General features: G+C 62.7%; 431 protein-coding genes, 4 tRNA genes, 1 other RNA gene, 1 pseudogene and 2 riboswitches (1 of these 439 cut by a window edge). Of the genes and pseudogenes, 198 read left to right on the plus strand and 239 right to left on the minus strand.

All coding sequences use genetic code 11. The annotated features are described in order from the left end of the window. Positions 1 to 2,463, plus strand: partial view of a DEAD/DEAH box helicase gene (locus tag F0Q04_RS17430; protein ID WP_332839211.1) — the 3' portion only. Its footprint begins 807 nt before the window's first position; the window shows 2,463 of its 3,270 coding nt (coding positions 808-3,270); its start codon lies off the left edge, out of view; it ends in the stop codon at positions 2,461 to 2,463. Between the two features lie 341 nt (positions 2,464 to 2,804). Here F0Q04_RS17430 and F0Q04_RS17435 read toward each other — a convergent pair whose 3' ends face one another. Both F0Q04_RS17435 and F0Q04_RS17440 read right to left on the minus strand, forming a co-directional pair. Then, positions 2,805 to 3,671, minus strand: coding sequence for an ImmA/IrrE family metallo-endopeptidase (locus F0Q04_RS17435; protein ID WP_182342503.1), 867 nt, complete (start codon positions 3,669 to 3,671; stop codon positions 2,805 to 2,807). A 1-nt stretch (position 3,672) separates the two neighbouring features. Continuing rightward, on the minus strand, positions 3,673 to 3,999 hold the full coding sequence (locus F0Q04_RS17440; protein ID WP_182342510.1) for a helix-turn-helix domain-containing protein: 327 nt from the start codon (positions 3,997 to 3,999) through the stop codon (positions 3,673 to 3,675). 870 nt (positions 4,000 to 4,869) lie between these two features. Between F0Q04_RS17440 and F0Q04_RS24345 the strand changes: the two genes are divergently transcribed. Genes F0Q04_RS24345 through F0Q04_RS17460 form a run of 4 tightly spaced genes read left to right on the plus strand, consistent with a single transcriptional unit; the run spans position 4,870 to position 9,215 of the window. Next, entirely contained in the window at positions 4,870 to 5,754 is an 885-nt protein-coding gene (locus tag F0Q04_RS24345) for an SAVED domain-containing protein (RefSeq protein ID WP_420093988.1), read from the plus strand. Between the two features lie 27 nt (positions 5,755 to 5,781). Next, complete coding sequence (locus tag F0Q04_RS17450) at positions 5,782 to 7,023, plus strand: nucleotidyltransferase (RefSeq protein ID WP_182342516.1); 1,242 nt, start codon at positions 5,782 to 5,784, stop codon at positions 7,021 to 7,023. Beyond that, positions 6,980 to 8,737 (plus strand): ThiF family adenylyltransferase, encoded by a 1,758-nt coding sequence (locus F0Q04_RS17455; RefSeq protein ID WP_182342519.1) that lies wholly within the window; start codon positions 6,980 to 6,982, stop codon positions 8,735 to 8,737. Before F0Q04_RS17450 ends, F0Q04_RS17455 begins: the two co-directional genes overlap by 44 nt. A 7-nt stretch (positions 8,738 to 8,744) precedes the next feature. Then, positions 8,745 to 9,215: a Mov34/MPN/PAD-1 family protein gene (locus F0Q04_RS17460; RefSeq protein WP_182342522.1), complete on the plus strand. Its 471-nt coding sequence runs from the start codon at positions 8,745 to 8,747 to the stop codon at positions 9,213 to 9,215. A 152-nt stretch (positions 9,216 to 9,367) separates the two neighbouring features. On the opposite strand, the gene F0Q04_RS17465 is transcribed toward F0Q04_RS17460, so the two are convergent. The 3 genes from F0Q04_RS17465 to F0Q04_RS17475 form a co-directional block, all read right to left on the minus strand. Further along, positions 9,368 to 11,149 carry an alkaline phosphatase D family protein gene (locus tag F0Q04_RS17465; protein ID WP_182342525.1) on the minus strand — a complete coding sequence of 594 codons (1,782 nt, stop codon included), beginning with the start codon at positions 11,147 to 11,149 and terminating at the stop codon, positions 9,368 to 9,370. 11 nt (positions 11,150 to 11,160) lie between these two features. Further along, a complete protein-coding gene (locus F0Q04_RS17470) occupies positions 11,161 to 12,234 on the minus strand; it encodes a DUF4062 domain-containing protein (RefSeq protein ID WP_198424329.1) in 1,074 nt (357 codons plus the stop codon). A 560-nt stretch (positions 12,235 to 12,794) separates the two neighbouring features. Continuing rightward, on the minus strand, positions 12,795 to 14,021 hold the full coding sequence (locus F0Q04_RS17475) for a tyrosine-type recombinase/integrase (protein WP_182342532.1): 1,227 nt from the start codon (positions 14,019 to 14,021) through the stop codon (positions 12,795 to 12,797). Between the two features lie 507 nt (positions 14,022 to 14,528). Here F0Q04_RS17475 and F0Q04_RS17480 point away from each other — a divergent pair. Beyond that, the gene (locus F0Q04_RS17480; RefSeq protein ID WP_182342535.1) at positions 14,529 to 14,960 is read left to right on the plus strand and encodes a thermonuclease family protein; all 432 of its coding nucleotides are present in this window, start codon (positions 14,529 to 14,531) and stop codon (positions 14,958 to 14,960) included. Positions 14,961 to 14,962: 2 nt separating this feature from the next. Here the strand turns inward: F0Q04_RS17480 and F0Q04_RS17485 are convergent, their stop codons facing one another. Next, positions 14,963 to 15,340 (minus strand): hypothetical protein, encoded by a 378-nt coding sequence (locus F0Q04_RS17485; RefSeq protein ID WP_182342539.1) that lies wholly within the window; start codon positions 15,338 to 15,340, stop codon positions 14,963 to 14,965. Between the two features lie 164 nt (positions 15,341 to 15,504). Here F0Q04_RS17485 and F0Q04_RS17490 point away from each other — a divergent pair, with 164 nt between their 5' ends. Beyond that, positions 15,505 to 15,705, plus strand: a complete 201-nt coding sequence (locus F0Q04_RS17490; RefSeq protein ID WP_165841105.1) for a hypothetical protein — start codon at positions 15,505 to 15,507, stop codon at positions 15,703 to 15,705. Here the strand turns inward: F0Q04_RS17490 and F0Q04_RS17495 are convergent. From F0Q04_RS17495 to F0Q04_RS17600, 22 genes are all read right to left on the minus strand, one after another. Then, positions 15,702 to 16,358: an SOS response-associated peptidase gene (locus tag F0Q04_RS17495; protein WP_182342542.1), complete on the minus strand. Its 657-nt coding sequence runs from the start codon at positions 16,356 to 16,358 to the stop codon at positions 15,702 to 15,704. The two genes, F0Q04_RS17490 and F0Q04_RS17495, sit on opposite strands and share 4 nt — an antisense overlap. Positions 16,359 to 16,474: 116 nt before the next feature. After that, complete coding sequence (locus F0Q04_RS17500; protein WP_182342544.1) at positions 16,475 to 17,014, minus strand: hypothetical protein; 540 nt, start codon at positions 17,012 to 17,014, stop codon at positions 16,475 to 16,477. Further along, positions 17,011 to 17,313 carry a DUF6527 family protein gene (locus F0Q04_RS17505; protein ID WP_232539328.1) on the minus strand — a complete coding sequence of 101 codons (303 nt, stop codon included), beginning with the start codon at positions 17,311 to 17,313 and terminating at the stop codon, positions 17,011 to 17,013. The genes F0Q04_RS17500 and F0Q04_RS17505 overlap by 4 nt, the downstream gene beginning before the upstream one ends. An 8-nt stretch (positions 17,314 to 17,321) precedes the next feature. After that, complete coding sequence (locus F0Q04_RS17510) at positions 17,322 to 17,954, minus strand: glycoside hydrolase family protein (RefSeq protein WP_182342547.1); 633 nt, start codon at positions 17,952 to 17,954, stop codon at positions 17,322 to 17,324. Beyond that, positions 17,951 to 18,271: a hypothetical protein gene (locus F0Q04_RS17515; protein WP_232539388.1), complete on the minus strand. Its 321-nt coding sequence runs from the start codon at positions 18,269 to 18,271 to the stop codon at positions 17,951 to 17,953. The genes F0Q04_RS17510 and F0Q04_RS17515 overlap by 4 nt, the downstream gene beginning before the upstream one ends. Before the next feature lie 86 nt (positions 18,272 to 18,357). Then, the gene (locus F0Q04_RS17520; RefSeq protein ID WP_182342555.1) at positions 18,358 to 18,900 is read right to left on the minus strand and encodes a hypothetical protein; all 543 of its coding nucleotides are present in this window, start codon (positions 18,898 to 18,900) and stop codon (positions 18,358 to 18,360) included. A 9-nt stretch (positions 18,901 to 18,909) separates the two neighbouring features. Then, positions 18,910 to 19,605 carry a hypothetical protein gene (locus F0Q04_RS17525; RefSeq protein ID WP_182342556.1) on the minus strand — a complete coding sequence of 232 codons (696 nt, stop codon included), beginning with the start codon at positions 19,603 to 19,605 and terminating at the stop codon, positions 18,910 to 18,912. A 1-nt stretch (position 19,606) separates the two neighbouring features. Continuing rightward, the gene (locus tag F0Q04_RS17530) at positions 19,607 to 19,933 is read right to left on the minus strand and encodes a hypothetical protein (protein WP_182342559.1); all 327 of its coding nucleotides are present in this window, start codon (positions 19,931 to 19,933) and stop codon (positions 19,607 to 19,609) included. 38 nt (positions 19,934 to 19,971) lie between these two features. Beyond that, positions 19,972 to 21,048, minus strand: a complete 1,077-nt coding sequence (locus F0Q04_RS17535) for a hypothetical protein (protein WP_182342562.1) — start codon at positions 21,046 to 21,048, stop codon at positions 19,972 to 19,974. A 56-nt stretch (positions 21,049 to 21,104) separates the two neighbouring features. Next, the gene (locus tag F0Q04_RS17540; RefSeq protein WP_182342565.1) at positions 21,105 to 22,037 is read right to left on the minus strand and encodes a hypothetical protein; all 933 of its coding nucleotides are present in this window, start codon (positions 22,035 to 22,037) and stop codon (positions 21,105 to 21,107) included. Positions 22,038 to 22,047: 10 nt separating this feature from the next. Continuing rightward, positions 22,048 to 27,555, minus strand: a complete 5,508-nt coding sequence (locus F0Q04_RS17545; protein ID WP_182342568.1) for a tape measure protein — start codon at positions 27,553 to 27,555, stop codon at positions 22,048 to 22,050. Between the two features lie 123 nt (positions 27,556 to 27,678). After that, positions 27,679 to 28,209, minus strand: coding sequence for a DUF4760 domain-containing protein (locus F0Q04_RS17550; protein ID WP_182342571.1), 531 nt, complete (start codon positions 28,207 to 28,209; stop codon positions 27,679 to 27,681). Positions 28,210 to 28,538: 329 nt separating this feature from the next. Beyond that, complete coding sequence (locus tag F0Q04_RS24210; RefSeq protein WP_269780247.1) at positions 28,539 to 28,946, minus strand: DUF1799 domain-containing protein; 408 nt, start codon at positions 28,944 to 28,946, stop codon at positions 28,539 to 28,541. Next, positions 28,874 to 29,287: a phage tail assembly chaperone gene (locus F0Q04_RS17560; protein ID WP_133858381.1), complete on the minus strand. Its 414-nt coding sequence runs from the start codon at positions 29,285 to 29,287 to the stop codon at positions 28,874 to 28,876. The genes F0Q04_RS24210 and F0Q04_RS17560 overlap by 73 nt, the downstream gene beginning before the upstream one ends. 106 nt (positions 29,288 to 29,393) lie before the next feature. Beyond that, positions 29,394 to 30,041, minus strand: coding sequence for a phage tail tube protein (locus F0Q04_RS17565; RefSeq protein WP_182342577.1), 648 nt, complete (start codon positions 30,039 to 30,041; stop codon positions 29,394 to 29,396). Between the two features lie 114 nt (positions 30,042 to 30,155). Then, positions 30,156 to 30,557, minus strand: coding sequence for a phage tail terminator-like protein (locus tag F0Q04_RS17570; RefSeq protein ID WP_182342580.1), 402 nt, complete (start codon positions 30,555 to 30,557; stop codon positions 30,156 to 30,158). Then, complete coding sequence (locus F0Q04_RS17575; RefSeq protein WP_182342583.1) at positions 30,554 to 30,940, minus strand: HK97 gp10 family phage protein; 387 nt, start codon at positions 30,938 to 30,940, stop codon at positions 30,554 to 30,556. The genes F0Q04_RS17570 and F0Q04_RS17575 overlap by 4 nt, the downstream gene beginning before the upstream one ends. Next, the gene (locus tag F0Q04_RS17580) at positions 30,937 to 31,302 is read right to left on the minus strand and encodes a hypothetical protein (protein WP_182342586.1); all 366 of its coding nucleotides are present in this window, start codon (positions 31,300 to 31,302) and stop codon (positions 30,937 to 30,939) included. Before F0Q04_RS17580 ends, F0Q04_RS17575 begins: the two co-directional genes overlap by 4 nt. Positions 31,303 to 31,582: 280 nt before the next feature. Continuing rightward, positions 31,583 to 31,996, minus strand: a complete 414-nt coding sequence (locus F0Q04_RS17585; protein ID WP_182342589.1) for a DnaT-like ssDNA-binding protein — start codon at positions 31,994 to 31,996, stop codon at positions 31,583 to 31,585. 3 nt (positions 31,997 to 31,999) lie between these two features. Further along, positions 32,000 to 32,188 carry a hypothetical protein gene (locus F0Q04_RS17590; protein ID WP_182345895.1) on the minus strand — a complete coding sequence of 63 codons (189 nt, stop codon included), beginning with the start codon at positions 32,186 to 32,188 and terminating at the stop codon, positions 32,000 to 32,002. Positions 32,189 to 32,226: 38 nt separating this feature from the next. Next, positions 32,227 to 33,195: a major capsid protein gene (locus tag F0Q04_RS17595; RefSeq protein WP_182342592.1), complete on the minus strand. Its 969-nt coding sequence runs from the start codon at positions 33,193 to 33,195 to the stop codon at positions 32,227 to 32,229. Between the two features lie 21 nt (positions 33,196 to 33,216). Continuing rightward, positions 33,217 to 33,957: a hypothetical protein gene (locus tag F0Q04_RS17600; protein WP_182342595.1), complete on the minus strand. Its 741-nt coding sequence runs from the start codon at positions 33,955 to 33,957 to the stop codon at positions 33,217 to 33,219. A 154-nt stretch (positions 33,958 to 34,111) separates the two neighbouring features. Between F0Q04_RS17600 and F0Q04_RS17605 the strand changes: the two genes are divergently transcribed. Further along, positions 34,112 to 34,333, plus strand: a complete 222-nt coding sequence (locus F0Q04_RS17605; RefSeq protein ID WP_182342598.1) for a hypothetical protein — start codon at positions 34,112 to 34,114, stop codon at positions 34,331 to 34,333. A gap of 325 nt (positions 34,334 to 34,658) precedes the next feature. Here the strand turns inward: F0Q04_RS17605 and F0Q04_RS17610 are convergent, their stop codons facing one another. The 6 genes from F0Q04_RS17610 to F0Q04_RS17635 form a co-directional block, all read right to left on the minus strand. Then, positions 34,659 to 35,768: a minor capsid protein gene (locus F0Q04_RS17610; RefSeq protein WP_182342601.1), complete on the minus strand. Its 1,110-nt coding sequence runs from the start codon at positions 35,766 to 35,768 to the stop codon at positions 34,659 to 34,661. Then, positions 35,752 to 37,095: a DUF4055 domain-containing protein gene (locus F0Q04_RS17615; protein WP_232539389.1), complete on the minus strand. Its 1,344-nt coding sequence runs from the start codon at positions 37,093 to 37,095 to the stop codon at positions 35,752 to 35,754. Before F0Q04_RS17615 ends, F0Q04_RS17610 begins: the two co-directional genes overlap by 17 nt. A gap of 7 nt (positions 37,096 to 37,102) precedes the next feature. Next, a complete protein-coding gene (locus F0Q04_RS17620) occupies positions 37,103 to 38,521 on the minus strand; it encodes a terminase large subunit domain-containing protein (RefSeq protein ID WP_182342603.1) in 1,419 nt (472 codons plus the stop codon). Then, the gene (locus tag F0Q04_RS17625) at positions 38,478 to 39,065 is read right to left on the minus strand and encodes a terminase small subunit (protein ID WP_182342606.1); all 588 of its coding nucleotides are present in this window, start codon (positions 39,063 to 39,065) and stop codon (positions 38,478 to 38,480) included. Before F0Q04_RS17625 ends, F0Q04_RS17620 begins: the two co-directional genes overlap by 44 nt. A gap of 62 nt (positions 39,066 to 39,127) precedes the next feature. Then, positions 39,128 to 39,310: a DUF2158 domain-containing protein gene (locus F0Q04_RS17630; RefSeq protein ID WP_182342609.1), complete on the minus strand. Its 183-nt coding sequence runs from the start codon at positions 39,308 to 39,310 to the stop codon at positions 39,128 to 39,130. Between the two features lie 243 nt (positions 39,311 to 39,553). Then, the gene (locus tag F0Q04_RS17635) at positions 39,554 to 39,811 is read right to left on the minus strand and encodes a DUF2158 domain-containing protein (protein ID WP_182342612.1); all 258 of its coding nucleotides are present in this window, start codon (positions 39,809 to 39,811) and stop codon (positions 39,554 to 39,556) included. A 146-nt stretch (positions 39,812 to 39,957) separates the two neighbouring features. Here F0Q04_RS17635 and F0Q04_RS17640 point away from each other — a divergent pair, with 146 nt between their 5' ends. After that, positions 39,958 to 40,881 (plus strand): IPTL-CTERM sorting domain-containing protein, encoded by a 924-nt coding sequence (locus F0Q04_RS17640; RefSeq protein WP_182342614.1) that lies wholly within the window; start codon positions 39,958 to 39,960, stop codon positions 40,879 to 40,881. Between the two features lie 365 nt (positions 40,882 to 41,246). Here F0Q04_RS17640 and F0Q04_RS17645 read toward each other — a convergent pair whose 3' ends face one another. The 15 genes from F0Q04_RS17645 to F0Q04_RS17715 all read right to left on the minus strand — a co-directional run bounded on the left by F0Q04_RS17645 (position 41,247) and on the right by F0Q04_RS17715 (position 48,274). Then, a complete protein-coding gene (locus F0Q04_RS17645; RefSeq protein WP_182342616.1) occupies positions 41,247 to 41,633 on the minus strand; it encodes a hypothetical protein in 387 nt (128 codons plus the stop codon). Further along, a complete protein-coding gene (locus F0Q04_RS17650; protein WP_182342619.1) occupies positions 41,630 to 41,821 on the minus strand; it encodes a hypothetical protein in 192 nt (63 codons plus the stop codon). The genes F0Q04_RS17645 and F0Q04_RS17650 overlap by 4 nt, the downstream gene beginning before the upstream one ends. Before the next feature lie 766 nt (positions 41,822 to 42,587). Next, positions 42,588 to 43,031: a zinc finger-like domain-containing protein gene (locus tag F0Q04_RS17655; RefSeq protein WP_182342621.1), complete on the minus strand. Its 444-nt coding sequence runs from the start codon at positions 43,029 to 43,031 to the stop codon at positions 42,588 to 42,590. After that, the gene (locus tag F0Q04_RS17660; RefSeq protein WP_182342623.1) at positions 43,031 to 43,615 is read right to left on the minus strand and encodes a recombination protein NinG; all 585 of its coding nucleotides are present in this window, start codon (positions 43,613 to 43,615) and stop codon (positions 43,031 to 43,033) included. The genes F0Q04_RS17655 and F0Q04_RS17660 overlap by 1 nt, the downstream gene beginning before the upstream one ends. Before the next feature lie 106 nt (positions 43,616 to 43,721). Next, positions 43,722 to 44,135: a recombination protein NinB gene (locus F0Q04_RS17665; RefSeq protein ID WP_232539390.1), complete on the minus strand. Its 414-nt coding sequence runs from the start codon at positions 44,133 to 44,135 to the stop codon at positions 43,722 to 43,724. A 70-nt stretch (positions 44,136 to 44,205) separates the two neighbouring features. Then, complete coding sequence (locus F0Q04_RS17670) at positions 44,206 to 44,451, minus strand: hypothetical protein (RefSeq protein ID WP_182342625.1); 246 nt, start codon at positions 44,449 to 44,451, stop codon at positions 44,206 to 44,208. A gap of 491 nt (positions 44,452 to 44,942) precedes the next feature. Next, positions 44,943 to 45,404 (minus strand): hypothetical protein, encoded by a 462-nt coding sequence (locus F0Q04_RS17675; RefSeq protein ID WP_182342626.1) that lies wholly within the window; start codon positions 45,402 to 45,404, stop codon positions 44,943 to 44,945. Continuing rightward, a complete protein-coding gene (locus F0Q04_RS17680) occupies positions 45,401 to 46,330 on the minus strand; it encodes a hypothetical protein (RefSeq protein ID WP_182342628.1) in 930 nt (309 codons plus the stop codon). The genes F0Q04_RS17675 and F0Q04_RS17680 overlap by 4 nt, the downstream gene beginning before the upstream one ends. Beyond that, positions 46,327 to 46,767: an HNH endonuclease gene (locus F0Q04_RS17685; RefSeq protein WP_182342630.1), complete on the minus strand. Its 441-nt coding sequence runs from the start codon at positions 46,765 to 46,767 to the stop codon at positions 46,327 to 46,329. The genes F0Q04_RS17680 and F0Q04_RS17685 overlap by 4 nt, the downstream gene beginning before the upstream one ends. Further along, complete coding sequence (locus F0Q04_RS17690) at positions 46,764 to 47,036, minus strand: winged helix-turn-helix transcriptional regulator (RefSeq protein ID WP_182342632.1); 273 nt, start codon at positions 47,034 to 47,036, stop codon at positions 46,764 to 46,766. Before F0Q04_RS17690 ends, F0Q04_RS17685 begins: the two co-directional genes overlap by 4 nt. Continuing rightward, positions 47,033 to 47,206 (minus strand): hypothetical protein, encoded by a 174-nt coding sequence (locus tag F0Q04_RS17695; RefSeq protein ID WP_182342635.1) that lies wholly within the window; start codon positions 47,204 to 47,206, stop codon positions 47,033 to 47,035. Before F0Q04_RS17695 ends, F0Q04_RS17690 begins: the two co-directional genes overlap by 4 nt. A 10-nt stretch (positions 47,207 to 47,216) precedes the next feature. Further along, the gene (locus tag F0Q04_RS17700) at positions 47,217 to 47,423 is read right to left on the minus strand and encodes a hypothetical protein (RefSeq protein ID WP_133248025.1); all 207 of its coding nucleotides are present in this window, start codon (positions 47,421 to 47,423) and stop codon (positions 47,217 to 47,219) included. A gap of 18 nt (positions 47,424 to 47,441) precedes the next feature. After that, complete coding sequence (locus F0Q04_RS17705; RefSeq protein WP_182342638.1) at positions 47,442 to 47,648, minus strand: hypothetical protein; 207 nt, start codon at positions 47,646 to 47,648, stop codon at positions 47,442 to 47,444. A 45-nt stretch (positions 47,649 to 47,693) separates the two neighbouring features. Next, positions 47,694 to 47,948 (minus strand): hypothetical protein, encoded by a 255-nt coding sequence (locus F0Q04_RS17710; protein ID WP_182342641.1) that lies wholly within the window; start codon positions 47,946 to 47,948, stop codon positions 47,694 to 47,696. Further along, positions 47,945 to 48,274, minus strand: a complete 330-nt coding sequence (locus F0Q04_RS17715; RefSeq protein ID WP_232539391.1) for a transcriptional regulator — start codon at positions 48,272 to 48,274, stop codon at positions 47,945 to 47,947. The genes F0Q04_RS17710 and F0Q04_RS17715 overlap by 4 nt, the downstream gene beginning before the upstream one ends. Here F0Q04_RS17715 and F0Q04_RS17720 point away from each other — a divergent pair. The 8 genes from F0Q04_RS17720 to F0Q04_RS17755 all read left to right on the plus strand — a co-directional run bounded on the left by F0Q04_RS17720 (position 48,273) and on the right by F0Q04_RS17755 (position 54,069). Beyond that, positions 48,273 to 48,944, plus strand: a complete 672-nt coding sequence (locus F0Q04_RS17720; protein WP_182342644.1) for a S24 family peptidase — start codon at positions 48,273 to 48,275, stop codon at positions 48,942 to 48,944. The genes F0Q04_RS17715 and F0Q04_RS17720 overlap by 2 nt on opposite strands. Beyond that, positions 48,941 to 49,294 (plus strand): hypothetical protein, encoded by a 354-nt coding sequence (locus tag F0Q04_RS17725; protein ID WP_182342647.1) that lies wholly within the window; start codon positions 48,941 to 48,943, stop codon positions 49,292 to 49,294. Before F0Q04_RS17720 ends, F0Q04_RS17725 begins: the two co-directional genes overlap by 4 nt. Positions 49,295 to 49,368: 74 nt before the next feature. Continuing rightward, positions 49,369 to 49,848, plus strand: a complete 480-nt coding sequence (locus tag F0Q04_RS17730; protein ID WP_198424330.1) for a hypothetical protein — start codon at positions 49,369 to 49,371, stop codon at positions 49,846 to 49,848. A gap of 78 nt (positions 49,849 to 49,926) precedes the next feature. Then, positions 49,927 to 50,271 (plus strand): hypothetical protein, encoded by a 345-nt coding sequence (locus F0Q04_RS17735; RefSeq protein WP_182342650.1) that lies wholly within the window; start codon positions 49,927 to 49,929, stop codon positions 50,269 to 50,271. Positions 50,272 to 50,396: 125 nt separating this feature from the next. Further along, positions 50,397 to 51,680, plus strand: a complete 1,284-nt coding sequence (locus F0Q04_RS17740) for an NF038132 family protein (RefSeq protein WP_198424331.1) — start codon at positions 50,397 to 50,399, stop codon at positions 51,678 to 51,680. A gap of 127 nt (positions 51,681 to 51,807) precedes the next feature. Further along, complete coding sequence (locus tag F0Q04_RS17745; RefSeq protein ID WP_182342653.1) at positions 51,808 to 52,155, plus strand: helix-hairpin-helix domain-containing protein; 348 nt, start codon at positions 51,808 to 51,810, stop codon at positions 52,153 to 52,155. Between the two features lie 35 nt (positions 52,156 to 52,190). Next, positions 52,191 to 52,661 carry a helix-hairpin-helix domain-containing protein gene (locus tag F0Q04_RS17750; RefSeq protein ID WP_182342656.1) on the plus strand — a complete coding sequence of 157 codons (471 nt, stop codon included), beginning with the start codon at positions 52,191 to 52,193 and terminating at the stop codon, positions 52,659 to 52,661. Positions 52,662 to 53,256: 595 nt separating this feature from the next. Next, positions 53,257 to 54,069: a KilA-N domain-containing protein gene (locus tag F0Q04_RS17755; protein ID WP_182342659.1), complete on the plus strand. Its 813-nt coding sequence runs from the start codon at positions 53,257 to 53,259 to the stop codon at positions 54,067 to 54,069. 66 nt (positions 54,070 to 54,135) lie between these two features. Here the strand turns inward: F0Q04_RS17755 and F0Q04_RS17760 are convergent. After that, a protein-coding gene (locus F0Q04_RS17760; RefSeq protein ID WP_182345607.1) for an IS3 family transposase occupies positions 54,136 to 55,511 on the minus strand; the annotation gives its coding sequence in 2 pieces (ribosomal slippage) (positions 54,136 to 55,022 and positions 55,022 to 55,511; 1,377 coding nt in all). 145 nt (positions 55,512 to 55,656) lie between these two features. On the opposite strand from F0Q04_RS17760, the gene F0Q04_RS17765 reads away from it, so the two are divergent. The 25 genes from F0Q04_RS17765 (at position 55,657) to F0Q04_RS17875 (ending at position 69,512) form a co-directional block, all read left to right on the plus strand. Then, complete coding sequence (locus tag F0Q04_RS17765; protein WP_182342662.1) at positions 55,657 to 55,884, plus strand: hypothetical protein; 228 nt, start codon at positions 55,657 to 55,659, stop codon at positions 55,882 to 55,884. Positions 55,885 to 56,718: 834 nt separating this feature from the next. After that, the gene (locus tag F0Q04_RS17770; protein WP_182342664.1) at positions 56,719 to 57,048 is read left to right on the plus strand and encodes a hypothetical protein; all 330 of its coding nucleotides are present in this window, start codon (positions 56,719 to 56,721) and stop codon (positions 57,046 to 57,048) included. Positions 57,049 to 57,108: 60 nt separating this feature from the next. After that, positions 57,109 to 57,252, plus strand: a complete 144-nt coding sequence (locus F0Q04_RS17775; protein ID WP_182342667.1) for a hypothetical protein — start codon at positions 57,109 to 57,111, stop codon at positions 57,250 to 57,252. A gap of 256 nt (positions 57,253 to 57,508) precedes the next feature. Next, on the plus strand, positions 57,509 to 57,949 hold the full coding sequence (locus tag F0Q04_RS17780) for a hypothetical protein (RefSeq protein ID WP_182342669.1): 441 nt from the start codon (positions 57,509 to 57,511) through the stop codon (positions 57,947 to 57,949). Between the two features lie 56 nt (positions 57,950 to 58,005). Then, a tRNA-Arg gene (locus F0Q04_RS17785) sits at positions 58,006 to 58,082 on the plus strand. Positions 58,083 to 58,151: 69 nt separating this feature from the next. After that, positions 58,152 to 58,415, plus strand: a complete 264-nt coding sequence (locus F0Q04_RS17790; RefSeq protein WP_182342672.1) for a hypothetical protein — start codon at positions 58,152 to 58,154, stop codon at positions 58,413 to 58,415. Then, positions 58,405 to 58,833, plus strand: a complete 429-nt coding sequence (locus F0Q04_RS17795) for a hypothetical protein (protein ID WP_182342676.1) — start codon at positions 58,405 to 58,407, stop codon at positions 58,831 to 58,833. The genes F0Q04_RS17790 and F0Q04_RS17795 overlap by 11 nt, the downstream gene beginning before the upstream one ends. Position 58,834: 1 nt before the next feature. After that, positions 58,835 to 59,083 (plus strand): hypothetical protein, encoded by a 249-nt coding sequence (locus F0Q04_RS17800; RefSeq protein ID WP_182342680.1) that lies wholly within the window; start codon positions 58,835 to 58,837, stop codon positions 59,081 to 59,083. Then, the gene (locus tag F0Q04_RS24215) at positions 59,080 to 59,211 is read left to right on the plus strand and encodes a hypothetical protein (protein ID WP_269780248.1); all 132 of its coding nucleotides are present in this window, start codon (positions 59,080 to 59,082) and stop codon (positions 59,209 to 59,211) included. The genes F0Q04_RS17800 and F0Q04_RS24215 overlap by 4 nt, the downstream gene beginning before the upstream one ends. Positions 59,212 to 59,231: 20 nt before the next feature. Continuing rightward, positions 59,232 to 59,360: a hypothetical protein gene (locus tag F0Q04_RS24220; RefSeq protein WP_269780249.1), complete on the plus strand. Its 129-nt coding sequence runs from the start codon at positions 59,232 to 59,234 to the stop codon at positions 59,358 to 59,360. Continuing rightward, positions 59,357 to 59,638, plus strand: coding sequence for a hypothetical protein (locus F0Q04_RS17805; RefSeq protein WP_182342682.1), 282 nt, complete (start codon positions 59,357 to 59,359; stop codon positions 59,636 to 59,638). The genes F0Q04_RS24220 and F0Q04_RS17805 overlap by 4 nt, the downstream gene beginning before the upstream one ends. Positions 59,639 to 59,733: 95 nt before the next feature. Next, complete coding sequence (locus F0Q04_RS17810; RefSeq protein ID WP_182342684.1) at positions 59,734 to 60,660, plus strand: recombinase RecT; 927 nt, start codon at positions 59,734 to 59,736, stop codon at positions 60,658 to 60,660. Then, positions 60,629 to 61,249 (plus strand): lambda exonuclease family protein, encoded by a 621-nt coding sequence (locus F0Q04_RS17815; RefSeq protein ID WP_182342686.1) that lies wholly within the window; start codon positions 60,629 to 60,631, stop codon positions 61,247 to 61,249. The genes F0Q04_RS17810 and F0Q04_RS17815 overlap by 32 nt, the downstream gene beginning before the upstream one ends. A 40-nt stretch (positions 61,250 to 61,289) precedes the next feature. After that, a complete protein-coding gene (locus F0Q04_RS17820; RefSeq protein WP_182342688.1) occupies positions 61,290 to 61,736 on the plus strand; it encodes a single-stranded DNA-binding protein in 447 nt (148 codons plus the stop codon). 29 nt (positions 61,737 to 61,765) lie between these two features. Further along, positions 61,766 to 62,098: a helix-turn-helix domain-containing protein gene (locus F0Q04_RS17825; protein WP_182342690.1), complete on the plus strand. Its 333-nt coding sequence runs from the start codon at positions 61,766 to 61,768 to the stop codon at positions 62,096 to 62,098. A gap of 2 nt (positions 62,099 to 62,100) precedes the next feature. After that, positions 62,101 to 62,598, plus strand: coding sequence for a hypothetical protein (locus tag F0Q04_RS17830; RefSeq protein ID WP_182342692.1), 498 nt, complete (start codon positions 62,101 to 62,103; stop codon positions 62,596 to 62,598). 120 nt (positions 62,599 to 62,718) lie between these two features. Beyond that, the gene (locus F0Q04_RS17835) at positions 62,719 to 63,465 is read left to right on the plus strand and encodes a hypothetical protein (protein ID WP_182342694.1); all 747 of its coding nucleotides are present in this window, start codon (positions 62,719 to 62,721) and stop codon (positions 63,463 to 63,465) included. After that, positions 63,462 to 63,950: a VUT family protein gene (locus tag F0Q04_RS17840; protein WP_182342696.1), complete on the plus strand. Its 489-nt coding sequence runs from the start codon at positions 63,462 to 63,464 to the stop codon at positions 63,948 to 63,950. The genes F0Q04_RS17835 and F0Q04_RS17840 overlap by 4 nt, the downstream gene beginning before the upstream one ends. Before the next feature lie 81 nt (positions 63,951 to 64,031). Next, positions 64,032 to 65,564 carry a Lar family restriction alleviation protein gene (locus F0Q04_RS17845; RefSeq protein ID WP_182342698.1) on the plus strand — a complete coding sequence of 511 codons (1,533 nt, stop codon included), beginning with the start codon at positions 64,032 to 64,034 and terminating at the stop codon, positions 65,562 to 65,564. Next, positions 65,564 to 66,115, plus strand: coding sequence for a hypothetical protein (locus F0Q04_RS17850; protein WP_182342700.1), 552 nt, complete (start codon positions 65,564 to 65,566; stop codon positions 66,113 to 66,115). The genes F0Q04_RS17845 and F0Q04_RS17850 overlap by 1 nt, the downstream gene beginning before the upstream one ends. Positions 66,116 to 66,344: 229 nt before the next feature. Beyond that, complete coding sequence (locus tag F0Q04_RS17855) at positions 66,345 to 66,992, plus strand: hypothetical protein (RefSeq protein ID WP_182340860.1); 648 nt, start codon at positions 66,345 to 66,347, stop codon at positions 66,990 to 66,992. A 198-nt stretch (positions 66,993 to 67,190) separates the two neighbouring features. After that, positions 67,191 to 67,409, plus strand: a complete 219-nt coding sequence (locus F0Q04_RS17860; protein ID WP_182342702.1) for a hypothetical protein — start codon at positions 67,191 to 67,193, stop codon at positions 67,407 to 67,409. After that, on the plus strand, positions 67,406 to 68,023 hold the full coding sequence (locus F0Q04_RS17865) for a hypothetical protein (RefSeq protein WP_182342704.1): 618 nt from the start codon (positions 67,406 to 67,408) through the stop codon (positions 68,021 to 68,023). Before F0Q04_RS17860 ends, F0Q04_RS17865 begins: the two co-directional genes overlap by 4 nt. Positions 68,024 to 68,142: 119 nt before the next feature. Further along, positions 68,143 to 68,379, plus strand: coding sequence for an excisionase family protein (locus tag F0Q04_RS17870; protein WP_232539392.1), 237 nt, complete (start codon positions 68,143 to 68,145; stop codon positions 68,377 to 68,379). Next, positions 68,343 to 69,512, plus strand: a complete 1,170-nt coding sequence (locus tag F0Q04_RS17875; RefSeq protein WP_182342706.1) for a site-specific integrase — start codon at positions 68,343 to 68,345, stop codon at positions 69,510 to 69,512. The genes F0Q04_RS17870 and F0Q04_RS17875 overlap by 37 nt, the downstream gene beginning before the upstream one ends. 114 nt (positions 69,513 to 69,626) lie before the next feature. On the opposite strand, the gene ssrA is transcribed toward F0Q04_RS17875, so the two are convergent. The 4 genes from ssrA to ompA form a co-directional block, all read right to left on the minus strand. Next, positions 69,627 to 70,004, minus strand: a transfer-messenger RNA (tmRNA) gene (gene ssrA, locus F0Q04_RS17880). Between the two features lie 12 nt (positions 70,005 to 70,016). Beyond that, positions 70,017 to 70,682 carry an HAD-IA family hydrolase gene (locus tag F0Q04_RS17885; RefSeq protein WP_021027342.1) on the minus strand — a complete coding sequence of 222 codons (666 nt, stop codon included), beginning with the start codon at positions 70,680 to 70,682 and terminating at the stop codon, positions 70,017 to 70,019. After that, positions 70,682 to 71,392 (minus strand): bifunctional 2-polyprenyl-6-hydroxyphenol methylase/3-demethylubiquinol 3-O-methyltransferase UbiG, encoded by a 711-nt coding sequence (gene ubiG / locus F0Q04_RS17890; protein WP_182342708.1) that lies wholly within the window; start codon positions 71,390 to 71,392, stop codon positions 70,682 to 70,684. Before ubiG ends, F0Q04_RS17885 begins: the two co-directional genes overlap by 1 nt. Before the next feature lie 84 nt (positions 71,393 to 71,476). Beyond that, positions 71,477 to 72,133: an outer membrane protein OmpA gene (gene ompA, locus F0Q04_RS17895; protein WP_182342710.1), complete on the minus strand. Its 657-nt coding sequence runs from the start codon at positions 72,131 to 72,133 to the stop codon at positions 71,477 to 71,479. Positions 72,134 to 72,360: 227 nt separating this feature from the next. Here ompA and gyrA point away from each other — a divergent pair, with 227 nt between their 5' ends. The 10 genes from gyrA (at position 72,361) to F0Q04_RS17945 (ending at position 88,630) form a co-directional block, all read left to right on the plus strand. Then, on the plus strand, positions 72,361 to 75,222 hold the full coding sequence (gyrA, locus tag F0Q04_RS17900) for a DNA gyrase subunit A (RefSeq protein ID WP_182342712.1): 2,862 nt from the start codon (positions 72,361 to 72,363) through the stop codon (positions 75,220 to 75,222). A 104-nt stretch (positions 75,223 to 75,326) separates the two neighbouring features. Then, entirely contained in the window at positions 75,327 to 76,430 is a 1,104-nt protein-coding gene (serC, locus tag F0Q04_RS17905) for a 3-phosphoserine/phosphohydroxythreonine transaminase (RefSeq protein ID WP_116924420.1), read from the plus strand. Between the two features lie 98 nt (positions 76,431 to 76,528). Then, positions 76,529 to 77,629, plus strand: a complete 1,101-nt coding sequence (pheA, locus tag F0Q04_RS17910; protein ID WP_021027337.1) for a prephenate dehydratase — start codon at positions 76,529 to 76,531, stop codon at positions 77,627 to 77,629. Positions 77,630 to 77,651: 22 nt separating this feature from the next. After that, entirely contained in the window at positions 77,652 to 78,545 is an 894-nt protein-coding gene (locus F0Q04_RS17915; protein WP_232539687.1) for a prephenate dehydrogenase, read from the plus strand. Positions 78,546 to 78,690: 145 nt separating this feature from the next. Continuing rightward, positions 78,691 to 80,778, plus strand: a complete 2,088-nt coding sequence (locus tag F0Q04_RS17920) for a bifunctional 3-phosphoshikimate 1-carboxyvinyltransferase/cytidylate kinase (protein ID WP_182342716.1) — start codon at positions 78,691 to 78,693, stop codon at positions 80,776 to 80,778. Positions 80,779 to 80,980: 202 nt separating this feature from the next. Then, positions 80,981 to 82,663, plus strand: a complete 1,683-nt coding sequence (gene rpsA / locus F0Q04_RS17925; RefSeq protein ID WP_116924423.1) for a 30S ribosomal protein S1 — start codon at positions 80,981 to 80,983, stop codon at positions 82,661 to 82,663. Positions 82,664 to 82,789: 126 nt separating this feature from the next. Next, the gene (locus F0Q04_RS17930) at positions 82,790 to 83,116 is read left to right on the plus strand and encodes an integration host factor subunit beta (RefSeq protein WP_021027333.1); all 327 of its coding nucleotides are present in this window, start codon (positions 82,790 to 82,792) and stop codon (positions 83,114 to 83,116) included. Between the two features lie 225 nt (positions 83,117 to 83,341). Next, complete coding sequence (locus F0Q04_RS17935) at positions 83,342 to 84,976, plus strand: alkaline phosphatase D family protein (protein WP_232539393.1); 1,635 nt, start codon at positions 83,342 to 83,344, stop codon at positions 84,974 to 84,976. Positions 84,977 to 85,125: 149 nt separating this feature from the next. Next, positions 85,126 to 87,051 carry a gamma-glutamyltransferase family protein gene (locus F0Q04_RS17940; RefSeq protein WP_182342720.1) on the plus strand — a complete coding sequence of 642 codons (1,926 nt, stop codon included), beginning with the start codon at positions 85,126 to 85,128 and terminating at the stop codon, positions 87,049 to 87,051. A gap of 202 nt (positions 87,052 to 87,253) precedes the next feature. Next, entirely contained in the window at positions 87,254 to 88,630 is a 1,377-nt protein-coding gene (locus F0Q04_RS17945) for a YdgA family protein (protein ID WP_116924426.1), read from the plus strand. A 102-nt stretch (positions 88,631 to 88,732) separates the two neighbouring features. On the opposite strand, the gene F0Q04_RS17950 is transcribed toward F0Q04_RS17945, so the two are convergent. Beyond that, positions 88,733 to 89,290 (minus strand): DUF2242 domain-containing protein, encoded by a 558-nt coding sequence (locus tag F0Q04_RS17950; RefSeq protein WP_312986736.1) that lies wholly within the window; start codon positions 89,288 to 89,290, stop codon positions 88,733 to 88,735. 382 nt (positions 89,291 to 89,672) lie between these two features. On the opposite strand from F0Q04_RS17950, the gene F0Q04_RS17955 reads away from it, so the two are divergent. From F0Q04_RS17955 to F0Q04_RS17965, 3 genes are all read left to right on the plus strand, one after another. After that, on the plus strand, positions 89,673 to 90,545 hold the full coding sequence (locus F0Q04_RS17955; protein ID WP_182345779.1) for a M23 family metallopeptidase: 873 nt from the start codon (positions 89,673 to 89,675) through the stop codon (positions 90,543 to 90,545). Between the two features lie 270 nt (positions 90,546 to 90,815). After that, entirely contained in the window at positions 90,816 to 91,652 is an 837-nt protein-coding gene (locus F0Q04_RS17960; protein WP_182342722.1) for an META and DUF4377 domain-containing protein, read from the plus strand. 346 nt (positions 91,653 to 91,998) lie between these two features. Then, positions 91,999 to 93,279 carry an MFS transporter gene (locus F0Q04_RS17965; RefSeq protein ID WP_116924430.1) on the plus strand — a complete coding sequence of 427 codons (1,281 nt, stop codon included), beginning with the start codon at positions 91,999 to 92,001 and terminating at the stop codon, positions 93,277 to 93,279. 158 nt (positions 93,280 to 93,437) lie between these two features. On the opposite strand, the gene F0Q04_RS17970 is transcribed toward F0Q04_RS17965, so the two are convergent. Beyond that, positions 93,438 to 94,358 carry an MBL fold metallo-hydrolase gene (locus tag F0Q04_RS17970; RefSeq protein ID WP_182342723.1) on the minus strand — a complete coding sequence of 307 codons (921 nt, stop codon included), beginning with the start codon at positions 94,356 to 94,358 and terminating at the stop codon, positions 93,438 to 93,440. 91 nt (positions 94,359 to 94,449) lie between these two features. Here F0Q04_RS17970 and F0Q04_RS17975 point away from each other — a divergent pair, with 91 nt between their 5' ends. The 7 genes from F0Q04_RS17975 (at position 94,450) to F0Q04_RS18005 (ending at position 100,396) form a co-directional block, all read left to right on the plus strand. Beyond that, complete coding sequence (locus F0Q04_RS17975) at positions 94,450 to 94,773, plus strand: ArsR/SmtB family transcription factor (RefSeq protein WP_116924431.1); 324 nt, start codon at positions 94,450 to 94,452, stop codon at positions 94,771 to 94,773. Between the two features lie 36 nt (positions 94,774 to 94,809). Beyond that, the gene (locus F0Q04_RS17980) at positions 94,810 to 95,238 is read left to right on the plus strand and encodes a YeeE/YedE family protein (protein WP_182342725.1); all 429 of its coding nucleotides are present in this window, start codon (positions 94,810 to 94,812) and stop codon (positions 95,236 to 95,238) included. Between the two features lie 10 nt (positions 95,239 to 95,248). Next, positions 95,249 to 95,662 carry a DUF6691 family protein gene (locus F0Q04_RS17985; protein ID WP_182342727.1) on the plus strand — a complete coding sequence of 138 codons (414 nt, stop codon included), beginning with the start codon at positions 95,249 to 95,251 and terminating at the stop codon, positions 95,660 to 95,662. A 66-nt stretch (positions 95,663 to 95,728) separates the two neighbouring features. Then, complete coding sequence (locus F0Q04_RS17990) at positions 95,729 to 96,541, plus strand: pseudouridine synthase (protein ID WP_182342729.1); 813 nt, start codon at positions 95,729 to 95,731, stop codon at positions 96,539 to 96,541. Between the two features lie 57 nt (positions 96,542 to 96,598). Next, a complete protein-coding gene (locus tag F0Q04_RS17995; RefSeq protein WP_409935164.1) occupies positions 96,599 to 97,864 on the plus strand; it encodes an MFS transporter in 1,266 nt (421 codons plus the stop codon). A 142-nt stretch (positions 97,865 to 98,006) separates the two neighbouring features. Next, positions 98,007 to 99,203, plus strand: coding sequence for a M20 aminoacylase family protein (locus tag F0Q04_RS18000; protein WP_116924435.1), 1,197 nt, complete (start codon positions 98,007 to 98,009; stop codon positions 99,201 to 99,203). Positions 99,204 to 99,265: 62 nt separating this feature from the next. Continuing rightward, positions 99,266 to 100,396, plus strand: coding sequence for a TraB/GumN family protein (locus F0Q04_RS18005; RefSeq protein WP_182342732.1), 1,131 nt, complete (start codon positions 99,266 to 99,268; stop codon positions 100,394 to 100,396). A gap of 86 nt (positions 100,397 to 100,482) precedes the next feature. Here F0Q04_RS18005 and F0Q04_RS18010 read toward each other — a convergent pair whose 3' ends face one another. From F0Q04_RS18010 to ylqF, 3 genes are all read right to left on the minus strand, one after another. Continuing rightward, on the minus strand, positions 100,483 to 102,456 hold the full coding sequence (locus F0Q04_RS18010; protein WP_182342734.1) for an ATP-binding protein: 1,974 nt from the start codon (positions 102,454 to 102,456) through the stop codon (positions 100,483 to 100,485). Between the two features lie 40 nt (positions 102,457 to 102,496). Further along, entirely contained in the window at positions 102,497 to 102,742 is a 246-nt protein-coding gene (locus F0Q04_RS18015) for a hypothetical protein (protein ID WP_182342736.1), read from the minus strand. Positions 102,743 to 103,187: 445 nt separating this feature from the next. Then, entirely contained in the window at positions 103,188 to 104,132 is a 945-nt protein-coding gene (gene ylqF / locus F0Q04_RS18020; RefSeq protein WP_116924437.1) for a ribosome biogenesis GTPase YlqF, read from the minus strand. Between the two features lie 55 nt (positions 104,133 to 104,187). Here ylqF and F0Q04_RS18025 point away from each other — a divergent pair, with 55 nt between their 5' ends. Beyond that, on the plus strand, positions 104,188 to 104,439 hold the full coding sequence (locus F0Q04_RS18025; RefSeq protein WP_021027316.1) for a hypothetical protein: 252 nt from the start codon (positions 104,188 to 104,190) through the stop codon (positions 104,437 to 104,439). Beyond that, positions 104,436 to 104,663 (plus strand): oxidoreductase-like domain-containing protein, encoded by a 228-nt coding sequence (locus F0Q04_RS18030; RefSeq protein ID WP_182342738.1) that lies wholly within the window; start codon positions 104,436 to 104,438, stop codon positions 104,661 to 104,663. Before F0Q04_RS18025 ends, F0Q04_RS18030 begins: the two co-directional genes overlap by 4 nt. 145 nt (positions 104,664 to 104,808) lie before the next feature. Here F0Q04_RS18030 and F0Q04_RS18035 read toward each other — a convergent pair whose 3' ends face one another. The 3 genes from F0Q04_RS18035 to F0Q04_RS18045 form a co-directional block, all read right to left on the minus strand. After that, positions 104,809 to 107,184: an FUSC family protein gene (locus F0Q04_RS18035; protein WP_182342740.1), complete on the minus strand. Its 2,376-nt coding sequence runs from the start codon at positions 107,182 to 107,184 to the stop codon at positions 104,809 to 104,811. 177 nt (positions 107,185 to 107,361) lie between these two features. After that, positions 107,362 to 108,894 carry a glutamate--cysteine ligase gene (gene gshA / locus F0Q04_RS18040; RefSeq protein WP_116924440.1) on the minus strand — a complete coding sequence of 511 codons (1,533 nt, stop codon included), beginning with the start codon at positions 108,892 to 108,894 and terminating at the stop codon, positions 107,362 to 107,364. Positions 108,895 to 109,120: 226 nt separating this feature from the next. After that, the gene (locus F0Q04_RS18045; RefSeq protein ID WP_182342742.1) at positions 109,121 to 110,038 is read right to left on the minus strand and encodes an SDR family NAD(P)-dependent oxidoreductase; all 918 of its coding nucleotides are present in this window, start codon (positions 110,036 to 110,038) and stop codon (positions 109,121 to 109,123) included. Between the two features lie 370 nt (positions 110,039 to 110,408). Here F0Q04_RS18045 and F0Q04_RS18050 point away from each other — a divergent pair, with 370 nt between their 5' ends. From F0Q04_RS18050 to tolA, 9 genes are all read left to right on the plus strand, one after another. Then, positions 110,409 to 110,699, plus strand: coding sequence for a 2Fe-2S iron-sulfur cluster-binding protein (locus tag F0Q04_RS18050; RefSeq protein WP_116924442.1), 291 nt, complete (start codon positions 110,409 to 110,411; stop codon positions 110,697 to 110,699). Between the two features lie 132 nt (positions 110,700 to 110,831). Then, positions 110,832 to 111,953, plus strand: coding sequence for a bifunctional 3,4-dihydroxy-2-butanone-4-phosphate synthase/GTP cyclohydrolase II (ribBA, locus tag F0Q04_RS18055; RefSeq protein ID WP_182342744.1), 1,122 nt, complete (start codon positions 110,832 to 110,834; stop codon positions 111,951 to 111,953). A gap of 5 nt (positions 111,954 to 111,958) precedes the next feature. Beyond that, positions 111,959 to 112,420, plus strand: a complete 462-nt coding sequence (gene ribH / locus F0Q04_RS18060; RefSeq protein WP_116924444.1) for a 6,7-dimethyl-8-ribityllumazine synthase — start codon at positions 111,959 to 111,961, stop codon at positions 112,418 to 112,420. Next, a complete protein-coding gene (nusB, locus tag F0Q04_RS18065) occupies positions 112,417 to 112,953 on the plus strand; it encodes a transcription antitermination factor NusB (RefSeq protein WP_116924445.1) in 537 nt (178 codons plus the stop codon). The genes ribH and nusB overlap by 4 nt, the downstream gene beginning before the upstream one ends. A gap of 148 nt (positions 112,954 to 113,101) precedes the next feature. Continuing rightward, on the plus strand, positions 113,102 to 114,286 hold the full coding sequence (locus F0Q04_RS18070; protein ID WP_116924446.1) for a pyridoxal phosphate-dependent aminotransferase: 1,185 nt from the start codon (positions 113,102 to 113,104) through the stop codon (positions 114,284 to 114,286). 105 nt (positions 114,287 to 114,391) lie between these two features. Beyond that, positions 114,392 to 114,805: a tol-pal system-associated acyl-CoA thioesterase gene (gene ybgC / locus F0Q04_RS18075; protein WP_116924447.1), complete on the plus strand. Its 414-nt coding sequence runs from the start codon at positions 114,392 to 114,394 to the stop codon at positions 114,803 to 114,805. Then, complete coding sequence (tolQ, locus tag F0Q04_RS18080) at positions 114,802 to 115,500, plus strand: protein TolQ (protein ID WP_021027305.1); 699 nt, start codon at positions 114,802 to 114,804, stop codon at positions 115,498 to 115,500. Before ybgC ends, tolQ begins: the two co-directional genes overlap by 4 nt. Positions 115,501 to 115,517: 17 nt before the next feature. Then, positions 115,518 to 115,952 (plus strand): ExbD/TolR family protein, encoded by a 435-nt coding sequence (locus tag F0Q04_RS18085; protein ID WP_182342747.1) that lies wholly within the window; start codon positions 115,518 to 115,520, stop codon positions 115,950 to 115,952. A gap of 11 nt (positions 115,953 to 115,963) precedes the next feature. Beyond that, positions 115,964 to 117,139 (plus strand): cell envelope integrity protein TolA, encoded by a 1,176-nt coding sequence (gene tolA / locus F0Q04_RS18090; protein WP_182342749.1) that lies wholly within the window; start codon positions 115,964 to 115,966, stop codon positions 117,137 to 117,139. Between the two features lie 98 nt (positions 117,140 to 117,237). Here the strand turns inward: tolA and F0Q04_RS18095 are convergent, their stop codons facing one another. The 6 genes from F0Q04_RS18095 to F0Q04_RS18120 form a co-directional block, all read right to left on the minus strand. Then, entirely contained in the window at positions 117,238 to 117,963 is a 726-nt protein-coding gene (locus F0Q04_RS18095; protein ID WP_182342751.1) for an SDR family NAD(P)-dependent oxidoreductase, read from the minus strand. 43 nt (positions 117,964 to 118,006) lie between these two features. Continuing rightward, positions 118,007 to 118,987, minus strand: coding sequence for a Bug family tripartite tricarboxylate transporter substrate binding protein (locus F0Q04_RS18100; RefSeq protein WP_116925980.1), 981 nt, complete (start codon positions 118,985 to 118,987; stop codon positions 118,007 to 118,009). A 34-nt stretch (positions 118,988 to 119,021) separates the two neighbouring features. Continuing rightward, the gene (locus F0Q04_RS18105; RefSeq protein WP_182342752.1) at positions 119,022 to 119,759 is read right to left on the minus strand and encodes an SDR family NAD(P)-dependent oxidoreductase; all 738 of its coding nucleotides are present in this window, start codon (positions 119,757 to 119,759) and stop codon (positions 119,022 to 119,024) included. 1 nt (position 119,760) lies between these two features. Continuing rightward, on the minus strand, positions 119,761 to 120,288 hold the full coding sequence (locus F0Q04_RS18110) for a 2,4'-dihydroxyacetophenone dioxygenase family protein (RefSeq protein WP_021026020.1): 528 nt from the start codon (positions 120,286 to 120,288) through the stop codon (positions 119,761 to 119,763). Positions 120,289 to 120,491: 203 nt separating this feature from the next. Then, positions 120,492 to 121,319: an undecaprenyl-diphosphate phosphatase gene (locus F0Q04_RS18115; protein ID WP_116925978.1), complete on the minus strand. Its 828-nt coding sequence runs from the start codon at positions 121,317 to 121,319 to the stop codon at positions 120,492 to 120,494. Between the two features lie 118 nt (positions 121,320 to 121,437). Continuing rightward, positions 121,438 to 122,073: an ABC transporter ATP-binding protein gene (locus F0Q04_RS18120; RefSeq protein WP_116925977.1), complete on the minus strand. Its 636-nt coding sequence runs from the start codon at positions 122,071 to 122,073 to the stop codon at positions 121,438 to 121,440. Between the two features lie 75 nt (positions 122,074 to 122,148). Here F0Q04_RS18120 and F0Q04_RS18125 point away from each other — a divergent pair, with 75 nt between their 5' ends. Then, the gene (locus F0Q04_RS18125; RefSeq protein WP_182342754.1) at positions 122,149 to 122,514 is read left to right on the plus strand and encodes a hypothetical protein; all 366 of its coding nucleotides are present in this window, start codon (positions 122,149 to 122,151) and stop codon (positions 122,512 to 122,514) included. Between the two features lie 25 nt (positions 122,515 to 122,539). On the opposite strand, the gene argC is transcribed toward F0Q04_RS18125, so the two are convergent. Then, complete coding sequence (gene argC / locus F0Q04_RS18130; RefSeq protein ID WP_182342756.1) at positions 122,540 to 123,466, minus strand: N-acetyl-gamma-glutamyl-phosphate reductase; 927 nt, start codon at positions 123,464 to 123,466, stop codon at positions 122,540 to 122,542. 128 nt (positions 123,467 to 123,594) lie between these two features. On the opposite strand from argC, the gene F0Q04_RS18135 reads away from it, so the two are divergent. Continuing rightward, positions 123,595 to 124,440, plus strand: coding sequence for a LysR family transcriptional regulator (locus F0Q04_RS18135; protein WP_182342758.1), 846 nt, complete (start codon positions 123,595 to 123,597; stop codon positions 124,438 to 124,440). An 80-nt stretch (positions 124,441 to 124,520) separates the two neighbouring features. On the opposite strand, the gene chrA is transcribed toward F0Q04_RS18135, so the two are convergent. Continuing rightward, complete coding sequence (chrA, locus tag F0Q04_RS18140) at positions 124,521 to 125,747, minus strand: chromate efflux transporter (RefSeq protein ID WP_182342760.1); 1,227 nt, start codon at positions 125,745 to 125,747, stop codon at positions 124,521 to 124,523. 46 nt (positions 125,748 to 125,793) lie between these two features. Here chrA and F0Q04_RS18145 point away from each other — a divergent pair, with 46 nt between their 5' ends. Beyond that, positions 125,794 to 126,534: a LysR family transcriptional regulator substrate-binding protein gene (locus F0Q04_RS18145; protein ID WP_116925972.1), complete on the plus strand. Its 741-nt coding sequence runs from the start codon at positions 125,794 to 125,796 to the stop codon at positions 126,532 to 126,534. 43 nt (positions 126,535 to 126,577) lie between these two features. Here F0Q04_RS18145 and F0Q04_RS18150 read toward each other — a convergent pair whose 3' ends face one another. Next, complete coding sequence (locus tag F0Q04_RS18150; RefSeq protein ID WP_182342762.1) at positions 126,578 to 127,408, minus strand: TOBE domain-containing protein; 831 nt, start codon at positions 127,406 to 127,408, stop codon at positions 126,578 to 126,580. 200 nt (positions 127,409 to 127,608) lie between these two features. Here F0Q04_RS18150 and modA point away from each other — a divergent pair, with 200 nt between their 5' ends. The 3 genes from modA (at position 127,609) to modC (ending at position 130,367) form a co-directional block, all read left to right on the plus strand. Next, on the plus strand, positions 127,609 to 128,364 hold the full coding sequence (gene modA / locus F0Q04_RS18155) for a molybdate ABC transporter substrate-binding protein (protein ID WP_182342764.1): 756 nt from the start codon (positions 127,609 to 127,611) through the stop codon (positions 128,362 to 128,364). Positions 128,365 to 128,535: 171 nt separating this feature from the next. Then, positions 128,536 to 129,234 (plus strand): molybdate ABC transporter permease subunit, encoded by a 699-nt coding sequence (gene modB, locus F0Q04_RS18160; protein WP_182342766.1) that lies wholly within the window; start codon positions 128,536 to 128,538, stop codon positions 129,232 to 129,234. Then, the gene (gene modC, locus F0Q04_RS18165; protein WP_182342768.1) at positions 129,231 to 130,367 is read left to right on the plus strand and encodes a molybdenum ABC transporter ATP-binding protein; all 1,137 of its coding nucleotides are present in this window, start codon (positions 129,231 to 129,233) and stop codon (positions 130,365 to 130,367) included. The genes modB and modC overlap by 4 nt, the downstream gene beginning before the upstream one ends. Positions 130,368 to 130,455: 88 nt before the next feature. On the opposite strand, the gene F0Q04_RS18170 is transcribed toward modC, so the two are convergent. Continuing rightward, positions 130,456 to 131,088 carry an OmpA family protein gene (locus F0Q04_RS18170; protein ID WP_182342770.1) on the minus strand — a complete coding sequence of 211 codons (633 nt, stop codon included), beginning with the start codon at positions 131,086 to 131,088 and terminating at the stop codon, positions 130,456 to 130,458. A gap of 442 nt (positions 131,089 to 131,530) precedes the next feature. Here F0Q04_RS18170 and F0Q04_RS18175 point away from each other — a divergent pair, with 442 nt between their 5' ends. Both F0Q04_RS18175 and F0Q04_RS18180 read left to right on the plus strand, forming a co-directional pair. Next, entirely contained in the window at positions 131,531 to 132,163 is a 633-nt protein-coding gene (locus F0Q04_RS18175; RefSeq protein WP_182342772.1) for a TRAP transporter small permease subunit, read from the plus strand. A gap of 21 nt (positions 132,164 to 132,184) precedes the next feature. After that, positions 132,185 to 134,014 (plus strand): TRAP transporter large permease, encoded by a 1,830-nt coding sequence (locus F0Q04_RS18180; RefSeq protein WP_182342774.1) that lies wholly within the window; start codon positions 132,185 to 132,187, stop codon positions 134,012 to 134,014. Between the two features lie 268 nt (positions 134,015 to 134,282). On the opposite strand, the gene F0Q04_RS18185 is transcribed toward F0Q04_RS18180, so the two are convergent. The 4 genes from F0Q04_RS18185 to F0Q04_RS18200 all read right to left on the minus strand — a co-directional run bounded on the left by F0Q04_RS18185 (position 134,283) and on the right by F0Q04_RS18200 (position 138,816). Further along, on the minus strand, positions 134,283 to 135,368 hold the full coding sequence (locus F0Q04_RS18185; RefSeq protein ID WP_116925966.1) for a TRAP transporter substrate-binding protein: 1,086 nt from the start codon (positions 135,366 to 135,368) through the stop codon (positions 134,283 to 134,285). 233 nt (positions 135,369 to 135,601) lie between these two features. Next, a complete protein-coding gene (dxs, locus tag F0Q04_RS18190) occupies positions 135,602 to 137,515 on the minus strand; it encodes a 1-deoxy-D-xylulose-5-phosphate synthase (RefSeq protein WP_116925965.1) in 1,914 nt (637 codons plus the stop codon). Positions 137,516 to 137,640: 125 nt separating this feature from the next. Continuing rightward, the gene (locus tag F0Q04_RS18195; RefSeq protein ID WP_116925964.1) at positions 137,641 to 138,549 is read right to left on the minus strand and encodes a polyprenyl synthetase family protein; all 909 of its coding nucleotides are present in this window, start codon (positions 138,547 to 138,549) and stop codon (positions 137,641 to 137,643) included. Between the two features lie 9 nt (positions 138,550 to 138,558). Continuing rightward, positions 138,559 to 138,816: an exodeoxyribonuclease VII small subunit gene (locus F0Q04_RS18200; RefSeq protein WP_021026004.1), complete on the minus strand. Its 258-nt coding sequence runs from the start codon at positions 138,814 to 138,816 to the stop codon at positions 138,559 to 138,561. A gap of 397 nt (positions 138,817 to 139,213) precedes the next feature. Here F0Q04_RS18200 and F0Q04_RS18205 point away from each other — a divergent pair, with 397 nt between their 5' ends. From F0Q04_RS18205 to F0Q04_RS18215, 3 genes are all read left to right on the plus strand, one after another. Next, positions 139,214 to 140,353: an aromatic ring-hydroxylating oxygenase subunit alpha gene (locus tag F0Q04_RS18205; protein WP_116925963.1), complete on the plus strand. Its 1,140-nt coding sequence runs from the start codon at positions 139,214 to 139,216 to the stop codon at positions 140,351 to 140,353. A gap of 148 nt (positions 140,354 to 140,501) precedes the next feature. Beyond that, on the plus strand, positions 140,502 to 141,383 hold the full coding sequence (locus tag F0Q04_RS18210) for a DMT family transporter (RefSeq protein ID WP_116925962.1): 882 nt from the start codon (positions 140,502 to 140,504) through the stop codon (positions 141,381 to 141,383). A 102-nt stretch (positions 141,384 to 141,485) separates the two neighbouring features. Beyond that, positions 141,486 to 142,406: a sulfurtransferase gene (locus F0Q04_RS18215; RefSeq protein ID WP_182342776.1), complete on the plus strand. Its 921-nt coding sequence runs from the start codon at positions 141,486 to 141,488 to the stop codon at positions 142,404 to 142,406. Between the two features lie 67 nt (positions 142,407 to 142,473). Here the strand turns inward: F0Q04_RS18215 and F0Q04_RS18220 are convergent, their stop codons facing one another. From F0Q04_RS18220 to ppc, 3 genes are all read right to left on the minus strand, one after another. Beyond that, positions 142,474 to 144,417: a trypsin-like peptidase domain-containing protein gene (locus F0Q04_RS18220; protein ID WP_182342778.1), complete on the minus strand. Its 1,944-nt coding sequence runs from the start codon at positions 144,415 to 144,417 to the stop codon at positions 142,474 to 142,476. Between the two features lie 127 nt (positions 144,418 to 144,544). Beyond that, on the minus strand, positions 144,545 to 144,877 hold the full coding sequence (locus F0Q04_RS18225; RefSeq protein ID WP_133248137.1) for an SMR family transporter: 333 nt from the start codon (positions 144,875 to 144,877) through the stop codon (positions 144,545 to 144,547). A gap of 180 nt (positions 144,878 to 145,057) precedes the next feature. Next, a complete protein-coding gene (gene ppc / locus F0Q04_RS18230; RefSeq protein ID WP_182345783.1) occupies positions 145,058 to 147,850 on the minus strand; it encodes a phosphoenolpyruvate carboxylase in 2,793 nt (930 codons plus the stop codon). 270 nt (positions 147,851 to 148,120) lie between these two features. Between ppc and hemC the strand changes: the two genes are divergently transcribed. The 9 genes from hemC to galU all read left to right on the plus strand — a co-directional run bounded on the left by hemC (position 148,121) and on the right by galU (position 158,552). Continuing rightward, entirely contained in the window at positions 148,121 to 149,041 is a 921-nt protein-coding gene (hemC, locus tag F0Q04_RS18235; protein WP_182342780.1) for a hydroxymethylbilane synthase, read from the plus strand. A gap of 20 nt (positions 149,042 to 149,061) precedes the next feature. Beyond that, positions 149,062 to 149,898 carry a uroporphyrinogen-III synthase gene (locus tag F0Q04_RS18240; protein WP_116925957.1) on the plus strand — a complete coding sequence of 279 codons (837 nt, stop codon included), beginning with the start codon at positions 149,062 to 149,064 and terminating at the stop codon, positions 149,896 to 149,898. After that, on the plus strand, positions 149,895 to 151,034 hold the full coding sequence (locus tag F0Q04_RS18245; RefSeq protein ID WP_116925956.1) for a uroporphyrinogen-III C-methyltransferase: 1,140 nt from the start codon (positions 149,895 to 149,897) through the stop codon (positions 151,032 to 151,034). The genes F0Q04_RS18240 and F0Q04_RS18245 overlap by 4 nt, the downstream gene beginning before the upstream one ends. A 3-nt stretch (positions 151,035 to 151,037) precedes the next feature. Beyond that, the gene (locus F0Q04_RS18250) at positions 151,038 to 152,324 is read left to right on the plus strand and encodes a heme biosynthesis HemY N-terminal domain-containing protein (protein ID WP_116925955.1); all 1,287 of its coding nucleotides are present in this window, start codon (positions 151,038 to 151,040) and stop codon (positions 152,322 to 152,324) included. A gap of 293 nt (positions 152,325 to 152,617) precedes the next feature. Further along, positions 152,618 to 153,181, plus strand: a complete 564-nt coding sequence (locus tag F0Q04_RS18255) for a cytochrome b (protein WP_182342782.1) — start codon at positions 152,618 to 152,620, stop codon at positions 153,179 to 153,181. Between the two features lie 43 nt (positions 153,182 to 153,224). Beyond that, the gene (locus F0Q04_RS18260; RefSeq protein WP_182342784.1) at positions 153,225 to 153,800 is read left to right on the plus strand and encodes a YceI family protein; all 576 of its coding nucleotides are present in this window, start codon (positions 153,225 to 153,227) and stop codon (positions 153,798 to 153,800) included. Between the two features lie 45 nt (positions 153,801 to 153,845). Further along, positions 153,846 to 154,421 (plus strand): YceI family protein, encoded by a 576-nt coding sequence (locus F0Q04_RS18265; RefSeq protein WP_116925952.1) that lies wholly within the window; start codon positions 153,846 to 153,848, stop codon positions 154,419 to 154,421. A 231-nt stretch (positions 154,422 to 154,652) separates the two neighbouring features. Next, complete coding sequence (locus F0Q04_RS18270) at positions 154,653 to 157,556, plus strand: valine--tRNA ligase (protein WP_182342786.1); 2,904 nt, start codon at positions 154,653 to 154,655, stop codon at positions 157,554 to 157,556. Positions 157,557 to 157,664: 108 nt separating this feature from the next. Next, entirely contained in the window at positions 157,665 to 158,552 is an 888-nt protein-coding gene (galU, locus tag F0Q04_RS18275; RefSeq protein ID WP_182342788.1) for a UTP--glucose-1-phosphate uridylyltransferase GalU, read from the plus strand. A gap of 71 nt (positions 158,553 to 158,623) precedes the next feature. Here the strand turns inward: galU and F0Q04_RS18280 are convergent, their stop codons facing one another. The 3 genes from F0Q04_RS18280 to cysM are packed head-to-tail and all read right to left on the minus strand — an operon-like array spanning position 158,624 to position 160,469. Continuing rightward, positions 158,624 to 158,851, minus strand: coding sequence for a sulfurtransferase TusA family protein (locus F0Q04_RS18280; protein WP_027010629.1), 228 nt, complete (start codon positions 158,849 to 158,851; stop codon positions 158,624 to 158,626). Between the two features lie 32 nt (positions 158,852 to 158,883). Further along, on the minus strand, positions 158,884 to 159,510 hold the full coding sequence (locus tag F0Q04_RS18285; RefSeq protein WP_182342790.1) for an NUDIX hydrolase: 627 nt from the start codon (positions 159,508 to 159,510) through the stop codon (positions 158,884 to 158,886). A 47-nt stretch (positions 159,511 to 159,557) separates the two neighbouring features. Next, complete coding sequence (gene cysM / locus F0Q04_RS18290) at positions 159,558 to 160,469, minus strand: cysteine synthase CysM (RefSeq protein ID WP_182342792.1); 912 nt, start codon at positions 160,467 to 160,469, stop codon at positions 159,558 to 159,560. Between the two features lie 37 nt (positions 160,470 to 160,506). Between cysM and F0Q04_RS18295 the strand changes: the two genes are divergently transcribed. Continuing rightward, a tRNA-Leu gene (locus F0Q04_RS18295) sits at positions 160,507 to 160,591 on the plus strand. A 312-nt stretch (positions 160,592 to 160,903) separates the two neighbouring features. Here the strand turns inward: F0Q04_RS18295 and F0Q04_RS18300 are convergent. The 15 genes from F0Q04_RS18300 to F0Q04_RS18370 form a co-directional block, all read right to left on the minus strand. Beyond that, positions 160,904 to 161,443, minus strand: a complete 540-nt coding sequence (locus F0Q04_RS18300) for a hypothetical protein (RefSeq protein WP_182342794.1) — start codon at positions 161,441 to 161,443, stop codon at positions 160,904 to 160,906. Next, entirely contained in the window at positions 161,440 to 162,072 is a 633-nt protein-coding gene (locus F0Q04_RS18305) for a glycoside hydrolase family protein (RefSeq protein ID WP_182342796.1), read from the minus strand. Before F0Q04_RS18305 ends, F0Q04_RS18300 begins: the two co-directional genes overlap by 4 nt. Continuing rightward, a complete protein-coding gene (locus F0Q04_RS18310) occupies positions 162,069 to 162,407 on the minus strand; it encodes a hypothetical protein (protein ID WP_182342798.1) in 339 nt (112 codons plus the stop codon). Before F0Q04_RS18310 ends, F0Q04_RS18305 begins: the two co-directional genes overlap by 4 nt. Before the next feature lie 57 nt (positions 162,408 to 162,464). Then, entirely contained in the window at positions 162,465 to 163,121 is a 657-nt protein-coding gene (locus F0Q04_RS18315; RefSeq protein WP_182342800.1) for an SGNH/GDSL hydrolase family protein, read from the minus strand. 138 nt (positions 163,122 to 163,259) lie between these two features. Further along, positions 163,260 to 164,054 carry a glycine-rich domain-containing protein gene (locus tag F0Q04_RS24265; RefSeq protein ID WP_332839212.1) on the minus strand — a complete coding sequence of 265 codons (795 nt, stop codon included), beginning with the start codon at positions 164,052 to 164,054 and terminating at the stop codon, positions 163,260 to 163,262. A gap of 12 nt (positions 164,055 to 164,066) precedes the next feature. Beyond that, a complete protein-coding gene (locus F0Q04_RS18325; RefSeq protein ID WP_182342804.1) occupies positions 164,067 to 164,657 on the minus strand; it encodes a hypothetical protein in 591 nt (196 codons plus the stop codon). Between the two features lie 65 nt (positions 164,658 to 164,722). Further along, entirely contained in the window at positions 164,723 to 165,619 is an 897-nt protein-coding gene (locus F0Q04_RS18330; RefSeq protein ID WP_182342806.1) for a hypothetical protein, read from the minus strand. Then, positions 165,616 to 170,613: a phage tail length tape measure family protein gene (locus tag F0Q04_RS18335; RefSeq protein ID WP_182342809.1), complete on the minus strand. Its 4,998-nt coding sequence runs from the start codon at positions 170,611 to 170,613 to the stop codon at positions 165,616 to 165,618. The genes F0Q04_RS18330 and F0Q04_RS18335 overlap by 4 nt, the downstream gene beginning before the upstream one ends. A gap of 64 nt (positions 170,614 to 170,677) precedes the next feature. Then, positions 170,678 to 171,019 carry a DUF1799 domain-containing protein gene (locus F0Q04_RS18340; protein ID WP_182342811.1) on the minus strand — a complete coding sequence of 114 codons (342 nt, stop codon included), beginning with the start codon at positions 171,017 to 171,019 and terminating at the stop codon, positions 170,678 to 170,680. After that, positions 171,019 to 171,402, minus strand: coding sequence for a phage tail assembly chaperone (locus tag F0Q04_RS18345; RefSeq protein ID WP_182342813.1), 384 nt, complete (start codon positions 171,400 to 171,402; stop codon positions 171,019 to 171,021). Before F0Q04_RS18345 ends, F0Q04_RS18340 begins: the two co-directional genes overlap by 1 nt. A gap of 99 nt (positions 171,403 to 171,501) precedes the next feature. Beyond that, positions 171,502 to 172,149, minus strand: coding sequence for a phage tail tube protein (locus F0Q04_RS18350; RefSeq protein WP_182342815.1), 648 nt, complete (start codon positions 172,147 to 172,149; stop codon positions 171,502 to 171,504). Between the two features lie 721 nt (positions 172,150 to 172,870). After that, positions 172,871 to 173,383 (minus strand): hypothetical protein, encoded by a 513-nt coding sequence (locus tag F0Q04_RS18355; protein WP_182342817.1) that lies wholly within the window; start codon positions 173,381 to 173,383, stop codon positions 172,871 to 172,873. Positions 173,384 to 173,435: 52 nt separating this feature from the next. Next, complete coding sequence (locus tag F0Q04_RS18360; protein ID WP_182342819.1) at positions 173,436 to 173,897, minus strand: hypothetical protein; 462 nt, start codon at positions 173,895 to 173,897, stop codon at positions 173,436 to 173,438. Further along, a complete protein-coding gene (locus F0Q04_RS18365; protein WP_182342821.1) occupies positions 173,894 to 174,835 on the minus strand; it encodes a hypothetical protein in 942 nt (313 codons plus the stop codon). Before F0Q04_RS18365 ends, F0Q04_RS18360 begins: the two co-directional genes overlap by 4 nt. A gap of 2 nt (positions 174,836 to 174,837) precedes the next feature. Further along, positions 174,838 to 175,110: a helix-turn-helix transcriptional regulator gene (locus tag F0Q04_RS18370; protein WP_182342823.1), complete on the minus strand. Its 273-nt coding sequence runs from the start codon at positions 175,108 to 175,110 to the stop codon at positions 174,838 to 174,840. Positions 175,111 to 175,536: 426 nt separating this feature from the next. Here F0Q04_RS18370 and F0Q04_RS18375 point away from each other — a divergent pair, with 426 nt between their 5' ends. After that, a complete protein-coding gene (locus F0Q04_RS18375) occupies positions 175,537 to 176,232 on the plus strand; it encodes a LexA family transcriptional regulator (RefSeq protein WP_182342825.1) in 696 nt (231 codons plus the stop codon). Between the two features lie 940 nt (positions 176,233 to 177,172). On the opposite strand, the gene F0Q04_RS18380 is transcribed toward F0Q04_RS18375, so the two are convergent. Beyond that, on the minus strand, positions 177,173 to 177,448 hold the full coding sequence (locus tag F0Q04_RS18380; protein ID WP_182342827.1) for a hypothetical protein: 276 nt from the start codon (positions 177,446 to 177,448) through the stop codon (positions 177,173 to 177,175). 538 nt (positions 177,449 to 177,986) lie between these two features. On the opposite strand from F0Q04_RS18380, the gene F0Q04_RS18385 reads away from it, so the two are divergent. Beyond that, complete coding sequence (locus F0Q04_RS18385) at positions 177,987 to 179,054, plus strand: DNA/RNA non-specific endonuclease (protein ID WP_116925945.1); 1,068 nt, start codon at positions 177,987 to 177,989, stop codon at positions 179,052 to 179,054. A 16-nt stretch (positions 179,055 to 179,070) separates the two neighbouring features. On the opposite strand, the gene F0Q04_RS18390 is transcribed toward F0Q04_RS18385, so the two are convergent. The 6 genes from F0Q04_RS18390 to tenA form a co-directional block, all read right to left on the minus strand. After that, entirely contained in the window at positions 179,071 to 180,513 is a 1,443-nt protein-coding gene (locus F0Q04_RS18390; protein ID WP_116925944.1) for an efflux transporter outer membrane subunit, read from the minus strand. 6 nt (positions 180,514 to 180,519) lie between these two features. Continuing rightward, positions 180,520 to 183,711, minus strand: coding sequence for an efflux RND transporter permease subunit (locus tag F0Q04_RS18395; RefSeq protein WP_182342829.1), 3,192 nt, complete (start codon positions 183,709 to 183,711; stop codon positions 180,520 to 180,522). Next, positions 183,708 to 186,818 carry an efflux RND transporter permease subunit gene (locus F0Q04_RS18400; RefSeq protein WP_116925942.1) on the minus strand — a complete coding sequence of 1,037 codons (3,111 nt, stop codon included), beginning with the start codon at positions 186,816 to 186,818 and terminating at the stop codon, positions 183,708 to 183,710. Before F0Q04_RS18400 ends, F0Q04_RS18395 begins: the two co-directional genes overlap by 4 nt. Before the next feature lie 13 nt (positions 186,819 to 186,831). After that, complete coding sequence (locus F0Q04_RS18405; RefSeq protein WP_182342832.1) at positions 186,832 to 188,499, minus strand: MdtA/MuxA family multidrug efflux RND transporter periplasmic adaptor subunit; 1,668 nt, start codon at positions 188,497 to 188,499, stop codon at positions 186,832 to 186,834. A gap of 733 nt (positions 188,500 to 189,232) precedes the next feature. Then, on the minus strand, positions 189,233 to 189,472 hold the full coding sequence (locus F0Q04_RS18410; RefSeq protein ID WP_116925940.1) for a hypothetical protein: 240 nt from the start codon (positions 189,470 to 189,472) through the stop codon (positions 189,233 to 189,235). Positions 189,473 to 189,710: 238 nt separating this feature from the next. Next, positions 189,711 to 190,376 (minus strand): thiaminase II, encoded by a 666-nt coding sequence (gene tenA / locus F0Q04_RS18415; protein ID WP_182342834.1) that lies wholly within the window; start codon positions 190,374 to 190,376, stop codon positions 189,711 to 189,713. A 156-nt stretch (positions 190,377 to 190,532) separates the two neighbouring features. Here tenA and F0Q04_RS18420 point away from each other — a divergent pair, with 156 nt between their 5' ends. From F0Q04_RS18420 to F0Q04_RS18435, 4 genes are all read left to right on the plus strand, one after another. Next, positions 190,533 to 191,411, plus strand: a complete 879-nt coding sequence (locus F0Q04_RS18420) for a DUF3626 domain-containing protein (protein ID WP_116925938.1) — start codon at positions 190,533 to 190,535, stop codon at positions 191,409 to 191,411. A 76-nt stretch (positions 191,412 to 191,487) separates the two neighbouring features. Then, entirely contained in the window at positions 191,488 to 192,735 is a 1,248-nt protein-coding gene (locus tag F0Q04_RS18425; RefSeq protein ID WP_182342836.1) for an NAD(P)/FAD-dependent oxidoreductase, read from the plus strand. Between the two features lie 231 nt (positions 192,736 to 192,966). Beyond that, entirely contained in the window at positions 192,967 to 193,179 is a 213-nt protein-coding gene (gene rpsU / locus F0Q04_RS18430; protein ID WP_007833691.1) for a 30S ribosomal protein S21, read from the plus strand. A gap of 151 nt (positions 193,180 to 193,330) precedes the next feature. After that, the gene (locus tag F0Q04_RS18435) at positions 193,331 to 193,777 is read left to right on the plus strand and encodes a GatB/YqeY domain-containing protein (RefSeq protein ID WP_021027649.1); all 447 of its coding nucleotides are present in this window, start codon (positions 193,331 to 193,333) and stop codon (positions 193,775 to 193,777) included. 104 nt (positions 193,778 to 193,881) lie between these two features. Here F0Q04_RS18435 and F0Q04_RS18440 read toward each other — a convergent pair whose 3' ends face one another. Next, positions 193,882 to 197,151 carry a DUF11 domain-containing protein gene (locus F0Q04_RS18440; protein ID WP_182342838.1) on the minus strand — a complete coding sequence of 1,090 codons (3,270 nt, stop codon included), beginning with the start codon at positions 197,149 to 197,151 and terminating at the stop codon, positions 193,882 to 193,884. A gap of 652 nt (positions 197,152 to 197,803) precedes the next feature. On the opposite strand from F0Q04_RS18440, the gene F0Q04_RS18445 reads away from it, so the two are divergent. The 4 genes from F0Q04_RS18445 (at position 197,804) to F0Q04_RS18460 (ending at position 204,374) form a co-directional block, all read left to right on the plus strand. After that, positions 197,804 to 200,122 (plus strand): PKD domain-containing protein, encoded by a 2,319-nt coding sequence (locus F0Q04_RS18445; RefSeq protein WP_116925935.1) that lies wholly within the window; start codon positions 197,804 to 197,806, stop codon positions 200,120 to 200,122. A 268-nt stretch (positions 200,123 to 200,390) separates the two neighbouring features. Then, complete coding sequence (locus F0Q04_RS18450) at positions 200,391 to 201,638, plus strand: CaiB/BaiF CoA transferase family protein (protein WP_182342840.1); 1,248 nt, start codon at positions 200,391 to 200,393, stop codon at positions 201,636 to 201,638. Positions 201,639 to 201,891: 253 nt separating this feature from the next. Then, the gene (locus tag F0Q04_RS18455) at positions 201,892 to 202,626 is read left to right on the plus strand and encodes an SIMPL domain-containing protein (protein WP_165841181.1); all 735 of its coding nucleotides are present in this window, start codon (positions 201,892 to 201,894) and stop codon (positions 202,624 to 202,626) included. A gap of 200 nt (positions 202,627 to 202,826) precedes the next feature. Further along, the gene (locus tag F0Q04_RS18460; RefSeq protein ID WP_182342842.1) at positions 202,827 to 204,374 is read left to right on the plus strand and encodes a hypothetical protein; all 1,548 of its coding nucleotides are present in this window, start codon (positions 202,827 to 202,829) and stop codon (positions 204,372 to 204,374) included. A gap of 23 nt (positions 204,375 to 204,397) precedes the next feature. Here the strand turns inward: F0Q04_RS18460 and F0Q04_RS18465 are convergent, their stop codons facing one another. After that, positions 204,398 to 205,306: a DMT family transporter gene (locus tag F0Q04_RS18465; protein WP_232539395.1), complete on the minus strand. Its 909-nt coding sequence runs from the start codon at positions 205,304 to 205,306 to the stop codon at positions 204,398 to 204,400. A 211-nt stretch (positions 205,307 to 205,517) separates the two neighbouring features. On the opposite strand from F0Q04_RS18465, the gene F0Q04_RS18470 reads away from it, so the two are divergent. The 3 genes from F0Q04_RS18470 (at position 205,518) to F0Q04_RS18480 (ending at position 209,276) form a co-directional block, all read left to right on the plus strand. After that, positions 205,518 to 206,600, plus strand: a complete 1,083-nt coding sequence (locus tag F0Q04_RS18470; RefSeq protein WP_116925931.1) for a tartrate dehydrogenase — start codon at positions 205,518 to 205,520, stop codon at positions 206,598 to 206,600. Further along, positions 206,581 to 207,852 (plus strand): PQQ-dependent sugar dehydrogenase, encoded by a 1,272-nt coding sequence (locus tag F0Q04_RS18475; protein ID WP_232539396.1) that lies wholly within the window; start codon positions 206,581 to 206,583, stop codon positions 207,850 to 207,852. Before F0Q04_RS18470 ends, F0Q04_RS18475 begins: the two co-directional genes overlap by 20 nt. A gap of 140 nt (positions 207,853 to 207,992) precedes the next feature. Then, a complete protein-coding gene (locus tag F0Q04_RS18480; RefSeq protein WP_182342844.1) occupies positions 207,993 to 209,276 on the plus strand; it encodes an MFS transporter in 1,284 nt (427 codons plus the stop codon). 13 nt (positions 209,277 to 209,289) lie between these two features. On the opposite strand, the gene F0Q04_RS18485 is transcribed toward F0Q04_RS18480, so the two are convergent. From F0Q04_RS18485 to F0Q04_RS18500, 4 genes are all read right to left on the minus strand, one after another. Next, complete coding sequence (locus F0Q04_RS18485) at positions 209,290 to 210,273, minus strand: Bug family tripartite tricarboxylate transporter substrate binding protein (protein ID WP_420093963.1); 984 nt, start codon at positions 210,271 to 210,273, stop codon at positions 209,290 to 209,292. Between the two features lie 35 nt (positions 210,274 to 210,308). Further along, a complete protein-coding gene (locus F0Q04_RS18490) occupies positions 210,309 to 211,496 on the minus strand; it encodes an alpha-hydroxy acid oxidase (RefSeq protein ID WP_182342846.1) in 1,188 nt (395 codons plus the stop codon). Positions 211,497 to 211,594: 98 nt separating this feature from the next. Continuing rightward, complete coding sequence (locus F0Q04_RS18495) at positions 211,595 to 212,500, minus strand: LysR substrate-binding domain-containing protein (protein WP_182342848.1); 906 nt, start codon at positions 212,498 to 212,500, stop codon at positions 211,595 to 211,597. 1 nt (position 212,501) lies between these two features. Then, the gene (locus F0Q04_RS18500; RefSeq protein WP_182342851.1) at positions 212,502 to 213,431 is read right to left on the minus strand and encodes a LysR family transcriptional regulator; all 930 of its coding nucleotides are present in this window, start codon (positions 213,429 to 213,431) and stop codon (positions 212,502 to 212,504) included. Positions 213,432 to 213,529: 98 nt separating this feature from the next. On the opposite strand from F0Q04_RS18500, the gene tam reads away from it, so the two are divergent. Then, the gene (gene tam / locus F0Q04_RS18505; protein WP_182342853.1) at positions 213,530 to 214,291 is read left to right on the plus strand and encodes a trans-aconitate 2-methyltransferase; all 762 of its coding nucleotides are present in this window, start codon (positions 213,530 to 213,532) and stop codon (positions 214,289 to 214,291) included. Positions 214,292 to 214,306: 15 nt separating this feature from the next. On the opposite strand, the gene F0Q04_RS18510 is transcribed toward tam, so the two are convergent. Next, positions 214,307 to 215,014, minus strand: coding sequence for a riboflavin synthase subunit alpha (locus F0Q04_RS18510; protein WP_182342855.1), 708 nt, complete (start codon positions 215,012 to 215,014; stop codon positions 214,307 to 214,309). A 121-nt stretch (positions 215,015 to 215,135) separates the two neighbouring features. Then, the gene (gene pmbA, locus F0Q04_RS18515; RefSeq protein WP_182342857.1) at positions 215,136 to 216,536 is read right to left on the minus strand and encodes a metalloprotease PmbA; all 1,401 of its coding nucleotides are present in this window, start codon (positions 216,534 to 216,536) and stop codon (positions 215,136 to 215,138) included. An 80-nt stretch (positions 216,537 to 216,616) separates the two neighbouring features. On the opposite strand from pmbA, the gene yjgA reads away from it, so the two are divergent. From yjgA to F0Q04_RS18530, 3 genes are all read left to right on the plus strand, one after another. Then, positions 216,617 to 217,303, plus strand: coding sequence for a ribosome biogenesis factor YjgA (gene yjgA, locus F0Q04_RS18520; protein ID WP_116925925.1), 687 nt, complete (start codon positions 216,617 to 216,619; stop codon positions 217,301 to 217,303). Between the two features lie 22 nt (positions 217,304 to 217,325). Next, positions 217,326 to 217,922, plus strand: coding sequence for a molybdopterin adenylyltransferase (mog, locus tag F0Q04_RS18525; RefSeq protein WP_116925924.1), 597 nt, complete (start codon positions 217,326 to 217,328; stop codon positions 217,920 to 217,922). 299 nt (positions 217,923 to 218,221) lie between these two features. Continuing rightward, entirely contained in the window at positions 218,222 to 219,430 is a 1,209-nt protein-coding gene (locus tag F0Q04_RS18530; RefSeq protein ID WP_182342859.1) for a multidrug effflux MFS transporter, read from the plus strand. Between the two features lie 29 nt (positions 219,431 to 219,459). On the opposite strand, the gene F0Q04_RS18535 is transcribed toward F0Q04_RS18530, so the two are convergent. Continuing rightward, a complete protein-coding gene (locus F0Q04_RS18535; protein ID WP_182342861.1) occupies positions 219,460 to 219,894 on the minus strand; it encodes a DUF4279 domain-containing protein in 435 nt (144 codons plus the stop codon). Positions 219,895 to 220,056: 162 nt separating this feature from the next. Then, a complete protein-coding gene (locus F0Q04_RS18540) occupies positions 220,057 to 223,212 on the minus strand; it encodes an IPTL-CTERM sorting domain-containing protein (protein ID WP_182342863.1) in 3,156 nt (1,051 codons plus the stop codon). 317 nt (positions 223,213 to 223,529) lie between these two features. Between F0Q04_RS18540 and F0Q04_RS18545 the strand changes: the two genes are divergently transcribed. Continuing rightward, positions 223,530 to 224,747: an ABC transporter substrate-binding protein gene (locus F0Q04_RS18545; RefSeq protein ID WP_182342865.1), complete on the plus strand. Its 1,218-nt coding sequence runs from the start codon at positions 223,530 to 223,532 to the stop codon at positions 224,745 to 224,747. A 173-nt stretch (positions 224,748 to 224,920) separates the two neighbouring features. Continuing rightward, positions 224,921 to 225,604: a YitT family protein gene (locus F0Q04_RS18550; RefSeq protein WP_116925921.1), complete on the plus strand. Its 684-nt coding sequence runs from the start codon at positions 224,921 to 224,923 to the stop codon at positions 225,602 to 225,604. A gap of 18 nt (positions 225,605 to 225,622) precedes the next feature. On the opposite strand, the gene F0Q04_RS18555 is transcribed toward F0Q04_RS18550, so the two are convergent. Next, on the minus strand, positions 225,623 to 226,288 hold the full coding sequence (locus F0Q04_RS18555; protein ID WP_116925920.1) for a nitroreductase: 666 nt from the start codon (positions 226,286 to 226,288) through the stop codon (positions 225,623 to 225,625). 139 nt (positions 226,289 to 226,427) lie between these two features. Then, the gene (gene thiC, locus F0Q04_RS18560) at positions 226,428 to 228,362 is read right to left on the minus strand and encodes a phosphomethylpyrimidine synthase ThiC (protein WP_182342867.1); all 1,935 of its coding nucleotides are present in this window, start codon (positions 228,360 to 228,362) and stop codon (positions 226,428 to 226,430) included. Between the two features lie 298 nt (positions 228,363 to 228,660). Continuing rightward, positions 228,661 to 228,782, minus strand: a riboswitch (TPP riboswitch). Positions 228,783 to 228,970: 188 nt separating this feature from the next. Here thiC and F0Q04_RS18565 point away from each other — a divergent pair. After that, positions 228,971 to 230,194: an ABC transporter substrate-binding protein gene (locus F0Q04_RS18565; protein WP_148293273.1), complete on the plus strand. Its 1,224-nt coding sequence runs from the start codon at positions 228,971 to 228,973 to the stop codon at positions 230,192 to 230,194. Positions 230,195 to 230,273: 79 nt separating this feature from the next. Here the strand turns inward: F0Q04_RS18565 and F0Q04_RS18570 are convergent, their stop codons facing one another. From F0Q04_RS18570 to F0Q04_RS18725, 32 genes are all read right to left on the minus strand, one after another. Then, the gene (locus F0Q04_RS18570) at positions 230,274 to 231,257 is read right to left on the minus strand and encodes a branched-chain amino acid ABC transporter permease (RefSeq protein ID WP_116925917.1); all 984 of its coding nucleotides are present in this window, start codon (positions 231,255 to 231,257) and stop codon (positions 230,274 to 230,276) included. Between the two features lie 9 nt (positions 231,258 to 231,266). After that, complete coding sequence (locus F0Q04_RS18575) at positions 231,267 to 232,151, minus strand: branched-chain amino acid ABC transporter permease (RefSeq protein ID WP_021028576.1); 885 nt, start codon at positions 232,149 to 232,151, stop codon at positions 231,267 to 231,269. 130 nt (positions 232,152 to 232,281) lie between these two features. Beyond that, a complete protein-coding gene (locus tag F0Q04_RS18580) occupies positions 232,282 to 233,478 on the minus strand; it encodes an ABC transporter substrate-binding protein (protein ID WP_116925916.1) in 1,197 nt (398 codons plus the stop codon). Positions 233,479 to 233,552: 74 nt separating this feature from the next. Beyond that, positions 233,553 to 234,275 (minus strand): ABC transporter ATP-binding protein, encoded by a 723-nt coding sequence (locus F0Q04_RS18585; protein ID WP_116925915.1) that lies wholly within the window; start codon positions 234,273 to 234,275, stop codon positions 233,553 to 233,555. Between the two features lies 1 nt (position 234,276). Next, positions 234,277 to 235,047, minus strand: coding sequence for an ABC transporter ATP-binding protein (locus tag F0Q04_RS18590; RefSeq protein WP_021028573.1), 771 nt, complete (start codon positions 235,045 to 235,047; stop codon positions 234,277 to 234,279). 329 nt (positions 235,048 to 235,376) lie between these two features. Then, on the minus strand, positions 235,377 to 235,895 hold the full coding sequence (locus tag F0Q04_RS18595) for a DUF1178 family protein (protein WP_182342869.1): 519 nt from the start codon (positions 235,893 to 235,895) through the stop codon (positions 235,377 to 235,379). Positions 235,896 to 235,899: 4 nt separating this feature from the next. Then, positions 235,900 to 236,226 (minus strand): DUF2818 family protein, encoded by a 327-nt coding sequence (locus F0Q04_RS18600; RefSeq protein WP_116925913.1) that lies wholly within the window; start codon positions 236,224 to 236,226, stop codon positions 235,900 to 235,902. A 32-nt stretch (positions 236,227 to 236,258) separates the two neighbouring features. Further along, a complete protein-coding gene (gene nuoN, locus F0Q04_RS18605) occupies positions 236,259 to 237,752 on the minus strand; it encodes an NADH-quinone oxidoreductase subunit NuoN (RefSeq protein ID WP_116925912.1) in 1,494 nt (497 codons plus the stop codon). A gap of 27 nt (positions 237,753 to 237,779) precedes the next feature. Continuing rightward, the gene (locus tag F0Q04_RS18610; protein WP_021028569.1) at positions 237,780 to 239,249 is read right to left on the minus strand and encodes an NADH-quinone oxidoreductase subunit M; all 1,470 of its coding nucleotides are present in this window, start codon (positions 239,247 to 239,249) and stop codon (positions 237,780 to 237,782) included. Positions 239,250 to 239,261: 12 nt separating this feature from the next. Continuing rightward, a complete protein-coding gene (gene nuoL / locus F0Q04_RS18615) occupies positions 239,262 to 241,301 on the minus strand; it encodes an NADH-quinone oxidoreductase subunit L (RefSeq protein ID WP_116925911.1) in 2,040 nt (679 codons plus the stop codon). 28 nt (positions 241,302 to 241,329) lie between these two features. After that, on the minus strand, positions 241,330 to 241,638 hold the full coding sequence (nuoK, locus tag F0Q04_RS18620; RefSeq protein WP_021028567.1) for an NADH-quinone oxidoreductase subunit NuoK: 309 nt from the start codon (positions 241,636 to 241,638) through the stop codon (positions 241,330 to 241,332). Next, positions 241,635 to 242,303 carry an NADH-quinone oxidoreductase subunit J gene (locus F0Q04_RS18625; protein ID WP_182342871.1) on the minus strand — a complete coding sequence of 223 codons (669 nt, stop codon included), beginning with the start codon at positions 242,301 to 242,303 and terminating at the stop codon, positions 241,635 to 241,637. Before F0Q04_RS18625 ends, nuoK begins: the two co-directional genes overlap by 4 nt. A gap of 35 nt (positions 242,304 to 242,338) precedes the next feature. Further along, positions 242,339 to 242,851, minus strand: a complete 513-nt coding sequence (gene nuoI / locus F0Q04_RS18630) for an NADH-quinone oxidoreductase subunit NuoI (RefSeq protein WP_021028565.1) — start codon at positions 242,849 to 242,851, stop codon at positions 242,339 to 242,341. 15 nt (positions 242,852 to 242,866) lie between these two features. Continuing rightward, the gene (nuoH, locus tag F0Q04_RS18635) at positions 242,867 to 243,943 is read right to left on the minus strand and encodes an NADH-quinone oxidoreductase subunit NuoH (protein WP_182342873.1); all 1,077 of its coding nucleotides are present in this window, start codon (positions 243,941 to 243,943) and stop codon (positions 242,867 to 242,869) included. Further along, positions 243,940 to 246,054, minus strand: a complete 2,115-nt coding sequence (nuoG, locus tag F0Q04_RS18640; RefSeq protein WP_116925908.1) for an NADH-quinone oxidoreductase subunit NuoG — start codon at positions 246,052 to 246,054, stop codon at positions 243,940 to 243,942. Before nuoG ends, nuoH begins: the two co-directional genes overlap by 4 nt. Before the next feature lie 14 nt (positions 246,055 to 246,068). After that, positions 246,069 to 247,424, minus strand: coding sequence for an NADH-quinone oxidoreductase subunit NuoF (gene nuoF, locus F0Q04_RS18645; RefSeq protein ID WP_021028562.1), 1,356 nt, complete (start codon positions 247,422 to 247,424; stop codon positions 246,069 to 246,071). Next, entirely contained in the window at positions 247,421 to 247,912 is a 492-nt protein-coding gene (gene nuoE / locus F0Q04_RS18650; RefSeq protein ID WP_116925907.1) for an NADH-quinone oxidoreductase subunit NuoE, read from the minus strand. The genes nuoF and nuoE overlap by 4 nt, the downstream gene beginning before the upstream one ends. Then, positions 247,909 to 249,162: an NADH-quinone oxidoreductase subunit D gene (locus tag F0Q04_RS18655; RefSeq protein WP_116925906.1), complete on the minus strand. Its 1,254-nt coding sequence runs from the start codon at positions 249,160 to 249,162 to the stop codon at positions 247,909 to 247,911. The genes nuoE and F0Q04_RS18655 overlap by 4 nt, the downstream gene beginning before the upstream one ends. A 27-nt stretch (positions 249,163 to 249,189) precedes the next feature. Beyond that, on the minus strand, positions 249,190 to 249,798 hold the full coding sequence (locus F0Q04_RS18660) for an NADH-quinone oxidoreductase subunit C (protein WP_116925905.1): 609 nt from the start codon (positions 249,796 to 249,798) through the stop codon (positions 249,190 to 249,192). Positions 249,799 to 249,806: 8 nt separating this feature from the next. Then, a complete protein-coding gene (locus F0Q04_RS18665) occupies positions 249,807 to 250,286 on the minus strand; it encodes a NuoB/complex I 20 kDa subunit family protein (RefSeq protein ID WP_021028558.1) in 480 nt (159 codons plus the stop codon). 22 nt (positions 250,287 to 250,308) lie between these two features. Then, complete coding sequence (locus F0Q04_RS18670) at positions 250,309 to 250,668, minus strand: NADH-quinone oxidoreductase subunit A (RefSeq protein WP_021028557.1); 360 nt, start codon at positions 250,666 to 250,668, stop codon at positions 250,309 to 250,311. A 73-nt stretch (positions 250,669 to 250,741) separates the two neighbouring features. Then, positions 250,742 to 250,826, minus strand: a tRNA-Leu gene (locus F0Q04_RS18675). A gap of 115 nt (positions 250,827 to 250,941) precedes the next feature. Then, positions 250,942 to 251,400: a preprotein translocase subunit SecG gene (secG, locus tag F0Q04_RS18680; protein WP_232539397.1), complete on the minus strand. Its 459-nt coding sequence runs from the start codon at positions 251,398 to 251,400 to the stop codon at positions 250,942 to 250,944. A gap of 44 nt (positions 251,401 to 251,444) precedes the next feature. Next, positions 251,445 to 252,188 carry a triose-phosphate isomerase gene (gene tpiA / locus F0Q04_RS18685; protein WP_116926007.1) on the minus strand — a complete coding sequence of 248 codons (744 nt, stop codon included), beginning with the start codon at positions 252,186 to 252,188 and terminating at the stop codon, positions 251,445 to 251,447. After that, positions 252,182 to 253,177 (minus strand): NAD(P)H-quinone oxidoreductase, encoded by a 996-nt coding sequence (locus F0Q04_RS18690; RefSeq protein ID WP_116926006.1) that lies wholly within the window; start codon positions 253,175 to 253,177, stop codon positions 252,182 to 252,184. Before F0Q04_RS18690 ends, tpiA begins: the two co-directional genes overlap by 7 nt. Positions 253,178 to 253,276: 99 nt before the next feature. Continuing rightward, entirely contained in the window at positions 253,277 to 255,529 is a 2,253-nt protein-coding gene (gene pnp, locus F0Q04_RS18695; protein WP_182342878.1) for a polyribonucleotide nucleotidyltransferase, read from the minus strand. Positions 255,530 to 255,738: 209 nt separating this feature from the next. Beyond that, positions 255,739 to 256,005 (minus strand): 30S ribosomal protein S15, encoded by a 267-nt coding sequence (rpsO, locus tag F0Q04_RS18700; protein ID WP_116925902.1) that lies wholly within the window; start codon positions 256,003 to 256,005, stop codon positions 255,739 to 255,741. A 132-nt stretch (positions 256,006 to 256,137) separates the two neighbouring features. Further along, complete coding sequence (locus tag F0Q04_RS18705) at positions 256,138 to 256,467, minus strand: AzlD domain-containing protein (protein ID WP_232539398.1); 330 nt, start codon at positions 256,465 to 256,467, stop codon at positions 256,138 to 256,140. Beyond that, entirely contained in the window at positions 256,464 to 257,186 is a 723-nt protein-coding gene (locus F0Q04_RS18710; protein ID WP_182342880.1) for an AzlC family ABC transporter permease, read from the minus strand. The genes F0Q04_RS18705 and F0Q04_RS18710 overlap by 4 nt, the downstream gene beginning before the upstream one ends. Before the next feature lie 134 nt (positions 257,187 to 257,320). After that, a complete protein-coding gene (locus tag F0Q04_RS18715; RefSeq protein WP_116925900.1) occupies positions 257,321 to 257,857 on the minus strand; it encodes a GAF domain-containing protein in 537 nt (178 codons plus the stop codon). Beyond that, positions 257,854 to 259,212 (minus strand): MFS transporter, encoded by a 1,359-nt coding sequence (locus F0Q04_RS18720; protein WP_182342882.1) that lies wholly within the window; start codon positions 259,210 to 259,212, stop codon positions 257,854 to 257,856. Before F0Q04_RS18720 ends, F0Q04_RS18715 begins: the two co-directional genes overlap by 4 nt. A 24-nt stretch (positions 259,213 to 259,236) precedes the next feature. Continuing rightward, complete coding sequence (locus F0Q04_RS18725) at positions 259,237 to 260,469, minus strand: metal-dependent hydrolase family protein (RefSeq protein WP_116925899.1); 1,233 nt, start codon at positions 260,467 to 260,469, stop codon at positions 259,237 to 259,239. Between the two features lie 137 nt (positions 260,470 to 260,606). Between F0Q04_RS18725 and F0Q04_RS18730 the strand changes: the two genes are divergently transcribed. Together F0Q04_RS18730 and F0Q04_RS18735 are read left to right on the plus strand one after the other, a co-directional pair. After that, positions 260,607 to 261,512, plus strand: a complete 906-nt coding sequence (locus F0Q04_RS18730) for a LysR substrate-binding domain-containing protein (RefSeq protein ID WP_232539399.1) — start codon at positions 260,607 to 260,609, stop codon at positions 261,510 to 261,512. 69 nt (positions 261,513 to 261,581) lie between these two features. After that, positions 261,582 to 261,977, plus strand: a complete 396-nt coding sequence (locus F0Q04_RS18735) for a low affinity iron permease family protein (RefSeq protein WP_116925898.1) — start codon at positions 261,582 to 261,584, stop codon at positions 261,975 to 261,977. Positions 261,978 to 262,022: 45 nt separating this feature from the next. Here F0Q04_RS18735 and ykgO read toward each other — a convergent pair whose 3' ends face one another. Further along, positions 262,023 to 262,172: a type B 50S ribosomal protein L36 gene (ykgO, locus tag F0Q04_RS18740; protein WP_116925897.1), complete on the minus strand. Its 150-nt coding sequence runs from the start codon at positions 262,170 to 262,172 to the stop codon at positions 262,023 to 262,025. A 111-nt stretch (positions 262,173 to 262,283) separates the two neighbouring features. Then, a complete protein-coding gene (locus F0Q04_RS18745; RefSeq protein ID WP_116925896.1) occupies positions 262,284 to 263,342 on the minus strand; it encodes an SDR family oxidoreductase in 1,059 nt (352 codons plus the stop codon). Between the two features lie 169 nt (positions 263,343 to 263,511). Here F0Q04_RS18745 and F0Q04_RS18750 point away from each other — a divergent pair, with 169 nt between their 5' ends. Then, positions 263,512 to 263,661: a hypothetical protein gene (locus F0Q04_RS18750; RefSeq protein ID WP_165841178.1), complete on the plus strand. Its 150-nt coding sequence runs from the start codon at positions 263,512 to 263,514 to the stop codon at positions 263,659 to 263,661. A 54-nt stretch (positions 263,662 to 263,715) separates the two neighbouring features. Here the strand turns inward: F0Q04_RS18750 and F0Q04_RS18755 are convergent, their stop codons facing one another. Beyond that, on the minus strand, positions 263,716 to 264,036 hold the full coding sequence (locus F0Q04_RS18755; protein ID WP_116925895.1) for a plasmid stabilization protein: 321 nt from the start codon (positions 264,034 to 264,036) through the stop codon (positions 263,716 to 263,718). Between the two features lie 54 nt (positions 264,037 to 264,090). After that, a complete protein-coding gene (locus tag F0Q04_RS24225) occupies positions 264,091 to 264,219 on the minus strand; it encodes a hypothetical protein (RefSeq protein WP_260719959.1) in 129 nt (42 codons plus the stop codon). Between the two features lie 218 nt (positions 264,220 to 264,437). On the opposite strand from F0Q04_RS24225, the gene F0Q04_RS18760 reads away from it, so the two are divergent. Then, the gene (locus F0Q04_RS18760; protein WP_182342884.1) at positions 264,438 to 264,677 is read left to right on the plus strand and encodes a hypothetical protein; all 240 of its coding nucleotides are present in this window, start codon (positions 264,438 to 264,440) and stop codon (positions 264,675 to 264,677) included. Between the two features lie 29 nt (positions 264,678 to 264,706). On the opposite strand, the gene F0Q04_RS18765 is transcribed toward F0Q04_RS18760, so the two are convergent. Beyond that, complete coding sequence (locus F0Q04_RS18765; protein ID WP_232539400.1) at positions 264,707 to 265,387, minus strand: hypothetical protein; 681 nt, start codon at positions 265,385 to 265,387, stop codon at positions 264,707 to 264,709. Next, the gene (locus F0Q04_RS18770; protein WP_409935168.1) at positions 265,384 to 266,427 is read right to left on the minus strand and encodes an MlaD family protein; all 1,044 of its coding nucleotides are present in this window, start codon (positions 266,425 to 266,427) and stop codon (positions 265,384 to 265,386) included. The genes F0Q04_RS18765 and F0Q04_RS18770 overlap by 4 nt, the downstream gene beginning before the upstream one ends. Positions 266,428 to 266,596: 169 nt before the next feature. On the opposite strand from F0Q04_RS18770, the gene imuA reads away from it, so the two are divergent. The 3 genes from imuA to F0Q04_RS18785 are packed head-to-tail and all read left to right on the plus strand — an operon-like array spanning position 266,597 to position 272,015. Beyond that, positions 266,597 to 267,412 (plus strand): translesion DNA synthesis-associated protein ImuA, encoded by an 816-nt coding sequence (gene imuA, locus F0Q04_RS18775; protein ID WP_182342886.1) that lies wholly within the window; start codon positions 266,597 to 266,599, stop codon positions 267,410 to 267,412. Further along, positions 267,330 to 268,862, plus strand: coding sequence for a Y-family DNA polymerase (locus F0Q04_RS18780; RefSeq protein WP_232539401.1), 1,533 nt, complete (start codon positions 267,330 to 267,332; stop codon positions 268,860 to 268,862). The genes imuA and F0Q04_RS18780 overlap by 83 nt, the downstream gene beginning before the upstream one ends. Before the next feature lie 24 nt (positions 268,863 to 268,886). Next, a complete protein-coding gene (locus tag F0Q04_RS18785) occupies positions 268,887 to 272,015 on the plus strand; it encodes an error-prone DNA polymerase (RefSeq protein ID WP_182342888.1) in 3,129 nt (1,042 codons plus the stop codon). A 229-nt stretch (positions 272,016 to 272,244) separates the two neighbouring features. Here the strand turns inward: F0Q04_RS18785 and F0Q04_RS18790 are convergent, their stop codons facing one another. Together F0Q04_RS18790 and F0Q04_RS18795 are read right to left on the minus strand one after the other, a co-directional pair. Further along, on the minus strand, positions 272,245 to 272,649 hold the full coding sequence (locus tag F0Q04_RS18790) for a DUF4440 domain-containing protein (RefSeq protein WP_182342890.1): 405 nt from the start codon (positions 272,647 to 272,649) through the stop codon (positions 272,245 to 272,247). Then, entirely contained in the window at positions 272,642 to 273,997 is a 1,356-nt protein-coding gene (locus F0Q04_RS18795; protein WP_182342892.1) for an MFS transporter, read from the minus strand. Before F0Q04_RS18795 ends, F0Q04_RS18790 begins: the two co-directional genes overlap by 8 nt. Before the next feature lie 89 nt (positions 273,998 to 274,086). Here F0Q04_RS18795 and F0Q04_RS18800 point away from each other — a divergent pair, with 89 nt between their 5' ends. Beyond that, positions 274,087 to 275,001, plus strand: coding sequence for a LysR family transcriptional regulator (locus F0Q04_RS18800; protein WP_182342894.1), 915 nt, complete (start codon positions 274,087 to 274,089; stop codon positions 274,999 to 275,001). An 85-nt stretch (positions 275,002 to 275,086) separates the two neighbouring features. On the opposite strand, the gene F0Q04_RS18805 is transcribed toward F0Q04_RS18800, so the two are convergent. Both F0Q04_RS18805 and F0Q04_RS18810 read right to left on the minus strand, forming a co-directional pair. Beyond that, complete coding sequence (locus tag F0Q04_RS18805) at positions 275,087 to 276,403, minus strand: Ig-like domain-containing protein (protein WP_182342895.1); 1,317 nt, start codon at positions 276,401 to 276,403, stop codon at positions 275,087 to 275,089. Between the two features lie 356 nt (positions 276,404 to 276,759). Further along, positions 276,760 to 279,186: a TonB-dependent siderophore receptor gene (locus tag F0Q04_RS18810; protein ID WP_198424332.1), complete on the minus strand. Its 2,427-nt coding sequence runs from the start codon at positions 279,184 to 279,186 to the stop codon at positions 276,760 to 276,762. A 400-nt stretch (positions 279,187 to 279,586) separates the two neighbouring features. Here F0Q04_RS18810 and F0Q04_RS18815 point away from each other — a divergent pair, with 400 nt between their 5' ends. Next, on the plus strand, positions 279,587 to 279,952 hold the full coding sequence (locus F0Q04_RS18815) for a VOC family protein (RefSeq protein ID WP_182342898.1): 366 nt from the start codon (positions 279,587 to 279,589) through the stop codon (positions 279,950 to 279,952). A 13-nt stretch (positions 279,953 to 279,965) separates the two neighbouring features. On the opposite strand, the gene F0Q04_RS18820 is transcribed toward F0Q04_RS18815, so the two are convergent. The 4 genes from F0Q04_RS18820 to F0Q04_RS18835 form a co-directional block, all read right to left on the minus strand. After that, complete coding sequence (locus F0Q04_RS18820) at positions 279,966 to 281,174, minus strand: MFS transporter (RefSeq protein WP_198424333.1); 1,209 nt, start codon at positions 281,172 to 281,174, stop codon at positions 279,966 to 279,968. Positions 281,175 to 281,189: 15 nt separating this feature from the next. Then, entirely contained in the window at positions 281,190 to 281,453 is a 264-nt protein-coding gene (locus F0Q04_RS24270; protein ID WP_182345801.1) for a zinc-binding dehydrogenase, read from the minus strand. After that, the gene (locus F0Q04_RS18830) at positions 281,348 to 282,295 is read right to left on the minus strand and encodes an IS481 family transposase (protein ID WP_182341089.1); all 948 of its coding nucleotides are present in this window, start codon (positions 282,293 to 282,295) and stop codon (positions 281,348 to 281,350) included. The genes F0Q04_RS24270 and F0Q04_RS18830 overlap by 106 nt, the downstream gene beginning before the upstream one ends. An 81-nt stretch (positions 282,296 to 282,376) precedes the next feature. Then, positions 282,377 to 283,249 carry a zinc-binding dehydrogenase gene (locus F0Q04_RS18835; RefSeq protein ID WP_182342900.1) on the minus strand — a complete coding sequence of 291 codons (873 nt, stop codon included), beginning with the start codon at positions 283,247 to 283,249 and terminating at the stop codon, positions 282,377 to 282,379. A 42-nt stretch (positions 283,250 to 283,291) separates the two neighbouring features. Here F0Q04_RS18835 and F0Q04_RS18840 point away from each other — a divergent pair, with 42 nt between their 5' ends. Next, entirely contained in the window at positions 283,292 to 284,281 is a 990-nt protein-coding gene (locus F0Q04_RS18840) for a LysR family transcriptional regulator (protein ID WP_232539402.1), read from the plus strand. A gap of 51 nt (positions 284,282 to 284,332) precedes the next feature. Here F0Q04_RS18840 and F0Q04_RS18845 read toward each other — a convergent pair whose 3' ends face one another. Then, positions 284,333 to 285,415, minus strand: coding sequence for a linear amide C-N hydrolase (locus tag F0Q04_RS18845; protein ID WP_182342901.1), 1,083 nt, complete (start codon positions 285,413 to 285,415; stop codon positions 284,333 to 284,335). Positions 285,416 to 285,507: 92 nt separating this feature from the next. Then, entirely contained in the window at positions 285,508 to 285,906 is a 399-nt protein-coding gene (locus F0Q04_RS18850) for a hypothetical protein (protein ID WP_116925882.1), read from the minus strand. Positions 285,907 to 286,105: 199 nt separating this feature from the next. Here F0Q04_RS18850 and F0Q04_RS18855 point away from each other — a divergent pair, with 199 nt between their 5' ends. The 4 genes from F0Q04_RS18855 to F0Q04_RS18870 all read left to right on the plus strand — a co-directional run bounded on the left by F0Q04_RS18855 (position 286,106) and on the right by F0Q04_RS18870 (position 290,973). Beyond that, positions 286,106 to 287,065 carry a LysR family transcriptional regulator gene (locus F0Q04_RS18855; protein ID WP_116925881.1) on the plus strand — a complete coding sequence of 320 codons (960 nt, stop codon included), beginning with the start codon at positions 286,106 to 286,108 and terminating at the stop codon, positions 287,063 to 287,065. A 185-nt stretch (positions 287,066 to 287,250) separates the two neighbouring features. Beyond that, the gene (locus F0Q04_RS18860; RefSeq protein WP_182342903.1) at positions 287,251 to 289,623 is read left to right on the plus strand and encodes a TonB-dependent hemoglobin/transferrin/lactoferrin family receptor; all 2,373 of its coding nucleotides are present in this window, start codon (positions 287,251 to 287,253) and stop codon (positions 289,621 to 289,623) included. A gap of 30 nt (positions 289,624 to 289,653) precedes the next feature. After that, positions 289,654 to 290,178 carry an EF-hand domain-containing protein gene (locus tag F0Q04_RS18865; protein WP_232539403.1) on the plus strand — a complete coding sequence of 175 codons (525 nt, stop codon included), beginning with the start codon at positions 289,654 to 289,656 and terminating at the stop codon, positions 290,176 to 290,178. A 3-nt stretch (positions 290,179 to 290,181) separates the two neighbouring features. Then, positions 290,182 to 290,973, plus strand: a complete 792-nt coding sequence (locus F0Q04_RS18870; RefSeq protein ID WP_182342906.1) for a DUF4198 domain-containing protein — start codon at positions 290,182 to 290,184, stop codon at positions 290,971 to 290,973. Positions 290,974 to 291,059: 86 nt separating this feature from the next. On the opposite strand, the gene F0Q04_RS18875 is transcribed toward F0Q04_RS18870, so the two are convergent. After that, complete coding sequence (locus F0Q04_RS18875; RefSeq protein WP_116925877.1) at positions 291,060 to 291,980, minus strand: LysR family transcriptional regulator; 921 nt, start codon at positions 291,978 to 291,980, stop codon at positions 291,060 to 291,062. Between the two features lie 97 nt (positions 291,981 to 292,077). Between F0Q04_RS18875 and leuC the strand changes: the two genes are divergently transcribed. From leuC to F0Q04_RS18890, 3 genes are read left to right on the plus strand one after another with little or no spacing between them, the layout of a single operon-like run. Further along, positions 292,078 to 293,493 carry a 3-isopropylmalate dehydratase large subunit gene (gene leuC / locus F0Q04_RS18880; RefSeq protein WP_182342908.1) on the plus strand — a complete coding sequence of 472 codons (1,416 nt, stop codon included), beginning with the start codon at positions 292,078 to 292,080 and terminating at the stop codon, positions 293,491 to 293,493. Continuing rightward, on the plus strand, positions 293,486 to 294,169 hold the full coding sequence (gene leuD, locus F0Q04_RS18885; RefSeq protein WP_182342910.1) for a 3-isopropylmalate dehydratase small subunit: 684 nt from the start codon (positions 293,486 to 293,488) through the stop codon (positions 294,167 to 294,169). The genes leuC and leuD overlap by 8 nt, the downstream gene beginning before the upstream one ends. Beyond that, positions 294,169 to 295,047 carry an alpha/beta fold hydrolase gene (locus F0Q04_RS18890; RefSeq protein WP_182342912.1) on the plus strand — a complete coding sequence of 293 codons (879 nt, stop codon included), beginning with the start codon at positions 294,169 to 294,171 and terminating at the stop codon, positions 295,045 to 295,047. The genes leuD and F0Q04_RS18890 overlap by 1 nt, the downstream gene beginning before the upstream one ends. A 131-nt stretch (positions 295,048 to 295,178) precedes the next feature. Here the strand turns inward: F0Q04_RS18890 and F0Q04_RS18895 are convergent, their stop codons facing one another. Continuing rightward, the gene (locus F0Q04_RS18895; protein WP_182342914.1) at positions 295,179 to 295,802 is read right to left on the minus strand and encodes an HAD family hydrolase; all 624 of its coding nucleotides are present in this window, start codon (positions 295,800 to 295,802) and stop codon (positions 295,179 to 295,181) included. A gap of 352 nt (positions 295,803 to 296,154) precedes the next feature. Between F0Q04_RS18895 and F0Q04_RS18900 the strand changes: the two genes are divergently transcribed. Beyond that, complete coding sequence (locus F0Q04_RS18900) at positions 296,155 to 296,622, plus strand: cupin domain-containing protein (RefSeq protein ID WP_116925872.1); 468 nt, start codon at positions 296,155 to 296,157, stop codon at positions 296,620 to 296,622. Continuing rightward, positions 296,600 to 297,406 carry a carboxymuconolactone decarboxylase family protein gene (locus F0Q04_RS18905; RefSeq protein WP_182342916.1) on the plus strand — a complete coding sequence of 269 codons (807 nt, stop codon included), beginning with the start codon at positions 296,600 to 296,602 and terminating at the stop codon, positions 297,404 to 297,406. The genes F0Q04_RS18900 and F0Q04_RS18905 overlap by 23 nt, the downstream gene beginning before the upstream one ends. Positions 297,407 to 297,410: 4 nt before the next feature. Here F0Q04_RS18905 and F0Q04_RS18910 read toward each other — a convergent pair whose 3' ends face one another. The 6 genes from F0Q04_RS18910 to F0Q04_RS18935 form a co-directional block, all read right to left on the minus strand. After that, positions 297,411 to 298,814: an efflux transporter outer membrane subunit gene (locus tag F0Q04_RS18910; protein ID WP_182342918.1), complete on the minus strand. Its 1,404-nt coding sequence runs from the start codon at positions 298,812 to 298,814 to the stop codon at positions 297,411 to 297,413. A 2-nt stretch (positions 298,815 to 298,816) separates the two neighbouring features. Further along, positions 298,817 to 300,862: an ABC transporter permease gene (locus F0Q04_RS18915; RefSeq protein ID WP_182342920.1), complete on the minus strand. Its 2,046-nt coding sequence runs from the start codon at positions 300,860 to 300,862 to the stop codon at positions 298,817 to 298,819. Further along, a complete protein-coding gene (locus tag F0Q04_RS18920) occupies positions 300,856 to 302,034 on the minus strand; it encodes an efflux RND transporter periplasmic adaptor subunit (RefSeq protein ID WP_182342922.1) in 1,179 nt (392 codons plus the stop codon). The genes F0Q04_RS18915 and F0Q04_RS18920 overlap by 7 nt, the downstream gene beginning before the upstream one ends. 80 nt (positions 302,035 to 302,114) lie before the next feature. Continuing rightward, positions 302,115 to 302,459, minus strand: a complete 345-nt coding sequence (locus F0Q04_RS18925) for a DUF3325 domain-containing protein (protein ID WP_182342925.1) — start codon at positions 302,457 to 302,459, stop codon at positions 302,115 to 302,117. Then, positions 302,456 to 304,156 carry a PepSY-associated TM helix domain-containing protein gene (locus tag F0Q04_RS18930; protein WP_182342927.1) on the minus strand — a complete coding sequence of 567 codons (1,701 nt, stop codon included), beginning with the start codon at positions 304,154 to 304,156 and terminating at the stop codon, positions 302,456 to 302,458. Before F0Q04_RS18930 ends, F0Q04_RS18925 begins: the two co-directional genes overlap by 4 nt. Before the next feature lies 1 nt (position 304,157). Further along, positions 304,158 to 304,451, minus strand: coding sequence for a DUF3649 domain-containing protein (locus F0Q04_RS18935; RefSeq protein ID WP_116925866.1), 294 nt, complete (start codon positions 304,449 to 304,451; stop codon positions 304,158 to 304,160). 510 nt (positions 304,452 to 304,961) lie between these two features. Here F0Q04_RS18935 and F0Q04_RS18940 point away from each other — a divergent pair. The 5 genes from F0Q04_RS18940 to F0Q04_RS18960 all read left to right on the plus strand — a co-directional run bounded on the left by F0Q04_RS18940 (position 304,962) and on the right by F0Q04_RS18960 (position 311,585). Beyond that, positions 304,962 to 305,858, plus strand: coding sequence for a LysR family transcriptional regulator (locus F0Q04_RS18940; protein WP_116925865.1), 897 nt, complete (start codon positions 304,962 to 304,964; stop codon positions 305,856 to 305,858). A 208-nt stretch (positions 305,859 to 306,066) separates the two neighbouring features. Beyond that, positions 306,067 to 306,294, plus strand: a complete 228-nt coding sequence (locus tag F0Q04_RS18945) for a hypothetical protein (protein ID WP_133248134.1) — start codon at positions 306,067 to 306,069, stop codon at positions 306,292 to 306,294. Between the two features lie 139 nt (positions 306,295 to 306,433). Beyond that, positions 306,434 to 307,558 carry an NADH:flavin oxidoreductase/NADH oxidase gene (locus F0Q04_RS18950; RefSeq protein WP_116925863.1) on the plus strand — a complete coding sequence of 375 codons (1,125 nt, stop codon included), beginning with the start codon at positions 306,434 to 306,436 and terminating at the stop codon, positions 307,556 to 307,558. A gap of 636 nt (positions 307,559 to 308,194) precedes the next feature. Continuing rightward, positions 308,195 to 309,880, plus strand: coding sequence for an aspartate-alanine antiporter (gene aspT, locus F0Q04_RS18955; protein WP_182342931.1), 1,686 nt, complete (start codon positions 308,195 to 308,197; stop codon positions 309,878 to 309,880). Positions 309,881 to 309,983: 103 nt separating this feature from the next. After that, positions 309,984 to 311,585 (plus strand): bifunctional aspartate transaminase/aspartate 4-decarboxylase, encoded by a 1,602-nt coding sequence (locus F0Q04_RS18960; protein WP_182342933.1) that lies wholly within the window; start codon positions 309,984 to 309,986, stop codon positions 311,583 to 311,585. 88 nt (positions 311,586 to 311,673) lie between these two features. Here F0Q04_RS18960 and F0Q04_RS18965 read toward each other — a convergent pair whose 3' ends face one another. From F0Q04_RS18965 to thrS, 10 genes are all read right to left on the minus strand, one after another. After that, positions 311,674 to 314,109, minus strand: a complete 2,436-nt coding sequence (locus F0Q04_RS18965) for a DNA polymerase II (protein ID WP_182342935.1) — start codon at positions 314,107 to 314,109, stop codon at positions 311,674 to 311,676. Between the two features lie 205 nt (positions 314,110 to 314,314). Then, positions 314,315 to 314,391, minus strand: a tRNA-Pro gene (locus F0Q04_RS18970). A gap of 18 nt (positions 314,392 to 314,409) precedes the next feature. Continuing rightward, a complete protein-coding gene (locus tag F0Q04_RS18975) occupies positions 314,410 to 314,841 on the minus strand; it encodes a MerR family transcriptional regulator (protein ID WP_182342937.1) in 432 nt (143 codons plus the stop codon). A 113-nt stretch (positions 314,842 to 314,954) separates the two neighbouring features. Continuing rightward, positions 314,955 to 315,281, minus strand: coding sequence for an integration host factor subunit alpha (locus F0Q04_RS18980; RefSeq protein ID WP_021025154.1), 327 nt, complete (start codon positions 315,279 to 315,281; stop codon positions 314,955 to 314,957). 22 nt (positions 315,282 to 315,303) lie between these two features. Continuing rightward, positions 315,304 to 317,757: a phenylalanine--tRNA ligase subunit beta gene (gene pheT / locus F0Q04_RS18985; RefSeq protein WP_182342939.1), complete on the minus strand. Its 2,454-nt coding sequence runs from the start codon at positions 317,755 to 317,757 to the stop codon at positions 315,304 to 315,306. Positions 317,758 to 317,907: 150 nt separating this feature from the next. After that, on the minus strand, positions 317,908 to 318,963 hold the full coding sequence (pheS, locus tag F0Q04_RS18990; protein ID WP_021025156.1) for a phenylalanine--tRNA ligase subunit alpha: 1,056 nt from the start codon (positions 318,961 to 318,963) through the stop codon (positions 317,908 to 317,910). Between the two features lie 143 nt (positions 318,964 to 319,106). Continuing rightward, the gene (rplT, locus tag F0Q04_RS18995) at positions 319,107 to 319,466 is read right to left on the minus strand and encodes a 50S ribosomal protein L20 (RefSeq protein WP_021025157.1); all 360 of its coding nucleotides are present in this window, start codon (positions 319,464 to 319,466) and stop codon (positions 319,107 to 319,109) included. A gap of 26 nt (positions 319,467 to 319,492) precedes the next feature. Further along, entirely contained in the window at positions 319,493 to 319,696 is a 204-nt protein-coding gene (gene rpmI / locus F0Q04_RS19000; RefSeq protein ID WP_021025158.1) for a 50S ribosomal protein L35, read from the minus strand. A 245-nt stretch (positions 319,697 to 319,941) separates the two neighbouring features. After that, positions 319,942 to 320,559 carry a translation initiation factor IF-3 gene (gene infC / locus F0Q04_RS19005; RefSeq protein ID WP_021025159.1) on the minus strand — a complete coding sequence of 206 codons (618 nt, stop codon included), beginning with the start codon at positions 320,557 to 320,559 and terminating at the stop codon, positions 319,942 to 319,944. Between the two features lie 86 nt (positions 320,560 to 320,645). After that, complete coding sequence (thrS, locus tag F0Q04_RS19010) at positions 320,646 to 322,577, minus strand: threonine--tRNA ligase (protein WP_116925857.1); 1,932 nt, start codon at positions 322,575 to 322,577, stop codon at positions 320,646 to 320,648. 320 nt (positions 322,578 to 322,897) lie between these two features. Between thrS and F0Q04_RS19015 the strand changes: the two genes are divergently transcribed. After that, positions 322,898 to 323,650 (plus strand): hypothetical protein, encoded by a 753-nt coding sequence (locus F0Q04_RS19015; RefSeq protein WP_232539404.1) that lies wholly within the window; start codon positions 322,898 to 322,900, stop codon positions 323,648 to 323,650. Positions 323,651 to 323,689: 39 nt separating this feature from the next. Here F0Q04_RS19015 and F0Q04_RS19020 read toward each other — a convergent pair whose 3' ends face one another. Further along, entirely contained in the window at positions 323,690 to 324,163 is a 474-nt protein-coding gene (locus F0Q04_RS19020; RefSeq protein ID WP_182342941.1) for an Lrp/AsnC family transcriptional regulator, read from the minus strand. Between the two features lie 101 nt (positions 324,164 to 324,264). Between F0Q04_RS19020 and F0Q04_RS19025 the strand changes: the two genes are divergently transcribed. Then, on the plus strand, positions 324,265 to 325,176 hold the full coding sequence (locus F0Q04_RS19025; protein ID WP_182342943.1) for an EamA family transporter: 912 nt from the start codon (positions 324,265 to 324,267) through the stop codon (positions 325,174 to 325,176). A gap of 77 nt (positions 325,177 to 325,253) precedes the next feature. On the opposite strand, the gene F0Q04_RS19030 is transcribed toward F0Q04_RS19025, so the two are convergent. Beyond that, on the minus strand, positions 325,254 to 326,555 hold the full coding sequence (locus F0Q04_RS19030; protein ID WP_021025164.1) for a UDP-N-acetylglucosamine 1-carboxyvinyltransferase: 1,302 nt from the start codon (positions 326,553 to 326,555) through the stop codon (positions 325,254 to 325,256). Positions 326,556 to 326,735: 180 nt separating this feature from the next. Continuing rightward, positions 326,736 to 327,524 carry a MetQ/NlpA family ABC transporter substrate-binding protein gene (locus F0Q04_RS19035; RefSeq protein WP_021025165.1) on the minus strand — a complete coding sequence of 263 codons (789 nt, stop codon included), beginning with the start codon at positions 327,522 to 327,524 and terminating at the stop codon, positions 326,736 to 326,738. 206 nt (positions 327,525 to 327,730) lie between these two features. On the opposite strand from F0Q04_RS19035, the gene F0Q04_RS19040 reads away from it, so the two are divergent. Beyond that, positions 327,731 to 327,997, plus strand: a complete 267-nt coding sequence (locus F0Q04_RS19040) for a DUF3820 family protein (protein ID WP_116925997.1) — start codon at positions 327,731 to 327,733, stop codon at positions 327,995 to 327,997. 56 nt (positions 327,998 to 328,053) lie between these two features. Here F0Q04_RS19040 and F0Q04_RS19045 read toward each other — a convergent pair whose 3' ends face one another. Together F0Q04_RS19045 and F0Q04_RS19050 are read right to left on the minus strand one after the other, a co-directional pair. Further along, positions 328,054 to 328,524 (minus strand): ABC transporter substrate-binding protein, encoded by a 471-nt coding sequence (locus F0Q04_RS19045; RefSeq protein WP_182342945.1) that lies wholly within the window; start codon positions 328,522 to 328,524, stop codon positions 328,054 to 328,056. Between the two features lie 230 nt (positions 328,525 to 328,754). Continuing rightward, positions 328,755 to 329,417 carry a LysE/ArgO family amino acid transporter gene (locus F0Q04_RS19050; RefSeq protein ID WP_182342947.1) on the minus strand — a complete coding sequence of 221 codons (663 nt, stop codon included), beginning with the start codon at positions 329,415 to 329,417 and terminating at the stop codon, positions 328,755 to 328,757. A 70-nt stretch (positions 329,418 to 329,487) separates the two neighbouring features. Here F0Q04_RS19050 and F0Q04_RS19055 point away from each other — a divergent pair, with 70 nt between their 5' ends. From F0Q04_RS19055 to F0Q04_RS19065, 3 genes are all read left to right on the plus strand, one after another. Next, positions 329,488 to 330,390 (plus strand): HTH-type transcriptional regulator ArgP, encoded by a 903-nt coding sequence (locus F0Q04_RS19055; protein WP_116925851.1) that lies wholly within the window; start codon positions 329,488 to 329,490, stop codon positions 330,388 to 330,390. A gap of 130 nt (positions 330,391 to 330,520) precedes the next feature. Then, positions 330,521 to 331,507, plus strand: coding sequence for an ABC transporter ATP-binding protein (locus tag F0Q04_RS19060; RefSeq protein WP_182342949.1), 987 nt, complete (start codon positions 330,521 to 330,523; stop codon positions 331,505 to 331,507). Further along, on the plus strand, positions 331,504 to 332,871 hold the full coding sequence (locus tag F0Q04_RS19065; protein WP_116925850.1) for a hypothetical protein: 1,368 nt from the start codon (positions 331,504 to 331,506) through the stop codon (positions 332,869 to 332,871). Before F0Q04_RS19060 ends, F0Q04_RS19065 begins: the two co-directional genes overlap by 4 nt. A 40-nt stretch (positions 332,872 to 332,911) precedes the next feature. On the opposite strand, the gene F0Q04_RS19070 is transcribed toward F0Q04_RS19065, so the two are convergent. The 3 genes from F0Q04_RS19070 to F0Q04_RS19080 form a co-directional block, all read right to left on the minus strand. Beyond that, positions 332,912 to 333,475: a DUF2721 domain-containing protein gene (locus tag F0Q04_RS19070; RefSeq protein WP_116925849.1), complete on the minus strand. Its 564-nt coding sequence runs from the start codon at positions 333,473 to 333,475 to the stop codon at positions 332,912 to 332,914. A 172-nt stretch (positions 333,476 to 333,647) separates the two neighbouring features. Further along, entirely contained in the window at positions 333,648 to 333,863 is a 216-nt protein-coding gene (locus F0Q04_RS19075) for a SlyX family protein (RefSeq protein WP_116925848.1), read from the minus strand. Positions 333,864 to 333,954: 91 nt separating this feature from the next. Further along, positions 333,955 to 335,151, minus strand: coding sequence for a PLP-dependent aminotransferase family protein (locus F0Q04_RS19080; protein WP_116925847.1), 1,197 nt, complete (start codon positions 335,149 to 335,151; stop codon positions 333,955 to 333,957). A gap of 160 nt (positions 335,152 to 335,311) precedes the next feature. On the opposite strand from F0Q04_RS19080, the gene F0Q04_RS19085 reads away from it, so the two are divergent. Beyond that, a complete protein-coding gene (locus tag F0Q04_RS19085; RefSeq protein ID WP_116925846.1) occupies positions 335,312 to 336,349 on the plus strand; it encodes a DUF4105 domain-containing protein in 1,038 nt (345 codons plus the stop codon). 60 nt (positions 336,350 to 336,409) lie between these two features. Then, on the plus strand, positions 336,410 to 337,063 hold the full coding sequence (gene nth / locus F0Q04_RS19090) for an endonuclease III (RefSeq protein WP_116925845.1): 654 nt from the start codon (positions 336,410 to 336,412) through the stop codon (positions 337,061 to 337,063). Between the two features lie 16 nt (positions 337,064 to 337,079). Here nth and cobT read toward each other — a convergent pair whose 3' ends face one another. The 15 genes from cobT to F0Q04_RS19165 all read right to left on the minus strand — a co-directional run bounded on the left by cobT (position 337,080) and on the right by F0Q04_RS19165 (position 351,810). Further along, positions 337,080 to 338,162: a nicotinate-nucleotide--dimethylbenzimidazole phosphoribosyltransferase gene (gene cobT / locus F0Q04_RS19095; protein WP_116925844.1), complete on the minus strand. Its 1,083-nt coding sequence runs from the start codon at positions 338,160 to 338,162 to the stop codon at positions 337,080 to 337,082. Positions 338,163 to 338,311: 149 nt separating this feature from the next. After that, positions 338,312 to 338,749: a hypothetical protein gene (locus F0Q04_RS19100; RefSeq protein ID WP_021025181.1), complete on the minus strand. Its 438-nt coding sequence runs from the start codon at positions 338,747 to 338,749 to the stop codon at positions 338,312 to 338,314. A 124-nt stretch (positions 338,750 to 338,873) separates the two neighbouring features. Continuing rightward, a complete protein-coding gene (locus F0Q04_RS19105) occupies positions 338,874 to 340,328 on the minus strand; it encodes a cobyric acid synthase (RefSeq protein WP_116925843.1) in 1,455 nt (484 codons plus the stop codon). Next, entirely contained in the window at positions 340,325 to 340,729 is a 405-nt protein-coding gene (locus F0Q04_RS19110; RefSeq protein WP_116925842.1) for a DUF3037 domain-containing protein, read from the minus strand. Before F0Q04_RS19110 ends, F0Q04_RS19105 begins: the two co-directional genes overlap by 4 nt. Next, on the minus strand, positions 340,716 to 341,501 hold the full coding sequence (locus tag F0Q04_RS19115) for a HipA family kinase (RefSeq protein WP_116925996.1): 786 nt from the start codon (positions 341,499 to 341,501) through the stop codon (positions 340,716 to 340,718). Before F0Q04_RS19115 ends, F0Q04_RS19110 begins: the two co-directional genes overlap by 14 nt. 52 nt (positions 341,502 to 341,553) lie before the next feature. After that, positions 341,554 to 342,555 carry an aminotransferase class I/II-fold pyridoxal phosphate-dependent enzyme gene (locus F0Q04_RS19120; protein WP_116925841.1) on the minus strand — a complete coding sequence of 334 codons (1,002 nt, stop codon included), beginning with the start codon at positions 342,553 to 342,555 and terminating at the stop codon, positions 341,554 to 341,556. Beyond that, positions 342,548 to 343,642 carry an adenosylcobinamide-phosphate synthase CbiB gene (gene cbiB / locus F0Q04_RS19125; RefSeq protein ID WP_116925840.1) on the minus strand — a complete coding sequence of 365 codons (1,095 nt, stop codon included), beginning with the start codon at positions 343,640 to 343,642 and terminating at the stop codon, positions 342,548 to 342,550. The genes F0Q04_RS19120 and cbiB overlap by 8 nt, the downstream gene beginning before the upstream one ends. Beyond that, positions 343,639 to 344,343 (minus strand): 5,6-dimethylbenzimidazole synthase, encoded by a 705-nt coding sequence (bluB, locus tag F0Q04_RS19130; RefSeq protein ID WP_116925839.1) that lies wholly within the window; start codon positions 344,341 to 344,343, stop codon positions 343,639 to 343,641. The genes cbiB and bluB overlap by 4 nt, the downstream gene beginning before the upstream one ends. 22 nt (positions 344,344 to 344,365) lie before the next feature. Beyond that, the gene (gene cobO / locus F0Q04_RS19135; RefSeq protein WP_116925838.1) at positions 344,366 to 344,935 is read right to left on the minus strand and encodes a cob(I)yrinic acid a,c-diamide adenosyltransferase; all 570 of its coding nucleotides are present in this window, start codon (positions 344,933 to 344,935) and stop codon (positions 344,366 to 344,368) included. Between the two features lie 63 nt (positions 344,936 to 344,998). Further along, positions 344,999 to 345,817 (minus strand): ABC transporter ATP-binding protein, encoded by an 819-nt coding sequence (locus F0Q04_RS19140; protein ID WP_116925837.1) that lies wholly within the window; start codon positions 345,815 to 345,817, stop codon positions 344,999 to 345,001. Next, entirely contained in the window at positions 345,817 to 346,794 is a 978-nt protein-coding gene (locus tag F0Q04_RS19145; RefSeq protein WP_313900091.1) for an iron ABC transporter permease, read from the minus strand. Before F0Q04_RS19145 ends, F0Q04_RS19140 begins: the two co-directional genes overlap by 1 nt. 77 nt (positions 346,795 to 346,871) lie before the next feature. After that, positions 346,872 to 347,858, minus strand: coding sequence for an ABC transporter substrate-binding protein (locus F0Q04_RS19150; RefSeq protein WP_232539406.1), 987 nt, complete (start codon positions 347,856 to 347,858; stop codon positions 346,872 to 346,874). Between the two features lie 11 nt (positions 347,859 to 347,869). Next, entirely contained in the window at positions 347,870 to 348,457 is a 588-nt protein-coding gene (locus F0Q04_RS19155; RefSeq protein ID WP_116925994.1) for a bifunctional adenosylcobinamide kinase/adenosylcobinamide-phosphate guanylyltransferase, read from the minus strand. Positions 348,458 to 348,467: 10 nt separating this feature from the next. Beyond that, positions 348,468 to 349,889 carry a cobyrinate a,c-diamide synthase gene (locus F0Q04_RS19160; RefSeq protein ID WP_182342951.1) on the minus strand — a complete coding sequence of 474 codons (1,422 nt, stop codon included), beginning with the start codon at positions 349,887 to 349,889 and terminating at the stop codon, positions 348,468 to 348,470. A gap of 22 nt (positions 349,890 to 349,911) precedes the next feature. Beyond that, positions 349,912 to 351,810: a TonB-dependent receptor domain-containing protein gene (locus tag F0Q04_RS19165; RefSeq protein ID WP_182342954.1), complete on the minus strand. Its 1,899-nt coding sequence runs from the start codon at positions 351,808 to 351,810 to the stop codon at positions 349,912 to 349,914. A gap of 83 nt (positions 351,811 to 351,893) precedes the next feature. Continuing rightward, a riboswitch (cobalamin riboswitch) is annotated at positions 351,894 to 352,141 on the minus strand. Positions 352,142 to 352,178: 37 nt separating this feature from the next. Here F0Q04_RS19165 and F0Q04_RS19170 point away from each other — a divergent pair. The 3 genes from F0Q04_RS19170 to F0Q04_RS19180 all read left to right on the plus strand — a co-directional run bounded on the left by F0Q04_RS19170 (position 352,179) and on the right by F0Q04_RS19180 (position 354,084). Next, on the plus strand, positions 352,179 to 352,394 hold the full coding sequence (locus F0Q04_RS19170) for a hypothetical protein (RefSeq protein WP_021027064.1): 216 nt from the start codon (positions 352,179 to 352,181) through the stop codon (positions 352,392 to 352,394). Further along, complete coding sequence (locus F0Q04_RS19175) at positions 352,394 to 352,813, plus strand: cell division protein ZapA (protein ID WP_116925833.1); 420 nt, start codon at positions 352,394 to 352,396, stop codon at positions 352,811 to 352,813. Before F0Q04_RS19170 ends, F0Q04_RS19175 begins: the two co-directional genes overlap by 1 nt. A 449-nt stretch (positions 352,814 to 353,262) precedes the next feature. Beyond that, the gene (locus F0Q04_RS19180; RefSeq protein ID WP_116925832.1) at positions 353,263 to 354,084 is read left to right on the plus strand and encodes a sulfite exporter TauE/SafE family protein; all 822 of its coding nucleotides are present in this window, start codon (positions 353,263 to 353,265) and stop codon (positions 354,082 to 354,084) included. 20 nt (positions 354,085 to 354,104) lie between these two features. Here the strand turns inward: F0Q04_RS19180 and hemN are convergent, their stop codons facing one another. Then, on the minus strand, positions 354,105 to 355,487 hold the full coding sequence (hemN, locus tag F0Q04_RS19185) for an oxygen-independent coproporphyrinogen III oxidase (protein ID WP_182342957.1): 1,383 nt from the start codon (positions 355,485 to 355,487) through the stop codon (positions 354,105 to 354,107). A gap of 151 nt (positions 355,488 to 355,638) precedes the next feature. On the opposite strand from hemN, the gene fnr reads away from it, so the two are divergent. Together fnr and F0Q04_RS19195 are read left to right on the plus strand one after the other, a co-directional pair. Beyond that, positions 355,639 to 356,361, plus strand: a complete 723-nt coding sequence (gene fnr, locus F0Q04_RS19190) for a fumarate/nitrate reduction transcriptional regulator Fnr (RefSeq protein ID WP_116925830.1) — start codon at positions 355,639 to 355,641, stop codon at positions 356,359 to 356,361. A gap of 149 nt (positions 356,362 to 356,510) precedes the next feature. Continuing rightward, positions 356,511 to 356,954 (plus strand): universal stress protein, encoded by a 444-nt coding sequence (locus tag F0Q04_RS19195; protein WP_021027068.1) that lies wholly within the window; start codon positions 356,511 to 356,513, stop codon positions 356,952 to 356,954. 110 nt (positions 356,955 to 357,064) lie between these two features. Here F0Q04_RS19195 and F0Q04_RS19200 read toward each other — a convergent pair whose 3' ends face one another. The 7 genes from F0Q04_RS19200 to lgt all read right to left on the minus strand — a co-directional run bounded on the left by F0Q04_RS19200 (position 357,065) and on the right by lgt (position 364,871). Beyond that, a complete protein-coding gene (locus F0Q04_RS19200; protein ID WP_116925829.1) occupies positions 357,065 to 358,621 on the minus strand; it encodes a malonate--CoA ligase in 1,557 nt (518 codons plus the stop codon). A gap of 66 nt (positions 358,622 to 358,687) precedes the next feature. Further along, positions 358,688 to 359,479, minus strand: a complete 792-nt coding sequence (locus F0Q04_RS19205; RefSeq protein WP_116925993.1) for an enoyl-CoA hydratase/isomerase family protein — start codon at positions 359,477 to 359,479, stop codon at positions 358,688 to 358,690. A 16-nt stretch (positions 359,480 to 359,495) separates the two neighbouring features. Continuing rightward, entirely contained in the window at positions 359,496 to 360,512 is a 1,017-nt protein-coding gene (locus F0Q04_RS19210) for a Bug family tripartite tricarboxylate transporter substrate binding protein (RefSeq protein ID WP_182342959.1), read from the minus strand. Positions 360,513 to 360,705: 193 nt separating this feature from the next. After that, positions 360,706 to 362,184, minus strand: a complete 1,479-nt coding sequence (locus F0Q04_RS19215) for a malonyl-CoA decarboxylase (protein WP_116925827.1) — start codon at positions 362,182 to 362,184, stop codon at positions 360,706 to 360,708. Next, positions 362,181 to 362,849: a GntR family transcriptional regulator gene (locus F0Q04_RS19220; RefSeq protein WP_116925826.1), complete on the minus strand. Its 669-nt coding sequence runs from the start codon at positions 362,847 to 362,849 to the stop codon at positions 362,181 to 362,183. Before F0Q04_RS19220 ends, F0Q04_RS19215 begins: the two co-directional genes overlap by 4 nt. A gap of 300 nt (positions 362,850 to 363,149) precedes the next feature. Continuing rightward, entirely contained in the window at positions 363,150 to 363,938 is a 789-nt protein-coding gene (locus tag F0Q04_RS19225; RefSeq protein WP_182342961.1) for a transporter substrate-binding domain-containing protein, read from the minus strand. Positions 363,939 to 364,040: 102 nt separating this feature from the next. Beyond that, a complete protein-coding gene (lgt, locus tag F0Q04_RS19230) occupies positions 364,041 to 364,871 on the minus strand; it encodes a prolipoprotein diacylglyceryl transferase (protein ID WP_116925992.1) in 831 nt (276 codons plus the stop codon). A gap of 275 nt (positions 364,872 to 365,146) precedes the next feature. Here lgt and dapA point away from each other — a divergent pair, with 275 nt between their 5' ends. Next, complete coding sequence (dapA, locus tag F0Q04_RS19235) at positions 365,147 to 366,043, plus strand: 4-hydroxy-tetrahydrodipicolinate synthase (protein WP_116925824.1); 897 nt, start codon at positions 365,147 to 365,149, stop codon at positions 366,041 to 366,043. 38 nt (positions 366,044 to 366,081) lie between these two features. Further along, positions 366,082 to 367,188, plus strand: a complete 1,107-nt coding sequence (bamC, locus tag F0Q04_RS19240) for an outer membrane protein assembly factor BamC (RefSeq protein WP_116925991.1) — start codon at positions 366,082 to 366,084, stop codon at positions 367,186 to 367,188. A 433-nt stretch (positions 367,189 to 367,621) separates the two neighbouring features. On the opposite strand, the pseudogene F0Q04_RS24350 reads toward bamC, so the two are convergent. The 3 genes and pseudogenes from F0Q04_RS24350 to F0Q04_RS19255 all read right to left on the minus strand — a co-directional run. Beyond that, positions 367,622 to 367,835 (minus strand): annotated as a pseudogene (locus F0Q04_RS24350) (hypothetical protein); the annotation flags it as partial. A 200-nt stretch (positions 367,836 to 368,035) separates the two neighbouring features. Further along, positions 368,036 to 368,560: a hypothetical protein gene (locus tag F0Q04_RS19250; protein ID WP_182342963.1), complete on the minus strand. Its 525-nt coding sequence runs from the start codon at positions 368,558 to 368,560 to the stop codon at positions 368,036 to 368,038. Continuing rightward, positions 368,560 to 369,708 (minus strand): cupin domain-containing protein, encoded by a 1,149-nt coding sequence (locus F0Q04_RS19255; protein WP_182342965.1) that lies wholly within the window; start codon positions 369,706 to 369,708, stop codon positions 368,560 to 368,562. Before F0Q04_RS19255 ends, F0Q04_RS19250 begins: the two co-directional genes overlap by 1 nt. Before the next feature lie 53 nt (positions 369,709 to 369,761). Between F0Q04_RS19255 and F0Q04_RS19260 the strand changes: the two genes are divergently transcribed. From F0Q04_RS19260 to F0Q04_RS19285, 6 genes are all read left to right on the plus strand, one after another. Continuing rightward, positions 369,762 to 370,286: an FKBP-type peptidyl-prolyl cis-trans isomerase gene (locus tag F0Q04_RS19260; protein WP_021027081.1), complete on the plus strand. Its 525-nt coding sequence runs from the start codon at positions 369,762 to 369,764 to the stop codon at positions 370,284 to 370,286. Between the two features lie 134 nt (positions 370,287 to 370,420). Next, complete coding sequence (locus F0Q04_RS19265; RefSeq protein WP_116925821.1) at positions 370,421 to 370,981, plus strand: GbsR/MarR family transcriptional regulator; 561 nt, start codon at positions 370,421 to 370,423, stop codon at positions 370,979 to 370,981. An 84-nt stretch (positions 370,982 to 371,065) separates the two neighbouring features. Beyond that, positions 371,066 to 371,557: a thiol-disulfide oxidoreductase DCC family protein gene (locus F0Q04_RS19270; protein WP_182342967.1), complete on the plus strand. Its 492-nt coding sequence runs from the start codon at positions 371,066 to 371,068 to the stop codon at positions 371,555 to 371,557. Between the two features lie 42 nt (positions 371,558 to 371,599). Further along, positions 371,600 to 372,529, plus strand: coding sequence for an NAD-dependent epimerase/dehydratase family protein (locus F0Q04_RS19275; RefSeq protein ID WP_182342969.1), 930 nt, complete (start codon positions 371,600 to 371,602; stop codon positions 372,527 to 372,529). Further along, the gene (locus F0Q04_RS19280) at positions 372,526 to 372,933 is read left to right on the plus strand and encodes a DoxX-like family protein (RefSeq protein WP_182342971.1); all 408 of its coding nucleotides are present in this window, start codon (positions 372,526 to 372,528) and stop codon (positions 372,931 to 372,933) included. Before F0Q04_RS19275 ends, F0Q04_RS19280 begins: the two co-directional genes overlap by 4 nt. Then, entirely contained in the window at positions 372,933 to 373,409 is a 477-nt protein-coding gene (locus tag F0Q04_RS19285; protein ID WP_116925989.1) for a DUF2269 family protein, read from the plus strand. Before F0Q04_RS19280 ends, F0Q04_RS19285 begins: the two co-directional genes overlap by 1 nt. A 4-nt stretch (positions 373,410 to 373,413) precedes the next feature. On the opposite strand, the gene F0Q04_RS19290 is transcribed toward F0Q04_RS19285, so the two are convergent. Further along, entirely contained in the window at positions 373,414 to 374,331 is a 918-nt protein-coding gene (locus F0Q04_RS19290) for a Dyp-type peroxidase (RefSeq protein ID WP_182342973.1), read from the minus strand. Positions 374,332 to 374,535: 204 nt separating this feature from the next. Here F0Q04_RS19290 and F0Q04_RS24230 point away from each other — a divergent pair, with 204 nt between their 5' ends. After that, positions 374,536 to 375,567, plus strand: coding sequence for a GlxA family transcriptional regulator (locus tag F0Q04_RS24230; RefSeq protein ID WP_182342975.1), 1,032 nt, complete (start codon positions 374,536 to 374,538; stop codon positions 375,565 to 375,567). A 109-nt stretch (positions 375,568 to 375,676) separates the two neighbouring features. Next, positions 375,677 to 376,861, plus strand: a complete 1,185-nt coding sequence (locus F0Q04_RS19300; protein WP_198424334.1) for an MFS transporter — start codon at positions 375,677 to 375,679, stop codon at positions 376,859 to 376,861. Position 376,862: 1 nt separating this feature from the next. Here the strand turns inward: F0Q04_RS19300 and F0Q04_RS19305 are convergent, their stop codons facing one another. Together F0Q04_RS19305 and fumC are read right to left on the minus strand one after the other, a co-directional pair. Further along, positions 376,863 to 377,717, minus strand: a complete 855-nt coding sequence (locus tag F0Q04_RS19305) for a hypothetical protein (RefSeq protein ID WP_232539407.1) — start codon at positions 377,715 to 377,717, stop codon at positions 376,863 to 376,865. A gap of 92 nt (positions 377,718 to 377,809) precedes the next feature. Then, positions 377,810 to 379,201 carry a class II fumarate hydratase gene (gene fumC, locus F0Q04_RS19310; RefSeq protein WP_182342977.1) on the minus strand — a complete coding sequence of 464 codons (1,392 nt, stop codon included), beginning with the start codon at positions 379,199 to 379,201 and terminating at the stop codon, positions 377,810 to 377,812. 341 nt (positions 379,202 to 379,542) lie between these two features. On the opposite strand from fumC, the gene F0Q04_RS19315 reads away from it, so the two are divergent. After that, a complete protein-coding gene (locus F0Q04_RS19315; protein WP_021024731.1) occupies positions 379,543 to 381,096 on the plus strand; it encodes a fumarate hydratase in 1,554 nt (517 codons plus the stop codon). Between the two features lie 220 nt (positions 381,097 to 381,316). After that, positions 381,317 to 381,517 (plus strand): hypothetical protein, encoded by a 201-nt coding sequence (locus tag F0Q04_RS19320; protein WP_116925815.1) that lies wholly within the window; start codon positions 381,317 to 381,319, stop codon positions 381,515 to 381,517. A gap of 75 nt (positions 381,518 to 381,592) precedes the next feature. Here the strand turns inward: F0Q04_RS19320 and F0Q04_RS19325 are convergent, their stop codons facing one another. The 3 genes from F0Q04_RS19325 to xdhC all read right to left on the minus strand — a co-directional run bounded on the left by F0Q04_RS19325 (position 381,593) and on the right by xdhC (position 385,533). Then, entirely contained in the window at positions 381,593 to 382,981 is a 1,389-nt protein-coding gene (locus F0Q04_RS19325; protein WP_116925814.1) for a GntP family permease, read from the minus strand. A 158-nt stretch (positions 382,982 to 383,139) separates the two neighbouring features. Then, the gene (locus F0Q04_RS19330; protein ID WP_182342979.1) at positions 383,140 to 384,378 is read right to left on the minus strand and encodes a urate hydroxylase PuuD; all 1,239 of its coding nucleotides are present in this window, start codon (positions 384,376 to 384,378) and stop codon (positions 383,140 to 383,142) included. Positions 384,379 to 384,717: 339 nt separating this feature from the next. Beyond that, positions 384,718 to 385,533 (minus strand): xanthine dehydrogenase accessory protein XdhC, encoded by an 816-nt coding sequence (gene xdhC, locus F0Q04_RS19335; RefSeq protein ID WP_182342981.1) that lies wholly within the window; start codon positions 385,531 to 385,533, stop codon positions 384,718 to 384,720. Between the two features lie 63 nt (positions 385,534 to 385,596). Here xdhC and F0Q04_RS24105 point away from each other — a divergent pair, with 63 nt between their 5' ends. After that, entirely contained in the window at positions 385,597 to 386,169 is a 573-nt protein-coding gene (locus F0Q04_RS24105; RefSeq protein ID WP_232539408.1) for a hypothetical protein, read from the plus strand. A gap of 85 nt (positions 386,170 to 386,254) precedes the next feature. Here F0Q04_RS24105 and F0Q04_RS19345 read toward each other — a convergent pair whose 3' ends face one another. Beyond that, positions 386,255 to 386,839, minus strand: coding sequence for a YSC84-related protein (locus F0Q04_RS19345; protein WP_116925812.1), 585 nt, complete (start codon positions 386,837 to 386,839; stop codon positions 386,255 to 386,257). 211 nt (positions 386,840 to 387,050) lie between these two features. Further along, a complete protein-coding gene (uraH, locus tag F0Q04_RS19350) occupies positions 387,051 to 387,401 on the minus strand; it encodes a hydroxyisourate hydrolase (RefSeq protein WP_021027040.1) in 351 nt (116 codons plus the stop codon). Positions 387,402 to 387,493: 92 nt separating this feature from the next. On the opposite strand from uraH, the gene F0Q04_RS19355 reads away from it, so the two are divergent. The 6 genes from F0Q04_RS19355 to F0Q04_RS19380 all read left to right on the plus strand — a co-directional run bounded on the left by F0Q04_RS19355 (position 387,494) and on the right by F0Q04_RS19380 (position 396,403). Further along, positions 387,494 to 388,171: a GntR family transcriptional regulator gene (locus tag F0Q04_RS19355; protein WP_182342983.1), complete on the plus strand. Its 678-nt coding sequence runs from the start codon at positions 387,494 to 387,496 to the stop codon at positions 388,169 to 388,171. Beyond that, a complete protein-coding gene (gene puuE, locus F0Q04_RS19360; protein ID WP_116925810.1) occupies positions 388,168 to 389,127 on the plus strand; it encodes an allantoinase PuuE in 960 nt (319 codons plus the stop codon). Before F0Q04_RS19355 ends, puuE begins: the two co-directional genes overlap by 4 nt. 67 nt (positions 389,128 to 389,194) lie before the next feature. Beyond that, positions 389,195 to 390,970: a 2-oxo-4-hydroxy-4-carboxy-5-ureidoimidazoline decarboxylase gene (gene uraD / locus F0Q04_RS19365; RefSeq protein ID WP_116925809.1), complete on the plus strand. Its 1,776-nt coding sequence runs from the start codon at positions 389,195 to 389,197 to the stop codon at positions 390,968 to 390,970. Beyond that, a complete protein-coding gene (locus tag F0Q04_RS19370; protein WP_182342985.1) occupies positions 390,967 to 392,238 on the plus strand; it encodes a M20/M25/M40 family metallo-hydrolase in 1,272 nt (423 codons plus the stop codon). The genes uraD and F0Q04_RS19370 overlap by 4 nt, the downstream gene beginning before the upstream one ends. A 270-nt stretch (positions 392,239 to 392,508) precedes the next feature. Beyond that, complete coding sequence (locus tag F0Q04_RS19375) at positions 392,509 to 393,996, plus strand: nucleobase:cation symporter-2 family protein (RefSeq protein ID WP_116925807.1); 1,488 nt, start codon at positions 392,509 to 392,511, stop codon at positions 393,994 to 393,996. 103 nt (positions 393,997 to 394,099) lie between these two features. Next, positions 394,100 to 396,403, plus strand: coding sequence for an NADP-dependent malic enzyme (locus F0Q04_RS19380; protein WP_182342987.1), 2,304 nt, complete (start codon positions 394,100 to 394,102; stop codon positions 396,401 to 396,403). Positions 396,404 to 396,526: 123 nt separating this feature from the next. On the opposite strand, the gene F0Q04_RS19385 is transcribed toward F0Q04_RS19380, so the two are convergent. The 5 genes from F0Q04_RS19385 to F0Q04_RS19405 all read right to left on the minus strand — a co-directional run bounded on the left by F0Q04_RS19385 (position 396,527) and on the right by F0Q04_RS19405 (position 402,804). Further along, positions 396,527 to 397,882 (minus strand): four-carbon acid sugar kinase family protein, encoded by a 1,356-nt coding sequence (locus F0Q04_RS19385; protein WP_182342989.1) that lies wholly within the window; start codon positions 397,880 to 397,882, stop codon positions 396,527 to 396,529. Between the two features lie 5 nt (positions 397,883 to 397,887). Next, entirely contained in the window at positions 397,888 to 399,165 is a 1,278-nt protein-coding gene (locus F0Q04_RS19390) for a ribulose-bisphosphate carboxylase large subunit family protein (RefSeq protein WP_116925804.1), read from the minus strand. A gap of 30 nt (positions 399,166 to 399,195) precedes the next feature. Continuing rightward, positions 399,196 to 399,735, minus strand: a complete 540-nt coding sequence (locus F0Q04_RS19395) for a VOC family protein (protein WP_182342991.1) — start codon at positions 399,733 to 399,735, stop codon at positions 399,196 to 399,198. 126 nt (positions 399,736 to 399,861) lie between these two features. Further along, complete coding sequence (locus tag F0Q04_RS19400; RefSeq protein ID WP_182342993.1) at positions 399,862 to 401,748, minus strand: TRAP transporter large permease subunit; 1,887 nt, start codon at positions 401,746 to 401,748, stop codon at positions 399,862 to 399,864. Between the two features lie 36 nt (positions 401,749 to 401,784). Beyond that, entirely contained in the window at positions 401,785 to 402,804 is a 1,020-nt protein-coding gene (locus F0Q04_RS19405) for a TRAP transporter substrate-binding protein (RefSeq protein ID WP_182342995.1), read from the minus strand. Between the two features lie 134 nt (positions 402,805 to 402,938). On the opposite strand from F0Q04_RS19405, the gene F0Q04_RS19410 reads away from it, so the two are divergent. Then, positions 402,939 to 403,976, plus strand: coding sequence for a LacI family DNA-binding transcriptional regulator (locus F0Q04_RS19410; protein WP_232539409.1), 1,038 nt, complete (start codon positions 402,939 to 402,941; stop codon positions 403,974 to 403,976). A gap of 181 nt (positions 403,977 to 404,157) precedes the next feature. On the opposite strand, the gene F0Q04_RS19415 is transcribed toward F0Q04_RS19410, so the two are convergent. Beyond that, a complete protein-coding gene (locus tag F0Q04_RS19415) occupies positions 404,158 to 405,105 on the minus strand; it encodes an IS481 family transposase (protein WP_182342999.1) in 948 nt (315 codons plus the stop codon). Positions 405,106 to 405,131: 26 nt separating this feature from the next. On the opposite strand from F0Q04_RS19415, the gene F0Q04_RS19420 reads away from it, so the two are divergent. Beyond that, complete coding sequence (locus F0Q04_RS19420; RefSeq protein WP_182343001.1) at positions 405,132 to 405,464, plus strand: hypothetical protein; 333 nt, start codon at positions 405,132 to 405,134, stop codon at positions 405,462 to 405,464. A gap of 51 nt (positions 405,465 to 405,515) precedes the next feature. Here the strand turns inward: F0Q04_RS19420 and F0Q04_RS19425 are convergent, their stop codons facing one another. Continuing rightward, positions 405,516 to 406,169 carry a flavin reductase family protein gene (locus tag F0Q04_RS19425; protein ID WP_116925799.1) on the minus strand — a complete coding sequence of 218 codons (654 nt, stop codon included), beginning with the start codon at positions 406,167 to 406,169 and terminating at the stop codon, positions 405,516 to 405,518. A 254-nt stretch (positions 406,170 to 406,423) separates the two neighbouring features. On the opposite strand from F0Q04_RS19425, the gene F0Q04_RS19430 reads away from it, so the two are divergent. The 4 genes from F0Q04_RS19430 to F0Q04_RS19445 all read left to right on the plus strand — a co-directional run bounded on the left by F0Q04_RS19430 (position 406,424) and on the right by F0Q04_RS19445 (position 410,238). Then, on the plus strand, positions 406,424 to 407,449 hold the full coding sequence (locus F0Q04_RS19430; RefSeq protein ID WP_182343003.1) for an ABC transporter substrate-binding protein: 1,026 nt from the start codon (positions 406,424 to 406,426) through the stop codon (positions 407,447 to 407,449). Between the two features lie 75 nt (positions 407,450 to 407,524). Then, complete coding sequence (locus tag F0Q04_RS19435) at positions 407,525 to 408,553, plus strand: ABC transporter substrate-binding protein (RefSeq protein ID WP_021027055.1); 1,029 nt, start codon at positions 407,525 to 407,527, stop codon at positions 408,551 to 408,553. A gap of 57 nt (positions 408,554 to 408,610) precedes the next feature. Continuing rightward, the gene (locus F0Q04_RS19440; protein WP_021027056.1) at positions 408,611 to 409,441 is read left to right on the plus strand and encodes an ABC transporter ATP-binding protein; all 831 of its coding nucleotides are present in this window, start codon (positions 408,611 to 408,613) and stop codon (positions 409,439 to 409,441) included. A gap of 20 nt (positions 409,442 to 409,461) precedes the next feature. Further along, positions 409,462 to 410,238, plus strand: coding sequence for an ABC transporter permease (locus F0Q04_RS19445; RefSeq protein ID WP_116925797.1), 777 nt, complete (start codon positions 409,462 to 409,464; stop codon positions 410,236 to 410,238). A 350-nt stretch (positions 410,239 to 410,588) separates the two neighbouring features. Here F0Q04_RS19445 and F0Q04_RS19450 read toward each other — a convergent pair whose 3' ends face one another. The 3 genes from F0Q04_RS19450 to F0Q04_RS19460 all read right to left on the minus strand — a co-directional run bounded on the left by F0Q04_RS19450 (position 410,589) and on the right by F0Q04_RS19460 (position 412,555). Further along, positions 410,589 to 411,338, minus strand: a complete 750-nt coding sequence (locus F0Q04_RS19450; RefSeq protein WP_116925796.1) for an anti-sigma factor — start codon at positions 411,336 to 411,338, stop codon at positions 410,589 to 410,591. Next, positions 411,335 to 411,913: a sigma-70 family RNA polymerase sigma factor gene (locus F0Q04_RS19455; protein ID WP_116925984.1), complete on the minus strand. Its 579-nt coding sequence runs from the start codon at positions 411,911 to 411,913 to the stop codon at positions 411,335 to 411,337. The genes F0Q04_RS19450 and F0Q04_RS19455 overlap by 4 nt, the downstream gene beginning before the upstream one ends. Positions 411,914 to 411,982: 69 nt before the next feature. Beyond that, on the minus strand, positions 411,983 to 412,555 hold the full coding sequence (locus F0Q04_RS19460; protein ID WP_182343005.1) for a DUF3455 domain-containing protein: 573 nt from the start codon (positions 412,553 to 412,555) through the stop codon (positions 411,983 to 411,985). Between the two features lie 257 nt (positions 412,556 to 412,812). Between F0Q04_RS19460 and F0Q04_RS19465 the strand changes: the two genes are divergently transcribed. Together F0Q04_RS19465 and F0Q04_RS19470 are read left to right on the plus strand one after the other, a co-directional pair. Beyond that, a complete protein-coding gene (locus F0Q04_RS19465; protein ID WP_182343006.1) occupies positions 412,813 to 413,379 on the plus strand; it encodes a fasciclin domain-containing protein in 567 nt (188 codons plus the stop codon). 331 nt (positions 413,380 to 413,710) lie between these two features. Further along, complete coding sequence (locus F0Q04_RS19470) at positions 413,711 to 414,475, plus strand: FadR/GntR family transcriptional regulator (RefSeq protein ID WP_182343008.1); 765 nt, start codon at positions 413,711 to 413,713, stop codon at positions 414,473 to 414,475. A gap of 374 nt (positions 414,476 to 414,849) precedes the next feature. Here the strand turns inward: F0Q04_RS19470 and F0Q04_RS19475 are convergent, their stop codons facing one another. Next, entirely contained in the window at positions 414,850 to 417,858 is a 3,009-nt protein-coding gene (locus F0Q04_RS19475; RefSeq protein WP_182343010.1) for an SIR2 family protein, read from the minus strand. A 517-nt stretch (positions 417,859 to 418,375) separates the two neighbouring features. On the opposite strand from F0Q04_RS19475, the gene F0Q04_RS19480 reads away from it, so the two are divergent. The 16 genes from F0Q04_RS19480 (at position 418,376) to F0Q04_RS19555 (ending at position 436,808) form a co-directional block, all read left to right on the plus strand. Next, entirely contained in the window at positions 418,376 to 419,410 is a 1,035-nt protein-coding gene (locus F0Q04_RS19480) for a ligase-associated DNA damage response exonuclease (RefSeq protein ID WP_182343012.1), read from the plus strand. Beyond that, entirely contained in the window at positions 419,407 to 421,122 is a 1,716-nt protein-coding gene (locus F0Q04_RS19485) for an ATP-dependent DNA ligase (protein WP_182343014.1), read from the plus strand. Before F0Q04_RS19480 ends, F0Q04_RS19485 begins: the two co-directional genes overlap by 4 nt. After that, entirely contained in the window at positions 421,115 to 423,745 is a 2,631-nt protein-coding gene (locus tag F0Q04_RS19490) for a ligase-associated DNA damage response DEXH box helicase (RefSeq protein ID WP_182343016.1), read from the plus strand. The genes F0Q04_RS19485 and F0Q04_RS19490 overlap by 8 nt, the downstream gene beginning before the upstream one ends. Continuing rightward, positions 423,745 to 424,449: a ligase-associated DNA damage response endonuclease PdeM gene (gene pdeM / locus F0Q04_RS19495; RefSeq protein ID WP_182343017.1), complete on the plus strand. Its 705-nt coding sequence runs from the start codon at positions 423,745 to 423,747 to the stop codon at positions 424,447 to 424,449. Before F0Q04_RS19490 ends, pdeM begins: the two co-directional genes overlap by 1 nt. Before the next feature lie 248 nt (positions 424,450 to 424,697). After that, complete coding sequence (locus tag F0Q04_RS19500; protein WP_232539410.1) at positions 424,698 to 425,738, plus strand: hypothetical protein; 1,041 nt, start codon at positions 424,698 to 424,700, stop codon at positions 425,736 to 425,738. A gap of 338 nt (positions 425,739 to 426,076) precedes the next feature. Beyond that, positions 426,077 to 428,155 carry a catalase gene (locus F0Q04_RS19505; protein WP_182343019.1) on the plus strand — a complete coding sequence of 693 codons (2,079 nt, stop codon included), beginning with the start codon at positions 426,077 to 426,079 and terminating at the stop codon, positions 428,153 to 428,155. A gap of 294 nt (positions 428,156 to 428,449) precedes the next feature. After that, positions 428,450 to 429,814 (plus strand): GntP family transporter, encoded by a 1,365-nt coding sequence (locus tag F0Q04_RS19510; RefSeq protein WP_182343021.1) that lies wholly within the window; start codon positions 428,450 to 428,452, stop codon positions 429,812 to 429,814. A gap of 100 nt (positions 429,815 to 429,914) precedes the next feature. Further along, positions 429,915 to 430,838 carry an L-threonate dehydrogenase gene (gene ltnD / locus F0Q04_RS19515; protein WP_182343023.1) on the plus strand — a complete coding sequence of 308 codons (924 nt, stop codon included), beginning with the start codon at positions 429,915 to 429,917 and terminating at the stop codon, positions 430,836 to 430,838. Beyond that, positions 430,835 to 432,112 (plus strand): 3-oxo-tetronate kinase, encoded by a 1,278-nt coding sequence (otnK, locus tag F0Q04_RS19520; protein WP_182343025.1) that lies wholly within the window; start codon positions 430,835 to 430,837, stop codon positions 432,110 to 432,112. Before ltnD ends, otnK begins: the two co-directional genes overlap by 4 nt. 14 nt (positions 432,113 to 432,126) lie before the next feature. Further along, entirely contained in the window at positions 432,127 to 432,813 is a 687-nt protein-coding gene (locus tag F0Q04_RS19525; protein WP_182345812.1) for an aldolase, read from the plus strand. Positions 432,814 to 432,881: 68 nt separating this feature from the next. Then, positions 432,882 to 433,691 carry a 2-oxo-tetronate isomerase gene (otnI, locus tag F0Q04_RS19530; protein WP_182343027.1) on the plus strand — a complete coding sequence of 270 codons (810 nt, stop codon included), beginning with the start codon at positions 432,882 to 432,884 and terminating at the stop codon, positions 433,689 to 433,691. Between the two features lie 89 nt (positions 433,692 to 433,780). Next, positions 433,781 to 434,626, plus strand: a complete 846-nt coding sequence (locus F0Q04_RS19535; protein ID WP_182343029.1) for a MurR/RpiR family transcriptional regulator — start codon at positions 433,781 to 433,783, stop codon at positions 434,624 to 434,626. Between the two features lie 128 nt (positions 434,627 to 434,754). Then, positions 434,755 to 435,012 carry a hypothetical protein gene (locus F0Q04_RS19540; protein ID WP_133248202.1) on the plus strand — a complete coding sequence of 86 codons (258 nt, stop codon included), beginning with the start codon at positions 434,755 to 434,757 and terminating at the stop codon, positions 435,010 to 435,012. A gap of 51 nt (positions 435,013 to 435,063) precedes the next feature. Continuing rightward, the gene (locus tag F0Q04_RS19545; RefSeq protein WP_116927213.1) at positions 435,064 to 435,768 is read left to right on the plus strand and encodes an NYN domain-containing protein; all 705 of its coding nucleotides are present in this window, start codon (positions 435,064 to 435,066) and stop codon (positions 435,766 to 435,768) included. A gap of 150 nt (positions 435,769 to 435,918) precedes the next feature. Beyond that, positions 435,919 to 436,350, plus strand: coding sequence for a GNAT family N-acetyltransferase (locus F0Q04_RS19550; protein ID WP_116927212.1), 432 nt, complete (start codon positions 435,919 to 435,921; stop codon positions 436,348 to 436,350). Positions 436,351 to 436,571: 221 nt separating this feature from the next. Further along, the gene (locus F0Q04_RS19555) at positions 436,572 to 436,808 is read left to right on the plus strand and encodes a hypothetical protein (RefSeq protein ID WP_133248201.1); all 237 of its coding nucleotides are present in this window, start codon (positions 436,572 to 436,574) and stop codon (positions 436,806 to 436,808) included. Between the two features lie 178 nt (positions 436,809 to 436,986). Here the strand turns inward: F0Q04_RS19555 and F0Q04_RS19560 are convergent, their stop codons facing one another. Continuing rightward, positions 436,987 to 437,196, minus strand: a complete 210-nt coding sequence (locus tag F0Q04_RS19560) for a hypothetical protein (RefSeq protein WP_182343031.1) — start codon at positions 437,194 to 437,196, stop codon at positions 436,987 to 436,989. 26 nt (positions 437,197 to 437,222) lie between these two features. Between F0Q04_RS19560 and F0Q04_RS19565 the strand changes: the two genes are divergently transcribed. Both F0Q04_RS19565 and F0Q04_RS19570 read left to right on the plus strand, forming a co-directional pair. Next, the gene (locus F0Q04_RS19565) at positions 437,223 to 438,650 is read left to right on the plus strand and encodes an MFS transporter (RefSeq protein WP_021027198.1); all 1,428 of its coding nucleotides are present in this window, start codon (positions 437,223 to 437,225) and stop codon (positions 438,648 to 438,650) included. 9 nt (positions 438,651 to 438,659) lie between these two features. Next, a complete protein-coding gene (locus tag F0Q04_RS19570; RefSeq protein ID WP_182343033.1) occupies positions 438,660 to 439,307 on the plus strand; it encodes an aspartate/glutamate racemase family protein in 648 nt (215 codons plus the stop codon). A 3-nt stretch (positions 439,308 to 439,310) separates the two neighbouring features. Here the strand turns inward: F0Q04_RS19570 and F0Q04_RS19575 are convergent, their stop codons facing one another. From F0Q04_RS19575 to F0Q04_RS19585, 3 genes are all read right to left on the minus strand, one after another. After that, a complete protein-coding gene (locus F0Q04_RS19575; protein WP_182343035.1) occupies positions 439,311 to 440,588 on the minus strand; it encodes an NAD(P)/FAD-dependent oxidoreductase in 1,278 nt (425 codons plus the stop codon). Next, on the minus strand, positions 440,585 to 441,436 hold the full coding sequence (locus tag F0Q04_RS19580) for an NUDIX hydrolase (RefSeq protein ID WP_182343037.1): 852 nt from the start codon (positions 441,434 to 441,436) through the stop codon (positions 440,585 to 440,587). The genes F0Q04_RS19575 and F0Q04_RS19580 overlap by 4 nt, the downstream gene beginning before the upstream one ends. A 101-nt stretch (positions 441,437 to 441,537) precedes the next feature. After that, entirely contained in the window at positions 441,538 to 442,518 is a 981-nt protein-coding gene (locus F0Q04_RS19585; RefSeq protein ID WP_116927207.1) for a quinone oxidoreductase family protein, read from the minus strand. A 113-nt stretch (positions 442,519 to 442,631) separates the two neighbouring features. Here F0Q04_RS19585 and F0Q04_RS19590 point away from each other — a divergent pair, with 113 nt between their 5' ends. Further along, on the plus strand, positions 442,632 to 443,534 hold the full coding sequence (locus F0Q04_RS19590; protein ID WP_116927206.1) for a DMT family transporter: 903 nt from the start codon (positions 442,632 to 442,634) through the stop codon (positions 443,532 to 443,534). A 123-nt stretch (positions 443,535 to 443,657) separates the two neighbouring features. Further along, the gene (locus F0Q04_RS19595; protein WP_133248199.1) at positions 443,658 to 444,521 is read left to right on the plus strand and encodes a DUF2076 family protein; all 864 of its coding nucleotides are present in this window, start codon (positions 443,658 to 443,660) and stop codon (positions 444,519 to 444,521) included. Positions 444,522 to 444,768: the final 247 nt, after the last annotated feature.

Raw genomic sequence — 444,768 nt, forward strand, 5'->3', positions numbered from 1 at the left:
GATGAGGCCCATCACGCTGCCGCACCGACCTGGCACAACTTCAAGTCCGTTTTCAAGGCGCGGCGGCGGCACGTTTTACAGTTCACCGCAACGCCATTTCGCGAAGACGGCGCACCTCTGGACGGCCAGATCATCTACGTTTATCCAATGAGGCAGGCGCAGCGAGAGGGATACTTCCGGGCCATTAGGTTTAGCTCGGTGTATGCCTTCAATAGCGCAAGAGCCGACCGCGATATTGCCGCCAAGGTCATCGAGGAACTCACTGCCGACATCACAGGGCTGCATGTCGCCATGGCACGCGTGTCGACCCAAAGTCGGGCTTCACAAGTGCTCGCGATATACCAGGAGCTTGGCAAGTTCAATCCTGTAATGCTGCACAGTGGTATGTCGAAAGGCGACTTACAACAGGCACGCAGCCAACTGGACCAACGCAAGTCGCGCATCGTCGTCTGCGTCGATATGCTTGGGGAAGGTTTTGACATGCCGGAGTTGAAGATCGCAGCTTTTCACGATCTTCGCAAGAGTCTGGCGGTGACGCTGCAATTGGCTGGTCGCTTTACACGCTCTAGAGAGGACTTGGGCGATCCAGTGTTTATCGCAAACATTGCCGACGTTAACCTCCGTGAAGAACTCCGAACTCTCTACACGCAAGATCCCGATTGGAATCTTCTTCTTCCAGATCTGAGCGAAAGTGCAATCGGGCAGGAACTGGAGGCGCAACGCTTCATTGGTGGGTTCGACAACCAACTGGACGAGATCCCGATAAATGAGATCAGACCAGCCGCAAGCATGGTGGCCTACCGGACACACTGTGCCCAATGGAAGCCCTCTGAGCACAGCAAGGCGTTTCCTGGGCTGGCCGAAGGCGAAGATATCTACCCCATCCTCAACGAGAAGGAGCAGATCCTCATCATCATCGCGGCTAAAAGGCAAGGCGTGGCATGGACAGCCGTACCGGCCGTTGAGGGATTGGTCTGGGAGCTTTGCATCGCCGTCTGGGACAAAGAGCGGTCACTACTTTTCATCCATGGCTCAACGAACACGGGCAACTACGCGCAGTTTGCTCGCGCCTTGTGCGGGGATGATGTTGAGCTGATCCAAGCGCCTGACGTCTTCAGGGTGTTTTCGGGTATCAATCGGTTTATGTTGATGAATGTCGGCCTTGATGAGCAGTTTGGTCGCCAAGTTCGATACACCGGCCGCATGGGGCCTGACGTGGGGGAACGCTTGACCGATGCAACCTTGGAGACGACCACAAAAGCCGTTCTCGCCGGTTTCGGCTTTGAAAACGGCGGCCATACTTCTATCGGTGCGGGCAAGAGGGGACGTATCTGGGCATCTTTACGGCTGAAGGTCAACGAATTTGCCGCCTGGTGCAAGCACGTCGGCGCCAAGCTCGTCGACGACAGCATTGACCCTGAAGAGGTTTTAAGGGGCACGTTGATACCCCGGCTTGTGAGTGCGCGGCCGAATTCAGTGCCAGTAGGTGTGGACTGGCCAGTGGAGTTGCTCGACTTGGTGGAGTCGGCGACGAAGATCTCTTTCGTCCACACCGTTGAGGAGCATCTGACGAACGTCAGCATCGAGATTCGGGACTTCAACTCAACCGGTCCACTTGTCCTGAGAATATTCAACGAAGCGCGGGAGGTTCAAGTCCGCCTTAATTTTATTATGCGTGGCGAGGCCGCCGACTTCGAATTCGTCTACGAAGGCGTTGCGACCGCAAAGATTCACCGCGGGCGGGATTTTGACCTTTGTGCCTATCTGACCGAGCATCCTCCGACGATCTGGTTTGCTGACGGATCGAAGCTGGAGGGCAACACGCATGTCGAACTGCGCACTTCGGCGCGATTGTACTCACCAGACCGTTTGGAGGTACTCGATTGGACGGGCATCGACATTACCAAAGAGTCACAAAGAGAGGAACGTCGTACTGACTCCGTTCAGTACCGAACGATCGAGCACATCAAGGCGGAAAGCAGGCACGAGATAGTGTTTGACGACGACGGCGCAGGCGAAGCTGCGGACATCGTTGGTATCAGCCTGGACAGCCAGACCCAGCCCCGACTCATCATGGTAGATCTCTATCACTGTAAATACTCAGGCGGAGACACTCCCGGGGGGCGCATCGACGACATGTACGTTGTCTGCGGACAAGCTCAGCGTAGTGTCATGTGGCTTCACAACAAGGAGCGTCGTACGGACCTTTTTGCACACCTCCTTAAGCGAGAAGCGGCTCGTGTGGAAGGCGGGCGGCCGACACGCTTCGAGATCGGCTCCAAAGACCGCTTGGCCCAAATCCGTGATCTCAGCCGAACCTGTGCCATTAAATTGAGGGTTTACATTGTCCAGCCTGGCTTATCCAAGACGGGAGCCGCTGAACATCAACTTGCGCTCCTGGGTGTGACAGACCGATTCCTCTCCGAGACATACCAGACCCCTCTCAAGGTGTACTGCGGCTAGACTGATCGTACCAAAACGGCATTGACTTCACTGTTGAGCTGTACACCTCAATCATAGGCTGCCGTACGCTGACATTTGGCGGAACGACTGCAACTTGAGCGAAAGTGTGCGTTCAAGGACGCAGGGTGGATGACGCCTCCTGTTGCAAACTGACCTCCGGCATGGCAGTTCCAGGCTGGATGCAGTCGCTCAACTTTTGCGCACAAATGACCGCTGATGAACACAGCATTCACTGCAAGGTGCTTTGACTGATGTAGTGGTCTGCACCTAAAGGCTTTCACTGGATTAGAGACTGGTTGAAGGCTTTGAACTATTCACTTGGTTGATTCACGCGGCTCATTTCAAGCATTGCTCCACTCCTTGGGCTCCCATACCTTGTCACCATTAGACAAACTCAATAGAGTCAGCGTGTAACCATAGTTTTCACAAACAAGCTTCATTTCCTTGGCGACGGCGTCGCGATGTGCGTGCTTAAACCAAGTGTTCAAACTGATTGGGTCACCACTGCGGTTGGACGCAATCGTCTCATCCGCGGCGAGGGACCCTGGAGGAAGCTCAACTACGCGGCCTTTGGTTCTGTAGAACGCGCCATTGGCTCTGGCCTTGTCGGACGAGATCGCCCAATCCATGAACCCATCCCTCGACAAGATGAGGACGGCGCTTTGTTCCGTTGAGCGTATCCAACGCAGCGCGGTTGCGGTCAAGGACGCGCCGAACTTGCTTGAGGCGTCGGAAAGAATGTCGAAGTCAATGTCCGAAGTCGAAGTGCACGCACGGAACTGCTTCATGGGCATCAGCAGGTTCGATGCGAAGTCATCGGCCTCTGCTTCGATCGACCTCATTTCGGGTCCCCAGTGCACCATGTCCGCCTGAGAGCACTGAAATTCCTGCTGTGCAAGGCGGTGAACAAGGTAGTGCCCAAGTTCGTGGGCTTGGGTGAACCGAATCCGCCCTTCGGACGTCATGTTGCGGTTATACAGAAGCGCCCAGCCCTGATCTTCAACGTGAAAGAGGCCACCTTCAAAAGATGGGATGTCCGCAGCCACGACTTTGAAGATGGGGTCTGGCCACTTGAGTTCCTTGCCCACATGAAGCGCAAGCTGCTCGACATCGACAGGGAATCGTTGCAAGCCGGCTGCCGCAGCGGCGTCAAGCCAAAGGGTGAGCCGTATCGCGGCGGTCGCGGGCGTGAAAGTCGCCTCGGTCATGTCAGGACTTTTTCAGCACGTCCAGGATCTGCCGCAGCTTTTCCTTAGCCTCTGGCTCCAGCTTGGAGTAGCTGCGGAAGAACTCCTTGTCCTTGTTGGATTCCTGCGGCGTGTCAATCGTGTCGTCCAGGAAGAAGGACACATCCTGTCCAAGCACGTCCGCTATCGCCTGCAGCTTTTCCGCTGACGGCTTCTGGGATTCTCGGTTTTCCAGCTCCCAGAGGTAGCTCTTGCTCAGCCCGGCTCTACGGGCTGCCTCCTCGAGCGTCAGGTTCACCTTCGGCGAAGTCCGGCACGCTCGAAGTTTCTCGCCAAGTTTTGACGCCATCTTGCGCTCTCCTTCTAGACAGCCTTCAATTGTATCGCTATACCGAACTTTCTATAAGCAAATCCCGATCAAAAATTGCGTCTTCAAATGTTCGCTATACCGAACTTCCTGTTATGCTACGTCGTAGTTCGATTCTTGGGGCAATGAATGAGCACACCGATGGTTGGAGGTTTGACCGATGACGAGCTGGCCGCGGCCTTGCGCGCCCGAGCAGCGGCGGGCGAGCCTCATGTCCTGGTGATTGCTAACAAATTCAGCACCCGGATGCTCACAGCCGCAACTGCGTCGCCCGTTGCATGGAGTGATCTGGGCGTTGGGGACATCGGTTCTGACGCGCTGAAGGCGTTGGAGGCGGCTGCGAAGCGGCAGCAAGTCCAATGGATCGAAACCTCCGAATCGAATGTGGGTGAGGTGGACCACGCTGCGTCAGGCCCAGCCATTCGGACTGTTCCCACCCAGATGCGTGCTTGGTGCAAGGAACGAGACAAGATCACAGGAACATCCGGCCGCCATGGGGAGGTCGACACCGCAACGCGCTTTGAGGTCGCCTCGCTGGCCGGTTGGCGTTGCCAGTTCGATGGTTGCGGAGAGGACCTGCGCCATCACTTTGTGCCAGGGGCCACGGGGAACTATAGCTACTTCGCGCACATCGTGGCCTCGTCCGAGGATGGCCCTCGTGGTGATAAGGTGAAGTCGCCGCTTCTGGCGAATGCCCCGTCGAACATTATGCTGATGTGCGACAAATGCCACCGCCTGATCGACCGCGTAGCTCCGAAGCGATACAGCGCTGACTATCTCAACGAGATGCGTCAGCGCAACGTCGATGAAGTTCGTCGGCTGCTGAACACGCTTCGCTACCCGGCAGCCCAGATGCTGGTCATCGGCGGCAACATCGAAGGGCAGTCATTCGCTTTTGATGAGCGGATCGCGGAAGAGGCCATGTGGTTACGTCAGCTGCGCACCGGAGGGGTGCGTGCGGAATGGTTCGCTCGCAATGGTCCGCATCTCGGTGCATCGAACTCGGATGGCTACTGGCTGAGCCTGTTCCAACTGCTCAAGAATGACAGGCCGAGATTGGCGGGCCTGCTGGACGGGACGGTGTACGGTGGTGCGCCACGACCGCCGCTCGCGGTCTTTCCTGTGCATGGCACCTCGGTCTTGGTCATGTCGGGGCGGCTCATCGGAGACTCCGGCAGTGCCCACATTTTCCAGTTTCATCGCGATCAAGTGAGCGGCCAACGCGGTGGACAGTGGACTTGGCTAGAGACAGAGCCAGTACCAGCCAATGACAAATTCAAGGTTCAGGTTCACCGTCATGCCAACGGCGGTGAAGCCGAGGCATGCCTGCGGATCAATTTGACCGCAGCGGTCCCGGCGTCCGATTTGCCTGCACACTTGTTTTCCGATGGGAAACACGAATTGCCGACGATTGAGATCACGGTTGACAGTCCGAGTCACCGTGTCATGGGGCACCCCGCCGATCTTGATCTGTTTGGACGCGCTGTCGACCAGGCGCTGCAGAAGCTCCAGGATGAATGGCGGGTGTCCAAAGTACATCTGGTGCTGATCGCGCCAGTGTCTGCTTGTTGCCGTGTTGGGCAAAAGATGCAAGCCCGTCACCACGCCGAGTTCATCCTGTACGAACGCAAGCCCAGCACTACGCCCGGTGCGCGCGGTGAGTTTGCCAAGACGATTGCGATTTCTCCCACCGAGGTGACCCTGCTGTCGACCGGCGAGTCCCTTTCCATCTCGTAAACAAGGTCGGCACAAAGGTACTTCATCATGACTACGAACCCGCCAAACAACATTACGTTCACCACTCGCTTGCAGAAGTCTCTGGGCATGACACGAGATGCTGGCCGTTGGGAGCAACTCATCATGTCCTTGCTTCAGCGACTTGAACTCGACAAGGTCGATCGCGCCAAGGCCATCAAGCAATACGAACTCTTGGCAGATGACATCGCCACCAAGTTGGATATTCCGCGCCACAACGTGGATGTCTATTCGCAGGGATCGATGCGCACCCAGACCACCATCCGCCCCCGGGGCAACGCGAAGTTCGACATCGACATCATGGTGGAGCTGTCAGGCCCGAAGTACAACCATCCCAACTCGGAGGCGATGTTTGAAGAGTTTGGGAAAGCCCTTGAGGGCAACGAAGAAGTTACCGGTGACCCAGATCCGCGGCGTCGTTGCTGGCGACTGCAGTACCCGGGAGAGGCGTTCTACTTCGATGTGACGCCGGCGGTGGCGGACATGTACAAGACCTATGGTGCGGGCCTGCGGGTACGAGACCCGGACACGGTCTGGAGTCCCTCGAATCCGAAGGAATTTGCTGATTGGTTTTGCGAGCGCGCCGATCTGCGGTTTTCGTTTCAGGAGAAGACAGCGCTGGCAGCAGTGGTCGAGGCGCGTAAGTCGATCGATCCCGTACCCAGCGATCCGGTAGGCATCGACGACATGCTGCGTCGAGCTGTGCAATTGGTGAAGCTGCATCGTGACAACTTCTACTTCTACGCGAGCCCCGATCAGAAAGACACGATGCCGATCTCGGTCATCATCGTGACCCTGGCGACCCAAGCGTTTGAGAACATCTGGCGAACCAGGCGTCACAGCTTCAATTCGCCTATTGAGGTGGTGCTTGCCATCGTGGAGGAGATGCCCGACTACATCAAGCGTGATGCAGCAGGTCGCTTCTATGTGGAGAACCCGAAGCTCTCCACGGAGAATTTCGCGGATCGTTGGAATAGTGATCAAGGGGCCCGTGCACGCGAATTCAAGCGTTGGCACAAGCAACTGGAGACGCACCTCGAGGCACTGTTCACAGATGAGTATTCCAGAAGCACTGAAGAGAAGCTGCGCGGCGTGTTCGGGCAAGCCGGGGTTGATGCGTGGCGCGACAGTCTCGGCAGTTCGACCGAGTCCACGCCGCTGCTCAAGAGCTTGGTTGTGGCATCTGGGGGGCAGGTGGCCAATCCGAATGTTGCAACGCCTGTCAGCCATCGCACCAACACGTTGGCGTAAGGGGGTCAAGGTGCCGACCATGCCATTATTTTTAGCCGCGATCGGCATGGTCACGGCGTGGTTTGACGGACTCGGGCCCAGCGCTGCAACGCGATGCCCGGACAAGGAGTCGGAGCAGCGTTGTCGCGTCTGGCGTTTGGCAGAAGGTGCGCCGGTACTGAATGGCGCCGCGCCATTGCTGGTGCTTCAGCACGATTTTCCGCTCACGCCTGCCCGCATCGAATTGGACCGGAAGTTCTGTTTGCAGCTGCCCCACATCGAGGTAGATGGCCATTTCTGCCACGGTGTCGAATTCGACTCGGCAGACGTCGCCACCCCGGTGGCGGCAGTCGGTCGTGTTTTGGCCAGGTTTTCCGACTTCCTCGATCGATGCGCCGATCCAGGTTGGGTGGAGGCTGAATTCAGTCGGGAACGTCAAGACTACTGGGCCCGCTATGCGGCTGGGGCCAAAGCACCAGCCAGCTATCGCACGGTAGAGCTGTTGCTGGATGCCGATGTGAGAATTGACGAACCACAGGAGGCTGCTGCGCTTTCTCTTGGGGACGGCCGGGCCCTCGCCACGACGTCTACGACGGAGCCGGAGCGTGTGACAAAGGCCAGAGCATGGCCATTGGGCGGCATCATTCGTGGCGGCGCGCTGGTGATGAAGGTGCCTACCGCCGAACGATGGACGCCAAGTGTTTGGCCGAGGAGTTTTCACGAGCTCGATGAACTCCTTTCGCAACTCAATGGCTCTGAGGGAAAGCTGAGGAATTGGTACCAGGCGCGTCGTTGGCCGAACAAGGCGCCCGTGTTCGTGGTGCTCTTGCAGGGCCCGGCCGTGTACGGATGGCGGATAGTGCCGCCGCAGGTCGCACGTCAAGTCGAGCCGGCCCTTGTGCCCATCGACGTCACCCGTGTCGACAGGCAATGGAGCCTGTCTCGAGATCATCGGGCTGAGGGCTTAGCTCATCTTGCCACCAAGAAGGTGGTGGTGCTCGGATGTGGCTCGCTGGGTGCGCCGTTGATTGAGCTCCTGGCGCGCGCAGGCGTCGGAACCATTGAGGTGGTGGATCCGCAGACATTTGAGCCAGAAAATATCTCACGTCATGTGCTCGGTGCGCCACATATTGGCCTCGGGAAAGCTGCATCACTATGCGCGCGATTGCGACAAGCCATCCCAGGGGCTCAACTCGAAGCTTTCGGTGAAAAGACCATGCAGTGGTGTGCCAAGGCGGATCAACGGCCGCTGCCGGATCTCATCGTAGATTGCACGGGCGAGCGCTCCGTAAGGATCGGCATTTCATTGCTGCGGAAGCAGGTGTTGAAGGACACCCCTGTCTTGATGGCGTGGATGGAGCCATTTGGCGCAGCGGCTCATGCCGTCCTGATCTATGGCGGCGATGCGTGGCCTGCTTCGGACCCCGTCGATACAGCGGTCAATGTTGCGACTTGGCCAGACGATGTTCAGGTTGACCTTCCCGGATGCGGCCAGGGCTTTCATCCGTATGGTGTTGCCGACGCCTGGAGTGCGGCAGGTATGGTGTCCGAGCGTGTACTGAAAATTCTGAACGGCGAACAGGTGTCCTCTGGGACGTGGTCCATGATTCGTCATGAAAGCTACTTCAGGAGTAAGTCGCCTTCGGTGACCTTTAACCGTTCACCACCGGTTCCCGTGGGGGTAGATTCGGTCATTGAGCATCGCCCGTTGGCAGAGGTACTGCAAGGTGCCTGAGCCGCTAGTGAAGTTTGCACTGCCTGGCGCGGAGTGGAGTCTTCAGTTTGACGAAGCCGCAGTCTCGATGCTGCAGAGGAGGATGCAGCGCTGGTCACGTTCAAAAGAGTCCGTGGGTCAGCTATTCACATATGACCTCACGGCGTCAACCATCGTGATCTCGAAGGTCACCTCGCTCAAGGCGAGGCATGCGTCTTGGTCAAGCGTGGCGTTCGATCCTATCGAGGCGATGCGGCAACGACAGGATTTGCTTCAGGAAGGTTTGTATTGCATTGGCCTTTGGCATACCCACCCTGAGGCGATGCCCAGCCCCTCCGGCACAGATGAGAGACTTGCGGCAGATCATGCGCGCGCTGCCATTTCTGTTTTGAATGGGTTCGCTTTTGTCATTGTCGGAAATCGACCTTTCCCAGAAGGGTGGTATGTTGGGTTTCACGACACGGCTCGTTTTCTTAAAGCAGACTTTTCTCGTTCGTGATGATTTCTTGATGCGGGAACAGCTCTACGAACAGGCGCAATGACCAGCCCCTTGGAATGCATTATTTTTCAAGGGACCTAGTCTGCAGTACTGTTCATCAATTGTTTTTCTGATTCTGTTTTATGAGCCCATCTAGCCGCACTTAAACGAACTTAGGCAATGGGAGCCACTGCAATCAAGTGGTTTGAGAAACTTGTCTCAGTTTCACATCGCCAGGTTGCCCAAAGCTTGCACCCTTCGGCGGACCCAAGATCTAGCTCCAAGGCAAGCCAGTTGCGCGCTGCCATGACATGAGTGTCATGACCTGGAAACGTCATGACTTCAGCGACATACTGCACATCGATGTTTTGAGGCTTCTTGGCATTGGAGTTCAACCAAGCAAGAAACAACCGTTCTGTCACCCCCATCAGCGATGGGTGAACAACGGCAGACGACGTAAATTGGTGCATTTGCGACCACGTTTCTGAGGCGGGCAGATCTTTGCGGTAGGCCGTTCCCCATGCTGCAACATGCACATCCCCGGAGACCAGTGAAACCCGAATCTTCTTGTCGCGAGCAAAACTAGATAGCACCTCGAGCAGTCGCTTGCGCTCCCCCTCATGGTCATCATGGGACCAGTGATCTTTGAGATCGTCGGCGTTGCTGTCGGTGACATGGTCCTGGCCGAATTTATCCAAAAACAGTTCTGCCAAAGGCAGCTTTGGGTGCACTACCGGCACGGAGGACATGAACAGCAGGTGCTGACATCCAGTCTTCGGTTGCGGCCCAGCGCCTCCAGACTGCAGATTGCCAGTCCATTCCTTGATTTGCCGCCACGTATCCGATCCCATGACCTGGGTTCGAGAGCGCTCCGTGCGCAAGTCGGCAGCAACGACAGCTACTGGCCCGATCGAGTAGGCGGACGTAAATCCTGGTTGATTGTCAAGCAGCGGCAGCGCTAGCGAGTCCTTAGCAAGCACCTTGCTCCATGAGATAGGCTTTAGCAGAGGATCCTGACGGGTGAATCCTGCCGGCGTTGTGTCCTCCAGTTCAGGCAGATCTTCCAGCGCATGTTGCATCTGGAACACCCAGAATGCCCTACGTGCGTGGCGGAAGAGTGTTTGAAATAGCTCGCAGTTCTGCATCTCGCAGCTGTATGACCCCCAGCCGTCAAAGATGTCGTGGTCGTCCCACACCATGATGGTTGGCATGGACGCCATCGCTGCCCCTGCATCAAGCGCAGCCGTCGCGGAGGACCATGGCTGCCTCTCAATGGGGAGCCATCGTTGTTTGTACAGGCCGAAATAGTAGGCCTCAATCTCCCGTTCGAGAGGCTTGCTGACCTTGAAGTTCAGTTGGGCCTGGCGAGGCAGGCCAACCCATTGCCGCAGTGCTTTGATGTCTTCCCAGATAGAGTCAAAGTAGATCTGATCGCCGCCCATGAGCATTAAGTGAAAACGCTGCAGGCCTTTGTTGTGAATGCGCTTCTCATGCCACAACTGTTCCTTGTCCAGCAGCTTGACTTCTCCCTCCCCAGGCTTTCTGCGTAGTTTGCGATCATGGCTGTAGAGCAGGTCCTCCCACACCGCATCTGACTCTCGGATGATTTTCCTCATCACCGCAGGGTCAGAGAATCCATTGCACGATACATAGGCCATGCGCGGAGAGAAATCCTTGCCAGGCACCGTCATGCTCCAGGTCAGCCCGCCCGAGATACCGTAGCTCACCGTGCGCTCATCCTTCAAGACCTTGCAGGAAAGGTCGTAGCGCAGATAGCGCTCGCCACGCGTTGACAACAGCTCCGTAGGTGCAGGACATATCTTGCCATCGACTTGGAATTCCGGAATCTGTGCATCTCCCTTGAGGCCAATCAGTGCCGTTATTCGCCAAGCATCCCCTTTTCCGATGCCGCGGAACGACAGCACCGGCCCTAGCAGTAGATCCTTTTCATTCATGTACAGCCTCCTCAGGCATTCATTTCTTTCGCTACTACCTTAACGATTCGAGCGCGAGAAGCCGCCCTGCGCGCCACCAGCGCTGCTTCACCGGTTTGTTGCAACCATTCAAAAAAACGCTGACTCGCGTGTCTCGTCTGGGAGTCGTCTCGGCAATTGGCCAAGAAGGCAAATTGCACTTTCTGCACGTCATCGGCCACGAACACCCCAAAGGGGCCGCTTACCACCGTTGCGTCTGGAAATCCCAGTAGCGACGTGGCCTGGGTTTCCGTCGCACCGCGGTGACACGCAATCAAGTGCAACGGCCCGTGCGCAGAAGTCAGTAGCTTGACACGTTGGTAATCTTCCAGGAACGGCCGCCCCACCAGCTCGCGCGCTGCTGCCACGCTGAACGAGGCCGGAATCGCGTGAACCACTACCGCTACGTCCTTACCACCCAGGTTGACTACCACACCGCCATCCACCGCCTTGGCGCCCTTGAGTCCGCCCAGAGCCGCTTTGAGTGTTGTCTCCATGGCTGTTTTTCGTTGACGGAAGTCGAGCCGGGTCCAGTCCAGGGCGGCGCCAACATCGAATCGCGTCGATGCGCCGGCCTGCACCCCCCGCTGCGTCAGCGTTATAACGGCATCCGAGAGCGCCTCGAACACGCGCTTTTTGGCATCGGCGACGGTTTTCACCTCGCCGCCCCGGAAGGCGGTCTGCCGCGAGAGATAGTGCTGGAAGCGCCGATTGCGCTCGCCTGCCGGCCCCTGAGCGTCGGCCATAGTAGGTAACGCCACCAGGCGCACCTTGGCCTGCGCCGCGCGAAGGCCCTCCATGTACTCCGCGTGACAGATACCGATGTCCTGCTCGCCCGCAGCCCAGCCTGCATTACCGTTGGATAGCACGATAAGCACATCGCAGTCGCGCACGGCCTGCAGACAGGCATCCCAGCTATCCTGCGTGCCTTCGGCCGGCGGCGCGTCTTCGTTGATCCAGACGTCAAACAGCTTTCGTCCCAGCACCTCGGCTGATTCGATCTCCCTTTTCAGCTCTTTTCGCAGATCGGTCAGATTGGTCTTGCTACCTGCAGGAAAAGCGTCCATACACCGGCTGGAGAGCATTACCCGAATAATAGATTTGGCCAAGAAGCGCTCCTGTTGTTGTATTCAAAGACGATGCGCAACTAAATGCCGGAAGGTCTGTATCCGTCTTACTAACCAGCATGCTTGGAGGGCGCCGGTCTTCTCGGGTAGCCTACGCTGCTCGATGAAGAGTCCGGTCATACACTTCCGACAGTCGCTTTTGCTTACAAGCGTATCAGAACTTTGGTTGGCCATGCTTTATGACTAACCCATTGAAGCTCACACTGAAAGAAGTATTGAGTCTTCTTGGATCCATGCAGAGTTGCAGGAGCACAGCCGACTCAGCACCGGGGTGATTGCAATGCGCACTAACGAGCCACGGAAATCGCCCCGACGCTCCAAGAAGCGCAGTGATGAGATCCGTTACCGTCGGGTGCTGAGCAGAAGGGAGGGGCCAAGTGCGCCGAACTTGGCGGAAGTCGATCCACTAACAGGAGCAGCGCCATGTCGCTGGGCGAAAAAATACTCTTCAAGAAGCTTGATTTGAGCGTCCGCTTTCGCTGCAAAGCAGCCCACCAAGGCTATCCCTTTGCAGCCTCACCCAAACGCAGTTGATCCAAGTAATCAGCCCACCGCTGAACCATTTCAAAGCGCTTCGCCAAGTATTTCGTACGGTTGTAGCTACGGCCGTTGGAGTCCTTCACCATGTGCGCCAGATTTGCCTCAATTGCCAAAGGATCCAAATCCAGCTGATCAACAAGCATGGTGCGCGCACTTGCGCGGAATCCGTGCCAGCTCTGCTCAGTCCCAAACCCAAGACCATACAAAGCGCTTCGCACGGAGTTATCTGACATTGGGCGCTCATGGTCACGCTGTCCGGGAAAGACGTAAAGACTACGCCCTGTCAGCTTCTGCAAGTCTCGCAGTAGCTCCACGGCTTGCGTTGGCATAGGCACTACATGTGGCTCACCGTTGGCTTTTTCCTCCACCGTTCGCTTCATCTTCGCGCTCGGAATCGTCCATGTGGCAGCATCCAAGTCGAGCTCCGTCCACTCCATCATGCGCAAGTTTCCGGGGCGCTGATAGAGCATTGGCGCCAGCAACAGCGCTGTACGGACAATCGGGCCACCCTTGTAGGCATACATAGCCCGAAGTAATTCACCAAAACGCTGCGGCTCAACAATTGCAGGGAAGTTCTTGCCACGATAAGGTAGCAATCGACTTTTCAAGCCTTCGGTGATATCCCGTTGATCATTTCCAGCGGTTGGAAGCCAGTAACGCCATATTTGACGAACAAGCATCAGACCTCGATCCGCCGTTTCTATAGCACCCCGCTCTTCCACTTTTTTAAGAACGGACAGGAGTTCCATTGGCTCAATGCTTTCCATTTGTCGATCACCGATCCATGGAAATAAATCTCGTTCAAGCTGGCGTTTGGTACGTTCAGCGTGGCTGGGACTCCATGTCCCCACTTGCTTGGCATGCCACTCCAATGCCACAACCTTGAACACGCTTCCGTCAACTGCCAAGCCCTTGAGCTTTTCCATTTTTCGAGCCTGAACAGGATCGACACCTTCCGACTTCTTCAATTTGGCAATATCACGCGCCTTGCGAGCCGCCGTCAGAGAGACCGTCGGATAGCTACCCAATGCAAGCTGCTTTTCCTTATTTTGGATTCGGTACTTGTAGAACCACCGCTTGGAGCCATTCGGACTCACCTGCAAGTAAAGCCCTCCGGAATCAGCAAACCTCGCTTGTTTGCGATCAGCGGGGCAACTGGCGTTTCGGCATTGCACATCGGTCAACATGGGGTATGAACTCAATTGGCTAAGGGGTACAACGCCCACCTGACGCATACCCACGGGGGTACAAGTGAAACGCTAAAAGGCCCATGTAGCAAGGCCTAGCGCCAATCAGGGGGTACAGATTGGCTGAAGTATATGTGAAAACAGGATTGCACCCCCACTCGTACCCCCATCATCCTCCGGCTGCCAGCGAACGACAATGAACCATCTCGAACCATAACTCATTGATTTAACAAAGAAAAAAGGCGTTCACTGAACTTCAGTGAACGCCTTTAAACGTTATGGTGGTGGAGCTGGCGGGAATTGAACCCGCGTCCGTATCAGCATCCATGCGGACTGCGAGAGATCGGTGTGATTTCGGTGTGATTTAAGCTCCTCCGCACCGGGCTCAGCAAGAGTGATGCTCTGTCTGCTGCTCCATGCCTAACCGGCAACATTACACCCCTTATATGTGTCATTTTGCAACCACCTATATTGAATTGACACGCGACCTCTAAAGCACAATACCTAATGCTCTCAGCTATAGCCATATGCCTGATCGTCGGCATCTCCGACGGCGACACCCTCACTGCCCGCTGCGGCGCGCCGGGCGCTTATGAGCAGATCAAGATCCGCCTGGGCGGGATTGATGCGCCAGAGAGCCGCCAGCCGTTTGGGCAGAAGTCCAAGCAGAACCTGTCAGATCTTTGCTTCCAGGCGCAGGCTGAGATCACCCCAAAGTCCAAAGATCGCTACGGCCGTACTATCGCTGATGTGCGCTGCGGCGGTCTCGATGCTGGCCAGCACCAGGTCGCAACGGGCATGGCTTGGTACTACGTGAAGTACGGCAAGGGGTATGAGTGGCTGCAATCCATTGAGGAAAGCGCCCGTGTCTCTGAGCTTGGAGTATGGAGTGAGCCCAACCCAGTTCCGCCATGGGACTGGCGCAAGTCAAAGCGGTAGCCCTACCTCGGCCGGTCATTCGCATATGGAGGCTGCTTCACCTTCGCGTACTCCCTATCAAGCCAGGCCGACATCCCGCGAAGCGCCGCAGCGACCGCCGAAGGATTGCGCCCGCAAATCCAAGTCTGCGGCCACCGGCTGAACTCCCCTTCATCCCACTGCTCACCACGCAACAGCATGGTGCCGTCATCTCGCTTCTTCCAGACTTCAACCTGCTCCAGCGGGTAGGTCATGAGCTTCATGAGTTCGGCGCGCTTGTAGATCCCGGCCTGGCAGCCGTTGAACGGCGTGATGGTTGATAGCACCACACCAAAGGTCGGCGCCCTGCTTCTCAAGAGCGAGGAGCAAAGATACGTGCCGCAAAACTGCAGCTGCAGCACGTATAGGTCCACCCCAACCCTAGACCTACCATCAAGATCTGCTGGCGTTCCAGGGCTTGCCACGGTCCTGTAGTAGCCCGGAAGATCCTCTGGCTCAAATTTCCTGACTGCTTCCATTGCTCGCTCCAGTTACTGTATAAATATACAGTCTTTTGGAGGTGTCTATGTTTCAATCAAGATACTGGCGGTGGCACATCAAGGATGGGGATGATTGGTCCGAGACCAAAGAGCACGAACGCTGGGATGGTATCAAGCTGGATCGGCCAGAGGCCATGCCGGTCCTGGGCACTATGGTGCTGCACACCGTTACGGTTGCGGTGGACAAGGATCTGTACGACAGCCTCGCCCCCGATATTCCGTTTTAGGCTGGCCCGGCCGCGAACACTTCGACCGGTGCCAGCCTCAGCAGCGCCTGCGCGTCCTTGATCGAGCCTTCCAGCCACTGATCCACATCGGCCAACTCAATCGGGATCACGCTTCGCTTGTCTTGCTTGTCAGCAGCGAGCTTCGGGTCTGGCTTGTGCATGCGGTTCATCAGCGGGTGCTCATCTGCATTGAGCGTGAGCATGGTGTAGCTCTCGATCAGCTCGCCGGTCGCTGGATCCTTCCAGGTGTTCCACAGCCCCGCCAAGCCCCACGGGTCGCCGTCGGCCCGGGCAAACCTCCACCACACATTTTTCCCGCTCTCCCAGTTGGGCTCATCAAAGGTGGTCGCTGGGATGATGCAGCGCTGACCGCGCTTCCACGGGTCTTTGAAGCTGGCCTTATCCGCCACCTCCTCGGCACGGGCGTTGTTGGTGCTGTACTTGATGTCAGGTGTCTTGCTGAACCAGGGGATCACGCCCCATCGTCCCACGGCCAGCTCCTTGCTGTAGCCAGGATCATCCACGGCGCGCCGGATGAACCCGCCGGGCGAGCGCGGGAATACATCGCGGGCACCCAGGCCCAGTTGCCGGGGGTTCAGCCGCCAGTACTGCTGGATGTAGCCTTCGTCTGGGGAGTGGTAGCGATTGCACATTGAAGCCTCCTGGCGCCAAGGTACAGGGGCACGCATCCGGCTGGTGTCATCCGAAACCCTGTCTGAAATGAAAAAACAGCCTCCCCAGTGACTTAGTGGCACTGGGGAGGCTCTTTCTATTTTTGGCTGCAGGCTTGGTCGCTTTCGTCACCGGTCAGTCGGCGCTCGATGTTCACCTGGTCGCACAGCGCGGCTACTTCGGCATCCCGCCGCCTAAGGTCGCCTCCGAGGCTTGCGACCACGCCGAGGCCTTCTGCAAGCTGTCGGTCGAGGGCTGCGGCTTTATCTGCAAGATCGCTGCGGGCAGCGGCGTCGGCTTGGGCTTGCGCACGATAAGTGGCGGCTCGGCTGTCGGTGTCGTGGTGCAGCCGCTCAGCACGGGCAAGCTCAGCGCGCACATCAACATCAATGCCAGTCTTGAGGTTCGCCAGGCGGTCGGCGTTGTAGATCGTGTCTTGGGCATGCTTGCTTTCCTTGATCGCGGTTTGGGTTTCGTCAGTTCTGGCAGCTTCGGCGCGGGTGGCCATGCCCTGGGCCTGCTCGGCGCGCAGCTCGGCGATAGTCTTGCTGGCCTGCCAGCCTTTAACCACCCAGCCGGATGAGAAGGCCAGCGCGGCGATGATGGCTGCCAGAATGAGCTTGATTTGCGGGTTCATGGCGCCACCCATTCAGTCCACTCTGGCAGCGCCACCGTTTGGCCAGCCAGCTCATGGGTGCAATCGCCCAGAAACTGGATACGGCCATCCGTCACAAAGGAATGGCACACAGCAGGCGGGGCGCCATCTTGACCGGCATCCGCGCCCGGGTAGGTCACCAACACCGATGGCGTAAGCGTCGGCTTCTCCAGGGAGCCATTCCAGCCCCAGTTGGGCCCGAAGTCGCTGCCGTGCTGGACTGCGTGCGAGGTTTTGCACCCCGGGCACTTAAAACGCAGCAACTCATCGTCTTGTCGCATCACTGGTTTCATAGCCCCACCTCGCAGATCTCGCCGTTGGCATCGCCCCGGGCCTGCAGGCCTGGCAGCACCACTGACACCCCATTGACCGTGCCGCGATTCCAGCGCGGGTTCTCTCGGCATGCGCCCACCACATCGCCCGCATTGGCCTTGCGCAGCAGGGTCGAGCTGTACAGCGCACCCTCGCCCTTGTTGTGGATGAAGTCGATGAACACGGCCTGCTGCAGAGGCGTGTAGGTGGTCCAGAGGCGGAACAGGCCCATGGCCGTGCGCTCTGCCGCCAGGTAGCGGCTGCGCTCCAGCGCGTAGCAGTCGGCCGGCGTGTAGTACCGGCCAGCCACCACGGCGCGGCCCGTGATGCCGTTACAGACCGTCAGGGGCTGGCCCTTGCCCAGCTTGTCCACGTAGGGCGTGCCAATGTGGCGGTAGCTGCTCTCGTAGTAGCTACCCATCACCATGGCGATCTTGACCGCCCGCGATGTGCCAGAGTCAGCGGCCACGGCCTGGATGTACTGGTTCTGCTCGACCATGGCCTGGGCTGCGGCCTTGTCGCGCTCCAAGGCCACGTAACCGCCACCGCCTGCTGTCAGAACGGCCAGCGCCATCAGGCCGGCGCGCATTGCGTTTGGAATCTTGCTCATGACAGGTCCGCCCTCTGCGTCTCGCTCATCTGGCGGTACTCGTCCAGCGTGATGATGCGCGGGCCCAGCCGTGGCTTGATCCACCCCCAGCGCTCAAAAGCTGGCCGCCACAGCTTTTTCCAGAACCACTCGCAGATGAGCAGCACCGTATAGAGTGCGGCCACGATAGAAGCGATGGTTCCCCACGGGATGGAGTTCACCCAGTACCAAGTCTCAAAACTGGAATTGATGGTGGCCGCCTGGGCTATCTTGTCTGCCACATCGGCTTGCGCAGCCGTGGCCAACGTCACCGCACTTGTCGCCTTTGCAATCGGCATGCTGATGTCTGTGCTCTGCATCGAGAGACTCCCTCAGAAATAAGAAAACCCGCCGAAGCGGGTTGTGTTGTGTGTTGTGCCGAGGGTTACAGCGCCTGGGCGTAGTCGAAAAGCTCGAACAGATCCGCCTCTGTCAGGTTAAGGCCCGCCGCCAGCGCAAGTACCGTCGGGCTGTCCGACTCGATAGCTGCCGACCCCTGCCAGTCCACAAGGGCCCTATAGCGGTTCACCTCATCGGGGATCAGGCTGATTTGCGCCTCAATGTCTTCGTTCTTGATGCCCTTCATGTCGAACAGCGCAAGCAGAGCCTGGCGCTTGGTCACGGTCACCCGCGCAGCATCCCGGGCGGCCTGCTCGGCAGCCAGGCGCTCGGCCTCAAGCTGGGCCAGCTCGCCGTCATCCAGCGGCACAACCTCCCACTGCTGCAGGTAGCCGTCGTCTGTCTCCAGCGGCTCCACTGGCGCCGCCTTATGCGTGGCTGGATCAAACTCTGGCGGATCAGTCGGCGTGATGAGCACATAGCGATCCGGCGCCTCAAAGGGCACGGGAAACGACATGTTATGGGCGTGCCTGGCGATGATGTCTGCCGGGCTCAGCCCGAACTCTCGGGTTTCTTTGTCGAGGTACATGCACCCTCCTTATCGGGTTCGGCCGAGGATCGAACCAGCAGCCAGAATGTTGACGTTCGCAATGCCGTCGATGGCATATCCAGCAAGAGAGCCAGTAGCGGGACCAGTCCGACTCTGCGATTCAAAAGAGCCGCTTGTGCTCCCGTCATTGCCAGTCGCGCCCTGAATTCCTATTGCTCCACCAGACCCGCCAGAGCCGCCATAAGCAATACCCTGGGTAGATCCGCCGATGGCTGGACCACCAACAGTTTGCGATGTGCCAGAATTACCTGAGCCGGCATTCAGCATCACAGGCGGATCAGCACCATTGAATCCCGCCCCAATCCCGCCAGAGCCACCATTGCCGGTTCCAGAGTATCCAGTGCCTCGGAAGATGTAGACGGTCTGTCCAGTGCCACCCTGGCCACCACCACCGAAGATGACTCCGCCGGCGTTGTCCAGGTTGAACTTGCTGGAGGCGACGAGGCCTGTGCCGCTGTTGTAGACACCCCCAATACGGCCGCGATTAATCACAGTTAGAAGGTAGTCCGGAATATTCGCAACGGTGATCGTGGCCACATCCACACCAGCATTGATGGTGCAGTACAGGGCCTCGAAGCCAACCCAACCCGCAGAAATAGCAAGAGCCCGAATATCCGGGCTCCTGACGCTGGCCGCTATGGTGATGTACACCGGGCCTTTAATGAGTGGTGGTCGGTACGCCATATCAGTAGTTCGGCAAGTAAGAGCCCAGCCACTGCTCAGCCCCAGTGGATTGCGGCCGGCGGAACTGGAAGATGTGAATCTTGCCGGTTTGCAGGTTCTGCGGGGCGAGGCCGCCAACCCAGCGAACGGTAGCGGGCCAGGACAAGGTGCCGGAGGACAGATTCACCTCCAACTCAAACAGCATGCAGTCTGCGGGCCGGTTGTTGAAGGTGAACGCTACCGCGCCGGCCACAGTCGCATGAAAGTACGTCCGCTTAGAGAGGTCGCACACCCCACCGGTTGCCGCCAGAGATAGGGGAGCTTGTGCTTGTTGTGCTGCTGATGACATTTAAATGCCCTTCCATTTCTTTGATCGAAGCCCTGGCATCAGTACCAGTCCCCAGTAGCGAAGAGATAAGCCCGCACATTTATGCTGCCACTTTGCGGCGAATACCAATGATTCGCCCATCGGTCGGTTAGAAACTCTGCGACATAAACCTGCGACGGCACTGGAGCTGCGGCGTAAACCAGCTGCATCTCAGTGGTCGGGGCAGAAATAAACGGCGCGGGAAACGTTGCATCGTGCCGTGCAGTGATATATCCGGGGCCGTAGGCGGTGGTAGCGCTCAGCGTCGCCACCACTTCCCGACAGCAGTGCTGCGTCCCATCGGCAAATCGTGTAAATCTTCCGTTCGCATTACTTCCCCGCTGGACTACAGGATTGCCATTCATGTTCAGCCCGCCAGTGAAGTTCTGCAGGGCAGTCCAAGTGTTGGCTGAGGCGATGGCCGGCTGCGCGGCGGTGTACGCTGTCACCCCGCTGATGCGCACCCAGTCATTGGATGCCGAGTCGTACTGCAGCATGATCTGCCAGTTGAGGACGTTCATCAGGTAGTCTTCGGCATCCCCGCAGATGGTCTTGCCGTTGCGCTGGATGTACGGAGTCAAGGTGCCGGACACGTTCACTGCAGCGACCACCATTCCATGGAACGGACTGGCCGGCAGTTGCAGCACCGAGCTACCCGAACTCATGCGGTACATGCCGCGATCCGCTGCCACAGTCGTACCTGCAGGGCAAGGGAACACCGTGAAGTCGTTTCGGCTCACCTCGCCCCAGTACGTAGAACCAAGGGCCGGGGCTTGGGTCGTCACATTGGCCAGGTTCAGCTTGAGATACCACAGCCGTCCCAGGTGGGTCACAGTGGCCGGCACATTCAGCGCCCCGGTTAGAGTTGACCACTCCCCTTTATAGTTTGCTGCTGCAAAGGCGCCATTTGCTGCTGTTTGCACATCGACAAGGCGCGCAGCGGCCGTCTCTGCGGAGGTATTCGAGTCGTTCGCACGCTGGTTGGAATACTCCGCATTGGTCTTGGCCGAATCAGCCACCGCTTTCACATCCCCACCCCACGGCGCCATCTGCGTCGTGAAGTTCTCTGCGGTCACGTTGAACGTGGCCTCGTCCATGTTGTTGTTCGGGACGGTGCCAAGGTCCCGAATCGGTGGTACTGCGACGATTGGCATTAGACAACCCCCTTTACATTCACTGTTATTGATGTGCTGACCGTGGTGTGCGGCTGCCATCCGATGCTGATAAAGCCCACCGTTGCGAGATAGCGATACTTGCCAATGGAGCTGGCATAGACCGAGACAGGCGTGTCCTTGAGCCGCTCAATGAGCGAGAACAGCCGATTGGCGTCCTCTGCATCGATGATTACGGGCAAGGACAGATTCACCGCTGAGCCACGGGGCACAACACGGAAGGTGCCGTCCTCGAAGTCCTTGCGATAGCTGTAGTTCTGGATCTCGGCGTTGGCCCCGTACTGGGTGCCCGAGGGCATGCCCACGCTGGTCATCCCGAAAGCCGTCCAGGTGCCGATCGACATCCAGCCAATCCCCACCGGTTGCGCCGGGTCGGCCGTCACGGTCACCGTGATGACGGTGGACGACTTGCTGGGGATGCTCTCGATGCGGAACGACTTGATGGCCGTCCGCTCTCCGAAGAAGTAATTCCACCAGCCAACACGCGGAAGGTTCAGCCCTGTATCGACAGGTGTGATCAGGTCCGGCCCTCCCACACCGTCGGTCACCGTGATCTGCAGGCGCTTTCCGGTGAGACCGTGGAGCGCGATGCCGGTGATGAATGGCACCTTCAACACATAGGTGAGCGAGCCCAGGCGGTTGACCTGGGTTGTCTGCACATAGGGGTCGAAGGGCGCCCACCGGTTTGACGGCCGCATGTCACTCCAGCTATTGGCGTCTTGGTCCGGTGGGATATTGAGATTGGGCGGGACATTGGCGCACTTGTATACGCGCTGCCCATAAACCCGTTCTGCATCTTTGGCGACAGCTACGCCTGCCGTCCAGGCCACCTCCCCGGCTGTCGTATCGACAGCGGGGATGGACCCGGCCAGCATCGAGCTGTCCCCAATCTGCTTGGGGACTAACACGTACATAAGGAACCCTTTAGTTCATGGCGACCGTACGCAGGCCGTTGCCGCCTTCCGACACCTGTTCGATGTTCGCGTCCAGGCGGCGGTTGGAGATGGCGATATCACCCGTGTTGTGGTTGATGGCTTGAAGCTCGGCGCGCAAAGCCTTGACCTCCTGCACCAACTCCGCATTGCCACCCCCCTGGGTGTTCAATGCAGCCATCAGCGCCCGGTTATCAGCCGCAGGGATGATCCGTTCGCCCTGGTGGATGTTCGCGGTCATGTCACGCGGCACGTAGTTCGTGCCGATGGCAAACGATGCCCGCTTACGCCACTGGTTCTTCTCGGGGTCCCACTCAAACTCGCCGCTTGTCTTGAACCGCTCGAACTCCGCAAGGGAGTAGCCGTTGCTGTTCATCTGGCCGGTGCTGTTGTAGCTGGTCTGCCCGGCTGGGGTCTGGCCGATCTCTCCATTGCTGAAGATGGCACGGCCGTCTGCCGTGAGTCCAACCACCGTGACCCGGTTCGATCCAGCGACTGTGCCTCCCAGACTGCCACCGCCCGTGGGGGTGTAGCCGGGAGCAGAACCACCACCAACACCAGCCTTAGCCGCTTCCTCCTTGCGGATGCGCTCCTGTTCCTTGGGGTCCAGCAGCTTGTACAGGGCGTTGACAGCGTCGGTAACGCTGAGCGTTGCATCTACCTGCGTCTCACCGTACTCCTTCCAGAACGTGAGCGTGTCGTCCAGGCGCTTGATCTGCGCATTGGCCAGGTCGATTTGCTTTTGCGCATCGGATTTAGCCAACTCTGCATACCCACCGAGCTCGTCCAACTGGCCCGCCAGCACCTTCTTGTCATAGTCAAGCTCCGCCTGGGTGGCGTAGTTGTCCATGACCAGACCACCGGTAGCCGCTTCAATGGCCGACTTGGTAGCATCGAGGTCCGACAGTCCCCCACCCTTGCGGGCGCGGTCCAGGGCCTGCTCGATGTACACCATGCCAGCCGCAGCCGACCAGCTTGCGCTGTCCTCGACCGAATCCCGCAGCGATTTAGCCGCATTGGTCACCAGGTCGAAGTAGCTCGATGCCTTTGTCAGCGAGTCCTTGGCGTCTGCGGAGAACTGGTTCCAGTACTCCTTTTCACGGGAGACGGCGGCTTCCAGGTTCTTCATGGCCAGGTCTTTGGCAGCCTTTTGGGCCGCCACCAACTCAGCAGCCATGTCTTCCGCAGCTTGCTTGGCAGCGGCGTCGTTCTTGGCCTTATCCTCAGCGTTCCACACCTCAACCTGCATGCGCACCAGCTCAGGGTCCTTGTATTTCTCAAGCTCCTTCAACTGCTTTGCACGTTCGAGCTTCGTCGCCTCGTCGTCTTTGCCCTGGGCGCGCAAGAGTTGCACGTTCAGGTCTTCCTTCATGGCGGCGATGTTCTCGGCAGAGGTGTAGACCACATCGAACGAATCAGCCAAACCGATCATCGCGGCGTACAGCTTGCGGCCTGCCTCGGTGGAGAGGTCAATCCCGTTGATGTACTCCCGCAAGGCATCCCGGCTGGTGGGCATCGATTCCACGCCAAGCTTTTTCAGCGCCTCATTCAAAAGCCGCGTTTGGTTTGCGACCTTCTCCTGATCCGTGTAGAACTTGTCGTAGTAGTTGCTGGTCGCCGCGGCGAACTTGTCTGCTCCGCCGAATGCGTCCATCAATTCCGAGGCCATATCGGCACCGGCCAGGCTCACAGAGTAGAGGGTGTCCCCGATGGCCTTGAACCACTCGTTTGCCAGCGTGATCGAGGTGGACAAGCGGGTAAGCGCCTCAAGCTGGGTTTCCCCGGCCCGGGTGTACTCGTCCGTCGTCAGTACCAGGCCGCCCATCTGGTCGGCGATCTTCTGGAACTCCTCCTGCAGTTTCTTGGTGGCCTCTTCCTCGCTCAAGCCCTTGAGGTTGACCTTGATCTTGGCCGTGAAGCCGTCCAAGGCCTCCCCACCCAGACCCACGGCCCCCGCCATGGCACGGATGGATTCATCCATTGCCAGGAACTGGTTGCCCAGCGCAGAGCGCATTTCCTCGGGCAGCTCTTCGTATGTCGTTTTGTTCGACCGGAACAGACCACCCTTGTAGTACTTGAACAACCGGCCCTCGAAGCCACTGTCGCCGCCGAAAGTTCCCTCTACGCCTGACTCTTTGAGCTTGCGGCCAAAGAGCGAGCCGAAGATGTCGCCACCGAACAGCAAGCTCAGACCGCCGATGATGGGTCCCAGAGCGCCCAGGAACGTGCCCAGGCCACCCATGATGTTTCCGGAACCGATAGCGATGGAGCCAGCAGACATCGCGCCGCCAAAGGTTGCGCCCGTAGTGCTCAAACCCAAGGAGCCCATCAGGCCTCCGAAGCCAGCACTCATGCCGCCGCCGAAGGTGCCCAGCAGGCCGAGAGCATTGGCGCCGCTCAGTCCAGAGCTAAGGTTGCTGAACATGCCGCCGCCAGCAGCCGCTGCACCGGCCGCACCGGCAGCAGCGCTGCCAGTGAACCCAAGCAGGTTGCCAACGATGTTGATCACGAACGGCTCAGCGAGCATCTTGTAGATCTGCTTCGCCACCAGGGTGAAGAAAGACGTTCGTAGAGACTTGCAGAACGATTCCCACCCGGACTTGCCGTTGTTCATCATGTCGGCAAAGCCTTGGACGAAGATGTCCTCTACCTGTTGGATGGTCTGTTCGTACTTCTGTTTAAGCTCCTTGTTAGCCTCGTCTGACTTGACAGCGACATCCTTCAAGCCAAGCAGATCATTGCGCTCCTTGAGCTCCTTAATCTGCGCCTGCAGAGCCTCAATCATCTGGGTGTCAAAGACATCGAACGATTGCTTCGCTTGCAAGGCCGCGAGTGCTGCTTCCTTGGTGGCTATCACTTGTTGACGACGCATCTGCAAGATTGAGGCTTGCTCTTGTCGGGTCTTGCCGATCAAAGCAATCTCGTCTCGTAGTTGCTGGTTCTCACTCTCTAGGGACTGGGCCGAGGAGAACACAGCATTCACCCCTCGCTGCCGCTCTTCCCGCCAAGCAGCGCGCGCAGCCGTTTCCTCCTTTAGGGCTTCGATTGTTTTATCACCCCGAGCCAATTCGTCCAGATAAGCTTGAGCCTGTTGCTTGTGGGCCTGCGTCAGCTTTTTCGTGCCCTGCTCTGAGATCAGAAATCGCAGTTTGTCTGCCTCCGAGAGCTTGCGGCCATACTTCAGCTCTTCTTCATTTTCAAGAATCTTGAGCTTGATAGAGCTGATTAGCTTCTCATATTCGGACTGCTCCTTTTTAACCGCTGCAGCGCCAGAACTATCTCTGCCTTTCTTGGCCATTGAAGCCAGTTGCTCATTGACGCCCTTGATTCGCTCCTCCAAGTCTTTCGCTTCTTTGGAGTTGCCGAGTTGCGCGTCCTGAAGCGCTTTCAAGTCACCGCCCAGCTTCTTTGCGACCTCGCGAACCTCCGCCATCCGCTCAGACTGCGACTTATACCCCTTGGATGCCTCAAGCGCGGCCTTAGCACGTTGCAAGAACAATGCGTTCTCAGCAGCCACCAGGGGAACGCTGGTGTTGCTTGCCGCGCTTTGGAGCGCTGCGGCAGCGCCTTTTGCGGCTGCCTGTGCATCACGAAGACGGCTAGCCATCTCCAGCCACTTCTGCAGAATACTAGGGCTGATGTTTCCAGACTCAGCAGCCCTTTGCAGGACCGGCGCGAGGTTGCCGCCTTCTTTGCCAGCATCGCGCAGATCGTTGATCAAGGCTTCAAACTGGTCTGACGGCATGCGTATGCTCGCCAAGCCAGCGACAGACTGGATCAGTGCGTCCAACTCCTTCTGCGACTGCTTGATGGCGGTCTTCTGCTCATCTTGGATGGCCATCTTGATGACGATCTGCTTCTCAGCAGGCAATGCATCCAGCTTCTTCTTCAGCTCCTCCAGAGGCTGATTCAGACCGCCAATGCTCTTAACCAAGCTCTCAGAGCTATCCCGGAACGTATAGAACGCTGCTGTGGCAGCGCCTGCAACGGTCAGTATGGTGCCCAAAGGGCCGCCCAGGAAAGCCATCGCTGCGGAGACTCCGCGTGCTGCACCACCCAAGGATAGAAGGCCCGTGGCCGCAGTCGTACTAACTCCGGCCATACTGGCCAAGGTCAGTTGGTAACGCGCAGCTTGAATCGTGGACGCAGCGAAAGCTACCCCGGTGGAAGCAATGGATGCAGTGAAGCGAGCGCCCAAGACCAAAGCCACCGCACCGCCCACAGTCGCCAGAACATCCAGGTTGTTGGCCAGCAGGTTGATGCCGCTAGCAAAGCCCTTGGTAGCGCCGCTGGCTGTAGCCTGGGCGCCAACCATCAGCATGATGTTGTTCTTCAGGACCGTGAAGGCCCCAGATATGGTCTGCACTGACTCCGCTTCTTCGCGGAGTTTGCCCAGCGCCTTTGGTAGCGACTCTGCCAGGACAGCAGAGGTGAGCTGCCCAGCTTCAGCCATCTTGCGCAGAGCGCCTACCGGTACGCCCAGGCCATCAGCCAAGGCCTTCATCAGTCGTGGCGCAGCCTCGTTCACAGAGTTGAACTCTTCGCCGCGCAGCACGCCGGAGGCGAATGCCTGCGACAGCTGCAGCATCGCAGAGGACGCCTCACTGGCCGTCGCACCCGACACCTTGAGGGACAAAGCGACCGTCTCAGTGATGTCCGAAAGTTTCTGCTGGCTCAGGTTGAGCGACGCAGTTCCGTTCGCGATACGCGCATACAGCGTTCCCAGCTCGCCGATACCTTGCTGAGCATCGGTAGAGATGCGCTGAACAGATGCCATCGCGGCCGAGTAGTCTGACGCACCCTTTGTCGCCAACTTCAACTGCGCGGTGAATTTTGTGTATCCATCAATCTGCGTGATGATCTCGCGGGCGCCGAAGCCAACCCCGATGATGGACAAGGCCGCGCTCACAGCATTTGCGGCAGTGTTCAGCGCCCGGAAAGACTTTTCAGCCGCGCTGTTGGACGCCGAGGCGCGCAGCATGTCCTTGGCGTATTTATCGGCCTCACGGGAGGCTTGGGCCAGTTCTTTCTGCTCTACCTTCAAGGCGTCGATGCGGCTTCCCATCGCACGAGCGATCTCCTGTGCGCCGGTACTCATCCCTCGTTGCGCGGCGCGATAAGCCTCCATTTCACCGCGAGTCATGCGAAGGCCATTCGCCTCCTCGACCAGCTTGCGGATGTGCTTTTCTTCTTCGGCGGTCAACGAGGCCATTGCGCGCGCCAGGCTCGCCGTATCCGTCACAGCTTCACGCGCAGCTGTGCCAGAGGCTTTGATGCCGGTGGCAGCCTTCTGCGCGGCGTCGCCAGTCTTCTTCAGGCCATCACCTGCGCCGGAACCCAGGTCCGCCAGAGACTTCGCAACCTTCTTGCTCTCCGCAGAGATGCCGGCCATCGATTGCTCGACTTTGGGCCCTTGCTGAGCCAGCTCGGCCAGCTTCTTGATGCCCTTGTCTACGCCGTCGGTTTCAACGGCAATGCCTACGGCTGCTACATCGGTCATATGGCGTGCCCAATAAAAAAGGCCCACGCAAATGCGTGAGCCCATGAAAAAGGCCCGCCGAAGCGAGCCTGAACTGTCATATCAACTTAGTGTGCTACACGTGCTATCCGCAGCCGGGGAAACCTACTTCCAAAACTGCCATCTAGGCTTTGAAACTTTCCGAATTGGATTGTCGTGCCAACGATTGGCTAGACGCTCAAAATCCTGGTACAGAGTTGCTACGCCAGCCTCTTGACGCAGCACCGTTATGAACCCCTTAGAGGCTTCGTGCACCCGCTGCACATTCGTGAACTGCATCTGTTTGTATGATCCCTCGTGGAAGGCCTTCATATGGACGCCTACTGCTATGAACTCTAAGCTGTTCAATACTTTCAGCATGGCCTTTCTCTCATCACACCCATGCGCCATGTGATCGGTCCACCGCGCCTTGCGCGCATGCAATTCATTGATGCACTTCGTCGCTTCAATAAGCTCGACATCTAGCTTCTGATGGCTCAACAGATTGATGAGTGCTTGAAGCCTAGCCTGCTTCCCGTTGTAATGAATGACAGCGATCGCGCCAATAGCAGACAAGAAAAAGGCTCCTGTCTGAATCCAGAAGCCCCAACTTTCTCCCAACCAGCCGATTGACTTAGCAATCTCTGGGCTGAGCATTTAGTCGTCCCATCCTTCGCGTGCAACGAATTTCATGACTAGCCTCCGCAATTTGGCTGACAGGCGCCGACCTTGGTTTGCCCCTCGCTACCTGCCTAGCGAGTTCGTGGAGCTGTTGCTACTCACAGCAACAGCGAATTACGCGAATTCTGCCACGGTTACTACGTGTAACCTCAAAAGTAACCCCAATTTGGTGTCACTTTTTTGCAGCTGCGAATTCGTGTCTCTTTTTCGACTCGTTCCTGCGCTGTCAGTTCCGCATCCTTCTTCTCGTTCGCAAATTTGCAATCGATTGCGGGAAACTAGTTCGATGATGCGGTGCGCGTTCCTCACTTCGCACGCTCCTTCGGTGCGAATTCTCGCAGTGTCGCCAGTGCCTCTGCCTCGATGACCATCATGTATTCATGCAGCTCATCCCAGGCCTCGCCACTGGCCCTGCGGTCCATCAGTGGGTAAATCGCCTCCCATCGCACTCCCAGAGGCACACCACCCATTGCCGGGTAGACCCACCGGGTGCCGATCATCATTGCGATGTCTAGCGCGGCTTCGTTGTCCGGCCAGACTTCGATGATCTCAGGCTCTGGGTAGTCTTCTAGCTCGAACCCTGCAGCTTGAGCCTCTGCCTCTGTGACAGGAGGCTCAAACAGGGATCGAGCTATCTGCTTTAGTTTCCCAGTTGGCCGGTGAACAGAGCTGCGTCGTATTTGCCCAGCACCTTGGCCAGCGAACCGCCGCACTGATCTTCCAGCACGATCAGGCTGTCTACGCTGAACTCGTCTTCCAGGTTCCAGCCCGTAACGGCGCCGGCCACGATCTCGGCTGCCTGGCGCATGCCGTCCTTCACCAAGTCCTCGAACGAGAATTCAGCCTTCTCGGCCGGCTGCTCGACACCGTCTGCAGTCTTGCGGTGTGCATCACGGATTGCGGCCCACTCGCTCTTTTTCTGTGCCTTGGCAGTGAACACAACGTCGAACTCGTCGCCATCAAGGTTCTTCACGGTCACAGTCAGGGGGAAGGTCGGTGACTTGCCAGCCATCATCTTCAGGCTGGTCACGGGAACAGTTTTTTGCTTTGCCATAGTCTTGTCTTTCAGCGGGAGAAGTTAAGCCCGTGCGCAACCGCCCGCCCCGCTGAAGGAGCGAAGCGGCTGCGTCGGTGCAATGGTTGTGGGCGGAATGCCCGGGTTACGCTGGGTAGCGCGTGGACTTGTTTTGAGCGTTGAAGGTGCCCTTAACTACGACGGCTTGGCCTTCGGTCAGGGTTTCTTCTTCGTTGAACGACACCTTGGCGGGGATCAGCGACAGAGCGCCGGTCTTTGCACGCTGACGCACCACGGTGTCAGCGTTGGTATCGGACAGCATGCGCAGCGCTTCGTAAGCTGGCGAGCCGATCATGTCGGCGTCCATGTCGAAGGTACGCTGCACAGCGTTGAAGCCGTCGTTCAGAACGATTTCGTTGTCCGACTCGATGAACTTCACGTTCACGGTCTTGGCATCGCCGCCGCTGGTGGCGTGGTTCATGGTGCGGTCCAGATCCACCCAGGTGCTGACCTTGCGCGCCGAACCTGCGCCTTGACCAGGCGTAAAGAACTCGGTGTTCGTGGTGTCTCCACGTTCCAGCGTGTAGCTGTCGGTGGTCACGCCCTTGACGCGGAAAGCGCGGAAGTTCAAGCGCCCCCAGGCCGACAGAATCAGGACGATGTCGCCATTGGCAAACCCGTGGCCTACAGAGCTGACAACAGCTTCTGCAGCATTGGAAATGCCGCTGATCGTTTTCGAGGAGGAGAGCGCGGTGGCAACGGAGGTAATCGTGCCGGTTGGAGTACGTGCCATATGGGCCTTTCAGAAATGAAAAAAGCCGCTCGGCACATGCTTCGCGGCTAGGTTTCGCCCTCATCGGGCACAAATAAACCACCTCTCGGTGGCATTAGGTTTTGGCGAGGCGCCCTATGACGGGTACGCCTCCCAGAAGATGGAGACAGGGACAGTCCAGCGGCCCTCATCAGGCATTCCGGAGGACACTGTTGGGGTCTTGTTCAGTTCGATGCGAAAGCCCGGACCAGGGATGATCTGGGCAGGCTTGAAATGCTGCTTGAGCAGGTCGGCCATGGCATCCGTCAACTGCCGGCCTTTCCCTTCTGGATAACGCAGCGTGATCTGCAAGATGCCTCGCTCCTCCGTCAGCGTGCCCTCTATGCCCAGGTCCACCGGGCTATTCACCAGGTGATAGCAGGCTTGGTATGGGCCATCAGACGGCTTGAAAGGCACGTTCTCAAAGGCCGTAGGCAGCACACCAGGCATGGCGAGCAACTTGGACTCCAGTAGTGCTTTGATTTGAGAGAGGGTCATTTCATTGCATCCGCTGCGCGCTTGACCGCATATTTAAAGTCCTGGACCGTCAGGCGGACCATGCCGCTAGGTGCTTGCTGGGACCAGCCGTTTTCAAGGCGCTTGGCATAAGGCAGATTGTTCGTCAGCCAAATGGTCTGCCCAGGCTTGTAGCCCTGCAGCACGACCTCAGTGCGGCCCAGTGCATCGCTTCCAGCAGGTGCAGTAGTGTCGGGATTCATGCCCCCAAGGCCGCATTGCCAATTCGATTTGAAGCGTCCGGTATCCACTGGAGACTTGGTCATCATGCTGGCCTGCAGTCCGATGGCAGTATCACGCACCAGTTGGTCTACCTTGTCCCCGGCAGCCTGGCAGTACTTAGCAAGATCATCAGCAAAGCTCATGAGGCCCTCACTATGCAGTCATGCAGGACGATGACACCAGCAGGCTTCAGCGGCCTATTTCGGACCACCTGCAAGACTTCTGAGGCCACAGCCAACACATCACCCGCATCAGGTTCAAACGTGGCATCTGGAGCGATCAAGGCACGGCGGTCCCCGATCTTGACCAACTCACCGTCGATTTGCCTGTTGTCGAACTCCAGAAGCGCGACAGTGCATGGTGACTGCAGCTCCACAGGATCGGTCGGGCCCGTTTCTGGGTCATAGCCACCATGTGTAGAGCGAGACATCGCCCCTGTTTGGCCGAAGCGATCCAACAGCCGCTTGGCAGTCGCGGCTGGGCGGTTGTAGTCGAACTTGGCCATATCAGTACCCTTGGTAGATCCCACAGTTGGCGCACATGTGGCCGTCAGGCGTCAGGTAGAACAACTGATTTCCACAGTCGCACTCCCGCACCATCTGACCCTCGGCCGGTGCAAACTCAAACTTCCAGCGCCCCTTATGCGCCTTGCAGGAGGGACACTCCAGTTGAGTCGTGCCCGTCGGAGCGACAGCTGTCCACTCATACCCGCAACCAAGACAAAAGGCTTGCTCTGCGCCGTGCTGAACGGCAGGTACGGGGCGGATTAAGGAGATGACTGCCATCTAAGCCCTCACAAGCTTGACCTGCCCCACACCACCTGTCGTCATGCCACGCATCAAGGCATCAATCACGCCGAAGCGCTTCTGGCCGCCTTTTGCGGGCTGTGCGTACTTGGTAGTAATCGGGCCCACCGATTCCTCGGTGACAGCCTGGGCGTCCACATCGGAGAACAGAGAGCCATCGGCTGCCCGTAGTGCGGCCTCACATGTTGCATGCTTCAAGGCATCTGCGACCGGGTCCAGGAACTCAGGCCGGATGCTGTACATGGTCACGACATACTGCGTGCCGCGCCGCAGAGCAATCTCTTGCTGCGGGACTTCAGCCGGCCAGTCGTAGCCCATGCGCTCCATGTAATCTTGAGCCTCAGCCAGCGACACCAGCGATTCATAGCCATCTTGTGGAGCGACTACCAGCATGGCTTACTCCTGAGCCTGGGCTGGCTTGCGGCCGCGCTTTGCAGCGGATTGCTCGCCCTCAACCTCGGTGGCTTGTTCCTGCGCCTGGGCTGGCTTGAACTGCGCGTCGATGATCTTGAATCCCTGGGCGCGCAGCTCGGCCTTGCGTTCAGGCGACACGGGATGTTTCTCGTATGCGATCTTTTCAGTCATGGTTTCTCCAAAGAGAAAGGGGCCGGAGCCCCCTTCGTTTACTTGGCTGCGTCGCCGATGGTCATCACGCCGGCCGAGGCCTTGACGCTGTTGGCGACTAGGTCCCAGTTGGAGCCGGTGGCAATCTCGGTGTCGGTGGGCGACTTGCCGCCGTTGGCCGTGTCCCAGGTGTAACCCTTCAGGCCCAGGCCAAAGGTGTAGTCAGCCTGCATCGTAGTTTCGATGCGCAGCTTACCGTTGGAGGTCTGCACGTTGGTGATCAGGTCGGAACCATCGGACACCACTGCAGCACCGCTCACCAGCGACAGCACCTTTGCCTTGTCTGGGGTGCCAGCCACGAACAGCGCGGGCGCATCCGTCACGATGACGGCCTTGCCCAGGATGTCCACGATGGTCACGCCGCTGAAGGTGAACAGCTTCTCAGCGTTGGCCAGGTTTTGGCCGATCAGCTTGTGGTACATCGCACCGGTCATCACTTGCGCGATGATGCGGGCCGATGCGTCGCCGAACTTGGCGTGGGCACCGTTGATGGCGATGTAGCTGACGCCAGCGGTCGCGGACACATCGTTGACTGCACCAGCCTGGTTGCCAATTGCAGCAGCCAGGGCGGCAATGGCAGTGTTCAGCTGGTCGGACATGATCGCTTCCGACAAGTTGCGGGAGATGACTTCCAGAGCTTCCTCGGGCGACTTCTGAATCCAGCTCAGTTGGCTTGGCTCGAACAGCACCGGGCCGAAGCCGCCAGCGATTTTCACGCTGTCGTACTGCTTCTGGGCCAAGGGAGTTGCAGCCTGGACGCCGTTGGCGGCATAGCGGTCAACACGGCGCTGGGCGCTGTGCACGCCGGCCCAGAACGATTCCTGCAGGAAGTCGCCGTCGATGCCTTGGGTGGTCAGCTGGATCGCACCAGCGGATGCGGCATTGAACTTGGCCACATCTTGAGCCAGGGTTTCAATGGTTGCGCTCTTGAGGTACTCGTTGAATACCTTCATATCGGACAAAGCCATAGCTTGCCTTTCTGCCTGTTATCAGGCTTTGGAAGTGAGTTTCTTGATTGCGGCCACTCGCTCGGCTTTGCTGCCGCCAAAGTTGCCAGATTGATTGCCACCGCCGCCACCCGAACCAGGAGCGCCAGAGCCACGCGTTGCGGGCCAGAAGTACGGAGCGCTCTCGCGAATGGATTCAGCCCACTCTTGAGTCGTCAGCGGCTTTTTGCCGTCCTTGCCCAACACAACCTCGTCACCGTTCATTGCCACCACATCGCCGTCGTCGTTCAGCACCCAGGTGCCAGCGCCACGGCGCACAACGTCGTCCAGCGCTTCAGGCAAGGCACCAGCGCGAGCCGCTGCATCACGCAGTACGGCTTGCAGGGTGCGGTCAGCCAGCTTTGCGGCTTTGCCTTCCGCCTTGGTGCGGCTGTCAGCTTCGGCCTGCAGCTTCTTGTCGTAGTCAGCTTGCATGCGCTCGGTGCGCTTCTTGACCACTTCATCGAGCTTGCCGGCGGCGATCAGCTTGGCGTCTTCATCGGTTTCCAGGTGCTGCAGCAGTGCTTGGATTTCTTCGGGCGTCTTGCCCAGGGCCTTCCAGGCGCTGACCTGCTTGCTGGCATCCTTTGCTGCCTGGCGCTCCTTATCGAGCGCTGACTTGAGGCCTGCCGGGTCTTCGTAGCCATCCAGATCAAGGCGGAACTTCCCGTCCACCTCCTTGTACAGGTCGCGCACGTTTTCAGGAACCGAGTCGAGCGAATCGACGGTGAGTTTCAAAGTCATGTTGGTTTCGCCAATCTCTGGCGCAGTTGAATACACCCGTCTCGGGCATGAAAAAGGCCGCAGGGCATCACGCCGAGCGGCCACGAAAAAGCCCGCCAAGCGTTAACAAGGCGGGCTGAGGAAAATGCTACTCTTCCGATAGAAAGGAAGATTTATGACCAAAGACGAATGCGAACGCGCTATCCGCACTCTCGTCCATCAATGGGCGGATGAGGTTCATCCGGGTAAAGACAAGGGCCAGCTCTATGACACGGAGTTCATTCGGTGGCTCAAGGACAACCATCCCGAGACACTTCAATTCAGGTCAAGAATGTCCACGACCGATGTAGTTGAACAGTGGTTCGCTCAGGAAACGAAACAAACGTGGCGAGACTAACCTCTACTTGAGTGCCTTTGGCTTCGTTCGCCGAGGCTTAGTCTCTTTCACCACACGCGGCTTGTCCGGCACCATCTGCGACCAGACGCCACGCATGTGGCAGTGATAGCAGATACGGTCATCACAAACGATGCCCCGCTTGAACCGCCCCTTCTCATCGATGCTTGCCCCGACCGTCGTGGTCATGAGCGTGCGACCACCGCACTTTGCGCACTGAAGCACGCCTGGCGGTGGTTTGATCCCCTTGATGCCGCTCAGCAGCTTCTCTGCCGGCGTCTGCTCTCGGGGCGGGACGATGGATAGTTTGGTCACCGGCTAAGTCTACTCAAAGACCAGCCAATTCAAAAGCCCGCTTGTCCCGCTGCCGAAGCTCATCCAAGGTCAGAAACACGCCCTTGTGAGAGTACATGTCCGCAAGATCTAGTTTTCCGTCACGCATAAGTCGCGCTCTGGTTTGACCTAAAACCTCGTCCTGGCGAGCGGCTGACTGCTTCTTGAGCCAGTCCCCATAGGTCGTGTCGGGTGGCACCTGGCCATCCATACTAGCCCTGCTCTTGTTGCGCAGCTCCAGGTCCGGCAGGTCAATCCCCAACTCTTTGTTTGACTTCACCACTGGGATGGATGCAGACCGGCAGCGCCAGTGCAATCTGCCAGGCCCAGCACCCCAGGGGATCTCATGCCCTATCGGCTTGTGCGTCTCTGGCGTGTAGAGCTTGCCGTCACGGATCCGGCACTGCGGCGTTGTCCGCAGGTCCAGGGACGCAGACCACTTCAAGCCCTTGATCACATCAGAGTTCTTTGCATAGAAGGCGTCGTGAGCATTCCCGGCCGTGTGAGCAATGGCGGTTCTCACCACCGCCTCAACATCGCGCCGGGATTTCTCCAGCAGCCCATCAGTGAAGCCCTTTGCCTTGGTGCCGCGCAGCTCGCGAATGATCGCGTCTGTCGTCTTGCCCTCAAGGTAGCCTTGTGCGATGGCCTGGCGCACTGATTTGAACTGCTGGGCAGTAAGATCCTTCCACACCTCTTTGAGCAGAACGCCTTGGAACGGCCGGGACATAGCGGCCGAGTAGACCGCATTCGTGGACACTGAGGCCACATGCACCAGTGTTGGCGTATTTGCCAGCAGCATCTGGTGCAGGTAGGCGGTCTCGTAGTCCACAAACTGCTTGAGCTCGTCCAGTAGCTTTTGCCCTGCCTCAGCATTTCCTGCCGCGATGATCGTCCGCACGCTGGCCAACATCGAGACTAGGCGCTCGGCCTTGAATGTGATCGGGTCCACATCAGACAAGATTGATATCAGCTCGTCCAGCATCCGCTTGTCCGACCGGTTCAAGATGGCCATGATCCGATTCAGAACGCCATTGGAGTAACCCTGCAGGCCCACAGCATGCCGAACGGCTTCATCTTCGAGGAGTTCATTCACCGTCACCATTCATGCTCCCCAGACTTGGCCCTTCGGCTTGAACCTTCTCGATCTCCGCCTCCGGGTCCACATCAGGGCCTACAACGCCTCGGCGCTGCATTTCCACGATGGTGGTTTCCTTGGTCAGCATGCCCGCGCCTTGCAGCGACAGCACCAGCTGCGCAGAAGCATCAGTGAGAGTAGCCGCGCCGAAGTCCTTGAACAGCGACACCGTCCCGCCATTTCCCGCCTTGAGCCAGTCCGCAGTTATCTGCAGGCATCGGTCCATTGCGTCCTCGAAATCCTCTACCGTGCTTTGCAGGGTGGACTTGTTGGCCTCGGCATCGTTGGATGCTTCTGTCGCCGTGCGTTGGCCTGGCTGCTTCACCAGCAGCTCGGCGCCCGTCTGGATCATCTGGTCTTCCAGCGCTTCAAGCTCGGAGCGGCCCACGGTCACCGACTCGGCAGAGCCTTGAATCACTTCGGCCTTGGCATCCTTATCTGCAAATCTGAGCGCATAAGCTGAGCCCGCAGTTGGCTCGGATAGCTCGCCATCCGTGACGCCCGAAAAGACCAGCAGCCGCTTGCGCGCAAACCGGACAGAGTCGTCCTGGTCGCTCTGCTGCTGCCAGTGCTTTACGTTCTGGTGCGCCAGGTCCACCAGTGGCGGCGCGCCTTCCATGAAAGCAATGCGCCGGCCGTAGTACGGCACAAACGGGATGTAGCTGAGAGAGGTCACCCCCTCATCCACCAAGGCCCATGCGTCCGTGCCTTGCTCGTACAGCGCCCAGCCGCCAGGGGTCAGGACCCGCACGCGTTGCACCATCTTCACCCCGTAGTCGCCATCCTCAACCTCAGCAGCCTCATGCAGCCGCAATTGGGTCAGTTGCGCCACCCCTTTGGCGGTATCCAGACGCCAGCCCAGGATGGAGCCATGCGCATAGTGCGTCCAGTAAGGCCGCGTGCCGCCCTCCGCCGGGTAATCCACCAGCACCCCACCAAATCCATGAGACATCGCCTCAGCGAAGAGTTGAGAGGCAAACGCATGGATCGAGCGGCCCTGTCCATCGATGTCTGGCAGCAAGGCCTTCACCTTGGCCGGAACATCCTCGTTGATGGTCATCTGCTTGGAGAACGGCTTGCCTGACATCACCGTGCAGGTGCGCTGGTACGCCGGGAACAGCGTCGCAGTCCCCAGCCGATACTTATAGTCTTCGTCATCTTCACGGGGCTGTTGCGGCAGCAAGGTCTTGCCTGCCTTCCGCATAGCCTGAGTGCCCCCCATAAGAGGATCAATCACCGCCCATGCTTCAGCCATCCGCTTGACCGTGTCGTTTTGTTGGTTGATAGCTGTCATGTTTTCCTTACCAGCGGAATGTCTCTATCTTGGCAGTGCGCTTGACGGCCAACACCCGGTATCTCGTCTCATCGCCAACGTGGTCCTCTGCCTTGGTATCCACATCGTCTGGGTCTGTGTCGCTACGCGGAAGTACAGGCACAGTGCGAATGAACTGCCTGCAGGTGCTGAACACAAATAGACCAGGCTCTTCCATACGCTCCGCCATTGAGGCGCGCAGGCGCTCACGCATCACTGACCATCCACGCTTGCGAGAGCCAGGAGATTTGTCTGAGCGCTCCCAGCGGACCTTGTGCCGCTCTTGGATCTTGGCAGGACTGTCTCCATTGACCTCATCGAAGATCGCGTTATCAGCAGGCCCTGGCTTAACAAAGGCCTCGATGCGCATCTCCTGCTCTCGCTTGAGCACGCCTTGCGCAGTAGCAGAGTCGCTCTGCTTCAGCCCCTCATTGGGCTTGCCATTCCAGCCATACCACTCTGCGATGCGGAACAGTGTGCCTCGCGGAAAGCTTCTCTCTGTGCCATCTTTGAGCTTTGCAGGTGAGCCATCAGACTCCGCCCACCAGCCCACAGAAAACGGCTTGGAGCTGCCCCAGTCAAACGAACGATCGACACGCCATGTGGATGGGATATCGAATGGCTCCAACACATGGATGGCCTCTGTCCACACATCGTCAAACATGCCGCCTGCAACGATGTTCCAGTCGCCATCACGCATCGCCTTGACCAGTGCAGCGTTGCCCAGACCCTCCAAGCGATCCGCATAGTCGGGGTCGTTGCTCAGGAGCGCTGCGTTATCTGCCAGCTTGGCAGGTATGTACTGCCGGCGCATCCCGCCCTCTTCCTTGGTCTGCTGGACGATCTCCATGGGCTTAGCCGGATCAACAAAGGTGGCCTTCACCCAGTTGTGCCCAACGCCTCCCGGATTTGAGCCGGCGTTGATGCGCGGGAACAGGCCTTTGTACTTCTCCGGCAGCTTTAGCCCGCCAAGGCGGCAGCGGCCGCGCAGGTATCGGTAGATCTTGTCCGTGAAGTGGGTCAGCTCATCGATCAGCAGAACGTGAATTTCAGCACCCTGGTACTTGGTTACGTCCTTTTCATACTGGCAGTGGCAAAGGTGAATCTTGGCACCATTCCAGAACTCGATGGAGATTGGCTTTGACCAGTTGACCTTGACGAACTTCTGCTCAATCAACTCCCCAAGTAGTGCAGGAAAGCCGGTTGGCCCTTCAATGTGGTTCTTGAGCAGATCGTCGGACAGGCGGCGGAACAGGTACACCTGCAGGCCCGGTATATCCATGCACCAGGCAATCGCGGCCACTCGCATAAGGTGAGATTTGCCGCCTCCAGCCGCTCCCCCATAGAGGATCTCGGTTGCCTGGCTAAGAAACGCCTCCGTTTGTTTTGGCTGTAGATGTAGCTCCATGCAGCACCAACCTCAATTCCGGCGTCTTGATCTCGCCTGAGTGCTCTACCTTATCCTTGAAGGCGCCCACATCCACATGCTTGCCAATCAGCTCTACCAGCTTCGTCCGGTCCAACAGCTTCACCTTGCGCACGGTGGCATAGACGGGGTTGCCCTCTGCGTCTTCGCCATCTCGCTCCTGCACAGTGTCGATGCCAGCAACGAGTCCGGTGCGCCAAGCAATGGGCCAGTCGTGTACCGACTTCAGGCATCCGTTTTCGTCATACAGGTCTGCCAGGTCTGCTGTTGCATCACGAGCCAGGCGCTGAAGCACCCAGTCAGCATCAATCTTGGTTCGCTCACTACGCGCCTTCTTTGCGTCCGCAACGGCATCAGAAACCTTGACATTTGCTAACAGGCGGCTTGCCTGCTCATGTGCCGTCTTGGCGCTGTACCCGGCGCGGATTGCCGCTTGGGTTGCGTTGAGGTCCACTAGGTACTCATCAACGAATGCTTGTTGTTTTGGCGTCAGAGCCCTTGGCTCGGCCTTCTTTGGCGTTGCCATAGGCTCTCCAGAAATAGAAAAACCGCCCGAAGGCGGCGAGTGATCTGTTAGCTAGTTCGCTATCAGTCATCTTTCTGGAGAACCGCCTCCAGGAAGCTATCGCGGTTGACAACATTGTCCTTAAACCACACTACAGCAACGAAAACCTGGTCAGAACCCATTGGCCTGAAAGCAGGATCGGTAACTGTCATCAATGGCCCGCCACTGTTAAGAACCACAACATCACCCACTTGGAAATTAGACATAAAACTCCTCAAAAACCGACATCGGTAAATTGAGTTGGGTGCTACTCTTGGAGATTCAACTGCGGGATTTCACCTATACCCGCTGATCTTTGCGATCAATCAGGCCAGTCAGCGCTTCATTCAGCTCACGATACAACCTCTGCAGTCCCTCGACGCTGCCTCCGAAAGGGCAGTAGACAAGCTGATGACGCATGCGCTTGAAGATGCGTCGCTTGTGTTGGCGTCTGTTCACGGACATCTCCATTACCGCGCTCCGTAGCAGGTCAGCAGCGCTATATCAAAGGTGTGCTTGCCTGTAGTGCCGTCGCCAGCATCCCACCAGCACGTCACCTGATCCGCTGCCACATCCATCACGGTCATCTCTGGTCCGCCGGATGCGAGCTGCACGCGGTTACCTGGCCAGACCTTGGCCAACATAGGCGGGCGCGGCAGCTTGATCAGGCTGGACGCGGAGAATGGCCGACAGTTGAGGAATGAGAGGTCATTGCTTGGGGCTGTCATGGCTCTCCTCTATCGGGTCGTAGCGTCGAGACTACAAGTGGGAATACACAACTGAGCCTAGACAGAAAACTTCAAATTCAAGCCATATGCTACGATTGTTGACGTTTGATTACAAACGAACCAAATTCATACAAACTTAGGCACACATGACCTCTCTATCTACCAATCGCTCTCTTTGCAATCTGGCAGGTTCCGTCCTGATCGGCCTCTTTGCCAATTCAGCTTTCGCTCAAACGTGTACGCCGGTGACTACCTCGGGCACTTACAACGGTGTTGACGTAACCGTGGCGCTGACAAACACCGTTCAGTATGGAAGCCCTTATACAAGTTGCGGTGTGACTACTGGGGCAAATGCAATTTATGCCGGAACTGGGCCGGGCAACTCAAAAATTGTTTATTCATTTTCTTCTCCTCAAACCACCGCTCGTGTTTTGTTCTCAGGAGCAAATTCTGGAGAGTCCGCCTCGTTCTCTTTTGACGTTGGCACTCCAACAGTCTCGGTAAACGCAAGCAGCTGCACGCCTCCGATCACAGGCGCAACTGTAACGTTCCCAGGGTCTGATGATGGTGCGGATTTGCAGGTGACAGGGTCTCAACCCTTCAACACTCTTACAATTGACGTTCCAGTTATTGACCAAAGTGGCAGTCTGCTGGACCTTTGCGCAGAGTCGATTGCAGTTGCTCCACTAACTCCTCAGGAGATCAACTTCACATCGACCGCACCAAGCCCAGCAATCGTTGGTGCAACTTACGAAGTAGCTGCAACAGGCGGCGCCTCCGGCGAGCCAGTTGTTCTGGCCATAGATGCCTCAGCATCTGCTGTTTGCTCGATTGCAGGAAATACGGTCAGCTTGCTTGCTGAAGGCACTTGCGTAATCAATGCTGATCAGGCGGGCAACGCAACATATGAAGCCGCGCCACAAGCTCAGCAATCATTCTCTGTGACCGCAGCCCCCGTGATTCCTCCACAAGCAGCTACACCAGTCCCGACACTGGGAGCCTGGGGTCTGGCAATCCTGACCTCGCTGCTCGGCGGCTTCGCTGTCATGCGTCAACGCCGCAAATCCTGATCGTTTGAAGAAACCCTCTTGGCTTACGATGGGAGTTCTCACACAACCATCACCAAGAGGGCGTCTATGAAATTTGAATCACTTGAAGAGGTGGCGAAGTTCTGTGCGCACATAGAGCGCGAAAAAGACATGTTGCTGTGCTTGGCCCAGGTCCATGAGCTACTCATTGCAGCTCTAGTGTCGTCTCACCCTGATCACGCCCAATTTCAGTTGATGACCACTTCCCTCTTGGAGCGGTCCATGAACACCACATTCAAGGATCTCCCTGAGGATCAGAAGCAACTAATTCGCAATAGGGTTGAGAACATGCAGCTGATTCCCAAAACGAACTTACCCAACCCAGTCGCCCATTTATCAGGGACTAGTCAAAGGCCACCAGAATAGTTTGGTGGGCTATTTGCGAACTCTTCGGCGCTGGGTCGGTAGCCTGCTACGACCATGCAAGCCTTGTTGCCTGCGGCCGGGATGATGCGTTCGCCAACCTGGTCGGCCGGGCGCATCTCCTTCATCCTGAATAGCTGCTCGCGGAGCCCACCAATGGTGCACACCTCATCTCCTGCGGGCGTTCCAGCATTGATTGGCTCGCTACCTAGCACTGTTGCGCGAAGACTCTTTAGCACCTGCGCCGCCTCAGGGAACATCCCAAGCCAGTGCTGGTAGTCCTGAACGTGAGCACGGAAGCGCCACGACTCATCAGACTCTTGCTTCAGCTCAGGGCACAGCCACAGGGCTATCTTTCGTCTTAGGCTCATGGCTTCTTCTCCCGCTCCACAGCTTGCTGTACGTTCTCAGCCACACGCTTGAGCGCGGTTGCCGTGTATGGCTCGGCCTTGTCAGTGCATGCGCCGCCCATGGTGATGACATCAGCGGCAATAGCCAGCGGGGTTTCAACAACCACACCGACCACAGCCTTGGTCAGAGATCCGAGCATTCCAAACATAGGCGACTCCAAAAGAAAAGCCAGCACTTGGCTGGCCTTGGTATTCGTACCCCATCAGACAACCCTCATGGGCTGGGGTTGCTGTTCGCTTCTTCAAGCACTGGGAAGCTCTCAGTAGGAGATGCCGCACCTTCATACCGCTCGGGTGCGGGCCGCGCTTGCTGCAGCTGGACATGAAAAAGCCCCGCGCTTGGCGAGGCTGGGTGGTGATGGCGCCCGGTTACGCCCGGACCTACATTGCTGCTTGACCATCTTCTAAGCGGGCCGGCTGCGATCTCCGGCTTATCTTCCCCTGCCAGCAAGTCTGTCAGTGGTGGCGGGGTGCCGCACTGTCTGGGTCGGGCTGCACATCGCAACTGTGCGCTTCGCTTAGAAGATGATCCTCATAAAGGATTGATGGTGCCGGGTGCATGGCCAAATCCCGGTTTCTGGTAGCCAGAGCAACCTGGCCATTTGTCGGTGAGGTGCGTTACCGCCAGAACTCTGCACATTGAGCCAGTCTTAGCAGGACTGTTCTTCACCATCACAACTGCTGACTGCATGACGTCTGAATTGCTTGTGGTCGCTTTCGCTCTCGCAGCACTTCGGTTCTCAATCAGCATGTGTGATGGCCCTAGAAGCGGGAACGCTCCGCCATCTAAGGCCTGCCATGGAATGCATGGGATGGTTTATCTGAATCATGGGAGGCCTAAGCACAGCCCAAACTGATTCATCATCAAACTAACGCAGTCCGAACGTTACCACACTTCTCGCTGCGTTACAAGATTTATTTAAGCAGGCTGAACATTCTTCCGCCGTGGGCTGCGCGGCAGGTGCGAACGTGGTCGATCAGCATCTGGGCTGCGCGGTTGGCCGGCTCCTTGCGGTACTTCTCGCCCTTGCACTTCGGGCAGGTGTGCTCCTTGTCGCCCTTGGTCATCACACCAGTGGCATGGCAGACCTTGCAACGCGGATCCACCAGCCACTCGATGGCCGCCACGATTGCCTCAGTCCCGCCTTCCAGCTTCTTCTCCTGCGTGTACTGCAGGAGCGCGGCATAGAACCGGGTCATGTCCTCCTTGGTGGGCTTGGAGATCAGGCGCAGGTAATGGGCTGCCATGTTGCGAGGGCTCATGCCGCTGGCCTTGATGACATCGACCTGGCCAATCTTGTGGGGCTCGTCTGCCAGGCAAGAGGCCAGGGATGCGGATAGGTAGCGTTCTTCAATCATCAGGCTCTCTCTTTCTTCAATTCGTTGGTCTTTGCTCTGTACTCAGCCTTGATGGCCCTCAGCTCGTCTTTTGTCCATTTGTGGACTTCGTTGTTGGCTTCGAGCTGGAGCAGCCGTTCTTCGCCAATACGCCCCAAAAGGCCGATTCGGTAATCTGCGACCCGACCTGAGAGCCAACGATTGCAGTGCTTGCACTGGCCGTGAGCGTTATCAGGATGGAAGCGAAGGTGCTTGGCGGCACCAGTGCTGCGGTAATGACCGCAATCAACCCCACCACCAACCCCATAACTGTCCAGCGCTTGGCCGCACGATATGCAAGGTTGTCGCTCGTCTCGAACGCGGATATATGCATTGAATTCCTTCTGAGCCTCTTTGGTCAGCTCGTTGATTGACTTAATCGCCTCCTTGCGGCGCTTCGTTTCGGCTCGCTCTACCTTGGCAGCGGCCCGGGCGCGCTTGGCTTCCTCTCGCTCCTTCTTGGCGGCTTGCGCCTCTGCCCACGGCTCGATGCATTCGGGGTGGATTCGATGATGGCCATGTAGCTTGGTGCGGCAATGTGGACAAAGCGTGCGGCGGAAGGTCATGCCATCACCCCAAACATGAATGCCACAAACAAAAACCAGCCCCAGCCTGGTAGCCCCAGCGCAGCCAGAACGAAGCCGCAGAGCATGGTGAAGAATGCAACATCCTTCATGCCTGGCCCTCCACCGCCTTGAACCGAACGCCCCGCTCTGCCCCGAATGCCTCCATCAGGGTCTGCAGATCGGCCATCTCGGCCTTGGTCATCTTGGAGGTGGACTGGCCGCAGACGACGAATCCGCCATCCAAGCCAGGAACAACCTTGGTGCGCTTGAGCGCGGCGCTGAAAACATCCTTCCATTCCTCAGCGGTCAGACGGTGGCCGTGCCAATCCACCTGGGCGGAGATGTCGGAGAGCATCGCCCACAGCCGGCGATTCTGCGCATCGCTGCGCTTCTCTGGCCGGATCTCCAGGGTGAGGCGGTGGCCAGACAGAATCCAAGGCTTGACGAAGCCCCACGCATGCATGAGGGCCTTATGCGCTTGGATGGGCTCCCACAGGGAGAGGCTGATGCGCTCAGTCACGGCCAGGGCCCATGTCGATAACGGGCAGCTTAAGCAGGTCCGCCTTGCCACCCTCTTGGGCCACCAGCCGCTACCCAAAGAAGACGACCTTCTCTGCGTCGTACAGCCCATCCTTGTAGCCAGCCTTAGCCTTTCCCATGCGAGCTGCTGCCCGGCGCCACAATGCCTTGAACGCATTGCCCTCGGCGTAGTTCATGCCAAGCGCCTCGATGATGTCGTTGCACTCAGCAGCGTATGCGCCGCCGCCAGAGGTTGGGCTCTCCACCTCAACGGTGTAGTAGCTCACGCTGCCGCCTGTGTATTCGGTATTGCTCATGCGATTTCCTTCACGGGTACTGGCTCCCATTGCAGGGTTTCGTCTTCGCCGTCGTTGTCTCGGATGGGGCGGAGCGACTCATCCGGGGCTATATGCGCCTTTCGAACCCCTAGTTGGTTGGATATGTAGGTCATCAATTGGTCGACAACCCAGGTTTCGCCAGGCTTGTGAAATTGAATTCCGTCCAAAACGTCTCCAGCGCAGAGGCGTCTCTCGCACCGGACAATGCGCCCCAAGTCTCCAAAGTCGCTCGCTACAACAATCGCCAAATCTCCAGGTTTGCAGTTCATCCCCTCACCCCTTCCTGTTGAGCCAGGCATCCCTGGCCTTGATCACATTTACCGGTGCAGCCTGGTGGCTGTTGCATGTTTGGTGTGGTGGCAGGAACCGCCACGATGGGCCAAACTCGCATGGCGCCATGTGGTGCTTTGCCATCGGTGTTGTTTGGCCGGACGAGTCCTTCAGCTGCCAGTGTTTGCAGGTTGCACATGTCACTGGGCCTCCCGGGGTTGGTTGTCGCCCACTGCCTCACGGGCAAAGCGAACGGTTGTTGGGTTCAGCTTCTCGCCGGCGCGCACGCGGTTCAGGATCGTGTGGGCCCAGGCCTTATCTGCGCGAGGTTCGAGGCGCTTGAGCATGGGCGCAAGTCGCTTTAGCTGCTCAGCAACCACGGCAGGTGATGCGGCCGGCGCTGGCAGTTGCTTGTCCTCAGCTCGGGGGCTCTTGCGTGCCAGGTCGCGGAACTGGAAGACGGTTGGCGGCTTGGCCGGGTCCAGGTGGGTCAGCGCATGCGCGATGCCCTCTGGGAAGCGTTCAAACCCAGCCAGCTCATGCGCCCAGTCGGACTTCACAGCGTTCAGGTCGATGCCCTCCCATCGGCCCAGGAAGTCCCGGCCGTAGGCCAGGGTCAGTTTCGTGAAGATCTTGTCGATCCATGCTGCCGGCAAGCTCATGCTCCGCCTCCAATTCGTTTCTGTGGCTGCTCAATGCGCCGAGCCGCGACCTCAATGGCTTGGTTCTTGAAAAAATCGGTGGGCGAAGCTTCTGGAGCTTGCCGGGCAATGGACGGTACGACCTCTTGGGCCCGCTCGCGCATCGAGCGCTGGTAGCCGGTTTCGCCGCTGCGCTGCAGGACTCCAGAATGTTGGATCAGGGCATTGCCGCCATTCTTTGGCTCGAACAGGCCTTGCCATCCAGCAATTGCTGCGTTTTCCAGGGCTTGGGCGTAGTCGATGCCTTCTGCTTTCCACTTGGCCAGCTTCTCAACAGCCATCTGCTTTTGTGCATCGGTGGCGTTTTTTCGTTTGGCACAGGAGTGCCATGCATCCCAATGGGCTTGATCAATCCAGTCCGGCAGAACAAAGGTCGAGGCGCGCTTGCGCGTCTTCTTCTCTGCAGTAATCTCTGTAGTAATCTTTTCTTTATTAACGGATTGCGCTTCTGTCGCTCCGCCAACTGCGTTTTCCGCACGCCCCGGATTGCGCATTTCGCTGTTGCCCAAATGCGCTTTGTGCATTTCCCGGATTGCGCTTTCGTCGTTCGGGAACTGCGGCACGTTCCAGGCGTCAAAAGCAATGTCGACTGCGGCCAAATCCAGGCGGTAGTAGACGCGGTGCTGGAGGCGCTTGTGGGTCTCGATCAGAACGCCCATCTCCGTCAGGATCTTGCGTGCTGTAGCCTGCTCACGGTATGAGAGGCCGGTTTCCTCAGTCCACTCTTCCGCAGTTTTAAAAACGCCCATTTCCTCTGCCGAGCGCGATTGCCAATAGTGCAGTTGTGCGAAGAAGATGGATGCATTCACGCTGCCAAAGAACTTGGAGAGCTGTGGGTAGTAGGCGATGGCACGGCCAACGTTCGCCAGGGATGAAGTAAGACTCACGCCTTGACTCCCTTCTTAGAGTTGCAAGACTTGCACATCGTCTGCAGGTTCTCCAGGGTGGTAGCTCCCCCTTTGGACTCTGGGTGCTTGTGGTCGCAAGTCAGGTTCTTGTGAGTGCCGCATGTAACGCAGCGATAGGCATCACGCTCGAAAACTTGGGTGCGCAACGCGGGACGAATGACAACCTTGGCGTAAGCAGGCTTGGGACGCGAGGCGGCTTTCTCTAGCGCGGTTTGTGCGCCCAACTCTTGCGCGAGGATTTCCAGAATGCCGCCGCCACCACCATCACCCCACCCCCAGATGGCCAGGAGGAGATCGCTGTTGTCGCGTGCAAAAGTCTTCAGCGCATCCACTGCGCGCCCTTCTCGAGCAATGCATTGATCAAGCGTTATGCCCTGATAGGACACCTCGGCTGTTTTGTGAGTGCCGACAGTCATACAGCCTCCCAGACGCGATACCCATTGCGCAGCAGGTCTTCGCCTTCAAACTGCACAACCTGCACCTGGCCGCGTGCCTGCAGCTCAGGCAGACGGCGGCAGACCTGCTCTACCGACAAGCCTGTGATCCTGGCTATTTCTCCGGCCGTCAGGCTCTTCTCGTCGTCCAGCGCAGCCAGGATGCGAACGTTGTGGTAGCGAGCAAACAGGACTGCGCGCTCGCCTGCGATGACGCTGGTGATTGGGTCGCTTGCTCGGGCGTTGTTCATCGCAGGGCTCCTTTCAGAATTCGTTGGGTCTTGAGGGTTGATGCCTGGGCCTGAGCCCCGCTTTCGATGTAGTAGCCGTGGTAGCGAGGGTTGCGGTCTACTGTCTTGAGGATCCGGGGCTTGGTGAGCCGGGATGCGAGGGATTCGTTACGCTTGGTGAAGGCATTCATACCGAATCCGTTACGCAAAAGTGTTTGGGAGGGTGCGCCGCTTTGGGAACGGCACGACGGGAGCGGCAGACAGCTTGGGGATCAGGTATCTGCGCTGGATCTCTGCTGAGATCAGTTCGGTTACTAGCTCGTCAACAGTGACGCCCTGTTCAACTGCTTCGGCTTCTAGTGCGGAGAGGTCATTGCCTGCAAATGTGGTGTCATGGGTTGGTTGCACTGGGGAGTTCCTGAACGGTTACGCATAAGCGCGTCGCTTTTCCTCGGCACCAGTTGCAGACTTGGAGCCATGCAAATGCTTCAAAGCCTCCATGGCCAATTCACGGATGAAGACGGACGGCTGTACGCCGTGCAGCTCAGCCATCGCTTCCACAACACGCATCTCGGTGCTGTTCAGCGACAGGTTCACGCGCTTGGAACGAATGTGGACAGGGTCTGCATACATGGTGTGTTCTTCCTCTCTCTACAAAAACACGGGGTTGGAAATCAGTTAGGCAGCAAGAGCGATGGCCGCTCTGCGCATGGAATGGATGGATTCGTCGGGCAATGCCAGATACAAGCAGCGGTGGACGAAGTTCACGAAGACGCGCATATCGCCCTCGGCAGCCTTGCCTCTCATCAGGTCTGCGCCATAGAGGCGGTCGAATTCAGTGATGAGTTCGGGGGTGTCCAAGGCCACTGCGATGCAGGCATCAAATGCAGGGTCTGCATATGCCATCGGCAGTGGGAGGTGTGATGCAGTCATGCAGCCTCCTTTTTGCTCTTGATGAGTTCTGGCCAAATGGCGCCCCACTCACTTGGGTACAGGTCTTTGCGAGTGACCTGCCCGTCAGTTGCTTGCTCGATCGCTACTGCGTAGGCAGGACTTGGCCGGCGGTTTTGATAGCCATCCCGCCATTGGCGAACCTGGGCATCACTCTTCGCACTAATGCGCGCACGCAACTCCCCAACGCTGAGGGCGTTTGGCTTCAAGAAATACTCGGATAGCTTCATGAAAACAAAGTCTATAGCATTTGCTACAGTTTCGCAAGTAGCTTTTGCTACTGAAGCATCTGCTACTGTCTGGCTCATGGATGAACATGAGCTTCAGGAGTGGCGCATTAAGCGTTTGGCAGACCTTGCCCAGCGGGAAGGGGGCAACGCTGCGCTTGGGCGTCGCCTTGGGTACAAAGACGGCGCGTACGTAGGTCAAATGTTGCGTGGCGAGCGCGTAATCAGTGAAAAGACCGTGATGGCGGTCCACAACATCCCAGGCTATACGGGATGGTTCGACACCGAAGATGACGCCGTCAGACCAACTTTGATAGCGCTAGAAAACAACCCAGATTTCCCTGCAATCCGGCGAGTGGTGTTCAAGCTGTCGGCCGGCGCATCGGGTTTTAGCGTGTCATATTTGGATGGCTCCGCCCCGCCCATCGTCTTCCAGCGCAGCTGGTACGAGAGCAAAGGTTACAGGCCTGAAAAGCTGTTCGCGACTACTGTAGTGAACGGGAGCATGGAACCAGGTTTGTACGACGGCGATACTGTCGTAGTAAATACGGAGCAGACTGAGCCAATGGATGGCACAGTCTTCGCTGTTAACTATGAGGGTGAGCTCGTCATCAAGCGCTTAGTGCGTGACGAGGGTAAGTGGTGGTTGTCTTCAGATAATCCTGACAAGCGCCTGTATCCGCGCAAGGCATGCCATGAAGGAGTGTTTTTGCTCGGGGAGATCGTCCATAAGCAAAGCGAGCGAATATGAAGATATTGGTGATTGGAGCCGCTTGTGTAGCACTACTTTCAGCGTGTGGGAAATCTGACAATACCAATGCGGCGGCCGTGTCCACTCAAATGGGTTATGAGCTTGGGGCAGCCAACGGGGCAAAATGCAACGCAGAAGCATTGATCATTGCGAAGATCATGATCAACGGCGGGCCGAACGCAACGCCCACCTATCCTGATATGGATTACTCAAGCCCTGTGGTTAGGGACATGCTCGAAAAAGCTAGAAGTCTTCCCGTATCGCCTGCTAATGCAGCCAAGCAACACTTTGATATCTGCATGGAGACTTCCCTTCAGGCCTTCACGAAAGCGAACAAGTCCGGACAATGACTGACGCCTGTTGAGCGCGTAAGGATCTGTAAGACAACATCTTATAAAATGTTGTTTTTTGTTACGAGTGCAACATGAAAACTATTTTGTCTGGGGTGGTTTGTGCGGGGCTGGTCCTTACGGGCTGCTCCACTGCATCGAAGGATATTGCGGCGTCTTATGTCTCGCCAATGCAGTACAACACATACGATTGCGATCAGATCACTGCTGAGAACGCACGCCTATCAGGCAAGGTTACACAGCTTAGCGGCAGACTTGACGAGGCCGCCTCGAATGACAAAGCGATCACTGGCGTGGGAATTGTTTTGTTCTGGCCGGCCCTCTTCGCGCTGGGCGGTACGAAGCAACAAGAGGCGGAGTATGCAAAGCTAAAGGGTGAACATGATGCGTTGCAGCAGGCTGCCATTCTCAAGAAATGCAGCATGGGTACACCCACACTTCAAGCTAAGCAGCCCAGCGAGACGGCAAATAAAATTGCTGTAGCGGACCAAGTTGCATCCACACCTCAAGTCCCGGATGCCACTCCTCCCGCTGAAGTAGCCAAACAAGACTGACACCCTCTCCCCACCGCTATGCCGCCAGTGCTAGGGCGCGCTCGGTCGGTTGTTCGCTAAAAAATAACTGGAGTTGATGTGAAAAATTTCTATTTGCTAGTTGCGTGTTTGCTCATAGGCGGTTCGTCCTTCGCCGCGAAACCGCCTGCCATCAACCAAAAAGCGCTTAAGGAAGCATTTGAGGACACGCTGAAAGATGCGGACAGCGCTAAATTCAAAGATCTCACTCAGACGCCCTCTGAAACGGCTGGGGCTTGGCGCCTGTGCGGGTCTGTGAATGCCAAAAATAGTTATGGTGCATATGGCGGCTATGAACCATTTCTCGGCATGACTTTTGTCGAGAAGGGTAAGCCGGTGCAGTACGTTGTACTTGGGATGGGAGAGGCAGCGGGGATGGTCTGCCGAGGCGAAACCAAGCAATGAGTGCTTTAGCCCTCCCCCGCTGCGATGCCGGCGGGGGCAACATCCACCCCACCCAGCAGCTCGCAGACGCGGGCTTTTTTACGTCTAGTGTTTGTGATTGCGGGATATCCCTGTCACTAGTTTCAGTGATAGACAATTCGCAACAATCTGTTTACATTTATTGCTTTATAGAAAATTGTGAACCTCGTCGCCTGGTCTGTCCAAGGGGCCTTGCCTTCAAACAGTTCAAAGCCTTGAATCACCACTTTGAAGGGTGTGTTCATTCGCTTCAATTTGGAGCTCAACTCTCAGGAGAAAAAATGAAAGTTAAGACTCTTTTGGCTACAGCCGGATTAGTTTTCTCAGTCCAATCTTGGGCAATCGACACCACCGGCTGGACATGCAGCAATCTGATTGGATGTGGGACTTCAACGGCAGACGGTGTAGTCACCGATGCTCCTGTAGCAGGTACTACTGGCTACGCATGGGTGAGTACTCAAATAAATGCCGATGGCTCGAGCTCTGGTGATTTTGACTTGACCAAGTTGCCCACCGGCGTGCCAAACACAGAAGTCAGGAACGGCGCAACCTATACTTCGCCACTCTTTGCAGTTCCTGCAGCCGGTGCACCCATTAGCTTTCAATTCAACTATGTCACTAGTGATGGGGCAGGTTTTTCAGATTTCGCTTGGGCAAGACTTCTAGACGGATCTGGTAATGAAGTTGCGCTACTTTTCACAGCGCGTACAGATCCAGTGGAATCGGTAGTGCCAGGTAACGGAATGCCTCCGCCCCAAGCAACACTCACTCCGCCAAGTGTGCCGATCATTGCGGGCGCTCCGACTTGGTCTCCATTGGGGACTGCTGGAGGCGGCACGGGTTCATGCTACGACGCAGGATGTGGCTACTCGGGTTGGGTTGAAGCTACATACAATGTCCCTGCGGCAGGATCCTACCGACTTGAAATCGGAGTGGTCAATTGGTCTGACAATGGTCAGCAATCCGGTTTGGCGGTTGACGGACTTCTGGTTGCTGGCCAGCTACCCTCAAGCTTGGCTTTGACGAATCCCGGAACATTGCCAGCCTTTACCAAGCCTGTGTACTCTGGATCAGTTGCAAACCCCGGCACATCAACCACTGTGGACCTAGTTGTTACTGGTCCTAATGGGTACGTCGAAAACATTCAGGCTACTCTGAACCCCGACAATACCTACAGTATTCAAGGTGCAAGTTTGCCCGCTGGTCAGTACTCTGTGACCGCAACACTCACCGGTACAAGTAGCACTCAAACACAAGACTTTACGGTGACAGCGCCTCCTCCACCGACTGCCCCTCAGACAGTCCCTACTATAGGTGGCATCGGCCTGCTGCTGCTCTCTGGGCTGGTTGCCGGATCCATGGGCCTCATGCGCCGGCGCAAATCGACTTGATCGACAGCCCTCTTCGGAGGGCTTTTTCATGGGTATCCGTTACATCTTCTTTCCAATTCTGTCGCGCAAACAACTAAAAACATGGGCTTGTAAGTGTTCGTCAGTTCTGATTTGTATGATCTTATTCATGAATTGGATGACCGACGAAACACACGATCAAGAAAGCGCATTGCTGAAGGAAATTTTGCCCCCAAGACTTTGGAGGGCCCTGGCAAGAAACGGCATTACGACCATGAAAGAGGTACGACGGCTCTACCCGGAAGAACTGCTGCAAATGCCCGATATAGGCCCCCGAACATTCAGAAAGATCGAAGCCCTTCTTTTCCCTGGTCAGTCCTACGTACCTCACTTCCGCGACGATCTGAAGAACGATGCCCTCGATGGGAAATCAAAGTATCGCCCTGCTCTATGGCGCGCGCTCATGGAATTGCAGAGGGAAGATAGGGAGTCGGCACAAGCTGGGTCCAGGAGCTAGGATGACTCCGCATTCAAATTTATGATGCATGCAACATGCATGAAGACACAACCACGCCGCAACCCGAAACACCTCTGGGTGACGTTCTTCAACCCCGAGTGAAGCGTATTCTCGAAAGGAATGGGATTCATACGGTGGAAGCGCTGCGCATGGCCTATCCGCATCAGCTTGTGAAGATGTGGGGCCTGGGCATGTACCGCTTCCGAACGATTGAGAAAGCGTTCTTCCCAGATAAGTCGTTCACACCAGCACGGATCTATTCACCAGTGCGACACATCCGCGGCTCATCTCTTAATGGCGCCCTCGACCCTTCCACAGTCATGGCCTTGCTGAGGGCTGGAATCACGACTCCTGAGCAGCTGAAGGCGGTGGAGCCGGCAGCGCTTCTCAAGATCAAGGGTCTCGGTGTGAACAGGCTTCGTGAGATTGAGCGGGCGTTCTTTCCAGGTCAACACTACGAGATCCCGCGCGGCAGGAAGCAGGCAGAAGTGGACGACGTTGCCTGACTTGTGATGTGGGGTGCAGGCTGAGGGGGATGGAGGGCGTGCTTAATCTAAAAGGAGGATGGCCCGTCATTGATCAGCGTTTTGCACTTTTGAGTAAAGAAGTTCGAGATGCGCGATGGCATCCATATTACGGAATGCGATCCCGCAATATAAAAATAGAACAACTGGATGTATGCTCAGTATGCAGAAGTAGTTTCGGATTTCCGAAACGCTCAAAAATTAGGCACCATATTTTTCAAATTTCGGAATCCAGCTAAGTTCGCGGAAAAGCCATGGTTTTTCAACTTATCCACAGACTTGCGAACAAATTTATACCTGCAACTTAACCACAATTTTGCGCGTTGCGACTCTGCTATCATGAGTACCGTGTAGGAGGATCTTTTACAGAATCTCCTAACGCAGTGCACAAAGCAAAACGGCCATCCATTTCTGGATAGCCGATCACTTTGAGCAAACAAGAGCAGTCGCGAGGATCCCTAGAAAGAACCGCTTCTGCATTCTATTGCAGCCTCAAGTATACAGGGTTGAGCACTGCTGTGCATCAATATTTTTGTAAACAGAGGCTGCATGGCCACTCGTGCTTGAAGGGCACAACATGCAAACTCATCAATACTCTCTCACCCTCATCAGCCATCAGGTTCAGAACTCCATAGTGGAGCAGCGCGCGGTGGATGGCTACATCAATGCCACCGCCATGTGCAAAGCGGCTGGAAAGAAATTCGGCCACTATCGTGAAAACGATGGCACGGATGACTTCTTGGAGGCGCTATCAGCGGATGTCGGAATTCCGATATCTAAACTAATTCAAGTGCTTAGGGGCGCAAACGTGACCCAAGGCACTTGGATTCATCCACAAGTAGCGATTCATCTAGCTCAGTGGCTATCGCCTCAATTCGCCGTACAAGTATCCAAGTGGGTGTTCGACTGGATGAGTGGCAAAGGAGCACCCACCAAGCTCCCATACCACCTGGAGCGGCACTTGCTCAACCAGAACAAAATCCCGCTCGGATCCTTTTCCGTGCTACAGGAAATGACTAACTTTCTGGTCGGCCCGATGGAGGCTAATGGTTACCGCCTGCCAGAGAAGTGCATGCCCGATATCTCACATGCGAAGTTGTTGTGCAAGCACCTGCGCGATGAGCACGGCGTGAATACGGATGCCTTGGAAAAATACACGCACACGTTTCCTGACGGCCGTGAAGTGCAAGCAAACCTGTACCCAGTAGATTACCTTGGGGCATTCCGTCGCCTGATGGCCGAAGTATGGATGCCGCGACACGCTGCTATCTACTTTAAGGCCAGGGATCCAGCAGCATTGCCCGCCCTGGACAAAATACTGCAATTGAGCCCACCAAAAACAAAACAAGCTCTGCCAGCAAATAAACCTCGGTTTAAGCGCTCCGCGTAAGAGCCTCTATCCCCCGACTTCAAACCCGCTAAGTGAACTGACCCCAAGAAGTTGGACAGTTGGAAGCTAGGGACTGAAGGCCTGAATCCGGTATTGCACCGGACTCAGGCCTTTTAGTTTTAGCTTGATGCGTTGGTGATTGTAGTAATGGATGTAGTGGTGAAGACCTTCTTGAAGCTGCGCCACACTGCTGAACTTGTTGAGGTGGAAGAACTCGGACTTCAAGGTTCCGAAGAAGCTCTCCATCGCTGCGTTATCCAAGCAATTGCCCCGACGTGACATGCTTTGCACCAGGCCATGATCGGCCAGCAAGCGGCGATAGGCACGACTTTGGTACTGCCAGCCCTGGTCGGAATGCAGCAATGGTTTTTCCTCCCTGCCCAGCTTGCCTAGCGCCTTGCGCAACATGTCACCCACCATCTTCAAGCGCGGTTGCGTATTCATCTGATAGCTCACCACCTCGCCATTGAATAGATCCATGACAGGCGACAGGTATAGCTTTTTACCCAAGACGTTGAACTCTGTCACGTCCGTCACCCATTTCTGGTTAGGCTGCTCGGCCATGAACTGGCGCTGCAACACATTGGCCACGTCCGCGTGCTGCCCGGCGCGATAGGAGCGATATTTCTTGGGCCGAACCAGGGACTTCATCCCCATTACCTGCATCAGGCGCTGCACGCTCTTGTGGTTCACATGACAGCCATTGCGCTTGAGTTCAAGCGCAATACGCCGATAGCCATAGCGTCCTTTGTGAAGCTCGTAGACAGATCGGATCTGAGCCTTGAGCTCAGCGTATTTGTCGCCTCTCCTGTGCACTTGAGCCTGGTAATAGAAGGTGCTGCGCGCCAGCTTACCTGCCCGCAGCAAGTCCTTGAGGTCGTGATCTGGCCTTAGCTCAAGCACTATCCGCGCTTTTTCTGCGCAGCTTGTTTTTTCGCCTGAACCAAGGCCTCCAATTTTTTTAGGTACGCCACCTCCGCGCGCAGGTACTTCACCTCTTTGAGCAAATCTGCGTGCGAACGCGTGTCGTCCGCAGACATAACTGCTTGTGCCTGTGCGGGCTTGGCTGTGGGTGGGTTTGGCATCTTCTTGGAGCGTCCTCTTGGCCGGGGTGCAAGTGCTTGCGGCCCACCGTCGTGATATTGCAGCTCCCAGGCGCTGATGACACCCGTGCCACCCCGGATATCAAACAAGGTAATCGTCTCTCGTGCAGACAGATCATCTCGCCACATCCGCTGCAACACTGCCAGTTTGAAGTCAGCGCTGTAGCGACTGAACTTCTTGCGCAACCCTGATAGGCCATGCTGCTGGTAGCTCTTTACCCAACGTCGCACTGTCGCTTGGTCGAGACCGTGAGCATGGGCCAGTGCTCTGAACCCATGCTGCCCCTGCACGTAGCCCTGGACAACTTCCAGCTTGTAACTCTCGTCGTACTTCGCCATGAAAAACACCCCAAAGGTTGGATTGATGTCCAACTTTTGGGGTGCAGTTCAAAGCGCGGGTTTTTTAACACCCAGTGAAATGCCCAAGCCACCTCCGGGTGGCTTTTCTTTTGCCTGCGCTGTAGCATCGCAGAAGGAGGCATCCATGACCAATTCAGTAGACCCCTATATCGAGACCTTCCGCCTGCAGGCCGAGCGCATGGACGAGTTGGGCATCCCCTGCGACCCAGATGCAGCGATGGTGCTCCTCGCGCAGTTCATGGCCGAGATCGAGGGGAGCATCTCGGAGGAAGAGATGTTCTCCTTAGCCGAGATCGGTGGCCACCTTTTCCGCGAGGGCCTCCGACGGAAGATGGAAGGGAGTGGCAAGTAGCCAACCAACCGCCTCAGGGCGGTTTTTTGTTGCCCGGGTGGCCATGAAGCCGCAGCAGCAAGATGCTCCGCCCCCTCGAATCCTCGTATTTGATGTGCTGTTGCTACAGCCCATATCAAAAAAAAAGAAACATGTAGCATTTGCTACTTGCATAGATCAGTAGCATTTGCTACAGTACACCCATCGCAGCAACGAACGCGAAACGACCGAAGGGGTAGCGATCCGGCCCCTGAACCGACTCGATGCAAGAGGAAGGTCTAGCTCCAGTGGAGCGCAGCTAGTTGCACCAGGCGATGGGTGGTTAGCGATTGCGCAGCCTCCGTCTTGTTCACGGTAAGTGATCAACGCAGGTGCCGGGTGAACCGGTGTGTAGCGGATGTGAGTCCGGGGATCGAGCGCATGGGCGCTGACGATGGAGCAACTCAGCCAGGCCGCCTTAGCCTCAACAGCTTCGACGCACATAGACGCTTTCAACGTCGCGCGCTGGGAATTGCACCCAGCGAGAGCTAAAAACGCAGACGCCGCCGGGACGGGTTCCCGGTAGCCAATAGCAGCTCAGTGCTGCGAAGGAGCAAACATGCGAGATGCATAAGCCGGAAAACCCGGCTGCCACCTGGCCGAGCAGTCTCTCGGAGTTGCCGATAGGCGAGTTACCCGGGCAAAGGAAGCGTACAGAGCGCACGGGGTACTAGGGAGTGGCGAACCCGTAACGCAAGCAGTGAAGCCTATACGTACACGACCCCGAGCAATCGGCGCTCCCCTCTGGGCGACATCAGAGGGAAATCACAAGGCGCTTCAACCGAGGCGCCTTTTGCTTTTTCAAAGGAGAGAACCATGGGTCAGTACCACAAGGTCTACAACCTAGACAAGCGCGAATTCATCCACCCGCACCGCATTGATAACGGGCTCAAGTTACTCGAGCAAGTTGGCCATATGAAGTCAACGTCTACCGCCCTTTTCCTTCTTCTGGCAAACAGCAACGGGCGCGGCGGCGGCGATGCGCCAAAGCATGAATTGATTGGCAGTTGGGCAGGGGACCGCGTTCTGATTCAAGGCGATTACGCCCACGAAAGCGATCACGGATACGTCGATCCGGAGGAACTAGAGGCGTTCACAGACATTTCAGGTGACGTGAATGAAATCCTAGCCCTGGTGGATGACTAACCCTCAAGCGCCCTACTCAGGGCGTTTTCAATTTATGCGCACAGGCGCGGAAGGATGATGATGGATAGCAACAACGGATTCTGGGATCGTCCGGCGGATGAGCGCGCAGAAGCAATGCGCAAAGCATCCGACCGGGGCGGGGTTGAGAACTTCTTCGACCTGCCGCCAGAAGAGCGTGCCACCGCCTACGAGCAAGCGGAGTAAAGCACCCCAAGAGCATCAGATCAGATGATTTGATGCTTTGGGTACTCCTCGAAAGAGGGCCATCAAGAGAGACGACAACCAGCGGCTTGCGCAGCCAATGGTGGATGTTCTCGACGTACTGAGCGACACGGATAGGAGGCGCCTCCGAAGCCGGTCATCCAGTCGTCTCCCTTGATGGTGGACTTGCTAAGCGTCCGGGGATAAGCATGTCGCGCCCGGCCACCATCCCCTATTCAAAGGAATGCATATGGTCCCCATGAGAAAAAGCAAGGAGCGTGACAAAGAAAGCAGGCTCAAAGAGTTGACTGGTTTCGGCGTCGAATACTCAACAAAGGATGGTGTCAGCTTCTTCACCACCAACGTGCCCACACCGTTTGAATTCTGGCCAACCACTGGCGCCTGGCTCAATCGGTCTACGCGGGAGAGAGGCAAGGACTTTGCAGATTTGAAGTCGCAACTCCTCAGCGCCGATGGCGAGCCGGTGGCGGATAACAGATGCTACGCCCCGCCTGCTCCAGTTGAGCGAGCCCAGAAAAACAAGGGCGATCGCTGCATAAAGGTCAACGTTAACGTTGATGGCAGATTCTTCTCAGTAAGCAGCAAGCGATTTGCAGTGACCGATGCGAGCCAGATGCAGGGTGCACGCGAGCAACTTATGCGGGACATTGCAGCAGGCATTGATGCAGAGCTTCAGTAGAAGCCTGCCCATATTCATAAATGCAGCCAACCCTGGCCAATCTATTCACAAATACCGCGTCATTAGCTCAACTGGATAGAGCAGCTGAATTCTAGTCAGTAGGTTGAGGGTTCAAATCCTTCATGACGCACCACAAACACACTCCAGCACTACCACGCTGGATTTGCCCGCCCTGAGCGGGCCTTTTTATTTGGGAGCAACCATGAGTGACTTGTCCAACATGAGGCGCCTAGCTCGCGGGCAGGCCGCTTGGGATGCGATGGAGCCGGACTACGACGATCCGCCCGTGCCGATGTCGGTGCACATGGAACTGGTCGACAAGTTCTTCAAGGTGCGCGACCAACTGGCCCAGTTGCTTGAAGAAGCCCGCGACGGCGGAGAAACGCTTAACCGCATCCGGTGCTGCTCAGGCGATCGCCTGCTGCGCCTTTGCAACGAGATTGAGGGGATTGAAGATGACGAGTGAGAAGCTGAAACCTACGCCAGGGCCTTGGCGCTACCGCCTAGGTGACGAGTGGAGCCAATGCGTAGTCACTGATGATGGGGAGTACCCTGATGGCCGACCAAAATCTTGGACTGTTGCCAGCTTGAACAGTCGGCGCGACGAGAAGGAAGACAACGCCCGCCTGATCGCCGAAGCCGGAACCGTTTTCCACGAGTGCGGCCTGAGCCCTCGGGAGCTGCTGGAAGCGGTGAGGGAAAAGGATGCCCGCATAAATGAGTTGGTGGATGCCTTGCGTGGAATTACAGAGATGTGTGAATTCCATGGAGACTTTTCAAACGGTGTAACCGACCCGACCGGAACCATAGACGAGGGAAATGTTCGAGCATGTGAGTTCATTCACGCCGCCCGCGCCGCTCTCGCCAAACACAAGGAGGTGTGAGATGGAAATAGCAAAACATGCAAAGCCTGGCGCTCGCTATCGCGTCACCCCTTGGAATGACATCAGCAAGCCAGGCGCTCCTTTGGTGGGCTATGGCCTATCTGAGAAAAAGCCGGGCGAGCGGTTGTACAAACTCATAGCCTGGAAAGGAGAGATCCATCCATGGAAAACGCTGGCCACTGCACGAGAGGCAGTAAAACTTCTGAATGAGGCATCAGACCGCGCTCTCCAAAAGGAGAAGCAATCATGAAGCGCTACTCCATCTCGATCAACGGAACGATCCACGAACAAGAGCTTGCCGACATTTGGAAGGCTTGGGAATTTGTGCTGTCCCAAGACGACGGCAGTCCAATGAAAGTGAGGGTTTTGCAGCTATGACCACCACCCCCATGCTGACCATGCCAACCCGAGCACTGTGCCCCGAGCGAGGCCAGAAGCCCAGCCGCTACGTGCCGGCCCTCAAAACCGACATCCGCAAGACCTTTACTAAGTACCGGCGCCTACAAGCGCTGCAGGAGAAGAAATGACTTTCCCATACACCGGCTGGGTGCTGATGCCCAGCTTTACGCCAAAGCAAGAAAAGTTTGTGAGCCCGTATGGCTTTGGTGACGAGCAGAAGGAATGGCACAGAACTGAGAAGCACAAGCTGGTTCATGTTGACTCTATTTATTTCTGCAAGGCCGCCGCGATCTACGCCGGCAACCAGCGCCTCCGTGATCAGCAGGCCGCTCTGGATAAGAAGCAGGCCAACATCAACAAGCGCCGTGCAGCGCTGGAAAAGGCGGCTGGAGAGTCCAAGCCTTGAGAACCCTCTTCCACGCATTCCTCTGGAGCGCCATAACGGCGCTTTCTTTTTTTGCGGCCGCTCTTCGTGCGGGCGCGATTGTTTAAGGACGCACTATGAGCGCCATCCAAGCCATCACCAACTACGTCTATGGGGCTGAATCCAGCTTCCACGGGGCGCTGGCCGACCACTCGCTCAACTTTGAACGCGAGGCAGGCTTTGCCATCCAGATCCTGACTTCTGGCGACTACATCGCCAAGCTGGCAGCAGGTGACCGCCAATCAGTGGTCAACGCGGTAACGAACATCGCTGCCATCGGCATCAGCCTGAACCCAGCGAAGAAACAGGCCTACCTTGTCCCCAGAAAGGGGAAGGTCTGCCTAGACATCAGTTACATGGGCCTCATTGATCTTGCGATCGACTCCGGCTCCATCATGTGGGCGCAGGCCGAGCTGGTTTGTGCTGGTGACGCCTTCGCGCTGAACGGCTTCGACAAGCCGCCGACCCACTCCTACAACCCGTTCTCTCAGGATCGCGGCGAGGTCGTCGGAGCCTATGTGGTGGTCAAGACGCATACCGGCGACTACCTCACCACCTGCATGAGCAAGGCCGACATTGACGCCATCAAGAATCGCTCCGAGTCAGTCAAGGCGGGTAAGACTTCGCCCTGGGACACGGATTACGGCGAGATGGCCAAGAAGACTGTCGTCAAGCGTGCCTACAAGTACTGGCCCAAGTCTGAGCGCCTGGACCAAGCCATCCACCACCTGAACACAGAAGGCGGTGAAGGACTTGCAACATCGGCAACTCCAGCTCCTGCCCCTGCAGCAGAGGCACCGCCCGCATTGCTGGAGAAAGCAGACGCTGCAGCGAAGAAAGGGACCGAGGTCTACAAGCACTTCTGGAAATCCCTGTCCGCCACCGACCGCCAATTGCTAGCGGGGCATCACATCACGCTGAAAAACGTCGCAGCTACCGCTGACGCTCAGATTACCGATGTGGAGGCAAAGCATGAAGATATGCGAAGCAGCGCAGAGAACTGACGATTGGTATGCAGCCAGGCTAGGCAAGGCCACCGGCAGCCGATTCGCTGATGTCTTGGCAGGGGGCAAGGGCTTGACCAGAAAGGCCTATGCCACCCAGCTGGCCCTGGAAATCATCTCAGGGAAGGCTGCCGAGACATACACCAGCCAGGACATGGAAATCGGCACTGAGCGCGAGCCCGTCGCCCGCGCCGAGTATGAAGCCCTGACAGGCGACTTCGTGGAGGAAGTGGGCTTCTGTCTGCACGACACCCTACCCGCTGGTGTCTCGCCTGATGGCCTGATTGACGCGGATGGCGGTGTGGAAATCAAGTGCCCCAGAGCAAAGACCCACGCCGAGTACCTAGAGCTGACCCGCGAGCCCTCAGCCTACACAGCCCAGATTCAGGGGTGCATGTGGGTCACGGGTCGCCAATGGTGGGACTTTGTCAGCTACCACCCCGATTTCCCAGAGAACGCACGGTTGATTGTTCGACGCATCCCAAGGGATGAAGCGTTCATTGAGAAGCTTCAACGCGCCATTGAGGAGTTTTCCCAAGAGGTGCATCGAACAGTCGACCTGATCCGCAACTACAAGAACGCGGCATAACCAACACCCTCCGGGAAGGCCGGAGGGACGAAAGGACGAAATGAACGTAATCACAATCGCAGGCCGAATCGGCAAAGATGCCGAAATCCGCCACACCAGCGGAGGCAAGTCTGTCGCATCGTTCAGCGTGGCAGACGACCAAGGACGCGACAAGGGCACCATCTGGTGGAACTGCCAACTGTGGGGTGAGCGCGGCGAGAAACTCGCGCAGTACCTCACCAAAGGCAATAGCGTCACAGTGACCGGGAATGTGACTGAGCGCGAGTACGAGGGAAAGAAGTACTACGACATTCGCGTCAATGACGTTGCCCTGCAAGGCGGCAAGCAATCTGGCGGCGATAGCCAAGGCAGCCAGCGCGCTGCACCGGCTCCGCGACCAGCTCCGGCACCTCGACAGGGTGGTGGTGGGTTCGATGACATGGAAGATGACAGCATCCCATTCATCGACCCTATGCGCCGCAGCCTCCGTCTGTGTTCAGTGATCTAACCCAGGACCGCCCAAGAGGCGGTTTTCTTATGGCCAAACAATTCACACCAGAGATGGAAAAGCGCCTCATAGAGATGCGCAAGAAGGGGCTTTCTGCCAGGCAGGTTGCTGCAGAGCTGGGAGTCGCCAAATCCACGGCTGCCAGCCGTATGGCTCTGTTGCCCAAGCCGTGCGGGCGGGACAAGCTGGGCGAGAAGCTCGGAGGCGGTTCTATCAGCTTCAAACCTGGCGCGAAGATCGTCATGCCCAAGGTTGTCAAGATTCAGCGCCATGTGAGCGTGCTGAGCGACAAGGCGCCTGTTTGCAATGCCACCGTGCGCGGCCTACCCTACGACGGCAAAGAGCTGGCATACCGGAGGTAGCCATGGAAGTGATGATGAACCGAGAGCAGCGCCGGGCCGCCAGGCGGGCCAAGCCTCCGCGCCGTGGTGCTGGGCACATCCAGATGCCGGTCAACATGCGCTTCAGCGCAGAGGAAGAGACGTGGATGATGCTGGCCCCAACTCAGGGCGCGAATACGTTTCTGGACGGGACTGCGGATCGTGATATTTGGAATTCAGTTATGGGGCGCATCAATTTTGCTCTCATCCTGAACGACAACCATTTCAATGAAGGATGGAGTGATCTTCACGCGGGCCGCCTTGTAATGAGAGAAGTGCGAGAGATAGGCATCGCCACGGGCTCATGGTCGATGACAAATGAGCAGCACGGCGTTGTCATGACCGCACTGACCTTGGCGAACCAGATGCAAAAGATGTGCACCCGCCGCGAGCTGCGTGACGCAATGACCGACATGATGGGTCAGCTCGAGTACAACAAGCAATCCGACGCCATCAAGGACAAGCTCGACGCCCGTACTTGATCCGGGATTCCCCCGGAACAAAAGCGACTCCCTGGCTAACCACCGCCCCCCAGTGGGCCCCTATTCACAGCCCGCCCTGAGCAATCGAGGCGGGCTCTTCTTTTGAGCAGAGATACTGGAATGATTCATTACCACGGGCTGCCAATAACGCCGGAGACTGCCGCCGCGCAGGTGCTGCAGGCAGGACACGGCTTTGTGTCTTTTGCAGAACCGAGAAATTTGGGGCTGGCTGCCAGTGTGTGCCAGTCGTTCGCCGTGGATAACGGCGCATTTACCGCCTGGAAACAGGGTAGGCCGGTAGCTGACTGGCGGGGCTTTTACGACTGGGCGGCCGATGCAAAGAAGATCCCATCCTGCGACTTCGCGGTGATCCCAGATGTGATTGAGGGCGGGGAGGCTGACAACGATGCGCTTTTGAATGAGTGGCCATTGGGGCGATTCTTTGGCGCTCCAGTGTGGCACATGCACGAAAGCCTGCAGCGGCTTGAGCGGCTGGCGAGCGACTGGCCGCGCGTGTGCATTGGCAGCTCGGGCGAGTTTGCCACCGTTGGCAATGCACTGTGGTGGGGACGTATTGGCAAAGCCATGTCAGTGGTCTGCGACGAACAAGGCCGACCAGGGGTAAAGCTTCACGGTTTGCGCATGCTCAACCCCTTGGTCTTTAAGCACTTGCCATTCGCCTCTGCAGACAGCACAAACATCGGGCGGAATATCGGTATTGACCAGGCCTGGCGCGGCTCTTACTCCCCACCGACCAAGGAGGCCCGTGCCGTCGTAATGCGCGCTCGAATTGAATCCCAAAACGCACCTACCCGCTGGATCTGTGCACCCGCAGAGCCGGCTATTGAACAAGGAACACTTCTGTGACAGCTTTCGCAATCTTCATCTATGCCGGCGCGCTACTACTCGCCAATCTCAGCGCAGCTACCTTCGGGCCGTGGGTGACACCGCTGAATGCTTTCGTGCTGATTGGGCTTGACCTGGCACTGCGAGACCTTCTGCATACGCGGCTTCGCTGGTGGCAGATGCTGCTGTTGATAGCAGGGACCGCTGCTGCATCTTGGCTGATCTCGCACGATGCAGGGCGGATCGCCATCGCGGGGGCTGCGGCCTTCTTCCTGGCTGGAGCCGTCGATTGGATGGTGTTCGCAAAGTCCCGAGGGACTTGGACCAAGCGGGCTCACAAAAGCAATCTGGCCGGAGCAGCCGTGGATTCACTGGTTTTTCCGGTCATCGCCTTTGGAAGTCTGCTGCCTCTGATTGTTTTGGGTCAGTTTGCTGCAAAAACATTGGGTTCAGTGCTTTGGGTGCATCTACTTAAACGCATGCATCCGGCCTCTGAGCCCAACTGAGAAGTTATCAGGTCACGCGACTTACAGCGACCACCTACCATAGCCCGCCCTGAGCGGGCATTTCCATTTCTGGAGCCCAACATGGCTGAAAACAACTCTTCCGCTACCCTCCTGCCCTGCCCGTTCTGCGGCGCAACAGCTGCAGTGCAAAACGAGAGCCCTGCCGACAACAGTGGCGGCTACTTCGTGGAGTGCAAGTCCTGCGGCGCCACTACCAACCTGCGCTACGCATGCGGCGACGATCCACTACCTCTGCTGGTTGCGCAATGGAACGCCCGCGCTCCCTCCAAGACTGCCGAGGAGGCTGCACATCAGCTCCTCATAGCACTACGCACCATCGCAGCATATCCCGTCACAAACTTGCTGATGAATATGGATGCAGCAAATATGCAACGGATCGCGGTCCGGGCTCTGGAAGCACAGGCAGCGCCCGCAGCAGTGGCTGTGCCTGAATGGGACAAGATGCGCCGAGGATTGGCGATGCTGATACTCGGTTTCGCCGGGCGAACCGATTGCACTGAATCAGCGGCGGAAGCGGTCCTTGATGCAGCGACAGAGCCAGGGATGCCGCTCGAAGGGTTGCGTACCGCCCTTGCCGCTACCCCAGCCCTTCCAGCTACCGAGGATTCCTCGGCAGGTGACCTGGCCCGGACGCTTCCTGATGGCTGGGTTCCCTGCACTATCACTTATGAGGGTCAATACCACGAGGATGTAGCTTACGGCCCAACGATCATGATGGGGCGCCTGAAAAAATGGCTGGAACGCTACTTCGCATTAAAGGCAGAGGTGCAGGCCGAGCCGGTGGCCGAGGTAGAGATTTTCGAGGGTCGCGGGTACAGTGCCTCGCTCAATCGGGATGCCCTTGTAAAGCTAGCGCCAGGAAACTACCACCTTTACACAGCACCCCAGGCCCAGCCCGCTTTCCAGCAGCGCGTGCAGCCCTGGATGATGGAATGCTTTGGCGTCGAGCATGCTGCCGATCGCAAGAAACGCAACCAGCACTTTCTGGAGGAGGCACTGGAGCTGGTGCAGTCCACCGGCTGGACGCAGAGCGAGGCGCACCAGCTGGTCGACTATGTGTATGGCCGCCCATGGGGCGAACCCGCGCAGGAGGTAGGCGGCGTGATGGTCACCTTGGCCGCTCTGTGCCTGGCCAATGGCTTGGACATGCACCAGGCGGGCGAATCGGAGCTAGCCCGCATCTGGTCCAACGTTGACAGCATCCGCGCGCGACAGGCGGCCAAACCCAGCTTCTCGCCACTGCCCCAGGCCCAGCCCGCTGATGCGCTGGATGCGGCGCGGTATCGCTACCTTCGGGATGGGTGGACATACCACTATCAGCATGAGTCGCGCGAAACACTCGACGCCTCTCTCGACGCCGCCATGGCTGCAGCCCAGACCAAGCCCGCTGATGCGCTGGATTGGGCTGTGCAGCGCTGGAATGACGAGGTGCGCAATCGCCCAATGGTGAACATTCACCGCCGCAGCCTGGATGACACCTGGCGGCAAGTCATCACCTACCTGGGTGGAGACGCTTGCAAGCTGGTCGGACCATCGCACGATGATTTGCTGGCTGCAGCCCAGGAAGGCGGCAATGCCGCAAAGGAGGCGTGATGTCGCAAGCAACTGCACAGCAAGTGGCATTGCTGCATCACACCCTCGGCATGAGACCAGAGCAGCGCGAGGGACACCGCAACCACTTCGTGGCTGGCTCCGGGCATTTTGACATGCCGGATTTGGAGGCGCTTGAAAGCATGGGACTGATGATCCGCACACGCACGCCAGCTTTCTGCGACCCCGAAGACATCGTTTTTCGGGCTTCTGAGGCGGGTCGCGCACTTGCGATTGAGCAGCTGCCAGCTCCAGTGCCGCCCAAGATCCAAAGCCAGCACCACCAATGGCTCGATGCCGATTCAGGCTTTTCGTTCGGAGAGTGGCTTTGCGGAGGCCGTCTGCCAAGGTTCGAGACTCGCGGCTATCGCGACTATGGGCCACGCAACACGCTGGAATACCGCATGTACCGTATGTCTGGGTACGGCTACAACGCTTGGCGTGACGTAGAAGGTCAGTGGGCCAGCACCAAAAAGGAAGCGAAGGCCAGTTACAAGCAAGCGCTAAAGGCGTACCGGGCCGCCCAGCGCGCCCACCAGAGGGCGGGCCAGTGATGCGAACTCTAGCCCTTATCGCTATCGCAGGCGCGGCATACAGCCAGCCGATCACCATGCAGCAGTTTTACCACTTCACTGGCCGCGTCGTACCTGGCGCAGTCGCTGCGAGGTGCGAACAGGCTGGCGGCTGCTATGTGCTCACACACAAGGAACTGATGGACGGCCTTCAATCTGCGCATCGCGCGGGGCAAAGATCGGCCCAGGCCCAACCACAGAAGGACAGCAAATGAAAGAAACCGGCTTGATGTTCAAGGCGCCGCTGGTGCGTGCCATTCTGAGCGGCCAAAAAACACAGACCCGCCGCATCGCCAAAGACGTGCGCCACCCTGACCTCGGTAACTGGTACACGCCTGGCGCCCTGGCGCTTGAGGGTGAGCCGCCGCATGTGATTCATCGGGCATGCCCATTAGGCCAGCCCGGCGACCGCATCTATGTGCGCGAGACATTCTTGCAAGGCTACGACTACGACCCAGTTGCCGACCGACTGAAGCAATATGACGAAGACGGGAACGAGCTCCCCAAAAAGACCTGGTTTCGAGCTACCGACAACCATATTTCATGGACCGATGAGGACGGCTGGGAAACCAACACCCCGTGGAAGCCTGCCATCCACATGCCCAAAGCGCTCGCTCGCATCTGGCTGGAGATAACCGGCGTGCGCGTGGAGCGGCTGCAGGCCATCAGCGAGGAAGACGCCGAGGCCGAGGGAGTTGGCTTTTTGCGCTCAGTGCCCGACGCTGATGAAACGCTTACCGCGAAGCAACTGTTTGAGTGCCTATGGGACTCGACCGGCGGCGATTGGGCCGCGAACCCGTGGGTGTGGGTCATCGACTTCAAACGCATCGACCAGCCCGCCCCCAAGGAAGCACCATGACCAGACGCGCAACCATTTTTATGGGACACGGGCGCCTTGCATCTCTTGCAATCCTAGCCATGCTCCTGCCCGGCGGACAAGCCGTCAAGGCAGTTGCTGAGCCAATTGCCAAACAAGGCCCCCCGTTGCCCCGCGAACGCCGGCGCGCGCAGTGGAAGGATGAACAACAGCGCCGTGGACGGCAACGATAGGAGCACCATGACCGAAAAGCAAATGACAGAAAGCCTTGGCGACGCACTGCCACAGGAAATCCAGCGAGTGCAAGAGCTGATACCAATGTATGAATCAGTGCAAATGGGGTTCATAGCTGGAGGGCTTATGCGTGAGTCAATCCGAGCCGCACATGAGGCGATGATCGCTGGCGATGTTGTCGCAATGCTCCAGGCATACGGAGATCTGAAAGGCTACAAGGCATGACCGACAAGACAGAAGCACAGCCCGAAGCGCTGGAGCTGGCCGACCGCCTGATGGGCAACGCACAGATCGACGAATGCGAGGGCTGCAACCCTCTCGTGATTGCCCTGGAGCGCTCTGCCGCCGCCGAACTGCGCCGCCAGCACGCCGAGATACAGCAGCTCAAGGCCCAGCTATCAGCGCGGCAGGCTGCGCCGGATGGGTGGCGCCTTGTGCCGGTGGAAGTTGTGAACCTTTACGACTTCATGTGCCTAGCGTTTGTGCCAATGACCGGACAGCATGAGCAGATAGCTATCAGCCTGAAGCTTGCCAAGGCCGCCATGCTCTCAGCCGCCCCTCCCCCACCTGAGCGGGAGCCGCTGACGCCTGACTCTAGCGACGTGGTCACCGATGAGGAGATGCAGAGCGCATTCGCCGGCACAAACTTTGGGACCAAAGCTTACCGCCATCTACTGCACCAAGCTCTGCTCAAAAAGGCGTGCGAATACCACTGTGGGCACACCATCACCCAAATCATGAAGGAGCTGGGCTTGATCGGCGTCACCGGCCGCCCACTACAGAAAGGAATAAAGATGCTGCGCATCGCCTACCGCGAGCAAATGATGGAAGGGCCATGACACATGACCACCAAGCGCTCCCGCAAATGGGGTGACAAACGAGCACCATTCCGCGAACAAGACGAACCCGAGCCCCGCCAATGAGCGGGGTTCTTTTTTGCCCAATTACTGGAGGAATCGTGAAACATAAAGATACACCATCCAATCCAGCTGAGCCGACAGTGACGCCTGAGTGGGTGCTGGCAGAGAAGTTTGAAGAACTCACAGGTGTCACGCCAATGGCTGTGCACTGCCGCCGTCGCAATGGTGTGTGGCTGGATGGAACGCACTGCGCAGTTATCGCCCGCCGTCTTTACGTGAACATAAAAGAGGCTGATCAATGGATAAAAAACCAGCTACCCCGCCGGGCGTGCTGATTCGGGATTTGGTTTCCGGCCCACGCATTCAAGTCTCATTCATCTGGAACGCTCAACAGTGCCGGGAGCTGCTTCCAGCCTGCCCAGTAAATAAAGCCAGCATTCAATATGCCAGCAACCTCCGGGCAGAGATTAAGCGCAAGGTAGCAGACGGGACTTTCGTTTATGCTGACTACTTCCCTGAAAGCCCCAAAGCCAAGAAGCCAACCCGAGAATCCTCACTAATGGAGGAAATGCTGCAAAAGCAGCTGGAACTCTACGAGAAGCAAGTGGCCAACGGGAAAATGTCCCCGGCGACCTTCCGGGGCTACGCCAAGAGCATCACCGGCGAGAGGATGAGAGAGTGGCACGGCCACAAGCTGGCCGAGGTCACGCCCTCTGCACTCCGCGACTGGATCAGCGGAATGGACTGCACCAGCAAGGCGATCCGCAATATGTTGATCCCCCTACGGTCAGTCATGGAGGATGCGCTGAATGATGGGTTGATAGATTCCAACCCATTTGATCGCATCGCGCTGGTGAAGCTCATTCGCCAGACCAGCAGGGCAAGTGACTATGTGATCAACCCGTTCACTCATGCTGAGCGGGTAGCCATCCTGGCCGCCTGCCGGCTGGATGAAAGACCGACATTCCAGTTTTGGTTTAACACCGGCCTGCGGCCTGGAGAACTCCAAGCCCTGCAATGGGAGCATATAGATTGGGATAAAGCCACAGCTCGGATTATTCAGAACCAGGTGGCCGGCGTGATTAAAGCGCCGAAAACCGCCGCAGGCATTCGGGATGTCGATTTGAATGCTGAGGCCATGGAGGCGCTGCGTGTTCAGCGCTCAATAAGCCAGCTGCGCGGATCTCGGGTCTGGCTAAACCCTGCGACCCTGGACCCATGGGCCACCGATGCTCAGGTGAGAAAAAATGCCTGGCTGCCGATCATGAAGCGGTCTGGCATTCCCTACCGCAACCCGTACCAAATCCGCCACACCTACGCCTCGACCCTGCTGACCGCTGGAGGCAACCCTTGGTACGTCGCCCAGCAACTGGGGCATGAGGATGTGGAAATGGTTTTCCGCACCTATGGCAAGTTCATCAGGGAAGACTTCCAGAAGCCAAAGGCCAGCCTGAAAGCCGTTCAGTAGGCCCGTGTGATTTCGGTGTGATTTCGGTGTGATTTTCTGGACAATCACAGACAATCGAATGGGCAAAAAATAACGCCACACAGAGGCATTCCTCTTGTGTGGCGTTGTGCTGTATGGTGGAGCTGGCGGGAATTGAACCCGCGTCCGTCAGCCTTCGTCGAGCAGATCTACATGTTTAGTGTTCTGGTTTGAATCTCGCCTGCAAAGCCGCGCAGACACACGCTGCATTGCAAGCCAGTACCCTTAGATCTTGCCATCTACCAAGGTACCCGGTAGACGGCCAGCTGATGTAAATTCCCTTGCAGCCGGGAGGTATTGCTACCCCCTTGCCCAGCCCATCAACATACTGTTGCAAGGCTCACCGGATTTAAGCGGCGAGTGCGAAACGTTCGTCGTTTGCAGTTAGTTTTTTGAACGGAGATTTACGAGCGTCATTCAAGCTCGACATGCACCACACCGATCCCGAACCCACGTCGAAACCAGGACAGCCCCATAGCATCTATTTTAGGCCAGATTCAGCCGTTTCAAGAGCTCGTGTGGAGAATTGATGACATCATCGGCTTCCCAGTGCGCGACCGACTGCTTTTCACCCAGGTAGCCGTAGACAGCGGCGACCGTGTGCATGCCAGCGGCCTTGCCGGCGATGATGTCACGCTCGTCATCGCCCACATAGACGCAGTCCTGCGGATCGACGCCGATGCGGCGTGCTGCTTCAAAGAGCGGCTCGGGGTGGGGCTTGGCATGCGGTGTGGTATCGCCACTCACGACGGCACCGGCGCTGGCGAACAAGGCCATCTGGCGCGACAACGGCTCGGTAAAGCGCTTGGACTTGTTGGTCACTACGCCCCAGTGCAGCTGGCGCGCCACAATGCTGGCCAGCATGTCGGACACGCCATCGAACACGGTGGTGTCCTGCGTCATGCGGCGCTCGTAGTTCTGGAAGAACTCCTCGCGCATGGTGGGGAACTCGGCATCCTCGGGCTGCATGCCAAAGGCCACGCGCAGCATGCCGCGCGCGCCCGATCCGGCATACGGCCGGTAATCGGCCATCGGCAAGGATGGCATGCCCCGTGCCACCCGCATCTGGTCCGCAGCAGCACCCAGATCCGGGGCGCTGTCAATCAGGGTTCCGTCCAGGTCGAACAGAATGGCGCGTATCGATCTTTGCATCAGCCGGGCTTTCGGGTTGCGATCATGTAGTTGACGCTGGTGTCTTCGTTGAGCCAGTAGCGCTGCGTCAAGGGATTGAACTGCAGGCCCGTGCTGTGCTCCTGCACCAGGCCGGCGCTGCGGCAGTAGTGGGCCAGCTCCGAGGGACGGATGAACTTGGCAAACTCATGCGTGCCCTTGGGCAGCATCTGCAAGATGTATTCTGCACCCACAATCGCCAGCGCAAAGGCCTTGGCATTGCGGTTGATCGTCGAGAAAAACACCCATCCACCAGGCTTGACCAGGTCATGGCAGGCCTGAACCACCGATGCGGGGTCGGGCACGTGCTCGAGCATCTCCATGCAGGTGACGGTATCAAAGCTCTCGGGCTGAAGCTGTGCCAGCGTCTCGACAGCGATTTCCTGGTAGGTGATACTGGGGGTTTGCGCCTCCAGCGCATGGAGCTGGGCCACGCGCAGCGCCTTGGTGGCCAGGTCGATGCCGGTAACGGTGGCACCCTTGCGCGCCATCGAGTCGCTCAAAATGCCGCCGCCGCAGCCCACATCCAGCACCTTCTGGCCATTGAGCGGAGTGATGGCATTGATCCAGCCCAATCGCAGTGGATTGATCTGGTGCAAGGGTTTGAAGTCACTGTCCGGATCCCACCAGTGCATGGCGAGCTCGGAAAACTTGGCCAATTCGGCCGGATCGGCATTCACAGTCTGGTTCATGGCCTGATTGTCCACCATCTGCAGGCGCATTCAGGCATAAAAAAAGCCCCACGAATGGGGCTTTTTTGCGCGGGGGCAGAAGAATTACTTCTGGGTGCCCACCACTTCGATTTCCACGCGACGGTTCTTGGCGCGGCCAGCTGCAGTCTTGTTGTCTGCCACTGGTTGCTTTTCGCCCTTGCCTTCGGTGTACACGCGGCTCTTGTCGATGCCCTTGGACACCAGGTAAGCCTTCACAGCTTCAGCGCGACGCACGGACAGCTTTTGGTTGTAAGCATCGGAGCCGATGGAGTCGGTGTGACCCACAGCGATGATCACTTCCAGGTTGATGTTCTTCACCTTGGAAGCCACATCGTCCAGCTTAGCCTTGCCTTCTGGCTTCAGCACCGACTTGTCGAAGTCGAAGAATGCGTCAGCAGCGTAGGTGACCTTTTGGGTCTGGGCCACTGGAGGAGCCACTGGAGCAGGTGCAGGAGCAGCTGGAGTAGCAGCAGGTGCAGGTGCTGGTGCAGGAGCAGCCTTCACCAGGGCACCGTCACAGCCTTCAGCAGCGGTAGCAGGGGTCCAGTTAGCATCGCGCCAGCACAGTTCGTTGGTACCGTTCTTCCAGACCAACTCACCGCTGCCGTTTTGCCAGTTGTCAACTACATTGCCGCCGTCAGCAGCCTTAATTTGTGCTCCAGCGGCGGTTGCAAGCGCTGCAGAGGCAAACAACATCGCCACTTTGTTCAGTTTCTTCATGGTTCTCCTCTTGGGGAAAAAGCCGCAGCCGCGCTGCGAATCAAGACGTCGTCAGTGACCATCACCAAAAACGTTCTTACTTATTGTGCCATAGGCGTACCGGATCGCCATAGTTATCTGTAGCGCCAACGGTAAGACAAAAGCGCATTGGGCCTAGAATGTTGCCCACATGCAACATCAGCTTGCGCCTAAAATGCCTCTTGTACTTCGCCACCTATGCCAGCACTATGACCCAGTTTGCTAAAGAAACATTGCCGATCAGCCTGGAAGAGGAAATGCGCCGCAGCTACCTCGATTACGCGATGAGCGTGATCGTCGGCCGCGCCCTCCCAGATGCCCGCGACGGCATGAAACCGGTGCACCGCCGGGTTCTGTATGCGATGCATGAGCTGAACAATGATTGGAACCGCCCTTATAAGAAGAGTGCGCGTATCGTGGGTGACGTGATTGGTAAGTACCACCCGCACGGTGACATCGCCGTCTACGACACTATCGTGCGCATGGCCCAGGATTTTTCCCTGCGCCATATGCTGGTCGATGGCCAGGGCAACTTCGGCTCGGTGGACGGCGACAGTGCTGCGGCCATGCGTTATACCGAAATCCGCCTGTCCAAGATCGCCCACGAAATGCTGGCCGATATCGACAAGGAAACCGTGGACTTCGGCCCCAACTACGACGGCTCCGAAAGCGAGCCGCTGGTGCTGCCCGCGCGCGTTCCCAATCTGCTGATCAATGGATCGGCCGGTATTGCGGTGGGTATGGCCACCAATATTCCTCCACACAACTTGAATGAAGTGGTGGATGCCTGCCTGCACCTGCTGCACTATCCCGACGCGACGGTCGATGACCTGATGGAGATCGTGCCTGCGCCCGATTTCCCCACCGCCGGCATCATCTACGGCATCAATGGCGTCAAGGAAGGCTACCGCACCGGCCGCGGCAAGGTGGTGATGCGCGCCAGGGTGCACTTCGAAGACATCGACAAGGGCCAGCGCCAGTCGATCATCGTCGACGAGCTGCCCTATCAGGTCAACAAGAAGACCTTGCAGGAGCGCATGGCCGAGCTGGTGCACGAGAAGAAGATCGAAGGCATCAGCCACATCCAGGATGAATCGGACAAGTCCGGCATGCGCCTGGTGATCGAGCTCAAGCGCGGCGAAGTGCCCGAGGTGGTGCTCAACAACCTGTACAAGCAGACCCAGTTGCAGGACACCTTTGGCATGAACATGGTGGCCCTGATCAATGGCCAGCCCAAGCTGTGCAACCTGAAGGACCTGATCAAGGTCTTCCTGGAGCACCGCCGCGAAGTAGTCACGCGCCGCACCGTGTATGAGCTGCGCAAGGCACGCGACCGCGGCCATGTGCTCGAAGGCCTGGCCGTGGCGCTGGCCAACATCGATGACTTCATCGCCATCATCCGCAACGCCCCCACCCCGCCGGTGGCCAAGGCCGAGCTGATGGCCAAGAGCTGGGACAGCAAGCTGGTGCGCGAGATGCTCACCCGCACGCGCACCGATGGCGGCGTCATCAATGCCGACGACTACCGCCCCGAAGGTCTGGAAGTGGAATTCGGCATGCAGCAGGACGGCCTCTACCGCCTGTCCGAAACGCAAGCACAGGAAATCCTGCAGATGCGTCTGCAGCGCCTGACCGGCCTGGAACAGGACAAGATCGTTGCCGAGTACAAGGACATCATGGCAGTCATCGAAGACCTGCTGGACATCCTGGCCAAGCCCGAGCGCGTCTCGACCATCATCGGCGAAGAGCTGGTGGCCCTGAAGACCGAGTTCGGCCAGACCAAGCTGGGCGCACGCCGCAGCCAGGTCGAGTACAGCGCGCAGGACCTGTCCACCGAAGACCTGATCACCCCGACCGACATGGTGGTGACCCTGTCGCACACCGGCTATATCAAGAGCCAGCCGCTGAGCGAATACCGCTCGCAAAAGCGCGGCGGGCGCGGCAAGCAGGCGACAGCCACCAAGGAAGACGACTGGATCGACCAGCTCTTCATTGCGAACACGCACGACTACCTGCTGTGCTTCTCCAACCGGGGCCGCCTGTACTGGCTCAAGGTCTGGGAAGTGCCTGCCGGCTCGCGCGGCTCGCGTGGCCGCCCCATCGTCAACATGTTCCCGCTGCAGGACGATGAGAAGATCAACGTGGTGCTGCCGCTCACCGGCGAATACCGCAGCTTCCCGGCCGATCACTACGTCTTCATGGCCACCCGCATGGGCACCGTCAAGAAGACCTCGCTGGACGAATTCAGCAACCCGCGCAAGGCCGGCATCATCGCCGTGGGCCTGGACGATGGCGACGTGCTGATTGGCGCGGCACTGACCGAAGGCCGCCACGATGTGATGCTGTTCAGCGATGGCGGCAAGGCCGTGCGCTTCGATGAAAACGATGTGCGCCCCATGGGCCGCAATGCGCGCGGCGTGCGCGGCATGAACATCGACGACAGCCAGAACCTGATCGCCATGTTGGTGGCCGAGCAGCACCCGGCCGAAGTCGAAGCGCGCAAGGCCAAGGACGCGCTGGACAACCTGCAGATCCGCGACAAGGAGCTGCAGGACGCCCAGGCACCGGCGGCTGATATTGACGCGGTGCGCAAGCAGATCGACGAGGCCCGCGCCGCGCTGGAAGCGGCCGACCTGGCCGCCATTGCGGCGCTGGGCGAGCTGCCACGCGAGACGCTGCACAGCGTGCTGACCGCCACCGAAAACGGCTACGGCAAGCGTACCTCGATCGTCGAGTACACCCGCCACGGCCGTGGCACCAAGGGCATGATCGCGATCCAGCAGTCGGAGCGCAACGGCAAGGTCGTGGCCGCCACCCTGGTGAGCCCGGATGACCAGATCATGCTGATCACCGACACCGGCGTGCTGGTGCGCACCCGGGTGGCCGAGATCCGCGAGATGGGCCGCGCCACACAGGGCGTGACCTTGATCAGCCTGGATGCAGGCGCCAAGCTGAGCGGCCTGCAGCGCATTGTCGAGAACGATGCGCAGGCAGACGAGCTCGCCGATGCGGCCGATGGCGCCGAGGCGGCAGACGGCGACGACGCCCCAAGCCCGGCAGACGGCTCCTAAGCCTGCACAGAAAAAGCCATGTTGCGACATGGCTTTTTCCTGCACTCTTATGCTCTCTTTTTCATAGCTATCACCGCTCGCTGTGCGAGCCAACAAGGCCTTCCATGCAACGCCCCTATAACTTCTCGGCCGGTCCGGCCGCCATCCCTGAAGACGTGCTGCAGCAAGCAGCCAGCGAGATGCTGGACTGGCGCGGCAGCGGCATGAGCGTGATGGAGATGAGCCACCGCGGCAAGGAGTTCATCTCGATCTGCGAGAAGGCCGAAGCCGATTTCCGCCAGCTGCTGGCCGTGCCGCAGAACTTCCACATCCTGTTCATGCAAGGCGGTGGCCTGGCCGAGAACGCCATCGTGCCGCTCAACCTGTCGCAAGGCGGCGCCGTCGATTTTGTCGTCACCGGCAGCTGGAGCCAGAAGTCGACCAAGGAAGCGGCCAAGTTCTGCAACGCCGCAGTCGCCGCCACCGACGAAGCCCAGGGCTTTACCCATATCCCCGATCCCGCCAGTTGGAAGCTGCGCAGCGATGCGCGCTATGTGCATATCTGCAGCAACGAGACCATCAATGGCGTGGAGTTCCAGCAGCTGCCCGATCTGGCTAGCCTGGGCTGCCAGGCGCCGCTGGTGATCGATTTCTCGTCGCATGTGGCATCGCGCAGCGTGGACTGGAGCCGCGTGGGCCTGGCCTTTGGCGGCGCACAAAAGAACCTGGGCCCCGCCGGCCTGACCCTGGTCGTCGTGCGCGAGGACCTGCTCGGCCACGCGATGGCTATGTGCCCCAGCGCTTTCAACTACCGCCTGGTCGCCGACAACCAGTCGATGTACAACACGCCCCCCACCTGGGGCATCTACATCGCCGGGCTGACCTTTGAATGGATCTTGCGCCAGCAAGAAGGCGCTGCCAGCGGCGTTGCCGCGCTCGAAGCACGCAACAGCGCCAAGGCCGAGCTGCTCTACCAGGCCATCGATGGCTCGCAGCTCTATGAGAACCGCGTGGCGCGCGACTGCCGCTCGCGCATGAATGTGCCCTTCTTCCTCAAGGACGAATCGCGCAACCAGGCATTTCTGGATGGCGCCAAGGCGCGCGGTCTGCTGCAGCTCAAGGGCCACAAGTCGGTGGGCGGCATGCGTGCCAGCATCTACAACGCCATGCCACTGGCAGGCGTGCAGGCGCTGGTGGACTATATGCAAAGTTTTGAAAAACAGGGCTGATCAGCAACGCCCCGGTTTTGCCCGGGAAACACTCTTACGTTATTCTTACTGGTTGGCAGCCTCCCCGGGAGCTGCCCGCATCGCACACCCAGGCCACCATGAGCACTTCACCCCAAGCGTCCCCCGAACTCGCCGCACTGCGTGTCCAGATTGACAATCTCGACACGCAGCTGCTGACCTTGCTGAACCAGCGCGCCCTGGTTGCCGAACGGGTGGGCGAGCTGAAAAAACGCGAAGGCACGCCCTTCTTCCGCCCGGACCGGGTCGCCCAGGTCATCCAGAAGATCGAAAACGCCAACCCTGGCCCCTTGAAGGCCGCCCATGTCTCGGCCATCTGGCGCGAGATCATGTCCGCCTGCCTGGCGCTGGAATCGCCCCAGCGCGTCGCCATCCTGGGCCCGGCCGGCACCTTCTGCGAAGAGGCAGCCATCCAGTACTTTGGCGGCGCTGCCGACATCAAGTACTGCAACAGTTTTGAAGAGGTTTTCCACTCCACTGCTGCGGGCAGTGCCCAGTTTGGCGTGGTCGGCGTGGAGAACTCGAACGAAGGCGTGGTCACGCGTTCGCTGGACATGTTCCTGCACACGCCCTGCCACGTGGTGGGCGAAGTGAGCCTGCTGATCCGCCACAACCTGATGCGCACGACCAACTCGCTCGAAGGCATCGAGGTCGTGGCCGCGCATCCCCAGGCGCTGGCCCAGTGCCAGGGCTGGCTCTCCAAGCACCTGCCCCATGCCGAGCGCCGCCCGGTCGAGAGCAATGCCGAAGGCGCGCGCCTGGCGGCCCTGCACCCGAACATGGCCGGCATCGCCGGCGAGCGTGCGGCCCAGCAGTACGGCCTGCACATCATCAGCCACGCCATCCAGGACGATGCCTACAACCGCACGCGCTTTGCCATCATCTGCCTGCCCCACACGCTGGCCACGCCCGAGCCCAGTGGCAAGGACTGCACCAGCCTGGTCGTCTCGGTGCCCAACCGGCCCGGTGCCGTGCATGAGCTGCTGATGCCGCTGAGCAAGCATGGCGTGTCGATGACGCGCTTCGAATCCCGCCCGGCCCGCACCGGCCAGTGGGAATACTATTTCTATATTGATCTGGACGGCCACCCGTCGCAGCCCCATGTGGCCAAGGCGCTGGATGAGCTGCGCGCGCTGTGTGCGTTCTACAAGGTGCTCGGCGCCTACCCTGTCGGGAGTTGAATCGGTGAAAAAGTTTGAACATATGGCGCTGATCGGCTGCGGGCTGATGGGCGGCTCATTTGCCCTTGCAGCCAAACGGGCGGGGCTGGTCAAACGCATTGTCGGCTACAGCAAGTCGCCATCCACCACCAGCCGCGCGCGCCAGATGGGCGTCATCGACGAGGAAGCCAGCTCGGCCCTGCAGGCCGTCTCGGGCGCCGATCTGGTGCTGCTGGCCATCCCGGTCGCTTCGACCGAGTCGACCCTGGCCAACATCAAGCACCTGATCAACCCCGACACCCTGGTGATGGATGTGGGCTCGACCAAGATGGATGTGGTGGCTGCCGCGCGCCGTGCGCTGCGCGACCGCTTTGGCTGCTTTGTGCCGGCCCACCCGATCACCGGCAAGGAAGTCTTTGGTGTGGACCATGCCGACGTCAACCTCTACCGCGATGCCCAGGTGGTGCTTACCCCGACTGAGCTGACCAAGGTCGCCCAGCTGCGCCAGGCCGAGGCCATCTGGAAGGCCATTGGCACCCATGTGACCAGCATGGCGCCCGAGCAGCACGATGCCGCGCTGGCCGCCAGCAGCCACGCACCACACTTGGTGGCCATGGCCTATATGAACTCGCTGCTGTCGCAAGACGGCGCGCACCGCATGCTGTCGCTCGCCGGCCCCGGCTTTCGTGATTTCACCCGCATCGCCGCCGCCGAGCCGCAGATGTGGCGCGATATCTTCCTGGCCAACCGCAGCGAGATCCTCAAGCAGATCCAGTCGCTTCAGCACATGCTGGGCAGCTACGAGGCCGCGTTGCTGAGCGACGACCAGCCCGCGCTCGAGCAGCTGCTGCGCGAGGCCAGCAGCACCCGCGCGCAGTGGAAGCAGGGCAAGCTCTACACGCCAGAGTCGCTGTCCAAGCACAAAACCACCGCTTGATCGGCCCAGCGCAGGCACTGGCCCAGCCGGTGGACCGATAATAGCCAGTGGCGCTGCCTGATACCGGGCAGCGCCACCTTCGTTTGCGACCACCGCGCCGCCTGCGCAGCAGGCCTGGCGCAACTACCCCACAGCAGAGCCCGCCATGTTCTCCACTGCATTTCTCGATATCCCCGCCTTGCAAAGCGCCCATGGTGAAGTGCAGCTGCCCGGCTCCAAGAGCATCTCCAACCGCGTGCTGCTGCTGGCCGCGTTGAGCGCGGGCACCACCACCATCCATGACCTGCTCGACTCCGACGATACCCAGGTGATGCTGCGCGCGCTCGAGCAACTGGGCTGCGCCGTGGTGCGCAGCACCGATCCGGCCCACCTCAACAGCTACCACATCACCGGCATCGCCGGCCAGTTGGCGCCCGCGCTGGCCGCCCGCAGCACCACGCTGTTCCTGGGCAATGCCGGCACGGCCATGCGGCCGCTGACCGCTGCGCTGGCTTTGCTCGGCGGCCAGTTCGAGATGAGCGGCGTGCCGCGCATGCACGAACGCCCCATCGGCGACCTGGTCGATGCGCTGCGCCAGCTGGGCTGCCAGATCGACTACCTGGGCAACGAGGGCTTTCCGCCACTGCGCATCCAGCCCGTGACGGCCGCGCAGCTGCAGCTGAACACGCCCATCACGGTGCGCGGCGATGTCTCCAGCCAGTTCCTGACCGCGCTGCTGATGGCGCTGCCCTTGGTGGCCACGCGCCAGGACATCATCATCGAAGTCGCTGGCGAGCTGATCTCCAAGCCCTATATCCACATCACGCTGGAGCTGCTCAAACGCTTTGGCATCCAGATCAAGAACGATCAGTGGCAGCGCTTTACCGTGCTGGCCGGCAGCCGCTACCAGTCGCCGCACGAGATCCATGTCGAGGCCGATGCCTCATCGGCCAGCTACTTCATCGCGCTGGGCGCCATTGCCGCCAGCAAGGGCAGCCGGCCCAATGCGCAGGGCGGCACCTCCAGCGTGGACCGCGTCGTCAAGGTGATGGGCGTGGGCGCGCAGTCCATCCAGGGCGATATCCGCTTTGTCGATGCCGCCCGCGCGATGGGTGCGGCCATCACCAGCGGCCCCAACTGGCTGGAGATCCGCCGGGGCGCCTGGCCGCTGCAGGCCATCGACATGGACTGCAACCACATCCCCGACGCAGCCATGACCTTGGCTGCGATGGCGCTCTACGCCAATGGCACCACCACCTTGCGCAATATCGCCAGCTGGCGTGTCAAGGAAACCGACCGCCTGGCGGCGATGGCCATCGAGCTACGCAAGCTCGGCGCTGTCGTGGTGGAAGGCGCGGACTACCTGACCATCACCCCGCCCGCGAACCGCGAGGCCTGGAAGCCCGCCAGCATCCACACCTATGACGACCACCGCGTAGCGATGTGCTTCTCGCTGGCCGCCTTCAACCCCGCCGGCCTGCCGGTGCGTATTGAAGACCCCAAGTGTGTGGCCAAGACCTTCCCCGGCTACTTCGAGGCCATGTTCTCGGCCGTGCGCGCGGTGCCCGGCTCTATTCCGGTGATCTGCATCGACGGGCCCAGCGCCTCGGGCAAGGGCACCGTGGCCTCGGCCGTGGCCGAGCAGCTGGGCTACCACCTGCTCGACTCGGGCGCGCTCTACCGCATCACCGGCCTGGCCGCCACCCGCGCTGGCATCCCGATCGATGCCGAGCATGCCAGCCAGATTGCCGCGTTGATTTCGCAGATGGACATCCAGTTTGGCGCCGACCAGCGCGTGCGCCTCGATGGCGAGGACATCAGCCTGGCCATCCGCAGCGAAGAAGCGGGCACCAACGCCTCCTTGGTCTCAGCGCTGCCCGCCGTGCGCCAGGCGCTGGTGCAGGCCCAGCATGATTTTCGCCAGCTGCCGGGCCTGGTGGCCGACGGGCGCGACATGGGCACGGTGATTTTCCCGCTCGCCCCTTTGAAGGTCTATCTGACGGCCAGCGCCGCCAAGCGCGCCGAGCGCCGCCATAAACAGTTGATTGAAAAAGGAATACCGGCTACAATAGCCGACCTTCGTGCTGACCTTGAGGCGCGGGACACGCGCGACATGAACCGCGCCACCGCCCCCTTGCATGCAGCGCAGGATGCATTCTTGCTGGACAACTCCGAGATGAGCGTGGACAACGCGGTCGCTCAGGTGCTGTCCTGGTGGGAAAAGCGACAGCCGTTTGGCAAAGAGCCGGCCTGAGGCGCCCAGCGCGCCCTTTCTCCTGCCTTTGGCGGCGGTGTTACCCGCCCCTGCAACCTTCTACTGGTGGATCTAACCGCCATGGGTTGCCGGGTTGTTTAACTTTGAACCCCGTGGTGTCACAACCACACAACCTGCACGGCCAGCCATAAAAACGTCAGCAATAGTGCTGCCGGAAACCTGCCCGTGTCTAAGGAAATACATGTCTGAATCTTTTGCCGCCCTTTTTGAAGAGTCGTTGACACGCACCGAAATGCGTCCTGGCGAAGTGATCACTGCTGAAGTCGTGCGCGTTGAGCACAACTTCGTGGTGGTGAACGCCGGCCTGAAGTCCGAAGCCTATGTGCCAATCGACGAATTCAAGAACGACCAGGGCGAAATCGAAGTCCAAGTGGGTGACTTCGTGTCCGTGGCCATCGGTTCCATCGAAAACGGCTACGGCGACACCATTCTGTCGCGCGACACCGCCAAGCGTCTGGCTTCCTGGCTGGCCCTGGAAAAGGCGCTGGAATCGGGCGAATTCGTGACCGGTACCACCTCCGGCAAGGTCAAGGGCGGCCTGACCGTTCTGGTCAACGGCATCCGTGCCTTCCTGCCAGGCTCGCTGATCGACACCCGTCCGATCAAGGACCTGACCCCTTACGAAAACAAGACCCTGGAATTCAAGGTCATCAAGCTCGATCGCAAGCGCAACAACGTGGTGCTGAGCCGCCGCGCTGTGGTGGAAGCCTCGATGGGCGAAGAGCGCGCCAAGCTGATGGAAACCCTCAAGGAAGGCTCCATCGTTCAAGGCGTGGTCAAGAACATCACCGAATACGGTGCGTTCGTGGACCTGGGCGGTATCGACGGCCTGCTGCACATCACCGACATGGCATGGCGCCGCGTGCGTCACCCATCCGAAGTGGTGACCGCTGGCCAGGAAATCACCGCCAAGATCCTGAAGTTCGACACCGAAAAGAACCGTGTCTCGCTGGGTCTGAAGCAAATGGGCGACGATCCATGGATGGGCGTGTCGCGCCGTTATCCATCGAGCACCCGTCTGTTCGGCAAGGTCACCAACATTGCCGACTACGGCGCGTTCGTGGAACTGGAACCAGGCATCGAAGGTCTGGTGCACGTGTCCGAAATGGACTGGACCAACAAGAACGTTGCGCCTTCCAAGCTCGTGACCCTGGGCGACGAAGTCGAAGTCATGGTTCTGGAAATCGACGAAGACAAGCGTCGTATCTCCCTGGGCATGAAGCAGTGCAAGGCCAACCCATGGCAGGAATTCGCGCAAAACACCAAGCGCGGTGACCGCGTCAAGGGCCCGATCAAGTCGATCACAGACTTCGGCGTGTTCGTGGGCCTGGCCTCGGGCATCGACGGTCTGGTTCACCTGTCTGACCTGTCGTGGAACGAAACCGGCGAAGCCGCGGTTCGTAACTACAAGAAGGGCCAGGAAGTGGAAGCCATCGTGCTGGCCGTGGACGTGGACCGTGAGCGTATCTCGTTGGGCATCAAGCAGCTCGACAGCGATGCATTCACCACGTTCGCTACCGTGAACGACAAGGGCCAGATCGTGACCGGCAAGGTCAAGACCGTGGACGCCAAGGGCGCTGAAATCGACCTGGGCGACGACATCGTCGGCTACCTGCGTGCTTCCGAAATCTCGGTGGACCGCGTGGAAGACGCACGTTCGGTGCTCAAGGAAGGTGATGAAGTTACCGCCGTGGTGACCAATGTGGATCGCAAGAGCCGCAGCATCTCCCTGTCCATCAAGCAGAAGGACCACGCTGAGCAGCAAGAAACCATGGCGTCGCTGTCGCAGCAATCGTCCAAGGAAAATGCTGGTACCACCAGCCTGGGCGCACTGCTGCGCGCCAAGCTGGACGCCGACAAGTAATTGACGGCTCCGCTGCCGGCCCATGCCTTGCCCGTCTTGGTATAGTCGGTAGCTTGCAGACAAGGTGGGCGCCCAGTGCGCCCACCAACGCTTTGACTATTTGATTCACGAAGATTCCACATTCGTATGACCCGATCCGATCTGATTGAAGAGCTTGCCGCTCGATTCCACCAGCTGACGCAGCGGGATGCGGAGCAGGCCGTCAAAACGATTCTGGAGGCCATCGAAGACTCGCTGGTACGCGGACAACGCATCGAGATCCGTGGCTTTGGCAGCTTCACCATCACCCACCGCCAACCCCGCCTGGGCCGCAACCCACGCAGCGGCGAAGCCGTGCAGGTGCCCGCCAAGCGCGTCACCCACTTCAAGCCAGGCAAGGCCTTGCGCGAATCGGTGGACGACCCCAGCAATATCCTGACCTCGACCGCCAGCCCCAAGAACAACGACGAATAAAGCGCCGGCTGAACCACCCGGATGGCCCATCTGCCCCAGGCAGTTAGAAGCCAAACCAACGAACGCTCCTTAAGGAGCGTTTTTTATGCCAGCCATTCCCCACGCTGCACTGATGTCACCGAGGTACCTGTGCAACCTGCTGCGGATCGGCGCCAGCGCTATGCTGCGCTATTACACCGTCGACCTATGCCGCAGCAAGTCCTACCCGGCCGCCAGAACCAAGATTTGGATCAAGACCTGGCCCAGCTCCTCAACCGGCGCCAATGGCTGCAAGGCCTGGGTGCCTTGGGCCTGGCCGCCCAGTTGCCGGCCATCGCGCGGGCAGATAGCAACACCCCGCTGGCCATGGCCCCCTGGCCGGTATCGGAGCAGCTGTTTGGCCTGGGCGTTGCCAGTGGCGAGCCCGATGCCAGCAGCGTGGTGCTGTGGACACGGCTGCTGCCCAGCGCCAGCGCGCCCTTGCTGCGCCCGGTGGCGGTGCACTGGGAGCTGGCCCAGGATGCGCAGTTCCGCCAGATCCTGCGCCAGGGCGAGGCCTTGGCCAGCCCAGACGGCGGCCACAGCGTGCATGTGCTGGCCCAGGGTCTGGAGGCCGACCGCTGGTACCACTACCGCTTTCACTGCCAGGGGCAGACCAGCGCCACAGGCCGCACCCGCACCGCGCCCGCCGCAGGTGCTGCGGTGGCCCGGTTGCGTCTGGTCTATGCCTCCTGCCAGCGCTGGGAGCATGGCTACTACGCGGCCTGGCGCCATGCGCGCGAGGACGATCCCGACCTGGTCGTCTTTCTGGGCGACTACATCTACGAATATGCCTCGCCCGCATCCGCTGCCAAGCAACAGCGCAGCCAGCTCGCGCGCCTGCAGCCGCTCGCCCATGCCGTCAGCCTGCAGGACTACCGCGACCGCTATGCGCTGCACAAGAGCGACCCGGACCTGCAGGCCATGCATGCGCACTGCCCCTGGCTGGTGACCTGGGACGACCATGAGGTTGAAGACAACTATGTCGGCGACGATGGCGTAGGCCAAGTCCAGGCCTTTGTCGCCAAGCGCATGGCGGCCTACCAGGCGTTTTACGAGAACATGCCGCTGCGCGCCTCGGTCGCCGGCAAACAGGCTGGCCTGGCCCTGCCCCCGGCCCACACGCCGCTGTACCGCCAGCAAAGCTGGGGCGCCTTGGCCGCGATGTGGGTGCTCGATGCGCGCCAGTACCGCGATGCCCAGGCCTGCCGTGCAGTGACCGACAAAAGCCCGGCCTCCGTCAAGGCCGCAGACTGCGCCGATCTGGCGCGCAACAGCCGCAGCTTTCTGGGCTGGAGCCAGGAGCGCTGGTTGGCCGCCCAGCTGGCAGGCAACAGCGCGGCCAATCCTGAGAGCCGGCGCTGGAGCATCATCTGCCAACAAACGCTGTTTGCGCCTCGCCACTTTCCCAACGGCCGCAGCAGTGCCGATACCTGGGATGGCTACCCCGCCGCACGCCAGCGGCTGCTGCGCGCGATGGCTGAGGCGCAGCTGCGCAACACCGTGCTGCTGGGCGGCGACATTCACCAGAACTATGTCTGCCGCATCCAGTACCTGGAGGGCGCCAGCCCCGAACGGGTGCTAGCCAGCGAATTCTGCGGCACCTCGATCAGCTCGCACTCGGGCACCACCCAAGCCCGGGTCGACGCCATCGTGGCCCGCAATCCCCATGTGCTGCTCGCCCGCTGCGATGAACGCGGCTATGGGCTGTGCGACATCACCCCCAAGCTTTGGACCACCCAGCTGCGCGTGGTCAACCAGCCGCAGTATGCGGACAGTGCCGCCCAAACCTTGGCCCGCTTTGTGGTGGAGGACCAGGTCGCCGGGCCGCAATGGGCCTGATCCTGGCCTGATCTTGCCGCCGATCCCTTAGCCCTGGGCAGCCTGCATTCAGCAACGCTCTGTGGCCCCTCTAGCGGTGCTGTCCGCTACGCCTGTCGCGGCAAAGCGGTTAGCATGCCAGACATTGCCGCCACAACCAGGAGATCGCCATGCCACGACTGTCCCCGGGGTCCCACACCCGCCACCCGCATTTGCCGCCTACCCGTGCTGCGATCAGCCGCTGGTCGCTGTCTCTGGCAGCCGTCGCCACGGCTGCCTTGCTGGCCGCCTGCAGCAGCCAGCCCAAGCTGCAATACCAGCCCCCCGCTGCGTCTGACCAGCCCGAAGGCAGCTCCGGCTGGACCGACAAGCCCGGCTGGGCCACCGAGCAATACGCGGTAGCCGCTGCCAACCCCTTGGCCACCGATGCCGGCTACCAGGTGCTGCAAGCGGGCGGCTCGGCCATCGATGCGGCCATTGCCGTGCAACTGGTGCTGGGCCTGGTCGAGCCGCAATCGAGCGGCATCGGTGGCGGCGCCTTTTTGTTGCATGCCCAAGGCAGCCAGGTCGAGGCCTATGACGGCCGCGAGGTCGCGCCGATGGCCGCTGACGAGAACCTGTTCATGCGTGACAGCAAGCCCATGGCCTTCCATGATGCGGTGGTGGGCGGCCGCTCGGTGGGCGTGCCCGGCGCCATCCGCATGCTGGAGATGGCGCACAAGGAGCACGGCAAACTGCCCTGGGCCAGCTTGTTCGAGCCGGCCATTCGCCTGGCCACCGATGGCTTCAAGGTCAGTGCGCGTTTGAACGCCCTGACTGCGCAGGAGAAATTTCTGGGCCAGGATCCGGTTGCCAGCGGCTACTTTCTCGATGCCAATGGCAAGCCCTGGCCCGTTGGCCATCTGCTGAAGAACCCCGAATACGCCGCCGTGTTGCAGGGCATTGCCCAGCACGGCTCCAAGGCCCTGCTCGAAGGCCCGGTGGCCGAGGCCATCGTGCGCAAGGTACAGGGCCATGCCAGCAACCCCGGCAAGCTCAGCCTGGCCGATCTGGCCGCCTACCAGCCGCTCAAGCGCCAGGCGTTGTGCAGCGATTATTCGCCCAGCGCTGCGGGCGCCCCCGCCAGCCAACCGGCGTCGACCCGCAGCTACCGGCTCTGCGGCTTTCCACCACCCAGCTCGGGCGGTATTGCGGTGGCGCAAATCCTGGGCATCCTGGCCAACACTCCGGCGGGGCAAATGGGCCTGGGCGCCGACGGCCTGCCCAGCGCCGACTGGCTGCACCTTTATGCCGAGGCCTCGCGCCTGGCCTTTGCCGACCGCAACCAGTATGTGGCCGACCCGGCCTTTGTCGGGGCGCCGGCAGGGGATTGGTCAAGCATGCTGCGGCCCGACTACCTGGCCCAGCGCGCCCGCCTGATCGGCGCGCGCAGCATGCAGCAAGCCCAACCCGGGCGGCCAGGCAGCGTGCAGATGGCCTACGCCAGCCAGCCCTACCAGCAGGAATACGGCACCAGCCACATCAGCATCGTGGACCGCTACGGCAATGCGATTGCGATGACCACAACCATTGAAGACCAGTTCGGCTCGCGCCAGATGGTCAACACCGGTCGCGGGCTGGCCGGCGGCTTCCTGCTCAACAACGAGCTGACCGATTTCAGCCTGGCGCCGCGTGATGCGCAGGGCCAGCCCATCGCCAACCGGGTCGAGCCCGGCAAGCGGCCGCGCTCGTCGATGGCGCCCACCCTGGTGTTCGACAAGGCCACGGACCGCCTCGTGATCAGCGCCGGCAGCCCCGGCGGCGCCTGGATCATCCACTACACCACCAAGACCTTGTACGGCATGCTCAACTGGGGCCTGATGCCGCAGCAGGCCATCAACCTGCCCAACTTTGGCAGCCTCAATGGCCCCACGGTGCTGGAGGAAAAGCGCTTCCCCGCTGCCACCGTGCAGTCCTTGCAGGCGCGTGGCGCCGAGGTCAAGGAGCAAAACCTCACCAGCGGCCTGCAGGCGATCTCGCGCGGCGAGGCGCATGGCAAATCCTGGTGGTTTGGTGGCGCCGATCCGCGCCGCGAAGGCATTGTCATGGGCCAGTAAGCGCCCCTCTGCTTGCCAACACACGGGCCGCTTGCGGCTCGTTTAATATCTGCGCGCCGCTACACCTGGTCACATAGCGCCTGGGCACCGCATTGCTGATTTTGCAGCCCGCCCTCTACAATGCGGGCTCCACGCAAGGCGCAGCATCCAAGCACACCACAAGCTGCGTCCATCCGGTTTCAAACCACAGAGGGGAAAACACATGAAAAAACTAGGCATCGGCATTGCCGCAGCCGTGGCCGTGCTGGCCGCAGGCGGCGCCACCACAGGCTACCTGGTCGGCAACAACATCGAGCAAGGTTTTGCGACCGCCGCCAAGGAGTGGAGCAAGCCGCCGCTGCTGGTGCAGGTGCAGGACTACCAGAAGGGCATTTTCTCGTCGACCGCGCAAACGCTGTGGACGGTGGACACCGGTGAAGAAAAGCTGCAGTTCACCGCCCAGCACGCCATCAGCCACGGCCCGCTGCCGATTGCGCACCTGGCAGAAATCGTCTCCACCTTTGCCATCAATCCCGATGCCCCGCCCGAGTGGGTGGTGGCCTTCAAGGACAAGGCGCCTCTGGTCTGGAAGAGCAAGGTGGGCTGGTCCAAGAACACCCAGAACGAGGTGACATCGCCGGCATTCAATGGCGAATTTGGCGCGGACAAGCTCGCCTTTGGCGGCTTCAAGTCAGACTTCGAGATGTCCTCCGATTTCAGCCGCATCAAGGGCGATGCATCGATGCCCAGCCTGCTGGTGCAAAGCAAGCCCGGCGAAGAAGACGACGGCCAGGCCTCCGAGATGCTGATGAGCGGCAACATCATGCGCTTTGACATGCACCAGCCCACGGGCCAGGAGTTCATGGTGGGCAGCCTCCAGTGGGACCTGGCCAGCCTCAAGGTCACGCCCAAGAACGGCGATGCCCCGGCAGAGCTGGCGGGGCTGAAGATGGTGGCCGACACGCAGCTGGCAGCCGAGGTGGTCAACACCACCATCAATACCTCGGTCAAATCCTTTGTACAAAAGGACCACAAGATCGACGACATCGCCGTCGACCTGGGTCTGCACAACCTGGACGCGGGCTGGCTGAACCAGTTCACCAAAGAGTCGCAGAAGATCCAGGGCGATCCGCAGGCCATGCAGATGCTGCTGATGCAGGGCATGCAGCAGCTGCTGGCGCGCAAGCCCGAGCTGGAAGTCAAGCGCATCAGCTGGCGCACCGCCGAAGGCACGGCCGAGGTGGCGGCCTCGCTGGCCTACCAGGGTGACTCCAGCAAGCCCCTGAACCCAATGATGGACTTCAAGGCCATGCTGCGCCTGGACATGCCCAAGCCCGTGCTGCAGTCCCTGTATGCCGGCAAGGTGCGCGAGACCTACCTGCTGGAGAACGAGGACGCCGAGCTTGATGAAAAGCAACTCGCCAGCGTCGTGCAAGAAGATGTCAATGCCCGCCTAAGCGGTCTGGTGCAGGCCGGCTTGCTGGTCGAAAACAGCGACCGCATGACGTCTCAGCTGCAATGGGCTGACGGCAAGCTGCAAGCCAATGGCAAGCCACTGGACCAGAACGGGATGATGGGTCTGTTGTCCGCGATGCCTTGAACCGGGGCCTGGGCCCCTCCCCCAAAAACCAAGCCCGCCATCTGCCCGATGGCGGGCTTTTTTGCAGGTGGCCAACATGCAGCGGCAAGCTGCGGCGCCGCTTTACTCGACGAACTCTTCGTCGCCGGTCAGGCTTTGCTGGCGCAGTTCATCGTCCTGGCGCAGGTAGGACTTGATCAGGTCAAAGAAACTGTCGTAGAAGGTGGCCGAGCTCACCGTCTCGCTGCCCACCTTGACCATGGAATCATTGCCGGCAGAAAACGGCAGCGACAGCGAGCCCAAAGCGCCCACACCGACACTGGCCGAGTTGCTGCTCTTCTTGAGGTTGTAGGTGTCCTTGAGTGCGGACACAAAGCCCAGGGTCACCTTGCCGTCCTTGCTGTCGGCAGCGCAGACCACGCGGATGGTGATGATCTGGTGGTTGTCCGTCGCTGGCTGGAAGCTCTTTTGGCCTTCGACCTCTTTGCCCTTGGAGACGTTGATCAGATAACCCTGGCTCAACAGCGCGCGGCGTGCGGCCTCGCAAGCGCGCTCCGGCGGCGCATCAAACAGGCGTGAATAGGTGGCAGACGATCCAAAGGTCTCATGGGCCACAACGTTGTAGCGGTGGCTGTCGGCCTCGCGGTCCAGGCTGCCGCAACCCGATACAGACAGCGCCAAGGCCGCCACCAAGGACCAACCCGCCCATGAGCGATGCGGTGTGCAGCGGGTGGATGCAGCCAGTAAAAATAGATCTGAATGCTTGCCCAACATGAACGAAACGAACTCCCGAAACAACATGATGACCTGGATGACAGAGATGCAGGCCCAGCCGCACCACTGTAATGGATATGGCCGGCGCAGCATGTCAGCCAACGCCTGTATAGCACGCCCGGCACAGGGGGCAAAGAGGCATGCTACCAGCCGCGTTCCCCAGCACCAGCAGCGCTGCACTGGTTTACCAAATTTTGCATATTATGCGCGGCATTTACCCAGGATGGAAAAGCACAACGCGCTATGCTTTTAAAAGCACATTCAACCTCCCTGCCCAACCCCCATGTCCATGCCAGACCCTGCCCGCCCAACCGACTCCCCAGGCCTGCAGCGCCGCCTTTTGCTGCAAGCTGGCAGCGGCCTTTTGCTGCTGCCCTGGCTGCACGGCGCGCAGGCAGCGGCCACCGATGGCTGGCCCGCTGACGCGCGCGTTCCCGGTGGCGTAGCGCGCCTGTCGCTGGGCCCGGCGGCCGAGCGGCCCCAGGCCTTTGCGGGCGATATACCGCTGCTGGTGCTGGGTGACGCCATCGAATGGACAGCGCTGGTCGGCATACCGCTGTCGGCCCCCACCGGCGCCGCAGAGATCCGGCTGCATACGGCCAGCGGCCCACGCAGTATCCCCTACACGGTGCGCGACAAGAAGTACAGCGAGCAGCGCCTCAAGGTCGCCCCCAAGACGGTCGATCTGTCTGCCGCCGACAATGTCCGCTATGAACGCGAACGTTACCACCAACAAACAGTGATGGCCACCTTCAGCACGCCGCTGCCCGCGCAGATGCAGCTGCCCGTGCCGGTGCCCGGCCGGCGCTCGAGCTCCTTCGGGTTGCGCCGCGTCTTCAATGGCCAGTCGCGCAATCCGCACAGCGGCATGGACATCGCCGCAGCCACCGGCACGCCCGTCAAGGCACCGGTCGATGGCAAGATCATCGATGTGGGTGACTACTTCTTCAACGGCCACACCATCTGGATGGACCATGGTGGCGGCTTTCTGACGATGTACTGCCACCTGAGCGCGACCCAGGTCACGGTGGGCCAGAGCGTGCGCGCTGGCGAAGTGATCGGCAAGGTCGGCGCGACCGGCCGGGTCACAGGCCCGCACCTGCATTGGGGCGTGATGCTCAACCGCAGCATGGTCGACCCGGCCCTCTTCCTCACCGCCTGATAGCGCGCCTGTGGTTATCCCAGATATCTGTGGGTCAGCATGTGGACAAGGCTCTGGACAAGATGGCAAGCCTTTGACTTGCTTCAACAATTTTCATGCGCCTAAGTTTTAGGCAAACGCTGCTGCGGCAGCGGCCATGGAGCGGGCTGCCAAGCACCAAGCTTGGCCTACACCAGCGCCGGCCGGCAGCCCCTAGGATGGCAAGCTAAGTTTGCTTTCACCCACCGCAGCGCGCGCCTGTGCGCTGCCTCGAACAAGGAAAAACTTCATATGCAACGTTGGAAACTGATGAGCCTCAGCGCAGCCGCTGCGATGGCCCTGGCCGCCTGCAGCAGCACCCCATCGTCCACCCCTGCAGCACCTGCCACAGGCAGCACCGCACCCGCCATGAACGTATCTGCCACCGACAAGACCTTGCAGTCCTACCACTGGGACCTGGAGCGCGCCGAAGACCAGTCCGGCCGTCCGCTGCCCGCCTTCACCGCACTGGCCCCCAAGAAGGTGCTGCGCCTGGGCTTCAGCGGCGATGCCAAGACAGCACACCGCGTGAGCATCGGCAACCTCTGCAATGTGATGGGCGCGGGCTACCAGCTCGATGGCGACAAGATCAGCATCACCAACCCGATTGGCACGATGATGGCGTGTGAGCCCCCACTGATGCAGCTCGAGCAGGCAGTGAGCGCACAGATCACACGCGCCGAGAGCCTGCGCATCACGCAGGACAGCAACGCCCCGCGCCTGACCTTGCAGTTCAACGATGGCAGCCGCTGGCTGCTGAAGTCGGTGCCCACCAACGCCACCAAGTACGGCAGCGCCGGGGAGACCATGTTCTATGAAGTGGCCCCCCAGACCAAGCCTTGCAGCCACGGCGTGGCCAAGGGCGTGCAATGCCTGCAGGTGCGTGAGCTGCGCTATGACAGCAACGGCCGCAAGACCGTGGCCGGCGACTGGCAGCATTTCTACGGCAATATCGAAGGCTACCAGCACGAACCCGGCTACAGCAATGTGCTGCGCGTGAAGCGCTACACCATTGCCAATCCGCCAGCGGACGCGTCGCGCTACGCCTATGTACTGGACTTGACGGTCGAGACCGCCAAGGCCCCTTGATGGCCCCGGCGGGTGCTGCTGACAGCGCCCGCTTACTCAGCTGACATTGAGGTCTGGCAGCTCGCAGCTATTGCCAGTTAGAGGCCTCAAGCTACATCCACATCACCAACCCCCAGTCGCCCCACAGCGGTGACAGGGGGTTTGGTTTTTGCAGCCCGCATTGGCGCAATGCGCGCATCGCAGCGCCGTTGCGCACATGCCCCGCTTTTGGGCATGCCCTGCTTGCCGCATGGATAAGCCCAACTCTTATATAAGAGTTGAGCAGGCATGGCAGAATGGCGCCACAAACACCTACAACCATATTGCGGTTGCAGCAGCTGCACCAGCGCAGGCTGCGCCCCACCCCATGCCAGCGACCACCCACTCCGCCCCTCCGCCGCTGCTGCGCGACCAGCACAGCGGCTTTCTCGTTTTTCTGATCGCGCGCGTCTTTGCCGTGGGTGCCACCCAGATCCAGGCCGTGGTCGTCGCCTGGCAGGTCTATGACTTGACGCGCAACCCCATGGCGCTGGCCTTTGTCGGCCTGGCGCAGTTCATCCCGATGCTCCTGCTGCTGCTGCCTGCCGGCGAGCTGATCGACCGGCTGCCACGCAAGAAGGTGCTGGCCACCAGCTGGGCGCTGGGCAGTGTCTGCAGCGCGCTGCTGCTGTGGCTGTCGGGCCATGGCCATGCCGGGGTCGCAGGCATCTATGCGGTGCTGGTGCTGTATGGCGCCACGCGCGCCTTCTCGGGCCCATCGCTGCAAAGCCTGCTGCCGCAGCTGGTGCCGATGGCGCTGCTGCCCAAGGCCATTGCCACCAACAGCGTGGTAATGCGCTGCTCGGCCATTGGCGCGCCGATGCTGGGCGGCTTTTTGTACGCCGCTGGCGGGGCCGTGTGGACCTATGCGGTCTGCATGCTGGCCTTTGCAATTGGCACCGCGCTACTGCTGCGCGTCCAGGTGCTGTATGCGGCGCCCAAGGCCGCTGCCGAGCCAGGCGCCGCGCGCGACACGATCTGGCAGCGCTTTGGCGCGGGCATCCGCTTTATCTTTGGCCGCCCCATGGTGCTGGGCACCATCTCGCTCGATCTGTTTGCCGTGCTGCTGGGCGGCGTGGTGGCGCTGCTGCCCATCTACGCCCATGAGGTGCTGCACACCGGACCCGAAGGCCTGGGCCTGCTGCGCAGCGCCATGGCGATGGGCGAAGTCTGCGCCGGCCTCTACCTCAGCAGCCGCCCCTTTGGCACCCAGGTGGGCCGGCGCATGATGCTGGCCGTGGCCGTGTTTGGCATTGCCAACCTGGTGTTCTCGCTGTCGCACTGGCTGTGGCTGTCCTGCCTGGCGCTGGCCGTCGCTGGCGCGGCCGACATGGTCAGTGTCTATGTACGCGGATCGCTGCTGCAATTTGCCACGCCCGACAACATGCGCGGCCGCGTCAATGCCGTCAACATGCTGTTTATCGGCTCGTCCAATGAGCTGGGTGAATTCCGCGCTGGCAGCAGCGCTGCCCTGCTGGGCGCAGTTCCCGCAGCGGTGGCGGGCGGCCTGTGCTCGCTCCTGGTGGTGGGGCTGTGGACGCGGCTCTTCCCCAGCCTGTGGAAAGTGAACCGCTTCGAAGACGCGCAGCACCAGTCTGCGGGCCGCTAAGAGCCGCCAACACAACCCTTGATACGTCGTAGCCTCGCCGGCTGCGCCAAGCCTTGTCGTACGCCTGTACTGCCTGCGGCTTGACGCCTAGTCTCAACCGCAAACCTTCGATTCGCTGGGTCGTGTTACCGGCTCTAAGACCAAACCTCAACGCTCCCTCAGAGCGCATCGACTGGCAGCTTGAGAAAACGCCGGCCCTGCGCATCGGCATCGGGCAGGCGCCCGGCGCGGATATTGACCTGCACCGAGGGCAGCATCAGCTGCGGCATCGCCAGCGTTGCATCGCGCGCCTCGCGCATCGCGACAAAAGCGGCCTCGTCCACACCCTCGTGCACATGGATGTTGTGCGCACGCTGCTCGGCCACCGTGCTGCACCAAGCGGCAGCGCGGCCGGCTGGCGGGTAATCGTGACAGACATAGAGCAGCGTCTCTGGCGGGTGCGCCAGTAGCCGGCCAATCGAGCGGTAGAGCGCATGGGCATCGCCGCCAGGGAAATCACAGCGCGCTGTGCCCACATCGGGCATGAACAAGGTGTCGCCGACAAAAATGGCGGCCACTGCGCCTGCCGCAGCACCGCCCTCTTCCACCGCATAGGCCAGGTCCGCCGGCGTGTGGCCGGGCACACCCAGCGCGCGGATGCGAGTGGCCCCCAGCGCCAGCACATCGCCATCGCGCAGCAGGCAGTCAAAGTCTGCGCCTTGCGGTGCGATGCAGCCCTCCATGCCGTAGATGCCGCCAAACACTTTTTGTACCTGCGTGATCTGCTGGCCAATCACCACCGGCGCGGCAATGCGCACCGCGCCTGCGGGCATCTGCCTGCGCAGCCACTGGGCCGCAGACAGGTGGTCTGCATGGGCATGGGTCTCCAGCACCCAGCGCAGCGTCAGCCGCTCGGCATCCAGGTAATCAGCGATGCGCTGGGCCGATGCGGTACTGGTGCGGCCGCTCTTGGCATCAAAGTCCCAGACCGGGTCGATGACTGCCGCCTCGCGGCTGGCCACATCGTGCAGCACATAGCTGACGGTGCCGGTCACCTCGTCAAAAAATGCCTGAACGCCAAAAGAAGGGGCAGAGCGCATGGTCAAAACACATTCACATAAAACAATATATCTTTTAATATAATAAAAATCCTCCTTTTCGGCAAGCCTGCTGCGTCCAAGCCTTCTTCCCATGTCTGCAAAAACCAAGGCCTCCCCTTCGCCCGACGCCATGCGCGAGGCAGCGCACCATGCCGTCTCTGCCCTCAAGCTTCTGGGCAATGAGGACCGCTTGCTGCTGCTCTGCCTCCTGAGCCAAGGCGAATGCTGCGTCAGCGATATGGAGGCGCAGCTGGGCATTGCGCAGCCCACCTTGTCGCAGCAGCTCGCCGTGTTGCGGCGCGAAAACGCGGTCAGCACCCGGCGCGAGGGCAAGAACATCTTCTACCAGGTGGCCGATGCGCGCCTGCTGGCGCTGTTGCAGACGCTGTACGCCCAGTACTGCCCGGCAGCCTGAAACCCCACCGCATCGTTCACGTCAAGGAAGTCGCCCATGTCGCTCGATCTGTCTGCCTTTACGCCCCTGGCCGCCCTCGCAGGCGGTGCCTTGATTGGTCTGGCTGCCGTGCTACTGGTGCTGTTCAATGGCCGTATTGCGGGCATCAGCGGCATCGTGGCCGCACTGCTGCCGCCACGCCTGCAGCGCGGCGCCTGGCGATTGGCATTTGTGCTTGGCCTGCTGGCAGCCCCATGGATTTACCAGTGGTTTGCGCCCTTGCCAGCGGCCAGCAGCTCTGCAGCCTGGCCACTGCTGGTGCTGGCCGGCCTGCTTGTGGGCATAGGCACGCGCCTGGGTTCGGGCTGCACCAGTGGGCATGGGGTCTGCGGGCTCTCCCGCCTGTCGCTGCGCTCCCTGGTGGCCACCCTGGTCTTTATGGCCACCGGTTTCGCGACGGTGTTTGTAGTGCGCCACCTTCTATAAGGAGAGCATGATGACTATCCTGATCGCGGCCCTTGCAGGCCTGGTCTTTGGCCTGGGCCTGCTGGTGTCCGGCATGGCCGATCCGCAGAAGGTGCTGGCTTTTCTCGATCTGGCAGGCCCCTGGGACCCGTCGCTGGCGCTGGTGATGGGCGGCGCGATAGCGCTGGGTCTGCCCGGTTTTGCACTGGCGCGCCGGCGCAGCCGCAGCCTGCTGGGCGAGCCCATGCAGCTGCCTGCACGCCAAGCGGTTGATGCACCGCTGCTGATCGGCTCGGCGCTATTTGGCATCGGCTGGGGCCTGGCCGGCTACTGCCCAGGCCCGGCACTGCTGGGCACGGCGGCGGGCATGGGCTCGGCGGCGATCTTCAGTGCGGCGATGCTGGCGGGCATGCTGTTGTTTGGGCTGTGGTCCAAGAGGTCTTGAGGCACGGCCACTATAAAATCCATAGCTGATCACGCCTGCAACATCGTTTCACCAGCCCGCCCACCCATGTCTTTCGCCATCGACCCTGCTGTTGCGCATACCCATGCGCAGGACTGCCCCCTGCCCCTGCTGTGGCGCGACGAGCACCTGGTGGCCATCTACAAACCTGCCGGCTGGCTGGTGCACCGCACGGGCCTGGACGCAGGCGAGACGCGCTTTATCGTGCAGACCTTGCGCGACCAGATCGGCCAGCATGTGTTTCCGCTGCACCGGCTCGACAAGGGCACCTGCGGCGTGCTGCTGCTGGCGCTGCATGCCGAGGCCGCCAGCCGCACGCGCAGCCAGTTTGAGAACCACCAGATCGACAAGCGCTACCTGGCGATGGTGCGCGGCTGGGCGCCGCTGCAAGCGGAGGTCGACCATGCACTGCGCCCCGATGATGCGCCTGAGGACGCGCCCGCCCAGCCGGCCCGGACCCGCTTTGCGCGCCTGGCGAGGCTGGAACACGCCGAGGCCTATGACAGCCGCTTTGCCGGCACGCGGCTGTCCTTGGTCCAGGCGACACCCCACACCGGGCGCCGCCACCAGATCCGCCGCCACCTCAAGCACATCGCCCACCCCATCATTGGCGATGCCACGCATGGCAAGGGCCCATTGAACCGTTGGTGGGCCGAGCGTCTGGGCCTGCAGCGGCTGTGGCTGCATGCCTGGTCGCTGTCGCTGCAGCACCCCTATACGCAGGCACCCTTGCATATTGAAAGTGGGCTGCAGTTCCGGCACACAGAACCCACAGCGGGCATGTCCGTGCCGCAATCGCACCCCAGCCTGCAGCAATGGCAGGCGCTGCTGCGCAACCCGGCCTGGTCGCGGCAAGCCTAGCAGCTGCGCCAAGACCAAGGGTGCACATTGTTTTTCGGATGCGCGCACACTCGCCCCGTGAAAAATAAACAAACAACAACCTCTGCCGCCGCACCCTCCTCGGCAGCGCCTGCTGCAACGCTCAGCCCTGCCGTCTTGCTGCTGATGGCCACAGCCTGCGGCCTCTGCGCCGGCGCCAATTACTTCAACCAACCGCTGCTCAACTCCATCGCCCATGCGCTGCAGGTGAGCGAGAGCACGGCCGGCATTCTGGTCACCTGCGCGCAGGTGTCGTATGCGATTGGCCTGCTGTTTCTGGTGCCGCTGGGCGATATGCTCGAGCGCCGCAAACTGACCGTGGGCCTGATGCTGCTCGCGGCGATCGGCCTGCTGGTCAGCGGCTTTGCCGGCCTGATGCCCTCACCGTTCACAGCCTTGGTGCTGGGCACCTTGGTCACGGGTCTCTTCTCGGTCGCGGCCCAGGTGCTGGTGCCGATGGCCGCCAGCCTGGCCCCGCGTGAGTCAAGTGGCCGCGCCGTCGGCCTGGTGATGAGCGGCCTGCTCACCGGCATTTTGCTCTCGCGCACAGTCGCCGGACTCCTGTCGGCCGTGGGCGGATGGAGCCTGGTCTACAAGGCGGGCGGCATCGCGATGGTGCTGGTGGCGCTGGCCCTCTACCGGGTGCTGCCCAAGGTGGCACACAGCGGCCCACGCCTGCCTTATGGCCAGGTGCTGGGCAGCATGGCCACCTTGATACGCACCCAGCCCCGCCTGCGCACCCGCACCTTGCTGGGGGGCCTGGCCTTTGCATCGGTCAGTGTGCTGTTCTCGACGATGGCCCTGATGCTCGGCGGCCCCGAGCACGGCCTGAGCGATTCGTCGATCGGCCTCATTGGCCTGTCGGGTGTAGCCGGCGCCTTGATGGCCAATGCCGCGGGCCGCCTGGTCGACAAAGGCCTGGAGCGCCCGACCACCGCCTTCTCGGTGCTGCTGCTGGTCGTCAACTGGGCGCTGCTGTGGTACAGCCAGCATTCGGTGTTCCTGTTCATCGTCGGCATGCTGGTGATCGAGCTGGCGCTGCAAGGCACCCACATCTGCAACCAGAACGTCATCTACCGCCTGGCACCCGAGGCGCGCTCGCGCATCAACGCCTGCTATATGACGGGCTACTTTATCGGCGCATCGGCTGGCTCGGCCATCGGCGCCTGGGCCTGGCACCACGGCGGCTGGACGGGTGCCTGCATCGCTGGCACGGTGCTGGCCCTGCTCAATGTGGCGGCCCTGCTGGCGGACCGCAGATTGTCGCATCCGGGCGCCGTGGCCTCTGCCACCGACGCGGCATAAAGGGGCGGCCCGAAGCTTCCCGCCCAGAGCTTCCCGCCAGACACTGTCGCGCAGACACTCCGGGCAGACAGGAGGACAATGGTAGGCTTGCAGTTCCGGCATGGCGGTCAGTGGCCGCCTGCACCGACACGAGAGAGAAACCATGTACCTCGACCAAGACAACGCCCCCAACATCAACCAGCTCACTGCATTTCGCCGCGATCTGCACATGCACCCGGAGCTGAAGTACGAAGAAAACCGCACCGCCGACAAGATCGCGGCCTATCTGACGGCGCTGGGCATCCCCATGGTGCGGGGCCTGGGCACCACCGGCATTGTGGCCAGCATTTACGGCCAGGGGCGCGATGCCGCCAACCCCGGGCCTGCCATCGGTATCCGCGCCGACATGGATGCGCTGCCGGTGCAGGAAACCAACCAGTTTGGCCACATCAGCCAGTACCCGGGCCGCATGCATGCCTGCGGCCACGACGGCCACACGACGATGGTGATGGGGGCCGCTGAGCTGCTCGCTGGCCGGCGTGATTTCGATGGCACGGTGCACCTGATCTTTCAACCCGGTGAAGAAGGCGGCGCAGGCGCGCGCGCGATGATGCAGGACGGGCTGTTTACCCAGTTCCCCTGCCAGGCCGTGTTTGCATTGCACAACTGGCCCGCGCTGCCGCAGGGCCAGATGGGGGTGCGCGTGGGGCCCATCATGGCAGCTGCGCTGCGCTTTGAGATTGTGGTGCGTGGCCGGGGCGGCCATGCGGCACTGCCCCATACGACAGTGGACCCGATCCCGGTGGCCTGCTCCATCGTCGGCCAGTTGCAGACCCTGGTCTCGCGCGGCACTGATCCCTTGGATGCTGCGGTGCTGACCGTGGGCAAGATCGAGTCGGGCACGGTGGAGAACATCATCCCGGATGAGGCCCGTATCTACGGCACCTGCCGCAACCTGACGCTGGCCTCGCAGCAGTTCCTGATCGACGGCCTGCACCGGGTCTCCGGCCACATCGCCGAGGCGCATTTTGCCAGCGCCGAAGTGATCATCAAGCCCGGTTACCCCAACACGACCAACCACCGCAAGGAGGCGCTGTTCATGGGCGAGGTGATGCGCGAGATGGTTGGCAACACCAACGCCCACACCGATGTGCTGCCGGCGATGACAGCCGAGGACTTTGGCTTCATGCTCGAAGAAGTACCCGGTGCCTATGGCTGGATCGGCAACGGCTCCGATGGCCAGCCCGGCGTTGGCTTGCACAACCCGGGCTATGATTTCAACGACAACAATATCGCCCTGGGCGCCAAGTTCTGGGATCGCCTGGCACGCCGCTGGTTTGCGACCCAGGCACAGCGCTAAGCGTTAATCGCCGCAAGGGCTCGCATCACCGCAAGCCTTGCGGCCATGATCTGGAGCCCGTTTTGCAGCATTCAGCACCCCTCTCGCTTCTCCCCCACCACCCCGCACGCGGCCTGCGCCTGCTGCCACAGCTGCTGCTGGGCCTGGCCTTGCTCGCTGGCGGCCATGCGGCCCAGGCACGCACGCCTGCAGCCGCGCCAGCACCGCAGCTGGCACCAGCGGATAACCCCTCCTGCCCGGCCCCAGCCGTCAAAGATCCGGCGGTCTACCAGGCGGAATCGCGCAAGCCGCATCCGGACCGGGGCGTGCTGTGGCAACTGCGCAAAGGCGATACGGTCGCCTATCTCTGGGGCAGCATCCATGTGGGCCAGCTGCCCTGGATCTTTCCCGGACCGCGCACCGCACAAGCGCTGCGCGGGGCCCCCGCCATTGCGCTGGAGCTCGACCCGGTGGACCCCGCCACCTTGCAGGCCTTGACCCAGGCGATGCGCGAAGACAATGACCGGCAAAAGCTGGTCATGCGCCAAAACCCCGAGCTGCAGACACGCATGGGTCGCATGGCCTTTGAATCCTGTGTGGACCAGAGCACCTGGCAAACCAATGCCGCCACCCTGGCCCGCCTGATCGCGCTCGGTATGCAGGACATGGCACGCAGCGGCTACCACCCGGCCTACGGCATCGACCTGAACCTGGCGGCCATGGCCCATGCGGTGGGCAAACCGGTGCAGGCCATCGAGACGGCGCAGGAGCAGCTGCTGGCCATGGGCCTGGGTGGCGATGGTGTGCCCGCGCAGCTGGCCACACCCGACGACATCCGCAAGGCGCTCGACGACATCGACAGCGGCAAGAACCGCCAGGTCGCCCAGAAATTGGCCGAGTATTGGGAAAGCGGTGACCTGGCTGCGCTGGAGCAGCTGATGCAGACCTGCCAATGCCTGGGCGATGTGGGCATGCAAGCGGCCCTGCTCGATACGCGCAACCAGCGCATGGCCGAGCGGCTGCCGGCCATGATGGCGGCCCAACCGCAGCTTTTCATCGCCGTGGGCCTGCTGCACATGGTGGGCGACAACAACCTGCTGCAATTGCTGCAAAAGCAGGGCTTTACGGTGCGGCAGCTGACCGGCAAGGGCGCAGAGGCTGCAGCCGCTGCCAGCAGCGCAGTGCCTGCAAGCACGCCCGCCAAGGCTCAGTAGCTGTAATGGGCGCCATCCGCGCCCATAAAAAAACGCCGCCTGTTTTGCAACAGGCGGCGTAAAAAGTAGCTGAACAGCTCGCGCACTCAGGCCATGCGCGGGCGCTGGTCGTGCTTGGCCAGCATATCGGCATAGGGCTCCAGCACCCATTTTTGTTCAGCCGCATCCGGGATCTGCGCCGCACTGGCCTGCACCACCTGGCCATGCTCGGCACACAGCTGCGCCATTGCGGCCGGGCTGATCAGACCCTCGCGCAGCAGCAAGGCGGTCATCGCCATCAGCAAGGCGTTGTGCTGCACCAGCAGGTCCTGCGCACGCAGCATCTGCGCTTGCAGCAAGGCTTCGATACCGGCATTGCTGGGCCCCACCTCGGTATTGGTGTTGTCGCCAGGCTCCTGGGCCACATCGGTGCGCGACAGACGCGCACCAAAGCCCAGGTGGCGCAGGTAGCGCGCCGCATCCGCCGTGGCCTGCCGGATATCCTGCTCGGCGCCGGTGGTACAGGCTTCCTGGCCAAACACATGGCGCTCGGCCGCGCGGCCGGCCAGGCCCACGCAGACCATGTCCAGCATATTGCGCCGCGATGTCGCCTGCAGCTCGGTAAAGCTGTTGTAGCCGCCTTCGAAAGTCGCAATATTGATCTTGAGCTCCTGCGGCGTGCGGCCAAACAGCAGCGCATAGACCAGGCCGTGCCCGGCCTCATGCACCGCCAGCAGCGCGCGAAAATCCGCGCTGGTGCGCTGCTTGACCTTGTTCAGATCCAGCGGAACCGCAAAGCACTGCTGCATCACCTCTGGCGCACCTGGCAGTGGCAGTTGCACCTGCAGCTGCGCCGCGCCAGCGGCCATCTGCACCTGCAATGGCTGGCCGGCCTGCGCGCCCTGCTCCAGCGCCCACAGCGCTGCATCGACCAACGCACTCGACAAGATCGTGTGCACCGACGAGAACAGCGGCCGCGTGCCCTGAGTGGGGAACACCGCGTTCTGGTAGATCTGCGCGAGCACATCGCTGCCGATGACAAAGCGCAGACCGCAATTGGCTTCAAGCCCCTGCACATAGTGCTGCACCGTCGTCGCAATCAGCTGCTCGTAGGCCGAGCGGCTGAACGACGGGTAGATCACATGCTGGTTGCCCAGCCGGGCAATCTGCTCGGGCTTGAAGCGCTCGGCCAAGGCGCGCTTGACATCGATCAGCGACAGGCGGCTTGTGAGCCGGTGGAAAATGTCGGCATCGGTGTCGCAGTCCTCGACGCGGCTGGCCGTCTCCGTGTACATCTCGTCGAGATTGCCACAGACAAAGACCAGCAGCCGGCTGTAATCGGTCTCCCAGGATTGCTGGGAGCTGCGAAACTGGAGCAGCAGCTGGTGAATGTAGTCATTGCTCCACTGCATGATGTCCAGCAAGGGCGCATCGAGCTTCAAGCTGCGCTTGAGTGCCTGCGCGTCCCAGGCATCGATCTTGTAGCGCATCTGCTGCTTTTTACGCCGCTCCTGCGCGTCGTCTTCTTCGGCCCGCTCGGCGTCATAGAGCGCGTCCGCCAGCTTGCGCTCGATGCTGTGCAGCTCCGACAAGGCAGGCGGCAGCTTGCCATCCGATAACAAGGCCCAGACATCCTGGAAGCGCTCGACCTTGCTGTCATCGCCCCGGCTGCTCACGGTGCGGTAACGCTGGAACTCATCGAGCACCAGGATGCCGGGCGCGCCTTCCACCAGCCCCGCACTCTCGAGCGTGCCGGAGATGGTCGATGCGCCATAGCTGTCACCGTTCTGGCTGAAGCCGTCCATCTGGACTTCGACAAAGCGATCATAAAAACCCAGCAGCTGCGCCAGGCGGCGCGTCAGCTGGGTCTTGCCCGTGCCTGTCAATCCCCACAGGCACACAATCACAGGGCGGGTAATGAGCTGGGGCATCACGTACCAGGCGCGCACGGCGCCCATCACACGGTCAATCACGTCATCAATACCGATCAATTCGGTTTTCAGCTGGGCCGCAATGGCCTGCAGGTTTTGCTGACGCTCATGCATCTGTACGCGAAGCAATAGCTCCGGGGAGGTTTTCATTTCTTTCATGTTGTGCTGTCTTTTCATCCAGCGCAGCCGCTCAATCCCCATGGTCGGCTTTGCGGGTCATCTGTTGCAAGGCCATCCGGTCGGCACGGCGCTGGGCGCCTTGGCTGCGAATGTGCTTGCCCGCAGCGCCGGACAGACGCCGCTGGGCCATGGCTTTGGCAACAGGGTTGAAAGGAGTGGAATCGGCCACGATCAGCAACGCAATAGGTTGCTTCATGCGGCGCAAAGCCTTGACCCGGCCCTCTTCAAAGGCACGGGAAACCGTTTTTGCACTCATCTGTGCGGTTCCTCAGGGGCCTGGCGCGCCTATGGCCTGACGGCGGGCGCAGCAAAACCCCGAAACAAAAAGCCCCGGCGAAGTAGCCAGGGCTTTTGTCGATCCCGGCTGCAGTGGTGCAGGCGGCGATCTGGGCCAAGGCTAAACCATATGAACATGGTTTAGCCGGGGCAGAAACCGTGTTCAGTGGAGAGGGTTGAACATGAAACAGGACATAGCAAAAACTCCCAATGGTGCGCTGCAGAAGGTCATTCGTTGCTGCAGCGATAAGAAGACGAAGGGTGAACTATAGCGGTTATTTCTCAAGAATGCAAGGACCATATATCGCTTGTTGCATAAAAGCCCACAGCAACCGCTGGCTTTGGCCGCTTTTGAGCGGCTTTGTGCGCATAAAAGGCAGCAACCTGCCAGCAGCGCCCCAGCCAGCGCGAGCCTGCCGCGCAGATCAGTAGCGCTTGCGCCCTGCCTTGCGGTGTTTGGCGTGTTCTGCCTTCTTGGCTTGCTGCAAGGCCTCGGCCGCCTCGCCAGCCGCCCGCCATTGCTCAAACTCTGCCGGCGTCTCGACGGTGATGCGGCCCAGCATCTGGGTGCGAAAGTCGGTGATCAGCAGCTCAGCGGCCTTTTGCATGTTGATGCGCCCGCCGCCCATCACTGCGCCGCGCTTCTTGCCAATCAAGGTCAGCAGCTCGTCATCGCTCAGCGCAGCGATGTCCGCATCTTCGAGCCCCAGCTTGTAGCGCTCGTCCAGCTGGCGCGGGTAGTGCTTTTGCAGGTACAGCAGCAGCTCCAGCGCCACCAGCTCGTCGTCATAGGCATTGCGCCCCACCGATCCGCAGGCCGCCAGGTTGTAGCCCGACTCGGGCACGATGATCTTGGGCCAGAGCATGCCGGGCGTGTCCCAGAGGTAGAAATCATCGGCCAGCACAATGCGCTGCTCGTCCTTGGTCACACCGGCCTCGTCGCCGGCCTTGGCCTGGCCTTTGCCGCTCATGCTGTTGATCAGGGTGGACTTGCCCACATTGGGCACGCCGCAGATCAGCACCCGCATGGGCTTGGCCAGGCCGCCGCGCCCGGGTGCCAGCTGGCGACAGGCTTCCACCAGGCGCTTGGCCGGGGCCGGCTCGCTGGCATCGAGCGGCAGGGCCTTGGTCTCGTGCTGGGCCTCATACCAGGCCACCCACAGCGCCGTGCGGCTGGCATCGGCCATGTCCTGCTTGTTGATGATCTTGAGCGTGGGCTTGTGGCCGGTCAGCTCCGTCAGCGCCGGGTTGGCACTCGATCCAGGCATGCGTGCATCGAGCACCTCGATGACCACATCGATGTCTTTGATGCGCTCGGCAATCAGCTTGCGCGTCAGGTGCATATGCCCGGGGAACCATTGGATACTCATACTCTTGCTTTCGGGGGGAATGGCAGGCAGGCGTGCTGTGCCGGATAATGCTGCCATGTCTTCTTTATCTCAACGCCAGTGGGATGCGCAGCGCAAATCCGATCAGGACCTGCTCATCAAAGGCATCATCTTGGTCTTGATAGGGCTGGTGATTGTGGTCTCGCCCTATGTCGCTCAGGGCGATATTGTGCAGGGAGTTTTCGCCAAGGCCCCGGCAGTGGGTTGGTTTTCCCTGGTATTGGGCGCGGCTTTTGTGCTGCGCTTTGGCCTGCGCCGCAAAGCCGTGCCACCCCGTCCCGAGCAGTGAACGCTGCCGTCCTCCGCCTCCAGCCGCTGGCCAGCCTGCGCGAGGCGCGCCAGTGCTTTGCCGCGCTGCAGGCCAGCGCCAGCGCCCGCCAGATCAGCCTGCGCGAGCCCCCAGCCGCGCCCACCACCTGCTGCGGCCGGGGCTGCAATGGCTGCGTCTGGGAAGGTTTTTTTGCCGCGGCAATGTACTGGCAGGAATGCGCACTCGAGGCGCTGCAGTCCTAAGAGTCGCTAACACAACCCTTGATACGTCGTTGCCGAGCCTTGTCGCACTACTGTACTGCCTGCGGCTCGGCGCCTAGTCTCAACCGCAAACCTTCGGTTTGCTGGGTCGTGTTAGCGACTCTAAGCCCTCCATCATTTTTCACGCTCAAGTGGACTGCGCCTGAACCGGATCTGCTTGCACCGGCGGCAAGGTCTCCTCGCGCGCTAGCAACTGGCGGATCTGCACGGCATCCTGCTGCAGCTGGCCGGCCAGAATGCGTGCCGTGGCCAGGCGCCGCATCAGCCAGGGAATGAGCTGGTCGCGGTCTTCCGGGCCTGGCACGCGCTCGGGAGCGGGCATCTTGGCGGGGCGCTGGGCCTCGGCATCGCCAGCGGCCGGCAACGGCGGCGCCTGCAGCAGGCAGGCATCGATGGTGGCAGCGGTGTCCTGGAGCTGCTGCACCGCAAACGGCGACGGCGTCTGGCCCCGGCGCATCATCAGCATGATCTTGACCGAAGACATCTGGCCCAGCAGCTGGTAGCAATGGGCCTGGAACAGCTCGAGCGCCTGCAGCGGCGGCTGCACGGCACGCGGCTCTTTCAGTGAGCGGTCAACGGCCTGGATCAGCGCGGACAGGCTGTCATAGGCTTCGCGCCGCGCCAGGCGCCAGGCCAGCTCGGGGGCGTTGTCCACGGCCTGCAATTGGTCCACCGCCAGCGACGTGCTGGCATGCGCGGCCTGCGCTTTGAGCACCCGCTGCACGAGCGCGGGCAACTGGGAACGCTCCCAGGACGGCAGCACATAGGCAAAGGCCCAGGCAATGCCGGTGCCGATCAAGGTATCGACCACGCGCTCGAACATATGGAAGGTGGTGCTGCCTCCGGCATGCAGCATATGCGCCTGCACCAGGCCCAGCACCGTGGCGCCCATCGCGGTGAACAGGTAGCGGCGCAGCGCAAAGCCGTGCGCGACGCCCTGGGCCAGCGTCAGGCACAGAATCAAACCCAGCGGCGACAGATGCGCCGACAAGATGGCCAGCGCCGCCACGCAGCCCAGCAAGGTGCCCAGCACCCGCACTGTGCGCCGCTCCAGGGTCTGCGCCAGGCTGCCGCGCAGCACCACCACAATCGTCAGCAGCACCCAGTAGGCATGGGCATTCCAGGGAAGGACCTGCACCACCAGGTAGCCCACCGCAATGGCCAGCGCCGCGCGGATCGCATGGCGCAGCGGAGGCGCATCCCAGCTCATCAGGCCCTTGAATGGCGTCCAGGACCAGGCCGTCGGGCTGACAAACATCTGCCAGCTCGCGCGCACCACGGCCAGATCGGGCTCGACCTCGTCGCGGCCCAGGCCGATCAAGCGGTTGACCTCTTCATGGATGCGCACAATGCGCTCGCTCAGCTCGCGTGACAGTGCCTGGGGCGAGACGTCCGTGTCGTAGTGGTCAGGCAGCGATTCTTCGAGCCGCTGCGCGGGCAGCTTGCTGGCCATCTGCATGGGGCGCAGCAAGGCGTCAAGATTGCTCATCGCGCGGGGCTTGCGGCCCAGCAGCAGGCTGTCGGCCAGGTGCACCACCTCCATCGCCAGGGCACGCAGCATGGCCTGCTGGGCCAGCAGCATCGGCGCCTGCTCGGGCGACTTGCGCAAATGCTCCAGGTCCAGCTCGCAGGCGAGCAGGTGGTCGCGGATCTCCAGCATCTGCATCAGCATGCCGGCCAGGCGTTGGCGGCGCGGCGTGCGCGGGCTCTCCAGCACAATGTCGCGGGCCGCCTGCAGCTGGTCGGCAAAGGCTGCGTGCCGGGCCATCAGCTGGCCCATGTGCTGCTGGGGCTGGCCTGAACGCGAGAATTTGCCAAAATTGCGGTCGGCCAGGTTGTCGCCATAGGCCTCGCCATCGACCGACTCCCCTTCCAGCCCGACATGGCGGGCCGCCTCGGGCAGCACCATGCGCGCCTGCTCCAGCATGAGGGCAGCGAGCGACAGCACGGTATCGGCGATGAACTGCACGCGGTAGCGGAAATTGAGCAAGGTGTTGGCGATGACCGCATACACCAGGAACATGCCCGCGCCAATGCTGAAGAACATCGTCGATTCGGCCGCTGCGGCCAGCAGCTGCCCCTCGGCCGGCTTGGGCACCGACATGCCCAGCACCATGGCCAGCACCACCGCAATGGCAATGGGCGCGCCGCGCTTGCCCCAGGCCATCCACAAAAAGCCCAGAAAAGTGGACAACACGGCCACCAGGCCCAGCAGCACCAGGTGCTGGTGCATCAGCTGCACCATGAAAAACAGCGGCGCCCCCAGCAAGGGGGCAGGCAGCATGCGCCAGAACTTGCCCCGGCGCGGCGCAGGGTTGTCTACCACGATGGTGACGATGACCCCGACCGAGGCCGCCGCCGCATGCTGCGTGCCCCAGATCAGCTGCACCAGCGTGGTTACGAGAAAGAGGCCCAGCGCCACTTCCAGCCCGTTGAGCACATAGTGGTTGAGCAGGCCACGCTTGAACGTGCGCCAGCTGCGGTCGGAAGAGAAGTGCGCCATGGCAGAACAATACGAGAAATCAACACCCAAAGATGTCGGACAAATGATAGCCAACGTGGACAGCTATCAAAACAGAAGCGCAAAGCTTCTTGCAAACGCTTGCATTCTGCCCCCGACCGCTGCGGCGTGCCAGCAACAAAAAAGCCCGCAGCAGCGGGCTCTAGGGCACGAGGTCTATCAAGACACGACCAGGTGTTCGGGAGACATATAGCACTGGCGCCATTCTTCGAACGGCACCGTGTCCGCCGCTTCCATGTCCTTTTGCGCCTTGATCGACTCGGCCGCACGCTGCTGGTACTTGGCCGTCAGCGCATCGCTCCAGGGGCGGGCGAGGGTCTGCTCGCGGGCCCATTGCGACTGGGCGGCGCCAAAGGCCTTGAACGAGGTGCCAAACTGCCCGCTGACCGCCGCCAGCACCTGGGCCGATGGAGTTTGCTCCGGGTGGGCCAGCAGATGCTGGGATTGCTGGAGCGCCTGGCTGTAGTCCTGCGTGCCATGGGCCTGGTCCAGCGCCGCCGCAATGGGCTGGCAGGCTTGCAGCACCTCTTGGGCCCAGTCGGTCAGCAGCACTTCCTGGCCCTGGCGCTGCAGGGTCAGGCCCGGCTCGCGGCCGCGCTCGGCCACCATGTGCTGGTTGTGCTTCATCTCGGCGATTTCAGCGGGCGAATCGGGCGGGCTGTCGCTCAGCAGGCAGTGCAGCAAGAAGACATCGAGCAAGCGCATCGTCGGGGCCGAGATGCCCATGCTGTCAAACGGATTGATGTCCATCAAGCGCACTTCAACATACTCGACGCCGCGCTCGCGCAGCGCATGCAGCGGGCGCTCGCCGCGCTGCACCGTGCGCTTGGGGCGGATGGTGCCGTAGAACTCGTTTTCGATCTGCAGCAGGCTCGTGCCCAGCTGGTTGTACTCGCCGCCCGGGTTGATCACACCCACTTTTTCATAGGCTGGATACGGCTGGGTCAAGGCGCCATAGAGCGAATCGGCATAGCCCTTGAGGTCGTTGTAGCTGACGCTGATCGAGGCCTGGGCATCGCTTTGGTAGCCCAGGCGCCCCATGCGCAGCGAGGTTGCGTGGGGCAGGTGCAGGGCGCCCTGGCCATCACCCAGCGGCTGCAGCTGGTGCGGGCGGCCCTGCACAAAGCAAGGACAGAGCACGGGCGATGCGCCAAAGAGATAAAGCAGCAAGAAGGCTTCGCGGCGGAAATTGCGGATCAGACCAAAATAGGCCTCGCTGCTCACCCCTGGCATCGACCAGTTGTAGTGGATGCCCGAGATGGTCTGCATGCGCCGGCCATAGCGGTGGCCCAGGCCCATGCGGTAGATGCTTTTGGAGCGGCCAATGTGCGAGGTGCCATAGCGCCCCAGCGGAATGGTCTCGTCCGAAGGCAGCGAGCAAGGCATGCTCGAGATCCACAGCCGCTCGTCATTGGCCTGCAGGACCTGGTAGACGTACTGGTGCACCTCGGAAAGTTCATCGAGGCAGGCCTGCACGCCCTGGTGCACGCCGGTGATGATCTCGATCTGCGACTCGCTGAAATCGGTAGTGATACTGCTGTGCGTCAGCGCCGAGCCCAAAGCGGCCGGATGCGGCGTCAGGGCCAGCGCACCCTCGTCGTTCACGCGCAGGCCTTCTTTCTCGATGCCTCGCCCAATGCCCAGCAGGCGCTGGGTGCCAATGGCATCAATGCGTTCTTGGATATGGTTCATCTGCGTTGTTCTTGTCTAAGCCGGGCTGCACGATAGCAGGTTGCCCGGCGACTGGCAGAGTATTGCACGCTCAGCCTGACCGGGCTTCGGGATTTAGCCCGATAGCCGCAGCACACCTTGGTAAGAACGTGTAGCGATCGCCCGCGCTGTTGTTTTCTGTACTGCAATAAAGCCCGGCCCCGGGGCACCGGGGGATCAGACCAACCACCCAACGCGGGCCGGCGCCTTAGTGCAGCTTTTGCTGCGCCTTGCGGATTTCCAGGTCGCCCTGCACAAAACCGTTGTCCGGCACGATATCGCCCCGGCGGTCGGTCAGCTCGGCCCATTGCTGGGCCAGGTGGGCATCCATCTCGTCCACCGGTACGCTGTCAGCACTCAGGTGCAGCCCGCGCGTCATTGTGATGTGCGCAGCCTCGAAGCTGCCGGCCCCGGCGCAGACGATGGCCCGCGTCGGCGCGCTCTCGTGCACCAGCGCCAGCATGGCCGGGCTCACCAGCTCGGGCCGCAGTGCGCGCAGCATCTCGGGCGCCAGCAGGCCATCGGTCATGCGCGTGGCGGCCGTGGGCGCGAGCGCATTCACATGGATGTTGTACTTGGCCCCTTCCAGCGCCAGGGTCTGCATCAGGCCCACCAGCGCCATCTTGGCGGCGGCATAGTTGCTCTGGCCAAAGTTGCCAAACAGGCCCGATGACGAGGTCGTCACCAGAATGCGGCCGTAGTGGGTCGCCTGCATAAAGGGCCACACGGCCTTGCAGCAGTGCACGCTGCCCATCAGATGCACTTCCAGCACGGCGCGGAAGTCGTCCATCTCCATCTTGGCAAAGCTCTTGTCGCGCAAGGTACCGGCATTGTTGACCAGCACATCGACCTGGCCCCAGCGCTCGACCACCTGGGCCACCATGGCCTGCACCGCCGGCCAGTCGGTCACCGAGGCATGGCTGGCCATGGCAACGCCGCCCAGCGCCTCGATCTCGCGCACCACCTTCTCGGCCGCTGACGAGTTGCCCTGCCCGTCCACCGCGCCGCCCGGGTCATTGACCAGCACCTTGGCCCCGCGCCGGGCCAGCGCCAACGCATGTTCACGCCCCAGCCCGCCGCCGGCCCCCGTCACAATCGCTACCTTGTCGCTGAAATCCAAACCCATACGTTCGCACCTTTACACCATGCGGGCGCTTGTGCCGCCCAATGTTGGAAGAGGCTTGCAGCCCCGGATGCATTCGCACTGTACGTGTTCACATTTGCTTTGCGCGCCGCTTGGGCGACAGACGCGGGGGCGACAATGCAGGCCAGCGGCCAGCGGTGCGCTAGGGTTATCCCGAAAATGGCTGAACAACCATGTGGATAACTGCGCATCGCGGGCCATTTAACCCGCTAAGCCCATGTTTTTATTAGCCGCGTGTTACATTGCCCGCAATTTCAGCAAAACTGGCCTCATCCTTGCTATCCAGCATCAGTGCTTACCACACTTAGCTGGGCAGCTATGGTTTTGATATGGCCTATAGGATCCACACCCCATGCCCATCACCCCCGAGCTCTACAACGCCCAGATCGACAACGAAGATATCCAGGTCGATGCCTGGGCAGACACGCCGCTGCTGCAGTCGCTGGAAGAAGGCGGTGTGGACTGGCCCAGCTCCTGCCGCAATGGCACCTGCCGCACCTGTGTGGGTCGATTGAAATCGGGCAGTGTGCACTACGAGATCGAATGGCCCGGGCTCAGCGCCGAGGACAAGGAAGCGGGCTGCATCCTGCCCTGCGTGGCCTATCCGGATGGCAATGTGGTGCTGATGCGTGGCGAGTATTGACCCGCTGCGCCAGTCCCCAGAAGCGCCAAAGCCGCCCAGCCGGGGAGCAGCTGGTCTAAAATTGGGGTTTTTACTGTCTCACGCGCCGCAGATCTGCGCGCAGACACGACACAAGTTCTTTAAAGGCATTCCATGAGCAGCCCCCTGACCCCTGCGCCGATCTCTGCGGTGGAGGACATTGTTGCCGAGATGCGCGCTGGCCGCATGGTCGTTCTGGTCGATGAAGCCGACCGCGAGAACGAAGGTGATCTGGTGCTGGCCTCCGACCATGTCACACCGGAAGCCATCAACTTCATGGCCAAGTGGGGCCGGGGCCTCATCTGCCTGACCCTGACCCGCGAGCGCTGCGAGCGCCTGCAGCTGCGCCAGATGACCGCCAACAATGGCGCCCCGCTGTCCACCGCTTTCACCGTCTCGATCGAGGCGGCCGAAGGCGTGACCACCGGCATCTCTGCCGCAGACCGCGCCCGCACCGTGCAGGCCGCGGTGGCCGCCAATGCCCAGGCCAGCGACCTGGTGCAGCCCGGCCATATCTTCCCGCTGCAGGCGGTGGATGGCGGCGTGCTGATGCGCGCGGGTCACACCGAAGCCGGTTGCGACCTGGCGCGCCTGGCGGGCTGCTCGCCCTCTTCCGTCATCTGCGAAGTGATGAAGGACGACGGTACCATGGCCCGCCTGCCCGATCTGCAGCTGTTCTGCGCCGAGCACGGCATCAAGATCGGCACTATTGCCGACCTGATCGAATACCGCAGCCGCCACGAATCGCTGGTCGAGCGCATCAGCAGCCGCCCGCTGCAGACGGCGCATGGCGAATTCACCGCCCACCTCTACCAGGACCATGCCAGCCACGCGGTGCACATGGCCCTGGTCAAGGGCAGCGTGCAGACGGTCAGCGATGTACCCGTGCGCGTGCACGAGCCGCTGTCGGTGATGGACCTGCTCGAGAGCGGCCGCGCGATGCACAGCTGGACCCTGGACGCGAGCCTGGCCTATTTGCAGCAGCAAAACTGCGGCGTGGCCGTGCTGCTCAACTGCAATGAAAGCGCCTCCCAGCTGATCCGCCAGTTCGACGGCAAGGCACGCGCTGCGCAAGCGCCCGAGCGCGGCCGCATGGACCTGCGCACCTATGGCATCGGTGCCCAGATCCTGCGCGACTGTGGCGTGCAGAAGATGCGCCTGCTGGGCGCGCCCCGCCGCCTGCCCAGCATGGCCGGCTACGGGCTTGAGATCACCGGATACATCAACAAGGAATAAGCAGCATGTTTGGAGCAGAAAAAGGCAGTGCCATCAACCTGGATGGCAGCGCGCTTGCCATCGGCATTGTGCAGGCCCGGTTCAACGAAAGCATCACCGACAGCCTGGCCCAGGCCTGCCTGCAGGAGCTGGACGCCATGGGCGTGCAAGCCGAGAACATCCGCCATGTCAAAGTGCCCGGCGCACTCGAAGTGCCCGTGGCACTGCAGGCCATGGCCGAATCCGAAGAATTCGACGCGCTGATTGCGCTGGGCTGCATCATCCGCGGCGAAACCTACCACTTTGAACTGGTGGCCAACGAATCGGGCGCTGGCGTCACCCGCATCGGCCTGGATTTCCAGATCCCCGTGGCCAACGCCATCCTCACCACTGAAAACGAAGCCCAGGCCATCGCCCGCCAGATCGACAAGGGGCGCGATGCCGCCATCGTCGCTGTCGAGATGGCCAATCTGCTGAAAACACTATGAACGAAAACGACCAGAGCGACTCTTCCTCCAGCCAGCGCCCTCCGCGCCAGGCCCGCAAGGGTCTGACCTCCACCGGCGCGCGCAAGGCCGCCTCCAAGTCCACCCGCAGCCGCTCGCGTGAGTTCGCGCTGCAGGCGCTCTACCAGTACATCCTGAGCGGCAACAGCGCCACCGAGATCGACCTGTTCACGCGCGATCTGGCGGGCTTTCACAAGGCCGATGCTGCCCACTACGACGCACTGCTGCACGGATGCATCGAGGCGGCCGAGCAGCTCAATGCGCAGATCCTGCCCCATCTGGACCGCAAGATGGAAGAGATCTCGCCCATCGAGCATGCCTGCATGTGGATTGGCGTCTATGAATTCCAGCACTGCCTGGATGTGCCATGGCGCGTGGTCATCAACGAAAGTATCGAGCTGGCCAAGGAATTTGGCGGCACCGACGGCTACAAGTATGTGAACGCCGTGCTCAACGCGCTGGCCCCAAGCTTGCGCGCCGCCGAAGTGACTGCTGACCGCAACAACGCGGCCTGATCGCCCTGACCACCGATGCCCATGCCTGCGCGCTGGCATCGGTTTTTCTAAGGGCTTAGCCGCTGCCAGTTATACTTTTGATAGCACACTCCGTGCTTGCCCATATGCCGCCAACGCTGTGGGAGCCCTCTGATCCAAGCTGAAGACCATGAAAATCGCCACCCGAGCCGAGCGCATTGAGCCGTTTTATGTGATGGAGGTCGCCAAGGCCGCCCAGGCACTGGCGGCCCAGGTGGCGGGCAGCGCGGAGCCGATGATCTTCCTGAACATCGGCGAGCCGGACTTCACCGCACCGCAGCTGGTGCAGCAGGCCGCCGAGCGCGCCATTGGCGAAGGCCGCACGCAGTACACCCCGGCGCTGGGCATCGAGCCCTTGCGCCAGGCGCTGTCCGACTGGTACAAGCAGCGCTTTGGCATCGATGTGCCGGCGCGCCGCATCGTCATCACCGCCGGCGCATCGGCTGCCTTGCAGCTCGTGTGCCTGTCGCTGATCGATGCCGGCGACGAGATCCTGATGCCCGACCCCAGCTACCCCTGCAACCGCCACTTTGTCAGCGCAGCAGAAGGCCAGGCGGTGCTGCTGCCCACGACGGCCGAGGAGCGCTTTCAGCTGAGCGCCGACAAGGTGCAGGCCGCCTGGGGCGACAAGACCCGTGGCGTGCTGCTGGCCTCGCCCTCCAACCCCACGGGCAGCTCGATTGCGCCGCAGGAGCTGCGCCGCATCCACGAGGTGGTCAAGGCCCGCGACGGCCTGACCATCATCGACGAGATCTACTTGGGCCTGTCCTATGACGAGGCCTTTGGCCAGACTGCGCTCGCGATCGATGACAACATCATCTCGATCAACAGCTTCAGCAAGTACTTCAACATGACCGGCTGGCGCCTGGGCTGGGCCGTGGTGCCCGAGGCCCTGGTGCCGGTGATCGAGCGCGTGGCGCAGAACCTGTTCATCTGCGCCAGCACGATTGCGCAACACGCAGCGCTGGCCTGTTTTGCGCCCGAGAGCATTGCCGAGTACGAGCGCCGCCGCGCCGAGTTCAAGGCCCGGCGCGATTACTTCATCCCCGCGCTCGAAGCGCTGGGCCTGCCGGTGCCGGTCGCGCCCGATGGCGCTTTCTACGCCTGGGCCGATTGCACGCAGGCGGCCAAGAAGCTGGGCGTGGAAGGCTCCTGGGACTTTGCCTATGCGGTGATGGAGCGGGCCCACCTGGCCATCACGCCGGGGCGCGACTTTGGCAGCCATGACACCGGCCGCTTCGTGCGCTTTTCGACCGCCAACTCGATGGAGCAGCTGCAAGAGGCCATTGCCCGGCTGCGCAAGCTGCTGGCCTGATGATGCAGACCGCTGCGCCTTGCCCACTGCCAGTCGCCCCGCAAGGGGTGCGGCGCAGCGCCACCTTTCAGCCACGCTATAAAGCCCCTTTGAAAGGCGATAGCCATGGCCTTTGAGTTTCCGATCCGCATGTACTGGGAGGACACCGATGCCGGCGGCATCGTGTTCTACGCGAACTACCTCAAGTTCATGGAGCGGGGCCGCACCGAATGGCTGCGCTCACTGGGACTGGAGCAGCAGCGCCTGCGCGAGCAGGTGGGCGGCATGTTTGTGGTCAGCGAAGCCCATATCAAATATTTACAACCTGCACGTCTGGACGATGAACTCATCGTGACGGCAGCGCTCCAAGAAGCGGGGCGCGCTTCGATGCAGATCGCGCAGCGCGTGCTCTTAAAACAGAAGCAACCAACAGATACACCTCAACTGCTGTGTGAGGGCACAATCCGTATCGGCTGGGTCGATGCCCTCAGCATGCGCCCGGCAAGAATTCCTCAATCCCTGATCCAAACCATCTCATGAATTCCCAAGAAATGTCCATTGCGAGCCTGGTCTTGCACGCCAGCTGGGTGGTGCAACTCGTGATGCTGATCCTGGTGGCCGCCTCGGTCGCCTGCTGGGCCACGATCCTGCGCAAGGTCGGCATGCTCAAAGCCATCAAGAACAAGAATGAGAGCTTCGAGAGCGACTTCTGGTCCGGCTCCAGCCTCAACGAGCTCTACCAGAACGCGATGCACAACGTCAAAGCCTGCGGCCCGATGGAACGCATCTTTGCCAGCGGCATGCGCGAGTACCAGAAACTGCGCGAGCGCCACATCACCAACCCCGACACCCTGCTCGACGGCACCCGCCGCGCGATGCGTGCGAGCTTCCAGCGCGAGATGGACGAGATCGAATCGGGCCTGTCGCTGCTGGGCACCATCGGCTCGGTCTCCCCGTATGTCGGTCTGTTCGGCACGGTCTGGGGCGTGATGCACGCCTTCACCGGCTTTGCCAGCATGGAACAGATCACCCTGGCCACCGTCGCGCCCGGCATTGCCGAAGCGCTGGTGGCCACGGCCATGGGCCTGTTCGCGGCGATTCCCGCCGTGACTGCCTACAACCGCTTCTCCAGCGGCATTGACCGCATCGCCAGCCAGCAAGAAACCTTCATTGAAGAGTTCTCCAACATCTTGCAGCGCAACCTGGGTGCCCAGCCGCTGCACGCTGCGCACTAAATACAAAGGAAACAGCCATGCCGGCCGTCGCCTCTCGCGGAAAACGCAACCGCCGCACCGTCAACGAGATCAACATGGTGCCCTTCATCGACGTGATGCTGGTGCTGCTGATCATCTTCATGGTCACCGCCCCCATGCTCACGCCGGGCGCCATCAACCTGCCCAAGGCAGGCAAGAGCGAGCGCCCGTCCACCAAGAACATCGCCCATGTGCTGCTGGACAAGGACGGCTCGATCCAGCTCAAGACCGGCAATGTCACGCAGGCCGTGGCCGCGGGCGACCTGGCCGACCGGGCCAAGGCCTGGCAAGCGGACAACCCGCCTGAGGACAGCGCCATGCTCATCGTGGCGGACAAGGACCTGGCCTACCAGAAGGTGATCGATGCCATGTCGACCTTGCAGAAGGCCGGTGTCAAACGTGTCGCCCTGCAAGTGGCTGGTGGCAGCCAATAAGAAGAGTGCCCATGTCTCCTCGTCAAGAGCGCGATCAGCTTGCCCCTCCCAAACCTCCGTCACGGACCAAGTCCTGGACCGTGGCGGCTGCGGCCCACTTGCTGGTGGTCGTCGCCCTGCTGTGGACCGTGCGCAACCCGCGCGACAGCGACCAGCCCTCGGTCGAAGCCGAGCTGTGGGCGCCCACCAATGAGCAGGCCGCGCCTGCGCCGCTGACGCCGCCCCCACCTCCCCCGCCCGTGGCACCGCCGCCGCCCGCCCCGGTTCCGCCACCTCCGCCCCCCGCGCCCGCCCCGGCCGTGACCACGCCCAAGCCCGTGGCGGCCGTGCAGGATGACGACGACCGCGAGTCCGAGATTGCCCTGCGCAAGAAAAAGGAGCAGGAAGCCAAGCAGCGCGAGCAAAAGGAGCGTGAGCTGGCCCAGCGCAAGGAAGCCGAGCGCAAGAAGCAAGCCGAGCAGGACAAGAAGGATCGCCTGGAAGAGGAGCGCCAGGAACGCCTGCAAAAGGAAAAGGATGCCCGCGAAAAGGCCGAGAAGGCGGAGAAGGACCGCAAGGAAGCCGACCGCAAGAAGCAGGCCGAGCAGGACAAGAAGGACCGCCTGCAAAAGGAAAAGGACGCCCGGGAAAAAGCCGAGAAGGACAAGGCCGAGCGCGAGAAGGCCGAGAAAGCCAAGGCAGAAGCCGACGCCAAGGCCAAGGCCAAGGCCGCTGCAGATGCGAAAGCCAAAGCAGCAGCGGACGCCAAGGCCAAGGCCGCTGCTGACGCCAAAGCCAAGGCAGCAGCAGATGCCAAGGCCGCCGAAGCCCAGCGCCAGGCCAATATCGCCCGCATGGCCGGTATGGCAGGCGCTGCAGGTGCGGCCGGCAGCAGCCAGGGTGGCACGCCATCGGGCAGCGCCTCTGGCCAAGGCGGCCCATCGGCCGGCTATGGCGGCAAGGTCGCTGCCAAGGTGCGCCCCAACATCACCTTCCCTGATGACATCCAGGGCAACCCGCGTGCCGAGCTGGAAGTGCGCGCTGCCCCCGATGGCACCATCGTGGGCGTGCGCGTCACCAAGTCCAGCGGCAACAAGGCCTGGGACGATGCCGTTGTCCGCGCAATGCACAAGACCGAGACCTTGCCGCGCGACACCGATGGCCGCGTGCCGTCGAGCCTGGTCATTGGCTTCCGCCCCAAGGACTGAAGACCCATCCATCCTCCCAAAAAAAAATGCCCTCGGCCACCTTGGCCGAGGGCATTTGTCTTTGGATGGGCAGCGTGCTGCCACCGCCCTTGGGGGCGTCAGCTCACCATATAGCCGCCATCGACCGGCAGCACCACGCCCGTCATAAAGCTGGCCGCCGGCGTGCAGAGGAACACGGCCGCCTGTGCCACATCCTGCGGTGTGCCCCAGCGGGCCAGCGGCGTGCGTGCCAGGATGGGGCCCGAGCGGGCCGGGTCGTCCTGCAGCGCTTGGGTCAGCGGCGTCGCAATCCAGCCCGGAGCAATCGCGTTCACCCGAATGCCATCGGCCGCATAGGCAATGGCAAGCGACTTGGTGAGTTGGCCAATGCCACCCTTGCTGGCCGCATAGCCGGGCACCAGGCCACCACCAAAGAAGGTCAGCATCGATGCGGTGTTGACAATGCAGCCGCGCCGGGCGCGCAGCTTGTCGCGCGTGGCGGTGCAGACCCGCATGGTGCCGGTCAGGTTCACCTCCAGCACGCGCTGGAAAACCTCCACATCGTGCTCCAGGCCGCGCTTGATGATGCCCGCGCAGTTGAAGACGATGTCGAGCTCGTCCAGATCGGCGAGCGCCCCATCCAGATCGGCCTGGCGCGTGACATCGGCCTGGCGCACCTCCACCCCAGCATCCAGCGTGCCATCGCCCTCGCCCAGGCCCAGCGCAATCACGCGCGCGCCCAGCGCTGCCAAATGGTTGGCGATCACGGCGCCAATGCCTTGGGTGGCGCCGGCGACCAGGGCGGTCTTGCCTGTCAACAGGTCTTTCTGGTAGGTCGTAGTCATCACTCGCATCTCTCGCATTGCTTGCTTATCGCCCGCTTGGGGCTCAGTTCTTCATGTCCAGCAGTTTGATCAGGTCGGCGAAATAGGTCGCATCCTTCATCATCTGGTTGCGGAAGCCCTGGTCGTCGGCATAGACAAAGCCCAGGTTCTGTTTGGCCAGCACTTCCTGGAAGGCCGGCTCATCGACGGTCTTCTTGGCCGCCGCCTTGAGGTAGTTCAGCACATCGGTAGGCAGCTTCTTGGGGCCGGCAATGCCGCGCCAGGTGCCAATGCTCAGGTCGATGCCCTTTTCCTTCAGGGTGGGGACCTTGTCGAAGTTCTTCACGCGCTGGTCTGCCATCACGGCCAGCATCTTGAGCTTGCCCGCCTGCAGCTGCTGGGCCACTTCGGCCGGGCTCACCGCCACCGCATCGACGTGGCCCCCCATCAGCGCCAGCACGGCCGGGCCCGCGCCCTGGAACGGGATATGGTTGAACTGGATGCCGGTCTTGTCGCCCAGCGCCGTGGCGGCGAAGTGCCAGATCGAGCCATTGCCGGCATTGCCCACGCCCATCTTGCCGGGGTCCTTCTTGGAGGCGGCGAGGAACTCTTCAATCGTATTCCAGGGCGCATCGGCGCGCACGGTGATCGCGGCCGGGTCGGCATTGAACTGGATGATGGGCTGCACATCGTCGTACGAGAACTTGGCCAGGCCCATGGGCTTGAGGGTCACGAGCTCCACCGTCACCACGGCCAGCTTGTAGCCATCAGGCTTGGCATTGATCATGTCGGTCCAGCCAATGGCGCCGCTGGCACCAGGCTTGTTGATCACCACCACGCTTTGGGGAATGTGCTTGCGCGCCGCCTCACCAAAGGCACGGGCCACACCGTCGGTGCCGCCACCGGGCTGGAAGGGCACGATCAACTCGATCTGGCGCGTCGGGAAATCAGCAGCTGCTGCGACATTGCCCAGCGCCATCAATACCGCGCTGGCACTGGCCGCAAACAAGCCGATGGCGCCTCGGCGCGTTTTGCTCATGTTCATACTGTCTCCTCTGTTTTTACTTTGTCGTGCAGTTTCAATAGGTCGCACGTCCACCGGATACATCAAACACCGCCCCAGTGCTGAACGAGCAGGCGTCAGACGCCAGCCACAGCACCTGGGCCGCAATCTCCTCGGGCTCGCCCAGCCGCCCCATCGGGCTCTTGGCAATCATCGTGGCCACATGCTCGGGGGCCATCTGCTCCAAAATGGGCGTGCGCACCGCTGCCGGTGCCACCGCATTGACCAGCACGCCGCTGCCGGCCAGCTCCTTGCCCAGCGATTTGGTCAGCGCCAGCACCCCGGCCTTGGCGGCGCTGTAGGCCGACGCATTGGGCGTGCCCTCCTTGCCTGCGAGCGAGGCGATATTCACCACCCGGCCATAGCCCTGGGCACGCAGCACCGGCACGACCGCCTTGCAGACGTGGTAGACACCGACCAGGTTGATGTCGATCACCCTTTGCCAGACGGCATCGTCAAAGGCATCGAGAGCCATCGTGGGCCCGGTGATACCGGCGCTGTTGATCAGCATGTCAACCCGGCCCAGGCGGGCCAAGGTCTGCGCCAGCGCCGCCTGGATGCTGGCCGGCTCGGTCACATCGACCGGGCAGAACAGCGCATCGCCGGCCAGCGCTGCGGCAAGCGGCTGCAAATCCCAAACGGCGACCCGCGCGCCCGCTTGCTGCAAGGCCTGCACCAGGCTGGCACCAATGCCGCTGGCGCCCCCCGTCACCAGGGCCACGCGGCCGCCAAATTGGTAGCTGCAATCGGCCATGTCAGCGGATGAACTGGTTGGTGTAATCGGCACCCAGGCCAACGGCCTCGAAGTGCTTGCGGCACATGTCGATCTTGGTGAACACGTCCTCAAAACCCATGCCCTTGCCCCAGGGGTCGGTGTAGTACATGACACCATTGACCTGGAAGTAGGTGATCATTTCCTCGCAGTCTTCGGGCACATACAAGGTGTGGGTCTCGCCTGGTGGCTCGAACACATAGCTGCCTTCCTTGGCCCACCAGTCGTGCTCCAGGTATTTCCAGCGGCCCTTGAGCACAAAGCCATGCACCGCCTGGGGGTGGCGGTGGCGGCTGAGCACCCCGGACTTGCGCACCTTGAGCAAGTTCATCCAGTAACCCTGGCTGGCATTGAGGCAAAGCGGACGAAACCAGACATTCTCGGCCTGCGGCACCCACAGCCGCTCATCGGTGGGGATGGCGCTTTCCACCACGATCTCGGGCAGCGCATCAGGTGGGTTCGGATACTGGTAAGGCATCAACGGGGTCTGGTCAGGGCTATCTACAGGCATTTATCCACCATATGGACTAAAGTTCATAATATGGATAATTGTAGAGAACGCCGAAAGACCCGCAGCCCAGACAAACCCCAAGCCTTGGGCGGCACAGACATATTGGCGACAGGGACCGGGCTGCTGCAGTGGCCCAACGGGCACAAAAAAAGCCCGGCTGTCGGGCCGGGCTTGAGTGTGCGGATGCGCGAGGATGTTCGCGATCAGGAATCCACCCAATTGACCATGCCGCTAAAGGCGGTCACCAGCACGATGATGCCGAACACAATGCGGTACCAGGCAAAGGGCACAAAGCTGTTGGAGGCGATGTAGCGCAGCAGCCAGCGCACGCACAGCCAGGCGCTGATGAACGAGAAGATGAGCCCCGTCGCAAACATGGGCAGGTCCGCCATCGACAGCAGTGCCCGCTCCTTGTAGAGGCTGTAGACACCTGCGCCGATCAAGGTGGGGATCGCGAGGAAGAAGGAAAAATCGGTGGCCGCCTGGCGCGACAGGCCCATCAGCATGCCGCCGATGATGGTCGAGCCGCTGCGGCTGGTGCCGGGAATCATCGCCAGGCACTGCACCAGACCCACCTTCAATGCATCGAGCGGCGTCATCTCATCGACCGTCTGCACCCGCACATGGGCCGACTGGCGCTTTTCCGCCCAGAGAATCACAAAGCCGCCCAGGATAAAGGTGGTGGCCACGACGATGGGCGTGAACAAATGCGCCTTGATGTACTTGCCAAACAACAGGCCCAGCACCACGGCGGGCAAAAAGCCGATGAAGACATTGAGCGCAAAGCGCTGCGCCTGGCGGCTCGATGGCAGCGCCACTACGGTGCTGCGGATCTTTTGCCAATACACCAGGATCACCGCAAAGATGGCACCGGTCTGGATCGCGATGTCAAACACCTTGGCCTTGGCATCGTCAAAGCCCAGCAGGCTGCCGGCCAAAATCAAATGCCCTGTCGAGGAGATCGGCAAGAACTCCGTCAGCCCCTCCACCACGCCCATGATGGCGGCTTTGATCAACAGCAAGGTATCCACAACAGTCTTTCAAAAAATCGGTCTGCCCGATTATCCAGCGGCCCAACACGCGCCACAGGGCTCGCCCCCGGGCGCGCACGAAAATTTACACAATGCAGCGCCCGCGCCTGCGCAGCCACTACGGCGCCGGCAGCGCCACCACCTGCACGGCGCCCCCGGCATCCACCAAAGGCTCGTAATGCGCCAGCACGGCATAACGCCCCTGCGCGGCCAGGTGCGGCGCCAGGGTTTGCAGGCCCTCGCGCAAAAAAGCCAGCGCCGGCTTGTCCAGCCCCGAGGTCGGCTCATCGATCAGCACCAGCCGGGCGCCACTGGCCAGGCCCAGCGCGATGACCAGCTTGCGCAGGCTGCCAGTCGAGAGCGCCAGCAACGGCTTGGCACTGTGCGCGGCCAGATCCAAGCCCGCCTGCCACTGCACAAAAAGCGCCTCGTCCCAGCCCGGACAGTCGCGGCGCAACTGCGCCACCCAATCGGCCACCACCGTAGTGCCTGGCGGCATGGTCGCAGGCAGCCGCGGCTCGTGCCAGAACACGCCCCCTGCGCTCTTGAGCGCCTCCGGCGTCTGGCCATCGATGTGCACGCTGCCTGCGCTGGCCTGCAGCTGCCCGGCCAGCAATTGCAATGCCGTGGTCTTGCCTGCGCTCAGGCCATCGACCAGCTGCACCAGGCCAGGCGCAGCCTGCCATTGCCAGCCGACCAGCAGCGGGGCCGCTTGCGGGTAGGAGAAATCCAGCGCATTCCATTCCAGGCTCATAGGGGTATCCGGCTTGCTTGATTAACTCCTAAAAACATAGCATAAAATCGCGCAATATCGATGAAACCCCCGCAGATGCTTGACTATTTGGACTTTGACACCAGCGATGACGGCGAAGGCCTTACCAGCCTCGATGCGATGGCCTATGCCAAGGCCGCCCAGTGGCCGACGCTGACGGCCGAGGTCACGCAGCTGCTGGCCTGGTGCAGCGATGCCTTTGGCGCCCCCGGCCCGCTGGAAGATGGCCACCGCTGGGATCTGGACCTGCAGCTGCAAAGCGATGCAGGTGACGCGCTGGCCTTGCACTGGGATGCGCTGCAGCGCCAGCTGCTGGCGCCGCAAGCTGCCCAGCAGACCGCGCTGCAGCTGAGCCTGACCCTCAGCGGCCCCGATGCCTTTGCCCAGCAGCTGACCGAGCAGTTTTTGGGCAGTAACGACTAGCGAATAGCTGGCCGACGGTGGCCTGCTAGGCGCCCAGCATCAGGTCCAGGTTCTGCACCGCCGCACCTGATGCGCCTTTGCCCAGGTTGTCAAAAATGGCCGCCAGCAGCACCTGGCCCTGCGCCTCGTTGTGGAAGACGCTTAGTTGCATGGCATTCGTGCCGTTGAGCAGTTGCGGATCCAGGTGTGTAAGCGCTTTGGCCTCGTCCAGCGACAAGACCTGCACATCAGGCGCCTGCGCATAGTGACGTGCCAGGCAGGCCTGCAGCGCAGCGGCATCCACCCCAGGCGGCAGCATGCGCAATGCCAGCTGCACCGTCAGCACAATGCCCTGGCGATACGCGCCATAGGCCGGCACAAACAGCGGGCGCGCGTCCAGGCCTGCGTGCAACTGCATCTCCGGCGCATGCTTGTGCGCCAGCTCCAGGCCATAGACCTGGAAGGCTGGCGGCTTGGCATCGCCCCCGCCCTCATGCGCCTCGACGCCAGCGCGCCCGCGCCCGGAGTAGCCGGATACCGCATGCACGCTGAGCGGGTAGCTGGCAGGCACCAGCCCGGCCTGCACCAGCGGCAGCAGCAAGCCGATGGCCCCCGTCGGGTAGCAGCCGGGATTGGTCACCCGGCGGGCCTTGGCTATGCGCTCGGCCTGCGCTGCCGACATCTCCGCAAATCCATAGATCCAATCGGCGTGGGTGCGGTGCGCAGAACTGGCATCGATCACCCGCACCGCAGGATTGACGATGGACTGCACCGCCTCGCGCGCAGCCGCATCGGGCAGGCAGAGGATGGCGATATCACAGGCATTGATGGCTTCGGCCCGGCGCTGGGCGTCCTTGCGCTCAGCGGCTGGCAGGGTCACGAGACGGATATCGCTGCGCCCGCGCAGCCGCTCATGGATTTGCAAACCGGTGGTGCCCTGGTCGCCGTCGATAAAAACAAGAGGAGTGCGCATATGTAGATGACTTCCGAGAATGCGGGCGCTGGCCCATGGATCGAGCCGCTATGTTCCTCCGCGTCCTAAAATAATGAAAGTTGAATTTCACAAACCAGACGTTCAGCATTTCTGAATTTGGAGCCACGATGCGAGAGATCAGCCTGGACCGTTTGCGCACCTTGGTGGCGATTGCCGACCAGGGCTCGTTCATCAAGGCCGCCCATAGCCTGCACCTGGCAGCACCCACGGTCAGCCTGCATATTGCCGAGCTGGAGCAGCGCATTGGCGCGCCGCTTCTGTCGCGCAAGCGCGGGCATGTGCGGCCCTCGGCCATTGGGGAGGTGTTGGTCGCACGCGCGCGCCGCCTGCTGGACGAGGCCGAGCTGGCGCTGAGCGACATCCAGCGCCAGGTGCAGGGGCTGGAAGGGCGTGTGCGGCTGGGCGCATCGACCGGGGTGATTGCGCATCTGCTGCCCCAGGCATTGGCGGTGCTGCGCGATCAGCATCCGGGCATCGACATCCAGATCAGCGTCCAGACCTCGGAGGAGACGCTGGCGCGCCTGGTGGATAGCCGCTTGGACATCGGCGTCACCGCCCTGCCCCAGCCAGCCGTCGCAGGCCTGGTGATCAAGCCCTGGCGCCGCGATCCTGTGATGGCCTTTGTGCCTGCCGACTGGACCTGCCCGGCCCGCCTCACACCGCAGTGGCTCGCCGGCCAGCCGCTGATCCTCAACGATGCCAGCACACGCCTGTCACGCCAGACCAGCGAGTGGTTTGCCGCGGGCGGCCACCACCCGGTGCCGCGCATTGCGCTGAACTACAACGATGCCATCAAGAGCCTGGTCGCCGCAGGTTACGGCGCCACCTTGTTGCCGCACGAGGCCACGGCCCCACCGCCGGACGCGCGCATCGCCATGCGCCCGCTGCGCCCTGCGCTGTGGCGCCGGCTGGGCATCGCCCACCGCGCCGGCTATGTGGAGCCCTCCACCTAGCATGTGCTGGATGTGCTGTGGGGCCTGCGCCTGGTGTGAGCGCCGCTGCCGCTGGCCCATCGCCCTGCCCGCTAGAAAAATCACCAGCCGCACAAGGCCGCGCCCACCACCACCCATAGCGCGGAGAGCCGGGCCAACACCAGCAGGCCGAATGCGGCCAGCGCCAGGCCAAAATCCAGCCGGGAATGGATGGCGCTGGTCCACACCGGGTCGTACAGCGCAGCCAGCAGCACGCCGACAACCGATGCATTGATGCCCGCCATCGCCCGCTGCACGCCGGCCCGCTGGCGCAGCGATTCCCAGTACGGCAGCACACCGGCCACCAGCAACAGGCCCGGCAAAAACACCGCCAGCAGCAAGGCCAGGCCGGCCCACCAGCCGCCCCATGGCGCGGGCATGGCCGCGCCCAGGTAGGCGGCAAACGTGAACAGCGGGCCCGGCACGGCTTGGGCTGCGCCGTAACCGGCCAGCAGTATGTCGTTGGACACCAGCCCGCCCGGCACCAAGCTGGCCTGCAACAACGGCAACACCACATGGCCGCCGCCAAACACCAGTGCACCGGCCTGGAAGACCTGGCTTGCGATGGCCAGCAAGCTGCCTCCATACGCGGCTATCAGCCAGGGGCTCAGCCCCAGCAACACGGCGTAGACCAGCAGCAAGCAGCTTCCCACACGGTTGCTGACACCATAGTGCTGGTGCTGTGCCGCAGGCAGCGGGCCCAGCTTCAGCACCCAGCGGCCCAGCACTGCACCCAGCACGATGGCTGCCAGCTGCCCATAGGTGGAAGGCACGGCCAGCACCAGCAAGGCGGCGGCGATGGCCCATGCGGCACGCAGCCGGTCCGGACACAACGCCCGCGCCATGCCCCATACGGCCTGCGCCACCACCGCGACGGCCACGACCTTGAGGCCATGCACGGCGCCCGATGTGGCCAGCCCTGTCCATTGCGACATGCCCAGTGCCAACAGCATCAGCAGCAGGGCCGATGGCAAGGTAAAACCCAGCCAGGCTGCCAAGGCCCCCCACCAACCCGCCCGGCCCAGGCCCAAGGCCATGCCGACCTGGCTGCTGGCCGGGCCGGGCAGAAACTGGCACAGCGCCACCAGATCCGCATAGGCGCGCTCATCGATCCAGCGCCGGCGCAGCACAAACTCGGTATGGAAATAGCCCAGATGCGCGACCGGCCCGCCAAACGAGGTCAGGCCCAGCTTCAAAAAGGCGCCCAGCACTTCCAGCGCAGAGCCCTTGGCCGGGGTGGCATCTGCTTGCGGTGAAGGGCAAGGCTCTGGGCTGGGGTGGGCGTTCATAGGGAGGCACAGTCGCGGTGGTTGGCCAGCAGCATAAGCGGGCTCGGTGGCATTGCCAAGACGATCATGCATCAACTTGCCTGCGCAGGCCTTGGCAGCAAGCGCTTGCTGCCCGCATTCATCAGCCCCATGCCGACAATCGCCGCACCACCACCTACCAGCAAGGAAGCGGTGCGAGCGCCTGCAGATCGCCTCGTTTGGCGCGACATCCTCGCTGCGCCTGCTGCCGCAGCTGCTGGCCGCATTTCGCCAGGCCCATCCACTGGTCGAGGTGCATATCGAAGAAGCGGTGAACAGCGTGGTGCTGCAATGGCTGCTGGAGCGCCGCGTGGAGCTGGGCTTTGTGGTTTTGCCCGACGAGCGCTTTGACTCGGTGCCGCTGATCGAGGGCGAGTTGGTGGCCGTGCTGCCCGCCACCCATCCGTTGGCCCAGAAGACCAGCATCAGCGCGCTGGATTTTCATAACCAGCCATTTATTCGCACCTCGGCGGGCTCCGGCCCGCGGGTGGACGCGTTCTTGGCCGACAAAGGCGCCGTTCCCAACACCTTGTACCGGTTTGAGCAGCTCAGCTCGATGATGGGCTTTGTCGCGCAAGGCGATGCGCTGACCATTGCCGCGCGCCTGGCGCTGCCCGCGCCCCCGGCCGGCGTCACCTACCGCCGGCTCATGCCGCGCAACCACCGGCCCATCGCGCTGGCGGCGCTGCGCTTTGACCGCTTATCGCCGGCAGCAGCGGCCTTTGTCGAAACCACCCGAAAACTGCGCAAGCGCCTGGTGCTGGAATAAGGCGCCTGGACGTCAGCGCCTCGCTGCCGGGCGCAAGCCGGGTTTATTCGCCGCTCAGCGCAATCACCACCGCCGAGGGCTCCACCGTCACCTGCACCGCAGAGCGCGCGCGCAGCGACGTGGCCTCGCGGCTAAAGCCCACCAGCTGCACGCCAGACTGCAGGCGTACGGCCAGCTCCTGCACCGTGCCGCCGCGCGTGGCCCGTGTAACCGCACCCTGCCAGACGTTGCCCCCCGGCGCCAGCGCGGCAGCGGCCGATTCCGCTTGCACCGCGACAGCGGTGGCCTTGCACATGGCAAGCACCGGCAGGCCCTGGCGCAGGCCCAAGAGCTGCGCGCTCTCATCGGTGATATGGGAATGCAATACAAACTGCGCGCCAGCATCGGCCCCCTGCAATTGCACCTGCACCAAGGGGCCGCTGCGGCTGAGTTGGGCCACGACACAGGGCCATTGGTTGCGCATGCTGGTCATCACCTGCAATCGCGCCAGGGTGGTGGCCACTGAGATGCCTGCTTGCCCGGCATTGCGTGCCTGGGGGTCTGCAGCCGTTGGAAGCTGGCGCGCATGCTCGAGCTGCACATGCAATTGCTCACGGGCATGGCCCATGGCATCGGCCGCTTCGAGCAGCAGCAGCGCATCGGCCGTGAGCTGCGCCCCCCCGCCGCCCTTGCCGCCCACACTGCGCTGCACCAGCTCCACACCCGCCAGGTTGGACAAGGTATCCAGGGCCTGCCAGGCCGCCTTGTAGCTGATGCCCACGCGGCGCGCGGCCTCGGAGATGGAGCCGCAATCCTGGATATGGCGCAGCACATCCATGCGGCGGTCAGAGCGCTTCTCGGCGAGCGCGGCAGCGAGCGATGCTTGGGGAATCATGGCGCGAATCTTCGCATGCTTTAGCGCCCCGCGCCGGTGCCCAAAGCGCGGTTGGAGAAAAGCCTTGCCCAGAATAGCGTGCCAATAGCGGACCAATAGCATGCCCATACAGGGGCCTATGGCCCCCATCATTTGGCACCCCAAAACAATCTCGCTACACTCGCGCTATTCATTAACAGAATAGCGATTTGATGACCGCCATGATCCAACGCCGCTTCGCCCCCCTCGCCCTGTCCCTGTTGGCCGCCCTCGCTGCCAGCGCCCATGCCGACGAAGTCTCTGTGGCTGTGGCCGCCAACTTCACCGCGCCGATGCAAAGGATTGCCGCCGAGTTCGAAAAAGACAGCGGCCACAAGGCGGTGCTGTCGTTCGGCGCCACCGGCAAGTTCTATGCACAGATCAACAACGGCGCACCCTTTGGCATTTTGCTGGCCGCCGATGACACGACGCCGGCCAAGCTGGCCCAGGAAGGCAAGGGCGTCGCCGCCAGCCGCTTTACCTACGCCATTGGCCAGCTGGTGCTGTGGAGCAAGCAAGCGGGCTATGTGGACGACAAGGGCGCCGTGCTCAAGATGGGTGACTACCGCCATATCGCGATCGCCAACCCCAAGCTCGCCCCCTATGGCCTGGCCGCGATGGAAACGCTCAAGAACCTGGGCCTGACCGACCAGGTGACGCCAAAAATCGTGCAGGGCGAGAACATCGGCCAGACCTACCAGTTCGCAGCCAGTGGCAATGCCCAGCTGGGCTTTGTGGCGCTGTCGCAGGTGATGGAAGACGGCAAGCTGCGCGAAGGCTCGGCCTGGATGGTTCCATCGGCCATGCATGAACCCATCCGCCAGGACGCCATTGTGCTGAGTAGCGCCAAGGACAATGCCGCCGCCACCGCCTTGATGCAATACCTCCAGGGCGACAAGGCGCGTGCCATCATCAGGTCCTACGGCTACGCGTTCTAAGGCGCGGCGGGCCACCGAACTGGCGGGTCTGATCCCGCTGGTCTCTGCTCGGCCATTGACCTCAGCGCGTTGGTCCGGCCAAACACTGCCCTTGCCGGGCCCGCGCTGCGCGTGCACCATGTGCGCAGCAGCCTCCCTCCTTCAACCCACCTCGCCACGCCCTCCTCTGCCGTGAGTACCTCCCTTCTCAGCCCCGACGACTGGGCCGCCATCTGGCTGACGCTGGAGCTCGCCAGCGTCACGACTGCCCTGCTGCTGGTGCTGGCCACGCCGCTGGCCTGGTGGCTCGCGCATACGGCATCGCGCTGGCGCGGCCCCATTGGCGCGGTGGTGACCTTGCCGCTGGTGCTGCCGCCAACGGTGATCGGCTTTTACCTGCTGGTCACGATGGGCCCCAATGGCCCGGTGGGCCAGCTCACCAGCGCCCTGGGTCTGGGCTATCTGCCCTTTACCTTTGCCGGGCTGGTGGTGGGCTCGCTGGTCTACTCGCTGCCCTTTGCCGTGCAGCCGTTGCAGCGGGCCTTTGAGGGCCTGGGCCGCCGCCCCCTGGAAGTGGCTGCCACCCTGGGCGCGAGCCGTATCGACAGTTTCTTCAGCGTGGCGCTGCCGCTGGCGCGCCCCGGATTTATCACCGCAGCCGTACTGACCTTTGCCCACACGGTGGGCGAGTTCGGCATCGTGCTGATGCTGGGCGGCAATATCCCCAGCAAGACGCGCGTGGTGTCGGTGCAGATCTACGACCATGTCGAAGCGATGGAGTATGCGCAGGCACACTGGCTGGCCGGCTGCATGGTGGTGTTTGCCTTTGTGGTGTTGGTGGCCTTGCAATGGCTGCAACCCCGCGACAGGAACAACGCGAGCCCCCTATGACGCAAGCCCAGAACCACCACGACGGCATTCACGCGCGCCTGCAGCTGCAGCGCGCCGCGTTCCAACTGCAGGTGGACCTGCAGCTGCCCGGCGAGGGCGTCACCGCACTGTTTGGCCCCTCGGGCTGCGGCAAGACCAGTTGCCTGCGCGCCATTGCCGGGCTCGAACGTGCCCAGGGCCAGGTCAGCGTCAATGGCGAGCGCTGGCAAGACGATGACAGCGCCCACTGGCTGCCCACGCACCAGCGGGCACTGGGCTATGTCTTCCAGGAGGCAAGCCTGTTCCCGCACCTGAGCGCCCATGACAACATCCGCTACGGCCTGCGCCGCACCCCGGCCGCGCGCCAGCGCGTGCAGATCGAGCGCCTGGTCGAGCTGCTGGGCATTGGCCCGCTGCTGGGGCGCAAACCTGCCACCTTGTCGGGCGGCGAACGCCAGCGCGTGGCCATTGCCCGTGCACTGGCTACCAGCCCGCGCGTGCTGCTGATGGATGAACCGCTGGCGGCGCTGGATGCCGAGCGCAAGGCCGAGGTGCTGCCCTACCTGGACCAGCTCAGCGATCAGCTCAAGCTGCCGATCCTGTACGTCAGCCACTCGATCGACGAAGTGGGCCGCCTGGCCGACCGGGTGGTGCTGCTGCAAACCGGCCGTGTCGTGGCGCAGGGGCCGGTGGCCGACATGCTGACCGCGCTGAATGCCCCGCTGGCCCAGGCCCTGCCCGATGCCCAGCAAGCCAGCCTGCTCGAAGGCCAGGTCTGCGGCCACGACCTGCAAGACCACCTGTGGTCGCTGCAAATAGGCGCCCACCCGCAGCTGCAGCTGCACTGGACGCAGGCCGATGCCCATTACCGGCAAGGCGAGCGGGTGCGCCTGCGCGTGATGGCGCGCGATGTCAGCCTGTCGCTGATGCCCCAGACCGGCAGCTCCATTCTCAACAGCCTGCCGGCCGTGGTGACGGCCCTGCAGCAAAGCAGCCCAGGCCAGGTGCTGGTGCAGCTGCGCCTGGCACCGGGTGCGGCTGATGACACGCCCCACCTGCTGGCGCTGGTCTCGGCCCGCTCGGCACGTCTGTTGCAGCTGGGTCCCGGCCTGCTCGTGCATGCGCAGCTCAAGGGCGTTGCCGTCTTGCGCTGACCGCCATGGCGCGCAGCGGCCGCTCAGGCCCCGCCAACAACAAAAAAGCCCGGACGCATCCGGGCTTGGTCGTGTCTGCTGGGGCCGATTAAGGGGCCAGCACCACTTCCACGCGGCGCGCTTGGGCATTGTTGCCCGCGCTCTCCACCGCTTCGGGCTTCTTCAGCTCCAGCTTGTCTTCGGTCACGCCCAGGGCCAGCAGCGCATCGCGCACGGCAAAGGCGCGTTGCTTGGCCAGCTCGGCGTTCTTGTCTGCGTCGCCAGTGGCATCGGTGTAGCCCGAGATGACGGCGCGTTGGCCGGCCTTGACGCCAGCGATCACATCCACCAGCGCTTCGTTCGCACCCTGGGCCAGCTCGGCCTTGGCCGTGGCAAAGTAGAACTTGACCACACCGTTTTCGATCACCACCGCAGCAGCGTCATCGGCCACCACGGCAGCACCGCCAGCAGCAGCGGCTACGCCGGTAGCGCCAGCGGCATTGCCAGCCTCCGCCGCAGCGGCCGCACGGGCAGCAGCAACGGCCGGGTCCGTACCACCCAGCACGGCGCCGCGCTTGGCGCCAGTCTCAGCAGCGACCACGCCGGCTTGGCCAGACTTGGCGCCATGCAAGCCTGTGTAGGCGCCAAACCAGATCACGCCCAACACCACCAGGGTGATCAGGGCAAATACCAGGCCCAAGGCAAAGCGCTCATCACCGTCATTATTTTGCGAAGAACTCACAGTCAGACTCCAGGCACCCGTGGTGCATTAAAAAAGAAATTGTTGTGGCTGCATGCCGTGGCCGCGCAGGCCCTGCACAGCCCCATGGCAGATACGCGCGAGATTGTACCTTGCAGCACTGGCGCTGCGCAGCGAACCTCCCACGGCCCATGCAGCCAATCCGGTGCGCAAAGTGGCAACCAACCAGGTAGTAACCCGGCACCCGGCGCTCGAAAATAGATAGCAGGTCATCGTGACACCATGCCCTTTACCTAGTGATTACCCTTGAGTTGGCGGCTTTCTCTGAAATATTTTTTCATCCTTGCGCCTGTTCGCAACATCGGCAAGGTAATTTGTATGGGGAAGCGCGTAGTTATTCGTAAAATCAGTGCTTTTCGAAAATGTGCATTTGCTTACCGGCAATGAGCACGTGTGACAGGACTAGCCAACCATTGGAGACACCATGCAGGCTTTACTCGCCCTATCCAGGGCTATCGACAGGCTCAATGCTTTCGTCGGCAAATACTCAATCTGGCTTATCTTTGCCGCCACCTTCATCAGCGCCGCCAACGCCATCGTCCGCAAGGCCTTCGACGCCAGCTCCAACGCCTTCCTGGAAGTGCAGTGGTACCTGTTCGCCTGGTCCTTCTTGCTGGCCGCCGGCTACACCTTGCTGCACCGTGAGCATGTGCGCATCGACGTCATCAACTCGCGCCTGTCCAAGACCAAGCAGGTCTGGATCGACATCATCGGCTTTGCGCTGTTCCTCACTCCGCTGTGCGTCACGATTCTGTGGCTGAGCATGCCGGTGGTGATCCAGATGTACCAATCTGGCGAAATGTCGGGCAATCCCGGCGGCCTGATCCGCTGGCCGGTATGGGCCGCCATCCCCGTGGGCATCACCTTGCTGATGCTCCAGGGCCTGTCCGAGCTGGTCAAGCGCATCGCGTTTCTGACTGGCGATGGCCCCGACCCGATGGGCAAGCTCAGCGACAAGAGCGCTGAGGAAGAGCTGGCCGAAGCACTGCGTGCCGAAGCTGAAATCAAGCAGGCCCAGGCGGCTGCAGCAGTCCAGGCTGCTGCGCGCCAGTCTTGAAGGTAGCACGAGGATCTCACCATGGAATTTATCGCTACCAACTACGCCCCGATCATGTTCGCGGGCCTGATCGTCTTTTTGCTGCTTGGTTTTCCCGTGGCGTTCAGCCTGGGCGCTGCCGGCCTGATGTTCGGCTTTATCGGCATTGAGCTCAATGTGTTTCCCTCGTCGGTGATGGCCTGGTTGCCCCAGCGCCTGATCGGCATCATGGCCAATGACACCTTGCTGGCCGTGCCGTTCTTCACCTTGATGGGCTTGATACTGGAGCGCAGCGGCATGGCCGAGGACTTGCTCGACACGGTGGGCCAGGTCTTTGGCCCGATCCGTGGCGGTCTGGCGCTCGCCGTGATCTTTGTCGGCGCGCTGCTGGCCGCTACCACCGGTGTGGTCGCCGCATCGGTCATCTCCATGGGCCTGATCTCGCTGCCCATCATGCTGCGCTACGGCTATGACCGGCGCCTGGCCTCGGGCGTGATTGCCGCATCGGGCACCCTGGCCCAGATCATTCCGCCCTCGCTGGTGCTGATCCTGATGGCCGACCAGCTGGGCAAGAGCGTGGGCGATATGTACAAGGGCGCGTTCATCCCCGGCTTCATGCTGATGGGTCTGTATGTGCTGTGGGTCGCCTTCCTGGCCATCTTCAAGCCCAAGCTGGTGCCTGCGCTGCCCGTTGAAGCCCGTATCTACCGCGAAGCCAACGGCAATGCCGGCTACACCTCGCTGATCGTGGTGATGGGCCTGTCGACGATTGTCGCGATCTTCCTGGCCAACCACATGGCCGACATCCACACCTGGTGGGAAGGCAAGCTGGTCACCGACGTGGCCACCGACGAGAAGATTGTCACGGCCATGTGCGGCGGCACCTTCATCGCCTTTGTCATCGCCTCGATCAACCGCGTCTTCAAGCTGGGGCTGCTGTCCAAGCTGGCCGAGCGCGTGACCTTTGTGCTGATCCCGCCGCTGCTGCTGATCTTCCTGGTGCTGGGCACCATCTTCCTGGGCATCGCCACCCCCACCGAAGGCGGCGCCATGGGTGCGATGGCCGCGCTCATCATGGGCTTTGCCCGCAAGCGCCTGAACATGAACCTGCTCAAGCAGGCGCTGGGCTCGACCACCAAGCTTGCCAGCTTTGTGATGTTCATCATGATTGGCGCGACGACCTTCAGCCTGGTGTTCCAGGCCGCAGACGGCCCCAAGTGGGTCGAGCACCTGCTCACCAGCCTGCCAGGCGGCCAGACCGGCTTCCTGATCGTCGTCAACGTGATGATCTTCTTCCTGGCCTTCTTCCTGGACTACTTTGAGCTGTCGTTCATCGTCGTGCCGCTGCTGGGCCCCGTGGCTGACAAAATGGGCATCGACCTGATCTGGTTCGGTGTGCTGCTGGCAGTCAACATGCAGACCTCGTTCATGCACCCGCCGTTCGGCTTTGCGCTGTTCTTCCTGCGATCGGTGGCGCCTGATAAGCAGTATGTGGACCGGGTCACACACAAGGTGATCGAGCCGGTGACCACGATGCAGATCTACAAGGGCGCTGTGCCGTTTGTGCTGATCCAGCTGATCATGGTCGGTGTGCTGATCGCCTTCCCGGGCATCGTTACGGGAGCTTTGGAAAAGCCGGCGGTTGTCGACATGCAGAAGGTCAATGAGCAGATGATGAACCAGCTGGGCAACGCAGACGGCGGCTATGGGGACAACCCCTTTGCCAGCCCGGATGCACCCGCCGATGCAGGCGCAGCACCGGGCTCCGATGCAGGCGCAATGCCGGCACCCGCCGCAGAAGGCTATGGCTCGGACGATCCAGCCAAGGCCTTGCAGGACTCGCTGGGCACTGCTCCCGCAGAAAGCAAATAAGGGGCGCCCAAGCCCTTCCCACCCGAACCCTGGCTTGCCCAGGGTTTTTTTATGGCTGCCTGCAGCTGGGTGCCACAACGCCCCGTGCGCTGGTGGTCCGGCGAACCGGCATCGAGGCGCTCCGGCCGCACCCAGTCATGAATGAGTGCGAAGTACCCAAGCCGCATGCCGATGCACCCACGCAGCCTGTATGGACGCAAAAAAGCCGCAGCAAGCTGCGGCTCTTGGCTGCTGCGGCCAAGCCCCAATGGCCTGGCGCATCTCCCGATCAGGGCAGTTTGACCTGGGCCATGTACTGGTTGAAGGGGTACTCGGAGAAGCGGTTCCACAGGATCTGGTCCTTCTGGAAGGCGCGCATGTCCTGGTGGATCTTCTTGAACTCGGGCGACTTGGCCTCGTGCTCGGCAAAGGTTTCCATCGAGGCCTTGAAGCCAGCGTCCATCAGCTCCTTGGAGAACGGCTTGAGCTGGGTCTTGTTGGCTACCAGGTTCTTCAGCGCGATGGGGTTGAGCACCTGGTACTTGGCGGTCATGTCGGCAGCGGCCACGCGGGTGGCGGCGTCCAGGATGGCCTTGTTCTCGGGCGACAGCGCGTTGTACTTCTTGATATTGATGAAGAACTCCAGATCAGCCGAGCCTTCCCACCAACCGGGGTAGTAGTAGAACGGAGCGACCTTGTTGAAGCCCAGCTTTTCATCGTCGTAGGGACCGACAAATTCCACCGCGTCCAGCGTGCCCTTTTCCAGCGCCTGGTACACGTCGCCCGCTGGCATGTTCTGCGCGACCACGCCCAGCTTGGCCATGGCCTCACCGAACACACCGCCGCCCATGCGCATCTTCAGGCCCTTCAAGTCAGCCACGGTCTTGATTTCCTTGCGGTACCAGCCGCCCATCTGGGTGGTGGTGTTGCCCGCCGATGCGGTCTTGAAGTTGTATTTCTCAAAGAAGGCATCGAGCAGCTTGCGGCCGTTGCCGTGGTCCTTCCAGCCCGCCATCTGCAGGGTGGTCAGGCCAAAGGGCACGGCGCAGCTGAACGCGAAGATCGGGTCCTTGCCGGTGAAGTAGTAGGCCGCCGTCTGGGCCATGTCGATGGTGTCGCCCTGCAGCGCATCGACCACGCCGAATGCGGGCATCAGCTCGCCCGCAGGGTGGACCGAGATTTCAAACTTGCCGCCGGACATGGCCTTGACGGCCGCAGACAGCTTTTCAGCGGAGCCGAAGATGGTGTCAAGCGACTTGGGGAAGCTCGAGGCCAGGCGCCAGCGCACTGCAGCCTGTGCATGCACGGCCGGTGCCACCCCTGCGGCCAGAACGCCAGCGATACCGGCATTTTTGATAAGCGAACGACGATCCATTCGTGTCTCCAATTATTTGTTGAAAGTAAAGGTAGCTATCCTGCCATAGGCGCGAGCCGCTTTTAGCTTTGCAAATTGTAGAAATGGTTGCAGAAGTGACTTCAGCGGGTTTTCCCCAGAGTTTTGCAAAGGATTCTGTCCGCATTGCGCCACAGGCGGCGCAGGCCACAAAAAAGCCCGGTTCACCATGACCGGGCTTGTCAAGAGAACCAGGCGCGTGCCAGGCGGGCGGATCAGGCCGCAGCGCTCTGGCCGGCGGCCGCCTCAGGCACCGCAAAGCGTTCGCGGATGCTGCGCTCGATGCCCGTCGCATCCAGGCCCTGCATGGCCATCAGCTTGGCCGGGTCGCCATGCTCGATAAAGGCATCGGGCAGGCCCAGCTGCAGCACCGGCACATCGATGTGCAGCTGCTGCAATGCCTCGAGCACCGCGCTGCCCGCGCCGCCCATCAGGCAACCGTCTTCGACAGTGACCAGCGCCTCATGGCTTTGCGCTACCTGCTCGAGCAGCTCGGTATCGAGCGGCTTGGCCCAGCGCATGTTCACCACCGTGGCGTTGAGCGCCTCACCGGCCTGCAAGGCCGGATAGAGCAGACTGCCAAAGGCCAGGATGGCGATGCGCGGGCGGCCCGCCACCGCAGGCTGCGCCTGGCGGCGGATCTCGCCCTTGCCAAAGGGCAGGCCTTCCAGCGATTCGAGTGGCGCCACACCGGCCCCCGCGCCACGCGGGTAGCGCACGGTCACCGGGTGGTTCTGCGCAAAAGCGGTGCTCAGCAGCTGGCGGCATTCGCGCTCATCGGCCGGGCAGGCGACGCTCATGTTCGGAATGGCGCGGGTAAAGGCGATGTCGTAGTTGCCGGCATGGGTGGCGCCATCGGCCCCCACCAGGCCCGCGCGATCCAGCGCAAACACCACGGGCAGGTTTTGCAGCGCCACATCGTGGATCAGCTGGTCATAGCCGCGCTGCAGGAAGGTCGAATAGATGGCGACCACCGGCTTGAGCCCTTCGCAGGCCAGGCCAGCGGCAAAGGTCACACTGTGCTGCTCGGCAATGCCCACATCGAAGTAGCGCTTGGGAAAGCGCTTTTCAAACTCGACCATGCCCGAGCCTTCGCGCATGGCTGGAGTGATCGCGACCAGGCGCTCGTCCTGGGCGGCCATGTCGCACAGCCAGTGGCCAAAGACCTGGGTAAAGGTGGGCTTGGGCGGCGTGGCGGGCTTGACCAGGCCGATGGCCGGGTCAAACTTGCCCGGGCCATGGTAGGCCACCGGGTCGGCCTCGGCCAGCTTGTAGCCCTGGCCCTTTTTGGTGACCACATGCAGAAACTGCGGGCCCTTGAGCTGGCGGATGTTCTCCAGGGTGGGAATCAGCGAATCGAGGTCATGGCCATCGATGGGGCCGATGTAGTTGAAGCCGAAGTTCTCGAACAGGGTGGCGGGCACCACCATGCCCTTGGCCTGCTGCTCCAGGCGCTTGGCCAGCTCCAGGAGCGGCGGCACCTGCTTGAGCATGCTCTTGCCCACGCCCCGCGCCTTGGCATAGAACTGGCCGCTCATCAGCTGCGCCAGGTAGCGGTTGAGCGCGCCCACCGGCGGGCTGATGCTCATGTCGTTGTCGTTCAGGATCACCAGCAGATTGGCATCGCTGACCCCGGCGTTGTTCAGCGCCTCGAAGGCCATGCCGGCGGTCATCGCGCCATCGCCAATGATGGCCACCGCCTGGCGGTCGCTGCCCTGCAGCTTGAAGGCCTCGGCCATGCCCAGCGCCGCCGAGATACTGGTCGATGAATGGGCGGTGCCAAAGGCGTCGTATTCGCTCTCGCTGCGCAGCGGAAAGCCCGAGATGCCGCCCCACTGGCGCAGGCCCTGCATGCGGTCGCGCCGGCCCGTCAGAATCTTGTGCGGATAGGTCTGGTGGCCCACATCCCAGACAAAGCGGTCATGCGGCGTTTCATAGACGGCGTGCAGCGCAATGGTCAGCTCCACCGTGCCCAGGTTGGAGCTGAGGTGCCCGCCGGTCTTGGACACGCTCTCGAGCACGAACTCCCGCAGCTCACGCGCCAGGGTCTTGAGCTCGGCGCGCGACATCTTGCGCAGATCCGCCGGGTCATTGACGGTGGCTAGCAGGGGAAAGGTCTTCGTGGACATACTATGGTTTGGTCACTTGCTACGCATACCTCGGAAGCATCCGCGCAGTTTTTTTACTGGAATGGCAAGGGGCTATGTTAGCGCCTTGAGGCCGGTTAAGCCGTCACAAGGCGCATTTGGCCTACTCAATGGCTGCGGCGCACCACCATGTCGGCCAGCGCCGCGAGCGCGGCCGTCTGGGGCAAACCGCTGCCTGCCAGTGCCCGCTGCGCCTCGGCCAGCAGCTCATGGGCATAGTCGCGCGCGGGCTGCAGGCCCATCAGCGATACATAGGTGGGCTTGTCGTTGTCGGCGTCCTTGCCGGCGGTCTTGCCCAGCGTTGCCGAATCGGCCACCACATCGAGCACATCGTCGATCACCTGGAACGCCAGTCCCAGGGCGGCGCCGTATTGCTTCAGTGCTGCGAGCGCTGCGCCCTGGATGCCGGCGCAGGTGGCGCCCATCTCGACGCTGGCCTGCAGCAGCGCGCCGGTCTTGAGCTTGTGCATCTGCTGGAGCTGCTCGCGGCTGAGCTGCTTGCCCACACTGGCCAGGTCAATGGCCTGGCCACCGGCCATGCCGTTGTAGCCCGCTGCCCAGGCCAGCTGGCGGCACAGGCGCGCCTGCACGCCATCGGAGATGGCACTGCCCTCGGGAACCAGGATCTCGAACGCCAGCGCCTGCAGCGCGTCGCCCGCGAGCAAGGCCTGGGCCTGGCCAAACTGCACATGGACGGTGGGCTTGCCACGGCGCAGCACATCGTTGTCCATACAGGGCATATCGTCATGCACCAGCGAATAGGCGTGGATCAGCTCCACCGCGCAGCCGGCGCGCAAGGCGGCCTCTGCCTGGGACGCATCCAGGCTGCCCACGGCCTGGGCAGCGGCCAGCACCAGCAGCGGGCGCAGGCGCTTGCCGCCATCGAGCACGGCGTAGCGCATGGGCTCGCCCAGGTTGGCAGGGGCATCGGCGGCAATCCACAGCGTGAGGGCGTCCTCCACGCGGGCGAGTTCCTGGCTGCACCAAAGGGCAAAATTATCGTGCGCTGAAGTCATGGTTAGCACTTATTCCTCGCTGGTCCAGGGCTTGAGCTGGCCCTCATCCAGTACTTTGATCTGGTCCTGCACCGCCTCGAGCTTGCCCCGGCAAAATGCCAGCAGCACGGCGCCACGCTGGTAGGCGGCCAGCATGTCGCCCAAAGGCAGCTGACCGGACTCGATGCGCGCAACCAGGCCTTCGAGCTCCTGCAGCGCGCTTTCGTAGTTATCGGGTTCGGGCAGGTCCGGCGTGGCAGACGTCTTGGAGGCAGTGGCCTTGGGCATGGGCAAAGGGGGCAAACAGCGTGCCCAGGTGCATGGATGTAAAGGCTCGATTTTAGGCGCAGGACAAGCGGCTGCGCGCGCAGCGACGACCAACCACCGTTGCGAGGCCTGCAGGCCCGGCCCAATTCCCACAAAAAATCCCGGCGATCTATCGTGAAATATGAGGCTATAGCTATCAATTTGATAATATTGGCGGTCTGTCTGTGCGATGAAGGATCGGTGACATGCTGTGTCACCCATGGCCAATTCACGCATGGTCGGAACGGGAATAACCCCACTGGGTATAATCCCATTTTTCGCGAAACCGGCCATCCTTTGTTGTTGCTGCCGGTTTTATTTTTTTCTCCGCGTGCGCACGCGCACCCTCCCTGTGGGGAGTCTTTAGGTCAGGTCACCCATGTCTGATTTAAGTCTTCAACTGCAGCAGGCCGCAAGCCAACTTCCAGTTTCAAGCTACTTTGATCAAGCGCTTTTCGAGCGCGAGATGCAAACCATCTTCCAGAACGGCCCTAAATATGTGGGCCACCAGCTGGCGATTCCCGAGATTGGCGACTACTACGCCCTTCCCCATGAAAAGGAAGGGCGGGCCCTGGTGCGCAATGCCGCAGGCCAGGCCGAGCTGATCTCCAACGTCTGCCGCCACCGCCAGGCGTTGATGCTCAAGGGCCGGGGCTCGCTCAACCACCAGCAAAAAGGCAGCGCCGGCGGCAATATCGTCTGCCCGCTGCACCGCTGGACCTACAGCCCAAGCGGCGAGCTACTGGGCGCCCCGCACTTTGCCCAGGATCCCTGCCTCAACCTGAACAACTACAAGTTGCAGGAGTGGAATGGCCTCCTCTTTGAGGACAACGGCCGCAACATCCAGGCCGATCTGGCCAACATGGGCCCGGCCGCTGCCTTGAGCTTTGATGGTTTTGTGCTCAACCATGTCGAGATGCATGAGTGCAACTACAACTGGAAGACCTTTATCGAGGTCTACCTGGAGGACTACCACGTCGGCCCCTTCCACCCCGGACTGGGCAATTTCGTCACCTGCGACGATCTGAAGTGGGAGTTCGCCAAGGAGTACTCGGTGCAGACCGTGGGCGTGGCGCCCACCTTTGCCAAGCCAGGCTCGGACATCTACAAGACCTGGCACGAGGTGCTGCTGAACTTCCGAGGCGGCAAGATGCCCGAGCACGGCGCGATCTGGCTGACCTACTACCCCCACATCATGGTGGAGTGGTACCCGCATGTGCTCACGGTCTCGACCTTGCACCCACTGGGCGTGGACAAGACCCTCAATGTGGTGGAGTTCTACTACCCCGAGGAAATCAGCGCCTTCGAGCCCGAGTTTGTGCAGGCGCAGCGCGCCGCCTATATGGAAACGGCCATCGAAGACGACGAGATCGCCGAGCGCATGGATGCCGGCCGCAAGGCCTTGTTCGAGCGCGGCGACAACGAAGTGGGCCCCTACCAGAGTCCGATGGAAGACGGCATGCAGCACTTCCACGAGTGGTATCGGGGTATGATGCAGACCGCCGTTCCAGACAGGTGATCTGCCACGGCCAGGCACTCCCAACTACCAGGTAAGGTCTGCACAACACCTTGCCAGGGTCTGAACAAGGGCCCGGGCGAAGGTTCTGCAGAGCACCCCACAGCTGCTAGCGCTTTGCGATAGCAGCTTTTTTATTTAGAAATTTCCGATGCAAGCCCTTTGGATGGTGGCCGCCGCGTTCATGTTTGCACTCATGGGCGTGTGCATCAAGTTCGCCTCTGTGTACTTCAATGCGGCCGAGATCGTGTTCTACCGCGGCCTCATCAGCATGGCGCTGATCTGGTGGCTCACCCGGCGCCAGCATATTTCGCTCACCACCCGCTACCCCAAGATGCATGCCTGGCGCAGCTGCATCGGTGTCACCTCGATGGGCATGTGGTTCTATGCGATCGGCAAGCTGCCGCTGGCCACCGCAATGACCTTGAACTACATGAGCAGCCTCTGGGTCGCGGCCTTTGTCGTGGGCAGCGCGCTGCTCACCTGGCGCCCCAAGGCAGAAGGCGACCAGCCGGCGCTGAACATTCCGCTGGTGCTGACGGTGATCAGTGGTTTTTGCGGCGTCATTCTGATGCTGCGCCCCAATATCGAGGCCGATCAGATGTTCGCCGGCCTGGTGGGCCTGATGTCCGGCCTGATCTCGGCCTTTGCCTACATGCAGGTGGTGGCCTTGTCGCGCATGGGTGAGCCCGAGCAGCGTGTGGTCTTCTACTTTGCCGTGGGCTCGGCCATTGCCGGCGGCCTGGCGACCTTGTTTGTCGGAACGTCGAGCTTTCCCGGCTGGCCGGCGCTGTGGCTGATCCCCGTCGGCATTCTGGCCGCCGGCGCCCAGCTGGCGATGACGCGCGCCTACGGCTCGGCCACCACGCGCCGCGCCACCCTGGTGGTCGCGAACCTGCAGTACTCGGGCATTGTGTTTGCAGGCCTCTTTAGCATCGTCGTCTTTGGCGACCAGATTCCGGCGATTGGCTGGATGGGCATGGCCTTGATCGTCGGCAGCGGCATCGTCGCCACGGTGCTGCGCAAGCGCTGACCCGGGTCGGCAGCCGTTTGCGGGGTGGCGCGGCACCCGTTGCCTGCAGCGGGCGCGGCGCTGCCACATAATGTTTGCAAGATTTTTCTTGGAGCACCTGCCATGGCCACCACGCCCCTCACCGCTGCCTATACCACCCTGATCACCGTCGCCCAATTGCAGGCGCTGCAGCAGTCCAGCCCCCAACACGTGATGGTGTTTGACTGCAGCTTTGACCTGAGCCAGCCGGCCGCCGGTGCCGAGCAGTTTGCCCAGAGCCATATCGCAGGCGCCGTCTACGCCAACCTCGACAAGGACCTGAGCGCCCCGCACGGCGCCCTCAGCCACGGCCAGACGATTGCTGCCACCGACCTGGGCGAGCCGGCCTCTGGCGGCCGCCATCCACTGCCCAGCCGCGAGCGCTTTGCGGTGTGGCTGTCGCAAGTGGGCTTTCGCAATGACATGCAGGCGGTCGTCTATGACCGCAATGGCGTGAACTACGCTGGCCGCCTGTGGTGGATGCTCAAGTGGGCCGGCCATGATGCCGTCGCCGTGCTCGACGGCGGCTTGCAGGCCTGGCAGGCCGCAGGCGGCGCGGTGGAGGCGGGCGAGGCGGTCAGCCATTTCCAGAGCAACTTCGAGCTGCGCCCTGCGCTGCGCACGCTCAAGACCGCTGCCCAGGTACAGCAAGCCCTGGGTACGCCGCAAACCATCATCGACGCGCGTGCGCCTGCGCGTTACCGTGGTGAGGTCGAACCGCTGGACCCGGTGGCCGGCCATATCCCTGGCGCCCTCAACCGGCCCTTTACGAGCAATATCGGTGCGGATGGCTGCTTCAAGCCCGCCGCTGAACTGCGTGCCGAGTTTGATGCGCTGCTGGCCGGGCACGACCCGCAGACGGTGGTGCACCAGTGCGGCAGCGGCGTCAGCGCACTGCCCAATCTGATCGCGATGGAGATTGCAGGCTATGCGCCCACGGCGCTGTTTGCCGGCAGCTGGAGCGAATGGTGCAGCGACCCAGCGCGCCCGGTGGAAAGGGGCTGATGGGCCGGTGCTGAACTACAGGGTCTGACCGCTCTCCCGCCGGCTGTCAGACCCAGTCCGCGCCCGCTTACTGGCTGCCCCAGACGTAGTAGCCAACACCCTCGAAATTGAACTGCGGATAGGTCGCCACGACAAAGTCGCGCTCGGACGGGTTGGTCGTGTAGAAGTGCGCGCCAGTGAGCGTATTGTAGAAACGGTACATCGGGACCGAGCCCTCGCCTTGGGCCTGGCGTGCATACCAGGCAGTGCCTTCCACGCTGAACTGCGGGTAGTTCGCAATCACGAAGGCGCGCTCGTCGGCATTGATCGTGTAGAAGTGCGAGCCCGAGTTGTTGTTGTAGAAGCGGTAGACCGCATTGGACGCTGCAGCCGTTTGCGTGGACGCATAGAAGCCAATATTTTCATACTGGTAGTTCGGGTTGCCCTGGATCACCGCATCGCGCTCCTGCGCGCTGGCCGTAAAGAAGTGTGTGCCGTTTTGCGTGTTGTAGAAGCGGTAGACCGGCATGCGGCCTGCGACCGGGGTTTGCGTGCCGCCCGCATCCACCAGCCATTTGCGCAGAGCCGGCATCACGCTGTTCAAGCTGGGGTAGAAGCTGTAGGCGCCGCCCGCGTTGGCGCGGCAGCTGGCCTCCGAAGCGCCGGTCAACACACCGGTGACGGCGCCGTTGTTGAACAGCGGGGAGCCACTGCTGCCCGGCTGGGTCAGGCCCAGGGTCCATTGCACAAAGTAGTAGTTGCCGCTGCTGGGGGCCGAGGTGCAGAACACACTCTTGCTGTCCAGGCTGCAGTCATAGCGCGAGGACATGATGCCAAAGCTGATCTTTTGCAGGCCGCCATCGGGGTGGTGCACGCCCGCCACGCTGGTGCTGTTGGGCACGATGCTGCTGTCCCAGCCCAGGAACACGGCACCCGCTGGCGGCGTGTCGTTGAGCTTGAGCAAGGTGACATCGGGGTTGGCACTGCTGTAGAGCAGTTGGGCGCCATTGCGCAGATTCACGCTGCTGGGCGAGAGGCTGTTGCTGGAGCAGCGCGTGGACGTGTAGAACCAGTCGGTCTCCAGCGCCGAAGCCAGCGTCTGGGTCGACATGCAGTGGGCGGCGGTCAGAAAGTACGGTGTTCTGGAGCCCTGGGCATCGTTGAGCAGGCTGCCGGTGCACAGGCCATAGTAGTAGCTGCCATCGGCCATGCGCTCGGTCACATAGGCCATGCGGGCCACGCCTTTGCGCTCGGTGGCGAGCTGGCTGAAACAGTTCACATCCAGGTGGCATTCGACCGGGTTGCCCAGCGGCATGGCCTTGGCATCCTCCTGCGCTGCATCCGATTCTTCCGTACCGAGTGGCAGCGACAGGTTTTCATAGATGTGCATCACTTGCGGCAGCGACAACTTGAGCTGCTCAGGCGCCGTGCCCGGAGGCAGCTCGATCTCCAAGCTCACCTGCTCGCCAGAACTGCTGGGCGTCCACCAGGTACGGCCCGCTTCGCTGTGGTCGCCGGCATCGCGATTGGCCTGCAGCGTCTGCATCACGCGCTGGCCGGCAATCTCGAACACCGCTGCGGACTGGTGGTCGGTATAGAGGCGCAGCATCGCGCTGCCAGGCAGCTGCTCCACCACCAGGCCCAAACGCAGGCCTTGGGCACCACCCGAGCGCACACTCAAGGCCGCCACGGTGCCGCCCTTGGCCGAGGGCTGCCATTGCAGCAACTGCGCCGTTTGCGCAGCGGACTGGGCTTGCTGCACCGCGCGCGAGGCGCCAATGATGTGCACGGGCATCTCGGGGGCAGACTTCAGGCCCGTCCACTCGCCCAGGTCGATGGCGACCGGCTGGATGGCCAGGCCCGCTTCCATGCTCTTGGTGCGGACAAACTCAAGCGGTACGCCAGCGGGCTGCTCCAGCGCCGGCACCTTGAAGACCTGCTCCGCCTGGCCTGCTGGCACCGCCGCGCCAGCCGCTGCGGCCATGCCCGCCATCGCACCCCAGGTGACCACACTGGCCCCTATTTTTGCCATCCACCCCATGCCTGTACCCCTTCTTGGCCTTCAATTCAAAACGAAGCATTCTAAGATTAATTTTATAAATCGCTGGCGGAGCTTCTGTGTCAATCCTTGCAAGGAGCGCATCTGTGGACAAACCGCATCAATGCCCCGCCGACTTCGAGAACAGATTGATCACCAGCACCCCGGCAATGATCAGGCCCATCCCTGCCATCGCCCCGGCATCGAGCTTTTGCCCATGCAAGGCCCAGGCGATCAGCGAGATCGCCACAATCCCCACGCCCGACCAGATCGCATAGGCGATGCCGGTGGGTATGGTTTTCAAGGTCTGCGCCAGCAGGTAGAACGACAGCACATAGCCCAGGCCGCAAATCAGGCTGGGCACCAGCCGGGTAAAGCCCTCGGACGACTTCATCGCCGTGGTGGCCATCACTTCCAGCGCAATCGCGCCACCCAGGTACACATAGGCATTCATCACCATTCCTTTTTGTTTGGCAGCTGTGTGTCAAAGCTCCACAGTTGCAGGTATTTGCATCCAAGGCAGATAACCCACCTGCCCCGTAAAAATAACAAAGGCCCCGGCTGGGCGCCAGGGCCTTATCGCAGGGGCGGACGCTTGCCAACGGCAGGGAGCCCAGCCCACATCCGGATCACCTCAACCGGTGTTGCGCAGCGCCGCTGCAATGCCGTTAATGGAGATATGGATACCGGTCTTGACCCGTTCATTGTCCTCGCCATTGCGCCAGCGTCGGATCAGCTCCACCTGCAGATGGTGCAAGGGATCGATATAAGGGAAGCGGTGGCGGATCGAGCGCTCCAGCGCCGGGTTGTTGGCCAGGCGATTGGCCTCGCCGGTGATCAGCGCCAGCGCCTCGGCCGTGCTCTTCCATTCGGCCTCAATCGCCTGGAACACGCGTTTGCGCAAACGGGTGTCTGCCACCAGCTCGCTGTAACGCAATGCCAGCGCCATATCGCTCTTGGCCAGCACCATGTCCATGTTGGACAGCAAGGTGCGGAAAAACGGCCACTGGCGGTACATCTTCTGCAGCAAGGCCCATTGCAGCTTGGCGGTCTTGCCCTCTTGCCCGACAAAGGCCTGCACAGCCGAGCCAAAGCCGTACCAGCCTGGCAAGGTCAGGCGGCACTGGCCCCAGCTGAAGCCCCAGGGAATGGCGCGCAAATCCTCAATGCGCTGGCTGGCCTTGCGCGACGCGGGGCGCGAGCCGATATTGAGCTCGGCAATCTCGCGGATCGGGGTGGAGCTGAAGAAATAGCTCTCAAAGCCCTTGGTGCCGTAGACCAGGTCGCGGTAGGCGGACATGCTGGCAGCAGACAGGTCAGCGGCGGCATCCAAAAACGCCTGGCTGGCGGGCTTGGTGGGCTGCAGCAAGGTCGCTTCCAAGGTGGCAGCCACAAGCGTTTCCAGGTTGCGCCGGCCGATCTCGGGGTTGGCGTACTTGGAGGCGATCACCTCGCCCTGCTCGGTCAGGCGAATCTGGCCGCGCACGGTGCCCGGCGGCTGGGCCAGAATCGCCTGGTAGCTCGGGCCGCCGCCCCGCCCCACGGTACCGCCCCGGCCATGGAAAAGCCGCAGCTGCACGGGGTTGGGCTGGCTCAGCTCGTCAAACAGCGCGACGAGCGCCAGCTCGGCCTGGTACAGCTCCCAGTTGCTGGTGAAGATGCCGCCATCCTTGTTGCTGTCGCTGTAGCCCAGCATGATGTCCTGCTCGGCGCCGCTGCGCTGGATCAGCGCGGCAATATGGGGCAGCGCGTAGTACTCGCGCATGATGGTGGCCGCGTGGCGCAGGTCATCGATGGTCTCGAACAGCGGGCTCACGATCAAGGTTGCGCGCGACTGGCCGTCGTTGATGCGGCCGCTGAGCAGGCCCACCTCTTTTTGCAGCAGCAGCACTTCGAGCAGGTCGCTGACCGATTCGGTGTGGCTGATGATGTAGTGGCGGATGGCATCCTGGCCATAGAGCTGCACCGACAGCCGCGCGCGCTCGAAAATTGCCATCTCGCTTTGGCAGCGCTCGCTGTAGCTGGCGCCCACCACGCGCAAGGGGCGCGCATCGCACAGCAATTGCAGCAGCAGCTCGCGCTTGGCCGCCTCGCTCAGCTGGCTGTAGTCGGCCTGCAGGCCGGCGGTGGCCAGCAGCTCGCTGATCACAGCCTCATGCTGGTCCGAGCTTTGGCGCAGATCGACGGTGGCCAGATGGAAGCCAAACACCTGCACGGCACGGATCAGCGGTGACAGGCGCTGCTCGACCAGCGCGCGGCCATGGTTGTCGCGCAGCGAATCCTCAATGACACGCAGATCGGCCAGAAACTCGTCACTGGTGGCATAGGGATTCTGCGGCGCCACCGCATGGCGGGCCGCTTCGCCGCCGCTCAGGTTCTTCAAGGTCGCGGCCAGGCGCGCATACACACCAATCAGCGCGCGGCGGTAGGGCTCGTCTTCGCGGTGCTGGCTGGTATCGGGCGAGCGCGCGGCCAGCGCCTGCAAGGCGGCGGTGTTGCCGGCCAGGCGCTGGGACATCGACAGCTCCCCCCCCAGGTAGTGCACCTCGGTCAGGTAGTGGCGCAGCACCAGGTCGGACTGGCGGCGCAGCGCTTCTTGCAGGCTCTTGGCGGTGACATTGGGGTTGCCGTCGCGGTCGCCGCCAATCCACTGGCCCATGCGCAAAAAGGTGGCCAGGTCACGCTCGCCCAGCTCGCGCTCGAGCGCAGCGTAGAGCTTGGGGATCTCGGTCAGGAACGTGGCCTGGTAGTAGCTCAGCGCGTTGTCGATCTCGTCCTCGACCGTCAGCTTGGAGTAGCGCAGCAGGCGCGTCTGCCACAGCTGGGTGACCTGGGCACTGAGCTGCAGCTCGTTGTCGGCCAGCTGGCGCGGGGTCAGCGTGTCCTTGCTGCTGTTGAAGAGCTGGGCGCGCTGGGCGATATCGTCGCGCGCCACCAGCAAGGCGGCAATCGCACGCTCAGCATCCAGAATGCTCTTGCGCTGCACCTCGGTGGGGTGGGCCGTGAGCACCGGCGAGATCAGGCTGTGCGCCAGGGTTTGCGAGACGGCCTTGACGGGGATGCCGGCCCAGCGCAGGCGCGCCAGCGCCACCTCGATGCTGCCCTCCTGGGTGTTGCCGGCGCGCTCATGGATCTCGCGGCGGCGGATATGGTGGCGGTCTTCGGCCAGGTTGGCCAGGTGCGAGAAATAGGTGAAGGCGCGGATCACGCTCACCGTCTGGTCGCCCGAGAGGCCCTTGAGCAGCGACTTGAGCGATTTCTCTGCATCCTGGTCGTCATTGCGGCGGTAGGCTACCGACAGCTGGCGCACCTGTTCGATCAGATCGAACGCGGCCTGGCCCTCCTGCTCGCGAATCACATCGCCCAGAATCCGGCCCAGAAGCCGGATGTCATCCATCAAAGGCTGGTCCTTGTCCGCGCGCCGCATCACGGCCTGGGTGGCGGCAGGGCTGCTCGCCTTCGGTTTGCGCGCAGGGGTCTTGGCGACTGCAGGGTTGTCTTTTTTGCTGGCAGTGGTCATGGGCGAAGGGCAAAGTAGCAAAGGGGCTGAACGATTGATGCCGCTCAAAGTCGCACTGCGCCAAGAGCGGCGCTGCACATGCTAGCATCAGCCGCCTGTTGTGAACCGCTTGTTGACCACGTAAGGTGTCCGGCCGCCAATAAAGAGGTGACCGGGCCTGGCGTGCTCCCCCATCCCATGAGCTCCTTGTCCCTGACCATCGCCACCCGCGAAAGCCAGCTTGCCCTGTGGCAGGCTGAACATGTGCAACATATCCTGCAGCGCCTGGGCCACCAGGTCAGCCTGTTGGGGATGACCACCTTGGGCGACCAGATTCTGGACCGCACGCTGTCCAAGGTGGGCGGCAAGGGCCTGTTTGTCAAAGAGCTGGAAACCGCGCTGGAGACGGGCCGCGCCGACCTGGCCGTGCACTCGCTCAAGGATGTGCCGATGGAGCTGCCACCGGGTTTTGCGCTGGCAGCCGTGCTCGAACGCGAAGACCCGCGCGATGCCTGGGTCTCCAACCACTACGCCAGTCTGCAGGATCTGCCCCTGGGCGCCGTGGTCGGCACCTCCAGCCTGCGCCGCCAGGTGCTGCTGCGCGCCTTGCGTCCCGATCTGGATATCCAGCCGCTGCGCGGCAATGTCAACACCCGCTTGCGCAAGCTCGATGAAGGCCAGTACGACGGCATTGTGCTGGCCGCTGCCGGCCTCAAGCGCCTGGCGCTGGATGCACGCATCTGCCATGCTTTTGCCACCGACACCATGCTGCCCGCGGCCGGCCAGGGCGCGCTGGGCATTGAGGTGCGCAGCGACCGCCAGGACCTGCTGGCCCTGTTTGCCGGCCTGGCCGATCCGCGCACCTGGCAGACCGTGACGGCCGAGCGCGCCGTCAGCCGCTGTATGGGCGGCAGCTGCTCGATGCCGCTGGCCGCGCACGGTGAATGGCAGGACGGCCAGCTGTGGCTGCGCGCCGCCTGGGGCGACGAAGCCAACCCGAACGCGCCCCTGGTGTCTGCGCAGGCCCGCGCGGCCGTCACCGACCTGGCCAGCGCCGATGCACTGGGCCAGCAGGTGGCATCGCTGCTGCAGCAAGCGGGCGCGCAGGTGCGCCGCTAAGCACCCGGCCGCCGTCCGCCATGGCCCCGTCACACCACCGCACCATCATCACCCGCCCGCAACCCGAGGCGGACGACTGGGTCGCCCAGTTGCGGCAGCGGGGGTTGCGGGCCGATGCGCTGCCACTGATCGATATTGTTCCAGCCGACAGCCCCGCCCACCACACGGCGCGAATGCATGCGCGCCAGCATTGGCAGCACTATGGCGCGTTGATGCTGGTGAGCACCAATGCGGCCCGTTTTTTTCTGGACCCGGCCCTGGTGCAGGCGCTGGCCCAGCAGCAGCGCAAGGCGCCCCATACCCGGCTGTGGTGCCCGGGCCCAGGCACGGCCCGCGCGGCACAGGCCTTGGGCGTGCCCATTGATTTGATCGACCAACCCGCCACCGATGCCCCGCAGTTCGACTCCGAATCGCTGTGGACCGAGGTCGGCGCCCAGGCCGCAGCGATGGCAGCATCGGGCCAGCGCGTGCTGGTGGTGCGCGGCGCCAGCGCGGGCAGCGCGATCGACCAGTTGGTGAGCGGCTCAGGCCGCGAATGGCTGGCGCGCCAGTTGCAAGCGGCTGGTGTGGGCGTAGATTTTGTCGGTGTCTACGAGCGCCGCGCGCCCGCTTGGACGCCAGCGCAACTGGCATTGGCAACGCAGGCGCTGACCGATGGCAGCATCTGGCTGTTCAGCAGCTCCGAGGCGGTGATGCATTTAAGCAACAGATTCAGCGCCGACGCATTGGCGCCTGCCCAGGCGCTCAGCACCCATGCACGCATCGCGCAAGCGACCCGAGCGGCAGGATTTGTCCACATTCAGCAGTGCAGGCCTTCGCTGGAAGACGTGGTGGCGTCGTTAGAATCTGCCCTATGACGCTGCCCGAGCACGCACCGAACCCCACGCCTCCCCACCCGGCCACCTCCTCCCACCAGGCCCACCCTGCGGGCGGCCGCATGCCGCAAGCCTGGGTCTGGACGTCAGTGGCTCTGGGCGTTGCCGCCACCATTGCCATCATCAGCGCGGCCATGCTCTGGCAGCGGCTCAACAACATCCAGCAGCAGCTGGCGCTGCAAAGCGCCGACTCGCGCAGCCAGGCCGTGGAAGCGCGCACCCTCGCCCGCCAGGCCGAAGATGTCTCGCGCGATACCGCCTCGCGCATGTCGGTAATGGAAGCGCGCGTGGGCGAAGTTGCGCTGCAGCGCGGCCAGCTCGAAGAGCTGGTGCAAAGCCTCTCACGCAACCGCGATGACACCATGGTCGGCGATATCGAAAGCGCCGTGCGCTTTGCGATGCAGCAAAGCCAGCTGAGCGGCAGCCCCGACCCGCTCGTCAGCGCCCTCAAGATCGCCCAGCAGCGCGTGACCGTCTCGGCCCAGCCGCGCCTGGCCCCGCTGCAACGCGCCATTGCCCGCGACCTGGACCGCATCGCCGCGAGCAAATCGCTGGACACCGCCGGCCTGCTGGCCCGCATGGATGACCTGCTGCGCCAGATCGATGATCTGCCGCTGCAAAACGATGTGCTCGACAAAAACGCCCGCCGCACGGCGCCCGCCCGCAACCGGGGCAACCCATCGGCTACCCCCGCTGCAGCCAGTACCCCAGCCGAAGCTGCAACGTACGACAGTGCCAGCCCCAGCTGGTGGCTGTCGGCGCTGTCCACCGCCTGGGGCGTGGTGCATGAGGAAGCCCGCAGCCTCGTGCGCGTACGCCGCATCGACTACCCCGATGCGGTGCTGCTCTCGCCCACACAGGCATTTTTTGTGCGCGAGAACCTCAAGCTGCGCATCCTGAACGCCCGCATGGCCTTGCTGGGCCGCCAGATGAATGCCTCGCGCAATGACCTGGCCGCTGCGGCTGACGCCGTGCACAAGTATTTCGATATCTCCTCGCGCCGAGGCCAGCAGGCCGCCCAGCAACTCAACCAGCTGCAGCAGGCCATGCAGGATGTGGAAGTGCCACGCGCCAATGACACCCTGGCCGCACTGGCCACGGCAGCGGCAGGACGGTAAGCGATGAGAGCCGCACTTTGGTTGATCGGTCTGTTTGCCGTGGCAGTGGCCGCCGCGCTGTTTGCCGGCAGCAACCAGGGCAGCGTGACCCTGCACTGGCCGCCCTACCGCATCGATTTCTCGCTGAACATGGTCGTCGTGCTGCTGCTGCTGGCCTTTGTGCTGGTCTACGGCGCGCTGCGCGGCGTCAGCGCCATGTTCGAGCTGCCGCGCCAGGCCAAGCGCTGGCGCATCCAGCAAAAAGAGCGCGCCATGCATGGCGCAGCGCTGGATGCCGTGACCCAGCTGCAAGCAGGCCGCTTCGTGCGCGCCCGCAAGGCTGCGCTGTCGGCACTGGCCCAGGAGCAGGCCTTGCAGGACAGTGGCGCCGCCATCCCCAACGGCCTGCAGCTGCGCGTGCTGGGCCATGTGCTGGCCGCTGAGAGCTCGCATGCGCTGCAGGACCAAACCCAGCGCGACCAGCACTGGGAGCTGGCGATGCAGGAAGCGGCCACCCCCCAGGCCAAAAACCAGCCCGAACTGGCCGAAGGCACCCAGCTGCGCGCGGCCCAATGGGCGCTCGATGACCACAATGCCCACAGCGCGATCGAGCAGCTCGCGCGCCTGCCCCAGGGGGCGGCGCGTCGCACCCTGGCGCTGCGCCTCAAGCTCAAGGCCGCGCGCCAGCTGCGCCAGGCTTTGACCGCGCTCGATACCGCCCGCCTGCTGGCCAAGCACCGCGCGTTTTCGGCCGCTGCGGCGCAAAGCATCATCAAGGGCCTGGCGACCGAGCTGATCAACGACGCCCACGACCCCGAGCAGCTGATGCAGGCCTGGCGCAACCTGGATGCGGCCGAGCGCAACCTGCCCGAAGTGGGCATCCACGCGGCGCGGCGCCTGCAGCAGCTGGGCGGCAACCCGCAGCAGATGCGCGAGTGGCTGCTGCCCGCCTGGGAGCGCTACACCACCAGCAACAACGGCCTGCCCAGCCTGCAGGCCGAACGCCTGGTGCGTGTGCTCGAAGACAGCATGGGTGCGCTCGACGCCAGCTGGCTGGCACGCATTGAGGCGGCCCAGCAGCGCCGCCCCCATGACCCCTACCTGCAGTACCTGGCCGGCTGCGCCTGCCTGCAGCGCCAGCTCTGGGGCAAGGCCCAGCAGTGGCTGCAGCAGGCGGCTCCTTCGCTGCAAGAGGAATCGCTGCGCCGCCGCGCCTGGCAGCACCTGGCACGGCAGGCCGAGTACCGGGGCGATGCCGCTGCGGCCGCCCATGCCTGGAAGCAGGCAGCCCTCGCCGGCGAGCAAGCCTAAGGCAGGCCCGGTCAGGCCCCGTCGGGCTCCGTGTAGGGCGCCGTGCCCCAGCACGGTATACAAGGCGATACAAAGTCCCGGTCCCCCGCTGTTGTATGCGCACCAGTGAGCAGCGCGAGCTAGCGCCTGCTCGGCATATGCTAATGTGGATTGGTTCTGGAACTCGCCACCAGAGGATCAATCAATTCAATTAATTTGAACTTCGCCATCAATCGGGCTGAACTTCTACCGGTTGATCCGCTCCTACACTCGCTTCAAACAATACCGCTGGGCCTACCGCTGCAGCGTTTTTTATGGCTACCACGACGAATAACACCCGCTACACCGGCACGGCGATCGCACTGCACTGGATTTTGGCCCTGGCCCTGATTGGTATCTTTGCCTTTGGCCTGTACATGACCAGCCTGCCTTTCTCCCCTACGCGCCTCAAGTACTTCAACTGGCACAAATGGGCCGGTATGACGATCTTGATTTTGTCGGCCGTGCGTATCCTGTGGCGCTTCACCCACCGCCCACCGGCGCTGCCCGAGGCCACCGCCCGCGCAATGCCCGCCTGGCAGCATGTGGCCCACCACGGCGTGCACCACCTGATGTATGCACTGTTCTTCGCGGTGCCGCTGGTGGGATGGTTCTACAGCTCGGCTGCGGGCTTTCCCGTCGTGCTGTTTGGCGTGGTGCCGCTGCCCGATCTGGTGAGCAAGAGCCCGGAGCTCGCAGAAGCCCTCAAGCCCTGGCATGCCTACCTTGCCTATACGCTGGCGGCCTTGGTGGTGATGCATGTGGCCGCGCTGCTCAAGCACCAGCTGATCGACCGCGATGGCCTGCTCTCGCGTATGCTGCCCGGCCGCGCCTCCTGATTTGTACTGTTTTGCACCGTTTTTTTTACTGGAGTCTGATCTGATGTCCAAGCTCTCCCCCTCCGCCCTGTTCGCTGCCGCCTTGACCGCAGTTGCCTTTGCCACCCCTGTGATGGCCCAGCAAGCGCTGGTGCCCGCGCAAAGCGCCGTCAACTTCGAAGCCAAGCAGATGGGCGTGCCGATCAAGGGCCACTTCCAGAAGTTCGATGCCAAGATCGCCTTCGACACGGTCAAGCCCGAAGCCAGCAAGATCCATTTCTCGGTCGATACCGGCAGCGCCACGATGGGCGTCAAGGAAACCGATGCCGAGCTGCCCAAGGCCGAATGGTTCAACGTCGCCAAGTTTCCGCAAGCCACTTTTGATTCCACTGCCGTCAAGGCGCTGGGCGGCGGCAAGTACCAGGTCGATGGCACCTTGACGATCAAGGGCAATGTCCAGAAGGTCAGCCTGCCCGTCACCTTGACCCAGTCGGGCACGACCACCACCGCAGCGGGCACCCTGCCCTTGAAGCGCCTGACCTACGCCATCGGTGATGGCGATTGGAAAGACACCTCGATGGTGGCCGACGAAGTGCTGGTGCAGTTCAAGCTGGCCCTGACCGGCGTGGGCAAGATCTAAGCTGTTGTTCCCTTTTCTCTCAACCTCTTTTTTAGGAGATTCCTGATGCGCACTTCCCTGTTGGCCCTGGCCGCTGCTTCCCTGTTCGCCGGTGCCGTGCACGCGGCGCCAGCCACCTACGCGATCGACCCGACGCACACCTTTGCGACCTTCGAGATCGACCACAACGGCGCCAGCACCAACCGTGCACGCTTTGACAAAAAAGAAGGCACATTGACGCTGGACCGCGCGGGCAAGACCGGCTCGGTCGATATCAGCATCGACACCTCCTCGGTCAACTCCGGCACGCCCGCTTTTGACAAGCACCTGCAAAGCAAGGACATCTTCAACGTGGCCGAGCACCCCAAGGCCCGATTTCAGTCGACCAAGTTCGTGTTTGACGGCGACAAGCTCAGCGCCGTCGAAGGTAACCTGACCTTGCTGGGCAAGACCCAGCCCATCACCTTCAAGGCCAGCAAGTTCAACTGCTACCCCAACAAGATGCTGCAGGACCGCGAAGTCTGCGGTGGCGATTTCGAAACCACCTTTGACCGCACCGCCTTCGGCCTGGACTATGGTGTGAACTATGGCGCTGCCAAGAACGTGCGCCTGGTCGTGCAGATCGAAGCAGTGAAGCAGTAATCCAGCCGATACCCACGCTGAAATCCTCCGCACAGGAGCACAGACTGCCAGTGGCCGATTGACGGCCCCTGGCAGTTTTTTTATGGCCATCGCCCAGGGCGAGGCCGCCGCCAACGGCGGCACAAGCCCACGCGGGCCGGTCATGGCCGCAGGCGGGCTAAAATCAGCCTATTCATTCCAAGCTATCCAACGGCATCTCGATCTGTGGTGCCGTTTTCCATTGATCACACCATGAGCGACACCAACAGCCAACCGATCTCCCAACCAGGTCTCGATAGCCTGTCCAAGTCTTTTGAGCCTGCGGCCATCGAGGCCCATTGGGGCCCGGAATGGGAAAAGCGCGGCTACGGCAACGCCGGCTATCGCGGCACCGGTGCGCCCAATGCGGAATCGGTCGCGGCGCAGCACAACTTCTCCATCCAGCTGCCGCCCCCCAATGTGACCGGCACGCTGCACATGGGCCATGCGTTCAACCAGACGATCATGGACTCGCTCACCCGCTACCACCGCATGAAGGGCTACAACACGGCCTGGATTCCGGGCACCGACCATGCTGGCATTGCCACCCAGATCGTCGTGGAGCGCCAGCTGCAGGCCGCAGGCCAAAGCCGCTATGACCTGGGCCGCGAGAACTTTGTCGCCAAGGTCTGGGAGTGGAAGGAGCAGTCGGGCAACACCATCACTACGCAGATGCGCCGCATGGGCGATACCGTGGACTGGAGCCGCGAGTACTTCACCATGGACGACAAGCTCTCCAAAGTGGTGACCGAGACCTTCGTCAAGCTCTACCAGCAAGGCCTGATCTACCGCGGCAAGCGCCTGGTCAACTGGGACCCGGTGCTGCAATCGGCCGTGTCCGACCTGGAAGTGGAAAACCAGGAAAAGGACGGCTCGCTCTGGCACATTGCCTACCCGCTGACCAGCGGCGAAGGCCAGCTGGTGGTGGCCACCACCCGCCCCGAGACCATGCTGGGCGACGTGGCCGTGATGGTCCACCCCGAGGACACGCGCTACCAGCACCTGATCGGCCAGACCGTGACCCTGCCGCTGGTGGGCCGCCAGATTCCGATCATTGCCGACGACTATGTGGACCGCGAATTCGGCACCGGCGTGGTCAAGGTCACGCCCGCGCATGACCAGAACGACTACCAGGTCGGCCAGCGCCACAAGCTGCCGATGATCGTGGTGCTGACCCTGGAAGCCAAGATCAACGACGAGGCGCCCGAGAAATACCGCGGCATGGACCGCTTTGTCGCGCGCAAGGCCATCGTGGCCGACCTCGAAGCCCAGGGGCTGCTGGTCGAGACCAAGAAGCACAAGCTGATGGTGCCCATCTGCGACCGTACCGGCCAGGTGATCGAGCCCATGCTGACCGACCAGTGGTTCATCGCGATGAGCAAGGTCAGTGACCAGGACCCGACCGGCAAGAGCATTGCGCAAAAGGCCATCGACGCCGTGGCCTCGGGCCAGGTGCAGTTTGTGCCCGAGAACTGGGTCAACACCTACAACCAGTGGATGAACAACATCCAGGACTGGTGCATTTCGCGCCAGCTGTGGTGGGGCCACCAGATACCGGCCTGGTACGACGAAGAAGGCAACATCTACGTCGCCAAGAACGAGGCTGAAGCCCAGGCACAGGCGCCCGGCAAGGTATTGCGCCGCGACGCCGATGTGCTCGACACCTGGTACTCCTCGGCGATGGTGCCCTTCAGCACCATGGGCTGGCCCGAGCAGGGCGACGCCGCCGATGACGACTTCAACCTCTACCTGCCCTCGTCGGTGCTGGTGACCGGCTACGACATCATCTTCTTCTGGGTCGCCCGGATGATCATGATGACCACGCACTTCACCGGGCGCGTGCCGTTCAAGCATGTCTACATCCACGGCCTGGTGCGCGATGCGCAGGGCAAGAAGATGTCCAAGTCCGAAGGCAATGTGCTCGACCCCGTCGACCTGATCGATGGCATTGCACTGGAGCCGCTGCTGGACAAGCGCACCGTGGGCCTGCGCAAGCCGGAGACGGCGCCCCAGGTGCGCAAGAACACGCAAAAGGAGTTCCCCGAAGGCATTCCCGCCTATGGCGCCGATGCGCTGCGCTTTACCTTTGCAGCGCTCGCGTCGCTGGGCCGTTCGATCAACTTCGACAGCAAGCGCTGCGAAGGCTACCGCAACTTCTGCAACAAGCTGTGGAACGCCTCGCGCTTTGTGCTGATGAACTGCGAAGGCCATGACTGCGGTCTGCTGGAACACAGCAAGGACCAGTGCGCCACGGGCGACTACCTGCAGTTCAGCCAGCCCGACCGCTGGATCGTCTCGCAGCTGCAAAAGGTCGAGGCCGAGGTGGCCAAGGGCTTTGCCGAGTTCCGCCTGGACAACGTCGCCAACACCCTCTATGACTTTGTCTGGAATGAGTTCTGCGACTGGTACCTGGAAATCGCCAAGGTGCAGATCCAGACCGGCAACGAAGCCCAGCAGCGCGGCACCCGCCGCACGCTGATCCGCACGCTGGAGACCATCCTGCGCCTGGCCCATCCGATCATCCCGTTCGTGACCGAAGCGCTGTGGCAGAAGGTGGCACCCGTGGCCGGCCGCGAAGGCGCATCGATTGCGATTGCCGCCTACCCGCAAGCCCAGCCCGAGAAGATCGACAACGCAGCGATTGCCTATGTCGAGCGTATCAAGCAGATGGTGGATGCCTGCCGTGCGCTGCGCGGAGAAATGGCCGTGTCGCCCGCGCAGCGCCTGCCGCTGCTGACGGTGGCCGGCTCTGCCGAGGGCGCCGCCTTCCTGCGCGCCAACGCCGATGTGCTCAAGAACCTGGCCAAGCTGAGCGAGGTCAAGGTGTTTGACGACGAAGCGGCCTGGGCGGCCGAAGCCCAGCATGCCCCCGTGTCGGTGGTGGGCGATGCGCGCATGGCGCTGTTTGTCGAAGTGGATGTGGACGCCGAGAAGCTGCGCCTGGGCAAGGAGATCAAGCGCCTCGAAGGCGAGATCACCAAGGCCAACGCCAAGCTGTCCAACGAGGCTTTCTGCGCCAAGGCCCCCGCTGCCGTGCTGGACCAGGAGAAAAAGCGCGTGGCTGACTTTGGTGCCTCGCTCAGCAAGCTGCAAGAGCAGCTCCAGCGCCTGGGTTGAATCGGCCGGGGCCGTGCAAAAATCAGCACATAATGCCCCTTGGCCCTGCACACAAAGGCGCAGCTTGCTGCGCCTTTGTCACATCCAAGTCCTAGCACCCGAGTATTTATGACTACACCGACCCGTGTCCGCAAAGCCGTTTTCCCAGTCGCTGGCCTGGGCACCCGCTTTTTGCCTGCCACCAAGGCATCGCCCAAGGAAATGCTGCCCGTCGTGGACAAGCCCCTGATCCAGTACGCGGTGGAAGAGGCCTACGAGGCCGGTATCCGGGACATGATCTTTGTCACTGGCCGCAGCAAGCGTGCGATCGAAGACCACTTCGACACCGCCTATGAGCTGGAAAACGAGCTGGAAAACGCCGGCAAGCAGGCCATGCTGGACCTGGTGCGCAGCGTCAGCCCCGATGACATGAATTGCCTGTTTGTACGTCAGCCCCGCTCGCTGGGCCTGGGCCACGCGGTGCTCTGCGCCGAGCCACTGGTGGGCAATGAGCCCTTTGCCGTGCTGCTGGCCGATGACCTGATGACCGGCGCGCCAGGCGGCCCGGGCGTGATGGCGCAAATGACAGCCGCCTTTTCCAAACAAGGCCGCTCGCTGCTGGCGGTGCAGGAAGTGCCGCTGGAACACACCAAGCGCTACGGCATCGTCAAGGGCGAGCCCGCAGGCGGCCCGCTGATGCGCATTGACGAGATCGTCGAAAAGCCCGCCCCGGAAAAAGCCCCCTCGCGCATGGGTGTGGCCGGCCGCTATGTGCTCACCCCCGGCATTTTTGACGAGATCCGCAACCAGCGCAAGGGCGTGGGCGGCGAGATCCAGCTGACCGATGCGATAGAGCGTCTGATGCACAGCGAAACCGTGTATGCCTACCGCTACAGCGGCAAGCGCTATGACTGCGGCAGCAAGGAAGGCTTTTTGCAGGCCACCGTGGAGCTGGCGCTGCAGCACCCCGACGTGGGCGATGATTTCCGCGCCTTTTTGAAGAACCTGCAGATCTGATCGGCGCTCCACCTCTTCAAAACAAAGGCCTGCAGATGCAGGCCTTGGTGTTTCAGTGGCGGGTGTGGCGCCTAGCGGCGGCGCAGAATATGGATGAACTCCTCACCCACGGTCTGCTGCTCCACCAGCTCATTGCCGGTCTGCTTGGCAAAGGCCTGGAAATCCCGGATCGAGCCGGTATCCGTCGCCACCACCTTGAGCAGCTGGCCGCTTTGCATGGTGGCCAAGGCCTTCTTGGCCTTCAAAATCGGCAGCGGGCAGTTCAGTCCGCGCGTATCCACTTCCTGGTCAATATCCATCGTGTTCATTCGTTATCGATAACCCACCCTGCTCAGTCCAAACGGGGAGCGACCACAAAGCGCGCGTCCTCTTCCCAATAATTGACTGGCCATTTGGCGGGATCGGGGTTCGGGTTCGGGTTGTTGGGGCGGAACGCGCCAAAGCGCACCGGCTCGCCCTTGCTCTTGACCCATTCGGCCATCGCATAACCCGTGCCAGAGGGCCAGCACAGCACTTCCTGCGCAGTCTGCCACTGGTACTCCACCAGCTCGGGCGACAGGCGCACGTCCTCGGGCCGGCCCGCCACGCGCACATGGTAGGCGATCAGCACCTGGTTCATGCGCAAAAACTCCCAGCAGCCAATCAGGCGCAGGGCTTGGGTCTGCAGGCCCGTCTCTTCAAGCACCTCGCGGGCAATGCCGGCCTCGGGCGATTCGCCAGCCTCCATGAAGCCGGTGATCAGGCCAAACATGCCCGGCTGCCACAGCGCATTGCGCGCCAGCAGCACCTGGCCCAGGTCGTTCTCGACGACAGCGGCCAGCACGGGCGTGGGGTTGCCCCAGTGCGTCCAGCCGCAGGCCGGGCAGCGCAGTCGGCTCACCTCGCCGCTGTCCTCGGCCATCACCTTCCATTGCAGCGCCGTGGCGCAGTTCACGCAAAATTTCGTTTCGTATTGCATAGGGCTTTCATGCCGGCAACCGAGCGCTCATCGCTCGGCGCGCGTGCTCAGGCGGGAAACACGCCGGTGGACAGATAGCGGTCCCCCCGGTCGCAGACGACGAACACAATGGTAGCGTTGCGTTCGCGGCGCGCAATTTCCTGGGCGACATGGCAGGCGCCAGCAGCAGAGATGCCGGCAAAGATGCCTTCGTCACGGGCGAGGCTGCGGGCCATGTCCTCGGCATCGTTCTGGGTCACATAGACCATCTCGTCGACCGCGCTGGGGTCGTAGATCTTGGGCAGGTATTCTTCGGGCCACTTGCGGATGCCGGGGATGCGCGAGCCCTCGGTGGGCTGGGCGCCGATGATGCGCACGGCCGGGTTCTTTTCCTTCAGGTAGCGCGAGACGCCGGTGATGGTGCCGGTCGTGCCCATCGCACTGACAAAGTGGGTGATCTGGCCGCCGGTCTGCTCCCAGATCTCGGGGCCGGTGGTCTCGTAATGGGCGCGCGGATTGTCCGGGTTGGCAAACTGGTCCAGCACAATGCCCTTGCCCTCGGCGACCATCTTGTCGGCCAGGTCGCGGGCATATTCCATGCCGCCGCTCTTGGGCGTGAGGATCAGCTGCGCGCCATAGGCCTTCATCGTCTGCGCGCGCTCGATGGAAAGGTCCTCGGGCATGATCAGCACCATGCGGTAGCCCTTGATGGCTGCAGCCATTGCCAGCGCAATACCGGTGTTGCCCGAGGTCGCCTCGATCAAGGTGTCACCGGGCTTGATCTCGCCGCGCTCCTGCGCGCGCTGGATCATCGACACCGCTGGGCGGTCCTTGACCGAGCCAGCTGGGTTGTTGCCCTCGAGCTTGCCCAGCACCACATTGCCATGGGCTTCGTTGTAGTCGGCACCGATGCGCTGCAGGGCCACCAAAGGGGTCTTGCCAATCGCATCCTCAATCGTTAGGTATTTTTTGGAGCTCATTATTTGTGCCATAATTGCGAGCTGCGATACAGACACAGCCCGGGTGGTGAAATTGGTAGACGCAGGGGACTCAAAATCCCCCGCCGCAAGGCGTGCCGGTTCGATTCCGGCCCCGGGCACCACATTCAAAGCCGTTAAGTTTAAACAACTTAGCGGCTTTTTCTTTGTCTGGTGCGGGGTGCTGCATGTCTAGGCGTTCGCGGTTGAAACCGATTGCGTTTGTTTAAAAACGATAGCAGCCGACATTCTAACCAGAGGGCAAGCCCCTTGTTGGGTTGGTGTTGGGGGTGCCGGAGGCGGCAACAGTCTCCTCGCTTCAACGGCGCCTGCCTCGTACACACGCAGGTCGGCATCACATATCTATCTGGCTCCACCAACAAAAAAAGAGCCTCCCCGGCACCAGATGGCGCCAGGGAGGCTCTTTGCATAACCGATCATGGCTGAGTGCAGGCTTTGTCACTCTCATCGCCACCAAGCTGGCGCTCGGTATTGACCTGGCTGCACAGCGCAGCTACTTCTGCGTCTCGCCGCCTAAGATGACCTCCGAGTTCTGCGACCACGCCGAGGCCTTCTGCAAGCTGGCGGTCGAGGGCTGCGGCTTTATCTGCAAGATCGCTGCGGGCAGCGGTGTCGGCCTGGGCTTGCGCGCGATAAGTGGCGGCTCTGCGGTCGGCGCTGCGCTGCAGGCGCTCAGCACGAGCAAGCTCAGCACGCACATCCATAGCAATGCCCGTCTTGAAGGCCGCCAGCTTGTCAGCGTTGTAGAGGGTATCTTGGGCATGTTTGCTCTCCAATTGGGCGGTGTGGGCTTCGTCACTTCGGGCAGCGTCGGTGCGTGCAGCCAGGTCAAGCGCCTGATCAGCGCGCATCTCAGCAAGGCGGGTGCCGGTTTGCCAGCCTTTGACCACCCAGCCAGTCGAGAAAGCCAGCGCGGCCATGACGGCCGCCAGCATCAGCTGGAGCTTCAGGGTCATAAGCCCTCCTCGCAAATCTCGCCGTTGGCATCGCCCCGGCGCTGCAGACCAGGCAGCACCGCCGACATACCGTTGACCGTACCCCGGTTCCAGCGCGGGTTTTCTCGGCAGGCGCCCAACACATCACCGGCATTGGCTTTGCGCAGCAAGGTCGATCCCGCCAAAGCGGCCTCGCCCTTGTTGTGGATGAAGTCGATAAACACCGCCTGCTGCAGCGCCGTGTACTGCGCCCAAAAACGAAAAAGCCGCTTTGCAGCGGCTTCGGATGCCAGGTAGCGGGACTTTTCAAGCCCATAGCATTCAGCCGGTGAGTAATAGCGCTCGGCCACCACTGCAGGCCCGGTGATTCCATTGCAAACCGTCAGCGGCGCCCCTTTGCCCAGCTGGTCAAAATAGGGCCTGCCGATGTGGCGATAGCTGCTTTCGTAATAGCTGCCCATGACCATCGCGATCTTGGCGGCATCCGAAGTGTCAGCGTCAGCCGCAACGGCCTGGATGTAATGACTTTGCTCCGCCATCACCTGGGCGGCAGCTTGGTCGCGCTCAGCCACCACATAGCCGCCACCACCGGCCAGCAGTACAGCCAAAGCAAGCAGGCCCGCGCGCAGCGCATGGGGCACGCGGCTCATGGCTCCATCCTTGGCGTCTCACTCATGTGCTGGCATTCATCGAGGGTCATAGTGGTTCGCCGCTTATTCGGTGCCATCCACCCCCAGCGCTCGAAAGCCGGACGCCACAGCTTTTTCCAGAACCACTCGCAAATCAACAGCGAGGTATAGAGCGCTGCCACGATGGAGGCAATGGTGCCCCAGGGAATTGAATTGACCCAGTGCCAACTCTGTGCACTGGTATTAACGGTGGCAGCCTGAACCAGCTTGTCCGCCATGTCCGTCTGTGCAGCGGTGGCCAAGGTAACCGCACTGGTCGCCTTGGCCATCGGCATGCTGATGTCTGTGCTTTGCATCAGGCCTCCTAAAAATAAAAAAACCCGCCGAAGCGGGTCATGGGTGGTACAGCCAGGTCAAACGCGCTTTGCCGCGCGGTCAATGGCTGCGATCAAGCGGGCCGCCAGGCGGTCCGTCGCGCCTTGGCTGCGATGGATATGGTCGTCCTGCAGGTCCCCTTCGCCTTGGTACTCCTGGTCCCAACCCGCATGGATGACACACTGCGCATCCGCCACTTCGCGCATCACTTGCTGGAAGGCCAGAAGATTGGCATCTTGCACAGGGTCGTAGTAACCACTGGGAATAGGCACAAGACCTGTGAATACGGGAACGGCGCCCCCACTGCGAATGACCACCAGCGCATCGAGCAGTTGCTGCCGGTAGGCCTCTGGCGACAGATAGCCGTAGGAGTCGTTCAGGCCCAGACCAAGCACTATCACCTGTGCCTGGTGCAAGGCATCTTTGAATGCGGGCTGCGGACCTGCGGGATACATGTCTGGCGGCGCATCAGGAAATGGCTCCTGGTAACCCTGCATGAAGTCCGCCATCCGCAGACCACAGGCATTGCGGTCCGTCAGCGTCCATCGAGGGCGCTGTGCGCGCATCTGCATTGCTGGCGTGCTATCGCAGCCCCAGCCAAACAAAATGCTGTCCCCGTTCAGTTCTACCGACAAGGGACAGCAACGAACGCAAAATTTGCGCAGGATTTTGCAGATTAGTTCTTTCAAATTCATGTGTATCGTTACAAGGATGATGTGTTGTAGCAAGCATGGGACGCAGCGTTGCTAAAGCTCCGCAGTACAGACATTCAATGTCCAACTCTGCAATGCTGATATCACAGTTACAGCGTTCCTCAGAACCGTACTAAATTGCTATTCGGTCCAAACTACCATGCAGTAGCCGGATCCGCCTGCCCCCCCTGGCAGAGATACGCCTGTAGCACCGCCGCCTCCACCACCTCCGCCACCCGAGTTTGCTCGGCCGCTAGTGGCTGCAAGGGCGGGAGATGATGGGTAACCGCCGTTACCGCCACCAGACGTACCAAACCCAGCCCAGCCTGCGCTCGAACCACCACCGCCGCCCCCACCAGCACGGCCATTGATCCCACCTCCCCCGTGATTCCGACCGGTGGCGTTTGAATTCCCTATGCCTCCTGGATACCCGAAAAGACCAGCGCCAACAGAATTACCACTCCCTTCTAGAGCTCCTCCTCCAGCACTGGAAGCTCCGCCACCACCGCCACCCACGCCAGCACCGGATTGCGCTCCGTACCCGCTACCCCCACCACTACCACCAGCAAGGCCAGGCCTATTACTGTAACTACCGCCGCTGCCGCCGCCTCCACCAATAGCAATAAGTAATGACCCAAATGAGGAATTCCCTCCATTTGAGCCATTTGCCCCTTCTGTCGCCCCCCCGGCGCCACCGCCACCAATAGTCACCGCGACATTCCCTGTCACAGTCACCAATTCTTCACTGTGCTGCCCGGCACCGCCACCGCCACCGGCATTGCCAGCACCACCGCCACCACCGCCACCAATTAGCAGAACAAGACATTGCCCGCCACTGGCAAGTAGCTTTGTACTCGGCACAAACGTGCCGCTCGCAGTAAATCGCTGATACCGTAGCTTGCCGCCGCCGCTCATCATGCTCGAAAGATTTTGCATAGGTTAATCCTGTTAAGAAATGGACAATACCCAAGCACCGGGAGCGGTGCAGGAGGCGATGATTCGGCGAGCAGAATCGGAATCGAACAACACGTTATCTGCCACGCCATTGATGGTGTGTGCTGCGCTCGCCCGGCCCAGCGTAAAAAAGCTTGCAGCCCAGCCACCGGTGCCGTTGAGCACGATCTGATTGCCTGCAACACCTGCAGGCAAAGGGCGGCTATATGCGGAGCCTGCGGACAGTGCGTATTCCGAGCCCACAAGCAGCGGTTGCCCGTTATCAGCAGCTGTGGAGGCGCGCTGAACCAGCGCCTCCTGCAAGCCCACCACAACACCATTGCGCCCGTTGACGGATGCAACGGGACCTGCCTTGATGGCATCCAATGCCTCTCTCACATCATTGACGGCTTCATCTACAGCAACACGGCTGGCATGGGCGTTGCTGGCCGACTGGCTCGCCGCCATGGCGGAGTCCTGCGCCTCCTGCGCTTTGGATTGCGCCCATTGGGAATTGCTGAACACCTGGTCAAGAGCGGTATTGAACGCCACCCGCTGCGGCTCATAAGAAGCCGCCAGCGCAAAGGCCTTGGTGCTGAAACTCACACGGTCATCCGTGGGCTGCGGCGCTGGGGGATAGGCGGGGATAGGGGTTGGAACGACTAAAGGCATCACACCTCCTCAAGTTGAATTGCAAACATCGAGTAGTCGTGGTACTCGATAGCGACTGACCAATCCTTGGCGATACCAAATACGTTCAGGGCCTCAATGTCTTGAGAGCCCAGGAACAGAATGGGCTTGGCCCGGTTCTTGGTCATGTAGTTTTTGATGGCCATGATTTCTGAGCGCCGGATGGGCACAGACATATCCGCCCATCCGATGTAGGTGCGCTCGACCAGCACACGGTTGCCGAACTCATCGAGCTCCTTTCGGGAAAAATCCTGGATACCCACCGAGGCCCCGATCTCGACACCCAGACCCCACTCTTTGGCATTGCCCAAAATGAGGTTGCCGACCTCCATGTCGGTCGTGCCGATGAAATCCACCAGCACATCCGCTTGCGGGAATGCCGGTAGCCCGGTAAAGAGCCCCAGCACACCCGTAGGCGTCCACTCGCCAAAGTGCCATTCCCACCAATCGGCGGTCTCTGGCGCCAGGCCTACGGTGAGTGCCTTGTCATAGACGGTGCCATAGGTAGGGTCCAGCACGCGCACTCGGACGGAATGCACACCGGTCATGCCCATGGCACATACGGCATCCACTGCGCGTCCAAATCGGAACCGGTAGGACGCCGTCGCATTGAACTTGGAGCTCTGCGACGTGCGCCCATTAAAAAGGGCCCACGTATTGGTGGGCCCGACTTTGATCCAGAGCGTGGGGTTGTCCGGCGGCGGAATGCTGTCATTGATGTCCGCCCCGGCCTGGTAGACCAGATGCTGGTAGCGCACCCTGCCGCCTGCGGGCCAGGCGCCAGCCAACCAGGCCGCAGCTGTGTCTTCCACGGGCGGCTGCGCAACGATCACGCCATCGCTGATCTCCAGCGGGCTGACGGTTCTCAATCCTGTCATGCGTTTTCCTCCTGTGTACGTGTTGCAGGCATTCCATCGGCGTCCCACATGCGCAGCGTCTTGTTGAGTTGCTGCACGGCAGGCACAACGACCGTGGCCTCGGCCTTGCGGTTGGCATCATGGTTGTCGAGTGCCAAGCGCAGGGCCCGCACTTCCGCCACCAGCACCGGGTTGTCGCTCGACGCCTGCAGCGCGCTGAGCAAAGCGGTGTTGCCACTCGCCTGAACCACGCGCCCTGCAGTGGCAGCGCCCACCTCTGCGGTTTTCACATCGCCGATATCGACGCCGTATTTATTGGCCAGGAAGTTCCTCGTATCGGCCAACGACGCCAGCCAGGCCGACTGCTTGAGCAAGACATCGGCCTGGGACGTTGCACTGGCTTTTGCTAGCTCCTCCAGCGCCTGGATGATCGAGGGCAGCTCGTCGGCTGCATCCTGATTGCCAGATCGGGCCTGGGCCGTCTTGATGGCAAAAAGGGACTCGTAATATGCCGCTCCGTGGTCCGGGCCAGAGCCCAGCAACTGCCCGCGCAGCCGCTTCATTTCATTGGACATGGCGTCAATGGTTTTGGACCACTGTTCAGCCAGCTTCTTGGCCGCATCCGCCGCAGAGTTTGCAGCCTTGGCGGACGAGTCGTAGGAACTGCCCAGGCTGGAGACGCCTCCCTGGTAGCTGCGCATTTTGGGAATGCTGACGCCAATGGAGTTCCCCAACGACTTGACGGTGACCTTGATTTTCTCCATGCCCTCCACGAATTCGGTGCTGGTCAGCAACGTATTCAGTGCTTGCAGCGCCGCATTGGCATTTGAAATCATGTTGTCAATCGCTGCACCGCTCACGGCATCAGCCACATTGGCTCCAGTGAGTGCAGCAGTCAGCATCGGCGTGATCATCCCGTCGATCATGGACGCCAGAATGGTGTTCACCGCCTGCTCGTACACAGCCTGCTCAAAGCCCGCCGAGATTTGATTGGCCAGCCAGCTACCGGCTTCCGCACCACGTCCCTCGTTGATCTCATTGATGAAGCCATCGACCAGGCCATCCATCGACAGCCCCAACGTTGACAGCGTCGTTTCCCGGGCATGCTGAAGCTTGTTGGATCCCTCTTCCAAGCTGGCATTCACGGCATCAACGCCATTGGCAAAATCATCCGCAAACTGCAGCAGCCAAGCGAGCAGCTCCTCGTCCTTGTCCGCAATCGCTTTGTCAACCAGGGCGCGGTACTTCTTCTTTGCATCCACATCGCCAACACGCAGGTCCAGCTCACGCTCTTCCATACCGTCGTTGGCCACCTTGGTCGCACGGCTTCGCTTCTCGTCGTCGCTGTAATACAAATCGTAATAAGTGCTTGCGGCCTGTGTGAGCGCGTCCATGCTGCCAACCGCATCCACCAGCTTGCTGGCCCAGTCACCTGCAGAGAGCGAGCCCTCCAGCAAGGTAGAGCCAAACAGTTCAAAGATCTGGTTGACGCCGACCAGGCTGGATGACATGCGGGTCAAGGCATCAACTGCCGTCTCACCCGTGCGCACATACTCGCTCATCACGAAGATCTGCTCGGTAACCGTCTCCGTCACCTGGCGGCCGACACGAGCCCATTGCTCAGTGTCTCCATCGCCGGCCACTTGCACGTTGTCCCACACCATGCGGGTCACTTCGCTGGTCTGCTCCTGCCAGCTGCCGAGCACACTGCGTGCCAGCTCTTCATTGGCCTGCGCGAGCGCCTGCTGGATCTTGGCCGATGCTTCCTCTTGCGACAGGCCCGTCAACCGCAAGCCGTTGCCGCCCGTGTCCGGATGGATCTCATCGAGCCCCAGTGCCACCTTCATGGCACGGATTGCGTCTCCATTCAGCCCCAGGGTATCGGCTTTTTTGGCCGTGTCCTCACGCATGTCCTTGAAGGCATCCTGCAGCACCTTGATAGGGCCTTTGGAGCCTTCAATCGCCGTGCCATAGTTCTCTTTGAGCATTTCGACACGCGAATACAGCTGCTGGAGCTGGCGCTCACGGTAGCCATTCTCCTTGGCATCCGGGTTCGCCGCGATCTGGCCTTGGAGCGTTTCGATCTGCGCATTGGCCTTCTCGATCTCCTTCTCTGCAGCCAGGTAGCGGTACTTCGGACCACCAAACAAGCTGCCGCTTTCTCGCATCAGCTGGTAGCCATACATGTCTCCGCCGAGCTCACCCATCAGGCCGCTGCCGACCTGCTTTTCTTCCTTGAACATGCCGCCGAGGTATGCCGCGATGATTGGGATACTCATCACCCAACCGCCACCGGAAAACCAACTGCCCATCCCGGATCCGCCAGCTCCCGCGGCTTCCGAGCTTGTAGCCAGAAATCCAAGAGAGTCACCTCCGGCCATACCTATTGCATTTGCTGAGTTGAGGGTATGCGCGGAAAAGGTCGCAGTATTACCCCAGCCAAGCATGCTTCCTACGTAGCGAGAAGTCTGACCCAGCAATCCTTCCCCGGTATAGAGGCTGTATGCATTAGACCCACCGCTCAGCAAGCTCATGGCGCCATCGCCTGAACCACCAAGTCCCGAGCCTCCACCAAACAACCCAGCCAGCCATCCCACTCCGCTGGTAATAATGCCCGTGATGTTCGCGCCGATGTTCATCACAAACTTCTGCGCGAATGCCTTGTACAAAGCATCTGAAATGGAGGTCAGTACGGTCGTCTTCAAAGACTTGCCCAAGTTCTTCAGACCCTGAGCGCCGTTATTGAGAAAGTCGGCGAATCCCTGGCGCACGACATCCGCATATTTGCTTGCCTGCTGCGTGACGTATTGGTCCTGAATGCGCGCCAGCTCGGTCTGTAGCTTCGTCTCTGCAGTGAGTCTCGCCTGAGCAATCAAATCAGCTTCTTTGATCGCGTTCTTTTCGCTGTTGGAATCGTAAGAACTCTTTTTGATCTGCTCAATCTCACGCGCAAGCTGCAACTCAGCCTTGCGCACAGCCAGCAGTTTCTGGCGCTGGCTTTCTTCCACGCCCAGCAGGGACATGCTGTATTGCTGCAGTTCATATTCCTCTTTTGCAGCTTTCAGCTGCTCTGCATACTTGCTGCTGGCCTCGATGTATGCGCCTTCTTTCAGCGATTGCACATAACGCTCATGCTGCTCGGCAACCTTCGCCAAACCTTCGCTGACCTCAGGTCTCCAGGGCACTCCGCTGGCATTGTTTGCTTCGGACCGGGCTTTCTCCATCGCCATTTCGGCAATAGCTATCTTGGACTTTCCAAAGTTTGCGTTGGCCACATCCTGCTTGTCTGCCATATCGCCAATCGCACTTGCTGACTTTTTCAGGTCGTCGATATATTTGAGATAGCTCTTGCTTGCTTCGTCCTGGGTCTGAATCTGCTTCTCCAGTTCACCCCGGACCTGCTGGATCACCTGGTAGCGCTGCGCTTCAACAAGCTGGCCTTGCAAATTGGCTTTGGTACTCGCATCCGTTGTGCGAGCAATTTCTTTCTGCAGCTTCATGACTAGCTGGTCTGACTCGCTCATGCTGGCGGCCGCTGCAGCCCGCTCCTTGAGACGATCAATCAGATCCTCTTCGGCCGCAATCCTGGACTTGATGCCAGAAATCGCATGCTCCTGATCACCCCCATTAGATTCACGGGGGGCATTGCCAGCAGAATTACTTCCTGCAGAAGGTGCCCGCCTCGGCGTGATTTTGGGAGTTTCCACTTTGACCGTCGGTAGCTCGATGGTCGGAGGCTGCATCGATGCAGTGATGCGCTGCATATTCGCATGGTCAGCCCGCATCGCATCGTAGTATTTCTGAGCTTCAGCTGCGTAGCGCTTGTTGCCAGGCTCAGCTTCTGCCAAGTCCTTGGCCTCCTCATAGTTCTTCTTGTTCCAGTCAAAGTTAGCACTGGCGGTCTTGTGCGCAGTCTCCTTGCGACTCAGCGAGGCGGCATTCGCCAGCTGCCCAAGCGCACTGATGCCTTTGATGGCAATTTCAATGACGCCAGCAATCGCGCCAATCACTGTCTGAAAGCCTTCGCGTGTCGCTTCGGAGGACAGCGTATCGTTCAACGACTCAATGCCCTCGCGCATCCCTTGCAGGCTGCCGCTGTCGCCTGTCATGGCCGTCGCAAAGCTGTGCTGCAGCGCCTCCAAGGCGCCACCCAGCGTATCCCTGGCAGCAACTGCCGCACCGCCATACGAGGTTTGCAGCGCATCCAGAATAACGGCCTGTGCCGCACCAACTTGGCCGGTGGCTTCCAACTGCGCGACCATCTCTTTTTGCTGGTCGGTGAATTGCACCCCCTTGTCCGCCAGCGCTTTGAGCCCTTCGGACGGGGAGTTCAACGCCTGTCCAATGGTCTCCGCAGAGCTGGTCACCGATGTGCCCATGCGCGAAGACATATCCACCACGGCCTGCATGGCCTGCGGAAACTGTTGCCCCACCACATTGGAATAGTTCAGCAGCTGCGTTTGCGCTTGGGTGATATCGCCGGTCGAGAAGACACTGGACTTGGACAGCGATGTCGCCATGCCGTTGAGCCGTTCCTGTGACCAACCCGCAGCCTCGCCGGTGGACTTCAACACGGCAGAGAGCTGGGCCTGCTGCTTCTCTGCATTGATGGTCTCGGTGATGAATTTGCCAAAGAACGCGGGCGCGCCTTGTGCCAGCAGGCCGAACACCACCTTGGTGGATTCGGTCCAGCGTTTGGCAGAGGCATTTGCGCTCTCTTGCTCTTGCTGCACCGTCGCCAGGTCTCTGGAGTAGCTACTCAGCGCAACCTGGCTGGTTTGCTGCACCTGAACAAAGGTTTCTGAGAAGCGCTGGGTATCCCGGATCCCCACCTGGATCACCGATGACTGGCTCTGAAACGCCGAGGTCATCAGCTCGAACGATTGTGCGGAATTTCTGGAGCCGGCCTCGACCGAACTCCAGAAGCCCTGAATGCTGTTGATGGCCTCATGGACACCCACCTGGAGATCCGAGAGGTCGACACCAATCTTGATATTTTTTTCTAGATCAGCCATAGCAGCACCAATAGAAATGGCCCGCCGAGGCGAGCGTAGAAAAAGGAAAGCCCACCGAGGTGGGCTATTTCTGGCGGGAGCGCTCCTGTGCTTCCCTGCGCGTCTGCATCGCTTCAAGCGCGCCCCGTTCCAGCAGGCCGACTTCGCGCAGCACCTGGTTGCGCTTGCGCTTTTTGATGCCCTCGGCATCCAACCAGCTGTAGATCACGTTGTAGTCAAGGGCGTAGATGCCGCCCATGCCTGCACGCCACTGGCTGGAGTTGTCGATGAAGCAGCGGTAGGCCAGCTCGTTGTCGGGGTAGCACACCAGGGGCTCGCGTTCCTTAATGATCTCGGAAGGAAAGCCCATGGCCACCAGTTGTTGGGGACTGGACCGTTCGCCAAACAGCGCGCGGCCCAGCTCCATCAGTTTTTTGTCTTGGCGCCCGAATGAGCCTGGAAGAAGCCAGTCACAATCGCACCGAAGGCGAACGCATGGGTCACAAAGAACTGCGTGATGTTCTCAACGCTGAAGTCATCGGTGAACTCCCAGGCGGACACGATCTTCATCACCAGCTTGGCCTGGTCGGTACGCATGTCCTTCTCTTGCTCATCGCTGAGCGGGGCCTCGGCCGTCGCCTTGTACTTGTCTTGCAAGGCTGTGAACTCGGCCGACAGCGCCTTCATGGCTTCGGTGTCATGAAAGCGGAAGGTCAGGCCCAGGGGTTGCGGGCCCTTGCCGGCAACGGGCACATCGGCAGTGCCTTTGAAGGTGGGAGTGGGTGCAAACGATGCGAGAGACTTCGCCATGATGAATTTCCTTCTTTTCAAACAAAAAAAGCCCGTGCAGGTGCTACCTGCCGGGCATAGAAAACCCGCCTTGATCGGTCAAGACAGGTGTGGCGACCTTTACTTGTAGGTCTTGATGGGGCGCAGCATGGACAGGGTCAGCTTGCCGGTGGTCACAGCGTTGGAGGCCACCACGGGGGTTTCCTGCACGCTGATGTAGCCATAGGCATAGCTGACCGAGCCCCCGTTGGGCAGCGCCATGCGAATCGCCACCAGTCGGTTGGCACGGGAGGCATTCACCGCTGCCTTGTAGCCAGGCAGGGTGGGATCCCAGCCGAAGGTCAGCTCCCAGCTCATTGCCGAGCGGGTCGTGGGGATCTTGATGCCGTACTTCTGCGACAGCGGCGCGAATTCCGCGTACTGCTGCTCACCGCCGGTAGGGCTGATTTCGCTGACCTGCTGCAGCTCGGTCCAACCGGTGATGGGTCGGACCGTGCCGGCGCTCGAGCCGCTGGGGAACTGGATCAGATCAGAGGTGTCTTCGTCTTCCAGGGTGATGGCACCCGTGGTGGCCGAACCCACACGCAAGATCGAGTCGTTCATGTCCTCCCAGCCCGTGTTGAGCAGGAAGGGGTCCTTGGCACTCAGGCCGTGCGCGGCTGCAGCAATCACAGGAGGTGCGGCGTTGGAGATGGTGGTCACGGAGACGGGAGCGCCAAAGCCGGTCGAGATTGCGAAGCGGGTGCCGGTCGATACTTCATAAGCCATGGTTGGGCCTTTCTAGAAAAAGAAAAATCCGCCTGCGCCATTGCAGGGCGGATCGGTTTCGCCCTCGTCGGGCACAAAAAAACCGCCTCTCGGCGGTATGCGATGGTTGAAAGAGACAAGGCAGTCGACGATATATTGAACGTCAGCAGCCTGCGCTTTCTCGTCAAGGGTCGCAGGGGCTAGGCTCCAGATGGTTGGCTGCGCATGCGCGCCGAGCCTGCCCTGCGGTAACTACAAAGGCCAGCACGAACACTGGCCTCCAGATCAATGCCCCATCAGACCATCCAAGCGGGCTGGGGCTGCTGTTCGCTTCTTCAAGCACTGGGAAGCTCTCAGCAGGAGATACCACACCGTCAAACCACTCAGGTGCGGACTGCGCTTGCTGCAGTTGAAACGACAGAGCCCACATAAAGCGGGCCTCGGCGCAAACATGCAGGTAAGAAGAATGGGTGCCTGGTAAGTGCAATTGTGTGGCGCCGTATAGGTGAAGCAGCACAACGCCACAGCCCATCTGTGCAGACATTTTTCAGCGCATTTACCCACGCCAGAAATGCAAAAGCCCCGCACGGGGCGAGGCTTCAAAGGCTGGTGGCATAGCTCTGCCATCCAAGGCCTTGCGATGCCGCAACAGCATCGCAAGTAGTTCATGGCTGGGGACATTGGCGGGCTACTTTCGCGTCCTTCGCATCACTGTCTCAACGATTACGAGAATACCACAGTTTTAGCCAGGCCGCAACAACTTATTCAAGTTATTGCTGTGCGTTCTTTTGCAATCCATCACATAGTCGATAAGGAACTGCACATCCCTGCGGCTGGGTTCCTTGGCCAGCATCGCACCCTTGCATTTGAGGCACTTGTAGCTCTTGCCATCCTTGGCCGTCAGGCCTGTTCCCTGGCATGGCTTGCACCTTTGGTCCAGCAGCCAAGCCATGGCTTCAAGGGCAGCATCTTGAGGATCGGCCAGCTTCTTGGTCGATCCGTATTGGATCAAGGCTGTGTACATACGCTCCATATCCACCCTGCTAGGCTTGGTGATGATCCGCAGATAGTGCAAGGCGACGTTGGCTTTGCTCATCCCGCTGGCCTTGATCAGGTCCACCTGGCCGATGCGGTGCGATTCATCCGACAGATCACGGGAACTTATCGCGGCCGTGTACCGCTCTGCTGTATTGCTCATGCTTGCTCCTTCAATGCCGTTGTGCTGGCTGGGTTCAGTCGGGTTCTGCTTGCGCATATGTTCAGGTGGGCGCTGCGGTCTAGTGCCATGCGCTCGTCTGGCATGGTGGTCAAGACCATGCCTGCCTCCCATCCGCGTCCACTGCCTCACGCGCAAAGCGGACCGTGGTCGGGTTGAGCCTCTCGCCGGCCTTGACGCGCTGGATGATCGCGTGTGCCCAGCCTTTGTCCGCCGGCGCCTGCGCACGCTGGAGCTGCGGCGCCAAGCGTTTGAGCTGCTCGGCGACAACGGCTTGCGAGGCCAGCGGCGCGGACAGTTGCCGAGCCTCTGGCACAGGTGCCTTGCGCGCCAGATCGCGGAACTGGAACACAGTGGGCGGCTTGACCAGATCTAGGTGTGTCAATGCGTGGGCGATGCCTTCCGGGAATTTCTCGAAACCCGCCAGCTCATGCGCCCAATCGGATTTCACGGCATTGAGGTCCAGGCCCTCCCATCGTCCCAGAAAGTCGCGGCCATATACCAAGGTGAGCTTGGTAAAAATCTTGTCTATCCATGCGACCGGCAAGCTCATGCCGCACCTCCGATATTTTTCTGTGGCCGCTCAATGCGCCTGGCCGCGACCTCAATGGCCTGGCTTTTGAAAAAATCGGCGGGCGAAGCTTCAGGAGCTTGCCGGGCAATGGAAGGAACTGCCTCTTGGGCGCGTTCCCGCATGCTGCGCTGGTAGCTGGTCTCGCCGCTGTGATACTGCGCACCAAATGCTTGCCGTGCAAAGGGCTTGAGGGTTTCGCAGCGCCGAATCCAGTTGCGCCAGGTCGCCAGCCAGTCCAGCTTTTTCGCATCAGCGCCAGCCTTGGCATGCCAGAAATCGGCAAACACCTCCGCTTGCTTGCGCACGTCATCGTCTGTCAGATCTGGCCGGGCTTGCTGTGCCCAGTCACACCAGGCTTGCGGCAACATCCAGGCATCGGCAAGGCGTGTGGCCGCTTTGGCCTTGGAGTCATGCATGGCTCCGGCAGCCTGACCAAAGCCCAGGCCTGCGCCAGCCGTCACCGCACCAGCATCATTTGTATTTTTCTCTGCTTCTGTATCTGCATCTGTCTCTCTGTCTGTACGCGTGACATCGCCTGCGGTCACGCGTACCCCATCCGTCTCGGACTGCAGCGCGGAACCGGCTTTGGCTTTTGCGCGCTGGCGGCGTTTGCGATCAGCAGCCGTGGGGTCAGTGTCGCTGCGCATCTGGCGCGAGTTCCAGCGCAAAGGCTGCAAGCTCTCCTGGTCGATCAGACCTACCTCAGCCAAGCGACGACCCACCTCCGCCAAGGTGCGGGTGTCAATGCCCATCTTGACGGCGACCTTGCGCATCATCAAAGGGCCGGCATCATCCAGAACACCTCGCCCCTTGAGGCACAGCAGCGCCATGAAATGCCAGCGATCCTCGAAGGCGAGCAGGCGCAGCTTCTCGTCGTCGACCATCTCCGTGTAGGCGCGAAACCAGGGCAGCTGCATGCTCACACCGCCTCCCATACGCGATAGCCATTGCGCAGCAGATCCGCGCCTTCAAACTGCACTACCTGGGTATGGCCACGTCGCTCAAGCTCGGGCAGGCGGCGGCAGATTTGCTCAACCGTCATGCCAGTGCATTCGGCCATCTCGCCTGCCGTCAGCGACTTCTCATCTTGCAGCGCTGCCATGATGCGGGAGACATGTCTGTCAGCAAACCGTGCCGAATGCTCTGCAGCGCAGGGGCTGCTCACAGGGTCATAGGCTCGGGTGTTGTTCATCGCAGTGCTCCTTTCAAAATACGTTGGGTTTTATGGTGAGAGGCCTGGGCTTGGGCCCCGCTCTCGATGAAATAGCCGGGGTATCGGGGATTGCGCTCCACGGTTCTGGATACCCGCTGCGGGCTGAACTTGGATGCAACAGACTGCGCCGGGCGGCTAAAGGCATTCGGGACCAACCCTGCGTGCACAGAAGCACCAAGGGTTGACCAGCCTGACTTGTTGAATCCGACGCGGCCCACCACGCCATAAGAGCCCCCTGCTTCTGAAACCGACTCCATGAGCGCTGCTTCATGCGCCACCACAGAACCGGGGGCCTGGCTCTGATCTTGGATGGCTTGTGACTTTGGTGTAGACATGTCACAATTAAACCATAGTTCAGAACAAATAGCAACTATAGTTAAGACGTTTTCTACGAGAATTTAAACCATGGTTGAATACAAAGACCGCCTGGTTCAGGCGATGACTGCTGCAGAGATGAAAACAGCCGATCTGGCAGACCGGCTGGGACTGTCCTACCAAGCGATCAAGAAGGTGGTGGACGGGAACACCAAGGCATTGACGGCGGAGAACAGCGCTCGCGCAGCGCAGCTGCTCAATGTCTCGTCTGATTGGCTGGCGCTGGGCGAAGGTACGATGTCGCGCTCCAACATGGTGATGCCCTATAGTGACCTGTCCCCTGCGCCGATTCCCGGGCGTCCCACCATCGCCGTGCCTGTGCTGTCCAACAGCGCATCGATGGGCTCAGGCGCAGAGTTGCTGGAGCACGACGTGCTGACAGGAGATCTGAAGCTCTCTCAGGAGTGGGTCACGCAGCGCGTCAAGCCTTCCCATGTGCAGGCGCTGCGTTTTATCCATGCCTATGGTGACTCGATGAAGGGCACCTTCAACGATGGCGATATCTTGCTGGTTGATACTGGCATTCGCCTGGTCGATATCGATGGGGTGTATGTGCTGTGCGCCCATGACCGACTTTTTGTAAAACGCGTGCGCCAACGCTGGGATGGCCAGTTCGAGATCAGCAGCGACAACCCGAGCATCAAGACCTCAGACTTGCTCGACGGCCGGGAGCAACTCGATGTGCGCGGCCGAGTTCTTTGGGCCTGGAATGGACAGAAGCTCTGACCACCAGCCAAAGCCTTGTCTTTACCCACCGCACGCTCGGGCTTTTGACCCACCAACTATTGATTGCAGGCGACCGGTGCAGATCACCGGTCAGCACTGCCTGCATACTTGGCGCCAATGCTGCACCCGACACCGGGCATCTTATTGTAGAAATTAAGAATAGTTCAGAAATTTACTTAACTATAGTTAAATTTTGATATTAACTTAGGTTTGACTATCTATCCATCCTGGCGAAGGCTAGCCAACAAGTGACACCGGACATAGCCCGCGCAAACCGTAACCCAAATAACGGATCCCGCGACTGCAGATGGTTCGGACCGGGCGCCGAAACCGCTGAAATTGGAAGACGCTAAGCCACGAACAAGCGCACATGATCGCAGAAAAGCATCTCATAGATATCATTTAATTAATTTTGATACCTATAATACTCAATGCAGCGATAGAGGTCATGACAATGGTGCGCAGCCTGTAGCAGTTCGCCATAGACGTGCTCCACAGAGAGCGGTTGATTCATTGAGGTAGCCAAAACCACCCCGTGTATTTACTAACAGCGCACTCCGACCAGCTAGTGCTGCGGTCCTCCCGTTCGAAGAGATGGCTTGATCGGGTGACCTCGTCTATAAGCGACGAGGTTAAGAGCGGCGAGCAATGCATGCCACTTCAGTGCGCAGTCCAGTAGCATGGCTCTGGAAAATGGAGATACTACTAACACATGTGCTCACATATATAGCTCAAAAGTCTGAGTAGATATTTGAACTGCGTGTCCAGCTAACGTCATAGGGGCTTGGCAACAATGCACAAATACAGCATGTTGAGTAAGGTATTTGAAGCAACGATCCATGGCTACCAAATAGATCCATATCGCTAACTTCCAAACTGGCCGAATAGCTCATGTGCAGCTTAATAAAGCAATGAGTACCTTATTAAAATACTTCAATAATTACTCATCCCCGCCCGACTTCGCCCGCCCGCCCATTTGCTCATCATAAAACTGGCCCAGGCCCAGGCTGCCCACATCGCGGCGCAAATGGATATCGTAGATAAAAATCTTGTTGAATACCCGGTCCAGCCGCACATACTGGTAGGTCGCCACCGTGGTTTCGTTCACCACGAGCTTGATGGGATCCGTTCTGTACACGCCGAAATGGCTGGTGGGCTTGAGTTTTATCTTCGAAAACGGCTCTGACGACAAATACACGTAGACAGGGGTGTACATTGAGTAAATATTGTCTTTGCGAATTAGGGGGGCAGCAAATACCATTACCACCCATTACCTGTGCCGCCATCAGAAATTCCGCACTGGATTCTCCCCCAGCGCGGATGGTAAATGACAGAAACGGCTACAGCGATTAACTCCGCGCTAACACTTAGCTATAATTGATAGCTATATGATATTCGATTAAATCTATTTGTGGTTAACAACAACTATCAGTTTGCAGTTGTTTGCTATTCGTGTGAAATCTGTTTTATGAGGGATGCAGCCACCGCCGCAGACCGTTGGTTGAAGCACCAGCCCCGGTGGCGCGGGGGCGGCTGTGCCAGCTGCGCTTCTACAGCGCAATATTTGCCATATTTTTATACAGTCCTGTGCTTGGCGGCCTTCAGCACCATATAGCCACAACGCATTCATTGCACTAGATAGTTAGCTTAAAAATTCATAGCAATTTCAGGCAACAGGTAGCAATTTGAGCCACAATACGGCAGTTGTCTTGCTGTGCTGGCTAAAGGTCGGCATGCCCCGGTTGTCGTAGTTCATGGCCTGCCCTCCTCCCCGTTCCGCCAAGCGCCCCGCCAAAAAGAAAAAAGCATCCAAGTCCGCCCCCGGCCTGCTGCGCGGTTATTTACGCGGCATGGTGGGCAAAGGGGCGATTGCCGCCTACAGCGCGGTCGCAGCCATCGCGTCGGCCGCCTATGTGCCGCAACTCGACCCTATCCGCCAATGGGCGGTCAGCCATAGCACTCAGTGGCTGCAGCAGCTGCCGCCGGTGCAAACGGTGCAGCACTGGGTGGAAGAGGTCCAGTCCACCGCGGCAGACTGGCAAAGCCGCTTTCTAGAGATTGCCCGGCAAAGCCGGGGCGCTGCGTCAGATGCCGGGCACGCTTCAGCCACCCCCACCCCGCCCCCTTCCAGCCAGGCGAGCAGCGATAAAGGCAGCCAGGGCTTTGCCGACTGCGCCGAGCAGCTGCCCGCCAGCGCGCCGCTCAGTGCTGCCAGTGTGGGGCGCAACTGGATGCCCGTCACCCTGTGCTCGACCGGGTTTGCGGTGCTTTATTCGGGGCTGTCCAAAACGCCGATCGTCACGGTGGAGCGCTTGAGCCGCCAGCGGCTGCAAGGCGCGGCGGGCTTGCAGCGCACCGACCACTTTTATGCCGATGCGCGCCTGCGCGCGGCCTACAAGGCCGAGCTGTCCGATTACCAGGCCAGTGGCTATGACCGGGGCCATATGGCGCCGGCAGCGGACCAGAGCACCGCCACCGGCATGGCGCAGTCCTTTGCGCTGTCCAACATGGTGCCGCAGGACCCGACGCACAACCGCCAGGTCTGGTCCAAGCTCGAAGCGGATGTGCGCAAGTACGCCAAGCGCGCCAGCGGCAACGTGTTTGTCTATACCGGCCCCTTGTTTGAGGGCCAGACCCCCACCATTGGCCGCAACCAGGTCTGGGTGCCCAGCCATTTGTACAAGCTGGTGTTTGATGAGCAGCAGCAACGCGCCTGGGCCTGGGTGCTGCCCAACCGGGGCGATGCGCAGCTGGGCGCGCCAATGAGCTATGCGCAATTTGTGCAGCGGACAGGGCGCAATTTTCTGCCCCATCTGCACTGAACCCTTTGGCTGAGCTTTAGGCGCCCGGCTTCATCCAATCGGCATGCCAGCCGCCCCCCAGCTCCTGGATGAGTTGGGCCGCTGCCAGTTGCTGGTTCAGCTGCAGCTGGATCAAGGATCGACGTGCCGACAGCGCTGTGGCCTGGGCGGTGACCACATCGGTATAGGGCACCTGGCCTTCCTTGTAGCGGTTGAGCATCTGCTGCTCGACCTTCTCGGCAGAATCGAGGCTTTGCTGCAGCAGCGGCTTTTGGGCATTGAGCGCCGCCACATTGCTCAGCACATCTTCGACCGCCTGGAACGCCGCCAGCACCGACTGGCGGTAGCTGGCCGTGCGGGCCGCATGCGCGGCGCGGGCCGAATCGACCTGCGCGGTGGTGGCGCCGGCGTTGAAAATGCTCTGGCTCAGCGATGCGCCCAGCGACCACAGCAGGCCCGAGGCGCTGAACAGGTTGCCGATGTTCGACCCCGAGCGGTTCAACGAGCCGCTCAGGCCCAGGCTCGGGTAGTAGGCCGCCTGGGCCACGCCGATCTGGGCATTGGCAGCAGCCACCGCGCGCTCGGCAGCGGCAATGTCGGGCCGGCGCTCCAGCAGGGTCGATGGCACCACGCCCGGAATCTCGGGCACGGTCACGTTCCAGGCGGCGGGCGGCAGGTCAAACTGCGCCGGCGCCTGGCCCGTCAACACGGCAATCGCATGCTCGTAGGTCTGGCGCGACTGGCGCAGGGACTCCACGCTGGCCTGGGTATTGGTTAACGTGGTCTGCGCCTGCAGCACTGCCGTGCGCGCCTCCACCCCCACGTCGTAGCGGTTCTGGGCAATCAGCAGGCTGCGCTGGTAACCCTCGATCGATTGCAGCAGGATCTGCATCTCGGCATCGGCCTCGCGCAGGCGGAAATAGTTCTGCACCAGGCTGCCCACGGCCGACAGGCGCGCAGCGGCCAGATCGGCTTCGCTCGCCTGGGCACTGCTTTGGGCGGCGCTCACCGATTCGCGCAGGCGGCCCCACAGGTCTGCATCCCAGGCGGCGCTGATGCCCAGCGAGGCACTGCCATTGCTGCTGGACTGGCTGCCACCCTGGCGCGTCTGGCCCAGGCTGCCACTGACGGTCGGCAGCAAGCCGGCCTGCTCCACGCGCAACGCGGCCTGGGCTTGCTGCACAGCGGCAGCAGCCGCGGCAATGTTCTGGTTGTGCACCTGCACCCGGGCAGCGAGCTGGTTGAGCGGCTCGTCCGCAAACAGCGTCCACCAGTCGCCCCGGTCCACCGCATCGTTGGGCTGGGCGCTTTGCCACAGCGCGCCCGCTTCCTTGAAGCTGGCTGGCGCTGGCGTGGCGGGCACCTGGTAGACGGGGGCCACCGAGCAGGCGCTCAAGAGCCCTGCGCAGCATAGCGCCAGCGCCAGGCTGCGCAGCAGGGGGGCACGAAAAGAATAGGAAAGATCAAGAGAAGGCGTCATGGCGTATCAGTGTTCCAGGGTAGGCATGCCGTCACTCGAGGCACGGCCCAGGTCACGCTCGTTGGGCGCGCGGCGGCGCAGCTTGTCCAGCAGCACATAGACCACGGGGGTGGTGACCAGGGTCAGCAATTGGCTGGCCAGCAGGCCGCCAATGATGGCGATGCCCAGCGGCTGGCGCAGCTCCGAGCCCTGGCCAAAGCCAATGGCCAGTGGCAAGGCACCCAGCGCGGCGGCCAAGGTGGTCATCAGGATGGGGCGAAAACGCAGCAGGCAGGCCTCGCGCACCGCATCGATCGCGGTCAGCCCCCGTGATCGCTCGGCCTCCAGCGCAAAGTCGATGATCAGGATGGCGTTTTTCTTCACGATGCCAATGAGCAAGAACACCCCGATGAGCGCAATCACCGTGAACTGCATGTCAAACAGCATCAGCGCAATCACCGCGCCCACCCCCGCCGATGGCAGCGTGGACAATACGGTGATCGGGTGCACCAGGCTTTCATAGAGCATGCCCAGCACGATGTAGATCACGACAATCGCAGCCAGGATCAGGTAGAGCTGCTGGTTCTGCGATTTCTGAAAGCTCAGCGCCGTGCCCTGGAAGCTGCCGCGCACATTGATCGGCATGGCGATATCGGCCTCGGCCTGGGCAATCACCTGCTGGGCTTCGCTCAGCGCCACGCCTGCGTCCAGGTTGAACGATATCGTCGTCGACAGCTCACCATCCTGGTGGTTCACACTGGTGGGCGCAGGGCGCTCAAGCACCTTGGCAAAGCTCGACAGCGGCACCATGGTGGCCACGCTGGTGCTGATCACGCTGCCGGTCGATGCACTGCGCAGCGCCGGGTTGGCCGCGGTGCCCTCGGTGCCGCTCAGGTTCGATGGCACATAGATATCCTGCAGCGCCGGCGGCCCACGCGTGTATTCGGGCGCCCACTCCATGATCACCGAGTACTGGTTCAGATCGCTGTAGATGGTGGCCACCGAGCGCTGACCAAAGGCGTTGTAGAGCGCATTGTTGATGGACTTGGCATTCACCCCCAGGCGTGCTGCAGCCTGCTTGTCCACCTCGACATAGACTTCCACGCCGCTGTCGGACTGGTCGGTGTCCACGTCCTGCAGCAAGGGCTCTTGCTTGAGCCGCTCGGCCAGGCGCGTGGCCCATTTCTTCATGTCGGCGGTGTTGTCGCTCTTGAGGGTGTACTGGTAGGTCGAGTTCGACGAGCGCCCCCCCATGCGCAAATCCTGCACCGGGTTCAGAAACACGCGCAGACCGGTGATCTGCGACAGCTGCGGCCGCAGGCGCGCGACCACCTGCAGGCTGGTCACATCGCGCTCGCTCACCGGCTTGAGGTTGATGAACACAAAGCCGCCGCCCGAGCGGCTGCCGCCGGCAAAGCCCACCACCGTGTCGATGGCCGGGTCCTGCTGGATGATGGCCAGTGCCTCCTTGAGCTTGCCGGCCATCGCGGTCGACGAGATGCTCTGGTCTGCGCGCAGGCCGCCGGCGAGCTGGCCATTGTCCTGCTGCGGGAAAAAGCCCTTTTGCACATGCATGAACAAATAGCCATTCATGCCGATGACGATCACCAGGATCAGCATCACCACGGCCTTGGCATGCAAGGCCCAATCCAGGCAGCGCTCATAAACGCGCAACATCCAGTCATAGCCGCTTTCCAGCGCGCGGGCAAAGCGGCCGCGCGGCGCCGTCTCAATCGCATCCTCATTGCGCAGAAACCAGGCGCACATCATCGGCGTGGTGGTCAGCGAGATGACCAGCGAGATCATCACCGCGACCGACAAGGTCACGGCGAACTCCTTGAACAAACGGCCGATCTGCCCTTCCATGAACAGCAGCGGAATGAACACCGCCACCAGGGACAGGCTGATCGACAGCACGGTAAAGCCCACCTCGCGCGCGCCCTGCAGCGCGGCGGCCATCTTGTCCATGCCCTGCTCGATATGGCGGCTGGTGTTCTCCAGCACCACAATCGCATCATCGACGACAAAACCGGTGGCGACCGTCAGCGCCATCAGGCTCAAGTTGTTCAGGCTATAGCCCAGCAGGTACATCACGCCAAAGGTGCCCAGCAGCGACACCACGGTGGCCACCGCCGGAATCACCGTGGCGCGCGCCTTGCGGATAAAGGCGCCCACCACCAGCACCACCAGGATCACCGACACCATCAAGGTGGTCTCGATCTCGCGCAGCGACGAGCGGATCGAGTTGGTGCTGTCGCTTGCCACCTGGATCTTCACATCCTTGGGCAGCTGGGCCTGCAGCTCGGGCAGGAGCTTGCGCACGTTGTCCACGGTATTGATGATGTTGGCGCCGGGCTGGCGCGTGATCAGCACCAGGATGGCGGGCTGGCCGTTGAACAGCCCCATCGTGTAGACATTGGCCGGCCCGTCGATGACGCGCGCCACATCGCCTAGGCGGACGGCCGCATTGTCGCGCCAGCCCACCACCAGGCCCTGGTACCAGCTGGCCTTGCGCTCGGGCGCGGGGGTGTAGATCTGCAGGCGGTTGCCGCCACTCTCGATGGCGCCCTTGGGCCGGTTGGCATTGGCCGCCTGGATGGCGGCGCGCACATCCTCGGTCGCAATGCCGTAGTGGCTCAGCGCCTGGGGCAAGAGCTCGACCCGCACCGCCGGCAAGGAGCCGCCGCCGATTTCCACATCGCCCACACCATCGACCTGCGAGATGCGCTGGCTCACCACGTTGGAGACTTCGTCATACAGCTCGCCGGGGGTGCGCGTGGGCGAGGTCATCGCCAAGATGATGATCGGCGAATCCGACGGGTTCATCTTGCGGTAGGTGGGGTTGCTGCGCAGGTCAGAAGGCAGATCGGTGCGCGCTGCATTGATGGCCGCCTGCACCTCGCGCGCGGCGCCATTGATGTCGCGGTTGAGGTCAAACTGCAAGGTCACATTGGCCGAGCCGGTCGAGCTGCGCGAGGTCATCTCGTTGACACCGGCAATCACGCCCAGGTGGCGCTCCAGCGGCGTGGCCACGCTCGAGGCCATGTTCTCTGGGCTCGCGCCCGAGAGGCTGGCCGTGACCGAGATCACCGGGTAGTCCACCTGCGGCAGCGGTGCCACCGGCAGCGCAAAGAACGCGGCAATACCCGCCAATGCCATGCCAATGGTCAGCAGGACCGTTGCGACCGGGCGTTTGACAAAGGGCTGGGACAGGTTCATGCCTGCACCTCGGAATGGCTTCCATCCGCAGTACCGGCTTGGCGGCGGCCAAAGCGGGCACCCAGGCGGTCAAACACCAGGTAGATCACCGGCGTGGTGAACAAGGTCAGCAACTGGCTGAGCATCAGCCCGCCAAAAATGGCCAGGCCCAGCGGGCGGCGCAGCTCGGCGCCCTCGCCCCAGCCAAACATCAGCGGCAGCGCGGCAAACAAGGCGGCCAAGGTCGTCATCAAGATGGGCCGAAAGCGCAGCAGCGCGGCCTGGTGGATGGCCTCTTGCGGTGCCATGCCCTGGTTGCGCTCGGCATCGATCGCAAAGTCGATCATCATGATCGCGTTCTTCTTGACGATGCCGATCAGCAAGATGATGCCGATGATGCCGATCACGCCCAGGTCGTTGCCGCTGATCATCAGCGCCAGCAAGGCGCCCACGCCGGCCGATGGCAGGGTCGAGAGAATGGTGAGCGGGTGCACATAGCTCTCGTACAGCACGCCCAGCACGATGTAGACGCAGACCAGCGCCGCCAAAATCAAGACCAGCTGGCTGGTGAGCGAGTTCTGGTAGGCCGCCGCTGCGCCCAGGAACTCCATGGTCAGCGACGCGGGCATGCCGATGTCCTTGGCCGCCTGCTTGATGGCATCGACCGCATGGCCCAGCGACACGCCAGGCGCCGTGTCAAAGCCCAGGGTGGCGGCCGGGTACTGCGACACGCGGGTCACCTGCAGCGGCGCCATCTGCTCCTCGATCTTGGCAATCGCCGACAGCGGCGTAGCGCCCGTGCTGCTGGCATTGATGGCCAGGTTGCCCAGGGTCTGCACGCTGTTGAGCTGCTCCTGCTGCGCCTCCAGAATCACCCGGTACTGGTTGGTCTCCGTGAAGATCGTCGAGACAATGCGCTGGCCAAAGGCGCTGTAGAGGCTGTCATCGATGCTGCTGGCGCTGATGCCCAGGCGCGATGCGGTATCGCGGTCCACATTCACATAGGCCGACAGGCCCTTGCGCCCGGCGTCGCTCGTGGCATTGCGCACCTGGGCCACATTCTGCAGCTGGCTGACGAGCTTTTGCGTCCAGTCATTGACCTGGTCGGTGTTCACGCCGCCGATCGACAGGCGGTATTCGGTAGGGCCGGTTTGCGAGTCGATGGTCAGGTCCTGCGAGGGCTGCAGAAAAATGCGCACCCCCGCCACCTGGCTCACCCGCTCGCGCAGGCGCTGCATCACCTCATCCTGCGCATCATGCGGCCGGGTCAGGTTGATCGACAGGCTGCCGGTGTTGAGCATGGTGTTGTTGGCCGCATCCACGCCCACCACCGAGCTGACCGAGGCGACATCCTTGTCCTGCAGGATGGCGCTCACGGCCTGCCGCTGCAGGTTGCTCATGCGGGCAAAGGACACTTCTTGCGCCGCCTCGATCTGCGCCTGCAGCTGGCCGGTGTCCTGCGTCGGGAACAGGCCCTTGGGGATGGCCAGGTAGAGCAGGCCCGTCAGCACCACGGTGGCCACGGCCACGACCAGGGTCAGCGCCTGGTGGCGAAACACCCAGTGCAGCCCCCGGTCGTAGTGGTGGATCACCTTGTCGAAACCGCGCTGCACCGAGCTGGCCCAGCCGCGCGTGTGCGCGCTGGTGTCCTCTTGCTTGAGCCAGCGCGCCGACATCATCGGCACCAAGGTGAGCGAGACCACTGCCGAGATTAGGATGGTGATCGCCAGGGTCACCGCAAATTCGCGGAACAGACGCCCGACGATGTCGCCCATGAAGAGCAACGGAATCAGCACCGCGATCAGCGACACGGTCAGCGAGATGATGGTAAAGCCGATTTGCGCGGCGCCCTTCAAGGCAGCGGCCATCGGCGTCTCGCCCTCCTCGATGTAGCGCGCAATGTTCTCGATCATCACGATTGCATCGTCGACGACAAAGCCGGTGGCAATGGTCAGCGCCATCAGGCTCAGGTTGTTCAGGCTGTAGCCCAGCAGGTACATGGCCCCGCAGCTGCCGATCAGCGAGATGGGCACGGCCAGGCTCGCAATCACCGTGGCGCGCAGGCTGTGCAGGAAAAAGAAGATCACCAGCACCACCATCACCACGGCCAGCGCCAGCTCCATCTGCACATGCTCGACCGAGGCGCGGATGCCGGTGGTGCGGTCGGTCAGCACCTTGACCTCGACCGAGGCGGGCAAGGAGGCGGTGAGCTCGGGCAGGCGCTGCTTGATCGCGTCCACCGTCGCAATCACATTGGCGCCGGGCTGGCGCTGCACGTTCAAGATGATCGCGGGTGTCTCATCGACCCAGGCGGCGAGCCGGTCGTTCTCGGCGCTCGCCACCACGCGCGCCACATCCTTCATCATCACCGGGGCGCCGTCCTTCCAGGACACCACCAGGTTCATGTAGTCGGCAGCGGTCAGCAGCTGGTCGTTGCTGTTGATCGAGTACGAGCGCTTGGGGCCATCAAAACTGCCTTTGGCGGTGTTGGAATTGGCATTGCTGATGGCAGTGCGCAGGCTGCTCAGGGTGATGCCATTGGCCGCCAGCGCCTGGGTGTTGGCCTGGATGCGCATCGCAGGCTTTTGCCCGCCCTCCAGGCTGACCAGCCCCACGCCGGTGACCTGGCTGATCTTCTGCGCCAGGCGCGTATTGACGATGTTCTGCACCTCGGTGAGCGGCAGCTCCTTGGAGGTGATGGCCAGGCTCATCACCGGCGTGTCGGCCGGATTGACCTTGGCATAAATCGGGGGCGCGGGCAGGTCGGCCGGCAGCAGCGCGCTGCTGGCGTTGATGGCCGCCTGCACTTCTTGCTCGGCCACATCCAGCGACAAGCCCAGCTGGAACTGCAAGGTCACGATGGACACGCCCGCTGCGCTGGTCGATGCCATGCGGTCCAGGCCGGACATCTGGCCGAGCTGGCGCTCGAGCGGCGCACTCACCGTGCGGCTCATCACCTCGGGGCTGGCCCCCGGGTACAGGGTCTGCACCTGGATCGTCGGGTAATCCACCTCGGGCAGCGCCGACAGCGGCAGCAGCCGAAAGCCAACCAGACCGGTCAGCACGATGGCCAGCATCAGCAAGGCCGTCGCTACCGGCCGCTGGATAAAGGGACGGGAAGGACTCATCGCTCAGCCCGCCTTATGGGTTGGCGCGCTGGGCGGGTTGCACGGTGGTGGCCGCTGGCGCCATGCCCTTGGGCACATCCTCCGGTTTGATCGCCGGTGCGGTCTGGCCGGATGGCGTGGAAGGGGTTGATCCACCTGAACCGCTGGCGCCACCTGAACCACTGGCGCCACCGGCAGCCTGGTCCGGGTTCACCGCAGGGGCTGCGGCGCTGGGCTGGCCGGCATTGGGCTCGACGGCAGCGCCGCCGCCACCAGTGCCCGCAGCCACACCATTACCTGCCGCACCGGGTGCGCCCGATGCGGGGCCACCGTTAGCGCCGCGGCGCCCGCCGCCCTCGCGCCCACCGCCCTCACGGGGGCCGCGCCGGCCACTGCTGGCGCCATGGGCCTGCGTGGGGGTGTCGCCTTGCAGGGCGACCACGGCGCCATCCTTCAAGCGGTCGGCGCCCTCGGTCACTACCAACTCGCCTTCCTTGAGGCCGGAGTTGATGGCCACCCATTCGACCGTGCTCATGCCCCGGATGACGGTGCGCTGGGTCACGGTGCGGTCCGCATTGATCACATAGACAAAATCGCCATTGCCGCCGGTGCGGATGGCGGTGACCGGCACCACCAGCGCGCTCTCGTCCTTCAAGGTCAGGCGGGTGTTGACAAACTGGTTGGGAAAGAGCGAGCCGTCGCTGTTGTCGAACCGGGCCTTGGCCTTGACGGTGCCCGTGGCGGTATCGACCAGGTTGTCCAAGGTCAGGAATACGCCCTGGGCCAAGGTCTTGTTGCCCGCGCGGTCCAGCGCTGCCACCGGTAGCCGGGCATCGGTCTTTTGCGCGCCCAGCACCGCGGGGATATGGTCTTGCGGCACGGTAAAGCTCACATCGATCGGCGCAATCTTGGTGATGACGGCGATGCCGGTGGTGCCGCCCGCGCTGATGTAGTTTCCCGCATCCATCGTGCGCAGACCGATGCGGCCATCGATGGGTGAGGTAATGCTGGCATAACCCAGATTGAGCTGGGCGGTCTGCACCTGGGCCTGGTCGGTGAGCACCGTGCCTTCGAGCTGCTTGGCCAGCGCGGCCTGCGTGTCCAGGTCCTGGCGGGCAATCGAATCCTGGTCCCACAAGGTCTGGTAGCGCTTGAGCGTCACGCGCGCGGCATCGAGCTGCGCCTGGTCGCGTGCCAACTGGCCCTTGGCCTGCTGCAGCGCTTGCTCAAATGGGCGCGGATCAATCTGGGCGAGCTTCTGGCCCTTCTTGACCATCTGGCCTTCGGTGAACAGCACATCGCGCAGAATGCCCGAGACCTGGGTGGTCAGGGTCACCGTGGTGGTGGGCACCACCGTGCCCATCGCCGTCAGGGTGACGGGCAGCGTTTGGCGCTTGGCCGCCGCGCTGCCCACGGTGACGGCCATCGCGCGCATCGCGCCAGGGCCCATGCCAGGAGGGCCGCCTGCGCCCGGTGGGCCGCCCATGCCGGGCGCGCCCGCTGTCATGCCGCTCGGGTTCTTCTTGATTTGCACCAGGTACCAGGCCCCACCTGCCAGCCCCGCCACCAGCACGATGGCGATCGTCGAGCCCAGCCAGCGGCTGCGGCGCTTGGGTGCTGCTGCAGCACCGGGTTTCAGCCCGGCGTCTGCCGCGCCGGGGGTTGGGGTGGGACGGGTGGAATTATTGGAGTTATGGTCCATGGCAGCAATCGGTAGAGGTGAGTTACAGCAGCGGCCTGGGGCAAAGCTCCACCATCGGCACCTGCATGTAAAGAATGACCGCATCCTAGTGCAGCCATGTTGCACCTGCCCTGTACCGACTGCGAAGATAAGTAAACGCCACCGCCGCCAGCCCCGAGTCTACTGAGATTCCGTGGCAGCACGCCGTTGGCAAGGCTGTTGGACGCGCAGGTTTTTTGCGGTGCGGTTGCTTCGCTGCCTGCAGCCGCCCATCGCCATTCCTGGCGCAGCAAAGCGCAAGCCAGCCAACATGCGCGCAGCGCCCCACCAGCTTGCGGATCACCCCAGGCCTGCGCGTCGCGCGGCAGTCGCGCGTTGTCCCCAATGCACGGGCACAATGCTGTGGAAAGCTGTGAAGAAGCTTGTAGATAAGCAAGGCAAGCCGCTGATTTCTAAGCCAAATGCCAACCATGCTCAAAATTGAGGCATATGGGGCCTGGGCGCGTCATTCGCGCAGTTTCAACGCGCCTGCACTACTGGCCCTGGCCTCTTCTGGCACTGGAACGCCGCTATTTCAGCGCATCACCGCGTTGTCCCCAGTCCGTGGGCACAATGCTGTGGAAAGCTCTGTGCACAGCTGTAGATAAGCCACCCAAATCGTTGAAAATAAAACAAAAAGAGTGCCATGATGAAAAAAAAGGCAGCCTGCTTGGACTGCCTGGGGTGTCGCTGCTCGGCGCAGGTGGGGTGGGGATCAGGCATCGTCGCGCTTGATCAGCTGCAGGCCCTGCGCCGTAATGGTGAGATGGCCATCGCGCTGCTCGACCAAGCCGCGCTCGAGCAAACGCTTGGAGACATGCGCATGCAGCGCATCCTCCACCGAGATCGGTTCGCCCAGCTCCAGCTTCTTCAGCACGGCCAGCTCATCGACCGTGGGTTCATACACGGGGGCGTGGTAGGCGGTATGGGTGTGGGCAGCGTTGGTAGACAACATGGCAACTCCTTCTAAGGTTGCGATGCGTGCGTGTAGGCCTCGGGCTCGCTCGGGGTCTGCGCGTTGGCGCATCTGATCAATGAATGCCACGAAGCGTAAGGCGGTTTTTGGCAGGCGCCTGTAGGCGAATACCGCCAGCCTATCGCGACCGGATGCAGCATTGCATAACTTTACGCCCGCGCTGCCCGGGCTTTACAGCCGGCGCAGCGTGCGGCAGCGCACCAGGCTTCAGCGCAGCTTAGCGTGTCGGCCAGCTTCCCAATTGGTAGGCGCTGTCCCAGAACATCCATTCGAGCTCAGCGCTGTAGCGGTAGGCCTCGGCCATGCGCGTGCGCGTGGCCGAGTCAGCGGATTCGGCCACACGGTCGATCGTGGCGATGACGCCGCGCACCGCCGCATGAAACTCCTCACTGGCGTAGGTATCCACCCAGGCCTGGTAGGGGTTTCCCGGCTGGGAGCGGGCATGGATGTCGCGCCCCACTTCGGCATAGATCCAAAAGCAGGGCAAGAGCCCGGCCAGCGCCACCGGGTAACTCTGCGACCAGCTGTTGGCCAGCAAAAAGCTCGTGTAGTGGTGGCAGGCCGGCGTCAGTGGCGTGGCGGCAAAGTGCTGCGGCGTAATGCCGAAGTCGCGCATAAAGCCATCGTGCAGCTTGCGCTCCTCGGCCACCGCCTCATTGGCGGCATTGGCAAACTGCACCACGCCTTCTGCCTGGTCGGCCTTGGCGGCAGCGACGGCCAGCGCACGGCCATAGGCCACCAGGTAATGCGCATCCTGGATCATGTAATGGCGAAAGCGCTCGACCGACAAGCTGCCTGCCGCCAGCTCGCGGTTGAAGGGATGGTTCAAGGTGCGCTGGTACAGCGCCTGGTTGGCTTGCCACAAGGCCTGGCAAAACGACATGCAAACTCCTCAAGAGATCGGGGATAAGCGCTGATTGTCGGCCAGCGCCGGGCCGCTGGGCAGTATCCAACCCCAGAACAGCCAGGGCATACATGCAGCGCAGAACCGGCTACGATCCATCCACTGCAGTCCCTGGACCTTCAACCGAACCTGCCCATGCCCAGCCCCACGCCCTTGTTGACCGCCGCCCAGCAGCAAGCCCTGCAGGCCGTGCAACGCCGTGGCGGCCCGGTGCGCGAGCACGCACTTGCACCCGCTTCGATTCACGTTCACTTTCATGCCGACTGGATCGTGCAAGGCCAGCCGCTGCTGGCGCTGCTGTGCCAGCAAGGCCGCTACCTGTCGCAGTTTGAGAGCGGCCGCAGCAATGGCAGCTACAGCCCCCAGCCCCAGGGCGAGCGCTGGCAGTGGGAGGACCAGCAGTTTGCGGGCGCCTACAACCACGCCGATCCCGCCGAGCGGCCGGTGTACGGCGCCGTCGATCTGGCGCCCTTGGGCCACCCCAGCCACCAGGGTTATGGCGCCGCGCCCCGCTTTGGATCGGCGTATCTGCAGCTGCACCGCGCCGCCACCGCGCGCAGCAGCTTTTGCGACCCCGACAGCTACTGGCAGCCCCGCCATGTCGGGCTGTGGCAGCAGATGGACTGGCAGCAGCTGCAATGCCTGCAACTGGCCGACCCGCTGGACCACTATGTCGAGGCCCAGCTGCATGGCGGCCTGGTGCTGGCGCGCGATGTGGCGGCCATCTGGCTCGACCCCTGCTACCGCAATACGCCGCTGGCGCAAGCCGTGCAGACTTCCGGTCTGCCCTTGCGCTTTCACGCCGGCTACCGGCTGCTGGCTGACCAACTGGCGCAAGCCAGCCTGTACCGGGGCGCCGAGGTGGCCGAGGTGCTGGCCGATATGCTGCAGCATGCGCCAGGTGGGCTCACCCCAGCCGATCTGGGCCAGGCCCAGGCCTGCCATCGCTACCCGGCAGCACTGCTGAAAAAGGCCTGGCATTGCATAGCCCACCTGGGCAGGCAGTCGGGTTAGAGCCGCATCACCGATAATCGCTGCTTTTGTCGGCGCAGGCACTCAATTGAGAGGCCCAGCCATCTTCCGGATCCGCATGCCTTCTCCCGCTCCCTCCCACCTGTTCGATACCGTCATCATTGGCGCAGGCGCTGCCGGCCTGTTTTGTGCGGCGCAGGCGGGCCAGCGCGGGCTCAAGGTACTGCTGATTGACCATGCGGCCAAGGTCGCAGAGAAGATCCGCATCTCGGGCGGCGGGCGCAGCAACTTCACCAACCGCGATCTGGATGTGCGCCAGCCGCACCGGCACTTTGTCGGCCAGAACCCGCAGTTCTGCCGCTCGGCACTGTCGCGCTTTGGGCCGGCCGAATTTGTCGCGCTGGTCGACAAGCACGGCATTGCCCACCACGAAAAGCACAAGGGCCAGCTGTTTGCGGACCATTCGGCCGAAGACATCATCGCGATGCTGCTGGCCGAGTGCCGCGCGGGCGAGGTGACCCACTGGCAGCCCTGCGCTGTCAACGCCGTTGCGGCGCTGGATGCCGATGCCCAAGGCCAGCGCTTTCAGGTCAGCACCGCCCAGGGCACGGTGCACTGCCGCCACCTGGTGGTTGCCACCGGCGGCCTGTCCATCCCCAAGATTGGTGCCACCGACCTGGGCTACCGCCTGGCCCAGCAGTTTGGTCTGGCACTGGTGCCGCGTGTGCCAGGCCTTGTGCCGATGACCTTCGATGGCAGTGCCTGGGCGCCCTATGCGCAGCTGGCGGGCCTGGCCTTGCCGGTGGTAATTGGCACCGGCAGCAAGAAAAACCGCATGACATTCAACGAAGACCTGCTGTTCACGCACCGGGGCCTGTCGGGGCCGGCCATCCTGCAGATCTCGAGCTACTGGACGCCCGGCACACCCATCGACATCAACCTGGTGCCTGAGGTGGATGTGGCCGAGCAGCTGCTGCAGGCCAAGCAGCGCTCGCGCAAGCTGATTGCCAATGCGCTGGCCAGCCTGGTGCCCGCGCGCCTGGCCGATGCCTGGGTGGCGCAGGATGCCGAATGGCAGCGCCCGATTGCCGAGGCGAGTGACAAGGCCCTGCTGCGCCTGGCCGAGCGCCTGACGCGCTGGGAGCTGACCCCCACCGGCACCGAAGGCTATAAAAAGGCTGAGGTCACCGTGGGCGGTGTGGACACGCGCGAGCTGTCGCAGCAAACGATGGAGGCCAAGAAGGTGCCGGGCCTCTACTGCATTGGCGAGGTGGTGGATATCACCGGCTGGCTGGGCGGCTACAACTTTCAATGGGCCTGGGCCAGTGCGGCCGCCTGCGCAGCGGGCATGGCAGAAAGCCAATAACAGCAGGACGCAAGGCAAGATGCAGGAGAGCAACAGCGCAGGTCTGGCTCCCCGCTTGCAAACCGCGACCCTCTTGCTTTTGGATCAAAAGCCGGATATAATCTCCCCTCTTTGCTGGCAAAGCCCTGTCTGCCAATACTAGTCAATATGACAGGGCAAAACCGCCATTCAAGGCTTTGGGGCGCGATCTTCCCCAAAACCCGCTGTTGGCACCAATGGAAACATTAGCTAATGACGACTATCCGTGTAAAAGAAAACGAACCCTTTGACGTTGCGCTGCGCCGCTTCAAGCGCACCATCGAAAAACTGGGCCTGCTGACCGACCTGCGCGCTCGCGAGTTCTACGAAAAGCCAACTGCTGAGCGCAAGCGCAAGAAGGCTGCTGCCGTCAAGCGCCACTACAAGCGCGTTCGCAGCATGCAACTGCCCAAGAAGCTGTACTGATCGCAGCTCTCACAGGCCTGACGCAATTTGCCCAGGCTGTGACACCACCCGCGCTCGGGACGCCAGGCGCGGGTTTTTTGTTTTCTGGCCATCGCCAGATTTTTCAGGCAGACCGCTGCTTGCGTCGACGGCCTGCCAACAGGAGCCTGTTATGAGCTTGAAAGCACAAATCACCGAAGACATGAAGAACGCGATGCGCGCCAAGGACACGGAACGCCTGGGCACCATCCGCTTGCTGCAAGCTGCGATGAAGCAGAAGGAAGTCGATGAGCGCGTCGAGCTCGATGACGCGATGGTGATCGCCATCGTCGACAAGATGATCAAGCAGCGCAAGGACAGCATCGCCGCATTTGAAACTGCCGGCCGCCAGGACCTGGCCGACAAGGAAAAGTCGGAAATCGAGGTCATCAAGGCCTACCTGCCAGAGCGCATGTCCGCCGAAGAAGTGACCGCTGCGGTCCAGGCCATCGTGGCGGAACTGGGCGCCTCGGGCCCTGGCGACATGGGCAAGGTCATGGGCGCCGTCAAGACCCAGCTGGCGGGCAAGGCGGACATGGGCCAGGTCTCTGCCGCCGTGAAGGCTGCACTGGCCCCCTGATCGCCGGGAGGCAGGCCCCGGGTACGGGGCTGCCCGGAAGACAAACATCAAAAAAACCACTGCAGCACCGAGCGGCAGTGGTTTTTTTGTGGGCGCTTTGCCGCTCAGTGGCGGCAGCGCTGGCGCATGCGGCGCAGGCCCAGCGCAGCGGCCCCGCCCAGCAGCAGCGACATCAGCAGCTGCCCCGCCAGCGATACCGTGGGTACCGCCACCGGCGCGGGCAACGGTGTCGGGTCTGGATCCGGAGTGGGGTCAGGGTCTGGAGTCGGGTCAGGTGTGGGATCGGGCGCAGGTGGGTCCACATCGATGGTGTTGCTGTAGACCTCATCCTCGTCCTCACTGCTGCAAGGCGCGCTGCTGCTGCACTGGGCCGCATCGCTTACCCGGGCCAGATTGCGAACATGCGCAGGTGCCGTGGCCGTGATCCGGGCCAGTACCGCATAGCGCACGGTTTCGCCGCCTGCCAGCGTCACGCCGGTGCAACCCGATGGGCTGCAGACACCTGCGGCGCTGTGGCCCCCAACCTCGGTCGCAACAATCTCGGTCACCACCATGCCGCTGGGCACATCGTCCCATTGCAGCTCTACGGGCATGCCGCCTTCATTGCTCAGCGTCACCACATAGCGCGTGCTGCTGCCTTCCAGCACCTGGCTCACGCCATTGCTTTTGAGCACGGTGATATGGGCGGGGGCCAGCACATCAGTGCGCGCCTGGGCACAGCTGTCGGCAGGCAGGCAGGCAGCGCCCGGCACAGGCGGCTCGCTGCCCCCCAGCGGATCGATGGCAGCATGGTTGGTGATGCTGCCGGCCTGCGCTGGCGCGATGGCATGCAAGCCAAAGGCAACATGGCCGCCTTGCTCCAGCGCGGCATCCAGCACCAGCTCGCACTCCAGCGGCTCGCCACTACAGACCACCGATGTCACACCGGCACCGGGCGAGGCACCCGTCAGGCGCATGCCATCGGGCAGGGCCTCAGCGACCACCAGCGTTTGCCCGGCGGCAACGGCCGTCTGGCCGCTGTTGCCAATGCGGAACTGGTAGTCCAGCGCCTGGCCCGCTTCCACCGTTGCCGCGGCCGTCTTGCTCAGCGTCAGATGCACGGGGCTGCGCAGAGAGTCGGTATCCGTCACTGTGCAGGGGGATGCTGCCGTGCAGTTCGCCCCCGTCAGCGTGGCCGTATTGCTGACCGTGGCATCGGCACGGCCCTCCACCAGCGCCGTGACCCGCGCCCGCACCTGGTAGCTGACGCTGGCGTTGGCGGCAACCGTGATGCCGTTGCAGCCCATCGGTGCCTGCAGGCTGCAGCTGCCGGCATCACTGGGCGCTGCGGCCGCCAGCGGCGTGATGGCCTCGATCTCCATGCCTTGGGGGCTGTCCAGCCAGGCGAGGCCGGCAGCGGGCATGCCGCCGCTGTTGGTAATGGTGACGGTATAGCTGCTGCTGGCGCCTTCGGTCAGCGTATCGACACCATTGCTCTTGTGGATGCTGACAGCGGCGGGCAGCACGATGGCATCGCGGTCCTCGGCGCTGCAGCTGTTGCCGCCGCTGCAGGTCGCGCCACTCAAGGTCACCGCATTGCGAGCGCTGTCCACACCCACCTCGCCGGTGACGGTTGCCTGCACCGCATAGACAATCGATTCGCCAGCCGCAACGGCGATATCCGAGCAACCACTGACGGTGCATAGGCCGGCCTCGCTGTTGGCGCCCACCGTCGTGGCGCTGATGCGCTCAATAGCCAGGCCCACCGGGCTCTCTGCCCAACGCAGGCCCGCAGCTGCACTGCCGCCGGTGTTGCGCACAACCACCTGGTAGACCGTGCTGGCACCCTGTGCCAGCACATCCACGCCATTGCTCTTGCTGATCTGCATATTGGCCGCCGCCACCACCTGGTCAGTATCGGTGCTGGCGCAGCCGCTCACCCGCTCGCTGGTGCAGGTGCCGCCCTGCACCACGGCCTTGTTGCTGACCGAGGCGCCTGCAGCTACGGTAGCATTCACTTTTGCGCTGACGATGTAGACGATGGATTGGCCCGCAGCCAAGGTGATGCCGGTGCAGCCCGTGGTGCTGCAGGTTCCCGCCACACTACCGGCCCCCACGCTGCCCGCGCGGATACCACTGACCGCCAGGCCGCTGGGCACATCGCTCCAGCTCAGGCCCGCGAACGCGGTCGCTGCGCTGTTGCTCAGGGTCACGCTGTAGGTGGTCTCGGCGCCCACGGTCAGGCGGTCCACCCCATTGGTCTTGACCACACTGACCGAGTCGGCGGCCACGATCAGATCCGCATCGCTGCTGCTGCAACTGGCGGGACTGCCGTTGCTGCAGTTGGCGCCGTTCACAACGGCGGTGTTCGATGCCATCGTACCCACCAAGCCGGTCACCTCCGCCTCCACGCGGTACGTGATCGATGCACCCGGCGCCAGGCGCAGGCCCGTGCAGCCACTGCTATTGCAGACACCGGCATCGCTGCCCGCGCCCACGGCACCGGCCTCAATACCCAGCACGCGCAGGCCTTGGGGCAGATCCTGCCAGGAGACATCGCTGGCCAGCGAGCCGCCGGTATTGCTGATCGTCACGGTGTAGACCGTGCGGCCGCCTGCGGTCACGGCTGCGGCCGCATTGGTCTTTTGCACGCTCAAGGCCGCCGGGGTGCTCACGGCCTCCTGGTTGTAGGCAACAAAGGCAATGTCGGAGTCGCCGCTCAAGGCCTGCACAAAGCCAGCCACCCGGCCCATGTTCTGCGGCGTGATGCCAAAGTCGGCGAAATAGTAAGCACGTATGCGCAGGTCACGGCTGCCATCACCGACCGAGGACTTGGTGTGGTTGGGGTTCCAGAACTGCCAGTTCTGCCGGGCGACGACCGGCACGCTGCTGAGCGCGATGCTGACGCTGTTCCCCACGACCGCGCCCGTGTCGTCGATGAAATAAAAGGTGTCGGTCTTGCTCGATGGCTGGCCGACCTGGGTCACCAGCACATCGGGCACATCATCCGTCGTGGACTCGGGATTGCCCACGCTCGCACTGAAGCGCAGCGAGCTCGCCGGGATATTGAACAAGGCCGTGCTGAGGTCCAGCCCATGCACGCCATCAGACAGGTAGGAGGCCCGGGTCTTGGAGATATCGTAGCTCGCGCTTTGCGCGATGGCATTGAGACCGCCCGTAGCCGGGAGCGAGCTGGCGTTGGGCGTAAAGCCCTGGAAGACCGCCGGCTCAAAAGCCCCGGTCAGCACCGCATCATTGACCCCGGTCGAGTAGCGCACGCCTCCGGCTGTGAACGCCAGCAGATCGTTGCTCCCATTGGCAGCAGGCGCCGTGGCGGCGTTGCTGGTACTGGCCGTCCAGCGGTTGCCGTTGAAGCTGCCCCAGACAGCGGTCACATTGTCTGCCGCATGTGCCACGCCCTGCCCCAGCACCAAGCAAAGCCCCAGCAAGCCACGCATCCGCCGCGCACCCTGCGCCCACCTATTCACTGAACCCATCACACCTTGACCGTTCTAGTTGAAAACACCGACACCGAAATGCCAAGACCCTGAAGCCTGTGCAGCATCAGGGCCTGTGTCCATCAGTTGAAATTCAAAAAAATATATTAACTTAATCAATTATCAAAATAAAGCCTTTGATTCCATGTATTCACTTTGGTTAACAAAGACTGAAATTTGGCCTGGGCCCAACCTTGACTGAAATCAATAAATTTCAATAGGTTATTTATGTATCATTTTATTTCACAACTCAATACACCAGCAAGATTGCGGTGTATGCGCATGGCGCCTGGCCTGTGAGAGCCTTTAGCAAGCGGCGTTCGGTCCCACAGGATGGATGCAGGGCCCGAGGAAACTGACATCGAACCAGCCAGCAAGCGTCTGGCCCTGTGTGCACTGACCTTCAAATGCAGAAATTGGTAACGATTCCCTGCAAAATCCTTGGCTTTGCCGCCATGCTTTTACAATGCTCGGTTGGCTGTAGGCTTCCATGACACACAGCTATGCGGTCGGTGCCGACTGCCTTGTTTCACTTCCTATGAATACACCCATGCGACTGATCTCCAAAAGCATCACAGCTGCGCTGATATCTTGCGCCGTCTCCGCAGGTTGGGCTGCCAACACCATTGCGCCACAGAACGGAAACTGGATCATTGCCGACGAATTGGGCGGCAAGCCTGGCCGCGGCATGGGCATTGATGTCCAGGATGGCGTCTTTCTGATGCAGCTGTACAACTACAACAAGGACGGCAGCGCCACCTTCCATATGGCTACAGGCGCAGTGATTGACAACAAGGTGGACGCACCCCTCAAAAAGTACAAGGATGGACCTTACTTTGGCAGCGGCCGCCGTGATGGAGTGGAAGCTGAAAATGCCGGCAATGTGAAGATCGAATTCACCAGCCGTACTACCGCCACGATCCAGCTCCCTGGCGAAGAGCCCAAGTTGATGCACCGCTTCAACTACGAAAGCACGCCGGAAGACCAATGGTCCGACCCAGCCTTTGTCGAGCGTTGGGCCATGGTGGCGATGGATGCTGATGGCAAACCCACATCGACCTTCTTTGCCGATACCGCGATTGGCACGCAGATGGCCATGGTTCCGAACATGGCTGCCGGCTGGCCCTACAAATCCAGCAGCAAGTTCACGGTGCATACGCTGGACTTGGCCACGCCCAACAAGCATGGCTTCATGGAATGCGAGTACCTGGGCTCCAACATGGAATTCAGCTGCGTCGGCGAGCAAGTGGACACCAGCTCAGGCAGTTCTGTGCGCAAGCCCATCAGCCTGGTCATGCAGCGCAGCATTGACGACCTGCAAGGCACCTTGACCCTGGATGGCAGCGACACCAAGGTGATGGGCGCCCGGGTGGAACAAACGGCGTACGCCATCGAAGAGAGCAAGGTCGTCACGCGCGCCTACTTCCGCCGCAATTCGCTGCCTGAAGCGGGAACCTGGATCATCAGCAATGAAGTCACCGGCAAGGCGGGCCGTGGTATTTCGCTGGATCTGCAAAAGCCGGTGGGCAGCAAGCACCTGCTGTTCATGCCCATCTACAACTACGACGAAAAGGGCAATGCCACTTTCCACATCGGCATGGCCACCCACAGCCCCAGCGCGGTCAATCCCTCCTTGCCTGCCATCCCCGTGATGAAGTACAAGGGCGGTCGCTACTTGGGAGGCCCTGCACAAGACGGTGTTGAAGATGTGTATGTCGGACCGGAGCAGATCACCTTCAATACCACAGCGACCGGCCTGATTCAATTCCCCAAGGAAGATCCTGTCAATTTCAAGCGTTTTTACTTCGGTATTGACCAAGACCGCATCGACAGCCTCGTCGGCACTTGGGCGCTGGTGCCGCATGCCGGCGCTGTCAAGCATCGCATTCTCAACCTGAAGAAAACCGCCAGCGGCGTAGTCGAAGACAAGGATGCCGGATACACCTGCACCGTGTCTTACTGGCTGGATCTGCGCTTTGTCTGCGAACCCAAGACGGTCACTGCTGACCAGCAGCGCATTCGCCTGGGTGCGGGTTTTTATGGTGCTGCCCGCGCTATTTTGGGCGACGGTGGCTCCCTCCCCGACAGCTCGCCCGAATTGACCGCTATCCGCATCACCGACGCCCAAGGCAATCTGGTACAAGGCGGCCCCCTCTACCCTGTGGACGACGAAGGCAACAACCCTGGCAACGGCGAGGCTGCTGCACCTACCGCCCAAATCGGCACGGTGACCGGCGCAGTCGAAGGCGGGACGGTGACCTTGGAAGGCAGCGGCAAAGCTGCGGCCGGTAAACGCCTGACCTACAAGTGGACGCTGAGCGCTGCCCCGGCAGGCAGCGAGGCCCAACTGAAGTCTGCCGACACCATCAGCCCCAGCTTTGTCGCCGACAAGGCTGGCAGCTATGTGATCACGCTTGTGGTCAATGATGGCAGCAAGGACAGTGCCGCAGCCAAAGTGACGGTAACCGTCATGCCCAAGGACGGTATTCGCCTGTTGCGTGACGATGACTCCGCCGCATCGGGCCAGGCGCTGAGCTGGCCATACACCGGCTCGTCAGAGATCAGCGCTAGCGTAGCTTGCGTCGGTGCTTGCGAGAACACCTACAAGATTGCCCAATACAAGCTCCAAGTCAATGGCGCCAACTACACGATTGCCGACCTCAAAGCGACCAACCTCACTTCGGGCTCCAGCGTCAAAGCGTCTTTTGAAGGTCTGGCTGATGGCCAAGTGGTCACTTCGGACAAGCCAGTATCCTTTGCGCTGCGCAGCGCCTATACCAATGGCAAGACGGTGAATCTGAAGTTCAGCTTCACGATCAAGGAAACCGGTGAGGCCTTCACCTACACCAGCACCTTCAAAACCAATTGAGGTCTGCTGGCGGGAAATCCATGGCACGGTGACATCCGCGCTTAGCCTCGCCAACACCCCTGCCTTCTGCCACGCGGCAGAAGGCTTTTTTTTGCCTGGCGTCTTCGCAACCGGGACAGCCCCCAGCACCTGTCCTAGCGCGGATGTGTTACACACCGCATACACCCCTGTATCTACGGGGCTTTCCAGCTGCTGCTGCGACTGCGAAGAGATACGCCCAATGCCGCCCTCAGCCCCCAGCCTGCCGACGCTTTCGCTTTCCTCAGTCATGCACCATACCGACACTTCCATACCTCTTAGCACGCCCGTCAACACAGTCTCCACCCCCTCTCCCCTGCCGCTGGCGGGCCTTCGCGTGGTCGAATTCAGCCACATGGTGATGGGCCCGACCTGTGGACTGGTGCTCGCCGATCTGGGAGCCGAGGTCATCAAGGTGGAGCCGGTCGAGGGTGACCGCACCCGCCACCTGCTGGGCGCGGGAGCGGGCTTTTTCCCGATGTTCAACCGCAACAAGAAAAGCGTGGCCATCGACCTGCGCCAGGCCCAGGGGCTGGAGGCGGCGATCCGCCTGGCCAGCACGGCCGATATCGTGGTGCAGAACTTCAAGCCCGGCGTGATGCGCAAGTATGGGCTCGATTACCGCGCGCTGTCGCAGCTCAACCCGCGCCTCATCTATGTGAACCACAGCGGCTTTCTGCCCGGGCCCTACGAGCACCGCACCGCGCTGGACGAGGTGGTGCAGATGATGGGCGGCCTGGCCTACATGACCGGGCGCCCCGGCGATCCGCTGCGCGCGGGCACCAGCGTCAACGACATCATGGGCGGCATGTTCGGGGCCATCGGCGCGATGGCCGCGCTGATGCAGCTGGCGCAAACGGGACGTGGCCAGGAGATCGACTCAGCGCTGTTCGAAAACAATGTGTTCCTGGTGGGCCAGCACATGATGCAGTTCGCCGTGACCGGTGAGGCGGCCGAGCCCATGCCCAACCGCATCTCGGCCTGGTCGGTGTATGACGTGTTCACCGTGCAGGATGGCGCCCAGATCTTTCTGGCTGCAGTCAGTGATGCGCAGTGGGCCACCATGTGCAGCGCGTTTGGCTGGGGCGATCTGTTGGCCAACCCCAGCTACACCAGCAACAACGACCAGGTGCGCCTGCGCCCCCAGTTGCTGCCTGAGCTGCGCCAGCGCTTTGCCACAATGAGCGCCGCGCACATTGGCCAGGTCTTTGAGGCCAACGGCCTGCCCTATGCCCCGATCAGCAAGCCCGAAGAGCTGCTGGACGACCCACACCTGCTGGCCAGCGGCGGCCTCGCCCCCGTTCGCCTGAGCGATGGCGAACGCGCGGGGCAGATGGCCCCCACCACGTTGCTGCCGCTGCGCATGGCCGGTGAGCGCCTGGGCGTGCGCATGGACCCGCCGCAGCTGGGCCAGCACACGCAGGAGCTGCTGCGCAGCCTGGGCTATGGCGATGACAGCATTGCCGCGTTGCGGGACAGCCAGGCGATTGCCGGTTAGACGCAGGTGCGGCAAGCCAAATGTGAATATCGATGAACCAGGGCGATTGCGGCAGCCCGTCCTACAAGGCTCCGGCCTGCCGCCGCCTACGCTGTGGCTCTTTGTCGCGGCACTTGGGGATAAGCTTGGTCTCCGATACGGCATGTGGGGGCTGCTGAAACTTGCAGCCCGCCTGGCACTCCAAGCCCGGTGACCTGGGCCCCGCTCTTTTGGCGGCATGCCCTTCGCGACTGTTTTGAACCAGGAGAATCTGATGAAAAAAATGCGCATGCTGGCAACCGCCGCCTTGATCGCCGCCACCCCTTTTGTAGCTTCCACTGCCATGGCCCAAAACCCTGCTCCTGCCGCTTCCAACATCGACAAACGCCCCAGCCTGAACCTGGATGCCGAAGCGACCACCCGCGTGCCGGAAGACACCGCCTGGGCCCAGTTCAGCGTCGAGAAGGAATCCAAGGACCAGGCCCAGGCCCAGCAGCTGGGCAAGACCGCGCTGGCCGATGTGCTGGCCACCGCCAAGAAGTCCCAGACCCTGCAGGTCACGACCGAGAACCTGTTCACCAGCCCCGTCTACAACAAGGATGGCAAGGTCACCAGCTGGCGCACCCAGTTCAATGTGCAGCTGGAGTCGACGGACACGGCCGTGCTCGGCCAGACGATGGCCGCGTTGATGGACAAGGCCCGCCTGACCGGCTCGGGCTTTCGCCTGTCCGATGCCGCTCGCAACAAGGCGCAGGACCAGCTGATCGCCGAAGCTGTCAAGAACTTCAACGCCAAGGCCAAGGTCACCGCCAATGCCATGGGCTATGCGCAGTACGAGTACGACACCATCCACCTGAACCAAAGTGGTACCAGCCAGCCGATGCCACGCATGGGCCGGGGCGTGGCCATGATGAGCAAGATGGAAGACAGCAGCGCCCCCGTGGGCCTGGAGCCGGGCTACACCACGGTGTCGGTCAGCATGTCGGGCGCCGTGCGTTTGATCAAGTAAGCCGCGCTTGCTGAGCTTGGTGGGCCCGCCCATCAGCGCTTAGCCCGCCGCAGAGCCAGGTAATGCCGCGCATTACCTGGCTTTTTTGTATCCCTTCACAAAAAGTGATTAACCACTTACCACCATCAACCACTCCCACACGGCGTAAACATTTGTAGCAATATGGGCACCGTAGCCATCCCCGCTAGCAGGAGTGAAGCATGTCCTCTACGGTTCGCCCTTGGCTGCAGCGCAGCCCCCTGTTTCGCTCTGCGGTGCTGGCCGGCACGATCGCCTTGGCGTCCATCCCAGCGGCGCAGGCCGCCAGCGATTTCACGCCGCTACCGGGAACCTGGATCGTCAGCGCCGAGCAAGATGGCAAGCCTGGCCGGGGCATGGCCATCGATGTGCAAGATGGCGTGCTGGTCATGCAGGTCTACAACTACCGGGCCAATGGCACGGCCACCTTCCACCTGGCCGTCGGCAGCATAGACGGCAACCAGGTGGCGGCCCCACTCAAAAGCTACCGGGGCGGGCGCTATTTCGGCAGCGGGCCGCTGTCAGGTGTGGAGGATGGCGATGCGGGCGAGGTGCGCATCGAGTTCACCAGCGCCACGCAAGCCCAGCTGCGCTTCCCCGGCGAGCCCATGGTAGCGATCCAGCGCTTTCGGTTTGAGAACACCCCGGCTTCTGCGCTGCCCTCCGCATACTGGCTCATGTCCATGCTAGACAGCAGCGGCAAGGCGGTGTACTCGGCCATTGCGCTCAGCGGGCTGGACACCAGCACCGGCCCCGCGATGGCCATGGCGCTGCCCAATGGCACCCAGATCCAGGTCTCCTGCAGCTACAGCGCCACCTTGCAAGGCTTTAACTGCAGCAATGGCAGTGCCACGCCCGCCGTCAGGCTGCAGTTCCAGACGGCGCTCCAGCAGCTGAGCGGTACGGCGCAATTGGACGGCAGCAGCTACCAGTTGGTGGGCCAGCGCATGCTTAGCCCGGATGGCTATGACTCGCTGGTGTTCAGCGACACCACGCCGGTCCCCGCCAGCGGCACCTGGATCGTGACAGGCGAGAAAAATGGCCAGCCCGGGCGCGGCATGGCCATCGATGTGCAGACCGGCACGCTGGTCATGCAGGTCTACAACTACCAGGCCGATGGCAATGCCACCTTCCACCTGGGTGTCGGCGCCTTTGCCAGTGGCCAGGCCAGCGCCCCACTCAAGAGTTACCAGGGCGGCCGCTACTTTGGCAGCGGCCCGCTCAGTGGCACTGAGGCCTCCACGGCCGGCGAGGTGTTCCTGGATTTCAGCTCGCCCACACGCGGCCATATCCGCTTTCCGGGTGAAGGAGCCGTCGCCATCGAGCGCTTCCAGTTTGCGCCCGTCGCGCCAGACCCGGCCAGCCTGCTGGGCCACTGGACCTTCCACGACACGACGAACAAGGAAACCGCCCATGTGGCGCTGACCCAGGTCGATGGCACTGCCGCCACCACGGCCGGCGGCGGCGTGCGCTGCAGTTTTCTGAACCCCTCGACCGGCCAGGTGCGCTGCGTGGAGACCTTCACGATCTCCGGCCGGGGCAGTGTCTACCTCAAGGACTACCGCTTTGTGCTGCAGGCCGATACGGGATCGGGCAAGGCCTTGCAGGCCGGTGAGCTGGCGCGCAGCGATGTGCTGCCCGATGACAGCAGCACGCAGAAAAACTCCTTGCTGGCGCTGCGCACGATGGACCGCCGGGGCATGAAGTTGGGTCTGGGTACGTCCTTCTAGCGCAGGCGCGCGGGGCGCTTCGGTCAGTGCAGCCGCGCCAGGATCAGCACCACGCCGGCCACGGTCAGCAGCGCGCCGGCCATGGCCCCCAAGGTGGGCGGCACCTTGGTCTTCCACCACAACAGCGGCAGCAGCAGGATGGGCGAGACAGAGGACAGCATGCCCACCAGCCCGGCGCTGCCGTACTTGAGGGCGGCGAGGATCAAGGTCATGCCCATGGCCATCGACAAAAAGGCGCTGCCCGCCAGCAATTGCCAGTCGCGCGGCGCCATCACGGCAGTCAGGCGCGCCGGCTTCCAACCCACGAGCAGCATCGCATGAAAGCCAAAGCCGGCCGCCATGCGCACGGCCGATGCGGCCACCGGGTCCACATCGGGGCCCACCACCGGCTTGACCACCAAGGTGCCCAGCGCCTGGCCCAGGGCTGCGATCAGCCCCAGGCCCACGCCCACCGCCAGCCGGCCGCGCGTGGCCTCCAGGCTCGATGCGCTACCGGCGCGCTTGCCAAAGGCAATGGCGCACATCACGCCACTCAGCACCAGCGCGCAGCCCAGCATGGCCACCGCGCCCATGCGCTCGCCCAAAAAGAGCGCCGCCAACACGGCCGACATCATCGAATGGGTGGCAAACAAAATGCCCGAGCGGCGCGGGCCCAGCCGGTTCATGCAGGCAAACAGCACCGTGTCGCCAATGAAGATACCGATAAAGCCCGACAGCACCAGCACGCCCACCAGCGCCAAATTCAGGCTTCCCCAGGTGCCCGCCAAGCTGGCCCAGCCGCCCAGCATCACGGTGGCGAACACCATGCGCCAGCGGGTAAAGGCAAAGGCGCCCATCTTGCGTGCTACGGGGGCAGAGAACAGCGCGGCCAGCGCCCAGCAGGCGGCGGCCAGGACGGCCAGGGATTCAGGGGGAAAAGGAAAAGGCGACACGGCAGGCGGCAAAATGGGGCGCCGGCGGTGCAAGCTGTCTCGCACCATGCTGCGCAGCTGCTCCAACAGCGCTAGGATGCCCATCCAGACACCCCAGCCCCGGCACCCAGGTGCAAGGACGAGCGATTGTAGAGCCCAGCGATGGCCTTTGCGAGCGCGGCCAGTCGCCCGGGCGGCCAACATCCCTATTCACCAGGATTTCAGGACCAGCATGAGCAAGAAACTACGTATCGCGGTATTGGCGGGCGACGGCATTGGCAAGGAAGTGATGCCCGAAGGCATCCGCGTGCTGGAAGCCGCCGCCAAGCGCTTTGACCTGCCGCTGGAGATGCAGCACTTTGACTGGGCGCATTGCGACTACTTTGCCGCCCACGGCCAGATGATGCCCGACGACTGGAAAGCGCAGCTGCAAGGCTTTGACGCGATCCTGTTCGGCGCCGTCGGCTGGCCAGCAACCGTGCCCGACCATGTCTCGCTCTGGGGCTCGCTGCTCAAATTCCGCCGCGAGTTCGACCAGTACATCAACCTGCGCCCGGTGCGTTTGTTTGACGGCGTGCCCTGCCCGCTGGCTGGCCGCAAGCCCGGCGATATCGACTACTACGTGGTGCGCGAGAACACCGAGGGCGAGTACACCGCGCTGGGCGGCATCATGTTCGAAGGCACCGACCGCGAGATGGTGCTGCAAGAGGCCGTCTTCACCCGCAAGGGCGCTGACCGTTTGCTCAAGTTCGCCTTTGACCTGGCCCAAAGCCGCAGCAAAAAGCATGTGACGCTGGCCACCAAGTCCAACGGCATTGCGATCAGCATGCCCTGGTGGGACAAATGTGCCGAAGCCATGGCCCAGAACTACCCGGACGTGGTGCTGGACAAGCAGCACATCGACATCCTGACCGCCCGCTTTGTGCTGCAGCCCGGCCGCTTCGATGTGGTCGCTGCCACCAACCTGTTTGGCGACATCCTGAGCGACCTGGGCCCGGCCACCACCGGCACCATCGGCCTCGCGCCCTCTGCCAACCTGAATCCTGAGCGCAACTTCCCCTCGCTGTTCGAGCCGGTGCATGGCTCGGCGCCCGACATCTACGGCCAGAACATTGCCAACCCCATTGCGATGATCTGGTCGGTGGCGCTGATGCTCGACTTCCTGGGCAACGGCCAGGGCGCCTGGCGCAGCGCGCATGACGCCATCGTCGATGCGATCAGCCAGACCATTCTGAGCGGCCCGCGCACGCCCGACCTGGGCGGCCAGGCCAAGACCCCGGACGTGGGCAAGGCGATTGCACAAGTGCTGGCCTGAACGCCTGCCAGCCCAGGCGGCGCTCGCTGCGCTGGCCAGCGCCCTGCTGGCCTGGGCGCCGCTGGCGCATGCCCGGGGCTATACGCCCCAGGGCCGCTGCGGCGGCTATGACAGAGTCAGCATCGGCAGCCCGGCCGGCACCTGCGTGGCCCTGTTAGCCGATGAACGCGACGGCCTGCGCGCCCCGCGCCGGGTGCTGGAGATCAGCCCCGGGCGCCTGTGGATCATCGACATGGGCAGCTGGATGCCGCGCCAGGGCCGGCTGCTGGAGCTGCGCCTGCCTGCGCCCTCGGCCGCCGCCACACAGCGCCCCCAGGTCCAGGTCCTCGCCGACAAGCTCGACCGGCCCCTCGCCCTGGTACGCGGGCCCGATGCCCAGATCTACATCGGCGAGGCCGGCCGCATCTGGCGCACGCCGGTGCCGGCCGCCGGCCAACCGATCCAGGCGCAAAAGGTGCTGGACCAGCTGCCCGACGACGGCGCCCACCCGCTCAAGGAAATCACGTTCGGGCCTGATGGCAGCCTTTACGTCAACATCGGCTCGCTCACAGACCGCTGCCAGGACGCGCAAGGCGCCCTGCCCCATCCCTGCCCCGAGCGCGGGGCGATGCAGTTTCGGGGCGCCGTATGGCGTGCGGTTCTGCGCAGCCCTGCGCTGCAAGGACAAGCGCCGGTGCAGCAGTTCGCACCCTTTGCGCTGGGCCTGCGCAATTCCGTGGCCCTGGCCACCCTGCCCGACGGCCCCGCTGCTGGCAGCCTGTGGCAGGCCGAAAACAACATCGACTACCGCGACAAGAACGAGCCGCCCGAAGAGCTCAACGAGCTGCTGGAAGGCGCCGACTATGGCTGGCCTTACTGCATAGGCGCTCAGCGCCCGGCGCGCGGCTACGAGCAACGCGCGCGCTGCGCCGCCACCCAGGCGCCGCATATGCGCTGGCCCGCCCATACCGCCCCGCTGCACCTGCTGGCCACCACGCAGGCCAGCCCCTTCCAAGGCCAGTTGCTGGCCGCCTGGCATGGGCCCCAAGGCCACCGCGTCGTGGGCTTTGCGCGCCAGAAAGACGGCAAACCCGGCGGCAAGCCCATCGAATGGCTGGGCCACTGGACGGCCGACGGCAAGACCCGGCCCCTGGGCCGCCCCACGGGCCTGGCACTGAACCATGCCGGCCAGCTGATGGTGGTGGAAGACTACAACCGCACTTTGTTGATGCTGCTGCCCGATACGGCAGGCGCCCCCGCCGCACAGCGCTGACCCGCGCGCTGGCCCGCCTGCCGCCAGCGCGACATCCAGCCGCGCGCCCCGCTTGCCTCTGTTGCGCCCCGGCCTATCATCGGCCCTACTACATCCTTGTTGCGCAGGCCCCTTGACGGGCGCCTCGCGGCCCCCGCGACATGACAGCGCTCAATACCTCCCTGCCTCCAGGCCCCACCCCACCGTCCGGCCTGTATTTCGGCTGGGTGATCGTCGCCGCGTCCACGGTGCTCACCTTGCTCACCGTGGGCATGCGCATGGGGATCGGGCCCTTTATCGTGCCGCTGTCGCAGGACCTGGGGTTCAGCCGCAGCCTGCTGTCATCCATCGTTGCCTTTGGCATGCTGTGCTATGGCCTGGGCATGCCGCTGGCAGGCTGGCTGGTGGCGCGCCAGGGCACGCGGCGGGTGCTGCTGCTGGGCACCGTCATCGTGGTGCTGTCCTGCATCTGGGCGGTCAACGCCCGCACGGCCTGGCTGTTTTTCTGGTCCTATGGCGTGGCGCTGTCGCTGGGCCTGGCCTTCACCAGCCCGGTAGCGGTCACGCCAATGATCAGCAGCTGGTTCATGCGCCAGCGCGGCATGGCGCTGTTCTTTCTGTCCACCGGCTCGATGGCCGGTATTGCGGTGATGACGCCGGTCTTCACTTTCACGATTGCGCGCTGGGGCTGGCAGCACACCCTGCTGGGCTTTGCGCTGGTGTTTGCGCTGATCGTCAGCGCCATGGCGCTGTGGGTGGTGCGCGATGACGCGCCCGAGCACACCGACCTGACCCCGGCCGAACAAGCTGCCCGCCAGGAGCGCCTGCGCGCCATGGCCGGCCAGCCCGCCGCGCCCACCTTGGGTTTTGCGCAGGCCGTGGCCACTGCGCCTTTCTGGCAGATCTTTCTGGGCCTGTTTGCCTGCGGCTTCAGCATGAACCTGCTGGGCACGCATGGCGTGCCCATGCTGATGGACCATGGCTTTGATGCCGGCAGCAGCGCCGGCGGCATTGGCCTCATTGGCCTGGTCGCCATCTTCAGCACCTTGGGTCTGGGCAAGCTGTCGGACATGGTGCCGCGCCGCTACATCCTGGCCGTCATCTACCTGGTGCGGGGCCTGGGCTTTGTCGGGCTGGTCGCCGTCATCCACCACTGGCAGCTCTATGCCGTGGCCGCCCTGGGCGGCATTGTCTGGGCCGGCTCGATTGCCGCGTCTTCGGCCATTTTGGGCGACCTCTACGGCATCAAGCTGGTGGGCATGCTCTACGGCTGCGCCTACCTGGGCCACCAGATTGGCGCCATGATCAGCAGCTGGCTGGGCGGCTGGGCCTATGAGCAGTTCGGCACCCACTGGATTGCCTTTGGCGCCGCCGCCGTGCTGCTGGTGCTGGCCGCTGGCGTATCGCTGCTGCTGCCCACGCGGCTGGCAGCCAACGCGCGTTAAGGCTGTATCGGCATCAGTCGATCTTCAGCTTGGTGGCCTGCGCCACTTCAGCCCAGCGCTTGATCTCGCTGTTAAAGAAGCGCTGAAAGCTGGCGGGGGAATTGGGCGCCGGCGGCAGCATAAAGCCATTGCTCTGGTACTTGGCCCGCACATCGGGGTTGGCATTCAGCGCGCGGTTGATGGCCTTGTTGACGGTCTCCACCACCTGGGCCGGTGTACCGGCGGGCGCAAACACGCCAAACCAGGCGGCGACCTCAAAGCCGGGCACGCCGGACTCGGCGACGGTCGGGATATCCGAGGCGAAACCCACGCGCTCTGCAGTCGTCACCGCCAGGCCCTTGAGCTTGCCGGCGCGGATCTGCGCGAGCAGCGGCGGCAGGTTGTCCATCATCGAATCCACCTGCCCGCCCAGCAGGTCCGACACCGCCGGGCCGCTGCCCCGGTAGGGCACATGCAGGATGCTGGTCCCCGTCTTGAGCTTGAACAGCTCGCAGCCCAGATGGGCCGACGAGCCACTGCCGGGCGACGCGCAGGTCAGCTTGTCCGGGTGCTGCTTGCCATAGGCGATGTACTCGGCCACCGAGTTGACCGGCAGCTTGGCGCTCACGGCCAGAATATTGGGCACCACATTGAGCTGGGCCACCGGTACCAGGTCCTTGCCGGCATCAAAGGCCAGCTTGGTGTAGAGGCCCTGGTTAATCGCCGTGGAGATGGATCCCACAAACAAGGTATAGCCATCGGCTGGCGCACGCACCACATATTCGGCACCGATATTGCTGTTGGCGCCTGGGCGGTTTTCGACGATGAAGGACTGGCCCAGGTCCTTGCCCAGCGCGTCCGCCATCAGCCGCGCACCAATATCGGTGGCACCGCCGGGCGCATAGCCCACGACCAGTTTGACGGGCTTGCTGGGGTAGCCAGCAGTTTGTGCATGTGCTGCAGGCATCACGGCCCATGCAGCGGCCAGGGCCAGTACGGCCTTGCTTGGTTTCATCATTTTTGTCTCCTTGATGGCAAATGGGTGCAGCGCGTTTAACGCTGACTGGGGGGCAGCGAAAAATCGCCCTGAATGCGCAAATAGTCCGCTGTCAGCTCCTGCGGGCGGTTGACACCCAGCAGCGCCAGGTTGGTCATCAGCTCCTGGCGGAACAGCTGCACCGCGTGCGCAATGCCCGCCTCGCCGGCCACGGCCGCACCAAACAGCTGGGGCCGGCCGGTGAAGACCAGGTCAGCGCCCAGCGCGATGGCCTTGAGCACATCGCTGCCCCGGCGAAAGCCGCCGTCGATGAACACCGGGTAGCCGGCAGGCACGGCCTGCCGAATCTCGGGCAGCGCCTGCAAGGGGGAGATGCAGGCATCGAGCTGGCGCCCGCCATGGGTGGAGACGATGACCGCATCGGCGCCATGGGCCACGGCGAGCCTGGCGTCCTCCGGGTGCATGACACCCTTGAGCACCAGCTTGCCCTTCCAGGCTGCGCGTATCTGGTCTATGCAGTCCCAGTCGAGCTGGTCGCGCTCGCCCCGAAAGCCATGGGGCGGGTCGGCAGTGATGGCCGGCCCCGCCTCATGGGCCAGGTTGGCGAACCGGGGCACGCCCTGGCTGAGGACCGTGCGCAGGAACACATCGCAGCTCCAGCGCGGGTGGCGCAGTCCGTCGAGCAACAAGGTCCAGCTGGGGCGAAACGGCACGGTAAAGCGCAGGCGCTGCAGGTTCTCGCGGTTGGCGCCCACGCAGGTGTCGATGGTGACCACCAGCACGGGGATCTGGGCCTTTTCGAGGCGCTGCAGCAGCGGCAGGATGCGCGCCATATTGCCCGGCAGGTAGGCTTGGTACCAGCAGCGCTGGCCATGGGCGCTTTGCAGTTGCTCCAAGGGCACGGTCGATGCGCCGCTGATGATGAAGGGCAGCGCCTGTGCCTGCGCCACCTTGGCCAGCGCCGCGTCGCAGTCCTTCATCACGATGGCAGCAAAGCCGGTGGGCGCAAAGCCCATCGGCAGCGAATAGGTCTGGCCCCACAAGGTGGTGGCCGTGCTGCGCCGGGCCACATGGCGCAGGCCACGCGGCACAAAGCCAAGGCGCGAGAAGGCCTGCAGGCTTTGCTGCAGCGATACGCCGTCTTCCGTGCCGCCGCAGACATAGCCGCGCACACAAGCAGGCAAGCGCCAGCGGGCAGCGCGTTCCAGATCGGCAATCGAGAGGTAGTGGTGCAGCGCGGCCATGTGCGCAGTCTCCGTCGTTGTTCTTGTTGAACCACGCATTGTTCGCAAGGCCGGGCTGCTGGGCAAACGAAATTAAATGATCGGGCTATTCCAAAATTTCATGCAGAGGGCGCGCTGGCATGCGCCTGCGCCAGCACCCAATCGACAAAATGGCGGATCTTGGGCAAGGCCGCGCAGTGGCTGGCGTGCGCCACATAGTAGGCGCCATCGCTGGGCTGGACAAAGGGCCAGGGCTGCACCAGGCTGCCCCGGGCCAGCGCCTGCTCGGCAAACATGCGCGGCATGATGGCCAAGCCAATGCCTTCTTGCGCGGCCTGCAGGCACATCGAGAAAGTGTCAAAGCGCGGGCCCCGGTAGGCATCGAACGGCACAAAGCCCTGGCTACCAAACCAGTCGCGCCAGATCTCGGGCCGAAAGGAGCACTGGATCAGCGGCAGCTGCTCCAGCTCAGCGAGCGACGCCAGGCCATTAACGGGCAGGATCTCTGGCGCACAAACGACTGCCACATCGGCCTCGAACAGGCGGTGGCAGTCCGCACCCGGCAGGCTGCCTTCGCCATAGAACAGCGAGACGTCGATGCGCGCCTGCATCAGGTCAAAAGGCCGGGCATCGCCCTTGGTGACAACCTGGATATGCGGGTAGGCCTGCATGAATTGCCGCAGGCGCGGAATCAACCAGGTGATGCCAAAGGTGGGCTGCACGGCAATCGCCAGCGTTTCGTCCGCCTCGCCATAGCCCATCACATAGCGGGCCGAGGCATCGACCTGGTTCAGGATGCTGCGCACCTCGCCCAGGTACATGCGGCCGGCCGGCGTCAGTGCCAGCCCGCGCGCCGAGCGGTGGAACAGCGCCTGGCAGACGGTGGCTTCGAGCTGGGCGATCTGCTTGCTGATCGCGCTCTGGGTCAAGAACAAATCCTGGGCCGCCAAGGTAAAGCTCATGTGGCGCGCCACGGCCTCAAAGCACTGCAGCGCCATCATCGACGGCATGACGCGTTTTTGCATCTCAGGCCACTCCCTTGCGTGCGCGCTGCTGGGCCAGCTCCTGGTCAAGAATGCTGCCCAGGTGCTGGAGCAGCACACGGGCCTGGGCCTCAGGGCGGCGCTGGCTGACGAGGATCAGCGGCGCCGCCAGGCCGGGCGCAGCACTCAGCCGCCGGTAGGCCAGCCCGTCGCCGCGCAGCTGCTGCAGCGAGGCCGGCACAATGCTCAGGCCCAGGCCTGCGGCCACCAGGCTCAGGGTGGCGGTCAGGCGCGGGGCCTCTTGCACCACCTGCGGATGAAAGCCCGCGCCCACGCAGGCGGCCACAATGCCATCGTGCAGGCCGGGGCCCGCAGGCCGCTTGTACAGCACCAGCGGCTGGCCCCGCAGCTGCGCCAGCGGCAAGGCGCGTTTGGACTGCATCAGCGCATGCCCGGCCGGCCCGGCCACCACCATCGGCTCACTGAGCAAAAGGCGGCTGCTGAGGCTGGGCTGCGCCTCCCAGGCCGAGCGCACCAGCGCGGCATGCAGGCGCTGCGCCAGCAGCGCCTCGAGCAGCTCGCCCGAGCCCGCCTCCTCCAGGGTGACCTTCACGCGCGGCCACTGGGCCCTAAAGGCCCGCAGCACCTGTGCCACCAAGGGGTGGAGCGCTGCCGAGCTGGTAAAGCCAATGGCCACATGGCCGAGCCCGCCCTGGGCGGCATCCTGCACCAGGCCGGCCATGGCCTCCACCCGGGCCAGCACCATGCGCGCCTCCTGCACCAGCGCCAGGCCAGCCGCGGTGGGCCGCATGCCTCGGGGCAGCCGCTCCATCAACGGCGTGCCCATCTCCGCCTCCAACTGCTGCAGCAAGCGCGTCAGCGGCGGCTGCTGCATGCCCAGCTGCTGCGCAGCCCGGGTCAGGTTGCCACATTCGGCAATGCAGACCAGGGCCTTCAAATGTCTCAGCTCCATCCAGCAATACCTCAAAAGTATGGATAAGGTTTTTATAGCGTATTTGTCAGCATGGGTAAAGCGCACTACAGTGCCCAGCACCACACAAGGAGAACCCCATGACCTGGTCCGCCCAGCATTACAGCCAGTTTGAAGCCGAACGCACCCGTCCCGTGCGCGATCTGGTAGCCGCCATTCCGAACACCGAGGTGCAGACCGCGATCGACCTGGGCTGCGGCCCCGGCAACTCCACCGAGGTGCTGCAGGCGCGCTACACCGAAGCGGCCGTGACCGGCCTGGACAATGACGAGGACATGCTGCGCGCCGCGCGCGAGCGCCTGCCGCAGACGCCGTTTGCGCTGGCCGACATTGGCCACTGGCAGGCAGCGCTGGCCGTCGATGTGATCCTGGCCAATGCCAGCCTGCAGTGGCTGCCCGACCATGCCCGCCTCTACCCGCAGTTGCTGCAGCAACTGCGCGCTGGCGGCAGCCTGGCGGTGCAGACGCCCGACAACCTGCAAGAGCCCGCCCATGTGCTGGCGCGCGAGGTGGCCGCGCAAGGCCCCTGGGCCTCACGCATCGGTGCGGTGCGCCACCCGGACCGCCACAGCCTGGACTGGTACTACGCGCTGCTGCAGCCGCTGTGCCGCCGAGTCGATGCCTGGCGCACCACCTATATGCACCCGCTGGCCAACCACGAGGCGGTGGTGGAATGGTTCAAGGGCTCGGCGCTGCGCCCGTTCTTGGCGCAGCTCGATGCACCGGAGAAGACGCAGTTCCTGGCCGACTACCTGGCCGCCATCCGCCAGGCCTACCCGGCGCTGCCCAGCGGCACGGTGCTGCTGCCGTTCCCGCGAATCTTTATCGTGGCAACCCGTTGATTCGAGCCTTGGGCACTAAGCCTTGGGCAACTGCGGCGACGTGACCAGGTCGTCCAGACTCAAGCCCTTTTCGCGCAGCAGCGCTTCGAGCAGGGGCTTGAGTTGGCCCAGGCTCTCGTCCACCGCTTCGCGAACGGTGTCGACGACGACCTGGGTGCTGCGCTCGATCTCGATGTTCAGGCGGTCACCAGCGCGCTTGTCGCCAAACACGGTCATGCGCAAGGTCTCGGGAATCAGCCAGACCTCGAACCAGCCTTCCTGGCGATTCACCTCAGCAACGGTCAGGCTGGCGCCATTGATGGCGATATAGCCCTTGGCAAACACATAGCGGCGAAAAGCCTCGGGTACCGCCACGCGCATCACATGGTTGTTGTCGAACTGGCGCACCTGCGCCAGGGTGCCGGTAAAGTCCACATGGCCCGACAGCGGGTGGCCGCCAATCTCGGCGCCATCCTTGGCTGCGCGCTCCACATTCACCGGCGAGCCCAGTTCCAGCGCGCCCAAGGTGGTGATGTTCAGGCTTTGCTGCATCACATCAAAGCGGGCATGGCTGGCGTCCAGCAGCTCGGTCACCGTGAGGCACACGCCGTCGTGCGAGACACTCGCTCCTATCGCCAGGTCTTCACAAAAGCCCTCGGGAAAGGCCACGGTAAAGCTCCGCAGCCCCGGTTGGTCGTCGATCGCGCTGATGCGCGCCACTGCCTGAATAATGCCGGTAAACACAGCCCACTCCTTACGGCGCTGGCCAGCCTTGGCCAGCTGCTCACTCAAAAAAACAAAACCCGCCCGCCGCCCCTGGATTGGATGGCTCTGAGCGGGCTGGAAGCTATTGAAAGGCGCGGGATCAGGACCCTGCCACCTTCATGCGGTTGACCAAGATGCTGCCCAAGGTCTTGGAGCCGGCGTTGTACTCGTCGGCACCCACGGCCTCGATGCCCTTGAACATGTCCTTGAGGTTGCCGGCAATCGTGATCTCCTCGACCGGGAAGGCGATCTGGCCGTTTTCGACCCAGAAGCCGCTGGCGCCGCGCGAGTAGTCGCCGGTGACCGGGTTCACGCCCTGGCCCATCAGCTCGATCACAAACAGGCCCGTGCCCAGCTTTTGCAGCATGGCATTGAGGTCGTCCGAAGGGCGCGTCTTGGTCGAGTAGAAATGCAGGTTGTGGGCACCGCCGGCATTGCCGGTGGTGCGCATGCTCAGCTTGCGGGCCGAATAGGTGGACAGGAAATAACCGGCCACCTTGCCGTCCTCGATCACCGAGCGCTTGGCCACGCGCACGCCTTCGTCGTCATAAGGCGCGCTGCCCTTGCCGCCGATGATGAACGGGTCTTCGATCAGCTGGATGTGCTTGGGGAACACCTTCTTGCCCAGCGAATGCAGCAAGAAGGAGCTGCGGCGGTAGAGCGCGCCACCGCTGATGGCCTGCACCAGCGAGCCCACCAGGCCGGCAGCCAGCGGTGCATCGAACAGCACCGGGCATTCGGTGGTGGCAATCTTGCGTGCGCCCAGGCGCGACAGCGCCCGTTCGGCAGCGTAGCGGCCCACGACGGCCGGATCGGCCAGGTCGCCCGCACGGCGCATGCTGCTGTACCAGGCATCGCGCTGCATGTCAGCACCCTTGCCGGCAATCGGCGCGACCGACAGGCTGTGGCGCGAGCTGGCATAGCCGCCGGCAAAACCATTGGTATGGGCGCTGTAGAAATGGCTTTGCTGGGCCGAGACACCGGCGCCTTCGCTGTTGGTGATGCGCTTGTCGGTGGCAAAGGCCGCTGCCTCGCATTGCAGCGCCAATTGGGCCGCCGCTTCGCTGTCAATGGCCCAAGGATGGAATAGCTCGAGCGCACGGTGCTCGGCTGCTGGCACAATGTCGGCTGCGTCGGGCAGACCTGCGATAGGGTCCTCGGCGGTGAAGCGTGCAATGTCATAGGCCGCCTGCACGGTGCGCTGCACTGCTTGGGCAGAGAAATCAGACGTGCTGGCGTTGCCACGGCGTTTGCCCAGATAGACCGTCACCCCCAGTGATTTGTCCCGGTTGCGCTCCACCGTCTCTAGCTCGCCTTTGCGCACACTCACCGACAGACCGGAGCCTTCGGAGGCGTCGGCCCCGGCGTCGCTGGCCCCCAGTTTTTTGGCATGCAAGAGCGCCTGCTCGACGAGATCTTTGAAAAATGCGCGGCTGTAGCTGAAGCCGGACTCAGCCTTGGCATCGCCTTGGCTGTTAGAGCTGGATACGGATTTATTCATACTGCCCGCTATGATACTGATAACCGCCATCGCCCAGGCACTGCGCCGGGCGATGGCCTTTTGAACAAAAGCATTTAACCATGTCACGCAAACCCAAAAAAGGCTATTTCGTTCGCGGCAAGTTCGTGGCCGAAGGCAGCGAGCTCGATATCGAACTCAAGGCCGAGCTCAAAGGCACGACCGAGTCGAGCAAATCCGACCTGAAAAAGGAGATGGATGAGCTGCAAGACCTGGGCAAAGAGCTGCTGACCTTGCGCAGCGATCTCTTCAAGCGCCTGGATTTGCCCGAGATTCTGGCCAACGCGTTGGCCGAAGCCAAGCGCATCACCAATTTCGAGGGCAAGCGCCGCCAGATGCAGTACATCGGCAAGCTGATGCGCAAGCTCGAAGACAGCGAAGTTGCCGCCATCAATGCCGCACTGTCCGAGCAAAAGGAAGGCTCCAGCCTGGAAAAGGCTCTGCTGCATGCGGCCGAGCAGTGGCGCGACCGCATGATCGTCAGCGACGATGCCGTCGCCCAGTGGATCAACGAGGCTCCCGATACCGACATTCAGCAGCTGCGCTCGCTGGTGCGCCAGGCCCGCAAGGACATGCCCGGCGCCCATGAGGCCAATGTGCAGGAATCGACCGGCCAGGCGCCCCGCAAGGGCCGCGCCTACCGTGAGCTGTTCCAGCTGGTGCGCGACCATGTGATGGCCGCCCACAGCGCCAGCCGCAGCAGCGCCGATGCGCCCGAAGACGGCGATGACGACGATGACCAGGCCTGATGGCAGCGCAAGGGATAAGGCCATGAGCAACACCTACGACAGCGTCAAGATTGGCCTGGTCTCCATCAGCGACCGCGCCAGCACCGGCGTTTACGAAGACAAGGGCCTTCCTGCGCTGCAGGACTGGCTGGGCCGCGCGCTGCGCAACCCGCTGCAGTACGAGACCCGCCTGATTGCCGACGAAGAGGCACTGATCAGCCAGACCCTCATCGAGCTGGTGGACGCGGGCTGCGCGCTGGTGCTGACCACCGGCGGCACCGGCCCCGCGCCGCGCGATGTGACGCCCGAAGCGACCCTGGCCGTGGCCGACAAGGTGATGCCCGGCTTTGGCGAGCAAATGCGCCAGATCAGCCTGCAGTTTGTGCCCACCGCGATTTTGTCGCGCCAGGTGGCCGTCATCCGGGGCAGCAGCCTGGTCATCAACCTGCCCGGCCAGCCCAAGGCGATTGCCCAGACCTTGGAGGGGCTCAAGGACGCCGATGGCCAGCAGCAGGTGCCCGGCATCTTTGCTGCCGTGCCCTACTGCGTGGACCTGATTGGCGGCCCCTATCTGCAGACCGATGAAGCGGTCTGCAAGGCATTTCGCCCCAAGGGCGCCGAGCGCCCCAGCGCGGGCTAAACGCTCAACAACGCCGATACCCCGCCCAGAGCGCGAAATGTGTACACAGTTTCGCGCTCTTTGCATTGCAGCCGGCCAATGTCCCAGCTCTTTGCGGCGGCGCCGCCAGCTGGCACAGGCTGCGGCATTTTTTGGTTAAATGCTTGCTTGCCACTTTGCCGCTCCCCTCTTCTGAGAGGCGGTGGTTCTTCATTTCGGCGCCTTAGCCCCCACCCGCTTCTTCCTCCATCCAAGCCTTTGCCCCGCAGTGCCAGGCAGCGCTTGCTGTGATTGCGGCCCAGGGCAGCGCCCAGCGCCCCATGCAAAAGTCACCCGTTACGCTCACCTTGCTGTTTGCCCTGTGCACCATGATTGGTCCGCTGGGCATCGATACCTACCTGCCCTCTTTCCATGCCATCGGGCAGGAATTTGGCGCCACGCCGATAGCGGTGCAGCAGACGCTGAGCGTCTACGTCTTTGCGATGGCCAGCACCATGCTGTTCTACGGCACGCTCAGCGACACCTTTGGCCGCCGCCGCGTGCTGATGGTCTCGGCCATCGGCTATTGCATCACCTCGCTGGCAGCGGCCTTTGCCGGCTCGATCGAATCGCTGGTGCTGATGCGCCTGGTGCAGGGCCTGTGCGCCGGCTCGGGCATGGTCATCGTGCGCGCCATGGTGCAGGACCAGCACCAGGGAGCAGAGGCGCAGCGCATGATGGCGCTGGTGATGATGGTGTTTGGCCTGGCCCCTGCGCTGGCGCCCGTGCTGGGCGGCTGGCTGCAAAGCCATGGTGGCTGGCGCTACAGCTTCTATTTCCTCTCGGGCTTTGGCGCGCTGCTGGCACTGCTGATCTGGCGCCAGCTGCCCGAGACGCTGCCGCCCGAGCGCCGCACGCCTTTGAAGCTGCGCGTCATTGCCGGCAACTACCTGCAGGCGCTGCGCAACCGCAAATTCCGCACCATGCTCATCGGCCTGGCGCTGATGGCCGGTGCCAACTCCATCTACATCAGCTCCGCTGCCGAGTTTGTGATGACCATCCTGGGCAAGGACGAAACTGCGCTGGGCTGGCTGTTCATCCCGCTGATCGCCGGCACCATGCTGGGCTCGGCCGTCTCTAGCCTCTTTGCCCGCCGCATTCCGCCCACCGTGCAAAAACGCATCGGCTATGCCTGCCTGCTCATCGCCTGCGCCAGCAACCTGCTCTACAACAGCCTGACGCAACAGCCCAGCGTCCCTTGGGCCGTCCTGCCGATCACGCTCTACACCTTTGGCATCTCGCAGCTGATGCCCATCCTGACCCTGGAAGCCATGGGCCATTTCCCCCAGATGCGCGGCCTGGCCTCGTCTCTGCAGGGCTTTAGCCAGATGATGGTCTTCACCATCATCTCGGGCCTCGTGGCGCCGCAGCTCTTTCACAGCGGCCTGTTGCTGGCGCTGGGCCTGGCGGTGACGGTGCTGCTGGGGATGGCGGTGTTTGCCTGGGCATCGCGCATGCCGGATGCACGGGGGCTGGGGCAGGTGGTTTGAGTTCCGTCTTCGGCGATCAAAAGATTGCGCTACCAGCTCTGCGCATAGGGATGCACATCGTGGGCCCAGCTGATGCCAAGCGCGGCCATCTCCATCAGCAAATCGGGCGGCAACACGATAGCGTAGTTGCGCGCGCTGAAGCTGCTGATCTGTAACACCAAGCGCCCACCTTGACCCTGCAATAGAAGCAGAAAATGCTTATGTGGACGCAGCAGCTCAAGCACTGCAGAAATAGCGTCCTCAGCAGCATCGTCGGAGGACATATATTCGCCCCGCTTGAATGGATCGGCGCTCCAATAGCTTTCAGCGTGAATGCCACCAAGAAGACGCCCCTTGGGCGTTTTGCGCGGCTGCCCCGCCATGCAGAAATGCGTGGGCTCCAGCCCCAGTGTCTCGGTGACTATCTGCGGGTCAATGCTTGGATGCCAAATTCGGAAATCCAGCTTGTAGGAATAAAGTTGCATCTGATCCATATCATCAAAATCAGCTAGCAATCTAGCCGACTTTGCGACGCATCGGAAGTGTCCTAACGCACTCTACCGCTTGCTCCATGCCTGCGCTTGGAAAAAACCGCCAGGGCACCCGAAGGCGCCACTGGCGGTCAACTACCCATCAAAGACTCGCTATCAGAGCCGCGCCTTGCGCTTGCGGCGCCAGGCCAGCAAGCCCATGCCACCTGACAGCAGCGCCAGCGCTGCATGGCCCAAGGTAGGCACGGGGGTGGCGGTAGCGCCAGGGGTGCCAGGGTTGCCTGGGTCATCGGCGAGCACGGCCACACCACCCGGATCGCGGATGACGCCATTGGCCAGCAGGTCGTCATCGCCGGTCTGGCCGTCGGTGAGAGTCAGGACGACCTTGTTGCCGCTGATCGTGGCGTTGGGGTAGGCATACCAGTGGTCCTGGTTGTTGTCGGCGGTCTTGCCAAACTTGTAGTACTTGGCATTGGCCGGCAGCGCCTGCGGGTAGGTCATCTCCACCGTGGCGCTCTGGCCTGGCTGGCCGCCGGTCAGCTGCAGGCTGACGACGCCAAACGGAAAGCTCAGACCACTGGGCGCGGCCGCTGCCGGGCTTACGGCAACCGCCTGCGCGGCATCAAAGGCCCACAGGCCCGTGCCGCCGCCTTGCACGGTGGCTTGCATCTCGCCGTCCTTGCCGATGGGGGTCAGGGATGCGCTGGCGGGCTTGGCCGCAAAGTCAAAACGCACTTGGCACTGCGCTGCAATCGTGCCGGTGGTGTAGGCCGTTTGGTCGGCATTCCATTGGCCAGCCGGGCAGGTGCTGTCTGCCGCCAGGCCCACCAGCTGGTAGCCCGGTTGGGGCACCACGGCGCAGGTGCTGGTCTGGCCGGGCACTGCGCTGCTGCAGCTCACATTACCGGCAGCGGGTGCATTGGGTGTGCCCACCACGCCATCGCTGCCATCGCCCACCACCAGGGTCAGCGGCTGGCCCATGATCACATAGCTGTAGATGGCATCCATCTGGTAGCGATAGCCGGGCATGACGATGGCCGTGCCTGCGCTGCTGAAGCTGAGGCCTCCTTTGCCATCGGGCACTGCCGTAGCGGTACCACCCAGGTACACCAGCTCGGTGGCGGTAGCATCGCTTTGCGCACGCAGTTGGGTGGTCAGGGTCACACCCAGGCTCAGCGGCTCGTTCAAGGCCAGTGCGGCCGTTTGCGGCTTGGCAGCGATCTCGACCGGGAAGTTGCTGGCCAGGTAGGCGTGGTCGGTGGTGATGCCGTTGGTGCCCCAGCTGTAGTACTTGTAGAAGTCAGTGGCCGTATTCACGGTCCATGGCCAGAAGGTCACGCCCCGGTGCTTGGCCGCTTCCATCGTGCTTTGACGAATGGCGGTGTAGCTGGGGTTGAAGGTCGAGGAGTTGGCCTGGGTGGCCTCAAGCACATTGCGCACGCTGGCGGGGACATCTGCGCTGTCGGCAATGCTGTTGAGGAAGCCGCCGGTCAGCTCGGGCATTTGCTCGCCGCTGCGCTTGAGCTGGTCGGCAATGAAGGAGATCGCAACCGACTGGTCGGCCACCCCCTCTTCGGCCATTTCCTTCTTGAGCTGGGCAATGATGCGCGGGTTGCTGCTCTTGAGCTCGATCACATGGGTGATGGGCTTGTCCTTGAACGCCTGGAAGTACTCACGCATCGTGGGCACCTGGTAGCCCTTGGTCTTGGTGGCCAGCGCCTTGACCTGCGCGAGGCTCATGTCCTCCACATTGCCCGTGCCATTGGTGGTGCGATTGACGGTGTCGTCATGCATGATGACCAGGTGGTCGTCGGTGGTGATGTAGATGTCGTTTTCCACGGCATCGGCACCGGCAGCCACTGCCGCCTTGGCGCTTTCCAGCGTGTTTTCGTCCTCGCGGCTAGGCATGCCACGGTGGCCGATGACCAGCGGCTTGCGCAGCAAGGTGTTGGTGGGCAGCTTGCGCAGCACATCGGCGTAGGCGGCGCTGTTGGCAGAGACGACGCCGTTGACACCGCTGACCAGCACCTTCGCTGCTTGCTCGGGGGTTGCGGCCTCGGCATTGCTCCACACCGTGATCAGCAGGCGCTGCAGATGGGCGACAAACGCGCGGGTTGTCAGGCCCTCGGGCAGGATCGCGATCTTGGCGCCCGCCCGGTTGGTCTCGCCCACGATGGTCAACAGATCGGCCTTGGACGTGGTCAGCTTGCGCTCGCTGAAATCCACCGCCGTGCGCAGTTTGGGCAGCGCCACACGGGCCTGCTTGAGCAATGCCACATCGCTGGACAGCAAGGTCAGGTCGGCGAGATTGTGCACCTGGTCGGAGAAGGTCACCAGCGCGTTCAGGGTCGCTGCATCCTGGATGCGCAACAGCGCAATGGTGTTGCGGTTGGACTGGGCAAAGTAGGCCGCCAGCGTGCCGACGTTGGCACCGCTGGCATCAAGCAGATTGAGGCTGCTGTCCAGCGTCCACAGCGCATGGCTGGCGCCGGTGCCAGCCAGCGATTGCAGGCCTTGGGCCGCCTGTACCAGGGTGGGTGCCATTGCCGCTGCGCTGCCGGCGTCCTGCACGGCCACGGGCATATCGAACTCAGGCAGCGGCGTGATCTGCTCGGTCACCTTGATGCTTTTGACACGCATGATGAGGCCGGCCGTCTGCATGCCGATGCCGCCCTTGGCCAGGTCGGCGCTCAGCATGGTGTCGTGCTGCAAGGCGCCATCGAGGTACTGGCGCACCCGGTTGCCATGGACCACCACGCTGGCGGTGTAGGTCTTCGCGGCGCTGATCGCCTCGGTGAACGGCTTGGTACCCTGCACCGACCAGGCGCCGGCCTTGCGGAATGCAAACTCGGTGCCGTTATTGGCCGTAGCCGCCTGGCGAATCGCGAACTGGTAGTAAGGCTCGTGGGCTGGGGTATTGGCAGCGGGCGAGGTGCGGTACATCACGCTACCCCAGCGAGCGGTGTTGTTGGGCTGCTCGAAGCTGAACTCCACATCCACGCGGTAGTTGGATAGATTTTCCAGCGCTACTGGCAAGAGCACGGCCGTCATCGCGGTGCTATCGGCCTTGCCGTTGATCAGAAGATGGCCGGTGCTGGCATCGATAGTCACCGTGCCCTTGTTCCAGCTTGCGGTGCGCCAGCCATCAGGCAGCTTGGTCGCTGCCGGGTCGTTGAACACATGCGAGGCATAGACCTGGCCTTGCGGGTCAGCAGAGGCCAGCTTGGCCTCCAGCGCCTGGCCAGCGGGGGTCTGCAAGGCCAGGTCTGCCGCTGTCGTGGTTTGTGTGGTGAGGATGAGCAAAGAGGCCATGGCGGCCACAAGGGGTAAGCGTCGCATAGGGATCCCAAAAGAAAGGCGGAAGTGTTGCAACGGCGGGTGACATCCTGATGAAAAAAATTTGACACCCCCACTCTCAAGCCAGCATGCCCTGCGGACAAAAATATCTATGTGTTATTTGGTATGCATTTGTATTTATCTAACTCTCAAATATCTACCTGGTCGGGCGGGCCGGTAACGTGGGTGACAAACGCGCTGGGCTGCGCCCGTTTTCACCCTGTCGCCATCTGGCATCTGCTCTTAGCATGGGTGTTGCAAAACCAAAGCAACCCATAACAAAGGAGTCTCATATGCCCACCCCAACCTCCCTGCGCTTTCGGCCCACGCTCAGCGCCTGTGCCCTCGCCTGCTGCGCGATCACCGGAACGGCCCAGGCACAGGCCCCAGCGCCGGTGCGCCTGGGTTTCCTGACGGATATGTCCAGCCAGTATTCGGACGGCGATGGCAAAGGCGGCGCAACCGCCATCCAGATGGCCATTGAAGACTTTGGCGGCAAGCTGCTGGGCCGCCCGATTGAGCTCTTGTCGGCCGACCACCAGAACAAGGCCGATATCGCCTCGACCAAATCGCGCGAATGGGTCGACACCCAGGATGTCCAGCTGCTGATTGCCGGCACCAATACGGCGACGGCGCTGGCGATGGGCCAGGTGGCCAATGAGAAAAAACGCGTGCTGCTGATCAATGGCGCCTACTCCTCCAACCTGACGGGCAGCCAGTGCTCGCCGTACTGGGTGCACTACAACAGCGACACCACGGCCATTGCGCGCGGCACGGGCCGTGCAGTGTCCGAGCAAGGCGCCAAGACCTGGGCGCTCTTGGTAGCCGACTACACCTTTGGCCACACCCTGGAAGCCGATGTGACGCAGGTGGTGCAGGCCCAGGGCGGCCAGATCGTCAAATCGGTGCGCGCGCCTTTTCATGCGAACGATTTTTCGTCCTACCTGGTGCAGGTGCAGGCCAGCAAGGCCGAGATCCTGGGCTTTGCCAATGCCGGTGGTGACTTCATGAACGCGCTCAAGGCCGCGCGCGAGTTTGGCATCACCCCCAAGATGAAGCCCGTGGCGCTGATGGTGTTTGCCAACGAGGTCGAGAGCCTGGGCCTCAAGCTCGCCGGTGGTCTGATGTTCACCGACAGCTGGTACTGGGACCGCTCGCCCGAGGCCCGCGCCTGGACCGACCGCTACTACGCCCGCACCAAGAAAATGCCCACCTCGCTGCAGGCCTCCGACTACTCCTCGGCGATGAGCTACTTCAAGGCCGTGGAAAAGGCGCAGAGCCTGGACGCGGACAAGGTGATGCAGACGCTCAAATCGATGCCGCTCAACGACATGTTCGGCAAGGGCAAGATCGAGCCCAATGGCCGCTATGTGCACGACATGTACCTGCTGCAGGTCAAGACGCCTGAGGAGTCCAAGGGCAAGCATGATTCGTTCAAGCTGATCAAGGCGCTGCCGGGCGAGACGCTGTTTGCCAGCAAGCAAGAGGCCCAGTGCCCGATCTGGAAGTAAGCGACTGAACTGGGAAAGCAGCCTGCAGGCGGGCTGCGCCAATCCTTGGCAGGGTTTGAGGGATAAGGGTTAGCCCTATATTTGAGGGCTATCTAACCCTTTGCTTGCGCCTGGTCAGAATGGGGGCATGCGCTGCGCCCCAAGCTGGCAGGACTCTTGCTTGCCCTTTTCCCATGACCCGATACCGCCTCTTTGCCAGCGCAGGCTTTGCGCGCGTGAGCCAACTGACCTCCGACAAATTCCGCTGGGCGCTCAAGACCGGCTCATCCGGCCATTCCTGGCTGGAGGATGGCATTGCGATGGCGGTCGGCATCTTGCTGATCTCCACCGCCTTGGTGCTGTACAAGAGCGCGGGGCTGCTGACCGGCGGCATTGCCGGCATTGCGCTGCTGGGGCACTACGCCACCGGCACCGATCTGGGCCTGCTGTTCTTCTGCCTGAATTTGCCGTTCTACTGGCTGGCTGCCAAGCGCATGGGCACTGCCTTTGTGGTCAAGACCTTTATCGCGGTAGTGGCCACGTCCTGGCTCACCGAGCTGCTGCCAGCGCTATTGGCCATCTCCTATGTGTCCCAGCCGCTGGCTGGCATCCTTGGCGGTGTGCTGCTGGGCACAGGCTTTTTGATTCTGTTCCGCCACCGGGTCAGCCTGGGCGGCTTTGGCATTCTGGTGCTCTACCTGCAGGAGCGCCATGGCTGGTCGGCTGGCAAGGTGCAGATGGGCCTGGACTGCCTCATCGTGGCGTTCGCGCTGTGGCTGGTTCCGGCCGTGTCGGTCGCCTGGTCGATTGCAGGCGCCGTGATCCTGAACCTGATCGTCGCGATGAACCACCGCAAGGACCGCTATATCGCGGTCTGATTCGGCCGTTGAGCCGCTTTAGTCAAACCCGCGCATCTGCGCCCAGTCGCCAAAGGGTGCGCGGTCGGCACGCAGGCTGTTGATCGGCGCCGTCAGGTCTTCATAGCCCAGCGCAATGCCATAGGCCACGCGGTAAGGCTCTGGCGCCTTGAGCACCCGCTCCACTGTGTCGCCATAGCGGCGCCAGTAGCCCTGGGCACAGGTGGCCAGGCCGCGCTCGGTGGCCAGCAGCATGAGGGACTGCAGGTAAATGCCCAGGTCCACCCACTGCGCATAACCCATGCGCTCGTCGGCAAATACCAGCAGGCCCACCGGGGCGCCAAAGAAGCGGCCGTTTTTGGCCAGCTGCTCCAGGCGCGCGGCCTTGTCCTCGCGCGGAATGTCGATAGTCTTGTACAGGTCCTCACCGTTCTTGAAGCGGCGCGTGCGATACGGCTCCCAGAGATTGGGCGGGTAGGTGTAGTTGTTGCCGCCTTCGGGCAGCGGCTGCGCATCTGCAATGGCATCGGTCAGTTCATGCAGCGCATGGCCCGCCAGCGCCACCACCCGCCAGGGCTGCAGGTTGCCGCCCGATGCCGCCTGGGCCGCATCGGCGATCAGGCTATGCACGGCTTGGGCAGAGGGAGCTTTGGGCAAAAAGGCGCGCACCGAGCGGCGCTCTTGCATGGCTTGCGTGACGTTCATGGCAAAGGGCTTTCTGGCGTTGAAAGAGGCTGGCAGATGGCAGTCCGCAGTTTAGTGCAGCGCAGCAAATGTTGCTGACACCGAGGCGCCAATGCGGCCACCGGGTGGTGGCCGCATGGGGTCAACGCCCGCCGCGTACTTACCTGGCCGTCGTGTCGCTGGCGATCGGGATGTAGAAATCGCCCCCCGCCCGGTTGAACTCCGCCGCCTTGGCCTGCATGCCCACGGCAATGCCCTGCTCTTCGGCCACGCCCTGGTTCTTGGCAAACTCGCGCACCTCCTGGGTGATCTTCATCGAGCAGAACTTGGGCCCGCACATCGAGCAGAAATGCGCCACCTTGGCACTGTCCTTGGGCAGGGTTTCGTCATGGAAGGCGCGGGCCGTGTCCGGATCCAGCCCCAGGTTGAACTGGTCCTCCCAGCGGAAGTCAAAGCGCGCCTGGCTGAGCGCATCGTCACGCGCCCGGGCCCCCGGGTGGCCCTTGGCCACATCGGCTGCGTGCGCGGCAATCTTGTAGGCAATGATGCCCTGCTTGACATCATCGCGGTCGGGCAGGCCCAGGTGCTCCTTGGGCGTCACATAGCAGAGCATGGCGGTGCCAAACCAGCCGATCATCGCCGCACCGATGGCGCTGGCGATATGGTCATAGCCCGGCGCGATGTCGATGGTCAGCGGGCCCAGGGTGTAGAACGGCGCCTCGTGGCAGTGCTTGAGCTGCTCGGTCATGTTCGCCTGGATCATGTGCATGGGCACATGGCCCGGGCCTTCGATCATGGTCTGCACATCGTGCTTCCAGGCCAGCTGGGTCAGCTCACCCAAGGTGGCCAGCTCGGCAAACTGGGCCTCGTCATTCGCGTCCGAGGCGCAGCCCGGGCGCAGGCCATCGCCCAGCGAGAAGCTCACGTCGTACTGCTTCATGATGTCGCAGATATCTTCGAAATGTTCGTAGAGGAAGCTCTCGCGGTGGTGGGCCATGCACCACTTGGCCATGATGGAGCCTCCGCGCGAGACGATGCCGGTGCGGCGCTGGGCCGTCAGGTGGATATAGGCCAGGCGCACGCCGGCATGGATCGTGAAATAGTCCACGCCCTGCTCGGCCTGCTCCACCAGGATGTCGCGGAAGATGTCCCAGGTCAGGTCCTCGGCCACACCGCCCACTTTCTCCAGCGCCTGGTAGATCGGCACCGTGCCAATGGGCACCGGCGAGTTGCGCACGATCCAGTCGCGCGTGGTGTGGATGTTCTTGCCGGTGGACAGGTCCATCACATTGTCCGCGCCCCAGCGGATCGCCCAGACCAGCTTCTCGACCTCTTCCTCGATGCTCGAGGTCACGGCCGAGTTGCCGATATTGGCATTGATCTTGACCTTGAAGTTGCGGCCAATGGCCATCGGCTCGATCTCGGGGTGGTTGATATTGGCCGGAATGATGGCCCGGCCCCGCGCCACCTCGTCGCGTACAAATTCGGGCGTGATGATCTTGGGGATCGCAGCGCCCAGGCTGTTGCCCGCCAGGCGCGCCTCGCGCGCAGCATCGCGCTGGTACTCGGCCATCCATTCGCGGCGGCCGTTCTCGCGCAGGGCCACATACTCCATCTCGGGGGTGATGATGCCTTTGCGCGCATAGTGCATCTGGGTCACATTGGCGCCGCTCCTGGCGCGGCGCGGCTGGCGCTGCAGCGCCGCAGCCTCGGCCCGCAGCTGGGCCACGCGCAGGTCTTCTTCGCCGCGCTTGCCGCCGTCATCGAGCGCCACGCGCTGGCGCCCCACATAGTATTGGCTGTCACCGCGCGCAGCGATCCATTCGGCACGCAGCGCGGGCAGGCCCTGGCGCACATCGATGGCCACGGCCGGGTCGGTATAGGGGCCCGAGGTGTCGTAGACGCTGACCTGCTCGCCGTTGGTCAGCGCAATATCGCGCACCGGCACCTGCAGCTGCGGGTGGATGGCACCCGCCAGATAGGACTTGGTCGACGCAGGGAAAGGCAGGCGCGATTGGGCCAGCAGTTCGCTAAAGCGGGCGGCATCGGGGGCATCACCGGTGGCGGGGATGAACAGGGACTCAGGGGCGTTCATGGCAGTCTCCTCAAAGCGGTTGATTTCATCGAACGCTCCGAGACGTGCCGGCCCTCTTCTGCTGCAACACGCCAGGCATGGCTGCTTGGCCGCAACACGCCCATCGACTACACCCCGGCCCGGCCGTGCTGTGCGTGGTGCCAGGGCCGCTGTTAGGTGGCCATGGCGGCACCTGTTGCGCGCTGACAGGTGTCGTCCCCAAAAAAGACAAAACCCCAGTGCGCGAGGCGCCTGGGGTGTGCGTGGCAGGTGGCCGCAGGCGCGTGCCATGCAACGCTGCCTGCCTTCCACCGCTGTGCTTTCAGGGTCCCGCTCTTCTTCCGCCGGCATGAACCGGATCAAGTTCGTCGGGTTCACTACTCAGCAGTCTTGCCACTGCCTTTCGCATCTCAGCGCTTTCGCACACCCCGGAGCTGCGAGCAGTATAGCCGCTTCACGCCGCGCCTGCAGCCCCGTTTTTTGCGGCGCGCTGGTGCTTACCCCAGTAGGCGCGCGCCAAGCAGCCTGCAACCATCGGGGCGCAGCAGCCCACGGGTGCGCCGCACCTGGCAGCCGCACTGCACGCCTGTCTATTTGAACAAGGAGACCTTCCGATGAATGTTCCTGCAATGCCCTCTTTGCGTTCTGCCCGGCCGCACCGGCGACGCGCGATTGCGGCCGCTGCCGCTGGCTGTGTGCTGGCCCTGCTCGCCCAGGGTGCGCTGGCGCAAGACAAGGTGCGGATCGGCTTCATCACCGACATGTCCAGCGTCTATGCCGATGTCGATGGCAAGGGCGGGGCGTTGGCGCTGCAGATGGCGATTGATGACTTTGGCGGCAAGCTGCTGGGCAAGCCGGTGGAGCTGATGGTGGCCGACCACCAGAACAAGGCCGACCTGGCCGCCTCCAAGGCCCGCGAATGGTTTGACCAGCGCGATATGCAGATGCTGGTGGGCGGCACCACCTCCAGCACCGGCCTGGCGATGGCCAAGGTGGCCGAGGAGAAAAAGCGCCTCATCATCGTCAATGGCTCGGGCACATCCGCGCTGACCAATGACCAGTGCAGCCCCTACACCGTGCATTACGCCTATGACACCGTGGCCCTGGCCAAGGGCACCGGCGGCGCCATTGTGGCGCTGGGCGACAAGGACTGGTTCTTTCTGACGGCCGACTATGCCTTTGGCCATGCGCTGGAGGCCGATACCACCAAGGTGATCAAGGCCGCAGGTGGCCGCGTGGTGGGCGCCGTGCGGCATCCGATCAATGCCTCGGATTTCTCATCCTTCCTGCTGCAGGCGCAAAACTCCAAGGCCCAGATTCTGGCAATGGCCAATGCCGGTGGCGACACCATCAACACCATCAAGGCCGCGCGCGAGTTTGGCGTGACCAAGACCATGAAGCTCGCCGGCATGCTGCTGTTCAGTTCGGACATCCACAGCCTGGGGCTCAAGCAGACCGAAGGCCTGATGTTCACCGACAGCTGGCACTGGGACCTGAACCCGGAAAGCCGCAAGTTCTCGGACCGCTTCTTCGAGAAGTTCAAGAAGATGCCCACCTCGCTGCAGGCGGCCGATTACTCGGCGATGATGACCTACCTGAAGACGGCCGACCGCATCAAGTCCACCGATTCGGACAAGGTGATGGCCGCGCTGAAGGCCGAGCCCCTGTCCGACTTCTATGCCAAGGGCGTTGTCCGCCCTGATGGCCGCTACGCCCATGAGATGTACCTGATGCAGGTCAAGGCCCCGGCCGAATCCAAGGGCGCCTGGGATTACTTCAAGGTGCTCAAGACGCTCAGCCCTGACGAAGTCTGGACCACCAAGGCCGAATCCAGCTGCAAGCTCTGGAAGTAAGACCGCCCTCCGCGCCCTCCCCAAAAACAAAGACCCGCGCAATGCGGGTCTTTGACTTGGGCGGGTCTGCAAGCCTCCGCTATTTCTTCTTGCGGTCCATGAAGGCGATCAACTCGCCCATGATGCCGCGGCGGAACGCCAGCACGCAGATCACAAAAATCAGGCCGGTCACAATGGTCACCGACTCACCCAAGGTGTTGAACCACTCGACGCCGGTCAGGCGCGACAGCCAGGTGCCGATATCGCCGATCTTGTTCTCCAGCGCGACGATCACGGCCGAGCCGACGATCGGGCCCGACAGCAGGCCCAGGCCGCCCACCAAGGTCATCAGGATGACCTGGCCCGATGCCGTCCAGTGCACGTCAGTCAAGGTTGCAAAGCCCAGCACCACGGTCTTGAGCGAACCGGCCAGACCGGCCAGCGCAGCCGAGATGACAAAGGCCAGCAGCTTGAAGCGGTTGACGTCGTAGCCCAGCGAGATGGCACGCGGCTCATTTTCCTTCAGCGCCTTGAGCACTTGGCCGAAAGGCGAATGCACCGTGCGCATGATCAGCAGGAAGGCCAGCACCACGATGGCCAGGGCCACGTAGTACATGGTCCAGTCGCTCTCCAGGCTCAGCACGCCAAACAGCTTGCCGCGCGGCACCGCTTGCAGGCCGTCCTCACCACCGGTGAAGGGCATTTGCAGGCAGGCAAAGAACAGCATCTGGGCGAGCGCCAAGGTGATCATCGAGAAATAAATCCCCTGGCGGCGAATGGCCAGCCAGCCAAACACCACACCCAGCAAGGCACCGAACACCACGCCGAACAAAATGCCCAGCTCCGGCGTCAGGTGCCAGACCTTGATCGCATGGCCGGTGACATAAGCCGCACCACCAAAGAAGGCGGCATGGCCAAAGGACAGCAGACCGGTGTAGCCCAGCAGCAGATTGAACGCACAGGCGAAAAGTGCAAAGCACATCAGCTTCATCACGAACACAGGGTAGGCCCCCATGAACGGCGCAGCGATCATGCCGAGCAGCAGCAACCCATACCCCAGTTTGGCAAACTTCTTGGAATTCATCCCCTCACCTCACTTCGCTTTGCCAAACAGGCCAGCCGGGCGCACCAGCAGCACGATGACCATGATCACGAACACGACGGTGGCCGAGGCTTCTGGGTAGAAGACCTTGGTCAGCCCTTCGATCACGCCCAGTGCCAGACCGGTGACGATGGCGCCCATGATGGAGCCCATGCCACCGATCACCACCACCGCGAACACGGTGATGATCAGGTTCTGGCCCATCAGCGGCGTGACCTGGTAGACGGGCGCTGCCAGCACGCCGGCAAAGGCGGCCAGGCCCACGCCAAACGCATAGGTCAGCATGATCATCAGCGGCACGTTGACACCGAAAGCCTCGACCAGACGGGGGTTCTCGGTGCCGGCCCGCAGGTAGGCGCCCAGGCGGGTTTTCTCGATCACATACCAGGTGGCAAAGCAGACGATCAGCGAGGCTACCACCACCCACATGCGGTAGTTGGGCAGCAGCATCACGCCAACGTTGGTGGCGCCTTCGAGCAGCTCGGGCGTGTCGTAGCCCAGGCCCGAGACGCCGTAGATCGAGCGGAACACGCCCTCGATCAGCAGCGACAGCCCCAAGGTCAGCAGCAGGCCGTAGAGGTGGTCGAGCTTGTAGATATGGCGCAGCAAAAAGCGCTCTATCAACACCCCGATGATGCCCACCAGAATCGGCGAGAGCAGCAGCATCACCCAGTAATTGACCTGGAAGTAGGACGCCGCCATCCAGGTGAACATGGCCCCCAGCATGAACAAAGCGCCGTGGGCGAAATTGATCACATTGAGCAGGCCAAAGATCACGGCCAATCCCAGACTGAGAATGGCATAGAACGAGCCGTTGACCAGACCCAGCAGCAGCTGGCTCATCAAGGCCGGTAATGAGATACCAAAAATTTCCATGAAAAGCTCACGAGTCAGTGAATGAACACAACACGCCTGGCGTCATGCCGCTGCTTTTGCGACCCGTGCCATCAGCGATGGCGGGCAGCCGCAGCAGGCAGCATCGACGCAGGTTAGGTGTGAGCGGTGCTTACTTCCAGAGCGCGCACTTGGATTCGGCCTTGGTCGTCCAGACCTGGTCCGCAGGCAAGGTGGACAGAACCTTCAGGTAATCCCAGGGCTTCTTGGATTCGGCAGGCGACTTCGCTTCGACCAGGTACATGTCGTGCGCGTAGCGGCCATCGGGGCGGATCACGCCCTTGCCGTAGAAGTCGTTGAGCGGCGTGCTCTTGAGGTAGGCCATGACCTTGTCGGCATCGGTGGTCTTGACGGCTTCGACAGCCTTCAGGTAGTTCATCGTCGCCGAGTAGTCCGCCGCATGCAGATCGGTAGGCATGCGCTTGGTCTTGGCGAAGAACTTGTCGGCGAACTTGCGCGTCTCGTCGTTCAGGTCCCAGTACCAGCTGGTGGTGTGCAGCAGGCCTTCGGTGTTCTTCAGGCCCATGCTGTGGATGTCAGACAGGAAGACCAGCAAGCCGGCGGTCTTCATGGTCTTGTTGATGCCGAACTCACGCGCAGCCTTGATGGCATTGATGGTGTCGCCGCCGGCATTGGCCAGGCCCAGGATCTGGGCCTTGGAGTTTTGCGCCTGCAGCAGGAAGGACGAGAAGTCAGATGCGTTGAGCGGGTGGCGCACCGAGCCGAGCACCTGGCCGCCCTTGGCCTTGATGACGGCGGTGGTGTCCGCTTCCAGCGAGTGGCCAAACGCGTAGTCGGCCGTCAGGAAGAACCAGGACTTGCCGCCACGGTCCACCACGGCTCCGCCGGTGCCCTTGGCCAAGGCCACGGTGTCATAGGCATAGTGCACGGTGTAGGGGCTGCACTGCTCATTGGTCAGTGCCGAGGAGCCCGCGCCGCTGTTGAAGTAGACGCGCTTTTTCTCTTGCGCCACCTTGGCAGCGGCCAGGGCCGTGCCGGAGTTGGTGCCGCCAAACAGCATGGTCACGCCGGCGGTATCGATCCACTCGCGCGCCTTGGAGGCTGCGATGTCTGCCTTGTTCTGGTGGTCGGCCGAGACCATCTCGATGGGCTGGCCCAGCACCTTGCCACCGAAGTCATCGATGGCCATCTGGATCGCGACTGCGCCGTTCTTGCCTTCCACATCGGCGTAGAGGCTGGACATGTCGGTGATGAAGCCGATCTTCACCTTTTCTTGTGCCTGGGCAGCGCCTGCGGACAGGGCGACCAAACATGCCACCTGGGCAATGGCTTTGAGCTTTGCTTTCATCTTGTCTCCTAAAAAATATCTGTTCTCAATACATGGCGGCAGTCTGCGCTGCGCCAGGGTTGCAAAAAAGTGGGCTAGACCCCCAGCAAGGTGTTGAGCAAAGGCATCTTGCCTTCGAGCTCGTCGGCGCTGAACTGCTCGACGATCTGGCCATGTTCCATCACATAGAGGCGGTCGGCCAGTGGCGCGGCAAAGCGGAAGTTCTGCTCGACCATCACCACGGTGTAGCCCTTGGCGCGCAGGCTCACGATCATGCGGGCCAGCGCCTGCACGATGACGGGGGCCAGACCTTCGGAGATCTCATCGAGCAGCAGCAGCTTGGCGCCGGTGCGCAGAATGCGGGCCACGGCCAGCATCTGCTGCTCACCGCCCGACAGGCGCGTGCCCTGGCTTTGGCGGCGCTCGGCCAGGTTGGGGAACATCTCGTAGATCTCTTCGACCGACATGCCGGCCGAGCCGGTTTTGAGGTCCGGCGGCAGCATCAGGTTCTCTTCGCAGGAGAGGCTGGCAAAGATGCCGCGCTCTTCCGGGCAGTAACCCAGGCCCAGGTGCGCAATCTTGTGCGTGGGCATCTGGATGGTCTCGACGCCATGGATTTTGATCGAGCCCTTGCGCGAGCCCGTCAGCCCCATCACCGCACGCATCGTCGATGTGCGGCCCGCGCCGTTGCGGCCCAGCAAGGTCACCACCTCGCCCGGCATCACGCGCATGTTCACGCCATGCAGCACGTGCGATTCGCCATACCAGGCGTGCAGATCGCTGATCTCCAGTGCAGGCACTCCGTTTTTCTCATTCATGTCAGTGCGCTCCCTGCAGCTGGCCGTCGGTGGTTCCCATATACGCTTCCATCACCTGGGGGTTCTGCGACACCGTCTGGTAGTCGCCCTCGGCCAGGATGGCGCCGCGCTGCAGCACCGTGATGCGGTCTGCAATCGTCGAGATGACCTTCATGTTGTGCTCGACCATCAAGATGGTGCGCCCGGCCGAGACCTTTTTGATCAGCTGGGTGACGCGCTCGACGTCCTCATGGCCCATGCCCTGGGTGGGTTCGTCGAGCAGCATCAGCTCGGGCTCCATCGCAAGCGTGGTGGCAATCTCGAGTGCACGCTTTTGGCCATAAGGCAGGTTCAAGGTGATCTCGTCGGCCAGGTGCGCCAGGCCCACCTCTTCGAGCAAGGCCACCGCGCGGCCGTTGAGCTTGTCCAAGGTGCGCTCGCTGCTCCAGAAGTGGAAGGACGTGCCCAGCTTGCGCTGCAAGGCGATGCGCACGTTCTCCATCAGGCTCAGGTGCGGGAATACCGCCGAGATCTGGAACGAGCGGATCACCCCCCGGCGGGCAATCTGCGCCGGCTCTTCGCTGGTGATGTCCGTGCCGTTGAAATGGATGATGCCCTTGGTGGGCGTCAAGAACTTGGTCAGCAGGTTGAAGCATGTCGTCTTGCCGGCACCATTGGGGCCGATCAGCGCATGGATCGAGCCCCGCTGCACCGACAGGTTGACATTGCTGACTGCTGTGAATCCCCGAAACTCCTTGGTGAGATCTCGGGTTTGAAGAATGACATCACTCATGGGCACCGCACCGCTTCGCTGGAAAAAAGCGCGGCGCCTATTCCGGGTTGGAAATGCACGCCGCTTCGATGCTGCCAATACTAGGAAAGAATACTGCGATGCAACACTGGGGAAAGCCTGTAGGTGAGGCTGCGTACGCGTTAACCCGTGGGCTTTATGCGCTCACTTTTTGATAGTCACCTGAGGGACAAACGGTCGTCTTTTTGTCATCAAAATCAAGCACGGGCGACAATGCAAAGGCCCTGCCCCGGCCCATTCATACGTACTGTGCATCATCGGCGCTGCAGCATGCCAGCCAGTCGGGCTGCTGCCAAGGCGACAGATCCAGCCTATTGCAGGCGGTGCTTGCTCGCTTCGGGCAGCAGCAAGGGCAGCACATCGATGCCCTCGTCGACCAAAGCGCGTTGCTCCTCCGGGGTGGCGGTGCCCCGGATCGGGCGGGCAGCGACCTCACCCTCATGCATCTGGCGGGCCAGGTCGGCAAAGCCGCTGCCGACATCGTCGGTATTGGCTACGATCTGGCGCGACAGCTCCAGCCAGGCCTGTTGCAGGCGCTGGGCATCGCTGAGCGGGGTTGGGGAGGCCCGGGATGGCGAGGACGACGCCGGCGCACTACCAGGCCGTGCAGGGGCTGCGGCGGCGGAAGCCGGCGCAGCTGGAGCCGCTGGGGCCAGGGAATTGGATTTGCGCGCCAGATGCGGGGCGCTCAGGCCTTTGACGATCTCATGCGAGTTGCACATCGGGCAGCTGAGCCAGCCCTGGCTTTGTTGCTGCTCGAACGCGGCGTCCGAGGCGAACCAGCCCTCAAAGATATGGCCCAAAGGGCAGCGCAGGTTGAAGACCTTCACAGTCTCACCCCGCTCGGCTCACCTTGCGCAGCAGGTACTGGTAGGCAAAACCGGGGAAGGCAAAGGTCAGGAACAAGGTGCCGGTGACGGCATAGAACTCCCAGCCCTGGCTGCTGCGCTGGCCGGCGCGGCCTTCGAGCAGCATCGCAAATGCCCCGATGAGGAAGTACAGCACGACCAGCTCGACCAGGCGGATCCACAGGGCCTTGCCGGCACTGCCGCCGTCATGGCACAGGGGCCCCGCGGCCAAAATACGTTGGTTCAGAAATGGCAGATTGGCCGCAACAAAGCCCGCCACGATCACCAACCAGATGGATGCAGTGATAGACATGCGGGCTTTGTCAGGCTCGGTTGCCGAGCCGCTTAGCTGGCGAGTGCGCGCAGCACGGCGTCAGAGCACAGCTTCATCAGACCGCCGGGCATGATGCCCAGAATCAGCACCAGCGCGCCATTGACCACCAGCACAGCACGCACGTCTAAAGGTGCATGCACCTTGGCGGCGGTGATGGGCTTGTCGAAGTACATGACCTTGACCACGCGCAGGTAGTAGAAGGCGCCGATCAGCGACATGATCACCGCAAACACGGCCAGCGCAATATAGAGGCCACTGCCCGAAGCCACCAGCGCCTGCAGCACGGCCAGCTTCGAGTAGAAGCCCACCAGCGGAGGAATACCGGCCATCGAGAACAGGCAGATTGCCATCACGCCAGCGTACAGCGGGCTGCGCTGGTTCAGGCCGGCAAAGTCGGCGATCTCTTCGCTCTCAAAGCCTTCACGGGCCAGCAGCAGCACCACACCGAACGTGGCCAGGGTGGTCAGCACATAGCTCACGACGTAGAACATCGAGGCGCTGTAGGCGTTGCCAGCGGTAGCCGCTTCGACATTGCCATTGACCACGCCGGACATCAGACCCAGCAGCACAAAGCCCATTTGCGAGATGGTCGAGTAGGCCAGCATGCGCTTGATGTTGGTCTGGGCAATAGCGGCCAAGTTACCGATCAGCAGCGAGAGGATGGCCAGCACGGCCAGCATCTGTTGCCAGTCAATCGCCAGCGGCAGCAGGCCGTCCACCAGCAGGCGGATGACAATCGCGAAAGCTGCCAGCTTGGGCGCGCCGCCCACGATCATCGTGATGGCCGTGGGTGCGCCTTGGTAGACGTCAGGCACCCACATGTGGAAAGGCACCACACCCAGCTTGAAGGCCAGGCCAGCGACCACAAACACCAGACCGAAGACCAGCACCTGGTGGCGGATCAGGCCGGAGTTCACCGCCTTGAACACTTCACCGATATCGAGCGAGCCGGTGGCGCCGTAGATCATCGACAGACCGTACAGCAGGAAACCCGATGCCATCGCGCCCAGCACGAAGTACTTCATGCCCGCTTCCACCGCAGCGGTGTTGTCACGGCGCAGGCAGACCAGCGCGTAGCTCGACAGGGTCAGCAGCTCCAGCCCCAGGTAGATGATCAGGAAGTTGTTGCCCGAGATCATCACGTTCATGCCCAGCAGCGCGAGCAGCGACAGGATGAAGTACTCACCGCCGTTGAGCATGCCACGGTCACGCGAGTAACCACGGCCATAGACCAGGGTGACGGCCATCGCGATCGCCGCAGCGCACTTGAGCCAGTTGCCCATGGCGTCGGAGACGACCATGTTGCCAAAGGCGTAGAACGTATTGCCATTGCTGGCATAGATACCGGTGATCACCGCCACGACCACCAGGGTCAGCAGCGACAGAATGTAGGTGAGCGTGCGCCCTGCGCTCTTGACGCCCAGGTCCACGATGGTGATGACACATGCCATCACCAACAGCACGATTTCGGGATAGATAGCCAGCCAGCTGATGTTATCAATCATCTCAAGTCTCTCAATTCTGTCCGACCATCACAGCTTGGACGCGGCGACATGCTTGAGCAGGTCGGCCACCGAGGCACCCATCACATCGGTGAACGGCGCAGGGTAGACACCCATGATCAGCACGGCAGCAGCCAAGATGCCCAGGATTAGGAATTCGCGGCAACCGATGTCCTTGAGCTCGCGCACATGGTCATTGGTCACTGGGCCGAAGTACACGCGCTTGTACATCCACAGCGTGTACGCAGCGCCCAGAATCAGCGCGGTGGCCGACAGCACACCAATCCAGAAGTTGAACTTGGTGGCGCCCAGGATCACCATCCACTCGCCGATGAAACCGGCGGTGCCTGGCAGGCCGCAGTTGGCCATCGCAAACAGCAGGGCAAAGGCGGCAAACTTGGGCATGGTGTTGACCACGCCGCCGTAGGCAGCGATATCACGCGAATGCACGCGGTCGTACAGCACGCCGATACACAGGAACATCGCGCCCGACACAAAGCCGTGGGCAATCATCTGCATCAGGCCACCCATGACACCGATGTCATTGAAGATGAAGAAGCCCAGGGTCACAAAGCCCATGTGTGCGACGGACGAATAAGCCACGAGCTTTTTCATGTCCTTTTGCACAATTGCCACCAGACCCACATAGATCACGGCGATCAGCGACAGCGCGATGATGAGCCAGGCCCATTCGTGCGACGCATCAGGAGCGATGGGCATCGAGAAACGCAGGAAACCATAGGCCCCCAGCTTCAGCATGATCGCGGCCAGCACGGCAGAACCACCGGTAGGCGCTTCGACGTGAACGTCGGGCAGCCAGGTGTGCACCGGGAACATCGGCACCTTCACGGCAAACGCGGCGAAGAAGGCAAAGAAGATCAAGGTCTGCTCGGTCATCGTCAGCGGCAGCTGGTGCCAGGCCAGAATCTCGAAGCTGCCTGCCTTGGTGTAGAGGTACAGCAGCGCGATCAAGGTCAGCAGCGAACCCATCAGCGTGTACAGGAAGAACTTGAACGCTGCGTAGATGCGGTTCGGGCCACCCCAGATACCGATGATCAGGTACATCGGGATCAGGGTTGCTTCAAAGAACACGTAGAACAGCAGACCGTCCAGTGCCGAGAACACACCGATCATCAGACCCGACAGGATCAGGAACGCGCCCATGTACTGGTTCACGCGCTCGGTGATCGACTCCCAGGAAGCCAGCACCACGATCACCGTGATGAAGGCGGTCAGCGGCACAAACCAGAAGGAGATGCCATCAACGCCCAGGTAGTAGTTGATACCAAAGCGTGGAATCCAAGACGCCTTCTCGACGAACTGCATCGCCGACGTACCCAGCTGGAAGCCGGTGTACAGAGGCAAGGTGACCAAAAGGCCTATCAGCGCACCGACCAGTGCGATCCAGCGCACCATCTTGGCCTGCTCCTGCTTGCCAAAGGCCAGCAGGACCGTACCAAAGACGATGGGCGTCCAAATTGCAAGACTCAACAATCCCATTTTTCTTCTTCCTTACTTGTTGAGCAGCACGAAGTACGTCATGGCCAGGAAGATACCCAGAATCATGACCAATGCGTAGTGGTACACATAACCCGTCTGCAGCCAGCGCACCAGGGCGGAGATGCGGCCCACCAGCTTCCAGGAACCGTTGACGATCAGGCCGTCGATCAGGCCTTGGTCGCCCACCTTCCAGAACACACTGCCCAGCACGCGCGAGCCGCGGGCGAAGATGTTTTCGTAGACCCAGTCCACACCGTACTTGCCTTCCAGTGCCTGGTACAGACCGACCTTCTCGCTCATGCGCTTGATGGCAGCAGGAATCTCGGGCTTGACCATGTAGAACACATAGGAGGTCACCACACCGGCCAGCGCCAGCCAGAACGGCGCAGCGGTGAAGCCATGCAGCGCCATCGGAATCCAGCCGTGGATCTTCTCGGCCAGCTCGGCCATCGCGCCGTGCTTGCTGCCATCAACATAGATGACGCCCTTGAAGAAGTCACCGAACAGCATCGGCATCAGCGCAATCGCACCGATCACCACCGAAGGAATCGCCAGCAGCACCAGCGGCAGGGTCACCACCCATGGCGACTCATGCGGCTTGGCATCGTGGCCATGGCCGTGGTGGTCGTCGTGCGCGTGGTGGTCATCATGGTGGGCATCGGGGTTCTGGTCGTAGCGCTCTTTACCGTGGAATACGATGAAGTACAGACGGAACGAGTAGAACGCAGTGATGAACACGCCAGCGAGCACGGCAAAGTTGGCAAAGCCGGCGGCAGGCAGGTTGGAGGCGTGCACCGCTTCGATGATCGCGTCCTTCGAGTAAAAGCCCGAGAAGAACGGCGTACCGATCAGCGCCAGGTTACCCAGCAGGAAGGTGATCCAGGTGATGGGCATGTACTTGCGCACGCCACCCATCCAGCGGATGTCCTGGTTGTGGTGCATGCCCATGATGACCGAGCCTGCGCCAAGGAACAGCAGTGCCTTGAAGAACGCGTGCGTCATCAGGTGGAACACCGACACCGAGTAGGCCGACACGCCCAGCGCGATGGTCATGTAACCGAGCTGCGACAGCGTGGAGTACGCGATCACGCGCTTGATGTCGTTCTGGATGATGCCCAGGATACCCATGAACAGCGCGGTGATCGAGCCAATCACGAGGATGAAGTTCAGGGCTGCGTCAGACAGCTCATAGAGGGGCGACATGCGCGAGACCATGAAGATGCCGGCGGTCACCATGGTGGCCGCGTGGATCAGTGCCGAGATGGGGGTAGGACCTTCCATCGAATCGGGCAGCCAGGCGTGCAGGGGGAACTGTGCCGATTTGCCCATCGCACCGATGAACAGGCAGATGCAGATCACCGTCATCAGCGACCAGGTGGAGCCGGGCAGCGTCATGCCGCTCAGCTCATTGGTCTTGGCGAAGATTTCGGTGTAGTTCAAGGTGCCGGTGTAGGCAGCAATCAGGCCGATACCCAGGATGAAGCCGAAGTCACCGACACGGTTGACCACGAAGGCCTTCATGTTGGCGAAGATCGCGGTTTCCTTCTTGAAGTAGAAACCGATCAGCAGGTACGACACCAGGCCCACCGCTTCCCAGCCGAAGAACAGCTGCAGCAGGTTGTTGCTCATCACCAGCATCAGCATGGAGAAGGTGAACAGCGAGATGTACGAGAAGAAACGGTCGTAGCCGTCGTCTTCCGCCATGTAGCCCATCGTGTAGATGTGCACCATCAGCGACACAAAGGTCACCACGCACATCATCATCGCGGTGATGGAGTCGATCATGAAACCGATCTCCATCTTCAGCGACCCGACGGTCATCCAGGTGTAGAGCGTCTGGTTGAAGGTCGCGCCTTCAAACACCACGCTCTGGAACGTCATCGCAGAGATGACGAAGGCAATGAACACACCCAGGATGGTGAGCGTGCGGCTGCCAACGCGGCCGATGCGGTTGCCGCCCAGGGCGGTACCGAAAATGCCTGCCAGCAAAGATCCTGCCAGGGGCGCCAGAGGCACCGCCAACAGTGTTGAAGCAGAAAGGGTTTGACTCATTCTTCTTAACCTTGCAAGTATTGGTGCCTCAACCCTTCAGGGAGTTGAGATCTTCCGCATCGATGGTGGACTTGTTACGGAACAGCAACACCAAGATTGCCAAACCAATTGCCGACTCTGCCGCCGCAACGGTCAGGATGAAGAACACGAAAATCTGGCCGTGCATGTCTCCCAGGTAGTGGGAGAAGGCGACAAAGTTCGTGTTCACGGCCAGCAGCATCAACTCGATGGCCATCAGCAGCACAATCAGGTTGCGACGGTTCAAGAAGATACCGACCACGGACAGCGCGAACAGCATCGCGCCCAACGTCAGAAAATGACCCAGAGTGAGCGTCATACCTTCTTCTCCTCGACCTCAGCGGCAGGCTGCACCACGGGGGCTGCAGGCTTGCTCGCCTGGACTTTGACCAATTGCAGGCGATCCGAAGCACGCACGCGCACTTGCAGCGATGCATCGATAGCCTTGGAATCCTTGCGATGGCGCAGGGTCAGGGCAATCGCGGCAATCATCGCCACCAGCAAGATGACCGCAGCCACTTGCACAGGGAACAGATACTCGGTGTAGAGCATGGTGCCCAGCGCCTTGACGTTGCTGTAGGGCACGACCTTGCCGGCCGCATCCACCACAGCAGGGATGGCCTTGGGCGCGTCGATGGCACTGAAGCCGCCGATCAGCACCACGCCCATCTCGAACGCGACGATGGCAAAGATCACTGCAGCGAGCGGGAAGTTCTTCCAGAAACTCTTGCGCAGCTGGTCGATGCGGATATCCAGCATCATCACCACGAAGAGGAACAGCACCATCACGGCGCCCAGGTAGACCATCACCAGCACGATGGCCAGGAACTCAGCCTTGAGCAGCAACCAGATACCGGCTGCCTGAGAAAACGCCAACATCAGGTGCAGCACAGCGTGCACCGGATTTGGGGCAGTAACTACTCGGAATGCCGCGTACAGCAGCACTACCGAGAACAGATAGAAAAAACCAGTTGTGACATCCATGTGGGGCTCTTTTCGATCAGTCTCCAAGTGCCGCGTCAGCGGTACTTTGCGTCCGCAGCCTTGGCTGCAGCAATTTCAGGTTCGTAACGGTCGCCCACGGCCAGCAGCATTTCCTTGGTGAAGTACAGGTCGCCGCGCTTTTCTCCGTGGTATTCCAGAATCTGGGTTTCCACGATGGAGTCAACGGGGCAGCTTTCTTCACAGAAGCCACAGAAAATGCACTTGGTCAGATCGATGTCGTAGCGGGTGGTGCGGCGCGAGCCGTCATCACGCACATCGGACTCGATCGTGATCGCCATCGCAGGGCAGACGGCTTCGCACAGCTTGCAGGCAATGCAACGCTCTTCGCCGTTTTCGTAGCGGCGCAGCGCGTGCAGGCCACGGAAACGGGGCGACAGCGGCGTCTTCTCTTCGGGGAACTGGACCGTGATCTTGCGCGCAAACGTGTAGCGACCGGTCAGGGCCATGCCCTTCATCAATTCCCAGAGCATGAAGCTCTTGAAGAAATCCTTCACCGAGAAAGAGCGGGGAGAAACTGCAGTAGTCATGTTGTATTCCTCCGCTTATTTCCAGATGTTCCATGGCGACAGCAACCAGCCGCCGACAAAGACCAGGTACACCAGGGTGACGGGGATGAAAATCTTCCAGCCCAGACGCATGATCTGGTCATAGCGGAAACGTGGGAAAGTAGCGCGAATCCAGATGAACATCGACACCACCAGGAACGTCTTGGCAGCCAGCCAGATCCAGCCCGGGATGAAGGACAGGAAATCGAATGGTGGCAGCCAGCCGCCCAGGAACATGATCACGGCCAGGATGGACACCAGCCACATGCTCGCGTACTCGGCCAGGAAGAACACGGCAAAGCCCATGCCCGAATATTCCACCATGTGACCGGCCACGATTTCCGCTTCGCCTTCGACGACGTCAAAGGGGTGGCGGTTGGTTTCGGCCACGGCCGAGATCAGGTAGACGATGAACATCGGCAGCAGCGGCAGCCAGTTCCACGACAGGATGCTGGCACCCGACGATGCCATCCTGCCCTTGCCCTGGGCCAGCACGATCTCGGTCAGGTTCATGCTGCCGGTGACCATGATCACCACCAGGAAGCAAAAGCCCATCGCGATTTCATAGCTCACCATCTGGGCCGATGCGCGCAGCGCGCCCAGGAAAGCGTACTTGGAGTTCGATGCCCAGCCGGCGATGATCACGCCATAGACTTCGATCGAGGTAATCGCCATGACCAGCAGCAGGCCCACGTTCACATTGGCCAGCGCCACATCGGGACCGAAGGGGATGACCACCCAGGCTGCCAGCGCAGGCATGATGGCCATGATCGGGCCCAGGCGGTACAGGCCCGAGCTTGCCGCCGTCGGCGTGATGATTTCCTTAGTCATCAGCTTAAGGCCGTCGGCCAGAGGCTGGAGCAGACCAAAAGGGCCGACCCGGTTGGGGCCGTAACGCACTTGCATGAAGCCCAGGAGCTTGCGCTCCCACAGGGTCAGGTAAGCCACTGCGCCCATCAAAGGCAAGACGATGCACAGGATCTTGATCAGGTTCCAGATCACGGGCCAGACCAGGGTCGCCCACCACTCTGCCGCGATCAGGGTCAGACCGCCGTTGTAGATTGCGTCGATCATGCTGCCACCACCTCCGAGGATTGGCGGGCATCCGCCGTCATTTGCAACGACGGCGCGCGACGCACGATGCCATCGAGTTGGTAGATGCTGGCCACCACCGGCTCCTGGCCTGCAGGCGCCGACACGGCCATGTTGGTCTTGGTGCTGTTGGACAGCAGCTCGGCAGGCACCTGGCCTTGCGAGCCCGTCGCCACGGCCAGCACGTCCTGCGAGGAGTCAAAGGCCATGCCTGCGACGTCCAGCAGATTGCCCAGCACGCGCAGCACCTTCCAGCCCGGACGGGTATCGCCCAGCGGCTTGACCACGGCGTGGAAGCTCTGCACAAGGCCTTCGGCATTCACGAACGAGCCCGAGGTTTCGGTGAACGGCGCGATCGGCAGCAGCACATCGGCGATGTCCATGTTGGCCTTGAACGGGCTCAGGCTCACCACCATCTCGCAGCCTTGCAGCGCCTGGCTGCCAGCGGCCGTGTCGAACGCGGGTTCGCAGTTGAGCAAGATCGCGGCCTTGATGCCACCGGCGAGCATCTCGCCAGCGTGCATGCCATGGGCCTGGGGCACGGCACCCACCCATTGCGCGCCCACGGTGTTGGCCGCTTCGGTCAGGAAGCCGACGGTAGCTCCCGTCTGCGCGCCAATCCAGTTGGCGATCGACAGCAAGGTGCTCGCTTGTGCATGGTGCGCCACGGCATTACCCAGCAGGATGGCCTTTTGCTCGCCGTTTTGCAGCGCGCGGGCAATCTCGATGGACTCGGGCGTCACGGTACCGGCGTTGTTCGGCGCTTCCACACCCTTGGACTGGGCGAGGGCCGCTGCCACGGAGGACAGCGCGTAGGCCCACTGCGCAGCAGGTGTGATCACCTGGTGGGCCAGCGGAATTGCCAGATCAAAAGCCTTGGACTGGATGGCGGTCACCACCGCGCCCTTACGGGCGGCCTGGCGGATACGTTGGGCGAACAGCGGATGCTCCTTGCGCACGTTCGAGCCCACGATCAAGGCCGTGTTCAGGTCCGACAGCGAGGCGATCGAGCGGCCCAGCCAGCGCACGCCTTCTGCCTTGGCAAAATCGGCGTTGCGCAGACGGTAGTCGACGTTCTGGCTGCCCAGCGAGCGCACCAGCTCGCCGGCCAGGAACAGCTCTTCGAGCGTGCTGTGCGGGCTGACCAGCGCACCCACGGCGCTCGCGCCATGGTCGCGTTGCACGCTCTTGATGCCATTGGCCACGTATTCCAGCGCAGCTTGCCAGCTCACTTCGAGCCACTGGCCGCCTTGCTTGATCATCGGCGCGGTCAGGCGCTCTTCACCGTTGAGCGCTTCGTAGGAGAAGCGGTCGCGGTCGGCAATCCAGCATTCGTTGACGGCGTCGTTCTCGAACGGCACCACGCGCATCACCTTGTTGTTCTTGACCTGAACGATCAAGTTGGCACCGGTGGAGTCATGGGGCGAGACCGACTTGCGGCGCGACAGCTCCCAGGTACGGGCGCTGTAGCGGAAAGGCTTGCTCGTGAGTGCACCCACGGGGCAGATGTCGATCATGTTGCCCGACAGCTCCGAGTCCACCGTATCGCCCACCACGGTGGTGATCTCGGCGTGCTCGCCGCGGTTGACCATGCCCAGCTCCATGATGCCTGCGACTTCTTGACCGAAGCGCACGCAGCGGGTGCAGTGGATGCAACGGCTCATCTCTTCCATCGAGATCAGCGGGCCCACATTCTTGTGGAAGACCACGCGCTTTTCTTCTTCGTAGCGCGAGCTGCTGGCACCATAGCCCACAGCCAAGTCCTGCAACTGGCATTCACCGCCCTGGTCGCAGATCGGGCAATCCAGCGGGTGGTTGATGAGCAGGAACTCCATCACCGATTGCTGGGCCTTGACCGCCTTGTCCGAGGTGGTGCGCACAATCATGCCTTGCGTCACGGGCGTGGCGCAGGCAGGCATCGCCTTGGGCGCCTTCTCGACGTCCACCAGGCACATACGGCAGTTCGCCGCGATCGACAGTTTCTTGTGGTAGCAGAAGTGAGGGATGTACTTGCCCGCCGCATCGGCCGCGTGCATGACCATGCTGCCTTCCGCGACCTCGACCTTCTGACCGTCTATTTCAATTTCAACCATATGCTCACTCGCGATCAGGAAGAAGCAGCGGTCTGCTTTTCAGCAGCGTTGATCTTTGCTTCGAATTCATGGCGGAAATGCTTGATCATTGCGCGCACCGGCATCGCTGCCGCATCGCCCAATGCGCAAATCGTGCGCCCCATGATGTTGCCGGCTACCGAGTCCAGCTTGTCCAGATCCTCGGCGCGGCCGTGGCCGTGCTGGATGCGGTCGACCATGCGCCACAGCCAGCCCGTGCCTTCGCGGCAAGGGGTGCACTGTCCGCAGGACTCGTGCTGGTAGAAGTAGGACAGGCGCAGCAGGCTCTCGACCATGTCGCGCGAGTCGTCCATCACGATGACGGCGCCCGAGCCCAGCATCGAGCCGGCCTTGGAGATGGAGTCATAGTCCATCGTGCAGGCCATCATGATGTCCGCTGGCAGCACAGGGGCCGACGATCCGCCAGGGATCACGGCCTTGAGCTTGCGGCCGGTGCGCACACCGCCGGCGAGCTCGAGCAAGGTGGAGAACGGCGTACCCATTGGCACTTCGTAGTTGCCGGGCTTGTTCACGTCACCGCTGACCGAGAAGATCTTGGTGCCGCCGTTGTTGGGCTTGCCGCATTCCAGGTAGGCCTGGCCACCGTTGCGGATGATCCAGGGAACGGCCGCAAAGGTTTCGGTGTTGTTGATCGTCGTGGGCTTGCCATACAGACCAAAGCTGGCCGGGAATGGCGGCTTGAAGCGGGGCTGGCCCTTCTTGCCTTCGAGCGATTCGAGCAAAGCGGTTTCTTCGCCGCAGATGTAGGCGCCAAAACCATGGTGCGCATGCAGCTCGAAGCTGAAGCTGCTGCCCAGGATGTTGTCACCCAGGTAGCCTGCCGCACGCGCCTCTTCCAGCGCCGCTTCAAAGCGTTCGTAGACCTGGAAGATTTCGCCGTGGATGTAGTTGTAGCCCAGCGAGATGCCCATCGCATACGCGGCGATGGCCATGCCTTCGATCACGATGTGCGGGTTGAACATCAGGATGTCGCGGTCCTTGCAGGTGCCAGGCTCGCCCTCGTCCGAATTGCACACCAGGTGCTTTTGGCCGGGGAAGTTGCGGGGCATGAAGCTCCACTTCAGACCGGTGGGGAAGCCAGCGCCGCCGCGGCCGCGCAGGCCCGACTCTTTCATCGTGGCAATGACCTGGTCCTGGGTCAGGCCCTCGCCACCGTCCTTGCCCAGCAGCTTGCGCAGGGCCTGGTAGCCACCGCGCGCCTCGTAGTCCTTGATCGACCAGTTCGTGCCATCCAGACCTGCATAGATCTGGGGCTCGATATGGCGGTCGTGGAAGCAGGTTTCCACGCCGGTGGCCTGGAACTGCGACAGAATTTGAGCGGCTGTCGTCACTTGGTGTCCTCCGCTGCGCGCAAGCCGGTCATCAGCTGGTCCAGCTTTTCGTTGTCCATGAAGCTGCACATGTGGCGGTCATTGACCAGCAGCACCGGTGCATCGGCGCAGGCGCCCAGGCATTCCGATTGCTCGATGGTGAACACGCCATCGGCGGTGGTATCCCCCATCTTGATGCCCAGCTTGTCTTCCAGGTGCTTGAGCGCCTCGCGGCCGCGACGCAGCTGGCAAGGCAGGTTGGTGCACACGCTCAATTTGTACTTGCCCACCGGGTGCTGGTTGTACATGTTGTAGAAGGTGGTCACTTCATGCACGGCGATCTCGGGCATCTCCAGGTACTCGGCGATCACCGCCTCGCTCTCCTGGCTCACCCAGCCCTGCTCCTGCTGCACGATAGACAGGCAAGCCATCACGGCCGACTGCTTCTGCTCTGCCGGATACTTGGCAACTTCGCGGGCAAAGCGTGCTTTTGTTGCTTCGGTAATCATCGGTCAACGTCTCCAAACACGATGTCCAAGGTGCTCAACACCATCACGGCATCGGCCAGCATGTGGCCACGGCTCATTTCGTCGAGCGCCGAGAGATGCACAAATCCTGGTGGACGAATCTTCAGGCGGTAAGGCTTGTTGGCACCGTCGCTGATCAGGTAGATGCCAAACTCGCCCTTGGGGTGCTCCACCGATGCATAAGCCTCGCCCTCGGGCACTTTGAAGCCTTCGGTGAACAGCTTGAAGTGGTGGATCAGCTCTTCCATGTTGGACTTCATGGCTTCGCGATCGGGAGGCGCCACCTTGTGGTTGCCGGTGATGACCGGACCGGGGTTGGCACGCAGCCAGTCCACGCACTGCTTGATGATGCGGTTGGACTCGCGCATCTCGGCGATGCGCACCAGGTAGCGGTCATAGCAGTCGCCGGTCTTGCCCACCGGAATGTCGAAATCCATGCGGTCATAGACTTCGTAGGGCTGCGACTTGCGCATGTCCCAGGCCAGGCCCGAGCCGCGCAGCATCGGGCCGGTCAGGCCCAGGTTCATCGCGCGGTCGATGTCAACCACGCCGATGCCCACATTGCGCTGCTTCCAGATGCGGTTGTCCGTCAGCAGGGTTTCGTATTCGTCCACGCACTTGGGGAAGCGCGCGGTGAAGTCATCGATGAAGTCGATGAGCGAACCCTGGCGGTTGCGGTTCATCTGCTCGATGGCCTTGGCATTGCGCACCTTGCTGGCCTTGTACTGCGGCATGCTCTCTGGCAGATCGCGGTACACGCCACCCGGACGGAAGTACGCCGCGTGCATGCGCGCGCCGGAGACGGCTTCGTACATGTCCATCAGGTCTTCACGTTCGCGGAAGCTGTAGATCAGAATGGTCGAGCTGCCGCCGTCATTGCCTGAGGAGCCCAGCCACATCAGGTGGTTCATGATGCGGGTGATCTCGGAATACATCACGCGGATATATTGCGCGCGGATCGGCACTTCCAGGCCCAGCAGCTTTTCGATAGCCAGGCAGTAGGCGTGCTCGTTGCTCATCATCGAGCAGTAATCCAGGCGGTCCATATAGGGCAGCGACTGGATGAAGGTCTTGCTCTCCGCCAGTTTCTCGGTGGCGCGGTGCAGCAGGCCGATATGCGGGTCTGCGCGTTGCACCACTTCACCATCGAGCTCCAGCACCAAACGCAGCACGCCGTGTGCTGCAGGATGCTGGGGACCGAAGTTGAGTGTGTAGTTTTTGATTTCAGCCATGGTTCTTCATCGTGAGGTCAGAGCGCCTCAGTGCAGGCCTCCGTAATGGTCTTCACGAATAATGCGGGGCGTGATCTCGCGCGGCTCGATCGTCACCGGTTCGTAGATCACGCGTGCCTGCTCGGCGTCGTAGCGCATCTCCACATGGCCCGTCAGCGGGAAATCCTTGCGGAAGGGGTGACCGATAAAGCCGTAATCGGTCAGGATGCGGCGCAGGTCGTCATGGCCTTCGAAGACAATGCCGAAAAGGTCAAAAGCTTCGCGCTCGAGCCAGTTGGCCGAGGCCCACAGCTGGCTGAGGGTGTCGAGCACCGGGAAATCGTCGTCCTGGCAGAACACACGCACGCGCAGGCGCTGGTTCAGGCTGATCGACAACAGGTGCGAGACCACGGCAAAACGTGGGCCATCGGTGCCCACGTCCTTGTATGCGGAGTAATCCACGCCGCACAGGTCCATCAGCATCTCGAACTTGCATTCTGGCGCATCGCGCAGCAGCTGCATGGCTTGCAGGTAGTTCGAGGCCGAGACTTCCACGGTCACTTCACCCAGCGCCAGGGTCACCGAGCGCGCCTTGTCGCCCAGCACGCGGGCGATGGTCTCTTGCAGCACGCTAGGCTGTATCAGTTCTACACTCATTCCAACTCCTAGGCGCGCGCGATCGTGTGGGTGCGGCGGATTTTTTGCTGCAGCTGGATGATGCCGTAGATCAGCGCTTCTGCCGTGGGCGGGCAGCCTGGCACATACACATCCACCGGCACAATGCGGTCGCAACCGCGCACCACCGAGTAGCTGTAGTGGTAGTAACCACCACCGTTGGCGCACGATCCCATCGAGATCACCCAACGCGGCTCGGCCATCTGGTCGTACACCTTGCGCATGGCCGGAGCCATCTTGTTGCACAGGGTGCCAGCCACAATCATCAAGTCAGCCTGGCGCGGGCTGGCGCGGAAGACTTCGGCGCCAAAGCGGCCAATGTCATAACGCGCAGCGGCCGCGTGCATCATCTCGACGGCGCAGCATGCCAAACCAAACGTCATGGGCCAGATCGACCCAGTCTTGGCCCAGTTCACCACCGAGTCGTAGCTCGTGGTGACAAAGCCTTTCTCCAACACACCTTCAATCATCGTGTACCTTTTTGATTTCCGGTTATTCCCAGGTCAGCGCGCCCTTTTTCCATTCATAGGCGAAACCCACCACCAGAATGGCCAAGAACACGAGAACCGCGATAAAACCAGGCATTCCCACTTCATGCAGCGAAACCGCCCATGGGAAGAGGAACGCAATTTCCAAGTCGAAGAGAATGAAAAGAATGGCGACGAGGTAGTAGCGCACATCGAATTTCATGCGCGCGTCTTCAAAGGCCTCAAAGCCGCATTCGTAAGGGGAGTTTTTCGCCGCGTTCGGGCGATTGGGTCCGAGGATGTAGCCTATGACCAGTGGGCCAAGGCCAACGCCTGCTCCCACCAGGATAAACAAAAGGACCGGGAGGTATTGTTCGAGGCTCATCTTGATGTCTACTCACCGCAGGAGCCAACCCAGGTAAGCACAAGACGCGACCCAGGCAGGCCTTTTATTGTGTTGGTGCCGTCGGCGAGACTCGAACTCGCACAGCTTTCGCCACTACCCCCTCAAGATAGCGTGTCTACCAATTTCACCACGACGGCTGATTTGACTTGCCTGGCAAGCACCGATTGCTTTTGAAACAATCTGCTCACCAGACAGACTCAGATTCTACTCTGTAAAAACCCTGAGTTCAGGGATTCTTTTCAAATAGTTGAGTTATTTGCCTGCAGGCTGTGCTGGCTCAGCAGGTGCGGCCGGTGCAGCAGCGGGCGCAGCAGCGCCAGCGGCAGGCACCGAGGCATCCGCACCAGCGGAGGGAGCCGCAGGGGCTGGGGCAGGTGCAGGGGTCGACGCAGGAGGAATGGTCGCATCCACCGGAGTGCTCGACTGCGGGATCGTCGCAGCAGGGCCTTCGAGCACGCTACCGGCCGAGGTCGGGCGTGCATTGCCCAGGTAGGCCAGCGCCAAGGTCGCGGCAAAGAACACCGCCGCCAGCACACCGGTGCTGCGCGAGAGGAAGTTGGCGCTACCGGAAGCACCGAACAGGCTGCCCGCGCTGCTGCCGCTGCCAAAGGCAGCACCCGCATCGGCACCCTTGCCATGCTGCACCAGCACCAGGCCAATCATGACCAGTGCTGCCAGCATTTGAATCGTCAACAGAATCGTTACCATCATCTACCCTTTTATCAAACTTGGTCGTCGCCAGCAGCCGCTTGCCCTCAAGCAGCTGCAGCAATAATTTTCAGAAAGTCCTGGGCCTTCAGCGAAGCGCCACCGATCAGCCCACCATCAATATCGGGCTGGGCGAGCAGTTGCTCGGCATTGCCCGCATTCATGCTGCCACCATACAGCACCGGCACCTTGGCAGCCTGCGTGCTGGCCGCTGCGAGTTGCGCGCGCAACACAGCATGCACGGCTTGCGCCTGCTCGGGGCTGGCCGTCTTGCCCGTGCCAATGGCCCAGACCGGCTCATAGGCCACGACGATTTCCGTCACACAAGCACCCACCGCATGGATCACCGCCGCCAGTTGGCGCTTGACCACCGCTTCGGTCTGGCCAGCTTCGCGCTCAGCGAGCGTCTCGCCCACGCAGACAATCGGCGTGATGCCAGCGGCCAAGGCCTTTTGCGCCTTGGTCGCCACCAGCGCATCGGTTTCGCCGTGGTACTGGCGGCGCTCGGAGTGGCCGACCAGCGCGTAGCGCACCGCAAAGTCACGCAGCATCGGGGCCGAGACTTCACCAGTGTAGGCACCGCCATCGTGCGCCGACACATCCTGCGCGGCCAGCGCAATCGCCGAGCCTTGCAGCAAAGCCTGCACCTGGCCCACATAAACGGCAGGCACGGCCACCGCCACATCGCAGCCCGGTTGACCCAGGCCTTGCAGCAGCTCGGCCAGCAAGGCTTCATTGGCAGCCAGGCTGCCGTTCATCTTCCAGTTTCCAGCAATCAGTTTTTTCACAATTGATCCCAGGTCAGCACGATCTTGCCGATATGTTGGTTGGATTCCATCAGCGCATGGGCCTGGCTGGCGTGTGCGGCCGGGAATTGGCTGTGGATGATGGGACGCACCTTGCCCGCTGCCAGCAGTGGCCAGACCTTGGCCTGCAAAGCCTGGGCAATCGCCGCCTTGAAGGCCACCGGGCGCGGACGCAGGGTCGAGCCGGTGATCTGCAGACGGCGGCGCAGCACCAATCCGGCATTGAACTCGGCCTTGATACCCCCTTGCACGGCAATGATGACCAGGCGGCCATCTTCGGCCAGCGCCTCGACCTCGCGGGCCACATAGTCGCCCGCCACCATGTCCAAAATCACATCCACACCCTTGCCAGCGGTGATGCGCGCCACTTCGGCGACAAAATCCTGGCTGCGGTAGTTGATGGCCTCGTCGGCACCCAAAGCCAGGCAAGCCTGGCATTTCTCATCGGAGCCTGCGGTCACGATCACCTTGGCACCAAAGGCCTTGGCCAGCTGGATCGCCGTCACACCAATGCCGCTGCTGCCGCCCTGGATCAACAAGGTCTCACCGGCTTGCAACGCACCCCGGTCAAACACATTGCTCCAGACCGTGAAGAAGGTCTCGGGCAGGCAAGCGGCCTCGACATCCGACAAGCCCTCGGGCACCGGCAGACACTGGGCCACGGGAGCCACGCAGTACTCGGCATAGCCACCACCGGCCACCAGCGCGCACACGCGGTCACCCAGCTTGAGACCTTGCTCGGCCATGGCCGCCGTGTCTCCCGCCACCACCACACCGGCCACTTCCAGACCCGGCAGGTCCGAAGCACCCGGGGGCGGCGCGTAATGGCCCTTGCGCTGGACCACATCGGGGCGGTTTACACCACTGGCGACCACGCGAATGCACAACTCACCCTGCCCCGCCTGCGGCACAGGACGCTCTCCCAGCTTCAATACCTGCGGATCACCAAAGGCGGTGATCTCGACTGCACGCATCTTGTCCACGCTTGTTTCCTCAGCCAATCACAATCGGCACACGCTTTTCAACAGAAAAACGCACCCAGCGCCAGGCGCATGGGTGCGTCACACAGCAAATTATTGCTGTTGTTGTTGCTGCTGGTCAGCATCACCGTCCACGCGCGGCTCGCGTGGTTCGCGGTGCTGGCGGGGAGCGCGATCACCACGGTCGCCGCGGTCACCACGATCGCCGCGTGGTTCACGCGATTCGCGTGGCTCACGCTCGGCCATGCCGGCTGGACGGTCCAGCAGCGCCTTCATCGACAGCTTGACACGGCCCTTTTCATCCGTCTCCAGCACCTTGACCTTGACGACCTGGCCTTCGCTCAGGTAGTCGGTCACCTTTTCCACGCGCTCGTGGGCGATCTGGCTGATGTGCAGCAGACCGTCCTTGCCGGGCAGCAGGTTCACCAGGGCACCGAATTCCAGGATCTTGACGATCGGGCCTTCGTAGATCTTGCCGATTTCGACTTCGGCGGTGATCTCTTCGATGCGGCGCTTGGCTTCGTCCGCCTTGGCGCCATCGGTGGCGGCGATGGTGATGGTGCCATCTTCCTCGATGTTGATCTGGGTGCCGGTCTCTTCGGTCAGCGCACGGATGGTGGCGCCACCCTTGCCGATCACGTCACGGATCTTCTCGGGGTTGATCTTCATCGTGTAGAGCTTGGGCGCGAACGACGAGACTTCGGCCTTGGCTTCGCCCATCGCTTCTTGCATCTTGCCCAGGATGTGCATGCGCGCTTCCTTGGCTTGCGCCAGCGCCACTTGCATGATTTCCTTGGTGATGCCCTGGATCTTGATGTCCATCTGCAGCGCGGTGATACCGTTGGTGGTACCGGCTACCTTGAAGTCCATGTCACCCAGATGATCTTCGTCACCCAGGATGTCGGTCAGCACGGCAAACTTGTTGTCTTCCTTGATCAGACCCATGGCGATACCGGCCACGTGGGCCTTCATCGGCACGCCGGCGTCCATCATCGACAGGCAGCCGCCGCAGACCGAAGCCATCGACGAGGAACCGTTCGATTCGGTGATCTCCGACACCACACGGATGGTGTAGGGGAACTCTTCCTTCGAAGGCAGGCAAGCGGCCAGAGCGCGCTTGGCCAGACGGCCGTGGCCGATTTCGCGGCGCTTGGTCGAGCCCATGCGGCCCACTTCGCCGGTGGCAAAGGGAGGCATGTTGTAGTGGAACAGGAAGCGGTCTTCAAACTCGCCAGCCAGCGCGTCGATGCGCTGTGCATCACGCTCGGTGCCCAGGGTGGAGATCACCAGCGCCTGGGTTTCACCACGGGTGAACAGGGCCGAGCCGTGGGTGCGGGGCAGCACGGACGAACGGATCTCGATAGGACGCACGGTGCGGGTGTCGCGGCCGTCGATACGGGGCTCACCGGCCAGAATCTGCGAGCGCACGATGCGCGCTTCGATGTCAAACAGCATGCCATCGACCTTGACGCCGTCAAAGGCCACGCCTTGCTCGGCAAGACCGGCCTTCACAGCAGCGTATGCCTGGCGGCAGGCCAGCGTACGGGCTTGCTTGTTGCGCAGTTGGTATGCATCGCGCAGGGCGGCATCGCCCAGCTCGCCGACCTTGGCGATCAGCGCTTCATCCTTGGCAGGCGCGGCCCAGTCCCATGCGGGCTTGCCCGCTTCGCGCACCAGCTCGTGGATGGCGTTGATCGCGACCTGGCCTTGCTCGTGGCCATAGACCACAGCACCCAGCATCACTTCTTCAGGCAGTTGTTGGGCTTCGGATTCAACCATCAGCACAGCAGCTTCGGTGCCCGCCACCACCAGATCCATCAGCGAATCCTTGCGCTGGGTCTGGCCGGGGTTGAGCACGTATTCGCCGTTGATGTAACCCACGCGGGCAGCACCGATAGGGCCGTTGAAAGGAATGCCCGAGATGGACAGTGCAGCGGAGACAGCGATCATCGCAGCGATGTCGGCATCCACTTCAGGGTTCAGCGAGATGGTGTGGATGACCACATGCACGTCGTTGTAGAAACCTTCGGGGAACAGCGGACGGATCGGGCGGTCGATCAGGCGGCTGGTCAGCGTCTCGAGCTCGCTGGGCTTGGCTTCGCGCTTGAAGAAGCTGCCGGGGATCTTGCCCGCAGCGTAGGTCTTCTCGATGTAGTCAACGGTCAGCGGGAAAAAGTCCTGACCGGCCTTGGCGATCTTGGAGCCCACGACCGTCGCCAGCACCACGGTGTCGTCGATGTTGACCAGCACCGCGCCGGAAGCCTGGCGGGCGATTTCACCGGTTTCCATCGTGACCGTGTGTTGGCCCCACTGGAAAGTCTTGGTGACTTTGTTGAATATGGACATAGATTGCTCCTGGTTAAACAGCCAAAAACCTGTCGGTTCTCGGCAGGAGCCGGCATTCAGAACACGATGCCATTCCAGGGAGGTTGAAGGCCTGGAACCCGGGGTTCAGCCCCCTTGGAATGACACAGCTTCGCTCTGTTTGCGCGGCGTTGAAGTAAAAAACGCCTGAGCTAGCGGACTAACTCAGGCGTCTCCATCTCACCCTGGGCTTACTTACGCAGGCCCAGCTTAGCGATCAGTGCAGTGTAACGGTCAGCGTCCTTGGACTTGAGGTAGTCCAACAGCTTACGACGACGGCTCACCATGCGCAGCAGGCCGCGACGACCGTGGTGGTCCTTGGCGTGCGTCTTGAAGTGAGGGGTCAGTTCGTTGATGCGGGCGGTCAGCAGAGCCACTTGGACTTCTGGGCTGCCCGTATCGGTAGCGGAACGTGCGTTGGCCTTTACAACTTCGGCCTTGATAGATGCGGCGATCATGTGTTTTCCTTATAAGGAACACCGGCTTGCGCTGGCATTCTGGTTACTTGCGCCGCAGCCGGAAAAGCTTGCGACGTGCGTCTTGCACCATGCAAAACCCTGCAATTATACCCAATAACTAGTTTTCAGTTTTCAGGCCCAAAACCGCACCAAAGCCGATGCCGCCGCGCCCAGCACCACCACCAGCAAAAACGGCGCGCGCAGCGCCAGCGCGATGATGGCCACGGCCATCGCCGCCAGGCGCGCATCGAGCACCAGTTGCTGGCCGCTGACAAGGGTGTTCATGGCGGTCAGCGCCGCCAGCAGCGCAATCGTCAGCGCACCAGCCACCCGGGCCATGCGCGGGTGGCGCAGCCAGTGCGCGGGCACGCCGTAGCCCAGCAGCTTGGTGCCATAGGTCACGGCGCTGGCCAGCAGCAACCAGATCCACCAGTGGTTGCCCACGTCTGCCATCGCGTTCATCGTGCGGCCTCCTGCGCGCTCGCGCCCTGCCCGGCCGGGCCGCTGCTGCGCGAGCCGTAACCCCAGGCGCCCCCCACCACCGCCGCAATCAAGATAGGCACGCCCGGCGCCACCCAGGGCACCGCCAGCATCGCAATGCTGGCAGCGACCACCGCCAGCGCGATGGGCTCCTTGTGCGTCAGGCGCGGCCACAGCAGGCCCATAAAGGCGGCCACCGCTGCGCCGTCCAGGCCCCAGCGCCCGGGGTCGCCCAGGGCATTGCCCAGCAAGGCGCCCGCAGCGGTGAACAGGTTCCACAGCAGGTAGACGCCCAGGCCTGCAGTCCAAAAGCCCCGTTTTTGCTCGTCCTTGTCCGCCTGCCCCAGCGCGGTGGCGGCCGATTCATCAATCGTCAGCTGCGCCGACAGCAGGCGTGCCAGGCCGCGCGGGCCGAGCAAGGCGGCCATCTGCATGCCGTAGACCGCATTGCGCACGCCCAGCAGGCTGGCTGCGCCCAGGGCCGCCGCACCGGCACCGCCACCGGCGACCACGCCGACAAACGCAAACTGCGAGCCGCCGGTAAACATCAGCAAGCTCAAGGCGCAGGTCTGCCAGACCGTCAGGCCTGCTGCCACGCCCAGCGCGCCAAAAGAGATGCCGTACAAACCGGTGGCAATGCTGATCGACACGCCCATGCGCACGGCGGGCGAGGACCAGAGCCCTGAACTGTTAGAAGCCATGGGCGGCGATTGTAGAGGGTGTTGCACCTGGGCGCAGGCCGCTGCATGTCTTTGGGGCGCCAGGGGCTGCTTGGGCGCAAAAAAGCCCGCAGGACCAGGGGCCTTGCGGGCTTTGGTGACACCAAGCCAGACGCTCAGACGCTTTGCAGACTGGCGCTGTCAATGCCGCGCGCAGCTTCCCGCGCGGTCTCGCGGGCCGAGGCCAGCGCCGGCACGCAGACACCGGCCACCAGGTGGATCAGCGCCTCGGGCACGGCGTTGTAGGCGCCGCGCGGGCCCAGGATATTGATGGAGCCCAGCACCTCCCCGCCATACCAGACGGGAATATTCAGCACCGCATGCAGGCCTCGGGCGACCAGGTCCTCGGCTTCGGAGAATACGGTGCGGATGTCGGCCTCATCCCGCCCGATATAGGGCAGGCCCTGGTCCAGCACCCGGCCCGACCAGGGGCCCTTGCCGGTGGCCTTGAAGCCGCCCAGCGGGCTGATGTCCTCGTTGGACGAGTAGATGCGGCGCATCAGCTTTTCCTGCTGCAGGTAGACCAGGCCGGTCAGCAGGCCATAGCCAAACAGCTGCTGGCAGGCCTCGGCAATCGCGGCCCAGTGGCGCTCGGCATCGCTGCTTTGACCCAGGGTGTGGGCCAGGCGGCCCAGGACATGGGTGGTGCTCATTGCTGAATCCCTTCCAGGGACACGCCATGCGTGTTCTTGCCGAACAGCAAGATGCCCATGCCGCCGACAAACAGCACGCCCGTCATCAGCGCAAACACGCCGCCAAAGCCCAGCACCGGGTAGGCCGCTCCCACGATGGTGGGTGAGGCGATCGAGCCGATACGCGCCAGCGCCGAGGCCGTTCCCATGCCGGTGGCACGGATCGAGGTCGGGTAGATTTCCGAGGTGTAGGTGTACTGGCCGGCAATCACGCCATTCATGCCAAAGGACAGCAGCATGCTCAGCAGGATGATCTCCTGGTCCGCACCGGCAAAGGCCAGGCCCAGCGCGGCCAGGCAGGACACCAGCATATAGGCCAGGATGGTGTACTTGCGGCCGATCTTGTCGTTCAGGTAGGCGGCCGAGTAGTAGCCGGGGATCTGCGCCAGATAGATCAGGATGGTGAAGGAGAAGCTCTTGGTCACCGCAAAGCCGCGCGCCACCAACAGGCTCGGAATCCAGACCAGGAAGGCGTAGTAGCAGAACATCACCGTGATCCAGAACACCCAGACCACCAAGGTGGTTTGCAGGTACTGGGGCTTGACCAAGGTAGCCAGCTTGGCCCAGGCGCCTTGCACGGCGGAATCGGCAGCCTTGGCAGCCAGGCTCATCTTCACCGGCTCGGGCAGCGGCTTGCCACTGCTGCGCTTGACCTGCTCTTCAATGGCGGTACAGATGCGGCTGGCCTCGTCATGGCGGCCCATCTCTTCGAGCCAGCGGGGCGACTCGAACAGCGCGCGGCGCATCCACAGCAGGAACACCACCGGCACCGAGGCGATGACCATGATCCAGCGCCAGCCGTCGTCGCTCATCGGCACGATGAAATACCCCAGCAGCGCCGACATCACAAAACCAAAGGAAAAAAAGCCCGCCAGCGCACCGGTGAAGCGGCCCCGGTAGCGGCTGCTGACAAACTCGGCCAGGTAAGGCGCGACGATCGCCCCCTCCGCGCCCATGCCCACACCGGCAATCATGCGCAGGATGTAGAACTCATGGAAGTTGGTGGCAAAGGCATTGATGAAGGTGGCCACGCAAAACAGCACCAGCGCCCACATCATCACGACCTTGCGGCCAAAGCGGTCGCCCAGCATGCCCGACAGCAGCGCGCCCACCAGGAAGCCGACATAGGTGCTGCTGGCAATCCAGCCTGTCTGAATGCCGGTCAAACCCCATTGTTCGCGCAGCGAAGGCAGGATGAAGGCGATGATGCCCGCATCCAGCGCCTCAAAGGCCAAGCCCAGGCCGCCAATGATGAGCAAGGTGAAATGGAAGCGGCTGAAAGGCAGCCGCTCCAGACGTTCGGAAGCGTTATACATATAGTTGTTCTCGCTCAAAGCCCATCAGCAGGCGTTCTTGTGGATGAAGCCGTCGCGCATGATCAGCTTGATCGCCGCGTCATGCTGGGTCAGCACCGAGACATCTTCCAGCGGGTTGCCGTCGACCAGCAGCAAGTCCGCATAGGCACTCTCCACCACTTCGCCCAGCAGGCCTTCGTGGTTCAGGATCTCGGCGCCGATCAGGGTGGCTTGTTGCACCACCTTGGCGTGGCCCAGCACCTTGGCGCGCAGCACCAGCTCGTCCGATTGCATGTAGTGCGTCTCGCCCAGCAAGTCGCTGCCAAAACCCATCTTCACGCCCGCGGCGTCCAGCACTTCCAGCGCCTTGAGGCCGTTGGTGCGCACCTTGGCAATCTTTTGCACCGATTCGTCGGGCAGACCGTACTTGGCGCCGTCGTTGGCCAGGCCTTCGTAGGTGATCAGGGTCGGCACCATGTAGGCACCCTTTTCCTGCATCAGCTTGGCGGTGGGTGCATCGACCAGATTGCCGTGCTCGATGGTGCGTACCCCGCACTCGATGGCACGGGTAATGGCCTGGGGCGTATACGCATGGGCCATCACATAGGTGTTCGCATTGTGGGCCTCTTCCACAATGGCGGTCAGCTCCGAGACCGAAAAGCCCAGATTGTTGATCGGATCGTTGGGCGAGGCCACGCCGCCCGAGGCCATCACCTTGATCTGGGTGGCGCCCTTCAGAATCTCTTCGCGCACCGCCAGGCGGCAGGCATCGACGCCATCGACCACCTTGCCGATATTGCCGATCTTGTAGGCGCAGGAGCAGGGGTCGAGCGTGTCATTGCGCGCCCGGAAATCGCCATGGCCGCCAGTTTGCGACAGCGCCTTGCCAGCGCAGAACAAGCGCGGGCCAGCCACCTGGCGCGTACGCACCCCTTCGGCCAGCGCCCAGTCGGCACCGCCGGCATCGCGCACCGAGGTAAAGCCCCGGTCGATCATGCCCTTCATGATGGGCAGCGCGCGCAGCAGCGCCAGCGCATTGGGCAGATTGGCAACCGCACCCAGGTTGAAGCCCGAGGCCATCACGTGCACATGGCAGTCGATCAGGCCGGGCATCAAGGTCATCCCCTTGGCATCGATGACGGTGGCGTCCGCCACCTCGAAGTCTTCGGCACTGATCTTTTCGATCAGACCGTTGCGCACCAAAATGGTATGAGTAGAAGTCAATACGAGATTCCGGGTGTCCAGAATCTTGGCATTGCGGATCAGGGTGGATTGCATAATCGGTTGTGGCGTTCACAGCGCCATGGTTGCCTCTAATGCCCCGAACTCTAGCCAAGCTGCAACAATATGTGGCAATGACATGACGTCATGCATCTGCCAATTCTTCCTACCATCATGAGTGGAGCTCATACCCCATGCGCCGACGCTGCCCCACGATTTCAGAGCTGAATGCCTTTTTGCTGTCGGCGCAGCACCTGTCGTTTTCCAAGGCCGCCAAGGAGCTGTTTGTCACGCAAAGCGCCATCAGCCGCCACATCGCGGGCCTGGAGGCCTACCTGGGCCACCCCTTGTTCATGCGCCGCAGCCATGGCTTGGCGCTGACCCATATCGGCGAGAACTACCTCAAACTCGTGCGCCCGGCGATGGAGTCGCTCGAACGCGCCACCACCCAGGTCATCTCCACCGCGCAGAACGCCCACCTGCTCAGCCTGTCGGTCGCGCCCACCTTTGCCGCCAACTGGCTGTTTCCCCGGCTGGAGAGCTTTCGCGCCAGCAATCCGCACATCGCCATCCACTTTGTGCGCTACAGCACCACCGACAGCGCCGAGACCGGCGATGGCTTCGATGCCTCCATCCAATACGGCTACGGCGACTGGCCGATTGCCGATGCCCAGTACCTGATCGGGCGCGAGACCAGCATCGTGTGTTCGCCCAGTTACCTGCAGCAGCACCCGATTGCGCACTTCAACGACCTCAAGCAGTGCAGCCTGCTGCAGCATATCGAGCTGCCCACCTCCTGGGACGACTGGTTCACCGCCTATGCCGGCCCCTATGAAGGCGCACGCATCGGCCCGGGCTTCAACCTCTTTACCCTCATCATCCAGGCCGCTATTGGCGGCTTGGGCGTGGCGCTGGTGCCCAGTTGCCTGCTGCAGGAGTCGCTGGCATCGCACAAGCTGGTAGAGCCCTTTGGCCAGCGCTTTGAAAGCCCGCTGGGCTACTACCTCTGTGCCCCCACCTGGCGCAGCGACATGGAAAGCTACCAGCGCTTTGGCGAATGGTTGCAGCAGGAATGCCGCCACCCTCCTACAGCCACTTGATCTGCAGCGGCAACCTGGCCGCCTCCTTTGCTTCTATGCTGGACATCAGCCCTGAGCGAAGGAGTTCCTGTGAAGACCCACCATTCCCCTTTCAACAAAATTGCCCGCTCGGTTGCCAAGTTCAGCGGCCACCCCGTCTGCTTTGTCGGTGCCCTGGCGGTCATCGTGCTCTGGGCCCTCAGCGGCCCATTCTTTGGTTTCAACGACACCTGGCAGCTGGTGATCAACACCGGCACCACCATCGTTACCTTCCTGATGGTGTTCCTGATCCAGTCCACCCAGAACAGCGATACTGAGGCCATGCAGATCAAGCTAGATGAGCTCATTCGCGCGATCGAGCCCGCCCGCAACCGCATGCTTTCACTGGAAGAGCTGGACGAAGACGAGCTGGATGCGCTGCGCAAGGAGTTCGACATTCTGGCCGACAAGGCCCGCCAGGCCGAGGACGGCAACACCACCCGCTGAGCACCCACCCAGCCTGCCCAACCACGTGCAGATACCCGCGTGGTGTCAGCGCTTGTGCTTGTTCTTGGCCCCACCCTGGCGCGCCTTGAAGCGCGGGTTGGACTTGCAGATCACATAGATGCGGCCACGGCGCTTGACCACCTGGCAATCACGGTGGCGCTTCTTGGCTTCTTTGAGCGAGGACAGGACTTGCATGGCAGAGCTTCTCCAAAACAGCAACAGAGCAAAAATGATAATAAATTATCATTATCATTTCAACCCCATTCCGTGGGATCGATGTAAAGCGCTGCATCCGCAAGCCTTCGCTCAGGATTCGCCGACGCTCCCCGTCACCGGCAACACAATGCCGGAGATATAGCTGGAGCAGGCCTGGGAGGCCAAAAACACATAGGCGGGCGCCAGCTCCTCGGGCTGGGCGGGCCGGCCCATCTGCGTGTCAGCGCCAAACTTGCGCAGGTCCTCTGGGTTTTTGTCGGCCGGGTTCAGCGGTGTCCACACCGGGCCCGGGGCCACCGCATTCACCCGTATGCCCCGCTCCATCAGGTTCTGCGCCAGCGCTTTAGTAAACGCATGGATGGCGCCCTTGGTCGCAGAGTAGTCCAGCAGCTGCTTGCTGCCGCGCAGGCCGGTAACGGAGCCGGTGTTCACAATCGCATCGCCCCGCTGCAGGTACGGAATGGCGGCCTTGACCATGTGGAAGTAGCCAAAGATATTGGTGCGAAAGGTCTCGTCGAGGCGCTCGGTGTTCAGGTCCTCAATGTCGGCCGCATGCTGCTGGAACGCAGCATTGTTGACCAGCACATTGAGCGCGCCAAATTTTTTCAGCACCTGCTTGACGGCCTTGTCGCAAAACTGCGGGTCCTGCACATTGCCGGAGATTGCCAGGCTCTGCTGGCCCTCGTCCTCGATCAGGCGGCAGGTTTCTTTCGCATCATCGTGCTCATTGAGGTAGAGGATCGCCACATTCGCGCCCTCGCGGGCAAACAGCACGGCCACCGCCCGGCCAATGCCCGAGTCGCCGCCGGTGATGACCGCCGTCTTGCCCTCGAGCTTGCCGCTGCCCCGGTAGTTGTCTGCCAGGTAGAGCGGTTGCAGATCGAGCGCTTTCTCATGCCCGGGCTTGGCCAGCTTTTTGCCAGGCATCGGCGGTGTGGGTACCTCGTGGCCGGGGCCGGGTGCGGTCTTTTTACGGGTTTTATCGTCCTTGCTGCTCTTGGCTTTTTTGGACGCCTTGGCCCGAGCGTCATTTTGGCTTTGCGCATGCTGGATGCGCTGCTGTGCAGCCACCACTTCCTCGACCGAGCGCTTTTCTGCCGCAGGCTTCTTGCTGGCGCTCTTTTTGGACTTGCTGGTGGATGGGCTCATGCTGAAACTCCTTGGATCTTGAACTCTAAAAGAATGAAACGACATACCGCAGCGGCACACCGCTGCTACATCAATCTCGACCGCCCTACATGCGCTTACCCGCTGACAAGCTTGTCCGACATACGGCCGTCGCAGCGCGCAGTACAAACAAGGCAGAAAGGAGGCCGCCATGCCAACCCCTACTACGCCCCCTCAACCGCCGGTGGCGCCACCGCCGCCGGATCTGCCCAAGCCCGAGCCCATTGATCCGCCGGACAGCACCTTGCCGATCGAGGAACCTGGGCATGAACCACCGGTGAAAGATCCGGAACCCGTCTAAACGGGCAACGCAACAGGCCAGTACACCACCCGGTGGCTGGCCTGTTTTACATCCTCAGTTTTTCTTGGCAGCGGCATTGCGCTTGCGGGTAGCCGCCGCCTTTTTGGCCGATGCGGAGCGCGCTTCGGGGCTGCGGCTGGCTGCGGCTTTTCTGGCCGCTGCCGAGCGCGCGGCTGCGAGCTGCGACCCCGGCCCTGTGGCCTTGCCCCGGCCCGATCCGGAGCGCTTGCCGCCGCCGGTAGCCTTGTTCACCGTGGCCCAGGCGCGTGCAGCGGCTTCGTCTTCCGACACGCCTTTTTTCTCGTAGCTTTTCTCGATATGGCGGGCCATGCGTTTTTGCTTATCGGTATAAGCGGATTTATCTCCTTGGGGCATCACAAATCTCCTTGGGTGCTGCGTTGAGGCGGGGTGGCTCAGGGTGGATGGGGGTTACTGCGATGGATCACCATCGGCAGGCGGGCCTCCACCACCGGGCTGGGGCTTCTTGGGGGTGGTGGGGACTGGCTTTTGCGCTTGTGGTGTAGCCAGCGCAAGGTTTGCAGGGGGCAGATGGCGCATGGGGGTTCTCCGAGGGCTGAGTCAATGCTTTCAGCCTAGCCCTGGCGCAAGGCGCTGCCTGTCAGAAAAACGCTTTGCTGCCGCTTGTTCCGCTTTACACAGGGCGTAACGGCGATGCGCGTACCTTTGCGCGCTCCCCAGGCCTACACAGCGCAGCCATAGCGCTTGCAACACTGGGCTTTTGCATGCGCTGTCTATGCCGCAGCAGGAGAACGACCATGCCCCAGCCCTACGACCCCAGCCAATCGCATACCCAGCCCCCTATCCCGGGCCAGCCCCAGCCGGCGCCTGGTGAGCCGGGCACGTATGAGCCCAGCCCTTTGCATCCCTACCCGGGCAACCCGCAGCATCCCTACCCAAGCGAGCCGGTGCACCCCTACCCAGGCAACCCCGAGCACCCCTACCCCGGCACGCAGCCAGAGCCAGCGCCCGATACGACGACGAGCCAGTCAATGTGAGTGAATGCAGCGCTTGAGCGCCTGCGGTCTTATTTCTGCGTTGCCTGCAGGAGATCCAGCCGGCGCTGCACCTGCTCGGCAAGCGCCGTATCGCCCAGCTCCCGCGCTAGGCGCTGCTGGTTGATCAGCCAGGCCATCACGGCACGGCGCCAGCCCTGGGCCGAAGCGGTGTCCACCGCCTGGGTGACGACCGCCATCGGCACCGGCCCGCGCGCCGCCAACACCCCGGCAGCGACCAGGCGCGAGAGCGGGTCCTCTATCGCCGCCAGCGCAGCGGCTGCCTGCGCAGGCGCCAGCGGCGCCACCGCCTGCTGGGCCTTGGGCAGCAGCGCCACATCCCCGGCAGCCAGCTGGCCCTGCAGATAGCGCGCATAGGCCTGTTCGGCATCGGCGGCATCCTGGGCCACGGCCTCAAAGCCTGTGCAAGGGGCGGCATCCAAGGCAGCCACCTGCGCAGCGCAGCGCGCCAGCTCCAGCCGGGCCAGCAGATCGGGCCGTGCGGTGCGGCTTACCTCATCGCGTGCACGCCGCCATTCGGCATCGGCCACCCGGCTGTTGCCCGACAGGTAGGCATCGGTCGCGCGCTCGGCAGCGCCTTGTTCGTTGATCGCCCAGTCGGGCGCCTTCTTGCCGCTGGCGCAGCCGCCCAGCACAGCGGCAGCCAGCAGTGCGGCGGCCAGGCGGGTGGTGATGGCAATCATGGCGCTCATGGCAGTCGCACCTCGGCATCCTTTTTGGCAAACGGCCATTTGCGGTTCAGCTCGGTCAGCATGCCTTCCACCTTGCGCAAGTTGGCTTCCACATCGGCACGCAAATCACCCAGCTGGTGGGTGGCATCCTTTGCATTGGCGCCCACGGCCTGGGCCTCCACCAGCACCGCATCCACCTTCTTCAGGCTGCCGCGCACATCGCCCAGCACGGCATTGAGCTGCTGCACCGTGGCGCGCACTTCGGGCATCACGCCATCGGCCCCAAACACCTGCTTGTCGGCATTCTTGGCCAGGCCGTCCAGCCGCGCCAGCAGCTGGTTGGTGCGGTCCAGGGTCTGCGATATCTTGCGCGCCTCGGCGTCGCCGCCCATGACCACGCCCAGCGCGCCGCTGGGGCCGTTGAGCTTGGTGCTCAGGTCACGCAGCTGCTCCAGGGTGCCGCCCAAGGCCGAGCCAGCGGAGGTCATCATGTTCAGGTTCTCCAGCAGCTGGCGGGCATTGCTCATCAGCTGGGGTAGCTCGGCCGTCGCATCGCCCGACAGCACCGCGCGCACAGCGCCGTCCTCCAGCTGCGGGTCGTCCAGAATGCCCGAGTAGGCCTTGATCGTCGTGCCGCCCACCAGGCCCTTGACCAAGGTGAACACGCTGCTGCTACGCAGCCAGTGTGCATCTTTCTCGGGCACATCCACATGGATGCGCACCGTGCCATCGGGCGCCAGCTCGATCTTGCTGACCTTGCCGATCGCAAAGCCGGAGAAGGTCATGTCCAGCCCAATGGAGACGCCTTCGGAGTCATCGGCCGTCAGGATCAGCGACTGCTTGGGCTCAAACACGCCGCGCGCATACATCAGGTAGAAGGCCGAGCCCAGGATCAGCAGCAAGGTAAACAGCAGCAATGCCCCGGCCTTGCGCTCCAGGTGCGGCACCGGCGCCAGGCCGTCTACCGCCACACCATCGACCACGGCCATACGCCGCGCAGAGGCGGCAGAAGACGGCGGCGCGGGGCGGTCGGCAGAGTCGTGGGGTTCTGGTATTTGCATGTACCGCGATCTTACCCGGCTGGCTGCCCGCTTCAAAACAAAGCTGCAATGGGTTGTTTTGAAAGGCAGACACTCACTTTCCAGCCCAGTCGCCCGCTGCTTGCCCGTCGCTTGTTACACATCGCAGCCGCGCAAGCTCTTATACTGTACATATATACAGTTATTTGCCATGCCTAAACTCGATGCCCTGTCCCTGCCGCCCACGGTGGCCGCCCAGCTCTGGCGCGGCGACCACCTGGTGCGCGCGCCGATGGCGGGCATCCCCACTGGGTGGGATGCGCTGGATGCCGAGCTGCCTGGCAAAGGCTGGCCCAGCCAGGGCCTGACGGAGGTGCTGCAGCCCCAGGCGGGCACCTTGGAATGGCGCCTGACCGGCATGGCCCTGCAGCAGTGCCCAGCGCACAAACCTGTCATCGCACTGGGCCCGCCGCTGCCGCCCCATGCCAGCGGGCTGGCGCAAAGCGGCCTGGCGCCTGGGCAGCTGGTCTGGATCCACGGCAGCCGCCCGCAAGACCAGCTCTGGGCGCTGGAGCAGCTGCTCCGGGCCAATGCCGCAGCCGCCCTGCTGGCCTGGCTGCCCCAGGTGCAGCCCGAGCAGATACGCCGCCTGCAGATCAGCGCCCAGCAGTTTGAAGGCCTGGTGTTTGTGTTCCGGCCCGAGAGCAGCCGGCACCAGGCCTCGGCGGCGCCACTGCGCCTCTTGGTGCGCAGCAGCCAGCCCTGGTCGCTGCAGCTGGAGCTGCTCAAACGCCGGGGCCCTGTGCACGAGGGCACGCTGGAGCTGCCCGCCGTGCCGCCCAGCCTGCAAGCCGTGCTGCCCGCGCGCCTGTGGCCCGGCACCGTGCCGCAGCCAGCCACCCTTCCTTCCACCAACTCGACCCGAGCCATCCTCTTGCCAGACCATGACAGCGATCTGGGCCGCCCTGCTGCCCCAACTCCCCCACCCCGCCGCCAGCGCGCGCCCCAGTCCAGCCTGCAGCACTGAGGCCACCCCAGCCGCGCCCGCCACGCCCACGGCCCAGATGCAAGGCCTGGCACTGTGGGCGCAGCAGTTCACGCCGCGCCTGGCCTGCGTGCCCTCGGACAGTGTGTTTGGCGATGCCCTGGTGCTGGAGCTCTCGGCCAGCGAACGCCTGTTTGGCGGCCGCCAGCAACTGGCCCGGCGCCTGTTGCGCGAGAGCCGGCAGCTGGGCGTGCAGGCCATCAGCTGGGCCCCCACCAGCCTGGCGGCCATTGCGCTGGCGCGCTGCGGCATCCGCCACGGCATGGGCCAGCCGCTGCCCCAGATGCTGGCGCCCCTGCCCTTGCAGGCCATCGATGCAGTGGCCCGCCATGCCGAGCTGCTGAGCCAGCTGGGCTGCCAGAGCCTGGGCGCCGTGCATGCGCTGCCCCGGGGCGCGCTGGCCCGGCGCATGGATACGGACATCCTGAAAGCCCTTGACCAGGCCCATGGCCTGCTGCCCGACCGCTACCCCTGGATCCAGTTGCCCGCCCGCTTTGATGCCCGGCTGGAGCTGCCCATGCGCATCGACCAGGCAGATGCGCTGATGCACGGCGCGCGCCAGCTGCTGCTGCAGCTGTGCGGCTGGCTGGCGGCGCAGCGGGCGGGCGTACGCAGCTTTCGGCTGTGCTGGTGCCATGATGCGATGCGCTCCCGCCATGTAGGCGATGGCGGTGAGCTGACCATCCACACCGCCAGCACCACGCGCGATCTGCAGCACCTGTGCCGCCTGCTGCAAGAGCACCTGGCCCATGTGCAGCTGCAAGCCCCTGTCGGCGAGCTGCGCCTGCATGCCGATGCCCCCGAAGCGTTGCAAGAGCGCAGTGCCAGCCTGCTGCCCGACAAAACCGCCGATGGCGAAAGCCTGGAGCAGGTGCTCGAACGCATCACCGCCCGCCTGGGCGAAGACCAGGTGCAGCGCCCGCTGCTGCGGCCCGACCACCGCCCCGAGTGGCAGGTGCAGTGGCTGCCCGCGCAGCCAGCCGGCAAGGCCAAGGCCGCCCCGCCCGCTGCACAGCCCCATTCACGGCTGCATGCACCGCTGCATGTGCCGCCCCTTGCGCAGCCCAGCTTCTTGCTGCCCACCCCCCTGCAACTGCTGCAGGACAGCCAGAGCCGGCCGCTCTACCACGGCCCCTTGCAGCTGCTGCTGGGCCCGCAGCGCATCGAAGGCGGCTGGTGGCACCGCAGCCCTGGTTTTTTGCCGGCGGCCGACTCGGATGGCGACACCCACATCGATGAGGCGGCCCCCGGCAGCGATCACAGCGATCACCGCAAAGATCCGCCCCAACCCGCCCCCATCACCCAAACCGCCCACACCGCGCTGCGTGATTACTGGGTCGCCCACAGCCCGCATGCCGGCTTGCTGTGGATCTTCCACACCCGCTTGTCCGCCAACAGCGGCGCCTGGTTTCTGCATGGCCGCTTTGCCTGAGCAGCGCCGCACCCGTCTAGAGCCATGGCCACGCGTCCCAAACTCTCCATCCCCCACTACGCCGAGCTGTGGTGCCTGAGCAATTTCAGCTTTCTGCGCGGCGCCAGCCACCCGCATGAGCTGGTCGACCGCGCCCATACCCAAGGCTACCGCGCGCTGGCCCTGACCGATGAATGCTCGCTCGCCGGCATCGTGCGCGCCCATGTCGCAGCGCGTGACTGCGGGCTGCCGCTGATCGTGGGCGCGCAGTTTGAGGTGCAGCCCAGCGATGCGGCCGCGCCCGCCTTCACCCTGGTGGCACTGGCCTGCAACCTGCATGGCTATGGCAACCTCTGCGCCCTCATCACCCAACTGCGGCGCAAATCGCCCAAGGGCAGCTATGCGCTGGCGCAATCGGCCATCCACCCACGCGCGCTGCAAGACTGCCTGCTGCTGCTGGCCCCCAGCCGCCAGGCCAGCCCGGCGCAAACCCAGGCCCAGGCCGCCTGGCTGCAGCAGCACTTTGCCGGCCGCTGCTGGCTGGCCGTGCAGCTCGATCGCAGCCTGGGCGACGAGGCCTGGCTGGCGCAGATGCGCGCGGCGGGCAGCAGCAGTGGCGTACCGCTGGTGGCCGCTGGCAATGTGCACATGCATGTGCGCTCGCGCAAGCCCATGCAGGATGTGCTGACCGCCATCCGCCTGCGCCGCCCGCTGACCGACTGCGGCTACGCGCTGCAGCCCAATGCCGAGCAGCACCTGCGCAGCCGGCTGCGGCTGGCGCAGATGTACCCGCCCGATCTGCTAGGCGCCACCCTGGACATTGCCGCGCGTTGCCAGTTCTCGCTGACCGAGCTGCGCTACCAGTACCCCGACGAGGTGGTGCCGCCCCAGCTCACACCAGCGGCCTATCTGCGCCAGCTCAGCTACGAAGGGGCGGCCCGCCGCTGGCCGCAAGGCACGCCGCCGCAGGTGCAGGCCACCTTGGAAAAAGAGCTGGCCCTTATCTCCGAGCTGCAGTACGAGCACTACTTTTTGACCGTCTACGACATCGTGCGCTTTGCCCGCAGCAAGGACATCCTCTGCCAGGGCCGGGGCTCGGCCGCCAACTCGGCGGTCTGCTTTTGCCTGGGCATCACCGAGGTCGATCCGGACAAGACCCGGGTGCTGTTCGAGCGCTTTATCAGCAAGGAGCGCAACGAGCCGCCCGATATCGATGTCGACTTTGAGCATGCCCGGCGCGAAGAGGTCATCCAGTACCTGTACAAGAAATACGGCCTGCACCGCGCAGGCCTCACTGCCGTCGTCATCCGCTACCGGCGCAAATCCGCGATCCGCGATGTGGCCAAGGCGCTGGGCTTTGCGCCGCCCAGCATCGATCTGCTGGCACGTGACCATTCGCGCTGGGACGACGAGTTGCTGCGGGCCGAAGCGCTGGCCCAGTGCGGCCTGCAGGCGGGTGACCTGGCCGTGCGCCAGCTGCAGGAGCTGGTCGAGACCCTGCGCGATTTTCCGCGCCACCTGTCCCAGCATGTGGGCGGCTTTGTGCTCACCCGGGGCCCGCTCTCGCGCATCGTGCCGATCGAGCGCGCCAGCATGGAGAACCGCACCGTCATCCAGTGGGACAAGGACGACCTCGATGCCGTCGGCCTGCTCAAGGTCGATGTGCTGGCGCTGGGCATGCTCACCGCGCTGCAAAAAATGCTGCGCCTGGTGGGCGCACGCCAGGGCCGCAGCTTTGCGCTGGGTGATATCCCGCACGACGACAAACCCACCTACGACATGATCTGCGCGGCCGACACGATCGGCGTCTTCCAGATCGAAAGCCGCGCCCAGATGAGCATGTTGCCGCGCCTGCGGCCCAGGGAGTTCTACGACCTGGTGATCGAGGTCGCGCTGGTGCGGCCCGGCCCCATCCAGGGCGGCATGGTCCACCCCTATCTGCGCCGCCGCCAGGGGCTGGAAGAAATCCAGTACGAAAGCGAGCTGTTGCGCCCGGCGCTGGAGCGCACCCTGGGCGTGCCCATCTTCCAGGAGCAGGTGATGCAGATCGCCATCGATGCGGCCGGCTTCAGCGCCGGCGAGGCCGACCAGCTGCGCCGCTCGATGGCGGCCTGGCGCCGCACCGGCAACCTGCAAAAGTACTACGACAAGATCATCAACGGCATGACCGGCAATGGCTACTCGCAGGCCTTTGCCGAGTCGATCTTTCAACAGATCCAGGGCTTTTCGGAATACGGTTTTCCGGAGAGCCATGCCGCCAGCTTTGCGATCCTGGTGTACTTCAGTGCCTGGATCAAATGCCACTACCCGGCTGAGTTTTTAGTAGCCATGATCAACAGCCAACCGCTGGGCTTTTACAGCAACAGCCAGCTGATCCAGGATGCCCAGCGCCATGGCGTGCAGGTGCTGCCCGTCGATGTGATGCACAGCGGCATGGATTGCACTACCGAAGCGGCCAGCGGCCCCCACCCCGCCGTGCGCCTGGGCCTGCGCCTGGTCAAGCAGCTGCAGCAGACACAAGTCGAGCGCCTGCTGCAGGCCCGCAGCGCCGCCCCCTTCGACAGCGCCCAGGACCTGGCCCGCCGCGCCCAGCTGGACGCCCCGGCGATGAAGTACCTGGCCGCCGCCGATGCCCTGGCCAGCCTTGAAGGCCACCGCCGCAACCAGCTCTGGCACGCCTCCGCACCGCTGCACCACAGCCGCCTGCTGCGCGCAGCCCCCATCGACGAGGAAGAGCTGCAACTGCCCGCCGCCAGTGAGCAGGAAGACATCCACTGGGACTATGCCGCGCTGGGCCTGAGCCTGCGCCGCCACCCCATGGCCTTGCTGCGCGAACGCCTGCAGCGCCACCGCTTCCAAACCCAGGCCGAGCTGCGCGAAGCGCGCGACGGCAGCTGGGTGCGCGCCTGCGGCATCGTCACCCTGCGACAGCAACCACCCACTGCCAAGGGCGTCGTCTTTATCACCCTGGAGGACGAAACCGGCAACCTGCAAGTCATCTGCTGGCCCCATCTGCGCAGCGCCCAGCGCGATGCCCTGCTGCACGCCCAGTTCCTGGCCGTGCAAGGCCGCTGGCAGCGCAGCGGCGAGGTCGGCAACCTGATCGCGCACCAGTTGCGGGATGTCTCGGACTGGTATGACAGCCTGCGGATTCGGAGCCGGGATTTTCGGTGAGGGGGACTGGCCCTGACCAAGGGCAGTCCAAAGATAGGCTGATTTCGTCAACCTAACCAGGGGCAGTCCAACCAACAGCACAAGAGTGTCTAGCAAAGCCTGGGCGATTCACGGATTGGTAGCACCACGTCAATCCATGCCGAGCGATATCAGGTGCCGATGCGGCTGCAGCGGATGAAGTGAACACGGGCGCTCGTCATCGCAGAACTCCGCTGCTGCCCGCTTGGCATCAGCGGCCCAAGGCCGTCTCATGCAGGTACTGCCAGCGCACGGCCCCATCGGCGCAATCAACAATCGCCGTGGCCCAGCGCGCCATGGCTGTACCGTTCAGATGGTGGGTCTCCTGGTAGCGCAGCGCCACGCTGCTAGCGGCTTGCCAGACGGTGGCCACCTCCCTGATCTCAATGCGCAGCCCGGGCCGACCAGCAGCGGCCTGCTGGAACATGGCAGCCACCTGCGGCAGCTGCACCACGGCACCTGCGGTGGTCACCATGCTGAAGCCTTCCGCAAATACGGGCATCAGCTGGTCAATGGCAGCCCGCGCCATGCCCGGCGCGCCGGCAAAAATGGTTTGGATCAGTTCGTGCACGTCGTAGACACTGCGCTCGGCAGCCTGGGTGTAGGGATTATTCATGGTGGGTTTTTTCTGCAGGCAAGCTGCGTAGTGGAAGAAGGGGAAGCAATCCCAGCAAGGCGGCGATCGCAAATGTGAGGTGATAGGCCTGGGGCGCAGACCAGCGCTGGGCAAGCAGATTGAAAAGCATCAGCAGCAGCGCCGCGCCCACGCTGAAGGCCATTTGGCGGTTGATGTTCCACAGCACACTGGCCTTGTGGGTTTGGGCGCCGTCAAAATCCATCAGCGCCGTGGTCTGCGCGGTGTTGGCGCCCATCCCGCCGCCTGTGCCCATCAGCGCATAGGCCAGGATGAGGATCGGCAGATCCTGTGTGGAATCCACCGCCGCCAGCGCCGCAATGCCCAGGCTGTGCAGCAGCATCGAAAGCACAAACAGCCGCCCAGCCCCCACCCGGTTGTACAGGCGCCCGCACAGCACCATGGCCACCAGCGCCCCTGCGGCATACACCACCATGAAGCGCCCCGTCTGCGCCGCTCCCATATGGAGCAGGTCTTGCAGATAAAAGATATTGAGCAGGTTCACGCCGGTAAAAATGCCGGGGATGGCGTAGTACACCCAGATCGACAGCGCGAGCCGCGGGCTTTGGAGCAAACGCACATCCACAATGGCATCGGCCACGTTGCGGGAATGGCTGGCATAAAGGCGGGCCAACAGCAGCGCAGCCCCCAAACAAGCCAATGCCACCACGCCCGCTTGGCCCGCACCGTAGAGCGACATGCCGAGCAAGGCACTGGCCAGCGCGGCGCTGATCAGCAGCAGGCCGAGCAGGTCGGGCCGCGTCTGCGCTGGCCTGGGCTCCTCGCGCAGCCACAGCCATGACAACGCAGCGGCCGCCAGGGCCAGCGGAATATTGGCGTGGAACACCCAGCGCCAGGAGGCCTGATCCACGATCCAGCCGCCCAGGCTGGGAGACAGCGCGGGCGCCAGCAGGGCCACTGCCATGACCAGGGTCGAGATGCGGGCCCGCTCGGCGCCTTGGAAACGGTTGAAGGTCATCGCCTGGCCCACAGGGATCAGCAAGCCCCCAGCCATGCCTTGCACAAAGCGCCAGCCCACCATCTGGCCAAAACTGCTGGCCTCGCCGCATGCCCAGACAGCCCCCGCAACCACCAGCATCGATGCTGCCAGCATGCGCCGAGCGCCCCAGCGGCTGGCCAGCCAGGGACTGAGCGGAATGACAAGGGTCAGCCCGAGGATGTAGGCATTCGCGACCCAGGCGCTGGCCGCGCTGCCGATCTGGAACGCGGCGGCCATGCGTGGCAAGGCCACGGCGGGCATGAAGATGTTGATGCAGTCAATAAAAAATCCCAGCAAGAACACGGTGGCAATGCGGTAGCGGTACGTCATCTTGGATCCCTTTGGCCCAGGATGGTAGGCAGGGCTGCGCGGCCCGTCGATACCGCTATGCTTGAAACTTTGTTTGGCCAGATTGAACAATGAACCGCATCGCTCTCTCCACCCAGCTGCACCGCGTGCAGACCTTTCTGGCCGTTGTCGAGCTGGGCTCGTACACCAAGGCGGCCGATTACCTGTCCATCAGCAAGGCCATGGCCAGCCTGCATGTCAAAGCCCTGGAAGAGGCCCTGGCCGTCACGCTGCTGCTGCGCAGCACACGCAGCATTGCGCTGACCGAAGCGGGCCAGAACTTCTACGATGAGTTCAAGGAGCTGGTCGTCCAGCTGGAGAGCAAGTTTGACATGGCCATGCAGGGCCGCAAGCGCATCTCGGGCACCTTGCGCCTGAGCACCACGGGCGAATATGGCGAGCGCTACATCCTGCCGCTGGTGGCCAGGTTCGTGCAGCAGTACCCGGCCATCTCCATCCGCTACGACACCAACTCCTCGCTGAGCGACCTGATTGCAGAAAAGCTCGACCTGGTGGTGCGCCTGGGCAGCCTGGCCGATTCGGATTTCAAGAGCCGCAAACTGGACGATTACGACATCGTGCTCGTCGCCTCGCCTGCGTTGCTCAAAAGGCATCCGGTGCGGCAGCCCGCTGATCTGGCCCCGCTCCCCTGGATTGCCAACAGCAATCTTCACAGCCCCACGCACTGGATCCTGCGCGGCCCCCAGGACAAGGAGACCGAGGTCAAAGGCAGCGCCGCCCACCATGCCAACACCTCCGCCGCTATCCGCCTGATGGCGCTGTCATCGCTGGGCATCGCGGTGCTGCCGGCCTGGCTGGTCGAGCAGGACCTGCACAGCGGCGCATTGCAGCAGCTGCTGCCCGGCTACAGCCTGCCACGCCAGTCGATCAGCGCTGTTTTTCCCAACAGCCCCCACCTGCCGCACAAGACCCGCGCCTTTATCGACTTTCTCAGCAAGCACCTGGGGCAACGGCGCACAGGCTAGGCCAGGCTTAACTTCACATTGCGGCCTCAACTGGGATCAGTGCGTTAGTCAGCATGAAAAAAACCCTCCGAAGAGGGCTTGGCCACTAGGCAGTGTGGCGCTTTCTGCTGAAGAACCCGGCCAGGCCCAGCGTCAGCATCGACAGCAAGCCGATGCCCCAACCAGCCAGCCCGGGTACAGGCGTTGGCGCAGCCGGCTCGGGTGGCGTGACCTTGGCAGGAATGTGCAAGGTCACGGTGACAGGATCGGTCGTACAGGCAGGCGTAGGGGCCGACGTATCACAGACCCTGTACTGGAAAGTCACATCGCCAAAGTACACGCCGTCGGGTGTGTAGAGAATCAGCTCGGGGTGGATGGGATCGGGGATGCTCAGCGCGCCATACTGCGGCGCGCTCAACAACTGAACCGATGCCTTGTTGATGGCGCTGCCGCCGCCTTCCACATAGTCGTTGGCGGTGACATCGGGAATCGCAAAGGCATCCGAGATATTGGGCAAGCTGTGCTCATCATCAACGCCCTTGACCACCTCGGCGGCTGGAACCTGTGAGGCAGTTACCAGAATATTGTCAAAGGCCGCATAAGACTGGTCAGTCTCCAGCTCCCAGACCACGCCCAGGCGCTGGGTTGAACTGTTAAAGCCCATGTTCGCCATATCCAAGGCATAGTGCATCGCATGCCAGTCAAACGACAGGCCATCCGGCGAAGCGCTGGAGAAAGAAAACACCTCTGTGCGCACAGGGCTGGCAGGCACCGCATTGATATTCACCGAAGACTCCGCAGCCGCGTTATCCACCAAGACAAAGCTGTCACCAGCTTCAAGCCGGTAGAAACGGAATTTGACGCTGTAGTCTTTGTTCGGTCTGTTGATCCACAGCTTGTTGTAGAAGTCGCCAGGGTTGGCGGGGTTGGCGCCATCGAGCTGCACGGCAAGCCCAGACCAATCCATCGATAGATCCATGAACTGCTGGCCTTGTGTCGGAAAAACCAGGCCCACCGCCTCTCGGTGCCGATAGTCACCGGACTGACGAACAATACCACCCGTGAATCGGTTCAAAGGGCGCGAATCATCGGCATAGCCGGTGCCTTGCCAAGCCGGCGAGTGGCTGGCATTGGCGGTAGGATTGTTGACCGCCTTGGTACACAGGCGATCGGCCGTTTTGACTTGAACGAACGAAAAGCCGTTGGCCGGATCGCTGTAATTTTGAGAGAAAGTCCCGTAGTTGTTACTCCCCGCCGGGGTGCCACCGCCATCTTTGCAAATCTCTGCCGCGTACTGCGCTGCGTTGGGCGTTTCAAAATCGTTCTGGTACACCGTGATCAGCCCCTGGGCAAAGAGGCTGGAGGTGGCCAGCAACATGGCCGAGGAAACAACGATGTTCCGGGCGTTTCGCTGACGAGTCATAACACTTCCTTGGCAATCATGTTAGGCACCATCAATACATTTGATCGTGCTGATAAAGCAAAAGATGAAGTCTATTTAGCAAAGCTTGGGGAAACACATGATGAAGGTCAAATAACGTGAATCAATGACCGTTTCATCCGGTTTGTCGCGGTCTGTGGCGCAGACCTCATACACCGGCCAGTGTAAATGTATTTATTTGTTTCCAATCCACTGGTCTATATGTATCCCGTGGCTGCCATTGATGTATCGGCAGACCTCTGCGCGTCGCCAGCATTGAGCAAGGGCCGCCTTGCCCCCAGAAAAATGCACCACCAGCCTTTGCAGACCGGTGGTGCATGCGTTGACTACAGCGGCGCTTAGAACTTGTAGTTCAGGCTCACGTTGACCGTGCGCGGCTCGCCCCAGGTGTAGGTGCTGTACCAGCTGAAGATGGTGTAGTACTTCTTGTCGAATAGGTTCTTGATGTTGAGCGAGGCGGACAGCTGCTTGTTGAAGTCGTAGCGGGCCATGGCATCCCAGACCCAGTAGTTCTGCACGGTGTGCACGGCATTGCCACCGGTCGGCACGTTGATGCTGCCCCAGGTCTTGTCCTGCCAGCGCGCGCCACCACCCAGGGTCAAACCGCTCAGGCTGCCAGCGAGCTTGTAGCTGGTGTAGAGGTTGAACTGGTTGGACGGCGTGAGGGTGGAGACACGCTCGCCATCCTTGCGCGCAATGCTGTGCGAGTAACCGGCCTGGATCTGCCAGGCGGGCGTGATCTGGCCGGACACCTCCGCTTCCCAGCCCCGGGTCTTGACGCCCTGGATTGCACGGTACGCGGGGTTGCCGCTGGGGGTGATGCCGCCACTCTCCACGGCATAGTTGTCCTGCAAGGTCTGGAAGACAGCAGCGCTGGCATTGAGCCGGCCGCCAAAGAACGAGGCCTTGGCGCCGAGCTCATAGTTCTTGCCCTCGAGCGGATCCAAGGTGCGGCCCTGCTCGGTCTGGTCGGACTGCGGCTTGAAGATGCCGCTGTAGCTGGCATAGACCGAGTAGTTCTGGTTCAGGTCATACACGGCGCCCAGGTAGGGCGTAAAGACATTCTTTTCCTTTTGCTCCTGCACCCGGTTTCTGTAGTTGGACAGGCGCCCGCCGGTGATGAGCTTCAATTCATCGCGCAGGTTCCAGCGGGCGGTCGTGTAGAGGCCGTTCTCATAGGTGCTCTCGTCATCGCTGTAGTCAGGCGCGCTGTTCCACACCGGGGCAGGCACCTTACCATTCCACTGGTAGTAGTTGTCCACCACGCCGTCAAAGCCGCTGTTGTCGTTGTAGTAGCCATCGTTTTTCCAACGGCGCTTGGCCAGGCTGCCGCCCACCACCAGCTCATGGCTGCGCCCCAGCAGCGAGAAGGGGCCGCTGGCATACAGGTCGGCCGCATCGCTGGTGGTGCGGCCTATGTACTGGCCCTTCCACATGCGCACGCCGGCACCGGTCACTGGATCGGGGTTGCCACCGGCTGCGGCGCCCAGGTTGGCGTTGTAGCCGTTGATCTGGTGGTTGAGTTGCAGCTTGGTGACCCAGCCATTGTCTAAGTAGTGCTCCAAGGTAGCAAAGGCGGTGCGGGTGTACTGGTCCCAGTGGCTCCAGTCGGCGCCGTTGTTGAACGAGCGCGGCATGGCGTTGAAATGGCCGCTCGCATCGAGCAAAGGGATACCGCCCCAGGTCGATGCCGTGGGTTTGTTGTCCTGGCGGTCGGCGCCCACCGTCAGCAGGGTTTGGGGCGTCAGGTCCACCTCGACAATGCCGTAGAGCACGCCCGTCTTGCGCTCGTAGCGATCGAGCTGCGAGTGCTTGTCCTGGTAGGTGGCAACGCCGCGCGCGCGGATGCTGCCGCTGTCGTTGAGCGCGCCGCTGACGTCCAGCTCCCCCCGGTAGTTCTGGTAGCTGCCGGCGCTGATGCTGGCATGGCCACTGAACTCCTTGGTCGGCTTCTTGCGCACCAGGTTGATGGTGGCGCCCGGATCGCCACTGCCAGTCAGCAGCCCGGTGGCACCCTTGAGCACTTCCACCCGGTCGTAGATCGCCATATCGGTCAGCGTATTGCCCGCGGAATAGGCCGAGTTGCGCGACATCGGAATGCCGTCGTACTGGAAGTTCTGGATTGCAAAGCCGCGCGCGTAGTACTCGGTGCGCTCGCTGTCGTAGGTCACGATGCTCACGCCCGGCGTGTGGTTGATGACATCGTCAATCGAGTGGAGCTGGAAGTCATCCATCACCTGGCGCGTCACCACGCTGACGGACTGCGGCGTCTCACGCGGCGTCAGCACCAGGCGGGTCGCCGTCGCCACAGCGCCCGGCGTGTAAGAGCCCGAGTCCTCGGTGATCTCACCGAGCTGGTTGCTGCGCACCGTCACCTCCGACAGCGTGACTTCGCCTCCCGCTGCAGATGGAGAGGCAGCCGATGCTGCGGCAGCGGGCGCAGGCGCGGCTGCCTGCACCATCAACACGCCCCCTTCCACCCGGCCCTGCAGGCCCGATCCCTGCAGCAAGGCCTGCAAAGCCTGCGACACATCCTGCGCACCATGCAGGGCGGGCGCTTGGCGGCCCTGCGCTGCGGCTGGTGCGGCGGTAAAGCCCAGGTTCGCCTGGCGGGCAAATTGGGCCAGCGCGCTAGCGAGCGGCTGCGCCGGAATATCGAAGCTGGCGGTTTGTGCCATCGTCGCCTGCATGTGCAGGGCCAGGCCCAGGCAGACCGCCGCATGCGCCAGCACGGTGCGGCGCGGCTTGAAAGTGAATGAAGACATGAAAGAGTGCTCTCGTCCGATAAAAAAGCTATGACGGGACGAGACAGCGCTGCAAAGCGCGTGCGAAGCTTGGAGTGCAGGCTGCCAAAGCGCACAGCACACTGGGCGCTGCCACCGTCAGATGGATTCCTGCGTGGATGGCGTGGGCTGTACACCGCCTGAAATCCGCGAATGCCTGGCAGCGCCGCCCCAGTAAACGCGGGCACAGCTGCTGGCCAAAACGGCCCCATGATACTTATTCAAATACGAATCAGTATCATACTCAATATTAATAAGTGGCGTTTTGGCAACAGTTTTGTGAAATAACGAGCGTGGGGGTGCTGGCCAACGGCCAGTGGGGTCGCCAGCCTCCGTGCGCGCGCCGTCGCAGGCGCGGTCAGCGCTGCCATAATGGCCCGCCATGACCATCGCGCTCACCACCCTTCTCATCTACGCCAAAGACATGCAGCGCACGGCGCAGTTCTATGTGAGGCACTTTGGTTACACCTCCGACTGCGATGTGGTCGATGGCCTGATTGCGCTCCAACCCCTGCATGGCGGCGCGGAGATCCTGGTCCACCAGGCCACCAAGAGCCTGAAATTTGGCTCTGCGGTGCTCAAGCTCTCGTACAGCGTGGCCGATGTCGACCAGTTTGTGGCCAAGGCCGCCGCAAAGGGGCTGGATTTTGGCCCGGTGCACCAGGCCAATGGCTACGCCTTTGCCAATACCAAGGATCCGGACGGCAACGCGATCAGCGTGTCAAGCCGCCAATACCGGGCGGGATAGGCACTACGCAAGCTCAACCCTTCAAGACCTTGAGACCATACGAGGCTTGAGCGACCCAGTTCATCACCCCAGCAATGGCGGTAAGCGCTATACCGACGAATGCCAGGCCATGCCATCCATCTACATGGGCGCTGTAGCCACCCAGTGCAGCGCCGGCGGCACCACCTAGAAAATAGGACACCATGAAAATCGTATTGGTCCTGTTCCTGGCCTCGGGATGTGTCGCAAAGATTCTGGATTGATTGGCCACCAATCCGGCTCGATTTCCCACATCCATCAACGCCATGCCAACCACCAACCAGACCAGACTCAAGCCGCAGAGGGCCACAAAGACATAGGCCAATGCGATAAGGCTGCAGCCATAAATAATGGTTCTTTCGGCGCCGAACCTGTCCACCAGCATGCCAATTTTCTTGGAAGCAAACAAACCCACCAAGCCGACAAATCCAAACGCACCAATGGCTGCAGGATTGAAATGGTAAGGCGGCTGAGAAAGCATGCTGGCCAATGAGGCCCAGAGGGCACTGAATGCGGCAAACATCAAAAAACCCGAGGCAGATGCCAGACGGATAAGGGGTTCTTCTCGCAGCATGGTGACCATGGATTTCAACAGTCCTGCGTAAGACACCGATGCTTGGGGATGTAACACCGGCAGCGTGCGCCACACCATGAAAAGCATCACACCATTGAGCGCCGCAGCGACTGCAAAAATGGCATGCCAGCCAAACTCTGCGCCTCCATAGCCGCTCAGCATTCTGGCCAACAACAGCCCTGCTGAGAGTCCACCCAACAGCGAACCAATCACCTTTCCCTGCGCTGCCGGCGCAGACGCGCTCACCATCGTCGGTATGATGATTTGCGCGGTGATCGCGGTCATGCCGACCACGGCGCAGCCGATCAGCAACCAGGTAAAGCTGGGGGCAAAAGCGCAGGCCAGCAGTGCAAGCGCATTGACGCTGATGGTTCTTGCGGCCAAGGTGCGCGGCTCGATCCGATCCGCCAGAGGGACAAACAGCAGCAGGCCCAGCGCATAACCGAGTTGCGTGATGGTGGCTATCCAGCTTCCGTTGCCGAGTGAAACGCCAAAAGTACCCGCCATTTGTGGCAGCAGCGGCTGGTGGTAGTAGATGGCAGATACTGCAAATGCACAGCACCAGGTCATTGCAAGCAGCTGGTAACGATGCATGCATGCGTCAACCTTTTGCAGAATGGTTTTTGGCATGATGGCTCCCCTCTTCTACTCTTGAGCCAGCCGGTCATTTCCCAGCGCTGCCGTTGACAGGATTATTTTTCCGACTGCCTGACCGGATTCCAATCGGCGATGGGCCGCTTCTGTATCTTCAAGTGCATAGACACTGTCAACAACGGGATGCAGCCTTCCGTCGTCGAACAGCGCTAGCTGTGAACTGTCAAGAGGTTGTTTGCAGATTTGAGCCTGGCCATCGGGGTAATTCGACCAATGCCGCTGTGAGGCCTGTGCCAGTTGTAGTAATGCTGCCAGCGATGTAAGGCTTGTGTTCGCTCAGCTGAATTCTGGTATGTCCAACCATAGGCCCACTCGCGCAGCGCCGATTGGATGAATCGCTCGGCCTTGCCGTTGGTCTGTGGCCGGTACGGCCTGGTGAACTTGTGCTGCACGCCCAAGGCGTTGCAGGCCGCAGCGAACTCCCTTGAGCGGAATGCCGCACCGTTGTCGGTCAGCAGGCGTTTGATGCTCACTCCAAGCCCCGCGTAGTACGCCACGGCGTTGCGCAGAAAGGCGACGGCTTGCGGCGTTTTCTCGTCCGGATGCATAGCGGTAAAGGCAATGCGTGCGTGGTCGTCAATGGCCACGAACAGTGTCTCCCATCCCGCACCATCGACCGAATCGCGCCGATTGCCTGTGACGCGGTGGCTGGGCCGAACGATGCGCCCGAGCTTCTTGGTATCGATGTGCAGCATGTCTCCAGGCGCATCGTGCTCATAGCGAACCACGGGCTCGGACGGCTGCAGATCGCTGAGTCGAGACAGGCCCGCACGGGCCAATACCCGGCTCACGGTGGACGCCGAGACGCCTGCGTAGCTGGCAATGCGCGACTGCAGCATGCGGCGTTTGCGTAGCTCAACAATGAGTAAGGCCTTGGACTCGCAGATGGCTTTGGGAGAGCAAATGGGCCTGGAGGAAGCATCGGCCAGGGCTGCTTCGCCGCCCCAGAGGTAGCGGCCCAGCCACTTGCGAGCGGTCTGTGCGGTGACGCCTTGAAGGGCTCCGGCCTGAGAGGCATCCAGGCCTTGCAAGGTCATCTGTTTGACCATCTCCAGTCTCCGGGCAAAGGTAAGTCGGGCATGCTTATGAGTGTTCATCCGGTTGGCTGTCCTGAGTGGGTTGGGTGTTTGGCGACTTCCAGTCTCTCAAATCCAACCCGGATGAACACCGGATACAACCTATTGAACCTTCACAGCTAGCCACCGTTCTGAAAAGCGTTCCACCATGGCGCACTTCTCCTCCAGCGAGCGGCTTTTCATCACCGTCCCCATGATGGAGAGACGCCGGTAGAGAACACGGTCCAATGGCAACTCCCCTCCGCTGCCGCCCCCGAGAATGCCCACCTGGATCATTCGCCCGCCTTCGGCCAGCGAATGGATGTTGGCGGCCAGATACGGCGCACCAATAAAGTCCACAACCAGGTTGACGCCTTGGCCATCGGTATCGGCGTCGATCACTTGCTGGAAGCTCTCGGCGCGGTAGTCGATGACCCGATCTGCACCCCAGGCCAACACGCGCTGCAGCTTCTCAGCGGAAGTGCTGGCAAAGATGCGAGCACCAGCGCGGTGGGCGAGTTGCACGGCAGCAGAGCCAACCCCTCCAGCGGCGGCATGCACCAGGACGGACTGATCCGCTTCGAGACGGCCCAAGTGAAATAGCGCTTCATGGGCAGTGACAAAGACCTCGGGAATCGCTGCTGCTCGCACATCGTCCATTCCGCGCGGAATTGGCATAGCCATCCTGTGGTCCATGCGGGCGAATTCGGCGTAGGCCCCTCCACCAACGATCCCCATCACCCGATCACCTATTTGATAACCCGAAACGGATGCACCAAGGTCAACCACCTCGCCTGCGACCTCCAGCCCCATCAGCTCGGAGTCGCCAAAGTTGGCCCGGCCATAGCGGCCCATGCGCTGCAAGGCATCGGCCCGGTTGACGCCAGCAGCACCGACTCGCACCAACAGGTCATGGGGCCGTACCTCTGGAATCGGCAATTCCTCGATCTTGAGCGTCTCAGGACCACCAAAGACATTCTGAACAACGGCTTTCATCAACTTGCGACTCCTTCTTCGAGCGAAATCAGCTCAACTACAATGGATTCGATGGTACGGGGCCAGACCCCGCTTGATAACTGGCCAGAATTCGTTAACGGTTTTGCGGGAAATGCAAATATGGGCGCTGAGCGCATCGCCGAGTTTTTGGAAGTGTTTGTCCACGTTACCCGTGAAGGCAGCTTCTCCGCAGCAGCTCGGCGCATGGGGGTCGCCCCCTCGTCGATCACGCGCAGCATTGACACGCTAGAAGCGCGTCTTGGAACGCCTGTTTTCAGGCGCTCTACCCGGCTCATCACCTTGACCGAGGCTGGTGCTGCGCTGCTTGTCAGAGCCAAGCGCGTGCTGGACGAGTTGGCAGATGCGCAACAGGAAATTGCGGCCCTGAGTGGTGGAGCCCATGGTGTTTTGCGCGTGGCCTGCTTTCCCACCTTCGGCAAGCGGTACGTGATTCCTGTGGTGGCCTTGCTGGCCAAAACCCACCCTCAATTGCGCGTGGAGCTGGATTTGACAGAGCGGCTTGCAGATCCTGTGGCTGAGCGCCTGGATGCGGTGATAAGGATAGGCAAACTTCCGGACAGTTCTCTGGTCGCCACCAAGATCGCCACGCAAATCCGTACGCTGTGTGCCAGCCCTTTGTACATCTCCGCAGTGGGCGCTCCAAAATCTCTGGACGATTTACCAAGCTACCAGCTCATCGATAAACTGCATGGCGCAGATTTGCTGGGCTGGTCTGACTTTCTCGGACATGGCGTTTTGCCAGACCAGGCCGTTTTTCGTTGTGATGATTTTGAAGCCATGCGCTTGGCTGCGCTGGCGGGCGTGGGCATTGCGCTGTTACCCGATTGGGTAGTAGGCAACGACATTGCCACGGGGCATCTGCTGAAATTGACTGCCGGCCCCAGCGACAGCACCTGCTTGCATTCCGACATCCATCTGCTGCGCGCGCCAGTGGAGCCCAGTGCCAAACTGCGCGTGTTCACCGAGCAGTTAAAGCGCTTTATCGGCGAGCCCCATCGTTGGGCGGTGTGAGCTGAACAGCCTGCGCGGCCCGCCAGATGGCGGACCTCGTCAAGCACCGCCTTACTGCAGTCCCAAGAACTTGAACGGCTCCGAAGGCTGGAACGATGCCGTGGCATCGCCAGCAAACGCATGGTTCTGGTTCGGGCCCAGATCGAGCTTCATCACCTTGCCGGTGGCGCGGCTGAAGTTCAGCGCCTTCAGGTCCACCCAAAAGGTATTGGGCGTCAGGGCCGATTCAAAGAAATAGAGCTTGCGTTTGTGGTCGAACACCGTGCGCCAGCGCGTCGAGGAAATATTGGGCTGGTCCGGGGTCGTGATGCCATAGGGCACGGAGACATTGCGGATCACGCTGAACACACTGGCCAGGGCCTTGTTGGGCTCCTGGGCCTGCGGCACGGCGTTCACATAGAACGACGCACGGGCAAAGCGGTCGGCCGCCCGGTTGGTGCCCGGCAGCATGACGGTGCCGCCAATCTGCTTCCAGTAGCTGTTGAGCGCCAGCTGCTCGTCAAAGGTGGGCGAGTTGGTCATCACCTGGTAGCTGCGGCTGTGGTGGATGACCTGGCGGCCGCCGATGTACTCGACAATGGCGCTGTCGCCACTGGCGTCCGACATGGACAGGTGCAAGGTGGTGAGCCGGTCCTCGCCGGGCACATTGTCCGAGACGATGGTGAAGGGCTGCTGCTCCAGCGCCTGGACAGCCTCGGCCACGGTCGCAAAGTTGTCGAGCACATACTGGGCCCAGGCGGCAATCGTCAGGCCCGGTTTGCTCTTGTCATCGAACGCCGGGTACTGCGACTCAGCCAGCCACAGCAGGTTGGCGCTCAGCCCCGCTTCGTTGACGCCGTCAGTCGTGGAGACGTCGTAGCCCGAGGTCACCAGGCTGCCGTAGCGTGAGGTCCAGCGCAGCGAGTTGGGCCCTGCCTGGCCGGTTCGCTCCATGCCGCGCGGCAAGACCCAGAGGTTGCTGGTGATGTCGTTTTTCCAGTCCATCGAGCGGGCGGTGATCACCTGGTCATGCGCGCCCAGATAGACCACCCGCGTGCAGGCGATGGCGCTGCTGATGGTGCTGAGGCCCAGCACGCCCGCCAACAATGCCGTGCCCAGCTTGCGCGCAGGCAGCAGGTTCTTCTTGTTCGTCATTGGTCTCTCCCTCCCATGGTGTGATGGGCGCTGTCAGACAAGGCAGCGGGCCGCGCCTACCGCACCAGGCAGCTGCGACCCGGCTCCTGCATTTACTGGGCGCTGGCCTTCCAGGTTCCATTGGGCTGCTTGCAGAACCAGAACTGCCACTCCTCCTTAAGCTTGCCGTTGGGGCGGCTGGCTTCCACATTCAGCAGGCGGCAGGTATCGGCCTTCTGGGTCTGGCTGGTTTGCAGCGGGGTCAGCGCCATTTGCACCTGGCGGTGGCGCGGGCCATGGCTGCTGGTCCACTGCGTGGTGCTCTTGTCAGCGGCATTGTTCAGCACATCGCCCACAGCCTTGCGCAGCGCGGGCACATCCTTGGCCGGCACGCTGGCGGTGATGGTCTGGTTGAGAAACGACAGGGGCGCGGCAGACGCGGCCAAGGCCAGGCTACCCAGGACGGTGGCCAGCACCAGGGCGGGCAGTTGGCGTGCAGCAGGCTTTTTCATGGTGTCATATCCTCTCATTGAATTTTTCGGTGCGATCAGCAGCGAAGCTTCAGGCCTGCCATGCGGGCTGGCCCTGCGCGCTTCATCTGGACTCGCGTTATCAGCGTGTTGATCATATTCCATATAGTCCGATCCACCCACCCTATGAAAATGACGATGACGTTCAGCAACGCCACCCAGCCCCCAGCAGGACCCCGCCATGCCCCGCGAAAACATCAATGACTTGTTGGCCTTTGTCGCGGTCGCGCGGGAAGGCAGCTTCACCAAGGCCGCTGCGCAACTGGGCGTATCGCAGTCGGCGCTCAGCCACACCATCCGGGGCCTGGAGGCCCGCATGGGCGTGCGCCTGCTCAGCCGCACCACGCGCAGCGTCTCGCCCACCGAGGCGGGCGCCTACCTGCTGGCCCGCATCGGCCCGGGCTTTGACGAGATTGAATCGGGCGTCGCCGCGCTCAGCGATTTTCGGGACACGCCGCGCGGCCATGTCCGCATCACCACGGCCGAGCATGCGGCCAACACCGTGCTCTGGCCCAAGCTCGCGCCGGTGATGCAGCGCTACCCGGATGTGTCCATCGAGATCAATGTCGACTATGGACTGGGCGATATCGTCGCGCAGCGTTTTGACATGGGCATACGCCTGGGTGACCAGGTCGCCAAGGACATGATTGCGGTGCGCATCGGGCCCGACTGGCGCATGGCGATTGTCGCAACGCCCGACTACCTGCAGCGCATGCCCGCGCCCCAGACGCCGCAGGACCTGGCCGCCCACCAGTGCATCACGATGCGCCTGCCCACCCATGGTGGGCTGATGGCCTGGGAGCTGGAAAAAGACGGCGCTGCCGTGCAGGTGCGCGTGCAAGGCCAATGGGTGTTCAACGGCAGCCGAGCCATGCTGCGCGCCGCACTGGCCGGTTACGGCCTGACCTATGTGCCCGAAGACATGGCCGCGCCCCATATCGCGCAAGGCGAGCTGCTGCGGGTGCTGGACGACTGGTGCCAGCCCTTCAGCGGCTACCACCTCTACTACCCGCACCGGCGCGGCATGTCGCCCGCGATGCGCGTGGTGGTGGATGCATTGCGGCACAGCGAGGTGGCCAACGTAGCCGATCTGCCCGCAGTGTTACGAACTAAGCACATGCAAGAAATTCAACGCAAATGATAATCATTTTTATGTAGAATGGCGTTTTACAGGCGCCAGCAATAACAACACCATGCCACCAGGGCCTCCTGCACCACCCCTTATAGGGGTTCCGCAGCAGACCCCTCAGCCTGCATCATCCGCATGCAGCCCAGGTCAGTAGCCAGCAGTCTTTTCTTCCCCCTTGCTTTAACTGGCTGGACCCTATGGCTTCTCGCACCTCTTCCCAGGCGCAGCGTATCTCTGCGCGCGCCACTTCCACTCTCCAACCCCGTTACCTGGCCGCCGCTGTCGCCGCGCTGGTGTCTGCCGGTGCGCTTGCGCAGCAGGCTGCCCCGGATCAGCCAATGCAACTGGTGCAACTGGCGCAAGCAGAATCGACGATGCCGCAAGTCACGGTGCAGGCCAAGGCCGAAAAGGCCCCCGGTACGGTGACCGTGATCTCCGGCGAGGAGCTGGAAAAAGCCAACAGCATGGCGGACATCTCGCGCTACCAGCCCCTGGTGTCGGCCCCCGGCACGGCATCGGGTACCAGCCGCAACCGCAGCAGCTTTGACCGCTCGGGCACCACGGGCTACAACATTCGCGGTATCGAAGGCAACCGCATCGGCATGGATGTGGATGGCATTGAAATGCCCGACGCCAGCACCCGCCCCTATGTGAGCCGCGCCGGCAACAACACCTTTGGCATTGGCCGCGACTTTATCGACCCCGAGATGTTCTCCTCGGTCGGCATCCAGTCGGGCACCACCACGGCCCGGCGCGCAGCGGGCGGCATTGGCGGCGCCGTCAGCTTCAAGACCAAGTCGGCCAGCGACTTCTTGCGCAATGGCAACACCAGCTATTTCGGCGGCAAGCTCGGCTTTGACTCGGCCGACCATTCCTGGAACGAAAGCATCACTGCAGCGGGCAAATCGGGCAGCCTCGATGGCCTGATCGCCTTCTCGCGCCGCGATGGCAAGGAGACGCAGAACAACAGCGCCCTGGGCATCAAGGCATCGCCGGAAGACTGGCATTCCAACGCGCTGCTGATGAAGGGCGGCCTGCAGATCGATGCCGAGAACCGCCTGGAGCTGTCTGCCGACCTGTACCGACGCAGCAACCAGAACCAGTTCTATGGCTGGAGCAGCGACAACAGCGCCATCACACAAAACAATATGCAGGACAGCGACACCAGCCGCAACACGCTGCAGCTGTCGCACCTGTGGACGCCCAGCAGCGCCTTTGTCGATCAGCTGGACACGCGCCTGTTCTTCCAGAACACCGATACCGAAGACGTGACCGACACCACCACCTTGGCGAGCGGCGCCGTTACGCGCAACCTGTCGCAAAACAAGACCAAGGCCTGGGGCCTCTCGACCACCGGCGACAAGCGCATCGACCGCCACCGCATCAGCTTTGGCTTCAACGCGCAGACGCAGAGCCAGGAGCGCCCCTGGAACGTGCCTGGCTACATGAAGCCACAGCCCGACACCGACACCCTGCGCCTGGGCGCCTTCATCCAGGATGACATCGGTTTTGACGTGGGCGGCAAGCGCCTGGGCGTGATCCCGGCGCTGCGCGTGGACCGGGTCAAGGTCGAACCCAAGCACCTGGGCGATTTTGCCGAAGGCGCTTTGACCGAAGACGCGGCCTCCAAGCTGTACAGCAACCTCAGCAGCACCATCTGGAGCCCGAGTATGGGTCTGACCTATGAACTGACGCCCAAGTTCATGGCCTACGGCCAGTACAAGCGCAGTGGCCGTGCACCTACGGCCGGTGAAGTGTTCGGCTCCTGGAACATGGACCAGAACTACGCGGGCTCCGCCCAGTACGCGCTGATCGGCAACAGCAACCTCAAGCAAGAGACCAGCAACGCCTTTGAGCTGGGCGTCAAGGGATCGCCCGCCGACGGCGTGCTGTTCAATGCCTCGACCTTCTACACGCGCTACAAGGACTTCATCGGCTACACCCGCTACACCCGCGCCAGCGCGCCGGACAAGTTCAGCAATGTGCCGGCCCACATCGGCACCATCTACCAGGCCGAGAACCGCGACGAGGCAACGATCTATGGCCTGGAGATGAGCGCCCGCCTGGACCATGGCCAATGGGCACCCGCCGTCAAGGGCCTGTACTCGACCTGGGCGCTGGGCCTAGCCCATGGCACCTCCAAATCCAACTACGCGGGTGACAAGGATGTGCCGCTGGATACCGTCCAGCCACGCAAGGCCGTCATCGGCGTGGGCTATGACGCGCCCATGCGCGCCTGGGGCGTCAACATGACCGGCACCTTTGTCGCCGGCAAGCAGGCCCAGGCCACCAACCGCGAAAGCTATACCAATGCCGGCACCGACATTGCCGACTCCAGCATCGCGCAGTTCCGCGTGCCCGGCTATGCGCTGTTCGATCTGTCGGGCTACTGGCAGATCAACAAGAACGCCCGCCTCAATGTCGGCATCTACAACCTGACGGACAAGCGCTACTGGGATTACGCCAGCAGCCGCAGCCTGCAGCCCTCCGTCGCCAAGGACCAGCGCGACATCCAGCTGCTGACCAACCCGGGACGCACCTACGCCGTGTCGTTGAACGTCAATTTCTAAGCTTTTCTCCCACCACGAAAGGACCCCAGCATGAACCGCTTTTCCGCCGCCATGACCGCAGTCGCCGCCGCCGCGCTGCTCAGCGCCTGCGCCAGCAACAACGGCAACAACAGCAAGACCGCAGCGCCCGCCGCTGCCGCCAAGACCGAAGCCAAGGGCCCGGTCACGCCCGTGGGCGGCCACGGCCACAATGCCTTCATGGGCGGCTATGACGCCAACCGCGACGGCGTCGTCACCCGGGACGAATACGACACCCTGCGCAAACAGCGCTTCGTCGCCGCCGACACCAACAAGGATGGCTGGCTGAGCGAGGACGAATACGTGGCCGAGTTTGAAGGCCGCCTCAAGGCCCAATATGCCGCCGCAGGCAAGAAGCCCGATCAGCAGTACGAAGGCAGCATCAAGCAGGCCCATGTGCGCTTCCACATCCTCGATACCAACAAGGATGGCAAGCTGAGCATCGAAGAGGAAATCGATATCGCCAACAAGACCTTCAAGAACGCCGACCGCAATGGCGACGGCGTGGTCAACGCAGCCGACATGGCAGGCCAGTAAGCCATGCAAGCGCGCCACCTGTTTGCTGCGCTTGCCGCGACGTTCAGCCTGAACGCCGCCCAGGCCCACATGCCCTTTCTGATGCCCAGCGTGTTTGATGTGCAGCCCAAGTCCACCCTCAGTGTGGATGCGGGCTTTGCAGAAAAACTGTTCCTGTCCGAGGTCCAATTTGGCCCCACGCCGTTCAGTATCACCACGCCCTCGGGCACCACGTTGCCCTTTGGCGAGGTGCACCAGTTCAAGTCCCGCACAGTGGCGGAGCAACAACTGCCCGACGAAAAAGGCAGCTACCGCCTCTCTACCGGCCCGCGCCTGGGTGCGATCTTTCGCAGTTGGGAAGTGAATGGCAAAACCATCGTCGTGCGCGACCCCAAGGCCGTCATGCCCGAAGGTGGCGTAATGAAGGTGCACTACCAGTCACTGTCGGTTTCCGAGGCCTACGTCACCGCCGGTGCGCCCACCCCCATCAAGCCCCACGGCAAAGGGCTGGAGATCGTGCCCAGCACGCACCCCAGCGACGTGTTCGCCGCAGAGAAATTCAACTTTGCGGTGCACTTTGATGGCAAGCCGCTGGCAGACCAGAAGGTCAGCATCTACCGCTCACCGATGGACCTGCAAGGCCAGAACAGCGTAGATGAGCTCAGCACCGACGCGCAAGGCGACATCAGCTGGACCCCGAGCAAGCCAGGCATCTACATGGCCCTGGTGCGCCACCGTGCCCCTGCCCCTGAAGGCGCTGCCGCGCCGACCTATGGCTACAACTACACGCTGACCTTCCGGGTGCTGGCGCAGTAGTCTTGGTTCAGGGCTGTGGAAGTCGCAGGGCTTGCTCCATCCCGGGCAAGCTCCCCGCTGGCCCACGGCCCGCCTTGCATCGCCCATCACCAGCTGGCATCCGCCCTCCCCGGCGGGCGCTGGGGCGCAAACACCTCGACCAGATGGTCCACCAGCGCTTTTGTCTTGGCCGGCAGATGGGCGCCACCCTGGAACTGCAGATAGATATCGGCCGGTGGCAGCCGCCACTGCGGCAACACCTGCTGGAGCTGGCCCGCGCGCACGAGCGGGCCGACCTCCCACTCCGAGCGCATCAAGATGCCGTGCCCGGCCATCGCCCAGGCCGTGGCCGACTCTCCATCGTTGGCACTCAGCGGCCCCCTCACCTTCACGGTTTCTGTCTGCGCGCCATTGCGCAGATGCCAGGTGCCAAACGCCTCGTCGCCCTCGCGGATAAAGAGGCAGGCATGGCGCGTCAGCTCCTGCGGTGACAATGGCGCGCCCATTGCTTGCAGATAGCGCGGTGAGGCACAGAGCACACGGCGGTTGCGTGCCAGCACCCTGGCCGTCCAGCGGGAATCCGGCATATCGCCCATGCGGATGACCAAGTCGAAACGGTCCTCCAGGAGGTCGGCAGGCCGGTCGCTCAGCTGCAGCTGCACCTCGACCTGCGGAAAGCGGCGTGCAAAGGCCCCCAGCGCCGGCGCAATATGCCGCCGGCCAAAGCCGAAGGTGGCGTTGACCCGCAACAGGCCCTGCGGCACAGCGGCTGCCCCACCAATGGCGCGCTCCAGCGAACCCAACTCGGAGAGCAGACGCGCACCTTCGACAAGGTAGCGCTCACCCTCAGGCGTCAGGCTCATGCGGCGGGTGGTTCTTTGCATCAGCCGGGCGCCCAGCCGGGCTTCGAGCGCTGCAAGGCGCTTGCTGACGGCGGGACCTGTGACACCCAGCTGCTGGGCCGCGCTGCGCATGCTGCCCTCTTTGCTGAGCAGCGCAAAAAAGGCGATGTCAGAAAATCCATCCATTCGTAACTCCAACGACCGAAAGTCTTTCTCTGCCGCGCATTGTATATTTCCACTTCACCTGTGAGACTAGAGTTAACTAACGAAATAGATCACCCCCATGCACCGCACTCTTTACCGCAAGCTGGTCGACACCCATACCGTCGCCCAGCTCGACGCGCACAACGTCTTGCTGTTCTGCGACCTGCACTTGATGAACGAGTACACCAGCCCCCAGGCCTTTGCTGGCCTGGACGCGCAAGGGCGCAATGTGCTGATGCCCGGCCAGAACATGGCCGTCGTCAGCCACGTGATTCCGACCGAGCCGGGCGCCATCCGGGTCATCCGCGATGCCGCACCCGCGCTGCAGGCCAGCAAACTGCGCAAGAACTGTGAGCAGCACGGCATCCCCTTGTTCGACACCCAGGATGCGCTGCAAGGCATCGAGCATGTGGTGGCGCCTGAGCACGGCATGGTCCGGCCGGGGATGGTGGTCATTTGCGGCGATTCGCACACGACCACCTACGGTGCGCTGGGCGCGCTGGGCTTTGGCATCGGCACCTCGGAGGTCGAGCATGTGCTGGCCACGCAGACCTTGGTGTACCGGCTCGCCAAGGACATGCGCATCCAGGTCGATGGCGTGCTGCCGCTGGGCACCAGCGCCAAGGACCTGATCCTGATGGTCATCGGCCATATCGGCGCCCAGGGTGCCCGAGGCCATGTCATCGAGTTCTGCGGCACGGCATTTGACGCCATGTCGATCGAAGCCCGCTTTACCGTGTGCAACATGGCCGTCGAGGCAGGCGCCCGTGGCGCCTTGATTGCGCCCGACCAGAAGGCCGCAGACTATGTGCTTGCGCGCTCCGCAGACCTGAACGGCCCCCTCCGGCAGGCCGCCCTGCAGCACTGGGCCAGCTTGCGCAGCGATGAAGGCGCGGCGTTCGATGTGGAGCACCGTTTTGACGCCAGCGATGTACCCCCGCATGTGACCTGGGGCACCAGCCCGGACCAGGTCGCGCCCATTGGTGGCGCGGTGCCCGACCCGGCGATGCAGCCCCCTGGGCCAATGCGCCGCAGTACCGAGCAGGCGCTGCGCTACACCGGGCTCGCCGCAGGCACACCGCTGGAGGGCATCGCCATCCAGCATGTCTTTATCGGCTCCTGCACCAATGCCCGCATTGAAGACCTGCGGGCCGTGGCCGAGGTGGTGCGTGGGCGCCAGGTCGCCCAAGGGGTCCGCGCCATGGTGGTGCCGGGCTCCGGCGCGGTCAAGCGGCTGGCAGAAGCAGAAGGCATTGCCAGCCTGTTGCTGGAGGCTGGCTTTGAATGGCGGGAGCCGGGCTGCTCCATGTGCCTGGCGATGAACGGGGACATCCTGGCAGACGGTGTGCGCTGTGCCTCCACCACCAACCGCAATTTCGAGGGGCGCCAGGGACGCGGTGCCATCACCCACCTGATGAGCCCTGCGATGGCAGCCGCCGCTGCCATCACCGGCACCATTACTGACGTTCGCCGCCTGGAGACCCGCCATGCGTGAGCAACATATCCTGAGCGGCAAGATGGCCGCCTTGGCCATCGAGAACCTGGACACCGACCAGATCATGCCCAAGCAGTTTCTGCACGGCATCGACAAGGCCGGGCTGGACAAGGGCCTGCTGTACGACCTGCGCTTTGATGCCGCAGGCCACCGGCGCCCAGGCTTTGTGCTGAACCAGCACGAGCGCGCCGATGTCGAGGTGCTGGTGGCTGGCGCCAATTTTGGCTGCGGCTCCAGCCGAGAGCACGCCGTCTGGGGGCTGCAGCAGTACGGCATCCAGGCCATCATCGCGCCCAGCTTCGGAGAAATCTTCTACTCCAATGCGATGAACAACCAGCTGCTGCTGGTCATGCTGCCTGAGGCAGACATCGCCCAGCTCATGGCCGATGCAGGCAGCCTGGAGACCTCACAGGTCCATATCGACCTGCAGACCCTCCGGGTCAAGAGCCCGAGCGTGGACGCGCGTTTTAGCCTGTCGGAGCGCCACCACCGCATGCAGCTCGAACGCAGAGACCTCATCGGCATGTCGCTGATGTACCAGGCGGAGATCACGCATTTTGCGCAACGCCACTGGGCGGCCTATCCTTGGCTCCAAGATGTGGCCCTACGCACCCGCCAGCAACTGGGCGCTACGCCACGCGCACAGCCACCGGCCAGCCTTGGAGGAAAAGCCTGATGTTCGAGCGTTTTGACACCCGCGATGTGCCCGTCAACGGCACCGTGATTCGTTGCCGCGTAGCAGGCACCGGCCCAGCCCTGTTGCTGCTGCATGGCCATCCGCAGAGCCATGTGATGTGGCACCGCGTGGCGCCGGCGCTGGCCGAAACATTCACCGTCGTCTGCGCCGACCTGCGCGGCTATGGCGACTCAGCCCGCCCCGGGGCCAGCCCGCACAATGCGGCGTACAGCAAGCGCACGATGGCCCAGGACATGGCCGATATGATGACCCGCCTGGGCTTTGCGCAGTTTCGCCTTGCCGCCCATGACCGGGGCGCCCGCGTGGCCCACCGGCTGCTGCTGGACCACCCGGGCCGGGTGACGCGCGCCATGCTGCTCGATATTTCACCGACCCTGGCCATGTACGAGCAAACCACAGAAGCCTTCGCCAAGGCCTACTGGCACTGGTTCTTCCTCATCCAGCCAGCACCGCTGCCAGAGCGGCTGATTGACGCCGACCCCGCCGCCTATATCCGCGATGTCATGGGGCGCCGCCACGCCGGCCTGGCTGCCTTCGCGCCCGAGGCGCTGCAAGAGTACCTGCGCTGCATCGCCATCCCAGGCACCGCCACCGCCATCTGCGAGGACTACCGCGCATCCGCCGGCATCGACCTGGAGCACGATCGGGCAGACCGTGCCAACTGCCACCAAGTGACGGCCCCGCTGCGCGTGCTATGGGGTGCGGAAGGCGCCGTGGGGCGCTGCTTTCCGGTGTTGGACCTGTGGCGCGAAGCCGCCACTGAAGTCAGCGGCAAAGCGCTCGACTGCGGCCACTACATTGCTGAAGAGCAGCCAGCACAGTTGCTGGAGGAGATGCGGGAATTCTTTGCTATCTGATGGGCAGGATGGCGGTGGTCGTTGCGAGGCCCGCTGCGGGTATCAGCGGGCTTTCTTGGGTTTGGCGAGAACGTTGTTTCAGGCAGCGGTGCAACCAATAGCCTCACCAACAAGCGTCGCGTGGCAGACGTTTAAGAAAGATCCAGCCCAGCCTCTCTGAGCCGAGCACGCAGATCATCAATTCCCACAAAGTGGATGGCATTGAGCCCCACACGCCTGGCCGCTTCCACATTACGCAGGCTGTCATCAATGAAGAGGGTGGATCTGGGGCTCAAACCGAATCGTTGGATGGTGAGCTCAAAAATCTCGGCTTGAGGCTTTACAAGTCGCTCGTGACCCGAGACAACGATGCCCTCGAACCAGTTGAGAAAGTCAAACCGCGCTTGCGCGATAGGAAAGGTCTCGGTAGACCAGTTGGTCAGTGCCAGCAAGCGCAGATGCCGTTGCCCGAGCTCCCTCAAAATGTCCACCACATCGTTGTTCGCACCAGGCATCATTTCCTCCCATCGATCGTAGTAGGCACGAATGTTCGCCTCCTGGGACGGATGCCTTTCAATAGCTTCTGCAATGGCATCACTCCATGGCCTGCCTTGGTCCTGACGTTCGTTCCAATCAGGACTGCACACTTCTGCCAAGAACGCTTCCATACCTGCAACGTCCAGGCCAAAAATCTTTCGGTACAAGTGTCTCGGGTCCCATTGGATCAGCACATTGCCGAGGTCAAAAATGACGGTATCTATCAGCGGTCCGTTCATGCAATCGCTCAAAGTAGTAGAACCGCTGCACCTTACACCAAACGATGGATGTTGTTGCCGCTTGCGTAGGGCTTGCTAGCTGCTGCTCAACGCTTTGCAGCTCAACAGATGACTGGGCTTGATCACAACTCACCCTCGTAGAGGCCCCATTCATGAGCCCCGCTCATGGCGGCATGCGCCCCAAAGGGCTCAATCAAAAGTCGTTCCACCTCTAGCATGCAAGCCATGGACCACCCAGCCGCGCCAGCGGCCCTTCCCTGGAGTTGACTATGCACACTGACAGCAACACAGGCACGCACGTGCCCACCCGAATCCCTGACATCCGCCAGCACTGTGCGCCACAGGAGGCCGCATGAGCAAACACCTGATCGCAGCAGGCGCCTCCATGCTGATCAGCAGCAGCATCGCCCAAGCCCAGGGCATCCACATCAGCCCCGCCGGCACACCGGCCACGATGATCGGCGCGGCGCAGAACTTCAGCGGCCATGTGGCCGTTGACATCAAGGCCGCGGGCGACAGCGCGCAGCATGGCAGCGTGGGCATGGTCGACTTTGCGCCGGGGGCCCGCACGGCCTGGCACACCCACCCTGTCGGGCAGCTGCTGGTGGTGACCGATGGAAAAGGCTGGATACAGCAGGACGGCCAGCCCCGGCAAAACATCCAGGCCGGTGATGTCGTCTGGATCGATGCCGATGTGCGCCACTGGCATGGGGCCGCCACCACCACCGGCATGCGCCATATGGCGGTGACCTATCTCAAGAACGGCAAGAACGCCGACTGGAAGGAGCTTGTCAGCGATGCGCAATACAACCCCCGCTAAACACCTGCAGCAGCAGCTGTGCGCCACCGGGTTGGTGGTGATGGCCGGTGACTCATCAGCACAGAGCACGGCCACCCGCCCGGCGGCCGCGAGCGCACAGGCCTGCGCTGCCAACGGCCAAAGCCCATCGCCCTCGCAGGTGCTAAGCGCCCAGCAGCAGGCCATCTTGCCTATCGCAGCGTTTGCGGCCGCAGGCGACATGGAGCGGCTGACCTCCAGCCTGCAGGCGGGGTTGGAAGCCGGCCTGACTATCAGCGATATCCGCGAAGTGCTGGTGCAGCTCTATGCCTATGCCGGCTTTCCGCGCAGCCTCAATGCGCTGAGCGCGTTCATGCAGCTGCTGCAGCAGCGCGAAAAAAGCGGCATTGTCGATGCACCCGGCTGCCCACCCAGCCGCGCCATTGCGCAAGGCGATGCGCTGCGCGCTGCCGGCCGCGCCAACCAGACCCAGTTGGCGGGTGCGCCCGTGCAAGGGCCCTTGTTTGACTTTGCGCCTGCGATGGGTGAGTACCTGCAGTCGCACCTGTTTGGCGCCATCTTTGAGCGCGACAACCTCGACTGGCACAGCCGCGAGCTGGCCACCGTCGGCATGCTGTCGGCACTGCCGGGAGCTGAATCACAGCTGCAATCGCATATGCGCATCAGCCTGAACGCCGGGCTGAGCGCCGCCCAGCTGCAGCAGGCGGTGCAGCTGCTGGACAGCCGCGTGGGCGGCGCCCATGGCCAGCGCGCCCGCACGGCACTGGCCAACACCTTGGCGGCGTTGGCTGGCCAGACGCGTTAAAGCGCTAGCCCTTGCTGGCCTCGCCCTGCACCTGGCCCCAGCCACCGCCCAGCGCCTTGTACAAGGCCACGCTGGCGCGCAAGCGCTCCTGGTGCAGCTGCACCGCCAGGTCCTGCGCCTGGTAGAGCGAGCGCTGCGTGTCGAGCAGCACCAGCTGGGTCTCGGCCCCCGCGCGGTAGCGGGCCTCGGCCAGCGCCAGCGCTCTGCGGGCCTGGCGCAGTTCTTCCTCCTGCGCCAGCGCCTGCTGCTGCACACCGGCCACGGCGTTCAACGCGGTCTGTACATCGCTGAAGGCCTGGACGATGCTCTGGCGGTAGGCCAGCAGCAGCTCCTCGCGCTGGGCCATCACCAGGTCGCGGTTGGCGGCCAGGCGGCCGGCATCAAAGATGGGGGCAGCCAGGCCTGCGGCCAGCGCGTACAGCGGGTTGTCCAGCACACGCTGCAGCTGCCGGCCTTGCGCACCCAGCTCGGCCGTCAAGGTCAGGCGGGGCAGCATGGCGGCGCGTGCGGCTTCCAGGTCCGCATCGGCCGCCTGCAAACGGGCCTCGGCACGGGCAATGTCGGGCCGGCGGGTGACCAGCGCGATAGGCTGGCCCTGGTCGATGCGGGGCACCTGCAAGGCCAGCACACTGCTTTGGCTGACAGCAGGGCCTTGCGCCTGGCCTAGCAGCAAGGCCAGGCTGCGCTGGGCATCGTCCTGCTGCTGGTCCAGCGCCGCCAGCGCCCGGCGCTGCGCCGCCACCAGGCCGCGCTGCTGCGCCAGCTCCAGCGATGTGGCCGCGCCAAAACTGGCCTTGGATTCAACCAGCGCCAGCAGGCGCTCGGCGATTTGCAGATTGCGCTGGGCAATCTCACCGCGCTCACGCAGGCCCACGTTCAGCAGCCAGGCATCTGCCACTGCGGCGGTGACCGACAGGCGCACCGTGTCATGGTCAAAGCTGCTGGCGCGCAGCGCAGCGCCTGCCGCATCACGCTGCGACTGCAATCGGCCCCAGAGGTCCAGCTCATAGCTGGCGGCCAGGCCGACCGACAGGTTGCGGCCCGTCGTCTCGGCGTGGCCCCCCAGCCGGCCCTGGTGCCCAGCCAGGGCAGAGGCATTGACCGTAGGCAACAGCTCAGCCCCTGCATAGCGGGCGCTGGCCTGCGCCTGCTGCACCCTGGCCATGGCGGCGGCCACATCCAGGCTGCGCTGCTGCGCATCGGCCACCAGCGCATCGAGCTCCGCGCTGCCAAAGCTGCGCCACCAGCCCTGGCTGACGGCATCGCCTTGGGCTGCATCACTGCGCTGCCACTGGGCCGGCACATCCAAGGCTTGCAACTGCGCCTGCTGCACCTGCGTGGGCGCCGACACACAGCCGGCCAGCACCAGGGCCGCTGCCAGCGCGCTGGCGATTGGGAAGATCTGCATACTCACTCTCCTGCCAGGGCCCGTACCGGGTCCAGGCGCGCAGCCGTCTTGGCCGGCATATAACCAAACACCAGACCGGTGACCACCGCGCAGGCAAAGGCACCGGCCATGGCCCGGATGGAAAACACCACCGGCACACCGGCCAGCACCAGCACCGCGCCTACCAGCGCGCCCACCACCAGGCCCACGGTGCCACCGCACAAGGTCACCAGGCTGGCCTCGGTCAAGAACTGGCGCAGGATATCGCTCTGCCGCGCGCCCACCGCCATGCGGATACCGATCTCCCGCGTTCGCTCGCGCACCGTCATCAGCATCACATTCATCACGCCAATGCCGCCCACCACCAGCGACACGGCAGCAATCAGCCCCAGCATCACCGCCATGCTCTGGCGCGTGGCCGCCTCGGCCTGGATGCGAGCGGCGGCATTGCCAATGCCAAAGTCCTCGCGGCCGCCATGGCGCGCCAATAGCACGCGGTGCATGGCCGCCTCGGCCTCGTTGACCACGTCAGACGACATCGCCTCCACCACCACATAGTCCGGCTGGGTCTGCGCCTGGTAGACGCGTGCCCGGCCCGATTGGTAGGGGATAAAAACCATGTCGTCGTAATTCTGCGCACCCGAATCGGCACCACGCTCGCTCATCACGCCAATCACCTCAAAGGCCGAGGTGCCGATGATCAGCTGCCGCCCCAGCGGATTGGGCGTGTCGGGGAAGAAATGCTGGTGCGCCTTGTGGCCCAGCACTACCAGCGGCGCCAGATCGCGGTCCTCGGTGTCCGTGTAGTAGCGGCCCAGCTTGGGCTTCCAGTGGTGCACCAGCGGCATCTCTTGGCTGGAGGCAAACACATAGACCTGCTTGTCGGCATTGCCATAGCGCACGGTGATGGGGTCGCCAATCACCGGCATCACGCGCCGTATCTCGGGCAGCTCGCGCACAGCGGCCAGGTCTTCTTCGGTGATCTGGCCGGCCGGCCCGCCGGTCGCTGGCGGCTTGCTGCCCATGTAGAGAATCGCCGTGCCCATGGTGCCCATCTGCTCGACCACCTTGCGCCGCGCGCCCTCGCCAATGGCCAGCATCACGATCACCGAGACCACGCCGATCACAATGCCCAGCAGGGTCAGGCTGGTGCGCACGCGGTTCATGCGCATGCCGCGCCAGGCCGAACGCGCGGCCTCCAGCAGCTCGGCGACCAGCGGCGCGGCCGAGGCACTGCCGCCCTGGGGCACCGGCGCCAGCTGCATGCGGGTGCTGTCGCTGGCAACTGTGCTTGACGTGGTGCTTGTGTCGGCGCTTGCGGCAGCGCCGGCAGCGGCAGGCGCTGCCTCGGCCTGGCTGGCACTGTCACCCACGATACGCCCATCGCTGATCTCGATGACGCGCTGCGCCTGCGCCGCCACATCGCGGTCGTGCGTGATCAGGATGATGGTGTGGCCGGCAGCGGCCAGCTCACGCAGCAGCGCCATCACCTCGGCACCGCTGTGCGAATCGAGCGCACCGGTGGGCTCGTCGGCCAGGATGATATGGCCGCCATTCATCAGCGCCCGCGCAATCGACACGCGCTGCTGCTGCCCGCCCGAGAGCTGGTTGGGCCGGTTGCCCAGGCGCTCGCCCAGGCCCAGGCGCTGCAGCAGCGCCTGCGCGCGCTGCACCCGCTCCCCCTTGGACAGGCCAGAGTAAATGGCCGGCATCTCCACGTTCTCACTGGCGCTTTCGCTGGCAATCAGGTGGTAGCCCTGGAAGACAAAGCCAAAGGCCTCGCGCCGCAGCCAGGCCAGCGCGTCCGAGTCGAACTGCGCCACATCCTGGCCCTGGAAGTGGTAGCTGCCGCCGCTGGGCCGGTCCAGGCAGCCCAGGATGTTCATCAACGTGGACTTGCCCGAGCCCGAGCTGCCCACGATGGCGACAAACTCGCCCGCGTCAATGTCCAGGTCGATGCCATGCAGCACCGTCACCAGCGGCTGGCCGCTGGCGGGGTCGCCATAGTGTTTGCGAATGGCGCGCAGTGCGATCAATGGCTGGCTTGGTTCAGCCGCGTCGCTCACCATTGCAGCCACCTGGGGCCACGCTCGAGCGGGGTCTCGCCGACGACGACCTTCTCACCTTCGGCCAGCCCGTCGAGCACCTCCACCTGGTGGCGGCTGCGTATGCCCAGCTTCACGCTGCGGGTCTGGGGCTGGCCATCGGCACCCAGCACCCGGGCCACATGGGCGCCTTCGTGGGCCTTGTCTTCTTCCACCGCCGTCAGCGCCACCGCCAGCGCCTGGCTGGCACTGGCGCTGACAAACACCACCTGCGCCGTCATCTGCGGCATCAGCTCGGCGTCGTCGTTGTCCACATCAAACAGCACGGTATAGGCCACGGCCTTGGTTGCTGGCGCCGGCGTTTGCGCATTGCCGGCGGGCTGAGCCTGGTTGGCCGCAGGCGCGGGCAGCACCTGGCGCACCTGGCCCTTCCAGCGCCGGGGCTTGGTCTGACCGGCTCCGCCCAAGGTGGTGAAGTAGACCGGCATGCCCTCTTTGACGCGGCGCACATCGGCCTCGGACACCTCGGTCCAGACCGTCATCGCCGACAGATCGGCAATGCGCAGGATATTGGGCGTCTGGTAGGTGGCGTTCAGCGTCTGGCCCTCGCGCGCCTCGACCGACACCACGGTGCCCGCCATCGGTGCATAGATGCGGGTGTAACCCAGGCGCGCCTCGTCGGCCTTGAGCGATGCCAGGGTCTGGCTGATCTGGGCCTTCAAATGGTCCATGCGCGCCACGGCCATCGCCAGGTTGGCTTGCGCGGTCTGCAGGTCTTCCTCGCGCGTGGCCTCGTGCGCGCTCAGCTGCTGCTGGCGCTGCAGCTGCTGGCCCGCCAGCCGGTGCTGGGCCTGCTGCTCGGCCAGCTGGGCACGCAAGCCCGCCAGGGATGCACGGCCCGCATCCACGGTGGCCCGCTGCACGCTGGGGTCAATCTCCACCAGCAGATCGCCCTTGGCCACCTCGGCACCGGGCTGCACGCGCAGCTTCAGGATCTGGCCCGAGACCTGGGCGCCGACATCCACATAGCTGCGCGGCTGCAAGGTGCCAATCGCGGTCACCGTGGCCTCGATATCCTGGCGCGCCACCGGCTCGCTCTGGTAGGCCATGGCCGGGCGGCCCGACCACCACAGCAGCGCGCCTGCCACCACCGCCGCCACAGCAACCGCTGCCACTCCCACACGCGAGGCCTTCATGAGATGTCTCCCTCAGCCACGCCCAGCCACTTCTTCTGCATAACCGCCATTGCTTCCCCCACCTATTTCTCAGCAGACCCTCAGGCCCACCACCAACCCCACAAGGCCAGCGGCGCCAGCGCAACCGCTGCACGCGCTGCCCAGCGCGGCGCAGCCGCAATCCACAACACGGCGACCAGTGACCCGACCGATATCCAACCCAGCCAGGCCACCACCCCCACGGTGGCGCCCCAGCCGCCCACACTGGGCAGCGCGGCGGCCGCCAGCAGCAAGCTGCCCAGCAGTCGCAGCAGCTGGCCGCGCCGCCGTGGTATTTCTCGCTCGCCCGTCAACTGCTCATGGTGGCGCTCCATCGCAAAGGCCAGGGCCGTCATGCCGGCAAAGGCCAGCGCCAGTGCATACGCCGATGCTTGCCAACTGCTCATGCGCCCACCTGTACGTTGTTGGCGGCGGAAGACGCCGCATTGCCCGCGACCAGCGCCCGGCGCCGCCACAGCACACGGCAGGCCCAGACGGCGGCCAGGCCAAAGGCCCAGGCGACCAGTTCCACGCCGGCGCTTTCCCAGTCGCCGCGCAGCAGCTGGGCGGGCCAGTGGTCACCCACGGTCACGGCGTTGAGCACCGGCAGCAGCAGGCACAGCGCAGCCAGCAGCGCCATCTGTTCCAGCCAGGCCTTGGCCGGCGCGCGCAGCAGGCCATGCAGCAGCGCGGCCAACCACAGGCCAAAGAACACGCCCAGCTCCCACTGCGCGCGCTGCGGCAGCTCCAGCGGCAGCAAACGGTTGGCCCAGAGGTAGCCGATACAGGCGACGCCCAGGCCGGCAACGGCCGCCACATTCAGCCCCTCGATCAGGCGGTAGACAGCAGCCGTTGCGCTGCCAAACTCGCCCATGTGCTTGCTGCGGCGCTTGACGACAAACAGGATGGCGCCGGTGGCCATCATCGCGGTGCCCGCCAGGCCGCAGACAAAGTACAGCCACTTCATCGGCCAGCCACCAAACTTGACCATGTGCAGCCCGCCCATCACCGATTGCGCGAGCGACGCGCCGCCGCCCTCGGCCTGGCCGGGCATGCGCAGCTGCAGCAGCTCGCCGCTGGCGGCCGAGAACATGGCCATGCCGGTGTTGGGGCTCAGGCGCTTGTCGGCGTTGGCATCGCTGTTCCAGCCATAGATGCCCACGCGCGCCGCCGCATCGCCGGGGTGGTTGACCACCACGGCGCGCACGGGCTGGCCTATCAGCGCCTGGCCACGTGCGGCAAAGCTCTCCAGATCGGGCACCGCCATGGCTTCGCCCGAGCGCGGCGGCTTGCCCGGCTCGCCCAGCTCGGCCGCAAAGGTCTGGACGGCGCCGGGCGCGGTACCGTACTGGCTCCAGATGCCAGCGGGCATAAAGGTCAGGGCCGATATTGCAATGCCGGTGTAGGCAATCATCAGCTGAAACGGCAGGGTCAATACCGCCACGGCATTGTGCGCATCGAGCCAGCTGCGCTGGCCCTTGCGGCCGCGGAAGGTGAAGAAGTCCTGAAAAATCCGCTTGTGCGTGACCACGCCACTGATGAGCGCCACCAGCATCGCCATGCCGGCCACACCCACCACCCACAGCCCGGCCTGGCCGGCATGCAGCTCGTAGTGGAAATGCACAAAATGCTCGCCGCCCATCGTGGCCCGCATCGCGCCATGGTGGTGCTCGTCCAAAGGCTCGCCCGTGCGGGTGTCCAGCTCGGCATCGGCGTATTGGCGCTGCTGGTCAAACCAGTACACCTTCAGCTCGCCGCCGCCCTTGGCATCAGTCGGCCAGATCTCCCACATCTCGGCGCCTTGGTGGTGCTTTTCCATAAAGGCCGCGCCCCAGGCCAGGCGCTGGCCCCGGCTGGAGGCCAGGCCGGCGGCCTCGGCAGCCGCCTGCTCGGCCTCATGCGCCGCTTCTTCGGCATGGTGCTCGGGCATCATCCAGTGGCCAATCGCTTCCTGGAACACCGCCAGGGTGCCGGTCAGAAACACCGCATACAGCAGCCAGGAGAACCACAGCCCGCACCAGGTGTGCAGCCAGGCCTGCGCCTGGCGAAACCCGCCCCGCCCTGCGCCGCTGCCCGGCCGCCTGTCAATCACGGTCTTGCCCATGTCAGCGCCCCAACACCAAAGCGCCCGCTGCCAGCAGCAGCGCGGGCAGTGCAATCCCCAGCCAGACCTTGCCCGGCGAGACCGGCGAGAACGCCCACACTGCCGCCAGCGCATGCAGCGCAAAGCTCCACTGCATGCCAGCCAGTACGGCCTCGGCGCGGGCAGCGGGCAGCACAGCCGCTAAAAAGACGGCCAAGGCGCTCGCCAATGCATAGCCGCCAAAGAAGGCGGCCAGCAAGCGGCTCAGGACGGACAGGCCCGGGTGGGCGCTGGGTGCGTTAGGAAGGGGGTACATGGATAAGGGCATCGTGGTGGTGGGATAAGAAACAGCTGCGCTTGGTGCGCCAGCGAAGCGCCAAAGCTTCTCCTCTTACTTGACACGCGAGATGCAAAAAAGGGCCAAATGGTTTGTAAGCGGCTGTCCAGCACTCCCCGGCTCGCCCACACCGTCCGGCAGGCCAGGTAGGTGCCCATCAGTCCCTGTCGCTCATGAGGGGCTGGTCACCAAGCTCGTCAACATGTCTACAGACTGGGGCATGCTCTGCCCGTCCTGGCCAGGCCACCCACAGCAGGTCGGCACAGGGCCAGCGCAAACCGCTCCATAACGCGCGGGTGAAGGAGGCAGACAATTCCATGGGGCTGGATCATAAGCCATGTAAAGAGAATCATTCTCAATATCCACAGCAGAAAAAAGTAATCTCCCTATGAAAACACCTTCCGATCTGGCAAATCCTTTAGCGCCCACTGGCATGGTTGGGTCGCGACAATATCAGCCAAATTTAGCCATATGTAAACTTCGATAAGCATGCGAGATATCAAGAAGATGGACCTGAACCTGCTCAAGGCGCTGGACGCACTGCTCGATGAGCGCAGCGTGACGCGCGCCGCCGGCAGGCTGGGGCTGACCCAGCCGGCGATGAGCGGCATGCTGCAGCGCCTGCGCGAGAGCTTTGCCGACCCCTTGTTTGCGCGCGTCCAGCGCGGTATGGTGCCCACGCAGCGCGCGCTGGATCTGGCCCTGCCAATCAAGCAGATGCTGTGCGAGATCGATGCGCTGCTGCAGCCGCCAGTATTTGACCCCAGCACCGCCCGGCTCACCTTCCGCATCGCCGCCACCGACTATGCGCTGCGCGCCATTGCCGTGCCCTTTTTGGCGGCCTTGAAGCGCCAGGCGCCCAGCATTCGCGTCTCGCTGATCCCGCTGGAGCCGCGCCTGGTGCAGGGCCAGCTCGAGCGCGGCGATATCGACCTGGCGTTTTTGACTGGTGACAACACCCCCCAGGACATGCATGCGCGCCAGCTGTTCCAGGAGCACTATGTCTGCGTGATGCGCGAAGGCCACCCCGCTGCGGGCCGCAAGCTCAGCGTCAAGCAGTTCTGCGCGCTGGACCATGCGCTGGTGTCGTACGAGGGCGGCGGCTTCCACGGCGTGGTGGACGAAGCGCTGGAGAAGCTGGGCCAGCGCCGCGATGTGACCTTGTCGCTCAAATGCTTTGTGGTGCTGCCCGATATCCTGCGCTCCAGCGACCTGGTCGCCGTGCTGCCCAGCCGCCTGGTCGCTGGCATGGAGGGGCTGTCGGTCTGCAAGCCGCCCGTGGAGGTGCCAGGTTTTAGCAAGCTGGCCGTCTGGCATGAGCGCAGCCACCACAACCCGGCGCAGCGCTGGCTGCGCGAGCTGCTGTTTTCCGCGACCCAGGTATAGCGGCCCCGGTTGGGGGCCGCATGCAGCAGCTCCTCTGGATCGCCGCATGAGCGCCTAGCAACAGGGTTGCGGCGCTTATGGCGCTGCCCAGGGCGGCGACTGGATGTAGTGGTCCCAGCAAGCAGGCTGCTGCGCTGGAGCGCCTTGGCAGCTACGCCAGCCTACGGCATACCAGGCTTTACCGCCGTTGCAGTAGTCGCCTGATTTCTTGGCGTCGCTGCGCCAAATTTCTTTCTCCAGCGTGTCGTTCCAGTCTTTTGTCTTCAAGGGGCTTGTGCTGGGTGTGAGCTGGCCCATGGCGGTGTTGGTGACGCCGGGGAAAATTTCAATGCCAGGCGTGGCGCTGCGCATTTTGAAAGCCGCAGCAAGGGGCACGCCTGATATCAGCCAGGCATATGGCCGCCATAAAAAACCAGCATTTGATTTATGGCTGTAGCACCTCAATTGCAGGCGATGGACGGCCGGAGCAGCCCCTGTTTGGGCTGGCGCCCCCCGCCTTGCAGATGTGAAAGCGATCTGCGGGCGGCAGCTTCGGCGGCCGTTCCATCCCTTATTTTTCCACCCCAAGCATTGCCATGTCAGCCCTGTTTACCCCCTTTACCCTCAAAGACGTCACCCTGCGCAACCGCATTGCCGTGCCACCGATGTGCCAGTACAGCGCCACCGATGGCTTCAGCAACGAATGGCACCAGGTGCACTACCCCTCGATCGCCCGGGGCGGCGCGGGCCTGGTGATTGTTGAAGCCACTGGCGTGTCGGCCGATGGCCGCATCAGCCCTGCGTGCCTGGGCCTGTGGGATGACGCCCATGTGCCCGGCCTGGCGCGCATTGCCGCCGGCATCGAGGCGGCAGGCGCCGTGCCCGGCATCCAGATCGCGCATGCCGGCCGCAAGGCCAGCGCCAACAGCCCTTGGGAAGGCGACGACCATATTCCCGAGAGCGACCCGCGCGCCTGGCAAACCATTGCGCCGTCGGCCATCGCCTTTGGTGGAGACCTGGGCCGCGTGCCCCGGGAGATGACCCTGGCCGATATCGAACGCGTCAAAGCCGACTTTGTCGCCGCCGCCCGCCGCGCGCTGGCCGCCGGCTTCAAGTGGCTGGAGCTGCATTTTGCCCATGGCTACCTCGCCCAGAGCTTTTTCTCGGCCCACGCCAACCAGCGCCAGGACGCCTATGGCGGCAGCTTTGACAACCGCGCCCGCTTTGCGCTGGAAACGCTGGCCGCCGTGCGCGAAGTCTGGCCCGAAAACCTGCCGCTGACCGCCCGCTTTGGCGTCATTGAATACGATGGCCGCGATGAGGAAACCCTGGCCGAATCGATCGAGCTGGTGCGCCGCATGCGCGAAGGCGGCCTGGATCTGCTCAATGTCAGCGTGAACTTTGTCATCCCCGGCGTGCAAATCCCCTGGAGCGAGCCCGCCTTCCTGGCCCCGATTGCCCAGCGCGTCAGCCGCGAAGCGGGCCTGCCTGTCGCATCGAGCTGGGGCATTGACGACCCCGAGCTGGCCGAGCGCGTCGTAGCCGAAGGCCAGATGGCGCTGGTGATGATGGGCCGCTCGATGCTGGCCAACCCGCACTACCCCTACACGCTGGCCCAGCAGCTCAAGGCCGCCCGCCCGGACTGGGTGCTGCCTGCGCCTTACGCCCACTGGCTGGAGCGCTACCGTGGTGCGGGCAAGCAGGCGGCGGTGGCGGCCTAAGCGGCCCTCACCCTCCAAGACCGGCCAAGCCTCTCCTGGCCGGTCCGCGCTACCGCTTTTTAGAACCGGTAGCGCGCCCTTCAGCTCGCCAGCAGGCACAGGCGAGGGAGGCACCGTGCAGCGGCTGGCTGATCCGGGGCATGGAGAACCGGCGCGGTGCAGCCCCAGCGCAGCAACATGCACACCAAAATTCGGCTTTCGTCATTCAAGCCAATCTTGCTTGCACTCATCGATCAGATCTATAAACATGGGCTGTACTGTGGCAAGAACACATCAGCACGGCCGGCTTCCACGCGCGTAAAAATCAGCAATGACCAGCCCGCTTGCGACGCTTAAACGGGGTCTGGATCGCCCCAATGCGGGTGTTCACTCACTGATGCGCCAGCACAGAGCAAGCACCGAAAACCGGATCAGCGCATGCAGTATGCCATGCTAAATCCTTGAAAAAGTTCAATTTCTGATCTATGACAAGCGCAGCGCATTCAACGACTTTGTCAGCCCTCTCCTACATACAGATTTTCGTGGACTCGGTTAACGTGGCAGCACCCCATTGCAAACAATTCCTAACAAGCTGTACACCGGGCGACTTTGGATATAGCCGGTAGAGCAGCCCTTCTTTTGACCTGAGAGGCTCTTATGGATTGGCTCAGAGGTATCTTGCACCAGGCGCCCGAGATCGCGCTGTTTGCATCGCTGGCACTTGGCTATGGCGTCGGCAAGCTGCGGTTTGGCTCGTTCCAGCTGGGGGGCGTGGCGGGCTCGCTGCTGGCGGCTGTGTTGATCAGCCAGGTGGGGGTACAGATCGACTCGGGCATCAAGGCGGTGCTGTTTGCGCTGTTCATCTATGCCGTGGGTTTTGAGAGTGGGCCCCAGTTCTTTCGCTCGCTGGGGCGGCAGTCGATCAAGGAGATCCTGATGGCGGCCGTGGTCGCCATCTCGGGCCTCGTCACCGTCGTGGTGCTGGCGCGGGTCTTCCACCTGGACAAGGGGCTGGCCGCAGGGCTGGCTGCCGGCGGCATGACGCAGTCGGCCATCATCGGCACGGCAGGCTCGGCCATCGAGAAGCTGGGCCTGGCCGCCGATGAGGTGCAGCGCATGCAGGCCAATGTGGCGATTGGCTATGCGGTGACCTATATCTTTGGCTCGTTCGGCGCCATCTTGCTGTGCGTGAATGTGCTGCAGTGGCTCACCGGCCGCAAGATCCATGACGACGCCATCCAGGCCGAGCAGGAAATGCTCAAGGGCGTGCATGTCTATGGCGCGGGCGAATCGCCTGCGGCACCCGATCTGGTGGGCCGCATTTTCAAGGTCAAGCAGTCAGGCCGCACGGTGACTGAGCTGGAGGCCAGCACCCCGCAAGGCTCGGTCACCATCGAGCGTATCCGCCGCAAGAATGCGCTGGTCGGCGTGGACCCGCAGCTGGTGCTGGAGGCGGGCGACATTGTGCTGCTGGTGGGCCGGCGCGCGGCGGTGGTGGCACTGGGTGCCAACATCGGTGATGAGCTGCAAAGCGCCGAAGACATGGACGTGGTCATGGTGCGCCGTGATGTGTCCATCACCAACAGCCAGTACCTCAACCGCAGCGTCAAGGACATTCTGGACAGCCTCACGCCCGATTTCAAGCATGGCGTCTATGCGGTGGCGCTGACGCGCTCGGGCTCACCGCTGCCAATCACGCCCACTACCCTGATCGTGCCCGGCGATGTGGTGACCCTGTTTGGTACGCCCCAGGATGTGCAGAACGCCGCGCAGTCGGTGGGCCCCATCCTCATTCCCAGTGACAAGACGGACTTTGTCTTCCACGGCCTGGGCATCACCGTCGGGCTGCTGATTGGGCTGCTGGTGCTGCGCATCGGCTCCATCCCCATCACCCTGGGCAGCGGCGGTGGCGCCTTGCTGGCGGGTCTGCTGTTTGGCTGGTGGCGCAGCCGCAAGCACACCCTGGGCAATATGCCCACTGCCGCCTCTGCCCTGCTGCGCGACCTGGGCCTGGCCGGCTTTGTGGCCATGGTCGGCCTGCAGTCGGGCCAGCAGGCGGTGAGCACGGTGATGGAGCAAGGCCTGAGCCTCTTTCTGATGGGCATGGTGGTGACCATCGTGCCGCTGCTGATTGCGATGCTGTTTGGCAAGTATGTGCTGCGCTATGAGAACGTGGCCATCTTTGCTGGGGCGCTGTCGGGCGCGCGCAGCGCCAACCCCGCCTTTGGCGAGGTGCTGGACAAGGCGGGCAACGCCATCCCCACGGTGCCGTTTGCGATCACCTATGCGCTGGCCAATGTGTTTCTGACATTGCTGGGCCCGCTGGTCATCGCGTTTGCATGAGGGGCGCTGCTGCGCTCTCTTTTTCAGGGATTTCCAGGCGGCGCTGCACCGCCTCCCCTCTTTCCGTTTATCCCGTTTATCAACGACTGCAAGGAGTTGCACCATGTCTCAGGACTACCAGCGTCTGGCCCATTTGAGCCCGTTCGAGCTCAAGGATGAATTGATCAAGGTGGCATCGGGCAAGGCCAATCGGCTGATGCTCAATGCCGGTCGCGGCAACCCGAACTTTCTGGCGACCACGCCGCGCCGCGCGTTCTTTCGCCTGGGGCTGTTTGCGGCGGCCGAGTCCGAGCTGTCGTACTCGTACATGACGGTAGGGGTTGGCGGCCTGGCCAAGATTGAAGGCATTGAGAGCCGCTTTGAGCGTTACACCGCCGAGCACCGCGACCAGGAAGGCGTGCGCTTTCTGGCCAAGGCGCTCAGCTATGTGCGCGACCAGTTGGGCCTGGACCCGGCTGCCTTTCTGCATGAGATGGTGGACGGCATCCTGGGCTGCAACTACCCGGTGCCCCCGCGCATGCTGACCGTGAGCGAGAAGATTGTGCGCCAGTACATCGTGCGCGAGATGGCCGGCGGCGCCGTGCCGGTGGAGTCGGTCGACCTGTTTGCCGTCGAAGGCGGCACCGCTGCCATGGCCTATATCTTCGAGAGCCTGCGCATCAGCGGCCTGCTCAAGGCCGGTGACAAGGTTGCCATCGGCATGCCGGTGTTCACGCCCTATATCGAGATCCCCGAGCTGGCCCAGTACGCACTGGAAGAGGTGCCCATCCATGCCGACCCGGACAATGGCTGGCAGTACTCTGACGCCGAGCTGGACAAGCTGCGCGACCCGGCCGTCAAGATCTTCTTCTGCGTCAACCCCAGCAACCCGCCGTCGGTCAAGATGGACCAGCGCAGCCTGGAGCGCATCAAGGCCATCATTGCCGACCACCGGCCCGATCTGATGGTACTGACCGACGATGTCTACGGCACCTTTGCCGATGACTTCCAGTCGCTGTTCTCGGTATGCCCGCACAACACCTTGCTGGTCTACTCCTTCTCCAAGTATTTTGGCGCCACCGGCTGGCGCCTGGGCGTGATTGCCGCGCACAAGGAAAACATCTTCGACAAGGCGCTGGCCCAGCTGCCCGAGAGCGCCAAGGTCGAGCTGGACCACCGCTACCGCTCGCTACTGCCCGATGTGCGCTCGCTCAAGTTCATCGACCGCCTGGTGGCCGACAGCCGCGTGGTGGCGCTGAACCATACGGCCGGCCTATCCACCCCGCAGCAGGTGCAGATGGTGCTGTTCTCGCTGTTTGCGCTGATCGATGAAGCCGATGCCTACAAGCAGGCGCTCAAGCAGCTGATCCGCCGCCGCGAGGCCACCTTGTACCGCGAGCTGGGCATGCCGCCGCTGCACAACCCCAACTCCGTCAACTACTACACCCTGATCGACCTGCAGAGCGTCACCTGCCGGCTCTATGGCCAGGCGTTTTCCGACTGGGCCGTGCAGCAGTCCTCGACCGGCGACATGCTATTCCGCATTGCCGACGAGACCGGCATTGTGCTGCTGCCGGGCCGGGGCTTTGGCTCGGACAGGCCATCGGGCCGGGCGTCGCTGGCCAACCTCAACGAGTACGAATACGCCGCCATTGGCCGCGCCTTGCGCCAGATGGTGGACGAGCTGTATGCGCTGTTCCAGGCGCAGTCAGCCGCCAAGCCCTGAGCCGCTCTGGCGCATCAACGCGGCAGCGCAGGCCCGCCCCCCCCCTGCGCTGCTCGCCCCAGCTCCCATCAGCGGCTGCAGCAGGCCGTTAGAACAACTCCTGCTGCATCGAGGTGAGGCCGTTGAAGTCCTCCCCCAGCGGCTGCAAGATGGCATCGGCAATCGGCTGCAGCTGCTTGCTCAGGTAGTGCTCGTAGTCGATCGGCGACTGGCGCACTTCCAAGGGCTCGGGCCCGTTCTTGCCCATCACATAGCGAATCCAGCCACCGCTTTGGTACTGCAGCGGCCGGCCCTGGCGCCGGTTGTAGTCATCGGCCATGCGGGCCGCGCGCACCTGCGGCGGCAGGTTGGCCACATAGGCATCGAGCCGGTGGCGCAGGCGCTTGCGGTAGACCAGCAAATCATCCTTCTTGCCTGCCAGGGTCGCCTGCGCATAGTCGATGACAAAGTCACGGTAGGGCTCACCTTGAAAGACCCGTGAGAGCAGCCCTTCCTGGAACTGACGCGCCAGCGGTGTCCAGTCGCTGCGCGCCATCTCCAGGCCCCGGTAGACCATGGCCTCCTTGCCATCGGTATCCACACTCAGGCCCGCATAGCGCTTTTTGCTGCCCACGTCCGAGCCCCGGATCGTGGGCATGAAGAACTTCTTGTAGTGCGTATCGAACTCGATTTCGAGAAAGCTCTCGAGGTTTTGCTGCTCGCGCAATCCCTGCGTCCACCAGGCATTGATATCGCTGACCAGCGATGTGGCTACCGCATGGGCCTCCTGGTTGCTGTGAGCACGCCCCAGCCAGATAAAGATCGAATCGGTATCCCCGTAGATGACCTCGTAGCCGCGCTGCTGCACCAGCGCCTTGGTGCGTTTGACCATCTCATGGCCGCGCAGGGTGATCGACGAGATCAGCGCTGGGTTGAAGAAGCGGCATTCCGTCGCGCCCAGCACCCCGGCAAAGGAGTTCATCACCAGCTTGAGCGCCTGGGACAGCGGCTCGTTCTTCGTGCGCTTGGCCTCATCGCGCGCGCGCCAGAGCGTGGTGACGATCTCGGGCAGGCAGTGCTTGTCGCGCGAAAAGCGTGTGTCCATCGGCCCGTGGATCAGCGATGCGGTATCGCTGGCATGCAGGCCTTCGGCCAGGCCCACCGGGTCGACCAGGTAGGTGCGGATGATGGACGGATAGAGACTTTTGTAGTCCAGCACCACCACCGAGTCATAAAAGCCGGGCCGCGAATCGAGCACATAGCCACCGGGCGAAGACTTGCCCCGCACATCGCCCACATTGGGCGCCACATAACCTTGGCGGTGCATGCGCGGCAGGTAGTGGTGGCTGAACGCGGCAATCGAGCCGCCAAACTGGTCCAGCTGCAGGCCGGTGGCATGCGCCCGCTCCATCGCAAACTGCAGCAGCTGGGCCTTGTCAAAAATGCGCAGCACCAGCTCGCAGTCGCGGATGTTGTAGGCCGCCAGCGCGGGCTTGTCCTGCTGGTAGCGGCGCTCGATCTCGGCCATCTTGTCGTACTCGTCGCCAATGTCCTTGCCCTCGCCCAGCAAGGCCTGGGCCACGTTCTCCAGGCTGAATGACGGAAAGCTCCACACCGCCGCCCGCAAGGCCTCGATGCCATCGATCACCGCGCGGCCCGGCATCGGCGCAAACCAGTAGTCCTGCTTGCCCGGGTGCGCGCGCCAGGCAATGGGCCGGCCCTCGCGCCCCAGCAGCAGCGGGGTGGCGCAATCATCCGCCGTCTTTTGCAGCACCCGCAGGTCAAACTGGATCACATTCCAGCCGACGATGACGTCGGGGTCATGGCGCGCAAACCAGGCATTGAGCTCTTCGATCATCGCCTTGCGGCTGGCGCAATACACCAGCCTGAAATCGCTGGTGGGTTCAGCCTGCTCTGCCGGTGCAGCGAGCGCCGGTGCGTCGGGCGCCGGTGCGTCGGGCGCCGGGGCATCGGGTACCGGGGCATCGCCCAGCATGTACACCACGCGCTCGCCCACGCCATCGAGCGCAATCGAGTACAGATCCTGGTGCTGGCTGGTTTCGATATCGAGCGACACGACTTTGAGCGCAGGCCGGTAGGCGGGCGCCGGCACCAGTCTGCAGTCCACCACGGTATTGCCTTGCAGCTGTCCGCCCTCGACCTGCACGCCAGCGGTGATAAAGCGCTCCATCAAATAGCGCTCATGGGGCCGCACATCGGCTTCCAAAAGCGATACATCGAGCTGCTTCAAGCCGCGCGCGAGCTTGCCCAACTGCCGGTAATGCGTGGCATAGACGCCCAGCACCGGCTCCTGCTGAAAATTTTTGAGGGCCAGCTCGCGCAGCTCCATACCGGGCATGGCCAGCAGCTGCGTCTGCACCACCACCCGGTGCCGCGCCTCGACAAACGCCACCGAGACCTGCCGCGTCAGCAGCACTTTGAGCGGCCCGGCATCGGTCGCCAGCCAGTACTCCATCTCGGTGCCCGCAGCCGCGTCCCGCCAATGGCGGGTCAGGATGAATCCTTGGAGGGGGGTGGTGGGCACGGTAGATCAGGCTAAGCAAAAAAGGGGCGAAAACCGCAGCCATCGCTGCGATGGCATCAAGCGCCGAAAGCCTCGGCGGGCTTGCGCACCGATGATATCGCCGGCGTGCCGCAGCGCCTGCACATGGGTGGCAGATGTTGGCTCCAGAGCCTGTTTGGACAAAAGAAAAAGGACTTAGCTCTTTCGAGCTAAGTCCTTGTCTTTTTGGTCGGAATGGCGGGATTCGAACTCGCGACCCCTTGCACCCCATGCAAGTGCGCTACCAGGCTGCGCTACATTCCGAAGACTTGAATTATATACCTAGTTTTCAGGGTCCCCGGAAAGAATGCGACGAATTTCTTGCAATTCGATCGCGGCCTGCTGCCAGCTCAGCGGTTCAGCGCTTTCAGCCATGCCGGCAGCCAGTGCATCAGCACCTTCGTCCTGCAGTGCGAACATGCTGTCGTCTTCCAGCGCATCGAGCATGGCCTGGCCGCGCGGCAGTGACTGGAGCTGGTTGCGCGCCCCGCTGATCGTAAAGCCGCGCTCATAGAGCAGTTCACGGATGCGGCGGATCATCAGCACCTCATGGTGCTGGTAGTAGCGGCGGTTGCCCCGGCGCTTGACCGGGCGCAGCTGCGTGAACTCCTGCTCCCAGTAGCGCAGCACATGCGGCTTGACGTCGCACAGCACCGATACCTCACCGATGGTGAAATAGCGCTTGGCAGGGATGGGGGGCAGCTGTTTTTCCATGGACAAATTGTAAACAGCCGCGAAAGCGGCCGTGTTGCATATAGGCGAAAGCGGGCGACGGTTTGACCTTCAATGCCCACGCACTGCAGGCGGCCGCGCGCCCAGGGCCTGCGTCACTCCATGTCGGCGGGGGCCTGCACCGAATCCTTGAGCTTGCCGCTGGCATGGAAGGTGACCACGCGGCGCGCCTCGATCGGCACCTCTTCGCCGGTGCGCGGATTGCGGCCGGGGCGGGCCTTTTTCATGCGCACCTGGAAATTGCCAAAGCTCGACAGCTTCACATCCTCGCCCTTGATCAAGCTCTCCGAGATCAGGTCGAAAAAGGCATCGACCATGTCCTTGGCTTCGCGCTTGTTCAGGCCGATGTTGTCAAACAGCATATCGGCCAGCTGCGCCTTGGTCAGCGCAGGTTGTTCCAGGCTCTCAACGGTGAATTCCATATAGCAATCCTCGCGTGTGGGATCAGCGCAGACGCGCACCCAGGCTTTGTGTGAGTTGTTCGACCACGGCCTGCACGGCCGCTTCGATCTCGGTGTCTTCCAGCGCGCGCTCGTCATGGCCCAGGCTCAGACGCACGGCCAGGCTCTTCTCGTCCTGGGCCAGGCTGCCGGCAGCGGCCTCTTCGCCCGCCTTGAGCTTCTTGGGCCGGAACACATCGAACAGCACGGCACTGCGCAGGATAGCACCTGCGCTGGCAGCCGTGATGGCCTGCATGATCTGGGCGTGGGTGACAGTTTCCTTGACCACGACAGCGATGTCGCGCTCGACCATCTGGTGCTTGGCCACCGGTGCGAACACCGGCACCTGGCGTGCCAGCACGGCATCGAGGGCCAACTCGAACATCACTGGCGCCTGGGCCAAATCCCATTCCTGGCGCCACTGGGGGTGCAGCTCGCCAACAAAGCCGATGGCCTTGCCGTCCAGCAGCACGCGGGCGCAGCGGCCAGGGTGCAGCGCGGGGTGCTCAGCCGCTTCAAACACCGGCTTGAGCGGCGCCAGCAGTGCCTCGACATCGCCCTTGACGTCGTAGAAATCGACCTTGGTCTCGCTGCGGCCCCATTGCAGCTGGTCGGCTGCGCCATAGGCCAGGCCCGCCACGCGCATGGGCTGGTGGAAGCCCTTGACGGTGGTGTCGGACTCGGCGACCGAGTCGTCCTTGAAGAACACGCGGCCCAGCTCGAACACGCGCACGCGCTGAGCTTTGCGGTCCACATTGAACTTGAGCACCTGCAGCAGCGAGCCCAGCAACGACGAGCGCATCACGCTCAGGTGGCTGGCGATGGGGTTGAGCAGCTTGATGGCCTGGCTGTTGCCCGCCAGCTCTTGCTCCCACTTTTCTTCGACAAAGCTGAAGTTGATCGTCTCCTGGTAGCCCAGGCCGGCCAGCGCATGGCGCACGGCATAGGGGCTGCGGGAGTTCTCGGCACGCAGCTTGGGCGAGATCGGCGCCAGCGGCTTGCTGGTGGGCAGGTTCTCGTAGCCAATCATCCGCGCGATTTCTTCAACCAGGTCTTCTTCCAGGTTGATGTCGAAGCGGAAGGTAGGCGCGGTCACGCTGATCACGCCTTCTTGCGCCACGGTGGCTGGCAGGCCCAGGCCGTTCAGCGCATCGAGGCACTGCTGCTGGGTCACCGGCATGCCGATGACCTTGGCTGCACGCGCCACGCGCAGCTGCACCGTCTTGGGCGCAGGCATGTTGGGCTGCTGGTCGTCCATGGCAGCCACCTGGGTCTCGGGCGTGCCGCAGATCTCGAGCACCAGCTGGGTGATGCGCTCGATGTGCTCGGTGGTGAACTGCGGGTCCACACCACGCTCGAAGCGGTGGCCCGCGTCGGTCGAGAAGTTGAAGTGGCGCGAGCGGCCGGCAACGGCCTTGGGGAACCAGAAAGCCGCTTCGATGTAGATGTTCTTGGTGTCGTCGGACACGGCAGTGGCATCGCCACCCATGATGCCGGCGAGCGACTCCAGGCCGTGCGCGTCCGCAATCACGCCGACCTTGGGGAAGTCGTCGATCTCGATGGTGTTGCCGTTGAGCAGCTTGAGCGTCTCGCCCTGCTTGCCCCAGCGCACGCTCAGGCCACCGCTGATCTTGTCCAGATCGAAGATGTGGCTGGGGCGGCCCAGCTCGAACATCACGTAGTTGGAGATATCGACCAGGGGGCTGACGGCGCGCTGGCCGCAACGGGCCAGGCGGTCGACCATCCACTGCGGGGTCTTGACCTGGGTGTTGACGTTGCGCACGATGCGGCCGGAGAAACGGCCGCACAGGTCGGTCGCTTCGATCTTGACGGGCAGCTTGTCTTGCGAAGCCACAGCCGCCGCCGGGAAGGACAGCGCCTTGAGCGGCGTGCCGGTCAGCGCCGACAGCTCACGCGCCACACCATAGACCGACAGGCAGTGTGCCAGGTTGGGCGTGAGCTTGAGGGTGAACAAGGTGTCATCAAGGTTCAGGTATTCGCGCACGTTCTGGCCCAGTGGCGCATCGGCGGGCAGCTCCAGCAGACCGCCGTGGTCGTCGGTAATGCCCAGCTCCTTGGCCGAGCACAGCATGCCAAAGCTTTGCACGCCGCGCAGTTTGCCGATCTTGATCTTGAAGGGCTTGCCGTCCGCGCCGGGGGGCAGCTCGGCGCCCACGGTCGCGCAAGGCATGCGGATGCCCACGCGCGCATTGGGCGCGCCGCAGACGATATTGAGCAACTCGGGGCCACCGACATCGACCTGGCAGACGCGCAGACGGTCGGCATCGGGGTGTTGCACCGCTTCCTTGATCTCGCCGACAACGATGCCGGTGAACGGTGGCGCTACGGGGTCGAGTTCTTCGACCTCGAGGCCTGCCATGGTCAAGGTATCAGCCAGCTCTTGGGTGGTCAGCGACGGGTTGCAGTATTGGCGCAACCAGGATTCAGGAAATTGCATAGTCGGACTCTTTGGCGTTCAGGCCTGCTGCGCCGTCTTGGGCAGCGGCAGGCCGGGCGTTCTTGCTTTTCAATGGGGAGCGGCTGGCAGCGCATGCTGCCCGGGGGCTGGGGATCACATTGCAGATCTGCAACACCGCCCGCTCCGTGCTCATGACTGGAACTGCGACAGGAAACGGATGTCGCCGTCAAAGAACAGGCGCAGGTCATTGACGCCATAACGCAGCATGGTCAGGCGGTCAGGGCCCATGCCAAAGGCAAAGCCAATGTATTTCTCGGGATCGAGCCCCATGTTGCGCACCACATTGGGGTGTACCTGGCCGGCGCCCGAGACTTCCAGCCAGCGGCCGGCCAGCGGCCCGCTTTGGAACTGGATGTCGATCTCGGCCGAGGGCTCGGTGAACGGGAAGAAGCTGGGGCGAAAGCGCAGCACCAGGTCATCCTGCTCGAAGAAGGTCTTGCAGAAGTCGGTGAACACGACCTTGAGGTCCTTGAAGCTCACGTTCTCGCCGATCCACAGGCCTTCGCACTGGTGGAACATCGGCGAGTGGGTGGCGTCCGAGTCCACGCGGTAGGTGCGGCCCGGCGCGATCACGCGGATCTCGGGCATGGTCTGGCCCGCGTCGATCAGGTTGCGGTAGCGCTTGACGTGCTGGACCGCATGGCGCACCTGCATCGGGCTGGTGTGCGTGCGCAGCAGATTGGGCGCGTGCTGGGTGCCACCTTCGACATAGAAGGTGTCGTGCATCGAGCGCGCGGGATGGTCTTCGGGCGTATTGAGCGCGGTGAAGTTGAACCAGTCGGATTCGATCTCGGGGCCTTCGGCCACATCGAAGCCCATGGAGCCGAAGATGCCTTCGATGCGCTCCATCGTGATGGATACGGGGTGCAGACCACCGCTGCCGCGGCGGCGGCCGGGCAGGCTCACGTCCAGCACTTCGGCCTTGAGGTGGGCTTGCAGCTCGGCATCGGCCAGCGCCTTGCGGCGTGCCGTCAAGGCCGCCTCAATCGCCTGCTTGGCCACGTTGATGGCGGCACCGCGCGATTTTTTCTCTTCGACGGAAAGCTGCGCCATGCCCTTCATGAGCTCGGTCATCTTGCCCGACTTGCCCAAAAACTGCGCCTTGGCGTTTTCCAGATCAGCGGGGGTATGGGCCTGCGCAAACAGTTGCTGCGCGCTTTCGACCAGAGAATCCAACTCGTTCATATCGACTCTTATCGACTGTAATGCCGGGCCACCAAAAAGCAGCCTGGCGATAAAAAAACAAGGGCTAGCGCCTTTTCAAGCCCTAGCCCTTGCTGTGTGTGCACCAGCAGCTACTAAATCAACAGTAACTACCGATCGTGACCTTAGGCAGCCAGCTTGGCTTTGACTTGGTCGACGATAGCTGCAAAAGCAGCCTTGTCGTGCACGGCGATATCGGCCAGCATCTTGCGGTCGATTTCAATGGCAGCCTTCTTCAGACCGTTGGCGAACTGGCTGTAGGTCAGGCCCAGTTCACGGGAAGCGGCATTGATACGGGCGATCCACAATTGGCGGAACACGCGCTTCTTGGTACGACGGTCACGGTAGGCGTACTGGCCTGCCTTCATTACCGCTTGCTTGGCAACGCGGAAGACGTTACCACGGCGACCGCGGAAACCCTTAGCAAGGGCCAGAACTTTTTTGTGACGGGCGCGTGCCGTTACACCACGTTTGACGCGAGGCATGTGTTTTCTCCTAGTTCGTCAGTGAATTACAGGCCCATGCCGGGCAACATTTGTGCCATGTGACCCATGTTGGTCTCATGCACAGCGGTTGCACCACGCAGATGGCGCTTGTTCTTGGTGGTCTTCTTGGTCAAGATGTGACGCTTGAAGGCTTGACCGCGCTTGACGGTGCCACCTGGACGAACGCGAAAACGCTTCTTCGCGCTGCTTTTGGTCTTCATTTTGGGCATGTGAATGCTCCTTATGTTTGTGCTCGCGAGGCGTTCCATCGCCATGATGAAACTTGATTTGGCCCCGAGCCACTTCTGTGACAGACCTAGATTAGATCTACTCTATCAATGCGCAAGGTGTTGGCTGCGCCTATCCTAAGCACCAGAGCCGAAACCCCAGACTCAGGCAAGCACTGCCGCTACCCTGCTAAAAACCGAAAGCGGCCTAAGCCGCTTGTCGGTAATCCAGTATTCTAACCGCTTCTTTAAGCTGTGGCTACTGGCGAGGAATTTCCCTCGACCGGCTTGCCAGCTGCAGCGCCACCGGGCTTCTTGCGCGCCGGAGCGATCATCATGATCATCTGGCGGCCTTCGAGCTTGGGGAACTGCTCGACCTGGATCAGGTCGGCGAGCTCGTCGCGGATGCGGTTGAGCAGGTCCATGCCCAGGTTCTGGTGGGTGATTTCACGACCACGGAAGCGCAGGGTCACCTTGACCTTGTCGCCTTCGGCCAGGAAGCGGCGGATATTGCGCATCTTGACGTTGTAGTCGCCATCATCAGTACCGGGGCGGAACTTGATTTCCTTGATTTCGATGACGGTTTGCTTGGCCTTGGCCTCGGCCGCCTTCTTTTGCTCCAGATACTTGAACTTGCCGTAGTCCATCAGGCGGCAAACCGGAGGCGTGGCCGTGGCGACAATCTCCACCAGGTCGACGTCCAGCTCTCCGGCCATACGCAGCGCTTCCATCAGCGGCACGATGCCCAGCGGTTCATTATCAGGACCGGACAGACGCACTTCTGGTGCCTGAATCTCACGATTCAGACGGTGTTTGCGTTCTTCGCGGTGGCGGCGATCACGGAATTCAGTAGCTATGGCTTTCACCCTAAAAATTTAAAAACTACGACAGCGTAGCTGCTCAAAACGCAGTCCACGCTGTCCAAAGCTTTGACGAACCAGAAAAAGGCTGCTTAGGCTTTAGCGGCAATGTCCTTGGCAATCAAGTCGACGAATGCATCGATGGACATCACACCGAGGTCTTTCCCGCCCCGGGCGCGCACTGCTACGGCTCCGGCTGCCTTCTCCTTGTCGCCAGCGACAAGAATATAGGGCAGCTTTTGCAACGAATGCTCCCGTATTTTATACGTAATCTTCTCGTTGCGCAGATCGGTAACCACACGCAGCCCTTGGCTGGGCAAGGCCTTACGCAGTTTGTCGGCCACTTCCTGCACGTAGGCGCCTTGCGCATCGGTGATGTTGAGCACTGCCACCTGCGTGGGCGCGAGCCATGCGGGCAGCGCGCCGGCGTGCTGCTCGATCAGGATGCCGATGAAGCGCTCGAGCGAGCCCACGATCGCGCGGTGCAGCATGATGGGGCGGTGGCGCTCGCCGTCTTCGCCGACGAACTCGGCATCGAGGCGCTCGGGCAGGTTCGGGTCGACCTGGATGGTGCCGCACTGCCATTCACGGCCCAGCGCGTCCTTCAAGGTGTACTCGATCTTGGGGCCGTAGAACGCGCCCTCACCGGGCAGGTACTCGAACTCGCAACCCGAGGCGCGCAGGCCTTCGGCCAGCGCCGCTTCGGCCGCATCCCAGCTCTCGTCGCTGCCGATGCGCTTTTCAGGGCGGGTCGAGAGGCGGTAGAGGATGTTGGTGAAGCCAAAGTCTGCATACACCTTTTGCAGCAGCGCGGTGAACGCGGTCACCTCGGCCTGGATCTGCTCGGGCAGGCAGAAGATGTGGCCGTCATCTTGCGTGAAGGCGCGCACGCGCATGATGCCGTGCAGCGAGCCGGTAGGCTCGTTGCGGTGGCAGGCACCAAACTCACCAAAGCGCAGCGGCAGATCGCGGTAGCTCTTGATGCCTTGCTTGTAGATGAGGATGTGGCCGGGGCAGTTCATCGGCTTGAGCGCGTACTCGCGCTTTTCCGACTCGGTCGTGAACATGTTCTCGCGGTACTTGTCCCAGTGGCCGGTCTTCTCCCACAAGGTCTTGTCCAGGATCTGCGGGCCCTTGACTTCCTGGTAGCCGTTGTCGCGGTACACCTTGCGCATGTACTGCTCGACTTCCTGCCAGATCGACCAGCCCTTGGGGTGCCAGAACACGGTGCCGGGCGAATGCTCGTCGATGTGGAACAGGTCGAGTTCGCGGCCGAGCTTGCGGTGGTCGCGCTTTTCAGCCTCTTCGAGCATCGTCAGGTACTGCTGCAGATCGTCCTTGCTGGCCCAGGCCGTGCCGTAGATGCGTTGCAGCATCTCGTTGTTGTGGTCGCCGCGCCAGTAGGCACCGGCCACCTTCATCAGCTTGAAATGCTTGAGCTTGCCGGTGCTGGGCACGTGGGGGCCACGGCACAGGTCTTCGAACGCGCCTTCGCGGTACAGACTCACATCTTCATTGCTGGGGATGGAGGCAATGATCTCGGCCTTGTAGTTCTCACCCAGGCCCTTGAAGTAGGCCACGGCTTCGTCACGCGGCAGCACGCGGCGCACCACGGGCTCGTCCTTGTTGGCCAGCTCGGTCATGCGCTTTTCGATCGCCACCAGGTCTTCGGGCGTGAAGGGGCGCTTGTAGGCGAAGTCGTAGTAGAAACCGTTGTCGATCACCGGGCCGATGGTGACCTGGGCTTCCGGGAACAGCTCCTTGACGGCGTAGGCCAGCAAGTGGGCGGTGGAGTGGCGGATCACTTCCAGGCCATCGGCATCCTTGGCCGTCACGATGGACAGCGGCATGTCGCGGTCAATGACAAAGCTGGTGTCCACCACCTTGGCGTTGTCGCCCAGACCTACCTTGCCAGCCAGCGCGGCCTTGGCCAGGCCAGCGCCAATCGATGCAGCGACCTCGGCCACCGACACGGGGCCCGGGTAGTCGCGCTTGGAGCCATCGGGAAGCGTAATTTGAACCATGAGAAATCCTAAATAATCGTGAGCTTTTACCAAGCCGCGCTGCCAGAAAAGCAAAAAGCGCGGAGCTTGTCCGCGCTTTGGTGTGAGGAGACGAAATCGTCGTACAGGCGCGAACCACCGGCCTTACTGGCCAGTCAAACCCCAAGTGGTTGTAGTTCGCGGTGTCATAACCGATGTTGCCTTTCTCGCTCTTACCAGTGGATGGAATCTAAAACGACTGTCATTTTCCCACATTCTGATGCAATCTGCTGGTCTTCCCGCAATCCGGGCGCCAACGGGCTTGCCATAATCAAAACGATAGCAGACCTTGACGATTAGATATGCCCTATCGCTACGCCCGATCTGTTGGAATGTCCGCCTGCCTGGCTGCGTTATTGCTGCAAGGGGGCTGCTCCAGCACCCCCGCCACCCGTGGCAAAGTCCCCGAACGCGATATGCAGGCCCAGGAGTGGGGCCAGTCCGATGTGAACCGCATGGCCACCTTGAGCATGCGCGCCAACCTGCAAAGCCTGTATGTGCTGATGGACAAGCTCTACCGCCGCAATCCGCAGGAGTGGCGCAAGGGCGGTTTTGACAACCGCGAGGCGGCGATGAAGGCCGTGCGCGAGGCGATCGAAAACCAGCAACCCTGGCCCGAACTGTTGGATCAACGCGACATTGCCGGCATGAGCATGGCGCTGGCGCCCGAGTTTGCCGGCGACCGGGTGGCCGCCTTCACCTGGGCCACGGCCGACATGCTGATCACCGCCTATGGCGGCCGCACCACCTTCTACCTGATCCATGGGCTTGATGCCCAGGCGGTCTACAACGCGTCGCGCAACCTGGAGATTGCCAACTGGATGCTCACCCACCGCAAGCTGGGCAATGGCCAAACCATGCTGCTGAGCAACGAGCTCAATGCCAGCGAGCGCAACCTGAGCTTCGAGCGCGAATTTGGCAAGATGATTGCCCGCAATGACCTGATGGCCGATGTCGTATCCGAGAAATACCGCCGCGCGGTGATTGGCTATGTGCAGGGGCTGGCCGGCGGCAGCTTGCTGCAGTTTCTGCCGGTGCAGGCGGTGGCGCATTAACGCGCCCTCCTCACCCGCCCCATTTACTGAACCTGGCGCTTATCGCGCGGGCAGCGGCAGATGCAGGCTGCGCTTGAGCGTGGCCAGCGCAATCGAGGTGTTGAAGCGCTGGATATTCTGATCGCCGTCAAACAGCCGCTGGGTGATCGCCTGGTACTCCTGCATGTCACGCGCAGTCACCACCAGCAGGTAGTCCGTCTGGCCGGTGACGGCATAGCACTGCTGCACCGCCGTCTCAGCCGCCACCCGGGCGCGGAAGCCCTGGGTCAGCGCATCGAGCTCATTGACCAGCTGCACCTCGATAAAGATCGTCAGCGGCCGGCCCAGCGCCTCGGGGCTGAGCTGTGCGGTATTGGCCGCAATCACACCGCTGTCTTGCAGACGGCGGATGCGGCGCTGCACGGCAGCCGGTGACAGGTTCACCTGCTCGGCCACCTCGCGCTGGGGGCGCAGGTTGTCGCGCTGCAGGATGGCCAAAATGGCCAGGTCGAAGGAATCGAGTTCAGCGTTCATCGCGAGGGCCTGGAGGGGGAGTGCGCAGCAAGAGCGAAACTTGCATTTGGCACCGAATTTTCGAGCAATTTACTTCGCCCAGCTGCAATATTATCTCGGCCATGCAAGATTCTCTCTGGCAGCGGCTGCTGCCCTCCTTGGCCGTATTGGGCTCGGTCAGCGCGCTGTGCCTGGGCACCAGCTTTGCCAAACACCTGTTCCCCGTTGTCGGCGCCCAGGGCACTACTGCGTTGCGCGTGGGCTTTTCGGCATTGCTGCTGCTGCTCATCTGGCGCCCCTGGCGCTTTGGGCCTACCAAGGCGCACCTGGGGCAGATTGCGATCTTTGGCGTGGTGCTGGGGCTCATGAACCTGCTGTTTTACATGGCCATCAAGCGCCTGCCCTTTGGCGTGACGGTGGCCATCGAGTTTGTCGGCCCTCTGTCGGTGGCGGTGTGGACCTCGCGCCGGCTGCTCGATCTGGTCTGGCTGGGCTTGGCGGCGCTGGGCCTGTTTTTGCTGCTGGTGCTGCCGATGTTTGGTGTGCAGACTGCCGCGCTCGACCCGGTGGGCCTGTGCTTTGCGATCCTGGCCTCGGCCTGCTGGGCCGGCTACATCGTGCTGGGCAAGCGCGCCGGCCATATGCATGGCGGCATGGTGGTGTCACTGGCACTGCTGACTGCCGCCATTGTGGTGGTGCCCTTTGGCATTGCCGAGGCCGGCGCCAAGCTGCTGCAGCCCTCGATCCTGCTCTATGGCCTGGCAGTGGCCGCAGTCTCCAGCGCCATTCCCTACACCTTGGAGATTTTTGCGCTCAAGCGTCTGAGCTCTGGGGCCTTTTCCACCATGCTCGCCACCGAGCCGGCCATTGCAGCCATTGCCGGCATGCTGGTGCTGGGCGAGCTGCTAACCGCAACCCAGTGGTCAGCCATTGGACTGATCATGTTTGCAGCGATGGGCAGCGCGCTGACGGCCAAGCCCTCTGCCCCGCCGCAGGCGGCAGCGCCCAAGACCGAAGGCCAGGCCGTCGCCTGAGCACGCCACCCACCCGCCCATGAAAAAAGCGCCTGCCGCATAGTCGGCAAGCGCTTGGGTATTGGGATGGAAGCAGCTTAGTTCTCGCCCGCCCACTCCACCTTGGCGCCCAGGCTTTGCAGGTTCTCGACAAAGCGCGGGTGCGCGCGCTTGATCGGCGCGGCATTGCGAATCTCGGAGCGCCCTTCAATGCTGGCGGCAACCATGAACAAGGCAATGGCCACGCGGATGATGTAGGGGCTCTCCACCACGGCGGGGCTGAGCGGGTTGCCGCCCAGCGTGACGATGCGGTGCGGGTCGGACGAGAACACATGGGCACCGAACTTGGACAGCTCGCCGGTCCAGCCCAGGGCGCCGTCATAGACCTTGTTCCAGAACATCGCATTGCCTTCGGCGCGCACACCCAGCGCGATGAAGATCGGCAGCAGATCGACCGGGAAGTACGGCCAGGGTGCGGCCTCGACCTTGGTCAGCACATTGCGGGTAAACGGCGTCTCGACCTTGAGCGGGCCCTTGCGGATGGCGCGCGACCAGCCATCCTTGTGCTCGATCTGCACGCCAAACTTGGCAAAGGTGCGGTCGATCAGCGGGAAGTTGTCGGGGGTTCGGTTGCGCACCTGCACATCGCCGCCGGTGATCGCGCCCAACGCCAAGAAGGTGGTGATCTCGTGGAAGTCTTCCTCAAAATGGAACTCGCCGCCGCCCAGCTGCTCGACGCCATGCACCGTCAGGCGCGAGGTGCCAATGCCCTCGATCCTGGCGCCCAGCATCACCATGAAGCGGCAGAACTCCTGCACATGCGGCTCGCAGGCGGCGTTGGTCAGCACCGAGCTGCCCTTGGCCGTGGCCGCGCACAGCACAAAGTTTTCGGTGGTGGTAACCGAGGCATAGTCGAGCCAGTGCTGGGTGGCCTGCAGCGGGCCATCGCAGCGCACGATGAGCGACCCCTCGCCATGCTCCACGCGGCCGCCAAAGCGGCGGAACACCTCGATGTGCGGATCGATCTCGCGCACGCCCAGGGTGCAGCCCTTGACATTGTCCTCCAGCCGCGCCACGCCAAAGCGGGCCAGCAGCGGCGGCACCAGCATGATGGACGAGCGCATTTCCTCGGGCAGGTGGTGCTTGCAGGCATCAAAGTGGGTATCGCGATGGTGCAGTTGGAGCACGCCGCTGGCGTAGTCCATCTGCACGCTCGAGCCGAGCTTGCCAAAGATGTCCAGGATCTTGCGCACATCGGTGATGTCCGGAACGCCATGGAGCACCAGGGGCTGGGCCGTCAACAACGTCGCGCACAGCACAGGCAAAACGGCATTCTTGTTGGACGAGGGAATGATGCGGCCCTGCAAAGGGGTGCCGCCGTGCACGATGAGTTTGGACATGGATGGGGGGAGGTCGCGAATTCTGGAGTGGCCCGTGGCAGTGTGCGCTATCCGGGCCGACCCTGCATGGTACAGCGTCCAAAACAACAAAAGGCACTCGGTTGGAGTGCCTTTTGTAAATACCCGTCAACAAAATGTGCGGGATGGTGTTATGCCCTGCCAGAGCAGCTCACTTGCCGATCAGAATGCGGGGACGACGGCGCCCTTGTACTTCTCCAGGATGAATTTCTTCACATCGTCGCCATGCAGCGCACGGGTCAGCTTGGCAATCGCCTCGTCATTGGCGCGGTCTGCACGGGCGGCAATGATGTTGGTGTAGGGCGAATCGGCGCCTTCGATAAAGAGCGCGTCCTTCGTGGGGTTGAGCTTGGCTTCGATCGCGTAGTTGGTGTTGATCAGGGCCAGATCCACGTCACCGAGCGCGCGCGGCAGCAGCGGCGCTTCGAGCTCCTTGAACTTGAGCTTCTTGGGGTTCTTGGCGATGTCCAGCGGCGTTGAAGTCAGCTTGGAGGCGTCCTTGAGCTCGATCAGGCCGTGCTTTTGCAGCAACAGCAAGGCGCGGCCGCCGTTGGACGGGTCATTGGGGATGGCCACGGTGGCGCCGTCCTTCAGGTCCTTGATGTTCTTGATCTTGCTGGAGTAGGCGCCAAAGGGCTCCACATGCACCTTGCCATTGGGCACTTGCACCAGCGAGCTCTTGCGGTCCTTGTTGTAGCTGTCCAGGTAAGGCTGGTGCTGGAAGAAGTTGGCATCGAGCTGCTTGTCTTCCACCGCCGCATTGGGCTGGATGTAGTCACTGAACTCGCGCACTTGCAGATCCACACCCTCAGCCTTGAGCTTGGGCTTGATGAAATTGAGGATTTCGGCATGTGGCACCGGCGAGGCCGCCACTTTCAGCACCACATCAGCAGCGTGGGCAGACACGGCCAGGGCCGCGATGGCAAGAACGGAAAGCGTTTTTTTGAACATGGTGTTTTGAACAGATGAGAAAGACCAGCCCGGGCAACACATGGATTTTTTCTTGATGGGACTGAACCAAGATGGTGCAAGTCTAGCCTTGATTGGCATATCGATCAAAGAATATAAAGAGATTTGGTTATAAAGAAATTGATCTTTATGGCCCAAAGCCACAGTCCGGGCAGCCGCCGGGCGCCGGCCGCGCTATGCTCTGGGCCATGTCTAGCCCGTTTGACCCCGATCAGCTGCTGCGCCTGCTCACCACCCCCATGCCTTTTGGCAAGTACCAGGGCCGCGCCATTGCGGACCTGCCAGGCAATTACCTCAACTGGTTTGCGCGGGAGGGCTTTCCCAAAGGCGATCTGGGCCGGCTGCTGGCACTGATGCACGAGATCGACCACAACGGCCTGGGCGAGTTGCTGCACCCTCTGCGCGCCAGCCTGCAGGCGAGCGGGCAGGCAGCTGGACAGCCTCCGCGAAAATGAAAAAACCCGCAGGCTTCCAGCAGCTGCGGGTGGGTTCAGGTTGTTGAGAAGCTGCTTTACTTGACGGCAGAGCGGGCTGCGTCGGCCTTGGCCTTGGCATCATCGGCCTGCTTTTGCAGCGCCGCCGCTTCGGCCTCTGCCTTCTTGGCTTCGGCTTCCTTGGCAGCGGCTTCTTCCTTGCCCTTGTCACCGCCCATGGCGCCCGCCATGGCACTGCCGGCCATCGTGCCAGCAACGGCGCCCACGGCAGCTGCGCCCATGGTGCCCATCATGCTGGAGCCGCCAGCGGTCGGTGCCGCGGCGGCCGGTGCCGCAGCGGCAGGGGCTGCAGCCGCTGCTGGAGCGGCCGCGGGTGCAGCGGCGGCTGGTGTCGCAGGCTTGGCTGCCGGTGCAGGGGCCGCCTTTTGCGTGGCTGCGGGACGCTTGACACCGCCGCCCATGCGCTTGGCGTGGGCCAGGCCTGGCAGAACCAGACCAGCAATGGTCAAAGCAAGAACGGATGCAGAGGTGCGAAAAGAGGGGTTCACTACGAAATTTCCAAATAAAAGGCCGGGGCCACAGGCGGGGTGCCTGCTTGCCTACCCTGGGTACATGAGGGGAAACGCTGCAAATTCAAGTGCTTGTAGGCACGGCTTGCAGCGGTATGGCTCGGCTTTGGTTATTCGTTATGCGTAGCGCGCAGCTATAAATATTGTAGAGCAAGCCAGCGGCAGGGCTTGATCTACAAGACCTTGGGCGCCGCCCGCTATCGCCTGGCTCAGGCCGCTGCGATGCTGCCGAGCCCGCTGTATACCCACCAGGCCAGCGCCAGCATCATCACGCCGGTAAAGCCGTCCATCACGCGCCAGGCCTGGGGCTTGGCAAACAGCGTTTGCAGGCGCCGGCCGGCGCTGGCCAGCATCACAAACCAGGCGAGACTCGCACTGGCCGCACCCAGCACAAAGATCCATTTGAGGCTGCCGTCCTGGCGTGCGCCGATCGAGCCCACCAGCACCACCGTGTCCAGGTAGACATGGGGGTTGAACAAGGTGATGACGACCAGCGCACCCAGCACGCGCCACAGGCCGCGCCGGGCCGCCGTGGCCGGCGCACCGTCCCCATCGGCAGCAGGCGCTGCGCCAGCGGGCATCGCGGCGCGCCACAGAGCCATCAGGCCATAGGCCAGCAAAAACAGTGCGCCGCCCAAGGTGAGGTAGTAGGCCAGGGTGGGCGAATCCCCCAGCACCTGGGCCATGCCGGCCACGCCAATACCGATCAGCAACGCATCGCTGAACACGCACCAGGCGACGCAGGCGCGTACATGCTCGCCGCTCACGGCCTGGCGCAGCACATAGAGGTTTTGCGCACCGATCGAGACGATCAAAGAAAGGCAGACCGTGAAACCGGCCAGCCAGGTAGAAGTCATGCTTGTTGTCCACATGGCGGCTATTGTGCGGCGCACCACTAAATAAGTAAAATTAAACAATCTTAGTCAAATGAAGCAAAACTAAATGCTGGACTACCTGGGACTGGCCGCGCTGGCGGCCGTGGTGCGCGAGGGCAGCTTCGAGCGCGCCGCCAAGAAACTCCATGTCACCCCATCGGCGGTGTCGCAGCGCATCAAGCAGCTCGAGGAGCGCAGCGGCCAGGTGCTGGTGCAGCGCGGCAATCCCTGCACCGGCACCGAGGCCGGCCTGCGTCTGTGCCTGCACCTCGAGCAGGTGGCCTTGCTGGAAAACGCCCTGCGCCGCAGCAACCCCGATCTGCTGCCCGACGCGCCGGTCGCGCCCACCATCAAGCTGGCTGTCAATGCCGACTCGCTCTCGACCTGGTTCATGGATGCGATGGCCGAATTCACCGCCTCGGGCAACGAGCTGCTGGATTTGCGCGTGGACGACCAGGACCACACCGCCCAGGCGCTGCGCGAAGGGGCGGTGCTGGGCGCAGTGACCGGCACCAGCGGCCAGATTCCGGGCTGCAACAGCTGGCCGCTGGGCACGATGCGCTATGTGGCAGCGGCCAGCCCCGGCTTTATGACGCGTTACTTTGCAGACGGGGTGAGCACCCAGGCGCTGGCCCAGGCGCCCATCATGACCTTTGACCGCAAGGACCGGCTGCAGGACCAGTGGCTGCAGGCCCAGGGCATGGCCTCGCGCGGCAGCGGTCCCCGGCATTTTCTGCCATCCAACCAGGGCTATGTGCGTGCCTGCGAGATCGGCATGGGCTGGGGCATGCACCCCACGGTGCTGATTGCCGAGCAGCTCGCGCGCGGCAGCCTGGTGCCGCTGGTGCCCGACACCCCGCTGGACGTGCCGCTGTACTGGGCGCTGCCGCGCAGCGCGCAGACCAGCCTGGCCCGGTTGACGGACTGCGTCATGCGCGCAGCCAGCCGCGTGCTCACGCCTGCGGCTTGAGCCTTGCTGCCCTGGGGTTGTCAGCAAGGCGCAGGCTGGTGCGCCTATGATGCTGGCAGCGGCAGCACCGGCCTACCTGGGCGCTGCCGCAGAGGGAGGACTCCATGGTTTTCATTAGAAAGAGCACAGCATGATTGAGGTGGAGGATCTCATCGTCGACTACCCCGGCCACCGCGCGCTGCATGGCGTGAGCCTGCAGATCGAGGCGGGCACCGTCACCGCCTTGGTGGGGCCCAATGGCGCGGGCAAATCCACCTTGCTGCGCTGCATTACCGGGCTGGAAGCGCCGCTGAGCGGCAGCACCCGGGTGGCAGGCATTGATGTGCAGCAAGCGCCCCGCCGCGCCCACCAGTGCATGGGCTATCTGTCGGATTTCTTCGGGCTCTACGAGACCCTGAGCGTGGCCCAGTGCCTGCAGTACGCCGCCGAAAGCCAGGGCCTGAGCCGCCAGGCAGCCACCGCGCGCGTGCATGCCGTGGCCGAGCAATTGGCGCTGACGGCCAAGCTGGGCCATGCCACGCGCAATCTCTCGCGTGGCCAGCGCCAGCGCGTGGCCATTGGCCAGGCCATCATCCATGAGCCCCAGGTGCTGCTACTCGATGAGCCCGCCAGCGGGCTCGATCCGGAAGCGCGCAGCAGCCTCTCGACCCTGTTCCGCCAGTTGCAGGCCCAGGGCATGACCCTGGTCGTCTCCAGCCACATCCTGAGCGAGCTTGACGAGTACTGCAGCCATATCCTGTCGATCCGCGAAGGCCGCATCACCAGCCACGGGCCCCTGAATGCGGTCGCTGGCGCCGGCGGCATCGGCGCCCTGCCCTCCGAGCTGGTGATGCAGCTGGAGCTGGCCGCGCCGCTCGCCCAGCCCGAGTTAGCACTGGCTGGCTACCGCCTGGTCGATATGCGTGCGGGCCGTGAGGGCAGCGCCTCTCATATCCTGTGGATTGGCATGCCTGCGCATGACACTGCTGCCCGCGTGCAGCTGCTGCAGCAGCTCGTGGCCCACGGCGCGCAGGTGCTGGGCTACCAGGAGGCGCGCACCAGTCTGCAGGAGCGCTACCAGCAAAGCCTGGAGGCCCCCGTTGATCCCCAAGCGCTGTTTGCCAAGGAGTGGCCATGAATCCGGAATTTCGCCGCCAGCTCAGCCTGGAGCTGAGCCCTGCGCGCCTGGTGCTGATGCCGGCCATCTTGCTGATGCTGGCCATCTGCGTGTTTGTGATCGAGGGCAAGCAGCCGCTGGTTTATTTGCACAAGGGTGCGATGACGCTGGTAGGCCTGCTGGCCGCCTGCGTGGGCACCTTCACCGCACTGTCCAGCATCAATGACGAGCTGAACGAACGCACCTGGGACCAGCAGCGCATGAGCGCCATGGGCCCCTGGCGCATGGCCTGGGGCAAACTGCTGGGCGGCCCCAGCTATGCCTGGTATGGCGCGCTGCTGTGCACCGCAGCGGCCCTGCTGTGCGGCTTCTGGCTGGGCGAGCTGGCCGAGACCGTGCTGGTGCTCGTCCTCACCATTGTGGGCGCCTGCGCGCTGCACTGCGCGATGATGGCCAGCCGCCTCTACAGCATGGATCCCAACAAACCGGCCACGAGCCGCAATGTCTGGGTGCTGGTGGTGCTGGTGTTCCTGCTGCTGCAACTCGTTAGCAGCCTGGTGGTGGGGCTGGACAGCCTGCTGGGCGGTGACGGTGGCGGCGCCTGGTGGGGCCTGCATCTGGGCTCGGGCGCGCTGCTGCTGATTTTCGCGGCCGCCAGTTTGCTGCTGGGTCTGCTGGCGCTGTGGCGGGCCATGTCCATGCAGCTGTCGGTGCCCACCACGCCCTGGGCCTGGGCGCTGGGCAATGCGGCGGGCTGTCTGCTGCTCGTGGGCCTGGTGCCCAGCGGCACCGGCCGGGCGCTGACCGGCATGCTGCTGCTGGCGCTGGTAACCTACTACGCCGCTGCGCTCGAGAGCCAGGTGGCGCAGCGCTGGCGCGCCCTGCTCTATAGCGCGCAGCACGGCCAGTGGCGGCGCTTTTGGCAGAACATGCCACTGTGGCCGATCAGCTGGTGCATGGCATTTGCGGTGCTGCTGCCAGCCTACCTGTTGTGGAATGCCGACCCGCTGTCCAACCGCTCCCAACTGGGCCCGCTGGCCTTCATGGTGCTGCTGCATGTGCTGCGCGACTGCGGCATCTACCTGGTGTTCTCGCTGCGCAAAAGCAGCCGCTCGCCGCTGGGCATGACCTTGCTGGTGGTCTTTGTGCTCAGCGCCCTGCTGCCGGCCATGTTCTGGTCACTGGGGCTGGCGCCGCTGTTCGAGCCGCTGTTTGGCGCCTTTGACCCGCGCCTGTCGTCCAACTTCCAGCATGCGCCGGCGCTGGGCTGGCTCGCCTGGAGCGGTATGCTGGTGCAGTTGGCCGTGCTGGCCGTAGCGCTGGTGTGGCGCCTCAAGGCCATCACGCCCCGCAGCGCGGCGAAGGACGATATCTTTGCGCTTTAGGCACCTATCCACCGCCTGCTAAGGCGGGCCGCTGCCAGCCTCAGGCCTGGGGCATGAAGGCATCGTGGCGGCTGGGCTCGGCCCCTGCTTTGCGCGGGGCCGCAGCGGCAGCCGCCTGGGACGCGGCCATGCAGGGAATCGTGGCCGGCTGGCGCAGCGGATGGAAGTTCAGCAGCTGCGTGGCCATCATGGTCTCGACCATGAAGCAGCACAGCGCCGAGACAAAGCTGACCACGCCCAGGCCAAAGCTGAACATGGCTGCCAGCGACCAGCTGTTGGCGTCGATCTCGGTCTTGGTGGTCTGGCCGACGAACAGCAAGATGATGGTCAGCGCAATCAGCGCGCCGCACAAGGTCAGCAAACCAATGCAGAGATTGGCCAGGCGCCCGCGGCGGCGCAGAAAGTTCAGCTCCAGCAAGGAGCGCTGCACATAGTCCTCGTCCTTGGAGGCCATCATGCGGTCTTCGAGCACGCGGCCCCGGTCGATGATGCGCGCGAGCCGGCCGGCGACGGCGCCAATCATGCCCGCCACCCCGGTGAGAAAGAAAACGGGAGCCACAGCCAGCTGGATGCTGTGGGTGATGTTGCTGACGTCGATGGACATGGTGTTAGGGCAGAGATGGTGGACAAACTGCGCTGCAGCACACGCCTTGTGCAGGCTGCAACGCCTGCAATGAACACTGCAAAATTCAAGCCAACATTCTCGCACCAAATAGGTGCAAACCCTAATACCTTTTCCGCCCTGTTTCTGGGCTGATTTGCAGCAAATTGTGTGCTCAGTAGTGCGGCGGCAGCTCGTCGCGTGCACCTGGCGCAACAGATCCGGTCTCGGGCATGCGCTGCTGCAGGTCTTTGACCAGGTGCAGCAGGCGGTCGATCTGCTGCTGCTGCTTGTATATCGTCAGGTTCAGCTCTTCGAGCAGGTCGTCGGCATAGGCGGACTTGATCTCCAAGGCTTCAAGGCGCTGCTGCAGGGGTTCGAGGGTGGACATGGCGGCTCCTGGCTAAAAACGGGGCGGGCGAGGCAAAGAATAACGCCGGCATGTGACAGCGCACATGCCGGCGTTGGGGTGTCAACAACGCTTACAGCGCCTTGGCCAGACGGGCAATGCCCTCTTCGATGCGCGCGATATCGGCGGTGGCAAACGACAGGCGCAGGGTCGAGGTATCGGGGTTCTGCGCGAAGAACGGCGTGCCGGGCACAAAGGCCACGCCCTGCTCGATGGCGCGCTTGGCCAGCGCATTGCCGTCCGTCTCCTGGCCTCGGGCGCCCGTCAGCTGCACCCAGATGAACATGCCGCCCAGCGGCTGCACAAAGCGCACGGCATCGCCCAGCTGGCTGCGCAGACCCTCGCCCATGGCCTTGCTGCGCGCCGCGTAGGTGGTGCGCACGCGGTCCAAGGTGGCGGGCATGCGGCCGGCTTTGAGGTACTGGGCGGCGGTGGCCTGGCTGAAGGTGCTGGTATGCGCATCGCTGAACTGCTTGCACATCACGCACTTGCCCAGCAGCTCGGCCGGCGCAATCAGCCAGCCCAGGCGCAGGCCGGGGCTGAGCACCTTGCTCATGCTGCCGCAGTGGGCCAGGTAGTCACGGCTGCCGGGCACGCTGTCCGACAGCGCCAGCATGCTGGGCGGCGGCGGCGCATCAAAATACAGGTCGCCATAGGGATCGTCCTCGACCACCAGGGTCTGGTGGCGCACGGCCATCTCCAGAACCTGGCGGCGGCGCTCCAGGCTCAGCAGCGCGCCGCTGGGGTTGCCAAAGGTGGGGATCAGGTAGACCAGCTTGGGCTGATGCTCGGCGATCAGTTGCTCCAGCGCTTCGGGGATGACGCCGTTCTCATCGGTGGGGGCGCTGATGACTTCGGCGCCGTAGAGGCGAAAGCACTGGATCGTGGCCAGAAAGGTCGGGCCCTCGACGATCACCTTGTCGCCGGGCGAGATCATGGTCTTGCCCAGCAGGTCCAGCGCCTGCTGGCTGCCGGTGGTGACGATGAGCTGCTCGGGCGTCAGCGACTGCACGCCCTTGGCGGCCATCAGACCGACGATCTGCTCGCGAAACGGCTGGTAGCCCTCGGTCGCACCGTACTGCAGCGCGGCGCCCGGCTCCTCGGTCAGCGCCGCATTGGCGGCCTCGCGCACCCCTTCCACATCGAACATGGCTGCATCCGGAAAGCCCCCGGCAAAACTGATGATGCCGGGCTTGCCCAGCAGCTTGAACAGTTCACGGATGGCGGACGTCTCGACATTGTCGAGGCGGGAGGCAAAGCGCAGTGTCATGGAGTGTTCTCTCAAATCAAAAAAGCGCAGCCAGGTCGAGCGACCGGCCGCCTTGGCATTTTGCTACTTTTTACCGGCCCCATGCGTCGCTCTGGCATCCCTGAGCCCGCCATTGGCCTCTCCTATCGACTATGCTTGCGGTCCAAAGGATTTTGTCACCATGCGCATCGCCGCTTTCTTTATTGTTTTGGTCAAATTGCTGGCCTCGCTGCTCATGCTCGCAGGCGTTGTCTGGGCCTGCGGGGCGCTGTGGTTTCAGCTGGCACAGTCGGTCAAGTCGGGCTCGGCCCGGGGTCTGCTGCTGGGGGTCTGGGTGGGGGTGGGCCTGTACTGCATCTTCCTGCTGTGGCAGCAGCGTGCGCCCCGGGGTTTGCTGATCTATGGTCTGCTGTTGGCGGGCATCCTGGCCTGGTGGGCCAGCATCCAGCCGTCCAACACGCGCAAATGGGCGCCGGATGTAGCCCAGCAGCTGTCGGGCACAGTGCAGGGCGACCTGGTGCAGCTGCACAATGTGCGCAATTTTGACTGGCAGACCGCAAGCAAGGCGACCCCGCGCTGGGAAGACCGCAACTATGACCTGCGCCAGCTCGTCTCGGTGGACATGAGCACCTCGTACTGGATGGGGCCGGCCATTGCCCACACCCTGGTGTCCTTTGGCTTTGACGATGGCAAGGGCCCGCGCCGCTACCTGACCTTCTCGGTGGAGATCCGCAAGGAGCGCGGCGAGCAGTTCTCGGCCGTAGGCGGCTTTTTCAAGCAGTTCGAGCAAAGCCTGGTCGCCGCCGATGAGCACGACATCCTGCGCGTGCGCAGCAATATGCGCGGGGAAGAGGTCTACCTCTACAGCGTCGCCATGCCGCGCGCTGCGATGCGCTCGCTGTTCATCGCCTATGTGGACAAGGCCAATGCGCTGGTCGAGACGCCGCAGTTCTACCACACGCTGTTTGCCAACTGCACCACCATCGTGTTCGAGATGGTGCGCCGCATCGTGCCAGGCCTGCCGATGGACTGGCGCCTGCTGGCCAGCGGCTACCTGCCCCAGTATGTGGACAGCCTGGGCGCCCTCGCCCGCCCGCATGACTTTGAGGCCATCCATGAGGCCGCGCACATCAACGCCCGCGCCAAGGCAGTGCGCCCGGGTGAGGATTTCTCGGCCGCCATCCGCCAGGGCGTGCCGCAGGCGCCGCTGCAGCCCTGATGCAGGGACCCAGGCTCAGGCCTTACCAGATAATGGCAGCCGAGCCTGCACAACAACACGATGAAAACCGCTGATATCCAACCCTTCTTCGCCACCTTGAAGGCGGCCAATCCTTCGCCCCAGACCGAGCTGGAATACACCTCGGTGTTCGAGCTGCTCGCTGCCGTGCTGCTGTCGGCCCAGGCAACCGATGTGGGCGTGAACAAGGCCACCCGCAAGCTCTTTCCGGTCGCCAACACGCCCCAGGCCATGCTGGCGCTGGGGCTGGAAGGCCTGGAGGGCTATATCAAGACCATCGGCCTGTACCGCAGCAAGGCCAAGCATCTGATGGAAACCTGCCGCATTCTGGTGGAACGCCATGGCGGCCAGGTGCCCGATACGCGCGAGGCGCTCGAAGCGCTTCCCGGCGTGGGCCGCAAGACCGCCAATGTGGTGCTCAATGTGGCCTTTGGCCAGCCGACGATGGCGGTGGACACCCATATCTTCCGCGTCAGCAACCGCACCGGCCTGGCGCCCGGCAAGAACCCGCTGGAGGTGGAAAAGCAGCTGATGCAGCGCGTGCCGGACGACTATGCCGTCGATTCGCACCACTGGCTGATCCTGCTGGGCCGCTATGTCTGCCAGGCGCGCAAGCCGCGCTGCTGGGAATGCCTGGTCAGCAGCTACTGCGATTTCTCGCCCAAGACACCGCCACCGCAAGGCGCGCTGCGCTGATCGCAGCGGCAAGGCATCAAGCGTTGCTCTGGGTGCTGACACCCGCCGATGCAAAGCTGGCCATGTCGCGCAGCATCGCGCAGGCCGACTCCAGCAGCGGCCAGGCCAGCGCCGCACCCGAGCCTTCGCCCAGGCGCAGCTGCCAGTCGAGCAAAGGCTGGGCCTGCAAGGCCGCCAGCAAGTGGCTATGGCCGGGCTCGCCCGAGCGGTGGGCATAGACGCAGCGCTCCAGCACGGCGGGCTGCAGGCGTGAGGCCACCAGCACGGCCGCGCTGGTGATAAAGCCATCGACCACGATCACGCGGCGCTCCAGCGCAGCCTGCAGCACCGCGCCCACCATTGTGGCCACTTCCAGCCCGCCCATCGCGGCCAGCACGGCCAGGGGCTCGTGCACATCGGCATGGCGCGCCAGCACCCGGCGCAGCACGGCGGCCTTGCGGGCTACGCCCTCGCCGCTCAGCCCGGTACCTGCGCCGGTGACGGTTTCCACATCCAGGTTGCACAGCCGCGCCAACAGCAGCGACGCGCTCGAGGTGTTGCCAATGCCCATCTCACCCAGCAGCAAGGCATTGCCGGGCAAGGCCTGCAGCAGCGCGCGGCCATTGGCAATGGCCGCTTCGCACTGCGCCATGTCCATCGCCGGGCCCAGGCTGCTGTCTTGCGTGCCCGGAGCCACCTTGCGCAGCCACAGGCGCGGCGTGCCTGGGGGCAACGCATCGGTCTGGGGTTCAAAATCGCGGGCCACGCCGCAGTCGACCACATTCAGCGCCACGCCATGCTGGCGCGAGAGCACACTCACCGCCGCCCCGCCAGCCAGAAAATTGCCCACCATCTGCCAGGTCACATCGGCCGGGTAGGCCGACACGCCCTGCGCCACCAGGCCATGGTCGGCTGCAAACACCACCATCTGGGGGTCTGCCAGACGGGGCTGGGTGCTACCCAGAATGGAGGCGATGCGCAGCGCGAGGGCCTCCAGCAAGCCCAGCGAGCCCAGCGGCTTGGTCTTGTTGTCCAGCAGCTGCTGCACTTGCTGGCGAAAGGCGGCGTCCTCAATCGAGGCAATGGAAGGGATGAGCGGGGAGAACGAGGATTCGGACATGGTCAAGCTAGAGAACGGGGCACGGTGATACGCCAAGCCGCCAGTATCGCGCTGCCCGCCCCGGTTTGCAGCCCGGCGCGCACAAACCATGCAAAAACGCTCTGCGCAGCAAAAGCTGGGCAGAGCGTTGATGGACTAGATCAGTCGGCTTACTTGGCAGGCACCGTATAGGTGTACTCGCGCAAGATGCCACCGCCTTGCACCGAGCCACTGTCCTGGCCCTGGGCCACGCGGCCGACGCAGGCACGGCGGTCTTCATCGGTCTTGAAGACGGCGCAGCGTGCGGTGGCGTTTTCGCGGAAGCTGGAACCCGGATCGGTCAACTGGCCCTGGCGTGCGGCCTGGCGAGCGGCTGCCGCTTCGCGGGCGTTAGAGCTGCCTTCGGCCACATCGGCGTTGGCGCGGGCATCGCCGCGCATTTCACCGCGCTTGTGGTGGGCACCGTGCGGGCCATGCGGCATGGGCTTCATGTGCTTGGCAGGCGGTGGTGGAGGGGGCGGTGCCGATTGGGCGCTGGCATAGCCGGCGGTACCCAGCGCGAGGGCCATCGCGGCCATTTGCAAAGACTGGCGGAACATGTTTTTCATAGCGATCATCCTTATCGGTGATGGGAAGCAACACAAACAGCATGCCTGCGCTGCAAGCGCACCCCTATCGGCCCAATCCGCCAGCGCTTGCAATATTTGGCCTACAGGCAAAGGCCCCGCCCACTCAGGGTAGGCGGCCTCCAAACCACTCGCCCACCCCTTGGGCCATGCGCGCAAAGACCTGGTCCAGGCTGGGCGCATCGTGGCCAAACAGCGCATGGATGACAGTGGCATTCTCGAACAGGCCATGCACATAGGTACCCAGCACCTGCGGCGCCCCGCCCTGCCACAGCAGGCCGGGCAGCAGCTCCTGCGCGGGCTGGGCGGCGCCGGCCTGCATGTCGGGGCGCAGTTCGGTCTGGCCGTGGTGGATTTCATAACCCGTCACCACCAGGCCGCTCAAGGCCTGCCAGGGCGCCTGCACGGCAGGCAGCAGCAGGCGCGTGGGCTGCACATTCTTTTGCTGCGCAAACAACGTCACCAGCGGCAGCAGGCCCAGGCCGGCGGCATTGCCGTCCACGCCATGCAGATCGACGAGCGCCTCGCCCAGCATCTGCAGGCCGCCGCAAATGCCCAGCACCCGTTTGCCCGCCTGCGCATGGCGGGCGACAGCCGCATCCAGCCCCTGCTGGCGCATCCAGGCCAGATCGGCTGCGGTGGCCTTGCTGCCCGGCAGAATCACCCAGTCCGCATCGCTCAGCTGCGCGGGCGTGCGGGCCCAGACCACACGCACGCCTGGCAGTTGCAGCAGCGGCTGGAACTCGTCGAGGTTGCTGATGCGCGGGTAGGCGACGATGGCGATGCAGGTGTGCACCGGTTGCCCGGCACCACCACTGCCCCGGTCGTCAAACACGCCGTCTTCTTCGGGCAGGCCATGCTGGAACTGCATCGGAATGCAGGCCACCGTGGGCACACCAGTCATGTCTTGCAGCATCTGCGGCGCCGGCGCCAGCAAGGCCGCATCGCCCCGAAACTTGTTGAGCACAAAGCCCTGGATGAGGCTTTGCTCCTCGGGCGGCAGCAGCGCCCAGGTGCCGTAGAGGTGGGCAAAGGCCCCGCCCCGGTCGATATCGGCCACCAGCAGGCAATGCGCATCGCAGTGGCGCGCCACGCGCATATTGACCACGTCGCTGCGGTGCAGATTGATCTCGGCGGGCGACCCAGCTCCCTCGATCACCACCACATCGTTCTCGGCGCGCAGCGCATCGAGCGCCTGCGCGATCTGCGGCCACACCTGGAGGCTGCGGCCGCGCCAGGGCATTTTGGACAGCGCCTCGTCCACCTGGCCAAACAGCACCACCTGGCTGCGCGCGTCGGCCTCGGGCTTGAGCAACAACGGATTCATGCGCACATCGGGCACGGCGCCTGCGGCGAGCGCCTGCAGGTACTGGGCGGTGCCAATCTCGCCCCACTGGCCATCCGGCGTGGCCACCACGCGGGCGTTGTTGCTCATGTTCTGCGCCTTGAAGGGCGCCACCTTGTAGCCCTGGGCCCGGTACCAGGCGCACAGCGCCGTGGCCACCCAGCTTTTGCCCGCGCCACTGCTGGTGCCCAGCACCATGATGCAGCGCGCGCTCATCGCTGCACGCTGCCCAGCGGCAGCACCATGCGCGCCATGATGCGCTCCAGCGCCGAGCCCGCATCGGCGCACAGCCCCGTGTGCACGGGCGAAGTCTGGATCATGCTGCTGCGCTTGGCCGTCAGCCAGTGGAAGCGCGCGCGGTATGGCAGCTGGCCGATGGGCCCGGCCTCGGGCACGCCGGCGCAGATAGCGACAATGCTGCCCAGGTGGCGGTAGACGGCCTGCAGATCGACTTCTGGATCGAGCGCCAGCAGCCGCGCCTCATCGAGCGCCATCGCTGCCTGCAGATAGCCGCTGCGCTGGCAGGACACAATCACGCCGGCGTTGATGAACTCCTCCCGCTCGACCCGGGGCACCACGCGCACGATAGCGTAGTCATACACATCATGCGCGTGCATCGATGGCTCCTTGCAACCAGCGGCCACGCGCTTGCAGGCGGGCCAGAAAATAATTCACATAGGCGGCGCGGTGCGCCTGCGGATCGGCCAGCAGCGGGCTATTGCGGTCCTCGGCCGCCTTGGCTAAAAAGCAGTCGGGCACCGTGGCCAGAATGGCGCTCAGCACCGGCTCGGTCAGTTGTGCGGCCAGGGCCTCGTCCACCTCGGCCAGCTGGCTGGCCTGGGCCAGCAGCACATGGTCGGCAATCGGCGCAAAGGGCTTGGCCGGGTCGGCCACCGTGCCATCCCAGGCATGGTGGAAGGTCAGGGTCGCGCCGTGGTCAATCAGCCAGGGCTTGCGCTGCCACATCAGCATATTGGTGTTGCGGGCCGTGCGGTCCACATTGCTGACCAGCGCATCGAACCAGACCAGGCGCGAGGCGAAGTCAATGCTCACCGCATCGACGGCCGGGTCAAAATTGACCGAGCCGGGCAGGTAATCCAGCCCAACATTGAGGCCATCACTGGCCCGGATCAGGTCCTGGATCTCGGGGTCGGGCTCGGTTTGCGCGAGCTTGGCGTGCAGCAGGGCCAGCACCAGCTCGGGCAGCGGCAGGCCCAGCGCGCGGGCGATGCCGCCGCAAATGAGCTCGCCCATCAGCGCGCGCACGCCCTGACCAGCGCCCCGGAACTTGAGCACATACAGGCCCAGATCGTCCGCCTCGACGACGGCCGGCATTGAGCCGCCCTCGCGCAGCGGCGTCACATAGCGCTCGACCAAGACGGTGCGCAGTTGCAAAGTTTGTAAATCCATACCAAATGGTAGCGGTTGCCGCATGTCCTCGCTATGCATCTGCCAGCGACAGCCAGACCCGCGCCAGCGCCGCCTGCGCCACCGGCGCCATCACGCCCAGGCGCACATGGCCGGGCAGGCCAAAGCTGCGGGCATCGCGCAGCTTGATACCCTGGCTGCGCAGTGCTGCCAGGCGCGCGGGCAGGTCTGCCTGCGCCAGCGGCAGGCGCGCGACAAAGTAATTGGCCTGGTGGCCGGGCAGCACCGCCCAGCCCAGGCGCTCGCACAGCGCCAGCTGCCGGCCCTTCCAGTGGCGCAAGGTGTCCAGACTGCGGGCCAGCCAGGCCTGCACCTCGGGCGTCACCCAGGCCTGCAGCATGGCCACGCCATGGGCACCCACCACCCAGGAAGGCGCCAGCGCCCGCAGTGCATCAATCTGCGCCTGTGCCGTGTCCTCAGGTGCAATCGCATAGGCAGCGCGTACCCCCGTCATGCCCAGTGCCTTGTTGGGCGTCCACAGCTGCCACAGCGCGGCCATGTCGCGTGGCGGCGCAGGGCCCTCCAGCCACAGCGGCCGGTAGGCGCAATCGAGCACCAGGCCATGGTGGCTAGCGTCTGCAGGCAACGCTTGCCAAATATCTTCGGCACGGCCCAGTGGGCTGGAGGGCTCGCAGGCCCAGTGCAGGCCTTCGCCCCAAGCCGGATTGCGGGTGCTGCTGCGCAGGCCCCACACCTCCGCCGCCTGGGCATAGTCGCCATAGGAATAGCGGGGCAGGCTCACCTGCGTGGCACCCTGGCGCAGCGCATGCTGGGTCAGGCGGTGGATCAGCTCGCTGCTGCTCCCGCCAATGACCAAGCGCTCGGGATCCACCGCATGGAAGGCCGCCAGCTGCAGGCGCAGCGCCGTGTAGTGCGGGTCGGGGTACTGCGCCAGGTGCGCGGCCTGCAAGGCGGCCACCGCCTCCGGGCAGGGGCCGCAGGCATTGCGGTTGGTGGAAAAATCATGCGCCGGCACGCCCAAGGCGTCGGTGCCACCATGCTCGTTATCAGCCATGGGCCAATGCTCCTTGCGCCATCGAGGCGATTGCTATCTTTACCGCCAAACCCAGGGCCAGCAACAAGGCGCACAGTGCCTGTGCCCACACCACCCGGCCCGCCAGGGCCAGCGCCCGCTGCACATCCTGGGCCTGCGGCGGCCGGCCTTGCGGGTTGAGCTGGTACACACCGGGTTTGGACAGGTGCAGGCCCAGCGCCCGCGCCATCGCGCCCATGGGCCAGCCGCCATTGGGCGATGGCGTGACCGCCGCATCGCGCCGCAGGCCGGACCAGGACAGGCCGCCCGCCAACGCGGCCAGCCAGGCTGCGGTGATGCGGGCCGGCAGCCAGTTCAGCACATCATCGGCCCGTGCCGCCCATTTGCCCGCCCACTGCCAGTGGCGGCGCTGAGCGCCCTGGCCGCGCCAGCCTGGGTAGCCCCACATCGCATCGGCCGTGTTGGCCAACCGGTACAGCGCCGCACCCGGCAGGCCGGCGACGGCAAACCAGAACAGCGGCGCCAGCACCGAGTCGCTCAGGTTCTCGGCCAGCGTCTCGATCGCGCTCTCGCGCACTGTCGCTGCCTCGAGCTGTGCGGTATCGCGGCTCACCAGCCAGGACAGCCGGGCCCGGCCCGCGTCCAGCGATTCGCCGAGCGCGGCCTCCACCGCCAGCACCTCGCTGCGCAGCATGCGCCAGGACAGCAAGGGCTTGAGCAGCAGACCCGCCCCCAGTGCGCCCAGCCACCAGGGCGCCAACAGCAGCAGCCACTGCAGTGCCGCATACACCAGCCAGGCGCCCGCCGCCAGCATGCACCAGGCCAGCGCCGCCAGCACAAAGCGACCGTAAGCGCGCTCCAGCGCCTGGCGCGGCGCAATCCCCTGGCCCAGCATGCCCAGCAGCTGGCCCATATAGACAACAGGGTGCAGCCGCACTGGCGGCTCGCCCCAAAGCCGATCCACCAGCAAGGCCACCAAGACCGCCAGCAAGGCCGCCATCGGCGCCTGCCAGGGCACGGCAGGGCCAGCATCCGCCAAGGCCTGGACCAGTTGCAGCAGCGGGCTGCCACCGGCCAGTGCCAGCGACCACAGGCCGCCATCGCTCATGGCTGCGTCCCTTGGTTTGGCTGCCAGCACCCGTCCATCAGCATGTCCTGCAAGGGCGCGCGGCTGGCCCAGCGCTCTTGCTGCAGCATGGGCTCGGCATAAAAGGCCTCTACAGGGCCCAGGCACAACACGGCCAACGGATGCGCACCTGCGGGCATGGCCAGCAGCTGCGCCAGCGCCTGGGGTTCGAACAGCGATACCCAGCCCATCCCCAGCCCCTCGGCACGCGCCGCCAGCCACAGGTTCTGGATCGCGCAGGCGGTGCTGGCCACATCCATCTCGGGCAAGGTGCGGCGGCCAAACACATGGGCTTCGCGCCCCGGCGGCATGGCCACCACCAGCACCTCGGCCGCCTGCAGCACACCCTGCACCTTGAGCTGCATAAAGTCGGCCTCGCGCGCACCCAAGGCTTGGGCGGTGCGCAGCCGCTCCTCTTCAACCAGCGCATGGATGCGGCCGCGCATCTGCGCATCGCGCACCCGGATAAAGCGCCAGGGCTGCATAAAGCCAACGCTGGGCGCATGGTGCGCCGCCCGCAGCAGGCGCAGCAGGACGGCATCGTCCACCTGGCCGCCGGCAAAGTGGCGCATGTCGCGCCGCTCATGGATGGCGCGGTAGACGGCTGCGCGCTCAGCCTCGCTGAAGGCCGTGGCGGCAATCGTGGGGGCGCTGATGGGGGCGTGGGAGTTGATATCGCTCATGCCAGCAATCGGCTGCGGGGCCTCAGTCTTCAATGCCGCGCTGCGCCGGAATGCCGGCCTTGAACGCATGCTTGATCATCGTCATCTCGGTGACCGTGTCGGCCGCATCGATGATCTCCTGCGGGCAGCGCCGGCCGGTGATGCAGACATGCACCTCCTTGGGGCGCGCGGCCAGGGTGTCCAGCACCTCTTGCAAGGGCAGCCAGCCGTAGATCAGCGGGTAGGTGACCTCATCGAGCACCACCAGGAAATACTCACCCGAGAGGATGGCTGCCTTGGCCTTTTCCCAGCCTTCGCGCGCCAGCTGGCCGCTGTGCTCCAGATCGCGGCTCTTCCAGCTGAAGCCATCGCCCAGGCCTTCGACCGGCAGGCCCACCTGCTCAGACAGGCGGTGCTCGCCAAAACGCGCGGTCGGCACCTTCATGAACTGGTAGACCTTCACGGCCTTGCCCCGGCCCGTGGCGCGGAACGCCAGGCCAAAGGCCGCCGTGGTCTTGCCCTTGCCATCGCCGGTGTTGACGATCACCAGGCCACGGCGCTCGCCCTCGGGCTTTTCATAAGGCTTTTCGCTGGGTGGCGTTTCAATCTGCATCGGAAGTCTTTCGTTGAGTCGTTGTGTCTTTGGAAACGGGGCCAGGCCCGGCTTCACAGGGATTCAGCGCAGGCGCTCAGGGGCTTGCACTACAGTGGCGGTGCGCGGCAAGGCTATCCAGACGCCATCAATCGCTCGCACCTGGATGCGGTGGTCAAACACCGCCTCCAGTGCGGCATGCGTGGCCGGGTCGTCGCAGCGGCCCTGGTGCAGCACCCGGCCGGCCTGCAGCACCAGCATATGGTCGGCCAGCAGCGCCACTGATATCTCGTGGAGCACGCTGACCACGGTGATGCCCTGGGCGGTCAAGGCCCGCATGCTGTCCACCCAGTCGGTCTGGTGCGGTGGGTCCAGGTTGGCCAGCGGCTCATCCATCAGCAGTACCTGGGCTTGCACGGCCATGGCCCGGGCCAGCAGCACGCGCTGGCGCTCGCCGCCCGAGAGTTCGGCCACCGGCCGGTGGCGCCAGTCCCAGGCATGGGCTGCGCGCAGGCATTGCTCCACCACCGCATGGTCTTCGCGGCTGGGCGCTGCAAACCAGGGCTGGTGCGGCAGGCGGCCCAGCATGGCCACATCCATCACCGTCAGCTCTTGCGTCACCACCTCGCCCTGGCCCAGCCAGGCCAGCGCCTGGGCGCGCTGCTTGCGCGGCCAGCGCTGCAAATCCTTGCCCAGCAGTGCTACCTCGCCCTGCAGCTGTGCCGCCGGCCACAAACCGCCCAGCACCTTGAGCAGGCTGGATTTGCCCGCGCCATTGGGGCCGACAATGCTGGTCCAGCGGCCTTGGGCAAACTGGGCATTGACGCCTTGCAGAATCGGCCTTGCATGCACAGCGGCGTGGATATTGGTGGCGCTCAGCGCAGCAGAGTTCGGAGTTTGCATCACAGCCCCCCTGCCGACCGGGTGCTGCGGTGCATGCGCCAGAGCAGGTAAGTGCCGCCCAGCGCGGCGGTCAGCACGCCCACCGGCAGCTCCTGCGGGGCCACCAGCCAGCGCGCCAAGATATCGGCGGCCAGCAGCAGCACGCCACCCATCGCGGCAGCCAGCACGGTGCTGCGGCCATGGCCCACCTGCACCAGGCTGCGCACCAAGTGCGGGGCGGCCAGGCCGACAAAGGCGATCAGGCCAGTCTGCGCCACCGAGGTGCCGGTGGCCAGGGCCAGCACGGCCACCAGGCCATAGCGCAACGGGGCCAGTGGCAAGCCCAGGCTGGCGGCCGTCGCCTCGCCCAGGGTCAGGCCATCGAGCAGGCGGGCGCAGCACCAGGTGGCCAGCACGCAGACCAGCAGCACGCCGGCCATCAGCGCGCAGCCCTCCCAGCCGACAAAGGCCGAGGTGCCCAGGGTAAAGGCCTGCATCGCCTGCAGAATATCGGGGTGGCGCAGCTCCAGCAGATCACGCATGGCGCCCAGCACCACGCCCACGATCACGCCGGCCAGCAACAGGCGCAAGGTGTTTTGCACATTGCGCGCCAGCACCACCGTCAGCGCCACCGCGCAGGCGGCACCCACAAAGGCCATGCCGGTCATGCCCAGGCGGTAGAGCAGATTCAGGCTGGTGACGGACGAGCCCAGCAGCACCAGGCCCAATGCGCTGCCCAGCGAGGCGCCAGACGCACTGCCCAGCAAATAGGGATCGGCCAGCGGGTTGCGAAACAGGCCCTGAGCGACAGCCCCCGCCAGGCCCAGCAGGCCACCAGCCAGCCAGGCGCCCAGCGAGCGCGGCAGGCGGATATCGACGACGATCTGCCAGGAAGTCGGGTCGTCGCGCATGCGCAACACGCTCTCCCAACCGGTGCTACCGACGCTGGCGCCGACAAGCAGCAGCAAGGCGCTGAGCACCAGCAGCACCAGCGCCAGCCAGGCACTGCGGCGCAGGCCGGGCGCCGCCTCGCGCTGCGCTGCGGATGCGGGTGCTGAGGTGGGAAAAGCAGCCATCAGCGCGCCACCGCAGCCTTGCCCGGTGCCTTGTCGGCCAGGCAGCGCGCCATCAGCGCCGCCGCCTGGGCCATGCGCGGGCCTGGGCGCACGATCGCATACGACTCTTCATCCGTAAACACACAGACCCGCCCGGCCTTGACGGCCTGGAGGTTGTGCCAGCCCGGGTAGCTGGTGGCAGCCTGCATGCTGCGGTTGCCCAGCATGATCACATCCGGCTGGGCGCGCAGCAAAAACTCGGGACTCAGCCGGGGGAAGGGGCCCAGCTCAGCGGGCACGACATTGTCCACGCCCAGTTGGGTCAGGGTCTCGCCAATAAAGGACTGGGGGCCGGCCGCATAAGGGCCGCGGCTCACCTCAAAGTAGACCCGGGTATGGCGCGTGCGCTCGGGCAGGTCGCGCACCACCGCATCAATGCCCGATTCCAGCGCGTGCCAGACCCGGTCAGCGCCCTGCGCCTGGGGCACGCCCAGGAGCTGGCCCAGGGTGCCCAGCACGCGGTGGATATCGGCCTTGGACTTCACATCGAGCGCCACCACCTTCAGGCCCAGCGCCTGCAAGCGCTCTGCTGCCTTGGAGGCATCGGACAGCAGCACCACATCGGGCTTGAGCGCCACCACGGATTCAACGCTCGGGTCCAGACCGCCGCCCACCACCGGTAGTTTCTTGACCGAGGCGGGCCAGTCCGAATAGCGGTCCACCCCCACCAGGCGCTCACACAGTCCCAGCGCGCAGGTGCTCTCGGTGAGCGACGGCAGAAGACTCACGATGCGCTGCGGTGGTTGCGCCAGCTGGACCTTGCGGCCCCGGTCGTCGACGATGGCCACGGGAGCAACCAGGTCCTGGTCTTTCCAGACCGGCGCATTGGCAAAGGGTTGCAGGCGCAGTTCATCGACGCTGGCGGACGGCGCAGCTTGGGCCATCGGCAACGCGAGCATCAGCGCCACACGGGCCAGTGCCTGCCGCAAAAGGGGTCGGGGAGCCATCAACAAGGCCATCATTTCATCTGCAGCGGCAAGCCCGCTGCCATCAGTTGCACGCGGTTGCAGGCCGCTGCCGCTTGCTGGTTGAGCAGACCCAGCGCATCGACAAAGGCGCGCACCTCGCGGCCCATCGGAATGACACCCAGGCCAATCTCATTGCTGACCAAAATGACAGGCCCCGGTGCGGCCTGCAGGGCAGCGACAAAGGCATCGCACTGTACCTGCCAGGCTTGCGCAGGTGAAAGCGCTGGAGGCTCCATCGGCATCAACCAGTTGGTGAGCCACAGGGTCAGGCAGTCGACCACCAGCAGGTGTTCGGGCCGGCTGCTCGCCAGCAGCTGCTGGGCGACGTCGCGCGGCGCCTCCACGGTGGCCAGTTGCGGCACGCGGGCGCGGCGGTCACGCTGGTGGCGCGCAATGCGCTCGTGCATCTCGGCGTCATACGCGGTGCCGGTGGCGACCAGGCTGGCGCTGCGGCCGGCATCGGCCTGCAGCCAGGCGCGCGCCAGCAGCTCGGCCTGGCGTGATTTGCCCGATTTCTGCCCGCCCAGCAGCAAGAGCTTCAGCGGCGCTCCATCAACGTGGAAAAGAGAGTCATCCATGCCGCGCATCTTAGGCGTTCAACGCCTCACGGTGCCAGGCCTGCGGATTGACCACCGGCATGTCCACCCCCAGCAAGGCCGCTACGGCCTGCGGGCACGAGGGAAACCAGGCATGGAAATAGCTCGCATGGATGCTGCCCTGCTGGTAGACGGCTTCGCCCTTGCCGCTCTCGGCCGCCTGGCCCGGGCGGCTGCTGCGCGCCACTTCCAGGGCCTCACTCTGCAGCTTGGAATAGTGAAAGGTATGGCCGCGCAGCATGCCCCAGGGCGTCAGCAGCTGCTGCATGCCCAGACCCGCCAGGCGCTGGTGCATCACGGCCTGCGCTGGCAGCAAGCCCCACAAGCTGTGCCAGCGGCTGTCCAGGTCGGTCAGGCCCTCGGCCAGTGCCACCATGCCGCCGCATTCGGCCCAGACGGGCTTGCGCTGTTCCAGGTGCGCCTGCAGATCCAGCTGCAAGCCGGCATTGGCCTTGAGCGCGGGCAGGTGCAGCTCCGGGTAGCCGCCAGGCAGCCACAGCGCATCGCAGGCGGGCAGGCGGTCGCCTGCGATCGGCGAGAAAAAGGCCAGCTCGGCGCCCATGGCCTGCAGGCATTCCAGATTGGCGGTGTAGATAAAGCTGAAAGCGGCATCGCGGGCGACGGCAATGCGGCGCCCGGCCAGCCAGGCGGGCACCGGGGCGGCAACAGCAGGCGCGGTAAAGGCCACCGTCCAGCGCTGCTGCCACTCTTGCCAGCTCAGCTGGCCCAGCGGCGTTAGCGCCAGCACGTCGGCGGCGGCATCCAGGCGCTCGGCAGCGTCGTGCAGCTCATGGGCTGCCACCAGGCCCAGGTGGCGCTCGGGCAGCAGGTTGGCGCGCGGTTTCGCAGCATCGAGGCTCACCTGGTGCATCGCGCCCAGCCACAGTGCCGGGTCGCGCAGGCCGCTGCGCAGCAGCTCACCATGGTGGGCAGTGGCCACGCGGTTGGCCAGCACACCGGCCAGCTGCAGGCCTGGGTCATAGTGCTGCAGGCCATGGGCAATGGCGCCAAAGGTAGCGGCCATGGCCGATGCATCGACCACCACCACAGCGGAGATGCCCAGCGACTTGGCCAGCTCGGCCGCGCTGTTGGCACCATCGAACAGGCCCATCACGCCTTCGATCAGCAGCACATCGTTGCTTTGCGCGGCCTGAAACAGGCGTGCGCGCACATCCACTTCACCGTTCATCCAGCGATCCAGCGCATGCACGGGCTGGCCGCTGGCCAGGCGCAGCCACTGCGGATCGAGAAAATCCGGGCCGCATTTGAACACCTGGACCCGCCGGCCCTGGCGGGCATGCAGGCGCGCCAAGGCTGCCGTCACCGTGGTCTTGCCCTGGCCCGATGCGGGCGCCGCAATCAGCAGTGCCACGCAAGCGGCCGTTGGGCGGTCCTGAACCGTCGTCTCTGTCATGGCTGGCTTATCCCCTCTGCGCTCAGCGCGGCATCCACTTCACACCCACATACACGCTGCGACCTTCGGTGGCATAGGTGCGTGCGGTCTGGTAGCGCTTGTCGGCCAGGTTGTTGATACGGGCGATCAGGTTCACATCCTTGGCCACCTCGGTCTGCGCCGACAGGTTGAACAAGGTGTAGCCGCCCAGCACATTGGTGTTGGCGGCATTGTCAAAGCGCTTGGCGCTGGTCTGCAGGTCGGCCGCCCAGGTCCAACCGGCTGCACGCGTCTCGGCGCCCAGGGTGGCATAGCGCTTGGCGCGGCGCGCCAGCAGCTTGTCGTTTTCGGTATCGCGCGGGTTCTGGAAGTCGACCGAACCATGCAGGTTGAACGCGCCCAGCTTGGTCGTGGCCGCCAAGGTAATGCCTTCCAGGCGTGCCTTGCCCACATTGGCATAGCAGCCGAATTCGCTGTCGCAACTGCCGGGCGACGAGAAGTTGATCAGGTTGGTGACCCGGTTGCGGTAGGCCGTGGCCGAGAAGCTGTCGGCACCCTGCGCCCAGCGCAGGCCCAGCTCGGCATTGCGGCTTTTCTCGGGCTGCAGCGATGCGTCGCCGTATTCGCTAAAGCGCTGGTAGAGCGTGGGCGCGCGAAAGGCCGTGCCCACTGTCGCGGTGGCGCGCCAGTTGGTTGCAAAGGCATAGCCATAGGCAGCGCTGCCGGTGGTCTTGCCGCCGAACTCGCTGTCGTCATCCCGGCGCAGGTTCAGCTGCACCGTGTGCGGGCCGGTGTTCAGGCCATAGCCCAGCGCCAGCGCATTCTGGTGGCGGTCGCGGTCAATGCCGCCATTCGTCAGCGCGTCGTCACGCCGCTCCAGTGCGGCCGTCAAGGTGTGGACGCCCAGGCGCCAGGTATTTTGGAACAGGTAGTTATGCAGGCGCGTGTCCGTCTGGTAGGGCGAGGGCCGGGTCTCGTAATAGTCGCGCGACTGGCTGAACTGCAGCTTGGTACTGTAGTGCTCGGTCCACTGCGCCTGCCAGTTCAGGCCCAGCGCATACATCTTGTTGAGGCTGCGGTCGTCCTCGGTCAGGCTGCTGTCGTAGCCCGAGTTCACATCGCTGGCCAGCAAGGTGGCTTCGAGCCGGTGCTGGCCGTTGAGCTGGTAGCCCAGGCGGCCGCTGACCGCATTGCTGCGGTAGTCGTCCTTGTCTGGGTTGGCGGTGGCCACGGTGCGGGCATTGAAGCCATCGGTCTGCGAGCGGTTCAGACCCAGCGCGTAATCCCAGCCGTCGGCGCTGCCGGAGATACCGGCCTCGGCCGTGAACGTGCCCCGGTTGCCAAAGCCCAGGCCGACATAGGGCTGGGGCGTGCCCTCACCTTTCTTGGTGAAGATCTGCACTACGCCGCCCATCGCGTCCGAGCCGTAGACGGCAGCGGCCGGGCCGCGCAGCACTTCGATGCGATCGATCAGCGCCAGCGGAATCGATTGCCAGGAGGCGCCGCCGGTCGATTGCGAATCCATGCGCACGCCATCAACATAGACAGCGGTAAAGCGCGAATCGGCGCCGCGCATGAACACGCTGGTCGTCGTGCCCGGCCCGCCGTTGCGCGAAATCTGGATGCCCGGCACGCGCGCCAGCACATCGGCCACGCTGCCCGGGCCCTGGCGCTCGATGGTCTGCGCATCGATGATGGACATGTCGGCCACCAGATCGGACAGCGGCTGCTCGATGCGGTTGGCGGTCACCACCATCTCTTGCAGGTTTTTACCCTCTGTTTCCAGGGCGGCTGGGGCCTGCTGCGCCTGTGCTGGCAGCGCAAACAGGGGCAGCGCCGCTGCGATGGCCAAGGCCAAAAAACGGGGGGTATGGAGGGTGCGCGAGCGGGGCGCAAGCGCGGGACGCGCGCAGGGGCGTGTCGAAAAAGCAGAGGAAAACATGCACTGAGTTGGTGATGAACCACCCCGCGCCAGCCTCCCCGCCGGCAATGGGGAACACGGAAGCCGCGGCAAGGCCTCAGCCACGCGCCTCCACTATTGTTGGCCGGTATCCGGGCTGGCGATGACACAGCACACGCCTTCCCAAACACTTGTTCAAGGTATTCAGTGGCATAGTGGTGGCTGTGGATGGCGCAAAAGCCAACCATCGCTTACCGTTGCGGGGGCAGCGCAGGTTGCGTAAGGCTTGTAGGGCACAAGCGGCGCTCCTGCTTCCCGTTGAACTGCCCCCATGTGAACCACTGGGGCGAGCACCAACGGGTACAATTTTAGCGTTAAACCCATTGCGCACTTAAGAAGACTGTCTCTCTATGGCCACTACGCCTTCTATGGATCTGATGCTTGAGCGGGTGGAGGCACTGCTGAGCCGTCATGAGGCTTTGCAACGCGCCCACGCCCAATTGCAAGAGCAAGTCACCACCCTGACCCAGGAGCGCGACTCCCTCCAATCGCGCCTGACAGCGGCCCGCGCCCGCGTGGATGCACTGATCGAACGCCTGCCCAAGACCTTTGACCAGGACGAATGATGAAACAGCTGGAAGTACACATCATGCAGCAAAGCTATATGCTGGGCTGCCCCGAAGGCCAGGAAGCACGTCTGCTGGCTGCCGTCAAGCATGTCGATGAGGCCATGAGCGGCATCCGCGACGCGGGCAAGATCCGTGGCCGCGAGCGCATCGCTGTGCTGGCGGCCCTCAATGTCGCTTTTGACCTGCTTGATTTGCAAGTGCAAAACAGCCAGCTCAGCCAGACCGCAGACGCCCTGCAGGCGCAAGCTGCTGCGCAGTCTGCCGCGATGGTTGAGGTCCAGGCCCAGACCGCCCCTGGGGACCAGGCGAGCCTGGACTGGGATGCGCCCCGTGTGCAGTCGGTGATGCAACGGCTGGACGCGGCGCTGGCGCCGGCCCCCGCGCAACCGGCCGACACCCTGGGCACCAGCGCTTGAGGCACTGCCGCGAGCAGGCGCCAACACCAGATTGCCGCGCCATGCAATGCCTGGCTGCAAAATATCACGCCACCCATTGCTCAATCTGGCTAACCAGCTATCTTTTTTGACCAATCCAGGCACATTGAATTGCAGTTTTGGTGGGTGCGGCAGGCGCGAGCGATTACAATGAAAGCGTTCGCAGCCCTGCTGGACTTTATAGTTCCTTGAACCAATGCTCTACGAGCACGGGCTTGGTACATTACCTATTGAGCGTGATCGTCTCGCGTCAGATGAACCCAACGATAGGTTGCCCTCGCCCACCTGAACCCCCGGTTCAGGATGACGGTCCAGTGGATCCGCTGCGAACACCTGATTTTTTCGGGCAGGCTCCGCCCAACCTGTCTTCTCCTCTCCGCGACAGCGGGGTTTCAGGCCACCTGTTTCAGGTGGCCTTTTTACTGCGCGCCATGACTGATCCTCTTGTTTTGCTGCCGCTGTCGTTTCTGGGCCTGATCGGCGGTTTTCTGGCGGGCCTGCTGGGCATTGGCGGCGGCATGGTGCTGGTGCCCTTCATCACCTACATCCTGGGCACCCAGGGCGTGGCGCCGGAGCTGGCGATCAAGATGGCGATTGCCACCTCGATGGCGACCATCGTCTTCACCTCGATGTCCAGCGTGCGCGCCCACCACCAGCATGGCGCGGTGCGCTGGGACCTTGTCAAACGCCTGGCCCCGGGCATTGTGCTGGGCGGCCTGCTGGCCAGCCTGGGTATTTTTGCGGTGCTCAAGGGCAGCTACCTGGGTTTGTTTTTTGGCCTGTTCATTGGCTACTCGGCACTGCGCATGTTCCGCAAGCCCAACAGCCAGGCCATGCGCGCCATGCCGGGCACGGCCGGCCAGCTGGCTGCGGGTGGCGTGATCGGCTGCCTCTCGGGCCTGGTGGGCGCGGGCGGCGCCTTCATCAGCGTGCCTTTCATGACTTGGTGCAGCGTGCCGATGCACAACGCGGTAGCCACGAGCTCGGCGCTGGGCTTTCCGATTGCGGTCACCAATGTCATCGGCTTCATGGTGGCCGGCCTGCACCTGCAGGGGCTGCCACCGCATTCGCTGGGTTATATCTGGCTGCCCGGCCTGGCCGCCATTGCCACCTGCAGCGTGCTGACCGCGCCGCTGGGCGCCCGCGCCGCGCACCGGCTGCCGGTGGGCCAGCTCAAGAAGATCTTTGGCGGCATCTTGCTGTGCCTGGCGCTCTACATGCTCTACAAGAGCCTGGCGGCCTGGCAGGGCTGAGGCCTGCCCACGCCCTGCCCTCAGATAATCCGCGAGAAGCGCGCCCGGTTGCGGTCGGCCTGCAGGTTCTTGTCAAACACCATGGCGACGCCACGCACAAAGTACCAGCCCAGCTCGGTCACATTGATCGATTCGTCGCTCAGCTGCACCAGGCCCTGCTCCTGCAGCTCACGCAGCTGGGCCAGCTCGGCGGCAAAGTACTGCGCAAAATCAATCAGCCAGGCCTGCTCCAGCGATTCAATGGCCAGGCACCCCTGGCACATCAGGCCCATGATCACCGTGCGGCGCAGCAGGTCGTCGCGCGTCAGTGCCAGCCCACGCACCACGGGAATCTGGCCCTGGTCGATCAGGTCGTAGTACTCCTCCAGGGTCTTGGCATTTTGGCTGTAGGTGGCGCCAATGCGTCCGATGGCTGACACGCCCAGCGCCATCAGATCGCAATCGGGCTGGGTGCTGTAGCCCTGAAAGTTGCGGTGCAGGCGGCCCTGGCGCTTGGCCACCGCCAAGGCATCGTCGGGCAAGGCGAAATGGTCCATGCCCACATACACATAACCGGCGGCTTCCAGCGCCGCCAGGGCCTGGGCCAGCATCGCCAGCTTGTCGGCGGGGCTGGGCAGGTCCTGGGCCTGGATGCGGCGCTGGGGCTTGAAGCGCTCGGGCAGGTGCGCATAGGCATACAGCGCAATGCGGTCGGGCCGCAGCGCGTTGACCTGCTCCATGGTGCGCACAAAGCTGGCCGGGCTTTGTTGGGGCAGACCATAGATCAAATCGATATTGATGGATTCAAAGCCGATAGCGCGCGCCTGCTCGACCAAGGCAAACACCTGGTCAGCGGGCTGCTCGCGGTGCACCGCCTGTTGCACCAGCGGGTCAAAGTCCTGCACGCCAAAGCTCAGCCGGTTGAAGCCGAGCCGGTACAGGTGCTGCAGGCGCTCGCCGCTCACAGTGCGCGGGTCGACCTCGATCGCGTACTCGCCACCGGGCTGCAGATGAAAACGCTCTTTGACCATATCCATCAGGCGGCTGAGGCCGGCATCGGTCAGGAAGGTGGGCGAGCCCCCACCCAGGTGCAGTTGGCTGATGGTCGGGCGGGCGCTGACATGGGCCAGTTGCAGGTCCAGCTCGCGCTCGAGGTAATCCAGGTATTCGTCGGCCCGCTCGGCGTGCTTGGTGATGATCTTGTTGCAGGCGCAGTAGTAGCACAGCGAGGCGCAGAACGGCACATGCACATACAAGGACAGCGGCGACAGCCGGCCCGCCAGACCGGTGCCGCGTTGCGCCAGCGCCAGCTTGTACTCATTCGCAGCAAAGGCTTCAACAAATCGGTCTGCGGTAGGATACGAGGTGTAACGGGGGCCGGGAACATCAAAACGGCACAGCAGTTCAGGGGTCAGGGAAATCATGGTTCTTCTTCCTAGCGGACGCCCCAATGTGCCCCAAGGCCTGCCACGCGTCCTTGATGTACATCAAGAAGCCTCTGGGCGCCAGCACGCACAATAGGCCCATCCAAGGAACGTCGTTCCTATCTGAATAGTTGTTCACGGGTATTGATACATGACATCCAACTCCATCAAAGTAGCGTGCTCCAGCTGCAATTTGCGCGAGCTGTGCATGCCCGTGGGACTGTCGGCCGAACAGATGGAGCGCATCGACGAGATCGTCGCCACCCGGCGCAAGATCAAGCGCGGCAGCGCGCTGTTCCGCAACGGTGAGACCTTCACCTCCTTGTATGCGATACGCACCGGTTTCTTCAAGACCAGCATCGCCACCGAAGACGGGCGCGACCAGGTCACCGGCTTCCAGATGGCGGGTGAGATCATCGGCCTGGACGGCATCGTCAACGACCGCCATTCCTGCGACGCGATTGCGCTCGAAGATGCCGAGGTCTGCGTGATGCCCTACTCCTCGCTCGAAGACCTGTCGCGCGAGGTGACCGCCTTGCAGCACCATGTGCACAAGGTCATGAGCCGAGAGATCGTGCGCGAGCATGGCGTCATGCTGCTGCTGGGCAGCATGCGCGCCGAAGAGCGCCTGGCCGCCTTCTTGCTGAACCTGGTGCAGCGCTTGCATGCCCGGGGCTTTTCGCAGCATGAGCTGATCCTGCGCATGACGCGCGAGGAAATCGGCAGCTACCTGGGCCTCAAGCTCGAGACCGTCAGCCGCACCTTCTCCAAGTTTGCCGAGGAGAACATCATCGAGGTCAAGCAGCGCCATGTGCGCATTCTGGACACCGACAAGCTCCAGGGCCTGATCAACACCCAGGCCTGCTCGGCTTAAGACCCTGTTCCAAGTCGCTCCGCCAGCGGATACAAACGCGGTCTGATCCGACATCCGCTCAAGCCGCAAGCGGCGATGCTCTGAGTTGCATCCACGGCAAGGCTGCCACCCACAGCCCTGCCCCATGTCTGACCTGAAAGGAGCCTGCCATGTACCAACATATCCTGCTTGCCACCGATGGCTCTGAGCTGTCCGAGAAGGCCGTGCGCCACGCACTGGCGCTGGCCAAGCTGAGCCATGCCACGGTGACTGCCGTCAACATCTCGCCCAACTACCCGCGCAGCTACTTCGAAGGCAGCACCATGCAAAACCCCGATGACATTGCGCGCATCGAGGATGGCTGGGAACGCGCAGCGCAAGGCATTGTCGATAAGGTGGTGGCCGAAGGCGCCGCGACCGGCGTGCCCATCAAGACCCTGGTGATCAAGTCCGACATGATTGCCGAGGCGCTGCTGGAGACGGCGAAGAAGGAAAACTGCGACCTGATCGTCATGGCATCGCACGGCTACCGGGGCTTGAAGCGCCTGCTGCTGGGCAGCGAAACACAGCATGTACTGACCCATGCCACGATACCGGTGCTGGTACTGCGCTGATCGCCGTATAACCGCATCATCCCCATAGCAAACCCTCGCCTGCGGCAGCTTCTGAGCGGCCACAGCGCGAGGGTTTTGTCATGGCGGCGCATGCCGCCTCCATAGGCGCATCAGCCCTTGAACAGGTCCTGGTACTGGTCGCGCAGCAGGTTCTTTTGCACCTTGCCCATGGTGTTGCGTGGCAGCTCGCCCACGACAAAGCAGCGCTTGGGAATCTTGAAATTGGCCAGCTGCTTTTTCAAGGTCGCAATGATGCCGTCGGCATCGAGCGGTTGGCCCGCCTTGGCAATGACCACCGCCACACCCACTTCGCCAAAATCGGGATGCGGCACGCCGACCAGCGCGCTTTCCGCGACGCCCGGCAGTTCGTTGATGAAGCCCTCGATCTCGGCCGGGTAGACGTTGTAGCCGCCGGAGATGATCAGGTCCTTGCTGCGGCCGACGATGGTCACATAGCCGCGCGCATCGATCTTGCCTACGTCGCCGGTCTTGAACCAGCCGTCGGCAGTGAACTCCTGCGCGGTCTTCTCGGGCATGCGCCAGTAGCCGCTGAACACATTGGGGCCTTGCACCTGGATATGGCCGATCTCGTCGGCGCCCAGCGCCTGGCCGTCATCGCCCTGCACCCGCACGCCCACACCCGGCAGCGCAAAGCCCACCGTGCCGCCCCGGCGCTCGTCCTGGCCGCCATGGCGGGCATCGGCCTGGTAGGGGTTGGAGACCAGCATGATGGTCTCGCTCATGCCATAGCGCTCCAGGATGGTGTGGCCGGTGCGAGTCTGCCAGTCGCGGAAGGTCTCGATCAGCAACGGCGCCGAGCCGGAGATGAACAGACGCATGTGCTGGGCCGCTGCCTTGGTCAGGCCCGGCTCGGCCAGCAGGCGCACATACAAGGTCGGCACGCCCATGAAGACCGTCGCCCGCGCCATCGCGGCAATCACCGCCTTGGGCTCGAACTTGGCAAACCAGATCATCTTGCTGCCATTGAGCAAGGCCGCATGGATCGCGACAAACAGGCCATGCACATGGAAGATCGGCAGCGCATGGATCAGCACATCGCCCTTTTTCCAGCCCCAGTAGTCCTTGAGCATGACGGCATTGCTCAGCAGGTTGCCGTGGCTGAGCATCGCACCCTTGCTGCGCCCAGTGGTGCCACTGGTGTAGAGGATGGCGGCCATGTCGTCGGCAGATTTCTGCGCAGGCGTGTGTGCATCGGCGCAGTGCACCGCACGCTCCAGCAAGGTTCCGCTGCGGTCATCGCCCAGGGTGAACACGCTTTGCGTGCCGCACTGGAAGGCGATCTTGGAGACCCAGCCAAAGTTGGCCGGTGAGCAGACCACAACGGCCGGCTCGGCATTGGTGACAAAGTACTCGATCTCGGCGCTTTGGTAGGCGGTGTTGAGCGGTAGAAACACATGGCCGGCACGCAAGGTGGCCAGGTATAGCGCCATCGCTTCGACCGACTTTTCCACCTGCACCGCCACGCGGCTGCCGGAAGGAATATTCAGCGAATCGAGCAGGTTGGCGATGCGCGCGCTCATGCGGTCCAGATCGCGCCAGCTGTAGTTCAGCGGCTCACCGCTGGCCGACGTGGTCTCCACGGCGATGGCATCGAGGTCCTCAGGAAAGGCCGCGCGCAGGGCGCAGAACAGGTTGTCGTTGGTCATGTTTGTCTACTTGGTTGGTGGTTTCCTTGGCGCCTGCGGCCCGGCCGGTGGCCAGCGCAGGCACGGTCAAAACTGGGCTGCTCTTTTGTCGACAAAGGCGGCAATGCCTTCGCGGTGTTCTGCCGAATCGGCATAGGCATAGGGCTGCTGCAGCACCGGGGCCTGGGCATCGCCTTCGGCCAGTGCACGCAGCAGCTGCTTGGTCATGCGGGCAGCCTGGGGCGCCAGGCCGCAGATGCGGGCCACGCTGCGTTCCAGCTGGGCCTGCAGGTCTTGAGCGGGGTGAACCTGGCTCAAAAAGCCCGAGGCCAGCATCTGGTCGGCGCCAAAGAGCGCTGCCTCCAGCAGCATCTGCCGCGTCTTGGCAGGCCCCACCTGGCTCAGCACCAACGCCGCCTCCTTGGGTGCCATCGGAAAGCCCAGTTTGGCAATCGGCGCGCCAAACTGGGCGGTGTCGGCCGCCAGGCGCATGTCGCAGCAGCTGGCCAGCTCCACGCCCGCGCCCATGCAGGCGCCTTCAATGGCAGCGACCAGCGGCACATCGCATTGCAGCATGGCGTTGAGCGCCGGCCAGACCTCGCCTTCGTGGAAGGCGGCCAGGCTCTCTGGGGCAAAGCGAAAGTCGGCGTACTCCGAGATATCGCCACCGGCACAAAAGGCCTCGCCCTCGCCTTGCAGCACGATGCAGCGCAGCCCGGGCTGGCGCTGCAGGTCCTCAAACACGCTGCGCAGCTGGCGCCACATGGCGCGAGACATGGCATTGCGCTTGCCCGCATGGTTCAGCACCACGCGCACGGCCTGCGCGCGGGATGCCTCTTCGCCCGCCACCCACGATTGCACACGAACCTGCCCCGCCATCATCTCGCTCCTCTTGTCATTCAATCTTCGCGCCCGAGGCCTTGACCACCTCGGCCCAGCGCTTGACCTCGTCGGCCACAAAGGCGGCAAACTGCGGCTGCGTCATGCTGCCATATTCCGCACCATTCTTGGCCCAGATGGCCTTGATTTCTTCGGAGGCGCCCATGCGCTTGGCCTCTTCGAACATGCGCGCCTGCAGCTCGGGCGAGGTGCCCTTGATGGCCCAGAGGCCGTACCAGGTGGTCACGTTGTAGTCGGGCAAGCCGACTTCGGCAGCGCAGGGCACATCGGGCAGCGAGGGGTTGCGCTGGCTGCCCGAGACCATCAGGCACTTGATGCGCCCGGCGGCGATATGCGCGGCCGACGAGCCCAGGCCATCGAACAGCATGTCCACATTGCCGGCAATCAGGTCCTGCAGCGCCGGGCCCGCGCCCTTGTAGGGTACATGCAGGATGTCGGTCTGGCTCTGGATCTTGAACAGCTCGCCGGCCAGGTGGTGGCTGGTGCCGGCGCCAGCCGAGGCAAAGCTCATCTTGCCCGGGTTGGCCTTGAGCTGGGCCAGCAGCTGCTGCATATTGGCCGCCGTCACCCGCTTGGGGTTGACCACCAGCACCTGCGGCACCGTCGCCAGCAAGGCCAGCGGCACCAGGTCCTTCTGAATGTCGTAATCAAGCCGGGGATAGACCGAGGGCGCAATCACATGGTGGGTGCCGCCCATAAAGAAATGGTAGCCATCGGAGGGCTGGCGCGCGGCAAAGCTGGCCCCCAGGGTGCCGCCTGCGCCGCCCTTGTTGTCGATCACCAGGGTCTTGCCCGAGATTTTCGAGAACTGCGAGGACAGAGGCCGCGCAAAGGCATCGGTGCCACCCCCTGCAGGAAAGGGCACCACCCAGGTCACCGGCTTGCTCGGCCAGTCGCGCGCAGCGGCCGCACTGGCCCAGCTCCAGGCGGGCAGCGCGCTGCCCGCCATGCCAGCGGCCAGGCTCAGCACGGTTCGTCTTCTGGACGGGGAAGGTGTATTGCTCTTGGTCATCTTGTCTCCTAACGGTTATTTTTAAAGATCCACGCACACCCGCCTGCGCGCGCCGACAGCAACGCTCAGGCCCTGGGTGGTCAGCAAAGAATGCCTACCACCCAGGCTGCGGCCCTATGGGGGCCTGCAGCTCTCTCCAGGCCAGCGCAGCGCCCGGGGGCGCGATGCTGGCCTGCCATCCTCAAAAACAGGTTCAGACCTTGGCCAGCGCCTCAATGCCCGATGACACCGGAATCTTTCCCTGGGCGAGCGCATTGCGGTGCTTGTCCAGGCGCTTCAAGTCGTACAGGTAGTTCACCATCAAACCATAGGACTGCTTGATGCCCTTGGCCGAGGTATCGCCCGCCCAGTTCAGGCGCTCGACCCGCGAGCCATTGCCCAGGTGAAAGCGCGCGACCGGGTCCACCGGTTTGTCCTTGACCAGGCTCTTGCCCAGGTAGCGGGCAGCGGCATGCAGCAGCAGCTTGGCGGCCGCATCGCCCGCCTGCCACTGGCCCGGTTGCTCCAGCGCGGCCATCCAGTCGTCCACCGTGGGCTCAGCCTTGTCCAGCGCCTTGCCCAGCTCGGCACGCAGGCGCTTGTCGGCGCCCTCCCAGACCTCGCCAGCATTCTTGCCCAGCCAGCTGCGAAAACCGGGTATCGGCGACAAGGTGGCGAACTGGCGCAGCTTGGGAAACTCCTGCAGCAGTTGCTCGACCACGGTCTTGATCAGCGAATCGCCAAAACTCACGCCGCGCAAACCCGTCTGGGTGTTGCTGATCGAGTAGAAGATCGCCGTGCTGGCCTTGTTCACATCGGCTGCGGCAGCGGCCTCGTCCAGCAGCGGCGCAATGCTGTCCGACATCTTGTCGACCAGGGCCACCTCGACAAAGATCAGCGGTTCGTTGGGCAGGCGCGGGTGGAAAAAGCCGTAGCAGCGGCGGTCGCTGTCGAGGCGGTTTTTCAGGTCCGTCCAGCTGCGGATGTCGTGCACCGCTTCGTACTTGATGAGTTTTTCGAGCAAGGACGCGGGCGAATCCCAGCTGAGGCTGCGCAGCTCCAAAAAGGCGATGTCAAACCAGGTCGAGAACAGGTATTCCAGATCGGCGTCCACAGCGACCAGCCATTCCTGGCTCTTGAGCTGGGGCAGCATCTGCGCGCGCAGATCGAGCAAGAAGCGCATGCCCTGCGCGGGCACCGCAAAGCGCTGAAACAGGCGCATGCGCGGGGTCTGCAAGGCCTTGCGCAGGTGGCGCTCGGCAGCGGCCATGCTGGCGGTGCCGATCGCGTCTTCGTAGCGCTGGCGCGCCTGGCCGATCTTGGCCACATCGGGCATGAACTGCTCGCACAGCAGGCGCCAGCAGTCCAGGCGCTGCTCGGGCTGGGCGGCGGCATACCACTGCATCACCGGCTCGGCCAGGCGCCCGCCTTCGGCGTCACTCACCTCGCTGGCACCCACGGCCTGCAGGTCCGCCAGCAGGCGGCGCAACTCGCGCGGCGACAGCGCCTCATTGCCCCGGCGCAAGGTGGCCTTGAGGCGCTCGGTGGTGCTGCGCTCGCCTTCGGCAGCGCTGCTGCTGCCCAACTCGGTAGGAATGCCGACCGAGCGCAGCCAGGCCGCGCTTTTTTGCAGCCAGTTGTTGGCGGCGCTGTCCACCGCGGTAGCGGGCGAAGTTTCGGTAGCGGTGGTCATAAAGCAATCCTTGACAGTGAAAGGGGGGTGGTGCGCAGCAGGGCCTTGCGCTGCTGCAGCAAATGGTTGCGCATGGTCTGCTCGGCGGCATCGGCGTCACCGGTCAGCATCACGGCATAGATATCGAGGTGCTCCTGCAAGCTGGCCTGCAGGCGGCCCGGCGCGCGCAGCTGGTGCAGCCGCGCCAGGCGCAAAATGCGGCGCAGATCGGCAATGGCCTGGGCCAGCCAGCGGTTGTCGGCCAGGGTGATGAAGGCCTCATGGATCTGGTGGTTCATGCGGTAGTAGGCCGCGATATCGCCCGCCTCGGCGTAGTGGGCCAGCTGCTCGTGCATCACATCGAGCACGGCGCGGTCGGCGCTGCTGAGTTTCTTGGTGGCCTCGTACGCGGCGCGCCCTTCCAAGAGCGCAATGACCGGAAAGATATCGTCCAGATCGCGCTCGGTCACGGTCTCGACAAAGCAGCCACGCCGCGGCTCATGGCGCAGTAACCCTTCGGAGACCAGCAGTTTGAGCGCTTCGCGCAGCGGCGTGCGCGAGACGGAGAGCTGGTCGCACAGCGCCTTTTCATCGAGCAGCTCGCCCGCCGCCAAGGTGCCGGCAAAGATCAGGTCGCGCACCTGGATCGCCACCGTGTCGTGCAAGGACTGTCCGGCAACCGCCATCCGCTCACTCCTTTGGAAAAAGTCGTTCTGCACCGTCCGCGCCAAAATCTCAGGTTGGCTCTGGCATTGACTCTGACTCAGAGGGCCGAATCAACGGTGCAATGCTGTAATTATGAGAAATTACAGCGCATTTTGGCCCCCGTGTTAACACCCGGTTCATACCCCGCGACCACTGTTACCGGTGCAAACGCTTACCCTCCCGCTTTGCGGACACAAAAAAAGCAGGCACCGGTTGCTCCAGGCCTGCTTGCGTCATTGGTGGGGGCCACGCCCCCTGCCGCTGCGAACTACGTTGCGTTCTCAGTCCTTGCCGTAAGGGTCAAAGTCAAAGTACTTGTCGGCGATCTGCTTGTAGCGCCCGTCCGCGCGGATGGCGGCAATCGCATCATTGAGTGACTTCTTCAGCTCGGGCTGGCCCTTGCGCATCGCAATGCTGGCGCCTTCGCCAAAGATCTTCTTGTCCACCAAGGTGTCGCTGACAAACTCAAAGTTCTGGCCCTCGGGCTTTTTCAAAAAGCCGTAGGCGATCTCGACGCTGTCGGCGACCGAGCCGTCCAGGCGGCCGGAATTGATGTCCAGGTAGACCGGGTCACGGCCGGGGTAGGACACCACATCGGCGCCTGCGGGCTTGAGGTAGGTCAGCGCCCACTTCTCCTGGATGCTGGCCTTGAGCACGCCAATCTTCTTGCCCTTGAGTGATTCGGGGCCGGTGTACTTGAAGCCTTTGGGCATCACGATGCGCGCACCGGTGTGGTAGTACTTGTTCGTGAAGTCCACAACACGGGCGCGGTCCTCGTTCTTGGCCATCGAGCTGATGATCACGTCGTACTTCTTGGCCTGCAGACCGGGGATCATGCCGTCCCAGACCTGCTCGACAAACACGCACTTGCGCTTGATCTGGGCGCACAGCGCGTTGGCGATGTCGACGTCGAAACCGGCGGGCTGGCCTGTGGGCAGCTTGTAGGTAAAGGGCTCATAGCTCAGGTCCACGGCCACTTTCAGATCGGGCAAGGCCTGCTGCGCAGACACCGCTGCACTGCCCAGCACGCACACACCGGCCACCAGGCCCAGCACCCATTTTTTGGTCATATCGTCCTATCTCCGCTCAGACAAAAAACAAAGCCGCTGTGCCAGAGGAATCCGGCACAGCGGCTGATCAGTATAGCCCTATAAATTCAGGGGATACGCGGTTTAGGCCGTCGTCAACACCGGCTGGTTGCGGCCCCGGCTCCAGAGGTAAATCCCCAGCAGCACCATCGGCAGGCTGAGCCACTGGCCCATGCTCAGGTTCAGCGACAGCAGGCCCAAAAAGTCATCGGGCTCGCGGAAGTACTCGGCAATAAAGCGCAGCAGGCCGTAGCCGATCAGAAAGACGCCAGCGACCTGGCCCTCGCCACGCGGCTTGCGCGAGTACAGCCACATCACCACGAACAGCAGCACGCCTTCGAGCAGGAACTGGTAGATCTGCGAGGGGTGGCGCGGCAGCATCGAGCCGCTTTGCGGAAATACCATGCCCCAGGGCAGATCGGGGCTTGAGAAGCGCCCCCAGAGCTCGCCATTGATGAAGTTGCCCACGCGGCCCGAGGCCAGGCCCAGCGGGATGCAGGGCGCGACAAAGTCGGCCACCTGCAGCCAGGGCCGGCCCTTGAGCTTGGCATACAGCACCATGGACACGATCACGCCCACCAGGCCGCCATGAAAGCTCATGCCGCCCTGCCAGACGGCCAAGATCTCCAGCGGGTGGCTGAGGTAGTAAGCGGGTTTGTAGAACAGGCAGTAGCCCAGGCGGCCGCCGACGATGACGCCCAGCACGCCATAGAACAGAATGTCCTCGACATCCTTGCGCTGCCAGCGCGTGGGCGTGGTGACCGAGGCAAAGGGCTGGTCCTTGAGGCGGCGTATGCCCAGGAACAAAAACAGGCCAAAGGCGACCAGATAGGTCAGTCCATACCAATGCACGGCCAGCGGGCCGAGCTTGATGGCAATCGGGTCAAATTGGGGATACATCAGCATGGCAGGCATTGTGCCGCAGTTCACGGCAGGCAGCGCCATCCCCAGTGGGAGCCACAGGACTTACCCGCACCCATGCGCATTCGATTACACAATCGATATCAAGCCATCACCCCAAAATTTACGTCAAATTAACCAAATAACTGCTACAAGACATTCAAAATGACCAAACAATAAACGTGTTTGCAATCAATATGACAGCAATTGCTGCTGGGCGCGCTATACTGCCTGCGGCGGCGGCAGTCCAGCCCCCGCTAGAATCTTCCATCCAGCTTCCATTCCACGCTATGACTTCCACCAGTGTTCCATTGACCGGTAGTATTGTTGCCCTGATCACCCCCCTGCATGCCGATGGCAGCGTGGACTATGCAAGCCTGCGAAAACTGATCGACTGGCATATCGCCGAAGGCACCAACTGCATCGGTGTGGTGGGCACCACGGGCGAGTCGCCCACGGTCACCGTCGAAGAGCACATGGAGATCATCCGCGTCTCCGTCGAGCAGGCCAACAAGCGCGTGCCCATCATGGCCGGCTGTGGCGCCAACTCGACCCACGAAGCCATCACGCTGGCCAAGTACGCCAAGAGCGTGGGCGCCGACAGCCAGCTGCAGGTCGTGCCCTACTACAACAAGCCGACCCAGGAAGGCCAGTTCCAGCACTTCAAGGCGATTGCCGAAGCGGTGGGCGACCTGCCCATCTTCCTCTACAACGTACCGGGCCGCAGCGTGGCCGACATGCAGCACGACACCGTGCTGCGCCTGGCCGAAGTGCCCGGCATCGTCGGCATCAAGGAAGCGACCGGCAACATCGAGCGCGCCCAGTGGCTGATCAAGGATGCGCCAGCCGGCTTTGGCATCTACTCAGGCGATGACCCCACCGCCGTGGCCCTGATGCTGTGCGGCGGACACGGCAATGTCAGCGTCACCGCCAACGTCGCGCCACGCCTGATGAGCCAGCTATGCCAGGCGGCAATTGCCAAGGATGTTGGTCGGGCTATGGAAATTCAGAATAAACTGCTGCCGCTGCATAAAGCCCTCTTCTTGGAGGCCAACCCCATTCCGGTAAAGTGGGCGGCCAACAAGATGGGCCTGTGTGGCCCGACCCTGCGCCTGCCGATGACCGAGCTTTCCGCCGGTCTGCATGGCACGGTGGAAGCTGCAATGCGCGGAGCCTCCTTGCTCTAAAGCAACACCCGCGCGTTGCCTCTGTTAAGGATTTGAACGTGAATTCCCTCGCAAAACTCAGCGTGCTGAGCCTGTCTGTCACTTTGGCCGCTTGCGGTACCGGCAATATTCTCGAAGGCGACAAGATCGACTACAAGAGCGCCTCCAAGGGGCCAACGCTGGAAGTCCCCCCGGACCTGACCCAGCTGTCCAAGGACTCGCGCTATGTCGTGCCTGGCGGCACGGTCTCGGCTGCGGCCTACCAGGTGCAAAAGGATGCGGCCCCCAAGGGCACGGCCAACACCGCCGCGTCGCAGATTGGCGACGTGCAAATCGAGCGCGATGGCAACCAGCGCTGGCTGGTCATCGACCGCCCCGCAGACAAGGTCTGGGAGCCGGTCAAGGACTTCTGGCAGGAAAGCGGCTTTGCGCTGACCATCGAGCGCCCCGACATCGGCATCATGGAAACCGACTGGGCCGAAAACCGCGCCAAGCTGCCGCAGGATTTCATCCGCCGCTCCATTGGCAAGGTGTTTGACTCGATCTACTCGACCGGCGAGCAGGACAAGTTCCGCACCCGCATCGAGCGCCGCCCCGATGGCAAGACCGAAATCTACGTGAGCCACCGCGGCATGGAAGAGGTCTACTCCAACAAGGAAAAGGACAGCACTATCTGGCAGCCGCGCAAGGCCGATCCAGAGCTGGAAACCGAATTCCTGCGCCGCATCATGGTCAAGCTGGGCGTGAGCGAAGAGCAGTCCAAGGCGATTGCCGCAGCGCCGCTGGCCCCTGTGAGCACCTCCAAGATCGCGACCGCTGCCGATGGCTCGCCCGTGCTGCAGGTCAGCGATCCGTTTGACCGCACCTGGCGCCGTGTGGGCCTGGCGCTGGACCGCACGGGCTTTACCGTTGAGGACCGCGACCGCAGCCAGGGCGTGTACTTTGTGCGCTACATCGACCCGACCGATCTGAACAAGAAGCCCGACGGTTTCTTTGCCAAGATCTTCAACCGCAACCCGGATGCACCGGACCCGATCAAGTACCGCATCCAGGTCAAGAGCGAAGCCAACACCAGCAATGTCACCGTGCTCAACGAGAGCGGCAAGGCCGACACCTCGGCGAATGCCCAACGCATTCTGAAGGTGCTGGCAGACGACATGAAGTGATGCGCTGCGCGGCCTGACCTGGCCGTGTACCGCAACACCCCCGAAGCCACTGCGCAGCCGCAGTGGCTTTTTTCATGGGCGCGGGCTATGGAATGGACTGTGGGCAGCCAGGGACATTGACTTCAGAGCCATGCCAGCGGCTGCTCGCAATGCACCCCGCGCGCGCCAATAAAAAGCCCGTGCAAAGCACGGGCTCGTTCAGGCAAGTCTGCAGCGCAGGCCCGGCATCCACCAGGCCAGCGGCTCAGCGCTTACTTGCTCACCGATTCCTTGGCAGCGGTAGCGGCGTTGGCAGCAGCGTCAGCAGCCGACTTGGCAGCGTCAGCGGCAGCAGCGCCTGCGTCCTTGGCGGCTTCAGCAGCGTTGTGGGCTGCGTCCTTGGTCGCATCGACGGCATTGCCAGCAGCTTCCTTGGTAGCGTCGGCAGCCTTCGAAGCAGCAGCGCTGGCATCGGCAGCAGCGTCCTTGGCAGCGTCAGCTGCAGCGTTGGCGGCATCCTTGGCAGCTTCAACAGCAGGTGCCGGTGCAGGTGCAGGCGCTTCCACGGGCGCAGGTGCTGGTGCGGGCACAGCAGCTTCTTCCTTCTTGCCGCAAGCAGCCAGAGCAACAGCAGCCATCAACGATGCGATAACAAGGGATTTCTTCATTTGGATATTCCTAACGACGGTGGATTTTTGTGGAACGGGCCAGGGCAAACAGAACGCCCGGGCCAAGAGTGCGTAGCACAAAGTAATTAACGCCTGAGCGTCTGAAATGAATTATAGGGATTACCCGGTCTGGCTGACTATGCCAGGCGTATGTCTTTCGTTGCCGCGCAGCAACGAAAGACACGCTTGTCAACAATGGCCTACAAACCCAGCACCGTCGCGGCAAAGTCCGGCGTGCTGGCCGAGCGGATCCACTCCTGCAGGCGCTCGCCCAAGGGCACGATGGCGCTGCGCTCGGCACTGGCCACGCCCACGCAGCGCGCCGCATCGAGGCGCTGCACGGCCCACTGGGGCGACCACAGCGCGCTGGGGACCTGCGCCTCGTCGCGGCTGAGCAGCCTGCGGCACTGCAGGCGGTGGTCCCAGGTCCTGCGCCATTGCACCCAGCGCGGGTGGCGCTGCACCAGGCGGTCAAAGCGGTGGGCCAGCACCGTCATCTGCCCGCCCTGGCGCGCCCATTGGTGCAGCAACTCCACCGCATCGGCGCTGCCCCAGGGCCAGTCGGCAAAATCCGTGTCAGCGACGATGACCTGGCGCCAGCCCTGCACAGCGGCCTGCTGCAGAAAATGCAGCACCTGCGCATCGAACGCAGCCCGGCCCTCAAAACGGCCACTCAGGCCGCCTGCAGGCTGCGATGCTGCGGGGGCTGGGCTGGCGCTGGCCATCACTGCGGCACCGCGTGGGCCCAGCCGTCCTCGCACCACTGCGACAGCAGCTGCAAGGCATCGTCGCTGGCGCCGCTGATGTCGCGCCGGTCCAGGTGGCGGCCATCGGCGAGTTTCTTCATCAGGCTGAAGTCACGGCCTGCGGCGCGGTAGCTCTCGCCATTGATGAAGACATGGTGCTCGTCGTACACCATGCGGGTCTTGCGGTCCAGCGCCACGGCTTCGAGCATGGCGGGCGAGTCCTCGGGCTCGAACCAGACATTGGCCTTGGGCTCGGTCAGCGCCTCGCCCAGCGCACGGGCCAGCGCCAGCGGCTCGGCCAGGCGCTTTTCGATCGCCGCGCGGGCAAAGTCCAGCATCGCAGGCGGTATCGCGCCGGGCGCCTGCACCGCCGTCTGCTTGGGGTCCTGGTAGATTGGCGAGGCGGCCTTGGCGTTGACCTCGTCCATCTCGTCGCTCTCGGACATGCGCATCAGCAGCTCGCCGGCCAGCTCCTGCTGCGCGGGCGAGCGAAAGCCGATCGAATACGTCATGCACTCGCCTTCGGCCACACCGTCATGCGCGTAGCGCGGCGGCAGGTAGAGCATGTCGCCGGGCTCGAGCACATACTCCTCTTGCGCTTCGAACTCGGCCAGGATCTTGAGCGGAATGCCGTCCTTCAGCGCCAGGTTCTTTTGCTTGCCGATGCGCCAGCGGCGCTTGCCATGGGCCTGCAGCAAGAACACGTCATAGCTGTCGAAATGCGGGCCCACGCCGCCGCCATCGCTGGCGTAGCTGACCATCAGGTCATCGAGGCGCGCGGCCGGCACAAAGGCAAAACGCTGCAGCAGCGCATGGGCGGCGTCACTGTGCAGATCCAGGCCCTGCAACAGCAAGGTCCACTCCGGCGTCTTGAGCGAGGGGATCGCGCGACGGCTGAAAGGCCCGTGCTTGACCGTCCAGGCGCCCGCCTTGTGCTGGATCAGGCGCGACTCAACACCCTCCTCGCCGGCCAGCGCAAACAGCTCGCTGCGCGGCAGCGGCAACTGCAGGTCCTTCCAGTCGCTGACGGCGCCGCGCACCAGCAGTGGTTTTTTCTGCCAGTAACGGCGCATGAACTGGGCCGGGGAGATGCCCCCCAGCAGAGGCAGTGCTTGTTCGATTTGCATGGCTTTCTCGGTAATCCTCTGGGCGCCCGGGCCCAAACTGCGACAATTGTCCTATGGAAATCATTGATCAATGCGTGGTCGCACTGACCTGGACGCTGAAAGACACTTTGGGCGAGACCCTGGATGTGCTCGACGAGCCCGTGGAATTCCTGGTCGGAGGCCAGGATCTGCTGGCGCGCGTGGAGCAGGCGCTGCAAGGCCATACCGTGGGTAGCCGCGTGCAGCTGCACCTGGAGCCCGAAGATGCCTTTGGCGATTACGATGAAGAAAAAGTCTTTCTGGAATCGCGCGCGCTCTTCCCCGCCGATCTGGAAGAAGGCATGACCATCGAAGGCCATGCCCTGCCCCAGGGCACCAACCCCGATGCGCCGCGCGACATGATCTACACCGTCACCGAGCTCTACCCCGAGCATGTGGTGCTGGACGGCAACCACCCGCTGGCCGGCATCGCCATTCGCCTGGACATCCAGGTGGCTGCCGTGCGCGAGGCGACCGAAGAAGAGATCGGCACGGGCACCTGCGGCACCGGCTTTTTCCGCGTGCAACCCCAGGCGCCAGGCAATAACCTGCTGCACTGAGCACGGCGCTGGCTGCATCTGTCACCAGACCGCCAGCAAAACAACCCAAACCAAGGCCATCCATCCGCGATGGCCTTTTTATTGCATCTTAATTTCTGTCTTGACAGAAATAAATGAAGCCCTAGAATTCACCCATGCAAATGACCGACATCCAACAACAATTTGTGCTGCACTGGGGCGAGATGGGATCGCTGTGGGGCGTCAACCGCACGGTCTCGCAAATCCATGCGCTGCTGTTTGTGCTGGGCAAGCCGCTCAATGCCGAGCAGCTGAGCGAGACCTTGAATGTGGCGCGCTCCAATGTCAGCAACAGCTTGAAGGAGCTGCAATCCTGGCAGCTGGTGCGGGTGACGCATGTGCTGGGCGACCGGCGCGACTATTTCGAGACCAGTGTCGATGTCTGGGAGCTCCTCCGAACCATCGTGCGGGAGCGCAAGGAGCGGGAGTTCGACCCCACCACCCGCCTGCTGCAGTCCTTGGTCAACAGCCCCGACTTTGCCCGCGAAAGCCCCGATGGCCAGGACCGTATCCTGGCGACCCTGGAGTTGATGCAAAAGCTGGGCGCCTGGAGCGACGAGATGCTGCGGCTCTCGCCCGCCACCCTGGACAAGATCCTGACCTTGGGCGCGACCGTGCAGCGCTTTGTGCGTGGCACACCTGCCGCGCAGGAGCCCGAGGCGCTGAGCAAACCCTGAGACACAGCGGCCGCGCCCGACAGGCACCGGCCTTTTTTTGACCCATTTATTTCTGTTTTGACAGAAATATTGAAAGGACAGCATATGCCCCGCCGTGACAGTTTTGCCACCCAGTTTCCGCTGACGATCTACTACGACGCCAGCTGCCGCATGTGCAATGCCGAGATGCGCCATCTGATGCTGCGCAACCGCGCGGGCAAGCTCCTCTTTGTCGATGCCAGCACCGCCGATCTGAGCCAGGCCCCGGCCGACAAGGCCGCGCTGATGCAGTCCATCCATGGCGTGGGGGCCGACGGCCAGGTCTACACCGGCGTCGATTGCCTGACGCGCGCCTACCTGGGCGTGGGCTGGGACTGGGTGCCCCGGCTGGCCGGGCTGCCGCTGGTGGCCGGTGCACTGGACACGCTCTACCCGCTGCTGGCCCGCAACCGCTACCGCCTGCCGCTGGCCCCGATGGCCTGGGTACTGGAGCAGGGCCTGCAATGCACCGTACGGCGCCAGGCCCGGCAGGCCGCAGCGCGCAGCGAGGCCTGCGCACGCGGCAGCGATGCCTGCGACATCGACCGCCCGCGCTAAACGCGCTGCAACCCCCAACGCCCTTGACCATCAGGAGAGACCATGCATACCCCCAATGCTCCCCAACCCACCGTCCTGCTCTGCGGCGGCCAGGGCTTTATCGGCCAGGCGCTGGCGCGCCATCTGCGCGCCCTGGGCCTGCGGGTTATCGCAGCCAGCAGGCGCTCGCAGCCGCCGCTGCAGTTTGGCAAGATGCAGCAGCCGTCCGATTGGCTGCCCTATCTGCAAGGCGTGGACATGGTCATCAACGCGGTGGGCAGCCTGCGCGACCAGCCCGGGCCCAACGGCGCATCCTTGCAGGCGCTGCACCAGACCAGCCCGCAAGCGCTGTTCGATGCCTGCGCCCAGGCGGGCGTGCGGCGCGTGATGCAGCTCTCGGCCCTGGGGGTGGAGAGCAACGACACCGATTACGCCCGCACCAAGCGTGCGGCCGATGCCCATTTGCTGGCGCTGACCGCGCAGGGCCAGCTCGAAGGCATCGTCGTGCGGCCCAGCATCGTCATCGGCGCGCAAGGCGCCAGCACCCAGCTGTTCATGCGCCTGGCGCTGCTGCCGGTGCTGGTGCTGCCAGCGGTGATGCAGCAGCGCCTGATGCAGCCGGTCGCCGTTGACGAGTTGGCCGAGGTGATGGTGCGGCTGCTGCAATCGCCCACCACCGGCGTTGTGCTGCTGGGCGGGCCCCAGCGCCTCAGCATGGCGCAGATGATTACCAGCCTGCGCCAGCAAGCGGGCCGCAGCAAGGCGCTGCAGCTGCGCCTGCCCGGCTGGGCCACCCAGGCCAGTGCACGCCTGGGCGATGCAGTACCCACCAGCCCCTGGTGCAGTGTCTCACTGCAACTGGCATCGCTGGACAACTGCTGCGACCCCGCGCCAATGGCCCAGTGGCTGGGGCGTGCGCCCACCGATCCGGCGCAGATGCTGGCCCTGATCCGCAACCCGGCAGCCCACCCATCGCCCGAAAGCCGCGCATGACCACCCCGCCCCGCGCTCAGCCCATGCAGCAGCCCTTGCAGCTATTGCGCCTGAGCTTGGTCGCCGTCTGGCTGTGGACGGCCGCAGCCAGCTGGCTGCAGTGGCAGGGCGACAGCACCGCGCTCTTGGTAGCGGGCGGCATTGCTGATCCTCGCCTGCAAGCCTGGCTGATAGGCGGCGGCGCTGCGCTGGATCTGCTGCTGGGTCTGTGGCTGCTGTGCCGGCCCGGGCGCAGGGCCTATGCCGCATCGTTGGCAGCGATGCTGGCGATGACCCTGGCCGCCACCACCCTGCTGCCCAGCCTGTGGCTGCACCCGCTGGGCCCCTTGTCCAAGAACCTGCCGATTGCCGCTGCGCTGTGGCTGCTGTGGCAAAGCAGCGCCCGCGACGGACGGAGCCGATGATGAACACCTATTTGCTGCTCAAAACCCTGCATATCCTGTCGAGCGTGCTGATGGTCGGCACCGGCTTTGGCTCGGCGTTCTATATGTTCTTTGCCAACCGCAGCGGCAATGTAGCGGCCCAGGCCGTGGTCAGCCGCCTGGTGGTGCGGGCCGACTGGTGGTTCACGACGCCAGCGGTCATCATCCAGCCGATCAGCGGCTGGGCGCTGATGGCGATGGCCGGCTGGCCCTGGCACACGCCCTGGCTGCTCTTGTCGATGGCACTGTATGTGCTAGCAGGCCTGTGCTGGTTGCCAGTGGTGGCCATGCAGATCCGCATGGCCCACATGGCCGCCCAGGCCGATGCCCAGGGCCTGCCGCTGCCCGACGCCTACCGGCGCCTGGCCGGGCGCTGGGAAGCGCTGGGCTACCCGGCCTTTGTGGCGATGCTGGGCGTGTACTACCTGATGGTCAACAAACCCACGCTTTGGAACTAGCGTTTTACAAACCCAGCGCGCGCAGATCAATGCGCCCGTCCCGCATCGGCGGGCACCAGTAGTAGGCATTGGTGACCGGGTTGGACATCTGGAACAGGCCGTCGGCAATGCCGTCTTCCTCGCCCGCCATGCGGCGCATCTGCGCCTCAAAGGCCTCAAAGCTGCGGCCAAAACCGGCAAAGATGGCGCCCACGGCGTCGCTGCCATCGGGCTGCACCTTCCACCAGGGCATATTGCGGCGCAGGATAAAGGCTTCGGGCTCGAAGCTCTCCTGCGCAGTGCGCTTGACGTGGGCCGACTCGGGCGCGTCGTCCAGCTCCTCGTTGTCGCTCAGGCGGCGGCCAATCATGTGGTCCTTTTGCAAGGCGCTCATGCGGGCAAAGGCGTCCATGTCATGCAGCCACTGCTGCACGGCAAAGTAGCTGCCGCCATCCAGCCCCGGGCCCATGCCATCGGCAATGGCGGCATGCACGGCGTCATCGTCCTGGGGGTTTTCGGTGCCGTCTTCATAGCCGGTCAGATCGCGCACCGCGTCCTTGCCGTTCCACCCATGGCGGAAGCAATCGACCACCTTCTCGCGGCTGAAGGCCGGCGCCAGCAGCGCAGCGGCCTCGCGCGACAGACGCAGCAGATCGCCCTGGTCATTGCCGCGCAGCCACAGGCACAGCGCATGGGGCGTCAGCGCCAGCGGGCCTTGGGGCCCGTTGATGGCCGGAAAATTGCGCAGGCCCGGCACCTGCACGCCCAGCAGATCGGCCACCGGCTGGCCAATGCAGACGACAGCCTGCTCGCCATCGGCCCATTGCTGCAGGCGCGCCAGCGCGGCGCGCACGGCCGGGGCGTCGCCCGAGAGTTTCCAGAGTTGGTAGCGGCTGGCAGCTGGCAGCGCCAGCAGGATTCCGGGTTGGTTCAAAGCGGTCATCGTATGGGGACGCGCAGCTGTGCCGCTGCGTCTTGGCGGTTGGATGGCAATCGGCTATTGTCGCGCAGCTGTCCTACAAACTCCGCGCTTGGCCGTTTGCATTGCCCAATCACTGCCATAGCTGTTGCGCTTGAGCCGCAGCTTGGCAGAATCTGTGCGATCAATGTCATTGCTGCCACATCGCGCTGCATGCACACTGTGCGCATGTCTCCATCCCGCACCACCGCCGCCCACAGCGCCCAGCCCGGCCACCACGTCATCTGCATTGCCTACCCGCGCGCGATGAGCCTGGACATCACCGGGCCCATGCAGGTGTTTGCCACCGCCAACGATGTGCGCCAGCGCCAGGGCCTGCCTGCCTTCTACCAGTTGGTCTTTGCCGGGCTGGAGGCCGGGCCGGTGACCTTGTCCTGCGGTTTGCAGACCATCGCCACCGAGGGCCTGGGCCAGCTGCGCCCGGGCGCCAACAGCACGGTGCTGGTGCCGGGGGGCGATGGCGTGGTCGATGTGCAGCACCACAGCGGCCTGCGCCAATGGCTGCAGCGCACGGCGCCCCAGGTGCAGCGCCTGGGCTCGGTCTGCTCGGGTGCGTTGATCCTGGCGCGCGCCGGCCTGCTCGATGGCCTGCCTGCCACCACCCACTGGTGCCGCCTGGCCGAGCTCGCGGCGATGGAGCGCCCCATCCAGGTCGATGGCGACCGGCTGCACACCTTTGATGCCAGCCATCCGCAGCAGCGCCATATCTTCACATCGGCGGGGGTGACCTCGGGCATCGACCTGGCGCTGAGCCTCGTCGAAGCCGACCTGGGCCGCAGCATGGCGCTGGCCGTCGCCCGCCACTTGGTAATGTTTGTGCGCCGGCCCGGCGGCCAGGCGCAGTTCAGCCCACTGCTGGCAGCCGAGACCACGCAGGCGCCGCGCCTGGCTGGCCTGCTTGAATGGATTCCCGGCCACCTGGGCGAGCGCCTGGGTGTGGAGCAGCTGGCCGCGCAGGCCTGCCTGCCGCCGCGCACCTTGGCGCGGGTGTTCCAGCAAGAGCTGGGCACCACGCCGGCCCGCTATGTGGAACGCGTGCGGCTGCAGGCCGCCACCACCTTGCTCAGCCAGCGTCAGGCCTCCGTCTCCACGGTGGCGCAGCTGTGCGGCTTTGGCCACCCGGAAAACCTGCGCCGCAGCTTTCACAAGACCTTGGCCGTCAGCCCCCAGGCCTTTGCCGAGCGCTTTGGCGTGGGTTAACCAGCGCCCGCCACTAAGCGGCTGAATCCTCCCGCCCAAACCATGCGATCCGGACAGCCGATGCTGCCCGGCAGCGCCCACACGCCCCGTTATTCCCAAATCACCGCCCATGCTGCTCCAACGCCATCCCCAACTGCTCACCCTCAGCATCGCGCAAGCGCTGTACTGGTCCTGCTCCATCATCGGCATTGCGCTCACGGGCCTCGTGGGCCAGCAGCTGGCGCCCTGGCCGGTGCTGGCCACGGTGCCGCTGACCTTGCTGGTGGCGGGCAATCTGCTGTCGATTGGCCCACTGGCCCGCTGGATGCAGCGGCATGGCCGCGCCCGGGGCCTGCAGGGTGGCGCACTGCTGGGGGTCGCAGCGGGGCTGCTGGCGGCCTGGGCGGTGGTGCAGGCGAGCTTTGGGCTGTTTTGCCTGGCAATGCTGCTGCTGGGTGGCTACCAGGCCTCGGCCGGTTTTTACCGTTTCACCGCGCTGGACGGCATGCCGGCCGAGCACAGCGGCCGTGCCGCAGCCTGGGTGCTGGCAGGGGGCATGGCGGCCGCCCTGCTCGCCCCCAGCCTGGCCATCCACACCGCAGGCGCCCTGGCCACACCGCTGGCCGGCGCCTACCTGGCGATTGCCGTGCTGGCCTTGCTGGCCTGCGCGCTGCTGCAATGCCTGCCGCCACGCCTGCACCTGCCGATGCAGGCCAAGGCTGCTGGCCAGCCCGCCATCTCGCGGCGCCAGTTGTGGCAGCGCCCTGCGCTGCGCCAGGCCATTGTGCTGAGCGCCTGCGGCCATGGGCTGATGGTGCTGGTGATGAACGCTACCCCGCTGGCCATGCATGGCGCGGGCCACTCGCTGGCCAGCTCCACCCAGGTGATCCAGTGGCATGTGCTGGGCATGTTTGCGCCGTCCTTGTTTGCGGGCCGCGCGGTGGACCGCTTTGGCGCGCGGCGCCTGGCCTGGCTGGGCGCGGCGCTGCTGGCCGCCAGCGCAGGCGTGGCGCTGATCGGCACGGAATTTGTACCGTTCTTGCTCAGCTCCTTGCTGCTGGGCGCCGGCTGGAACCTGATGATCCTCGCCGGCACCAGCTTGCTGAACCAGGCCTGCAGCCCCGAGGAGCGCCCCCAGGCCCAGCCGATGATGGAGTGGAGCAACAACGGCAGCGCCGCACTGATGTCGCTCAGCTGCGGCGTGCTGATCCAGACCCTGGGCTGGCAGGCCGTGAATGTGGCAATGCTATTGACCCTGGCGCTGCTGGCCTGGCAAGGCAGCCGCTCGGCCTGGGCGGCGCGGGCGCGGGCCTAGATCACCGAATGCTTGAAGCAGGCGTGCGTGCCAGGCGCTCACGCCAGATGCGCTCCACCCAGGGGGCAAATCCGCCGTCCACGGCGCTGAGCAAGGGCAGGCGCGTGTCGGCTAGCGCCTGTGCCAGCGCATCAGCCCAGGCTGGGCTGCCCCAAAGGGCTTGCAAGGGCCCAGCCAGCACCCACTCCTGGCCCCAGAAATACAGCAGGCTCGCCTGCACATTTGCCTGCATCTGCCGCACTTCGGCCAGCGCCTGGGGCTCGGCCAGTTGCAGCCAGATATCGGCATACAGAAAGTCCACCGGCTGCTGCGGCGCCGGTCGCCACTGCAGCGCATCGGCTTGCACGATATGGATCTTGGCGGCGACATCTGCCTGCAAGCCTTCCAGCACCTGCATACGCTGGAACAGCGCGATCACCTCTGGATCACGCTCGACCACGGTGACCCGCTCCACGGACGGGTTCAGCGCTATATTGGCCGTCACCCATCCCATCCCCAGGCCCATGACCACCGTGTGGCCATGCGCATGGCGGCAGGCCAGCTCCTGGCTCTCGATCTCGAAAGGCGACAGCGACATCCACGTGTCCCAGCCGCCTTGTGCGTTCTGGCGCAACAGCGCGGTTGAGGCCCCATAGACGCAGCTGCCGCTGTAGTAACCCCTGTCCAGCCCCATGCCGCCGCGCAGCAGCCGCCAGGCGCCCTGCTCGCCCAACTCGTACTGCGGCATGTGCCAGGGAGTCTGGAACACCGGCACGCCCAGCGCCTGGGCCAGCACATGGATATCCAGGCCACCGACCACCAAGCCTTCACCTGGCTGGGAGTTGGCGGTCAACGACTGCATGGGCGCTGAGGGCATGAATGGTCCAAAGGGAAAAGGCAGAAACCGCCAGTGTAAAAGCACAAGGCCCGCAGTCATGCGGGCCCTGGAACGTTCAAGCGTCTAGACGCTTACAGATTGCCCACCATGTGCTCGGGCACGACCCACTGGTCAAACTGCTCGGCGGTCACATGGCCGCTGGCCACGGCCGCATCGCGCAGGCTGCTGCCTTCCTTGTGCGCCTTCTTCGCAATATAGGCCGCCTTGTCGTAGCCGATATGGGTGTTCAGGGCGGTCACCAGCATCAGCGAGCGGCTGACCAGCTCGGTGATGCGCTCGCGGTTGGGCTCGATGCCCACGGCGCAGTGGTCGTTGAAGCTCACCATGCCATCGGCCAGCAGGCGCACGCTTTGCAGGAAGTTGTGCGCCACCATGGGGCGGAACACGTTGAGCTCAAAGTTGCCCGAGGCACCGCCCACGTTGATCGCCGCGTCATTGCCAAACACCTGGGCGCAGAGCATGGTCATCGCTTCGCACTGCGTGGGGTTGACCTTGCCCGGCATGATCGACGAGCCCGGCTCGTTCTCGGGGATGGAGATCTCGCCCAGGCCGCTGCGCGGGCCCGATGCCAGCCAGCGCACATCGTTGGCGATCTTCATCAGGCTGGCGGCCAGCGTCTTGAGGGCGCCATGGCCAAACACCAGCGCGTCGCAGGAACCCAGCGATTCGAACTTGTTGGGCGAGGTGATGAAGGGGTAGCCGGTCAGCTTGGCCAGCTCTTGGGCCACACCCTCGGCATAGCCCTTGGGGGCGTTGAGGCCCGTGCCCACAGCCGTGCCGCCCAGCGCCAGTTCATACAAATGGGGCAGCGCCGACTTGATGTGCTTGGCGCCGTGTTCGAGCTGGGCCACCCAGCCGGAGATCTCCTGGCCCAGGGTCAGCGGCGTCGCATCCTGCAAATGGGTGCGGCCGATCTTGACGATGTCGTTGAAGGCCTCGCTCTTGGCCTGCAGGGTGCGGCGCAGCTTTTCCAGCGCGGGCAGCAGCTTGCGCTCGATGGCGGTGACGGCGGCCACATGCATGGCGGTGGGGTAGACGTCGTTGCTGGACTGGCTTTTGTTCACCTCGTCATTGGGGTGCACCAGGCGCGACTCACCGCGCTCGCCGCCCAGCAGCTCGCTGGCGCGGTTGGCCAGCACTTCGTTGACGTTCATATTGGTCTGCGTGCCCGAGCCGGTCTGCCAGACCACCAGCGGGAACTCATCGGGGTGCTGGCCGGCAATCACCTCGTCGGCCGCCGCATTGATGGCCTTGGCCTTCTTCTCGTCGAGCAGGCCCAGCGCGTCGTTGACGGTGGCACTGGCCTTTTTCACCTGCGCCAGCGCGTGGATGATCTCGCCGGGCTGCTTCTCGCCGCTGATGTCAAAGTTCTGCAGCGAGCGCTGCGTCTGGGCACCCCAGAGTTTGTCGGCCGGCACGTCGATCAGGCCGAAGGTGTCTTTTTCCTGGCGGGTAGCTGTCATGTCTGGATCACTCCTTGTATCTCAACAATTGCAACGCGGCTCGTCTGGCTGGTAAGCATGTGGCTGGTGGGCCGCAGGATTCGTAAATAGGATGCCGCCCGCTTTGCGGCAAAGCGGGCGCAGCATCGCATCCTAACGCAGGCAATGACAGCCGTTCTCATCTGCATCAAGCAGCCATACTGGGCGCATGCTCTTGCACCATCTCGACACCTGAGTCTTCTAGAAGACTTATCGGGCATTTGCCACCACCGGCCTGGCGAAAGGCCGATAATTGCCCCCGTGATACCGAGCGCCAACGGCACCATAGCCTTGCGCAATCCAAAACCCACCCCACAAGCACGATGACCACCTCCATCCGTCAGCAGGACCTGATCGACTCGATCGCGGGCGCCCTGCAGTACATCAGCTACTACCACACACCGGATTTCATCCAGCACCTGGCACGGGCCTATGAGCGCGAGCAAAGCCCGGCGGCCAAGGATGCGATGGCCCAGATCCTGACCAACTCCAAGATGAGCGCCACCGGCCAGCGCCCCATCTGCCAGGACACCGGCATCGTCAACGTGTTCCTGAAGGTGGGCATGGACGTGAAGTGGGAAGACTTCACGATGGGCCTGGAAGACGCGATCAACGAAGGCGTGCGCCGGGGCTACAACCACCCCGACAACACCTTGCGCGCCTCCGTGGTGGCCGATCCCCAGTTCGCCCGCAAGAACACCAAGGACAACACGCCTGCCGTCATCAATGTGCAGATCGTGCCGGGCGACAAGCTGGATGTGACCGTGGCGGCCAAGGGCGGCGGCTCGGAGAACAAGTCCAAGATGATCATGATGAACCCCAGCGACAGCATTGTGGACTGGGTGCTCAAGACCGTGCCGACCATGGGCGCGGGCTGGTGCCCACCGGGCATGCTGGGCATCGGCATTGGCGGCACCGCTGAAAAGGCCGTGCTGCTGGCCAAGGAAAGCCTGATGGAAGACCTCGACATGTACGAGCTGCAGCAAAAAGCTGCCAGCGGTGCCGAGCTCGACCAGGTGGAAAAGCTGCGTCTGGAGCTGTTCGAGAAGGTCAATGCCCTCGGTATTGGCGCCCAGGGCCTGGGCGGCCTCACCACCGTGCTGGACGTCAAGATCAACATGTACCCCACGCACGCGGCCTCCAAGCCCGTGGCGATGATCCCCAACTGCGCCGCCACCCGCCACGCCCATTTCGTGATGGACGGCTCCGGCCCCGTATACCTCGATCCCCCATCGCTGGACACCTGGCCCAAGATCGACTGGGCGCCAGACTACAACAAGTCCAAGCGCGTGGACCTGAACACGCTGACCAAGGAAGAAGTGGCCAGCTGGAAGCCGGGCGACACCCTCTTGCTCAACGGCAAGATGCTGACCGGCCGCGACGCTGCGCACAAGCGCATCCAGGACATGCTGGCCAAGGGCGAGCCACTGCCCGTCGACTTCAGCAACCGCGTGATCTACTACGTGGGCCCGGTGGACCCGGTGCGTGACGAAGTTGTCGGCCCCGCCGGCCCGACCACCGCCACCCGCATGGACAAGTTCACCGACATGATGCTGTCGCAGACCGGCCTGATCGCGATGATCGGCAAGTCCGAGCGTGGCCCGGTCGCCATCGAAGCGATCAAGAACCACAAGTCGGCCTACCTGATGGCCGTGGGCGGCGCCGCTTATCTGGTCTCCAAGGCCATCAAGCAGGCCAAGGTGGTCGGTTTTGCCGATCTGGGCATGGAAGCGATCTATGAATTCGACGTGGTCGACATGCCCGTGACCGTGGCCGTGGATGCCGGCGGCACCAGCGCCCATATCACCGGCCCGGCGATCTGGAAGGAAAAGATCGCCACCGGTGAATTCAAGGGCATTGAAGTGGCAGGCGCCTGATCGCCCGGCACCGCTCCCCAGAACCGCCTTCGGGCGGTTTTTTGCTGCCCGCTCCCCGCATTCCCAGCCGGTGGGAGCAGTGCCGACATCCTGACCGCCTCGGCCAGGCCCCCAAACCGCCCACTTTACCCATCGCGGCCTTCAAACAATCCTATGGCGGCGCCCCGAGTACGGCGCATGCTGTATGGTGGAGGCTGCACACCGATAAGGAACAAAAAACATGGCCAAGCCGAATTACCAGTATGAAAAGCGCCAGCGTGAGCTGGAAAAGAAGAAGAAAAAGGAAGAAAAAGCCCTGCGCAAGGCCAGCGGGCATGCCTCGGACACACCTGATGGCGCTGATGGCGACGCCCCCGAGCAGGAGCCAGCGACCGGCGCGGACAGCAGCGGCGCGCCTGCGCAAGACAAGCCGGCCGACTGAGCGCCGCGCCCTTGGGCGCAACAAAATGGGCCGCCAGCATTGCTGCTGCGGCCCTTTTGCTTATGGGAAAAGGCGCTAGCCGCCCAGCGCCGGCAAGGTGTTGAACAGCAGCACCATCAACAGGCCCACAAACGAGACGATGGACTGCACCACGGTGATCGTGCGCGTTGCCTCCCCCATGGTCATGCCAAAGGATTCCTTGACCATCCAGAAACCGGCATGGTTGGCATAGTTGAAGAACAGCGAGCCGCAGCCAATCGACAGCGCCAGCAAAGGCAGGTTCAGGCTGGGGTCGGCAGCGGCGAGCGGCGCGAGCAAACCGGCCGCACCCACGATGCCCACGGTGGCCGAGCCGGTCGAGACCGACAGCAGCATCGCAATGAGCCAGCCCAGCACCAGCGGCGGAAATGCAAACTGGTGCGTCAGGTGCACGATGGCGTCGCCCACCTTGGCGCTGGTCAGCACCTGCTGGAAAGCGCCGCCGCCAGCAATGATCATGATGATGCCGGCAATCGGCTTGAGGCTGGCGCCCAGGGTGTCACGCAGCTTTTCGGCATCGCCGCCGCGCAGGTAGACCAGGGTGAAGGCGGCAAACAGCACGCCCAGCAGCATTGCAATCAGCGGGTTGCCCAGAAAGCTGGCCACCTGCAGCAGGGCCGAGCCCTTGGGCAAGGCCATCTCGGCCAGCGCATGGGCGAGCATCAGCAGCGCAGGCAGCAGGGCAGACAGCACGCCCATCGCGATGCCCGGCTGGTCCTTGCCGCTGTCGGGCTTCGCTTCGGTGAACTGGTCGAGCAGCGCCTGCTCAGGCCGGGTCGTCATGCGCGGGGTGATGAAGGCGCCGTACAGCGGCCCGCCCAGCACCATCGCGGGCAAGGCGGCCAAAAAGCCGTAGAGCATCGTCGGGCCGACCGTGGTCTTCAAGGTGGCAATCGCGGTCAGCGGGCCAGGATGGGGCGGCACCATGCCGTGCATCGAGGCGAGTGCCGCAATCACCGGCACGCCCACATAGACATAGGCCGAGCCCTTGAAGTTTTCGCGGCTCTCGAGCTTGCGCGCCACGCTGAAGATCAGCGGCAGCATCACCACCAGGCCCACCTCGAAGAACATCGGGATGCCGATGATGAAGGCCACCAGGGTCATCGCCCAGGGGATCATGCGGTCCGAGGTGTGGCGCAGAATGGCGCTGGCCAGGCGCTCGGTGGTGCCCGAGTCGGCCAGGATCTTGCCGAGCATCGCGCCCAAGGCAATCACCACGCCGACCGCGCCCAGGGTCTTGCCCGCGCCGTTGGTGATGTTCTTGGCAATGTCGCCCGGCGCCATGCCGGTGGCAAAGCCCACACCGATACAGACGATCAGCAAGGCCAGCAAGGGGTGCATGCGGATGCGCGAAACAATCAGCGCCACCAGCACCAGCACGCTCACCAAGGCGGTCAGCAGCAATTGGATATCGAAATTTGACATGCGAGAAGATGTGGATTTGTGACACGCATCCCCAGCCACCCACCGCAAAGAGGGGCTTGGGCATGCCCCAACCCTCCCATCCTACGCCGATCAGCCACCCCAGGCTGTAGTCGGATTTCGGCGGGCGGGGCGGCCGCCCCGCTCCCTGCCACCCGCCATCAAGGCGCGGTAGAGGCGCCGGATTCAAACCAGCGCTTGACCAGATCGCGCTCGTCGGCACTCAACCCCTCGGGGTTGCCAAAGGGCATCTTGCGCAGCACCACCACCTGCTGGTAGATCTGCTGGGTGTGCTGGGCCACCTCGCCGGGGCTGTCGAGCTTCACATTCTTTTGCGCCAGGCCCGTGGCGCTGTGGCACAGCACGCAGTGCTGGGCAAACACCTTGGCCACCTCACCATAGGGCACGGCGCCAGCTGCGGGCTGGCTCGCAGGGGCCGATGCGGGCGCAGCGGCTGCTGCGGGCTTGGGGCCGGGGCGCAGCCAGGCGATCACGCCCAGAATCACCAGCACCCCGATCAGCGCATAAGGCCAGGGGTGCTTGTTGCGGCCGAGCTTGTGGCCGTGGCGCAGCACAAAGAACTGGCGAATGGCCGCGCCGGCAAACATCATGCCGATGAGCACCAGCCAGTTGTACTTCTGGTTGTAGAGCCAGCCGTAGTGGTTGGACAGCATCGCAAACAGCACCGGCAACGTGAAATAGGAGTTGTGCACACTGCGCTGCTTGCCGCGCTTGCCGTAGATGGGGTCGACCGGGTCGCCATTCTTGAGCGCCCGCACCACGGTGCGCTGGCCCGGGATGATCCAGAAGAACACGTTCGCGCTCATCGAGGTGGCCAGCATCGCGCCCATCAGCAAGAAGGCTGCCTGGCCCGGGAAGATATGGCAGGCGAGATACGCGGCAATGCAGACCAGCACCAGCACCATGGCGCCCACAATCGCATCGCCATGCTTTTTGAAACCAAACACGCGGCAGATGCCGTCATAGAGCAGCCAGAACACCGCCAGAAAGCTCAGCGCCGTGAACACCGCCAGCGGCGCGCTCATCGCATTGGGGTCGGCCGGGTTGACCAGGTAGATATTGGCGTTCCAGAGGTAGGACACCGTCAGGAGCGCAAAGCCCGACAGCCAGGTGGTGTAGCTCTCCCAGTAGAACCAGTGCAGGTGGTCGGGCAGCTTGGGCGGCGAGACATTGAACTTGACAGGGTGGTAGAAGCCGCCGCCATGCACGGCCCAGAGCTCGCCGCTGACGCCCTGCTTTTTCAGGTCTTCGTCTTCGGGCGGGGTCAGGCTGCTGTCGAGAAACACAAAATAGAACGACGAACCGACCCAGGCAATGGCTGTGATCACATGCAGCCAGCGCAACAACAGGTTCGCCCAATCGAGGATATAGCCTTCCATTGCTCTCATCCTTGGCAGCGTGGGGTCTGCCAGTGCGAGGGAGGGGTGATGCCCGCTCTCCTCATCAAGCAGCCAGCGTGGAGGCACCGGCCACTTGTTGAACCTGCTCACCACGGCGGGCGATCTGAGCAGCAGACAGGCCGCAATCCACAGCCATCATCGGGATGACCGGGGCACCGCTGCGACCTTTTGTAGACTCAAAGTGTATGCAATTTCTGCCACCCAAAGGTCGGCAAAAAGCTGCACAGCCCCTAGATAAAACCCTGATGCAACGCAGCAAACCCGCTGCAGGTGGCCTCTACACCGCATGCATGGCTCCTGCCCGGGGGGCAAGCCACATCAGGCATGCTGCGTTCGCTGCAGATGCTGCAAAAGCTGCGCGGCCACCGCAATGGCAATCACCTCCGGCGCCTTGCCCTGGATGCCCGGCAGCCCGATCGGGCAGGTGATGCGGGCAAACTCCGCATCGGCAAAACCCCGCTCGGTCAGCCGGTGCGCAAAGCTGGCGCGCTTGGTAGCACTGCCAATGAGCCCGATCAGGTCCAGATCGCCGCTGTTGCGCTGGCGCTGCAGGCAGGCCTGGGTGATCTGCAGGTCCTGCTGGTGGTCGTGGGTGAGGATGAACACACTGCTGCGCGGCGCCAGGTCAGCTACCGCGCGCTCGATGGGGTCGGAGTACTCAGTCTGCACATGGGCCGGCAACGCGGGCGGAAACAGCGCCTCGCGGCTGTCCACCCAGGTGATGGCAAGCGGCAGGTTGCTCAGCACCTGCACCAGCGCTGCGCCCACATGGCCCGCGCCAAACACCGCCACGGGGCTGCACTCAGGCGCCAGCTGCTGCGCCAGCGGTTCGCGGTCAGCCTGTCCAATCCGCTGAAAACGCAGATGCACCACACCGCCGCAGCATTGGCCCAGGCGCGGGCCCAGCGCAAAGCGCTCGCTCTGCGGGGCGCCGCCGCTGGCCAGCAGATTGCGGGCCTTGTTGGCGGCCTGCCACTCCAGGTGGCCACCGCCAATCGTGCCCAGTTGGTCCTGCGCAAACACGGCCATCCAGGCGCCGGCATCGCGCGGAGCCGACCCCTGGGTCGACGCCACTTGTACCAGACAGGCCTCCTGCGTCGCCAGGCGCGCCAATAATTGCTGCAGAACGGGCATGCCTTGTTCCATGATGAAGATCGGCCTGCCATACTGCAGGTCCGCTATAGACGGATTTGTACCATGAGCGATCGACCCTCCACCTCCCTGCTGTCACGACTTTGGCATACGCTTTTTCGTATACCGCACCCGTCGCGAACACCTGCACAGGCAAGGGGCAGCGCCAAGCCGCCCCATGCCGCCGAGCAGGAGGACGACCAGGACAGTTATCTCTCGGTGCTGACCCAGTTGCCCGGCGCGCGCATGCCCCAATGGTCCCCGCAAGCCGATGGGCAGGACTCCGTCCTCAACCCGGTCGCCGACGAGGCCTACCGCAAGCAGTGTGCCCAGCACCTGTATGAACGCTACGCCGATCGCATCTACCCTGGCATGCTGCCGCCCATGCTCTATGCCATTGGCGTGCTGGAGCTCTTGCTCGACGAAGACGGCCATATCCAGGACATGAACTGGATGCGCGAGCCCGCGCAGGCCCAGGAGGTGCCGCCACTGATTGAGGCGCTGGTGCAAGCCGCTGCGCCCTTTCCCGCCCCCCAGCATTTGCGCCACGGCGAGGTCATGGTCTCCTACACCGAGACCTGGCTCTGGGATGCCTCGGGCAAGTTCCAGCTGCATACCTTGAGCGAAGGCCAGCAATAAAGGCTGGCATAGGACAGGTGCGACAAGCGCAAAAAAAACCGGCCTGCTGGCCGGTTTGTGCTTTGCAGGCGCGGTGGGCGCTGCTTTATTCCTTGATCTTGGTGATCTTGGCGCCTTGCAGCGACACGCCCGCTTCCAGGCCGGCATTGTTCAGCACAAAGCTGGTCACCGGGGCCTGGGCCGAGGTGGTGTCGATGCTGCCATTGGCGCCTACGCGGCCTGCGGCCACGGTGGCATCTGCACCCACGGACCAGCCATTGCTGTCGCGGAACTTCGCCAGCGCTTCAGGCGTGTTGAACACATAGATGACGGCCTTGGACTGGCCACCGGCCTGCCAGCCGATCGACGCGCCCGTGGTGCTGTAGTAGCTGTCGCTGCGGCTGCCCACGCGCAGCACGCCGCGGCCGTGCTCCACGCCCACCACAAAGCTGCCGCCAATCACTGATGGGAACACCAGCACGCCCTTGGAGCGTGCGACCAGGTCCTTGGAGCCAGGAGCGGTCTGGTACAGGCGCTCGAGCGCGGCGTTGGCGCGGGCGTCTACCGACGTCTCATCGGCACGAGGCGCATTGCTGGTTTCAGGCTTGGTGACCGTGCAGGCCGCCATCGACAGAGCGCCGGCAACCACTGCAGCGGCGACACCCAGGGTGCGCATAGAAAAACGTTGCATACCTACTCCTATGAAATTTGCTGTTATATCGATCAGGTTGGCACCGCTGTGAATCCTGCGGTGCGCCTAGGAGCAAATAGTAGCCATCCCCGATGACGCTGGAAGGCCGCAGCCGCAACTTGCGGCTTCGGCCTACAGTTTTGGCGATGCGCGTTTGAGACAGGTCAAGGGCAGCCGCCTACCCCAATGCCCCACCCGCCCTCGCCCCGCCTCAAGACCCCCGGTACGTCGAATAGCTCCAGGGGCTGACCAGCAGCGGCACGTGGTAGTGCTGGTCCGCATGGGCCACGCCAAAGTCCAGGTTCACCTGGTTCAAAAAGTTGGGGCTGGGCAGCTCCACGCCTTTGGCGGCAAAGTAGGCCGCCACTTCAAAGCTCAGGCGGTAGGTGCCGGGGCGCAGCGTCGCATTGTCAAACAACGGGGTCTGGGTGCGGCCGTCGTGGTTCAGGGTTTCGCGGCGGATGAGGCGCGCTTCGCCGCCATCGGTGGCGTACAGCGCAATGTCCATGCCCGCAGCGGGGCAGCCGTGCATCGTATCGAGAACGTGGGTGCTCAGGCCCATAGGTAAATCTCCTGATGATTCTGGGTAAGATCGGACTGGTGATGTGCACTAAAAGTGTATACACTTTTTGTCATTCGGCCTACTATCCTGACATGGAATCCACCTCAACGTCCACCATTGCCCAAGCCCTGACCCGTGCCATCGTCGAGCACCGGTTGCTGCCGGGCACCAAGCTGGCCGAGCAAAAACTCGCGGACCACTTTGGCGTGTCGCGCACCCTAGTGCGCCAGGCGCTGTTCCAGCTGTCGCAAAACCACCTGGTCACGCTGGAGCCCGCACGCGGCGCCTTTGTGTCCACCCCGTCTGTGACCGAAGCGCGCCAGGTCTTTGCCGTGCGCAAGATGCTCGAAGCGCAGATGACCCGCAGCTTTGTGAAGACCGTCACGCCCAAGCAGATCAAGGTCTTGCGCGAGCATGTGCGCCAGGAAGCTGCCGCCGTGCACCGCGCCGATGTCACCGAGCGCACCGAGCTGCTGGGCGACTTCCATGTGCGCATGGCCGAGCTGATGGGCAACGATGTGCTGGCCCAGCTGCTGGGCGATCTGATCTCGCGCTGCGCGCTGATCACCTTGATGTACCAGTCGGCCAGCGCCGCTGCCCACTCGCATGAGGAGCACGAAGAGATTGTGCAGGCCCTCGCCCGCAAGGATGCCGAAGGCGCCGTGCAGCTGATGATCGCGCACCTGGAGCATGTGGAGCAAGGCCTGCAGTTCGAACGCGAGATTCCCAGCAACGATTTATCCATGGCTCTGTCCTCGATCACGCTATGACCTACGACGCTACCACCCCCTACCCCCGCGACCTGATCGGCTACGGCCGCGATCTGCCCCATGCCCAGTGGCCCCAGGGCGCACGCATTGCCGTGCAGTTTGTGCTGAACTACGAGGAAGGCGGCGAAAACCATGTGCTGCACGGCGACCCGGGCAGCGAGCAGTTCCTCTCGGAGATGTTCAACCCGGCCTCTTACCCGGACCGCCACATGAGCATGGATGGCATCTATGAATACGGCTCGCGCGCCGGCGTCTGGCGCCTGCTGCGCGAGTTTGAAAAGCGCGGCCTGCCGCTGACGGTGTTTGGCGTGGCCACGGCCTTGCAGCGACACCGCGAACTGGCCCAGGCGTTTTCCGATCTGGGCCATGAAGTGGCCTGCCACGGCCTCAAATGGGTGCATTACCAAAATACGCCCGAAGAGGTCGAGCGCGCCCATATGCAGCAGGCGATGGACATCTTCCACAGCCTCTACGGCAGCCGCAGCACCCACGGCCTGGGCTGGTACACCGGCCGCGATAGCCCCAACACCCACCGCCTGGTGGCCGATTTTGGCGGCTTTGCCTATGACAGCGACTACTACGGCGACGACCTGCCCTTCTGGATGAAGGTCGGCAAGAGCGATGGCAGCGCCGCGCACCAGCTGATCGTTCCCTACACCCTGGACTGCAACGACATGCGCTTTGCGCTGCCCCAGGGCTACTCGCACGCCGATCCCTTCTTCCAGTACCTCAAGGACAGCTTTGATGTGCTGTACGCCGAAGGTGACCCTGCTGGCGAGAACCGCCCTAAGATGATGAGCATCGGCATGCACTGCCGCCTGCTGGGCCGCCCGGGCCGCATCACCGCGCTGCAGCGCTTTCTGGACCACATCCAACAGCACCAGAACGTCTGGGTCTGCCGCCGCATCGACATTGCCCGCCACTGGGCCGAGCACTTTCCCGCCCCCACGCTTTGAAAGATGACACAGCGCCGCGCCCGAGCGAAAAGAAGCGCTAGTACCCCATCCATTCGATAGGAAACACATGGCCCTGACCCTGGAACAACTCAACCAAGCCACGCCCGATGCGGCGCTGGCCATGCTCGATGGGCTGTACGAGCACTCGCCCTGGATTGCCCAAGCCGCGCTGGCCCAGCGGCCCTTTGCCTCGCTCGCCCAGCTCAAGCACGCGATGGTGCGCGTGCTGGCGCAGGCGCCGGTCGATGCGCAGCTGGCCCTGATCCGCGCCCACCCGGAGCTGGCGGGCAAGGCCATGGTGGCCAACACCTTGACGGCAGAGTCCACGCTGGAGCAAAACCGCGCGGGCCTGACGCAATGCACGCCCGAGGAGTTCGCGCAGATCCAGCAGCTCAATGCGGACTACAACGCCCGCTTTGGTTTTCCGTTCATCCTGGCGGTGCGCGGGCCACGGGGCCTGGGCCTCGCTAAGCAGGAGATCATCGCCACCTTTGCGCGGCGCTTGAACCACCACCCCGATTTCGAGCGCAACGAGGCGCTGCGCAACATCCACCGCATTGCCGAGATCCGCCTGAACGACAAATTCGGCTACGAGCCGGTGCTGGGCAATGATGTCTGGGACTGGCAGGAGCGCCTGGCCCAGCACAGCGACGAGGGCTTTGCCGAAAAAGGCCAGCTCACCGTCACCTACCTGACCGATGCCCACCGCGCCTGCGCCCAGCGCATCAGCCACTGGATGCGCGACAGCGGTTTTGACGAGGTCGAGATCGATGCGGTCGGCAACGTCGTGGGCCGCTACCGCCCCGCGCAGGAAGGCGGCAAGTACCTGCTCACCGGCAGCCATTACGACACCGTGCGCAACGGCGGCAAGTACGACGGGCGCCTGGGCATCTTTGTGCCGATGGCCTGCGTGCGCGAGTTGCACCGCGCCGGCAAGCGCCTGCCCTTTGGCATCGAAGTGGTGGCCTTTGCGGAGGAAGAAGGCCAGCGCTACAAGGCTACCTTCCTGGGCTCAGGCGCATTGATCGGCCACTTCAACCCGCAGTGGCTGGACCAGGCCGATGCCGCCGGCATCACGATGCGCGAAGCCATGCAGCATGCCGGCCTGTGCATTGACGACATCCCCAAGATCCAGCGCGATGCATCCAATTACCTGGGCTTTATCGAGGTGCACATTGAGCAGGGCCCGGTGCTGACCGAGCTGGATATTCCGCTGGGCATCGTCACCTCGATCAACGGCAGCTCGCGCTATGTCTGCGAAATGGTGGGCATGGCCAGCCATGCCGGCACCACGCCGATGGACCGCCGCCGCGATGCCGCCTGTGGCGTGGCCGAGCTGATGCTGTATGCCGAGCAGCGCGCCGCGCAGGATGGCGATTCGGTCGCCACCGTCGGCATGCTCGAAGTGCCCAGCGGCTCGATCAACGTTGTGCCCGGCCAGTGCAAGTTCAGCATCGACATGCGCGCGCCCACCGATCCGCAGCGCGACGCGCTGGTGCGCGATGTGATGGGCCAATTGGAGGCGATTGCGCACAAGCGTGGCCTGCGCTACCGCGCCGAGCAAACCATGCAGGCCGCAGCGGCCCCCAGCGCACCGGCCTGGCAGCAGCGCTGGGAGAAAGCCGTGGCCGCCCAGGGCGTGCCGCTGTTTCGCATGCCCAGCGGCGCTGGCCATGATGCGATGAAGCTGCACGAGATCATGCCCCAGGCCATGCTCTTTGTGCGCGGCATCAACAGCGGCATCAGCCACAACCCGCTGGAGTCCTCGACCGCCGATGACATGCAACTGGCGATCGACAGCTTCAGCCACGTCCTTCAACAACTAGAAAACGAAACCGTATGACCACGAACAACGCCACCTACGCCGCCCTGGACCAGTGGATCGACCAGCACTTTGACGAGCAGGTGCAGTTCTTCCAGAAGCTGGTGCAAGTGCCTACCGACACGCCCCCGGGCGACAACACACCGCACGCCGAGCGCACCGCCGAGCTGCTGCAGGCCATGGGCTACACCGCAGAAAAGCATGTCGTGCCCCAGGCCGATGTCGAGGCCTATGGCATGACCTCGATCACCAATCTGATCGTGCGCCGCCCCTTTGGCGCGGCTGGCTCGGGCCGCACCATTGCGCTCAACGCCCATGGCGATGTGGTGCCGCCCGGTGAGGGCTGGAGCCATGACCCCTATGGCGCCCGCATTGTCGACGGCAAGCTCTACGGCCGCGCCGCTGCCGTGAGCAAGTGCGATTTCTCCACCTTCACCTACGCGCTGCGCGCACTGGAGGCCGTGGCCAAGCCCAGCCAGGGCGCGGTGGAGCTGCACTTTACCTATGACGAAGAGTTTGGCGGCCTGCTGGGCCCCGGCTGGTTGCTCGAAAAAGGCCTGACCAAGCCCGACCTGATGGTCGCTGCCGGCTTCAGCTACGAAGTGGTCGTCGCCCACAATGGCTGCCTGCAGATGGAGATCACCGTGCACGGCAAGATGGCCCATGCCGCCGTGCCCCACACCGGGGTGGATGCATTGCAGGCCACCGTCGCGATCATGAACGACCTGTATGCGGAAAACACCGCCTACCAAAAGGTCAGCTCCAAAGTCGCAGGCATCAAGCACCCCTACCTGAACATTGGCCGCATTGAAGGGGGCACCAACACCAATGTGATCCCCGGCAAGGTGCTGCTCAAGATCGACCGCCGCATGATCCCCGAGGAGAACCCGGTCGAGGTCGAGGCCCATATCCGCCAGGTGATTGCCCAGGCGGTGGAGCGCTTCAACAGCGAGCGCGGCTACCAGGGTGACGACGCCGTGCGCATCGACATCAAGCGCCTGCTGCTGGCCAATGCGATGACGCCGCTGGCGGGCAACCAGCCGCTGGTCGATGCCATCCAGACCCATGGCGAAGCCGTGTTTGGCGAGAAGCCCCCGGCTGTGGGCACACCGCTCTACACCGATGTGCGCCTCTATGTGGAGCGCGGCATTCCCGGCGTGATCTACGGCGCCGGCCCCCGCACCGTGCTGGAGAGCCATGCCAAGCGCGCCGACGAGCGCCTGGACCTGGAAGACCTGCGCCGCGCCACCAAGGTCATCGCCCGCTCGCTGGTCGATCTGTTGGCCTGATCCAACGCGGCGCCCGGCTGCGCCGCCTCAGCGGTTTTTACATCCACCGCCCCCAGGCCCCGCGCCTGGGGGCGGTTTTGCATGTGGCGGCAGGCATTTTTGTGAACGAGCCACGCGCATCCAACCGGCCACTCCCCGTCGCATGGTGGCGGCTTGAGGGTAATCAGGGGGGTGCGCCATCAGCGCATGTGTATACACTTTTTGTATGGATTTTTAAGACATAACACTGGCTTTTCTGGTCAGAAATTCCCCGCATGAGGAGTGATAAAGATGCAGTCTGACAAACACCCCGTCGACCAGGTGCTGCCCCTGGGGCGCCTCACCACCTTGGGCTTGCAGCATGTGCTGGTCATGTACGCGGGGGCCGTGGCGGTGCCGCTGATAGTAGGGCGCGCACTCAACCTCGACTCGCACCAGATAGCGAAGCTGATCTCTGCTGATCTCTTCGTCTGCGGCCTGGTCACCTTGATCCAGGCCTGGGGAGCAACCCGCTGGTTTGGCATCAAGCTGCCGGTGATGATGGGCGTGACCTTTGCCAGCGTGGCGCCGATGATCTCGATGGCGCAGACCACAGGAGGCGTCTATGGCGCGGGCCTCATCTTTGGCTCGGTCATCGGCGCGGGGGTCATATCGATCCTGATCTCACCGCTGGTCAGCCGCATGCTGCGGTTCTTCCCGCCGGTCGTCACCGGCACCATCATCACGGTGATCGGCATCAGCCTGATGCGCGTGGGCATCAACTGGATCTTTGGCAACCCGGTCGGCCCCACGGCGCCTTCCGTGCCCAACCCCGAGCATGTCAAATGGCTGCAAAGTGCCCAGATGGCCGCCGGTGCGCCGGGCTCGGCGCTGCCGCCCATCCCGCAGGGCCTGGCCATCCTGCCGTCCGTGCCCAACCCCCGCTATGCCGACCTGAGCGGCGTGGGCATCTCCGCGCTGGTGCTCGTCTCCATCCTGCTGATCACCAAGTTTGCCAAGGGCTTCATGGCCAATATTGCGGTGCTGGCCGGCATTGTCATCGGCGCCATCGTGGCCTCGGCCATGGGCCTGATGACCTATGAAAAAGTCGCGCATGCCGAGTGGTTTGACTTTGTCATGCCGTTCGAGATCGCGATGCCGGTGTTCGACCCCATCCTGATCCTGACGATGACCCTGGTGATGGTCGTCGTGATGATCGAATCGGTGGGTATGTTCCTGGCGCTGGGTGACATGACCAACAAGGAAGTGACCCCCGCCGACCTGACCCGGGGCCTGCGCACCGATGGCCTGGGCACCTTGCTGGGCGGCATCTTCAACACCTTCCCCTACACCAGCTTCTCGCAAAACGTGGGCCTGGTGGCAGTCACCGGCATCCAGAGCCGCTTTGTCTGCGTGGCCGGCGGCTTTATCCTGATCATTTTGGGCGTGTTGCCCAAGCTGGGCGCGCTGGTCGAATCGCTGCCCACGATGGTGCTGGGCGGCGCCGGTCTCGTCATGTTCGGCATGGTAGCTGCCACCGGCATCCGCATCCTGTCGAATGTGGATTTCCGCCATAACCGCTACAACGCCATGGTCGTTGCCGTGTCCATCGGCGTGGGCATGATTCCACTGATTGCACCGCAGTTCCGCCAATGGATGCCCCACGCCATCCACCCGCTGATCGAATCGGGCATCCTGCTCGCCTCCATCTGTGCCGTCGCCTTGAACCTGTTTTTCAACGGCGCCAAACTCGACCAGGCCCAGATCATCAAGGCTGCGCAGCAAGCAGATGCCCACTGACAAGATTGCTGCGGTGCAGCATCGAAACTTAGGCCCACTGCCCCCTAGGGGTGAGCCTGCGCCTTTATCATCCGCTTGGTACACACTGGATTGACTCACTCTTATGGCACAACAACTGTCCGCCGCCGAACAGGCACTGCGCGAAGCCGCACTCGAATACCACCGCAGCCCCAGCAAGGGCAAGATCTCCGTCACCCCGACCAAGCCGCTGTCCAACCAACGTGACCTGTCGCTGGCCTATTCGCCAGGCGTGGCCTACCCCTGCCTGGACATCGAAGCCGATCCCAGCCTGGCGGCTGACTACACCTCGCGCGGCAACCTGGTGGGCGTGATCACCAACGGCACCGCCGTGCTGGGTCTGGGCGATATCGGCCCGCTGGCCAGCAAGCCGGTGATGGAAGGCAAGGGCTGCCTGTTCAAGAAGTTTGCTGGCGTCGATGTGTTTGACATCGAGCTGGCCGAGCGCGATCCGGACAAGCTGATCGACATCATCGCCAGCCTCGAGCCCACACTGGGTGGCATCAACCTCGAAGACATCAAGGCACCCGAGTGCTTCTACATCGAGCAAGAGCTGTCCAAGCGCATGAACATTCCGGTGTTCCATGACGACCAGCACGGCACGGCCATCATCTCCAGCGCCGCGCTGCTCAACGGCCTGGAGCTGGTCGACAAGCAGATCGGCAACGTCAAGATCGCCGTCTCTGGCGCCGGTGCGGCTGCCATTGCCTGCGTCGATGTGATGGTGGGCCTGGGGGTCAAACGCGAGAACATCTTCATGGTGGACTCCAAGGGCGTGATCTATGACGGCCGCCCCGGTGGCCTGGACGCGTCCAAGGCGCGCTATGCGCAAAAGACCGAGGCCCGCACCTTGGCCGACGTGGTCAACGGCGCGGACGTGTTCCTGGGGTGCTCGGCTCCCGGCGTGCTGACCGCCGACATGGTCAAGACCATGGCCGACAAGCCCATCATCCTGGCACTGGCCAACCCCGAGCCAGAAATCCGCCCCGAGCTGGCCAAGGCCGTTCGCCCCGATTGCATCATCGCCACCGGCCGTTCGGACTACCCGAACCAGGTCAACAACGTGCTGTGCTTCCCCTACATCTTCCGTGGCGCGCTCGATTGCGGCGCCAGCAAGATCACCGAAGCGATGAAGCTGGCCTGCGTGCGCGAAATTGCCGCGCTGGCCAAGCAGGACGTGAGCGACGAAGTGGCCGCCGCCTACCAGGGCAAGGAGCTCAAGTTCGGCCCCGACTACCTGATCCCCACCCCGTTCGACACGCGCCTGATCCTGCGCATTGCGCCCGCCGTGGCCAAGGCCGCGCAAGAGTCCGGCGTGGCAGCACGCCCGATCGAGGACATCGACGCCTACCGTGAGAACCTCACCCGCTTCGTCTACCAGACCAGCATGTTCATGCGCCCGGTCTTTGCAGCAGCCAAGGCCAATGTGCAACGCGTGGCCTACGCCGAAGGCGAAGACGAGCGCGTGCTGCGCGCCGTGCAAGTGGCGGTGGACGACGGCCTGGCCAAGCCCATCCTGATCGGCCGCCCTGCGGTCATCGAAGCGCGCATTGCCAAGGCCGGCCTGCGCCTGCAACTGGGCAAGGATGTGGACATCGTCAACCCCGAAGACGACCCGCGCTTCCGGCAGTACTGGGAGGCCTACCACGCGCTGATGGGCCGCAATGGCGTCACGCCTGAGGTGGCCAAGTCTGCCGTGCGCCGCTCCAACACCGTGATCGCCGCACTGATGGTGCACCTGGGCGATGCCGACGCGATGCTCTGCGGCGTGATGGGCCGCTTTGACCGTCACCTGGGCCATATCGAAGACGTGCTCGGCCACAAGACCGACGCCAACCGCCTGGCCACCGTGAATGCGCTGATGCTGGAAGGCCGCACCCTGTTTATCGCGGACACCTACATCAACGAAGATCCGACCGCCGAAGAGCTGGCCCAGATCGCCAAGCTTGCCGCGCAAGAGGTGCAGCGCTTTGGCCTGCCCCCGAAGGTGGCCTTCCTCTCGCACAGCAACTACGGCTCGTCCACCCGCAAGTCGGCGCTCAAGATGCGCGCTGCCCGCGACCTGTTTGCCGCTGCCAACCCCGACATCGAATGCGATGGCGAAATGCATGGCGATGCCGCGCTGGACGAACACGTGCGCGAGCGCACCTTGATCGAGTCGAGCCTGACCGGTGAGGCCAATGTGCTGATCTGCCCGAACCTGGACGCCGCAAACATCCTGTTCAATGTGCTCAAGACCACCGCCTCGCATGGCACCACCATCGGCCCGATCCTGCTGGGCAGCGAGGCCCCCGCCCATGTGCTGACCCCATCGTCCACCGTGCGCCGCGTGGTCAACATGACGGCCCTGGTCGCCGCCCAGGCCCAAGCGCGCAAGGAAGGCAAGTAAGCGCTGGCGCGGCGCAGGCCGCGCCTTTGCTTGCGCAGCAAGCCACACCACACCACACCTAAAGATAGCCCCAGGCATAGCGCCTGGGGCTTTTTTACATCTGTGCCTCTGCCCAGGTGCCCCTCAGCCCGCCCCCTTCACCAGCCGGTCGAACAGCTGCGCATCGCCCATCTGCCCCCCTTTGAGCATCAGCTCCAGCCCATCGATGCGCGCATCATCGCTGCGTGCCACGCTCATGGTCACTCCGGGCGCTAGGGTGCTGTGGAAGGCCAGCCCCCACAGCCCCAACGCCTGCGTCGCCAGGCTGGAGGTATCGCCGCCCGCAATGCCCAAGCGCTTGAGGGGCTGGCCCTGTGCCGCCATCAGGCGCAAGGTCTCTGCCAGCAATTGCGCGCTGCGCTGTGCCACCGCTGCCGTGGTCGCGGCGTCTAGGGTCTGATCGGGTCGGCTGGTGTGCGCCAGCATAGGGCGCCCCTGGAGCAGCCCCTGGGCCAGCTGGGCCGCGCAAGCGCTTAGATAGCCCTCCTCGGCCAACAGCCGGCCCACATCCACCTCCCGCTTGTCAAACTGCTGGCTGGCCGCGATCTGCTGGCTGGAGACCGGCGACAAGCTGCCCACCAGCACCAGCACCGGGCCCTGCGCGGGCGCCAGCGGTTCAGCCGCTGGCACTTCCCCCAACAACCCCAGTTGGCGCCAGCCTGCGATCAGGCACTGCTCCACGCCGCTGGGCCCCACGGCCAGCAACGGCGCTTGCTGCGCACGCGCCCACAGCAGCGCGCCAATCTGCGGCAGCTGGGCTTCGTGCACCAGGTCGATCAGCAAGGCATCTGGCACAGGGCTTGCTCCTTCCTGAGCCTGCATCCAGCGGAGAAGCACGTCGGTATCGGCGCCCGCCAGCTCCAGCTGCCGGGTGCTCAGCAGCCGAATATCGGCCAGCCGCTGCTTGGCCAGATGCAGGCGAAGATCGGCCTCGTCCATGGGGGTGACGGGGTGCTGCCGCATGGTGGGGTGGCGGTCAATACGGTGAACCGCCCCCCCTGGCCCGGCCTGCGCAAACAGGTTGCCAAAGGCGCAAAAGCGCCCGATATTGGGCTGGCCGCCAACGATCACCGCTGGCGATGCGCCTGCCACCTTGCGCAATGCCGTCACAGCCGCGCCAATGCTGCCCACATGCGGGGCGCTGTCAAAGGTGGAGCAGCATTTGTAGTGCAGCAGCGGCGCGCCGCTGGCGGCCATGAACTGCGCCACCGGCGCCAGCACCTCGGCCATCGCAGCGGGGGCCAGGCTGCGGGCCGCACCGGCGATGCCAATGGCCTGCAAGGGCCCAGCCTGGGCCCGTTGCGCCTCGGTCGGAACCTCCAGAAAAAGCAGAGACCGCAGGCCCGCCTGCGCCACCGTGGCCAGGGTGTCGGTCGCACCGGTAAAGTCATCGCCATACCAGACGACAGCGGGCTTGCCGCGCAGCAAGGTGTCCAGCATGTGGCCTATCCACGCTTGCCAAAAAACTGCAGTGCCCGCGCCAGCTCCGGCGCATGCCAGGCATAGTCGTCCAGGCTGCTGCCTTCACGCACGGCAGCCCAGGCCTGGCGAATGCTCACCACGCCAGCGGCGGGGCCATCGGGGTGCGCCAGAATGCCGCCGCCCGACATGAACAGCAGGTCATCGCTTTGCAACGCCGCCCAGGTGGCAGGCACCGTACCCGCCCACTGGCCCGATGAGAAGGCGGGCAGCACGCAGTCATCCTGCGCGGCCGACAGGCGCCGCTGGCAGTCTTGCGCCGATTCCACCACCTCAGCATCAGGCTGCGCAAACTTGCCTTGCAAGCCATGCACATGCACATGGTCCACACCAGCCAGGCGCCACAGGGTCTGGTAGGCCTGGTAGCCCATGCCCAGCATCGGGTCGCGTGACAGCGCGCCATAGCCATTGCGATGCGCATGCAGCGCCAAGGGCGTGTGGCGCCGCAGGCTCTGGATGCCCGACAGCCCGCACCAGTTGATGCTGGCCATCACGCAGCTGCCGCCCTCCTGCTGCACCAGGTCGGCATGGCGCAGCATGGCGCTGGTCTCATCGGTGATGTTGAAGGCCACCATCACCCATTTGCCGGTGCGCTCCCGGTGCTCGCGGATCACGCGCATCACGGCAGGAATGCGCTCCTCAAGCGGCGCATGCGCCGGGTTGGCCGATACCTCATCGTCCTTGATAAAGTCCACACCCGCGTCGCAGAGCTGCCGCACCAGGTCGGCCGTCTGCTGGGCCGATAGCCCCACATTGGGCTTGATGATGGTGCCCACCATGGCGCCTGCGCTGGCCCCAATACTGCGCCGCGTGCCGGCCACGCCCATCGTCGGCAGATCGAACTGGTCGCGGTAGTCCGGCGGGAGGTCCAGGCGCTCCAGCCGCAGGCCCGATACCTCTCCCAGGTCATACAGATTGCCGCTGACGGTAGCGGCCAAGGTGGGCAGATTGGCGCCCACATTGGCGATGGGGAAGGCAATGCGCACACGCGCACGCTGCCAGTTGGCGCCTGCGCCATAGCCTTGGCGCTCCAGCCAGGCATTGGGCAGGCTGGGCCGCTCCACCGTGCCCAGCGGCTGCACCTGCAGCACCTGGGCACGTGCGCGCGCGCGCAGGTCATCGGTCTCGCCGGCCACGCGGGTGAAGGTGCCGCAGGACTGCTCACCGGCCATCACCTCGGCCACGGCCTCGGGCGCCAGCGGCGTCTCAATCAGGTAGCTGGCTTCAAAATGGGTAGATTTCATCGCATTTCCAGGCCCAGGGCGGGCCGGCCATCACAGGGTGTTGAGGTCAGGGAAAGGGCGCACGGGGTTCTGACCATCCCAGTCCTGCGAGGCCGCACGGATCAGATCAAACATCTTTCCCTTGGGGCCCATCACTTCGGACAGCTCGATCACCGTGCCCGGGTGGTACTCGGTGTCAAAGTAGATAAAGCGGCCGTTCTTGCCCACCTCGCCACTCATCTGCGGCTTGAAGCCCTGCGCCAGCAAGCGCTGCAGATCGGCGTCGTAATCGGTGGTCCAGTACGCCACATGCTGCAGGCCCGTGCGGCCCGCGCGCAGAAAATCGCGGTACATCGACGGCACATCGTTGCGCACCTGGATCAGCTCCACCTGCACAAAGCCCGAGTTGGCCAGCGCCACCGAGTTGTGCGGCTGGTAGCGCTCGCCTGCGTACTGGTAGTTCTCGATCGGCACCTGCGGGTTGTAGAACCAGGGGCCCACGCCCAAGGTCTCGCTCCAGTACTGCATCGCGGCCTCGATGTCGTCGACCACATAGCCCAGCTGGCGGATTTCTCCCAAAAAGCGGCTCATAGCTTGTCTTTCGTTTGTTGTTAAGTTGGTTGTTGCGTTGGTGGCATGGGCGCTGCCTCACGTGGGTGCACGCGATGCAGACCAAGGCCGGGAAGCTGGCCGGGTGGCCTTGGGGCCGCAGTCCGCTTATAAAAATCCGGTAGAAATCCAGGGAATGGCCGCGACAAAAAGCAGCCCGACAAACAGCGCCAGCATGTAGCCGCCGATGGGCCGAATGCCCTCGTTGGGGTTGACCTTGCTGATCGCGCAGGCGCCGTAGTAGCCCACGCCAAAGGGCGGCGCAAACAAGCCAATGCCCATCGCGAAGATCACGACCATTGCGTAATGCACCTCGTGCACGCCCACCTCCTTGGCGATGGGGAAGAGCAGCGGGCCAAACAGCACGATGGCGGGGATGCCTTCGAGCACACTGCCCAGCACGATGAAGCAGACGATGGAGATCGCGAGGAACCCCCAGCTGCCGCCCGGCATGCTGGTCATCGCCTTGGCCAGGTCCGACGAGAAGCCCGACTGCGTCAGCCCCCAGGCCATGCCAGTGGCGCAGCCGACAATCAGCATGATCGCGCCCGACAGCGAAGCGGTCTCGACCAGCATGGGCTTGAGGCGCCGCCAGTCAAAGCAGCGGTAGATGAACAGGCCCACCAGCACCGAATAGACCACGCCGATGGTGGAGACCTCGGTCGCCGTCGCAATGCCCTCCACGACCGCGGCGCGGATCACAAAGGGCAAGGCCAGCGCCGGCAGCGCGATCACCAGCAAGCGGCCAATCTGCTTGCCGCTAAAGCGCTCCACACCGCCCAGTTCCTCTTTGCGGTAACGCCACCACACGACGCAGCACAGCGCAGCGCCCAGCACCACGGCGGGCAGCATGCCGCCGGTAAACAGCGCGGCAATCGATATGCCGGTGACCGAGCCAATCGTGATCAGCACGATGGACGGCGGGATGGTCTCCGTCTGCGCGCCGGTGGCCGACAGCAGCGCGACCAGATCGCCCTCCTTGGCGCCGCGCTTTTTCATCTCGGGGAAGAGCACCGGCGCAATCGCCGCCATGTCGGCCACCTTCGATCCCGAGATGCCCGATACCAGGTACATCGCGCCAATCAGCACATAGGACAGCCCACCGCGCACGCGGCCCAGCAAGCTGGCCAGAAACTGGATCATAGCCTTGGCCATGCCGGTCATCTCTATGAGCGAGCCCAGAAAAATGAACATCGGCACCGCCAGCATGATCAGGTGCGACATGCCCTCATCCAGGCGCCCCACCATCACCACCAGCGGTGTGCGGGTGGTCAGCGCCAGGTAGCCAAAGGTGGCCAGCGCAAACGAGAACGCAATCGGCACACCGGCAAACACCGTGCCCGCCACCACCAGCACAAAAAAGATCACCAGGTTGAACTTGCCCAGGCTCTTGAACAGCGGCTGGCACAGCCAGAACAGCAGCACCAGCGCAGCCACCATGGCCACCGCCGCCAGCGCCTTTTGCCAGGTCGTCTGCGTGAGCAGGCGCAGCAGGGCCACCACGGCCATCAGGCCCATGCCCACCGGCAGCGCTGCGGCGCGCCAGGCATTGCTCAGCTCCATCGCCGGGGTGGTGATAAAGGCCTCCTCCTCCGCGTACTCGTAGGCGGGGCCCAGCACCATCAGCAAAAAGGCCAGCGATGCGGCCAGCGCAAAGGCCTCCAGCGCCGCGCGCAGGCCTGGCCGCACATTGTTGATAAAGGCCGTCATGCGCATGTGCTCGCCCCGGCGCAGCGCCACCACGGCGCCCAGCATGGACAGCCACAGAAACATCAGCGAAGCCAGCTCATCGGACCAGACCAGCGGCTGGTGGAACACATAGCGTGCCACCACGCCGGCAAACAGCACGATGATTTCGGCCAGCACCAAGGCAGCGGCCGCTGTCTCGACGATGGCGCCCAGGCCACGGTCAACGCCACGCGCGAGCGAGGCCAAGGCGTTGTCGGGCGGCGCAGCAGAGTGCCCCGCCAGCGCGGGGGTTGCAGGGTGGGACATGGCAATGCTCTTTCAGGGCGTGAATCAGAGCAGCGCTCAAGCGAGCTTGCCAACGGCGCCTTCGAGCAGGCTCCACACGTCCTTGCCAAAGCGGCCTTGCCAATCCTTGTAAAAGCCCGAGCTGCGCAGCGCCGCGCGAAAGCTCTCCGCATCGGGCTGGTTGAACTGCAGGCCCTTGCTGGCCAGATCGGCCTGCACCGAGGCATTGAGCTGGCTGATATCCGCACGCTGCGCCATGCCGGCATCGTTGATCGCCGTGGCCACGATCTTCTTTAGCTCCGCCGGCAGGCTCTCCCACATGCGACCATTGGCAATGAACCAGTAGCCGTCCCAGATATGGTTGGTCAGCGAGCAGAACTTCTGCACCTCGTAGAGCTTGGCCACCTGGATGATGGGCAGCGGGTTCTCCTGCGCATCCACAATGCGCGTCTGCAGCGACGAGTACACCTCGGAGAACTGCAGGCTGGCCGGCGCCGCGCCCAGGCCCTTGAACATCGCAATCGGCATCGGGCTCACCGGCACGCGGATCTTGAGGCCATCCATGTCCTTGGCGCTTTGCACCGCGCCCTTGCTGCTGGTGGTCTGGCGGAAACCGTTGTCCCACATCTTCTCGAACGCATAGAGCTTGCGCTTGGCAATCTCGGCCCGCACCATCGCACCCAGCTGGCCGTCCATGGCCTTCCAGACCTGGTCGTAGTTGGTAAACGCAAAGCCCACCGCGTTGATGGCCGCTGCCGGCACCAGGGTCGCAATCACCAGCGCCGACGGCGTGAAGAAATCGATACCGCCCGAGCGCACCTGCGCCAGCATGTCGGTATCACCGCCCAGCTGGTTGTTGGGGTAGATGGCCATTTCCACACGGCCATTGGTTTCCTTGCGGATGTGGTCGGCCGCCTCTTGCGCGCGGACGTTGAGCGGGTGGCTGAGCGGCAGGTTGTTGCCGTATTTGAGCGAGAACTCGGCCGCACGGGCGATCAATGGAAAGCCCGAGACCACGCCTGCGGCAGGCAGGGCGGTCAGTCCCTTGATGAGGGAACGGCGGCTGAGTTCGGTCATGCTTGTCTCCTAATATTTGATTTGAATTGATGTAATGGCACAGATCTCATACTGGAAGATATGCAAACGACTTGCTATAGTCAAACGCACAAAATGATTGAATCTGATGTTTTCTGATGCCTAGCCACCCAGCAATGCCCCCGCAGCGTCTCACGCTCAAAACCGTGGCCGCCCTGGCGGGCGTCTCCACCGCGACCGCCGACCGGGTGCTGAACCAGCGCCCCGGCGTGCGCCCCATCACCGTGCAGAAGGTGCGCCAGGCCGCGCAGGCGCTGGGCTACCTGCCCGATGCCCTGGCCGATGCCGCGCCCCAATCCGCGCCCTGGAAGCTGGCCTTTGTATTGCCCCAGGGACAGAACCCCTACCTGCGTATGCTGGGCGACACCATTGGCTTTTCAGAAAGCCACCAGGCGCCGTTCAATGTGAAATGCCAGGTGGAATATGTCGAGAGCTTCAACCCCGAAGCGCTGGCCGCCACCTTGCTGCGCCTGGGCAAGCGCGTGCAGGGCATCGCCTTCATGGCCATCGAGCACCCGGCCGTGCGCGAAGCGGTGCAGCAACTCGCCGACCGGGGTGTGCCGACCTTGACCGTCATCTCGGACCTGGACAACAGCGCCCGTATCGCCTATGTGGGGCTGGACAACCGGGCCGCCGGCCGCACCGCCGCCTACCTGCTGGCCCGCTTTATCGGCAGCCAGCGCCGCGATGCGCAAATCGCACTGATCGCAGGATCGCGCAGCTACCTGGCGCATGAGGAGCGCGAGGGCGGTTTTCTGCAACTGCATGCCGAGCAGTTCCCCGACATGCAGATCCTGGGCCTGCGCGAGAGCTATGACGACTCCTCCCGCAACTACCAGCAAACCAAGGAGCTGCTGCAACGCCACCCGCATATCGCCGGCATCTACAACATCGGTGGTTCATCCGATGGCGTAGGCCGCGCATTGCAGGAAGCCGGCCGCGAGCACCAGGTCGTCCTCATCGGCCACGGCCTCACCCCCGACACCCGCGCCCTGCTGATCAACGGCACCATGGACGCCGTCATCACCCAAAGCCACCTGGGCATCATCATGAGCTGCATCCGCATGTTCAGCAATCTGCGCGACCAGCTCGACACGATGACGGCGGTGGACATTGTGCGGAGTCAGGTCATTTTTCGGGAGAATTTGCCTTGAGGGGCGGGGTCCCCCATTGCAGTACACGCGCCAAGCACGTACCTAACTCACATACCTCCTGTAGCTAGAATCCACTCCCAAGTGCTCTTCAGCGGAATCCCCCGCCTCCCCCAACCCAAGGAATGACATGCATCCTGTACCGCGCTTGGCCCAACAGCTTGTCACTGAATGGGCTGAAGACCTAGCTGTGAACTGTCAAGAGGTTGTTTGCAGATTTGAGCCTGGCCATCGGGGTAATTCGACCAATGCCGCTGTGAGGCCTGTGCCAGTTGTAGTAATGCTGCCAGCGATGTAAGGCTTGTGCTCGCTCAGCTGAATTCTGGTATGTCCAACCATAGGCCCACTCGCGCAGCGCCGATTGGATGAATCGCTCGGCCTTGCCGTTGGTCTGTGGCCGGTACGGCCTGGTGAACTTGTGCTGCACGCCCAAGGCGTTGCAGGCCGCAGCGAACTCCCTTGAGCGGAATGCCGCACCGTTGTCGGTCAGCAGGCGTTTGATGCTCACTCCAAGCCCCGCGTAGTACGCCACGGCGTTGCGCAGAAAGGCGACGGCTTGCGGCGTTTTCTCGTCCGGATGCATAGCGGTAAAGGCAATGCGTGCGTGGTCGTCAATGGCCACGAACAGTGTCTCCCATCCCGCACCATCGACCGAATCGCGCCGATTGCCTGTGACGCGGTGGCTGGGCCGAACGATGCGCCCGAGCTTCTTGGTATCGATGTGCAGCATGTCTCCAGGCGCATCGTGCTCATAGCGAACCACGGGCTCGGACGGCTGCAGATCGCTGAGTCGAGACAGGCCCGCACGGGCCAATACCCGGCTCACGGTGGACGCCGAGACGCCTGCGTAGCTGGCAATGCGCGACTGCAGCATGCGGCGTTTGCGTAGCTCAACAATGAGTAAGGCCTTGGACTCGCAGATGGCTTTGGGAGAGCAAATGGGCCTGGAGGAAGCATCGGCCAGGGCTGCTTCGCCGCCCCAGAGGTAGCGGCCCAGCCACTTGCGAGCGGTCTGTGCGGTGACGCCTTGAAGGGCTCCGGCCTGAGAGGCATCCAGGCCTTGCAAGGTCATCTGTTTGACCATCTCCAGTCTCCGGGCAAAGGTAAGTCGGGCATGCTTATGAGTGTTCATCCGGTTGGCTGTCCTGAGTGGGTTGGGTGTTTGGCGACTTCCAGTCTCTCAAATCCAACCCGGATGAACACCGGATACAACCTATTGAACCTTCACACCTAGCCCCTGTCCTTGGCCGCTCTGTTGAAGAAATACAGCAAAAGGGCCTGGGCGCAGCAGACTTTCCATCGAACGGAAGCTTGCACATCAAACTGATGGACGGCTCGTTTGTTCAGTTCGAACACGCATTCCATGTGGTCAATGCGCAGAAGTTCGCGATTGCGGTCTTCACGGAACACTGCGGCTACCATGTCTTCCCTTTCCATGAAGCCGAGGTGTCCCGTATCCAGCGCGAGGTTCTGTTTGTGCAAGCGTTTTAGGGATCTATCCATTCCCGCAACCAATCGATCCCAACGCGCCGGTCGGCTCCGTCACATCTCATCAATCGCCGTACTTGCAGCGCTACCCTGCGCCCCCGCCAGCCCTTCCCCCGCCTCAATCGCAAAGCGTTCCCGGCAGTTGATATAGAAGCTCGCGCCAAAGCGCCCGACGGGGAAGAACTCCTGCAGGCGCACCCGCCATTTTTCGGTGTCGACCAGGCCGTCACGCACGGCCAGCCATTGCACGCGGCCGATAAAGACATAGCGGCTCGCGGTTTCCAAGGTTTCGTGCAGCAAGCATTCGAAGGCGACGGGGGCTTGCACGATGCGTGGGGGGCGCACGCTTTGGGAGGGGGTGGCTGTCAGGCCCGTGTGGTCCAGCTCGCTCTCGTGCGGGGCCAGGCGGTCGCCGCAGCGGTGCATGGCGGCGGCCATCGCTTCGTCGGCGATGTGCACCACAAACTCCTTGTCGCGCAGGATGTTGGTGGCGGTGTCCTTTTGCGCGGTGTCCTGCAGCTTGTTCACGCTCAGCATCACCACCGGTGGGTCCTCGCCCATCATGTTGAACATGCTAAAAGGCGCGGCGTTGACGGTGCCGTCGGCGCCCAGGGTCGTCACCAAGGCTATGGGGCGCGGCACGATCAGGCTGGCCATCAGCTTGTAGCGTTCGTAGGTGCCCAGCTGGGCAAAGTCGATCTCGGTCATGGGCGCTTTCTCATCGTCTGAATGGGGCATTTTGCTTGCAATTGCCATGCCCGGGCGGCGCCGCCCCAGTAGCCGACCAAGCATGTATACAAGCTGCACCAAGCAGATGCGCTGCCATGCATCTGCGCGTGCACGCCCCAGCTGCATCACCTGGAATTTGCACCAGGCTGGTGCAGCTACGCACGCCAATACAGGGGCTTACAAACTGGCACCGATCTTGCAAACGACCTTGTATGCAACATCGGAGGCTCCCCATGCACAAGCGCAGTTTTCTGAAGACCACCGTCGCCGCTCTGGCGCTGTCCTGGGGTGCGGCCCAGGCGGCAGATGCGCCCATCAAGTTCCAGCTCGACTGGCGCTTTGAAGGGCCAGCCGCCTTCTTCCTGCAGCCCGTCGCGCAAGGCCTGTTCAAGGCCCAGGGCCTGGATGTGACGGTGGATGCCGGCAATGGCTCGGGCGGCGCGGTGCAGCGCGTGGCATCGGGCACCTACGACATGGGCTTTGCCGACCTGGCCTCGGTGATGGAGTTCCATGCCAACAACCCCGACGCGCCCAACAAGCCCGTCGCCGTGATGGTGGTCTACAACAACACGCCGGCCTCGGTGATGGCGCTCAAGAAGTCGGGCATCAAGACCCCCGCCGATCTGGCTGGCAAAAAGCTGGGCGCGCCGGTGTTCGATGCCGGCCGCAAGGCCTTCCCCATTTTTGAAAAGGCCAATGGCGTCAGCAACGTGGCCTGGACGGCGATGGACCCGCCGCTGCGCGAAACCATGCTGGTGCGCGGCGATGTCGATGCCATCACCGGCTTTACCTTTACCAGCCTGCTGAACCTGGAGGCGCGCGGCGCCAAGGCCAGCGATGTGGTGGTGATGCAGTACGCCGACTATGGCGTCAAGCTCTACGGCAATGTGATCATCGCCAGCCCCAGGATGATCCAGGAGCGGCCCGAGGCGATCAAGAAGTTCCTGACCGCCTTTGCCCAGGGCGCCAAGGGCGTGATTGCCAACCCGGCCCAGGCGATCCAGTCCGTCAAGGCGCGTGATGGCATCGCCAATGTGGCGCTGGAGACGCGCCGCCTGCAGCTGGCGATCGACACCGTCATCAACAGCGCCGACGCCCGCAAGGAAGGCTTTGGGCGCCTCGACAGCAGCCGCCTGAGCCTGATGGCCGCCCAGGTCTCCGATGCCTATGGCACCAAGACCCGCGTCAAGGCCGAAGACGTCTGGAACGGCAGCTTTCTGCCGCCTGCCGCCGCGCTGGATGTGCTCCCCAAGAAGTAAGCCATCCACCAGCTGAGCACATCGCATCGCCCCGCTCCCTTTCACTGATCAACCACCACCTGACGAGACCATCCCGTGAAAAAACGCAGCTTCCTCCATGCCTCCATCGCCCTGCTGGCCGCCGCCAGCACCTGCAGCGCCCTGGCCCAGCCGCTGACGCCGCTCAAGTTCCAGCTCGACTGGCGCTTTGAAGGCCCGGCCGCTCTCTTTGTGCACCCCGAACAAAAGGGCTACTTCAAGCAGGCAGGTCTGGATGTGACGGTGGAAGCTGCCAGCGGCGCGGGCGCGATCCAGCGCGTGGCCTCGGGCACGCATGACCTGGGCTTTGCCGACCTGGCGGCGCTGATGGAGTTCCATGCCAACAACCCCGATGCGCCGATCAAGCCGGTGGCCATCATGGTGATCTACAACACCACACCGGCATCGGTGATGGCGCTGAAGAAATCGGGCATCACCAAGGCCAGCGACCTGACCGGCAAGAAGATGGGCGCACCGATTTTTGACGCAGGCCGCCGCACCTTCCCAATCTTTGCGCAAGCCAATGGCGTGGGCGCCGTGCAGTGGACGACGATGGACCCACCGCTGCGCGAAACCATGCTGGTGCGTGGTGATCTGGATGCCGTCACCGGCTACACCTTCACCAGCCTGCTCAACCTGGAAGCGCGTGGCATCAAGGCCGAAGACGTGGTGGTGCTGCCCTATGCCACCCATGGCGTGCAGCTCTACGGCAATGTCATCATCGCCAGCCCCAAGCTGATTGCCGAGAAGCCCGAAGCGGTGCGCGCCTTCCTCAAGGCGTTTGCGAAAGGCGCCAAGGAAGCGATTGCCGATCCGCAGGCCGCCATTGCCTCGCTCAAGGCCAAGGATGGCCTGGTCAATGTGCCGCTGGAGGTGAAGCGCCTCAAGCTCACCATCGACACCGCCATCGACAGCAAGGGCGCGCGCGAAGAAGGCTTTGGCCAGCTGCGCCCCGAGCGCCTGGGCCTGATGGCCGAGCAGGTCGCCAAGGCCTATGAAACCAAGAACCCCGTGCCCGCCCAAGCAGTGTGGAACGGCAGCTTTCTGCCCAGCGCTGCCGAGCTGGACATCCTCCCCAAGCGCTGATCCCGCCGCCTGCAGGGCGCTGCCCGCGCCCTGCCCTTTTGAAGACGATTGCACCCTATGACGGCCTCCCTCCAAGACCCTGCCTTTGTTGAGTTTCGCGATGTCTGGCTGGCTTACAACGACGAGTTGCAGGCCAAGAACCAGTTCGCTGTCGAAGCCATTGACCTGCAAGTGCGCCGTGGCGAGTTCATCGCCATCGTCGGCCCCTCGGGCTGCGGCAAATCCACCTTCATGAAGCTGGCCACCGGCCTGCGCATGCCCAGCATTGGCAAGATCCGCATCGATGGCCAGCCCGTCACCGGCCCGCTCAAGATATCGGGCATGGCCTTCCAGTCGCCATCGCTCTTGCCCTGGCGAACCACGGTCGACAATGTATTGCTGCCGCTGGAGATCGTCGAGCCGCACCGCAGCCAGTTCAAGGCCCGGCGCCAAGAGTACGAAGAGCGCGCCCGCCGCCTGCTGCAAAAGGTCGGCCTCGCGGGCTATGAGGACAAGTTCCCCTGGGAGCTGTCGGGCGGCATGCAGCAGCGCGCCAGCATCTGCCGCGCGCTGATCCATGAGCCCAAGATGCTGCTGCTCGACGAGCCCTTTGGCGCCCTCGATGCCTTCACCCGCGAAGAGCTCTGGTGCATCCTGCGCGATCTGCATGCCGAGCAGCAGTTCAACGTCATCCTCGTCACGCACGACCTGCGCGAATCGGTGTTCCTGGCCGACTCCATCTACGTGATGAGCAAGAGCCCCGGCCGCTTTGTGGTGCGCCGCGATATCGACATCCCCCGCCCGCGCGATCTGGAGCTGACCTACACCAAGGAGTTCAGCGACATCGTGCATGAGCTGCGCGGCCACATCGGTGCGATGCGCAAGACCGGCACCGTGATCAACCAGTAAGCGCCCAGGCCCATTCACTTATGTACAAGCTCAACAACCCCAAGCTCGAACGCTGGTCACCCTGGCTGCTGCTGGCGGCCGTCGTCATCGTCTGGCAAATCATCTGCTCGGCCTTCCAGGTGTCGGAGTTCATCTTCCCCAGCCCCTTGCTGATCTGGCAGCAGTTTCTGGAGTTCCACGCCGTCATCGCCGCGCATGCCTGGCGCACCTTCTGGGTGACGATGGCAGGCTTTGGCGTGGCCATCGTCGTCGGTGTTTTGCTGGGCTTTTTGATTGGCAGCTCGCGCCTGGCCTACGCCGCCGTCTACCCGCTGATGACCGCCTTCAACGCGCTGCCCAAGGCCGCCTTTGTGCCCATTCTCGTCGTGTGGTTTGGCATCGGCATTGGCCCGGCCATCCTCACCGCGTTTCTGATCAGCTTCTTCCCCATCATGGTCAACATCGCCACCGGCCTGGCGACCTTGGAGCCCGAGCTGGAAGACGTCTTGCGCGTGCTGGGCGCCAAACGCTGGGATGTCCTCATCAAGGTCGGCCTGCCCCGCTCGCTGCCCTATTTCTACGGCTCGCTCAAGGTTGCCATCACCCTCGCCTTTGTCGGCACCACCGTGTCCGAGATGACCGCCGCCAACGAAGGCATTGGCTACCTGCTGATCTCTGCCGGCTCGTCCATGCAAATGGGCCTGGCCTTTGCGGGCCTGTTGGTGGTGGGCGCGATGGCGATGGTGATGTACGAGCTGTTCAGCTTTGTTGAGAAGCGGACTACCGCATGGGCGCACCGAGGCGCGAACAACCACTAGAGCCGTTAACACGACCCTTGATACGTCGTTGCCCTGACTTGTCGTACTAACGTACTGCCTGCGTCAGGACGCCTCGTCTCAACCGCAAACCTACGGTTTGCTGGGCCGTGTGAACGGCTCTATAGCGGATCGAAGCTTTCAGGCTGAATCACAGCAACCGCAACAAAGGGGCCCGTTCCATGAAAGGGTCCCTTGGTGTTTGGTGACAGCGGCTAAGAGTCGCTAACACGACCCAGCAAACCGAAGGTTTGCGATTGAGACTAGGCGTCCCCGACTAGGCGTCGAGCCGCAGGCAGTACAGTAGTACGACAAGGTTCGGCAACGACGTATCAAGGGTTGTGTTAGCGACTCTAAATCTGCACCGCGCGGCCGATGAACTGGATCGGCCCCGTCGGCTTGCCAATCGGCGATCCGCCTGCGGGCTCCAGGGTCAGCTCAAACAACTGGTTGGGCTGCAGTGGTGGCAGCTTGTCCACAGGCACCTCAATCGCTTCACCCGGTTTGACCAGGCCCAGCGACACCGGGGCGCTCCAGCCATCGGCCTTGGTCCAGAACTGCAGCGATTTCTCGGCCGGCACCACATCGGTACCCAGCGGCACCAGGCGCAGCCGGTCTGCCGCCTGGGCCTGCACCAGCCAGCCAGGGGCCTGGCTTTGCGGCGCGGCCAGCACCACAAAGTAGCGGGCGGGGCCAGGCGCCGGGGCGGGGCCCAGCACCAGCACACCGGCCAGCACGGCAGCAGCAGCAAAACCGCTGCCGGCCAGGCCACGCCACAGCGCCAGGCTGTCCCAATGCCACCAGCGGCGCGGCACTGCGGCGGCGGCGCGCTGCGGCTCGGCTGCGGGCCACAGGCTGGCGGTAATGCGCGGCCACAGGCCCGTGCTCGGCTCTTGCGGCGGGGCCAGAGTGGTCAAGGGTTGCAGGCGCTGCTCCCAGGCATCCACGGCGGCGCGCAGCGCAGCATCCTGCGGCAGGCGCTCTTCGATTGCGCGACGCTCTGCAGCATCCTGCGTGCCCAGCACATACTGGCCGGCCAGCGTCTGCAGGTCGTCCGGGCTGTCGCCATCGGGCGGCAATTGGTGGTTGGTATCGGCGCTCATTGCATGCATTCCCGCAGGGCGCGCAGGCCCCTCTGTATCCACGCTTTGACGGTTCCCAGCGGGGCCTGCACCCGCGCTGCAATCTCGCTGTGGCTGCAGCCATCTACATAGGCATGCAGCAGGCATTCACGGCGCTGCGGCTCCAGGCCTTCGAGGCACTGGCCCAGGCGGCCCAGCTGGGCCTGGCGGTCCAGGGCATCGCCCTCTTCCTGCCAGGCAGCCATCGCGGCGCTGGCCTCATAGGCAGCGGCGGTCGGCTCATCCAGTGTGCTTTCGCGGGCGCTGCTGCGCACCCGGTTCAATGCGGCATGCCGAACAATGCTATAGATCCAGCCTCTAGCCGCACCCCGCGCCGCATCAAAACTGTGCGCCTTGCTCCAGATCGCCACAAAGGCATCGTGCAGCACATCTTCGGCCGCTGCGCGGCTGCGCACAATGCGCATCGCCACCCCCAGCAGATAGCGCGACTCTTGCTCGTAAATACGCTGCAGCGCATGGCGGTCGCCACGCGCGCAAGCAGCTAGCGCCAAGGCATGGTCAAAATTGTCGTCGGTCACAGAAGCGGCAGGCGGCATGAAGGCAATCCACGAAGAAGGAAAGGGGAGGAAATCCTTCTTCGAGTGTAGCCGCTATAAAACAGAAACTTACATAGGCTTCCAGAAGATGTAGTCAGCTTGGTACTGCACCACCGTCTTTTGGCCCTTTTGTGCTGGCATGCAAGGCTTGTCAGCCGGTGCCACACCGCCCTTCAAGGCCACGCGCTGGATATGGCTCACACCCACCAAGGCACCGCTGCCCATCGCAGGGTTGGCCTTGACCAATTGGTAGGGCAGGTTGCCGGCACCCGATGGCGCTACTGCCAGCTGCGTTGCCGTCAGCTTGGAGCCGTCATTCGCTTCCCAGGTGGCAGGCGGGCCATAGTAGCGGCCCACCGTCTTGCCAGCGCGGTCCTTCAGCACCGCATCGGGGCCCACAAACACCCATTCGGTCTGGCCGGGGGCATTGGCCTTGTCGCGGCATTCGTAGGTGATGTCACCGCTACCCACTGTTTCCCAAGCCACTTTGTGGCCGGCTGGCACCTGGATGGTTGCTGGCAGCGAAGCCTGCGAAAAGGTCATTTCCTTTTTGTGCATCGAGCCGCAAGCGGTGAGCAGGCCGATGGAGGCCACTGCGGTGGCGATGGCGGCGATACGGGGTGCTGTGCGAGAGGTCAACATACGAGTTCTCCTAAGTGAGGGGGACAGAAGGACGAGAGTGAAAACAGCGCTAATTAATGTGCTGTTAGTGGTACTAGTCGCCAGTTGCTGGAATGGATGCAGTGGATGCAAAAATTTTTTTGCCCTGCCTGCATCGCCTCCCTGATCCTCTTCTTTACAAGCTTCGCTCTATTTGTTGAATCCACTGCGCCACCCGCTGCGTATTCCAAACAGCCGCAACGTTTTTCGGCTGAACATCCACACGCAAGGAGCATCTCATGGCCTCGATTCAAAGCACCCGCAAACTGGTCTCTTATGGCATGGCATTCATGGTCGCAAGCACATCAGTCGCTGCAATCGCCAAAGACGTGATGGTGGGAGGAGCGCCCATGCTGCCTACCAAGGACATCATCGACAACGCCGTCAACTCCAAGGACCACACCACCCTGGTGGCAGCAGTCAAGGCAGCAGGCCTGGTAGAGACCCTTAAGGGCCCAGGCCCCTTCACTGTGTTTGCCCCCACCAATGCCGCATTTGCAGCGCTGCCCGCCGGCACGGTAGACAACCTGCTCAAGCCTGAAAACAAGGCCATGCTGACTACCGTGCTGACCTACCACGTCGTCCCCGGCAAGTGGGATGCCGCAGCGATCAGCAAGATGATCAAGGACGGCGGAGGCATGGCCAGCATCAAGACCGTCAGCGGCGGCACCTTGGTGGCCAAGGCCCAAGGATCCAAGGTCATGCTGACGGACGAGAAAGGCGGCACCGCCACCGTCACCATCCCCGATGTCTACCAATCCAATGGCGTGATCCATGTGATCGACAAGGTGCTGCTGCCTAAATAAGGCTGGCATCTGCTGATGGGGCCGCAGCCGTTGCAGCGCATGCAGGGCTGCGGTAACCCAGACACCACCCCGCTGCAGGCCGCCGATAAGTGCCTGCGGCTTTGGCGTTGGCGTGCTCTGCCTGTGCAGGCTGGCGGCAAACAGATCGCCCCGCTGCGACAGATGCACCCACCACATCTACAGCAGCCCGCCATTTAGCCAAAACCCCGGCATAGCCATCCATTGCGCCTAAGGCGCAGGCAGCGCTCCTAGGCTGGAGTACAGTAAGCGCCATCTTGCGGCCTGGCAGCAGCCAGCGCCCACTCCCAGCAACCAGCTCTCCTGCCCACGCATGCCGATCTCCTTCACGCCCGTCAAGGCCGCCAACTCCCTCGCCGACCAAGTGGCCCAGGCGCTGGAGGCCAGTATTCGGCAAGGGCAAATGCAACCGGGCGACCGCCTGCCCACAGAGCTGTTGTTGGTGGCGCAGTTTGGCGTGAGCCGAACAGTGGTGCGCGAGGCCTTGTCCCGCCTCAAATCCAGCGGCCTGGTCGCCTCCCGCCAAGGCAGCGGCGTTTTTGTACAAGCGCCTAGGGCCGAACCGCTCGATCTGGAAAAAGGCCATGCCGCCTCACAAGAGGCCGTTATCCAAATCGTAGAAGTGCGCCGCGCGTTAGAGGCCGAAGTGGCAGAACTAGCGGCCGCCCGCCGCAGCACCGCCGATCTGCGCCGCATCCGCGCTGGCGTCAAGGCCCTTGCCAAAGCCGTGGCCGACGGCCAAGACGGCGTAGCCGAAGACGTCGCCCTGCACCGCGTCATCGCCCAGGCCTCCGGCAACCCCTTTCTGCTCAGTACCTTGGATTACCTGTCGCAGGTGCTGGCGGGCGCCACCCGCATCACGCGAGCTAATGAGGCGCGGCGGCAGGACTTTGCGGCTGCTGTGACGCAAGAGCATGCGCGGATTGTGGAGGCGATTGAGGCGGGGGACCCGGCGGCTGCGCGAGCGGCAGCGACTGCGCATATGAATAACGCGATTAACCGGATCCGGCAGGCGGATCCGGCGTTTTGGCGGCAGGATGGCGAGAGGTTGGCTCGGGTGTTGTTGAAAAAAATTTAGCGCATTGATAAATGCACAAACGTTGGAGCAGTGTTAATTTTTTCGATGTCCAATCTTCAAGCAACCTATATCCGAGAACGCATAAAACGCTTTACGCCCTGACTTCTAAGCGATCAAAGCCTTCCACTAACATCCATCCTGAATTAGGTTATCGTAGTAGTAAATTATAATTGATAGTACAAATATCAATTAATTAACATAATATCCCTTGCCATTCAAATACATTTCAGATGCTGATGAGAGTACAATTTTTCGTAATTTAGCATTATTACTTAATTTATCTCAAACCACTTCCCTTGAATTAAAAAGTATTTTAAGAGTTTCTTAAACATCTAACGAATATAATTCAAAGAAAATTTAATAATCGAACATTATTATGCCAAATCACTGGCAAGCCACGCATTAAAAATACGCTCTGCTTGCCATTCAGGAATTAGATCCACTTCCGAAAGAATTCCCGAATTTCTCAATTCATCAATGAAACTATCGGATCTCAGCTCCAAAACCAAAGACCCCCCTGACCAAATATGTTTTGCAGCACATGCAAAAGAGAATGACTCTTTCGTTCGACCTAGCTTATGCATTGCTTCCGCCACCCAGAATCTTAACCATCCAACGTTATGAAAGCTCGACATTTTCTTTGACATTTCTCGGCCACTAAGTTGATAGAATTTGAGAGCCATGGGCATATCATTATTCAAATAAAAACATCTACCTACATTACCATAAAATTCGGCTCCCTTACCACTTTCAACACTCAGTGCCTCAGTTACAGTGAGCCCTTCCAATAAATATTGCAACGCGGCCTCAACATCACCGTTATCACGTTGCGCGAGCGCAAGCGTATACCCAGGTGAGGATGGAGGCGAAAAATCAATATTTTTCAATAATTCAACAGACTCCTCTGCGAAGTAAATAGCTTTTTTGTAATCTTCATTTATCCATGCATCGAAAGCCAATATTTCATTCATATTGACCATGTCTGCACCACGTTTCCCAACAGACGCCACATAATTATCCATCAATGTCCGAACTTGTGCGTGCTCACCCATGTGAGATAGCTGATGACAGACATTACTGATTAGCTTTCGCAAGTCCTTTATCTCATCAACTGCAGTAAGCCATTCCACGCTAGCAAGAATCTTTTGACCTAACCTTACAAAATCCTCTATTAGACCAGCACGCTCCAATTCATCTCCGATGCGCAGCAGATCAGATACAGCCATATTCCAATCATTTTGATTGCATAACACCTCTATCTTGTGAATCCAAAGCTCCAATACCGAATTAGGAATTTGCTCTTTACCCAAAAGATTTGTAACGTAAGCAAGTTTTTTATTAAAGTATACAATTATCTGCGATATAAAGGTCTCACGATCCTTTTGCGGATACTCTCGACGAAGAAACTGTTTGACCAACGGATGTAAATCCACCAGCGTTTTATCATTGAGATCTCTGCGCTCTTGAATAATATTTAAATCTCTAAGTCTCTTGAGAAGCTTTGATAGCTTGTTGTATCTGAGACCCGTAACGTCTTCAAGGACATCTTCCGACTCCGGCCGTTCTAGCTCCGCGAATATTCGTAAGAATTTTTTCTGCTCATCCGAAAGAAGCTTATAAGTAGATCGGAGAATCATCGCGGGCACATCAGATTTTGAGGACTCTACTTCTTGAAGTATTGATGGAAGTTTCCGGTCATTGCTAAGGAGTTGGGCTGCAAGCATGGAAACATACAGAGGGTGCGCCTCAGTCAACCGCATTAGATCACTACACTCCTCATCAGAGAGTTGGTGGCCACCACTTTTGTTTGCAAAGAGCACTTTGACGGATGCTTCATCAAGTCCAGGTAAAGAAAAGCTAAAAAATCTACCATGTGCAACTTCAACTTTAGGCCGACAAGTCAGAATTATTTTCACCTGACACTTAGCATCGAGCAGACGATTGCAAATTCCTCCAATAACGCCTAAGGGTGCCTGCCCCTCGATATCGATATAGGTATCAATATTATCTAAAACTAGTGCAATTTTTCGATTCTGACTGTATTCAATTATTAGATCTGCAAGATTTATTGCAGACGCCTGGCTTAATGATTCCGCCAAAACCTTACCATTCGATATTCTCTCAATAAAAAGAGACAATGCGGTTTGCGCGGTGTTACTTTCCTCTCTACAATCCCGCCAATCTTTGAAATAATCATCGCTTAAATTCGATAAAAGTTTCGCAGCAAGCGCTGATTTACCAAGACCGCCTAGGCCTGTCAAACAAATTACTGTCGCCTTAGCCGCTGTTAATTTCTCTATTTCGCTCGTTCTTCCCACGAAATCATCTATCCGAGGAGTTGCATCTACACGACGCTCGCGAGGTATTCCAACAAGCTTTACCATTTCCTTTTCTCTTGGTGACAAAATTTCTTTTTCACTCACCACACATACGCTTTTATCCTCAACTTTTGGGACATCAGGAATCAGAACATCTGCCAACATTGGAAATACTTCATGGCAGTCAACATCACCATACAGCTGAACTCTCCCACGATCCATTCCGGGTCTCAAGCGTGTTAGCAATTTACTTTCAGCCATTTCTAAATGATGGAAATCATCTGACTTAAATGCCCAGAGAAATTCATGCTCAGATGCATCATCCATCACCACGCTTTCAATTGCGCTCCCTACAACATCATCCCAACCTCCATAAGCCACGACTAGAACTAAAGTCGTTCTGAATACTTCGGAAAGATAGTTTTTTAGCTGTGGTCTATTTTGTCGAAGTTGGTGAGGTGTATGTAATGTATCAGACCCTCGCCAGAAGCCATGCAAATGAATTACATTAACTCCTTCAGCTTCGGTTGCTGATGGGTTCCCGTCGCGATGATAGAAAGATGAGAAGCTCACCCCACCTGCTCTTTTTATTCCAATTTCTATAAGCGGGTCGAAATTAGTGGTGATTACTCTATTCCCAAACAATTCAGGCTTCAGCGCAAGTATTTTACCAATCGCGTTTACTGCTGGTGGCAAATACCAATGGGCGGGATCATATGATTCCGAATTATCGTGTAAATCTGGTCCAGAATAGGCCTCCAAAACTGATTGCTTAATTAGTAGATTTGCATGTCGTGCTCCACGCAATCCAAGAACATGCTCAAATGCCTCTTGGTAGGGATTGGAATCAGGCCTCTCCATCTTTTGCTTCAATGCTTCCAATGCCAAAGGATCCTGAGAAAATTCGCGTCTAATACGATCTATTACCCGTGACACATCGGATACGCCCTTTTTATTTCCATAGTCATAAGAAATAGGTGCTCCAACTATTAAAGTTATTTTTATATTTTCAGAAATAGCAAATTTAATTCGACTAATAAGATCATTTCGCTTAAACAAAACCATTACACCCTCGACTAATTTAAATGCAATTAAATTTAATGAATATTAAAATTGATTGAAATTCTCATTTACAAGTGCAAAACCACAGAAAATAGCAAACAGTTAAGGAGATTCTTCATATGAAAATTAATAATGTGTCGCACAGCCAATGTTGATGCAAAACAGTTGACGTCACATCAGTTGTAACATAATATGACAGATCACCGTTTATGCAAAGACTGCATTGAATTCATGGAGGTATTTCTACAACACAAGCCTGAGTTGGACATTTCAAATGTATGCACATCGCCAAATAACATCTGCCTTTGGGTATTATTTATACAATTGATTTTTTCAATATTGTATTCATAGATGTACCGTTACGAACACCGGTGGCAATATGCATTACTGATAAAAATGCGACCAGATTTGTTGTCTCGTACACTCAGATCAGCATCTAGGAGGTCTGCCTATAACGCTCTCACCCCAACAAGGCAAACTCTGACGCCCACCCCCGCCTCCGCAGCCGCAGAATTTGCCCATGCTCGCTGCTTCTGCATCTGCCAACGCCCCACCCGCTGACGTCATCACCCTGACCGACAAAGGTCTGTACTGCGCGGCTGGGGATTTTTTTATTGATGCCTGGAAGCCGGTACACCGCACTTTGGTCACCCACGGCCACTCGGACCATGCCCATGTGGGGATGGGCGAGTACTACTGCAGTACGACCAGCGAATCAATTTTGCGCTGGCGGCTCGGGGAGCAGAACATCCATGCGCTGCCGTTTGGGCAGACGATCACGATGGGGGAGGTGCAGGTATCGCTGCACCCGGCGGGGCATATCCTCGGCTCGGCCCAGGTGCGGGTGCAGCAGGGCAATGCGGTGTGGGTGTTCACGGGCGACTTCAAGCGCGAGCCTGACCCGACCTGCGAGGCGTTTGAGCTGCTGCGCTGCGATACCCTGATTTGCGAGGCGACCTTTGCCTACCCGGTGTACGCCTGGCCCACGATGGCCCATGAGGTGGAGCGCATAGAGCGCTGGGTGGCGCATTGCAAGGAGCAAGGCAAGGCGGCAGTGCTGTATGCCTACAGCCTGGGCAAGGCCCAGCGGGTGCTGGCGGGCTTGGCTGGCAAGCTGGATGCGCCCGTATTGCTGCATGGCGCGATGGCGCGCGGCACCGATATTTACCGGCAGGCAGGCATTGCGCTGGCCGCTACCGAGATGGTGGCCGATGTGCCCACCGATACCGATTTTGCTGGCCGCATGGTGCTGGCTCCACCTTCTGCGCAAGATTCCGCCTGGCTCAAGCGCTTTAAACAGGTGGAGCAGGGCTTTGCCTCGGGCTGGATGCTGCTGCGCGGCAACCGGCGGCGTCGCAATATGCAGCGCGGCTTTGTCATATCGGACCATGCCGATTGGCAGGAACTCGTCGACACGGTTACCGAGAGCGGCGCTCAGCGCGTGCTGGCTACCCATGGCAATACCGATGCGCTGATCCCCTACCTGCAGAGCCTGGGCATACAGGCAGAGCGCCTGCGTACCGCCTATGGCGATGAAGAGGAGGCGGCCGAATGAACCGCTTTGTGGCGCTGTACCAGTTGCTGGACGAGGCCTCGGGCACACGCGACCGCGAGCTCGCCCTGCAGCAGTACTTTGCCGGCGCCACTGCGGCCGAAGCGACCTGGGCCGTCTATGTGCTGAGCGGCGGCAAGGTCAACACCGGCAAGAACCGGCTGGCCACCACCACCGAGCTGCGCAGCTGGGTGAGCGAGCTGACCGCCCTGCCGCTGTGGCTGGTGGAAGAGAGCTACCGCCAGGTGGGCGATTTGGCGGAGACCTTGTCGCTCTTGGTGGCGGCCTGGCAAAAGCAAAGCGCCAACCACCCTGAGCTGGTGGCTGCGCCCGGCGCTGCCGTGGCCCCCGATGCTGATGCGCCCTGGCATGCCTCCTTGCTGGGCGCAACCTTCAAGCCTCCCGACAACGACAGCCGCCTGGACGAATGGACCGAGCAGTTTTTGCTGCCGCTAGTGGCCGCCGATACCGAGCAGCGCAAGCGCGCGATCCAACAAGCCTGGCAGCAGCTGGACACGCCTTCACGCCTGGTCTTCAACAAGCTGCTCACCGGATCGCTGCGCGCCGGCGTCAACAAGCGCAGCCTGCAAAACAGCCTGGCGCCCCTGGTGGGCATATCTGCCGCCGATATGGCCCACCGCATGGTGGGCGAATGGCTGCCCAGCGCCCAGGCCTATGAGGCCTTGATGGACCCGGACACCAGCGCGCAGCTGCTGGACAAGCCGTACCCCTTCTACCTCGCCTCCCCCTTGCCGCAAGAGCCAGACGCACTGGGCGACCCCAAGGACTGGCTGGCCGAGTGGAAGTGGGATGGCATACGGGTGCAGTTGGTGCGGCGCCAGGGCCATGCGCCGTATTTGTGGTCGCGCGGCGAGGAACGGCTGGATGGCCGCTTTCCCGAGCTGGAAGCCGCCGCCGCACTGTTGCCGCGCGATATGGTGCTGGATGGCGAACTGCTGGCCTGGGACTACGAGCAGAACAAGCCGCTGGGCTTTGTCGCGCTGCAAAGCCGTATCCAAAAACGCAAGCCTTCGCCCAAGCTTATGCAGACGGTGCCAGCGCGCATTCTGTTCTATGACTTGCTGGAATTTGAAGGCGAAGACCTGCGCGCCCAGCCGCTGCAGCAGCGCCGTGCCAGGCTGGAACAGGTGATCAACCAGGCCCAGCTGCCCGCACTGGGCCTGTCGCCCCAGTTGCCATTTGATGACTGGGAGGCACTGGCCCCGCTGCGCAACACCGCTGCGGAACGCAATGCCGAAGGCCTGATGCTCAAGGCGCTGGCCTCCCCCTACAAGGAAGGCCGGCGCCGCGGCGATTGGTGGAAGTGGAAGGTGGACCCGTTCAGCATTGATGCCGTACTGATCTATGCGCAAAGCGGCAGCGGCCGCCGCAGCACCTTGCATACCGACTACACCTTTGCCGTGTGGAGCGGCGATGCGCTGGTGCCTGTCGCCAAGGCCTACTCGGGCCTCACCGATGTGGAGATTTTGCGGTTGGACAAATGGATACGCAGCCACACGGTGGAGCGCTTTGGGCCGGTGCGCTCTGTCACGCCCAGCCTCGTGTTTGAGATTGCCTTTGAAGGCGTGAACCGCTCCACCCGCCACAAATCGGGCGTGGCGGTGCGGTTTCCGCGCATCTTGCGTTGGCGCGAGGACAAGACTGCGCAGGATGCCGACCAGCTAGGCGCCTTGCTGGAGTTGGCCGATGGCTGATCTGGACAACAGCACAGCCCCCAGCGGCCGCGCGATGCAGCGCGCGGCCAAGCGCTGGCGCGACTGGTTGAAGGAGCAGGACATAGGCGCGGCCGTCTTCCAGCAACAGGCCTGGCGCGCCTATGCCGAAGGGCACAGCGGTCTGATATCCGCCCCCACCGGCCGGGGCAAAACCTTGGCAGCGCTGGGGGGCCCGTTGATGCAGGCGATGGCCGAGGCCGAGACGTCCGAGGGCCGCGCAGCGCATGGCCCGCGCATGCTGTGGGTGACGCCATTGCGCGCGCTGGCTAGCGATACCCGCGAGCGCATCACCGGCCCGGTAGCAGCCGTGCTGCCCCATTGGCAAGTGGCGATGCGCACCGGCGACGCCACATCGCGCGACCAGCGGTTGACCGATACCGGCAAGGCGCAGCTGGTGGTGATAACGCCTGAGTCGCTTGCGCTGCTGCTGAGCCATGAGCGCAGCCGCGAGCAGTTCAGCCAGCTGCGCTGCATCGTGGTGGATGAGTGGCATGAGCTCTTGCCCAGCAAGCGCGGCGTGCTGCTGCAGCTGAACCTGGCGCGCATCCAGGCGCTGGCACCTGGCGCGCAGGTCTGGGGTTTGTCGGCGACGATTGGCAACCTGGCAGAGGCCAGCGATGTGCTGCTGAGCGCCTGGCAGGTGAAGGAGCCGGCGCTGGTCCAAGACATGCGGCCCAAGCCTTTTCATCTGCACAGCATCACGCCGCCGCTGGGCACGCGCATGCCCTGGGCGGGGCATTTGGGCCTGGCCAATTTGGGCGAGGTGGCCAAGCTGGTGTTCAGCGCGCCCAGCACGATTGTGTTTACCAACACCCGCGCGCAGGCCGAGCTGTGGCACACGGCGCTGGCGAGCATATGGCCGGAAGATGCCGAGACCTTGGCGATCCACCACGGTTCGCTGGACCAGGGCGTACGGCAGTCGGTGGAGCAGCGCCTGCGCGCTGGCACCCTGCGCTGCGTGGTGGCGACCAGCAGCCTGGATTTGGGCGTGGACTTCCCGGCAGTCGAGCGCGTGATCCAGATTGGCGGGGCACGGTCTGTGGCCCGCATGGTGCAGCGCGCCGGCCGTGCCAAGCACCGGCCTGGTGCTGCCGTGCATGTGGAAGCCGTTGCCACCCAGGCGATGGACCTGGCCGAGTTTGCCGCCGTGCGCGAGCTGGCCGAGGCCCAGGTGTATGAGCGGCGCGAGCCCCTGCGCCTGTGCTTTGATGTGCTGAGCCAGCATGCGATGAGCGCGGCGCTGGCGGGAGGATTCAGGCCGCCGGAGCTGTTGGCCGAGGTGCGGCGCACAGCGGCTTTTCGTGATCTGAGCGATGCGCAGTGGCAGTCCGTGCTGGCGTTTCTGGAGCATGGCAGCGATTCGCTCGTGCAGTACCCGCAGTACGAGCGCCTGCACTGTGCCGATGGCCTGTGCCAGCCAGCCAACACCGGCGTGGTGCGCATGCACCGCATGTCGATTGGCACGATCACCGCGCATGGGGCCGTCAATGTGCAGTACCTGCGCGGCGCGCGGCTGGGCTCGGTTGAAGAGGCGTTTATCGCGCGCCTGAACGCTGGCGATGTATTCAACTTTGCCGGACGCAGCCTGGTGCTGGTGCGGCTGGAGAACAACACCGCCTGGGTGCGCCGCAGTGCCCAGGTAGGCCTGCTGACGCCGGCCTGGGCCGGCTCGCTGATGCCGATGTCCTCATCCTTGGGTGAGCGCATGCAGCAGCTGCTGAGCACCGCCGCTACCAGCCCTGCCGCCGATGACGCGCCGCACGCCCGCGAGCTGCAATGGCTGCAGCCCTTGCTGCAGCTGCAAAGCCAGCGCTCGCTGGTGCCGGGTGCGGGCCAGCTGCTGATCGAGCAGGTGGGCAAAACACAAACAGTCCAGGCGGGCAAGACGGCGCCGCTGTTTGTCTATCCCTTTGCCGGCCGCGTGGCGCATGAGGGGCTGGCGGTGCTGATTGCCACGCGCCTGGCCCACATCCAGCCCAACACCTTTGCCTGGGCCTGCAATGAGATTGGGCTGATGATCCAGCCCACCTTGCCCATCGATGCGAATGCGGTGGACTGGTCAGAGATATTTCAACTCGACGGGCTGGATACCGATCTGCGCTCTGCCGTGAACTTCAGCGAGCTGGCACGCAAGCGCTTCAAGGAAATTGCACAGATTGCCGGCCTGGTGCAGTCCAAGGTGCCGGGCAAAAAGAGCCGCGCCAGCGACCGGCAATTGCAGGTCTCGGCCAGCCTGCTGTTTGATGTGCTGAGCAAGTATGACCCCGAGCACCTGCTGCTGCGCCAGGCCCGGCAAGAGGCGCTGGACCAGGAGCTGCACCTGCCAACGATGCAAAGGCTGCTGGCCAGCATTGCAGGGCGGCAGATCGCATTGCGCTTTCCGGCCAAACACACGCCGTTCTCGTTTGGGCTGTGGGCGGAGAGCTTTCGTGGCCAGCTCAGCAATGAGACCTGGCAGGACAAGGTGCGGCGCATGGCCGCGCAGCAAGAGCGCCAAAGCCTTGGCGACACCCACCCCCGACAGGCCGCCCACCCGGGCGCCCCGACCCAGGGAGCGGCCCGCCGCGCGCGCCGCTCCCGGCAACCAGAGGACCGTTCTTAATGGCAGGTACGCATTCCGCCCAGCTCTTCTCCCCAATTCAAGTCTCCCCCTCGCCCCAGGACCATGTTGCCGCCAGCATTGCCGGCATGGAGTTTTTGGTACTGGCAGAGCGGGCGCTGTTCTGGCCCCAGGAGAGCTTGCTGATCATTGCCGACCTGCACCTGGGCAAGAGCGATATCTTCCGGCGCCGGGGCGTGGCCGTGCCGCTGGAAGTGCAACGCCAAGACCTGCTGCGCCTGCACCAGGTCTTGCAGAAATGGCAGCCCCAGGAGCTGGTGATTCTGGGCGACTTTGTGCATGGCCGCTTTATTGGCGAAGACACCTTTCAGCTGTGGCAGAACCTGCGCCGCGCCAACCTCAAAACCCGATTTAGCCTGACACGTGGCAACCATGACCGCTTCTTGCAGACCGAAGCCCTGCTGCTCGATGACGTGCACACCCACCTGGTGCGCCACCAGGTGCTGATGAGCCATGAGCCCATGGGCCCGGGCGTGCACCACTTTGCGCTCAATATCCACGGCCATATCCACCCTGCCATGCGCGTGCCACAGCTGCGCAAGCGCCTGCCTTGCCTGGCCTACTCTGCGCCCTACCTGAACCTGCCGGCGTTTTCTGAGTTCACCGGCTCGGGGCCAATAGCCGTGCAGCCGCTGCATGCCTGGCTGTTTGCTGACGAGGGGCATGCACCGGTGGCGGTGTACTAGCGGCCCGGTTCGCTGCGGGGGCTGCGGCCGCCGGTGCCGCCCTTGGCGTTGTTCTGGTGTCTCGTTGTCACCTGGTTTTTCGCGTTCGCTCTGCGCCCTGTGCAGGCCTACCACCAAGCCAGGCGTGCCTTTGCGCAGATCGGCTGATGCGGTAAACCGCCAAGCTCGCACGGGTAGGACGGCATTTGGACTACAAGAATTTCAAGCCCCAAAAGCAGAATGAAAGCCTTATCTAACAAGGAATAGCAATGGTTACCACCACATACGTAGAAGACGACCGTGTCGTCGCTGGCGCCGTACCACGCGCTATCGCGGGCCACAGTGAAAGCGCGGTCTCCTGGGCCGCCATTTTTGCCGGTGCGCTGGCTGCAGCGGTGCTGTCGCTGCTGCTGTTCATGCTCGGCGTCGGGCTGGGCCTGTCGTCGGTCTCGGTCTGGTCCGGCCGGGGCGCCGATGGCGACACCATTGGCTGGGGCGCGGTGGCCTGGCTGGTGTTCACCCAGCTGGCATCCGCTGGTGTGGGTGGCTATATTGCAGGCCGCCTGCGCACCAAGTGGCAAGGGGTGCACACCGATGAGGTTTACTTCCGCGACACCGCCCACGGCTTTCTGGCCTGGGCACTGGCCACGATGCTGATGGTCGCAGTGGCCGGATCGCTGGCCGGTGCTGCCATCTCGGGCACGGCCAAGGCAGCCGGTGCGGTGGCCACCAGTGCTGCGCAAATCGTGGGCGGCGCCGCCAGCGGTGCGACCAGTGCCATCGGCGGAGCCGCGTCTGCTGCCATCACCGGCGCTGCCGGTGCCACCGTAGGCAAGGCCAGCGAATCGGGCTCGGACCTGAACTACTGGATCAACAGCCTGCTGCGCCAGGGTGGCCCTACCGAGCAGCAAAAGCAGGACATGAAGGACAGCGCGCAAAACGCCGCCCAGAAGGCCCGCTCCGCCGCCGATGACGCCAGCGAGATGAGCACCGTGTTTGTGCATTCGCTGCAAGCTGGCTCGCTGTCCAATGACGACCGCCAGTACCTGGGCCGCCTGGTGGCACAGCGCACCGACATGAGCCAGGAAGAGTCCGAGAAGAAGGTGCAAGCCACTTACGACCAGGTCAAGCAACAGATCGACAAGGCCAAGCAAGCTGCGCAGGACGCCGAAGTGAAGGCCAAGCAAGCGGCCGAGCAAGCCCGCAAGGCCACCGCCTACTCGCTGCTGTGGATGTTTGTGGTGCTGCTGATCGGGGCCTTTGTGGGCAGCCTGTCTGCCACCTTTGGCGGACGCCAGCGCGACGCGTAATTGACCATCGACCTGACCTGAACACAACCTTTGCCCACGGGCAAACCTAGAAAGGAACCACCATGCGATCCATCCTGCTGTGGCTGATTGGCGTACCAATCCCGATCATCATTTTGATTGCGCTGTTCTTCCACTAAGAGCAGCCCCCCAAGACACCCAGGCCGCCCACCAGCGGCCTTTTTTGCGCCCCACTGACACAGGAGGCGGGCGAGCAGCTCGGAGTACGCATACAGCCAAGCCCTCCAAACGCCTACAAGCGCGCTGCCGCGCAGCGGTCATCCTTGAAGGCTTGAGCCCACCGGCAGACATGCACTGCCACCCTAACTTGGAGATCCACGATGACCACCCGCAAAACGACTTCGTCCGCAGCCCCCACCCAAGGCGCTGGGGGCGAGCTGCACGAGCAGGCCGGTGACGGCCACCCGGTAATGACCACGCAGCAAGGCATTCCGGTATCCGACAACCAGAACTCGCTGCGCGCCTACGGCCGGGGACCCACCCTGCTCGAAGACTTTGTGCTGCGCGAGAAGATCACCCACTTTGACCACGAGCGCATTCCAGAGCGCATCGTGCATGCACGCGGCACGGCAGCGCATGGCTACTTTGAGCTGAGCCACTCGCTGAAGAAATACACGACGGCCAAGGTGCTGACCGAAGTCGGCAAGAAGGTGCCGATCTTTGCGCGCATGTCCACGGTGGCAGGCGGCGCCGGCTCGGTCGATACACCCCGCGATGTGCGCGGTTTTGCGATCAAGCTCTACACCGAGGAAGGCAACTGGGACCTGGTGGGCAACAACATCCCGGTGTTCTTTATCCAGGACGCGATGAAGTTCCCCGACCTGGTGCACGCCGTGAAGATGGAACCGGACCGGGGCTTTCCGCAAGCTGCTTCGGCGCATGACACGTTTTGGGATTTCATCTCGCTGATGCCCGAGTCGATGCACATGATCATGTGGGCGATGAGCGACCGCGCCATTCCGCGCAGCCTGCGCACCATCGAAGGCTTTGGCGTGCACAGCTTTCGCCTCATCAACGACCAGGGCGAGAGCACCTTTGTGAAGTTCCACTGGCGCCCGCAGCTGGGTATCCAGTCGACGGTGTGGGACGAGGCGGCCAAGCTGCAAGCGGCCGACAACGACTTTCACCGCCGTGACCTGTTCGAAGCGATCGAGGCCGGCCATGCCCCCGCCTGGGATTTGTTTGTGCAGCTGTTCACGCAGGAAGAAGCCGATGCCCTTCCGTACGACCACCTGGACCCGACCAAGATCATTCCGGAAGAAGTGATTCCGCTCACCAAGATCGGCAGCTTTACCCTGGACCGCTGGCCGGACAACTTTTTTGCCGAGACCGAGCAGGTGGCGTTTTGCCCGGCCAATGTGCCGCCCGGTATTGATTTTTCGAACGACCCGCTGCTGCAAGGCCGCTTGTTCTCGTACCTGGACACGCAGCTCTCGCGCCTGGGTGGGCCCAACTTTACCCAGATCCCCGTGAACGCGCCCAAGTGCCCGTTTGCACACACGCAGCGCGATGGCCATATGCAGACCGAGGTGCCCAAGGGCCGCGTCGCCTATGAGCCTTCGAGCCTGGAGCCGAACTCGCCACGCGAATCACGGGTCCAGGGTTTCAAGTCCTTTGCGCAACCGTCCGAGGCCGAGGCCAAGAGCCGCATCCGCCCCGAAAGCTTTGCCGACCACTACAGCCAGGCGCGCCTGTTCTACACGAGCCAGAGCGAGATAGAGCAGGCGCATATGGCCTCGGCGCTGGTGTTTGAGCTGTCCAAGGTGCAGACGCCCCATGTGCGCGAAGCGATGGTCGCCCATCTGCTGGTGATTGACAGCGACCTGGGTAAGCGCGTGGCCAAGGGCCTGGGCCTGGCTGCGCTGCCCAAACCGGCCAAGCCGGCGGTGCCCGTGCAGGACCTGCCGCCCAGCCCTGCGCTGCGCATCATCGACCGCATGAAGCCGACCCTGGAAGGCCGCTGCGTGGCGATCTTGGTGGACGACGGCTCCAACGCCGAGAATGTGGCCGCGCTGCAAAAAGCGATCCTGGCCGAGAAGGCGATGGTCAAGATCATCGCCCCCAAGATTGGTGGAGCGACCTTGAGCGATGGCAAGCACATCGCCGCCGACGCGCAGCTGGCCGGCGCGCCTTCGGCGCAGTTCGATGCGGTCGCCTCGGTGATCCCGATGGCATCGGGCGAGATGCTGAGCAAGGACAGCGCCGCGCAAGACTGGTTCCGCGATGCCTTTGGGCATCTGAAAGCCATTGCCGCTTGCAAGGCCACGCATCTGATCCTGGATGCCGCCGGTGTGAAACCCGATGAAGGCGTGTTTGACCCCAAGGATGTGGCCGGCTTTATTGCCGGTGCCAAGACCCGATTCTGGGAGCGCGAGCCAACGTTGCGTACCTTGGCTTGATGCCTTAGTGGCGGGTTAGATCGCCGAGGCCTGGGCCTTGGGCCCACCGTGGTCGACGCCGAACCAAAGGCGCTGCAGTGAAAGCTGCGGCGCCTTTTTTATGCGTGTCACCGGCGCGCAGCGGCATCCCCCACGCCTCTCAAAAACCCCAGAATGTCTCGGGGAAAGTGCGACCCAAAGCACTGCGAAAGCAATGCTATGATCCGGCAAAATTTGTATGATAACCATACTAGTCTCCTGTACTTCTAGGGTCTCAGGAGTTCTTCTAACGAGTCAACGAGACAAGTCCTTCACATGACGACCATTGCCCTTCTGAGCATTGCGGGCGCCAGCATTGCTGCGCTGTTGCTGCTCATCATCCGTTTCGAAATCCATGCCTTTGTCGCGCTGATGCTGGTGAGCCTGTTGGTGGCGCTGGCCACAGGGGTGCCGCTGGCCGACATCATCCCCACCTTGATCTCGGGCATGGGCGGCACCCTGGGTTCGGTGGCGATCCTGGTGGCGCTGGGCGCCATGCTGGGGCGCATGATAGAGGTCTCGGGCGGGGCCAATACGCTGGCGCAGCGCTTTACGCAGATCCTGGGGCCCCAGCGCGTGCCTGCGGCGCTGACCGCGGCGGCACTGGTGCTGTCCATCCCCGTGTTCTTTGATGTGGGCTTCATCATCCTGATCCCCATCATCTATGGCTTTTGCAAGGCCGCAGGCGTCAACCCCATCAAGTACGGGTTGCCGGTGGCCGGCATCATGCTGGCCACCCATGTGGTGGTGCCACCGCACCCGGGCATTGTGGGCGGCGCGGCCGTGCTGTCGGCCGATGTGGGTTGGATCACGGTCATTGGCCTGGGCATCTGCATTCCGCTGGCCTTTGTGGCTCAGTGGCTGGGCCGCCTGCTCAACCGCCGCGACTACGCGATGCTGCCCGATGCGCAGGCCCAGTTCCGCAACTTTGGCAGCGGTGATGCGGCCGATGCCCCTGCTGCCAAGCTGCCCGGCGTGGGCGCCGTGCTGACCCTGATCCTCGCGCCGCTCGCCCTCATCATGCTGGGCACCACGGCGGCGACGATGCTGCCCAAGGGCCATGCACTGCGCGACTTGCTGGCCTTTACCGGCGCGCCCATTTTTGCGCTGATGGTCGCGATTGGCCTGGCCTTTGTGCTGCTGGTGCGTCCACTGGGCTGGACGCGCAAGCGCACCAATGACGTGATGGAATCGGCCCTGCCCGCAGCGGCCACGGTGATTTTGGTGACCGGCGCCGGTGGCGTGTTTGCCAAGGTGCTGACGGTAAGCGGCATTGGCTCGGCGCTGTCGCAGGCGCTGGCGGGCACGGGGCTGCCATTGATTTTGCTGGGCTTCATCATCTCGCTGGCGCTGCGCGCCGCGCAGGGCTCGGCAACCGTGGCCATTCTCACCACCTGCGGCCTACTGGCCGAGAGCATCCACAGCGGCGGCTACAGCGCCGTGCAGGTCGCCGTGCTGACGGTGGCCATTGGCTTTGGCGGCCTGGGGCTGTCGCATGTCAATGACTCGGGCTTCTGGATCGTGACCCGCTACCTGGGCCTGAGCGTGGCCGATGGCCTGCGCAGCTGGACGGTGCTGACGACCGTGCTGGGCGTCGCTGGCTTTGCGCTGACCTGCCTGGTCTGGGCGTTGGTGGCCTGATCCGCAGCCTCGCTTGCCGCTTGGCTATTTGTCACTTGCATTCTTGTGCCCCGGCCCCCGGCCGGGCATTCTCTATCTCTGATTCACGGGAGCATCTCCAATGACTACACAAGCACAGCACGCCAAGGTGGGCGTCATCGGCCTGGGCGCGATGGGCCTGGGCATTGCCCAAACCTTGCGCAACCGGGGCTACCAGGTCCATGTCTGCGATGTGCGCCCTGGCGCTGCGGCCGACTTTGCCAGCGCCGGCGGCGTGGCCTGCGCGCACCCGGCCGAGCTGGCCGCCCAGGTCGACGTGGTGGTGTCGGTCGTCGTCAACGCCGCGCAGACCGAGGCCGTGCTGTTTGGCGAGCATGGCGCCGCTGCCGCCATGCGCCCCGGCAGCACCTTTGTGATGTGCTCCACCGTGGACCCGAACTGGTCGATCGCGCTGGAGGCGCGCCTGGCCCAGAGCGGCGTGCTGTATGTCGATGGCCCGATCTCCGGTGGCGCGGCCAAGGCGGCAGCGGGCCAGATGACGATGATGACCTCGGCCACCCCAGCGGCGTATGCGGCCGCGGGCGATGTGCTCGATGCGATGGCTGGCAAGGTCTACCGCCTGGGCGACAGGGCGGGCGCGGGCAGCAAGGTCAAGATCATCAACCAACTGCTGGCAGGGGTCCACATTGCCGCAGCGGCCGAGGCCATGGCCCTGGGCCTGCGCGAAGGCGTGGATGCTGCGGCGATCTACGAGGTCATCACCCACAGCGCGGGCAACAGCTGGATGTTTGAAAACCGCATGGCCCACGTGCTGGCGGGCGATTACACGCCACTGTCGGCCGTCGATATCTTTGTGAAGGACCTGGGCCTGGTGCTCGATACCGCGCGCGCCAGCAAGTTTCCGCTGCCGCTGGCGGCCACTGCGCACCAGATGTTCATGCAGGCATCGACTGCCGGCTACGCCAAGGAAGATGACAGCGCCGTGATCAAGATCTTCCCCGGCATCACCCTCCCCCAAGCTGCCAACGACGGAGGCCAGCGATGAGCGGCGCTGCCTTGAAGGTGGGTTGCATTGCCGATGACTTTACCGGCGCCACCGACCTGGCCAACAACCTGGTGCGCGCCGGCATGCGCGTAGTGCAGACCATTGGCGTGCCTACGGGCCCGCTGGATACCGAGGTGGATGCCGTGGTGGTGGCGCTCAAGTCGCGTACCATCCCCGCTGAGCAGGCCGTGGCGCAGTCCCTGGAGGCCCTGCGCTGGCTGCAGGGCCAGGGCGCGCAGCAGATCTATTTCAAATACTGCTCCACCTTTGACAGCACGCCGGCCGGCAATATCGGCCCGGTGACGGACGCGTTGATGGATGCGCTGGGCAGCGACTTCAGCATTGCGACGCCTGCGTTCCCCGACAACAAGCGCACCGTCTTCAAGGGCTATCTGTTTGCCGGCGATGTGCTGCTGAGCGAAAGCGGCATGCAGAACCACCCGCTGACCCCCATGACTGACCCCAACCTGGTGCGCGTGCTGCAGTCGCAGACCCGGCGCAAGGTGGGCTTGATTGACCACAGCGTAGTCGCCCAGGGGGCGGACGCCATCCGCAGCCGCATTGCGGCGCTGAAAGCCGACGGCGTGGGCATCGCCATTGTCGATGCAGTATCGAACGACGACCTGCTGCGCATGGGCCCGGCGCTGGCGGATCTGCCGCTGGTGACCGCCGGCTCTGGCGTCGCCATTGCGCTGCCTGCCAACTTTGGCCTGCAGCCCAGCAACCAGGCTGCCGCCTTGCCAGCGGCCAGTGGCCTGCAGGCGGTGGTCTCGGGCAGCTGCTCGGTGGCGACCAATGCCCAGGTGGCGCACTTTATCGCCAGCGGCCGCCCGGCCTTGGCACTGCAGCCGCTGCGCATGGCCGCGGGTGACGATGTGGTGCGCGAGGCGCTCGACTGGGCGCGTCCCCATCTGGCAAGCGGCCCGGTGCTGGTCTACTCCACCGCCGTGCCCGATGCGGTGCGCAGCATCCAGGCCCAGCTGGGCGTGGAGCAGGCCGGCGCCTTGGTCGAGCAGACGCTGGCCGCCATTGCGCGCGGCCTGGTGGAGCTGGGCGTGCGGCAGCTGGTGGTGGCCGGTGGCGAAACATCAGGCGCTTGCGTGCAGGCCCTGGGCATTGCACAGATGCGCATCGGCGGCCAGATTGACCCGGGCGTGCCCTGGTGCCATGCGGCCAGCGCTGCAGCGCCGGAGGGCTTGCACATCGCGCTCAAATCGGGCAACTTTGGCAGCACCGACTTCTTCACCAAGGCATTCACCGCTTTGCAAGGCTGACAACCATGGTCTTTATGGACGAACCCAGCGCCCGCGCCGAGATCTGCCGGGTAGGAGCATCGCTGTTCCAGCGCGGCTATGTGCATGCCAGCGCTGGCAATATCAGCGTGCGCCTGGCCGACGGCTACCTGATCACCCCGACCGATGCCAGCCTGGGCCAGCTGCAGCCCGAGCGCCTGGCCAAGCTCGATCTGCAAGGCCAACAGCTGAGCGGTGACCGCGCCAGCAAGACCATCGTGCTGCACCGGCGCATTTACGAGGCCAGCGCCAACACGCCCACACCCGCCGGCTGCGTGATCCACACCCACAGCCGCCAGTTGGTGGCCTGCTCGCTGCAAGCCACTGCTGTGCCCGGGGTGGTGCCCGCCGCCGAGCTGCTGCCCGCGCTGACCCCCTACTTTGTGATGAAGGTGGGCCGCGTGCCGCATATCCCCTACCACCGCCCCGGCTCGCCCGATGCGGCGCAGGCCGTGGCCGAGGCGATTGCGCAGTACGCAGCAGCGGGCCGGCCGATCCGCGCGGTGATGCTGGCGCGCCTGGGCCCCAATGTCTGGCACGAAAGCCCGGCTGCGGCGATGGCCGCGCTGGAAGAGCTGGAAGAGACCGCCCTGCTCTGGAACCAATGCCGCGCGCAGCCACCCGCGCCGCTGAGCGAGGCCCAGATTGACGAGCTGCGCCAAAGCTTTGGCGCGCACTGGTAAAACCACACCCTGCCTGCCGTGCACTGACCCTCTGCCTGCCGGCCGCCCCCTTTTTTTGGAAATCACCCATGCCCCGTTTTGCCGCCAACCTGTCCATGCTCTACAACGACCTGGACTTTCTGGACCGCTTTGCCGCCGCCGCCCGCGATGGTTTTACGGCCGTCGAGTACCTCTTCCCCTACGCCTACGCGCCCGAGCAGCTGGCAGCCTTGCTGCAGCAGCAAGGCCTGCAGCAGGTGCTGTTCAATGCGCCGCCGGGCGATTGGGACCGGGGCGAGCGCGGCATCGCCTGCATCCCCGGGCGTGAGGCCGAGTTCCGCGACGGCATTGCACAGGCGCTGCGCTACGCCCAAGCGCTGCAATGCCCGCGCCTGCATGTGATGGCCGGCCTGGTGCCCGCGGGCGTGGATGCGGCTACCGTGCGCGCCACCTACATCGCCAATATCCGCCATGCGGCCGAGCATGCAGCAGCGCAGGATGTACGCATTCTGCTCGAACCCATCAATGGCCGCGATATGCCCGGCTTCTTCCTGAGCCGCCAGGACCAGGCCCATGCCTTGGTGGCCGAGATTGGCGCCGCCAATGTGCAGGTGCAGATGGACCTCTACCACTGCCAGATCGTCGAGGGCGACCTGGCGATGAAGATCCGCCAGTACCTGCCCACGGGCCAGGTCGGCCATATCCAGATTGCCGGCGTGCCCGAGCGCCACGAGCCCGATGTGGGCGAGCTGCACTACCCCTATCTGTTTGCGCTGCTGGACAGCCTGGGCTGGGACGGCTGGATTGGCTGCGAGTACAAGCCCGCGCGCGGCGCAGCGCCCCATGCCACCAGCGATGGCCTGGGCTGGCTCAAGCCCTATCTGGCAAAGGCTGAGTAAGCGGCTCGACGCACCCCCGTGGTGGATGGGGTGGCCTAGAATCCCCTCATCCCCCTTTAGCCGCAGGCCTCCCGGCCCGCCGCCCTGCGATGCGACCACCAGCGACCGAATCCTTTTTGCAGCGGGTGCGCCAGCACCTGCAGGCACTGCCCGCCACCGAGCGGCAACTGGCCGACTTTGTGCTGGAGTTCCCCGGCGAGCTGGCCAGCTATGCCGGCAATGAGCTGGCCCAACTGGCAAAGGTGTCGCCCTCGACGGTAAGCCGCTTTATCCGGCGCCTCGGCTATGAGAACTACGAAGAAGCGCGCCGCCAGGTGCGTGAGGACAAGCAAAGCGGCTCGCCGCTGTTCCAGTCGGCCACCGAGGCGTTCCAGCGCGGGCAGATGCTGGCCACGCACCGCGAGCGCTCGCTCGCCAACCTGATCAACACCCTGGACCAGCTCAGTGAGCCGCAGCTGAGCGAGATCGTGCAGGCCATCATCGCCGCGCGCCAGGTGCTCATCTTTGGCAGCCGCAGCAGCCACGCGTTTGCGCAGTACCTGCGCTGGCAGATCATCCAGGTGGTGCCCCAGGTCATCAGCCTGCCCGGCCCCGGCGAAACGCTGGCCGAGTACACCGCCAGCCTCAACAAAAACGACTGCGTCATCATCTTTGGCATGCGCCGCCAGACCCGCCAGATGGCCGCACTGCTGGCCACTGCCAGCAAGGCCGGCGCTGCTGTGCTGCTGGTCAGCGACCAGGCCTCCCCCCACTACGCCGCTGCCACCTGGTCCATCCAGTGCGACTGCCATGGCTCAGGCCTTTTGGACAACCATGTGGCCGTGATGGCCGTCTGCGACCTGCTGGCTACCATGGTGCTGGAGGCAGCCGGCGCGCCGGGCCGCAAGCGCCTGGCGGCCATTGAGCAGCAGCATGAGCAGCACCAGGAGTTTTGATGGCTTGCAGGACGCTCCTGTTTTGTGCAGCAGCCGCTAGGGCGTCGTACTGTTTGCGACCAACAACACAGTTTTGCAGCTGGATGCCAGAAACAAGGTGACCTTACCTGGCCACCGCGGAGGCGGGTATGGTTCGCGGACCCTATGTTGGCGCGGAAACACGCATGCCTTCAGGTCTCATTTTTCCGGGTTACATGGCCGGCGGTTTTGCGTTTGCTGTGTTCTGTGGCGATGAGACAGTGAAATTCAACCTGAACATGAAACGCGAAGGACAGGAAACAGAGGCCCGTCTAGCTCGACATCTGGGCGTGCTCGAAGAGCAGATTTTTCCAATAACCTACACGATCTACGATGGATGGACTGCCAAGTACGATAGGTACTGGTAACGGCCAATAGCTAACTCTGGTTTTTATTTTTCTATATGAAGGTGTTCTGAGATGACCGATACGGCAAGACTCGCGGTTCTAATTGATGCTGACAACGCCTCAAGTTCTGTGGCGAGGGAAGTACTAGAGGAAGTTACCAAGTACGGCATCGCGACAGTTAAGCGCGCCTTCGGTGATTGGACGACGCAAAATCTTGTTGGATGGAAGGCACATCTTCACAAACACGCGATTCAACCTATTCAGCAGTTTTCTTATACCCAAGGCAAGAACTCAACCGATTCCGCATTCATCATCGACGCGATGGACCTGCTGTACGCGGGAAACGTAGATGGCTTTTGCCTTGTCTCAAGTGATAGTGACTTCACAAGACTTGCAACTCGCTTGCGCGAAGCAGGTAAGGTTGTTTATGGCATGGGTGAGCGAAAAACTCCGGAGCCGTTCATTGCCGCGTGCGACAAGTTCATTTTTTTCGAGGTTTTAAAGGCTACCGCAGAACCAACAGCCCATGCAAAAGTCGCCGACGTCCCTGACCTGAAGGAGCTACTTGTTCACGCAATTCGAGAAACCACACGCGATAGCGGATGGTCCCGACTAGCAACCGTGGGTAGCCTATTAGGAAAGACGCATACCTCGTTCGATCCACGTAACTACGGCTTTAAAAAGCTTAGCGACTTGGTTCGCACGCAGTCTTACCTTGAAGTCAGAGATGCTCCAGACTCAACCGAATTTGTGCACGTTGAGCTTCGGCTAAAGTAGTTAGATTTACGACGCCACAATCGGCAAGAAGCCCACAATGCAAGAGCAAATGAATAAGCAAGTCTGCAGCTAATTTTCTTGCGGTGGTGGTCTAGTCCTCCAGCCAGAAGCTGACAACCAATATGACATGCGCTGACGAGGTATTCAATCATGAAAGATTTACGCATTTCAACCGACAAGAAAGAGCTGGATATCCTTTTGATTCACAGCTTTCTTTCCACTGAAACTCCGTGGGCCAAGAATATCCCACTGAAATTATTGCGCAAAGCAATTGACAACTCTCTATGCTTTGGGGGCTATATAGAAAATCGACAAGTAGCATTTTGTCGCGTCATCACGGATAGCGCGACATTTGCCAATCTTGTTGATGTTTTCGTTATTCCTGAATGCCGGGGGAACGGCTATAGTAAAGCTCTAATGAGAGCTGTTTTATCTCATCCTCTACTTCAGGGGCTACGGCGTTTCACTTTAGCCACCAGCAACGCCCATGGCTTATATAAGGAATATGGATTTACATCCCCGCTATATCCAGATACATATATGGAACGATACTCTCCAAATATATATAATTCAAAAAACTGAGCGGCGTATTCAATATCTGCTGAGCGTCGGTCTGCGACGTTAGCACATCGGCAATTTACAGTCTGCCGACTGCGATCTAACATTCAGAAAAAAATACTCCGCTAACACTAGCGCAAGGCTCTACTTTGAAAATTCGATGCCTCTGTGGTTCGTTCATTGTTGATGGTACGGACTGCTTACCCAACAAAGCACACATAACGCCTGATCAAGGCTGGCTCGATGTGTTTGACACTCTCGATAGTGCAATCATTGATTCAATTTTCAGCGGCAAATTAAGCAAAGACGATGCATACATGCACGCAAGAAAAATAGTCCAGACGCCAGCCCGCACGATGTGGCAATGTGGATCTTGTGGAAGGTTGTTCATTGATTCTCAGGATGGCTCGCAGCAGTGTTTTTCGCCCGAAAATCCAGAGAAGGGAAAGAGCATCCTTGCTTTAAAAAAAGATAGCATTTAGCTAGTCAGAACGCATGACTACTGTAGGTCGTTCAGAGACAGTCAAAAGCCCCTTCAAACCGTTCGCACGAACACTGTCACTCAGCAGGCCAGTCGCTACAACTCTGGGGCTACGGTGATTGCACCCTGACGCAACCAGCCCTCACCTCATGGATCGCAGCCTCTCTCTTCGTGGCTCCCTACGCCGCCGGCGCAGCAGCTAGCTGCACCCTTGCTTTGAGAAAACCACCACCACCGCCCTGTTCCCCGATACCGAGATAGATGGCACGTTGCTTGCTTTGTCTGGCTGGTGCATGAAATTTCAATTTCATATGCACCATATTAGTGAAATACCTATACCAAACTTCGATGAACTGCCCAACACTGGCGCAGCGATCCGAATCGAGCAAGCACGACTCTTCTCAAGGAGCTTTCAATGGCTGGTGGACCTGCACTTTCCTCTGCACCCGACTCTCCCAAGGTGGCCGAACTCGACCAGGCCCTGGATAAGATTGGGGTGACCCGCTCGCACCACACGATCATCTTTTTGATCCTGATTGGCTGCCTGTTTGACAGCTTCGAGCAGAACGCGGTCGGCATCATCGGGCCCATGCTCAAGGAGCAATGGGGGTTGACGGCGTCGGACATCGGCATGCTCAACTCGGTGACCTTTGCCTGCGCGGCGATTGGCCGCATCGTGTCGGGCTATATCGCAGACCGCTATGGCCGGCGCGTGATGCTGACGGTGGACCTGCTGCTGTTCACGATTGGTGCGGGCATCTGCGCGATGGCGCCCAATCTGGCGGTGATGGCGCTGGGCCGGGCGGTGGTGGGCTTTGGCCTGGGGGGTGAGATTGCGATTGCGGTCACCATGCTGTCCGAGTTCTGCTCGTCCAAGTTCCGGGGCACAGCGGTCGGTCTGGTCAATGTGGGCGCGGGCGGGCTGGGCAATTTTCTGGCACCCGCCTTTGGCCTCTTGGTGTTCTGGATCTTCCCCGGCGACAACGGCTGGCGCTGGCTCTTTGTCTGCCTGATGGTGCCGGCGCTGCTGGCTGCGTTCTACCGCCGCTATATCCCCGAGACGCCACGTTTTCTGCTGTCGCAAGGCCGCATTGCCGAGACCAATGCCGTGCTGACGCGCCTGGCATCGGGCAAGCTGGCGGGCGCCGCGCAAGCCGCCCATCCCTATATCAGCGATGACGGCGCCAGCACCACGGCGGCCAAAATCAAGGTGCGCATCACCGAGATTTTCCGGGGCGCGCTCGGCCGCCGCACGGTGCCGCTGTGCATTACCATCTGGATGACCTATGGCGCGCAGATTTCGGTGCTGACCTTGATGCCGACGATTCTGGTGGGCCTGGGCTACAGCATGTCCAAGAGCCTGCTGTTCACGATGGTGATGCAAAGCGGCAGCCTGTTGGGCGCGATTGCGGCATCAGCGCTGGGCTTTCACTTTCCGCGCAAACGGGTGCTGACCGCCGGCGCCATCTGCGCCTGCCTGGCGGCGCTCACGATTGGCTTTGCCGCCAAGAGCATTGTGGTGCTGCTGATTGCTGGGGCTACCTTCCAGTTCTTTGTGCTGCTGCTCAACACTACTATCTGGATCTATGCGCCCGAGCTCTACCCCACCCGTGTGCGCGCCTTTGGCACCGCCTTCATCCTCGCCACCGGCACGGCCGCCGGTGCGCTGATGCCGCTGGTAGCCGGCCGTCTGTTTGATGGTTTTGGCCTGGGCGGCGTGTTTGGCCTGGCCGCTGCGATGTACCTGATTTTCATCATCAGCGTGCAATGCGTGCCCGAGACCTATGGCCGCTCCCCCGATGCCGAGCCGCTGGCTGGCACGCCTGCCACGGCCCAATCCTAGTTTTGCTGCATGTCCAAAATCCTGCTGATCAACCCCAATGCCTCCGAGGCCACCACTGCGATGATGGCCGACATTGCCCAGCGCTCGGCGCCCGCGCCGTGGCAGATTCTGCCGCGCACCGCCGGCAAGGGCCCGTTGATGATCGTCAACGCGACCGAGCTGGCGCAAGCCGCGCTGGAGGTAGAAGACTGCTGGCGCGAGGCGCCCAGCGATTGCGCCGGTGTCATCATCAGCGCCTTTGGCGACCCAGGGCTGGAGCGGCTGCGCGCCTTGAGCGCCGTGCCCGTCGTCGGCATTGCCGAGGCCTCGATGCTGGAGGCGGTCAGCGGCGGGCGGCGCTTTGGTGTGGCCACTGTGACGCCGGATTTGGAGGAGCCGATTGCCGGGCGCGTGGCTGCCGTGGGTTTGGCACACCTCTACACCGGCATCCGCCTGACCGAGGGCGACCCGCGCGCCTTGAGTGGTGATGCGCAGGCGCTGGAAGCCGCACTGGCCCAAGCTGTGCAGCGCTGTGTGGACGAGGATGGCGCGCAGGCCGTGATCATTGGCGGCGGCCCGCTGGGCCAGGCCGCCATTGCGCTGGCCGAGCGCCTGGATCTGCCGGTGATTGCGCCGATACCGGCGGCGGTGCGCAGGCTGGCCCAGCTGATGGGTTGAGATTTATCCGGCAGTGCGCAACTGCCAAAACGGCAGCGCCTGTGGCCCGCACATGCCGGTCGCTATGCGCTGGGCCGTCGGCAGCGAGCCGGTCAGGCCCAAGTGGCCATGGCCCACAGCCAGCCACAGGCCCTGGATCGCATCGATATGGCCCACGATGGGCACGGAGCCCGGCAGGCAGGGGCGGTGGCCCATCCAGTGCTGGGCCTCCAGGCCTGCCAGCGCCGGGAAGGCCTCGCGCGCCATGCGCTCGATGCCCGCTGCGCGGCGCGGGTTGGGCGGGGCCTTCAGCCCAGCGATCTCGACCGTGCCGCCCACGCGCAGCCCGCCTTCCATCGGCGCGATAAACACCTTTTTGTCGGCCAGCACCACGGTGCGTTCCACCAGGTGCTGGGCACCGGCAAACTGGGCGTGGTAGCCGCGTTGCGATTCGATCGGCAGCAGCATGCCCAGCGGCTTGAGCAATGCAGGCGCCCAGGCACCAGCGGCCACGACGATATGCGGCCAGCGCTGCGCATCGAGCGCGGCATCGCCCGTGCGCACGGCCCAGCCCTTGTCATCGGGGCGGATGGCCTTGACCTCCGCCTGCACCAGCTTGCCGCCGCGCTGCACAAAGGCATGCAGCATGCTTTGCACATAGCGCAGCGGGTTCAGGATGGTGCCGTGGTCGGCGAGATAACGGCCATGGGCATAGCCCTGGGGTGCATGGGGCTCGAGCGCCTCGATGCCGGCGCGGTCCAGCTCCTCGACCTGGTAGCCATACTTGGCGCGCAGCTGCCAGCCGGTGGCATCCTTTTGCGCGTAATCGGCATCGGGGTAGAGGTGCAGATGGCCGCGCCGCATGAACAGCTCGGACACGCCCAGGTTCTGCGCCAGCGCCGCATGCGCATCGACGGCGCCCTGGTACAGGTCGTTGAGGCGCTCTGCCGCCGCAGCCACACGCTTGGGCTCGGCCGATTGCGCAAAGGCCACCAGCCAGGACGCCGCCTTGGGCAGGTGCTTCCAGCCAATCGACAGCGGGCCGTCCTGGTCCATCAGCATGCCGGGCACGGTTTTCAAGATGCCAGGCAGGGCCAGCGGCGCGACCGAGCCGGGGCTGATCGCGCCGGAGTTGCCATAGCTGCATTCCATGCCGGGCTCGCCCCGGTCGATCAAGGTGACGGCCACGCCATAGCTTTGCAGCGCCAGGGCGGTAGCTACGCCGACCACACCGGCGCCCACCACCACCACCTGCTTGGGTGCCTGCACCGGGGCGCCCTGCTTGTTCACTGTCTCTGTCATGTCATCCAATCTGCAAAACCGGCCCAGACCAAGGCGGCCTCGGGCGTGAACCGTGCCTGCGCCAGCTGCTGCTGGACCTCAGCGGCCTGCCACAGCGCAAACTGCGCCACTTCGCCATCCTGGTTGCGGGGCACCTGGCCTTCGGGCACGGTGGCGGCATACCAGTGGATGTCTTCGTACATATAGCCCAGGTCGTCGCCGCCATCGCTGTCGGGCTGGCGAAAACGCAGCACGCCGCCATGGCGCAGGCCCTGCAAGTCAGTAATCTGCAGGCCGGCCTCTTCCCAGGTTTCGCGCGCCAGGGCTTGGTCCAAACTGTCCTGGGCCGAGACCATGCCGCCCATCAAGGTGTCCCAGTGCAGCGGGTAGTTGGCCTTGTTGGCCGCGCGCTGCTGCACCCACAGGCGCCCATCAGGCGCGATGCCCACCAGGTGCACGGCCAAGGTGGCAATGCCCAGCACGCGCACCGCCCCGCGCTCGACGGTGCCGATAAGGCTGCCATCGACCGCCTGCACGGCCAGCTGCTCGTTGCGCCAGGGGCCAATGCGGCCCGCATCGCGCAGCGCATCGGCCAGGCGGCCCATCAGCGCCGTCGCGTCCTGCGTGGGTGATTCAAGCAGCCACACCGCCGTGCCCGAGCGCTCGCGCTTGGACAGCAGTGCATCACCGCCCAGGCGCCCGGCAATGCCGGTGTCGATCAGAAAATGCTCGACCAGGGAGCCGACCGCCTGGCCGTTGACCCACAGCGGCAGCCGGGGCTTGCGCGGCGGCGACTGCATGGCCCTGCGCGCAGCAGCCAGCCAGGTGGGCGGCTCGGACGCGAACAGCGGGGGAGAAACACGGGTCATGGTGCACTATCAAAATAAAAGCAGATGGATGTTAGTCCATCTGCGCCTGGGGGCTGCCAGCCCCCGCCCAAAACCCGATGCGGACATCGGCTACGGGAACATCAGGGAAGCAGGATGCTGCTGCCCGTGGTTTGGCGTGCCTCGAGCGCGCGGTGCGCGGCCTGCACTTCGGACAGCGCAAAACGCTGCGCGATATGGATCTTGACCTGGCCCGAGGCCACGACGGCGAACAGGTCATTGGCCATGGCCTGGCAGGCCTCGCGCGAGCGCAGGTGGGTAAAGAGGCCCTGGCGCGTGACATACAGGCTCTTGGCCGCCAGGATGGCCGGCGCAAATGGCGGAACCGGGCCGGAGGCATTGCCAAACGACACCATCAGGCCAAAGGCGCGCAGGCATTGCAGCGAGCCATCCCAGGTGTCCTTGCCGACCGAGTCATAGACGACCTTGACACCCTTGCCGCCGGTGATGTCCTTGACGCGTTCGGCAAAGTTTTCCGTGCGGTAGTTGATCGCGACCTCGGCGCCATGGGCCAGCGCCAGCTGGCATTTCTCTGCGGAGCCAGCGGTCGCAATCAGGCGCAGGCCCAGCGCCTTGGCCCATTGGCAGGCGATCAGCCCCACGCCGCCTGCCGCAGCGTGGAAGAGCACAAAGTCGCCCGCATGCAGGCCTTCAACCGGCTTGGCCTGGCGCAGCAGGTACTGGGCCGTCAGGCCCTTGAGCATCATCGCCGCGCCGGTTTCAAAATCAATGCTGTCGGGCAGTTGGCAGACATAGGCGGCGGGCATCACCCGCACTTCGCTGTAGCTGCCCGGTGGGTTGCTGGCATAGGCCACGCGGTCGCCCACCTGCAGGTGCTGCACGCCTTCGCCCACGGCCTCGACGACACCGGCGCCTTCCATGCCCAGGTTCAAAGGCAGCGGCAGGGTGTAGAGGCCCGTGCGCTGGTAGACGTCGATGAAATTGAGCCCGATGGCATGGTGGCGTATGCGCACTTCGCCGGGGCCAGGGGCGCCGACATCCACGTCGACCAGTTTCATCTCCTCGGGTCCGCCATTGCGCGCAATCTGTACTGCCAAAGACATGGGAATTCTCCTGTGTGAACTGAGATAGGTTCTGGGTAGGTGCTTGGTGCCGTCAGTCACCATGCTGCCACGCTTTCACACCGGCTGCTGTCACGGGGATGTACAGTCACGCGATGCAACAAAAACTGACACCGTCGACCATGGCGCTGCTGACCGCCGCCCCGCTGATGTGGGCGGGCAATGCCGTCGTGGGCCGGCTGGTGCACGAGCTGGTCTCCCCCATGCTGCTGAACTTTGTGCGCTGGCTGCTGGCCTTCGCGATCATGCTGCCGCTGGCCTACCCACTGCTGCGCCGGGGCAGCCCGCTGTGGCCGCAGTGGAAGCGCTGGTCCATCATCGGCCTGCTGGGCATTGGCTGCTACAACGCCTTCCAGTACATGGCGCTCAAGACCTCGGGGCCCATCAATGTGACCCTGGTGGCATCCAGCATGCCGCTGTGGATGATGGCCTTTGGCGCGCTGTTCTTCCAGACCCGCATCACGCGGCCGCAGATGCTGGGCGCGCTGTTCTCGGTCAGCGGCGTGCTGCTGGTGCTCAGCCATGGCAGCTGGCAGCAGCTGACCCAACTGCGCCTGGTGCCGGGCGATCTGTTCATGCTGCTGTCCACCGCCTGCTGGTCGCTCTACAGCTGGCTGCTGGTGCGTACCCCCGATCCGGCCGGCATCAAAAGCCAGTGGGCGCTGCTGCTGATGGCCCAGCTGACCTTTGGCCTGCTCTGGTCCGGGCTGTTTGCTGCTGGCGAATGGGCCGTGGGCGCCAGCCAGCTGCAGATCAACAGCACCCTGCTCTGGGCCATTGCCTATATCGTCATTGGCCCGGCCCTGGTCGCCTACCGCTGCTGGGGCGTGGGCGTGCAGCGCGTGGGCCCCACGGTGGCGGGCTTTTTTACCAACCTCACGCCGCTGTTTGCTGCCGTGCTGTCGGCCGCCTTTTTGGGCGAGCCGCCCCGCCTCTACCATGCGGCGGCCTTTGTGCTGGTGGTCGCCGGGATTGTGATTTCGTCGCGCCGGGCCTGATGCGGGCCGGCCCAGGCGTTTACAACCTGCTACGGATAGAACGCGCGCTTCACACTGGCGCCCTTGCGCAAGCGCACAGTGCATCCCATATGCGGTGACACCACCACCTGCGAGGATGCCGAGATGAACGCGCAAGAACAGACCCTGATTGAGAACCTCTTCCAGCAACTGCGCCAGTTGGATGGCCAGCCCAAGGACGGCCAGGCAGAAGCCTGGGTACGCCAGCAGGCCCAGCAAACCCCCGATGCGCTCTATTGGCTGACCCAGCGCGGCCTGCTGCTGGAGCAGGCGCTGCAACAGGCTCAGCAGCAAGAGGCGCAGTTGCAGGCGCAACTGGTCGAGGCCCGGGCTGCTGCCGCTAAACCGTCTGGCGGCAGTTCCAGCTTCTTAGGTGCCGGGCTGGACACGCATTTTGGCCGCAGCCCGGATGCCAACCTGGCCAGCCGCAGCCCCGCTGGCTATGCCCCCAGCTATCCGCCCAACAGCGCTGCGCCCGCAGGCTATGGCGATACGCCAGCCCCGGCCAGCACGGGGCGCTGGTTTGGCGCGGCCCCGGCAGCAGCCACCCCGGCAGCGCCCGCCCCCATGCCTGCGCAGCCCTCGGCGGGGTCGGCAGCGGGCGGCTTTCTGGGCCAGGCCGCTGCCTCTGCCGCCGGTGTGGCGGGTGGCATGTTGCTGTTCAATGGTCTGAGCCACCTTTGGAGCAACCCCGCGCAGGCGGCGGCCAACCCCAGCCATGCGGCCAGCAGCAGCCCGGCTGCAGACAGCGCCAGCACGGCCAACACCAGCGGCAGCGGCAGCGGCGACAACGGTGGCCTGGACCAGCTCGCCCAGCAAGCCGGGCGCGACCATGTGGACGCGGCGGCCAACCGCTGGATGCCGGATACGGACAGCAGCAGCGGCAGCAGTGATAGCAACAGCCAGGACGTGGCGGACTATGACGGCGGGGACGATGGCTTTGATTTCTTTGACGATGACCAGGCCTGATCGCCGGCCAGAACGTTAGACATCAAAAAACCGCCCGGGCAGCTGCTCGGGCGGTTTTGCTTGGTGGGTGCGGGCGCTTAGAACCTGTTCAATGTCTCCTCGCGCCGCGACAGTGTCTTTGCGGGATGGGATGCTAGGCGCAGTGCGCAGCCAATAGCCAGCTATTGGCAAGCGCTGCAACGCCGCAGACCGCCCCTGCCCGGGCGGCCGCAAAGCCACTGTCCCTACGGGTTGGAGTGAAATCGGG

Origin of the sequence: Comamonas koreensis, assembly GCF_014076495.1 — a bacterium.
Classification (GTDB): Bacteria; Pseudomonadota; Gammaproteobacteria; order Burkholderiales; family Burkholderiaceae_C; genus Comamonas; species Comamonas squillarum.

What these genes read in the sequence shown, in the direction of transcription:
- F0Q04_RS17435 (WP_182342503.1), bottom strand. Translation starts at nt 3,671, where the DNA reads ATGACCGAGGCGACTTTCACGCCCGCGACCGCCGCGATACGGCTCACC.
- F0Q04_RS17440 (WP_182342510.1), bottom strand. Translation starts at nt 3,999, where the DNA reads ATGGCGTCAAAACTTGGCGAGAAACTTCGAGCGTGCCGGACTTCGCCG.
- F0Q04_RS24345 (WP_420093988.1), top strand. Translation starts at nt 4,870, where the DNA reads ATGCTGGTCATCGGCGGCAACATCGAAGGGCAGTCATTCGCTTTTGAT.
- F0Q04_RS17450 (WP_182342516.1), top strand. Translation starts at nt 5,782, where the DNA reads ATGACTACGAACCCGCCAAACAACATTACGTTCACCACTCGCTTGCAG.
- F0Q04_RS17455 (WP_182342519.1), top strand. Translation starts at nt 6,980, where the DNA reads ATGTTGCAACGCCTGTCAGCCATCGCACCAACACGTTGGCGTAAGGGG.
- F0Q04_RS17465 (WP_182342525.1), bottom strand. Translation starts at nt 11,149, where the DNA reads ATGAATGAAAAGGATCTACTGCTAGGGCCGGTGCTGTCGTTCCGCGGC.
- F0Q04_RS17470 (WP_198424329.1), bottom strand. Translation starts at nt 12,234, where the DNA reads ATGGACGCTTTTCCTGCAGGTAGCAAGACCAATCTGACCGATCTGCGA.
- F0Q04_RS17475 (WP_182342532.1), bottom strand. Translation starts at nt 14,021, where the DNA reads ATGTTGACCGATGTGCAATGCCGAAACGCCAGTTGCCCCGCTGATCGC.
- F0Q04_RS17480 (WP_182342535.1), top strand. Translation starts at nt 14,529, where the DNA reads ATGCTCTCAGCTATAGCCATATGCCTGATCGTCGGCATCTCCGACGGC.
- F0Q04_RS17490 (WP_165841105.1), top strand. Translation starts at nt 15,505, where the DNA reads ATGTTTCAATCAAGATACTGGCGGTGGCACATCAAGGATGGGGATGAT.
- F0Q04_RS17495 (WP_182342542.1), bottom strand. Translation starts at nt 16,358, where the DNA reads ATGTGCAATCGCTACCACTCCCCAGACGAAGGCTACATCCAGCAGTAC.
- F0Q04_RS17500 (WP_182342544.1), bottom strand. Translation starts at nt 17,014, where the DNA reads ATGAACCCGCAAATCAAGCTCATTCTGGCAGCCATCATCGCCGCGCTG.
- F0Q04_RS17505 (WP_232539328.1), bottom strand. Translation starts at nt 17,313, where the DNA reads ATGCGACAAGACGATGAGTTGCTGCGTTTTAAGTGCCCGGGGTGCAAA.
- F0Q04_RS17510 (WP_182342547.1), bottom strand. Translation starts at nt 17,954, where the DNA reads ATGAGCAAGATTCCAAACGCAATGCGCGCCGGCCTGATGGCGCTGGCC.
- F0Q04_RS17515 (WP_232539388.1), bottom strand. Translation starts at nt 18,271, where the DNA reads ATGCCGATTGCAAAGGCGACAAGTGCGGTGACGTTGGCCACGGCTGCG.
- F0Q04_RS17520 (WP_182342555.1), bottom strand. Translation starts at nt 18,900, where the DNA reads ATGTACCTCGACAAAGAAACCCGAGAGTTCGGGCTGAGCCCGGCAGAC.
- F0Q04_RS17525 (WP_182342556.1), bottom strand. Translation starts at nt 19,605, where the DNA reads ATGGCGTACCGACCACCACTCATTAAAGGCCCGGTGTACATCACCATA.
- F0Q04_RS17530 (WP_182342559.1), bottom strand. Translation starts at nt 19,933, where the DNA reads ATGTCATCAGCAGCACAACAAGCACAAGCTCCCCTATCTCTGGCGGCA.
- F0Q04_RS17535 (WP_182342562.1), bottom strand. Translation starts at nt 21,048, where the DNA reads ATGGACGAGGCCACGTTCAACGTGACCGCAGAGAACTTCACGACGCAG.
- F0Q04_RS17540 (WP_182342565.1), bottom strand. Translation starts at nt 22,037, where the DNA reads ATGTACGTGTTAGTCCCCAAGCAGATTGGGGACAGCTCGATGCTGGCC.
- F0Q04_RS17545 (WP_182342568.1), bottom strand. Translation starts at nt 27,555, where the DNA reads ATGACCGATGTAGCAGCCGTAGGCATTGCCGTTGAAACCGACGGCGTA.
- F0Q04_RS17550 (WP_182342571.1), bottom strand. Translation starts at nt 28,209, where the DNA reads ATGCTCAGCCCAGAGATTGCTAAGTCAATCGGCTGGTTGGGAGAAAGT.
- F0Q04_RS17560 (WP_133858381.1), bottom strand. Translation starts at nt 29,287, where the DNA reads ATGGCAAAGCAAAAAACTGTTCCCGTGACCAGCCTGAAGATGATGGCT.
- F0Q04_RS17565 (WP_182342577.1), bottom strand. Translation starts at nt 30,041, where the DNA reads ATGGCACGTACTCCAACCGGCACGATTACCTCCGTTGCCACCGCGCTC.
- F0Q04_RS17570 (WP_182342580.1), bottom strand. Translation starts at nt 30,557, where the DNA reads ATGACCCTCTCTCAAATCAAAGCACTACTGGAGTCCAAGTTGCTCGCC.
- F0Q04_RS17575 (WP_182342583.1), bottom strand. Translation starts at nt 30,940, where the DNA reads ATGAGCTTTGCTGATGATCTTGCTAAGTACTGCCAGGCTGCCGGGGAC.
- F0Q04_RS17580 (WP_182342586.1), bottom strand. Translation starts at nt 31,302, where the DNA reads ATGGCCAAGTTCGACTACAACCGCCCAGCCGCGACTGCCAAGCGGCTG.
- F0Q04_RS17585 (WP_182342589.1), bottom strand. Translation starts at nt 31,996, where the DNA reads ATGCTGGTAGTCGCTCCACAAGATGGCTATGAATCGCTGGTGTCGCTG.
- F0Q04_RS17590 (WP_182345895.1), bottom strand. Translation starts at nt 32,188, where the DNA reads ATGACTGAAAAGATCGCATACGAGAAACATCCCGTGTCGCCTGAACGC.
- F0Q04_RS17595 (WP_182342592.1), bottom strand. Translation starts at nt 33,195, where the DNA reads ATGGCTTTGTCCGATATGAAGGTATTCAACGAGTACCTCAAGAGCGCA.
- F0Q04_RS17600 (WP_182342595.1), bottom strand. Translation starts at nt 33,957, where the DNA reads ATGACTTTGAAACTCACCGTCGATTCGCTCGACTCGGTTCCTGAAAAC.
- F0Q04_RS17605 (WP_182342598.1), top strand. Translation starts at nt 34,112, where the DNA reads ATGACCAAAGACGAATGCGAACGCGCTATCCGCACTCTCGTCCATCAA.
- F0Q04_RS17610 (WP_182342601.1), bottom strand. Translation starts at nt 35,768, where the DNA reads ATGGTGACGGTGAATGAACTCCTCGAAGATGAAGCCGTTCGGCATGCT.
- F0Q04_RS17615 (WP_232539389.1), bottom strand. Translation starts at nt 37,095, where the DNA reads ATGACAGCTATCAACCAACAAAACGACACGGTCAAGCGGATGGCTGAA.
- F0Q04_RS17620 (WP_182342603.1), bottom strand. Translation starts at nt 38,521, where the DNA reads ATGGAGCTACATCTACAGCCAAAACAAACGGAGGCGTTTCTTAGCCAG.
- F0Q04_RS17625 (WP_182342606.1), bottom strand. Translation starts at nt 39,065, where the DNA reads ATGGCAACGCCAAAGAAGGCCGAGCCAAGGGCTCTGACGCCAAAACAA.
- F0Q04_RS17630 (WP_182342609.1), bottom strand. Translation starts at nt 39,310, where the DNA reads ATGTCTAATTTCCAAGTGGGTGATGTTGTGGTTCTTAACAGTGGCGGG.
- F0Q04_RS17635 (WP_182342612.1), bottom strand. Translation starts at nt 39,811, where the DNA reads ATGACAGCCCCAAGCAATGACCTCTCATTCCTCAACTGTCGGCCATTC.
- F0Q04_RS17640 (WP_182342614.1), top strand. Translation starts at nt 39,958, where the DNA reads ATGACCTCTCTATCTACCAATCGCTCTCTTTGCAATCTGGCAGGTTCC.
- F0Q04_RS17645 (WP_182342616.1), bottom strand. Translation starts at nt 41,633, where the DNA reads ATGAGCCTAAGACGAAAGATAGCCCTGTGGCTGTGCCCTGAGCTGAAG.
- F0Q04_RS17650 (WP_182342619.1), bottom strand. Translation starts at nt 41,821, where the DNA reads ATGTTTGGAATGCTCGGATCTCTGACCAAGGCTGTGGTCGGTGTGGTT.
- F0Q04_RS17655 (WP_182342621.1), bottom strand. Translation starts at nt 43,031, where the DNA reads ATGATTGAAGAACGCTACCTATCCGCATCCCTGGCCTCTTGCCTGGCA.
- F0Q04_RS17660 (WP_182342623.1), bottom strand. Translation starts at nt 43,615, where the DNA reads ATGACCTTCCGCCGCACGCTTTGTCCACATTGCCGCACCAAGCTACAT.
- F0Q04_RS17670 (WP_182342625.1), bottom strand. Translation starts at nt 44,451, where the DNA reads ATGAGCAATACCGAATACACAGGCGGCAGCGTGAGCTACTACACCGTT.
- F0Q04_RS17675 (WP_182342626.1), bottom strand. Translation starts at nt 45,404, where the DNA reads ATGAGCTTGCCGGCAGCATGGATCGACAAGATCTTCACGAAACTGACC.
- F0Q04_RS17685 (WP_182342630.1), bottom strand. Translation starts at nt 46,767, where the DNA reads ATGACTGTCGGCACTCACAAAACAGCCGAGGTGTCCTATCAGGGCATA.
- F0Q04_RS17690 (WP_182342632.1), bottom strand. Translation starts at nt 47,036, where the DNA reads ATGAACAACGCCCGAGCAAGCGACCCAATCACCAGCGTCATCGCAGGC.
- F0Q04_RS17695 (WP_182342635.1), bottom strand. Translation starts at nt 47,206, where the DNA reads ATGAATGCCTTCACCAAGCGTAACGAATCCCTCGCATCCCGGCTCACC.
- F0Q04_RS17705 (WP_182342638.1), bottom strand. Translation starts at nt 47,648, where the DNA reads ATGTATGCAGACCCTGTCCACATTCGTTCCAAGCGCGTGAACCTGTCG.
- F0Q04_RS17710 (WP_182342641.1), bottom strand. Translation starts at nt 47,948, where the DNA reads ATGACTGCATCACACCTCCCACTGCCGATGGCATATGCAGACCCTGCA.
- F0Q04_RS17720 (WP_182342644.1), top strand. Translation starts at nt 48,273, where the DNA reads ATGGATGAACATGAGCTTCAGGAGTGGCGCATTAAGCGTTTGGCAGAC.
- F0Q04_RS17715 (WP_232539391.1), bottom strand. Translation starts at nt 48,274, where the DNA reads ATGAGCCAGACAGTAGCAGATGCTTCAGTAGCAAAAGCTACTTGCGAA.
- F0Q04_RS17725 (WP_182342647.1), top strand. Translation starts at nt 48,941, where the DNA reads ATGAAGATATTGGTGATTGGAGCCGCTTGTGTAGCACTACTTTCAGCG.
- F0Q04_RS17730 (WP_198424330.1), top strand. Translation starts at nt 49,369, where the DNA reads ATGAAAACTATTTTGTCTGGGGTGGTTTGTGCGGGGCTGGTCCTTACG.
- F0Q04_RS17745 (WP_182342653.1), top strand. Translation starts at nt 51,808, where the DNA reads ATGAATTGGATGACCGACGAAACACACGATCAAGAAAGCGCATTGCTG.
- F0Q04_RS17750 (WP_182342656.1), top strand. Translation starts at nt 52,191, where the DNA reads ATGCATGAAGACACAACCACGCCGCAACCCGAAACACCTCTGGGTGAC.
- F0Q04_RS17755 (WP_182342659.1), top strand. Translation starts at nt 53,257, where the DNA reads ATGCAAACTCATCAATACTCTCTCACCCTCATCAGCCATCAGGTTCAG.
- F0Q04_RS17765 (WP_182342662.1), top strand. Translation starts at nt 55,657, where the DNA reads ATGACCAATTCAGTAGACCCCTATATCGAGACCTTCCGCCTGCAGGCC.
- F0Q04_RS17770 (WP_182342664.1), top strand. Translation starts at nt 56,719, where the DNA reads ATGGGTCAGTACCACAAGGTCTACAACCTAGACAAGCGCGAATTCATC.
- F0Q04_RS17775 (WP_182342667.1), top strand. Translation starts at nt 57,109, where the DNA reads ATGGATAGCAACAACGGATTCTGGGATCGTCCGGCGGATGAGCGCGCA.
- F0Q04_RS17780 (WP_182342669.1), top strand. Translation starts at nt 57,509, where the DNA reads ATGAGAAAAAGCAAGGAGCGTGACAAAGAAAGCAGGCTCAAAGAGTTG.
- F0Q04_RS17790 (WP_182342672.1), top strand. Translation starts at nt 58,152, where the DNA reads ATGAGTGACTTGTCCAACATGAGGCGCCTAGCTCGCGGGCAGGCCGCT.
- F0Q04_RS17795 (WP_182342676.1), top strand. Translation starts at nt 58,405, where the DNA reads ATGACGAGTGAGAAGCTGAAACCTACGCCAGGGCCTTGGCGCTACCGC.
- F0Q04_RS17800 (WP_182342680.1), top strand. Translation starts at nt 58,835, where the DNA reads ATGGAAATAGCAAAACATGCAAAGCCTGGCGCTCGCTATCGCGTCACC.
- F0Q04_RS24215 (WP_269780248.1), top strand. Translation starts at nt 59,080, where the DNA reads ATGAAGCGCTACTCCATCTCGATCAACGGAACGATCCACGAACAAGAG.
- F0Q04_RS24220 (WP_269780249.1), top strand. Translation starts at nt 59,232, where the DNA reads ATGCCAACCCGAGCACTGTGCCCCGAGCGAGGCCAGAAGCCCAGCCGC.
- F0Q04_RS17805 (WP_182342682.1), top strand. Translation starts at nt 59,357, where the DNA reads ATGACTTTCCCATACACCGGCTGGGTGCTGATGCCCAGCTTTACGCCA.
- F0Q04_RS17810 (WP_182342684.1), top strand. Translation starts at nt 59,734, where the DNA reads ATGAGCGCCATCCAAGCCATCACCAACTACGTCTATGGGGCTGAATCC.
- F0Q04_RS17815 (WP_182342686.1), top strand. Translation starts at nt 60,629, where the DNA reads ATGAAGATATGCGAAGCAGCGCAGAGAACTGACGATTGGTATGCAGCC.
- F0Q04_RS17820 (WP_182342688.1), top strand. Translation starts at nt 61,290, where the DNA reads ATGAACGTAATCACAATCGCAGGCCGAATCGGCAAAGATGCCGAAATC.
- F0Q04_RS17825 (WP_182342690.1), top strand. Translation starts at nt 61,766, where the DNA reads ATGGCCAAACAATTCACACCAGAGATGGAAAAGCGCCTCATAGAGATG.
- F0Q04_RS17830 (WP_182342692.1), top strand. Translation starts at nt 62,101, where the DNA reads ATGGAAGTGATGATGAACCGAGAGCAGCGCCGGGCCGCCAGGCGGGCC.
- F0Q04_RS17835 (WP_182342694.1), top strand. Translation starts at nt 62,719, where the DNA reads ATGATTCATTACCACGGGCTGCCAATAACGCCGGAGACTGCCGCCGCG.
- F0Q04_RS17845 (WP_182342698.1), top strand. Translation starts at nt 64,032, where the DNA reads ATGGCTGAAAACAACTCTTCCGCTACCCTCCTGCCCTGCCCGTTCTGC.
- F0Q04_RS17850 (WP_182342700.1), top strand. Translation starts at nt 65,564, where the DNA reads ATGTCGCAAGCAACTGCACAGCAAGTGGCATTGCTGCATCACACCCTC.
- F0Q04_RS17855 (WP_182340860.1), top strand. Translation starts at nt 66,345, where the DNA reads ATGAAAGAAACCGGCTTGATGTTCAAGGCGCCGCTGGTGCGTGCCATT.
- F0Q04_RS17860 (WP_182342702.1), top strand. Translation starts at nt 67,191, where the DNA reads ATGACCGAAAAGCAAATGACAGAAAGCCTTGGCGACGCACTGCCACAG.
- F0Q04_RS17865 (WP_182342704.1), top strand. Translation starts at nt 67,406, where the DNA reads ATGACCGACAAGACAGAAGCACAGCCCGAAGCGCTGGAGCTGGCCGAC.
- F0Q04_RS17875 (WP_182342706.1), top strand. Translation starts at nt 68,343, where the DNA reads ATGGATAAAAAACCAGCTACCCCGCCGGGCGTGCTGATTCGGGATTTG.
- F0Q04_RS17885 (WP_021027342.1), bottom strand. Translation starts at nt 70,682, where the DNA reads ATGCAAAGATCGATACGCGCCATTCTGTTCGACCTGGACGGAACCCTG.
- ubiG (WP_182342708.1), bottom strand. Translation starts at nt 71,392, where the DNA reads ATGAACCAGACTGTGAATGCCGATCCGGCCGAATTGGCCAAGTTTTCC.
- ompA (WP_182342710.1), bottom strand. Translation starts at nt 72,133, where the DNA reads ATGAAGAAACTGAACAAAGTGGCGATGTTGTTTGCCTCTGCAGCGCTT.
- gyrA (WP_182342712.1), top strand. Translation starts at nt 72,361, where the DNA reads ATGACCCAGTTTGCTAAAGAAACATTGCCGATCAGCCTGGAAGAGGAA.
- serC (WP_116924420.1), top strand. Translation starts at nt 75,327, where the DNA reads ATGCAACGCCCCTATAACTTCTCGGCCGGTCCGGCCGCCATCCCTGAA.
- pheA (WP_021027337.1), top strand. Translation starts at nt 76,529, where the DNA reads ATGAGCACTTCACCCCAAGCGTCCCCCGAACTCGCCGCACTGCGTGTC.
- F0Q04_RS17915 (WP_232539687.1), top strand. Translation starts at nt 77,652, where the DNA reads ATGGCGCTGATCGGCTGCGGGCTGATGGGCGGCTCATTTGCCCTTGCA.
- F0Q04_RS17920 (WP_182342716.1), top strand. Translation starts at nt 78,691, where the DNA reads ATGTTCTCCACTGCATTTCTCGATATCCCCGCCTTGCAAAGCGCCCAT.
- rpsA (WP_116924423.1), top strand. Translation starts at nt 80,981, where the DNA reads ATGTCTGAATCTTTTGCCGCCCTTTTTGAAGAGTCGTTGACACGCACC.
- F0Q04_RS17930 (WP_021027333.1), top strand. Translation starts at nt 82,790, where the DNA reads ATGACCCGATCCGATCTGATTGAAGAGCTTGCCGCTCGATTCCACCAG.
- F0Q04_RS17940 (WP_182342720.1), top strand. Translation starts at nt 85,126, where the DNA reads ATGCCACGACTGTCCCCGGGGTCCCACACCCGCCACCCGCATTTGCCG.
- F0Q04_RS17945 (WP_116924426.1), top strand. Translation starts at nt 87,254, where the DNA reads ATGAAAAAACTAGGCATCGGCATTGCCGCAGCCGTGGCCGTGCTGGCC.
- F0Q04_RS17955 (WP_182345779.1), top strand. Translation starts at nt 89,673, where the DNA reads ATGCCAGACCCTGCCCGCCCAACCGACTCCCCAGGCCTGCAGCGCCGC.
- F0Q04_RS17960 (WP_182342722.1), top strand. Translation starts at nt 90,816, where the DNA reads ATGCAACGTTGGAAACTGATGAGCCTCAGCGCAGCCGCTGCGATGGCC.
- F0Q04_RS17965 (WP_116924430.1), top strand. Translation starts at nt 91,999, where the DNA reads ATGCCAGCGACCACCCACTCCGCCCCTCCGCCGCTGCTGCGCGACCAG.
- F0Q04_RS17970 (WP_182342723.1), bottom strand. Translation starts at nt 94,358, where the DNA reads ATGCGCTCTGCCCCTTCTTTTGGCGTTCAGGCATTTTTTGACGAGGTG.
- F0Q04_RS17975 (WP_116924431.1), top strand. Translation starts at nt 94,450, where the DNA reads ATGTCTGCAAAAACCAAGGCCTCCCCTTCGCCCGACGCCATGCGCGAG.
- F0Q04_RS17980 (WP_182342725.1), top strand. Translation starts at nt 94,810, where the DNA reads ATGTCGCTCGATCTGTCTGCCTTTACGCCCCTGGCCGCCCTCGCAGGC.
- F0Q04_RS17985 (WP_182342727.1), top strand. Translation starts at nt 95,249, where the DNA reads ATGACTATCCTGATCGCGGCCCTTGCAGGCCTGGTCTTTGGCCTGGGC.
- F0Q04_RS17990 (WP_182342729.1), top strand. Translation starts at nt 95,729, where the DNA reads ATGTCTTTCGCCATCGACCCTGCTGTTGCGCATACCCATGCGCAGGAC.
- F0Q04_RS18000 (WP_116924435.1), top strand. Translation starts at nt 98,007, where the DNA reads ATGTACCTCGACCAAGACAACGCCCCCAACATCAACCAGCTCACTGCA.
- F0Q04_RS18010 (WP_182342734.1), bottom strand. Translation starts at nt 102,456, where the DNA reads ATGAAAACCTCCCCGGAGCTATTGCTTCGCGTACAGATGCATGAGCGT.
- F0Q04_RS18015 (WP_182342736.1), bottom strand. Translation starts at nt 102,742, where the DNA reads ATGAGTGCAAAAACGGTTTCCCGTGCCTTTGAAGAGGGCCGGGTCAAG.
- ylqF (WP_116924437.1), bottom strand. Translation starts at nt 104,132, where the DNA reads ATGAGTATCCAATGGTTCCCCGGGCATATGCACCTGACGCGCAAGCTG.
- F0Q04_RS18025 (WP_021027316.1), top strand. Translation starts at nt 104,188, where the DNA reads ATGTCTTCTTTATCTCAACGCCAGTGGGATGCGCAGCGCAAATCCGAT.
- F0Q04_RS18035 (WP_182342740.1), bottom strand. Translation starts at nt 107,184, where the DNA reads ATGGCGCACTTCTCTTCCGACCGCAGCTGGCGCACGTTCAAGCGTGGC.
- gshA (WP_116924440.1), bottom strand. Translation starts at nt 108,894, where the DNA reads ATGAACCATATCCAAGAACGCATTGATGCCATTGGCACCCAGCGCCTG.
- F0Q04_RS18045 (WP_182342742.1), bottom strand. Translation starts at nt 110,038, where the DNA reads ATGGGTTTGGATTTCAGCGACAAGGTAGCGATTGTGACGGGGGCCGGC.
- F0Q04_RS18050 (WP_116924442.1), top strand. Translation starts at nt 110,409, where the DNA reads ATGCCCATCACCCCCGAGCTCTACAACGCCCAGATCGACAACGAAGAT.
- ribBA (WP_182342744.1), top strand. Translation starts at nt 110,832, where the DNA reads ATGAGCAGCCCCCTGACCCCTGCGCCGATCTCTGCGGTGGAGGACATT.
- ribH (WP_116924444.1), top strand. Translation starts at nt 111,959, where the DNA reads ATGTTTGGAGCAGAAAAAGGCAGTGCCATCAACCTGGATGGCAGCGCG.
- nusB (WP_116924445.1), top strand. Translation starts at nt 112,417, where the DNA reads ATGAACGAAAACGACCAGAGCGACTCTTCCTCCAGCCAGCGCCCTCCG.
- F0Q04_RS18070 (WP_116924446.1), top strand. Translation starts at nt 113,102, where the DNA reads ATGAAAATCGCCACCCGAGCCGAGCGCATTGAGCCGTTTTATGTGATG.
- ybgC (WP_116924447.1), top strand. Translation starts at nt 114,392, where the DNA reads ATGGCCTTTGAGTTTCCGATCCGCATGTACTGGGAGGACACCGATGCC.
- tolQ (WP_021027305.1), top strand. Translation starts at nt 114,802, where the DNA reads ATGAATTCCCAAGAAATGTCCATTGCGAGCCTGGTCTTGCACGCCAGC.
- F0Q04_RS18085 (WP_182342747.1), top strand. Translation starts at nt 115,518, where the DNA reads ATGCCGGCCGTCGCCTCTCGCGGAAAACGCAACCGCCGCACCGTCAAC.
- tolA (WP_182342749.1), top strand. Translation starts at nt 115,964, where the DNA reads ATGTCTCCTCGTCAAGAGCGCGATCAGCTTGCCCCTCCCAAACCTCCG.
- F0Q04_RS18095 (WP_182342751.1), bottom strand. Translation starts at nt 117,963, where the DNA reads ATGACTACGACCTACCAGAAAGACCTGTTGACAGGCAAGACCGCCCTG.
- F0Q04_RS18100 (WP_116925980.1), bottom strand. Translation starts at nt 118,987, where the DNA reads ATGAACATGAGCAAAACGCGCCGAGGCGCCATCGGCTTGTTTGCGGCC.
- F0Q04_RS18105 (WP_182342752.1), bottom strand. Translation starts at nt 119,759, where the DNA reads ATGGCCGATTGCAGCTACCAATTTGGCGGCCGCGTGGCCCTGGTGACG.
- F0Q04_RS18110 (WP_021026020.1), bottom strand. Translation starts at nt 120,288, where the DNA reads ATGCCTGTAGATAGCCCTGACCAGACCCCGTTGATGCCTTACCAGTAT.
- F0Q04_RS18120 (WP_116925977.1), bottom strand. Translation starts at nt 122,073, where the DNA reads ATGAGCCTGGAATGGAATGCGCTGGATTTCTCCTACCCGCAAGCGGCC.
- F0Q04_RS18125 (WP_182342754.1), top strand. Translation starts at nt 122,149, where the DNA reads ATGCTTGACTATTTGGACTTTGACACCAGCGATGACGGCGAAGGCCTT.
- argC (WP_182342756.1), bottom strand. Translation starts at nt 123,466, where the DNA reads ATGCGCACTCCTCTTGTTTTTATCGACGGCGACCAGGGCACCACCGGT.
- F0Q04_RS18135 (WP_182342758.1), top strand. Translation starts at nt 123,595, where the DNA reads ATGCGAGAGATCAGCCTGGACCGTTTGCGCACCTTGGTGGCGATTGCC.
- chrA (WP_182342760.1), bottom strand. Translation starts at nt 125,747, where the DNA reads ATGAACGCCCACCCCAGCCCAGAGCCTTGCCCTTCACCGCAAGCAGAT.
- F0Q04_RS18150 (WP_182342762.1), bottom strand. Translation starts at nt 127,408, where the DNA reads ATGATTCCCCAAGCATCGCTCGCTGCCGCGCTCGCCGAGAAGCGCTCT.
- modA (WP_182342764.1), top strand. Translation starts at nt 127,609, where the DNA reads ATGATCCAACGCCGCTTCGCCCCCCTCGCCCTGTCCCTGTTGGCCGCC.
- modC (WP_182342768.1), top strand. Translation starts at nt 129,231, where the DNA reads ATGACGCAAGCCCAGAACCACCACGACGGCATTCACGCGCGCCTGCAG.
- F0Q04_RS18175 (WP_182342772.1), top strand. Translation starts at nt 131,531, where the DNA reads ATGCAGGCTTTACTCGCCCTATCCAGGGCTATCGACAGGCTCAATGCT.
- F0Q04_RS18180 (WP_182342774.1), top strand. Translation starts at nt 132,185, where the DNA reads ATGGAATTTATCGCTACCAACTACGCCCCGATCATGTTCGCGGGCCTG.
- F0Q04_RS18185 (WP_116925966.1), bottom strand. Translation starts at nt 135,368, where the DNA reads ATGGATCGTCGTTCGCTTATCAAAAATGCCGGTATCGCTGGCGTTCTG.
- dxs (WP_116925965.1), bottom strand. Translation starts at nt 137,515, where the DNA reads ATGTCCACGAAGACCTTTCCCCTGCTAGCCACCGTCAATGACCCGGCG.
- F0Q04_RS18195 (WP_116925964.1), bottom strand. Translation starts at nt 138,549, where the DNA reads ATGACTTCAGCGCACGATAATTTTGCCCTTTGGTGCAGCCAGGAACTC.
- F0Q04_RS18200 (WP_021026004.1), bottom strand. Translation starts at nt 138,816, where the DNA reads ATGCCCAAGGCCACTGCCTCCAAGACGTCTGCCACGCCGGACCTGCCC.
- F0Q04_RS18205 (WP_116925963.1), top strand. Translation starts at nt 139,214, where the DNA reads ATGTCTGATTTAAGTCTTCAACTGCAGCAGGCCGCAAGCCAACTTCCA.
- F0Q04_RS18210 (WP_116925962.1), top strand. Translation starts at nt 140,502, where the DNA reads ATGCAAGCCCTTTGGATGGTGGCCGCCGCGTTCATGTTTGCACTCATG.
- F0Q04_RS18215 (WP_182342776.1), top strand. Translation starts at nt 141,486, where the DNA reads ATGGCCACCACGCCCCTCACCGCTGCCTATACCACCCTGATCACCGTC.
- F0Q04_RS18220 (WP_182342778.1), bottom strand. Translation starts at nt 144,417, where the DNA reads ATGGCAAAAATAGGGGCCAGTGTGGTCACCTGGGGTGCGATGGCGGGC.
- F0Q04_RS18225 (WP_133248137.1), bottom strand. Translation starts at nt 144,877, where the DNA reads ATGAATGCCTATGTGTACCTGGGTGGCGCGATTGCGCTGGAAGTGATG.
- ppc (WP_182345783.1), bottom strand. Translation starts at nt 147,850, where the DNA reads ATGCGGCGCGCGGACAAGGACCAGCCTTTGATGGATGACATCCGGCTT.
- hemC (WP_182342780.1), top strand. Translation starts at nt 148,121, where the DNA reads ATGAGCTCCTTGTCCCTGACCATCGCCACCCGCGAAAGCCAGCTTGCC.
- F0Q04_RS18240 (WP_116925957.1), top strand. Translation starts at nt 149,062, where the DNA reads ATGGCCCCGTCACACCACCGCACCATCATCACCCGCCCGCAACCCGAG.
- F0Q04_RS18245 (WP_116925956.1), top strand. Translation starts at nt 149,895, where the DNA reads ATGACGCTGCCCGAGCACGCACCGAACCCCACGCCTCCCCACCCGGCC.
- F0Q04_RS18250 (WP_116925955.1), top strand. Translation starts at nt 151,038, where the DNA reads ATGAGAGCCGCACTTTGGTTGATCGGTCTGTTTGCCGTGGCAGTGGCC.
- F0Q04_RS18255 (WP_182342782.1), top strand. Translation starts at nt 152,618, where the DNA reads ATGGCTACCACGACGAATAACACCCGCTACACCGGCACGGCGATCGCA.
- F0Q04_RS18260 (WP_182342784.1), top strand. Translation starts at nt 153,225, where the DNA reads ATGTCCAAGCTCTCCCCCTCCGCCCTGTTCGCTGCCGCCTTGACCGCA.
- F0Q04_RS18265 (WP_116925952.1), top strand. Translation starts at nt 153,846, where the DNA reads ATGCGCACTTCCCTGTTGGCCCTGGCCGCTGCTTCCCTGTTCGCCGGT.
- F0Q04_RS18270 (WP_182342786.1), top strand. Translation starts at nt 154,653, where the DNA reads ATGAGCGACACCAACAGCCAACCGATCTCCCAACCAGGTCTCGATAGC.
- galU (WP_182342788.1), top strand. Translation starts at nt 157,665, where the DNA reads ATGACTACACCGACCCGTGTCCGCAAAGCCGTTTTCCCAGTCGCTGGC.
- F0Q04_RS18280 (WP_027010629.1), bottom strand. Translation starts at nt 158,851, where the DNA reads ATGGATATTGACCAGGAAGTGGATACGCGCGGACTGAACTGCCCGCTG.
- F0Q04_RS18285 (WP_182342790.1), bottom strand. Translation starts at nt 159,510, where the DNA reads ATGCAATACGAAACGAAATTTTGCGTGAACTGCGCCACGGCGCTGCAA.
- cysM (WP_182342792.1), bottom strand. Translation starts at nt 160,469, where the DNA reads ATGAGCTCCAAAAAATACCTAACGATTGAGGATGCGATTGGCAAGACC.
- F0Q04_RS18300 (WP_182342794.1), bottom strand. Translation starts at nt 161,443, where the DNA reads ATGACCCTGAAGCTCCAGCTGATGCTGGCGGCCGTCATGGCCGCGCTG.
- F0Q04_RS18305 (WP_182342796.1), bottom strand. Translation starts at nt 162,072, where the DNA reads ATGAGCCGCGTGCCCCATGCGCTGCGCGCGGGCCTGCTTGCTTTGGCT.
- F0Q04_RS18310 (WP_182342798.1), bottom strand. Translation starts at nt 162,407, where the DNA reads ATGCAAAGCACAGACATCAGCATGCCGATGGCCAAGGCGACCAGTGCG.
- F0Q04_RS18315 (WP_182342800.1), bottom strand. Translation starts at nt 163,121, where the DNA reads ATGAATTTGAAAGAACTAATCTGCAAAATCCTGCGCAAATTTTGCGTT.
- F0Q04_RS24265 (WP_332839212.1), bottom strand. Translation starts at nt 164,054, where the DNA reads ATGCAAAATCTTTCGAGCATGATGAGCGGCGGCGGCAAGCTACGGTAT.
- F0Q04_RS18330 (WP_182342806.1), bottom strand. Translation starts at nt 165,619, where the DNA reads ATGACAGGATTGAGAACCGTCAGCCCGCTGGAGATCAGCGATGGCGTG.
- F0Q04_RS18335 (WP_182342809.1), bottom strand. Translation starts at nt 170,613, where the DNA reads ATGGCTGATCTAGAAAAAAATATCAAGATTGGTGTCGACCTCTCGGAT.
- F0Q04_RS18340 (WP_182342811.1), bottom strand. Translation starts at nt 171,019, where the DNA reads ATGGAGCTGGGCCGCGCGCTGTTTGGCGAACGGTCCAGTCCCCAACAA.
- F0Q04_RS18345 (WP_182342813.1), bottom strand. Translation starts at nt 171,402, where the DNA reads ATGGCGAAGTCTCTCGCATCGTTTGCACCCACTCCCACCTTCAAAGGC.
- F0Q04_RS18350 (WP_182342815.1), bottom strand. Translation starts at nt 172,149, where the DNA reads ATGGCTTATGAAGTATCGACCGGCACCCGCTTCGCAATCTCGACCGGC.
- F0Q04_RS18355 (WP_182342817.1), bottom strand. Translation starts at nt 173,383, where the DNA reads ATGCGCAAGCAGAACCCGACTGAACCCAGCCAGCACAACGGCATTGAA.
- F0Q04_RS18360 (WP_182342819.1), bottom strand. Translation starts at nt 173,897, where the DNA reads ATGAGCTTGCCGGTCGCATGGATAGACAAGATTTTTACCAAGCTCACC.
- F0Q04_RS18365 (WP_182342821.1), bottom strand. Translation starts at nt 174,835, where the DNA reads ATGCAGCTGCCCTGGTTTCGCGCCTACACGGAGATGGTCGACGACGAG.
- F0Q04_RS18370 (WP_182342823.1), bottom strand. Translation starts at nt 175,110, where the DNA reads ATGAACAACACCCGAGCCTATGACCCTGTGAGCAGCCCCTGCGCTGCA.
- F0Q04_RS18375 (WP_182342825.1), top strand. Translation starts at nt 175,537, where the DNA reads ATGGTTGAATACAAAGACCGCCTGGTTCAGGCGATGACTGCTGCAGAG.
- F0Q04_RS18380 (WP_182342827.1), bottom strand. Translation starts at nt 177,448, where the DNA reads ATGTACACCCCTGTCTACGTGTATTTGTCGTCAGAGCCGTTTTCGAAG.
- F0Q04_RS18385 (WP_116925945.1), top strand. Translation starts at nt 177,987, where the DNA reads ATGGCCTGCCCTCCTCCCCGTTCCGCCAAGCGCCCCGCCAAAAAGAAA.
- F0Q04_RS18390 (WP_116925944.1), bottom strand. Translation starts at nt 180,513, where the DNA reads ATGACGCCTTCTCTTGATCTTTCCTATTCTTTTCGTGCCCCCCTGCTG.
- F0Q04_RS18395 (WP_182342829.1), bottom strand. Translation starts at nt 183,711, where the DNA reads ATGAACCTGTCCCAGCCCTTTGTCAAACGCCCGGTCGCAACGGTCCTG.
- F0Q04_RS18400 (WP_116925942.1), bottom strand. Translation starts at nt 186,818, where the DNA reads ATGAGTCCTTCCCGTCCCTTTATCCAGCGGCCGGTAGCGACGGCCTTG.
- F0Q04_RS18405 (WP_182342832.1), bottom strand. Translation starts at nt 188,499, where the DNA reads ATGGACCATAACTCCAATAATTCCACCCGTCCCACCCCAACCCCCGGC.
- F0Q04_RS18410 (WP_116925940.1), bottom strand. Translation starts at nt 189,472, where the DNA reads ATGTTGTCTACCAACGCTGCCCACACCCATACCGCCTACCACGCCCCC.
- tenA (WP_182342834.1), bottom strand. Translation starts at nt 190,376, where the DNA reads ATGTCGTTTTGCCAGGCCTTGTGGCAAGCCAACCAGGCGCTGTACCAG.
- F0Q04_RS18420 (WP_116925938.1), top strand. Translation starts at nt 190,533, where the DNA reads ATGCCCAGCCCCACGCCCTTGTTGACCGCCGCCCAGCAGCAAGCCCTG.
- F0Q04_RS18425 (WP_182342836.1), top strand. Translation starts at nt 191,488, where the DNA reads ATGCCTTCTCCCGCTCCCTCCCACCTGTTCGATACCGTCATCATTGGC.
- rpsU (WP_007833691.1), top strand. Translation starts at nt 192,967, where the DNA reads ATGACGACTATCCGTGTAAAAGAAAACGAACCCTTTGACGTTGCGCTG.
- F0Q04_RS18435 (WP_021027649.1), top strand. Translation starts at nt 193,331, where the DNA reads ATGAGCTTGAAAGCACAAATCACCGAAGACATGAAGAACGCGATGCGC.
- F0Q04_RS18445 (WP_116925935.1), top strand. Translation starts at nt 197,804, where the DNA reads ATGCGACTGATCTCCAAAAGCATCACAGCTGCGCTGATATCTTGCGCC.
- F0Q04_RS18450 (WP_182342840.1), top strand. Translation starts at nt 200,391, where the DNA reads ATGCACCATACCGACACTTCCATACCTCTTAGCACGCCCGTCAACACA.
- F0Q04_RS18455 (WP_165841181.1), top strand. Translation starts at nt 201,892, where the DNA reads ATGAAAAAAATGCGCATGCTGGCAACCGCCGCCTTGATCGCCGCCACC.
- F0Q04_RS18460 (WP_182342842.1), top strand. Translation starts at nt 202,827, where the DNA reads ATGTCCTCTACGGTTCGCCCTTGGCTGCAGCGCAGCCCCCTGTTTCGC.
- F0Q04_RS18470 (WP_116925931.1), top strand. Translation starts at nt 205,518, where the DNA reads ATGAGCAAGAAACTACGTATCGCGGTATTGGCGGGCGACGGCATTGGC.
- F0Q04_RS18480 (WP_182342844.1), top strand. Translation starts at nt 207,993, where the DNA reads ATGACAGCGCTCAATACCTCCCTGCCTCCAGGCCCCACCCCACCGTCC.
- F0Q04_RS18485 (WP_420093963.1), bottom strand. Translation starts at nt 210,273, where the DNA reads ATGATGAAACCAAGCAAGGCCGTACTGGCCCTGGCCGCTGCATGGGCC.
- F0Q04_RS18490 (WP_182342846.1), bottom strand. Translation starts at nt 211,496, where the DNA reads ATGGCCGCGCTGCACCACTACCTCTCGATTGCCGATCTGGAACGCGCT.
- F0Q04_RS18495 (WP_182342848.1), bottom strand. Translation starts at nt 212,500, where the DNA reads ATGCAAAAACGCGTCATGCCGTCGATGATGGCGCTGCAGTGCTTTGAG.
- F0Q04_RS18500 (WP_182342851.1), bottom strand. Translation starts at nt 213,431, where the DNA reads ATGGAGCTGAGACATTTGAAGGCCCTGGTCTGCATTGCCGAATGTGGC.
- tam (WP_182342853.1), top strand. Translation starts at nt 213,530, where the DNA reads ATGACCTGGTCCGCCCAGCATTACAGCCAGTTTGAAGCCGAACGCACC.
- pmbA (WP_182342857.1), bottom strand. Translation starts at nt 216,536, where the DNA reads ATGAATAAATCCGTATCCAGCTCTAACAGCCAAGGCGATGCCAAGGCT.
- yjgA (WP_116925925.1), top strand. Translation starts at nt 216,617, where the DNA reads ATGTCACGCAAACCCAAAAAAGGCTATTTCGTTCGCGGCAAGTTCGTG.
- mog (WP_116925924.1), top strand. Translation starts at nt 217,326, where the DNA reads ATGAGCAACACCTACGACAGCGTCAAGATTGGCCTGGTCTCCATCAGC.
- F0Q04_RS18530 (WP_182342859.1), top strand. Translation starts at nt 218,222, where the DNA reads ATGCAAAAGTCACCCGTTACGCTCACCTTGCTGTTTGCCCTGTGCACC.
- F0Q04_RS18535 (WP_182342861.1), bottom strand. Translation starts at nt 219,894, where the DNA reads ATGCAACTTTATTCCTACAAGCTGGATTTCCGAATTTGGCATCCAAGC.
- F0Q04_RS18540 (WP_182342863.1), bottom strand. Translation starts at nt 223,212, where the DNA reads ATGGCCTCTTTGCTCATCCTCACCACACAAACCACGACAGCGGCAGAC.
- F0Q04_RS18545 (WP_182342865.1), top strand. Translation starts at nt 223,530, where the DNA reads ATGCCCACCCCAACCTCCCTGCGCTTTCGGCCCACGCTCAGCGCCTGT.
- F0Q04_RS18550 (WP_116925921.1), top strand. Translation starts at nt 224,921, where the DNA reads ATGACCCGATACCGCCTCTTTGCCAGCGCAGGCTTTGCGCGCGTGAGC.
- F0Q04_RS18555 (WP_116925920.1), bottom strand. Translation starts at nt 226,288, where the DNA reads ATGAACGTCACGCAAGCCATGCAAGAGCGCCGCTCGGTGCGCGCCTTT.
- thiC (WP_182342867.1), bottom strand. Translation starts at nt 228,362, where the DNA reads ATGAACGCCCCTGAGTCCCTGTTCATCCCCGCCACCGGTGATGCCCCC.
- F0Q04_RS18565 (WP_148293273.1), top strand. Translation starts at nt 228,971, where the DNA reads ATGCCCTCTTTGCGTTCTGCCCGGCCGCACCGGCGACGCGCGATTGCG.
- F0Q04_RS18570 (WP_116925917.1), bottom strand. Translation starts at nt 231,257, where the DNA reads ATGAATTCCAAGAAGTTTGCCAAACTGGGGTATGGGTTGCTGCTGCTC.
- F0Q04_RS18575 (WP_021028576.1), bottom strand. Translation starts at nt 232,151, where the DNA reads ATGGAAATTTTTGGTATCTCATTACCGGCCTTGATGAGCCAGCTGCTG.
- F0Q04_RS18580 (WP_116925916.1), bottom strand. Translation starts at nt 233,478, where the DNA reads ATGAAAGCAAAGCTCAAAGCCATTGCCCAGGTGGCATGTTTGGTCGCC.
- F0Q04_RS18585 (WP_116925915.1), bottom strand. Translation starts at nt 234,275, where the DNA reads ATGAATGAGAAAAACGGAGTGCCTGCACTGGAGATCAGCGATCTGCAC.
- F0Q04_RS18590 (WP_021028573.1), bottom strand. Translation starts at nt 235,047, where the DNA reads ATGAGTGATGTCATTCTTCAAACCCGAGATCTCACCAAGGAGTTTCGG.
- F0Q04_RS18600 (WP_116925913.1), bottom strand. Translation starts at nt 236,226, where the DNA reads ATGTCTATCACTGCATCCATCTGGTTGGTGATCGTGGCGGGCTTTGTT.
- nuoN (WP_116925912.1), bottom strand. Translation starts at nt 237,752, where the DNA reads ATGATTGATAACATCAGCTGGCTGGCTATCTATCCCGAAATCGTGCTG.
- F0Q04_RS18610 (WP_021028569.1), bottom strand. Translation starts at nt 239,249, where the DNA reads ATGGGATTGTTGAGTCTTGCAATTTGGACGCCCATCGTCTTTGGTACG.
- nuoL (WP_116925911.1), bottom strand. Translation starts at nt 241,301, where the DNA reads ATGAGTCAAACCCTTTCTGCTTCAACACTGTTGGCGGTGCCTCTGGCG.
- nuoK (WP_021028567.1), bottom strand. Translation starts at nt 241,638, where the DNA reads ATGACGCTCACTCTGGGTCATTTTCTGACGTTGGGCGCGATGCTGTTC.
- F0Q04_RS18625 (WP_182342871.1), bottom strand. Translation starts at nt 242,303, where the DNA reads ATGGATGTCACAACTGGTTTTTTCTATCTGTTCTCGGTAGTGCTGCTG.
- nuoI (WP_021028565.1), bottom strand. Translation starts at nt 242,851, where the DNA reads ATGACTACTGCAGTTTCTCCCCGCTCTTTCTCGGTGAAGGATTTCTTC.
- nuoH (WP_182342873.1), bottom strand. Translation starts at nt 243,943, where the DNA reads ATGATCGACGCAATCTACAACGGCGGTCTGACCCTGATCGCGGCAGAG.
- nuoG (WP_116925908.1), bottom strand. Translation starts at nt 246,054, where the DNA reads ATGGTTGAAATTGAAATAGACGGTCAGAAGGTCGAGGTCGCGGAAGGC.
- nuoE (WP_116925907.1), bottom strand. Translation starts at nt 247,912, where the DNA reads ATGATTACCGAAGCAACAAAAGCACGCTTTGCCCGCGAAGTTGCCAAG.
- F0Q04_RS18655 (WP_116925906.1), bottom strand. Translation starts at nt 249,162, where the DNA reads ATGGCTGAAATCAAAAACTACACACTCAACTTCGGTCCCCAGCATCCT.
- F0Q04_RS18660 (WP_116925905.1), bottom strand. Translation starts at nt 249,798, where the DNA reads ATGAGTGTAGAACTGATACAGCCTAGCGTGCTGCAAGAGACCATCGCC.
- F0Q04_RS18665 (WP_021028558.1), bottom strand. Translation starts at nt 250,286, where the DNA reads ATGATTGAAGGTGTGTTGGAGAAAGGCTTTGTCACCACGAGCTACGAC.
- F0Q04_RS18670 (WP_021028557.1), bottom strand. Translation starts at nt 250,668, where the DNA reads ATGAGCCTCGAACAATACCTCCCGGTCCTTTTGTTTATCCTGGTGGGA.
- secG (WP_232539397.1), bottom strand. Translation starts at nt 251,400, where the DNA reads ATGATGGTAACGATTCTGTTGACGATTCAAATGCTGGCAGCACTGGTC.
- F0Q04_RS18690 (WP_116926006.1), bottom strand. Translation starts at nt 253,177, where the DNA reads ATGCGTGCAGTCGAGATCACCGCCTTTGGTGATCCGCAGGTATTGAAG.
- pnp (WP_182342878.1), bottom strand. Translation starts at nt 255,529, where the DNA reads ATGTCCATATTCAACAAAGTCACCAAGACTTTCCAGTGGGGCCAACAC.
- rpsO (WP_116925902.1), bottom strand. Translation starts at nt 256,005, where the DNA reads ATGATCGCCGCATCTATCAAGGCCGAAGTTGTAAAGGCCAACGCACGT.
- F0Q04_RS18705 (WP_232539398.1), bottom strand. Translation starts at nt 256,467, where the DNA reads ATGAACGCGATGGCAGACGTGGGCAACCACTGGTGGATCTGGTTGCTG.
- F0Q04_RS18710 (WP_182342880.1), bottom strand. Translation starts at nt 257,186, where the DNA reads ATGGCTTCTAACAGTTCAGGGCTCTGGTCCTCGCCCGCCGTGCGCATG.
- F0Q04_RS18715 (WP_116925900.1), bottom strand. Translation starts at nt 257,857, where the DNA reads ATGAGCACCACCCATGTCCTGGGCCGCCTGGCCCACACCCTGGGTCAA.
- F0Q04_RS18720 (WP_182342882.1), bottom strand. Translation starts at nt 259,212, where the DNA reads ATGTATAACGCTTCCGAACGTCTGGAGCGGCTGCCTTTCAGCCGCTTC.
- F0Q04_RS18725 (WP_116925899.1), bottom strand. Translation starts at nt 260,469, where the DNA reads ATGCAATCCACCCTGATCCGCAATGCCAAGATTCTGGACACCCGGAAT.
- F0Q04_RS18730 (WP_232539399.1), top strand. Translation starts at nt 260,607, where the DNA reads ATGCGCCGACGCTGCCCCACGATTTCAGAGCTGAATGCCTTTTTGCTG.
- ykgO (WP_116925897.1), bottom strand. Translation starts at nt 262,172, where the DNA reads ATGCAAGTCCTGTCCTCGCTCAAAGAAGCCAAGAAGCGCCACCGTGAT.
- F0Q04_RS18745 (WP_116925896.1), bottom strand. Translation starts at nt 263,342, where the DNA reads ATGAGCCCATCCACCAGCAAGTCCAAAAAGAGCGCCAGCAAGAAGCCT.
- F0Q04_RS18750 (WP_165841178.1), top strand. Translation starts at nt 263,512, where the DNA reads ATGCCAACCCCTACTACGCCCCCTCAACCGCCGGTGGCGCCACCGCCG.
- F0Q04_RS18755 (WP_116925895.1), bottom strand. Translation starts at nt 264,036, where the DNA reads ATGCCCCAAGGAGATAAATCCGCTTATACCGATAAGCAAAAACGCATG.
- F0Q04_RS24225 (WP_260719959.1), bottom strand. Translation starts at nt 264,219, where the DNA reads ATGCGCCATCTGCCCCCTGCAAACCTTGCGCTGGCTACACCACAAGCG.
- F0Q04_RS18760 (WP_182342884.1), top strand. Translation starts at nt 264,438, where the DNA reads ATGCCCCAGCCCTACGACCCCAGCCAATCGCATACCCAGCCCCCTATC.
- F0Q04_RS18765 (WP_232539400.1), bottom strand. Translation starts at nt 265,387, where the DNA reads ATGAGCGCCATGATTGCCATCACCACCCGCCTGGCCGCCGCACTGCTG.
- F0Q04_RS18770 (WP_409935168.1), bottom strand. Translation starts at nt 266,427, where the DNA reads ATGCAAATACCAGAACCCCACGACTCTGCCGACCGCCCCGCGCCGCCG.
- imuA (WP_182342886.1), top strand. Translation starts at nt 266,597, where the DNA reads ATGCCTAAACTCGATGCCCTGTCCCTGCCGCCCACGGTGGCCGCCCAG.
- F0Q04_RS18780 (WP_232539401.1), top strand. Translation starts at nt 267,330, where the DNA reads ATGACAGCGATCTGGGCCGCCCTGCTGCCCCAACTCCCCCACCCCGCC.
- F0Q04_RS18785 (WP_182342888.1), top strand. Translation starts at nt 268,887, where the DNA reads ATGGCCACGCGTCCCAAACTCTCCATCCCCCACTACGCCGAGCTGTGG.
- F0Q04_RS18790 (WP_182342890.1), bottom strand. Translation starts at nt 272,649, where the DNA reads ATGAATAATCCCTACACCCAGGCTGCCGAGCGCAGTGTCTACGACGTG.
- F0Q04_RS18795 (WP_182342892.1), bottom strand. Translation starts at nt 273,997, where the DNA reads ATGACGTACCGCTACCGCATTGCCACCGTGTTCTTGCTGGGATTTTTT.
- F0Q04_RS18800 (WP_182342894.1), top strand. Translation starts at nt 274,087, where the DNA reads ATGAACCGCATCGCTCTCTCCACCCAGCTGCACCGCGTGCAGACCTTT.
- F0Q04_RS18805 (WP_182342895.1), bottom strand. Translation starts at nt 276,403, where the DNA reads ATGACTCGTCAGCGAAACGCCCGGAACATCGTTGTTTCCTCGGCCATG.
- F0Q04_RS18810 (WP_198424332.1), bottom strand. Translation starts at nt 279,186, where the DNA reads ATGTCTTCATTCACTTTCAAGCCGCGCCGCACCGTGCTGGCGCATGCG.
- F0Q04_RS18815 (WP_182342898.1), top strand. Translation starts at nt 279,587, where the DNA reads ATGACCATCGCGCTCACCACCCTTCTCATCTACGCCAAAGACATGCAG.
- F0Q04_RS18820 (WP_198424333.1), bottom strand. Translation starts at nt 281,174, where the DNA reads ATGCCAAAAACCATTCTGCAAAAGGTTGACGCATGCATGCATCGTTAC.
- F0Q04_RS18830 (WP_182341089.1), bottom strand. Translation starts at nt 282,295, where the DNA reads ATGAACACTCATAAGCATGCCCGACTTACCTTTGCCCGGAGACTGGAG.
- F0Q04_RS18835 (WP_182342900.1), bottom strand. Translation starts at nt 283,249, where the DNA reads ATGAAAGCCGTTGTTCAGAATGTCTTTGGTGGTCCTGAGACGCTCAAG.
- F0Q04_RS18840 (WP_232539402.1), top strand. Translation starts at nt 283,292, where the DNA reads ATGGATTCGATGGTACGGGGCCAGACCCCGCTTGATAACTGGCCAGAA.
- F0Q04_RS18845 (WP_182342901.1), bottom strand. Translation starts at nt 285,415, where the DNA reads ATGACGAACAAGAAGAACCTGCTGCCTGCGCGCAAGCTGGGCACGGCA.
- F0Q04_RS18850 (WP_116925882.1), bottom strand. Translation starts at nt 285,906, where the DNA reads ATGAAAAAGCCTGCTGCACGCCAACTGCCCGCCCTGGTGCTGGCCACC.
- F0Q04_RS18855 (WP_116925881.1), top strand. Translation starts at nt 286,106, where the DNA reads ATGCCCCGCGAAAACATCAATGACTTGTTGGCCTTTGTCGCGGTCGCG.
- F0Q04_RS18860 (WP_182342903.1), top strand. Translation starts at nt 287,251, where the DNA reads ATGGCTTCTCGCACCTCTTCCCAGGCGCAGCGTATCTCTGCGCGCGCC.
- F0Q04_RS18865 (WP_232539403.1), top strand. Translation starts at nt 289,654, where the DNA reads ATGAACCGCTTTTCCGCCGCCATGACCGCAGTCGCCGCCGCCGCGCTG.
- F0Q04_RS18870 (WP_182342906.1), top strand. Translation starts at nt 290,182, where the DNA reads ATGCAAGCGCGCCACCTGTTTGCTGCGCTTGCCGCGACGTTCAGCCTG.
- F0Q04_RS18875 (WP_116925877.1), bottom strand. Translation starts at nt 291,980, where the DNA reads ATGGATGGATTTTCTGACATCGCCTTTTTTGCGCTGCTCAGCAAAGAG.
- leuC (WP_182342908.1), top strand. Translation starts at nt 292,078, where the DNA reads ATGCACCGCACTCTTTACCGCAAGCTGGTCGACACCCATACCGTCGCC.
- leuD (WP_182342910.1), top strand. Translation starts at nt 293,486, where the DNA reads ATGCGTGAGCAACATATCCTGAGCGGCAAGATGGCCGCCTTGGCCATC.
- F0Q04_RS18890 (WP_182342912.1), top strand. Translation starts at nt 294,169, where the DNA reads ATGTTCGAGCGTTTTGACACCCGCGATGTGCCCGTCAACGGCACCGTG.
- F0Q04_RS18895 (WP_182342914.1), bottom strand. Translation starts at nt 295,802, where the DNA reads ATGAACGGACCGCTGATAGATACCGTCATTTTTGACCTCGGCAATGTG.
- F0Q04_RS18900 (WP_116925872.1), top strand. Translation starts at nt 296,155, where the DNA reads ATGAGCAAACACCTGATCGCAGCAGGCGCCTCCATGCTGATCAGCAGC.
- F0Q04_RS18905 (WP_182342916.1), top strand. Translation starts at nt 296,600, where the DNA reads ATGCGCAATACAACCCCCGCTAAACACCTGCAGCAGCAGCTGTGCGCC.
- F0Q04_RS18910 (WP_182342918.1), bottom strand. Translation starts at nt 298,814, where the DNA reads ATGCAGATCTTCCCAATCGCCAGCGCGCTGGCAGCGGCCCTGGTGCTG.
- F0Q04_RS18915 (WP_182342920.1), bottom strand. Translation starts at nt 300,862, where the DNA reads ATGGTGAGCGACGCGGCTGAACCAAGCCAGCCATTGATCGCACTGCGC.
- F0Q04_RS18920 (WP_182342922.1), bottom strand. Translation starts at nt 302,034, where the DNA reads ATGAAGGCCTCGCGTGTGGGAGTGGCAGCGGTTGCTGTGGCGGCGGTG.
- F0Q04_RS18925 (WP_182342925.1), bottom strand. Translation starts at nt 302,459, where the DNA reads ATGAGCAGTTGGCAAGCATCGGCGTATGCACTGGCGCTGGCCTTTGCC.
- F0Q04_RS18930 (WP_182342927.1), bottom strand. Translation starts at nt 304,156, where the DNA reads ATGGGCAAGACCGTGATTGACAGGCGGCCGGGCAGCGGCGCAGGGCGG.
- F0Q04_RS18935 (WP_116925866.1), bottom strand. Translation starts at nt 304,451, where the DNA reads ATGTACCCCCTTCCTAACGCACCCAGCGCCCACCCGGGCCTGTCCGTC.
- F0Q04_RS18940 (WP_116925865.1), top strand. Translation starts at nt 304,962, where the DNA reads ATGCGAGATATCAAGAAGATGGACCTGAACCTGCTCAAGGCGCTGGAC.
- F0Q04_RS18950 (WP_116925863.1), top strand. Translation starts at nt 306,434, where the DNA reads ATGTCAGCCCTGTTTACCCCCTTTACCCTCAAAGACGTCACCCTGCGC.
- aspT (WP_182342931.1), top strand. Translation starts at nt 308,195, where the DNA reads ATGGATTGGCTCAGAGGTATCTTGCACCAGGCGCCCGAGATCGCGCTG.
- F0Q04_RS18960 (WP_182342933.1), top strand. Translation starts at nt 309,984, where the DNA reads ATGTCTCAGGACTACCAGCGTCTGGCCCATTTGAGCCCGTTCGAGCTC.
- F0Q04_RS18975 (WP_182342937.1), bottom strand. Translation starts at nt 314,841, where the DNA reads ATGGAAAAACAGCTGCCCCCCATCCCTGCCAAGCGCTATTTCACCATC.
- F0Q04_RS18980 (WP_021025154.1), bottom strand. Translation starts at nt 315,281, where the DNA reads ATGGAATTCACCGTTGAGAGCCTGGAACAACCTGCGCTGACCAAGGCG.
- pheT (WP_182342939.1), bottom strand. Translation starts at nt 317,757, where the DNA reads ATGCAATTTCCTGAATCCTGGTTGCGCCAATACTGCAACCCGTCGCTG.
- pheS (WP_021025156.1), bottom strand. Translation starts at nt 318,963, where the DNA reads ATGAACGAGTTGGATTCTCTGGTCGAAAGCGCGCAGCAACTGTTTGCG.
- rplT (WP_021025157.1), bottom strand. Translation starts at nt 319,466, where the DNA reads ATGCCTCGCGTCAAACGTGGTGTAACGGCACGCGCCCGTCACAAAAAA.
- rpmI (WP_021025158.1), bottom strand. Translation starts at nt 319,696, where the DNA reads ATGCCCAAAATGAAGACCAAAAGCAGCGCGAAGAAGCGTTTTCGCGTT.
- thrS (WP_116925857.1), bottom strand. Translation starts at nt 322,577, where the DNA reads ATGGTTCAAATTACGCTTCCCGATGGCTCCAAGCGCGACTACCCGGGC.
- F0Q04_RS19015 (WP_232539404.1), top strand. Translation starts at nt 322,898, where the DNA reads ATGCCCTATCGCTACGCCCGATCTGTTGGAATGTCCGCCTGCCTGGCT.
- F0Q04_RS19020 (WP_182342941.1), bottom strand. Translation starts at nt 324,163, where the DNA reads ATGAACGCTGAACTCGATTCCTTCGACCTGGCCATTTTGGCCATCCTG.
- F0Q04_RS19025 (WP_182342943.1), top strand. Translation starts at nt 324,265, where the DNA reads ATGCAAGATTCTCTCTGGCAGCGGCTGCTGCCCTCCTTGGCCGTATTG.
- F0Q04_RS19030 (WP_021025164.1), bottom strand. Translation starts at nt 326,555, where the DNA reads ATGTCCAAACTCATCGTGCACGGCGGCACCCCTTTGCAGGGCCGCATC.
- F0Q04_RS19035 (WP_021025165.1), bottom strand. Translation starts at nt 327,524, where the DNA reads ATGTTCAAAAAAACGCTTTCCGTTCTTGCCATCGCGGCCCTGGCCGTG.
- F0Q04_RS19040 (WP_116925997.1), top strand. Translation starts at nt 327,731, where the DNA reads ATGTCTAGCCCGTTTGACCCCGATCAGCTGCTGCGCCTGCTCACCACC.
- F0Q04_RS19050 (WP_182342947.1), bottom strand. Translation starts at nt 329,417, where the DNA reads ATGTGGACAACAAGCATGACTTCTACCTGGCTGGCCGGTTTCACGGTC.
- F0Q04_RS19055 (WP_116925851.1), top strand. Translation starts at nt 329,488, where the DNA reads ATGCTGGACTACCTGGGACTGGCCGCGCTGGCGGCCGTGGTGCGCGAG.
- F0Q04_RS19060 (WP_182342949.1), top strand. Translation starts at nt 330,521, where the DNA reads ATGATTGAGGTGGAGGATCTCATCGTCGACTACCCCGGCCACCGCGCG.
- F0Q04_RS19065 (WP_116925850.1), top strand. Translation starts at nt 331,504, where the DNA reads ATGAATCCGGAATTTCGCCGCCAGCTCAGCCTGGAGCTGAGCCCTGCG.
- F0Q04_RS19070 (WP_116925849.1), bottom strand. Translation starts at nt 333,475, where the DNA reads ATGTCCATCGACGTCAGCAACATCACCCACAGCATCCAGCTGGCTGTG.
- F0Q04_RS19075 (WP_116925848.1), bottom strand. Translation starts at nt 333,863, where the DNA reads ATGTCCACCCTCGAACCCCTGCAGCAGCGCCTTGAAGCCTTGGAGATC.
- F0Q04_RS19080 (WP_116925847.1), bottom strand. Translation starts at nt 335,151, where the DNA reads ATGACACTGCGCTTTGCCTCCCGCCTCGACAATGTCGAGACGTCCGCC.
- F0Q04_RS19085 (WP_116925846.1), top strand. Translation starts at nt 335,312, where the DNA reads ATGCGCATCGCCGCTTTCTTTATTGTTTTGGTCAAATTGCTGGCCTCG.
- nth (WP_116925845.1), top strand. Translation starts at nt 336,410, where the DNA reads ATGAAAACCGCTGATATCCAACCCTTCTTCGCCACCTTGAAGGCGGCC.
- cobT (WP_116925844.1), bottom strand. Translation starts at nt 338,162, where the DNA reads ATGTCCGAATCCTCGTTCTCCCCGCTCATCCCTTCCATTGCCTCGATT.
- F0Q04_RS19100 (WP_021025181.1), bottom strand. Translation starts at nt 338,749, where the DNA reads ATGAAAAACATGTTCCGCCAGTCTTTGCAAATGGCCGCGATGGCCCTC.
- F0Q04_RS19105 (WP_116925843.1), bottom strand. Translation starts at nt 340,328, where the DNA reads ATGAGCGCGCGCTGCATCATGGTGCTGGGCACCAGCAGTGGCGCGGGC.
- F0Q04_RS19110 (WP_116925842.1), bottom strand. Translation starts at nt 340,729, where the DNA reads ATGCACGCGCATGATGTGTATGACTACGCTATCGTGCGCGTGGTGCCC.
- F0Q04_RS19120 (WP_116925841.1), bottom strand. Translation starts at nt 342,555, where the DNA reads ATGGCTGATAACGAGCATGGTGGCACCGACGCCTTGGGCGTGCCGGCG.
- cbiB (WP_116925840.1), bottom strand. Translation starts at nt 343,642, where the DNA reads ATGAGCGATGGCGGCCTGTGGTCGCTGGCACTGGCCGGTGGCAGCCCG.
- bluB (WP_116925839.1), bottom strand. Translation starts at nt 344,343, where the DNA reads ATGAGCGATATCAACTCCCACGCCCCCATCAGCGCCCCCACGATTGCC.
- cobO (WP_116925838.1), bottom strand. Translation starts at nt 344,935, where the DNA reads ATGCAGATTGAAACGCCACCCAGCGAAAAGCCTTATGAAAAGCCCGAG.
- F0Q04_RS19140 (WP_116925837.1), bottom strand. Translation starts at nt 345,817, where the DNA reads ATGCAAACTCCGAACTCTGCTGCGCTGAGCGCCACCAATATCCACGCC.
- F0Q04_RS19150 (WP_232539406.1), bottom strand. Translation starts at nt 347,858, where the DNA reads ATGGCTCCCCGACCCCTTTTGCGGCAGGCACTGGCCCGTGTGGCGCTG.
- F0Q04_RS19155 (WP_116925994.1), bottom strand. Translation starts at nt 348,457, where the DNA reads ATGGATGACTCTCTTTTCCACGTTGATGGAGCGCCGCTGAAGCTCTTG.
- F0Q04_RS19160 (WP_182342951.1), bottom strand. Translation starts at nt 349,889, where the DNA reads ATGACAGAGACGACGGTTCAGGACCGCCCAACGGCCGCTTGCGTGGCA.
- F0Q04_RS19165 (WP_182342954.1), bottom strand. Translation starts at nt 351,810, where the DNA reads ATGTTTTCCTCTGCTTTTTCGACACGCCCCTGCGCGCGTCCCGCGCTT.
- F0Q04_RS19170 (WP_021027064.1), top strand. Translation starts at nt 352,179, where the DNA reads ATGGCCACTACGCCTTCTATGGATCTGATGCTTGAGCGGGTGGAGGCA.
- F0Q04_RS19175 (WP_116925833.1), top strand. Translation starts at nt 352,394, where the DNA reads ATGAAACAGCTGGAAGTACACATCATGCAGCAAAGCTATATGCTGGGC.
- F0Q04_RS19180 (WP_116925832.1), top strand. Translation starts at nt 353,263, where the DNA reads ATGACTGATCCTCTTGTTTTGCTGCCGCTGTCGTTTCTGGGCCTGATC.
- hemN (WP_182342957.1), bottom strand. Translation starts at nt 355,487, where the DNA reads ATGATTTCCCTGACCCCTGAACTGCTGTGCCGTTTTGATGTTCCCGGC.
- fnr (WP_116925830.1), top strand. Translation starts at nt 355,639, where the DNA reads ATGACATCCAACTCCATCAAAGTAGCGTGCTCCAGCTGCAATTTGCGC.
- F0Q04_RS19195 (WP_021027068.1), top strand. Translation starts at nt 356,511, where the DNA reads ATGTACCAACATATCCTGCTTGCCACCGATGGCTCTGAGCTGTCCGAG.
- F0Q04_RS19200 (WP_116925829.1), bottom strand. Translation starts at nt 358,621, where the DNA reads ATGACCAACGACAACCTGTTCTGCGCCCTGCGCGCGGCCTTTCCTGAG.
- F0Q04_RS19205 (WP_116925993.1), bottom strand. Translation starts at nt 359,479, where the DNA reads ATGGCGGGGCAGGTTCGTGTGCAATCGTGGGTGGCGGGCGAAGAGGCA.
- F0Q04_RS19210 (WP_182342959.1), bottom strand. Translation starts at nt 360,512, where the DNA reads ATGACCAAGAGCAATACACCTTCCCCGTCCAGAAGACGAACCGTGCTG.
- F0Q04_RS19215 (WP_116925827.1), bottom strand. Translation starts at nt 362,184, where the DNA reads ATGACCACCGCTACCGAAACTTCGCCCGCTACCGCGGTGGACAGCGCC.
- F0Q04_RS19220 (WP_116925826.1), bottom strand. Translation starts at nt 362,849, where the DNA reads ATGGCGGTTGCCGGACAGTCCTTGCACGACACGGTGGCGATCCAGGTG.
- F0Q04_RS19225 (WP_182342961.1), bottom strand. Translation starts at nt 363,938, where the DNA reads ATGACCAAAAAATGGGTGCTGGGCCTGGTGGCCGGTGTGTGCGTGCTG.
- lgt (WP_116925992.1), bottom strand. Translation starts at nt 364,871, where the DNA reads ATGCCTGCCATGCTGATGTATCCCCAATTTGACCCGATTGCCATCAAG.
- dapA (WP_116925824.1), top strand. Translation starts at nt 365,147, where the DNA reads ATGACTTCCACCAGTGTTCCATTGACCGGTAGTATTGTTGCCCTGATC.
- F0Q04_RS19250 (WP_182342963.1), bottom strand. Translation starts at nt 368,560, where the DNA reads ATGGCCAGCGCCAGCCCAGCCCCCGCAGCATCGCAGCCTGCAGGCGGC.
- F0Q04_RS19255 (WP_182342965.1), bottom strand. Translation starts at nt 369,708, where the DNA reads ATGCAAATCGAACAAGCACTGCCTCTGCTGGGGGGCATCTCCCCGGCC.
- F0Q04_RS19260 (WP_021027081.1), top strand. Translation starts at nt 369,762, where the DNA reads ATGGAAATCATTGATCAATGCGTGGTCGCACTGACCTGGACGCTGAAA.
- F0Q04_RS19265 (WP_116925821.1), top strand. Translation starts at nt 370,421, where the DNA reads ATGCAAATGACCGACATCCAACAACAATTTGTGCTGCACTGGGGCGAG.
- F0Q04_RS19270 (WP_182342967.1), top strand. Translation starts at nt 371,066, where the DNA reads ATGCCCCGCCGTGACAGTTTTGCCACCCAGTTTCCGCTGACGATCTAC.
- F0Q04_RS19275 (WP_182342969.1), top strand. Translation starts at nt 371,600, where the DNA reads ATGCATACCCCCAATGCTCCCCAACCCACCGTCCTGCTCTGCGGCGGC.
- F0Q04_RS19280 (WP_182342971.1), top strand. Translation starts at nt 372,526, where the DNA reads ATGACCACCCCGCCCCGCGCTCAGCCCATGCAGCAGCCCTTGCAGCTA.
- F0Q04_RS19285 (WP_116925989.1), top strand. Translation starts at nt 372,933, where the DNA reads ATGAACACCTATTTGCTGCTCAAAACCCTGCATATCCTGTCGAGCGTG.
- F0Q04_RS19290 (WP_182342973.1), bottom strand. Translation starts at nt 374,331, where the DNA reads ATGACCGCTTTGAACCAACCCGGAATCCTGCTGGCGCTGCCAGCTGCC.
- F0Q04_RS24230 (WP_182342975.1), top strand. Translation starts at nt 374,536, where the DNA reads ATGTCTCCATCCCGCACCACCGCCGCCCACAGCGCCCAGCCCGGCCAC.
- F0Q04_RS19300 (WP_198424334.1), top strand. Translation starts at nt 375,677, where the DNA reads ATGCTGCTCCAACGCCATCCCCAACTGCTCACCCTCAGCATCGCGCAA.
- F0Q04_RS19305 (WP_232539407.1), bottom strand. Translation starts at nt 377,717, where the DNA reads ATGCCCTCAGCGCCCATGCAGTCGTTGACCGCCAACTCCCAGCCAGGT.
- fumC (WP_182342977.1), bottom strand. Translation starts at nt 379,201, where the DNA reads ATGACAGCTACCCGCCAGGAAAAAGACACCTTCGGCCTGATCGACGTG.
- F0Q04_RS19315 (WP_021024731.1), top strand. Translation starts at nt 379,543, where the DNA reads ATGACCACCTCCATCCGTCAGCAGGACCTGATCGACTCGATCGCGGGC.
- F0Q04_RS19320 (WP_116925815.1), top strand. Translation starts at nt 381,317, where the DNA reads ATGGCCAAGCCGAATTACCAGTATGAAAAGCGCCAGCGTGAGCTGGAA.
- F0Q04_RS19325 (WP_116925814.1), bottom strand. Translation starts at nt 382,981, where the DNA reads ATGTCAAATTTCGATATCCAATTGCTGCTGACCGCCTTGGTGAGCGTG.
- F0Q04_RS19330 (WP_182342979.1), bottom strand. Translation starts at nt 384,378, where the DNA reads ATGGAAGGCTATATCCTCGATTGGGCGAACCTGTTGTTGCGCTGGCTG.
- xdhC (WP_182342981.1), bottom strand. Translation starts at nt 385,533, where the DNA reads ATGCCCGTTCTGCAGCAATTATTGGCGCGCCTGGCGACGCAGGAGGCC.
- F0Q04_RS24105 (WP_232539408.1), top strand. Translation starts at nt 385,597, where the DNA reads ATGAGCGATCGACCCTCCACCTCCCTGCTGTCACGACTTTGGCATACG.
- F0Q04_RS19345 (WP_116925812.1), bottom strand. Translation starts at nt 386,839, where the DNA reads ATGCAACGTTTTTCTATGCGCACCCTGGGTGTCGCCGCTGCAGTGGTT.
- uraH (WP_021027040.1), bottom strand. Translation starts at nt 387,401, where the DNA reads ATGGGCCTGAGCACCCACGTTCTCGATACGATGCACGGCTGCCCCGCT.
- F0Q04_RS19355 (WP_182342983.1), top strand. Translation starts at nt 387,494, where the DNA reads ATGGAATCCACCTCAACGTCCACCATTGCCCAAGCCCTGACCCGTGCC.
- puuE (WP_116925810.1), top strand. Translation starts at nt 388,168, where the DNA reads ATGACCTACGACGCTACCACCCCCTACCCCCGCGACCTGATCGGCTAC.
- uraD (WP_116925809.1), top strand. Translation starts at nt 389,195, where the DNA reads ATGGCCCTGACCCTGGAACAACTCAACCAAGCCACGCCCGATGCGGCG.
- F0Q04_RS19370 (WP_182342985.1), top strand. Translation starts at nt 390,967, where the DNA reads ATGACCACGAACAACGCCACCTACGCCGCCCTGGACCAGTGGATCGAC.
- F0Q04_RS19375 (WP_116925807.1), top strand. Translation starts at nt 392,509, where the DNA reads ATGCAGTCTGACAAACACCCCGTCGACCAGGTGCTGCCCCTGGGGCGC.
- F0Q04_RS19380 (WP_182342987.1), top strand. Translation starts at nt 394,100, where the DNA reads ATGGCACAACAACTGTCCGCCGCCGAACAGGCACTGCGCGAAGCCGCA.
- F0Q04_RS19385 (WP_182342989.1), bottom strand. Translation starts at nt 397,882, where the DNA reads ATGCTGGACACCTTGCTGCGCGGCAAGCCCGCTGTCGTCTGGTATGGC.
- F0Q04_RS19390 (WP_116925804.1), bottom strand. Translation starts at nt 399,165, where the DNA reads ATGAAATCTACCCATTTTGAAGCCAGCTACCTGATTGAGACGCCGCTG.
- F0Q04_RS19395 (WP_182342991.1), bottom strand. Translation starts at nt 399,735, where the DNA reads ATGAGCCGCTTTTTGGGAGAAATCCGCCAGCTGGGCTATGTGGTCGAC.
- F0Q04_RS19400 (WP_182342993.1), bottom strand. Translation starts at nt 401,748, where the DNA reads ATGTCCCACCCTGCAACCCCCGCGCTGGCGGGGCACTCTGCTGCGCCG.
- F0Q04_RS19405 (WP_182342995.1), bottom strand. Translation starts at nt 402,804, where the DNA reads ATGACCGAACTCAGCCGCCGTTCCCTCATCAAGGGACTGACCGCCCTG.
- F0Q04_RS19410 (WP_232539409.1), top strand. Translation starts at nt 402,939, where the DNA reads ATGCCCCCGCAGCGTCTCACGCTCAAAACCGTGGCCGCCCTGGCGGGC.
- F0Q04_RS19415 (WP_182342999.1), bottom strand. Translation starts at nt 405,105, where the DNA reads ATGAACACTCATAAGCATGCCCGACTTACCTTTGCCCGGAGACTGGAG.
- F0Q04_RS19425 (WP_116925799.1), bottom strand. Translation starts at nt 406,169, where the DNA reads ATGACCGAGATCGACTTTGCCCAGCTGGGCACCTACGAACGCTACAAG.
- F0Q04_RS19430 (WP_182343003.1), top strand. Translation starts at nt 406,424, where the DNA reads ATGCACAAGCGCAGTTTTCTGAAGACCACCGTCGCCGCTCTGGCGCTG.
- F0Q04_RS19440 (WP_021027056.1), top strand. Translation starts at nt 408,611, where the DNA reads ATGACGGCCTCCCTCCAAGACCCTGCCTTTGTTGAGTTTCGCGATGTC.
- F0Q04_RS19445 (WP_116925797.1), top strand. Translation starts at nt 409,462, where the DNA reads ATGTACAAGCTCAACAACCCCAAGCTCGAACGCTGGTCACCCTGGCTG.
- F0Q04_RS19450 (WP_116925796.1), bottom strand. Translation starts at nt 411,338, where the DNA reads ATGAGCGCCGATACCAACCACCAATTGCCGCCCGATGGCGACAGCCCG.
- F0Q04_RS19455 (WP_116925984.1), bottom strand. Translation starts at nt 411,913, where the DNA reads ATGCCGCCTGCCGCTTCTGTGACCGACGACAATTTTGACCATGCCTTG.
- F0Q04_RS19460 (WP_182343005.1), bottom strand. Translation starts at nt 412,555, where the DNA reads ATGTTGACCTCTCGCACAGCACCCCGTATCGCCGCCATCGCCACCGCA.
- F0Q04_RS19465 (WP_182343006.1), top strand. Translation starts at nt 412,813, where the DNA reads ATGGCCTCGATTCAAAGCACCCGCAAACTGGTCTCTTATGGCATGGCA.
- F0Q04_RS19470 (WP_182343008.1), top strand. Translation starts at nt 413,711, where the DNA reads ATGCCGATCTCCTTCACGCCCGTCAAGGCCGCCAACTCCCTCGCCGAC.
- F0Q04_RS19475 (WP_182343010.1), bottom strand. Translation starts at nt 417,858, where the DNA reads ATGGTTTTGTTTAAGCGAAATGATCTTATTAGTCGAATTAAATTTGCT.
- F0Q04_RS19480 (WP_182343012.1), top strand. Translation starts at nt 418,376, where the DNA reads ATGCTCGCTGCTTCTGCATCTGCCAACGCCCCACCCGCTGACGTCATC.
- F0Q04_RS19485 (WP_182343014.1), top strand. Translation starts at nt 419,407, where the DNA reads ATGAACCGCTTTGTGGCGCTGTACCAGTTGCTGGACGAGGCCTCGGGC.
- F0Q04_RS19490 (WP_182343016.1), top strand. Translation starts at nt 421,115, where the DNA reads ATGGCTGATCTGGACAACAGCACAGCCCCCAGCGGCCGCGCGATGCAG.
- pdeM (WP_182343017.1), top strand. Translation starts at nt 423,745, where the DNA reads ATGGCAGGTACGCATTCCGCCCAGCTCTTCTCCCCAATTCAAGTCTCC.
- F0Q04_RS19500 (WP_232539410.1), top strand. Translation starts at nt 424,698, where the DNA reads ATGGTTACCACCACATACGTAGAAGACGACCGTGTCGTCGCTGGCGCC.
- F0Q04_RS19505 (WP_182343019.1), top strand. Translation starts at nt 426,077, where the DNA reads ATGACCACCCGCAAAACGACTTCGTCCGCAGCCCCCACCCAAGGCGCT.
- F0Q04_RS19510 (WP_182343021.1), top strand. Translation starts at nt 428,450, where the DNA reads ATGACGACCATTGCCCTTCTGAGCATTGCGGGCGCCAGCATTGCTGCG.
- ltnD (WP_182343023.1), top strand. Translation starts at nt 429,915, where the DNA reads ATGACTACACAAGCACAGCACGCCAAGGTGGGCGTCATCGGCCTGGGC.
- otnK (WP_182343025.1), top strand. Translation starts at nt 430,835, where the DNA reads ATGAGCGGCGCTGCCTTGAAGGTGGGTTGCATTGCCGATGACTTTACC.
- F0Q04_RS19525 (WP_182345812.1), top strand. Translation starts at nt 432,127, where the DNA reads ATGGACGAACCCAGCGCCCGCGCCGAGATCTGCCGGGTAGGAGCATCG.
- otnI (WP_182343027.1), top strand. Translation starts at nt 432,882, where the DNA reads ATGCCCCGTTTTGCCGCCAACCTGTCCATGCTCTACAACGACCTGGAC.
- F0Q04_RS19535 (WP_182343029.1), top strand. Translation starts at nt 433,781, where the DNA reads ATGCGACCACCAGCGACCGAATCCTTTTTGCAGCGGGTGCGCCAGCAC.
- F0Q04_RS19540 (WP_133248202.1), top strand. Translation starts at nt 434,755, where the DNA reads ATGGTTCGCGGACCCTATGTTGGCGCGGAAACACGCATGCCTTCAGGT.
- F0Q04_RS19545 (WP_116927213.1), top strand. Translation starts at nt 435,064, where the DNA reads ATGACCGATACGGCAAGACTCGCGGTTCTAATTGATGCTGACAACGCC.
- F0Q04_RS19550 (WP_116927212.1), top strand. Translation starts at nt 435,919, where the DNA reads ATGAAAGATTTACGCATTTCAACCGACAAGAAAGAGCTGGATATCCTT.
- F0Q04_RS19565 (WP_021027198.1), top strand. Translation starts at nt 437,223, where the DNA reads ATGGCTGGTGGACCTGCACTTTCCTCTGCACCCGACTCTCCCAAGGTG.
- F0Q04_RS19570 (WP_182343033.1), top strand. Translation starts at nt 438,660, where the DNA reads ATGTCCAAAATCCTGCTGATCAACCCCAATGCCTCCGAGGCCACCACT.
- F0Q04_RS19575 (WP_182343035.1), bottom strand. Translation starts at nt 440,588, where the DNA reads ATGACAGAGACAGTGAACAAGCAGGGCGCCCCGGTGCAGGCACCCAAG.
- F0Q04_RS19580 (WP_182343037.1), bottom strand. Translation starts at nt 441,436, where the DNA reads ATGACCCGTGTTTCTCCCCCGCTGTTCGCGTCCGAGCCGCCCACCTGG.
- F0Q04_RS19585 (WP_116927207.1), bottom strand. Translation starts at nt 442,518, where the DNA reads ATGTCTTTGGCAGTACAGATTGCGCGCAATGGCGGACCCGAGGAGATG.
- F0Q04_RS19590 (WP_116927206.1), top strand. Translation starts at nt 442,632, where the DNA reads ATGCAACAAAAACTGACACCGTCGACCATGGCGCTGCTGACCGCCGCC.
- F0Q04_RS19595 (WP_133248199.1), top strand. Translation starts at nt 443,658, where the DNA reads ATGAACGCGCAAGAACAGACCCTGATTGAGAACCTCTTCCAGCAACTG.